The organism is Saccharothrix isguenensis (assembly GCF_052936305.1).
On sequence record NZ_CP193626.1, the window covers coordinates 3774202 to 4235574 of the forward strand.

420 protein-coding genes, 1 tRNA gene, 5 pseudogenes and 1 riboswitch (1 of these 427 only partly in view) are annotated in these 461373 nt (G+C 72.0%); of the genes and pseudogenes, 228 read left to right on the plus strand and 198 right to left on the minus strand.

Going from position 1 to position 461373, the window contains the following annotated elements; genetic code table 11:
- Positions 1–200: 200 nt before the first annotated feature.
- Genes ACRAKI_RS17175 through ACRAKI_RS17200 form a run of 6 tightly spaced genes read left to right on the plus strand, consistent with a single transcriptional unit; the run spans position 201 to position 11277 of the window.
- Positions 201–3113 carry a glycoside hydrolase family 3 C-terminal domain-containing protein gene (locus ACRAKI_RS17175; protein ID WP_447008103.1) on the plus strand — a complete coding sequence of 971 codons (2913 nt, stop codon included), beginning with the start codon at positions 201–203 and terminating at the stop codon, positions 3111–3113.
- The gene (locus ACRAKI_RS17180) at positions 3113–4393 is read left to right on the plus strand and encodes an ABC transporter substrate-binding protein (protein WP_447008104.1); all 1281 of its coding nucleotides are present in this window, start codon (positions 3113–3115) and stop codon (positions 4391–4393) included. Before ACRAKI_RS17175 ends, ACRAKI_RS17180 begins: the two co-directional genes overlap by 1 nt.
- Positions 4390–5295, plus strand: coding sequence for a carbohydrate ABC transporter permease (locus ACRAKI_RS17185; RefSeq protein ID WP_447008105.1), 906 nt, complete (start codon positions 4390–4392; stop codon positions 5293–5295). Before ACRAKI_RS17180 ends, ACRAKI_RS17185 begins: the two co-directional genes overlap by 4 nt.
- Positions 5292–6104 (plus strand): carbohydrate ABC transporter permease, encoded by an 813-nt coding sequence (locus ACRAKI_RS17190; RefSeq protein ID WP_447008106.1) that lies wholly within the window; start codon positions 5292–5294, stop codon positions 6102–6104. The genes ACRAKI_RS17185 and ACRAKI_RS17190 overlap by 4 nt, the downstream gene beginning before the upstream one ends.
- Positions 6101–8398, plus strand: coding sequence for an alpha-xylosidase (gene yicI, locus ACRAKI_RS17195; RefSeq protein ID WP_447008107.1), 2298 nt, complete (start codon positions 6101–6103; stop codon positions 8396–8398). The genes ACRAKI_RS17190 and yicI overlap by 4 nt, the downstream gene beginning before the upstream one ends.
- A complete protein-coding gene (locus ACRAKI_RS17200) occupies positions 8395–11277 on the plus strand; it encodes a beta-galactosidase (RefSeq protein WP_447008108.1) in 2883 nt (960 codons plus the stop codon). The genes yicI and ACRAKI_RS17200 overlap by 4 nt, the downstream gene beginning before the upstream one ends.
- On the opposite strand, the gene ACRAKI_RS17205 is transcribed toward ACRAKI_RS17200, so the two are convergent.
- Both ACRAKI_RS17205 and ACRAKI_RS17210 read right to left on the minus strand, forming a co-directional pair.
- The gene (locus tag ACRAKI_RS17205; RefSeq protein ID WP_447008109.1) at positions 11239–12246 is read right to left on the minus strand and encodes a LacI family DNA-binding transcriptional regulator; all 1008 of its coding nucleotides are present in this window, start codon (positions 12244–12246) and stop codon (positions 11239–11241) included. The two genes, ACRAKI_RS17200 and ACRAKI_RS17205, sit on opposite strands and share 39 nt — an antisense overlap.
- Before the next feature lie 196 nt (positions 12247–12442).
- The gene (locus ACRAKI_RS17210; protein WP_447008110.1) at positions 12443–12931 is read right to left on the minus strand and encodes a MarR family winged helix-turn-helix transcriptional regulator; all 489 of its coding nucleotides are present in this window, start codon (positions 12929–12931) and stop codon (positions 12443–12445) included.
- 142 nt (positions 12932–13073) lie between these two features.
- Here ACRAKI_RS17210 and ACRAKI_RS17215 point away from each other — a divergent pair, with 142 nt between their 5' ends.
- The 3 genes from ACRAKI_RS17215 (at position 13074) to ACRAKI_RS17225 (ending at position 15534) form a co-directional block, all read left to right on the plus strand.
- The gene (locus ACRAKI_RS17215) at positions 13074–13796 is read left to right on the plus strand and encodes an alpha/beta fold hydrolase (RefSeq protein WP_447008111.1); all 723 of its coding nucleotides are present in this window, start codon (positions 13074–13076) and stop codon (positions 13794–13796) included.
- Between the two features lie 46 nt (positions 13797–13842).
- The gene (locus ACRAKI_RS17220; RefSeq protein ID WP_447008112.1) at positions 13843–14592 is read left to right on the plus strand and encodes a hypothetical protein; all 750 of its coding nucleotides are present in this window, start codon (positions 13843–13845) and stop codon (positions 14590–14592) included.
- 84 nt (positions 14593–14676) lie between these two features.
- Positions 14677–15534, plus strand: a complete 858-nt coding sequence (locus tag ACRAKI_RS17225) for an alpha/beta fold hydrolase (protein ID WP_447008113.1) — start codon at positions 14677–14679, stop codon at positions 15532–15534.
- 128 nt (positions 15535–15662) lie between these two features.
- On the opposite strand, the gene ACRAKI_RS17230 is transcribed toward ACRAKI_RS17225, so the two are convergent.
- The 6 genes from ACRAKI_RS17230 to ACRAKI_RS17255 all read right to left on the minus strand — a co-directional run bounded on the left by ACRAKI_RS17230 (position 15663) and on the right by ACRAKI_RS17255 (position 21312).
- Entirely contained in the window at positions 15663–16106 is a 444-nt protein-coding gene (locus tag ACRAKI_RS17230) for a PRC-barrel domain containing protein (protein WP_447008114.1), read from the minus strand.
- Between the two features lie 51 nt (positions 16107–16157).
- Positions 16158–16793: an NUDIX domain-containing protein gene (locus ACRAKI_RS17235; RefSeq protein ID WP_447008115.1), complete on the minus strand. Its 636-nt coding sequence runs from the start codon at positions 16791–16793 to the stop codon at positions 16158–16160.
- Positions 16794–16812: 19 nt separating this feature from the next.
- The gene (locus ACRAKI_RS17240) at positions 16813–18048 is read right to left on the minus strand and encodes an adenylosuccinate synthetase (RefSeq protein ID WP_447008116.1); all 1236 of its coding nucleotides are present in this window, start codon (positions 18046–18048) and stop codon (positions 16813–16815) included.
- Entirely contained in the window at positions 18048–19028 is a 981-nt protein-coding gene (locus ACRAKI_RS17245; RefSeq protein ID WP_447008117.1) for a hypothetical protein, read from the minus strand. Before ACRAKI_RS17245 ends, ACRAKI_RS17240 begins: the two co-directional genes overlap by 1 nt.
- A gap of 1 nt (position 19029) precedes the next feature.
- Complete coding sequence (locus tag ACRAKI_RS17250; RefSeq protein WP_447008118.1) at positions 19030–20031, minus strand: adenylate cyclase; 1002 nt, start codon at positions 20029–20031, stop codon at positions 19030–19032.
- A 66-nt stretch (positions 20032–20097) separates the two neighbouring features.
- Positions 20098–21312: an MFS transporter gene (locus ACRAKI_RS17255; protein ID WP_447008119.1), complete on the minus strand. Its 1215-nt coding sequence runs from the start codon at positions 21310–21312 to the stop codon at positions 20098–20100.
- Between the two features lie 626 nt (positions 21313–21938).
- Between ACRAKI_RS17255 and ACRAKI_RS17260 the strand changes: the two genes are divergently transcribed.
- From ACRAKI_RS17260 to ACRAKI_RS17285, 6 genes are all read left to right on the plus strand, one after another.
- Complete coding sequence (locus tag ACRAKI_RS17260) at positions 21939–24722, plus strand: helix-turn-helix transcriptional regulator (RefSeq protein WP_447008120.1); 2784 nt, start codon at positions 21939–21941, stop codon at positions 24720–24722.
- 88 nt (positions 24723–24810) lie between these two features.
- A complete protein-coding gene (locus ACRAKI_RS17265) occupies positions 24811–26535 on the plus strand; it encodes a glycoside hydrolase family 13 protein (protein WP_447008121.1) in 1725 nt (574 codons plus the stop codon).
- A 109-nt stretch (positions 26536–26644) separates the two neighbouring features.
- Positions 26645–27298: a hypothetical protein gene (locus tag ACRAKI_RS17270; RefSeq protein WP_447008122.1), complete on the plus strand. Its 654-nt coding sequence runs from the start codon at positions 26645–26647 to the stop codon at positions 27296–27298.
- Between the two features lie 2 nt (positions 27299–27300).
- Positions 27301–28284: a hypothetical protein gene (locus tag ACRAKI_RS17275; protein ID WP_447008439.1), complete on the plus strand. Its 984-nt coding sequence runs from the start codon at positions 27301–27303 to the stop codon at positions 28282–28284.
- 88 nt (positions 28285–28372) lie between these two features.
- A complete protein-coding gene (locus ACRAKI_RS17280; protein WP_447008123.1) occupies positions 28373–29143 on the plus strand; it encodes a hypothetical protein in 771 nt (256 codons plus the stop codon).
- Positions 29144–29299: 156 nt separating this feature from the next.
- Positions 29300–30505: a cation:proton antiporter domain-containing protein gene (locus ACRAKI_RS17285; protein WP_447008124.1), complete on the plus strand. Its 1206-nt coding sequence runs from the start codon at positions 29300–29302 to the stop codon at positions 30503–30505.
- 28 nt (positions 30506–30533) lie between these two features.
- On the opposite strand, the gene ACRAKI_RS17290 is transcribed toward ACRAKI_RS17285, so the two are convergent.
- Positions 30534–31415, minus strand: coding sequence for a UbiA family prenyltransferase (locus ACRAKI_RS17290; protein ID WP_447008125.1), 882 nt, complete (start codon positions 31413–31415; stop codon positions 30534–30536).
- A gap of 37 nt (positions 31416–31452) precedes the next feature.
- Here ACRAKI_RS17290 and ACRAKI_RS17295 point away from each other — a divergent pair, with 37 nt between their 5' ends.
- The 7 genes from ACRAKI_RS17295 to ACRAKI_RS17325 all read left to right on the plus strand — a co-directional run bounded on the left by ACRAKI_RS17295 (position 31453) and on the right by ACRAKI_RS17325 (position 38084).
- Positions 31453–32511, plus strand: coding sequence for a type III polyketide synthase (locus tag ACRAKI_RS17295; protein ID WP_447008126.1), 1059 nt, complete (start codon positions 31453–31455; stop codon positions 32509–32511).
- The gene (locus ACRAKI_RS17300) at positions 32505–33026 is read left to right on the plus strand and encodes an isoprenylcysteine carboxyl methyltransferase family protein (protein WP_447008127.1); all 522 of its coding nucleotides are present in this window, start codon (positions 32505–32507) and stop codon (positions 33024–33026) included. The genes ACRAKI_RS17295 and ACRAKI_RS17300 overlap by 7 nt, the downstream gene beginning before the upstream one ends.
- Positions 33019–34062: an NAD(P)/FAD-dependent oxidoreductase gene (locus tag ACRAKI_RS17305; protein ID WP_447008128.1), complete on the plus strand. Its 1044-nt coding sequence runs from the start codon at positions 33019–33021 to the stop codon at positions 34060–34062. Before ACRAKI_RS17300 ends, ACRAKI_RS17305 begins: the two co-directional genes overlap by 8 nt.
- Positions 34062–35219: a geranylgeranyl reductase family protein gene (locus ACRAKI_RS17310; protein ID WP_447008129.1), complete on the plus strand. Its 1158-nt coding sequence runs from the start codon at positions 34062–34064 to the stop codon at positions 35217–35219. Before ACRAKI_RS17305 ends, ACRAKI_RS17310 begins: the two co-directional genes overlap by 1 nt.
- A gap of 82 nt (positions 35220–35301) precedes the next feature.
- Complete coding sequence (locus ACRAKI_RS17315) at positions 35302–36195, plus strand: hypothetical protein (RefSeq protein WP_447008130.1); 894 nt, start codon at positions 35302–35304, stop codon at positions 36193–36195.
- Between the two features lie 259 nt (positions 36196–36454).
- The gene (locus tag ACRAKI_RS17320; RefSeq protein ID WP_447008131.1) at positions 36455–37033 is read left to right on the plus strand and encodes a DUF2867 domain-containing protein; all 579 of its coding nucleotides are present in this window, start codon (positions 36455–36457) and stop codon (positions 37031–37033) included.
- A 70-nt stretch (positions 37034–37103) separates the two neighbouring features.
- A complete protein-coding gene (locus ACRAKI_RS17325) occupies positions 37104–38084 on the plus strand; it encodes an SDR family oxidoreductase (RefSeq protein ID WP_447008132.1) in 981 nt (326 codons plus the stop codon).
- Between the two features lie 178 nt (positions 38085–38262).
- Here the strand turns inward: ACRAKI_RS17325 and argS are convergent, their stop codons facing one another.
- From argS to ACRAKI_RS17355, 6 genes are all read right to left on the minus strand, one after another.
- Positions 38263–40029, minus strand: a complete 1767-nt coding sequence (gene argS / locus ACRAKI_RS17330) for an arginine--tRNA ligase (RefSeq protein ID WP_447008133.1) — start codon at positions 40027–40029, stop codon at positions 38263–38265.
- A gap of 85 nt (positions 40030–40114) precedes the next feature.
- Positions 40115–40588 carry a GNAT family N-acetyltransferase gene (locus tag ACRAKI_RS17335; RefSeq protein ID WP_447008134.1) on the minus strand — a complete coding sequence of 158 codons (474 nt, stop codon included), beginning with the start codon at positions 40586–40588 and terminating at the stop codon, positions 40115–40117.
- A 169-nt stretch (positions 40589–40757) separates the two neighbouring features.
- Positions 40758–41807, minus strand: coding sequence for an ABC transporter ATP-binding protein (locus tag ACRAKI_RS17340; protein ID WP_447008135.1), 1050 nt, complete (start codon positions 41805–41807; stop codon positions 40758–40760).
- Positions 41804–42610 (minus strand): molybdate ABC transporter permease subunit, encoded by an 807-nt coding sequence (gene modB, locus ACRAKI_RS17345; RefSeq protein ID WP_447008136.1) that lies wholly within the window; start codon positions 42608–42610, stop codon positions 41804–41806. Before modB ends, ACRAKI_RS17340 begins: the two co-directional genes overlap by 4 nt.
- Complete coding sequence (modA, locus tag ACRAKI_RS17350) at positions 42607–43371, minus strand: molybdate ABC transporter substrate-binding protein (protein WP_447008137.1); 765 nt, start codon at positions 43369–43371, stop codon at positions 42607–42609. The genes modB and modA overlap by 4 nt, the downstream gene beginning before the upstream one ends.
- Complete coding sequence (locus ACRAKI_RS17355) at positions 43371–43874, minus strand: TOBE domain-containing protein (RefSeq protein WP_447008138.1); 504 nt, start codon at positions 43872–43874, stop codon at positions 43371–43373. The genes modA and ACRAKI_RS17355 overlap by 1 nt, the downstream gene beginning before the upstream one ends.
- Between ACRAKI_RS17355 and ACRAKI_RS17360 the strand changes: the two genes are divergently transcribed.
- Positions 43873–44364 carry a DUF4383 domain-containing protein gene (locus ACRAKI_RS17360; RefSeq protein ID WP_447008139.1) on the plus strand — a complete coding sequence of 164 codons (492 nt, stop codon included), beginning with the start codon at positions 43873–43875 and terminating at the stop codon, positions 44362–44364. The genes ACRAKI_RS17355 and ACRAKI_RS17360 overlap by 2 nt on opposite strands.
- A gap of 129 nt (positions 44365–44493) precedes the next feature.
- Positions 44494–44691, plus strand: a complete 198-nt coding sequence (locus ACRAKI_RS17365) for a hypothetical protein (protein ID WP_447008140.1) — start codon at positions 44494–44496, stop codon at positions 44689–44691.
- Positions 44692–44699: 8 nt separating this feature from the next.
- Here the strand turns inward: ACRAKI_RS17365 and ACRAKI_RS17370 are convergent, their stop codons facing one another.
- Positions 44700–45905 carry a metallophosphoesterase gene (locus ACRAKI_RS17370; protein ID WP_447008141.1) on the minus strand — a complete coding sequence of 402 codons (1206 nt, stop codon included), beginning with the start codon at positions 45903–45905 and terminating at the stop codon, positions 44700–44702.
- A 103-nt stretch (positions 45906–46008) separates the two neighbouring features.
- Here ACRAKI_RS17370 and ACRAKI_RS17375 point away from each other — a divergent pair, with 103 nt between their 5' ends.
- From ACRAKI_RS17375 to ACRAKI_RS17390, 4 genes are all read left to right on the plus strand, one after another.
- Complete coding sequence (locus ACRAKI_RS17375) at positions 46009–46191, plus strand: hypothetical protein (protein WP_447008142.1); 183 nt, start codon at positions 46009–46011, stop codon at positions 46189–46191.
- Between the two features lie 188 nt (positions 46192–46379).
- Positions 46380–48494: a putative bifunctional diguanylate cyclase/phosphodiesterase gene (locus ACRAKI_RS17380; RefSeq protein WP_447008143.1), complete on the plus strand. Its 2115-nt coding sequence runs from the start codon at positions 46380–46382 to the stop codon at positions 48492–48494.
- Between the two features lie 18 nt (positions 48495–48512).
- Entirely contained in the window at positions 48513–48743 is a 231-nt protein-coding gene (locus tag ACRAKI_RS17385; RefSeq protein ID WP_447008144.1) for a DUF4241 domain-containing protein, read from the plus strand.
- 19 nt (positions 48744–48762) lie between these two features.
- Positions 48763–49002: a DUF4241 domain-containing protein gene (locus ACRAKI_RS17390; RefSeq protein WP_447008145.1), complete on the plus strand. Its 240-nt coding sequence runs from the start codon at positions 48763–48765 to the stop codon at positions 49000–49002.
- Between the two features lie 3 nt (positions 49003–49005).
- On the opposite strand, the gene ACRAKI_RS17395 is transcribed toward ACRAKI_RS17390, so the two are convergent.
- Entirely contained in the window at positions 49006–49662 is a 657-nt protein-coding gene (locus tag ACRAKI_RS17395) for a thiaminase II/PqqC family protein (RefSeq protein WP_447008146.1), read from the minus strand.
- Between the two features lie 208 nt (positions 49663–49870).
- Between ACRAKI_RS17395 and ACRAKI_RS17400 the strand changes: the two genes are divergently transcribed.
- Together ACRAKI_RS17400 and ACRAKI_RS17405 are read left to right on the plus strand one after the other, a co-directional pair.
- On the plus strand, positions 49871–52006 hold the full coding sequence (locus ACRAKI_RS17400; protein ID WP_447008147.1) for a diguanylate cyclase: 2136 nt from the start codon (positions 49871–49873) through the stop codon (positions 52004–52006).
- Between the two features lie 4 nt (positions 52007–52010).
- Positions 52011–52469 carry a pyridoxamine 5'-phosphate oxidase family protein gene (locus ACRAKI_RS17405; RefSeq protein ID WP_447008148.1) on the plus strand — a complete coding sequence of 153 codons (459 nt, stop codon included), beginning with the start codon at positions 52011–52013 and terminating at the stop codon, positions 52467–52469.
- Here the strand turns inward: ACRAKI_RS17405 and ACRAKI_RS17410 are convergent.
- Positions 52463–52633 (minus strand): hypothetical protein, encoded by a 171-nt coding sequence (locus tag ACRAKI_RS17410; protein ID WP_447008631.1) that lies wholly within the window; start codon positions 52631–52633, stop codon positions 52463–52465. The genes ACRAKI_RS17405 and ACRAKI_RS17410 overlap by 7 nt on opposite strands.
- 212 nt (positions 52634–52845) lie before the next feature.
- Between ACRAKI_RS17410 and ACRAKI_RS17415 the strand changes: the two genes are divergently transcribed.
- Positions 52846–53253, plus strand: coding sequence for a discoidin domain-containing protein (locus tag ACRAKI_RS17415; RefSeq protein ID WP_447008440.1), 408 nt, complete (start codon positions 52846–52848; stop codon positions 53251–53253).
- Positions 53254–53256: 3 nt separating this feature from the next.
- Here the strand turns inward: ACRAKI_RS17415 and ACRAKI_RS17420 are convergent, their stop codons facing one another.
- Positions 53257–53727 carry a MarR family winged helix-turn-helix transcriptional regulator gene (locus tag ACRAKI_RS17420; RefSeq protein WP_447008149.1) on the minus strand — a complete coding sequence of 157 codons (471 nt, stop codon included), beginning with the start codon at positions 53725–53727 and terminating at the stop codon, positions 53257–53259.
- Positions 53728–53802: 75 nt separating this feature from the next.
- Between ACRAKI_RS17420 and wrbA the strand changes: the two genes are divergently transcribed.
- Complete coding sequence (gene wrbA, locus ACRAKI_RS17425; RefSeq protein ID WP_447008150.1) at positions 53803–54438, plus strand: NAD(P)H:quinone oxidoreductase; 636 nt, start codon at positions 53803–53805, stop codon at positions 54436–54438.
- Positions 54439–54508: 70 nt separating this feature from the next.
- On the opposite strand, the gene ACRAKI_RS17430 is transcribed toward wrbA, so the two are convergent.
- Entirely contained in the window at positions 54509–54964 is a 456-nt protein-coding gene (locus ACRAKI_RS17430) for a helix-turn-helix domain-containing protein (RefSeq protein ID WP_447008151.1), read from the minus strand.
- A 68-nt stretch (positions 54965–55032) separates the two neighbouring features.
- On the opposite strand from ACRAKI_RS17430, the gene ACRAKI_RS17435 reads away from it, so the two are divergent.
- From ACRAKI_RS17435 to ACRAKI_RS17455, 5 genes are all read left to right on the plus strand, one after another.
- Positions 55033–56226 (plus strand): MFS transporter, encoded by a 1194-nt coding sequence (locus tag ACRAKI_RS17435; RefSeq protein WP_447008152.1) that lies wholly within the window; start codon positions 55033–55035, stop codon positions 56224–56226.
- A 73-nt stretch (positions 56227–56299) separates the two neighbouring features.
- Positions 56300–57376, plus strand: coding sequence for a hypothetical protein (locus tag ACRAKI_RS17440; RefSeq protein ID WP_447008153.1), 1077 nt, complete (start codon positions 56300–56302; stop codon positions 57374–57376).
- Entirely contained in the window at positions 57376–58527 is a 1152-nt protein-coding gene (locus ACRAKI_RS17445) for a toxic anion resistance protein (protein ID WP_447008154.1), read from the plus strand. Before ACRAKI_RS17440 ends, ACRAKI_RS17445 begins: the two co-directional genes overlap by 1 nt.
- A complete protein-coding gene (locus ACRAKI_RS17450; RefSeq protein ID WP_447008155.1) occupies positions 58524–60146 on the plus strand; it encodes a substrate-binding domain-containing protein in 1623 nt (540 codons plus the stop codon). The genes ACRAKI_RS17445 and ACRAKI_RS17450 overlap by 4 nt, the downstream gene beginning before the upstream one ends.
- Complete coding sequence (locus ACRAKI_RS17455) at positions 60143–60745, plus strand: hypothetical protein (RefSeq protein WP_447008156.1); 603 nt, start codon at positions 60143–60145, stop codon at positions 60743–60745. The genes ACRAKI_RS17450 and ACRAKI_RS17455 overlap by 4 nt, the downstream gene beginning before the upstream one ends.
- Positions 60746–61192: 447 nt before the next feature.
- On the opposite strand, the gene ACRAKI_RS17460 is transcribed toward ACRAKI_RS17455, so the two are convergent.
- A complete protein-coding gene (locus ACRAKI_RS17460; protein WP_447008157.1) occupies positions 61193–62362 on the minus strand; it encodes an endo-1,4-beta-xylanase in 1170 nt (389 codons plus the stop codon).
- A gap of 798 nt (positions 62363–63160) precedes the next feature.
- Positions 63161–63919 (minus strand): phosphotransferase family protein, encoded by a 759-nt coding sequence (locus ACRAKI_RS17465; protein WP_447008158.1) that lies wholly within the window; start codon positions 63917–63919, stop codon positions 63161–63163.
- Between the two features lie 262 nt (positions 63920–64181).
- Here ACRAKI_RS17465 and ACRAKI_RS17470 point away from each other — a divergent pair, with 262 nt between their 5' ends.
- Positions 64182–64853 (plus strand): lytic polysaccharide monooxygenase auxiliary activity family 9 protein, encoded by a 672-nt coding sequence (locus ACRAKI_RS17470; RefSeq protein ID WP_447008159.1) that lies wholly within the window; start codon positions 64182–64184, stop codon positions 64851–64853.
- Between the two features lie 88 nt (positions 64854–64941).
- Here ACRAKI_RS17470 and ACRAKI_RS17475 read toward each other — a convergent pair whose 3' ends face one another.
- Together ACRAKI_RS17475 and ACRAKI_RS17480 are read right to left on the minus strand one after the other, a co-directional pair.
- Positions 64942–65412, minus strand: coding sequence for a pectate lyase family protein (locus ACRAKI_RS17475; RefSeq protein WP_447008160.1), 471 nt, complete (start codon positions 65410–65412; stop codon positions 64942–64944).
- Between the two features lie 157 nt (positions 65413–65569).
- Positions 65570–65643 (minus strand) — tRNA-Arg (locus ACRAKI_RS17480).
- 809 nt (positions 65644–66452) lie between these two features.
- Here ACRAKI_RS17480 and ACRAKI_RS17485 point away from each other — a divergent pair.
- The gene (locus ACRAKI_RS17485) at positions 66453–67073 is read left to right on the plus strand and encodes a cysteine hydrolase family protein (protein ID WP_447008161.1); all 621 of its coding nucleotides are present in this window, start codon (positions 66453–66455) and stop codon (positions 67071–67073) included.
- Here ACRAKI_RS17485 and ACRAKI_RS17490 read toward each other — a convergent pair whose 3' ends face one another.
- Complete coding sequence (locus ACRAKI_RS17490) at positions 67074–67310, minus strand: DUF6343 family protein (RefSeq protein ID WP_447008162.1); 237 nt, start codon at positions 67308–67310, stop codon at positions 67074–67076. It lies immediately after the preceding gene.
- Positions 67307–67648: a hypothetical protein gene (locus tag ACRAKI_RS17495; protein WP_447008163.1), complete on the minus strand. Its 342-nt coding sequence runs from the start codon at positions 67646–67648 to the stop codon at positions 67307–67309. The genes ACRAKI_RS17490 and ACRAKI_RS17495 overlap by 4 nt, the downstream gene beginning before the upstream one ends.
- 68 nt (positions 67649–67716) lie before the next feature.
- Between ACRAKI_RS17495 and ACRAKI_RS17500 the strand changes: the two genes are divergently transcribed.
- The 7 genes from ACRAKI_RS17500 (at position 67717) to ACRAKI_RS17530 (ending at position 74495) form a co-directional block, all read left to right on the plus strand.
- Entirely contained in the window at positions 67717–68826 is a 1110-nt protein-coding gene (locus ACRAKI_RS17500) for a M20 family metallopeptidase (protein ID WP_447008164.1), read from the plus strand.
- Positions 68827–68848: 22 nt separating this feature from the next.
- A complete protein-coding gene (locus ACRAKI_RS17505) occupies positions 68849–69244 on the plus strand; it encodes a metalloregulator ArsR/SmtB family transcription factor (RefSeq protein WP_447008165.1) in 396 nt (131 codons plus the stop codon).
- Positions 69241–69744 carry an SRPBCC family protein gene (locus ACRAKI_RS17510; protein WP_447008166.1) on the plus strand — a complete coding sequence of 168 codons (504 nt, stop codon included), beginning with the start codon at positions 69241–69243 and terminating at the stop codon, positions 69742–69744. The genes ACRAKI_RS17505 and ACRAKI_RS17510 overlap by 4 nt, the downstream gene beginning before the upstream one ends.
- 115 nt (positions 69745–69859) lie before the next feature.
- On the plus strand, positions 69860–70285 hold the full coding sequence (locus tag ACRAKI_RS17515) for an STAS domain-containing protein (RefSeq protein ID WP_447008167.1): 426 nt from the start codon (positions 69860–69862) through the stop codon (positions 70283–70285).
- Positions 70286–70896: 611 nt separating this feature from the next.
- Complete coding sequence (locus ACRAKI_RS17520) at positions 70897–71259, plus strand: hypothetical protein (protein ID WP_447008168.1); 363 nt, start codon at positions 70897–70899, stop codon at positions 71257–71259.
- A gap of 54 nt (positions 71260–71313) precedes the next feature.
- Positions 71314–71976 carry a hypothetical protein gene (locus ACRAKI_RS17525; RefSeq protein WP_447008169.1) on the plus strand — a complete coding sequence of 221 codons (663 nt, stop codon included), beginning with the start codon at positions 71314–71316 and terminating at the stop codon, positions 71974–71976.
- A gap of 248 nt (positions 71977–72224) precedes the next feature.
- Positions 72225–74495, plus strand: coding sequence for a catalase (locus ACRAKI_RS17530; RefSeq protein WP_447008170.1), 2271 nt, complete (start codon positions 72225–72227; stop codon positions 74493–74495).
- A gap of 855 nt (positions 74496–75350) precedes the next feature.
- Here the strand turns inward: ACRAKI_RS17530 and ACRAKI_RS17535 are convergent.
- The 5 genes from ACRAKI_RS17535 to ACRAKI_RS17555 all read right to left on the minus strand — a co-directional run bounded on the left by ACRAKI_RS17535 (position 75351) and on the right by ACRAKI_RS17555 (position 86324).
- Positions 75351–76229: a bile acid:sodium symporter family protein gene (locus ACRAKI_RS17535; RefSeq protein WP_447008171.1), complete on the minus strand. Its 879-nt coding sequence runs from the start codon at positions 76227–76229 to the stop codon at positions 75351–75353.
- A 123-nt stretch (positions 76230–76352) separates the two neighbouring features.
- Positions 76353–77351 (minus strand): methyltransferase, encoded by a 999-nt coding sequence (locus ACRAKI_RS17540; RefSeq protein ID WP_447008172.1) that lies wholly within the window; start codon positions 77349–77351, stop codon positions 76353–76355.
- A 2-nt stretch (positions 77352–77353) separates the two neighbouring features.
- A complete protein-coding gene (locus ACRAKI_RS17545) occupies positions 77354–81748 on the minus strand; it encodes a non-ribosomal peptide synthetase (protein ID WP_447008173.1) in 4395 nt (1464 codons plus the stop codon).
- The gene (locus ACRAKI_RS17550; RefSeq protein ID WP_447008174.1) at positions 81745–83067 is read right to left on the minus strand and encodes an MFS transporter; all 1323 of its coding nucleotides are present in this window, start codon (positions 83065–83067) and stop codon (positions 81745–81747) included. Before ACRAKI_RS17550 ends, ACRAKI_RS17545 begins: the two co-directional genes overlap by 4 nt.
- Positions 83064–86324: an amino acid adenylation domain-containing protein gene (locus ACRAKI_RS17555; protein ID WP_447008175.1), complete on the minus strand. Its 3261-nt coding sequence runs from the start codon at positions 86322–86324 to the stop codon at positions 83064–83066. The genes ACRAKI_RS17550 and ACRAKI_RS17555 overlap by 4 nt, the downstream gene beginning before the upstream one ends.
- A gap of 104 nt (positions 86325–86428) precedes the next feature.
- On the opposite strand from ACRAKI_RS17555, the gene ACRAKI_RS17560 reads away from it, so the two are divergent.
- Positions 86429–87577 carry an RNA-guided endonuclease InsQ/TnpB family protein gene (locus ACRAKI_RS17560; RefSeq protein WP_447008176.1) on the plus strand — a complete coding sequence of 383 codons (1149 nt, stop codon included), beginning with the start codon at positions 86429–86431 and terminating at the stop codon, positions 87575–87577.
- 103 nt (positions 87578–87680) lie between these two features.
- Here the strand turns inward: ACRAKI_RS17560 and ACRAKI_RS17565 are convergent, their stop codons facing one another.
- From ACRAKI_RS17565 to ACRAKI_RS17605, 9 genes are all read right to left on the minus strand, one after another.
- Positions 87681–88358: a DUF6875 domain-containing protein gene (locus ACRAKI_RS17565; RefSeq protein ID WP_447008177.1), complete on the minus strand. Its 678-nt coding sequence runs from the start codon at positions 88356–88358 to the stop codon at positions 87681–87683.
- Positions 88358–89695, minus strand: coding sequence for an FAD-dependent oxidoreductase (locus ACRAKI_RS17570; protein ID WP_447008178.1), 1338 nt, complete (start codon positions 89693–89695; stop codon positions 88358–88360). The genes ACRAKI_RS17565 and ACRAKI_RS17570 overlap by 1 nt, the downstream gene beginning before the upstream one ends.
- Positions 89692–92850: an amino acid adenylation domain-containing protein gene (locus tag ACRAKI_RS17575; RefSeq protein ID WP_447008179.1), complete on the minus strand. Its 3159-nt coding sequence runs from the start codon at positions 92848–92850 to the stop codon at positions 89692–89694. The genes ACRAKI_RS17570 and ACRAKI_RS17575 overlap by 4 nt, the downstream gene beginning before the upstream one ends.
- A complete protein-coding gene (locus ACRAKI_RS17580) occupies positions 92847–98594 on the minus strand; it encodes an amino acid adenylation domain-containing protein (RefSeq protein WP_447008180.1) in 5748 nt (1915 codons plus the stop codon). Before ACRAKI_RS17580 ends, ACRAKI_RS17575 begins: the two co-directional genes overlap by 4 nt.
- A gap of 137 nt (positions 98595–98731) precedes the next feature.
- Positions 98732–98947, minus strand: coding sequence for an MbtH family protein (locus ACRAKI_RS17585; RefSeq protein WP_447008181.1), 216 nt, complete (start codon positions 98945–98947; stop codon positions 98732–98734).
- 403 nt (positions 98948–99350) lie between these two features.
- Complete coding sequence (locus tag ACRAKI_RS17590; protein WP_447008182.1) at positions 99351–99872, minus strand: hypothetical protein; 522 nt, start codon at positions 99870–99872, stop codon at positions 99351–99353.
- Positions 99873–99971: 99 nt separating this feature from the next.
- Positions 99972–100766, minus strand: a complete 795-nt coding sequence (locus tag ACRAKI_RS17595) for an SDR family NAD(P)-dependent oxidoreductase (protein WP_447008183.1) — start codon at positions 100764–100766, stop codon at positions 99972–99974.
- Positions 100767–100803: 37 nt separating this feature from the next.
- Positions 100804–102210: a pyridoxal phosphate-dependent decarboxylase family protein gene (locus ACRAKI_RS17600; RefSeq protein ID WP_447008441.1), complete on the minus strand. Its 1407-nt coding sequence runs from the start codon at positions 102208–102210 to the stop codon at positions 100804–100806.
- A 5-nt stretch (positions 102211–102215) separates the two neighbouring features.
- On the minus strand, positions 102216–103478 hold the full coding sequence (locus ACRAKI_RS17605; protein WP_447008184.1) for an MFS transporter: 1263 nt from the start codon (positions 103476–103478) through the stop codon (positions 102216–102218).
- A gap of 92 nt (positions 103479–103570) precedes the next feature.
- Between ACRAKI_RS17605 and ACRAKI_RS17610 the strand changes: the two genes are divergently transcribed.
- Positions 103571–103825, plus strand: coding sequence for a hypothetical protein (locus tag ACRAKI_RS17610; protein ID WP_447008185.1), 255 nt, complete (start codon positions 103571–103573; stop codon positions 103823–103825).
- Between the two features lie 56 nt (positions 103826–103881).
- Here ACRAKI_RS17610 and ACRAKI_RS17615 read toward each other — a convergent pair whose 3' ends face one another.
- The 5 genes from ACRAKI_RS17615 to ACRAKI_RS17635 are packed head-to-tail and all read right to left on the minus strand — an operon-like array spanning position 103882 to position 109797.
- Positions 103882–105264, minus strand: a complete 1383-nt coding sequence (locus ACRAKI_RS17615) for a cellulose binding domain-containing protein (RefSeq protein WP_447008186.1) — start codon at positions 105262–105264, stop codon at positions 103882–103884.
- A 16-nt stretch (positions 105265–105280) separates the two neighbouring features.
- Complete coding sequence (locus ACRAKI_RS17620) at positions 105281–106765, minus strand: beta-N-acetylhexosaminidase (protein WP_447008187.1); 1485 nt, start codon at positions 106763–106765, stop codon at positions 105281–105283.
- A 16-nt stretch (positions 106766–106781) separates the two neighbouring features.
- A complete protein-coding gene (locus tag ACRAKI_RS17625; protein ID WP_447008188.1) occupies positions 106782–107603 on the minus strand; it encodes a carbohydrate ABC transporter permease in 822 nt (273 codons plus the stop codon).
- Positions 107600–108550 (minus strand): carbohydrate ABC transporter permease, encoded by a 951-nt coding sequence (locus tag ACRAKI_RS17630; RefSeq protein ID WP_447008189.1) that lies wholly within the window; start codon positions 108548–108550, stop codon positions 107600–107602. Before ACRAKI_RS17630 ends, ACRAKI_RS17625 begins: the two co-directional genes overlap by 4 nt.
- A 2-nt stretch (positions 108551–108552) precedes the next feature.
- Positions 108553–109797: an extracellular solute-binding protein gene (locus tag ACRAKI_RS17635; protein ID WP_447008190.1), complete on the minus strand. Its 1245-nt coding sequence runs from the start codon at positions 109795–109797 to the stop codon at positions 108553–108555.
- A gap of 94 nt (positions 109798–109891) precedes the next feature.
- Here ACRAKI_RS17635 and ACRAKI_RS17640 point away from each other — a divergent pair, with 94 nt between their 5' ends.
- The 6 genes from ACRAKI_RS17640 (at position 109892) to ccsB (ending at position 113915) form a co-directional block, all read left to right on the plus strand.
- On the plus strand, positions 109892–110791 hold the full coding sequence (locus ACRAKI_RS17640) for a GntR family transcriptional regulator (protein ID WP_447008191.1): 900 nt from the start codon (positions 109892–109894) through the stop codon (positions 110789–110791).
- Between the two features lie 114 nt (positions 110792–110905).
- A complete protein-coding gene (locus tag ACRAKI_RS17645; protein ID WP_447008192.1) occupies positions 110906–111313 on the plus strand; it encodes a VOC family protein in 408 nt (135 codons plus the stop codon).
- A 48-nt stretch (positions 111314–111361) separates the two neighbouring features.
- The gene (locus ACRAKI_RS17650) at positions 111362–111718 is read left to right on the plus strand and encodes a BlaI/MecI/CopY family transcriptional regulator (protein WP_447008193.1); all 357 of its coding nucleotides are present in this window, start codon (positions 111362–111364) and stop codon (positions 111716–111718) included.
- On the plus strand, positions 111715–112596 hold the full coding sequence (locus ACRAKI_RS17655; RefSeq protein WP_447008194.1) for a M56 family metallopeptidase: 882 nt from the start codon (positions 111715–111717) through the stop codon (positions 112594–112596). The genes ACRAKI_RS17650 and ACRAKI_RS17655 overlap by 4 nt, the downstream gene beginning before the upstream one ends.
- 67 nt (positions 112597–112663) lie before the next feature.
- On the plus strand, positions 112664–113044 hold the full coding sequence (locus ACRAKI_RS17660) for a hypothetical protein (protein WP_447008195.1): 381 nt from the start codon (positions 112664–112666) through the stop codon (positions 113042–113044).
- Positions 113037–113915: a c-type cytochrome biogenesis protein CcsB gene (ccsB, locus tag ACRAKI_RS17665; RefSeq protein ID WP_447008196.1), complete on the plus strand. Its 879-nt coding sequence runs from the start codon at positions 113037–113039 to the stop codon at positions 113913–113915. The genes ACRAKI_RS17660 and ccsB overlap by 8 nt, the downstream gene beginning before the upstream one ends.
- A 4-nt stretch (positions 113916–113919) precedes the next feature.
- On the opposite strand, the gene ACRAKI_RS17670 is transcribed toward ccsB, so the two are convergent.
- The gene (locus tag ACRAKI_RS17670) at positions 113920–114357 is read right to left on the minus strand and encodes a DUF6098 family protein (RefSeq protein ID WP_447008197.1); all 438 of its coding nucleotides are present in this window, start codon (positions 114355–114357) and stop codon (positions 113920–113922) included.
- Between the two features lie 62 nt (positions 114358–114419).
- On the opposite strand from ACRAKI_RS17670, the gene ACRAKI_RS17675 reads away from it, so the two are divergent.
- Genes ACRAKI_RS17675 through ACRAKI_RS17685 form a run of 3 tightly spaced genes read left to right on the plus strand, consistent with a single transcriptional unit; the run spans position 114420 to position 117993 of the window.
- Positions 114420–115928 (plus strand): FAD-dependent oxidoreductase, encoded by a 1509-nt coding sequence (locus ACRAKI_RS17675; RefSeq protein WP_447008198.1) that lies wholly within the window; start codon positions 114420–114422, stop codon positions 115926–115928.
- Complete coding sequence (locus ACRAKI_RS17680) at positions 115928–117001, plus strand: carboxylate-amine ligase (RefSeq protein WP_447008199.1); 1074 nt, start codon at positions 115928–115930, stop codon at positions 116999–117001. The genes ACRAKI_RS17675 and ACRAKI_RS17680 overlap by 1 nt, the downstream gene beginning before the upstream one ends.
- Positions 116998–117993 (plus strand): iron-containing redox enzyme family protein, encoded by a 996-nt coding sequence (locus ACRAKI_RS17685; protein WP_447008200.1) that lies wholly within the window; start codon positions 116998–117000, stop codon positions 117991–117993. The genes ACRAKI_RS17680 and ACRAKI_RS17685 overlap by 4 nt, the downstream gene beginning before the upstream one ends.
- A 72-nt stretch (positions 117994–118065) precedes the next feature.
- On the opposite strand, the gene ACRAKI_RS17690 is transcribed toward ACRAKI_RS17685, so the two are convergent.
- Entirely contained in the window at positions 118066–118257 is a 192-nt protein-coding gene (locus ACRAKI_RS17690; protein ID WP_447008201.1) for a CDGSH iron-sulfur domain-containing protein, read from the minus strand.
- Positions 118241–118888 (minus strand): HemK2/MTQ2 family protein methyltransferase, encoded by a 648-nt coding sequence (locus ACRAKI_RS17695; protein WP_447008202.1) that lies wholly within the window; start codon positions 118886–118888, stop codon positions 118241–118243. The genes ACRAKI_RS17690 and ACRAKI_RS17695 overlap by 17 nt, the downstream gene beginning before the upstream one ends.
- 113 nt (positions 118889–119001) lie before the next feature.
- On the opposite strand from ACRAKI_RS17695, the gene ACRAKI_RS17700 reads away from it, so the two are divergent.
- The 4 genes and pseudogenes from ACRAKI_RS17700 (at position 119002) to ACRAKI_RS17715 (ending at position 122134) form a co-directional block, all read left to right on the plus strand.
- Complete coding sequence (locus ACRAKI_RS17700) at positions 119002–119766, plus strand: esterase/lipase family protein (protein WP_447008203.1); 765 nt, start codon at positions 119002–119004, stop codon at positions 119764–119766.
- Between the two features lie 183 nt (positions 119767–119949).
- Positions 119950–120339, plus strand: a pseudogene (locus ACRAKI_RS17705) (DUF6359 domain-containing protein); the annotation flags it as partial.
- Positions 120331–121113 carry an endonuclease I family protein gene (locus ACRAKI_RS17710; RefSeq protein ID WP_447008442.1) on the plus strand — a complete coding sequence of 261 codons (783 nt, stop codon included), beginning with the start codon at positions 120331–120333 and terminating at the stop codon, positions 121111–121113. The pseudogene ACRAKI_RS17705 and the gene ACRAKI_RS17710, both read left to right, overlap by 9 nt.
- 145 nt (positions 121114–121258) lie before the next feature.
- Positions 121259–122134 carry an LLM class flavin-dependent oxidoreductase gene (locus ACRAKI_RS17715; protein WP_447008204.1) on the plus strand — a complete coding sequence of 292 codons (876 nt, stop codon included), beginning with the start codon at positions 121259–121261 and terminating at the stop codon, positions 122132–122134.
- Between the two features lie 3 nt (positions 122135–122137).
- On the opposite strand, the gene ACRAKI_RS17720 is transcribed toward ACRAKI_RS17715, so the two are convergent.
- The 3 genes from ACRAKI_RS17720 to ACRAKI_RS17730 all read right to left on the minus strand — a co-directional run bounded on the left by ACRAKI_RS17720 (position 122138) and on the right by ACRAKI_RS17730 (position 125183).
- Positions 122138–123415 (minus strand): YcaO-like family protein, encoded by a 1278-nt coding sequence (locus tag ACRAKI_RS17720; RefSeq protein WP_447008205.1) that lies wholly within the window; start codon positions 123413–123415, stop codon positions 122138–122140.
- An 87-nt stretch (positions 123416–123502) separates the two neighbouring features.
- Positions 123503–123625 carry a hypothetical protein gene (locus ACRAKI_RS17725; RefSeq protein WP_447008206.1) on the minus strand — a complete coding sequence of 41 codons (123 nt, stop codon included), beginning with the start codon at positions 123623–123625 and terminating at the stop codon, positions 123503–123505.
- 154 nt (positions 123626–123779) lie between these two features.
- A complete protein-coding gene (locus ACRAKI_RS17730) occupies positions 123780–125183 on the minus strand; it encodes a pyridoxal phosphate-dependent decarboxylase family protein (protein ID WP_447008207.1) in 1404 nt (467 codons plus the stop codon).
- 429 nt (positions 125184–125612) lie between these two features.
- Here ACRAKI_RS17730 and ACRAKI_RS17735 point away from each other — a divergent pair, with 429 nt between their 5' ends.
- The 3 genes from ACRAKI_RS17735 to ACRAKI_RS17745 all read left to right on the plus strand — a co-directional run bounded on the left by ACRAKI_RS17735 (position 125613) and on the right by ACRAKI_RS17745 (position 127898).
- Positions 125613–125849 carry a hypothetical protein gene (locus tag ACRAKI_RS17735; RefSeq protein WP_447008208.1) on the plus strand — a complete coding sequence of 79 codons (237 nt, stop codon included), beginning with the start codon at positions 125613–125615 and terminating at the stop codon, positions 125847–125849.
- 136 nt (positions 125850–125985) lie between these two features.
- Complete coding sequence (locus tag ACRAKI_RS17740) at positions 125986–127233, plus strand: nucleotide sugar dehydrogenase (protein ID WP_447008209.1); 1248 nt, start codon at positions 125986–125988, stop codon at positions 127231–127233.
- A 128-nt stretch (positions 127234–127361) separates the two neighbouring features.
- Entirely contained in the window at positions 127362–127898 is a 537-nt protein-coding gene (locus ACRAKI_RS17745; RefSeq protein ID WP_447008210.1) for an EF-hand domain-containing protein, read from the plus strand.
- A gap of 64 nt (positions 127899–127962) precedes the next feature.
- Here ACRAKI_RS17745 and ACRAKI_RS17750 read toward each other — a convergent pair whose 3' ends face one another.
- Genes ACRAKI_RS17750 through ACRAKI_RS17775 form a run of 6 tightly spaced genes read right to left on the minus strand, consistent with a single transcriptional unit; the run spans position 127963 to position 133415 of the window.
- Complete coding sequence (locus ACRAKI_RS17750) at positions 127963–128376, minus strand: DUF6917 domain-containing protein (protein WP_447008443.1); 414 nt, start codon at positions 128374–128376, stop codon at positions 127963–127965.
- On the minus strand, positions 128376–129275 hold the full coding sequence (locus ACRAKI_RS17755) for a Gfo/Idh/MocA family protein (RefSeq protein ID WP_447008211.1): 900 nt from the start codon (positions 129273–129275) through the stop codon (positions 128376–128378). Before ACRAKI_RS17755 ends, ACRAKI_RS17750 begins: the two co-directional genes overlap by 1 nt.
- A complete protein-coding gene (locus ACRAKI_RS17760; RefSeq protein ID WP_447008212.1) occupies positions 129272–130324 on the minus strand; it encodes an Ldh family oxidoreductase in 1053 nt (350 codons plus the stop codon). Before ACRAKI_RS17760 ends, ACRAKI_RS17755 begins: the two co-directional genes overlap by 4 nt.
- A complete protein-coding gene (locus ACRAKI_RS17765) occupies positions 130321–131556 on the minus strand; it encodes a M20/M25/M40 family metallo-hydrolase (RefSeq protein ID WP_447008213.1) in 1236 nt (411 codons plus the stop codon). Before ACRAKI_RS17765 ends, ACRAKI_RS17760 begins: the two co-directional genes overlap by 4 nt.
- 13 nt (positions 131557–131569) lie before the next feature.
- Positions 131570–132388, minus strand: coding sequence for a sugar phosphate isomerase/epimerase family protein (locus tag ACRAKI_RS17770; protein WP_447008214.1), 819 nt, complete (start codon positions 132386–132388; stop codon positions 131570–131572).
- Positions 132378–133415: a Gfo/Idh/MocA family protein gene (locus ACRAKI_RS17775; protein ID WP_447008215.1), complete on the minus strand. Its 1038-nt coding sequence runs from the start codon at positions 133413–133415 to the stop codon at positions 132378–132380. The genes ACRAKI_RS17770 and ACRAKI_RS17775 overlap by 11 nt, the downstream gene beginning before the upstream one ends.
- A 283-nt stretch (positions 133416–133698) precedes the next feature.
- On the opposite strand from ACRAKI_RS17775, the gene ACRAKI_RS17780 reads away from it, so the two are divergent.
- Genes ACRAKI_RS17780 through ACRAKI_RS17805 form a run of 6 tightly spaced genes read left to right on the plus strand, consistent with a single transcriptional unit; the run spans position 133699 to position 140477 of the window.
- Positions 133699–134799 carry a DegT/DnrJ/EryC1/StrS family aminotransferase gene (locus ACRAKI_RS17780; protein ID WP_447008216.1) on the plus strand — a complete coding sequence of 367 codons (1101 nt, stop codon included), beginning with the start codon at positions 133699–133701 and terminating at the stop codon, positions 134797–134799.
- Positions 134796–135902 carry a DegT/DnrJ/EryC1/StrS family aminotransferase gene (locus tag ACRAKI_RS17785; RefSeq protein WP_447008217.1) on the plus strand — a complete coding sequence of 369 codons (1107 nt, stop codon included), beginning with the start codon at positions 134796–134798 and terminating at the stop codon, positions 135900–135902. Before ACRAKI_RS17780 ends, ACRAKI_RS17785 begins: the two co-directional genes overlap by 4 nt.
- Positions 135903–135911: 9 nt before the next feature.
- Positions 135912–136835, plus strand: a complete 924-nt coding sequence (locus ACRAKI_RS17790) for a UbiA family prenyltransferase (RefSeq protein WP_447008218.1) — start codon at positions 135912–135914, stop codon at positions 136833–136835.
- Positions 136832–138148: an NAD(P)/FAD-dependent oxidoreductase gene (locus tag ACRAKI_RS17795; RefSeq protein ID WP_447008219.1), complete on the plus strand. Its 1317-nt coding sequence runs from the start codon at positions 136832–136834 to the stop codon at positions 138146–138148. The genes ACRAKI_RS17790 and ACRAKI_RS17795 overlap by 4 nt, the downstream gene beginning before the upstream one ends.
- Complete coding sequence (locus ACRAKI_RS17800; protein WP_447008220.1) at positions 138145–139713, plus strand: class I adenylate-forming enzyme family protein; 1569 nt, start codon at positions 138145–138147, stop codon at positions 139711–139713. The genes ACRAKI_RS17795 and ACRAKI_RS17800 overlap by 4 nt, the downstream gene beginning before the upstream one ends.
- Complete coding sequence (locus tag ACRAKI_RS17805) at positions 139710–140477, plus strand: class I SAM-dependent methyltransferase (protein ID WP_447008221.1); 768 nt, start codon at positions 139710–139712, stop codon at positions 140475–140477. The genes ACRAKI_RS17800 and ACRAKI_RS17805 overlap by 4 nt, the downstream gene beginning before the upstream one ends.
- A 136-nt stretch (positions 140478–140613) precedes the next feature.
- Here ACRAKI_RS17805 and ACRAKI_RS17810 read toward each other — a convergent pair whose 3' ends face one another.
- On the minus strand, positions 140614–140988 hold the full coding sequence (locus ACRAKI_RS17810) for a hypothetical protein (protein ID WP_447008222.1): 375 nt from the start codon (positions 140986–140988) through the stop codon (positions 140614–140616).
- Between the two features lie 138 nt (positions 140989–141126).
- On the opposite strand from ACRAKI_RS17810, the gene ACRAKI_RS17815 reads away from it, so the two are divergent.
- From ACRAKI_RS17815 to ACRAKI_RS17825, 3 genes are read left to right on the plus strand one after another with little or no spacing between them, the layout of a single operon-like run.
- Complete coding sequence (locus ACRAKI_RS17815) at positions 141127–141882, plus strand: CoA transferase (RefSeq protein ID WP_447008223.1); 756 nt, start codon at positions 141127–141129, stop codon at positions 141880–141882.
- Complete coding sequence (locus tag ACRAKI_RS17820) at positions 141879–143345, plus strand: class I adenylate-forming enzyme family protein (RefSeq protein ID WP_447008224.1); 1467 nt, start codon at positions 141879–141881, stop codon at positions 143343–143345. Before ACRAKI_RS17815 ends, ACRAKI_RS17820 begins: the two co-directional genes overlap by 4 nt.
- The gene (locus tag ACRAKI_RS17825; protein ID WP_447008225.1) at positions 143335–143742 is read left to right on the plus strand and encodes a carboxymuconolactone decarboxylase family protein; all 408 of its coding nucleotides are present in this window, start codon (positions 143335–143337) and stop codon (positions 143740–143742) included. The genes ACRAKI_RS17820 and ACRAKI_RS17825 overlap by 11 nt, the downstream gene beginning before the upstream one ends.
- 17 nt (positions 143743–143759) lie before the next feature.
- On the opposite strand, the gene ACRAKI_RS17830 is transcribed toward ACRAKI_RS17825, so the two are convergent.
- A complete protein-coding gene (locus ACRAKI_RS17830) occupies positions 143760–145373 on the minus strand; it encodes an outer membrane protein assembly factor BamB family protein (RefSeq protein ID WP_447008226.1) in 1614 nt (537 codons plus the stop codon).
- A gap of 96 nt (positions 145374–145469) precedes the next feature.
- Between ACRAKI_RS17830 and ACRAKI_RS17835 the strand changes: the two genes are divergently transcribed.
- Positions 145470–146693, plus strand: a complete 1224-nt coding sequence (locus ACRAKI_RS17835) for an FAD-binding protein (RefSeq protein WP_447008227.1) — start codon at positions 145470–145472, stop codon at positions 146691–146693.
- Between the two features lie 16 nt (positions 146694–146709).
- Here ACRAKI_RS17835 and ACRAKI_RS17840 read toward each other — a convergent pair whose 3' ends face one another.
- Positions 146710–148506 carry a helix-turn-helix domain-containing protein gene (locus tag ACRAKI_RS17840; protein WP_447008228.1) on the minus strand — a complete coding sequence of 599 codons (1797 nt, stop codon included), beginning with the start codon at positions 148504–148506 and terminating at the stop codon, positions 146710–146712.
- 566 nt (positions 148507–149072) lie between these two features.
- Here ACRAKI_RS17840 and ACRAKI_RS17845 point away from each other — a divergent pair.
- The 5 genes from ACRAKI_RS17845 to ACRAKI_RS17865 all read left to right on the plus strand — a co-directional run bounded on the left by ACRAKI_RS17845 (position 149073) and on the right by ACRAKI_RS17865 (position 155408).
- On the plus strand, positions 149073–150143 hold the full coding sequence (locus tag ACRAKI_RS17845) for an acyl-CoA reductase (protein WP_447008229.1): 1071 nt from the start codon (positions 149073–149075) through the stop codon (positions 150141–150143).
- Positions 150140–151519: an acyl-CoA reductase gene (locus ACRAKI_RS17850; RefSeq protein WP_447008230.1), complete on the plus strand. Its 1380-nt coding sequence runs from the start codon at positions 150140–150142 to the stop codon at positions 151517–151519. The genes ACRAKI_RS17845 and ACRAKI_RS17850 overlap by 4 nt, the downstream gene beginning before the upstream one ends.
- An 81-nt stretch (positions 151520–151600) precedes the next feature.
- Complete coding sequence (locus ACRAKI_RS17855; RefSeq protein ID WP_447008231.1) at positions 151601–153232, plus strand: methyltransferase; 1632 nt, start codon at positions 151601–151603, stop codon at positions 153230–153232.
- A gap of 133 nt (positions 153233–153365) precedes the next feature.
- Positions 153366–154478, plus strand: a complete 1113-nt coding sequence (locus ACRAKI_RS17860) for a sugar efflux transporter (protein ID WP_447008232.1) — start codon at positions 153366–153368, stop codon at positions 154476–154478.
- A gap of 126 nt (positions 154479–154604) precedes the next feature.
- Positions 154605–155408 (plus strand): metalloregulator ArsR/SmtB family transcription factor, encoded by an 804-nt coding sequence (locus ACRAKI_RS17865; protein WP_447008233.1) that lies wholly within the window; start codon positions 154605–154607, stop codon positions 155406–155408.
- Between the two features lie 91 nt (positions 155409–155499).
- On the opposite strand, the gene ACRAKI_RS17870 is transcribed toward ACRAKI_RS17865, so the two are convergent.
- The 5 genes from ACRAKI_RS17870 to ACRAKI_RS17890 all read right to left on the minus strand — a co-directional run bounded on the left by ACRAKI_RS17870 (position 155500) and on the right by ACRAKI_RS17890 (position 161329).
- Positions 155500–156357 (minus strand): ECF transporter S component, encoded by an 858-nt coding sequence (locus tag ACRAKI_RS17870; RefSeq protein ID WP_447008234.1) that lies wholly within the window; start codon positions 156355–156357, stop codon positions 155500–155502.
- On the minus strand, positions 156354–157955 hold the full coding sequence (locus tag ACRAKI_RS17875; protein ID WP_447008235.1) for an ABC transporter ATP-binding protein: 1602 nt from the start codon (positions 157953–157955) through the stop codon (positions 156354–156356). Before ACRAKI_RS17875 ends, ACRAKI_RS17870 begins: the two co-directional genes overlap by 4 nt.
- The gene (locus ACRAKI_RS17880) at positions 157952–159016 is read right to left on the minus strand and encodes a CbiQ family ECF transporter T component (protein ID WP_447008236.1); all 1065 of its coding nucleotides are present in this window, start codon (positions 159014–159016) and stop codon (positions 157952–157954) included. The genes ACRAKI_RS17875 and ACRAKI_RS17880 overlap by 4 nt, the downstream gene beginning before the upstream one ends.
- Positions 159013–159915, minus strand: a complete 903-nt coding sequence (locus ACRAKI_RS17885) for a hypothetical protein (protein ID WP_447008237.1) — start codon at positions 159913–159915, stop codon at positions 159013–159015. The genes ACRAKI_RS17880 and ACRAKI_RS17885 overlap by 4 nt, the downstream gene beginning before the upstream one ends.
- An 85-nt stretch (positions 159916–160000) precedes the next feature.
- Positions 160001–161329: a prenyltransferase/squalene oxidase repeat-containing protein gene (locus ACRAKI_RS17890; protein ID WP_447008238.1), complete on the minus strand. Its 1329-nt coding sequence runs from the start codon at positions 161327–161329 to the stop codon at positions 160001–160003.
- A 90-nt stretch (positions 161330–161419) separates the two neighbouring features.
- Positions 161420–161544, minus strand: a riboswitch (cobalamin riboswitch).
- A 90-nt stretch (positions 161545–161634) separates the two neighbouring features.
- Between ACRAKI_RS17890 and ACRAKI_RS17895 the strand changes: the two genes are divergently transcribed.
- Together ACRAKI_RS17895 and ACRAKI_RS17900 are read left to right on the plus strand one after the other, a co-directional pair.
- Positions 161635–162891: a cytochrome P450 gene (locus ACRAKI_RS17895; protein ID WP_447008239.1), complete on the plus strand. Its 1257-nt coding sequence runs from the start codon at positions 161635–161637 to the stop codon at positions 162889–162891.
- A gap of 227 nt (positions 162892–163118) precedes the next feature.
- A complete protein-coding gene (locus ACRAKI_RS17900) occupies positions 163119–164042 on the plus strand; it encodes a DMT family transporter (protein ID WP_447008444.1) in 924 nt (307 codons plus the stop codon).
- A gap of 194 nt (positions 164043–164236) precedes the next feature.
- Here ACRAKI_RS17900 and ACRAKI_RS17905 read toward each other — a convergent pair whose 3' ends face one another.
- The 6 genes from ACRAKI_RS17905 to ACRAKI_RS17930 all read right to left on the minus strand — a co-directional run bounded on the left by ACRAKI_RS17905 (position 164237) and on the right by ACRAKI_RS17930 (position 169734).
- A complete protein-coding gene (locus ACRAKI_RS17905) occupies positions 164237–164656 on the minus strand; it encodes a hypothetical protein (RefSeq protein WP_447008240.1) in 420 nt (139 codons plus the stop codon).
- Positions 164653–165177: a PadR family transcriptional regulator gene (locus ACRAKI_RS17910; protein ID WP_447008241.1), complete on the minus strand. Its 525-nt coding sequence runs from the start codon at positions 165175–165177 to the stop codon at positions 164653–164655. The genes ACRAKI_RS17905 and ACRAKI_RS17910 overlap by 4 nt, the downstream gene beginning before the upstream one ends.
- Before the next feature lie 444 nt (positions 165178–165621).
- Positions 165622–166515 carry an EamA family transporter gene (locus ACRAKI_RS17915; protein WP_447008242.1) on the minus strand — a complete coding sequence of 298 codons (894 nt, stop codon included), beginning with the start codon at positions 166513–166515 and terminating at the stop codon, positions 165622–165624.
- Positions 166512–167702 (minus strand): ATP-grasp domain-containing protein, encoded by a 1191-nt coding sequence (locus ACRAKI_RS17920; protein ID WP_447008243.1) that lies wholly within the window; start codon positions 167700–167702, stop codon positions 166512–166514. Before ACRAKI_RS17920 ends, ACRAKI_RS17915 begins: the two co-directional genes overlap by 4 nt.
- A 31-nt stretch (positions 167703–167733) precedes the next feature.
- Positions 167734–168996, minus strand: a complete 1263-nt coding sequence (locus tag ACRAKI_RS17925) for an ATP-grasp domain-containing protein (protein ID WP_447008244.1) — start codon at positions 168994–168996, stop codon at positions 167734–167736.
- Between the two features lie 63 nt (positions 168997–169059).
- Positions 169060–169734, minus strand: a complete 675-nt coding sequence (locus tag ACRAKI_RS17930; protein ID WP_447008245.1) for a hypothetical protein — start codon at positions 169732–169734, stop codon at positions 169060–169062.
- A gap of 907 nt (positions 169735–170641) precedes the next feature.
- On the opposite strand from ACRAKI_RS17930, the gene ACRAKI_RS17935 reads away from it, so the two are divergent.
- Entirely contained in the window at positions 170642–171145 is a 504-nt protein-coding gene (locus ACRAKI_RS17935) for a S1 family peptidase (protein ID WP_447008246.1), read from the plus strand.
- A 193-nt stretch (positions 171146–171338) separates the two neighbouring features.
- Here ACRAKI_RS17935 and ACRAKI_RS17940 read toward each other — a convergent pair whose 3' ends face one another.
- A complete protein-coding gene (locus ACRAKI_RS17940; protein WP_447008247.1) occupies positions 171339–172196 on the minus strand; it encodes a formate/nitrite transporter family protein in 858 nt (285 codons plus the stop codon).
- A 191-nt stretch (positions 172197–172387) separates the two neighbouring features.
- On the opposite strand from ACRAKI_RS17940, the gene cynS reads away from it, so the two are divergent.
- On the plus strand, positions 172388–172837 hold the full coding sequence (cynS, locus tag ACRAKI_RS17945) for a cyanase (RefSeq protein ID WP_447008248.1): 450 nt from the start codon (positions 172388–172390) through the stop codon (positions 172835–172837).
- A gap of 432 nt (positions 172838–173269) precedes the next feature.
- Here cynS and ACRAKI_RS17950 read toward each other — a convergent pair whose 3' ends face one another.
- Positions 173270–173641, minus strand: coding sequence for a hypothetical protein (locus ACRAKI_RS17950; RefSeq protein WP_447008249.1), 372 nt, complete (start codon positions 173639–173641; stop codon positions 173270–173272).
- An 87-nt stretch (positions 173642–173728) separates the two neighbouring features.
- On the minus strand, positions 173729–174352 hold the full coding sequence (locus tag ACRAKI_RS17955; RefSeq protein ID WP_447008250.1) for a hypothetical protein: 624 nt from the start codon (positions 174350–174352) through the stop codon (positions 173729–173731).
- Between the two features lie 380 nt (positions 174353–174732).
- Between ACRAKI_RS17955 and ACRAKI_RS17960 the strand changes: the two genes are divergently transcribed.
- The gene (locus ACRAKI_RS17960) at positions 174733–175812 is read left to right on the plus strand and encodes a cellulose-binding domain-containing protein (RefSeq protein WP_447008251.1); all 1080 of its coding nucleotides are present in this window, start codon (positions 174733–174735) and stop codon (positions 175810–175812) included.
- A gap of 66 nt (positions 175813–175878) precedes the next feature.
- Here ACRAKI_RS17960 and ACRAKI_RS17965 read toward each other — a convergent pair whose 3' ends face one another.
- Together ACRAKI_RS17965 and ACRAKI_RS17970 are read right to left on the minus strand one after the other, a co-directional pair.
- Complete coding sequence (locus tag ACRAKI_RS17965) at positions 175879–177750, minus strand: S8 family peptidase (protein ID WP_447008252.1); 1872 nt, start codon at positions 177748–177750, stop codon at positions 175879–175881.
- A 340-nt stretch (positions 177751–178090) separates the two neighbouring features.
- Positions 178091–180352, minus strand: a complete 2262-nt coding sequence (locus ACRAKI_RS17970; protein ID WP_447008253.1) for an ATP-binding cassette domain-containing protein — start codon at positions 180350–180352, stop codon at positions 178091–178093.
- Positions 180353–180429: 77 nt separating this feature from the next.
- Between ACRAKI_RS17970 and ACRAKI_RS17975 the strand changes: the two genes are divergently transcribed.
- From ACRAKI_RS17975 to ACRAKI_RS17985, 3 genes are all read left to right on the plus strand, one after another.
- Complete coding sequence (locus ACRAKI_RS17975) at positions 180430–181218, plus strand: TetR/AcrR family transcriptional regulator (protein ID WP_447008254.1); 789 nt, start codon at positions 180430–180432, stop codon at positions 181216–181218.
- A gap of 150 nt (positions 181219–181368) precedes the next feature.
- Positions 181369–182190, plus strand: coding sequence for a putative protein N(5)-glutamine methyltransferase (locus tag ACRAKI_RS17980; protein ID WP_447008255.1), 822 nt, complete (start codon positions 181369–181371; stop codon positions 182188–182190).
- Positions 182177–182620 carry a GNAT family N-acetyltransferase gene (locus ACRAKI_RS17985; protein ID WP_447008256.1) on the plus strand — a complete coding sequence of 148 codons (444 nt, stop codon included), beginning with the start codon at positions 182177–182179 and terminating at the stop codon, positions 182618–182620. Before ACRAKI_RS17980 ends, ACRAKI_RS17985 begins: the two co-directional genes overlap by 14 nt.
- 7 nt (positions 182621–182627) lie before the next feature.
- On the opposite strand, the gene ACRAKI_RS17990 is transcribed toward ACRAKI_RS17985, so the two are convergent.
- Positions 182628–183551, minus strand: coding sequence for a GNAT family N-acetyltransferase (locus ACRAKI_RS17990; protein ID WP_447008257.1), 924 nt, complete (start codon positions 183549–183551; stop codon positions 182628–182630).
- A complete protein-coding gene (locus ACRAKI_RS17995; protein WP_447008258.1) occupies positions 183548–184705 on the minus strand; it encodes a winged helix DNA-binding domain-containing protein in 1158 nt (385 codons plus the stop codon). The genes ACRAKI_RS17990 and ACRAKI_RS17995 overlap by 4 nt, the downstream gene beginning before the upstream one ends.
- A 76-nt stretch (positions 184706–184781) precedes the next feature.
- On the opposite strand from ACRAKI_RS17995, the gene ACRAKI_RS18000 reads away from it, so the two are divergent.
- The 4 genes from ACRAKI_RS18000 (at position 184782) to ACRAKI_RS18015 (ending at position 190092) form a co-directional block, all read left to right on the plus strand.
- Entirely contained in the window at positions 184782–185363 is a 582-nt protein-coding gene (locus tag ACRAKI_RS18000; protein WP_447008259.1) for a PadR family transcriptional regulator, read from the plus strand.
- Between the two features lie 24 nt (positions 185364–185387).
- Positions 185388–188087, plus strand: coding sequence for a DEAD/DEAH box helicase (locus tag ACRAKI_RS18005; protein WP_447008260.1), 2700 nt, complete (start codon positions 185388–185390; stop codon positions 188085–188087).
- Positions 188084–189199: an SWIM zinc finger family protein gene (locus tag ACRAKI_RS18010; RefSeq protein WP_447008261.1), complete on the plus strand. Its 1116-nt coding sequence runs from the start codon at positions 188084–188086 to the stop codon at positions 189197–189199. The genes ACRAKI_RS18005 and ACRAKI_RS18010 overlap by 4 nt, the downstream gene beginning before the upstream one ends.
- 539 nt (positions 189200–189738) lie before the next feature.
- Complete coding sequence (locus ACRAKI_RS18015) at positions 189739–190092, plus strand: peptidase inhibitor family I36 protein (protein WP_447008262.1); 354 nt, start codon at positions 189739–189741, stop codon at positions 190090–190092.
- 136 nt (positions 190093–190228) lie between these two features.
- Here the strand turns inward: ACRAKI_RS18015 and ACRAKI_RS18020 are convergent, their stop codons facing one another.
- Entirely contained in the window at positions 190229–190441 is a 213-nt protein-coding gene (locus ACRAKI_RS18020) for a DUF5703 family protein (RefSeq protein ID WP_447008263.1), read from the minus strand.
- A complete protein-coding gene (locus ACRAKI_RS18025; protein WP_447008264.1) occupies positions 190441–191403 on the minus strand; it encodes a YncE family protein in 963 nt (320 codons plus the stop codon). The genes ACRAKI_RS18020 and ACRAKI_RS18025 overlap by 1 nt, the downstream gene beginning before the upstream one ends.
- A gap of 174 nt (positions 191404–191577) precedes the next feature.
- On the opposite strand from ACRAKI_RS18025, the gene ACRAKI_RS18030 reads away from it, so the two are divergent.
- Positions 191578–192645 carry a hypothetical protein gene (locus ACRAKI_RS18030; protein WP_447008265.1) on the plus strand — a complete coding sequence of 356 codons (1068 nt, stop codon included), beginning with the start codon at positions 191578–191580 and terminating at the stop codon, positions 192643–192645.
- Between the two features lie 7 nt (positions 192646–192652).
- On the opposite strand, the gene ACRAKI_RS18035 is transcribed toward ACRAKI_RS18030, so the two are convergent.
- Complete coding sequence (locus ACRAKI_RS18035; protein WP_447008266.1) at positions 192653–193456, minus strand: carbonic anhydrase; 804 nt, start codon at positions 193454–193456, stop codon at positions 192653–192655.
- Between the two features lie 118 nt (positions 193457–193574).
- Entirely contained in the window at positions 193575–194540 is a 966-nt protein-coding gene (locus ACRAKI_RS18040) for an aldo/keto reductase (protein ID WP_447008267.1), read from the minus strand.
- 138 nt (positions 194541–194678) lie between these two features.
- Here ACRAKI_RS18040 and ACRAKI_RS18045 point away from each other — a divergent pair, with 138 nt between their 5' ends.
- From ACRAKI_RS18045 to ACRAKI_RS18055, 3 genes are read left to right on the plus strand one after another with little or no spacing between them, the layout of a single operon-like run.
- Positions 194679–195728 (plus strand): LLM class F420-dependent oxidoreductase, encoded by a 1050-nt coding sequence (locus ACRAKI_RS18045; protein ID WP_447008268.1) that lies wholly within the window; start codon positions 194679–194681, stop codon positions 195726–195728.
- Positions 195725–196549, plus strand: coding sequence for an undecaprenyl-diphosphate phosphatase (locus tag ACRAKI_RS18050; protein WP_447008269.1), 825 nt, complete (start codon positions 195725–195727; stop codon positions 196547–196549). The genes ACRAKI_RS18045 and ACRAKI_RS18050 overlap by 4 nt, the downstream gene beginning before the upstream one ends.
- A 10-nt stretch (positions 196550–196559) precedes the next feature.
- Complete coding sequence (locus ACRAKI_RS18055; protein WP_447008270.1) at positions 196560–197261, plus strand: histidine phosphatase family protein; 702 nt, start codon at positions 196560–196562, stop codon at positions 197259–197261.
- A gap of 347 nt (positions 197262–197608) precedes the next feature.
- On the opposite strand, the gene ACRAKI_RS18060 is transcribed toward ACRAKI_RS18055, so the two are convergent.
- Positions 197609–198763 carry a site-specific integrase gene (locus ACRAKI_RS18060; RefSeq protein WP_447008271.1) on the minus strand — a complete coding sequence of 385 codons (1155 nt, stop codon included), beginning with the start codon at positions 198761–198763 and terminating at the stop codon, positions 197609–197611.
- A 109-nt stretch (positions 198764–198872) separates the two neighbouring features.
- Here ACRAKI_RS18060 and ACRAKI_RS18065 point away from each other — a divergent pair, with 109 nt between their 5' ends.
- Complete coding sequence (locus tag ACRAKI_RS18065) at positions 198873–199034, plus strand: hypothetical protein (protein ID WP_447008272.1); 162 nt, start codon at positions 198873–198875, stop codon at positions 199032–199034.
- Between the two features lie 55 nt (positions 199035–199089).
- Here the strand turns inward: ACRAKI_RS18065 and ACRAKI_RS18070 are convergent, their stop codons facing one another.
- From ACRAKI_RS18070 to ACRAKI_RS18090, 5 genes are all read right to left on the minus strand, one after another.
- Positions 199090–200832, minus strand: a complete 1743-nt coding sequence (locus tag ACRAKI_RS18070) for a hypothetical protein (protein WP_447008273.1) — start codon at positions 200830–200832, stop codon at positions 199090–199092.
- Between the two features lie 262 nt (positions 200833–201094).
- Positions 201095–201457 (minus strand): VOC family protein, encoded by a 363-nt coding sequence (locus tag ACRAKI_RS18075; protein ID WP_447008445.1) that lies wholly within the window; start codon positions 201455–201457, stop codon positions 201095–201097.
- Between the two features lie 56 nt (positions 201458–201513).
- Positions 201514–203184 (minus strand): hypothetical protein, encoded by a 1671-nt coding sequence (locus ACRAKI_RS18080; RefSeq protein WP_447008274.1) that lies wholly within the window; start codon positions 203182–203184, stop codon positions 201514–201516.
- A 149-nt stretch (positions 203185–203333) separates the two neighbouring features.
- Positions 203334–204050, minus strand: coding sequence for an MBL fold metallo-hydrolase (locus tag ACRAKI_RS18085; protein ID WP_447008275.1), 717 nt, complete (start codon positions 204048–204050; stop codon positions 203334–203336).
- Positions 204047–205021 (minus strand): hypothetical protein, encoded by a 975-nt coding sequence (locus ACRAKI_RS18090; RefSeq protein ID WP_447008276.1) that lies wholly within the window; start codon positions 205019–205021, stop codon positions 204047–204049. Before ACRAKI_RS18090 ends, ACRAKI_RS18085 begins: the two co-directional genes overlap by 4 nt.
- Positions 205022–205599: 578 nt before the next feature.
- Between ACRAKI_RS18090 and ACRAKI_RS18095 the strand changes: the two genes are divergently transcribed.
- The 5 genes from ACRAKI_RS18095 (at position 205600) to ACRAKI_RS18115 (ending at position 212702) form a co-directional block, all read left to right on the plus strand.
- Entirely contained in the window at positions 205600–206037 is a 438-nt protein-coding gene (locus tag ACRAKI_RS18095) for a YybH family protein (RefSeq protein WP_447008277.1), read from the plus strand.
- Positions 206038–206074: 37 nt separating this feature from the next.
- Complete coding sequence (locus ACRAKI_RS18100) at positions 206075–206803, plus strand: isocitrate lyase/PEP mutase family protein (protein WP_447008278.1); 729 nt, start codon at positions 206075–206077, stop codon at positions 206801–206803.
- 35 nt (positions 206804–206838) lie between these two features.
- On the plus strand, positions 206839–207657 hold the full coding sequence (locus tag ACRAKI_RS18105) for a thioesterase family protein (protein WP_447008279.1): 819 nt from the start codon (positions 206839–206841) through the stop codon (positions 207655–207657).
- A 42-nt stretch (positions 207658–207699) separates the two neighbouring features.
- The gene (hrpA, locus tag ACRAKI_RS18110; protein ID WP_447008280.1) at positions 207700–211602 is read left to right on the plus strand and encodes an ATP-dependent RNA helicase HrpA; all 3903 of its coding nucleotides are present in this window, start codon (positions 207700–207702) and stop codon (positions 211600–211602) included.
- A 557-nt stretch (positions 211603–212159) separates the two neighbouring features.
- Positions 212160–212702 carry a hypothetical protein gene (locus ACRAKI_RS18115; protein ID WP_447008281.1) on the plus strand — a complete coding sequence of 181 codons (543 nt, stop codon included), beginning with the start codon at positions 212160–212162 and terminating at the stop codon, positions 212700–212702.
- A 745-nt stretch (positions 212703–213447) separates the two neighbouring features.
- On the opposite strand, the gene ACRAKI_RS18120 is transcribed toward ACRAKI_RS18115, so the two are convergent.
- The 12 genes from ACRAKI_RS18120 to ACRAKI_RS18175 all read right to left on the minus strand — a co-directional run bounded on the left by ACRAKI_RS18120 (position 213448) and on the right by ACRAKI_RS18175 (position 225788).
- Positions 213448–214416, minus strand: coding sequence for a protein phosphatase 2C domain-containing protein (locus ACRAKI_RS18120; protein WP_447008282.1), 969 nt, complete (start codon positions 214414–214416; stop codon positions 213448–213450).
- 2 nt (positions 214417–214418) lie between these two features.
- On the minus strand, positions 214419–216389 hold the full coding sequence (locus ACRAKI_RS18125; RefSeq protein WP_447008283.1) for a tetratricopeptide repeat protein: 1971 nt from the start codon (positions 216387–216389) through the stop codon (positions 214419–214421).
- 799 nt (positions 216390–217188) lie between these two features.
- Complete coding sequence (locus ACRAKI_RS18130) at positions 217189–218151, minus strand: glutamate ABC transporter substrate-binding protein (RefSeq protein ID WP_447008284.1); 963 nt, start codon at positions 218149–218151, stop codon at positions 217189–217191.
- On the minus strand, positions 218148–219431 hold the full coding sequence (locus ACRAKI_RS18135; protein ID WP_447008285.1) for a hypothetical protein: 1284 nt from the start codon (positions 219429–219431) through the stop codon (positions 218148–218150). The genes ACRAKI_RS18130 and ACRAKI_RS18135 overlap by 4 nt, the downstream gene beginning before the upstream one ends.
- A 141-nt stretch (positions 219432–219572) precedes the next feature.
- Positions 219573–220076, minus strand: a complete 504-nt coding sequence (locus tag ACRAKI_RS18140) for an NADAR family protein (protein WP_447008286.1) — start codon at positions 220074–220076, stop codon at positions 219573–219575.
- 146 nt (positions 220077–220222) lie between these two features.
- Positions 220223–220798, minus strand: a complete 576-nt coding sequence (locus ACRAKI_RS18145) for a pyridoxamine 5'-phosphate oxidase family protein (RefSeq protein ID WP_447008287.1) — start codon at positions 220796–220798, stop codon at positions 220223–220225.
- 21 nt (positions 220799–220819) lie between these two features.
- On the minus strand, positions 220820–221350 hold the full coding sequence (locus ACRAKI_RS18150; protein ID WP_447008288.1) for a hypothetical protein: 531 nt from the start codon (positions 221348–221350) through the stop codon (positions 220820–220822).
- Between the two features lie 367 nt (positions 221351–221717).
- A complete protein-coding gene (locus tag ACRAKI_RS18155) occupies positions 221718–222968 on the minus strand; it encodes an RNA polymerase sigma factor (protein WP_447008289.1) in 1251 nt (416 codons plus the stop codon).
- 1 nt (position 222969) lies between these two features.
- Positions 222970–223326, minus strand: a complete 357-nt coding sequence (locus tag ACRAKI_RS18160) for a YciI family protein (RefSeq protein WP_447008290.1) — start codon at positions 223324–223326, stop codon at positions 222970–222972.
- Between the two features lie 294 nt (positions 223327–223620).
- Positions 223621–224061: a MarR family winged helix-turn-helix transcriptional regulator gene (locus ACRAKI_RS18165; RefSeq protein ID WP_447008291.1), complete on the minus strand. Its 441-nt coding sequence runs from the start codon at positions 224059–224061 to the stop codon at positions 223621–223623.
- Between the two features lie 58 nt (positions 224062–224119).
- Positions 224120–225268, minus strand: coding sequence for a winged helix DNA-binding domain-containing protein (locus tag ACRAKI_RS18170; RefSeq protein WP_447008292.1), 1149 nt, complete (start codon positions 225266–225268; stop codon positions 224120–224122).
- 70 nt (positions 225269–225338) lie between these two features.
- The gene (locus ACRAKI_RS18175; RefSeq protein WP_447008293.1) at positions 225339–225788 is read right to left on the minus strand and encodes a GNAT family N-acetyltransferase; all 450 of its coding nucleotides are present in this window, start codon (positions 225786–225788) and stop codon (positions 225339–225341) included.
- A gap of 153 nt (positions 225789–225941) precedes the next feature.
- Here ACRAKI_RS18175 and ACRAKI_RS18180 point away from each other — a divergent pair, with 153 nt between their 5' ends.
- From ACRAKI_RS18180 to ACRAKI_RS18220, 9 genes are all read left to right on the plus strand, one after another.
- Complete coding sequence (locus ACRAKI_RS18180) at positions 225942–226277, plus strand: ArsR/SmtB family transcription factor (protein ID WP_447008294.1); 336 nt, start codon at positions 225942–225944, stop codon at positions 226275–226277.
- A gap of 157 nt (positions 226278–226434) precedes the next feature.
- Positions 226435–227910: a rifampin monooxygenase gene (gene rox, locus ACRAKI_RS18185; RefSeq protein WP_447008295.1), complete on the plus strand. Its 1476-nt coding sequence runs from the start codon at positions 226435–226437 to the stop codon at positions 227908–227910.
- A 168-nt stretch (positions 227911–228078) separates the two neighbouring features.
- A complete protein-coding gene (locus tag ACRAKI_RS18190) occupies positions 228079–228960 on the plus strand; it encodes a TIGR03620 family F420-dependent LLM class oxidoreductase (protein WP_447008446.1) in 882 nt (293 codons plus the stop codon).
- A gap of 86 nt (positions 228961–229046) precedes the next feature.
- Positions 229047–232214, plus strand: coding sequence for an AfsR/SARP family transcriptional regulator (locus ACRAKI_RS18195; RefSeq protein ID WP_447008296.1), 3168 nt, complete (start codon positions 229047–229049; stop codon positions 232212–232214).
- A gap of 118 nt (positions 232215–232332) precedes the next feature.
- Entirely contained in the window at positions 232333–232779 is a 447-nt protein-coding gene (locus ACRAKI_RS18200) for a hypothetical protein (RefSeq protein WP_447001696.1), read from the plus strand.
- 18 nt (positions 232780–232797) lie between these two features.
- Complete coding sequence (locus ACRAKI_RS18205) at positions 232798–234288, plus strand: hypothetical protein (protein WP_447001697.1); 1491 nt, start codon at positions 232798–232800, stop codon at positions 234286–234288.
- Between the two features lie 65 nt (positions 234289–234353).
- Complete coding sequence (locus ACRAKI_RS18210; protein ID WP_447001698.1) at positions 234354–235916, plus strand: glucosaminidase domain-containing protein; 1563 nt, start codon at positions 234354–234356, stop codon at positions 235914–235916.
- 242 nt (positions 235917–236158) lie between these two features.
- Positions 236159–236554, plus strand: a complete 396-nt coding sequence (locus ACRAKI_RS18215; RefSeq protein WP_447001699.1) for an ArsR/SmtB family transcription factor — start codon at positions 236159–236161, stop codon at positions 236552–236554.
- Complete coding sequence (locus ACRAKI_RS18220; protein ID WP_447001700.1) at positions 236551–237156, plus strand: SRPBCC domain-containing protein; 606 nt, start codon at positions 236551–236553, stop codon at positions 237154–237156. The genes ACRAKI_RS18215 and ACRAKI_RS18220 overlap by 4 nt, the downstream gene beginning before the upstream one ends.
- Before the next feature lie 247 nt (positions 237157–237403).
- Here ACRAKI_RS18220 and ACRAKI_RS18225 read toward each other — a convergent pair whose 3' ends face one another.
- From ACRAKI_RS18225 to ACRAKI_RS18240, 4 genes are all read right to left on the minus strand, one after another.
- The gene (locus ACRAKI_RS18225; protein WP_447001701.1) at positions 237404–237574 is read right to left on the minus strand and encodes a hypothetical protein; all 171 of its coding nucleotides are present in this window, start codon (positions 237572–237574) and stop codon (positions 237404–237406) included.
- Positions 237561–239219 carry an ABC transporter substrate-binding protein gene (locus tag ACRAKI_RS18230; protein ID WP_447001702.1) on the minus strand — a complete coding sequence of 553 codons (1659 nt, stop codon included), beginning with the start codon at positions 239217–239219 and terminating at the stop codon, positions 237561–237563. The genes ACRAKI_RS18225 and ACRAKI_RS18230 overlap by 14 nt, the downstream gene beginning before the upstream one ends.
- Positions 239216–240517, minus strand: coding sequence for an aminotransferase class V-fold PLP-dependent enzyme (locus ACRAKI_RS18235; protein ID WP_447001703.1), 1302 nt, complete (start codon positions 240515–240517; stop codon positions 239216–239218). Before ACRAKI_RS18235 ends, ACRAKI_RS18230 begins: the two co-directional genes overlap by 4 nt.
- 92 nt (positions 240518–240609) lie before the next feature.
- The gene (locus ACRAKI_RS18240; protein WP_447001704.1) at positions 240610–241143 is read right to left on the minus strand and encodes an NDP-hexose 2,3-dehydratase family protein; all 534 of its coding nucleotides are present in this window, start codon (positions 241141–241143) and stop codon (positions 240610–240612) included.
- Between the two features lie 169 nt (positions 241144–241312).
- Here ACRAKI_RS18240 and ACRAKI_RS18245 point away from each other — a divergent pair, with 169 nt between their 5' ends.
- Complete coding sequence (locus tag ACRAKI_RS18245; protein WP_447001705.1) at positions 241313–241696, plus strand: hypothetical protein; 384 nt, start codon at positions 241313–241315, stop codon at positions 241694–241696.
- A gap of 384 nt (positions 241697–242080) precedes the next feature.
- Here ACRAKI_RS18245 and ACRAKI_RS18250 read toward each other — a convergent pair whose 3' ends face one another.
- Positions 242081–244030: a hypothetical protein gene (locus ACRAKI_RS18250; protein ID WP_447001706.1), complete on the minus strand. Its 1950-nt coding sequence runs from the start codon at positions 244028–244030 to the stop codon at positions 242081–242083.
- A 459-nt stretch (positions 244031–244489) separates the two neighbouring features.
- Here ACRAKI_RS18250 and ACRAKI_RS18255 point away from each other — a divergent pair, with 459 nt between their 5' ends.
- A complete protein-coding gene (locus tag ACRAKI_RS18255) occupies positions 244490–245677 on the plus strand; it encodes a hypothetical protein (RefSeq protein ID WP_447001707.1) in 1188 nt (395 codons plus the stop codon).
- Positions 245678–245921: 244 nt separating this feature from the next.
- Here ACRAKI_RS18255 and ACRAKI_RS18260 read toward each other — a convergent pair whose 3' ends face one another.
- From ACRAKI_RS18260 to ACRAKI_RS18275, 4 genes are all read right to left on the minus strand, one after another.
- On the minus strand, positions 245922–247049 hold the full coding sequence (locus ACRAKI_RS18260) for an FAD-dependent oxidoreductase (RefSeq protein WP_447001708.1): 1128 nt from the start codon (positions 247047–247049) through the stop codon (positions 245922–245924).
- Positions 247046–247567: a TetR/AcrR family transcriptional regulator gene (locus ACRAKI_RS18265; protein WP_447001709.1), complete on the minus strand. Its 522-nt coding sequence runs from the start codon at positions 247565–247567 to the stop codon at positions 247046–247048. The genes ACRAKI_RS18260 and ACRAKI_RS18265 overlap by 4 nt, the downstream gene beginning before the upstream one ends.
- 43 nt (positions 247568–247610) lie before the next feature.
- Positions 247611–248669, minus strand: coding sequence for a winged helix DNA-binding domain-containing protein (locus ACRAKI_RS18270; RefSeq protein WP_447001710.1), 1059 nt, complete (start codon positions 248667–248669; stop codon positions 247611–247613).
- Between the two features lie 102 nt (positions 248670–248771).
- Complete coding sequence (locus ACRAKI_RS18275; protein ID WP_447001711.1) at positions 248772–250100, minus strand: DegT/DnrJ/EryC1/StrS family aminotransferase; 1329 nt, start codon at positions 250098–250100, stop codon at positions 248772–248774.
- Between the two features lie 75 nt (positions 250101–250175).
- Here ACRAKI_RS18275 and ACRAKI_RS18280 point away from each other — a divergent pair, with 75 nt between their 5' ends.
- Both ACRAKI_RS18280 and ACRAKI_RS18285 read left to right on the plus strand, forming a co-directional pair.
- Positions 250176–251024, plus strand: a complete 849-nt coding sequence (locus ACRAKI_RS18280) for a PucR family transcriptional regulator (RefSeq protein WP_447001712.1) — start codon at positions 250176–250178, stop codon at positions 251022–251024.
- A gap of 124 nt (positions 251025–251148) precedes the next feature.
- Complete coding sequence (locus ACRAKI_RS18285; RefSeq protein ID WP_447001713.1) at positions 251149–251577, plus strand: MarR family winged helix-turn-helix transcriptional regulator; 429 nt, start codon at positions 251149–251151, stop codon at positions 251575–251577.
- Here the strand turns inward: ACRAKI_RS18285 and ACRAKI_RS18290 are convergent.
- The 3 genes from ACRAKI_RS18290 to ACRAKI_RS18300 all read right to left on the minus strand — a co-directional run bounded on the left by ACRAKI_RS18290 (position 251558) and on the right by ACRAKI_RS18300 (position 254414).
- Positions 251558–252157 (minus strand): dihydrofolate reductase family protein, encoded by a 600-nt coding sequence (locus ACRAKI_RS18290; RefSeq protein ID WP_447001714.1) that lies wholly within the window; start codon positions 252155–252157, stop codon positions 251558–251560. The genes ACRAKI_RS18285 and ACRAKI_RS18290 overlap by 20 nt on opposite strands.
- Before the next feature lie 134 nt (positions 252158–252291).
- Positions 252292–253578, minus strand: a complete 1287-nt coding sequence (locus tag ACRAKI_RS18295) for a M20/M25/M40 family metallo-hydrolase (RefSeq protein ID WP_447001715.1) — start codon at positions 253576–253578, stop codon at positions 252292–252294.
- Between the two features lie 8 nt (positions 253579–253586).
- Complete coding sequence (locus ACRAKI_RS18300; RefSeq protein ID WP_447001716.1) at positions 253587–254414, minus strand: M55 family metallopeptidase; 828 nt, start codon at positions 254412–254414, stop codon at positions 253587–253589.
- A 130-nt stretch (positions 254415–254544) separates the two neighbouring features.
- Between ACRAKI_RS18300 and ACRAKI_RS18305 the strand changes: the two genes are divergently transcribed.
- The 5 genes from ACRAKI_RS18305 (at position 254545) to ACRAKI_RS18325 (ending at position 260419) form a co-directional block, all read left to right on the plus strand.
- The gene (locus ACRAKI_RS18305; protein WP_447008447.1) at positions 254545–256290 is read left to right on the plus strand and encodes an ABC transporter substrate-binding protein; all 1746 of its coding nucleotides are present in this window, start codon (positions 254545–254547) and stop codon (positions 256288–256290) included.
- Positions 256287–257243 carry an ABC transporter permease gene (locus ACRAKI_RS18310; RefSeq protein WP_447001717.1) on the plus strand — a complete coding sequence of 319 codons (957 nt, stop codon included), beginning with the start codon at positions 256287–256289 and terminating at the stop codon, positions 257241–257243. The genes ACRAKI_RS18305 and ACRAKI_RS18310 overlap by 4 nt, the downstream gene beginning before the upstream one ends.
- The gene (locus ACRAKI_RS18315) at positions 257240–258124 is read left to right on the plus strand and encodes an ABC transporter permease (RefSeq protein WP_447001718.1); all 885 of its coding nucleotides are present in this window, start codon (positions 257240–257242) and stop codon (positions 258122–258124) included. Before ACRAKI_RS18310 ends, ACRAKI_RS18315 begins: the two co-directional genes overlap by 4 nt.
- Complete coding sequence (nikE, locus tag ACRAKI_RS18320; protein ID WP_447001719.1) at positions 258121–259710, plus strand: nickel ABC transporter ATP-binding protein NikE; 1590 nt, start codon at positions 258121–258123, stop codon at positions 259708–259710. The genes ACRAKI_RS18315 and nikE overlap by 4 nt, the downstream gene beginning before the upstream one ends.
- A 175-nt stretch (positions 259711–259885) precedes the next feature.
- Complete coding sequence (locus ACRAKI_RS18325) at positions 259886–260419, plus strand: EF-hand domain-containing protein (protein WP_447001720.1); 534 nt, start codon at positions 259886–259888, stop codon at positions 260417–260419.
- Between the two features lie 66 nt (positions 260420–260485).
- On the opposite strand, the gene ACRAKI_RS18330 is transcribed toward ACRAKI_RS18325, so the two are convergent.
- From ACRAKI_RS18330 to ACRAKI_RS18355, 6 genes are all read right to left on the minus strand, one after another.
- Positions 260486–260887, minus strand: coding sequence for a winged helix-turn-helix transcriptional regulator (locus tag ACRAKI_RS18330; RefSeq protein WP_447001721.1), 402 nt, complete (start codon positions 260885–260887; stop codon positions 260486–260488).
- A 3-nt stretch (positions 260888–260890) separates the two neighbouring features.
- Complete coding sequence (locus ACRAKI_RS18335; RefSeq protein WP_447001722.1) at positions 260891–262102, minus strand: acyl-CoA dehydrogenase family protein; 1212 nt, start codon at positions 262100–262102, stop codon at positions 260891–260893.
- Positions 262102–263109: a phosphotransferase family protein gene (locus tag ACRAKI_RS18340; RefSeq protein ID WP_447001723.1), complete on the minus strand. Its 1008-nt coding sequence runs from the start codon at positions 263107–263109 to the stop codon at positions 262102–262104. Before ACRAKI_RS18340 ends, ACRAKI_RS18335 begins: the two co-directional genes overlap by 1 nt.
- Positions 263106–263747, minus strand: coding sequence for an HAD family hydrolase (locus ACRAKI_RS18345; RefSeq protein ID WP_447001724.1), 642 nt, complete (start codon positions 263745–263747; stop codon positions 263106–263108). Before ACRAKI_RS18345 ends, ACRAKI_RS18340 begins: the two co-directional genes overlap by 4 nt.
- 90 nt (positions 263748–263837) lie before the next feature.
- The gene (locus tag ACRAKI_RS18350; protein ID WP_447001725.1) at positions 263838–264371 is read right to left on the minus strand and encodes a DUF6886 family protein; all 534 of its coding nucleotides are present in this window, start codon (positions 264369–264371) and stop codon (positions 263838–263840) included.
- Between the two features lie 186 nt (positions 264372–264557).
- Positions 264558–264995, minus strand: coding sequence for an Hsp20/alpha crystallin family protein (locus ACRAKI_RS18355; protein ID WP_447001726.1), 438 nt, complete (start codon positions 264993–264995; stop codon positions 264558–264560).
- 99 nt (positions 264996–265094) lie between these two features.
- Here ACRAKI_RS18355 and ACRAKI_RS18360 point away from each other — a divergent pair, with 99 nt between their 5' ends.
- A complete protein-coding gene (locus ACRAKI_RS18360) occupies positions 265095–265664 on the plus strand; it encodes a hypothetical protein (RefSeq protein WP_447001727.1) in 570 nt (189 codons plus the stop codon).
- Between the two features lie 176 nt (positions 265665–265840).
- Here ACRAKI_RS18360 and ACRAKI_RS18365 read toward each other — a convergent pair whose 3' ends face one another.
- The 4 genes from ACRAKI_RS18365 to ACRAKI_RS18380 are packed head-to-tail and all read right to left on the minus strand — an operon-like array spanning position 265841 to position 270004.
- The gene (locus ACRAKI_RS18365) at positions 265841–266431 is read right to left on the minus strand and encodes a DinB family protein (protein ID WP_447001728.1); all 591 of its coding nucleotides are present in this window, start codon (positions 266429–266431) and stop codon (positions 265841–265843) included.
- Positions 266432–266442: 11 nt separating this feature from the next.
- Positions 266443–267129 (minus strand): dienelactone hydrolase family protein, encoded by a 687-nt coding sequence (locus ACRAKI_RS18370; RefSeq protein ID WP_447001729.1) that lies wholly within the window; start codon positions 267127–267129, stop codon positions 266443–266445.
- Positions 267126–268079: a S66 peptidase family protein gene (locus ACRAKI_RS18375; protein WP_447001730.1), complete on the minus strand. Its 954-nt coding sequence runs from the start codon at positions 268077–268079 to the stop codon at positions 267126–267128. Before ACRAKI_RS18375 ends, ACRAKI_RS18370 begins: the two co-directional genes overlap by 4 nt.
- Positions 268076–270004, minus strand: a complete 1929-nt coding sequence (locus ACRAKI_RS18380) for a prolyl oligopeptidase family serine peptidase (RefSeq protein WP_447001731.1) — start codon at positions 270002–270004, stop codon at positions 268076–268078. Before ACRAKI_RS18380 ends, ACRAKI_RS18375 begins: the two co-directional genes overlap by 4 nt.
- A gap of 125 nt (positions 270005–270129) precedes the next feature.
- Here ACRAKI_RS18380 and ACRAKI_RS18385 point away from each other — a divergent pair, with 125 nt between their 5' ends.
- From ACRAKI_RS18385 to ACRAKI_RS18420, 8 genes are all read left to right on the plus strand, one after another.
- The gene (locus ACRAKI_RS18385) at positions 270130–270696 is read left to right on the plus strand and encodes a DUF3090 domain-containing protein (protein ID WP_447001732.1); all 567 of its coding nucleotides are present in this window, start codon (positions 270130–270132) and stop codon (positions 270694–270696) included.
- Positions 270697–270703: 7 nt separating this feature from the next.
- Positions 270704–271510, plus strand: a complete 807-nt coding sequence (locus tag ACRAKI_RS18390) for an SCO1664 family protein (RefSeq protein ID WP_447001733.1) — start codon at positions 270704–270706, stop codon at positions 271508–271510.
- Between the two features lie 73 nt (positions 271511–271583).
- A complete protein-coding gene (locus ACRAKI_RS18395; protein WP_447001734.1) occupies positions 271584–272060 on the plus strand; it encodes a GNAT family N-acetyltransferase in 477 nt (158 codons plus the stop codon).
- The gene (locus tag ACRAKI_RS18400) at positions 272057–272833 is read left to right on the plus strand and encodes an aminoglycoside phosphotransferase family protein (protein WP_447001735.1); all 777 of its coding nucleotides are present in this window, start codon (positions 272057–272059) and stop codon (positions 272831–272833) included. The genes ACRAKI_RS18395 and ACRAKI_RS18400 overlap by 4 nt, the downstream gene beginning before the upstream one ends.
- A gap of 38 nt (positions 272834–272871) precedes the next feature.
- Positions 272872–273681, plus strand: a complete 810-nt coding sequence (locus ACRAKI_RS18405) for a DUF3097 domain-containing protein (protein ID WP_447001736.1) — start codon at positions 272872–272874, stop codon at positions 273679–273681.
- Positions 273682–273720: 39 nt separating this feature from the next.
- The gene (locus ACRAKI_RS18410; protein ID WP_447001737.1) at positions 273721–274146 is read left to right on the plus strand and encodes an NfeD family protein; all 426 of its coding nucleotides are present in this window, start codon (positions 273721–273723) and stop codon (positions 274144–274146) included.
- 69 nt (positions 274147–274215) lie between these two features.
- Positions 274216–275382, plus strand: coding sequence for an SPFH domain-containing protein (locus tag ACRAKI_RS18415; RefSeq protein WP_447008448.1), 1167 nt, complete (start codon positions 274216–274218; stop codon positions 275380–275382).
- A gap of 126 nt (positions 275383–275508) precedes the next feature.
- Positions 275509–276438: a hypothetical protein gene (locus ACRAKI_RS18420; RefSeq protein WP_447001738.1), complete on the plus strand. Its 930-nt coding sequence runs from the start codon at positions 275509–275511 to the stop codon at positions 276436–276438.
- 61 nt (positions 276439–276499) lie between these two features.
- Here the strand turns inward: ACRAKI_RS18420 and ACRAKI_RS18425 are convergent, their stop codons facing one another.
- The gene (locus ACRAKI_RS18425; RefSeq protein ID WP_447001739.1) at positions 276500–277876 is read right to left on the minus strand and encodes an amidase; all 1377 of its coding nucleotides are present in this window, start codon (positions 277874–277876) and stop codon (positions 276500–276502) included.
- 525 nt (positions 277877–278401) lie between these two features.
- Between ACRAKI_RS18425 and ACRAKI_RS18430 the strand changes: the two genes are divergently transcribed.
- Together ACRAKI_RS18430 and ACRAKI_RS18435 are read left to right on the plus strand one after the other, a co-directional pair.
- Positions 278402–279283, plus strand: coding sequence for a pentapeptide repeat-containing protein (locus ACRAKI_RS18430; RefSeq protein ID WP_447001740.1), 882 nt, complete (start codon positions 278402–278404; stop codon positions 279281–279283).
- 69 nt (positions 279284–279352) lie between these two features.
- Positions 279353–279949: a TetR/AcrR family transcriptional regulator gene (locus ACRAKI_RS18435; RefSeq protein ID WP_447001741.1), complete on the plus strand. Its 597-nt coding sequence runs from the start codon at positions 279353–279355 to the stop codon at positions 279947–279949.
- A 33-nt stretch (positions 279950–279982) separates the two neighbouring features.
- Here ACRAKI_RS18435 and ACRAKI_RS18440 read toward each other — a convergent pair whose 3' ends face one another.
- Positions 279983–280909: a sucrase ferredoxin gene (locus tag ACRAKI_RS18440; protein ID WP_447001742.1), complete on the minus strand. Its 927-nt coding sequence runs from the start codon at positions 280907–280909 to the stop codon at positions 279983–279985.
- Positions 280910–281271: 362 nt separating this feature from the next.
- Here ACRAKI_RS18440 and ACRAKI_RS18445 point away from each other — a divergent pair, with 362 nt between their 5' ends.
- Positions 281272–281985 (plus strand): SDR family oxidoreductase, encoded by a 714-nt coding sequence (locus ACRAKI_RS18445; RefSeq protein WP_447001743.1) that lies wholly within the window; start codon positions 281272–281274, stop codon positions 281983–281985.
- Here ACRAKI_RS18445 and map read toward each other — a convergent pair.
- On the minus strand, positions 281945–282739 hold the full coding sequence (map, locus tag ACRAKI_RS18450) for a type I methionyl aminopeptidase (protein WP_447001744.1): 795 nt from the start codon (positions 282737–282739) through the stop codon (positions 281945–281947). The two genes, ACRAKI_RS18445 and map, sit on opposite strands and share 41 nt — an antisense overlap.
- A gap of 46 nt (positions 282740–282785) precedes the next feature.
- Here map and ACRAKI_RS18455 point away from each other — a divergent pair, with 46 nt between their 5' ends.
- On the plus strand, positions 282786–283043 hold the full coding sequence (locus ACRAKI_RS18455; protein ID WP_447001745.1) for a helix-turn-helix domain-containing protein: 258 nt from the start codon (positions 282786–282788) through the stop codon (positions 283041–283043).
- A 4-nt stretch (positions 283044–283047) separates the two neighbouring features.
- Positions 283048–283467: pseudogene (locus tag ACRAKI_RS18460) on the plus strand (class I SAM-dependent methyltransferase); the annotation flags it as partial.
- A 208-nt stretch (positions 283468–283675) separates the two neighbouring features.
- On the opposite strand, the gene pip reads toward ACRAKI_RS18460, so the two are convergent.
- Positions 283676–284623 carry a prolyl aminopeptidase gene (gene pip / locus ACRAKI_RS18465; protein WP_447001746.1) on the minus strand — a complete coding sequence of 316 codons (948 nt, stop codon included), beginning with the start codon at positions 284621–284623 and terminating at the stop codon, positions 283676–283678.
- A gap of 42 nt (positions 284624–284665) precedes the next feature.
- Between pip and ACRAKI_RS18470 the strand changes: the two genes are divergently transcribed.
- The gene (locus tag ACRAKI_RS18470; RefSeq protein WP_447001747.1) at positions 284666–285238 is read left to right on the plus strand and encodes a MarR family winged helix-turn-helix transcriptional regulator; all 573 of its coding nucleotides are present in this window, start codon (positions 284666–284668) and stop codon (positions 285236–285238) included.
- A 96-nt stretch (positions 285239–285334) separates the two neighbouring features.
- On the opposite strand, the gene ACRAKI_RS18475 is transcribed toward ACRAKI_RS18470, so the two are convergent.
- Positions 285335–286273, minus strand: coding sequence for a helix-turn-helix transcriptional regulator (locus ACRAKI_RS18475; RefSeq protein WP_447001748.1), 939 nt, complete (start codon positions 286271–286273; stop codon positions 285335–285337).
- Positions 286274–286368: 95 nt separating this feature from the next.
- Between ACRAKI_RS18475 and ACRAKI_RS18480 the strand changes: the two genes are divergently transcribed.
- The 10 genes from ACRAKI_RS18480 (at position 286369) to ACRAKI_RS18525 (ending at position 299624) form a co-directional block, all read left to right on the plus strand.
- A complete protein-coding gene (locus tag ACRAKI_RS18480; RefSeq protein ID WP_447001749.1) occupies positions 286369–286767 on the plus strand; it encodes a VOC family protein in 399 nt (132 codons plus the stop codon).
- A gap of 885 nt (positions 286768–287652) precedes the next feature.
- Complete coding sequence (locus ACRAKI_RS18485) at positions 287653–288624, plus strand: tyrosine-type recombinase/integrase (protein ID WP_447001750.1); 972 nt, start codon at positions 287653–287655, stop codon at positions 288622–288624.
- A 99-nt stretch (positions 288625–288723) separates the two neighbouring features.
- On the plus strand, positions 288724–289605 hold the full coding sequence (ku, locus tag ACRAKI_RS18490) for a non-homologous end joining protein Ku (protein WP_447001751.1): 882 nt from the start codon (positions 288724–288726) through the stop codon (positions 289603–289605).
- 17 nt (positions 289606–289622) lie between these two features.
- The gene (locus ACRAKI_RS18495; protein WP_447001752.1) at positions 289623–291134 is read left to right on the plus strand and encodes a DNA polymerase ligase N-terminal domain-containing protein; all 1512 of its coding nucleotides are present in this window, start codon (positions 289623–289625) and stop codon (positions 291132–291134) included.
- On the plus strand, positions 291124–292029 hold the full coding sequence (gene ligD / locus ACRAKI_RS18500) for a non-homologous end-joining DNA ligase (RefSeq protein ID WP_447001753.1): 906 nt from the start codon (positions 291124–291126) through the stop codon (positions 292027–292029). Before ACRAKI_RS18495 ends, ligD (ACRAKI_RS18500) begins: the two co-directional genes overlap by 11 nt.
- Before the next feature lie 252 nt (positions 292030–292281).
- Positions 292282–295044 carry an ATP-binding protein gene (locus ACRAKI_RS18505; RefSeq protein WP_447001754.1) on the plus strand — a complete coding sequence of 921 codons (2763 nt, stop codon included), beginning with the start codon at positions 292282–292284 and terminating at the stop codon, positions 295042–295044.
- A 187-nt stretch (positions 295045–295231) separates the two neighbouring features.
- The gene (locus tag ACRAKI_RS18510) at positions 295232–296458 is read left to right on the plus strand and encodes a methyltransferase domain-containing protein (RefSeq protein ID WP_447001755.1); all 1227 of its coding nucleotides are present in this window, start codon (positions 295232–295234) and stop codon (positions 296456–296458) included.
- Positions 296451–297485, plus strand: coding sequence for an NAD-dependent epimerase/dehydratase family protein (locus tag ACRAKI_RS18515; RefSeq protein WP_447001756.1), 1035 nt, complete (start codon positions 296451–296453; stop codon positions 297483–297485). The genes ACRAKI_RS18510 and ACRAKI_RS18515 overlap by 8 nt, the downstream gene beginning before the upstream one ends.
- Before the next feature lie 93 nt (positions 297486–297578).
- Positions 297579–298184, plus strand: coding sequence for a dTDP-4-dehydrorhamnose 3,5-epimerase family protein (locus ACRAKI_RS18520; RefSeq protein ID WP_447001757.1), 606 nt, complete (start codon positions 297579–297581; stop codon positions 298182–298184).
- Between the two features lie 18 nt (positions 298185–298202).
- Positions 298203–299624, plus strand: a complete 1422-nt coding sequence (locus ACRAKI_RS18525) for an NDP-hexose 2,3-dehydratase family protein (protein WP_447001758.1) — start codon at positions 298203–298205, stop codon at positions 299622–299624.
- 103 nt (positions 299625–299727) lie between these two features.
- Here ACRAKI_RS18525 and ACRAKI_RS18530 read toward each other — a convergent pair whose 3' ends face one another.
- Positions 299728–300837: a DegT/DnrJ/EryC1/StrS family aminotransferase gene (locus tag ACRAKI_RS18530; RefSeq protein ID WP_447001759.1), complete on the minus strand. Its 1110-nt coding sequence runs from the start codon at positions 300835–300837 to the stop codon at positions 299728–299730.
- A gap of 294 nt (positions 300838–301131) precedes the next feature.
- Here ACRAKI_RS18530 and ACRAKI_RS18535 point away from each other — a divergent pair, with 294 nt between their 5' ends.
- Positions 301132–302379: a macrolide family glycosyltransferase gene (locus ACRAKI_RS18535; RefSeq protein ID WP_447001760.1), complete on the plus strand. Its 1248-nt coding sequence runs from the start codon at positions 301132–301134 to the stop codon at positions 302377–302379.
- Positions 302379–303881 (plus strand): BTAD domain-containing putative transcriptional regulator, encoded by a 1503-nt coding sequence (locus ACRAKI_RS18540; RefSeq protein WP_447001761.1) that lies wholly within the window; start codon positions 302379–302381, stop codon positions 303879–303881. Before ACRAKI_RS18535 ends, ACRAKI_RS18540 begins: the two co-directional genes overlap by 1 nt.
- Before the next feature lie 248 nt (positions 303882–304129).
- Here the strand turns inward: ACRAKI_RS18540 and ACRAKI_RS18545 are convergent, their stop codons facing one another.
- A complete protein-coding gene (locus ACRAKI_RS18545) occupies positions 304130–305740 on the minus strand; it encodes an FAD-dependent monooxygenase (RefSeq protein WP_447001762.1) in 1611 nt (536 codons plus the stop codon).
- Positions 305741–305898: 158 nt separating this feature from the next.
- Here ACRAKI_RS18545 and fabG point away from each other — a divergent pair, with 158 nt between their 5' ends.
- The 18 genes from fabG to ACRAKI_RS18635 all read left to right on the plus strand — a co-directional run bounded on the left by fabG (position 305899) and on the right by ACRAKI_RS18635 (position 322686).
- Entirely contained in the window at positions 305899–306645 is a 747-nt protein-coding gene (gene fabG / locus ACRAKI_RS18550; RefSeq protein ID WP_447001763.1) for a 3-oxoacyl-ACP reductase FabG, read from the plus strand.
- 17 nt (positions 306646–306662) lie between these two features.
- Entirely contained in the window at positions 306663–306974 is a 312-nt protein-coding gene (locus ACRAKI_RS18555) for an acyl carrier protein (protein WP_184919269.1), read from the plus strand.
- The gene (gene fabZ, locus ACRAKI_RS18560; protein WP_447001764.1) at positions 306971–307444 is read left to right on the plus strand and encodes a 3-hydroxyacyl-ACP dehydratase FabZ; all 474 of its coding nucleotides are present in this window, start codon (positions 306971–306973) and stop codon (positions 307442–307444) included. The genes ACRAKI_RS18555 and fabZ overlap by 4 nt, the downstream gene beginning before the upstream one ends.
- A 7-nt stretch (positions 307445–307451) precedes the next feature.
- Positions 307452–308525, plus strand: a complete 1074-nt coding sequence (locus tag ACRAKI_RS18565; protein WP_447001765.1) for an aminomethyltransferase family protein — start codon at positions 307452–307454, stop codon at positions 308523–308525.
- A gap of 26 nt (positions 308526–308551) precedes the next feature.
- A complete protein-coding gene (locus ACRAKI_RS18570; protein WP_447001766.1) occupies positions 308552–310828 on the plus strand; it encodes a beta-ketoacyl synthase N-terminal-like domain-containing protein in 2277 nt (758 codons plus the stop codon).
- Entirely contained in the window at positions 310825–311592 is a 768-nt protein-coding gene (locus ACRAKI_RS18575; RefSeq protein ID WP_447001767.1) for a nitroreductase family protein, read from the plus strand. The genes ACRAKI_RS18570 and ACRAKI_RS18575 overlap by 4 nt, the downstream gene beginning before the upstream one ends.
- Positions 311589–312869, plus strand: coding sequence for an NAD(P)/FAD-dependent oxidoreductase (locus ACRAKI_RS18580; protein ID WP_447001768.1), 1281 nt, complete (start codon positions 311589–311591; stop codon positions 312867–312869). The genes ACRAKI_RS18575 and ACRAKI_RS18580 overlap by 4 nt, the downstream gene beginning before the upstream one ends.
- Positions 312866–313750, plus strand: a complete 885-nt coding sequence (locus ACRAKI_RS18585) for an alpha/beta fold hydrolase (protein WP_447001769.1) — start codon at positions 312866–312868, stop codon at positions 313748–313750. Before ACRAKI_RS18580 ends, ACRAKI_RS18585 begins: the two co-directional genes overlap by 4 nt.
- A 31-nt stretch (positions 313751–313781) precedes the next feature.
- Positions 313782–314699, plus strand: a complete 918-nt coding sequence (locus ACRAKI_RS18590; RefSeq protein WP_447001770.1) for an ACP S-malonyltransferase — start codon at positions 313782–313784, stop codon at positions 314697–314699.
- Positions 314696–315145, plus strand: coding sequence for a phosphopantetheinyl transferase (locus ACRAKI_RS18595; RefSeq protein ID WP_447001771.1), 450 nt, complete (start codon positions 314696–314698; stop codon positions 315143–315145). The genes ACRAKI_RS18590 and ACRAKI_RS18595 overlap by 4 nt, the downstream gene beginning before the upstream one ends.
- A complete protein-coding gene (locus tag ACRAKI_RS18600; protein ID WP_447001772.1) occupies positions 315136–316164 on the plus strand; it encodes an ester cyclase in 1029 nt (342 codons plus the stop codon). Before ACRAKI_RS18595 ends, ACRAKI_RS18600 begins: the two co-directional genes overlap by 10 nt.
- A gap of 14 nt (positions 316165–316178) precedes the next feature.
- The gene (locus ACRAKI_RS18605; protein ID WP_447001773.1) at positions 316179–316961 is read left to right on the plus strand and encodes an alpha/beta fold hydrolase; all 783 of its coding nucleotides are present in this window, start codon (positions 316179–316181) and stop codon (positions 316959–316961) included.
- Between the two features lie 5 nt (positions 316962–316966).
- On the plus strand, positions 316967–317488 hold the full coding sequence (locus ACRAKI_RS18610) for a phosphopantetheinyl transferase (RefSeq protein ID WP_447008449.1): 522 nt from the start codon (positions 316967–316969) through the stop codon (positions 317486–317488).
- Positions 317479–318555: a right-handed parallel beta-helix repeat-containing protein gene (locus ACRAKI_RS18615; RefSeq protein WP_447001774.1), complete on the plus strand. Its 1077-nt coding sequence runs from the start codon at positions 317479–317481 to the stop codon at positions 318553–318555. Before ACRAKI_RS18610 ends, ACRAKI_RS18615 begins: the two co-directional genes overlap by 10 nt.
- An 11-nt stretch (positions 318556–318566) precedes the next feature.
- Positions 318567–319532 (plus strand): ABC transporter ATP-binding protein, encoded by a 966-nt coding sequence (locus ACRAKI_RS18620; RefSeq protein ID WP_447001775.1) that lies wholly within the window; start codon positions 318567–318569, stop codon positions 319530–319532.
- Positions 319533–319547: 15 nt separating this feature from the next.
- Positions 319548–320723 (plus strand): ABC transporter permease, encoded by a 1176-nt coding sequence (locus tag ACRAKI_RS18625; RefSeq protein ID WP_447001776.1) that lies wholly within the window; start codon positions 319548–319550, stop codon positions 320721–320723.
- Complete coding sequence (locus ACRAKI_RS18630) at positions 320720–321874, plus strand: ABC transporter permease (RefSeq protein WP_447001777.1); 1155 nt, start codon at positions 320720–320722, stop codon at positions 321872–321874. Before ACRAKI_RS18625 ends, ACRAKI_RS18630 begins: the two co-directional genes overlap by 4 nt.
- Before the next feature lie 422 nt (positions 321875–322296).
- Positions 322297–322686, plus strand: coding sequence for a hypothetical protein (locus tag ACRAKI_RS18635; protein WP_447001778.1), 390 nt, complete (start codon positions 322297–322299; stop codon positions 322684–322686).
- Between the two features lie 76 nt (positions 322687–322762).
- Here the strand turns inward: ACRAKI_RS18635 and ACRAKI_RS18640 are convergent, their stop codons facing one another.
- Complete coding sequence (locus ACRAKI_RS18640; protein ID WP_447001779.1) at positions 322763–323221, minus strand: hypothetical protein; 459 nt, start codon at positions 323219–323221, stop codon at positions 322763–322765.
- Positions 323222–323314: 93 nt separating this feature from the next.
- Here ACRAKI_RS18640 and ACRAKI_RS18645 point away from each other — a divergent pair, with 93 nt between their 5' ends.
- Both ACRAKI_RS18645 and ACRAKI_RS18650 read left to right on the plus strand, forming a co-directional pair.
- Entirely contained in the window at positions 323315–325462 is a 2148-nt protein-coding gene (locus ACRAKI_RS18645; protein ID WP_447001780.1) for a BTAD domain-containing putative transcriptional regulator, read from the plus strand.
- 10 nt (positions 325463–325472) lie between these two features.
- Positions 325473–325934 carry a PPOX class F420-dependent oxidoreductase gene (locus ACRAKI_RS18650; RefSeq protein WP_447001781.1) on the plus strand — a complete coding sequence of 154 codons (462 nt, stop codon included), beginning with the start codon at positions 325473–325475 and terminating at the stop codon, positions 325932–325934.
- Positions 325935–325982: 48 nt separating this feature from the next.
- Here the strand turns inward: ACRAKI_RS18650 and ACRAKI_RS18655 are convergent, their stop codons facing one another.
- Together ACRAKI_RS18655 and ACRAKI_RS18660 are read right to left on the minus strand one after the other, a co-directional pair.
- The gene (locus ACRAKI_RS18655) at positions 325983–327380 is read right to left on the minus strand and encodes an MFS transporter (protein ID WP_447001782.1); all 1398 of its coding nucleotides are present in this window, start codon (positions 327378–327380) and stop codon (positions 325983–325985) included.
- A 94-nt stretch (positions 327381–327474) separates the two neighbouring features.
- Positions 327475–328251, minus strand: a complete 777-nt coding sequence (locus tag ACRAKI_RS18660; protein ID WP_447001783.1) for a glycerophosphodiester phosphodiesterase — start codon at positions 328249–328251, stop codon at positions 327475–327477.
- A 67-nt stretch (positions 328252–328318) separates the two neighbouring features.
- Between ACRAKI_RS18660 and ACRAKI_RS18665 the strand changes: the two genes are divergently transcribed.
- The 3 genes from ACRAKI_RS18665 to ACRAKI_RS18675 all read left to right on the plus strand — a co-directional run bounded on the left by ACRAKI_RS18665 (position 328319) and on the right by ACRAKI_RS18675 (position 331556).
- Positions 328319–328675: a hypothetical protein gene (locus tag ACRAKI_RS18665; protein ID WP_447001784.1), complete on the plus strand. Its 357-nt coding sequence runs from the start codon at positions 328319–328321 to the stop codon at positions 328673–328675.
- A gap of 113 nt (positions 328676–328788) precedes the next feature.
- The gene (locus ACRAKI_RS18670; protein WP_447001785.1) at positions 328789–330849 is read left to right on the plus strand and encodes a putative bifunctional diguanylate cyclase/phosphodiesterase; all 2061 of its coding nucleotides are present in this window, start codon (positions 328789–328791) and stop codon (positions 330847–330849) included.
- A gap of 38 nt (positions 330850–330887) precedes the next feature.
- A complete protein-coding gene (locus tag ACRAKI_RS18675) occupies positions 330888–331556 on the plus strand; it encodes a VOC family protein (RefSeq protein WP_447001786.1) in 669 nt (222 codons plus the stop codon).
- 138 nt (positions 331557–331694) lie between these two features.
- Here ACRAKI_RS18675 and ACRAKI_RS18680 read toward each other — a convergent pair whose 3' ends face one another.
- Both ACRAKI_RS18680 and ACRAKI_RS18685 read right to left on the minus strand, forming a co-directional pair.
- The gene (locus tag ACRAKI_RS18680) at positions 331695–332423 is read right to left on the minus strand and encodes a hypothetical protein (RefSeq protein ID WP_447001787.1); all 729 of its coding nucleotides are present in this window, start codon (positions 332421–332423) and stop codon (positions 331695–331697) included.
- Complete coding sequence (locus tag ACRAKI_RS18685) at positions 332420–332734, minus strand: PadR family transcriptional regulator (protein ID WP_447001788.1); 315 nt, start codon at positions 332732–332734, stop codon at positions 332420–332422. Before ACRAKI_RS18685 ends, ACRAKI_RS18680 begins: the two co-directional genes overlap by 4 nt.
- Positions 332735–332848: 114 nt before the next feature.
- Between ACRAKI_RS18685 and ACRAKI_RS18690 the strand changes: the two genes are divergently transcribed.
- Positions 332849–333574 (plus strand): thymidine kinase, encoded by a 726-nt coding sequence (locus ACRAKI_RS18690; protein WP_447001789.1) that lies wholly within the window; start codon positions 332849–332851, stop codon positions 333572–333574.
- Positions 333575–333646: 72 nt separating this feature from the next.
- Here the strand turns inward: ACRAKI_RS18690 and ACRAKI_RS18695 are convergent, their stop codons facing one another.
- Positions 333647–334546 carry an NAD(P)/FAD-dependent oxidoreductase gene (locus ACRAKI_RS18695; protein WP_447001790.1) on the minus strand — a complete coding sequence of 300 codons (900 nt, stop codon included), beginning with the start codon at positions 334544–334546 and terminating at the stop codon, positions 333647–333649.
- A 110-nt stretch (positions 334547–334656) separates the two neighbouring features.
- On the opposite strand from ACRAKI_RS18695, the gene ACRAKI_RS18700 reads away from it, so the two are divergent.
- From ACRAKI_RS18700 to ACRAKI_RS18710, 3 genes are all read left to right on the plus strand, one after another.
- Positions 334657–335217 (plus strand): helix-turn-helix domain-containing protein, encoded by a 561-nt coding sequence (locus ACRAKI_RS18700; RefSeq protein WP_447008450.1) that lies wholly within the window; start codon positions 334657–334659, stop codon positions 335215–335217.
- A gap of 105 nt (positions 335218–335322) precedes the next feature.
- A complete protein-coding gene (locus tag ACRAKI_RS18705; RefSeq protein WP_447001791.1) occupies positions 335323–335799 on the plus strand; it encodes an NUDIX domain-containing protein in 477 nt (158 codons plus the stop codon).
- A gap of 463 nt (positions 335800–336262) precedes the next feature.
- Positions 336263–336607, plus strand: a complete 345-nt coding sequence (locus ACRAKI_RS18710; protein WP_077007752.1) for an RNA polymerase-binding protein RbpA — start codon at positions 336263–336265, stop codon at positions 336605–336607.
- Between the two features lie 71 nt (positions 336608–336678).
- Here the strand turns inward: ACRAKI_RS18710 and ACRAKI_RS18715 are convergent, their stop codons facing one another.
- Positions 336679–337470: a polyprenol monophosphomannose synthase gene (locus tag ACRAKI_RS18715; RefSeq protein WP_447001792.1), complete on the minus strand. Its 792-nt coding sequence runs from the start codon at positions 337468–337470 to the stop codon at positions 336679–336681.
- Positions 337445–339067, minus strand: a complete 1623-nt coding sequence (gene lnt, locus ACRAKI_RS18720; RefSeq protein WP_447001793.1) for an apolipoprotein N-acyltransferase — start codon at positions 339065–339067, stop codon at positions 337445–337447. The genes ACRAKI_RS18715 and lnt overlap by 26 nt, the downstream gene beginning before the upstream one ends.
- Positions 339068–339270: 203 nt before the next feature.
- Here lnt and ACRAKI_RS18725 point away from each other — a divergent pair, with 203 nt between their 5' ends.
- Positions 339271–339456 (plus strand): PspC domain-containing protein, encoded by a 186-nt coding sequence (locus ACRAKI_RS18725; protein WP_447001794.1) that lies wholly within the window; start codon positions 339271–339273, stop codon positions 339454–339456.
- Here ACRAKI_RS18725 and ACRAKI_RS18730 read toward each other — a convergent pair.
- The gene (locus ACRAKI_RS18730) at positions 339450–340196 is read right to left on the minus strand and encodes a TetR/AcrR family transcriptional regulator (RefSeq protein WP_447001795.1); all 747 of its coding nucleotides are present in this window, start codon (positions 340194–340196) and stop codon (positions 339450–339452) included. The two genes, ACRAKI_RS18725 and ACRAKI_RS18730, sit on opposite strands and share 7 nt — an antisense overlap.
- Positions 340197–340213: 17 nt before the next feature.
- Complete coding sequence (locus ACRAKI_RS18735; protein WP_033439947.1) at positions 340214–340567, minus strand: GntR family transcriptional regulator; 354 nt, start codon at positions 340565–340567, stop codon at positions 340214–340216.
- Between the two features lie 112 nt (positions 340568–340679).
- Between ACRAKI_RS18735 and ACRAKI_RS18740 the strand changes: the two genes are divergently transcribed.
- Positions 340680–341117 carry a hypothetical protein gene (locus ACRAKI_RS18740; RefSeq protein WP_447001796.1) on the plus strand — a complete coding sequence of 146 codons (438 nt, stop codon included), beginning with the start codon at positions 340680–340682 and terminating at the stop codon, positions 341115–341117.
- Position 341118: 1 nt separating this feature from the next.
- Here the strand turns inward: ACRAKI_RS18740 and kal are convergent, their stop codons facing one another.
- The 8 genes from kal to ACRAKI_RS18780 all read right to left on the minus strand — a co-directional run bounded on the left by kal (position 341119) and on the right by ACRAKI_RS18780 (position 350010).
- Positions 341119–341508: a 3-aminobutyryl-CoA ammonia lyase gene (gene kal, locus ACRAKI_RS18745; RefSeq protein ID WP_447001797.1), complete on the minus strand. Its 390-nt coding sequence runs from the start codon at positions 341506–341508 to the stop codon at positions 341119–341121.
- Positions 341505–342446 (minus strand): lysine 5,6-aminomutase subunit beta, encoded by a 942-nt coding sequence (gene kamE / locus ACRAKI_RS18750; protein WP_447001798.1) that lies wholly within the window; start codon positions 342444–342446, stop codon positions 341505–341507. Before kamE ends, kal begins: the two co-directional genes overlap by 4 nt.
- Positions 342443–344008 (minus strand): lysine 5,6-aminomutase subunit alpha, encoded by a 1566-nt coding sequence (gene kamD / locus ACRAKI_RS18755; RefSeq protein WP_447001799.1) that lies wholly within the window; start codon positions 344006–344008, stop codon positions 342443–342445. The genes kamE and kamD overlap by 4 nt, the downstream gene beginning before the upstream one ends.
- Positions 344009–344012: 4 nt before the next feature.
- Positions 344013–345620 carry an amidohydrolase gene (locus ACRAKI_RS18760; RefSeq protein ID WP_447001800.1) on the minus strand — a complete coding sequence of 536 codons (1608 nt, stop codon included), beginning with the start codon at positions 345618–345620 and terminating at the stop codon, positions 344013–344015.
- Positions 345617–346633 (minus strand): L-erythro-3,5-diaminohexanoate dehydrogenase, encoded by a 1017-nt coding sequence (gene kdd, locus ACRAKI_RS18765; protein WP_447001801.1) that lies wholly within the window; start codon positions 346631–346633, stop codon positions 345617–345619. Before kdd ends, ACRAKI_RS18760 begins: the two co-directional genes overlap by 4 nt.
- A gap of 108 nt (positions 346634–346741) precedes the next feature.
- Positions 346742–348289 carry an alpha-amylase family protein gene (locus tag ACRAKI_RS18770; RefSeq protein ID WP_447001802.1) on the minus strand — a complete coding sequence of 516 codons (1548 nt, stop codon included), beginning with the start codon at positions 348287–348289 and terminating at the stop codon, positions 346742–346744.
- On the minus strand, positions 348286–349245 hold the full coding sequence (locus tag ACRAKI_RS18775; RefSeq protein ID WP_447001803.1) for a TIGR03885 family FMN-dependent LLM class oxidoreductase: 960 nt from the start codon (positions 349243–349245) through the stop codon (positions 348286–348288). Before ACRAKI_RS18775 ends, ACRAKI_RS18770 begins: the two co-directional genes overlap by 4 nt.
- 144 nt (positions 349246–349389) lie before the next feature.
- Positions 349390–350010, minus strand: coding sequence for an FxsA family protein (locus tag ACRAKI_RS18780; RefSeq protein ID WP_447001804.1), 621 nt, complete (start codon positions 350008–350010; stop codon positions 349390–349392).
- A 108-nt stretch (positions 350011–350118) separates the two neighbouring features.
- Between ACRAKI_RS18780 and ACRAKI_RS18785 the strand changes: the two genes are divergently transcribed.
- The 6 genes from ACRAKI_RS18785 to ACRAKI_RS18810 all read left to right on the plus strand — a co-directional run bounded on the left by ACRAKI_RS18785 (position 350119) and on the right by ACRAKI_RS18810 (position 358686).
- Positions 350119–351507 (plus strand): KamA family radical SAM protein, encoded by a 1389-nt coding sequence (locus tag ACRAKI_RS18785; protein WP_447001805.1) that lies wholly within the window; start codon positions 350119–350121, stop codon positions 351505–351507.
- A gap of 289 nt (positions 351508–351796) precedes the next feature.
- Positions 351797–353014: a cytochrome P450 gene (locus tag ACRAKI_RS18790; RefSeq protein ID WP_447001806.1), complete on the plus strand. Its 1218-nt coding sequence runs from the start codon at positions 351797–351799 to the stop codon at positions 353012–353014.
- A gap of 95 nt (positions 353015–353109) precedes the next feature.
- Positions 353110–353970 carry a carbohydrate kinase family protein gene (locus tag ACRAKI_RS18795; RefSeq protein WP_447001807.1) on the plus strand — a complete coding sequence of 287 codons (861 nt, stop codon included), beginning with the start codon at positions 353110–353112 and terminating at the stop codon, positions 353968–353970.
- Between the two features lie 129 nt (positions 353971–354099).
- A complete protein-coding gene (locus ACRAKI_RS18800; RefSeq protein WP_447001808.1) occupies positions 354100–355125 on the plus strand; it encodes a LacI family DNA-binding transcriptional regulator in 1026 nt (341 codons plus the stop codon).
- Positions 355122–356111 (plus strand): winged helix DNA-binding domain-containing protein, encoded by a 990-nt coding sequence (locus ACRAKI_RS18805; protein WP_447001809.1) that lies wholly within the window; start codon positions 355122–355124, stop codon positions 356109–356111. Before ACRAKI_RS18800 ends, ACRAKI_RS18805 begins: the two co-directional genes overlap by 4 nt.
- A gap of 199 nt (positions 356112–356310) precedes the next feature.
- Positions 356311–358686: a helix-turn-helix transcriptional regulator gene (locus ACRAKI_RS18810; RefSeq protein WP_447001810.1), complete on the plus strand. Its 2376-nt coding sequence runs from the start codon at positions 356311–356313 to the stop codon at positions 358684–358686.
- An 18-nt stretch (positions 358687–358704) separates the two neighbouring features.
- On the opposite strand, the gene ACRAKI_RS18815 is transcribed toward ACRAKI_RS18810, so the two are convergent.
- The 4 genes from ACRAKI_RS18815 to ACRAKI_RS18830 form a co-directional block, all read right to left on the minus strand.
- Positions 358705–359946: a cytochrome P450 gene (locus ACRAKI_RS18815; protein ID WP_447001811.1), complete on the minus strand. Its 1242-nt coding sequence runs from the start codon at positions 359944–359946 to the stop codon at positions 358705–358707.
- 585 nt (positions 359947–360531) lie between these two features.
- Complete coding sequence (locus ACRAKI_RS18820) at positions 360532–361023, minus strand: SRPBCC family protein (RefSeq protein ID WP_447001812.1); 492 nt, start codon at positions 361021–361023, stop codon at positions 360532–360534.
- A 105-nt stretch (positions 361024–361128) separates the two neighbouring features.
- Complete coding sequence (locus ACRAKI_RS18825) at positions 361129–361773, minus strand: SRPBCC domain-containing protein (RefSeq protein WP_447001813.1); 645 nt, start codon at positions 361771–361773, stop codon at positions 361129–361131.
- Positions 361770–362159, minus strand: coding sequence for an ArsR/SmtB family transcription factor (locus ACRAKI_RS18830; RefSeq protein ID WP_447001814.1), 390 nt, complete (start codon positions 362157–362159; stop codon positions 361770–361772). Before ACRAKI_RS18830 ends, ACRAKI_RS18825 begins: the two co-directional genes overlap by 4 nt.
- Positions 362160–362250: 91 nt before the next feature.
- Here ACRAKI_RS18830 and ACRAKI_RS18835 point away from each other — a divergent pair.
- A pseudogene (locus ACRAKI_RS18835) lies at positions 362251–362682 on the plus strand (helix-turn-helix domain-containing protein); the annotation flags it as partial.
- Positions 362667–362960 (plus strand): hypothetical protein, encoded by a 294-nt coding sequence (locus tag ACRAKI_RS18840; RefSeq protein WP_447001815.1) that lies wholly within the window; start codon positions 362667–362669, stop codon positions 362958–362960. The pseudogene ACRAKI_RS18835 and the gene ACRAKI_RS18840, both read left to right, overlap by 16 nt.
- A gap of 162 nt (positions 362961–363122) precedes the next feature.
- Here ACRAKI_RS18840 and ACRAKI_RS18845 read toward each other — a convergent pair whose 3' ends face one another.
- Both ACRAKI_RS18845 and ACRAKI_RS18850 read right to left on the minus strand, forming a co-directional pair.
- Entirely contained in the window at positions 363123–363842 is a 720-nt protein-coding gene (locus ACRAKI_RS18845) for a hypothetical protein (protein ID WP_447001816.1), read from the minus strand.
- Positions 363843–364224: 382 nt separating this feature from the next.
- Entirely contained in the window at positions 364225–364890 is a 666-nt protein-coding gene (locus ACRAKI_RS18850) for a hypothetical protein (protein WP_447001817.1), read from the minus strand.
- 226 nt (positions 364891–365116) lie between these two features.
- Here ACRAKI_RS18850 and ACRAKI_RS18855 point away from each other — a divergent pair, with 226 nt between their 5' ends.
- The 8 genes from ACRAKI_RS18855 (at position 365117) to surE (ending at position 374684) form a co-directional block, all read left to right on the plus strand.
- Positions 365117–365458 (plus strand): hypothetical protein, encoded by a 342-nt coding sequence (locus ACRAKI_RS18855; protein ID WP_447001818.1) that lies wholly within the window; start codon positions 365117–365119, stop codon positions 365456–365458.
- Between the two features lie 26 nt (positions 365459–365484).
- Positions 365485–365694 (plus strand): hypothetical protein, encoded by a 210-nt coding sequence (locus tag ACRAKI_RS18860; RefSeq protein WP_447001819.1) that lies wholly within the window; start codon positions 365485–365487, stop codon positions 365692–365694.
- 180 nt (positions 365695–365874) lie between these two features.
- The gene (locus ACRAKI_RS18865; protein WP_447001820.1) at positions 365875–369711 is read left to right on the plus strand and encodes a Pls/PosA family non-ribosomal peptide synthetase; all 3837 of its coding nucleotides are present in this window, start codon (positions 365875–365877) and stop codon (positions 369709–369711) included.
- Positions 369708–370976: a M1 family metallopeptidase gene (locus tag ACRAKI_RS18870; RefSeq protein WP_447001821.1), complete on the plus strand. Its 1269-nt coding sequence runs from the start codon at positions 369708–369710 to the stop codon at positions 370974–370976. The genes ACRAKI_RS18865 and ACRAKI_RS18870 overlap by 4 nt, the downstream gene beginning before the upstream one ends.
- A 44-nt stretch (positions 370977–371020) precedes the next feature.
- Positions 371021–371704, plus strand: a complete 684-nt coding sequence (locus ACRAKI_RS18875) for an RNA polymerase sigma factor (protein WP_447001822.1) — start codon at positions 371021–371023, stop codon at positions 371702–371704.
- Positions 371697–372965 (plus strand): hypothetical protein, encoded by a 1269-nt coding sequence (locus tag ACRAKI_RS18880; protein WP_447001823.1) that lies wholly within the window; start codon positions 371697–371699, stop codon positions 372963–372965. Before ACRAKI_RS18875 ends, ACRAKI_RS18880 begins: the two co-directional genes overlap by 8 nt.
- Before the next feature lie 52 nt (positions 372966–373017).
- Positions 373018–373938, plus strand: a complete 921-nt coding sequence (locus ACRAKI_RS18885) for a PfkB family carbohydrate kinase (protein ID WP_447001824.1) — start codon at positions 373018–373020, stop codon at positions 373936–373938.
- Complete coding sequence (gene surE, locus ACRAKI_RS18890; RefSeq protein ID WP_447001825.1) at positions 373935–374684, plus strand: 5'/3'-nucleotidase SurE; 750 nt, start codon at positions 373935–373937, stop codon at positions 374682–374684. Before ACRAKI_RS18885 ends, surE begins: the two co-directional genes overlap by 4 nt.
- 19 nt (positions 374685–374703) lie before the next feature.
- On the opposite strand, the gene ACRAKI_RS18895 is transcribed toward surE, so the two are convergent.
- The 5 genes from ACRAKI_RS18895 to ACRAKI_RS18915 form a co-directional block, all read right to left on the minus strand.
- Positions 374704–374844 carry a hypothetical protein gene (locus ACRAKI_RS18895; protein ID WP_447001826.1) on the minus strand — a complete coding sequence of 47 codons (141 nt, stop codon included), beginning with the start codon at positions 374842–374844 and terminating at the stop codon, positions 374704–374706.
- 114 nt (positions 374845–374958) lie between these two features.
- Positions 374959–377178, minus strand: coding sequence for a rhamnogalacturonan lyase family protein (locus tag ACRAKI_RS18900; protein WP_447001827.1), 2220 nt, complete (start codon positions 377176–377178; stop codon positions 374959–374961).
- Positions 377179–377368: 190 nt separating this feature from the next.
- Entirely contained in the window at positions 377369–378412 is a 1044-nt protein-coding gene (locus tag ACRAKI_RS18905) for a LacI family DNA-binding transcriptional regulator (protein WP_447001828.1), read from the minus strand.
- Positions 378413–378491: 79 nt separating this feature from the next.
- A complete protein-coding gene (locus ACRAKI_RS18910; RefSeq protein ID WP_447001829.1) occupies positions 378492–378812 on the minus strand; it encodes an L-rhamnose mutarotase in 321 nt (106 codons plus the stop codon).
- A gap of 29 nt (positions 378813–378841) precedes the next feature.
- Complete coding sequence (locus ACRAKI_RS18915; protein ID WP_447001830.1) at positions 378842–380665, minus strand: DUF6807 family protein; 1824 nt, start codon at positions 380663–380665, stop codon at positions 378842–378844.
- A 251-nt stretch (positions 380666–380916) separates the two neighbouring features.
- Here ACRAKI_RS18915 and ACRAKI_RS18920 point away from each other — a divergent pair, with 251 nt between their 5' ends.
- The 6 genes from ACRAKI_RS18920 (at position 380917) to ligD (ACRAKI_RS18945) (ending at position 387454) form a co-directional block, all read left to right on the plus strand.
- A complete protein-coding gene (locus ACRAKI_RS18920) occupies positions 380917–383139 on the plus strand; it encodes a rhamnogalacturonan lyase family protein (protein WP_447001831.1) in 2223 nt (740 codons plus the stop codon).
- 193 nt (positions 383140–383332) lie between these two features.
- Positions 383333–384199, plus strand: a complete 867-nt coding sequence (locus tag ACRAKI_RS18925; protein WP_447001832.1) for a DUF4231 domain-containing protein — start codon at positions 383333–383335, stop codon at positions 384197–384199.
- A gap of 63 nt (positions 384200–384262) precedes the next feature.
- Positions 384263–384583, plus strand: a complete 321-nt coding sequence (locus ACRAKI_RS18930) for a hypothetical protein (RefSeq protein ID WP_447001833.1) — start codon at positions 384263–384265, stop codon at positions 384581–384583.
- A 156-nt stretch (positions 384584–384739) separates the two neighbouring features.
- Positions 384740–385354, plus strand: coding sequence for a hypothetical protein (locus tag ACRAKI_RS18935; RefSeq protein ID WP_447001834.1), 615 nt, complete (start codon positions 384740–384742; stop codon positions 385352–385354).
- The gene (locus ACRAKI_RS18940) at positions 385354–386481 is read left to right on the plus strand and encodes an MFS transporter (protein ID WP_447001835.1); all 1128 of its coding nucleotides are present in this window, start codon (positions 385354–385356) and stop codon (positions 386479–386481) included. Before ACRAKI_RS18935 ends, ACRAKI_RS18940 begins: the two co-directional genes overlap by 1 nt.
- Before the next feature lie 28 nt (positions 386482–386509).
- The gene (ligD, locus tag ACRAKI_RS18945; RefSeq protein ID WP_447001836.1) at positions 386510–387454 is read left to right on the plus strand and encodes a non-homologous end-joining DNA ligase; all 945 of its coding nucleotides are present in this window, start codon (positions 386510–386512) and stop codon (positions 387452–387454) included.
- A gap of 59 nt (positions 387455–387513) precedes the next feature.
- Here ligD (ACRAKI_RS18945) and ACRAKI_RS18950 read toward each other — a convergent pair whose 3' ends face one another.
- The 3 genes from ACRAKI_RS18950 to ACRAKI_RS18960 form a co-directional block, all read right to left on the minus strand.
- Positions 387514–388263, minus strand: coding sequence for a GH12 family glycosyl hydrolase domain-containing protein (locus ACRAKI_RS18950; RefSeq protein WP_447001837.1), 750 nt, complete (start codon positions 388261–388263; stop codon positions 387514–387516).
- A 342-nt stretch (positions 388264–388605) separates the two neighbouring features.
- Complete coding sequence (locus ACRAKI_RS18955; RefSeq protein WP_447001838.1) at positions 388606–389721, minus strand: putative glycoside hydrolase family 15 protein; 1116 nt, start codon at positions 389719–389721, stop codon at positions 388606–388608.
- A 691-nt stretch (positions 389722–390412) separates the two neighbouring features.
- Positions 390413–390892, minus strand: a complete 480-nt coding sequence (locus ACRAKI_RS18960) for a hypothetical protein (protein ID WP_447001839.1) — start codon at positions 390890–390892, stop codon at positions 390413–390415.
- A gap of 222 nt (positions 390893–391114) precedes the next feature.
- On the opposite strand from ACRAKI_RS18960, the gene ACRAKI_RS18965 reads away from it, so the two are divergent.
- Positions 391115–391312 (plus strand): TauD/TfdA dioxygenase family protein, encoded by a 198-nt coding sequence (locus ACRAKI_RS18965; RefSeq protein WP_447001840.1) that lies wholly within the window; start codon positions 391115–391117, stop codon positions 391310–391312.
- Between the two features lie 173 nt (positions 391313–391485).
- Positions 391486–391557, plus strand: a pseudogene (locus ACRAKI_RS18970) (hypothetical protein); the annotation flags it as partial.
- A gap of 104 nt (positions 391558–391661) precedes the next feature.
- Here ACRAKI_RS18970 and ACRAKI_RS18975 read toward each other — a convergent pair.
- On the minus strand, positions 391662–392483 hold the full coding sequence (locus ACRAKI_RS18975) for a bifunctional DNA primase/polymerase (protein ID WP_447001841.1): 822 nt from the start codon (positions 392481–392483) through the stop codon (positions 391662–391664).
- A gap of 239 nt (positions 392484–392722) precedes the next feature.
- On the opposite strand from ACRAKI_RS18975, the gene ACRAKI_RS18980 reads away from it, so the two are divergent.
- From ACRAKI_RS18980 to ACRAKI_RS18995, 4 genes are all read left to right on the plus strand, one after another.
- Entirely contained in the window at positions 392723–393124 is a 402-nt protein-coding gene (locus ACRAKI_RS18980) for a four-helix bundle copper-binding protein (protein WP_447001842.1), read from the plus strand.
- A 136-nt stretch (positions 393125–393260) separates the two neighbouring features.
- On the plus strand, positions 393261–393830 hold the full coding sequence (locus ACRAKI_RS18985; protein ID WP_447008451.1) for a YbhB/YbcL family Raf kinase inhibitor-like protein: 570 nt from the start codon (positions 393261–393263) through the stop codon (positions 393828–393830).
- A gap of 300 nt (positions 393831–394130) precedes the next feature.
- Entirely contained in the window at positions 394131–394862 is a 732-nt protein-coding gene (locus tag ACRAKI_RS18990) for a class I SAM-dependent methyltransferase (protein ID WP_447001843.1), read from the plus strand.
- A gap of 40 nt (positions 394863–394902) precedes the next feature.
- Positions 394903–397698: an AAA domain-containing protein gene (locus ACRAKI_RS18995; RefSeq protein ID WP_447001844.1), complete on the plus strand. Its 2796-nt coding sequence runs from the start codon at positions 394903–394905 to the stop codon at positions 397696–397698.
- A gap of 9 nt (positions 397699–397707) precedes the next feature.
- On the opposite strand, the gene ACRAKI_RS19000 is transcribed toward ACRAKI_RS18995, so the two are convergent.
- Positions 397708–398541 carry an alpha/beta fold hydrolase gene (locus tag ACRAKI_RS19000; protein WP_447001845.1) on the minus strand — a complete coding sequence of 278 codons (834 nt, stop codon included), beginning with the start codon at positions 398539–398541 and terminating at the stop codon, positions 397708–397710.
- Positions 398542–398760: 219 nt separating this feature from the next.
- Between ACRAKI_RS19000 and ACRAKI_RS19005 the strand changes: the two genes are divergently transcribed.
- Positions 398761–399153, plus strand: a complete 393-nt coding sequence (locus ACRAKI_RS19005; protein WP_447001846.1) for an ATP-binding protein — start codon at positions 398761–398763, stop codon at positions 399151–399153.
- A gap of 25 nt (positions 399154–399178) precedes the next feature.
- Here ACRAKI_RS19005 and ACRAKI_RS19010 read toward each other — a convergent pair whose 3' ends face one another.
- The 3 genes from ACRAKI_RS19010 to ACRAKI_RS19020 form a co-directional block, all read right to left on the minus strand.
- Complete coding sequence (locus tag ACRAKI_RS19010; protein ID WP_447001847.1) at positions 399179–401245, minus strand: acyltransferase family protein; 2067 nt, start codon at positions 401243–401245, stop codon at positions 399179–399181.
- 88 nt (positions 401246–401333) lie between these two features.
- Complete coding sequence (locus tag ACRAKI_RS19015) at positions 401334–401594, minus strand: hypothetical protein (RefSeq protein WP_447001848.1); 261 nt, start codon at positions 401592–401594, stop codon at positions 401334–401336.
- A 45-nt stretch (positions 401595–401639) separates the two neighbouring features.
- Positions 401640–401885: a hypothetical protein gene (locus tag ACRAKI_RS19020; RefSeq protein WP_447001849.1), complete on the minus strand. Its 246-nt coding sequence runs from the start codon at positions 401883–401885 to the stop codon at positions 401640–401642.
- Between the two features lie 353 nt (positions 401886–402238).
- Between ACRAKI_RS19020 and ACRAKI_RS19025 the strand changes: the two genes are divergently transcribed.
- Together ACRAKI_RS19025 and ACRAKI_RS19030 are read left to right on the plus strand one after the other, a co-directional pair.
- A complete protein-coding gene (locus ACRAKI_RS19025) occupies positions 402239–402937 on the plus strand; it encodes an SAM-dependent methyltransferase (RefSeq protein ID WP_447001850.1) in 699 nt (232 codons plus the stop codon).
- Between the two features lies 1 nt (position 402938).
- Entirely contained in the window at positions 402939–405038 is a 2100-nt protein-coding gene (locus ACRAKI_RS19030; protein ID WP_447001851.1) for a putative bifunctional diguanylate cyclase/phosphodiesterase, read from the plus strand.
- Here ACRAKI_RS19030 and ACRAKI_RS19035 read toward each other — a convergent pair.
- The 8 genes from ACRAKI_RS19035 to ACRAKI_RS19070 all read right to left on the minus strand — a co-directional run bounded on the left by ACRAKI_RS19035 (position 405028) and on the right by ACRAKI_RS19070 (position 416825).
- On the minus strand, positions 405028–407103 hold the full coding sequence (locus ACRAKI_RS19035; RefSeq protein ID WP_447001852.1) for a glycosyl hydrolase: 2076 nt from the start codon (positions 407101–407103) through the stop codon (positions 405028–405030). The genes ACRAKI_RS19030 and ACRAKI_RS19035 overlap by 11 nt on opposite strands.
- 169 nt (positions 407104–407272) lie before the next feature.
- On the minus strand, positions 407273–408808 hold the full coding sequence (locus ACRAKI_RS19040) for a thiopeptide-type bacteriocin biosynthesis protein (RefSeq protein ID WP_447001853.1): 1536 nt from the start codon (positions 408806–408808) through the stop codon (positions 407273–407275).
- The gene (locus tag ACRAKI_RS19045) at positions 408805–409911 is read right to left on the minus strand and encodes a hypothetical protein (RefSeq protein WP_447001854.1); all 1107 of its coding nucleotides are present in this window, start codon (positions 409909–409911) and stop codon (positions 408805–408807) included. Before ACRAKI_RS19045 ends, ACRAKI_RS19040 begins: the two co-directional genes overlap by 4 nt.
- Positions 409908–411578: a TOMM precursor leader peptide-binding protein gene (locus ACRAKI_RS19050; RefSeq protein WP_447001855.1), complete on the minus strand. Its 1671-nt coding sequence runs from the start codon at positions 411576–411578 to the stop codon at positions 409908–409910. Before ACRAKI_RS19050 ends, ACRAKI_RS19045 begins: the two co-directional genes overlap by 4 nt.
- On the minus strand, positions 411575–413116 hold the full coding sequence (locus ACRAKI_RS19055) for a hypothetical protein (protein ID WP_447001856.1): 1542 nt from the start codon (positions 413114–413116) through the stop codon (positions 411575–411577). The genes ACRAKI_RS19050 and ACRAKI_RS19055 overlap by 4 nt, the downstream gene beginning before the upstream one ends.
- Positions 413113–414189 (minus strand): lantibiotic dehydratase C-terminal domain-containing protein, encoded by a 1077-nt coding sequence (locus tag ACRAKI_RS19060; RefSeq protein ID WP_447001857.1) that lies wholly within the window; start codon positions 414187–414189, stop codon positions 413113–413115. The genes ACRAKI_RS19055 and ACRAKI_RS19060 overlap by 4 nt, the downstream gene beginning before the upstream one ends.
- Positions 414186–416600, minus strand: a complete 2415-nt coding sequence (locus ACRAKI_RS19065; RefSeq protein WP_447001858.1) for a lantibiotic dehydratase — start codon at positions 416598–416600, stop codon at positions 414186–414188. Before ACRAKI_RS19065 ends, ACRAKI_RS19060 begins: the two co-directional genes overlap by 4 nt.
- Before the next feature lie 63 nt (positions 416601–416663).
- Positions 416664–416825 (minus strand): thiazolylpeptide-type bacteriocin, encoded by a 162-nt coding sequence (locus tag ACRAKI_RS19070; protein ID WP_447001859.1) that lies wholly within the window; start codon positions 416823–416825, stop codon positions 416664–416666.
- Positions 416826–417156: 331 nt separating this feature from the next.
- Here ACRAKI_RS19070 and ACRAKI_RS19075 point away from each other — a divergent pair, with 331 nt between their 5' ends.
- Positions 417157–417942, plus strand: a complete 786-nt coding sequence (locus ACRAKI_RS19075; protein ID WP_447001860.1) for an AfsR/SARP family transcriptional regulator — start codon at positions 417157–417159, stop codon at positions 417940–417942.
- A 128-nt stretch (positions 417943–418070) separates the two neighbouring features.
- On the opposite strand, the gene ACRAKI_RS19080 is transcribed toward ACRAKI_RS19075, so the two are convergent.
- From ACRAKI_RS19080 to ACRAKI_RS19105, 6 genes are all read right to left on the minus strand, one after another.
- Positions 418071–418226: an acyl carrier protein gene (locus tag ACRAKI_RS19080; protein ID WP_447001861.1), complete on the minus strand. Its 156-nt coding sequence runs from the start codon at positions 418224–418226 to the stop codon at positions 418071–418073.
- A gap of 46 nt (positions 418227–418272) precedes the next feature.
- Complete coding sequence (locus ACRAKI_RS19085) at positions 418273–418926, minus strand: fasciclin domain-containing protein (RefSeq protein WP_447001862.1); 654 nt, start codon at positions 418924–418926, stop codon at positions 418273–418275.
- Positions 418927–419053: 127 nt separating this feature from the next.
- Complete coding sequence (locus tag ACRAKI_RS19090; protein ID WP_447001863.1) at positions 419054–420691, minus strand: molybdopterin-dependent oxidoreductase; 1638 nt, start codon at positions 420689–420691, stop codon at positions 419054–419056.
- 90 nt (positions 420692–420781) lie between these two features.
- Complete coding sequence (locus ACRAKI_RS19095; RefSeq protein WP_447001864.1) at positions 420782–421606, minus strand: anti-sigma factor; 825 nt, start codon at positions 421604–421606, stop codon at positions 420782–420784.
- Complete coding sequence (gene sigK / locus ACRAKI_RS19100) at positions 421603–422208, minus strand: ECF RNA polymerase sigma factor SigK (RefSeq protein ID WP_447001865.1); 606 nt, start codon at positions 422206–422208, stop codon at positions 421603–421605. The genes ACRAKI_RS19095 and sigK overlap by 4 nt, the downstream gene beginning before the upstream one ends.
- Before the next feature lie 88 nt (positions 422209–422296).
- Positions 422297–422710: a DUF4383 domain-containing protein gene (locus ACRAKI_RS19105; protein WP_447001866.1), complete on the minus strand. Its 414-nt coding sequence runs from the start codon at positions 422708–422710 to the stop codon at positions 422297–422299.
- A 298-nt stretch (positions 422711–423008) separates the two neighbouring features.
- On the opposite strand from ACRAKI_RS19105, the gene ACRAKI_RS19110 reads away from it, so the two are divergent.
- Positions 423009–424106, plus strand: coding sequence for a macrolide family glycosyltransferase (locus tag ACRAKI_RS19110; protein ID WP_447001867.1), 1098 nt, complete (start codon positions 423009–423011; stop codon positions 424104–424106).
- Positions 424107–424382: 276 nt separating this feature from the next.
- On the plus strand, positions 424383–425417 hold the full coding sequence (locus ACRAKI_RS19115) for a TerC/Alx family metal homeostasis membrane protein (protein WP_447008452.1): 1035 nt from the start codon (positions 424383–424385) through the stop codon (positions 425415–425417).
- A 230-nt stretch (positions 425418–425647) separates the two neighbouring features.
- On the opposite strand, the gene ACRAKI_RS19120 is transcribed toward ACRAKI_RS19115, so the two are convergent.
- From ACRAKI_RS19120 to ACRAKI_RS19130, 3 genes are all read right to left on the minus strand, one after another.
- Positions 425648–426556 carry a universal stress protein gene (locus tag ACRAKI_RS19120; protein ID WP_447001868.1) on the minus strand — a complete coding sequence of 303 codons (909 nt, stop codon included), beginning with the start codon at positions 426554–426556 and terminating at the stop codon, positions 425648–425650.
- Positions 426557–426645: 89 nt separating this feature from the next.
- A complete protein-coding gene (locus ACRAKI_RS19125; RefSeq protein WP_447001869.1) occupies positions 426646–426828 on the minus strand; it encodes a hypothetical protein in 183 nt (60 codons plus the stop codon).
- A 181-nt stretch (positions 426829–427009) separates the two neighbouring features.
- Positions 427010–427528: a copper chaperone PCu(A)C gene (locus tag ACRAKI_RS19130; protein WP_447001870.1), complete on the minus strand. Its 519-nt coding sequence runs from the start codon at positions 427526–427528 to the stop codon at positions 427010–427012.
- A 252-nt stretch (positions 427529–427780) separates the two neighbouring features.
- On the opposite strand from ACRAKI_RS19130, the gene ACRAKI_RS19135 reads away from it, so the two are divergent.
- Together ACRAKI_RS19135 and ACRAKI_RS19140 are read left to right on the plus strand one after the other, a co-directional pair.
- Positions 427781–428176: an ATP-binding protein gene (locus ACRAKI_RS19135; protein WP_447001871.1), complete on the plus strand. Its 396-nt coding sequence runs from the start codon at positions 427781–427783 to the stop codon at positions 428174–428176.
- Positions 428177–428848: 672 nt separating this feature from the next.
- Entirely contained in the window at positions 428849–430639 is a 1791-nt protein-coding gene (locus ACRAKI_RS19140; protein WP_447001872.1) for a thiamine pyrophosphate-requiring protein, read from the plus strand.
- A 219-nt stretch (positions 430640–430858) separates the two neighbouring features.
- On the opposite strand, the gene ACRAKI_RS19145 is transcribed toward ACRAKI_RS19140, so the two are convergent.
- From ACRAKI_RS19145 to ACRAKI_RS19155, 3 genes are all read right to left on the minus strand, one after another.
- A complete protein-coding gene (locus ACRAKI_RS19145; RefSeq protein WP_447001873.1) occupies positions 430859–431872 on the minus strand; it encodes a universal stress protein in 1014 nt (337 codons plus the stop codon).
- A gap of 282 nt (positions 431873–432154) precedes the next feature.
- Complete coding sequence (locus ACRAKI_RS19150) at positions 432155–432973, minus strand: CPBP family intramembrane glutamic endopeptidase (protein WP_447001874.1); 819 nt, start codon at positions 432971–432973, stop codon at positions 432155–432157.
- Positions 432974–433039: 66 nt separating this feature from the next.
- A complete protein-coding gene (locus ACRAKI_RS19155) occupies positions 433040–433360 on the minus strand; it encodes an STAS domain-containing protein (RefSeq protein WP_447001875.1) in 321 nt (106 codons plus the stop codon).
- 156 nt (positions 433361–433516) lie between these two features.
- On the opposite strand from ACRAKI_RS19155, the gene ACRAKI_RS19160 reads away from it, so the two are divergent.
- Complete coding sequence (locus tag ACRAKI_RS19160; RefSeq protein ID WP_447001876.1) at positions 433517–434035, plus strand: PPC domain-containing DNA-binding protein; 519 nt, start codon at positions 433517–433519, stop codon at positions 434033–434035.
- Between the two features lie 69 nt (positions 434036–434104).
- Here ACRAKI_RS19160 and ACRAKI_RS19165 read toward each other — a convergent pair whose 3' ends face one another.
- The 3 genes from ACRAKI_RS19165 to ACRAKI_RS19175 all read right to left on the minus strand — a co-directional run bounded on the left by ACRAKI_RS19165 (position 434105) and on the right by ACRAKI_RS19175 (position 436544).
- Positions 434105–434407, minus strand: coding sequence for an SPW repeat domain-containing protein (locus tag ACRAKI_RS19165; protein WP_447001877.1), 303 nt, complete (start codon positions 434405–434407; stop codon positions 434105–434107).
- Positions 434407–434949: an SPW repeat domain-containing protein gene (locus ACRAKI_RS19170; protein WP_447001878.1), complete on the minus strand. Its 543-nt coding sequence runs from the start codon at positions 434947–434949 to the stop codon at positions 434407–434409. The genes ACRAKI_RS19165 and ACRAKI_RS19170 overlap by 1 nt, the downstream gene beginning before the upstream one ends.
- Positions 434950–435098: 149 nt before the next feature.
- Entirely contained in the window at positions 435099–436544 is a 1446-nt protein-coding gene (locus tag ACRAKI_RS19175) for a phosphatase PAP2 family protein (RefSeq protein WP_447001879.1), read from the minus strand.
- A gap of 359 nt (positions 436545–436903) precedes the next feature.
- On the opposite strand from ACRAKI_RS19175, the gene ACRAKI_RS19180 reads away from it, so the two are divergent.
- Together ACRAKI_RS19180 and ACRAKI_RS19185 are read left to right on the plus strand one after the other, a co-directional pair.
- A complete protein-coding gene (locus tag ACRAKI_RS19180; RefSeq protein WP_447001880.1) occupies positions 436904–437272 on the plus strand; it encodes a hypothetical protein in 369 nt (122 codons plus the stop codon).
- Between the two features lie 101 nt (positions 437273–437373).
- Positions 437374–438831 (plus strand): peptide MFS transporter, encoded by a 1458-nt coding sequence (locus ACRAKI_RS19185; protein ID WP_447001881.1) that lies wholly within the window; start codon positions 437374–437376, stop codon positions 438829–438831.
- Positions 438832–438868: 37 nt separating this feature from the next.
- On the opposite strand, the gene ACRAKI_RS19190 is transcribed toward ACRAKI_RS19185, so the two are convergent.
- Both ACRAKI_RS19190 and ACRAKI_RS19195 read right to left on the minus strand, forming a co-directional pair.
- Positions 438869–439249 carry an ATP-binding protein gene (locus ACRAKI_RS19190; RefSeq protein WP_447001882.1) on the minus strand — a complete coding sequence of 127 codons (381 nt, stop codon included), beginning with the start codon at positions 439247–439249 and terminating at the stop codon, positions 438869–438871.
- 488 nt (positions 439250–439737) lie between these two features.
- Positions 439738–440100, minus strand: a complete 363-nt coding sequence (locus ACRAKI_RS19195; RefSeq protein WP_447001883.1) for a MerR family transcriptional regulator — start codon at positions 440098–440100, stop codon at positions 439738–439740.
- A gap of 69 nt (positions 440101–440169) precedes the next feature.
- On the opposite strand from ACRAKI_RS19195, the gene ACRAKI_RS19200 reads away from it, so the two are divergent.
- Entirely contained in the window at positions 440170–441036 is an 867-nt protein-coding gene (locus tag ACRAKI_RS19200; protein WP_447001884.1) for an NAD(P)-dependent oxidoreductase, read from the plus strand.
- 75 nt (positions 441037–441111) lie between these two features.
- Here the strand turns inward: ACRAKI_RS19200 and ACRAKI_RS19205 are convergent.
- Positions 441112–441651, minus strand: a pseudogene (locus ACRAKI_RS19205) (class I SAM-dependent methyltransferase); the annotation flags it as partial.
- On the opposite strand from ACRAKI_RS19205, the gene ACRAKI_RS19210 reads away from it, so the two are divergent.
- From ACRAKI_RS19210 to ACRAKI_RS19240, 7 genes are all read left to right on the plus strand, one after another.
- The gene (locus ACRAKI_RS19210) at positions 441552–441953 is read left to right on the plus strand and encodes a MerR family transcriptional regulator (protein WP_447001885.1); all 402 of its coding nucleotides are present in this window, start codon (positions 441552–441554) and stop codon (positions 441951–441953) included. The pseudogene ACRAKI_RS19205 and the gene ACRAKI_RS19210 sit on opposite strands and share 100 nt — an antisense overlap.
- Positions 441954–442153: 200 nt before the next feature.
- Positions 442154–443551 (plus strand): family 43 glycosylhydrolase, encoded by a 1398-nt coding sequence (locus tag ACRAKI_RS19215; protein ID WP_447001886.1) that lies wholly within the window; start codon positions 442154–442156, stop codon positions 443549–443551.
- 12 nt (positions 443552–443563) lie between these two features.
- On the plus strand, positions 443564–445015 hold the full coding sequence (locus tag ACRAKI_RS19220) for a glycoside hydrolase family 43 protein (RefSeq protein ID WP_447001887.1): 1452 nt from the start codon (positions 443564–443566) through the stop codon (positions 445013–445015).
- Between the two features lie 313 nt (positions 445016–445328).
- Positions 445329–445682, plus strand: coding sequence for a YidH family protein (locus tag ACRAKI_RS19225; protein WP_447001888.1), 354 nt, complete (start codon positions 445329–445331; stop codon positions 445680–445682).
- Complete coding sequence (locus ACRAKI_RS19230; protein WP_447001889.1) at positions 445679–445978, plus strand: DUF202 domain-containing protein; 300 nt, start codon at positions 445679–445681, stop codon at positions 445976–445978. Before ACRAKI_RS19225 ends, ACRAKI_RS19230 begins: the two co-directional genes overlap by 4 nt.
- A 231-nt stretch (positions 445979–446209) precedes the next feature.
- Positions 446210–447532, plus strand: a complete 1323-nt coding sequence (locus ACRAKI_RS19235) for a M20/M25/M40 family metallo-hydrolase (RefSeq protein ID WP_447001890.1) — start codon at positions 446210–446212, stop codon at positions 447530–447532.
- A 68-nt stretch (positions 447533–447600) separates the two neighbouring features.
- On the plus strand, positions 447601–448779 hold the full coding sequence (locus ACRAKI_RS19240; RefSeq protein WP_447001891.1) for a cytochrome P450: 1179 nt from the start codon (positions 447601–447603) through the stop codon (positions 448777–448779).
- On the opposite strand, the gene ACRAKI_RS19245 is transcribed toward ACRAKI_RS19240, so the two are convergent.
- From ACRAKI_RS19245 to ACRAKI_RS19260, 4 genes are all read right to left on the minus strand, one after another.
- Positions 448769–449701: an anti-sigma factor RsbA family regulatory protein gene (locus ACRAKI_RS19245; protein ID WP_447008453.1), complete on the minus strand. Its 933-nt coding sequence runs from the start codon at positions 449699–449701 to the stop codon at positions 448769–448771. The two genes, ACRAKI_RS19240 and ACRAKI_RS19245, sit on opposite strands and share 11 nt — an antisense overlap.
- Before the next feature lie 5 nt (positions 449702–449706).
- Positions 449707–450549, minus strand: coding sequence for an MEDS domain-containing protein (locus tag ACRAKI_RS19250; RefSeq protein ID WP_447001892.1), 843 nt, complete (start codon positions 450547–450549; stop codon positions 449707–449709).
- 130 nt (positions 450550–450679) lie between these two features.
- A complete protein-coding gene (locus tag ACRAKI_RS19255) occupies positions 450680–452443 on the minus strand; it encodes an ABC transporter ATP-binding protein (RefSeq protein WP_447001893.1) in 1764 nt (587 codons plus the stop codon).
- A 189-nt stretch (positions 452444–452632) separates the two neighbouring features.
- Complete coding sequence (locus ACRAKI_RS19260; RefSeq protein ID WP_447001894.1) at positions 452633–453766, minus strand: IS630 family transposase; 1134 nt, start codon at positions 453764–453766, stop codon at positions 452633–452635.
- A gap of 282 nt (positions 453767–454048) precedes the next feature.
- On the opposite strand from ACRAKI_RS19260, the gene ACRAKI_RS19265 reads away from it, so the two are divergent.
- Positions 454049–454327 (plus strand): nucleotidyltransferase domain-containing protein, encoded by a 279-nt coding sequence (locus ACRAKI_RS19265; protein WP_447001895.1) that lies wholly within the window; start codon positions 454049–454051, stop codon positions 454325–454327.
- Here ACRAKI_RS19265 and ACRAKI_RS19270 read toward each other — a convergent pair.
- A complete protein-coding gene (locus ACRAKI_RS19270) occupies positions 454324–454557 on the minus strand; it encodes a hypothetical protein (protein ID WP_447001896.1) in 234 nt (77 codons plus the stop codon). The two genes, ACRAKI_RS19265 and ACRAKI_RS19270, sit on opposite strands and share 4 nt — an antisense overlap.
- Before the next feature lie 259 nt (positions 454558–454816).
- On the opposite strand from ACRAKI_RS19270, the gene ACRAKI_RS19275 reads away from it, so the two are divergent.
- Positions 454817–455095 (plus strand): pentapeptide repeat-containing protein, encoded by a 279-nt coding sequence (locus tag ACRAKI_RS19275; RefSeq protein ID WP_447001897.1) that lies wholly within the window; start codon positions 454817–454819, stop codon positions 455093–455095.
- Positions 455096–455251: 156 nt separating this feature from the next.
- On the opposite strand, the gene ACRAKI_RS19280 is transcribed toward ACRAKI_RS19275, so the two are convergent.
- Positions 455252–456187 (minus strand): ArsO family NAD(P)H-dependent flavin-containing monooxygenase, encoded by a 936-nt coding sequence (locus ACRAKI_RS19280; RefSeq protein WP_447008454.1) that lies wholly within the window; start codon positions 456185–456187, stop codon positions 455252–455254.
- A gap of 389 nt (positions 456188–456576) precedes the next feature.
- Here ACRAKI_RS19280 and ACRAKI_RS19285 point away from each other — a divergent pair, with 389 nt between their 5' ends.
- The 4 genes from ACRAKI_RS19285 to ACRAKI_RS19300 all read left to right on the plus strand — a co-directional run.
- Positions 456577–457314, plus strand: coding sequence for an ABC transporter ATP-binding protein (locus ACRAKI_RS19285; protein WP_447001898.1), 738 nt, complete (start codon positions 456577–456579; stop codon positions 457312–457314).
- Entirely contained in the window at positions 457311–458585 is a 1275-nt protein-coding gene (locus ACRAKI_RS19290) for a DUF7224 domain-containing protein (protein WP_447001899.1), read from the plus strand. Before ACRAKI_RS19285 ends, ACRAKI_RS19290 begins: the two co-directional genes overlap by 4 nt.
- On the plus strand, positions 458582–459190 hold the full coding sequence (locus ACRAKI_RS19295; RefSeq protein WP_447001900.1) for a hypothetical protein: 609 nt from the start codon (positions 458582–458584) through the stop codon (positions 459188–459190). Before ACRAKI_RS19290 ends, ACRAKI_RS19295 begins: the two co-directional genes overlap by 4 nt.
- Before the next feature lie 302 nt (positions 459191–459492).
- Positions 459493–461373 carry the 5' portion of a glycosyl hydrolase family 95 catalytic domain-containing protein gene (locus tag ACRAKI_RS19300; RefSeq protein WP_447001901.1) on the plus strand. The gene runs 1467 nt beyond the window's last position, so the window shows 1881 of its 3348 coding nt (coding positions 1–1881); the start codon lies at positions 459493–459495; its stop codon lies off the right edge, out of view.

Sequence of the window (461373 nt, forward strand, 5' to 3'; positions counted from 1 at the left end):
ACAACCGCGGGCGGGTCTTCTCGCGTGCCCCGGATCCGCGCGTGGCGGCCGGTCGCGACGGTCCCGTCAAGTGAATTCTCGTCGACGTCCTCAGTCTCCCGAGACTGTTGCATCCGTCACGGTCGGGCTCTACGGTTGCCAGTCGAAGCGCTTCGATGATGTGGGGGCCCCGGCTCCCCCCGAAGACGAAGGGGACGACCGTGTCGAGAACCCGCCGCTCGGTGCTGATGTCGCTGGTCGCGTTGTTGGTGTTGCTACCGCTGCCCGCGCACGCCGAGGAGCTGCCGTTCCGCGACCCCGACCTGCCGCGCGCCGTCCGGATCGACGACCTGCTGGGCAGGTTGACGGCGGACGAGAAGGTGTCGCTGCTGCACCAGTACCAGCCGGCGATCCCACGCCTCGGCATCGGCGCGTTCAAGACCGGCACGGAGGCCCTGCACGGCGTCGCCTGGTTGGGCGAGTCGACGGTGTTCCCGCAGGCACTGGGCCTGGCGAACACCTGGAACCCCGACCTGGTGAAGCAGGTCGGTGCGGTGACCGGTCGGGAGGCGCGCGGTTTCAACGCGAAGGACCCCGCGTACAACGGCCTGAACCTGTGGGCGCCGGTGGTGAACCTGCTGCGCGACCCGAGGTGGGGCCGCAACGAGGAGGGGTACTCGGAGGACCCGCACCTCACCGGTGCGATCTCGACCGCCTACGGCCACGGCCTCCAGGGCGACCACCCGGACTACCTCCAGGCCGCGCCGACGCTGAAGCACTACATCGCCTACAACGTCGAGGACGAGCGCACCACGGTCGACTCGATCGTCCCGCCCCGGATCTTGAAGGACTACGACGAGGCAGCGTTCAAGCCGGCCATCTCGGCGAACGCCGCGACCGGTGTGATGGCCTCGTACAACCTGGTCAACGGCCGTCCCACGCACGTCATGCACGACCTGGACGACGTGGTCCGCTCGTGGACCGACGAAGACCTGATGATCGTCGGTGACGCGGCGGGCGCGTCGAACCTCACCGGCTCGCAGCAGTACTACGCCACCAAGGCGGAGGGCAACGCGGCGGGGATCCGGGCGGGCCTGGACAGCTTCACCGAGGACAACCAGAACTCGGAGCCCACCACGACGGCGATCAAGTCCGCGCTGAGCCAGGGCCTGATCACCATGGCCGACGTCGAGGACGCCGTGCGGAACGTGCTGTCGATCCGGTTCCGGCTCGGCGAGTTCGACCCGGCGGGCCGCAACCCGTACGCGGCCATCACGCCGGACGTGATCGACGCGCCTGAGCACCGCGAGCTGGCCCGCAAGGCCGCCGCCGAGCAGATGGTGTTGCTGCGCAACGACGACAAGACGCTGCCGCTGTCCGCCGAGGACACGAAGAAGGTCGCGGTCGTCGGCCAGCTGGCCGACACGTTGTACGAGGACTGGTACTCGGGCACGATGCCGTACCGGATCACTCCGGCGGAGGGGCTGGCCGAACGCGCCGCGGTCACGTCGAGCGAGGGCGTCGACCGGATCAGGCTGAAGGACCTCACCACCGGCAAGTACGTGACGGCGTCGGCTGCCGAGCAGGGCGCGGCGCTCGCCGCCACCGAGGTGACGCCGACCGACGCGAGCGGGCTCGACGTGTTCGACTGGGGCGAGGGCACCATCACGCTCCGCGCCGCCGCGAACGGCAGGACGGTGTCGTTGGGCGACGGGCGCAACCTGGTCAACAACGCGGTGCAGCCCAACGGCTGGTTCGTCCAGCAGCAGTTCAAGCTGGTGGCGCAGGCCGACGGCTCGTCCGTGCTGGAGTACGCCGGCAACGAGGTCACGCAGTCGTGGTTCGGCCGGAACAGGTACGTGGTGGTGGGCGCGGACGGCAGGCTCGCCCTCGGCGCCGAGACGCCGGAGGGCGCGGCGAAGTTCGGCCGCGAGGTCGTGCGCAGCGGTGTGGAGAGCGCGGTGGCCGCGGCCAAGGACGCCGACGCCGCCGTCGTGGTGGTCGGCAGCATGCCGTTCATCAACGGCCGTGAGGACGACGACCGCAAGACCACCGTGCTGCCCGCCGGCCAGCGGGCCGTGATCGACGCGGTGCGCGCGGCGAACCCGCGCACGATCGTCGTGCTGGAGAGCAGCTACCCGTACTCGGGCGACTGGGACACCGCCGACCTCCCCGCGATCCTGTGGACCACGCACGCGGGCCAGGAGACCGGGCGGGCGCTCGCCGATGTGGTGTTCGGCGACCACAACCCGAGCGGGAAGCTGACCCAGACGTGGTACCGGTCCGACGCGGACCTGCCGGACATGCTGCAGTACGACATCTCCAAGTCGGGGCACACGTACCAGTACTTCGAGGGCAAGCCGCTGTACCCGTTCGGCCACGGGCTGAGCTACACGTCGTTCGAGTACTCCCGGCTCAAGGTGGACCGGCCGGTGGTCCGGGCGTCCGATCAGGTGAAGGTCCGGGTCGACGTGAAGAACACGGGCGACCGGGCGGGCGCCGAGGTGGTGCAGCTGTTCTCGCACCAGAAGAAGTCGCGGGTGCAGCAGCCGCTCAAGCAGTTGCGCGCGTTCGAGCGGGTGGAGCTGCGGCCCGGCGAGACCAGGACGGTCGAGTTCACGGTCCCGGTGTCGGACCTGTCGTTCTGGGACGTGACCCGGGACAAGCGGGTGGTGGAGACGGCGCCGCACGACCTGATCGTCGGCTCGCTGACCCGCCCGATCACCGTGCGGGGCGAGAAGATCCCGCCGCGTGACCTGGGCAAGACCACGCAGGCGCAGAACTTCGACGACTACTCGGGCGTCACCCTGGTGGACACCACCAAGGAACTCGGCACCGCCGTGGCGTCGACGGCGCCGGGCCAGTGGATCGCGTTCAAGGACGCGGAACTCGGTCGCTCCGCCGGGTCGCTGTCGGTCCGCGTGGCGAACCCGGACGCGCCGACGACCGTCGAGGTCCGCCTGGGCGGCCCGACCGGCCGGCTCGTGGGAACGGTGGCCGTGCCGACCACGGCCGACAAGTACTCCTGGACCTCCGTCTCGGCGCCCTTGCGCGACGCGGCCGGTCGGCAGGACCTGTACCTGGTCTTCACGGGGAAGGCCCGGATCGACAACCTCACCGTGGAGGGATCCTGATGTCCAAGCGACTCCTGGTGGCCGCCGTCGCGGCCCTGATGGCCGTGGCCGGGTGCGGCGGCGGTTCGGACGACGCGTCCGACGGCAAGACGCTCAAGCTGTGGCACTACGAAGGTCCGGACAGCGCCATGGGCGTGGCGTGGGCGGAGGCGATCAAGCAGTTCGAAGCCACCCACCCCGGTGTGAAGGTGGAGTTCGAGGAGAAGGGCTTCGAACAGATCCAGAAGACCGCGCCGATGGTGCTCAACTCCAACGACGCGCCGGACATCCTGGAGTACAACAAGGGCAACGCGACCGCCGGTCTGCTGTCCAAGCAGGGCCTGCTGACGGACATCAGCGACGAGGTGGTGAAGCGGGGCTGGGACAAGAAGCTCGGTCCGGGCATCGACACCACGGCCAAGTACGACGAGCGCGGCGTGATGGGGTCCGGCAAGTGGTACGGCATCCCCAACTACGCCGAGTACGTGATGGTCTACTACAACAAGACCATGTTCGACCAGCAGGGCTTGGCCGAGCCCAAGACGCTGGACGAGCTGACGGCCGCGATGAAGAAGTTCGTCGCCGCCGGGGTCACCCCGTTGGCGTTGGGCGGCGCCGAGTACCCGGCGCAGCAGGTGCTGTACCAGCTGGCGCTCACCAAGGCCGACCGCGACTGGGTGGACCGGTACCAGCGGTACACGGGCGACGTGGACTTCCACGACAAGGCGTGGGTGTACGGCGCGGAGACGTTCGCCGAGTGGCTGCGCGAGGGCTACATCTCGAAGGACTCGGCCGGGGTGAAGGCCGAGGACATGGGCGTCGCCTTCATGCAGGGCAAGCACCCGATCATGATCAGCGGCAGCTGGTGGTACGGCCGGGTGCAGTCCCAGGTCAAGGACTTCGAGTGGGGTTCCGTGCCGTGGCCGGGCATGACGGCCGGGTCCAGCGGCAACCTGTGGGTGGTGCCGAAGGGGTCGAAGAACAAGCAGCTCGCCTACGACTTCATCGAGATCACCATGTCGCAGCCGATCCAGGACAAGCTGCGCGACGCCGGCGGCGTGGCCGTCGCATCGAGCGACGCACCGGCGACCGATCCGGCCACGCAGCGCCTGAACGAGGACTTCAAGGAGCTGAGCGACGACGACCGGTTGGCCTTCTACCCGGACTGGCCCGCGCCCGGCTTCTACGACGTGCAGGTGTCCGGCGTGCAGAAGCTGATCACCGGGCAGGCCGGGCCGCACGAGGTGCTGACCGAGCTGTCCGACTACTACAAGGAAAACCTGGCGAGCGTCGGCAAATGAGTCTGGTCCCGAGCGCGATCCGCGATCGCGGGTCGTACCTGTGGTTCCTGGTCCCCGGTGGACTGCTGCTGCTCGCGGTGATCCTGGTGCCGTTCGGGATGAACATCGGCATCAGCTTCACGGAGTGGTCCGGTGCGGGTGAGCCGGAGTGGATCGGGTTGGACAACTACACCCGGTTGATGTCGGACTCGACGTTCTGGGCGTCGTTCCGGCACAACATGGGTCTGGTGGTGGCGATGGCGATCCTGCCCACCCTGGCAGGGCTCGTCATCGCCGCGGCCCTGTTCGACTTCGTCGGCAAGCACTTCGGGGCCCGGCACGCCAGCATCCTGCGGGCCTGCATCTACCTGCCGCAGGTGCTGCCCATCGCGGTGGCCGGGATCGTGTGGAGCTGGATCCTGGCCCCGCAGGACGGCGCGCTCAACGAGGTGTTGCGCGCCGTCGGGCTGGACTCGCTGGCGCAGAACTGGCTGGGCGACCCGGACCTCGCGCTGTGGTCGGTGATGGGCGTGATGCTCTGGATCCAGGTCGGCTACCCGGTGGTCATCTTCATGGCCGGCATGGGCCGGGTGGACCCGTCGCTGCACGAGGCGGCGGAGCTGGACGGGGCGTCGTGGTGGGGCCGGTTCTTCCACGTCACCGTGCCCCAGATCCGGCCGGAGATCTTCGTGGTCCTGCTGACCTGCACGATCGCCGCGTTGAAGGTGTTCGCGCCGATCTACGTGCTGACCCGGGGCGGTCCGGGTGGTTCGACGAACGTGCCGTCGTACTACTCGTTCCAGAACTTCTTCGAGAAGACGCAGGTCGGTTACGGCGCGGCGATCGCCACCGTCCTCACGGTGCTGATCCTCGTCCTGACGACGGTGTTCCTCCGGGTGCAGAATCGGGGTGATCACCGGTGAAGCGGCACGCGGTGCTGTGGTCGCTGGTCGTGCTGGCCGTCATGATGCTGGTGCCGTTCTTCATCGTCGCGCTCAACGCGGTGAAGACCCCGGAGGAGTACTCCACCGGCGGCCCGCTGGACCTGCCGGGCGGGGTGTCGCTGGACGGGATCATCGCGTTCTGGGAACGCGTCGACTTCGGCGAGAAGCTCCTCAACAGCGTGGTGATCAGCGGCTCAGTGGCGGTCCTCGCCGTCGTGGTGTCGGTGTTCAACGCCTACGCGCTCGGAATCGGCCGGGTGAAGGGCCGGCTGTGGATCCTGGTGGTGTTCCTCATCGCGAACACCCTGCCACAGGAGGCGCTGGTCTACCCGCTGTACTTCCTGGCCAACCAGGTCGGCCTGTACGACACGAAACTGGCCGTGATCATCATCTTCACGGTGATCCAGGCCGCGTTCGGCACCTACCTGCTCACCTCGACGCTCGGTGGCTTCCCGCGCGAGTTGCTGGAGGCGGCGCGCATCGACGGCGCGAACAAGTGGCAGACGTTGGTGCGGGTCGTGGTGCCGATCAGCAGACCCACGTTGGGCGTGCTGTTCGTGTTCTTCTTCATCTGGACCTGGAACGAGTTCTTCCTGCCCCTGGTGCTGCTGATCTCCAACGAGAACCAGACCGTCCCGGTGGCGCTCGGTGTTCTGCAGGGCCAACGGATGATGGACGCCACCATGACCAGCGCCTCGGCGCTGCTGGGTGTCATCCCGGCCATCGTCTTCTTCCTCATCTTCCAGCGGGCGTTGACCCGAGGCATCACGGCAGGAGCGGTGAAGTGAAGTTCAGCGACGGGTACTGGCTCCTCCGACCCGGGGTAGAGGCCGCCCACCCGGTCCAGGTGCACGACGTCACCACGGGGAACGGGGAGGTCGTCGTGCACGCGTCGACCCGCCCGATCCGGCACCGGGGGGACACCCTCATGGGACCGGCGGTCGCCGTGGGACTGACCTCCCCGATGGCCGACGTGATCGGCGTGAAGATCACGCACTTCAGCGGTGGGACGGCCGGGGAGCCTGCGTTCGCCCTGACCACCGACAGCGCGCACGAGGCCAAGGTGGTGGAGGACGACGCCGGTGTGGTGATGACCTCGGGCGCGTTGTCGGTCCGCGTGCACCGGGGCGACGAGTGGAAGGTCGACTTCACCGCGGACGGTCGTGCGCTGACCAGCAGCGGCTTCAAGGGCATGGGCCTGATGACGGTCGACGGCGCGCACCACGTCCGCGAACAGCTCGTCCTGGGCGTCGGTGACACGGTCTACGGGCTGGGCGAGCGGTTCGGGCCGCTGGTCAAGAACGGCCAGACCGTGGACATCTGGAACGCCGACGGCGGCACGAGCAGCGAGCAGGCGTACAAGAACGTCCCGTTCTACCTGACCAACGCCGGGTACGGGATCTTCGTCAACCACCCCGGGCACGTCTCGTTCGAGGTGGGCTCCGAGGCGGTGTCGAAGGTCCAGTTCAGCGTCGAGGGCCAGTCGCTGGAGTACTTCCTCATCTACGGCCCGACGCCGAGGGAGATCCTGCGCAAGTACACGGCGCTCACCGGACGTCCCGCGCTGCCGCCCGCGTGGTCGTTCGGCCTGTGGCTGTCCACCTCGTTCACCACCTCCTACGACGAGGAAACGGTGTCGGGGTTCATCGACGGCATGCTGGAGCGCGACCTGCCGCTCAGCGTGTTCCACTTCGACTGCTTCTGGATGCGCGAGTTCCACTGGTGCGACTTCCAGTGGGACCCGCGCACCTTCCCGGACCCGGCCGGAATGCTCGAACGCCTCCGCGCCCGTGGCCTGCGCATCTCGTTGTGGATCAACCCGTACATCGCGCAGCGGTCGCCGCTGTTCGAGGAGGGCAAGGCGAACGGCTACCTGCTGCGCCGCCCGAACGGCGACGTGTGGCAGTGGGACCAGTGGCAGCCCGGCATGGCGCTGGTGGACTTCACCAACCCCGCCGCCCGCGCCTGGTACTCGGCCAAGCTGGACACCTTGCTGGCCCAGGGCGTGGACTGCTTCAAGACCGACTTCGGCGAGCGCGTGCCGACGGACGTGGTGTACCACGACGGCTCCGACCCGGAGCGGATGCACAACTACTACACGCACCTCTACAACCAGACGGTGTTCGACCTGCTGCGCAAGCGGCGCGGCGACGGTGACGCGGTGGTGTTCGCCCGCTCCGCCACCACCGGCTCGCAGCAGTTCCCGGTGCACTGGGGCGGCGACTGCGAGGCCAGCTACGAGTCGATGGCGGAGAGCCTGCGCGGCGGGCTGTCGCTCGGCGCGTCCGGCTTCGGGTACTGGAGCCACGACATCGGCGGCTTCGAGGGCACGCCGTCTGCCGCGTTGTTCAAGCGGTGGATCGCCTTCGGCCTCCTGTCCTCGCACAGCAGGCTCCACGGCAGCTCGTCGTACCGGGTGCCGTGGCTGTTCGACGAGGAGTCCGTGGACGTGCTGCGGCGGTTCGTCAAGCTGAAGCTCAGCCTGATGCCGTACCTGGACCGGGCGTCGCGGCAGGCCGCCGGCGAGGGCGTGCCGATGATGCGGGCGATGGTGCTGGAGTTCCCGGACGACCCGGGCTGCGCCCACCTCGAACGCCAGTACATGCTCGGCGACGACCTGCTGGTCGCACCGGTGTTCACGGACGACGGCGACGTCTCGTACTACGTCCCCGAGGGCACTTGGACGCACCTGCTCATCGGCGGGACCGTGCAAGGCCCGCGGTGGGTGAAGGAGCGTTGCGACTTCCTCACCGCCCCGGTCCTGGTGCGCCCGAACACGATCCTGCCCGTGGGCGCGGTGGACGACCGGCCCGACTACGACTACGCCGAGGGCGTCACGCTCCACGTGTACGAGCTGTCGGACGGCGACCACGTCACGGTGGTCGGCGGCACGACGTTCCGCACCCAGCGCGACGGTGACGTGATCCGGGTCGAGACCGAGGACGCGCCGTCGCGGTGGCGGCTGCTCCTGGTCGGCGCCCAGGCGGTGGACGCGGTGGACGGTGGTGCGGCGAGCCCGCACGACGACGGAGTGCTCATCAGCGCCGAGAGCGGCGCCCTGACCCTGCGAGGGATCCGATGAGGCTGTTAGCGGTTGTGCTCGTGTTGCTCGGCTCCCTGACCGCGACCACACCGGTGGTCGCGGCGCCGGTGGCCGCACCCGTCCAGGGAACCGGGTCGTCCGATTCCGGGTCGTCGGGTCCGGGGTTGTCCGATTCCGGTCGGCACGAGGTGTCCTACGACAAGTACTCGCTGATGGTGGACGGCGAGCGGGTCATGCTGTGGTCGGGGGAGTTCCACTACTTCCGGCTGCCCAGCCCCGAGCTGTGGCGCGACATCCTGGAGAAGATCCGGGCCGCCGGGTTCACCGGCGTGTCGCTGTACTTCCACTGGGGCTACCACTCGCCGTCGCCCGGCGTCTACGACTTCACCGGCGTGCGGGACGTCGACCGGCTGCTGCGGATGGCCGACGAACTCGGCCTGTACGTGGTCGCCAGGCCCGGCCCGTACATCAACGCCGAGACCAGCGGCGGCGGCTTCCCGGCGTGGCTCAAGACGGTGGACGGGCGGGCCAGGTCCAGCGACCCCGGCTACACGGCGGCGTACACGGACTGGCTCGCCCACATCAACCCGATCATCGCCCGGCACCAGGTCAGCCGCGGCGGTTCGGTGATCGCGTACAACGTGGAGAACGAGTACGCGGTCAACGTCGACCCCGCCTACATGGAGAACCTCCAGAAGCTGGCCCGCGGCGCGGGCATCGACGTGCCGATCGTGCACAACAACTGCTGTGGCGGGAACCTGGCCAACTGGTCGTCCGGCCAGGGCGCGGTGCAGATCCCCGGTGTCGACGACTACCCGCAGTCGTTCGACTGCCAGAACCCCGACACGTGGGGTCCGTGGGGCGACGGCGTGACGCGCAGGTTGCGCGACGACGCGCCCGTGTACGCCGCCGAGTACCAGGCCGGTGCGATCGACCTGAACGACGCCGGGTACGACAAGTGCCGCGAGCTGACCGGCCCGAGCTACATGAAGGTGTTCTACAAGAACAACGCCATCTCCAGCGGCGCGACGATGTACGGCTACTACATGACCTTCGGCGGCACGTCGTGGGGCTGGCTCCCGCAGCCGAACGACGTCTACACCTCCTACGACTACGGCTCGGCGATCACCGAGTCGCGGCAGCTCACCGCCAAGTACGACGAGTTCAAGCGGCAGGGCTACTTCATGACCGCGGTGGCGCCGCTGACCAAGACCGACGCGGTGACCGCGCCGGTGGCCGAGGACGCGGCGGTGCTGGCACTGGCGCGGGCGAACCCGGACAGCCGCACGCAGTTCGTGCTCGTGCGGCAGGCCGACCAAGCCGGTGCCGCGGACCTGTCCACGACGTTGGCGTGGTCCACCCCGGACGGCGACTACCAGGTGCCCGTGCGGGTGAACGGCCGGGACGCGAAGATCCTCGTGGCCGGCTACGACCTGGGCGGACAGCGGCTGGTGTGGTCGAACTCGGAGATCCTGACCCACGTCACCGTGTCCGGCCGCGACGTGGCCGTGCTCTACGGGCGTGACGGCGAACAGGGCTCGACCGTGCTGCGGTACGACTCGGCCCCGACCGTGAAGGTGCTCGACGGCGCGGTGCGCAGCTCCTACGCGGACGGCGACCTGCGGCTGGACTACGCGCACTCCGGCCTGGCGCGGGTAGCGGTCTCCGGCGGCGGACGACCGCCGATGCTCCTCGTGCTGGGCACGGACGAGACGGCCGCCCAGTTCTGGCGGCAGGACACGTCGGCCGGGCCCATCCTGGTCCGCGGCACGTCGCTGGTCCGGTCCGCCGAGGTCAGGGGCAACCGGGTGTCGCTGCGGGCCGACGCGGACCGGGCGACGGAGGTCGAGGTGTTCGCCCCGGCCCGCCACCTGACCGTGGGCGGACGTCCGGTGCCCGTGCGCCACACGTCCAGCGGTTCCCTGCTCGGCTCGCTGCCCGGCCCGGAGCAGGTGCGGCTGCCCGAGCTGACGAACTGGCAGTACCGCGCCGAGGCTCCCGGCGTCGGAGGGGCCGGGTGGACGACGGCGGACAAGACGACCACCGCCAGCCCGATCAAGCCGAAGTCGCTGCCGGTGCTCTACGCCGACGAGTACGGCCACCACAACGGCAACGTCTGGTACCGCGGCGAGTTCACCGCCACCGGCGCGGAGAAGGCGGTCTCGGTCAACGCCATCACCGGCCGGCGCGGCATCTACCTGGTGTGGCTCAACGGCCGGTACCTCGGTTCGGCCGCGGGCGGTGTCCAGGCCGACTCCGAGCCGGTGAACCCCGATCCCGGCCGCGGCGACTTCGCGGTGCCGGAAGGCCTGCTGGTGGACGGGCAGCAGGCGACGTTGACCGTGCTGGTCGAGAACATGGGCCACAACGACGACTGGACCGCCGACGACGTCCGGCACAAGCAGCCACGCGGCCTGTACGGGGTGGCGGTCGAGGGGTCGACCGCGCCGATCTCCTGGCGGATCAGGGGTTCGCTGCCGAACGACGGCGAACGCGGCCCGATGAACACCGGCGGCCTGTACGGCGAACGCGAGGGCTGGCACCTGCCCAGTTCGCACTCGCGGGGTTCCGACCGCTGGCAGCGCCCACCGGGCACGTTGTCACCGGGTGTGTCCTGGTACCGCACGAACTTCCGGCTGGACCTGCCGCGCGGGCACGACGTGTCGCTCGGCCTCCGGTTCGACGACACCACCGCCCGCGGCTACCGGGTGCTGATCTTCGTCAACGGCTGGAACATGGGCCAGTACCTCAACGGAGTCGGCCCGCAGCGGGAGTTCGTCCTCCCGGCCGGTGTGCTGCGCGACCACAACACGCTCACCTTCGCCGTGATCGCGACCGAGGCGGCGCAGGGTGATCCGGGACCGGTGCGCCTGGTGACCCTAGGCAACCACCGGACCGGTGCTGCTCCGAACCGTTAGCCGGGGCGGCAGCAACCGGACCTCGGGTTCGGCCAGGCCGTCGAGTTGGCGCATCGCCAGCTCGACGGCCAGCCCGCCGAGTTCGGTGGCCGGGATGTCCACCGAGGACAGCGGCACGGACTGCGCCTCGGCCAGGTCCGGCGGGCAGACCGCCAGCACGGAGATGTCGTCGGGCACCCGCCTGCCGCGCCGGGCCAGTTCGGACAGCAGCGGGCCGAGGATGGCCTCGTTGTGCACCACCAGGCCGGTGACCGGGCGAGGGCGGGCGAGCAGGTCGTCGAGTCCTGCGCGCAGGCCGTCGTAGCTGGGCACGCAGGCCAGCGTGACGGCGTCCACGCCGCGGTTCGCGGCGGACTGTTCGAACCCGCGCAGGAACCGGCCCGCGTAGCTCGTGCCGCGCTGGTAGACGGCGGGGGACGGGCCGATGAGGGCGATGTCCCGGTGGCCGAAATCGGCCAGGTGGGTGACGCACTCGACCCCGGCGACGGTGAAGTCCAGGTCGACGCAAGCCAGGCCCTGCGGGTCGTCCGGCACACCGATCAGCACGGCCGGCCGGGCCAGCGAGCGCAGCACGGGCACCCGCGGCTCGGCCGCTTCGACGTCCATCACGATGATCGCGTCGGCGAGGGAGGAGGCCGCCACCCGGTGCAGGCCCTCGGCGCCCTCGTCCGCGGTCAGGAGGAGCACGTCGTGGTCGTAGCGGCGGGCCTCGGTGACGGTGGCCGTGACGAACTGCATGACCACGGGGACGTTCAGGTCGGTGCGCAGAGGCACGACGAGGGCGAGCACGTTGGAGCGGTTGCTCGCCAGCGCCCGCGCGCCCGCGTTCGGGTGGTAGCCGAGCTTGCGGATGCTGAGGTGCACCTTGCGCCTGGTCGCCTCCGAGATGGAGCGCTTCCCGGACAGCACGTACGACACGGTGCTGGGTGATACCCCGGCCGCCCGTGCGACGTCGGCGATGGTGACCATCGGGCGATCATAATACGCGCGCAGCGGCATCCCGGACCTGAGGTCCACAGTGGACTGGCCCGCCGGCGGCAACCGGAATCCCGGTCCGACCGCCCTCCTGGCCGGTGCTGGTCCCGGGTCCACCCGGGACCTTGCTGTCGCCGACCTCCCGCACCCGCCCGCGGACCGTGTGACCGACCTGTTCCCCGGCTCGCCCTCACGCCTCCGGTGGTGGACCGGGGGTCGGCGTTCCAGCGCTGTGCGCCGCGACGTTAACCGTCAGCCGGCGCAGCGAGTCGCGCAGCTCGGACAGCTCCGCCTCCGGCATGCCCATGGCGTCGCCGATCGCGATCGGGATGTTCCGGGTCGACTCGCGCAGCGCCCGTCCCTCGTCGGTCAGGCCGACCTCGACGGACCGCTCGTCCTCCAGCCGGCGGCGACGCGTGACCAGGCCCGCCGACTCCAGTCGCTTGAGCAGCGGCGTCAGGGTGCCGTAGTCCAGTTGCAGGTGGTCGCCCAGCTCCTTCACCGAGATCGTCCCCCTCTGCCAGAGCACCAGCATCACCAGGTACTGGGGGTAGGTGAGGTTCAGCGCCTGCAGCAGGGGCCGGTAGGCGGAGGTGACCGCGCGGGACGCGGCGTAGAGGGCGAAGCACACCATGTCGTCGACGGTCGACACCGCCTTGTCCTGGTCCGTACCCACCATTACCACTCCCCACAGGTCGGCTGCTTCCGTTCGCCATGATGCCACGCGTGCCATTGGTCACGCTCAAAGTAACTTGTGCACGATGTAACCGCGCACTAGCTTTAGCGACATCGACCAGCGAGGCGAACCCGAGGAGAACACGATGAGCAGCAACAACAACCCCACCGTCGTCCTGGTGCACGGCGCGTTCGCCGACGGCTCCAGCTGGGCCGGGGTCGTCGACAGGCTGCGGGCGCGGGGCGTCGAGGCCGTCGCGGTGAGCAACCCGCTGCGCGGTCTGGCCCACGACGGCGACTACGTGGCGAGCGTCGCCGACCAGATCGACGGGCCGGTCGTCCTGGTCGGGCACTCGTACGGCGGCCCGGTCATCACGCACGCCGGCGCCAAGACGACGAACGCCAAGGCGCTCGTCTACGTGGCCGCGTTCGGCATCGACCAGGGCGAGAGCGCCCTCGGCTCGGTCGAGACCTTCCCGCCGGTCGAGTTGGGCACGTCGCTGGTGCAGCGGACGTTCCCCGACGGCGAGGGCACCGAGGTCGAGTTCACCATCCGGCGGGACGCGTTCGCGAGCGTGTTCGCCGCCGACCTGCCCGCCGACGTCACCGCCACCGCCGCCGCCGCCCAGCGCCCGATCGCGGCGCGCGCGCTCGGTGAGGCGCTGACCGTCGAGCCGGCCTGGAAGTCCCTGCCCTCGTGGTTCGTGGTCGCCACGGCCGACAACGCCATCCACCCCGACTCGCAGCGCGCCGCCGCCCAGCGGCTCGGCGCCACCACCGTCGAGGTCGACGCCTCGCACGCGGTCGCCGTGTCCCGGCCGGACGAGGTCGCCGACCTCATCCTCGCCGCCGTCGACGCCGTGGCCTGACGCACCCCGACGCCGCAGGCGGCGCGGCCCGATAGGGGGGAAGCTTGTGGCGGAGGTGGTGCGGGTGTTGCGGCTGCCGTTCGGCGTGCACGACGAAGTGCGCGTGGAGTTCGAACGCCGCTGGTCCCGCGCGCGGCCGTTGCTGCTGGGCTTCCTCGTGCCACCGGTGGTGAGCCTGGTCGTCGCCCTGGTGGCGCCGTGGTCGCGCGCGGTGCTGCTGGGCTGGGCGCTCCTGGTGATCGGCGTCGCGGTGCCGTTGTGGTTCCTGTTCCGGAAGGTCTACCTGCACCGGACCAGCTGGTGGGCCGCCGTCGTCCTGTACAGCGGGGTGGTGCAGGCGATCGGCGTCGGGTTCCTCACCGCGACGCCGCTGCTCGCCCTGCCCGCCGTGGTGGCGGCGGCGGGCGGTGTGCTGCTGGTGGTCAAGGCGAAGGCACTGCTGCTGGACGAGGTGGGCTGCGCGATCGCCGGGACGACGCTCGGTGTGCGGAGCGCGTCGCGGCAGGTCCGCAGCGCCACCGGCCACCTGGTGCCGGCCCACGCCGTGTTCGACGGTGAATGGCTCCGCTGGCACGTGTCCACCGGTCCGTCCCACCCGGACACGTTCGGCGGTGAGCTGCCGATGGCCGAGATCGTCGGCGTGTGGGTGGCCGAGGCGAGCGGCGAGCCGGGCGGGCCGGTGGTCGTGGTGCGCACGCACGAGCGGACCGTCGAGCTGGTCGTCGGCCACCCGCACCACTTCGCCACCGTCCTCGACCGCCGGTTGCGGCTGCTCGGGCAGCCGGGCTGGTCTTGAAGTCGAGTGCCCCTCGTCGCGTGACGTCCGCCGTTGCTACTCGTTGGTCAAGCAAGACGTCCGACGACGGAAGGGGCAGCGGCCATGGCGACCGAGCGGTTGCGGCTTGAGGACGGCACGGAGCTGAACGTGGCGCACAGCGGCCCGTCCGACGCCGGGTTGACCGTGGTGCTCGCCCACGGCTACGCGCTGGACCACCGCAGTTGGCACCGGGTGGTGGCGGCGTTGCCGGAGTCCGTGCGGGTGATCGCCTACGACCACCGGGGGCACGGCACGTCGTCGCCGGCGGACAAGGAGTCCGCGACGATCGAGCAGTTGGGCGACGACCTCGGTGAGCTCGTGGAACGGCTGGTGCCGGACGGGCAGGTGATCCTCGCCGGTCACGCGATGGGCGGGATGGCCGTGATGGCGATGGCCGAACGCCGTCCCCGGCTCTACCGGCAGCGCGTGGCGGGCGTGGTGTTCGTGTCGACCGCCGCGACCGGACTCGCGGAGACGTCGTTGGCCTGGCCCAAGGCGTTGGGGAAGCTCGTCCGCGAGCTGGAACGCGCGTTCGGGCCGCTGGTGCGGGCGGTGCGGGAGAAGATCGAACCCACGAAGACGGCCGGGTTGCGCTGGTGGCTGTTCGGCGACGAGCCGCACCGGGAGGACGTGGACCTGACCGCCGAGATGGTGTGGTCGCACTGGCCGGAGACGGTGGCTCTGTTCCGGCCGGCGGTGGACCGGTACGACCGCGAGGCCGCCCTCACCGTCGCCGGCGAACGGCCGGTGATCGCGGTGGTGGGCGACGAGGACCGCCTGGTGCCCGAGTCCAACGCCAAGGCCCTGGCGGCTGCGGTCGGCGGAGAGTCCGTGGTGGTCGAGAACGCCGGCCACATGCTGCCGCTCGAAGCCCCCACCGCAGTGGCCGCCCTCATCACCGACCTGATCCCCAACCCCTGACCGGACGACTCGCGCACTGCGAGTCCGCCGCTCGGGCACTGCGAACCCTCCACCCCGGCACTGCGAATCCGCCGCTCGCGCACTGCGAGCCCACGTCGGCGACGTGGGCTCGCAGTGCTGGGAGGGGCCTACGCGGGAGGCACGGTGCGGTAGCTCTCGGTGTAGTACGCACCCAGGCGTTCGCGGTAGTCGGTGGCGTCGAACGTGTCCGGGTCGTACTCCGGTGCCTGCTGCACCTGATCCTTCGTCCGGTCGACGTGGACCTTCTTCGCCTGGTGGTCGATCCGGGCCACGGCACCCACCGGCAGCACCACCTTGTGGTGGGACAGCATCGTGCCCGTGTCGACCATCAGGCAGTCCGCGGGCACCTCGGCGTTGGACTGGTCGACCTCGCCGATCGCCCCGTCGAGCGCCTCGACCTCGTACCCGATGAGACCGATGTCGGGACGTTCCCGCCGGTCGGGGGCGTCGGTCGCCTCGTCGGCCTCGGGGGAGTCGGTGTCATGCCGGTCGAACATGTCCGACACGTTGCGCCAGATCCATGGGACGAACGGGAAGGGGAGCGGGTGCATCTCGGCCTCCTTCTTCGCGGTGGACGACCGGGGGGTACCCGTTCGGGTGAGTTATGAGACCCAGCGCCACACAGACGGCGGTCGACCGCCCTTCGGCAGCGCGGCGGCGTGCTGCGCGGTGCGTTCCAAACCGGGCACCCGTTCCATGGTCCGGCCCAGGTTGGCCGGGTACGGGCGGTCGCCGGTGAGGGACTCGGTCACGTCCAACGCCTGGGCGGTGGTGAACTCGCGACCCAGCAGACCGGCGGTGAACTCGGTGTCCCGCCAGAGCCGGTCGGCCAGCATCGGACGGCAGTCGCGGACGATGCGGTCGTGGTCGAACGCCAGCGGCGGCACGTCGTCCAGCGGGGTCCACGTCGGGCCGCCGCCGGTCAGCCGGGTGGCGTCGATCGTGGACCAGAGCGCGATCGACAACGTCGGCCCGCGCGGGTCGCGGGACGGCTCGTCGAACGTCGCCAGCTGACCCGACGCGGTGATCGCCTCCTCCGGCACGCCGAGCTTGCCGGTCACCGCACGCCGGGCCGCGTCACGCAGCCGCTCGCCCCTGCCCAGCAGCACACCGGGCAGGGCGAGCGCGCCCGCGAACGGTTCCAGCGCGCGGGGGGCGACACCGAGCAGCACGACGCGCGCGTTCGGGTCGAAGCGCAGCGCCAGCACGTCCACCGACACGAGGGTCGACTCGATCATGCCCCCATCCTCCCGCACCTCACCGGTGGGCCGGTGTCCGCACCGCGTAGTCCGCCCGGTCGGGACCGGCGCCGGTCACGAGCACCGGCACCCCCAGGTCCTCCTCCAGCCACGCCACCGGATCCGGCATGTCGACCAACGTCGGCGTCCGGCCGAAGAGGAGGAATTCGGTGAGCCCGGACGACGGCAGCGGAGCGTCGTACGAGGTCGCCACCTTCAGCCCGCCGACGTCCAGGTGCGTCACCGCCAGCGCGTCGACCCCGCCGCACGCGGCCACCGCGTACCGCAGCAGCACGGCGTCGAGGTGTCCCGCCCGCCACGCGCCCTGGTACTCGCCGGTGCCGTTGTGCCGTTCCGGGAACCGCGCCAGCACGCCGTGGTCCTCGGTCGGGAGCGGTCCCGCGCCGTGGCGGGTCTGGTACGTCCGCGTCACGCCGACCACGGTGGCACGGCGGTGCCCCAGCAGGCTCCGGGCGTTGTCCGGGGTGACCGTCGACCACGTGGTGTGCGGGTGGAACCCGTGCCACTGGTCGAGCAGCACCCCCTGGGCGCCCTCGAACACCAGCCGTCCACGATCGGCGAGGCGGTCGACTTCACCGGTCGTGACGCGGACCGCTCCCGCGAAGTCCCGGTACAACGCCACCAGGTCGTCCACCGACGTGCCGGGGCCGATCAGCGGCTCGTAGAAGCGGGCCAGGGCGTCCAGCTTCCCCCGCAGCACCGAGGGCCGGGCGCAGTCGCCGACCACCGGAGCCGGCCCCGGGACACCGAGCACCCGCTGGTTCTCCACCGTCTCACCCGGGACCGCGCCCCGTGCCGCCAGCAACGCGTACCAGGCGGTCTCGCCGATGCCCTTGCCGCAGGACCCGTGCCGACCGTCACCCCGGGCGTCCTCCCGAGCCCGGTTCGCGGCCACGTGGATCGGCGTGGTGAGCAGGGCGTCGGCGTCGACCGACAGCATCCGCAGCGGGTCGGCGACACCGAGCGCCGCCAGCTCCTGGGACTCGCCGGCCAGGGCGATCGGCTCCACCAGCACGTGCCGGGAGAGGTGGGTCGGCACGCCCGCGAGCGTGCCGGACCCGAACTGGCTGAACGTGTGGTGCCGGTCGCCGACGACCACGTTGTGCGCGGCCTGCGCGCCGCCGTTGAACCGGACCACCGCCGTCACCGGGCCGTCCTGGCACAGCGCGTCGACCACCGCTCCCTTGCCCTCGTCGCCGAACCCGAGGCCGACGACGACGATGTGCTCCGCCATCAGTTCAGCGCCACGTCGTCGGGTCCGTCGAGCAGCGGGGGAGTGGCCGACTTGACGAGGGCCTTCCCACCCGCGTGGACGAGGGCCTTGCCGACCGCCGCGCTCTCCGCCACCGACCCGATCTCGGCCAGGTCCACCAGCGCCTGGTCCAGGTCGACCACCTGCTCCTCCACCCCGATGGTGGCGGCGATCAGCTCGCACACCGCGCCCGGGTCCTCCAGCTTGAGGAAGTTCTGGCCCAGCAGGTCGCGCCAGTGGTCCGCGATCTGCGGGTCGTCGTAGTACGACGACTGCTTGGGCAGCACGAAGTACACGTGCCACTTGCGGCTCAGCTCCCGGTACACCGACGCGGGGTCGATGTCCTCCCGCACGTCGTCGCCGATGAGCCGGCGGATGTGCTTGGCCTCCAGCTTCCGCTTGTTCAGCTCGTCGCCGATCAGGAACAGGTAGCCCTTGCGCCCGCGCTTCTGCCACGCGTCGGTGACGACGTGCCGGGCCACGAAGTAGGCCGCGAGCTCGTACGACTCGCTCTTCTGCCCGCCGCCGTTGCCCTCCAGGAAGATGGTGCGCAGCTGCTCGTCCATCCGGTTGTCCGACTCGAACTGCCCGACCTGGAGCGGCACGCGGTCGCTGTCCGCGTCACCGATGCCGCCGAACATCAGCTGCGGGTCGGTGAGGTAGCCCTTGCGCTGCAACAGGCCGTGCAGCTTGCCCAGCTTGCGCTGCATGATCTGCGGCACCCGGCCCATCGAGCCGGTGACGTCGAACAGCACCGCGATCGGGGTCGAGTCGGCGTGGTCGGGCGAGTCGCGGCACTCGCGCGCCACCACGCCCTTCGGGTCGAGCGACGGGTCGGCCTTCCAGTTGTCCCTCGGCTGCGACCGGAGCGCGGCGGTGTAGCCGAAGTCGTCGATGCCCTTGGCGGCGCGGAAGGTCCGGCCGGCCGCGTAGGCGTTGTCGTCCCACTTGCCGTGTCCCATGTCAAGCTCCTGTCGTGGGTAGCGCGAACGGCCGGAAGGTCCGTTCGCCGTAGAGTTCTTCGAGCAGTTCGTCGTACTCGGTGAGCAGGTCGGCGGCATCGGGCCGGCGGTCCGGCTCGTCCTGCGCGCACCACCGCGCGAACGTGCGCTGCCTGGTTTCGCCGCCCGCCAGGAGGTCCAGCATCAGCGTGTGTGCCATGTGGACGTCCGTGGCAGTGGTGACCGGTCGTCCGTCGTGGACTTCCGGCGGGTAGGGGATGGTCTTGTCGGTGGCCAGGAGCCGTTCGCCGGCCGTGACGCCGAACGTCCAGCCGGCCAGCACGATCCCGTGCTGCTCCGGGTGCACCAGCACGTTGTCCGCCGTGATCGCGCCGTGCACCAGGCCGATCCGGTGCGCGCCCGCGATCGCCCGCAGCAGCCTGCGGTGCATCCACGCGTAGTCGCGGCCGTCCAAGCCCGCGGGAAACGCCCGCCGCACGTCCGCCAGCGTCACGAACCCGTCGACCAGCGGTTCGAGCACGGTGAACGCGCGCTCGCCGCGACTCACGTCACCGGACTCGTCGACCAGTCGCGGGTAGTAGGGCCGGAGCCGGTGGTGCTCTTCGGTGAGCCGGTCGAGTCGGCGCAACGCGTCCCACTCGGCGTGCAGCAGCGGGTTGAGCGCCGGGTTCCGCACCACCTTGACCACGTGCGGGCCGTCGGTCCGGTAGACGTTGGCGACGCTGCCGACCGCGTGCCGGTCGGTGATCCGGTAGGTGGCGTGCGAGGTGCGCAGTTCGACCGGCGTCCCGTGCTGCCACTCGTGGTGCAGCCGGGTCAGCTCCGCCGACGCCGCGTGCGCCCTGGTGTCGCCCGCTCCGACCCGGTCGGGGTGCAGCACGGTGGCCAAGGCCCGGAACAGCCGCTGCGCCTCCTTCTTCCGGACCGCGTCGAACGGGCCGAACAGGTCGGCGGGTGAGCCCGCCCGCTCGACTCGTTCGAGTGCTTCGTCCCTGGTGAACATAGTTTGAGTCTATATGACTCAAACCGACGGCGGGGTGGAATAAGAGTGTGTCGCCGGTCACGTCGACTACTGGGTGACGGCTTGACGGGGCAGCCGGGTGACCGCTGCGAACGGCCGCCACGCGACCACGGCCACGCCCGTCACCACCACGAGCGCGAACCAGAACGGCGTGGTGATCTGGAACTGGCGGGCCAGCAGTCCGCCCACCAGGGCGCCCAGGGCCGACCCGCCGATGCTGAGCAGGAAGTAGGCGCTGCCGACCCGTCCGCGCAGCTCGTCGGGCACCTCGCGCTGCCGCACGGTGTGGGTGATCACGCTCCACACCACCGCGTGCAAGCCGAACACGGCAAGCGTGGTGCCCGCGACCCACGCGTTCCGGGCCAGCGCCAGCGCCAGGTGGGTGGCCGCCTCGACCACCAGTCCGATCCGCAGCAGGGTGGTCGGCCCGAACCGGTCGATCAGCCGGTTCGCGAGGACCGTGCCGACGATGCCCCCGATCGCGACGGTGCTCAGGAGCAGGCCGTACCACTGGCTGCCCAGGCCGAGTCGTTCACCGGCGTAGAGCACCAGGATGGACATCGCCCCGGTGAGCGTGAGGTTCATCAGGCACAGGCAGAGGGCGAGCGTCCGCAGCACCTCGTGCCGCCACAGCCACTTCAGCCCTTCACCGATCTCCACGCGCAGTGGACGCCGTTCGGCGGGCGTCTGCTTCGGCACGCCCCGCAGCGACGCGATCAGCAGTGCGGCGATCGCGAACGTGGCGGCGTCCAGGCCGAAGGGCAGCGCGGCGGCGACCACGAACAGCGCTGCGCCGACCGGTGGAGCGGCGAGCTGGTTCCCCACGATGTGCGTGCCCATCAGGCGCGAGTTGGCCCGTGGCAGGTGCTCCTGCGCCACCACCGCCGGCAGCAGCGCGGCCGAGGCGTTGTCGGCGACCGTCTCGCCGACGCCGAGCAGGAACAGGCACGCGTAGACCACCGGCACCGAGGCCTCGTCCGCCACGATGGCGACGGTGAGGGCCGCGACGACCCCGGCCCGGAACAGGTTCGCCGCGACGGCCAGTCTGCGGCGGTCAAGCCGGTCCACCATCGCGCCGCTGAGCAGCGAGAACAGCAACCACGGCACTTGCTGGGCGAACACCGCGCCCGCCACCAGGGCCGGGTCGTCGGTGAGCGAGGCCAGCAGCAGGGGGCCGGCGGCCAACGCCATGCCATCACCGACGTTCGACACCGCCGACGCGAGCCAGAGCTTGCCGAAATCGCGTCCCAGTTTCGGTGCCACGGTGGAGGAGGTTAGCGGGCGTGTCCGGGTGGGGCACGCGGATTAGCCCCCGGGTGGTGCGGCACCGCCGTGTGAAGTCGGCGTCGGGTGGACATTCGCGCAATTCTTCGGTTATCCGAACAGCGTTCATCGGATACCGGTCGGTAACTGCCGGCGGGCCGGTCGATCGTGACCGAAAGTGGCACGCCGGTCACCCTGCGCTCGAACACCATATCACGGTGATCTACTCCGCAATGGGTGTCCGATCGGAAGTGCCGATGGCCACTCCCGGTCCGGCGAATACCACCGGAGTCGCTCTTCTACGGCGCTGTGAACACTGGTTTACGGCCTCGTGCCGCCGCTGTGGCACCGGTGCCGGGCGGTCACCCCTACCGACACCCCTAAGTGCGGAGTTACCTGTGGATACGTCCGCCGGCACCCGGCGGACGGTCCGTCGAGCGCGAGGGCCGTTGCTTCGAGCAGCCGAACGGGACTGGGCCGGATACCGCAAATCGTGCAGGGCCCACTGCGGTCACCCCGAATCAGTGCTTAGGTACCCTCTTGTAGCGGCCGGCTCATTCCACGGAAGCGGTCGAGCCAGTGACGTGTCGCCGACAACGGCGGGCCAGCCTGGGGGATGGCAGCAAATGGATCTGGTCGAAAGAGAAAGTCACGCGGAATTACTCGTCAGTATGCTGGCGGACGGCCTGGCCGGGCGTGGCCGGGTGGCGCTGGTCTCCGGCGGTATCGCCACCGGCAAGACGGAGCTGATCTACACCTTCACCGAGTCCGTCCGCGACGCGCTGGTGCTCAGGGCCACCGGGTCGCGCGGTGAGCAGCAGTTCGAGCTGGGCGTGGTGGAGCAGTTGTTCTACGCCGCCGCCATGCCCGCCGAAGTGGCGACCCGAGCGCGTGCCCTGCTGGCGTCGGCGATGGCCGACGGCTCACCGGGCGAGGGGGACGCCCGATCGGTCCACGACATCTGCGCCCTGCTGCTGGACCTGTCCCGCGACCGGCCGCTGGTGATCGCGGTGGACGACGTGCAGTTCGCCGACCAGGCGTCCCTGCGCGTCCTGCTCCACCTGCAACGGCGGATCCGGTCCGCCGCCGTGATGCTGGTGCTCGGTGAAGCCGCCGGCACGAGCGCCCGGCCCGCCCACACCGCGTTGCGCGACGAGGTCGTGCGGCAGCCGCAGGCGCGCCACCTGCGGCTCAGGCCGCTGTCACCGGCGGGCGTGCGGGACCTGCTGGCGCTCCACCTCGGCCCGCAGGCCGCCGCCGACCTGGAGGAGCCGTGCCACGTGCTCAGCGGCGGCAACCCGCTGCTGGTGCACGCGCTGATCGAGGACTTCGTCGCGGCCGGACGTCCGGCCACCGAGCTGGGCGTGTCCGAACCGGTCCCCGGTGACGCGTTCGCGCAGGCCGTGCACACGTGCCTGCGCCGGGGCGAGGAGCTGCTGCTCCGGGTCGCGGAAGGCGTCGCGGTGCTCGGCGAGCTCTGCAAGACGGAACTGCTCGCCCGCCTGCTGGAGCTGGACTCCCGCACCGTGCGGGACCTGTTCAAGACCATGAACGAAGCCGGGCTGATGGACGCCGACCGCTTCCGGCACCCCGTGGCGCGGACCGCCGTGCTGCGCGAACTCGACCCGGACGAGCTGTCGGCGTTGCGGCTCAAGGCCGCGCGGCTGCTCCACGACGACGGCGTGCCCGCCGTGACCGTGGCGGAGTACATCACCGCCGCCGAGTGCGAGCCGGGGGAGTGGGCGGTGGCCGTGCTGCGGGACGCGGCGGCCGAAGCGTTGGCGCGCAACGACGTCCACCGCGCGGTGGACTGCCTGGAGCTGGCCCGGACGGCGTGCCGGGACGAGCGCGAGACCATCGCCGTCACGGCGACGCTCACCGCCGCGCAGTGGCTGGTCGACCCGGCCGCCGCCGCCCAGCACCTGACCCGGCTCGCCGCCGCCTTCCACCGCGGACTGCTCGCCGAACGCGAGGCGTGGGGCCTGGTGCGGGCGCTGGTGTGGTTCGGCCGGTCGACCGAGGCGGCGGCGGTGCTCGCCGAACTGGACGAAGCCGACCACCGCACCGCCGAACGGCACAGCACCGAACGGCACAGCACCGAACGGCACGTCACCCGGCACTGGCTGGTCGACGTCCAGCCGCAACTGCTGGGCGACATCGCCGCAGGCCTCGAAGACCGGCAGCTCGGCACCCTGGCGTCAGTGGCCGCGTTCGGCGTGACGGACGCCGCCGTGGCGAGCGCGGAACGCGTGTTGCGGACCGCCCGCATCGGCGAGACGCCGCTGGAAGAGCTGATCTGCGCGGTGCAGACGCTCAACCACGGCGACCGCGGCGACCGAGCCGGCTACTGGTGCGACGAGTTCCTCGAAGAGGCGCGCACCCACCGCGCGATCACCTGGCGGGCCGCCCTCTCGGACGTCGCCGCCGACGTCGCGCTGCGCCGGGGCGACCTGGTGTCCGCCGAACGCCTGGCGCGTGCCGCGTTGGGCGCGCTGCCCGCACCGAGTTGGGGCGTCGGCATCGGCTCGCCGCTGGCCACGCTGGTGCGGGCGTCGACCCGGCTGGGCAAGCACCAGGAGGCCGACCTCCAGCTGCGCCAAGGCGTGCCGCAGGCCGTGCAGCAGACCAGGCACTGGCCCCGGTACCTGCTCGCCCGTGGACAGCACTACCTGGCGACCGACCGGCTCCGCGCGGCGCTGGCCGACTTCCTCGCCGTGGGCGAACTGGCCGCCGAGTGGCGACTGGACCTGCCGGTGCTGCTGCCGTGGCGGCACGAGGCCGCCCAGGTCCACGTGCGGATGGGCGAGCAGGACCGGGCCCGTGAGCTGGTCGAAGAGCAGCTGGCCCTGCCGGGAGCGGACGGCGCCCGCGTGCGCGGTGTGTCGCTGCGCGTCCTGGCCTCGGCCAGCGCACCGGGACGGCGACTGCCGCTGCTGCGGGAATCGGTCGACCTGCTCGGCGGCCTCGGCGACTGGTACGAGCTGGCGCTGGCGTTCGCCGACCTCAGCGCCGCGCACGAGACGTCGGCGGAGTTCGACCAGGCCCGGATCGCCGCCCGCCGCGCGCTGCGGTTGGCCAAGACCTGCAAGGCGAAGCTCCTGCACGAGCACCTGCAACACCACCGCACCGCCACCGGGGGCCTCGACTTCGGCGACAGCACGGAGAACGGCGTGTCGCTGACACCGCTGAGCGCCGCGGAACGCCGGGTCGCGGGTCTGGCCGCGCTCGGCCACACCAACCGCGAGATCAGCCGCCGGCTCTACATCACCGTGAGCACCGTGGAACAGCACCTGACCCGGACGTACCGGAAGCTCAAGATCAACCGGCGGTCCGACCTGCCGATCCTGGCCAACCCCCTGCCGGCCGAGGCGGGTCCGGGCGCGGCGCTGCCCGGCGACCGGCTGCGCTGACCTCCGCCGACAGTCGACTTCCGTGCACGCCCGTGCGTGGAATGGTGGACTGGGGGTGACTTGTGACCCGACCCCGGAGAGGACGCCGATGACACTCGACCAGACCGGCACGACCGAAACCACCCCCGCGTGGTGGACCTCGGCCGTGGTGTACCAGGTGTACCCGCGCAGCTTCGCCGACTCGAACGGTGACGGCGTGGGCGACCTGGCCGGGCTGACGTCACGGCTGGACCACCTGGAACGGCTCGGTGTGGACGTGGTGTGGCTGTCGCCGGTGTACGCCTCGCCGCACGCCGACAACGGGTACGACATCTCGGACTACCAGGCGATCGACCCGGTGTTCGGCACGCTGGAGGACTTCGACCGGCTGCTGGCCGAGGTGCACGCACGGGGCATGAAGCTGGTGATGGACCTGGTGGTCAACCACACCTCCGACGAGCACCCGTGGTTCGTCGAGTCGCGGTCGTCGAAGGACAACCCGAAGCGGGACTGGTACTGGTGGCGTCCGGCCCGGGAGGGCTTCGAGGCCGGGCAGCCCGGTGCGGAGCCGACGAACTGGGCGTCGTTCTTCCTCGGCCCGTCGTGGACGTTGGACGAGACGACGGGGGAGTACTACCTGCACCTGTTCGACCGCAAGCAGCCGGACCTGAACTGGGAGAACCCGGAGGTCCGGCAGGCGGTCTACGCGATGATGCGGTGGTGGCTGGACCGGGGCGTGAACGGGTTCAGGATGGACGTCATCAACCTGATCTCGAAGGACCCGGCGCTGCCGGACGGCGCGACGACGGGCGCCGGCGGCCTCGGTGACGGCTTCCCGCACTACGGCAACGGTCCTCGCATCCACGAGTTCATCCAGGAGATGCACCGCGAGGTGTTCGAGGGTCGGTCGGGTGACCTGCTGACGGTGGGCGAGATGCCCGGCGTCACGCTGGAGCAGGCGAAGCTGTTCACCGATCCGGCGCGGCGCGAGCTGGACATGGTGTTCCAGTTCGAGCACGTGTCGCTCGACCACGGCCCCGGCGGCAAGTTCGACCCGAAGCCGCTGGACCTGCGCGACCTGAAGGCGTCGCTGGGCCGGTGGCAGACGGCGCTGGGCGACACGGGCTGGAACAGCCTGTACTGGAACAACCACGACCAGCCCCGGGTGGTGTCGCGGTTCGGCGACGACGGCGAGTTCCGGCGCGAGTCGGCGACCGCGTTGGCCACCGTGCTGCACCTGCACCGCGGCACGCCGTACGTCTACCAGGGTGAAGAGCTGGGGATGACCAACGCGCCGTTCGGCGGCGTGGGCGAGCTGCGCGACGTCGAGTCGCTCAACCACTACCGGCACTCGCTGGCGGCTGGCGGCGACCCGGAGTCGGTGTTGCGGGGCCTGCGCGCGATGGGCCGCGACAACGCCCGCACACCCGTGCAGTGGGACTCGACGCCCCACGCAGGGTTCACCACCGGTGAGCCGTGGCTCGCGGTCAACCCCAACCACACGTGGCTCAACGCCGAGGCCCAGTACGACGACCCGGAGTCGGTCTTCAACCACTACCGGCGGCTGATCGAGCTGCGGCACGAGCTGCCCGTCGTGGCCCTGGGCGACTTTCGCATGCTCCTGCCCGACCACCCGCACGTCTACGCCTACGAACGCACGCTGAACGACACCCGGCTGCTCGTGGTGGCCAACCTCAGCGGCACCACCCAGGCTGCCGAGCTGGAGCCCGGGTGGTCCGCATCCGACGTGGTCCTGGCGAACACGGACGACCTCCGAATCTCGACCGGCCGGGTGGAACTCGGACCTTGGCAGGCGCTGGTGCTCCAGCGGTGATTGTGACCGTCGTGTATCCCGCTTGGGTGCCGGTGTCTCTTTCCTCCCGTAGGGGTTGTTGTTCCCCTCGGAGGTGAGAACGATGCGGTGGCACGGGGTAATCGGTTCGTTGGTCATTCTCGCGGTCGTCACGGCCGGGTGCGGGAGCCGTCCGGCACCCGGCGACGAGATCGCCCAGGACAATTCGCAGTCCTCGGCGGAGAACGGGACGGACCAGCCGGGCGCCGAGCCCACTGGTGGTGACGGCACCGACGGTGACGGCACCGATGATGAAGGCACCGATGATGAAGGCACCGATGATGAAGGCACCGATGATGAAGGCACGGCCACGGGCGATCCCACGAGAGGCGGGACGACCGGAACGGCCACCAAGGGCAAGAAACCGGGGGCGCTGGGCAGTCCGATCAAGTTCAACCCGACCCAGCGGAACGCGACGCTCGCCGAACGGCGCGAGCATTTCCGCGACGTGCTCCGAGCCGAATGCGGAGCGGACCTCTGCGACGTCACGTTCTCCGTGATCTACCTCGACGAACCCGACTTCGTCGGCGAGGACTGCTCGGTCGGGGAGACGGACTGGCCCGAGCCGCCCTATCGCGGCATGGTGATCACCATCGAGGTGAAGAACCAGTGCTCGGAGAACGAGGCCGGGTCCAAGGTCACGACGACGACCACCACCACCGAGCGGACGACCACGACGACGCAGGACACCGCGCAGGCCCCTGAGCGGACCACCGTGCCCGCGACGAGCCCCGATGGCGGTTGACCGTGGCCGGCCTGCTCGACCGCCGCGGCCGTCCGCCGGTACCCGTGCCGGGCGTGAAGGTGCGGCGGATCGCGCAGCGGGTGCAGCACGCCAACGGCGAGGGGCCGCCGGACGACGCCGGGGAGTCGGGACCGGCACGCGCGCTGAAAGTCGTCGGCTCGGTGCTCGCCAACGCGACCCTGCTGACCGCCCTGGTGTTCCACTTCGGGTTCCTCTACACCCAGGTGTTCTTCGCGCATTTCGGCGTGCACTACACGCTGCTCGGTGAGAGCACCGACATCATCCTGGTCCGCGGTGCCGACGGGATCTACATCCCGCTCGCGGTGATATCGGCGTCGGCGCTCATCGTGATGTGCGTGATCGCCTACCTGCGCGCCCGGCTGGCCGAGAGCACGTGGCTCGCGATCCTGCGGGTGTGCACGCCCATCGCCGCCGTGACCGGAATCGTCCTGGTCGGCATCGCCGTGGTGATCGCACTCGACCCGCGGCCGTTCCAGGATTACGCCGGTCTGCCGGGAATGAGCTTCTCCGCCGGAATCCTCCTGCTGATCTTCTCCTGGCGCCGGGTGATGGAGGGTGCGCCGGATCGGGCGACCGGCACCACCGTCGCGGAGTGGGTGATCACGTTCGTCCTGGTGAGCATCGGCCTGTTCTGGGCGGTCAGCGACTACTCCAGCTCGGTCGGCGTCCGGCGGGCGGCCGAAACGGAGGCCGCCATTCCCTCGATGCCGCACGTGCTGCTGTTCAGCGCGAAAAGCCTCAACTTCGCCGCGAACGGCGTCGCGGAGGTCGAGTGCCGACGCCCCGAGTCCGCCTACCGGTACCGGTACGACGGCCTCAAGCTCCTGCTCCAGTCCGGGGACCAGTACGTCCTGGTGCCGGGGGCGTGGACGCAGTCGGACGGCACGGCGATCGTGCTGCCCCGCTCCGACCAGGTCCGGCTGGAGTTCACCCCGGCGGCGATCCCGCCCGCCGACACCTGTTAGCACCGTGCCGTTCGCGCTGCGTGACGCGGCCTGACAGCCGCTCGTCGGGCGGTTACCCTTCCGCCCGACTTGCGGAACAGGAGCGGCCGTGCGGATCGTGGTGTGGGTGCTGGAGCGGCCCGAAGTGGTGCGGGACCTGCTGCTGGACCGGGCGGCGCGCCCGCGTCGGCTGGTGCCCACGACGTCCGGCACGTTCCTGCTCGGACCGGCGCCGGAGCACCTGCGCGGCCTGCGCGACGGGATGAAGGTGGCCACCACCGGCGACCGTCCCGCGATCGGTTTCGCCTGGCACGACGGCGCGGCGTGGCTGCTCGTGCGCGTCGGCGGCCGGGTGCTGGAGACCGCGGTCGGCGCGACCGTGCCGGACGACGTGGCCCGCGCGCTGGCCTCCGTGCTGGGCGTCGACGCGGTCGGGGACGCGTTCGCCCGCGCGCAGGGCCGCGGCCTCGACCGGGTGCGGCACGTCCTCGAACTGCTCGGGTACGGCGCCGAGGCCCGGTTGCTCGACTGGGTCGACCGCGCCGGCGCGGAGATCGTGCCCGTGCACCGCGACCGCTGGTGGGAACGGCTGGTGGGTGAGCACAGCCAGCCCCGCAAGGTCGGCCTCCAGCCCTTCCGGCGCGGCGTCGGCGCGGTTACGCAGGTCGTGGGGATGCTGCTCGGCGCGGTCACCGCGTTCCTGCTCGTCCCGGTCGCGAGCGAGGTGTTCCCCGGGTGGCTGGTCGTGGCCGGCGTGGCGGCTGTGGTGGGGGTCGCGATCGCGGGCGTGGCGACCGGGGCGGTGATGGTCGTGAGGTGGCGACGGCCGGAGCCGTTCCCGTTCAGCGATCCGCTGGGCATCTTCGCGCCGGCCGACTGAGGCCGACCCGCCACGTGTGGCGGCGCGACGTGTCCCGCCGGACGACGGGCGGTCGCGTGCGCTGCGTCGGCACGCCGATCGTGATCTCATCAGGTCCGGGAACACGGGGCCGGTGGTCCGGCTTCGTCCGAACTCCGGGAGGGCGGTGCGGCCGACGTGGACCGTTTGTACCTGGTCGGCGCCGCGACTGGTTTCGCCGGCGTCTTGCTCGCGCTGATCAGCCGCTCCATCCGCCGGATGCCGCTGAGCGAGCCGCTGGTCGCCCTGCTGCTGGGAGTCGTCCTGGGGCCGCAGCTGCTGGGTCTGCTGGAGATCGGGCCGGAGCTGCGCGACCCGCTGCTGCTGGAGGGCGCCCGCCTGTTGCTGGCGGGCTCGGTGATGGCGGCGGCGCTGCGGTTCCCGGTGACCGAGCTGACCTCCCTGATCCGTCCCGTGGTGCTGCTCCTCCTCGTGATCATGCCGTTGGCGGCAGCCGCTGCCGGTGCCGCCGCGCTACTGCTGGGACTGCCGCTCGCGCTCGCCCTGCTCCTCGGGACCTGCTTGTCGCCGACGGACCCCGTCCTGGCCGCGTCGGTCGTCACCGGTGAGCCGGCCGAACGGGACCTGCCGGCCCGCGTCCGCCGACTGCTGACCACCGAGAGCGGCGCGAACGACGGTCTGGCGCTGCCCCTGGTCGGACTGGCGCTGGTGTCCGTGCTGCCCGCCACCGGGTTCGCCGACGCGGCGGCACGACTGGGCTGGGAGGTGGTCGGAGGCGTGCTCATCGGGCTGCTGCTCGGCCTGTCGGCCGGTTGGGCGATGCGGGCCTCCACCCGGCAGCGCAGCCTGGAGCGAGGCCCGGAGCTGGTGTACACGTTGCTGCTGGCGGTCGGGGTCCTCGGCGTCGCGCGGTTGGCCCACACCGACGGCGTGCTCGCGGTGTTCGTCGCCGGGCTCGCCTACAACCGCCTGGTGGACCAGCACGAACGCGGCCCGCAGGACGCCATCGACGAAGCGGTGAACCGCTACGCGGTGATCCCGCTGTTCCTCGTGCTGGGCGCGGTGCTGCCCTGGCGGGACTGGGTCGACTTCGGTCCTGCCGCCATCCTCTTCGTCGTCGCGCTCCTGCTGGTCCGCCGACTGCCGTTCATCCTCGCGCTGGCCCGGCCACTGGGGCTGGGGTGGCGCGAAGCGGTGTTCACGGGCTGGTTCGGTCCGGTCGGCGTCAGCGCCCTGTTCTACCTGGCGCACAGCCTCCACGAAGGAGTGGACGACCCGCGCCTGTTCGCGGCGGGCACGCTGGCCGTCGCGGTCAACATCGTCGCCTTCGGCTTGAGCGCGGCCCCCGGCCGCGAGTTCTACGCGAAGTCGCGAGCGGAGTGAGGCCTCGGAACCGGGAGGGAACCACGGCTCACATGGCGTTCGTGATCAGCAGCACGACGTCCAGGACCGCGATCACGATCGTCAGCCGGAACGCGACGGGACTCCGCGGCGCACGGACCGCGGCCACGGCGGTCGCGGCGGCCAGCGAGATCCCGGCCACCGACGCGGTCAGCGCGAACGCCGTCGACGTGGCCGAGGGGGCGACGCCGAGCACGACCGACGCGGCGGCCAGCGCCAGGGCCATGACGATGACACCGGTCCGGGGACCGAGCCGGTGGGGGAGCCCGCGCACACCGGTCTCCGCGTCCGCCCGCAGGTCGGGCAGCACGTTCGCGAAGTGGGCGCCGAACCCGAGCAGCGCGCCGACGACCGGTACCCACCACGGCGGCCACGGCTGTCCGGGCAGCGCGACGTACGGTGCGACGGGCAGAGCGCCGAAGGCGACCAGGTACGTCGCGCCGGACCAGATCGTGGACTTCAGCGCGAGGTTGTACGCCCACCCCGCCGCGACGCCGATCAGCAGAGCCGCCGCCGGGGCCGACCCGAGCAGCGCCGACAGCACGATCGTCGTCACCAGCGCGGTCGACGCGGCGACGGCGATCACCGCTTGCGGGACGGCACCGGCCGCGACGGGCTTGTCCGTTCGCCCGACGGCACGGTCGCGCGCGGCGTCGATCCAGTCGTTGGACCAGCCGATCGAGAGCTGGCCGGTGAACACCGCCGCGCCGAGCAGCACCACCCGCCCCGCACCGAGGCCGACGCCGGCGGCCAGCACCACGGCCACGGCGGTCACCACCAGCCCCGGAAGGGGGTGGCACGCCCCGGCGAGACCCCGGAGCAGCCCGAGCCACCGCCGCGCGGTCCACCCCCGCGGCGGCGCACCGTCCGGTGCGGCTGGCAAGCCGGTCACCTGCACGAGTGTAGGCACAAGCCGTACCGTGGATCCGATGACGACGATTCGGGCGGTCCGCGGTGTGCTTCCACCGCACAGGTATCCGCAGGCGGAGCTGACCGAGATGTTCGGTCGGCTGTGCCTGCCGGACCAGGCGGCGCGCGCTGTGGCGAAGAGGTTCCACACCAGTTCGCGGGTCGCCACCCGGCACCTGGCGTTGCCCATCGAGCGCTACGAGGGCCTCGACGGTTTCACGGCGGCGAACGACGCGTTCCTGTCCGTGGCGGTGGACCTCGGTTGCGAGGCCGTCCTCGCCGCCCTCGGGGACGCGGGCCTCGCGCCCTCCGACGTCGATCTCGTGGTGTCCACGACGGTGACCGGCATCGCCGTGCCGTCCCTGGACGCACGCATCGCGTCGCGGATCGGGATGCGCCCGGACGTCAAACGGCTGCCGGTGGTCGGACTGGGCTGCGTGGCCGGGGCGGCGGGCATCGCGCGGCTGCACGACTTCTTACTCGGCCGGCCGAGGTCGGTGGCGGTGCTGGTGTCGGTCGAGCTGTGCTCGCTCACCCTCCAGCGCGCGGATCCCAGCGCCGCCAACATGATCGCGTCCGGGCTGTTCGGCGACGGGGCCGCCGCGGTGGTCGCGGTGGGCGACCGGCACCCCGCGGCGGCGAAGGGGCCGCGGGTCGTGGACTCGGTCAGCCACCTGTACGAGAACTCCGAACGCGCGATGGGCTGGGACATCGGCAGCACGGGCCTGAAAGTGGTGCTGGGCGCGGAAGTCCCGGAACTGGTGCGCACGCACCTCGCGGGGGACGTCGAGCTGCTGCTGTCCCGGCACGGGCTGGAGATCGGCGACGTCGCGCGCTGGATCTGCCACCCCGGTGGACCGAGGGTGATCGAGACGATCCAGTCGGTGCTGGGTCTGGACGAGGACGACCTGGCGATGACATGGCGTTCCCTGCACCGGATCGGCAACTTGTCGTCGTCTTCGGTGCTGCACGTGTTCGCCGACACGCTCGCCGAACGGCCCGCGTCCCCCGGCGACTGGGGTGTGGTGATGGCCATGGGGCCGGGTTTCTGCGCCGAGTTGGTGCTGCTGCGATGGTGAGCCAGGTGTGGTACGCGGTCCTGGTGGGACTTGTCGCGGCGGAGCGGCTGGCCGAGCTGGTCGTCGCGAAGCGCAACCTGGCGTGGAGCCTGGCCAGGGGAGGGCGTGAGACCGGGTTCGGGCACTACCCCTTCATGGTGGTGCTGCACACCGGGCTCCTGGTCGGCTGCCTGCTGGAGGTGTGGGGCGCGGACAGACCGTTCACGGCTGCCCTGGGCTGGCCGATGCTCGCGCTGGTGGTCGCGTCGCAGGCGTTGCGGTGGTGGTGCATCCGCGTTCTGGGCCGTCAGTGGAACACCCGCATCGTGGTCGTTCCGGGGCTTCCCCGCGTCACCAACGGTCCCTACCGCCTGTTCTCGCACCCCAACTACGTGGCTGTCGTCATCGAGGGCTTCGCCCTGCCGCTGGTGCACGGCGCATGGTTGACGGCTGTCGTGTTCACCGTGCTGAACGCCGGGCTCCTGACGGTGCGGATCCGGGCGGAGAACGAGGCGCTGAGGTCGGCGCATGCCTGAACACCTGCACGACGTGGTCGTCGTCGGCGGCGGTCCGGCAGGGCTCGCCGTCGCGCTGGGATGCGCGCGAGCGGGCATGGACGTGGTGGTGTGCGAGAAGCGGACCGGGTTGATCGACAAGGCGTGCGGGGAAGGGCTGATGCCGGGCGCCGTGCGTGCCCTGGCCGCGCTCGGGATCGACCCGCCGGGGCACCCGATCGCCGGCATCACCTACCGCCAGGGCTCGATGGCCGCGCACGCCGCGTTCCGCGCCGGCATCGGCAGGGGAGTGCGGCGAACGGTGCTCCACGACGCCTTGCGCACCGAGGTGGACCGGCACGGCGTGCCCGTCCTGCCGATCGCGGTCACGGACCTCACGCAGCACGACGACCACGTGCGGGCCGGCGGCCTGAGGGCGCGCTACCTGGTCGCGGCGGACGGGCTGCACTCGGCGGTCCGCGGCCTGGCCGGCCTCACCGAGGACGACGCCACGAGGTCCACGGGCACTCCCCGCTGGGGACAACGCCGCCACTACGCCCTCGCCCCGTCCACCAACGCGGTCGAGGTGACGTGGGCGCCGTGGTCCGAGGCTTACGTGACACCGGTCGGGCCCGACACGGTCGGCGTCGCGATCCTGTCGTCGGTCCGCGGCGGGTTCGGCGAACAACTGGCCGCCTTCCCCGACCTCGCGGCACGGCTCTCCGGGGCGGAGCCGGTCTCGTCGGTCCGGGGTGCCGGCCCGCTGCGGCAGCGGACGTCGAGCCGAGTCGCGGGACGCGTCCTGCTCGTCGGGGACGCGGCCGGCTACGTGGACGCCCTCACCGGAGAAGGACTCGCGTTGTCCCTGACCACCGCGGCGGAACTCGTCCGCTGCCTGCGTGCGGACCGGCCCTCCGACTACGACCGCGCCTGGAAGCGGACGTCACGACGATCTCGCTGGTTGACCGAGACCCTGCTGTGGGCGCGCGGACACCCCGCACTCGCGCGGCGGATCGTGCCGGCCACCGTCCGGGCGCCGCGGTTGTTCGCCGCCGTCGTCGACCAGCTCGCGCGCTGATGGGCGGAGTGATCCCCGGTGGGGCCGACTGGGACCTCGTGGTCGTCGGCGCCGGACCGGCGGGGTCGGCGGCGGCGATCGCCGCACTGCGCGCCGACCCGTCCGCACGCGTGCTCGTGCTGGACGCCGCCGACTTCCCCCGGGACAAGGTCTGCGGTGACGGTGTCGCGCCGCACGCCATGGACGTGCTCGCCGGCCTCGGTGTGGGGGTCGCCGAACTCTCGGCGGGCACCCAGCCGGTCACCGCGCTGCGCCTCGTGTCACCGAACGGCACGCAGGCCAGGCGCGGCTTCGTGCGGCCGGCCTCCGTGATCCCCCGGGAGTTCCTCGACGCGCGACTCGTGCGCGCCGCGCAGGACGCGGGCGCGGTCCTCCGGCGACATCGCGTCCGCACGCTCGTCCAGCAGGGCGGGACGGTGCTCGTCGACGGCGCCGTCCGGGCCCGGACCGTCATCGGCGCGGACGGCGCGGAGTCGGTCGTGCGGCGGCAGTGCGGCGCGAGGAGCGCGCGAGCGGGCACCACCGCGATCGCGCTGCGCGGCTACACCAGCGCCGATCCGTGGCCGGCCGCCGAGCAGCGACTCGTCATGACCGCCGCGCACTGGCCCGCCTACGCGTGGGTGTTCCCCGTCGGTGACGGCACCGCGAACGTCGGCTACGGCGAACTCGTCCGCACGCCTCCACCGACCCGCGCGGAGCTGACCGCACGGCTGCACGACCTGCTTCCCGACCTCCCACCCGTGTCACTGCGCGGGCACCGCCTGCCGTTGTCCCCCGGTCGGCCCGGCGTCGCGCACGGCCGGGTGCTCCTGGCGGGCGACGCCGCATCGCTCATCAACCCGCTGACCGGTGAAGGCATCTACTACGCGGTTCTTTCCGGCGCCCTGGCCGGCGCCGCCGCCGTGACACCTGACCCCGCCCGCTCCTACCGCCGGTCCCTGCGACAACGGCTCGGCCGGCACTTGCGGCACACCGACGTGCTCGCCGGGTTCGCCCGGTGGCCGTGGCTGGTCGACATCGCCACCGCCGCCGCCCACGACGACCGGCGCGCCTTCGACCGCCTGGTCGAGATCGGCCTCGGAGCGGGCACGCTCGACGTCCCGCTGACCAGAGCGATGATCACAGCCATGTCACGTCGCGCGAAGAACGGGCCCTGACCCGGCACGGCGGCAGTCCGGTCTGCGGGCTGATCGGCGCGGCGCGAAGTTTCACCTGGAGCGTGCGGGGTAGCGACCGGACATGAGCCTGCGGGATGACCGGCAGCACGTGCCGCGCGACGACCACGTACCGCGCGACGACACCGCGTTCGACGAACTGGCGCAGCGCTTCGCCGAACGGGTGGCCGCGGTCCGGCCCCGGGTGGACGCCCGGTACGTGCGTCCGGACTGGGCGCAACGCAACACCGAGCTGGAACGCGACTTGCTGCCCGTGCCGCCGCGGGACTTCCTGTGCCACCCGTCGATCGCGTTCCAGATGTTCGTCAACGATCGGGTGCTGCCGCACGAACTGCCATACGTGAGGTCGCGGATCGCCGACGAGCGACTGCTCGCCGAACCGCCGGTCGGCGGCCCCCGGACGGTGCCTGTGCCCGGCAGCGGCATCCGGACGTCGGCGAACAGCGTGCACCAGCTGTTCCACCTGCTGCGCTACCAGGAAGCGACCGGACGGAAGATCGACGACGCCGACACGATCGTGGAGTGGGGCGGCGGGTTCGGCGCGCTGATGCGCCTGATCGTGGCCCTGCACGGCGGCGAGCCGACCTGCGTCATCTTCGACACCCCGATCTTCAGCGCGGTGCAGTGGCTCTACTTGTCGGCGGTGCTCGGGGAGGAGCGGGTCGTGCTGCACGACGACGCGCCCGTTCGACCGACCCCCGGACGCGTCAACCTCGTGCCGATCGGTTTGGTCGGCACGACGGAGGTGGACGCGGACCTGTTCATCTCGAACTGGGCGCTCAACGAGAGCATGCCCGCCGCCAGACAGGACGTGGTGGACCGACGCTGGTTCGGCGCCGACTCGCTGCTGCTCGCCATGCACGCCGGAGACCCGTTCACCGAAGTGGCGCTGGCGTCGGGGGCCGAGGCGCTTCCGCTCGGCGACTTCATGCCCGGACAGCAGTACCTGGTCGTCTAGCGCGCTGCGAAGTCGCGTGGTTGCATCCGTCGCGGCGCGTGTTCCCCAGCAGTTCGAGTCCGTGGCCGAGAGGCCGCGCGGCCGGCCGGCACAAAGCCGGTCGGTTGCCGCGCACGGGATCGTCGAAGTAGCCGCAGAACCTGCCAACTCCGCGCGGGCCCCGGCCGTTGGGCAATCTGTGAGCAGCCGAACACGGACTGTCCAATGCCGTCCCGTATTGTTGCCGTGGAGAATCACCACGCGGCAAGGGGAGAACCTGATGAGAATACCCAACTCCGAGTTCACCGAGCGACCGTGGCGCATCCACGACATCGCGAGTGATTTCAAGGTGGAGGACGTCTGGGCGCTGCCGACGCCGGGCGGTGCCGACGACCTGGGCCGCTTCGCGCGGGGGTTCACCGCCCCCGACACCGATGAGATCTCGGGCAAGGCCACGAACTTCCTGTTCGAGGTCCGGTGGCGGCTCGGCAAGGTCTTCGGCTGGGACAGCGAGGAGAACGGGGTCAAGAACCGCGTCGTGAGCCTGCGCGAACGGCTGCCCGAGGACCTGAAGAACGGGGACAGGGGCCCCGACTTCTCCGGTGTGCCGTTCCGGTCCGTCTACCTGACGGACACGGAATGGGTGTCGGAGATCGCCAACCGGACCGTGCACTCGCTGATGCACGTCGGGTGGGTCGAGGACGGCAAGGGCGGCTACCACGGCCAGATGACCGCGCTCGTGAAGCCGAACGGAACGTTCGGGAAGCTTTACATGGCCGGTATCAAGCCGCTGCGGTACGGCATCGTGTACCCGACGCTGATTCGGTCGATCGGCAAGAACTGGCCGCAGTACACCTGACCGCGGGTGTGCTTCCCACTGGTGGGCAACGAGTCCTTCGCAAAGGAATGAGCCGCGCACGATGACAGAGATGTCCGGTCGGAACTCTGACGAGCCCGTCGAAGGCGCCCGGGTGGCGGGAGCCGGCGAGGCGCCGGTGTCCGAGGTCGTCACGGGACCGCAGGCGGAGCGGAACCGATCGCGACGCCGGGCGGGCGGTCTCGGCCCCGGCACCCATGCGATCATCACCGGCGGCTCCAGCGGTATCGGTCTTGCGATCGCCCGGCTGCTGGCGAGCCGGGGTGCGAGCGTGTCGCTGGTGGCACGGGACGTGGAGCGGCTGGACCGGGCCGCACGCGAGCTGGAAGCGTTCGGCGGCGGTGTCGCGACGGCGTCGGTCGACGTCACGGACGAAGAGGGCGTGAACCGCGTGTTCGCGGACCTGGTCGAGCGGCAGGGGCCGTGCGACGTCCTCGTCACCTCGGCGGGGATCACCCATCCCGGCTATTTCGGTGAGCTGTCCCCGGAGGTGTTCCGCCGGGTCATGGACACCAACTACTTCGGCACGCTGTGGCCGATCCGGGCCGTCGTCCCGCAGATGGTCGAACGAGGACGCGGTTCGATCGTGGGCATCTCGTCGCTCGTCGGGATGTACGGGACGTTCGGCTACACGGCGTTCAGCCCGGCGAAGTTCGCGGTCCGCGGGCTGCTCGAGTCGCTGCGGGACGAGCTGACCACGCACGGCGTGCATGTGGGGTACGTCTGCCCGCCGGACGTGGACACGCCGCACTACGCGTACGAGCAACCACGCCTGCCCGCCGAGTACAAGGAGTTCGCCAACGCCATGGCGGTGCTCCCACCCGATCAGGTGGCGGTCGAGATCGTGCGGGGCATCGAGCGCCGCAAGTCCAGGACGGTCATCGGCGCTGCGAACCGGCTGGCGGTGACGACGTTCGGCCTGTTCCCCGGCGTACTGCACTGGTACGTGGACCGCGTGGTGCGGAAGGTGCGCCGCAGGCGTGGCGTCGCCGCCGGTGAGCCGAGTCGGGTCGACCAGGGCTCCCAGGGGTAGGGACGTCCACGGCCCGTGGGGTGCCGGGCGATGGCCGCGCTTGAGCGGCTCGCCCTGAACCGGCGGCAGCCCTCGCCAGGGACACGGCCCCGGGGCCGATGTCCCTGGCCGACCGTCGACTGGCTCGCCGCGGCCCGGGACTCGCGGCAGCGATCAGGGTGCGGGAAGCAGGGACGGACTACATCCGTTCCGGCGCGGCGATCCCCAGCAGTCCGAGTCCGTGGCCGAGGGTCCGGGCGGTCAGCCGGCACAAGGCCAGTCGGTTGCCGCGCACCGGCTCGTCGGCCTTGAGGACGGGGCAGGCTTCGTAGAAGGTGGTGAAGACGCGGGCCAGGTCGTAGAGGTAGCCGCAGAGCCGGTGCGGTTCGAGGGTGGTGCCGACCTCGGTGACGACCGCGCCGTAGCCGTCGAGCGCCAAGCCGAGCGCTCGTTCGGCGGGCTGCAGCGGGACCGTGCTGTCGACCGTCGTGTCCGGCTCGCCGGCGTGGCGCAGGATCGAACTGATCCGGGCGTGGGCGTACTGGAGGTAGACCCCGGTGTTGCCCATGAGGGACACCATGCGGTCGACGTCGAAGGAGTAGTCCTTCACCCGAGAGGTCGACAGGTCGGCGTACTTCACCGCGGCGATCCCCGCCGACTCGGCGATCCGATCGAGCTCGGCCGGGTCGAGGCCGGGGTTCTTCTCCGCGACGACCGCCCGCGCCCGCGACACCGCGTCGTCGAGCAGGTCCATCAGGCGGACCGTGCCACCCGCCCGGGTCTTGAACGGTGTCCCGTCCGGACCGAGGATCGTGCCGTAGGCGGCGTGCTCGGCGGTGACGCTGTCGGTGAGCCAGCCGGCACGGCGGGCCGCCTCGAAGACCAGCCGGAAGTGCAGCGCCTGCCGCGAGTCGGTGACGTAGATCAGCCGGTTGGCCTTGAGGTCGCGCAGGCGGTAGCGGATGGTGGCCAGGTCGGTGGTGTCGTAGCCGTACCCGCCGTCGCGCTTGCGGACCATCAGCGTGACCGGCTTGCCGTCGGGCCCGGACACCTCGTCCGAGTAGAAGACGAGCGCCCCGTCGCTCTCCACCGCCAGGCCGGCGTCGACCAACTCCGCGACCGTGTCGCCCAACATCGGGTTGTAGAACGATTCCCCGACCGAGTCCTCGGCTGTGAGCAGCACGTTCAACCGGTCGTAGATCGCGCGGAACGACCGCTCGGACTCGGCGACGATGTCCTGCCAGACCGCGACCGTGCCCGGGTCGCCGGCCTGGAGGGCGACGACCCGTGACCGGGACCGGTCGGCGAAGTCCGGGTCCGCGTCGAACCTGGCGCGCGCCGACCGGTACAAACCGTCCAGCGCCGACACCGCCGAGGTGCCGTCGGCCAGCTCGTCCTGGTGCCACGCCGCGTCCGGGTGCTCGTCGAGGTACTGGATCAGCATCCCGAACTGGGTTCCGAAGTCGCCCAGGTGGTTCTGCCGCAGCACGTCGGCGCCGAGGAATCCCACCACGCGCGCCAGGCTGTCGCCGATGATCGTCGTGCGCAGGTGGCCGACGTGCATCTCCTTGGCGATGTTGGGCGCGGAGTAGTCGACCACCACCCGGCGACCCACCTCCGGCGCACCCACGCCCAGGCGTGCGTCCGCCAAACGGGCGGCGACCTGCTCCCAGACCGCGTCACCCAGCAGGGTGACGTTGAGGAAGCCCGGCCCGGACGGCTCCACCGAGGTGATCACCGCGTCCCGGTCGAGCGCGGTCACGATCTCCGCGGCCAGGTCGAGCGGCTTGACACCGATGCGCTTGGCCAACGCCAGCGGCGCGTTGCACTGGAAATCGGCGCGATCGGATCGTCGCACCACCGGGTCCGCGCCCGCCAGGTCCTCACGGACCCGGCCGATCGCCTCCGACATCGTCGTGGCGATCCGTTCCAGCAGCGACGGCACCTCCTGGTGGTGGGCACTCACCTGACACAGCCTCCTTCGTCGAGAAACAATTGTTCCAGACCCCGGCGGGTCTTATTCCGGGGCCTCCCGACTCGGCGACCCGCGACTAATCGAGACGCAGGACGGTTTCCTCGATCTCGGCGTCCCGGGCGGGCGCGTAGGAGATCTCGGTGCCGACGATCGTGAAACCCGCTTTGTGCAAGACCCTGAGCGATCCGATGTTGTCGCTGGCGGCGCGCGCGTACAAAGGCCGCACGTCAACCGTGTCGAGGAACAGGGCCAGCGCTTGACCGGCGACTCCCTGACCCCACGCCGAGCGGTCGATCCAGTAGGTGATCTCGGTGTCACCGTCCATGATGAAGCTGCCGATGCTGCCGACGAGGCGTCCATCGCGGATCACCCCGCGCAGCGTGTTGTCGCAAGAGGCTCTCACCTTCGACATGTGGCTGTCGAACGCTTTGCGATCGTCGGGATCCTCGGCGGTGAAGGCAGCCATCCGAACCGACTCGGGGTCGCGCATCTGGTCGAACAGCGCGTCGAGGTCCGAATCCTCGATCGGCCGCAATGCCACCTCTGCCACTGGTGTTCTCCTCAATTCGGACCCGTTCCGGCTCCCGGGGGGAACGTATCAACCGCATCCGACAATTCCGGCGCGCGAGGCCGCCGACGTGGTCGAACACCGCGTCCTCGCCGTCCGGCGCCGGCTTGCGCACCCTGCCGGGCAGATCGGCTCGGCGAAGGAGAAACAGTCAGGACGGGTACGCGTGCGCCTCGGTGGCCTTGACCGCCGCCCACAGCGCGTCACCGGGCTGGAGTCGGAGGTCCGCGACGGTGGCGGTGGTGATGTCGGCCAGCACGGGCGGCACGCCGTCCAGCCGCACGCGGGTGGTGTGGGCGTGCTGCTCGATCCCCGCCACGGTGACCCGCCACGCGTTGCGCGGGCTGCCGGTCGGGTGGTCGGGGTGGAGGCTGACCGCCGTGGGCGGGAACACGACGTGCACCGGTCCGGTCGCCGGCACCGCCACGGTGAGCGTGCCGCCGGCGTCCAGCGAGACGGTCGTGCCCTGCGCCGTGCCGCGGTAGAGGTTGAGGCCGACGAGATCGGCGACGTAGTCGGTGCGCGGCCGGCGGGCGACCTCGGTCGGCGTGCCCTGCTGCACGATCCGGCCGTGCTCCAACACCACCAGCCGGTCGGCCAGCACCATCGCGTCCAACGGGTCGTGCGTGACGAGGAGCGTGTGGCCCGGGTAGTCGCGCAGGTGGCGGCCGAGTTCGGCGCGCACGTGCAGCCGGGTGGCGGCGTCGAGCGCGGCCAGGGGCTCGTCCAGCAGCAGGAGTTCCGGGCCGGTGGCCAAGGCGCGGGCCAGGGCGACGCGCTGGGCCTGCCCACCGGACAACGTGCGCGGCCTGGCCCCGGCGTGCGCCGACAACCCGACCCGGTCGAGCCGGCGGGTCGCCTCCTCCCGTGCCGCCGCACGCCCGACACCTCGCGCGCGCAGGCCGAAAGCGACGTTCTCCAACGCGGACATGTGCGCGAACAGCAGGTAGTCCTGGAACACCACGCCGATCGGACGGCGTTCGGGGGGCCGGAACGCGTCCGGCGGCGCGTCCCAGGTCTCCGCGCCCAGCCGGATGTGCCCGCCGGTCAGCGGAAGCAGCCCGGCGAGCGCGCGCAGCGCGGTGGTCTTGCCCGCGCCGTTCGGGCCGAGCAGCGCGACGACCTCGCCCGGTTCGACGGCCAGCTCCGCGTCGAGCCGGAACCCGCCCCGCGTGACCTCCAAGTGGGCGTGCAACGTCATGACGGCCCACTGATCCACCGGTCGCGCAGGGCGGCCAGCACACCGACGGACACCAGCAGCAGCACGACGCTGAGCACGATCGCCGACTCCGGATCGGTTTCCAGGGCCAGGTACACGGCCAGCGGCATGGTGGTCGTCTCACCGGGGAAGTTGCCCGCGAACGTGATGGTGGCGCCGAACTCGCCCAACGCGCGCGCCCAGCACAGCACCGTCCCCGCCACGACGCCCGGCATGATCGACGGCAGGGTCACCCGCCGGAACACCAGCCAGCGCGACGCGCCCAGGGTCGCCGCGGCCTCCTCGTACCGGGGATCGGCCGCCCGCATCGCGCCCTCCACCGAGATGACCAGGAACGGCATGGCCACGAACGCCTCCGCCAGCACCACCCCGGCCGTGGTGAACGGCAGCGAGATGCCGAACCACGCGTCGAGGTGCTGCCCGACCAGCCCGCGCCGGCCCAGCACGAACAGCAGCGCCACGCCGCCGACCACCGGTGGCAGCACGAGCGGCACCGTCACCAAGGCCCGCAGCACACCGCGCCCCGGCACGTCACCACGCGCGAGCAGCCACGCCAGCGGCACGCCGAGCACCAGGCACACCACCGTGGCCAGGCTCGCGCACACCAGCGACAGCCGCAGCGCCGCACCGACCGACTCGCTGAACAGCTGCTCCGGCAGCGTGCCCCACGGCGCGCGCACCAGCAGCCCGACCAGCGGGACGAGCAGGAACGCGAGCCCGACCACGGCCGGCAGCACCAGGACCACCGGCAGTCGGCCCCGGGCGCGGCGGCGGGTCGACGTCACGGCGCGTCGAACCCGGCCTCGGTGAGCACCGCCCGGCCCCGCTCGGACAGCACGTGCCCGATGAACGCCCGCGCGCCGCCGGACGCCTCGGCCAGCGGCGCGATCAGGTAGTCGTTGACCGTCCGGTCGGCTTCGGGGAACGCGATGCCCTCGACCTCGTCGGCCGCCGACCGCACGTCGGTCCGGTACACGAGCGCGGCGTCCACCTCGCCGAGCCGCACCTTGGTCAGCACGGCCCGCACGTCCTGCTCCAGCGTGTCCGGCCGGGCGGTGACCCCGGCGGCCTCGAACGCCCGCATCGCCGCCGCCCCGCACGGCACCTGCTCGGCGCACAACGCGATCTTGGCGTCGGCGTCGCCGAAGTCGGCCAGCCCGGAGACGCCCGCAGGGTTGCCCCGGGGCACCGCGATCTCCAGCCGGTTGCGGGCGAACGTGGCGGGTTCGGCGGCCGTCCCGCCCGCGTCGACGACCTGCGCCATGTTCGCGGGCGCGGCGGAGGCGAACACGTCCGCCGGCGCGCCCTGGCCGATCTGCTGCGCCAACCCGGAGCTGCCGCCGAAGTTGAGCACGACGTCCACGCCGGGGTGCGCGGCCTCGAAGTCCTCGGCGAGCCGGGTGAACGTCCCGGTCAACGACGACGCCGCGAACACGGTGACCCGCCCGGTCACCGCGCCACCGGCCTCGTCGGGTCCCGTCGCGCCACACCCGGTCAAGGCCGCGGCCACCACGGCCGGCGCCGCCACCAGTGCGAGCGCACGCATCAGGCCTCCGGGATCTCGACCACGACGTGGGTCGACTTGATCGAGGCGACCGCCACGCTGCCGACCTCCAGGCCCAGCTCGTCGGCCGACTCACGGCTCATCAGCGACACCACCCGGAACGGCCCGGCCTGCAGCTCGACCTGCGCCATCACCCCGTCCTTGAGGACCCGGGTGACGATCCCGCGCATCCGGTTGCGCGCCGACGCGGCCACCGTCACCCCCGGCTCGGGCGCCTCGGCCAGGCGTTGGGCGAACTCGGCCAGCTCCCGGCCGTCCACGCCCTTGCGCCCGCTGTCGAGCTGCACCTCGGTCAAGCGGCCCTGCTCGATCCACCGGCGCACGGTGTCGTCGCTGACCCCGAGCAGGGCAGCGGCCTCGCTGATCCGCAGATTCGGCACAGCGAGAAGTATAACTCCGCGCGTGCGGCAGTACGCGATCCCAGTTTCACCGCGACGGCTCCGGGTACGCCAAGCACAGCCGGTCCGATCGGAGGTGGCAGCCATGACGACCTCGAAGGAACGCGTCGGCCCCCGCCGTCGTCCCGTCCAGTCCCTCGCCCTGGTCGTCGGGGTGGTGTTCCTGGTGCTCGGCGTCCTGGGCTTCGTGCCGGGGGTGACCCACGACCTCTACCGGCTCTACTTCGCCGGCCCGGACTCCGGCGCGATGCTGTTCGGCATCTTCCAGGTGTCCGTGCTGCACAACGCGCTGCACGTGCTGTTCGGCGTGGCCGGGGTCCTGGCGGCCTGGACGTGGGGCGCGTCCCGCCTGTTCCTGGCCGCCGGCGGGTTCCTCTACCTGCTGCTCTGGGTCTACGGGTCGGTGGTGCACTCGCTGGACCACGACGGCGGCGCGGCGAACTTCGCCCCGTTCAACCCGGCCGACAACCTCCTGCACCTCGGCCTGGGCGCGGGCATGATCCTGCTGGCGGTGCTCGGCACCGTCTACGACCGCACCCACGGGCAGTACCCCGGCCGCGAGCAGCGCGGTCGGTGACGCCCGGTTGATCGGTCGACGGAGCCCGTCGCGTAAGTTCACCCAGGGAGGCGCTTGACTGGGAGGGCGTAGATGGCGAGTTCCGGAGGACGAAGGCAATTCGGGCGAGTTGACCCGTTTTGCCTGTTCATGGTCCTGCCGCTGGTGCTGATCGCGGGCATCATGGTCTGGGGTGGCCTGGGCTGGGTCGGCCTCGTCGTCATCGTCTGCGCGGCCGTCGTGATCTTGATCGACTCCTGGACGAACCGGCCGCTGCCGTTCGAGGTGCCCGACGAGGACTACGACTACGACCCGCCGCCGGCCGCCCGGGACCGCCGCTCGTACTGACGGCCCTACTAGGCCTCGGCCCTCGGGTCGTCGGCGCGCGGGGTTTCGGCGCGCAGGGTGAGGTACGAGATCTCGCTGGGCGCGAAGACCCGCAGCGGCGGCCCCCAGAACCCCGCGCCCCGACTCGTGTACAGCCTGGTGCGCTCGCCGTGCCGGCTCAGCCCCGCCACCACCGGCTGCTGGAGTCGCACCAGCAGGTGGAACGGCCAGATCTGGCCGCCGTGCGTGTGGCCGGACAGCTGGAGGTCGACACCGGCGGCCACCGCCTTCGGGACCTCGCTCGGCTGGTGCGCCAGCAGCACCACGGGATCGTCGTCACGGGTGCCGGCCAGCGCGGCGTCGAGGTCCGCGCCGTGGCCGGCTTCGCCGGAATGCGCGGCGGTGATGTCGTCCACGCCCGCGATCACCAGCCGCGCATCACCGCGTTCCAGCACCCGGTGCTGGTTGTGCAGGCTCGTCCAGCCCAGGTCGGCCATGTGGTCGAGCCAGTCCTGGGCGTTGCTGCCGTACTCGTGGTTGCCGGAGACGTAGAACCGGTGCCGCGCCCGCACGTCGCCCAGCGCGGCGGCCTGACCCCGGCGTTGCGCCACCGTGCCGTCCGCGATGTCGCCGACGTGGACGACGACGTCCGCGTCGAGTTCGTTGACCGCCGCGACCGTGCCCTCGGACCACTTGGTCCGGTCGATCGCGCCGTAGTGCGTGTCGGCCAGGACGGCGACGGTGAGGCCGTCGAACGCCTTGTCGAGGCGGGGGAGCACCACGTCGGCCCGCTTGATCCGGGGCACCCGGCGTGCCTCGTAGCTGCCGTGAGCGACCAGGGCCAGGCCGACGACGAGCAGCGACACGGCGACGAGCCGGGACCGGAACGGGTCCGCCACGTCCACGGCCGCCAGCACGAGGCGCAGCACGTGGGCGATCAGCGACCAGGCGAAGAACACCCAGGCCACGCCCAGCATCAGGTGCGCGGTGCGGGCGGCCCGGTCGGAGTGCTCGCGGCCGTGCGCGCGGACCAGGAGGAGCGGGAACGCCACCGACGTCACCACGAAGAACGCCGTGCCGACCGCCTGCACCGGCCACGGCCACTGCGCGCCCGGCGCGAGCAGCACCGTCCACGGCACCCAGAACAGCAGCGCGGTCACGGTCAACAGCACCGCCGTGAAGACGACCCGCCGCCGCGTGGGCGGGCGGGGTGGCGCGGTCGTCGTGCTCGACATCGGTTCTCCTCGACTTTACGGACCGGCGGGCTCTTATCGACGGTAACCCGCCGCCGGGCCGGTGTCCAAGTTTGCCGCTGAGGTGCGCGGAAACCCTCATCGCATGGCCGACGACGAACGCTTGACCCGTGTGCCCGAGGTGGACGTCTCCGAGCAGGAGGAGCGGCTGGCCGACTCGCAGCGGAAGATCGACGAGGCCAAGGTCGCCGCGGCCGACCTGGCCAAGACCGCCCCGGACCCGTCGCCCGACACCGACCCGCCGGAAGGCGCCTCGCCGGCGTCCTAGTCCGCGGCTCGTCCTGCCCCTGACCGACTCCCTGACCTCGCCCGGGCGGGTCCACAGTGGACTCACCCGAATGGCGGTTGCCGACCGTGAACACCGGTATGGATAGTTCGATCTTCCGTGTGGGATGTTCAGTCGATCGCCGCTTGACTTGGGGGTAACAGGGCGTGGCTCGTCCAACCCTCAGCGTGGTGGACGAGCCACTGCCGTCGACCGGGCAAGTCGGCCTGCGGCGGATCGGGTGGTTGACGCAGGCGTACGCCTGGCTCGCCGGCGTCGCGTTCACCCTGCAGCTGTTCTTCGTGGGCGATGGGCACGCCCGCCTGGTGCTGGTCCTGCTGGTGCTCGCCGTGCTGGCGTCGTGGTGGCTGCGCCCGGACCGGGACGGCTGGGTGGTGGCGTTGGTGGAAGGCCTGGTCGCCCACGGCGCGGTGTTCGTGCTGCCCAACCCCCAGCCGGTCATCGGCTTCCTGTTCGCCGTGACCATGCGGCGCGCGCTGCGCGGCCACACCGAGCGCTTCCTGCTCAAGGCGGTGCCCGCGCTGCTCGGGTACCTGTCCGGGTTCGCGGTGTGGGTCGTGGTCACGCCCGCCGCGGTGACCGGGCCGCTCGTCGTGTCCGTCGTGATGCCGCTGCTGGGTCTGGCGGTCGGGACCATGGCGCTGCACGAGACGGTGCGCTCGGCGCGGCTCCTGGAGGACGCGCACCGCACAGTCGAGGCGGTGGTGCTGGCCAGCCCGGTCGGGCTCGTGCTGCTCGACGCGTCGGGAGCGCCGCAGCTCCACAACGAGCGGGCGCGTCAGCTGCTGGAGTGGGACGCGGCCACGCCGGGGCGGGTGCCGTGCCCGCACGGCCCGGACATCTCGTGCTGCGGCGACGGCTGCCGTGCCGCCGAGGACCCGGTGGAGGTCGGCGTCACCCGTGCCGACGGCTCGACCGGTGTGCTGGCGGTGCACGCGGTGCCGGTCGAGCACGTCTCCGAACAGCACACCGTGGTCACCGCGCTGGACGTGAGCAAGCGCCGGGAGTGGGAGGACGCGCTGCGGCTGCGCGCGGAGCGGGACGAGTTGACCGGGCTCGCCGGTCGCACGCACTTCCTGCACCTGGTGGACGAGGCGCTGCGCGATGGTGAGGCGGTCGGGCTGCTGGTGCTGGACCTGGACGGGTTCAAGGAGGTCAACGACGCCGAGGGCCACGAGGCCGGGGACTGGTACCTGGTGTCGGCGGCCGAGCGGATCAGCCGGGCCATCGGCCGCGTCGCCACCGCCGCCCGGCTGGGTGGTGACGAGTTCGCGGTGCTCGCCCCCGGGCACGACGTGCGCGACTCGGCACGGCTGGCCACCCGCATCCTGTCCGAGCTGGCGCGGCCGTTGACGGGGCTGGGGCACGAGACGGTGATGCGGGCCAGCGTCGGTATCGCGGTGTCGTCAGCGGGGGCCGGCACGACGGAGCTGCTGCGTGACGCGGACACCGCGATGTACGTGGCGAAGCGGGAGGGCGGCGGGCGGATCAGGCTGTTCCGGCCGGAGATGGGGGAGCGGGTGCTGGCCCGGCAGCGGGACAAGGCCGACCTGCGCACCGCCGTGTCCGAGGGGCAGCTGGTGTTGCACTACCAGCCGATCGTGGACCTGGCGACGTCGTCCGTGGCCGGCGCGGAGACGCTGGTGCGGTGGCAGCGGCCGGGGCACGGGCTGCTCGGTCCCGGTGAGTTCATCGGGTTGGCCGAGGAGACCGGGCTCATCGTGCCGCTGGGGAACAAGGTGATGGCAGGCGCGTGCGAGCAGGCGATGCGGTGGCGCGAGCAGGGGCGGACGTTGGGGGTGACGGTGAACGTGTCCACCCGGCAGCTGTCCGCGCCCCCGTTCCTGCCGTCGCTGGACCGGGTGCTGAAGACCACCGGCCTGCCGCCGGAGCGGTTGACCATCGAGGTGACCGAGTCGGTGTGGGCCGACGGGGCGGCGATGCGCGGGCTGATGGAGGTGCGCGAGACGGGGGTGCGGGTCGCGTTGGACGACTTCGGCACCGGCTACTCGTCGCTGAGCTACCTCCAGCGGTACCCGTTCGACGTGGTGAAGATCGACAAGTCGTTCACCGGCGCCCTGTCCGACACCGGCCGCACCGCGGGCGTCGTCCGTTGCATCATCGACCTGGCCGAGGTCCTGGGCGCCGACACCGTCGCCGAGGGCATCGAGACCCGCGCCCAGGCCGACTGGCTGCGCAACGCAGGCTGCGCCTACGCCCAGGGCTACCTCTTCGGCCGCCCCGACCTCCCCGAGAACTGGGAACCGCGCGCCACCACCGCATGACTCCTACGTTCGCAACACGTGAGTCCGAGGTTCGCGTACCCCGGGTTGAACCCTCAGGATCCCTGCGCGGGGTGGCTGAGCTCCGAGCACGAGCCCTCCACCGCCACCGTCCCGCCCGGTGACTACCGCGTCGAGCCGGCGGTGATCCGGTTCCTGGACGACCCCACCCACCTCCCGGTGGCGGCGGCCAAGCTCGTCGTCTCCGCCAAGCCGGTGGCGTCCTGGGAGTTGGCGCTGACGGCAGGGTAGAACCCGGGTGCTCGGCGCGATGGCGAGGACCGTCGAGCAGCTGTACGAGACTCAGGTGACCGGGATACCGGCCGGCGGGTCGGTCGAGGTCCGCGAACCGGAGTCCGGCGCCACGCTCGTCGCGTTCGGCAGCGGGTGGGGCGACGGGATGTACCCGAGGTGGGTCGGCCGCACGGCGGACGGCGGGATCGCCTGCTTCGTCGCCGCCGTGCTCGTCCCGCACGGCGCGACGGAGGCGCGGGACGAGCACGGCGGCTGAAGATCACCCCAGGTCGGCGAGCGTGTTCCAGAACATCAACTCGTACGAGTGCAGGAGGCGGGCGGCGGGCATGGCGCCCTCCGGCTTCCACCCGGTCGCCAGGACCTGGTCCAGCGCGCGCAGGCCCAGGGCGTCCAACTCGGGCGCGGGCACGGCGAAGAAGTCGAAGAACGCGCAGCCCGCGTCGTCGAAACCATAGTGCTCGCGCAGTGCCGCCGCGATCGTCGCACAATAGCCGCCCCATTCCGCGAAGTTCGCCAGAATCGCGAGCAGGGCGTCGTGCGGATTGCCGTCCAACGTCAGCCTGGCCACGTACGACGGGTACGCCTGGCATCCCGGCAACGGCCGGTAGGCGGCCACGTCATCCGGGCTCAGACCGCACGCGGCGGCGAAATCGGCCAGCTTCGCCAACGCCAGACCTTCACCTCCCGCGACCGCTGCGAAGAACTCGCGTTGCGCGGGTTCGGTGGACTGCGCGGCCAAAGTGAGGAAGGCTCGCCAATCGCTCTGGACGATGCGGTGCTCCTCGGCCGCCAACGCCTTCAACGTCGCCAGTGGCGCCTCACCACTGGCGATCAACGGTACCAGCCGGTTCGTCCCTCCCTCGCCCCTCAGCTCCTCGCGCACCCGTTCCAGCAGCGCTTTCGCGTCCTTCGTCATCGCTCTCCCTCGTCCCCGCGTCGCACATCGCCGTCGCCTGCGGCATGATCAATGGCACTCTATCGACGTCCCTACCCATGCATATGCACGCACACGAACTTCTCGCTGGTGAAGACTCGGCAACAGGGATTGACGGAGACCCCCCTTTCCGGTCTCATGACTCCCGCCTTGTCGAACGCCAGCGTTGTCGCAGTAGAAGGAGCCGGGATTGCGCGTCGCCGGAGTCACCTCGGTCGAAAGCCGCGGAATCCCGATCGAAAAGTCGCACCGGGTGTGGATCGGTTACCTGGTATTCGGCCTGTTGGCGATCGGCGTCTACTATGCTCTACCGATCTTCGTGGGCACGGTCCCGCTGCGGGTCATCGTCTACTGCGCGGTGAGCCTGTCGGCGGTCATCGCCGTGTGGTGGGGCGTGCGGCGGAACCGACCCGAATCGCGCTCGCCGTGGATCGTGCTGGGGCTGAGCCAGGTCGTCTACGTCCTGGCCGACACCACGTTCTACGTCTCGCACTACGTGCTGAACGAGACGAGCTACCCGTCCATCGCGGACGCGTTCTACATCGGCCACTACCCGCTCGTCGTGGTCGGCCTGGTCATGCTGATCCGGCAGCGCCGCTCGAACCGCGACCTGCCCGGCCTGCTCGACGCCGTCTCGCTGACCGTGGTCGCGGGCCTGCTGTCGTGGGTGTTCGTGATCGGCCCGCAGACCCGCCTGGGCACGCCGCTGCTGGTCGAGATGGCCTCGCTGGCCTACCCGCTGATGGACCTGGTGCTGCTGCTGGTGTCGCTGCGGCTGCTGTTCGACGGCGGTCGGCGTGACGGGTCGTTCGTCCTGCTGGCCCTGTGGCTCACGGCGATCCTCACCGCCGACACCGTGTACGTGCTGCAACGCCTCTCCCACACCTACGGGGCGGGCAACTTCCTGGACGCGATCTGGTTGGCCGGGAACCTGGCGCTCGGCGCGTGCGCGCTGCACCCGTCGATGGGGCGGATGTCCCAGGCCGTCGACGTGCCCGCGCTGCGGCTGAGCTGGCCACGCCTGGCGATCCTGTCCGCCGGCGCGCTGATCGGACCGGTGGTGCTGCTGGTGCAGCACTCCCAGGGCGTGCGGCGGGACGTGCCGGTGATCGCGGCGGGCTGCGCGGTGCTGTTCGCGTTGACCGCGACCCGGCTCGCGGGCCTGGCGGTGGACCAGCGCAGCCTCGCCATCACCGACAGCCTCACCCGGCTGCGCAGCCGCCGCTACTTCGAGGCGCAACTGGCGGACGAGGTGGCACGGGCCAGGCGCACCGGCTGCCCGCTGGGCGTGGTGATCCTGGACGTCGACCGGTTCAAGTCGATCAACGACCGGTTCGGTCACCCGGCGGGGGACCGGGTGCTGATCGAGGTGGCCACGAGGCTGCGTGCGGTCGCCGGCGCCGATCGCGTGCTGGCCCGGTACGGCGGGGAGGAGTTCGCGCTGATCGCGACCGGTGTGGACGCGGAGAACCTGCACCGGTTGGCGGAACGGCTGCGGCACGGCGTTTCGCACCACCCGATCGCCGTGAGCGGTCGGCGTTCGGTGACGGTTACGCTCTCGGCCGGCACCGCCGCGTTCGCGCCGGACCACGGCACGGCGTCCGCGTTGGTGTCGGCGGCGGACCGCGCGCTGTACCTGGCCAAGGACCTCGGGCGGGATCGCGCGGTCGCCGGTGGCACAGCGCTCACCGAACACCGGGAGGACGTCGCGGTGGACTACCTGAACCAGGTCGCGGACCTGGTCGACCTGCGCGTCGCGAGCCCCGGGCGCAGCCTGGCCATCGCGGAGTGGGCGCGGACCATCGCCGAGCACCTGAAGCGCGACCCGGGCGAGATCCGCACCGCGCACCGCGCGGGACGGCTGCTGGACGTCGGCATGATCGTGCTGCCGGACGACCTGCTCACCGAGTCCGGCCCGCTGACCGACCAGCAGTGGCACCTCTTGTACGAGCACCCGGACAGCGGCGCGCGCATGGTGGGCGTGCTGCCCGACCACGGCGACGTGGCCGAGGTGATCCGCCAGCACCACGAGCGGTGGGACGGAGCAGGCTACCCGGCGGGCCTGGCCAGGGACTCCATCCGGGTCGAGGCGCGGATCCTGTCGGTGTGCGACTCGTGGGCGGCGATGCGCGCCGACCGGCCGCACCGGCGTGCGTTGACGCACGAACAGGCGGTGCGCGAGCTGCGGTCCGGGCGTGGCGCCCGGTTCGACCCGGAGTTGGTGGACGTGTTCCTGGAGTTGCTGGAGAAGCAGGTCCTCGGCGACATGGCCGCCGGTCCCGGTGCCGGCTCGGCGGCGTCGCGGGAGGACAGCCGCCTATCCTGACGCCATGTCGCGCCGGGACCTGATCACCATGACGACGGACGAGGTGCGCGCGTTCCTGGAGGCGCAGCGCGTGGTCACGGTGGCCACGATCGGCCCGAACGGCAGGCCGCACCTCGTGCCGCTGTGGTTCGTCGTGGAGGACGGCGAGCTGGTCGGCTGGACGTACCGGGCGTCGCAGAAGGTGGCGAACCTGCGGCGCAAGCCGGAGGCCACGGTGCAGATCGAGGCGGGGGAGACCTACGACGAGCTGCGCGGCGTGACCATGGAGTGCGACGTGCGGCTGGTGGAGGAGCAGTCGGAGGTGACTCGGATCGGCGCGGCGGTGGCGGCGCGGTACTCCGGGCACAGCGGGCCGGAGCTCGACGCACTGGTCGCGGCGCAAGCGGTGAAACGGGTCGGGCTGCGGTTCGCGCCCACCTCGGTCGTGTCGTGGGACCACCGCAAGCTGAGCGGTGCTTATTGAGGCTCGGCCCAGCTCGGAGGCTCGGTCCCGGTTGAGGCCGGCGCGATCCAGTTCATCAGCGGCACGATCACGAACGTGCACTGCAACGGCGTGCGGATCAACGGCGCGGGCACGTTCGGCATCCAGCTCCAGTCGCCGGGCGCGGCGTCGTTCACCAACGTCACGGCCACCGGCCTCGGTCGCGCCGGGATCTACAGCTGCCTGGGGGAACGGCTTCCAGATCACCAAGGGCGCCCGGAGCTCCGGCTGGAACGGTCCGCCGTACTGCGGCCCGTGGCCGGACCCGGTCTACGGCGACCCGACCAACCCGCCGACCAGCACCACCACCACCACCACGACTACAACGACCACGACCACGGTTCCGCCCGGCGGCAACCTGGCCCGGGGCAAGGCGGTCACGGCCACGAGCGCGAACGGCGGCTTCCCGGCGTCCGGCGCGGTCGACGGTGACGCGAACACGTACTGGGAGAGCGCGAACAACCAGTTCCCGCAGTCCCTGACCGTCGACTTGGGACGCTCCGAGAGCATCGGTCGGCTGGTGCTGAAGCTCCCGCCGCCCGCCGCGTGGGAGGCGCGCACGCAGACGTTGAGCGTGTCCGGCAGCACGGACGGCACCTCGTACGGCCAGGTCGTGGCGTCGGCCGGGTACCGGTTCGACCCGGCGTCGGACAGCCAGGTGACCCTCCCGGTGTCGGGCAGCCACCGCTACCTGCGCTTGACGGTCACCGGCAACTCGGGGTGGCCGGCCGCGCAGCTCGCCGAGTGGCAGGTGTACGCGGGCTGACGCTCACGCCGGCGGCAGTCCACCCCGCCAGGTCCGCTGGTCCTCGGTGATCCGCCCGAACAGCCGCTTGAACGCGCCGAACGCGTCGCAGCCGACGCGTTCGGCGTGGCGCTGTTCGATGGCGGCGATGATCGCGTCTGCGTGGTTCATCTGGTCGAGCCCGCGTTCGGTGGGCACGATGAGCTTCGCGCGCCGGTCGCACGGGTCGGGGCGCCGGGTGACGTAGCCGAGCGCCTCCAGCTCGTCGAGCACCTTGCCGACGACTTGTTTGTGCTGGCCGGAGCGGCGGGCCAGGTCCGTGGCGCGGGTGCCTTCGAGGTCCAGGTAGGCGAGCACCGCGCCGTGCTGCGGGCGCAGGTCCGGGAACCCCTGGCGGGCGAGGGTGTCGAACAGCTCCTCCTGCACGGCGAACAGCAGCCGGCTGGTGAGGACGCCCAGGTCGGGGTCGATCTGCTTGCGCTCGCCTCGACGCATCGCCGCTCCTTCGGTCACCCGAGGTGATAGTCACCTCATTTGACTATCACAGGGGATGACTATAACGTGTGGATCGTGATCAAGCAGCAGGAGGAGTCCACCGTGGACAGTCCCGTCAAAGTCGCGATCGTCTACTACTCGTCCACCGGCAACATCGCCGCCATCGCCCAGGAGATCGCCGACACGGCGGAGAAGGCGGGCGCCGAGGTCCGGTTGCGCAAGGTCGCCGAACTCGCGCCGCAGTCCGCGATCGACGCCAACCCCGGCTGGGCCGCGCACGCCGCTTCGACCGCCGACGTGCCGGTGGCCGTCGCCGACGACCTGGTCTGGGCCGACGCCGTGATCATGGGCACGCCGACCCGGTTCGGCAACGTGTCGTCGCAGCTGAAGCAGTTCCTCGACACGCTCGGCGGCGCGTGGCAGCAGGGCCTGCTGGCGGACAAGGTCTACAGCGGGTTCACCTCGACCGCCACGCTGCACGGCGGCCACGAGTCGACGCTGCTGGCGCTGGCCAACACGTTCCACCACTTCGGCGGCATCGTGGTGGCGCCCGGCTACACGCACCCGGACAAGTTCGCCGACGGCAACCCGTACGGCACCTCGCACCACGACGGCGGTGGCACCGTGGCGGTGGACGACACCGTGCGTGCCGCGGCCCGCGTGCAGGCCGAGCGCGTGGTCCGCTTCGCCCGCGCGATCGCTTCGGCCTGACGTTCACGCCAGGGCCGGTGCGCGACGAGTTCGCGCACCGGCCCTTTTCGCGTTGTGGCGGAAGGGGTTGCTACTTGCCCGGGTTCGGGTGCAGGCCGACCAGCAGCAGTGCGTCGAGCAGCCGGAACCAGTCGGGCTCGGTGAGGTCGCGGCCGGTGAGGTCGGCCAGGCGGGCCAGCGCGTCCAGCAGTCGGCCGGTCAGGTCGGTGGAGTCCTGGCCCGTCGCCTCGGCCAGCACCCGGACGTCGCGGCGGAAGCGGGTGCTGCGGCCCAGGCGGACCAGCGCGGCGGGCAGTTCGGCGGGCCGGTCGGAGGGCTCCTGACCGGTGTCGGCGAAACCGATGGTCAGGCGGGCGCCCAGTGCCTCCGCCAGCCGGGTCAGCGCGTCGGTCGTCGGGTTGCCCCGGCCGTTCTCCAGGTTCGCCACGTACGGCACCGAGAGGCCCGCGTCAGCCGCGACGGCGGCGACCGTGCGTCCGCTCGCGGCGCGCAGGGCTCGTAGCCGCAGGCCCAGTTCGTGTCCCACGGCTTCTATCTTGCCAGAACACCTCTCCCCATGGCTATTCTCTGAGAATAGCCATGGGGGTGGGTCGGGTGTTGCCGGCGTTGCGGATCGCGGACTTCAGGCTGCTGTGGGCGGCGCGGACGATCAGCGTGTTCGGCACCTGGCTGCTCGTCGTGGCCGTGCCCGCGCACGTCTTCCACCTCACCGGCTCCTACCTGGCGGCCGGGTTGGCGTTGGCGGCGGAGTTCCTGCCGCCGGTGCTGCTCGGGCCGGTCGCCGGGGTGGTGGTCGACCGGTGGGACCGGCGGCGGGTGATGATGGCGGCCGACGTGCTGCGCGCCGCCGCCATAGGCCTGCTCCTCCTCGCCCGCGACCCCGGCGACCTCTGGTTGGTCTACGTCGCGCTGGTGGTCGAGAGCACCGGAACGGTGGTGTTCCGGCCCGCCGTCCAGGCGCACACCCCGGTCGTCGTCGGCACCGGCACGGCGTTGAGCGGCGCCAACGCGCTGAACTCCGTCACGGACGGCGTGGCACGGCTCGTGGGCGCGCCTCTGGGCGTCGCGTTGATGAGCGTGGTCGGGTTCCGCGGGTTGGTGCTGATCGACATCACCAGCTACCTGGTCTCGGTCGGCCTGATCGCCTTGACGTCCCACCGCGCCGCCACGACCACAGCGCGCGGGGTGGGCGCGGAGTTGGCGGAAGGGCTGGCGTTCCTGAAACGGGAACGGACGGTCTCGTCGCTCCTGGTCGTCAGCAGCGTGTTCCTGGCGGCGAACGCCTCGCTCAGCGCGTTGCTGGTCCCGTTCGGGATGACCACCTTCGGCGGCATGGGGCCGGTCGGTTTCGTGATGTCCGGGCTCGGTGTCGGCTTCCTGCTCGGAGCGCCCCTGACCCGGCTGTTGGTGGACAGGCTGCGCACCGGCCCCCTGCTGACCGCCGCGCTCGTCGCGACTTCCGCGGGTTTCGTGCTGCTGTTCAGCTCGCGGTCGACCACGTCGGCGCTGCCGGCCGCAGTGCTCATCGGGTTGGCCGGGTCCGCGGTCCTGGTCGTGACGCAGACCGCCGTGCAGCGGGTGACGCCCACCGACGTGCTGGGGCGGGTCGGCGCGGTGATGTTCACGGGGGAGGCGGTGGCGACGTTCGTCGGCGCGCTGGCCGGCCCGGCGCTCGCCGAGACGACCTCACCGCGCACCGCCGCCTACGCCGCGTGCGCGATCACGTTGCTCAGCGCGGCTTACGCGGCCAGATCGACGCCTTCCGTTCACCAATCGTTCGTCCGCTGATTCGCCGCTTCCCGCGTCGAACGAGGGAAGCGGAAGAGATGATCAGTGGGGAACACGGGGGTGAGCGAGTCCAGTGAAACGCGGGTTGTCCATCGGCTTGGCCGTGGTGTTGTTGGCCGCCGTCGTCGCGGTCGTGGTGTGGGGCCGTTCGGACGACGCCGAGGGCGGTGCGGCAGGGGACCTGACCGTCGTGCGCGGCGTGATCGGGTCGGAGAAGCTGGCCTTCTTCAGCGATCAACGCGTGGTCGACGCGTTCGCCGCGCACGGCTTGAAGGTCGAGGTGGACACGGCCGGCTCCCGGCAGCTGGCCACCTCCGTCGACCTCGGCAAGTACGAGTTCGCGTTCCCGTCGTCGTCGCCCGCCGCGCAGAAGATCCAGCGCGACCGCCGGACGACGGCCGCGCACACGCCGTTCCAGTCGCCGATGGCCGTGGCCACGTTCGAGCCGATCGTCCAGCTGCTCGAAGCGGCCGGTGTGGTGGCGAAGGGCCCGGGCGACTACCAGGTGCTCGACGTGGCCGGCTACCTGGAGCTGGCCAAGGCCGGCACGCGCTGGGACCAGCTGCCCGGCAACACCGCCTACCCGGCCCGGAAGAACGTCCTGATCACCACGACGAACCCGGCCGAGTCCAACTCCGCCGCGATGTACCTGGCGATCGTGTCGTTCGTGGCCAACGGCAACGCGGTGGTCGGCACGCCGGAGCAGGAGGCGGCCGTGCTGCCCGACGTCGCCCGCCTCTTCCGCGACCAGGGGTACACGCAGAACAGCACCGAGGGCCCGTTCGAGGACTACCTCGCGGCCGGCATGGGCAAGACCCCGCTGGCGTTGATCTACGAGTCCCAGTACCTCGACCGCGTGCTGCGCGCCGACGGCTCGATCCGCCCGGACATGCGCCTGCTCTACCTGGCGCCGACGGTCTACTCGAAGCACACGCTGGTCCCGCTGTCCGACAAGGGCGACCAGGTGGGCAAGCTGCTGGGCACCGACCCCGAACTGGGCAAGCTCGCCGCCACGTTCGGCTTCCGCACGAGCGACCCGCGGCTGTTCGCCGAAGTGGTGGGGGACAAGGCGCCCGCCGACCTGGTGGACGCGGTCGAGCCGCCGTCGTTCGAGACCCTGGAACGCCTGCTCGACGCGGTCGGGAAGTGATGGACGACTTCACCCTCACCCCGCCGGAGCCGGTGACGCCGATCCCGGTGGAACGCGCGGCCGGGCTGATCGCGCTGGGCGACGACGTGCGAGTGGACGTCGACCGCCGGGCGGGGCAGTTCGCCGAACGCCTGCAGGCGCTGGACGTCCGGTCTCCGGAGTTCACCGCCGTGCTGGACGACGTGCTCGCGGTCGGCGAGGCGGACATGCGTGCCGCGGCGGGCGTGGCCGGTGCGATGCTGGACCGCTCCGCCCGCGCGATGCGGGACAGCTCGCCGCAGGTGAGGGTCACCACGTCGCTGTCCGACCTGCGCCGGACGGTCGCCGAACTGGACCCGGCCAAGCTGCCGATCACCGGCCGCAAGCTGCTGAGGGTCTTCCCCGTCACGAACACCGCGAAGAAGGCCCTCGACCGCTACCGCGCGGCCGGTGAGCCGGTGAACGCGCTGGTGGTCGACCTGCGCGACCGGCAGGACCTGCTGCGCCGGGACAACGCCGCCATCAAGGGCGAGCGGGAGCGGTTGTGGCGGGCCATGGGCAAGCTGTCCGAGGCCGCCGCGTTCGCGGAGGCGGTGGACGCGGCGATCGACCGGCAGGCCGACGTGTTCGACCTGACCGATCCGGCGAAGGCACGCGCGTTGCGCGCGGACGTGCAGCACCCGATCCGGCAACGCCACCAAGACCTGCTGACCCAGCTCGCGGTGAGCGCGCAGGGCTACCTGGCGCTGGACCTGGTGCGCCGCAACAACGACGAGCTGATCCGGGGCGTCGAACGCGCGGTGACGACCACCGTGGCCGCGTTGCGGATCGCGCTGCTGGTGAGCGGCGCCCTGGCGAGCCAGCGGGACGTGCTGGACGAGGTCGACGCGTTGCAGGCCACCACGGACGGCCTGATCCGCGCCAACAGCGACCTGCTGGACCTGCAGAGCGCGGAGATCCGCCGTGCGACCAGCGACCCGGCGGTCGCGGTGGAGACGATCCGCGCGTCGTTCGACCGGATCTACGCGGCGATCGACGCGGTCGACGGCTACCGGGCGGACGCGGTGCGCACGATGGCGGTGACCGTCGAGTCGCTGTCGGGGGAGATCCGCCGCGCCGAAGAGCACCTGCGCCGTTCGCACGACGCGACGGCCGTCGAGGGGGACCGATGAGGACTGCGCTCGTGGTGACCGGGCTCGTGCTCGCCACGCTGCTGACCGGCTGCACCGACGAACCGGATCCGGCCCAGCCCGCCGGACCGCCGGAGCCGGGAGTGCTGCGGGTGCTCGCGGGCAGCGAGCTGACCGACATGCAACCGGTGCTGGACGAGGCCGCGAAGGCCACCGGCATCGAGGTGAAGTTCACCTTCACCGGCACGCTGGAAGGCGCCGAGGCGCTGGCGAAGGGCGAGGTCGACGGGAAGTACGACGCCGTCTGGTTCTCCTCCAACCGCTACCCGGCGGGCATCCCGGAAGCCGCGAAACGCCTCGGCAACCAGGTCAAGGTCATGAGTTCGCCGGTGGTGCTCGGCCTGTCGACGTCGGCGGCGAAGAGGTTGGGCTGGGCGGACGAGCGGGTCGGCTGGGACGAGATCGCCGACCAGGCCGGGCGCAAGGCGTTCAGCTACGGCATGACCGACCCGTCCGCGTCGAACTCCGGCTTCTCCGCGCTGGTGGGCGTTGCCTCCGCGTTGGCCGGCGCGGGCAATGCCGTGGACGCGGGGCAGATCGCGGCGGTGACGCCGCAGCTCAAGAGCTTCTTCGGTGCGCAGGCGCTGTCCGCCGGATCGTCGGGCTGGCTGTCCGAGGCCTACCAGCGCAGGGCCACCGGGCAGGACCCCGGCGCGCAGGTGGACGGTTTGATCAACTACGAGTCGGTGCTGCTGTCCATGAACGCGGCCGGGAACCTGCCCGAACCGCTCGCCGTGGTCTACCCGAGCGACGGCGTGGTCACCGCGGACTACCCGTTGACCCTGCTCACGGACGCCAACGACGACGCGCGTGACGCCCACCAGCGGCTGACCGAGCACCTCCGCACGCCGGACGTGCAGCGCCGGATCATGGAGACCACGCACCGGCGGCCGGCCGTGCCGGGTGTCGAGCCGGCCGCCGCGTTCGCCGTGCGCGATCTGGTCGAGCTGCCGTTCCCGGCCGCGCGGGGCTCGGTCGACGCGCTGCTCTCGGCGTACTTCAACGAGATCCGGCGGCCGTCGCGCACGCTGTACGTGCTGGACACGTCGGGGTCGATGGCGGGGGACCGGATCGCGGACCTGCGCTCCGCGCTGGTCGGCCTGACCGGTGCGGACGACTCGCTCACCGGCCGGTTCCGCCGGTTCCGCAGCCGGGAGGAGGTGACCATGCTGCCGTTCGACACGGTTCCCGGCGCGCCACGCACGTTCACCCTGCCCGAGGGGGACCCGCAGGCCGGGCTGGCGGAGATCAAGGCGTTCGCAGAAGGGCTGGGGGAAGGCGGCGGCACGGCCATCTACGCCAGCCTGTCCCGCGCGTACGAGGTGATGGAACCGCTGGTCGCGGCCGACCCGGACCGGTTCACGTCGATCGTGCTGATGACCGACGGCGAGAACTCGAACGGATCGGGCCTGGCCGAGTTCCAGGCGTCGTTCCGCTCGCTTCCCGACTCGGTGCGGCAGGTGCCCGTGTTCACCGTGTTGTTCGGCGAGGGCAGCAGCGCGGAGCTGGGCATCGTGGCCGCCATGACCGGTGGCAAGGTGTTCGACGCGCGCAACGGCGCGCTCGGCGGGGTGTTCCAGGAGATCCGCGGCTACCAATGATCCGCTACCTGGGCTCGACCAAGAACCTCGTCGGCTGCGTCGGCGGCCTCGTCGGCGTGCTGCTGCACCTGACCGGTGTGGTCGACGGGCTGTGGCCGTTGGTGGTTGCCGGGCTGTACGGGGTGGGGGCGTTGCTGGCGCCGTCGGAGAAGGTCCGGCTGGTGCCGGTGGACGCGGTCACCGAGGCCGGGCAGCTGCGCCTGGAACTCGACGAACTGGTGCGTGGGGTGGGCACGCAGGCGTCCCGGGTGCCGTCGCCCGCGGTGGCGGCGGTGGACCGGATCGCGGCGGTGCTCGGCGACCTGGTGGCCAGACCCGACGCGTTGGCCGCCAACCCGGACCTGCGGCACGCCGTGGTCCGGTTGGCGCGCACCGACCTGCCGTTGTCCGTGCAGACGTACTTGAACCTGCCGTGGTGGTTCGCGGTGAAGCAACGGGCGGGCGGCGAGCCCAGTCCGGGTGACGAGCTGGTGACCCAGCTGGGCTTGCTGGAGGCCGAGGCGCACCGGCTGGCCGAACGCGTGTACGCGGCGGACGTGAACCAGCAGGCCGACCAGACCCGTTACCTGCGAGAGCGGGACGCCGGCGAGTCGTCCTGAACCGGCGACGACCCGGCCCGCAGTGGACCGGGCGGCGGCTCGGAGGGGGACGGATGGAGGTCGGCGCGGCGGTCGCCTCTCGGCGAGTGGCTCGGAGCGGCTCCAGCCTGACGGTATTCCGCGACGGCGCTAGGTGAGGCCCGGGGACACGGACCGCACCGACCGAACCTTCAAACGGCTCGGGCGCGTCCGGTGTTCCCGGCAGGGCGTGTCATGCGTCATCGGATCTTCACGCGTGGCTGTGGCGGTGCTGCTCGGGGTGGCCGCCTACCCGTCGTGGGACGTGCGGGTCGGGATCGCGCGGACCAGTGGGGCGATGAGCACTATTACTTCAGTGTGGACTAAATCTAACGATTGTCGAGTAGTCACCCGGCATGGAATCGGCCCCCGCCCAAGCACAAGCGCTCGGACGGGGGCCGACGATCGGGCCGTGGTCGATCGGATCGACTACGCGCAGTTCGGCAGGTGCGGGTGCTTCTCGCCGCGCTCGATCGATTCCTTGGCCAGCGTGCACTGGAGTGCGCGGTACGCGGGCTTGCGGGAGAAGTCGTCCCACATCACGGTCGCCGCGCCCTGGCCGGTGAAGAACACCGGCACCCAGGAGTACTTGTCGGTGAAGCCCCAGATCGTGAAGGAGTTGCAGCCCTCCACGTTGAGGCACGCCGACAGCGTCCGCTGGTAGTAGTCGGCCTGCTTGGCCAGCATCTCGGCGGTGGGCACGCCGTCGGCCGGCAGGTCCATCCGGACGTCCAGCTCGGTGATGGCGGTCTCCAGGCCCAGGGCCGCGAACCGGTTCAGGTTCGTCTCCAGGTCACCGGGGAAGCCGTACCGGGTGCTGAGGTGCGACTGGGCGGAGAACCCGTGCACCGGCACGCCCTGCGCGAGCAGGTCCTGGACCAGCACGTAGTAGGCGTTGCTCTTGGCGTTGACGCTCTCCACGTTGTAGTCGTTGAAGAACAGCTTCGCCTTGGGGTCGGCCTCGTGCGCCCAGCGGAACGCGTCCGCGATGATGCCGGGGCCCAGCTCGCGGATCCAGATGTTGTCGGTGGTCCGCAGGTTGCCCGAGTCGTCGAAGATCTCGTTGGCCACGTCCCACTGCTGGATGTCGCCCTTGTAGCGGCCCACGACCGTGGTGATGTGGTCGCGCAGGATCGTGCGGAGCTGGTCGGGCGTGAAGTCGCCCTGCTCAACCCACTGCGGGTTCTGGCTGTGCCACAACAGGGTGTGCCCGCGGACCGCCTGGCGGTTCTTCCGGGCGAAGTCGACGATGGCGTCGGCCATGCCGAAGTTGTAGCGGTCCTGCTCCGGGTGGATGTACTCCCACTTCATCTGGTTCTCGGCGGCCACCGAGCTGAACTCGGCCGCGAGCACCTTGCGGTACTCGCGGTCCTTGGTGAAGGGGTCGGGGTAGGGCTGCGACTCGTGGTGCCCGCCGCCGGCTGCGGCGGAGCCGATGTAGAACCCCTTGGGCGCGACCCAGCGGAGGGTGTCTTTCTTGGCGTGCCCTGCCGACAGGCCTGCGCTGGTGGGTGCGTCGGCGGCGGCTGCCACCAGTGCCAGCGGCGATGTCAACGCGATCGCGGCGAGCGCGGCGGTGGCGAAGCGGATCGACTTCATGGGGACTTCGCTTTCTCGGACGACTGCGACGGCGACTTTCGAAAGTTTCGACAGTGACCCGGTAATTTTCGAGATGCCGGACCCTAAGTCGGCTGCCGCGCGGTCGTCAAGACCTGTCAACAGCGTGTCGGCGAACCGTTGGCGGTGTGCCTGGGCTGGTCGTGCGTCTCGATTCGACGATCGGAGGTCCGGTCGGCGGTGATCTGCGGTCCGGTGGTGATCACGGTCGGCGTGCGCCCGAAAGTGTCGCCCGTCCACCCGCGTGGGGGGTCGACGACCACACCGTCCGCCAGGTCGTCCGGATCAGCGAGGGCGGGGCGGCGGTGCGCAGGGCGGGGCGGCCGTGCGGCCGAACGCGGTGCGGCACGTGACGTTCGGTGGTCAGCGGTCAGCGGTCAGCGGTCGGTGGCGGTGCCGGTCGGTGGCGAGGTGGTCGGTGATCCGGCGCCGTTGCCGGTGCTGCCGTTGAGCCGGGTGACGGTGACGCTGTACCTGGCCGGGGCGACCGGTCCGGCGACGGTCCACTGGCTCGCCGACGCGACGAGTCGGCGGGCGTCCGGCGATCACCGGGCGGACGTGGCGGCGGACGCGTTCACGGAGACGTCGTCGTCGTGGTTGTACCTGAGCGGGGTGGACGTGGTCGACTTCGCGCCCCGGCGCGAGGTCGTGGTGGCGTTCGGGGGATTGCATCACCGATGGGGCGGCGTCCACGGTGGATGCCGACAACCGCTACCCGGACGAGTTGGCCGAACGGCTCGGCGGGCGGCTGGGCGTGGTGAACGGGGGGATCGCTACAGGTCAAGACTCGAACCAGGGTTCCCGCATCCGGGATCTGAGCACGTCGAACTCGCACCCCGGCGCGTCCGGATCGAAGCCGTGCTCGATCAGCCAGCGAGACGCCACCAGGCTGCGCAGTGACCACCAGGCGCGGATCACGTCCCGGTCCGCGCCGGCGCCGTAGCCGGCAAGCAGGTCGTCCAGGCGTTCCTCGTGCCCGAGGGTCAAGGTGGCGAGGTCGAACATGGCGTCGCCGGGGGCGGCCTCGGACCAGTCGATGACGCCGGTGACCTCGTCGCCGTTCACGAACACGTGGGTGATCTGCAGGTCACCGTGGATGAACACCGGCTTCCACGGCCGAAGCGCGGCCTCGGCGATCTCGCGGTTGCGCCGGACCACCTCGGCGGGCAGAACGGCGTTGGCGAGCAGCCACGCGCACTCGCTGTCGAGCTCCGCCGCCACGTTGTCGAGCCCCGGCCCCGGCCACGGCGGCAACGGCGCATCGTGCAGCCTCCGTATGGCGGCACCCGCCGCAGCCCACGCCGCCGGCGGCGCGGCCGACGGTTCGCCGAGGACTCCGAGCGCCTTGCCGGGCACGGCGGCGATCGCGAGCACGGGCGGCTCTCGCCAGAGGACTTCCGGGGTCGGCACCGGGGCCATGGCCATCGCCCGCACCTCGACGTCGGCGTGCGCCGGGTCGCCGTCGACCTTCAGGAACACGTCACCGACGCGCAGCGTCGCGCGCCGGCTGTGGGCGACGACGACTTCAACCTCTTCCACGCCGGCAATCCTGGCGAGGATGGCCGCCGATGTCGCCCGATTTCGAGTGTGGCGGGACGCCGCTCAGTCAGGTTCCCGTACTGAACCAATGTGGGTGCCCGGAAGGTCTTCGTCGAACTGCGGTCGAACGCGCGTCGAATGGGAAGTCGTTGTCGCCCAACACTTCCCAATTGCGTGCACGTCTGGTTACAGTGCGATTTGGGAGCGCTCCCAGCCCATCCGTGGTCGTCTTCACCATGGACATCCTCAACGAGGAGGAAGCGTGGCGCTGATATCCGTCCCTGCGAACAAGAGCCTGCTCGCCAGGACCATCGCGACCGTCGTGGTCGTCGCCGGGCTCATGGCGAGTGTGCTGACCGGTGTCGCCGATGCGCACGGGTCGACCACCGACCCGCCGTCGCGCAACTACGGTTGCTGGCAGCGGTGGGGCAGTGATTTCCAGAACCCGACGATGGCCCAGCAGGACCCCATGTGCTGGCAGGCCTGGCAGGCCGACACCAACGCGATGTGGAACTGGAACGGCCTGTACCGCGAAGGCGTGGCGGGCAACCACCAGGGTGCGATCCCCAACGGTCAGCTGTGCAGCGGTGGCCGTACCGGCGGCATGCGGTACGCGGCGCTGGACAACCCTGGTCAGTGGAAGGCCGTGACCAAGCCGCGGCAGTTCACCCTGACCGTCACCGATCAGGCCCGGCACGGAGCGGACTACCTGCGGGTGTACGTGACGAACCAGGGCTTCAACTCGACGACGCAGTCGTTGGGCTGGAACAACCTGCAGCTGGTCGCGTCCACCGGCCGTTACGCGCCGGCGGGCCAGTACCAGGTCGCAGTGAACGCGGGCAGCCGCACCGGCCGCCACATCGTGTACGTGATCTGGCAGGCCAGCCACTCGGACCAGTCCTACTACTTCTGTAGCGACGTGGTCTTCCAGTAGATCGGCGGTGCGGATCCCGGCTCCCGGAGATCGGGAGCCGGGATCCCGCTGTGCCCGACCTGCCGTGTCTGATCCCCGTTGGACCCGGTCAGATCCGGCCGACGCCCGCGCCTTGCGTGACCAGAGCCTTCACATCGACGGGGGAGTCGAGCGTGTAGGCGTAGTAGGTGCGTGGTTCGACGACGGTCCCGAGGGTCTGCGGGACACCCGAGTTGACGTAGATGTTGTTTCGCTCCACCACCCGGCCCGGCCCGCTCTTGTCGTAGCCGGACAGGATCGGGTGCGCGACGTTGTCGAAGTAGTTGCCCTCGACCACGACACCGGCATCCATCGTGGACACCACGCCGTAGAGCGAGGTGCCGCTGTAGTAGTTGTTGTAGACGTGCACCGGCTCGGCGAACCGGATGCGCGGGTGGCGCTGGGCCGTGCCGTCGAAGAAGTTGTGGTGGTAGGTGACCCGCAGCTTGCCCCGGTCCAGCGTGTACGTGTCGGAGTGACCGAGCAGCGCGGTCTTGCTGGGAATCCGTCGGGCGGCATTTTCAGCGGCGTGGAGACCCACTCGGGAGTCGACTCCGGGATCGACGGCTTTGCAGGCCGCCTCACGACCGTCGTGACGTGGGCCGTGCACCGTCTCGGGGGTGCTGACTGGTCCGGAACCGCCGCCCGCCGCCTGCCGGAGTTCTCCGACGAGCTGCGGTGGTACTGGTTCCAGCGGCGCCCCCCACCAGGACTCGAACCTGGGGCCTCGCCGTTCGTAGCGGCGCGCTCTGTCCTGCTGAGCTATGGGGGGCATGGTCGTGCGGACGATAATTCCGGCGGTCGCCCTGAAGCGGTGTCGATGGCTTCCGGTTCGATTTTCGCCCGTGCATGAAAAGGGAAAGCAGCCTCGGTCGGTTTCCCGACGGGCGGCTCCCTTGGTCGAACCTTTCAACAGGTCCCGGTGGGCCCGGACTGCTCGGACGGCGTCGACGCGCGTTCGTCATGTTCCCTCCCAGGCCGGTGTGCTTCCATGATGCACACCGGCCCGCGGCACCGTCGAACCGGTTAGGAAACACCCTCGAATCCGTGCGGGTGCTCTGTCGGTCGGACGGAATCCGGGTGACCGCCGCACGTCGTCTGGTGAAGGCCATCGACCCGACCCCGGACCTCGTGGCGGCGGGTACCGGTCGTGGGCGGTGGAGCTCGCGGTGGTCACCATTGCGGGGGGGAGGAAGGCGCGGATCTCGACGGGCCGCGTGAGGCGGCCCGCCGGCGGTGCGGCCGACGTCGGCGAAGCAGGCCGCCGAAGAGCGGCGACCGCACTGCCGAGTGTCTTGCGGTGGTCGCCCGTGGCGGCTGTTTGACGTGGCCAACGCGCTGCTCGTTCGGGGTGCGGAACACCGGCGCTGGAATAGTGAACCCGGCCGGTCGTGCCGCGGGGTGGTGCCCCGAGGGTGGCGCGAGCCGCTACGCGGGCCTCGTCGGCACGGCCTCGACGTGCGCGAGATGGCGCTGGGCGTGTTCATCAGAGCGGAGTGAACCCGTACGCCGCATTGCCGGCGCGGTCGCGGGGCCGTTGAATCGGTCCCGCGACCGCCGCCGAACCGTGGGAGTCACGCGATGACCGAGCTCGTGCTGGATCCGGAGACGACCGCAGTGGTGCTCATCGAGTACCAGAACGACTTCACCACCGAAGGCGGCGTGCTGCACGGCGCGGTCAGCGGGGTGATGGACAGCACCGGCATGCTGCCCAAGACAGTGGCCCTGGTGGAGGCGGCGCGCGCGGCCGGCGTGACGGTCATGCACGCGCCCATTTCGTTCGCGGAGGGCTACAACGAGATCTCCGCCCACCCGTACGGCATCCTCAAGGGCGTGGTGGACGGCAAGGCGTTCGTCAAGGGCAGCTGGGGCGCGGCGATCGTGGAAGACCTCGCGCCGCGCGACGGCGACATCGTCATCGAGGGCAAGCGCGGGCTGGACACGTTCGCCAGCACGAACCTCGACTTCATCCTGCGCAGCAAGAGCATCACCACGCTCGTGCTCGGCGGGTTCCTGACGAACTGCTGCGTCGAGTCGACCATGCGCACCGGCTACGAGAACGGATACAAGGTCGTCACCCTGACCGACTGCGTCGCGGCCACCTCGCAGGAGGAGCACGACAACGCGCTGCGCTTCGACTACCCGATGTTCTCCGTGCCGGTGACGGCGGACGACGTGATCGCCGCCCTGCCGCCACGCTGATCAGCCGGGGTCGCCGCGGCGTTTGCGGTGCACCACCCAGCCGAAGTCGATGATCAGCACGACCGCGAGCACGCCGAGCAGCACGGCGAGCCAGGGCAGGTCCGCCCGCGCGCACAGCACGGCCGCCACGCCGTTGAAGATGATGCCGAACCCGGCCAGCCACAACCGCAGGGTCAGCGCGCTGCGCGGTGGTGCGGGTGGTGGCAGGTCGTCGTCCGGTCGGTGGGGCGGGGTCACGTCCGCCACTCCTCCTGCCAGCCGTGGTGCGTGTCGTAGGCGGCGGCGATCATCTCCAGGACCGAACGGTCCTCCGTGCGTTCGACCTCGTCGCGCAGCCACCGCGCCTTCTCCTCGAACGGCACGGCCACCTGTTCGTCCTGCGCGTGCGCCGAGCCGGGCACGAGCAGCAGCTCCCGGCCGTCGTCGGACCGCAGTATCCGCAGCCTCCCGCGGCGTTCCGCCTCGTCCAGGAGCGGTGATTGCTCCTGTTCCAGCAGCTCCTCGTCCTCGGTCAGCCGGTCCAGCACAAAACGGCGCAGGTCGTCATCCGACAGTCGGTTCGGCTCCACGTCCATGGTCAAGGGGTATCCCGTTCCCGGCCGGCCACACGTGCGACCCCCCACCGGCCGGGCACGATGGCTGAATGGACCTGGTGCTCCTGGCCGAGCGGCTGCTCGGTATCCGCTCCACCGCCGACCGGCCCGACGAGCTGCGCCGGGCGTTGGACTTCGTGCTGGACGTCGTCGGGCCGGGCTTCACCGTGGAGCGGTTCGAAGCGGGTGGCAAGCCGAGCGCCCTCGTCTACGCGGGTGGGCGCCGGCCGCACTTCCGGGTGATTCTCAACGCCCACTTGGACGTGGTGCCCGGCACGGACGGCCAATTCGGGCCGCGTCGTGACGGTGACCGGTTGATCGGCCGCGGCGCGCAGGACATGAAGCTGTCCGCGCTGGTGCTGGCCTCGGTGTTCCGCGACACGGCCGCCCGGCTGCCTTACCCGATCGGGCTCCAACTCGTCACCGACGAGGAAGTCGGCGGGCGCCACGGCACGTTGCACCAACTGGAGCAGGGTGTGACCGGGTCGTTCGTGGTGATCGGGGAGCACAGTGCGCTGCGCGTCGTGACCGAGTCCAAAGGTCTGCTCACCGCGCGGCTGGACGCGGTCGGACGTGCCGCGCACGGCGCCTACCCGTGGCTGGGGGACAACGCGCTGCTCAAGCTGATGCGGGCGGTGGACGGGTTGCTCACCGCGTATCCGGTCGCGGTGAAGGAGGCGTGGCGGACCACGGTCAACGTCGCGCGCGTCTCGTCGGGCAACCAGGCGCTCAACCAGGTGCCCGCGGACGCGACCGCGTGGCTGGACATCCGGTTCCCGCCGGAGGACGCCGACTTCACCGGCCGCACGTGCGACGAGATCGCCGCCCACCTCACCGCCCTGTGCCCGCCCGGCGTCACCGCTTCGGTCGACCACGCCGAACCGCCGCACCGGGCTGATCCGGGCGGTAGCGACGTGGTGGCTTTGCAGCGTGCCGCCCGTGCGGAGGGCTATTCGGGCGAGTTGTTGCGCAAGCACGGGGCGGCCGACTCGCGGTTCTTCTTCCAGCGGGGGATCGACGCGGTGATCTTCGGTGTCGGCGGGGACGGGCAGCACGGGGCGGACGAGTACGCCGACCTGACCACGGTCGAGCCGTACCGGCGCGCGCTGACCGCGTTCCTGGAGGGCATCGCGGAGCGCGAGGGCATTGCCGACGCGTAACGCACCGGTTACGCTTCCCGGTGTGGACGAGGTGACGGCTGCGATCGCCGACCCCGTACGGCGGGAGATCCTGGAGATGCTGCGTGACGAAGCGCGGCTGTCGGCCGGGAGCATCGCCGAGCGGTTCGCGATCAGCCGACCCGCGGTGAGCAGGCACCTGCGAGTGCTGCGGGAGAGCGGGCTGGTGCGGGACGAGACGGTGGGCCGGCAGCGGTTCTACGTGCTCGACGCCTCCCACCTGGCGCCGCTGGCAAGGTGGCTCGCCGACTTCGACCGGCCCGACCGCACCGCTGACCGGCCCTCGGGCTGGGAGCACCACCTCGACGCCCTCGAAACCGAGGTCTACCGCACCCGGCGGGAAAGCCGCCGGGACGTATCGCACGACCCATCGCACGTATCGAAGGAGAACACGGCATGACCCCCATCCCCACCGGTCGGCTGTTCCGCACCGACTCCGGTAGCGACCTGGTGCTCACCAGGAAGTTCTTAGCGCTCGCCGACGATGTGTGGGCGAGCCTGACGGAGCCGGAGCGCACCGCCCGGTGGTTCGGCCCCTGGGAGGGCGACGGTCGGCCGGGGCGGACGGTGAAGGTGCAGATGGTGTTCGAGGAGCAGGAACCGTGGGTCGAAGTGCGCATCGAGGCGTGCGACCCGCCTCACCGGCTGACGCTGTCCATGGTCGACGAGGCCGGTTCGTGGCGGATGGAGCTGCTGCTGTCCGAAGTAGACGGAGTCACCGAGCTGCGCCTGGTGCACCACTTGGACACCGAGGAAGGCATCGGCGAGGTCGGCCCCGGCTGGGAGTACTACCTGGACATGTTGCTCGCGTCCCGCGCCGGCACACCCCTGCCCTCGTTCGACGACTACTACCCGTCGCAAAAAGCGCACTTCGAGTCCCTGGCTGCCGCTGACGCCTGAGGCCGTCGACGGCAGGGCTGTAGACTGCGGATTCGGCGGAGGGCGCGTACGGTCTCAGACGCAGCGGGTTGGCAGCCACTGCCCTTCTTCGACCTTCCCGAGGAGGCTGCGGGCCGTGAGAGCAGACCGATTCGAACCCACCTTCCGGGTGGAGCGGCAAGTGCACGGCTACGCCGTCGTCGTGAGCGTGGCCGGCGAGGTGGACGCGTTGACCGTCCGCGAGCTGAAACGGGAGATCGCGGTCGGACTGGCGCTGGCCACCCCGCCCGCCCCGGTCGTGGTGGACCTGACCGAGGTCGATTTCTTCGCCGCCGCCGGCCTGAACGAACTGCACCGCGGCCACTTGGCGGCCAAGGCGGCGGGCGTGCAGTTGCGCGTGGTCGCCTGCCACCGCCACGTCCTGCGACCGTTCGAGATCAGCGGACTGGACCACGAACTGAAACCGTGCCGGACGCTGTCGGAAGCACTGGTCGTGCGCCCTCCCAAGGGCGTCCGCCGATTCACCGCGCCTGACGTGACCTACGCCGGCGGAGCCCGCTAACCGCGGGGTCTGCCGCCGAGTGGGCTGGTGGGCCGGGCAAGGCAGTGCACCCCGTCGAGTCGGCCGGCAGGGCGCGCCAACGCTGTCCACCCAGCGGACCAGTTGGGGGCAGACCGGTGCGAGCGCCCGAACTCAGCATGGTGACCCTGCTGGCCAACGAGTGTCCCGCCTCCGAGTTGGTCCGCTCGCCATGATCCTGCTGGGCGCCTGCATCGGCGCGGTCAGGCAGACGCCTTGGTTCCTGTGCTGCGCCGCCGTGCTGACGGCGGTGATCGTCGACGTGGTCCGGCGCCTGCTGTCCGAGCACGGCCGGCGCGGCGAGGACGCGGTCGCGGGTCCGGTGCTCGCCGTCGTCCTGGCGACGTCTGCGCTGGTGCTGGTCGGCGCCATCATGACCGTGCGCCTGGTCGTCGCGCCGGACCCTGATGAGGGCTTCAAGCCGGCCTTCACCGTGACGTCGGTGCTGGAGGCCGGATTCTCGATCGTGATCCCGCTGGTGGCGTTCGCGCTGCTCGTCGTCCTGCTGTCGTGGAAGGGGCAGCAGTGGGGGGCGGTGGGCCGAGCGCCGCAGGATCAGCCCGACGAAGCTCTACCTGGGCGGCGCGGCCGGGGTGTTCGTGCTGGCGGCGCTGCCGATCGTCGACCCGCTCTCCACCGACGCGTTGACCTTCGTCCGCGTCGCCACCCCCGAGTACGCCAAGGTCCTCTACGCGTGGGTCCTCGCGGTTGTCCTCTCCCGCTACGCCATCGGGTTCGAGGTTCGTCCGCCGAAGCGGACCACGGAACCGGGCGGCGGACCGTGGATCATGCGGGTGCCGGTCGGAGTGCTGCGCCGGCTGGTCGGGATGGCGCGGTGGTTGGTGGAAACAAGCACGTCGGCTATACGTTCCTGCTGTTCGCCGTCATCGCCGGGCTCGGTGTGGCCCGGAGCGACAACGGGCCGACGATCCCGGTCCTGGTGGCGACGGTGGTAGTGGTGGTGTTCCTGCTCCGCGCGCAGGTCCGGGGACCGGTTGTGGGACACCCTGATGGCGAGCCGCTCGCTCTCGCTCGCACCGGTAGCGGTCGGAGCGCTCGCCTACCTGGTCCTCCAGCTGGACTACGTCAGGGAGCGGCTTGCCAAGGCGCTGATCGAGCACGGCCTTCCGGCGCACGCCATCGACCCGTTCGAACTCGACGCGGGCGCCGACGTCGTCGTGGTGCTCCTCCCCCTGCGCGCGAGGACCCTTTCCCCTGTCGGGATCACGGCGTTGTCCGTGCTGGGACGTATCCGCGCCGATCCGCTCGCCGCCGCCGACTTCCGCAGCCGTCTCGTCGTGGCCTGGTACCTGCGGCACGCCGACCGGCTGAGCTCGTCGGCGCCGAAAATCCCTGGTCAGGTTCGCTGGAACGCCAGTGAGCTGCTGCTGGGATCCTCGTGGCGGCGCGAACTGGCCCACCACGGCGGTGACGAGCGCGCCGCCGTGAACTGCCGTAGCACGCGCGTCGAGCGCTTGGTGCACGCTGCGCCCCACGTCCGGCTGGGAGCGAACCGCGTCGCCGACGTCGTGGAGGAGCTGCGAACCCTCGACCCGACTCTGCGGCACTGCGTGTGCGTCGAGGTGGTGGACCACGACGAGGTGGTGACCCGGCGTTGGACGGGAGCGGCGTCCGTCGCCGCCGCAGCGAGAGCTGCGCGCGAGGCTGGGTGACGTCCGGTCGTAGGAGCCCGACCTCGCTCGACCTTCCCAGGCTGCCGTGCGTGATCAACCGCGAGTGGCGTGGCACGGTGGAGAACGGCGAGGTTCGCACACCGCACGCGGAGGACTTCGACCACCCGCCGTTGGACGACGAGTGGTGGGCGGGCCTCCGACACTGTGAGATGCGGCCGGGCGTCACCACGTGTAGTCCTCCCCGTCCTGGGTAGTCGGCGTGAGACTGGTGACTAGGAGGAGCACACGTGGACCCGATCAAGCCCGCGAAGGTAGTCAAAGAAGCCCTGGAGACAGCGGTGGAGAAGGTCGCGGACCTGGTCACGCCGCCGACCCCGGGCACTCCGGGCAGCGCGCCACCGCCGCTGGACCCACCGAACGAGCCGCAGCCACCACTGCCTCGCAAGCCTGATCAAGCGTCACCCCAGACGCGGACCGCGACCGGCGCGGAAACCGGCGCCGCGGCAGACGTGAGGGAACAGCAGGGCGAATACCTGACCACCTCGACGGGCACGCGCCTGTACGACACCGACCACTCGCTCAAGGCCGGTGCGCGCGGTCCGACACTGCTCCAGGACCACCATCTGCGCGAGAAGATCACCCACTTCGACCACGAGCGCATCCCCGAACGGGTGGTGCACGCACGAGGTGCCGCTGTGCACGGCGTCTTCGTCGGCTACGGCAACGCCGAGCAGGTCTGCAAGGCCGGCTTCCTCAAGGAAGGCGTGACCACGCCGGTGTTCACCCGGTTCTCCACGGTGGTCGGCTCCCGCGGCTCGGCCGACACGGTGCGTGACACCCGGGGCTTCGCCACCAAGTTCTACACCGACGAGGGCACCTTCGACCTGGTGGCCAACAACATCCCGGTGTTCTTCATCCAGGACGGCATCAAGTTCCCGGACATCATCCACGCCGCCAAGCCACACCCGGACCGGGAGATCCCCCAGGCGCAGAGCGCGCACGACACGTTCTGGGACTTCGTCTCCACGCACACCGAGGCCACCCACCACGTGATGTGGCAGATGTCCGACCGCGCCGTGCCGCGCTCCTACCGGATGATGGAGGGCTTCGGCGTCCATACGTTCCGGCTGGTCAACGCCGAAGGCCGGACATCACTGGTCAAGTTCCACTGGAAGCCGAAGCTCGGCGTGCACTCCCTGCTGTGGGAAGAGGCCCAGCTGATCGCGGGCGTCGACCCCGACTTCCACCGGCGCGACCTGTTCGACGCGATCGAGTCCGGCGCGTTCCCGCAGTGGGAGCTCGGCATCCAGGTCTTCCCGGACACCCCCGAGCAGACCTTCGAGGGGATCGACCTGCTCGACTCGACCAAGGTCGTCCCCGAGGAACTGGCGCCGGTCCAGCCGATCGGCATGCTCACGCTCAACCGCAACACCACCAACTACTTCGCCGAGACCGAGCAGGTGGCGTTCCACGTCGGCCACCTGCCGCCGGGCATCGACGTGACCGACGACCCGCTGCTGCACGCGCGGTTGTTCTCCTACATCGACACGCAGCTCAGCCGGCTCGGCGGCCCCAACTTCAACCAGATCCCGATCAACCGGCCGCACGCCCCGGTGAACGACATGCTGCGCGACGGCTTCCACCAGCACGCCGTGCACAGCGGCGTGGCACCCTACAAGCCGAACACCCTGGACGGCGGGTGCCCGTTCATGGCCGGCGTGGAGACCGGGGCGTTCGTCGAGTTCCCGCAGGCGATCCCCGAGTCTGTCAAGGAGCGGCGCGCGCCCGCGTCGTTCGCCGACCACTACACCCAGCCCCGGATGTTCTACCGGAGCTTGAGCCCGGTGGAGAAAGAGCACCTGGTGCGGGCCTTCACCTTCGAGCTCGGCAAGTGCTACGAGCAGGCCGTCAAGGAACGCGAGCTGCGGGTGCTGGCCAACGTGGACGCCGAGCTGTGCGCCCTGGTGGCCGCCGGTCTCGGCCTTCCCGCCCCGGAGGCGACCGAGGCCGTGACCGAGATGGCGCCCAGCCCGGCGCTCTCGCAGATCGGGCAGGTGTGGCCGCCGGACGGTCGGATGATCGGCATCGTCGTGGACGCCGACGACCCGGACGGACTGGACGGCCTGCACACCCTGCGCCAGACGATCACCGCGAGCGGGATGGTGCCGCTGATCATCGCGGCCCGCGGCGGGGTGTTGGAGGACGGCCTGGTGGCGCAGCGCACGTTCCTCACCGCCCGCTCGGTCGAGTTCGACGCGCTGCTGCTGGCTGCCGCGCCACCGCCCGGCCCCGACGCGCTGCCCGTCCGTGACGCCAAGGCCGCAGCCCCGGCCGCGGCCGTCGACCCGCGCGTGGTGCTGATGGTCCAGGAGTGCTACCGGCACGCCAAGGTGATCGGTGTGTGGGGGAACGCCGAGGCGGCGCTGCTGGAGGCGGGGTGCGCGGCGACCGACCCCGGGGTCGTCGTCGGCGAGACCCCGGCGGACGTGTTCGCGGAGGTCCAGGCCCTCCTCGGCACCCACCGCGTGTGGGACAGGTTCCCGGCCACCATCGCCTGACGATCGCAAGCTGATCGCAAGGTCCCGGCACGTCGAAACGGATCTCGGCGGTCACGGGACGGGCCAGAATGCAGCGGGTGAAAGACAAGGCGCCGGCCGGCGGAGACGCGGCCGGCGCCACCGTCCCGTACCGCCTGCCGAAAGCCGATAGTGACCGCGATACCCGGTGACCGCGACGCCTCTACCCTCGTGCTGATCTGCGACCACTGCGGCCGCACCTACCCGGAAGCGAACCTCGAGTGGCACGGTCTGTGGCAGGCCGCCACCGCCGCCGGGTGGGGCGGCCGTGGCAGACCGGTCGGACCCCACCGGTGCCAAGTGTGCGCCGCCTGATCGCACACGTCAGCAAGCCGGGCACAGCCGACGATCGGCCGGTGCGCTTCCGGGCCGCCGGGGCGACGACGTGGTGCGTCTGCGTGCTGGGCGCGCGCTGACCGGGTTGGTCGACCCGACGATCACGGTGCGCGGGTCGAGCCGCAGCTCGGTGCTCGCCGCGCGGTCGGAGGCGTTTCGTGGCGGTCAGCGTCATTCTTGACCACGGGTACCCGTGGTCGGGCGCCACGGAAGAAGCCGACGGCACTTCCGGGTAGTCCCGCACCGCGTGTTCGTGTCCCACGCGTAGGACAACGCGTCAGCGACGTCGGGGGTCGGTCGAACCCGTGCCGCTGAACCGGACGGTGAGCGGCGCGGTGCCGGACTGCGGGGCCGTGCCGCGGGCGAGCTGCGCCCGAGTGAGTCAGCCGGACGACGCCGTCGGGGCCGGTGGTCACCTCTGCTCTCTTCGTGCCACTTTCGTGTTGGCACGAGGGACTACGCAGGGGTGCATCCCGGGCACGGTCCGCACCCGACGGCGAATCAGCCGGTCACCGTGTCGTGTTCGGCCTTGGTCCGCGTCAGCAGGTACCCGGCCACCGCGGCGAGCGGGAACATCACCACTCCGTACACGGCGGCCGGCACCGCGAGTTGCTCGCTGCCCAGCACGGTCACCGCGACGGTGATCGCCAACGTGCTGTTGTGGATGCCGACCTCGAACGCCGACGAGATCGCCTGCCGCTTGCCGACCTTCGCCAGCCGGGGGATCAGGTAGCCGGCGGTCAGGCTGCACACGCAGAACAACACGGTGACCAGCCCGATGTCGGCCAGGTAGCCGCCGATGTTGTCCCGCTCGGCGACGATCGTGCCCGCGATCACGGCCACCAGCACCACCGCCGAGAAGATCCGCACCGGCTTGTCCGCCCGGTCGGCGAACGCGGCCGACCAGCGGCGCACCAGCATGCCCAGCACCACCGGCACCAGCACGATCGCGAACACCTGGGCGACCTTGCCGAACTCCAGCCCCACCGCGCCCTCGGACGCCGGTCCGAAGTAGTCCAAGGCGAAGTTGACCACGATCGGCAGGGTCGCCACGGCGAGCACCGAGTTCACCGCGGTCAGCGTGATGTTCAGCGCGACGTCACCGCGGAACAGGTGGCTGAAGAGGTTCGCCGTGGTCCCGCCGGGTGAGGCGGCCAGCAGCATCATGCCGACCGCCAGCACCGGGTTCAGCCCCAGCACCACGACCAGCCCGAAGCACACCACCGGCAACAGGACCAGTTGCGTGGCCAGCGCGACCGCCACGGCACGCGGCTCCCGCGCGATCCGGGCGAAGTCGCCGACCGTCAGCGACAGCCCCAGTCCGAACATGACCACGGCCAGCGCGACCGGCAGGCCGACGCTCGTCAGGGCGGAGTCCACGTCGACCACCTGCGTTTCTGCGTCGAGCCCGGCATCGGGAGGAGCCGCATCTTCTCCCAGAACGGGGCGGAATGGGGAGGCCTGACACCGGTTCGATGGCATTCGGTGATCAAGGCCGGAGGCTCACCGCCGGCGCGCCACCACCAGCGACTGGCCCGGCGACGTGGTCAACGGGTGCGTGACCGGGTCGCCGAAGCCCGCCGACGCCAGCCACCCGCCGATCTCGGCGGCCCCGTAGACCTGCCCGCCCTGGCCGTGGAACAGGTTGAGGCTGAAGACCCGGGCGAAGGCGTCGGACGCGCGGTCGGGGGAGTGCTCGTCGTGTTCGAGGAGCACCACCGCCCCGCCTGGTCGCAGGGCCGACGCCACTCGCCTCAACAGGGCCTCGTTGGCGGCGGCGGGGCGGCCGTGGACGACGTTGAACAGCAGGACGGTGTCGTAGTCCTCGCCCAGGTCGAGCGCGTCGTAGTCGCCGGGGCGCAGCGCGACGCGGTCGGACAGGCCCGCGTCCGCCACGGCCGTCGCGCCGACCGCCAGCGCGTCGGGCAGGTCGATGACGGTGGCCAGGAGGTCGGGGTGGGTCGTGCACAGGCGGATCGCGTGCTTGGCGTGGCCGCCGCCGACGTCGAGGAGCCGGGCGCCGACGGGCACCACCGAGGCGACCTCGGGCGCGATCGCGTCGGCGTGCCGGGAGAGCATGCCCTGGAACCGGCGCAGCACGTCCGGCCGTTCGGCCAGCCACGCGTAGAAGTCGATCGCGGGCTTGCCGGTGCGCACCGACTCCTCCAGACCCTCCCACGACTCGAACAGCACCACCGACCAGAAGCCCGCCACCTCGGCGTACCCGCCACCGGTCAGCCACTTCGCGGTGTCCGGGGTGTTGGCGTAGCCCTCAGGGCCACCGGTCAGGTACCCGAACGAGACCAGCGCGTCGGCCAGCAGGCCGGTGCCGCGCGGGTCGGCGCCGATGGCGGTGGCCAGCGCGGCGACCGGGCGGGGACCGTCGGCCAGCGCGTCGAACACGCCCAGCCGCAGGCCCGCCGCGACGGCCCGGTAGGCGGCGGTGGCGAGCAGGTCGTGGAACGACGGCGGCCCGTCGTCCGGCGGGAGGTGCAGTGGCATGGTCAGGCCCTTTCCGGCAGCACGCCCGCGGCGGCGAGGAAGTCCACGTGGCGGGCGATCATCTCCGCGTCGGCGGGCGGGAACTCCACCCCGCACGCCGCCGCCGCGTCCCACGTGGCCGAGCAGTCGAACACCGGGTGCGCCCGGTGCGTGGTGGTCAGGCCGAACGCCAGCGGGCCGAACGCGCTGTCCGGGCTCTCCAGCATCAGCGAGCGCCAGTCCGGGTACTCCAGCAGCCGGGTCGGGTAGCCCTTCGCGGTGAGCACTCCGCCCAGGTCGGCGTAGCTGAACCCGTCCGCCCGGTAGTAGTGGAAATCGCGCGCCCGCATCGACGGCCGGGTCGAGATACCCGCGATCGCGCCCGCCAGCCGGTCCACCGGCAGCATGTCGATCACGTCGGACGTGCGCGGCACGGCGCCCGCGTGGGCGCAGGTGGCGATCTGCCTGCTCAGGTACGACTCGGTCTTCGCGGTGCCGGTGCGCACGTCGCCCACGATCGCGGCGATCCGGTGGATCGACACCGGCACGCCCCGGTCCCGCGCGAGCACGCCCATCATGTCGGCCACCCACTTGGTGGTGTGGTAGCCGGTGTCCAGGCCGGTCGGGTCCTCGGGCCGGTCGCCCTCGGTGATCCGCTGCCGGTCGTAGCTCGCGCCGAGGAACACGCCGAGCGTCGACATCAGGTGCAGCGGCTTCGTCGCGTAGCGGGTCGCCAGCCGCAGCACGTCCACCGTGCTGCCGACGTGCGGCGGCATCATCCACTGGTAGGTGAGCACGAAGTTCATCACCGCGCCGTTGTGGTAGATCGCGTCCATGCTCTCGGCGAGCCCGTCGAACGCGGCCTCGGTCAGCCCCAGCCTGGGCTGGGACATGTCGCCGATCACCGGCACCACCCGCGCCAGCTGCTCCTCCGGCACGTCGAGGTGCGCGCGGCGCAGGTTGGCGCGGATGCGTGCGGCGGCCACCGCCGGCGTCTCCGCCCGCACCAGGCAGTGCACTTCGGCGTCCGTGCGGGTCAGGAGTTCGCCGAGCAGGTGCGCGCCGAGGAACCCGGTGGCTCCGGTGAGCAGCACGCGTTCGGCCGGGCCGGTCCGCACGGGGTGGTTCGGGGCGATGTCGTCCGGCGGGATCGCGTCCAGCTCCATCTCCGGCACGGTCGGCAGGCCGGACTTGTAGCGCTTGGCGAACGTGTGGTCCGACGCGGCGGCCTGCTCCACCACCTCGGCCAGCTCGGCGAGGTCGGCGGTGGCGAACAGGGCGCGCAGCGGGACCGTCACGCCGAGCAGGGCACGCACCTTGGCCAGCACGGCGGCGGCGATCAGCGAGTGCCCGCCCAACGCGAAGAAGCTGTCCCGGCGGCCGACCAGCGGCACGTTCAGCACCTCCGACCAGACCTCCGCCAGCGTCCGCTCCACCGGTGTGCGCGGCGGCTCGTACGGCGTGGACCGGGCGGTCGGGTCCGGGTCCGGCAACGCCGCCACGTCGACCTTGCCGTGCCGGGTGAGCGGCAGCTCCTCCAGCACCAGGACCGCGCCGGGCAGCATCGCGTCCGGCAGCCGTCCCGCGCAGAACGCCCGGAGCTCGTCCAGCTCCGGCCCGGCCGCCCCGGCACGCGGCACGAGGTAGGCGACGAGGGTGTCGCCGCGCACCGCCACCGCCGCGTCGGAGATCGCCGGGTGCGCCAGCAGCGCCGCCCGCACCTCGCCCGGCTCGATCCGGTGACCGCGCAGCTTGACCTGGTCGTCCACCCGACCCAGGAACTCCAGCGTGCCGTCCGGCAGCAGCCGCACCAGGTCGCCGGTGGCGTACATCCGGCCGCCCGGGACGGTCGGGTCGGGCAGGTAGGCCGTCGCCGTCCGCGCCGGGTCGCCCCGGTAGCCGCGGGCGGGGGCGACGCCGCCGATGTGCAGCTGACCGGGCACCCCCACCGGCGCCGACCGGAGTTCCGGGTCCAGTACGTGCGCCAGGACGCCGGGCAGCGGACGGCCGATCGGCACCGTGGTGGCGCGGGGGTCGACCTCGGCGGCGTCGACCGTGGGGTAGGCGGTGGCGCAGACCGTGGTCTCGGTGGGGCCGTAGTGGTTCACCAGCGCGACCTTCCCGCCGGTCAGCCTGGCCCACTCGGCCGCGGTCGGGATCGGCACGGACTCGCCACCGATCATCATCACCGACAGCGGGCCTGGGTCGACATCGAGGCCGTCCAGGTCGGCCACCCAGCGCTTGAACAGCGCCGCGGCCGTGTCGACGGCGGTGATGTGGTGGTCGGCGCACAGCCCGAGCAGGTCCGGACCGCTGATCGCCGCCGGTTCCGGGTGCACGACCACCGCCGCGCCCGCGCACCACGCCGGGAACACGTCACCCACCGACGCGTCGAAGCTCAGCGGCGGGATCATCAGGATCCGCTGCCCCGGGCCGAACCCGTGCAGGTCGATGAACCCGCCGGTCAGGTTGGCGAGCGTGTCGTGCTGCACCTGCACGCCCTTGGGGACACCGGTCGAACCCGACGTGTAGACGATGTACGCCAACCCGCCGGGCGGCACGACAACGGCCGGCGGCTCGTCGGCCTCCCCGGTGAACGCGTCGTCGGTGGTGTCCAGCAGCGCGCCGTGGAACCCGCCGAACCGCTCCCGGTGGCCCGGGGCGGTGATCACGACGGGCGCGCCGCAGTCGGCCAGCAGCCCGGCCAGCCGGGCGGGCGGATGCGCCGGGTCGAGCGGCACGTACGCACCGCCCGCCTTGAGCACGGCCAGCAGCGCCACCAGCGCGTCCGGCCCGGCCGTCAACGCCAGCCCCACCGGCGTCTCCGGCCCGACACCCCAGCCGGCCAGCACGTGCGCCACCCGGTTCGCCCGCCGGTCCAGCTGCGCGAACGTCAGCTCGGCGCCGTCCGCCAGGTCCAGCACGGCGGTCGTGCCGGGGCGCGCGGCGACCTGCTCGGCGATCCGCGCGAGCACACCGGGACGCACCTGCTCGACGCGCTCTCCGTTCAACCGCGCCGCCGCCTCGCGGTCGGACGCCGTCGTCGTGTCCACTTGGGACAACCGAGCGGCCGGGTCGGCCACCAGCGCGGCGAGCACGGCCAGCAGGTGGTCGGCCAGCCGCGCCACCGTGTCCGGGTCGAACAGGTCCGTGCTGTAGTCGAGGTTCGCGGGCCAGTCGCCGGCCGTCTCCCGCACGTGCAGGGTCAGGTCGAAGCGGCTCGTCGCGCGGTCCACCGGCAGGCCCCGGGCGTCCATCCCGGCCCACCCGCCGGACCCGCCGCCCCGGTTGAGCACCAGCATCACCTGGAACAACGGGTGGTGCGCCAGATCCCGGCGCGGCGCCACCCGTGCGGCGACCTCGTCGAAGCTCACGTCGGCGTGGTCCAGCGCGTCGATCGCGGTCGAGCGGGCCCGGCCGAGCAGGTCGGCCACGGTCGGGTCGCCGGACAGGTCCAGCCGCAGTGCGGTCGTGGTGACGAACATGCCGACCGAGCGCTCCAGCTCGGGGAAGGGCCGGTGCGTGGTCGGCGAGCCGATCACCAGGTCGTCCACCCCCGACCGGCGCGACAGCACCACGCCGAAGACGGCCAGCAGACCCGCGAACGTCGTGCAGCCGTGCGCGCGGCACACCTCGGCCAGCTTCCCGGCCAGCGCGGCGGGCACGGTGAACCCGTGGCTGCCGCCCGCCGTGGTGCGGTTCGGCGTGCGGGGCCGGTCCAGTGCGAGGTCGAGCACGTCCGGCGCACCGGACAGCCGGTCGTACCAGTGGTCCAGCTGCCGCCGGCGCTCACCGTCGGCGAGCCGGTCCGCCTGCCAGCGCACGTAGTCGGGGAACTGGACGCCGACCGGGTCGAGCGCCACGCCCGCGTAGACGTCACCGACCTCGCGCGCGACCATGATCAGCGACAGGTCGTCGCACACGATGTGGTGCGCGCTGAACACGACCGCCGTGTCACCCGGCCCGACCCGCACCGCCCGCACCCGCAGCAACGGCGCGACACCCAGGTCGAACGGCGTGTCCACTTCGGACACGATGAACGCGTTCAGCTCGTCCTCGCCATCGCGCGACGTGAAGGCCACGTCGGCGGGAACGTCGTCCAGCACCTGTTGTTCGGGCACCCCGTCCGTGTCCACGACCCTGGTGCGCAGCGCCTCGTGCCGCCCCATCACGGTCCGCACCGCCGCGCGCAACCGGTCCTCGTCGACCTCGCCGGCGACGCGCAGCGCGGCGAACATGACGTACGCGCCCGCGTCCAAGCCGAGCCGCCCGGTCAACCACAGACCGCGCTGGTTGCCCGACAGCGGCACGACCGCGCCTTCGGGTCGACGGGGCACGGACTGCGCGGAAGCGGCCAGTCCGCGTTCGGCGAGCAGCTTCGCCAGCAGTCGTTCGCGGTGGTCGGAGAGTCCGGTCATCGGGGTGTCCTTTCAGGCGACGGCGTCTCGTCGGCCACCGCGTCGGGCAGGTCGTCCACGGTGCGCAGCCGGGTCAGCGACCAGGCGCAGGCCGTCAACACGAGCATCAGCGCACCGACGACCAGGAAGATCAGGGCGATGCCACGTCCCTCGCCGGTGCCGATCAGCGCGCCGACGCTGCCGGCCAGCGCGCCGTCGGCGGCCATCAACGGCTCGGCCACCCCGTCGGTGAGCGGACCGATCAGGAGGTAGGCGACCGGCATCGCGGCGGTGCTGAGCATCCGCACCACCGCCAGCACCCGGCCGAGCACCGCCGGGTCGACCTTGGTCTGCAACAACGTCACGCAACACGTGTTGATCAACGGCAGGGTGAACAGGAACAGGGGCGCGGCGACACCGATCAGCCACGGCGACGGCGCGAGCGAGTGCAGCACCAGGAACACCCCGCCCAGCGCCAACCCCAGGTAGATGCCGTGCACCCGGCGCCGGGGCCCGCCCCACACGCCCATCACCAGCCCGCCGACGAACAGCCCGCTGCCGCCCACTGCCATCAGCACGCCGAGCACCGCCGGACCGGAGAACGACAGGATCAACGGCTGCACCAGCCCGCCCGCGATGGCGAACAGGAAGTTCCACACGCCGAACACCACGCACAACGCGAACAACCCCGACGCGCCGCGCAGCCACACCAATCCCGCGCCGATGCCCTCGCGCTTCCCGGCCGACGCACCCGCCGGCCGCACGGCGTCCGCCGGCAGCCGTGCCACGACCAGCGCCCCGACCGCGAACACCATCGACACGAAGTCGATCAGCAGCACGCCCCGCAGCCCCACCAGGCCCAGCAACGCGCCCGCCACCAGCGGCGCGGCGATCTGCACGCCCTGCGTGATCTGCATCAGCCCGTTGATCCGGCCCAGGTGCTCCTTCGGCACCAACGCCGGCACCAGCGCCGTGTAGGCGATGATGTGGAACGAGTTCAGCGTCGCGGTCAACGCGGTCGCCACGTAGACCTGCCAGAGCGCCAACGCGTCCGCGGTCACGGCGACCAGCAGCAACGCCGTCACCACACCCGCGCCGGAGTCCGCCAGCAGCATGATCCGCTTGCGGTCGTACCGGTCCGCCACCACGCCCGCGTACGGCGCGACCAGGATGCCCGGCACCACCGCGCAGAACTGGATCAGCACGAACGTCGTCACCGACCCCGTGCCGAGGTACACCCACACCCCGAGCACGAACGCGGTCAGCGCGGAGCCGATCACCGACACGAGCTGGCCGGCCCACACCACGGCGAACCGGCGCAGGCCGTTCCCGCCGCTCACGGGGTCTCCCCGAGCATCGCCTCGACCTCTTCCGCCGACATCCCGGCCAGCTGGACGCGCAGTTCGGCGATCGCGGCGATCCGTCCCGGGTCGTCCAACGAGGCCAGCGAGGCGGCGATCCCGGCGATGGTCGGCGCGGCGAACATCCGGCCGATCGGCACCGCCACCGCGAACGCCCCCTGCACCCGGGCCAGCACCTTCGCCGCGAGCAGGGAATGACCGCCCAGGGCGAAGAAGTCGTCGTGCAGGCCCACCTCGGGCACGCCCAACACCTCGACCCAGATGCCCGCCAGCACCTCCTCCACCGCGTCACGCGGCGGCACCCGCTCGCCCTCCGCGGCCCACACCGGCGCGGGCAGCGCCTTGCGGTCGGTCTTGCCGTTCGGCGTCAACGGGAACGCGTCCAGCACCACGGCCGTGGCGGGCAGCATGTAGTCGGGCAGCCGTTCGGCCAACCCGGCCCGCAGCCGCGCCCACAACCCCTCCCGCACCACGTCCGCGCCCGGCACCACGTACGCGACCAGGCGTTCGTCGATCGCCAGCACCACCGCTTCGCGCACCAGCCCGGAGGCCGGCAACGCGGCCTCCACCTCGCCGAGCTCGATCCGGAACCCGCGCACCTTCACCTGGTGGTCGGCCCGGCCCAGGAACTCCAGCGTGCCGTCCGACCGGTGCCGCACCAGGTCGCCGGTCGCGTACAGCCGCCGCCCCGGCTCCTTCGAGAACGGGTCGGGCACGAACCGGCTCGCGGTCAGCGCCGGCCGGTCGTGGTAGCCGCGCGCCACGCCCGCGCCGCCGACGTGCAGCTCGCCGACCACCCCCGGCGGCACCGGTTCCAGGCCCGGACCCAGCACGTACAGCCGGGTGTTGCCGGTCGGCGGCCCGAGCGCGACCGGCGCGGGGGAGGGCTCGACCAGCCCCGCCGACGACCACACCGTCGTCTCCGTCGGGCCGTACGCGTTCCACAGCAGCGCGTCGTCGCCCAACAGGTCGTCGGCCAGGTCCCGGGGCAGCGCCTCACCGCCGCAGACCCGCGTCACCACCGCGGCCGGCACCCCGCCCGCCGCGTGCAGCAACCGCCACGTCGCCGGGGTCGCCTGCATCGCCGTCACCTCGCGGTCGACCAGCAACGCGCGCAACGCCGTGCCGTCCGCCGCGATGTCCGAGGGCACGACCAGCACCTCGGCGCCCGCCGTCAACGGCAGCAGCAGTTCCAGCACGGAGATGTCGAACGACAGCGTCGTCACCGCGGCCAGCCGGTCCGCGGCGGTGAGCTCGAACAGCCGCTGGAACGACACCAGCAGGTTCACCACGGCCCGGTGCGGCACCTCCACGCCCTTCGGCGCGCCCGTCGACCCCGACGTGTAGATCACGTACGCCAGGTCCGCACCGGACGCGGGGCACGGCACGGGCTCGGGCGCGAATTCGTCCGCGTCGGCAAGACCCAGCACCGTCCCGTCGAACCGCGGCCCGTCCCGGTCGGTGACCAGCACGGCCGCGCCCGAATCTGCCAGCACCGACGCCAGCCGGTCACCCGGCCACGCCGGGTCGAGCGGCACGTACGCCGCGCCCGCCTTCCACACGCCCAGCACCGCCGCGACCAGGTCCGGGGTGCGCGGCAGGCACAACGCCACCGCCGAACCCAGCCCCACGCCGTGCGCCCGCAGCAGCGCGGCCACCTGCTCGGCCCGCGCGTCCAACTCCGCGTAGTCCAGCCGGGAGGCCGCACCGGACACCGCGGTGCCCCGTCCGGTGATCAGGTCCAACGCGGTGCGCGCGGGCGGCAGCGGCAGGTCGGTGGCGTTGTAGCCCTCCAACACCTCCCACCGCCGCACGCCGGTCAACCCGTCCAGCTCGCCGAGCCGCCGCTCCGGGTGCTCGGCGGCGGCGGTGAGCAGCGCGATCAGCCGGTCGAGGAACTCGGCGACGGTCGACTCGTCGAACAGGTCGGTGTTGTACTCCACGCCCAGAGCCAGCGCGTCGCCCTGCTGATCGGCCGCCAGCGTCAGGTCGAACTTCGCCACCTTCGGGTCGGGCACCAGCGGCTCGACCCCCAGCCCGGCCATGCGGATCTGGATCGGAGGGGTGTTGGTGAGGATGAGCTGGGTCTGGAAGATCGGCGCGTGCCCGGTGCTGCGCTGCGGGCTCAGGTGCTCCACCAGCTGTTCGAACGGCAGGTCGGCGTGCGCGAGCCCGGCCGCGGTGACCTCGCGGACGCGGCCCAGCAACTCGGTGAACGTCGGGTCGCCGCCCACGTGGGTCCGCAACGCCAGCGTGTTGACGAAGAACCCGATCAACCCTTCCAGGTCGGTGTGCGAACGCCCGGCGACCGGCGCGCCGACCACCACGTCCTCCTGCCCGGCCAACCGGCCCAGCCTCGCCGCGAACCCCGCCAGCAGCACCATGAACAGGGTGACGCCGTGCGCCCGCGCCAACTCCTCCAACGGGCCGATCGGCACGTGGCCGTACCGCAGCGCGCCCCGGTGGGTGACGACGGGCGGCCGCGGCCGGTCGGTCGGCAGGGTCAGCAGCTCCGGTGCGCCCGCGAGGTGTCGTGACCAGTAGTCCAGGTGCCCGGCGGACACGTCGGCCATGCGGTCGCGTTGCCACACCGCGAAGTCCGGGTACTGCAACCGCAGCGCGGGCAGGTCCGGCTCCCCGTCCCGCGACGCCGCGTCGTACGCCTGGCCCAGCTCGCCCAGCAGCACGGACAGCGACCAGGCGTCCGCGGTGATGTGGTGCATGCTGAGCACCAGCACGTGGTCGTCGTCGGCGAACCGGCCCAGGCTAGCCGTGAACAGAGGCCCTCGGTGCAGGTCGAACCCGATGCCGCCGCGCTCGTCGGCGAACCGCTGCGCCTCCGCGTCGCGGTCCCCGTCGGGCAGCTCGTGCGTGGTGAGGGCGGCCGTGCCGGTGGACGCGACGAGCTGCACCGGTTCGCCGCCCGAGTCCGGGAACGTGGTGCGCAGCGACGCGTGCCGGTTCACCAGCACGTCCAGCGCGCGCTGCAACGCGGCCGGGTTGAGCGGGCCGCGCAGCCGGAGCGCGATGGGGACGTTGTAGACGGCGCTGCCGGGGGAGAACTTGTCCAGGAACCACAGCCGTTGCTGGCCGAACGACAGCGGGTACGCGGTGGGCGCCGACGCACGGGCGCGCAGCCGTCGCGCCAGCAGTTCCCGCTTCCGGGCCGAGGCCGAGGCCGAGGTGGGGTCGGGATCGGGCGCGGAGGTGCGGCCGGACGCCGGGACGTCGGTCATCTGGGCTCCTGTCGGTGGATACCCCGGCGTTCACGCCGGGGAGGAAACCGGTGCTTTCGACCGCGTCGGCAAGGCTCACTTGCTGGGGTGTCGATGTGTGAGAAATGTCGTCGGGGTCGGTGGTGAAGCGGGCGTTCCGGTACCGCTTCTACCCGTCTGCGGCGCAGGAAGTGGAGTTGTTGCGCACGTTCGGGTGTGTGCGGGTGGTGTACAACCGGGCGTTGGAGGCCCGCACGCAGGCGTGGTACGGCGAGCACCGTCGGGTGAATTACATGCAGACGTCGGCCCTGCTCACCGAGTGGAAGAAGTCCGACGGGCTGGGGTTTCTCAACGAGGTGTCGTCGGTGCCGTTGCAGCAGTCGTTGCGGCACTTGCAGTCGGCGTTCACCGCGTTCTGGGAGAAGCGGTCCCGCTACCCGCGGTTCAAGTCCCGCAAGCGGGGCAAGGCTTCCGCGGAGTACACCCGGTCGGCGTTCCGCTGGCGTGACGGCCGGTTGACGTTGGCGAAGATGGCCGAGCCGCTGGACGTCGTGTGGTCCCGGCCGCTGCCCGAGGGTGCCGAGCCGTCCACGGTGACCGTGTCGCGTGACGCGGCAGGCCGGTGGCACGTGTCGATCCTGGTCGAGACCACCGTCGCCCACGCCCCGCCCACCGGCTGCGTGGTGGGTGTCGACGTTGGGATCACGTCCCTGGTCACGCTCTCGACCGGGGAGAAGATCACCAATCCGGGGCACGAGCGGCGGGATCGAAAACGGCTGGCCCGCGCGCAGCGGGCGCTGGCCCGCAAGGAGAAGGGTTTCGCGAACCGGGCGAAGGCGCGGCTGCGGGTGGCGCGTGTCCATGCCCGTATCGCCGATCGCCGCCGGGATCTGTTGCACAAGCTGACCACTCGACTCGTCCGGGAGAACCAACTGGTCGTGATCGAGGATCTGGCGGTCCGCAACATGGTCGGGAACCGGTCGTTGGCCCGCGCGATCTCCGACGCGTCGTGGTCGGATCTGCGGTCGATGCTGGAGTACAAGTGCGACTGGTACGGCCGCGACCTGGTCGTGGTCGACCGCTGGTTTCCCTCCAGCAAGACCTGCTCGCACTGCGGGCACCTGCTGGACACGCTGCCGCTGCGCGTGCGCGAGTGGACCTGCCCCGGCTGCGGGGCTTCGCACGACCGCGACGTCAACGCCGCGCGCAACACCCTGGCCGCCGGGCAGGCGGTCACAGCCTGTGGAGCCGGAGTGGGACCGACCCGGCGCTAGTCGGCGAGGCATCCGACGAAACCTCCCTTCCAGGGGAGAAGAAACAGGAACTGCCGGGCGCGAGCCCGACGGGAAATCCCCACCATTCAGGGAGGGGAGGTTGTCAAGGGGTGCTCCCGGAGCTGGTGAGTCGGTCGGCGGCGGCACGCACGTGGTCACGCAGGTGCGTGGGCACGCGGTCGCCGAATCGTTCGAGGTACGCGGCCACGGTGTCGTCGTCGTCCCGCAGGAACGGGAAGTCCGTCGGCACCATGTGCCGGATCGCGAGCAGCGGCACCGGGCTGTGCAGCGGCCGGAAACCGGGATTCCACAGGCCCGCCTTCTGCGGTGGGCCGGGGTGGAACTCGCCCAGCATCAACCCGTCCCGGGCGTACCGCGGCTTCAGCAGCTCCTGTGCCCGGTCGACCACGCCGTACTCGGTCAGGTCCGGGAACAGGATCAGCACCGTCTTGAACTGCGCGCCCGGCCCGTCGGTCGGCTCCAGCCCGGTGAACCAGTCGCGGTAGTGCAGCAGCAGCGCCGCCAGCTCGTCGGGGTGCTCCGGCCGGCCGGGGTGCACGGCCATGTAGAACAGGCCGCGCTGGAGGGACGTGTCGGTGAACGGGCACACCGGCCCTCGCCGCCCCAGGTCCGGGTGCGAACCGCACAGGTACTCGTCCGCCCACCGGAACACGGTCCGCAGCGGCAGTTCGTGCGCCGCGACGGCGTCCGGCAGCCGGGGCGCGGCGAAGTCCGCGGGCTCGACCAGGGGGTGGGCCTGGTGGGTCGGATGGATCAGCATCACGTCACCCGCCTTCCGGCTCGGGAACGGTGGGTCAACCCCGCCAGGGCCACGCCGGTCAACGCGGCCGTGACACCACCGAGCAGCCGGTCCTGGCGACGCGCCCTGGTGAGCGCTTCGCCGTAGGGGACCGTGGTGTGCGAGATGAGGGTGTAGAGCGGTACCCACGCGGTCGGGAACAACCGGTTCAGCGCCAGGTCGAGATTCTTGCGGAGGGCGAACAGCGGGGAGCGCACCTTGTCGCGCAGCTCCACGAAATTGCGCTTGGACAGCTCCGCCAGCACGTCCGTGTGCGGGCGGCGGGAGTCCTCGAACTCGGCCAGCGCCCGCGGCAGGTCGTGCGGGTGCGCGGCCAGGCACCGGTCCAGCACCGAGCAGTCCTCGAACGCGGCGTTCATGCCCTGCCCGAAGAACGGGTACACGGCGTGCGCGGCGTCGCCGATCAGCACCACCCCTCGTCCGTCTTCCGTGGTCACGTGCCACGGCGCGGTGCGCACGGTGACGAGAGAGGACGGCGGGTGCGCGAGGAACTGCTCCACCACGTCCGGAACGAGGGTGAGCGTGTCGGGGAACCGGCGGGCGAAGAACTCCCGCACCCGCCCCGGCTCGGTCAGCCCGGCGAACCCGTGCTCGCCCTCGAACGGCAGGAACACCGTCGCGGTGAGCGAACCGTCCACGTTGGGGTGCGCCACGATCAGCCCGTCGTCGCCCGGCCACACGTGCAGCGCCCGCAGCTCGGTGCGCGGCTCGCCGTCGTCGCCGGCCGGGATCAGCAGCTCCTTGTAGCCCCACTCCAGGAACTCCTGGTGCAGGTCCACCCGCCGGCCTCGCCCCAGGTGCGTGCGCACGGCGGAGAACGCGCCGTCCGCGCCGACGACGAGGTCGGCCGTGTGCACGGTCCGGTCGTCCGTGGTGACGGCGGCCCCGGCGCGGTCGACGGCGGTCACCCGGTGGCCCCAGGAGAACCCGACGCCGAGCCGTTCGGCCTCGTCCACCAGCGCCACGTTCAGGTCGTGCCGCAGCACGGAGTGCAGGATCTGGTCCTCCGCCAGGCCGTACGGCTGGAACCTCAGCGTGCCGTCCGCGAGGTGCACGGCCCGCCCGCGCATCGGCACCGTCAGCGCCGCCAACCGCTCCATCAGCCCGACTTCGCGCAGCGCCACGATGCCGCGTTGCGAGAGCCCCAGGTTGATCGACCGGCCTTCTTCCTTGGCGCCGGGGGCACGCGGATCGCCCCGCCGCTCCAGCACCCGCACGCGGAACCCGCGTCGGGCCAGGTAGACCGAGGTCAACGACCCGGCGAGCCCCGCGCCGACGACCAGCGCCTCCCGGCTCACGACTCGTCCTCGTCGACGAGGGTGCCGAGCAGTCGGTCGATCTCCGCGTCCGACAGGTCGTCCAGCTGGTCCAGCAGCGGCAGGGGACCGCGGGCAGCCGTGCCGCCGCCGAGGTTCGCGCACAGCTCCGCGATGGTCGGCGAGGCGAACAGCGTCGACAGCGGCAGGTCCACGTCCAGCGCGACGCGGACGCGGGCCAGCATCTGGGTCGCGGTCAGCGAGTGGCCGCCCAGCGCGAAGAAGTTGTCGTGCACGCCCAGCGGCGCGTCCGCGGGCAGGCTCAACACCTCGCGCCAGATCCGCGCCACGCGGCGTTCGTCCTCGTCGCGCGGTTCGACCCGCTCGACGTCGTCCGTGGTCCACACCGGATCGGGAAGCGCGTCCCGGTCGATCTTGCCGGTGCCCGTGCGCGGCAGCTCGGGCAGCACGACGACCGCCGCCGGCAGCATGTAGTCGGGCAGGCTCGCGGCGAGGTGCGGGCGGACCCGTCGACGCAGGTCGTCCTCCCCGACGTCGTCGGCGGGCACCGCGTACGCGACCAGTCGCACGTCGGCGGCGTGCGCGGACCAGGCCACGACGACCGCGTGCGCCACGTCCGGGTGAGCGCGGAGCACGGCCTCGATCTCGCCGGGCTCGATCCGGTAGCCGCGCACCTTGAGCTGCCGGTCGGCCCGGCCCAGGAACTCCAGCTTCCCGTCCGCGTGCCGCCGGACCAGGTCACCGGACGCGTAGAGCCGTCCACCGGGCGGGCCGAACGGGTCGGGGCGGAACCGCTCGGCGGTCATGCCGGGCAGCCCGTGGTAGCCCCGGGCCACGCCCGCGCCGCCGATGTGCAGCTCGCCGATCACGCCCGGCGGCACGGGACGCATCAACGGGTCCAGCACGTGCAGCGAAGTGCCCGTGACGGCCGGACCGAGCCGCACCGGGTCCGGCGCGTGCGCCACGACACCGGCCGCCGAGTACACCGTGGTCTCGGTGGGGCCGTAGCCGTCGATCAGGGTCGCGCCGTCGGCCTGGAGGTCGTCGGCCAGGTCGCGGGTCATGGCTTCGCCGCCGCTGATCCGCAGCCGCACGCCCGCGGGCACACCGCCCGCCGCGACGACCATCCGCCAGCTCGCCGGACCGCCCTGGACGACCGTCGCGTTCGCGTCGGCGATCCGTGCGCGCAACCGCGCGCCGTCCGCCACGTCGTCCGCCGGGATCACCACGAGCGTCGCACCGCTGATCAACGGCGCGAGCATCTCCACCGTGGACACGTCGAACGCCGGCGTGGTGAGGGACGCGAGCCGGTCCTCGGGCGTCAGCCGCATCAGCCCGCCCATCGCGCGGAGCAACGCGGCCAGACCGCCCTGGGTGCACCGCACGCCCTTGGGCTCGCCGGTGGACCCGGAGGTGTGGATGACGTAGGCCAGCATCCCGGGGTGTCGCGGCACGGCCGGCGGTGGCGTGTCCGCTCGGGACGCCACATCCGCCGTGTCCAGGTCGACTTCCGCCCACGGGCCGGTCAACGGTCCGGTGAGCGCCCGCGCCGCACCGTCCGTGACGAGCACCGGCACGTCGGAGCCGGTGGCCATCGCGGTCAGCCGGGCGGCGGGCCACGACGGGTCCAGCGGCAGGTAGCCCGCGCCCACGCGCCACGCGGCGAGGATGCCGACGACCATCGCCGCGCCCCGGTCCAGGCACAACGCCACCGGCTCGTCCGGCCGCGCGCCCGCTTCGAGCAGCACGTGCGCCAGGCGGTTGGCCGCCCGGTCCAGCTCGCCGCACGTGACCGCGCCTTCGACCGCCACCGCGTCCGGGTGCTCGGCGAGTGCGGCGAACACCAGGTCCGCGGCCGTCTCCACGGGCACGTCGACCGCCGGTTCCTGCCGCGAGCCGTCACCGAGCGGCAGTTCGGCGACCCGGTCGGCGGGGGAGGCGTGCACGGCGGCGGCGAACACCGCGTGCAGCGCGGCGACCGCCTCCGGCGTGAACAGCTCGGAGTCGTACTGCCAGCGGGCGGACCACCGGCCGTCCGCCTGCTCGACGGTCAGCGACAGGTCGAACTTCGCCCCGCCGTTCGCGACCGCCTCGGGCCGCAACGTGACCGGTCCCGCCGCGCGCGGCGCGGGCAGCGGCTCCACCCCGAACATCACCTGTACGAGTGGTGCGTGCGCGAGCGTCCGTTGTGGCGCGACGATGTCCACCAACTGCTCGAACGGCAGTTCCTGGTGGGCGAGCGCGGCCACGGTCGACTCCTCGGCCGCCGCGACGACCTCGCCGAACGTGGTGTCCGGGGTGAACGTCGCCCGCAGCGGCAGGGTGTTGGCGACGAACCCCACCAGGCCCTCGGTCTCCGGCCGGGTCCGCGCCGCGACCGGTGTCGCCACCAGGAAGTCCGCCTGACCGGTCACCCGGTGCAGCACGCACTGGAACACCGCCAGCAGCCGGGCGAACGACCCGTCGTGGACTTCCAGCTCCGCCCGCAGCTCCGCGCCCCGCCCGGTGGGCGTCGCCGGTCGCGGCCCGTCCGCCGGCAACGGCAGCACGGTCGGCACACCGTCCAGCGCTGCACGCCAGAACTCCGCGTCGGCGGCGAACGCGCCACCGTCCGCCTGTTCCCGCTGCCACACCGCGTAGTCCGGGTACTGCACCGGCAGCTCCGGCAGGTCGCACGGCGTGCCGGCGACCGCGGCGGCGTACAGCAGGGCCAGTTCGTCGAACAGCACCGCGCACGACCAGCCGTCCGCGATCGTGTGGTGCAGCACGAAGACCAGCACGTGCTCGCGCGGCGTGATCCCGATGAGACCGGCGCGCAGCAGCGGACCGTCGTGCAGCGCGAACGGCCTGCCGACCTCCTCGCGCACCACCGCGTCCACGTCGCTCGACGGCAGCCGCACCAACGGCACGGTCAGCGTCGCCGACACCACCTGCACCGGCACGCCGTCCTCGGCGGCGAACCGCGTCCGCAACGCCTCGTGCCGCGCCACCAGCGCGTTCAACGCCAGCCGCAACGCCTCGACGTCCAACGGGCCGTCGATCCCGACCCGCCAGCCGATGTTGTAGACCGGGCTCGCCGGCAACAGCTGGTCGACCAGCCACAGCCTGCGCTGCCCGGACGACGCCGGGAACCGGAACACCTCGTCCGCCCGCCCCTCCGGTATGACCGCGCTCACCGCTGTCCCCCCTTCTCCGGTTTCTCGGGCTTCCCCGGCCACCCTCTCCGGTCCACCGCGACGACCCTGAACTCCGCCGTGTGCCGCGAGCCCGCCGCGTCCGTCAACCACAGCCGGTCCGGGCCGGGCAGCATCTCGCCCACGCCCATCGGCGCGTCCGGCTCCTCCCGGTCCAGCGCCCGCACCGCGTGCGCGAACAACTCGACCGACGGCTGGCTCTCCAGGTCCACGTAGAACGGCTTGTGCTCCACCGGGCTCTTCACGAACACGAACCTCGGCATCCCGTGCTCACGGCGCCACGCCTGCGCCCGCAGGAACCGCGTCTCCTCGTCCGCGCCGAACGCGAACGCCGCCCGCGCGCTCGGCAACCGCCATCCCTCCCGCGCGACCACCAGCCGGTCGAGGCTGACCCTGGGCGTGTGCTCGCCGGAGGGAATCAACTTGAAGTGCTGCACCAGCTGAGCCATGATCTGGTCGCTCAGCAGCTCGACCAGGTCGACGTCCACCCGGCCGTCCCGGCTGCGCGCCACCAGCCGCCCGCCGCTCTCGGTCACCTCGCACGCGCCGACCGGCACCGAACCGCGCAGACCCGGCCCGCAGGCGTCGTGGCCGAACACGATCCTCAGGTCGTCCGGTGACACGAGCGCGTCGGCGAGCCGTTGCGGCGTGCCGCCTTCCTCGCGCGTGGTGGCCAGCACGATCCGCGGGCCGGCCATGTCGTGGCCCATCGCCGCGCGCAGCTGTGCCGGGTCCGGATGCTGCGACACGAACAACGCCGCCCGCATGGTGTTCACACCGGGGTGCACCTCGCCCAGCACCCACTGGTAGTCGCCCGCCCGGATCGCGTGCTCGTCCCGCGCCGCGATCAGCACGTCCGGGCTGTGCTGCACCGCCGCGCGCCACCCGGGCCGGGGCGCGGCGAACGCCTCCAGCACCGCGTCCCGCACGTCCGCGACCCGGAAGTGGAGGTCCCGACCGCCCGGGTGCGGGCCGAGCGCCTTGGCCCAGCGGCCCTGCAACGCCTGGACGAGCCGGCGGACCAGCCGTTCGTCCAGCCGGAAGATGGTGTCGTTGGCCCACAGCCAGAAGTCCGCCAGCCGCACCCGGTCCGAACCGGTGGCCGCCACCCGTTCGCGGTACACCTCGCGCAACGCCCGCCCGTACAGCGCCGAGCCCGCCGACGTGAACCAGCGCGCGGCCTCCAGCACCAGCGACAACGGCGACCACAGCGTGTCCACCAACGCGGGGGAGAGGGTGACGTCGAGGTCTCGCCGGCACTCCTCGTGCACCACCGTGCGACCGGCGTAGAACAGACCGGGCCGCCGCACCGCCGCCGTGCCGGTGATCGCGGTGAACTGCTCGTGCAGGACGCCGATCGCGTGCGCCAACCGGTCCGGGTCGCCCACGGCGGCGGCGACGGCGTCCCGTCCCTGCTCCACCTCGCGCAGCGCCTTCTCGGCTTCCGTCCGGAGCACCTGGTCGCCGATGGCCGCGACCTGGTCGCGCAACGCCGTCTCCGGCACCAAGGCCTCCGGCGGCACCTCCAACGACCACGCGATCCGCTTGGCCTGCCGCAGCCGCTCCAAGGCGGCGAGCACGTCGTCCAGCGGCCGGTCGAGGTCGTGCGCGATCGCGTCCGGCCTGCGCAGGCCGTCGCACGCGGCGAGCACGGCGGCGTCCACCGGGGGCAGCCGCACCGGATCGGTCATCGGGACGTGCATCGTGTCGCCCACGACCTCCACGAACGGCATCCGCCTCGGGATCGCCCACGGCCGCACGGCGTCGGTCGTCAACGCCTCGGCCAGCTGCTGCACCGCCCAGTTCTCCAGGTAGACCGTGCGGGAGCCGACCAGCCCGGGTCCGGGTTCCGCGGTGAGCCCGGCGGGCGCGTCGTCCTCGATCCGGGCCCAGCCGACCGGCCCGAAGAAGCCGATGGTGTCGTTCTTGGCGCAGTAGCGCTGGAGGTAGGCGACGACCGTGTGCTCCCAGCGCCGGTAGTCGACGTTGCGGGTGGTCGGCCGGTCGCCTGACAAGGCCCGGTGCAGCGCGTCCACGGCCGTCCGGAGGGCTGGCGGGTTCTGCCACGCCACCGCTTCGCGGAACCGGGGATCACCGCTGACCTCGCGCAGCACGTCGGCGGCGGCCTTGCGACCGGCCGCGAACCGGGCCGTGTAGTCGGCGAGCAGCGATTCGTGCCGTGCGGCGGCGTCGGCGGCCAGCGCCAGCGCCGCGTCCACCTCGCCGGTCGTGGGGGTCGCGGCTGCCTCGGCGAACCGTCCTTTCCGGACCAGCCGCCCGATCCGCCGCAACGCGGACCGACCTTCACCCTCGCTCTGGTCCTCCAGGTCCCGCAGCACGCGGAACGCCGCCCGCCGTGCCTCGCCCACCGCGTCCTCGGCCGCCAACACCGCCTCGGCCGCCCGTGCCGCGTCGGGACTCGCCACCGCCAGCAGCGGCTCGATGCCGAACCCCGTGCCCCGCAAGGCGATCCACCGCCACGCCGCCCAGTCACCGGTGCCGCCCGGCAGCACCAGGTGGTCCGCCACCGGACGCGCGGACGTGCGCTGGGCGGGCACCACGTACGCGGACCGGTCCCGCCGCGTGATCCCGGCCGACACGCCACCCCGCACTGCCCCATCCACCGCAGACGCGTCCACCACTGCCGTGTCCACCACCGAGGCGTCCACCACGGCGGCGTCCACCACGGCGGCGCACGCCGAAAGCGTCCGCGCCCGGTGCAGGTCGGCGACCGGCACGTCGATCCCGAACTCCTCGCGCACCCGGAACGCCAACCGCACCGCGAGCAGCGAATTGCCGCCCACCGCGAAGAAGTCGTCCTCTGCGAACACCTCCGGCGCGCCGAGCAGGTTCTCCCACAACCTCGCCAACCGCCGTTGCGTGGCGGTCGAAGGTCCGGTCCGGTCCGTGCCCCGCGCGCCCGGGACACGGACCGAACTCAGCGCCGCCCGATCCACCTTGCCGCTGCGGTTCAGCGGCAGCTCCGGCACCGGCACGTACCGCGCCGGGCAGAGGAAGGCGGGCAGCCGTTCCGCGACGTGCGCACGCACGTCCTCGATCTCCGCCGCGCCGGCCGGCACGACGTACGCGACCAGGTGCCTGGCCTCGCCGTCACCGCACGGCAGCACGGCCACGGCCGCGACCGCCGGGTGCTCGCGCAGCACGGCTTCGACCTCGGCCGGCTCCACCAGGAATCCGCGCACCTTCACCTGCCGGTCCGCGCGCCCCAGGAACTCCAGCACCCCGTCCGGCCGCCACCGGGCCAGGTCACCCGTGCGGTACAGCCGTCCACCCGGCACCGTCCCGAACGGGTCCGGCACGAACTTCGACGCGGTCGACGCCGGCGCGCCCCAGTACCCGCGCGCCAGCCCGTCACCGCCGGTGTACAGCTCGCCGGGCACACCCACCGGCACCGGCCGCATCCGCTCGTCCAGCACGTACACCGTGGTCCGCTGGACCGGCGTGCCGATCGGCACCGTCACGCCCACGTCCGCCGACGTCACCACGTGGCAGGTGGTGAACGTGGTGTTCTCCGTGGGACCGTACCCGTTGACCACCGGTTTCCCGCCACGCGCCCGGAGCGCCGCACGCACGGCGTCCGGCGCGAGCACGTCACCGCCGGCCAGCAACTGCTCGACGTCGGCCAGCAGTGACGGGTCGAGCTGGTGGAACAGCCCGGCGGTCAGCCACAGCACGTCCACCCGGTGCGCGCGCAGCAGGTCGGCCAGCACCGCCGGGTCGGGCGGCCCGGACGGCGCGGGCACCACCCGGCCACCGGTCAGCAGCGCGCCCCACACCTCCAGCGTGGTCAGGTCGAACGCGGTCGCGGACAGGTGCAGGAACGTCCGCTCCGGCCCGAACCGCCCGAACGTCGGCCGCGTCACCAGCCGCACCACACCCCGGTGCGGCACGGCGACACCCTTGGGTGTGCCGGTCGACCCCGACGTGTAGTTCACGTACGCCACGCTCAGCGGATGCGCGGGCACCACCGGAAACACCGGCGACTCCGCCCCCAGGTCCACTTCGGACAGCACCACCGGGGTCACGCCGCCAGGCAGCGCGCGCGGCCGGTCCGAGACCACGAGCGGCGTGCCGGACTCCCGCAACGCCACCGCGTCCCGTGCCGGGGGGTTGTCCGGGTCCAGCGGCAGGTACGCGGCGCCGGTCTTCAGCACGGCCAGCATCGCGGTCACGAAGTCGACGCCGCGGGGCAGGGACAGCGCCACCGGCCGGTCCACCCGCGCGCCCCGGGCCGCGAGCACGTGCGCCAGCCGGTTCGACCGCGCGTCCAGCTCCGCGTAGTCGAGCCACCGCTCACCGTCGAACACCGCGTCCGCGTGCGGTCGCAGCCGGACCTGCTCGGCGAACAGGTCCGGCACCGTCGCGTCGGCCGGGTAGTCGGTCGCGGTGTCGTTCCAGCTGTTGAGGACCTGCTCGGGGTCACGCGGCTCGGTCAGCTCCCGCACCGGGCGACCCGGCGCTTCGGCCATCCCCGCCAGCAGGTCGCGCACGTGCGCCAGCAGTGCGTCCGGCGCCCAGTCCGGGAACCGGCCGGTGTCGTGGATGAGCTGGAAGCTCAGGTGGGGCTCGGCGAAGGCGTACAGGGTCATCGCGTAGCCGGGGGTGCGCAGGATGCGCACCTGTCTGTCCTCGGGCGCGGACGGCCGTGCGGCCAGCACCGTGCCCAGTTCGCGGTGCTCGAACAGGACCAGGCTGCGCATCGCGTCGCGGCCCGCCTGGATCACCGACAGCGGGCACAGCTGGTGGTCGCGGGCGCGCACCGACCGTTCCCGGACCGATCGCAGCCAGTCGGCCACCGACGCGTCCCGGTGCACGGGCAGCCGCAGCGGCACGGTCGCCAGCAGCAGGCCCAGCATGTCCTGCGCGCCGTCCACGGTGCCGTGGCGGGCCGCCCTGGTCACGCCGAACACCGCCTCGTCGGCGTGCGCGTGGGTGGCCAGCACCAGTCCCCAGGCGGCCAGCACCACCGTGTTCACCGTGACGCCCGTGTGCGCGGCCAGCGCCCGCACCACCTCCGTCTCGGTGCCGGACAGGTCGAGCGCCGCGGTGGCCATGACCGGGGTGTCAGGCCCGGGGTGCTCCAGCGGCAGCGGACCGGACTCGGGCAGGCCGGCCAGTTCGGCCGCCCAGAACCGCTCGTCGGCCAGCCGTTCCGGGTGGTCGGGTGCGGTTCGGGCGTCGTACCAGCGGGCGTAGTCGCCGAAGTCCGGGCGCGGTGCGAACTCCAGCGGGCGACCGGCGAGCCGGGCCGCGTAGTCGTCGTCGATCTCGGCCAGCAGCATCGCCAGCGACCGGCCGTCCAGGATCGCGTGGTGGAACGTCGCGACCACCACGTTCCCGGGCAGCGCCACCACCCGCAGCGGCGCCGCGGACACCGGGTCCACCCCGGACCGCCGGTCGGCCGTCAGGAACCGCGCCAGGTCCGTCACCGAGTCGTCCACCCGCACCGGGACGTCGGCCGCCGGGCCCGGCCACTGCTCCATGCCTCCGTCCGCGCGCCACGCGAACCGGGTGCGGAGCAACGGGTGGCGTTCGACGGCGGCCCGCCACGCCGCCAGGTAGGCGGTGGTGTCCAGGCCGCGCGGCCAGTGCTGCACGCACTGGATGACGTCCGTCCCGGCGGACGGGTCCCGCAACCCGGCCGCGATCATTCCGCTCTGCAAGGGCAGGGCGGGTGCGAGCCGCGGCACCGAATCCGTGTGCACCAATGCCTCCCGGCGAATGTGTTTCGGGCGCGCATGACCGAATCGGCCACCGGGAATTACCGGGGGCATTTGCGGATGGCGGTACCCGCCCTATTTGTGCGGGCGTCAGGTAATGCGAGGGCGGAGTTCGCGGCGGGTCAGCCGCCGTGCGCGGCGATGTGGTCGCGGACGCTGCGCGGGCGCATGTCCGTCCACACCCGGTCGATGTGGGCCAGGCAGTCATCCCTGGTCCCCTTGGTGCCCTCGGGTCGCCAGCCCGGCGGGAGGTCCCGGTCGGCGAACCAGACCGAGTACTGCTCCTCGTCGTTCAACACGACCAGGAATTCTTGACTAATCGCGTTCCTGTCACTCATGCAGTGATCTCCTGCCCTTGGCGGATGCGGCCGGGCTTGCCGTTCACGCAACGTTACGCTTCGCGTCTCAGAATGAGGAATCCACTGAACGGTCGAACTGCTCATTAGATATGCGTGGCACGAACTATTCAACCTTCCTATGGCGTCGCGGACGGTGTTCGAGCGGTTACGCGGACGTTTCGCCGGCGGGAGTCCAGTCGATTCCCGGTCGCACCGGAATAGAATGCGTGTTATCGCTAACAGGTGAACGTGATACGGCCGAACAGCTCAAGGCGCCGCCTCCTTCCACACCCGCGCGCGTCCGAAAGAGTGACGAGCGCGGGCTGTTGAATTGAGGTCACTGCGAGTGTTAACGTTAACAACGTGGGCGCGGTACGTCGGCGGTGTACCGCGCCCATGCCTACTACCGGCTCGGCAGCTGGGCCAACGCGCGGCCGATGTCGTGCTCGACGACCGCAGGCATCCCGGCTCGGTGGGGGAAGTCGTCGTCCAGCAGCCTGAGCGGTCCCGCCACCAGCGAGAGGTACGTGGCCAACCGGTACAGGCGCAAGCGGGCGCGGTCGAGGTCGGGGTTCGCGAAGTGGCGGTAGTGGGCGCCGAACCGCAACTCCGGGAAAGCGTGGTCGGGGCCCAGCCGGCCGTGCACCAGACCGAATCGCGATCGCCGCGCGACGGCGGCGTGCCTCGCCCGCACCAAGTCCGCCAGTCGGTCCCGCACGGCGGCGAGTCGGTCGACCCTGTCGGCGGCCTCGGCGAGGTGGGTGAGCCCTTGGCGCAGGACGACGTCCTCGAAGGGGTCACGCGGCGTCGGGTCGGCGGTGTGGGCGTGCATGTCCCGCACCGCCGACCCGAGCTTGGCCGGCACGTCTTCGGTCCGCCGCGGATCGCGGGCCGTCAGGTCGTGCGCGCGCTCGAACAGCGCCAACCCCGTGGCGCGCTGGAACGGGCTTCCGCACGGCAGGACAGTGTCCGCTCCCGTCCGACGGCATGCCCGCCATGATCGCGCACGGGCACGCCGGCCGGCTCAAGGCAGGATCGAGTCGACGTAGCCGCCGTCCACGCGCACCGCCGCCCCGGTCGTCGCCGACGCCTGCGGGGACGCCAGGTACACCACCAGGTTGCCGATCTCCTCCGGCTCGATCAGCCGCCCCAGCAGGGACTGCGGCCGGTGCAGGCGCATGAACTCGCGCTGCGCCTCGTCCCACGGCAGCGAGCGGTCCACCAACTGGTAGACGAAATCCTCGACCCCGCCCGTGTGCGTCGGCCCGGCGATCACGCAGTTCACCGTCACCCCGCTGCCCGCCGCCGCCTTGGCGAACCCCCGCGACACCCCCAGCAGCGCCGTCTTGGACACCCCGTAGTGGATCATCTCCGCCGGGATCACCACGGCCGAGTCGCTGGCGATGTACTGCACCCGCCCCCACCCGCGCTCCACCATCCCCGGCAGGTACGCGCGCGTCAGCCGAACGGCCGCCAGCACGTTCACCTCGAAGTACCGCCGCCACTCGTCGTCGCTGATCTCCAACGCCGGCCGCGCGCCGAAGACGCCGACGTTGTTCACCAGCACGTCCACCTGGGGCAGCTCCGACGCCAACTCCGCCGCCCCGGCCTCGGTCGACACGTCCGCCGGCACGCCGACCAGGTTCGCCCCCGGTACGTCCTCCCGCAGCCGCGCCATCGCCGCGTCCACCGCCTCGGCGCTGCGCCCGTTCACCGCCGTCCGCGCCCCCGCCCGCGCCAACGCCGCCGCGATCGCCTCACCGATGCCCTGCGTCGACCCGGTGACCAGCGCCGTCTTCCCACTCAGATCCAGGTGCATGCCGACGATGATCGCGCAGCGGGCCCGAGCCCGCCGGTCACGAGTACAGCGCGCCCAGGAACTCGACCAACAGCCGTTCCCGCAACGCCGGACGTGCCGCAGCCAGCAGCGTGTTCACCGTCGCCATCCGCGCGGGCAGCCCGGCGTCCCCGGCCATGCCCGCCGCCGCGAGCAACCCGCCGAACTCCTCCGGGGTGAGCGAGTCCGGCTCCAACCCGCCGATGAACTCCAGGACCTCCGGCGCCACCGCCACCGCCACCGGCCCGGCCTCCACCGCCGCCTCCACCGACGCCCGCAGGTCGGCCAGCAACTCCGACTCCTGCCCGGAGTTCGCCGCCGTCACGGTCAGGTGCAGGTTCGCGGGGGAGGAGCGGTGGGCGAACTGCGGTTGCACGTACCAGTTCCGCGCCTTCATCTCGTCGGCGACGGTGAACACGTCGAAGTCGTCCCGTGACGCCGCGACCGCCAGCAACGTCGCCGAGGGCGAACCCAGCACCCGCAACCCCTCGATCTCCGCGATGCCCTCGCACAGCACCCGCGTGCTCTCCAACGCCCGCAACGCCAACGACCGGTACCCGTCGTCACCGATGTGCCGCAGCACGGCCCACGCCGCCGCCAGCGGTCCACCTGATCGGGTGGACTGGGTGGTCGAGTTGAGCATCGTGTAACCGGGCCAGGCGGCCGACGCGAAGAACTGCGACCGACGCAGGTCGGCCGACGCGTGCAGCAGCACCGACGTCCCCTTCGGGCAGTACGCGTACTTGTGCAGGTCCACCGAGATGCTGGTGACGCCCGGCACCGAGAAGTCGAACGGCGGCACGTCGGCCGCGTGCGGCAACACCCACCCGCCGATGCACGCGTCCACGTGGAAGCGCACCCCGCGCGCCGACGCGGCAGCCGCGATGTCCGCGATCGGGTCGACCACCCCGTGCGCGTACGACGGCGCGCTCGCCACCACCAGCACGGTGGACGGGTCGATCGCCGCCGCCACCGCCGCCGCGTCCGCCCGGAACGTCAGCGGGTCCACGGGCACCGCCACCACCCGCACGCCGAAGTAGTGCGCAGCCTTGTGGAACGCGGCGTGCGCGGTCTCCGGCAGCACCATCGAAGGCCGCTCGACGTCCGGCCGCGCGTCCCGTGCCGCCACCACCGCGAGCAGGCACGACTCGGTGCCGCCGGACGTGACCGTGCCGACCGTGCCCGCACCGCCGCCCAGCAGCCGCGCGGCCGTGCGCACCACGTCGTTCTCCAGGCGCAGCAGGCTCGGGAACGCGGTCGGGTCGAGCCCGTTCACCGACGCCGCCACCGCGTGCGCGGACGCGGCCAGGTCGTCCAGCCCCGGCAGCGCGCTGTCGTACACGTAGGCCAGCGTCCGACCGCCGTGCGTGGGCAGGTCACCGGCCCGCAGAGCACGCAGCTCGGCCAGAACGCCATCGGCGGACACGTCGGTCACCGGGTCTCCTCACGCAGCAGGGGTAGGGCCGCCAACGCCAGCACGGCCGGGATGACGGTGAAACCGAGCAGCGCGGCTGTCACCGCGCCGGAGGACTGCACGGCCGAGCCGTCGGTGCTCGCGACGTACCCGCCCAACGCCAGGACCAGCCCGTACACGCCCGGTCCGAGCGCCAGCCCCAACGTCTCCCCGGCCGTCCACACGCCGGAGAACAGGCCCGCCCGGGTCGTGCCGGAACGCCGTTCCTCGGCGGTGATCACGTCCGGGAGCATGGCCAGCGGGAACACCTGCATCCCCGCGTAACCCACGCCGATCACCGCCATCAGCACCAGCACCGCCGCCACCGGCAGCACCCGTGACGCGGTCAGCCCGGCCACCGCGACCGCGAACAGCACCGACGCCGCCACCAGCCCGACCCGCTTGCCGTACCGGCGGCCGACCCGTTGCCACAGCGGCATGACCAGCAGCGCGGGACCGACGAACCCGGCGAACAAGGCCGTCTGCAAGCCCTGCCGGCCCAGAACCAGCCGGGCGAAGTAGTCGACCCCCGCCAACATCGTGCCCAGGCCCACGGCCTGCACGACGAACACGATCAGGAGCACCCGGAACGCCCGCGACCCGCGCACCACCGCGACCAGGTCGCGGAACCCCGCCGCCGACGACACCCGACGTGACGCCGGCACCCGGCGCGTGCCCGCGAAGGTCGCCAGCGTGCCCACGACCATCAGCGCCGCGACCGCCACGCCCATCCCCGGGTACCCGACGAGATCGCGCACCGCCGGCGCGCCCGCACCGCTGACCAGGATCGCCAACGCCAGGAACGCCATCCGCCAGGCCATCAGCCGGGTGCGCTCGTCGTAGTCCTCGGTGATCTCGGCGGCCATCGCCACGTACGGCACCTGGAAGAACGCGTAGGCGGTGGCGCACGCCAGGAACACCAGGGCCACGTACACCGCCGCGCCCGCGCCGGTGAACGGCCCGGCGAACAGCAGCGCGAACAGCACCGAGGTGGCGAGCCCACCGCGCAGCAGGAACGGCCGCCGCACACCCGCGCGGTCGCTGATCCGACCGGCCACCGGGTTGAACAGCACGTCCCAGGCCTTCGGCGCGAGGACCAGCAGTCCGGCGACGGCGGCGGGCACGGCCAGGTTGTCGGTCAGGTAGGGCAGCAGGAGCAGTCCCGGCACCGTGCCGAACGCACCCGTGACGAAGGACCCGGTCGCGTACCCGACCCGCACCCCGCCCGTGATCCGCCGCATAGGCGGAAGAGTTTCGCATTCCAGGCCCTACCTGCGCGAGTGTCACTTCGGACTCCCGGTCAGGGCGCCGTCCGGCGGGCACCGCCCACCGGGTGGCGGTGCGAGCCGGGGGACCGGAGGCGTACCTGGCGGCCGTGACGGCAGCGGGCGCGGACCCGGCCCACATGGACTGCGTGCGCAACGTCTTCGAGCGGACCGGCGAGGGTTCGCTGCCGGAGGCCGCGGCCACGTTCGACGCGGTCGAGCGGATCACCGGGCGGCCGGCCACGTCGCTGCGGGCGTTCCTCCGACGCCACCGCGAGCACTTCGCGGCCCGACCGCGGCCTGACCGCGGCCCGTTCGCCTGACGGGGGACGGCCGCTGCGGCGTCGAAGGGGTGCTCGACGCCGCAGCGACCAGGGGACTAGACGGCGGGCACCGTGTCGACGTGGTCCACGCCGGACGTGCGGTAGCCGTTCACGCGGGACTGCACCTGGGCCGGGCTGAGCACCTGGTCCTTGGCGAAGTACACGTAGTCCACGTGCTGCTGGTACGCGCGGTCACCGGGGGCGCCGACCAGGCCGCCCGAGATGAACCACAGGTTGAAGTTGAGCGACATGGGCGTCTCCGGGTAGTACTTGTCACCGTGGTCGGCCACCTGCGCGCCGTCGATGAAGTACTTCACCCGGCCACCGGACACCTGGATCACCAGGTCGTGCCACCCGGCGTAGCTCTGCCGCTGCTCGGTGTGGATGTTGTCGGCGATCCACGGCTCGTTCTGGTAGGTCTCCCAGGTCGTCTCGTACATGATGTTGGCGGGCTCGCCCCACCCGCCGTTGGGCAGGTACTCGAAGTCCAGCTCGCCGTAGTTCGGGTCCATGTTGCTGTCCAGCGGCGTGATGGTGAAGAACGTCTGCACCACGTGGTCGCCGTCGGGGCCGTAGATCGGCGCGTCGGAGAACTTCACCCGCGCCGCGTACGTGCCCTCGTAGAACTTCCGCTGGTGGTACAGCTCCGTCTGCCGCGCGGACGACCCGTTGTTGGACGACTCCAGCCGCATCGACTTCTGGCCGTCCACGGTCGGGAACGTCACCTTCGCCGGGTCCCACACCGCTCCCGGCACGCCCGGGCCACCGGCGCCGGAGCGGACGGTCCACCCGCGCTGCGAGATCCGCGAGTCACCGGAGCTCGTGTAGTTGAAGTCGTCGAACAACGCCGGACCGTTCGGGTTCTGCGGGTTCGTCGTGGTGGTGGTCGTGGTCGGGCCGGTGCCGCCGGGCGGCGTGCCCCACAGCAGGGCGCCCGACCGGTGCACGGTCACCCGTGACCACGCCGAGTAGGTGCTCGCCGCGCGGAACGAGTAGTCGTCGGACTGGGTGATCGGGCCCCAGTTCGACCGGTAGAAGCGGAGTTGCAGGTCGCCGGTGTCGGCTCCGGGTGCGAGCGAGCCCGCGCCCGAGGTGAACCCGACCTCCAGGTACCGGTCGGCCGGACCGCCGGTCAGCGTGCCGAACGTGCCGGTGACGTTGCCGCACCCGCGCACGGCCCACGAGCAGGCGAAGCGGTAACCGACGTCGGGCGTCTCGCTCTTGAAGTAGTAGCGGACCTTCAACTCGTTCAGCGGCACGGTCGTGCCGCCGGTGTTGACCAGCTTGAACCACGGTTCGACCTGGTCGGTCGTCGTACCGGACGCGCTGGTCCGGTACTGGGCGGTGACCACGTCGGCGGCGAACGCCACCGGAGCGACCACCAGTGCGGCCACGGACACCGCTGCGGCTCCGATCGCCGCGATCATGCGTGCGGACACTGTAGTTCTCCTCAAGTCAGCAGGGTGGGACAGGGGAGCGGGCGTCGTCCTCCTTTCTGGGCAAGGGCACGGACAGCGCGCTCAGGCGGCCCGTGTGCGCGCGCATCCGTCGGGTGTAGTCGGTCCAGGAGGGGTGCTCGGCCCACAGGCTGTCGGCCAACGCGGCCAGCCGCGGGTAGGCGAGCCGTTCCAGGTGCTGCGCGGTCGGCACGTACTCCGTCCACAACGCGCACTGCCCGCCGAGCACCCCGGACGGCAGCGGCAGGTGGTAGACGTCGTGCGCGGTCACCACCAGGCCGGGCTGCCCGGCGGGCTCGTCGGGGTCGTCGGACTGGGGGTAGTCCAGGTAGGTCGAGCGGTGCGGCGCCATCACCACGTCGTGCCCGGCGTCCAGCGCCGACTGCGCGTCCGCCGCGTCACGCCACGGCATCACCACCGCGCGCGGGTCGCCGATGGGCTCCCACGACACCGGCACCCGCCCGCGCGCGACGACGTGGTCGGCCATCGCGCGCAGGAACCAGCCGTGCAGGTCGTGCGGCCCGGTCAACCCCTCGCGGCGGACCCGCCGCAGCGCGCCGGGGCTGGACTCCCACTCCGTGGTGGGGCACTCGTCGCCGCCCAGGTGCACGTGCGGGCCGGGGAACACGTCCACCACCTCGTCCAGCACGTCACGGCAGAACTCCAGCACGGCGTCGTCCACGCCGAGCACGGCGTCGCTGACGCCCCACCGCGTCCACACCGGCAACCGGCGCCGGGGGAAGTTGCCCAGGTGCGGGTAGGCCGCCAGTGCGGCGCGGGCGTGGCCGGGCATCTCGATCTCCGGCACGATCCGGATGGCGCGTTCGTCGGCGTAGGACACCAGCCCGGCCAACTCCGCGCGGGTGTACGAGCCGCCGTGCGGCACGCCGTCGCCCATGGTCTCCGCGCGCCACGCGCCCACCGACTCCAGCAGGGGGTGGCGCGGCACCGGCATCCGCCAGCCCTGGTCGTCGGTCAGGTGCAGGTGCAGCACGTTCAGCTTGTGCACCGCCATCAGGTCGACGAACCGGCGCAGCACCGCGACCGGCTGGAAGTGCCGCGCCACGTCCAGCATCACCCCGCGCCACGGCAGCCGGGGTGCGTCGCGGACGTCCACGCCGGGCAGCTCCCAGTCCGCACCGGGTACCGGCCGCGACCCCAGCGCCATCGGCGACAGCAGCTGCCGGATCGTCTGCACGCCGTGCGCCAGCCCTTGGCGGGTCGCGGCGCGCAGCACGACGGCGTGCTCGTTCACGGTCAGCGCGTAGCCCTCGTCGCCGAGCCCGACCAGCCGGTCGTCCAGCGCGAACACCACGCGCCCGTCCTCGTGCAGCGGCAGCGGCAACCCGGTGGCCGGCCGCACGAGCGAGCGCAGCAGCCGCGCGGCATCCCGGGCGCCGGGCGTGGCCCGGATCGCCGTGTCGCGGTCGAGCGCGAACCGGCCGTGCCGGTGGACCAGTCGAGTCGGTCGTGGAACGATCACGAGCAAACCCCCAGCATCAGCCTTTGACCGCGCCGCCGACGATCCCGGTGGTGACCCGGCCCTGGAGCACGAGGAACACCACCAGCACGGGCAGCATGAACAGCGTCGAGGCGGCCATGGTGGCGCCCCAGTCGGTGCCGAACGTGTTGCTGAACGAGGACAGCCACACCGGCAGCGTGCGGTCGTCCTGGTTCTTGATGATCAGCACGTTGGCGAAGGCGAACTCGTTCCACGCGGTGATGAACCCGAACAGCGAGGTCGCCAGCAGCCCCGGCGCGAGCAGAGGGAACACCACCCGCCGGAACGCCTGCGCCCGGGAGCACCCGTCCACCAGCGCCGCCTCCTCGATGTCGATCGGGATGGCGGCGAGGAAACCGCGCAGCGTCACCACGGTGAACGGCAGCGTGATCATGAAGTAGACCAGCGTGAGGATCCAGAGCGTGTCGAGCATCCCGGTGTCCCGCGCGATCACGTAGATCGGGATGAGCAGCGCCTCCCACGGCGTCATCTGCGCCACGAACACCATCAGGATGAACCCGCGCCGCCCCTTCCACCGCAGCCGCGCCACCGCGAACGCCGCGAGCAAGGCGACCACCAGCGACAGCAGCACGGCGCCGCCCGCGACCACGATGCTGTTGCGCCAGAACGACCAGAAGCCCTGCGCCGACACCGCCGTGCCGAAGTGCTCGAACGTCAGCGACAGCGGCAGGAACGTGGGCGTCTGGGCCTGGATGTCCCGGGTGGGCTTGAACGCGGTCAGCACCATCCAGTACACCGGGAACACCGACACCACGAACACGACCAGCGCGGCCACCGCGCGCAGCACCCGGCCCGTCACGAGACCTCCTCCTGCCGGTACATCTGCCGGAAGTACGCCAGCAGCGCCAGCACGAGCAGCAGCACCATGAGCATCGACACCGCCGCCCCGAGGTCGTAGCGCTGCAGCGACTGCGCGACCTGGAACGCGTACACCGGCAACGTCGTGGTGGCCTGGCCCGGCCCGCCCTGGGAGACGACCCAGATCTGCACGAAGCACTTGGCCACCCAGATCACCTCGAGGCAGGTGATCAGCCCGAACATGGACCGCAGCACGGGGAACGTGATGGAGGCGAACACCCGCCACGCGCCGGCGCCGTCCATGCGCGCCGCCTCGTACAGCTCGGTCGGCACCGTCACCATGGCCGCGTACAGCGACAGCGCCGCGAAGGGCACCGACTGCCACACGATCAGCGTCACCAGGATCGCGAAGGTGGCCGGGCCGTCGGCGAACCACGTGTAGTCGCGGTAGCCCTCGAACCCGAGCGACACCAGCGCCCAGTTGACCACCCCGAGCCGGGACTGGAACAGCCACTGGAACACCGTGGTCGCCGCGATCACCGGCGTCGCCCACACCAGCACCAGCCCGGACATCACCAGCAGCCGGGTCCACTTCCCGAGCCGCACCAGCAGCAGCGCGACCAGCGTGGACAGCACCATGATCAGCACGACGTTGATCGCGGTGAACACCAGGGTCCGCCGCACCACCGCCCAGAACTCCGGGTCGCCGAGCACCCGCGCGTAGTTGGCCAGACCGACGAACCGCGCGTTGCCGCGCACCAGTTGCGGAAGGCCGAACTCCTGCACGGACATGACGACGTTGCGCACCAACGGGTACAGCAGGAGGAACCCCATCGCCAGCGCCGTCGGCGCGATCAGCAGGTAGGGCCACCACGGGGTGCGTCGGCGGCGCGGAGGGGGAGGGGGCGGCGGGCGGTGCTCCACCGCCCGCGTCAGCGTCGTCGCCATGGTTACGCGCCCGAGTTGAGCGCCTGGGTGATCACCTTGTCCGCCTCGGCCGCGGCCGTCGCCGGGTCGGCCCCGGTCAGCACCGCGGTCAGGAACTCCTTGATCGGGTTGCGCGCCTCGACCGCCGCCCAGTTCGGCGAGTTCGGCGTGGCGTGCCCGTTGACCGCGCCCGCCGCCATGGCCGCCGCGCCGGGATCGTCGCCGACCGCGCTCGCCAGGGAGATCCGGTTCGGCACGTAGTTCATCGCCGTGGCCAGCTCGACCTGCCACTTCTCCCCGGCCAACGCCTTGACCACGGCGTACGCGCCGTCCTGGCGGGGCGAGGCGAGCGGGATGATCAGGTCGGAGCCGCCGGTGAACACCGCGCCCGGCGTGGCCGCGGTCTTGCCGGGGATGGGGAAGAAGCCCAACTGGTCGGCCAGCTCCGGGTTGGCCTTGGCGACCAGCTTCGCCGCGCCGGGCACCGCGATGAACTGCGCGACCTTGCCGGCCGCGACCACGTCCGTCTGCTGCGGCTTGGCCTCGTCGGAGTCCTTCGGCCCGTCGCCCAACGCCTGGAGCTTCTGGTAGAAGTCCGCGCCCGCCAACGCCTCCGGCGTGTTCAACGCGCCGGACCACTTGTCGCCCTCGCGCTCGGCGAGGTCGCCGCCCTCGTCCCAGACGAACCCGGACAGCACGTACCAGTTCTGGCCGGGCAGGTAGATGCCCTGCGTGTCGCCCTGGTCCAGCTTCCCGGTGGCGGCCAGCCACTCGTCCCGCGTCTTCGGCGGTGTCACGCCGGCCGCCTCGAACAGGTCCTTGCGGTAGATGACGACCCGGTTGGCCGCGTAGAACGGGATGCCGAACTGCTTGCCGTCCACCGCTCCCGGCTCGGCCAGTCCGGGGATCCAGTCGTCACCGCCCAGCTCGCCGACCTTGGCGGACAGGTCGGTGACGCCGTCGCTGGCCGCGTACTGGGCGACCTGCGTGTTGCCGACCTCGATCACGTCCGGGGGGTCGGTGCTGGCCAGCGCGCTGGTGACCTTCTGCGTGATGCCGTTCCACTCCTGGACCTGGATCTTCAGGTCCAGCTCGGGGTGGTCGCGCTCGAACTCGGTCTCGAACCGGCTGACGAAGTCGTCGGTGGCCGAGTCCTTCATCAGCCAGACGGTGATGTCCTGCTTGCCACCGGACGCGCCCGGGTCGGCACCGCAGGCGGACAGGACGACCAACGACGCGAGGAGCAGGGCGACAGGGCGGTGCGACACGTCTCACCTCTCAGCTGACCAATTGGTAAACCTCGGCGGAACCTGTCCGAAGATGGCATAGACCAATCTGGCAGTCAACACCCAGTTCACAGGCATGAGAGCGCTCTCGATCTTCACCGAAGTCGACCTGACCACTGGTCTGACATACTGGTCGGCGACGGGCAAGACGAAGCGAGGCGGCATGGCCGAACCGATCCTCAAGCGCGAACGGGTGCGCGACTACCTGCTCGAACTCATCGAGACCCACCCGCCCGGCGCGCCCATCCCGGCCGAGCGGGCGCTGTGCCGGCAGCTCTCGGTCTCCCGGCCCACGTTGCGCTCGGCGGTCGCCGAACTGGTCAACACCGGCCTGCTGATCCGCCAGCACGGCCGCGGCACGTTCGTCGCGCCCGCCAAGATCACCCAGGAGCTGGTGTCCGCGGACCGCGCGATGACGGTGCCGCAGGCGGACGGCGCGTGGACCAGCCGGGTGCTGGAGCACGCCCGCATCCCGGCCGGCGCGCGGGTCGGCCGGAGGCTGCGCGTGTCACCGGCGGCGGAGATCACCTACATCGCCCGGTTGCGCCTGGTCGACGGCGTGCCGATGGCGATCGAGTACCTGCACGTGCCGGTCGCCGTGGCGCCCGGCCTCACGGTCGAGGACATGGAGTCGGGCAACTTCTACGACCGGCTCGCCGACCACGGCGTCCACGTCAGCGACGCGGTGCAGTCCATCGAGCCGACCGTCACCAACGAGGCGGAGTCCACGCTGCTCGGCGTGCCGGTGTTCGCGCCCGCGCTGCTCTTCGAGCGGTTGACCAACGACACCACCGGCCGCCCGGTCGAGTACGTGCACTCGTTGTACCGGGGCGACCGCTACCGGATCGTGTCCCGGCTGTCGCTCGCGCCGACCGCGCCCGCGCCCGGCGCGCGGGCGGGCCACCACCCCGGCATCCCGCCCGGCGACCTGTCCTCCGGCACGGTCCGGTCGGCCACCAGGGGCGACGTCCAATGACCGGCTGACGTCAGGGGCAGGCTGAGGCCGGTGCGGCACATGACGTGGTCGCCCTGCGGCATGGTGCGTCTGCTGCCACGATGGGCGCGCCCGACACGACCCGAGGAGGACCCGGTGGCCTCTCGACTCAACCCGTACATCAGCTTCGCGGGGAACGCCCGTGAGGCGATGGAGTTCTACGAATCCGTCTTCGGCGGGAACCTCGTGCTGAGCACGTTCGGCGAGTACGGCGCGAGTGACGCGCCCGAGTCCGGGAAGATCATGCACGGCATGCTCGAAACGCCGAGCGGCTACACGCTGATGGGCGCCGACACCCCGCCCGGCATGCCGCACAATCCCGGCGACAACATCACCATCAGCCTGAGCGGCGACGACGCGGACCAGCTGCGGGGCTACTGGGAGAGGCTGTGCGACGGCGGCACGGTCACCATGCCGCTGGAGAAGCAGGTCTGGGGCGACGAGTTCGGCGCCTGCCAGGACAAGTTCGGCATCTCCTGGATGGTCAACATCGCGGGCACCTGACCGGCCGCGCCCCGCGCACTCGTACGATCGGCACGTGACGGGCGGAACGTGGTGGTGAACCGGTTGGGCGAGTTGGAACGCGCCGCGATGGACGTCCTGTGGGACCGGGGCGAGCCGGTCGCGGTGCGGGAGGTCGTCCGCGCGCTGGCCGACCGCGACCTCGCCTACACGACCGTGATGACGGTGCTGAACCGGCTGGCGAAGAAGGGGTTCGTCAGGCGCGAGGCGGGGGAGGGTCGAGCCTGGTACTACTCGCCGGCGGCCAGTCGCGAGGAGTACGTCGCCCGGCTGATGCTGGACGCGCTGTCGTTGACCGGCGACCGGGAGACCGCCCTGGCGCACTTCGCGCAGTCGATGAGCGCGCCCGAGGCGGAGGCGTTGAGCCAGGCGCTGGACGACCGGTGAACGCCGCGCTGCACCTCGTGGCGACGCTGGTGCTGTGCACGGGGGTCGCGGGTCCGCTGGCTCGTGCGCGTTGGGTGTGGCGCGCCCCGCGCACCGGCATCCTGATCTGGCAGATGCTCGGCCTGACGTGGGCGATGTCCGTGGTCGGGCTCCTGCTCGCGCTCGGCCTCGCGCCTTACGGCGCCCCGATCCCGGTCGCCCTCGGGCGGTGGGTGGCCGATGCGGTGCGCGGGGACGTCACGCCGCTCGCCGTGCTGGTGGTGCTGGGCCTGCTGTCGGCGTTGGACCTGGTGATCGGTCTGGTGTGGACGTGGTGGTCGGTGCTGCGGGTGCGCCGGCGGCACCGTGACGTGCTGGCGCTCGTGGCGCGCCGGGACGACGCCGCACCCGGCGCGCTGGTGCTGGACCACCCGCACGTGGTCGCGTACTGCGTGCCCGGTGCGCGGTCGGCCGTGGTGCTGAGTTCGGGCGCGCTGACCGCGTTGACCAAGGACGAGTTGGACGCCGTGCTGGGGCACGAGCACGCGCACGGCCGGGAGCGGCACGACCTGGTGTTGCTGCCGTTCAGCGCGTTGTGCGCGCTGCTGCCGAAGGTCCGGCTGGTGCGGTCGGCCGCGCAGGCGGTGGCGTTGCTGGTGGAGATGCGGGCGGACGAGAGCGCGAGCCTGCGCCACGGCGCCCAGCCGCTGGCGACGGCTCTGCGCAGGTTCGGCGGCGTCCGGCCGCCCGAGGGCGCGCTGGGCGCGGCCGACATCGCGGTGGAGGCACGTCTGGACCGCCTGGCGGGCCTGCCGCCGCTGCCCGGGGTCCTGCGGTGGTCCGCGCTGCTCGCAGGCCTGGTGATGGTCTCCACGCCGTTGAGCTTCCTCGTGTACTGACCCCCTCCGGGTCTTCTACTACAGCGCGTAGTGCTACGTTCTGTAGTAGTCGTCCTGGAGGGGTTCGATGATCCAAGTCCTGGCAACCGCGTTGACGGTCGTCGCGCTCGCGGGGGCGGTGTGGGCGCTCGTGCAGGCCGCGCTCGACCGCCCGATCACGTTGCGCACCAAGCCGACGCTCGGGCTCGCCGCCGTCGTCGTGCTGCTGGAGGCGGGCCTGCTGGTGCAGGCGGTCGCCGGTGTGGTCGCGATGCTCGGCACGGACCGCGAACTGGACCGCGCCACGTTCGTCGGCTACCTGATCGGTGCGGCGGTCGTGCTGCCGTTGGGCGCGGTGTGGTCGCTGGCCGAACGGTCCCGGTGGGGCGCCGGCGTGCTGGCCGTCACCTGCCTCAGCGTGCCGGTCATGATCTTGCGGCTCAATCAGCTGTGGGCCGGCCATGGGTGACCGGCTCGGGGTGACCGCCCTGCTCAGCGACTGGCTGTTCACCAGCGCGTTCGGCGTCTACATGCTCGCCGCCCTGCTGTGCTCCGCCGAGTACGCGCTGACCCGCCACGCGGCGAACCCGCCGTCCTACGCGGTGCGGTTCGGGCGGTCCGGTGTCGCGCTGACCGTCCTCGGTGGACTGCTGCACCTGGGGTCGTTGGCTCTGCGCGGTATCGCGACCGGACGAGTGCCGTGGGGCAACATGTACGAGTACCTGTCCGCGGTCGGCCTGATCGCCGTGGGCGTGTGGCTCTACCTGGTGTTCCGGCACGACATGCGTCGGATGTCGGTGTTCGTGCTGCTGCCGGTCGCGTTGCTGCTGTTCCTGGCGGGCAACCGCCTCTACACCGAAGCCGCGCCGCTCGTGCCCCCGCTGCGGTCGTACTGGATCGTCATCCACGTCGCCGCGGCGATCATGGCCAGCGGTGTGTTCCTGCTGTCCGGCGTGGTCAGCGCACTGCACCTGGTCAGCACGGGGGAGTTCAGCCGGAAGGGCAGGCCGAGCCCTCGGCTGCCGCCCTCCGACGACCTGGACAAGATCGCCTACCGCACCGGCACGGTCGGTTTCCTGACCTTGACGTTCGCCATCGTCACCGGCGCCGTGTGGGCCGAACAGGCGTGGGGCCGGTTCTGGGGCTGGGACCCGAAGGAGACGGTCGCCTTCGCGTCGTGGGTCTGCTACGCCGCCTACCTGCACGCCCGCGCGACGGCGGGCTGGCGGGGACGGCGCTCGGCGTGGCTCAACGTGATCGGCCTGGTCGTCGTGCTGTTCAACCTGTTCTTCATCAACCTCGTCGCGGCGAGCCTGCACTCCTACGCCGGGGTCGAATGAACGGTCAGCCCTCGCGGTCGAGAGGACCCCAGGCGCTGTCGGCGTTGGCCTCGACCAGGTGTTCGCACTCGGCCATCACCTCGTCCGCGATCCACCCGACCGGCCGGTGGCAGTGGACCAGCGGCTCGTTGTCCGGGCCGCGCCCGACCTCCTCGCCCTCCAACACCCACGGCCGCACGCCGGGCCCTCGACGTTCCCGCAGGTGGCGGTAGTCGTGCAGGCGGCGTGCCACCCACAGTCGCAGCGACCGGTCGCCCCACCAGGGTTCGATCGCCAGCGGGTTCGCGGACAGCCCCGGCAGGCGCCCACCGGTCAGCCCGTCGCGGCTCCGCTGCTCACCGTCCGCGTCGGGGCCACGCGACCAGCGCACGAACAACTCCCGCGCGGGCGTCCGCTCGTCGATCATCGCCACAAGGTCGTCGAGGTCGGCGAAGGTGTGCATGAGCGGGGGATTGCCCGCGAAGCGGAGGTTCGAACGCGAACGGCTCGGGTATGAGCTAAGGCATGACGGAAACGACCACTACGGCCCGGCACTCGCTGTGGTCGGAGGCCATCCCGCACGGACGGTTCCCGGTGCTCACGGGCGAGACGGCCGTGGACGTCGCGGTCGTCGGCGGCGGGATCACCGGGATCACCACGGCGTTGCTGCTCAAACGGGCGGGGCTCCGGGTCGTGGTGGTGGAGGCGGACCGGATCGGCAGCGGGGTGAGCGGGAACAACACGGCCAAGGTCACGGCGCTCCAGTCCACTGTGTACTCGACCATCGAGCGCAAGCACAGCGCCGAGGTGGCGGCCGACTACGCCCACGGCAACATGGCCGCCGTCGATCGGGTGGCGGCGCTGGTGTCCGAGGAGAACCTGGACTGCGACCTGCACCGGATGCCCGCGTACACGTTCGCGTTCGACGAGAGCGAGCTCGCCGCCGTCGAGGAGGAGGGCACGGCCGCGATCAAGGCCGGTCTGCCGCTGTCACGGGACCGCGGTGAGCTGATGGGCGTGCCGTTCCCGGTGGCGGGCGCGGTGCGGTTGGACGACCAGTTGGTGATCCACCCGGTGAAGTACGTGCGCGGCCTGGCCGAGGCCGTCGACGGTGACGGGTCGCGGGTCTACGAGGGCAGCCGGGTCCAGCGCGTGGAGGACGGCACGCCGTGCCGCGTCCACACCGACCAGGGCACGGTCGTCGCCGAACGCGTGGTGGTCGCCACCCACTACCCGATCCTGGACCGCGGCCTGTACTTCGCCCGGCTGGAGCCCGTGCGGGCGTACTGCATCGCGGCGCGCCTGCGGTCCGGCACGCCGCCGACCGGTCTCGCGATCAGCGCGGGCAACCCGTCGTGGTCACTGGCCCGGCACGGCGACCTGCTGATCGTCGCCGGGCGCAGCCACCCGACCGGCTCCTCCGAAGGCGACCCGTACGGTGCGCTCACCGCGTTCGCCGAGAGGCACTGGGACGTCGCCGAGGTCACCCACCGCTGGTCTGCCCAGGACCCGACCTCCTACGACAATTTGCCGATGATCGGCTCGTACACCCCCGGCTCGACCACGTTGTACGGCGCGACCGGGTTCATGAAGTGGGGCCTGAGCAACGGCACCATGGCCGCCGAGCTGCTGGCCGACCTGGTGGTCGGCCGGGCGAACCGGCTGACCTCGACGTTCAGCCCGCACCGGCTCACGTTGGGCGCCACGCCGAAGCTCGCCAAGCTGAACGCGAAGGTCGGCGTGGACATCGTCGGTGACCGGCTCAAGCACGCCGAGGTCGACTCGGTCGCGGACGTGCCGGCCGGGCAGGCACGCGTGGTGCGGGACGGCAGGGGCAAGGCCGGGGTGTACCGCGACGAGGCGGGCGGCGTGCACGGCGTGTCGTTGCGCTGCACGCACTTGGGGTGCATGGTCCGGTTCAACGAGGCCGAGCGCAGCTGGGACTGCCCGTGCCACGGCTCGCGGTTCGACGTGGACGGTTCCGTGCTCGAAGGCCCGGCGACCAAGCCGCTGCCCCGGCGCGACCCGTCCTGATGACGGTGGGCGTCGAGGAGGAGTTCCTCCTCGTGGACCGATCGACACGTCGTCCGGTGGCACGCGCCTCGGACGTGCTCGGACGCGTGCGAGGGCTGCCGCCGGGCGCGGAGGTCCACCGCGAGCTGAGCCGCGCGCAGGTCGAGTTCGCCAGCGGCGTGTGCGCGGACCTGGACGAACTGCGCGACCAACTCGTGACGGGCCGACGCGTGTTGGCCGACGCCGCCCACGCCGAAGGGCTGTGGCTTATCCCGTCCGGGTCACCCGTGTTCGCCGACCCCGATCCGGAGTTGAGCGCGGGGGAGCGGTTCGAGCGGATCGACGCGATGTACCGCGGTCAGGTGGACGACTACCAGTGCTGCGGCTGTCACGTGCACGTCGGTGTCCCGGACCGGGAAACGGCCGTGCACGTGGTCAACCACCTGCGGCCGTGGCTGCCGACGCTGCTCGCGCTGGGCGCCAACTCGCCGTTCGACCGGGGTCGGGACACCGGGTACGCCAGTTGGCGGATGATCGACCAGGCCGGGTTCCCGGGCTCCGGCGTGCCGCCGTTCTTCCGCACGGCCGCCGACCACGACGCGGGCGTGGCCAGGCTGGTGGACTGCGGGGCGCTCGTGGACGGGGCCATGACGTTCTGGCTGGCCCGGCCGTCGTCCCGGTACCCGACCGTCGAGGTGCGGGCCGCCGACACCGCGGCGACCGTGGACGACGCCGTGCTGCAAGCCGGCCTCACGAGAGCGCTCGTGGACACCGCGCTGGCCGGGGGAACCGCTCCGGACCTGGACGACCAGGTGCTGGCGGCGGCGGTGTGGTCGGCCGCCCGGCACGGGCTGACCGGTCCGGGCGTCGACCCGTTCGCCGCACGTCAGGTGCCCGCGGTCGAGCTGGTGGAGGCGTTGCTGGAGCACGTGTCCGACGCGCTGGGCGACGACCGCGACCGGGTGGGGAAGCTCGTGCGGGGCGTGCTGGAGAACGGGACGGGCGCCGAACGGCAGCGCCGCGCCGGTTCACCGGAAGCTGCCGTCGACCTTCTCGCGTGCACCGGCGGTCGAGCGGGTAGTCCACCGTCATGACCACTGCGGATCCCGCCGTCCACCAAGCCGTCCTGCCCACGCCGCGCGGCCCTCTGTCCGCCGCCGTCATCGACACCCTGCGCGCCGGTCCGCCGGTCGAGCTGCCGTCGCACGTGACGGCCGACCCGTACGGTGAAGACCTGCAACTGGCCCTGCACCTGTGCTACGAGCTGCACTACCAGGGGTTCGACGGTGTGTCGGACGAGTGGGAGTGGAACCCGGAGCTGCTGCGGTTCCGCGCCACGCTGGAACGGGTGTTTCTCGACGCGCTTCGGCACGACGTGCCGGGCGGCGCGGACGTCGGCGGCGTGCTGGACGAACTCCTGGTCGAGCCGGTCGACGCCGCCGGCGTGAGCCACTACCTCAGGGACCAGGGGGAGTGGTGGCAGATGCGCGAGTACCTGGTGTTGCGCTCGGTCTACCACCTGAAGGAAGCCGATCCGCACGCGTGGGTGATCCCGCGCTTGCGCGGCGGGGCGAAGGCGGCGCTGGTGGCGGTGGAGTTCGACGAGTTCGGCGGCGGTCGCGGCGACCGGATGCACTCGCGGCTGTTCGGGAACCTGCTCGTCGGCGCCGGACTGGACGACGGCTACCTGCGCTACCTTGACCACGCGCCGGCCGTGATGGTGGCGACGGTGAACCTGATGTCGTTGTGCGGCCTGCACCGGTCGCTGCGCGGGGCCCTGGTGGGCCACTTCGCCGCCGCCGAGATCACCACCGCGCCCAGCGCCGCGCGGATGGCGAAGGCGTTGGAACGGTTGGACGCGCACCCCGACTGCGTCGAGTTCTTCACCGAGCACATCGAGGCGGACGCCGTGCACGAGCAGGTGATGCGGCGGGACGTGATCGGCGACCTGCTGGCCCACGAGCCGGCGCTGGCCGAATCCGTGGTGTTCGGGGTGCAGGCCACGGAGCTGCTGGAACAGCGGCTGGGAGACCACCTGCTGGGCGCGTGGGCGGAAGGGCGGTCCGCCTTGCGCCGCCCCCTCTGAGACCCGCCCCCTTCGAGATCCGGACGCTTCGGGAACCCGCCTCCCGAAGCCCCTTCGACGACAGGAGATCCGTCAACGGCGCTTGCGGTGGCTCGTGTCGCACAAGGGATAGCGCTTGCTGCGCCGGCACGCGCACACCGCGACGACGAACCGGTCCGAGCACACCACCGTGCCGTCGTCCGTCCGCAGTTCGACCGGCCCTTCCACCAGGACCGGTCCACCGGGCACGACGGTCACCACCCGGGCGTCACGAGGCGTCGGCACGGATCACCACCAGTTCCTCGTGCTCCTGGCCGTCCGCGATGAGGTCGCGCCGGGCCAGCCACCCGGCCCGCTGCCGCATCACCGGCCCGAACGGCACGGTGCGGCGGGCCACCACCGACGCCTTCAGCCCACCGCCGCGCAACTGCCGCAGGGTCACGTCCGAATCGCACAGCGTCGAGTGCACGATGAGCCCGATTCCCTTGGCGGCCAACAACAACGGCATGACGGCGCACAACCGGTCGAGCACCGAACGTCCCTGGGGCCCTGCGTCCCACGCCCGTGCACGCCCTCGTTCCGGCAGAGCCGGGCTCGGCACGTACGGCGGGTTGGCCGTGATGACGTCGAACTCGCAGGTGCCGACCAGGTCGCCGAAATCACCGCGCCGCACGCGCACCGGAAGACCGCGCAATCGGGCGTTCACCCAGGCGGCAGCCACCGCGCGACGGCACAGGTCGACCGCCGTGACCTCACCCGCGCCGGCGAGGCCCGCGGCGACCGCCAACGCCCCGGTGCCGGTGCAGACGTCCAACACACGCCCACCCCGCGGCATGCCCGCGCCCGCCAACGCCTCCGCGATCAGCCACGTGTCTTCTTGGGGCCGGTACACGCCCGGCGGCCTCCACAACCACATGGTCTCTGGTTCCCACCTTTCCTCGCGGCAAACGACCCGGCCGAAAGGGAATGGACCGCTCCCAACGGGGAATCCTGCTACCCCGAAACAGGCTCCGACGCCCGGGAGGTCGGATGGGAGTGTTGGCTGCGGCCCGTGAAGCGGTTCGCGAACAGGTCCTGGTGGCGATGGTGCTCAACATCCCCCGGCTGCTGGGCGATCCGGCGTGGCGCGCCGCACAACCGGACGAAGGTCACGGCCTCGGTGTCATGCTGGTGCCGGGGTTCGGTTTCGGGGACCGCAGCCTGCACCTGACCGCCACGTGGTTGCGCAAACGCGGCTACGTGCCCATCGGGGCGCGGATCGGCCTGAACGTGGGCTGCACGAGCGAGTTGGTCGACCGGCTGGAACGCAGGCTGGAGGCGCACGTCGAGGCGACCGGCGGCAAGGTGGTGCTGTTCGGGCAGAGCCGCGGTGGCGGGCTGTGCCGACTCCTCGCGGTGCGCCGGCCGGAGTTGGTGCGCGGACTGGTGATGCTCGCCAGCCCGGTGCTGGACCAGTTGGGGGCGCACCCCAGCGTGGTGCGGGTCGCGCGGAAGTTGGCCAGGCTGTCGGCGGCGGGCGTCCCCGGCCTGCTGAACGAGGACTGCTTCGCGGGCACGTGCTACGACACGAACTCCACGGCGATGGGCCGACCGCTGGAGGTGCCCGCGATCGCGGTGTTCTCCCGCAACGACGCCATCGCGCCGTGGGAGCTGTGCGCGGACCCGTGTGCGGAGTGCGTGGAGGTGGACAGCAGCCACACCGGCATGGGCCTCGACCCGGAGGTGTACCGGCTGCTCGCCCCCCGGCTGGCGGACTGGGCGCGGAGCGCGCAACCCGCCGGCCTCACCGGCTGAGGCACCACGACCCGGTGAACCGCACTGTTGTGTGACCAGCGGTCCCAATAGCTTCAGTGTGGACCAATTCCTGTCGCCATCCCGAACGTTCGTTGATCATTCACTCGAACGAGTGATCTTTCATGGGATCCTCCCTGGGTGCGGCCACCCTGCGCCGCCGCGCCCGGGAGGAGACACCCAATCGTGCGACCCCTGCTGAATCCGCTCGCTGTTGTCGTTTCCGTCGTCGCCATCGCGGCGGCCCTGCTGATCCCCACCGCCGCCGCGGCCACGCCGATCACCGTCGCCCAGGCCATCGGCCAGCAGACGGGCGCGTCCGCCACCGTCCGGGGTTACGTCGTGGGGCAGCCCACCGCCACCAACACCGTCGTGCGGTCGAACTTCCCGTCCGACTACGCGTTGGCGCTGGCCGACTCGCCCACGCAGACCAGCACGAGCCAGATGCTGTACGTGCAGATCACGTCGGCGTTCCGGGCCCAGTGGGGCCTGCGCACCAACCCCGGCCTGCTCGGCGCGCGGATCGACGTGACCGGCCCGCTGACGGCGTACTTCTCGCACCCCGGCCTGACGTCGCCGACCGCGTTCGCCCACGCCGGCACGTCGCCGACCACGACGACCACCGCCACCACGACCACGACCACGAGTTCCGGTGGCGGCTACGACACCACGTACTACCGCAACGCGATCGGCAAGTCCGGCGCGTCGCTGAAGACGGCGTTGAACGGGATCATCCGCACCAACACCAAGCTGTCGTACGACCAGGTGTGGAACGCGTTGAAGGTCACGGACGAGGACCCGAACAACAGTGCCAACGTGATCCTGCTGTACTCGGGGCGGTCACAGAGCAAGACCCTCAACGGCGGTGACCCGAACGACTGGAACCGCGAGCACGTCTGGGCCAAGTCGCACGGCGACTTCGGCACCGCGACCGGTCCGGGCACCGACATCCACCACCTGCGGCCGACGGACGTGTCGGTGAACTCCACGCGGGGCAACAAGGACTTCGACATGGGTGGCTCGCCGGTGAGCGAGGCGCCCGGCAACTACACCGACTCCGACTCGTGGGAGCCGCGCAACGCCGTGAAGGGCGACGTCGCCCGGATGCTGTTCTACATGGCGGTGCGGTACGAGGGTGGTGACGGCTACGTGGACCTGGAGATGAACAACAACGTCAACAACGGCACGGCGCCGTACCACGGCCGGCTGTCGGTGCTGCTCCAGTGGAACGCGCAGGACCCGCCGGACGCGTTCGAGAAGCGCCGCAACCAGGTCATCTACGACAGCTACCAGCGCAATCGGAACCCGTTCATCGACCACCCGGAGTGGGCGGCGTCGATCTGGGGCTAGACCCCGTCCGGTCCGGTGAGAACGCCCGCCCCGCCGTCTCGTTCACGGCCGGGGCGGGCGTTGTCGCGTCCGCCGGACCTTTGCCGTTGACTCTGAACGTCGATTCTGTTCGACTGAACACGGCACCTGTTCAGAGGGGGTAGTCGTGAAGGTCGGGATCACCATCCTGCCGGAGTACCGCTGGGCCGAGGCGAAGCCGAGGTGGCAGGCGGCGGAGGCGTACGGGTTCGCCCACGCGTGGACGTTCGACCACCTCGGTTGGGGGCCACTGGTGGACGGTCCGTGGTTCGGCTCGGTGCCGACGTTGAGCGCGGCGGCGCAGGTGACGTCGCGGATCGAGTTGGGCTTCATGGTGGCGTCGCCGAACTTCCGCCACCCGGTGCCGTTCGCGCGGGACGTGACGGCGCTGGACGACCTGTCGGACGGCCGGTTGACGGTGGGCGTCGGCGCGGGCGGGTTGGGCGGGTACGACGTGGAGGTGTTCGGCGGCACGACCGCGCCGGCCAGTCGATCGCGCCGCTTCGAGGAGTTCGTGGAGCTCCTGGACGCTTTGCTGACGCGGGAGAGGGTCGACTACTCCGGTGAGTACTACACGGCCGTCGGCGCCCGTAACGCGCCGGGTTGTGTGCAGCGCCCGCGAACGCCGTTCCTGGTGGCGGCGAACGGTCCGAAGGCGTTGGCCCTGGCCGCCAGGTTGGGTCAGGGCTGGGTGACCATCGGCTCCCGCTACGACACGCTCGACGGGTGGTGGAAGTCGGTGGCCGCGTTGCCGACCCGCTTCGACGACGCGTTGGCGGCCGAGTCCCGGCCCCCCGCCTCGGTCCGCCGCTTCCTCCAGACCGACGCCGCGCCGGTCTACGCCCTGTCGAGCGTCGAGTGCCTCCACGACTTCCTGGGTCGGGCGGACGAGCTGGGCTTCACCGACGTGCTGCTCCCGTGGCCGAGGGAGTCGGGTCCGTTCGCCGGTGACGAGGCGATCCTGGATACCGTCGCCACCGACGTCCTGCCGACCCTCTCCTGACCTTCACCCGCGCGTCGGTGCGGTGCGGTGGGCGAGTCCGCGCCGTCCGGGTAGGACGAGGGCGCCGTCGGTGACGAGCACGAACCGCTCCAGGCCGGGGACGCAGACGTTGAGGACGGCCAAATGGTCGGTGACGTGCTGCTGCCAGGTCCACGCGCGGTGTCCGGCGCGGTGGAGTCGGTGCAGCAGGGTGTCGAGGTGGTCCTGCGGTGTGCCGGGCGCGTCGGTGTCGGCGAAGGCGACGTCGCGCACCTCGCCCGGTCCGGTCAGGTCGGCCAGGTGGCAGCGGTGCAACGCCGGGTGGGCGGTGGTGTGCACGCGGCGTGCCTCTTCACGCTCGGGTTCGTGGGTGGTGACGCTGTGTGCCTGTATCAGTTCGGTGAGGGCGCGTTCGGCGGCGTAGCGGGCCGACAGCGAAGCCCCGCAGCCGCGGAGGCGGGCGGGTAGACCGGCGTCCGCGGGGACGTGCGCCCAGTACGCGGGCACGCCGAGGTCGGTGGTCATGTCGATCAGGTGCACCGGTCGCCGTACCAGGTCCTGTGCGCGTCGGTGCAGTTCGGCCACGTCCGCGGGGAGGGTGTCGGGGCGCACCGCGCGCAGCGGTGCGGGCGTCGGTGCGAGGAACCGTTCGATCAGCAGCAGCGACATCGCGTCGCGCTCGATGATCTCGTTGACGGCGTGCACGGTGGCCTCGACGGGGGTGGTGCCGGCGGCCCAGCCGTTGTTGAAGCAGTAGCGGCGGGCCGCCGAGTAGTCGTAGGAGTCGCCGAGCGCGGCGCGGGCGGCGGCCAGTCCCGGGTGCAGGTAGTCGGGACTGGACAGCACCACGGGCAGGAGGCGTTGCGAGCCGTCGAGCAGGTCGCGGTAGGGCAGGCACGCCAGTGGCCGGTCGGGTCCGGCGGCCAGCAGGGCGAGCGCGGCGTCGCCGGTGAGCCCGTCGGCGACCTCGTGCGCGCCGGCGACCCGCAACCGGTCCCAGGGGATCTCGCTGCTGACGTGGTGCTCCAGCGCTTCGAACAGCGCGCCGACCCGGGCGGCGGCGTCGGTGCCCTTGCCCGCGCCGTACCCCTGGGGCGTTGGACGGCCGTCGCGGTGCAGCGCGCACCACCACGCGCCGGGGTCGTCCGGTGGCACGGGCCTCGGGTGGGCGGTCAGGCCCAACTCCTCGACCGCGTTCCGCCCGTGCCACCAGGCTCGGTCGAGGTCGACGGCGCGCTCACCGGACTGCGCGCCGATGCCGGTCCCGGCAACGCGCGCCTCGGTGGTCGGGGGTGGGCTCATGGGGACTCCCTCGGAGTGTGGTGGAGGTGCCGTGGGGGTGGTCACGCGCGGGTGGAGGGCGGTGACCGGCCCTCCACCCGCGTCACGTCAACTCGCCGCCGGCGGCGCCTGCTCCTCCAACTCCGACAGCGCCTCCTGTTCCTCCATCGTCACCGTCACCGTGTCGTCCTCGAAGCCGGCACCCCAGACCTTCCAATCCCTCATACCCATGACGAACTCCTTCCACGATGTGATCACGGGCGCGGAACATCCGTCGCCCTGTCTCCGATGTACCCGTGACCGCGCCGTGTCCGCCCGGCGACAACCACATCGACGGACAGCCACCGCGCCGAAGCGGGACCTCCTGATCGGCGTTGACTCAACGTCACACCGCGGGCGGCGCCTGGAGGCCTTCGCACGCGGCGGCGATCGTGGTGTGGACGGCGGTCAGGTCGGCGGGTCCGGTGCGCCAGTTGCTGAAGGCCGCGCGCAGGGCCGGCTGTCCGTCGTAGACGGTCGGGGTGAGGAAGGTGGTGCCGGCGGCGGCGATGCGGCGGGCGGCTTCGGCGACGCGTTCCGGGGTGGGCGAGTCGGCGAGGGTGAAGCACACGACGTTCAGCCGGACCGGTGCCAGGAGGCGCACGGCCGCCGTGTCGGCCAGGAGGTCTCCGAGCCGGTGGGCCAGGTCGACGCACCGCTCCACGATCCGGCGGTGGCCGTCCTGCCCGTGGGCGGTCAGGGTGAACCAGGCGGCGAGGGCGCGGAGGCGGCGGGAGTTCTCCGGGGTGAGGTGGACGAAGTCCGGGTTGCCGGTGGGCAGGCCGAGGTAGGCGGCGGAGTTGCGGAAGACCTGGACCTGGAGGTCGCGGCGGCGGGTGAACTGGACGGCCGAGTCGTACGGCACGTTGAGCCACTTGTGCAGGTCCACGCACACCGAGTCGGCCTCGGCCAAGCCGTCGACCAGGTGGGCGTGGTCGGGGGAGAGGGCGGCGAACCCGCCGAACGCGGCGTCGACGTGCAGCCAGAACGGGTGCCGCGACCTGAGTTCGAGCAGGGCGCGCAGGTCGTCGAAGTCGGCGGTGTTCACGGTGCCGGCGTTGGCGACGACGATGGCGGGCGTTCCGTCGAGTTCGGCGGCCAACCTCGACACGTCGACCGCCTCCCGTCCGGGCAGGGTGGGCACCGGCCGCAGGCTGTCCCGGCCGAGGCCCAGCATCGACAAAGCCTTGTAGGTGCTGGAGTGCGGTGCGCCGGAGTACACCTTCACCGGTCCGAGCGCGGCGACGCCGGACTGCGCCACGGAGACCCCGACCTGTTCGCCCAGCCATTCGCGGGCCAGTGCCAGACCGACGAAGTTCGACATCGTCGCGCCGGTGACGAAAGCACCGGAGTGGTCGTCGCCGAGTCCGAACATCGACGCCAGCCACCGGACGGTCTCCCGTTCCAGGTCCGGGGCGCTGGATCCGTCGGACGCGGCCGGGTTCTGGTCGAAGGCCGTGGCCAGCCAGTCGCCGGCGACCGCCGCAGGGGTGCTGCCGCCGGTGACGAAACCGAGGTACCGGGGACCGGCCGAGCCGGAGAAGCCCGGTGCCCAGCGCCGGGTGAACAGGTCCAGCGCGCCGGCGAAACCCACCCCGGACGCGGGCAGCGGGAGTGGTTCGGGCCGTGGTGCCGTGTCGACTGCGGGCACGACCGCGCGGGTGGGCAGGTCGGCCAGGATCGAAGCCGCGTAACGGGTCGTCGCGTCGAGCACGTCGTCCAGCTCGTCGTCCAGCACGGTGTCCAGCACGGTGTCTCCAGTCGAAGAAGGTGATCTTCGGACCCTAGGCAGGACCGCCGCCGGTGTCCCGGTCCACTTCGGCGAAAGTGGACGTCCACCGGTGTCGGAGGTGATCCCGGGGTCGTCGTGACGTCCTGCATCTGATCTTCGTCTTGACCGGGGGAAAGTCGGCCCGGAGTACCCCGAACTCGTGAACACCACCGATTTCCGGGTCACCGACGACCACTGCGGTCACGTGTGGCGTGACCAACCGGATGAACTCTCGCCGCCGGTCGCAACCTGCCCGAGTGGTGTTCGGTTCGATCGACGCTTCTTGCTCTGGGTGACTGTTAGCTTGCGGACAGCAATGAAACGAGGTGTGGAGGCAACCGTGAAACGCGTGTTCGGTGTCGTGCTCGGTGGGTTGGCGTCCGTCGTCCTGCTGGCTCCGCCGCCCCGGTGGCGCAGGCGGCCACCGGTCAGGTGGTGGTGTTCTCGGTGGAGACCGTTCCACTTGAGACGTACAAGAACCCCCATGGCTGCAAGGCACTCCCGGACGGCGCGCACGTGCTCGCCAACCTGACCGACGACGACGTGACGATCTTCAGCGACCAGCGGTGCCTCATGCCCCTGCTGACGGTGGGGGAGGGGTACGGCACGCACGTGCTGCCCCTCGGAGCCGCATTCCGCGCGTGAAGCCCGGAGCTCGACCTACGTGGGCTCTTGACCCGCCCCGGGCTCGACCCATTCGAAATTCGACCCCCTGGGCTCGCCCTTCCTTGGCTTGACCTGTGTGTCTGAAACCACCAACCGATGAAATGGAAAGGCGCACGTGTCCTTCGATCTGGTCGTGGTCGGAGTCGGCTATGTCGGCCTGCCGCTCGCGGCGGCGGCCACTGCAGCGGGTATGGCGGTGGCCGGGTACGACACCAACCCGGACGTGGTCCGCACGCTCACCGAGGGCCGCTCGCACGTGCTGGACGTGTCGTCCACCGAGCTGCGTGCCATGCGCGCCAGGGGGTTCACCCCCACGGCCGACCCTTCGGTGATCGCCGAGGCCGACGTCGTGGTGATCTGCGTGCCGACCGGGCTGGGCGCCGACGGCCGACCGGACCTGGGTGCCGTCCGCGCCGCCGCCGAGACCGTGTCGGACCACCTGAGGCCCGGGACGCTGGTGGTCCTGGAGTCGACCAGCTTCCCCGGCACCACCGACGAGGTGCTGCGGCCCATCCTGGAGCGGCACGGCCTGGTGGCCGGCGAGGACTTCCCGCTCGGTTACTCGCCCGAGCGCGTCGACCCCGGCAACCGGCAGTACGGCATCCGCAACACGCCCAAGGTGGTGAGCGGGCACACGCCGTTGTGCGCCAAGCACTGCGCCACCTTCTACACCCGGTTCGTCGACACGGTCGTGGTGGCGCGGGGCACGCGTGAGGCCGAGATGGCCAAGCTGCTGGAGAACACCTACCGGTACGTGAACATCGCGCTGGTCAACGAGATCGCCGTGTTCTGCGACCGGCTCGGCGTGGACGTGTGGGACGTGCTGCACTGCGCGGCCACCAAGCCGTTCGGCTTCCAGTCGTTCACCCCCGGTCCGGGCGTCGGCGGCCACTGCATCCCGATCGACCCGCGCTACCTGCTGGACAAGGCCCGCCGCGAGGGCGCCCGGCTCGGTGTGGTGGAGGCCGCCCGGCGGGTGGACGCGGCGATGCCGTCCTACGTGGTCGGACGCGCGGTGCGGCTGCTGATCCGTGAGGGCTTGCCGGTGGCGGGGGCGCGCATCCTGCTGCTCGGCGTGTCGTACAAGGCCGATGTGCCGGACACGCGTGAGTCCGCCGCGTTCCGGATCGCCGACGAACTGCGCGCGCTCGGCGCGGTGGTGGGCTACCACGACCCGATGGCGGGTGACGTGCCCGCGCTGGGCCCGCCCGTCGCCGACCTCGACTCCGCGCTGCGCACGAGCGACGCCACCGTGCTGCTCGTCGCGCACAGCGGCTACGACCTCGGCCACCTGGCGAGGAAGGCACGGCTGCTGCTCGACGTCACGGGCAGCGTTCCGGGAGGGGAGGTCATGCGGTTGTGAGATGACCCCCGGCCGGGGTGCCGGTCCGGATACCGGATTCGCGCGCCAGTTCTGCCCGATCCACGTTCCGACACCTTTTCACCATTTTTTCACCACTGCTCCAACTCCGAGGAGAGTCCCGAATGGTCATGTCCACGACGGTCAAGAACGATCGGCTCAAGAAGCGCTTCGAGAAGTGGGACGTCAACGGCAACGGTCGGATCGAGAAGTCCGACTACGAGGCCGAGGCGATCCGCATCATCAAGGCTTTCGGCGAGGACGAGTCGTCGCCGCAGGCGCGTGCGCTGGTCGACGCCTACATCTCGATGTTCGAGTTCCTGGCGACCAAGGCCGGCGTCGGTGCGGATGGCGCGATGACCGAGGACCAGTTCCTGAGCGTCGTCGAGGCGCAGGTGTTCGCCGAGGGCGACGCCGGCTTCAACCGGGTGGTCCGGCCGACGGTCGCGGCCATGGTGGGCCTGTCCGACACCGACGGCGACGGCGAGGTGAGCCCGTCCGAGTTCCGCAAGTGGCTGGAGGCGATCGGCGTGGACGCCTCGTCCGCCGTCGAGGCGTTCCGCACCATCGACACCAACGGCAGCGGGACGCTGACCGTGGAAGAGCTGGTGAGCGCGGTGCGCGCCTACCACTTCGGCACCCTGGACGTGCCGCTGCTCGGCCACTGACCTGACACACGCGAACGGCGCCTCGGGGATGATCCCGGGGCGCCGTTCCGCTCAGTGGGGTGGGTCAGGAGGCGGGGACGACGGCCGGGCTGAACACCACGCCCATCTCGGGTCGGAGGCCGAGTTCCGGGCCGGTGCGCGGAGTGGGGGTGCTGATCAGGATGTTGTAGTGGTTCGGGTGGTGGCAGGCGTCGAAACCGAGCACGGTGCCGACCAGCCCGCCGTCGCACCACACCTCGTCGCCCCGGTCGATCACGCCCGCGTTGGCGATCTCCACGAAACCGACGAACGCGACCCGGTCGACGCGCGCGCCCGGTGCGGTGTCGTCGTGGTCCGTGGCCACCAGCTCGTGCACCTCGCCGCGGCGCACGCAGCGGCTCGCGAACGGCTCCAGGCTCATCCCGCGGTCGTCGCGGCGGTGCACCAGGACCTTCACCACCCGGCTGCCGACCGCCCGCTTGTCGCCGTCCTCCACCATCACGCGCCCTCTCGTCGGTATGCCTCGTCCACCAGGTCCAACGCGGCCAGGCCGCCGTCCCGCCACGCGGACCGCAGCGGCACGGCCCTCGCGAAGTCGTGCAGCACGCCGGTGTACTCGTGCCACAGCGAGCCCTTGAACTCGTCGAACCCGGCGAGCATGTCCGCGTGCAGCACCGTCCCGTCGGTCAGCCGGACCGTCACGTCCTTGGTCTCGCCGGGGTGGGACCAGTCCAGCTCCACCAGCGCCGGCGCGGTGCCGCGCACGTGCAGGACGGCGTGCCGGTCGACGCCCGCCGCGCGGGTGATCCGCGCCGACTCCAGGATCGGTTCACCGAGGAACAGCCGGACCAGGTCCAGCGCGTTCGGCCCGTTGTCCGCCACGCACCCGCCGCCGGACCGCGCCGGGTCGAGGTACCAGCGGTCGCGGCCGACGTGCTCCTCGATCCGCTCCAGGTAGCGCACGGTCAGCTCGGCGATCGGCGCGCCACCGGTCAGCTTGTCCCGCAACGCCAGCACGTTCGCGTTGTACCGGCGGTGGAACGCGGTGAACAGCGCCACGTCCCGCGCCCGCGCCGCCTCGGCCACCGCCAGACCGTCCCGCAGGGTGGTGGCCAGCGGCTTCTCGACGCACACCGGCAGGCCGCACGCGATGGCGTCCAGCGCGACACCGGCGTGGACGTCGTTCGGCGCCGTCACCACCACCGCGTCCACGCCGCCCGCGTCGAGCATCGCCCGGTGGGACCGGTACGCGGGCACGCGGTGCCCGGCGGTCGCCGCTTCGTCGGGATCGCACACGGCGGCCAGCTCGAAGCGCGGGGAGGAGGCGATCGCGGCCAGGTAGAACCGCGAGATCACCCCGAGCCCCACCACGCCCAACCGGATCACGTCGGGGGTCACCCGGCCTCCCGCAGCTCCGGCGCGACCGCGCGCAGCTCCTCGTACAGCTCCTCCGGCACGGGCACGCCGTGCGCCCGCCGCCACCGCGCCCGTTCACCCTCGTGCCAGCCGGGATACGTGACCGCCTCGCGCGGGTCCACGGGCAGCGCCCGCACGACCGCACCGAACAGCGCCGACGCGTCGTCGGCGAACCCGGACCGCAGCGCGGACGGCGCGAACGCCAACGCGGTCACCCCGATGTCGTCGTCCCGCGACGCGGACGACGTCGGTCCGGTCGCCGCGCCCGGCACCAGCGCGGCCAGCACCTCGACCAGCAGCCCCAGCCCGAAACCCTTGTAGGCGCCCGTCTCGGGCGCGCCGCCCAGCCACAGCAGGTGGCCGTCACCCCGGTCGAACGCGGCCGGATCGGTCACGGGCGTCCCGTCGTCCGCGGCCAGCCACCCGGGCGGGATCTCCTCACCCGCCCTGGCCGCCGCCCGCACCCGACCCGTCGGGACCACCGTCGTGCTCATGTCCAGCACGAACGGCGGCCGGTCGCCCGCCGGGCACGCCAACGCGAGCGGGTTCGTGCCCAGCATCGGCTCCCGGCCGCCCGGCGGCGGGGCGATGCGCTGCCCACCGCAGTTCGAGACGACCAACCCCACCATGCCGTGCGCCACCGCCCGCGCCGCGTGGTGCCCGGCGCACCCGATGTGCGTCGCGCCGCGCAACGTGACCATGCCGATCCCGTACCGCGCCGCCCGCGCAGCGGCCAGCTCCATCGCCTGGGACGCGGACCACAGCCCCAACGCCTTCCGCGCGTCGGCCAGCACGGACGCGCCCAGGTCGGCGATCACCGCCATGTCGGCGGCCGGGTCCGTGCGGCCCGAGTCGAACAGCGGCAGGTACAGCCTGGTCAGGTTCACCAGGCCGTGCGTGCTCATCCCGGTCAGGTCGCCGTGGCACAACGCCTCCGCGGCGACCGCGGCCCGGTCGGGCGGCATCCCGCGCTCGCGGAAAACACCGGTGACGGTGGCCAGCAGGGTCGGGTAGGGCACCAGGACGGTCATGTTCCTCCGTTCCGCGCGAACCGCACGACGACGTCCCGGACCACGTCGGTGAACCGGTCGAGGTCGGCGACGTCGGCGTGTTCGCCGCGCGCGTGGGCGTTGTTGGCGTCCAGCGATCCGGGGCCGAGGACGGCGGTCCGCGCGCCCGGCACGTCGGCCAGCCAGATCGCGTCGCAGGTGAACGCTGGTTCGTGCGCGGGCCAGCGCGGCACGACGCCGTCCAGCAGCGGGACGTCCTGCGGCGGCAGCGCGGGCAGGCCGCGCTTGCGCCACTCCAGCCGGGTGATGGCGGCGGCGTCGACGGCGGTGCGGTGGAACGGCGGCAGACCGCGGAACCGGGTGGTGAACGCGGCCAGCCCTTCGCGCAGCGCCGCGTCCAGCGCCACGGCCAGCACCCGGGCCGACGCGGTGCTGCCGTAGGACAGGTTCAGCAGCAGCTCGCCGGTGCCGTACACGCGGTTGTGCATGCGGCCGGTGTGCAGGCCCGCCACGCACACCTGCCCGTCGGCCACCCGCCCGGCCAGCGCGCCGGCGAGGTGCTGGCCGAGGAAACCGAGCAGCACCGACGCGTTGTGCCCGGCCTGCGGCCGGTCGTCGATCGCGTCCTCGCCGCACACCCGGACGCACGCCGTCATCGCGGCCGTGGACCGGGGCAGGTAACGCAGGTCGGTGGGCTCGCAGAACACGTTGAGGCTGCCGTGGAAACCGGCCTCGACCAGCGGACGGGTGCCGAACACGCCCATCGCGCCGCCCTCCTCGCCGGACACCGCCTGGATCAGCACGCTCACGTCCCGCCCCACCGCCGGGTCGGCCAGCGCGGCGCGAACGCCGGCCAGCAACGCCACGGCCGGGCCCTTCGCGTCGATCGCGCCGCAACCGTGGAACCGGACGCCGTCGAAGCCGACCGGCTCGAACGGCGCGACCGTGTCCAGGTGCACGTTGAACATCACGGTCGGCGCGGCCTCGCCGACGCGCAGCACCAGGCTCGGCTGCCGTTCCAGGAAGTCCGGGTCTTCGGCGATCGCCTCGCGGACCACGGCGGGCACGTCGTGCCGCAGCACGTCCGCCTCCCGCGCCGCACCGAGGTGGACGGTCCGCATCCCGAAGTCCTCGGCGGCTTCCGCGTACGCGTCCATCGCGTCCCACAGGCGGACCTCGGCGGTCGTCTCCAACGGGCCGGCGGTGGGAAGGGCGAGCAGGTGGAGCAGCAGCTCCCGATCCTGGTCGATCACCGCACGAACCCGATCACCGCACCAGCCCGGCCATGGCCCGACCGGCCGCGACGAACGCGGACGCCGCGTCCGGGGCGAGCGCGCCGGAGGCGTGCGGCAGCAGCGACACGTGCGGTTCCAGCGACCAGGCGCCCCGGTAACCGTTGGCGCGCAACAACGCCACGCAGTCCGCCACCCTCGCCTCACCGGACCCGGGCAGCACGAACCGGTCGTCGAAGGCGTCCTTGACGTGCACGTGCTCGACGTGCGCGACGACCTCCCGCAGCAACGCGTACCCGTCGTAGCCGTGCGCGAGGCCGTTGCCGGTGTCGAACAGCAGCTTCAACGCCGGGCTGCCCACCGCGGCGAGCAGACCGAGCGCGCGTTCGGCGCTCATCCCCGCCCAGCCGGAGCAGTTCTCGTGCAGCAGCACGACACCGGCCGCCTCGGCACGCTCGGCGAGGATCGCGACCCGCGTGATCGCCCTGTCGCGCCACCGCCGCTCGGACAGGCCCGCGTTCGGGTACGACATGATCCGCACGTACCGGGTGCCCAGCTCGGCGCACCGGCGCAGCAGCACGTCCAGCTCGGCCAGGTCGTCGTCGAACGGGGTGGTGATCGGGCGGGCCCAGCCGCCGATCCGCGACGCCAGGCACACCACCCTGACGTCGCACGCGGCCAGCGTCTTCGCCACCACCGAGAACTCCGCGTCGTCCAGGTCCGCGATCGCGCGGCCGTCCACCGTGCGCAGCTCGATGTGCGACCAGCCCAGCTCGGCGAGCACCGCCAGCTGACCGGCCAGGTCCGGCGCCGCCTCGTCGGTGATGCCGGCCAGCACGGGCTCAGCGGACATGCGCGGCCACCGGGCCGGGCGACGCCTCACCGCGCGCGGCCGGTATCACCGGCTCGGCGCAGATGTTCTTGGCCACCGACAGCAGCTGCACCACGTCCGTGGCGAACGCGAACCCGCGCGCGTGCTGGTCGCTGGCGGCCTGGAAGAGCCGGTACGCGCGGAGCATCCACTCGGTGAGGGAATCGTCGCGCAGCACCTCGTGCTCGCTGCGCCCGTTGACGGTGACGGTGAGCTGGGAGTGGTCGTCGTCGTCGCTCACCGCGTAGTGGCCGATCGCGCTGCCCCGCTCGAACTCCACCGTGATCCGGCGCTCACGCACCGGTGACGTGAGGTCCGAGCTGATCTCCGTGCGCACCCCGCTGTTGTGCCGCAGGCCGATCCGCGCGCCGCCCATCCGCGGCACCACCACGTCGCCCACGGCCAGGTCGTACCCGGCGGCGTGCGTGACGCGGGCGCTGCCCGCGAGCCGCAGGGCCAGGGCCACGCCGTGCGGCAGCTCCACGTCGAACGCGGTCAGGTGGCTGGGCCTGGTGAGCGAGCGGCGGAAGCGCGGCTTGTTCTGCACGATCGAGATCGACCGGGGTTCGCCGAGCGTGCCGCCGCGGACCAGCTCGATGAGCCGCACGGTGAGCGAGCTGGTCAGCCACGGCTCCACGACCGCGATCCGCAGGCCGTGCTTGCGGCGCAGCCTGGTCAGCCGGGCGAGGTCGTCGGTGTCGGAGGCGAGCGGCTTCTCCGAGATCACGTTGCGGAAGCCGCGCTCGGCCAGCTCGGCCATCACCTCGGCGCGCACGGTCGGCGGTGTGCAGACGTGCGCCACCGTGTCGGACGGGTCGAGCAGCGCGGCGGCCTCGGCGAGGCTGCCCACCATCGCCAGGCCCGGCCGCTCCGCCGGCAGCCGACGCGGGTCGCACGCCACGATCTGCCGGTCGTCGAACAGCTGTCGGACCGAGGTCCGCGCCCTGGTCAGTACCGGCAGGTGCAGATCCGCCCCGGCCCGGCCCAACCCCACGACGAGTGTCCGCACTATGTGAGCCCTGTCTTCTCTCGTCCGGCTTGTCTCGTCCGGTATCGAAGGCATCGGGAATGAGTGATCCCATTGATTGACGGTGCCGACGTTGTCCTAATGGGGGTGGAGCTGTCAACACGAGGGTGCTGAATTGACCAGGAAGAGTGAACTCGGCCGCGATCGGGGGTTCGTCCGTTCGCCTGCCATACGCTCGCCCCCGGAAGCGGTGACCGCGGAGGTGAGTGCGCTGACCGTGCCATTCTTCACGCAATCGGCGACGTTTTCAGGATTGTGGCCGATAATGCGGAGGCACATTGTTGAAGTGGTCGAGAACGGCAAGTACTCGCACGGGAGCAAAGTCCTCGAACTGGAAGGCGCGCTGGCCGCGTACACCGGAGCCGCCCACGTCATCGGCGTGAACAGCGGCACCGACGCGCTGGTGCTTCTGCTGCGCGCGTGCGGGCTGCGCCCCGGTGACGAGGTGGTGGTGCCGGCGTTCTCGTTCATCGCGTCGGCGTCCTCGGTGGTGCTCGCGGGCGGGCGGCCGGTCTTCGCGGACATCGAGCCGGACGGCTACGGCCTCGATCCCGGCTCGGTCGCCGCCGTCGCCGGGCCGCGCGCCCGGTTCGTGATGCCGGTGCACCTGTTCCACCACCTCGCGGACATGACGGGCCTGGGGGAGGTGGCGCGCGAACTGGGGCTGACCGTGGTCGAGGACAGCGCCGAAGCGATCGGCATGCGCTACGACGGCGTGCACGCGGGCCTGCTCGGCGCTGGGGGAGTGCTGTCCTTCTTCCCCACCAAGACCCTCGGCGCGCTCGGCGACGCCGGCGCGGTCGTCACGAACGACCCCGATATCGCCGAGGCGGTGGGCGCGCTGCGCCACCACGGGCGGTTCGGCCGCACGATCGACAACTTCCCCGGCATCGCCACCACCACCGGCCTGGTCGGGGTGAACAGCAAGATGGACGACGTCCAGGCCGCCGTGCTGCTGGTCAAGCTGGACCGGCTGGAAGAGGACGTCCACCGCCGGGCGGCGCTCGCCGAGCGGTACGCCGAGGCGCTGGCCGGTGTGCCCGGCGTGCGGAAGCTGCCGTCGGTCGTGACCCGCCGGCGGAGTGTGCGCGGCGTGTTCTACGTGTACGTGGTCGAAGTGGACCGGCGGGACGAGCTGGCGGCGCACCTGGCCGGGCTCGGTGTCGGCACGGAGACCTACTACCCCGTGCCGATGCACCTCCAGCCGTGCTTCGCCGACCTCGGCCACCGGCCCGGCGACTTCCCGAACGCGGAGGCGGCGTGCCGTCGCACGCTCGCGTTGCCGCTCTACGCGGACCTGCCGCTCGGCGACGTGGACCGGGTGTGCGACGCCATCCGCTCCTTCTACCTCGGACGGCCCGCGTGAGCATCCCGTTCTTCCCACCGGACCTGTTCGACGGCGACCTGCTGCTGGAGGTGGTCGAGGACGTCGGCCTCGCGCCGGACCAGCGGTTCATCCTCGGTGAGCGCACGGCCGGGTTCGAGGCGGTGCTGCGGGACTCGCTCGGCGTCGCCGACGCGGTGGCCTGCGGCAGCGGGACGTCCGCGTTGACGCTGGTGCTGCACGCGATGGACGTGGGGCCGGGCGACGAGGTGATCGTGCCCGCGTACGGGTGCGCGCCGCTGGCGTCCGCACCGTTGCTGCTGGGCGCGACGCCGGTGTTCGCCGACGTCGACCCGGCCGAGGTGGACAAGCTCGTCACCGAGCGCACCAAGGTCGTCATGCCCGCGCACGTGTTCTCGGTGATGGCGGACATGCCCGCGTTGCGGCGGATCGCGACCGAGGCGGGCGTGCGGCTGCTGGAGGACTCCGCGGTCGGCCAGGGCGGTGTGCTCGCCGGGCGGCCGGCCGGGACCTGGGGTGACGCGGGCGTGTTCTCGTTCGTCCAGGTCAAGACGTTCGGCATGCCCGGTGAGGGCGGCATGGTCGTCACCGGTGACGCCGCGCTCGGCCGGGTGGTGCGGATGCTGCGCAACCACGGCCAGGACGGCACGCAGCGGTTCGTGCACCACCGGATCGGCTACAACAGCCGGTTCGACGAGGTGATGGCCGCGTTCCAGCTGCGCCGGTTCGCCACCCTGCCCGCACGGCTCGAACGGCGGGCGCGGATCGGCGAGTACTACACCGACCGGTTCGCCGGGCTGGGAGGGCGGGGCGTGCTCGCGCCGCCACCGGGCCGGGACGGGCGCTGCTTCTACGTCTACTCGCTGCTCGCCGACCGGCGTGACGCGCTGCGCGACCACCTGACCGCCCACGGCATCGGCACGCACATCTACTACCAGGCGCCGCTGCCGCGCCAACCCGCGTTCGCCGAGCACGCGCAGCCGGGCCGGGACTGGCCCGCCGCCGCGTCGGCGGCGCGGCGCCAGCTGGCCATCCCGATCCACCCCCACCTGACGGACGCGCAGGTGGAGCACATCGCCGACGAAGTGTGCCGGTTCGCGGCCACATCCGGTCCCACGGCTTGAGGAGGCCCGATGACGACGACCGTCGCGCCCGGATCCACCGGTGCGTACGTGAAGCTCGCCAAGCTCGACATCGTCGACTACTACCTCGGCGTCCTGGTGGTGTGGGCGCTGCTCGTGCCCTCGCTGCGGCTGGACGGCGGCGTGCTCGCCACGATGGCGGTGTTCCTGGTCGGCGAGGTGTTCGTGATCGTCGCGATGGTCGCCCTGGACGACCTCACCGGGTACCGGGACGGCAGTGACATCGCGAACTACGCGCCGGACGCCCCGGCCCGCAAGCTCAACCGCAAACCGCTCGTCGCGGGCACCCTCACCGAGCCTCAGGTGCTCCGGTTCGGGCTGATCACGGCGGCGGTCGGCGCGGCGGTGTGGCTGGGCGCGCTGGCGATCGCGCCGCACCGTCCGATGTGGACGATCGTGCTGGTGGCGGTGACGTACTTCTTCGCGCTCCAGTACTCGTGGGGCGTGAAGCTGAGCTACCGCGGCTTCCAGGAGTTCTTCCTGGCCGCGCTGGGCTGGGCGCTGGTCATCGCGCCGTACGGCCTGGTCACGGGTGGAGTGGACGGCGTGGTCGTCGTGCAGGCGCTCATCTTCGGCCTGGGGCCGCTGCTGTTCGGCGTCTACTCCAACACCAACGACGTGGCGGGCGACCGGCGGGTCGGACGGCCCACCGTGGCCGCCCTGACGTCGCCGCGCGGCAACATGCTGTTCGTCGTGGGCGTCTCGGCGTGCGAGCTGCTGCTCATCCTGGCGCTGCCGCTGGTCGGCGGCCCGTGGTGGTTCCCGCTCGCGCTGCTGCCCACGATCCTGATGCGGGCCAGGCAGTTGCGCGTCGGGTTCGGCGAGGACGACATCCTGCGGGCCCGGCGGATCGGCATCGACGTGCACCGGCTGACCGTGGTGACGCTGGTCGTGGTGAACCTGGTGATCCGGTGACCGACCTCGACGTGGCCGTGATCGGCGGGGGGATCGCCGGGTTGGCCGCCGCGCACGAGCTGGCGCGGGCGGGCCGCGAGGTGCGGGTGTTCGAGGCGGCGGACCACGTCGGCGGGCGGATGGCGACGCGGCGCGTGGACGGGTTCGTGGTCGACACCGGGGCCGAGCAGATCTCCACCCACGGCTACCAGCACACGTGGGAACTGCTGCGGCGCCTGGGACTGGGCGCCGTGCCGAAGGTCGGCCGGCAGGTGGGCGTGTGGCGTGGCGGCCGGGTCCGGCGGGGTGTCGCGCACCCGCTGGGCCTGCTGACCGGCGCGGGCCTGTCCGTCCGGGCACGGGTGGACTTCCTGCGGGCGACCCGGGGCCTGGGAGCGGTGGACGCCGAACGGCCGGAGACGTCCCCGCTGGGCATGGCGACCATCGCCGAGTTCGCCGCGCCGTACCACCGCGACGTGCTGGAGTACCTGTGCCAGCCGGTGGTGTCCGGGTTCTTCGGGTGGCTGCCGGAACGGTCGGCCGCGGCGCCGTTCCTGGGGCTGCTCGGCGCGATCGGACCGTCCACGGCGTGGCGCACCTACGACGGCGGCATGGACGTGCCGGCGCGGGCGCTGGCCGCGCAACTGGACGTCACCACGTCGTTCCCGGTGCGGGAAGTGGTGGCCGGGCAGGGTTCCGCCCGGATCAGCGGTGACGGCACTGAGCTCCGCGCCCGGTCCGTGGTGCTCGCGGTGCCCGCGCCCGTCGCGCGGCAGGTCCACGTGAACGCCCCGGCGTACGAGCGGCCGTTCCTGGACGCGTGCACGTTCACCCCGATGGTGAAGGCGCACCTGATGCTGGACCACCGCCCCGAGTCGCGCGAGTACCTGATCGCCGTGCCGAGGTCGGAGAGCGGGTCGGTGTCGGTGGTGCTGCTGGACCACGTCAAGCACCCCGACCGGGCGCCTTCGGGATGCGGGCTGGTCACGGTGATCGCGAGCCCGGCGATGGCGCCCGCGCTGCTCGACCTGCCGGACGACGAGGTGGTGCGCGTGCTCGCCGACGAGGCCGGGCGGTTCGTGCCGGCGTTGCGCACGGGCGTCACGGGCTCGGTCGTGCACCGGTTCCGCCACGGCCTGCCCGAGGCCACACCGCGCGCCCTGGCGTTGCGCGGCGAGTTCGCGGCCCGCGTCGGCGGGGTCGTCGACTACGCGGGCGACTGGGTGGCCTTGGCCCCGTACAGCGAGGCCGCCGTGCGATCCGGTCGCCAGGCCGCCGCCCGGGTGCTCGCCCTGAACCCGTCGGACACCGGCACGAGGAGGCAGCTGGCATGAAGCCGCACGACATGGGCACGCTGTTCGACGAGGTGGCGGAGCGGCGCACGCACACCACCGTCCACCTGGACCGGCCGTTCGACATCGCGCCCACCGGCATCGTGACGTCCGACCGCGGACCGGTCGTGGACTACACCGTGCCGCAACTGGCCAGGCTGGTGCGCGAGGCGGCCGGCTGGCTGTACGCGGCGGGCGCGCGGCGGGGTGACCGGGTGGCGGTGGTGAAGCGCAACCACTACGACTACGACCTGCTCGCGTGCGCGGCCGTGCGGCTCGGCGCGGTGCCGGCGCTGCTGTCCGGGCACCTGCCGGACGACGTGCTGGAGATCCTGCTCAAGCGGCTGGACCCGGCCGTGCTGGTGACCGACCGGGTGCTGCCCGTCGACCTGGCGCGCCGGGTGCTGTCGCTCGGCCCGCCCATGCCCGGCGCGTTGACGCTGGACGACGTCCGCGGCTCGCGGGTGCCCGTGCCCCGGCACCGGCACGACGACGACCCGCTGATCGTCAACCACACGTCCGGCACCACCGGCGTGCCGAAGCTGGTCGTGCACACCACCCGCACGATCGTGCACCGGCTGGCCAGGTTCGAGGCGGTGCGCTGGCCGGTGATCGGCGTGCGCCGCGACGACGTGGTGGCCAACGCCGGCTCTTACGCGCACGGCCGCACGTTCTGCTGGACGGCCAGTGTGTTCTGCCTCGCGCCGCGCAAGATCGTCGTGCTCAGCGACCCGGCCGCGGCGCGCCCCGTGCTGGCGCGGCACCAGCCGACGACGGTGGAGGCGCTGCCCTCGGCGTACGTGCGGTGGCAGCCCTTGGCGGCACGGCCGGACAACCCGTTCCGCGACGTCCGGCTGTTCGTCAGCACCTACGACGCGATGCACCCGCCGGCCATGCGCGCGATGCTCGACGCGTCCCGCCGCAAGCGCCCGCTGTGGATGCAGGGCTGGGGGCAGACCGAGACCGGCCCGCTGACGTTCCGGTTCCTCACCCGGCGTGCGCTCGAACGGTCGCTCGACGCGCGTGACCTGGGGCGTCCCGTACCCGGTCGGACGAAGCTGCGCGTGGTCGACCCGGTGACGTTCGAACCCGTGCCGCGCGGGCAGAGCGGGCTGGTGCTGGCGCGGACGGCGGCGCGGTGCACCGGGTACCTCGGCGAGCAGGACCGGTGGCAGGCCAAGAGCGACGGGGCGTGGTGGAACACCGGCGACCTCGCCGTGCTGACCCGTGGGGGCGCGGTGCGGCTGCTGGACCGCGAGGTGGACGCGGTGCCGGGGCTGAGCTGCCTGGAGGTGGAGGACCTGGTCGAGGACCGGTTGCCGGAGGTGGTGGAGTGCGTCGTGCTCGGCACGCCGGGCCGGCCGCCGATCCCGGTGCTGGTGACGGAAGGGCCGGTGGACCCGGCGGTGTGGCGGCGGGCGGTGGCCGACCTGCCCGCGATGGCCGATCCGCACGTGCTGGCCTGGGACGACGTGCCGCGCACCGCCACCGGCAAGGTCCGCCGGCTGGACCTGCTCACCCGGCTGGTCGGCAGCGCGGAGACGTGCGGCACCGGGCGGTGGACGTGACCACGTACGTGTTCGACCGGGCGCACGTGACCGAGCAGCACCGCTGCCTGGCCGCCGCGTACGACCCGGTGACGTTCGCCCGGCTGGCGCGGATCGGCGTCAAGCCCGGCTGGCGGTGCCTGAACGTCGGCGCGGGCGGCGGCAGCGTGGCGCACTGGCTGGCCGCGCGCGGCGCGACGGTGGTGGCGACGGACGGTCAGCCGGACCACGTGTCGCCCAGGCCCCGGTTGACCGTGCTGCGGCACGACGTGGTGTGCGACCCGCTGCCCGAGGCCGAGTTCGACCTGGTCCACGTGAGGCTGGTGCTGCGGCACCTGCCGGAGCGCGACGCGGTGCTGCGCAAGCTCGTCGCCGCGCTCAAGCCCGGCGGGTGGCTCCAGGTGGACGAGTTCGACAACTCGTACAGCCCGGTGCTGCTCGCGCCGGACCGGCGGGCCGCCGAACTGTACGAGACGTTCCTGGCGATCAAGGAGAGCGTGTTCGACGCGTTCGGCGTGGACGGCGCGTGGGGGCGCAAGGCGGCCGGCGCGATGGTGCGGGCCGGGCTGGTCGACGTGGACCCGCGGGTGGTCGTGCACCCGTGGCGGGCCGGGTCGCCGGGCGTGCGGCTGCTCGCGCACAGCACGCACATGTTGCGGGACAACCTGCTCGCGGCGGGCATGACGGACGGGCAGTTGGCGGCCGTGCGCGAAGTGCTGGCCGACGCGAGGTTCATGGCCGCTTCGCCGGTCGTCTACTCCGTGCACGGACGGCGGCCCGCGTGACGTCGACGGTGACGGCGGTGCCGTGGTCGGGGCCGGTGCACCTGCCGCTGGCCGGCGAGCTGGACGTGCAGGCCGCGTGCGGGTTGATGCACGTGCACGGACGCCGGTTCGGCCGGCCCACCGCGCTCGGCTCGGACTACGCGTCGACCGTGGCCGCCGAGCTGGACTCGATCGGTGGGCTCGCGCTCGACGTGGCGCGGCTGCGCGGTGTTCCGGTGCGGTCGGTGTCGACGTCGGTCGCGCAGGCCGCGTTGCTCGCGGTGTCGCAGTACCTGGCGGCGGCCACGGCGGACGAGCCGGACCCGGTGGGCCGGGGCGTGGGCGGGCCGCCGTTCCGGTCGGTGGACGGGGTGGCGTTCGAGGTCGAGGCGTTGGACGCGGACGTGTGGCGGCGGTTCTGGGCCGGGGTGGACGCCGATCCGGCTGCGGTGGCGGCCGGGTGGCGGCCGTTCCAGCACCGGTTCGCCACCGCGACGTGCCCGTTGCCGCCGGAGTTGACGGGGTTGACCACGAGACTGCCGATCGCGCGGCTGGAGCACGTCGCCGCGGTGACCGGTATGACGCTGGTGCGGGTGGCGCGGCGAGCGGTGGACGACCTGCCGCCGTACCGGATCCGGGCGACCGGTGCGGTGTCGGTGGACAGCGGGGCGTGCCAGCCGGGGACCTGGCCGGTGCCGGGAGGCTGCCGCTGTCCGGGCTGGTGGTGGTGGAATCGTGCCGGCGGGTGCAAGGCCCGCTGGCCGGGCACCTGCTGTGGCAGCTCGGAGCGTCCGTGGTGCGGGTCGAGCCGCCGGGCGGCGATCCGCTGCGGGGCGTGCCGCCGATGTCCGGTGACGTGTCGGCCCGCTTCCACGCCCTCAACCGCGGCAAGCGGGTGGTCGAGGCGGATCTCGGCACCGTGGCCGGCCGGCGTCGGCTGCTGGAGCTGGCGTCGGGCGCGGACGTGTTCCTGCACAACTGGGCGCCGGGCAAGGCCACCGCGTGGGGGCTGACGGCACGGGAGGTCGCTCGGGCGCGCCCCGGGATCGTGTACGCGCACGCGTCCGGCTGGGGTGACGCGCTGGGCCCCCGCCCGCCGTTGGGCACGGACTTCGTGGTGCAGGCGCACGCCGGGGTGCCGCCGTCCCTGATGACGATCGTGGACGTGTTCGGCGGGGTGGTGTGCGCCCGAGGGGTCGTGGAGGCCGTCGGCCGGCGGATCAGGTCCGGCGTGGGGCAGTCGGTGGCGTCGTCGCTGCTGTCGGCGGCCTCGCGGTTGAACGCACGGGCGTCGCGGCGGTGCACCGCGTCGTTGAGCGTGCCGGTGTGCACCGACCTGGCGGAGTTGGGGCGGGATCCGCGGTTCTCCCGCGCACTGGTGCGGGACGGGTGCGTGGTGCCGGTGTCGGCGTGGGAGTTCGGATGAGGTGGACGTCGTCCACCGGCGTCACGGTGCGGGACCTGGTGCCCGCCGAGCTGCGCCGGTCGTGGGTCGCGGCGGGGCACTGCCCGGATCGGGACCTGTACTCGCTGTTCCGGGACCGGGTGGTGGAGCACCCCGGCCGGACCGCGGTGATCGACGACGCCGGGTCGGTGGACTACGCGTCGTTGGACCGCTCCGTGCGGAGGCTGGCCGCGTCACTCCGGGAGTACGGCCCGTCCGACATCATTGGTCTCGACCTGCCGAACGGGCGGGAGGCGGTGGTGGCCGAGCTGGCGGTGGCGGCGGTCGGCGGGGTGGCGGTGCACCTGCCCGACGGCGGTTCGCCGGTGGCGAGCACGGTGATCAACGACGTGTCGGCCGCGCTGGAATCGCGCCGGGACGCTCCGCTGTCGCCGGTCGAGGTCGACCCGGAGGCGCCGGCGCGCGTGCTCGTGTCGTCCGGCTCGGAGGCCGCGCCGAAGCTGGTCGCCTACTCGCACAACGCCTTCGCCGGTGGTCGCGGCAACTACGTGCGGGCCGTGCACGGTGCCACGGCGGTGCCGCGCGACCTGGTGCTGGTGCCGCTGGCCTCGGCGTTCGGCTCGTTCGGCGCGGCGATCACGCTGTGCCGGTTCGGCGGGACGTTGATGTTGATGCGGCGGTTCGACGCGGCGGCGGCGTGGCGGGTGGTGGCCGAGCACCGGCCAACGCACGTGTTCGGCGTGCCGACGATGCTGCGCCGGATGGCCGCCTTGAAGTCCACTGCGGACAGCGCGTCGGTGCGCGCCGCGGTGTCGAGCGGCGACGTGCTGACGCCGGAGACGCTGGCGGACGTGCGGGCGGCGTTCGACTGCCCGGTGATCAACATCTACGGGTCGTCGGACGGCGTCAACTGCCACACGTCCACGCCCGAGCACGGTGTGGGACGGCCCGACCCGGCGGTGACCGACATCCGGGTCGTGGACGGTGAGATCTGCGCGCTCGGCCCGATGACACCGCTGTGCTACGTCGACGCGCCGGAGCTGGACGAGCGCCACCGCCTGCCCGGCGGCTGGGTGCGGACCGGTGACGAGGGGTTCTTCGATCCCGGCGGCACCCTGCACGTGGTCCGCCGGCTCAAGCGCGTGGTGATCCGCGGCGGTTACACCATCAGCCCGGCCGAGGTGGAGTCGGCGCTCGGCGGGCACCCGGCCCTGGCGGAGGCGGTGTGCGTGCCGGTGCCGGACCGGGATCTGGGGGAGCGGCTGTGCGCGTGCGTGGCCGTGCGTCCCGGGGACATCCCGCCGTCGCTGGGGCAGCTGACGGCGTTCCTGAGCGGACGCGGTGTGAGCCGCCGCAAGCTGCCCGAACACCTGCTGGTCCTGCCGGAACTGCCGTTGGGGCGGACGGGGAAGGTCTGCCTGCCCACCGTCACCCGACTGGCCGCCGAACAACTGTCACGAGGAGGTGGTGGCGATGGGACTTGATCCGTTCGCCGGGCCGGGGTTCGCCGCGTTGGGAGCCTTGGCCAAGGCCGTTGACGACGTGAACCTGCCGGTCGGGCTGGTCGAACTGGTGCGGGTGCGGTGCTCGCAGATCAACGGGTGCACGTATTGCACCCGGCTGCACACCGACGCCGCCGCGCAGGCGGGGGAGGTGCGCGATGTCTCCTCGTGGCGCACCTCGCCGGCGTTCACGGAGGTGGAGCGCGCGGTCCTCGCGTTGGCCGAAGCGGTGACGCTGGTGCACGACGGCCACGTGCCGGACGCCGTCCTCGACACCGCGACAAGCGCGCTCGGCGAGGTGCGGGTCCAGCAGGTCGTGTGGGTGGCGACCGTGGTCAACGCCTACAACCGGTTGGCGATCAGCGCGCGGCTCACCTGAACCCCCCCGGCGGTCGGTCAGCCCGTCAGACCGACCACGGGGGACGGGGTGCCGCCGAACGCCGTGCGGGTGAGCACGACCGCTCCGGGCGCGGCGACGAGGTGGACGTCGGACCGCGAGCCCGAGCCGTCCAGGCGGACCGGTGTGGACGTGGGCGGTGAGCCGTCCAAGGACTGCGTCACCACGGTCATCTCACGGCCGGTGTCACCGCACGCGCGCAGGTAGGTGGTGCTCGTCGTGGTGTCCGCGGAGCGTGCCGGACAGGCCTCGACGGAGAGAGGCGTGACGGTGCCGGTGACCGGGTCGAGCGCGTGGACCTCGGTCACTCCGCCGTCCTGCCGGTGCTCCAGCAGTGGCTTGACGCCCACGTCGGTGCGCACGGTCCACGGCTGTTCCGGTCGGACCAGCACCCGGCCGGTCTCGGTGTCCAGCAGACCGTGGGGCACGGCGTCCGGCGCGGCGCGCACGCCGTACATCTGCACCGCCACCGCCGCACCGTCACGAGTAGCGCGCAGCAGGACGTCGTGCCGCTCGCCGTTCTCGGGACCGCGCGGCAGCACGTGGCGCCACCGTTCCAGGCCGGTCCCTTCGTCCAGGGCCAGGACGCCCAGCGAATCTGGGCACTCCACCGGCGCGAGCACCGTCGTGCGACCCCGCGCCACCTGGCCGAACCAGGACGTGCAGCCAGCCGGCGGCGCCCACTCCCACCGCCGCGCGCCCGTGACGAGGTCGTAACCGGTGATGGCCTGACCGTCGCGCACCGTCAACACCCGGCTGCCGGGCATGACCTGACCGGTCTCGACCAGCACGGACCGGACCACCAGCTCGAAGCGCGGTGATCCGGTGTCCGCGTCCAGCACGACGACCGCCTGGACCCTGGTGTCGCGCACCGACCGGAACGACACGAGCACCGTCCGCCGGTCCACCGACGCCACCAGCGTCCCCACCGCCGCGCCGGGCCGCGCGTACCGCCACTCCACCCGCCCGTCTGCGCCGTTCAAGGCGACCACCGACCCGTCCCGCGACGCCACGGCGACCCCGTGCCCGGCCGGCACGACGTCGACCACGTCGGCCGGCGGCTGCCACACCCACTGCCGCCCACCCGGCCGTTCCGCCACGGGCTCCGCCGGGAAGTCCCGGGCCTCGCGCGTCTCGGACCGGACGACCACCGCGTCGGCGGCCGAGGGCGCGACCAGAGCCGCAGCCGCGACGACAACCACCGTCACCACCCCGCCCGGCCGAACACCCCACCGGTCCGGTGGCTCCACCACCGCCTCAGGTGGCACGGCCTGCCGTTCCGCCGCCGATCCGCCCGGCGTTCGCACCGACGCGATCGCGCCCGCAGCCACGGCGAGCGAGCCCACGGCCAGCACCGGCAGGTCGTCGCCCGTCAAACCGGTCAGCAGGTCCGACAGCAGCAGCCACCACACCGCCGACGCCAGCCCGACACCCACGACCGCCGCCGTCGCCCGCGACCACCGACGGCCGCCCAGCGCCAACGCCGCTGCCGACACCACCCCGACCGCCAACCCGATCACCGTGACGTCCGCCCCGGGTCGGGGCACCCCACCGGACAGCAACGGCGCCAACCCGGCGCACAACGCACCCGCCACCGTCATGTACCGCAGCATCTCGGCACCTCCCCGCCTGGGACGGGAGGCGGCGGTGATCCGTTCCACCTGCTGCGACGCGCGTGCGGCCGGAGGCGATGAGGCAGAATCCGGCCGGTGAGCACCAACTGGGCAGGAAACTTCACCTTCTCCGCCGCGCGGACCGCGCACCCGACGTCGGTCGAGGAGGTCCGGGCCGCCGTCAAGGCCGCAGACTCGGCGCGGGTGGTCGGCGCGGGCCACTCGTTCAGCACGATCGCCGACACCGCGGGCACGCTGATCAGCCTGGACGGGATGCCCGAGGTGTTCGAGGCCGGGTCCGGGTCGGTGCGGGTGGGCGCCGGGATGCGGCTGGCCAGGCTCGCCGAGTTGCTGAACGCCGCCGGGCTGGCGCTGCCCGCCATGCCGTCGCTCCCGCACATCACGATCATCGGCGCGTGCGCGACCGCCACCCACGGCTCGGGGAACGACATCCCGTCGCTGGCGAGCCTGGTCCGCTCGCTCGACCTGGTCGCCGCCGACGGTGGCGTCATCACCTTGAGCAGGGGAGACGCCGGGTTCGACGGCGCGGTGGTGGCGTTGGGGTCGCTGGGCGTGGTGGTGGCGGTCGAGCTGGACGTGGTGCCGACGTTCGACGTCGAGCAGCGGGTCTACGAGGACATGCCGTTCGAGGCCCTGGTGGCGAACGTGGACGCCGTGTTCGCCAGTGCCTACAGCGTCAGCGCCTTCACCACCTGGCAGGGCGTCGCCCAGGTGTTCGTCAAGCAGCGCGCCGACGCACCCGCGCGCGACCTGACCTGGACGGGGGCGACACCCGCCACCCAGCCCCGGCACCCCGTGCCCGGCCAGCCCGCCCTGCACTGCACCGCCCAGCTCGGCGAGCCCGGCCCGTGGCACGAACGGCTGCCGCACTTCCGCGCCGACTTCACGCCGAGCGTCGGCCGGGAACTCCAGTCCGAGTACTTCGTCGCCAGGGAACACGCGGCCGACGCGCTGACCGCGCTGAACGAGCTGGGCGCGGACATCACGCCCTGGCTGCTGACCTCAGAGGTCCGCACCGTCGCCGCCGACACCCAGTGGCTCAGCCCGGTGCACGACCGGTCGAGCGTCGCGCTGCACTTCACCTGGATGCAGGACGACACGGCCGTGCGGGCCGCGCTCCGCAAGGTCGAGGCGGCGCTGGACCCGTGGCGTCCGCGTGCGCACTGGGGCAAGTTGTTCGAGATGGCCGACCCCGGCGCGCGGTACGAGAACTGGGCGCGGTTCGCCGAGCTGCGCGCCGGGCTCGACCCCACGGGCAAGTTCCGCAACACCCTGGTCGACGGCTGGTTCACGGGGTAGGCCCGAGCCCGTCGGACTACAACCGCGCGAACCTCCGCAGCCCGTCGAGGTCGGGCACGACCACGTCCCGCCGCAGGTGGCTCACGACCACGCCGGCCTTGCGCAGGTCGGCGAACGCCTTCTCGGCCGTGCGCGGCTTCATCCCGGCGATCGACGCCAGCTCCACCTTGGTCAGCGGGATGCCGAGCACCCAGCCGCCGACCTCCTGCCGGCCGTGCGCGCCGACCAGTTCGGCCAGCACCCGCGCGACCCGCTCGGCGGCGCTGTGGGACAGGAAGTCGCGCCGCCGCCGGTTGGCCCACCGCAGCTGGTCGTCGATCACCCCGATCAGCTCGACGAACCCGTCGTTGCGGCGGTGCAGGAACCCGTGCAGCTCGGCGCTGGTGATCAGCCTCGCGGAGACGTCACCGCAGGTCACCACCGTCGCCGACCGCGGCTTGTGGTCCAGTGACGCCAGTTCGCCGATCAGGTCGCCCGCGACCCGGACGGTGAGCACGGCGGTCTCCCCGCCGGTGTCGTTGACCAGGACCTTCACCACGCCTTCGAGCAGCAGCAGGACGTGCGTGTCGGTGGCGCCCTGGACGATGATCTCCCGGTCGGCGGAGTAGCGGACCGCGGTGCCCAGGTTCAGCAGCTCCTGCCTGCTGCTGTCCCGCAGCCGGGCCAGCAGCGTGCCCGGCGGCCACTCGGTCGGGACGTTCTGCCGCACGGCGGGCGCGCTCGGCTTCGTCGTGGCCAGCGACCGGCCGGCGTCGGCGAACGACGCGTACCCGCGCTCGAACGACGGATCAGGCCCGGCGCCGGACAGCAGCGCCTCGCACGCCCGCCGCTGCTCGTCCAGCGCGATCGCGGCCGGGTGGTCCGGCCCGAGCGCCGACATGGACCGCATCGACGCGTCGCGCACCAGGTCCAGCAGCCGCTGAGCCTGCGCGCGGGCGCCGTCGAAGTGGGCCAGCTCCAGCTCGGCCGAGGCCAGGTTCGACGCGGCCACCATCGCGTGCGGGTGGTCCAGGCCCAGCCTGGTGCCGGTGCGGTCGCAGGCCGACCGCAGGTTGGGCAGCACGTGCCTGGCACGTTCGACCGACCGGCGCATCCTGGCCAGCTCGAACTCCGCCGACGCCAGGTTCGCCTGGGCGACCAGCGCCCGCGGGTGGTACGCGCCCAGCGAGTTCAACGCCCGGTTCGTCGCGTCGCGCATGTCCGTGAGCGCCTCCGCGATCTCCTCCGCGTCGCCCTGGTCACGGGCTATCCGGAACCGCGCGCACATCAGGTTCAGCCGCAGCACGCAGGTCTGCGGGTGGTTCGCGCCGAGCACCGCCGAGTTGCGCTGTAACGCCAGCTCCAGCGGGCCCGTCTCGGTCGATCTCACCGGTTCGACGGCCACCGCGACCGCACCGACCGCCACCGGGTCGGGCACCGGCACCGGGTCCAGGAAGTCGCCGACCACCTGGCGCAGGGGAGCACCCCGGCCGAAGGTGGTTCCCGGCACCCTGCGCCGCGCCTGGCGCGACACCATCGCGCCCGGTTCCCGCCGACCGCGCGCCACGGATGTCAGCGCCTGCTGGTCGCGCACGCGGGACGCTTCCGGGCCCGGGTCCACCAGCGCCAGCATGGCGTTCAGCAGCGCGTCCGCGGCATCGGCGGAGCCGATCCGGGTCAGCGCGCCGGCGCAGCGCAGCAGGCGGTCCACGTCCCGGCGGGCGCTGAGCGCGTCCAGCGAGCGCGCCAAGTCCACGGCGAGGCGTCGTGCCGCCTGCCGGTCCGGCGCGGACCGGGACAGGACTGCTTCGAGTTCGACCATTCGGCTGTTCATCCGGCACCCCAGTGGTTGCTCGGTCTGCGACGGCGCGGTTCAGGCGTTCGGACGCCGTGCTCCGGCGTTCGGGCGCGAGGACTCCTGCCGTCGGAGTGGAATCCTCGTCCATAGCGGCGTTATCGGTTGCGCGGAGTATTTGTTAGCCCATACCCGACATTGTTACGGCACGAATGGTCGGATGTCCGAACGCTCTCCGCAATAATGCGGAAAACCGTGCAAGTTTTTGGTCACGAATCCGTCGCCTGTCATGTTGTCACGTGATCACGGTGCGTAGGATCGTGACGGAACGCAGTCATACCGTGACGCGGTCGTGCGTGGCGATCGGCGTTCCGGGGTCGTTCCGGGGTCGTTCCCGCCGTAGCGGACCGGGTGCCGACCTGGCCCTGGGGCGTTCCGCTTACCGAAGCGGAACGCCCGGCGGCATTCCTACCTGGGCGGTTCGTCGGTCATCCTGTGGCCTCGGCAGACCCCGGTCAGCGGTACGCCGTTCCGGGGACGGATCCCGCAGTCCGCGCCGGAGTGCGCCGACCGCCCGGGGCGACCTCGTCCGCAGGAGGAAATCGATGACCGTTGCCCACGACGATCCCCACGTCGCGCGGCTCTTCGATCGCATGGCCCAGCTGGTCTCCGAGGGTGTCGGCGATCAGCTGGACATCCAGGGGGAGCTGGTGGAGCTGGCCATGGCGAACTCGCCGGACGTCGCCCGGTACTGGAAGCAGGTCGGCGTGGGGGTCGGCGTGCCGGACACCGCGTACAAGGACGGTGGACCGCACCTGTTCCCGGACGCGCCGGCGGTCCGGGTGTTCCGCACCAGCGGCACGACCGGGAGCGTCCGCGGCACCGTCCGGTACTCCCCGCTCGGGTTGGAGCTGAAGCGGCTGGCGATCGAGGCGCAGGCCCGGCGGCACCTGCGGCCGGACGACGGCGTGCGGCCCGTGGTCCTCACGTTCGTGCCGTCCGAGGAGGCCGCGCCGGAGATGGCGATCGCGTTCGACATGGGGCGGGTCGCCCGGTCGTGCGGCGATCCCGAACTGAGCACGGCCGTCGTCGGCCCGAACGGGGTCGACTTCGACCTGCTCGCGCGGCGGCTGGACGCCGCGGTGGCGGAAGGCCTGCCGGTGGCGCTGGTCGGCGCGACGTTCGCCTTCGTCAACATCTGCGACGTGCTGGAGGCCCAGGGCAAGAGCTGGCGGCTGCCGCCCGGCTCGCGGCTGTACGACGGCGGCGGGTTCAAGGGCCGCTCGCGGGTCATGCGGGTGGACGAGCTGCGTGCCACCGTGCAGCGGGTCTTCGGCATCGAGCGGCACGCCAACATCTTCGGCATGACGGAGCTGGCCAACCAGCTGTTCGACTCCTCCGACACCCCGGTCGGTCCGCTCGGCGAACGGCCCAAGGGCAGTCACCCGGCGGGCGGTCCCAAGGTCCGCGACCCGCGCACCCGGGAGTACCTGGCCGAGGGCGCCGGCCTGCTGGAGGTCACCGACCTGTCCCTGCTCGACCGGCCGTACGTGCTGCTCACCGGCGACCTCGGCATCGCCGTGCCGGAGGGCGTCGCGATCGCGGGCCGCGTCGCGGGCGGCGCCGGCCGTGGCTGCTCGCTCACCCTTGACGACATGACCGGAGGAGCCGCATGAGCGTGTCGTGGATGCCGGAGTGGGCGGCGCCGGCGGACGGCGTGCCGTTCACCCTCAGCTCGGGTCCGCACGAGTGGCACGGCGTCAGGCCCGCCGACTGGACCGCGATCGGGGCAGGACTGGAGGCCGCGCACGGTGCACTGCGGCGACTGCCCGTGCGGCGGATCGTGGAGGCCGTCGACGCGGTCGTCGACCTCTGGGGCAAGCGGGACTTCGCCGCCCGCCGTGCCGCGGTCCGGGACGCGGCGCTGGTCACCGGCATGTCGGAGGAGACGATCGACCGCGCGTTGGACGCCGAGCTGGGCAACCTGCGGGCCGAGTCGCTGCTCGCCGCGCTGACCCGGGAGCTGAGCGACCCCGAGGTGCTGGACGGGTTCAAGGGCGGCACCACGGCGGTCGGGCCGCGGACCGTGCTGGCCGTGTTCTCCGGCAACGTGCCGGGCCTGCCCGCCCGGTCGTTGGTGCGGGCGCTGCTGGTCAAGGCGACGGTGATCGCGAAGATCCCGGCCAGGGAGCCGCACTTCACCGCCGCGTTCCTGCGCACCCTGCACGACGTGGATCCGGTGCTGGCCGACGCCGTCGTGGCCACCTACTGGGACCGCGAGGACGAGGAGACGCTGGAGGCCGCGCTGGGCCAGGCCGACGCGGTGATCGCCTACGGCGGCGACCAGGCGTGCGCGGCGATCCGCGCCAAGGTCCGGCCGCACCAGCTCTACGAGGAGCACTCGCACAAGCTGTCGTTCGGCATCGTCGACGCGGGGTACGTGGACCGGCTCGGCCCGGCGGAGGTGGCCCGGCAGATCGCCGCGGACTGCAGCGACTTCGACCAGCACGCCTGCCTGTCGCCGCAGGTGTACCTGGTGCACGAGCAGCACGCCCGCGCGGTCGCGCGGCACCTGGCCGAGGCGATGCGGCGCGAGGCCCAGGACAGTCCACCCGGCACCATCGACGAGCAGGACGCCGCCGTGCTCCAGCACCGCAGGCTCGTCGCCGAGTGGCGGGCCGCCGGCTCGGACCGCAGCGAGGTCTGGGCGCCGGACGGCCTGGAGTGGACGGTCGTGCTGGACGACGCGCTGATGCCCCTCAGCGGCGCGGGCAACCGGGTCGCGCGGATCGTCTCCGTGCCGGACGTCGACGCGGCGGTGGAGCTGATGCGCCCGTACGCCGAGCACCTCCAGAACGTCGGCCTCGGCGCGGTCGGCGAGGAGTTCCGGCGCACCGCCCACCGGCTCGCCACGCTCGGCGCGAGCAGGGTGTGCGCGCCCGGCTCGATGACCAAGGCGTCCATCGTCTGGCGGCACGACGGGCAGCCGCGCATCGCCGGACTCGTGCGCTGGTGCGACATCGAGCTTCACCCCGAACTCGAAACCTCCTAGCCTGTGCCCGGGGTCACACGCGTTCGCCGTGTCCCCGTCCGGACGGGCGGGGACGCGCCATCCTCAATGGGGAGACGAGCAATGTCCGTGACGGTCACCGGCGCGCCCGGCGCGTTGGAGGAAAGAGACCTCCGCCGAGTGGCGGAATCCGTGAGCTTCATCCGGGACACGAGCACCGCGGACGCGTTGGCGGCCGTACTGGGCTCCGACGCGCCTGACCCGGTCTTACCCCACCTGGAATTCCTGCACGCCGCGGTTCTCGTGGCGGTGGACGGCGGCCCGGACGTGATCGACGTGTCGGACCTGGTCGGCGCACTGGCCGATCTCGGTGTGGCCGCACGGGAACCGGGCCCGAGCGTCGTGGTGCGGGACCGGCTCCGGCGCAGGACCGGGCAGGACCTCGACGTGCGGATCGTGCGCGGCCAGGTCGCCGACGGCCCGGGTGAGCTGGAGTTGTTCGTCGTGGCCGGTGGATCCGCGTTGTCCGACGCGGACCGCGAGGCCGAGTCGCACCTGGCGTTCCGCGCCACGAGCGACGACGAGGTGCTGCTGCGCGGCCTGTGCGGGATGCTGCTCGACGCGGGCCTCACCGCGGACGGCGGCGGCTACAACGAGCACGAGGACACGACGGTGCTGTACTTCCGCGGCGCCGTCCGGATGGAACTGAGGTCACCCGGCCACCACCACGGCCTGCTGGCGCGCCACGTCGGGCCGCCGGACCGGGCGCGCCGCGCGATGCTCGACCTGATGACCGGCGCGTGGCGGACCAGCGCGGTGGCGGTGGCGGCCGAGTTGGGCGTGGCCGACCTGTTGGCCGACGGTCCGCGCGACACCGCCGACCTGGCCGAGCGCACCGGTGCCCGGGAGGACAACCTCCGCCGACTGCTGGCGTACCTGGCGGCGCTCGGGGTGTTCCACCGCGACGGCGACGAGTGGTCGTTGACCGACGCCGGCGTGATGTTGAAGAGCGACACGGTGGGGTCGCAGCGGGACCTGGCCCGCATCTACGGCGGCCTGTTCTACCGGTCGTTCGGCGCGCTGGGGCACACCGTCCGCACGGGCGCCAGCGCGTTCAGCCACGTGTACGGCGTGCAGCCGTTCGAGCACTTCGCCGGGCACCCGGCCGACGCGCGGCTGTTCGAGGGCGCGATGGCGGCGGGCACGGCGTTCCTGGAGCTGGTGCCCGGCCTGCTGGACCTGCCGGCCACCGGCACCGTGGTCGACGTCGCGGGCGGTGACGGTCGGCTGCTCGGCCTGGTGCTGGACGCGTCGCCCGGACTGCGCGGTGTCCTGTTCGACCGGCCGCACGTCGCCGATGCCGCCGCCGACGTGCTGGCCGGGCACGGGGAACGGGCGACGGTGGTCGCGGGCGACTTCTTCCACGACCCGGTGCCGTCGGGCGGTGACGTCTACCTGCTGTCGCGGATCCTGCACGACTGGGACGACGAGCGGTGCTCGGTGATCCTGCGCAACCTGCGTGCGGCGATGGCGGAGGGCGCGACGCTGGCGCTGGTCGAGCGGCCCATCCAGGACGGGCGGCCCGCGTTGCTGCCGCTGGCGTTCAGCGTCCACATGATGGCGAACACCGTGCAGGGTCGTGAGCGCACGACGGCGGAGTTCCGCGAGTTGTTGTCCGCCAACGGTTTCACTTTGGAGGACATCCGCGAGCTGCCGCTGGACATGGCGGTGCTCGTGGCGCGCGCGACCGTGTGATAGCGCTCTCACACGGTCCGGATACTGGAAATCGGCTTCCTCGCCGCCCGCCCGGGCGGCGAGGATCGTCGGTGTGCCACTGACCGGAACGCCTGCCCCCGCCCGCTCACGACCCTTCATCCCGTTGGTGTCGATGAGCCTGCTGACGGGCGTCGGGTACGCGTTGGCAGTCCCGTTCATGTCCCTGTTCCTGATCAAGGAAGTCGGCACCGGTCCGGTCGCCGTCGGGGCGTTCCTACTGGTCAGCGCCCTGATGTCGATGGTGGTCAGCACGCTGATCGGACGGCTGTCCGATTCCCGGGCCATCCGGCGCGCGCTGCTGGTGGTGGCGGGCGCGACGGGAGCGGCGGCGTGGGCGCTGTTCGCGGTCCTGCGTGACTACTGGCTGCTGCTCGCCGTGGCGGTCACGCTGAACGCGGTGGCGTCCTCCCAGATGCCGCAGATGTTCGCCTACGCGCGGCAGTTGCTGGAACGCAGCCGCTCGGCCAAGGCCCCGTTGGCGATGAGCGGCCTGCGGATGACGTTCTCGATGGCCTGGGTCGTCGGGCCGCCGTTGGGCGCGCTGCTCATCGTCGGAGGCGGGTTCACCGGCCTCTTCGCGGCCAGCGCCGCGGTGTACGTGCTGGCAGTGGTGGTGACCTTGGCCTGGCTGCCCGAGTTGGGACCGTCCCCCGCTCCGGCGCACGGCGTGGAACGGCAGTCCGGCCTGCGGCGGGAGGTCGTGCTCGCGGCGCTGGCGTTCGTGCTCCTCCAGTGCGCGACGTCGCTCGGCGTGGCCGCGATGCCGTTGTTCATCACCGAGAACCTGGGCGGCACGACCGGTGACGCGGGCCTGGTCCTCGGCCTGTGCGCGGCGCTGGAGATCCCGCTGATGCTCGGCTTCGGCGCGTTGGCGATCCGGTTCAACCACCGGGTGCTCGTGCTGGCGGGTGGCGCGGTCGCGCTCGCGTACTACGGGATCATGCTCGTCACCGACGCGACCTGGCAGGTGATGGCCGCGCAGGTGCTGCACGCCGTGGTGATCTCGGCGGTGATGGGCGTCGGCATCTCGTACTTCCAGGACCTCGCGCCGGACCGGCCGGGCTACGCCTCCACGCTGTACACCAACACGGCCAAGACCAGCGGGATGCTGGCCGGTCCGCTCCTGGGCCTGGCCCAGCACCTCGGCTTCCGCAGCGCGTACGGCATGGGCCTGATCATGTCGGTGCTCGGGTTGGCGCTGCTCCTGGCCGCCCGCCGCCGGTGATCCCAGGGGCGTGATCGGCGCGCTGCTCGCGCGCGATTCGGTGTCCGCAGGCTCATCGTCGGCCGCCTCGCGCTTGGCGTGCCCAGGGCTTGACACGCCATCTCGGTAAGTAGAAACTGACCGTTAGTGGAAACTTACGAATCGGACGGTTGGGCGGTCCTCGGTGATCGCACACGTCGCACGATCTTCGAGCGCCTCGCCGAGCGCCCGCAGTCGGTGGGTGAGCTCGCCGCCGGGTTCCCGGTCAGCCGCTCAGCGGTGTCACAGCACCTCAAGGTGCTCAAGGACGCCGGACTGGTCGTCGACCGGACGGACGGGAACCGGCGCATCTACCAGGTCCACCCGGCCGGTGTAGCCGCCCTGCGCGCACAACTGGACGGTTTCTGGACGACCACGCTGGCGGCCTTCCACCAGTCCGTCGAACTCGACAAGGCAGGAGATCCCGTGAGCACGACATCGGAACAAGCGAGGGTGTACAAGCAGATCGTCGTATCAGCGTCGATCGAACGGGCCTTCACCGTGTTCACCGAACGCTTCGGCGACTTCAAACCGGCCGAGCACAACATCCTCGCCGCCGAGATCGCCGAGACGGTGTTCGAACCACGCGTCGGCGGCCACATCATCGACCGGGCGGTCGACGGCACCGAATGCCGTTGGGCCCGCGTGCTGGCCTACGAACCCCCGCACCGGGTGATGTTCAGCTGGGACCTCGACACCCGGTGGCAGGTCGAAACCGACCACGACAAGACCAGCGTGGTCGACGTGCGGTTCATCGCCGAAGGCCCCGAACGCACCAGGGTCGAACTCGAACACCGCGACATCGAACGCCACGGCGACGGGTGGCAGGGCATCCACGCCGGCGTCGACAACGAGGGCGGGTGGCCGCTGTACCTGCAGCGCTACGCCGAACTCCTGAAGAGCGGAGCCTGACCGCGCGAATCCTCTCGTTCGGCGGATCACGGTGTCGTGGGTCGAGTCCTCCTCGGGGGCGACGCCGAGGCAGAGGCCGCCACCGGCTACTTCACGCCGGAGGTCTTGGACGGGTCGGCGGAGGTGGCGGCGCGGCTGCCGCGCTGAGGCCCTCGAACACCGGTTCGCCGAACGAGGCTTTGCGGGCGGCCCGGCGCAGCGTGCGCAACAGCACCGGGCCGGTCGCCAGCACCAGGATCGTGGTGGTGACGGCCCGGCCGATGTCCCAGCCCAGGGACGTGGCCAGGCTGAACGCCACCACCCGCGCCAGGTTGTCCAGGATCGGGCCGCCCGGCTCGTAGGACAGGGACGTGCTGCCCGCACCCAACGCGAACGGCCAGAACGACAGGTTCAGCAGCAGCCCGTAGACGAGTGACGCGGCGGCGGCGTACGCGGCGAGCATCGCCAGCTCCGCCTTGCCCCCCAACGACGACACGCGCGACGACGGCAGCAGCCCCGCGCCCAACGCGACCCACGCCGCGCCGAGCATCTGGTACGGCAGCCACGGCCCGACACCGCCGGTGAGCAGGGCCGACGTGAACAACATCGTGTTGCCGAGGACGAACCCGAAACCGGGTCCGAACACCCGTCCGCCCAGGACCAGCAGGAAGAACACCGTCTCGATGCCCGCCGTGCCCGCGCCGAGCGGCCGGATCGCCGCACCCAGCGCGGACAGGACGCCCAGCATCGCCACGGCTTTCGCGTCCAGGCCGCCCTCGCTGACCTCGGCCAGCACGACGGCCAGCACGAGCGGCAGGAGCAGCGCGAACGTCCACGGCGCCGTCGTGCCCCGGGCGATGTCCGCGTCGGCGGAGACCAGCAGCGGCCAGCCGAACGCCACCACCGTGATCGCCGCCGCCACGCCGAGGGCGAGCGTGGCACGGGGCCGGATGCGGATCGGGGCGTTCACGGCGCCGCCAGCGCCGCGCGCACGTCCGCCACGGTCAGCCACGGCTGTGGTGCGAGGACCTTGGCCACCTGCGGCGAGAACACCGGTGACGCGGTGACGACCTCGGCGGTCGGGCCGTCTGCCACCACCTCGCCGTCGGCCAGCACCACCACGCGGCTGGCGTACTCGGCGACGAACTCCACGTCGTGCGTGGCCAGCACGATCGCGTGCCCGTCGTCGGCGAGGTCGCGCAGCGCGCCGGCCAGCCGGGTCTTCGCCGGGTAGTCCAGCCCCCGGGTCGGCTCGTCCAGCAGCACGGCGCGCGGCGACGGCGTGAGGGCGACGGCCAGCACCAGCGCCAGCCGCTGCCCCTCGGACAGGTCGCGCGGGTGCCGGTCGTCCGGGACGCCCGGCGCGAACCGGTCCAGGAACTCGCGGCACGTGCCGGCGGGCTTGCCCGAGTCGCGGTCGGCCTGCGCGCACTCGCCGCCGACCGTGTGGAGGTACAGCAGGTCGGCGGGCTGCTGCGGCACCAGACCGACCGCCTCGCGCCGCGGACCCGGCTTCAACGACGCCGGGTCGACACCGTCCACCGCGACCTCGCCACCGGACCGCTTGCCGGTGCCCTGCACCGCCCACAGCAGGCTCGACTTGCCCGACCCGTTGCGGCCCATCACCGCCACCCGCTCACCCGCCCCGACGTTCAGCGACACACCGCGCAAAGCGTCCACGGCGGAGTAGCGGACCCGCACGTCCTTCGCCCGCACCAGGTTCCCGGTCCCGGGGGCGGAGACGGCGGGCGGTCCGGCGAGCCGGTCGCGCAACGGCCCGGCCAGCCGCCGCGCGTCCCGGATGGACACCGGCACCGGCTCCCACCCGGCCAGCTGGCCCAGCCGCACCACCGGCGGCGCGACCGGCGCGTCCGCCAACACCGGGCCGGGCTCGCCCGCGACCGGCGGCAGCCCGCCGCCGGGCAGCCACACCACGCGGTCCGCGTACTGCGCGACGCGTTCCAGCCGGTGCTCGGCGATCAGCACCGTCATGCCCAGGTCGTGCACCAGCCGGTGCAGCGCGGCCAGCACGTCCTCCGCCGCACCGGGGTCCAGCGCCGACGTCGGCTCGTCCAGCACCAACACCTTCGGGTGGGCGGTGAGCGCCGCGCCCACGGCCACGCGTTGCTGCTGCCCACCGGACAACGTCGCCAGCGGTCGGTGCCGCAACTCCGCCAGGCCGAGCAGGTCCAGCGTCTCCTCGACCCGCTTGCGCATCACCGGGTTCGGCAACGCCAGCGACTCCATCGAGTACGCCAGCTCCTCCTCGACCGAGTCCGTGACGAAGCCGGCCTGCGGGTCCTGCGCCACCATGCCGACCACGTCGGCCAGTTCACGCGGCGGGTGCGTGCGGGTGTCACGCCCGGCGACGAGCACCCTGCCCGTGAGGGTGCCGCCGGTGAAGTGGGGGACCAGCCCGTTGACCGCGCGCAGCAACGTCGACTTGCCCGAGCCGGTGCGCCCGACCAGCAGGCAGAACTCACCCTCCGGCACGTGCAGGTCCACCGCCGTCAACGTCGGCGCTGCGGCGTCGCGGTAGGCGACCGAGACGTTCTCGAACCGGATCACGTGGTCACCCTCTTCCTGCTCGCGATCATGACGGGGGCGAGCGCGCACAGCAGGCCGATCGCGGGCAGCAACGGCAGTGGGGGCACGGTGAACGGCACCGTGCCCGGCGTCAGCTCCGCGCCACCCAAGCCGGCCGGCGCCAGGTAGGTCGCCAATGCCGCCACCAGCCCGGACGCCATGATCGACAGCTCGCGCGGACCCCAGGTGTCCGGCCGGTACCGGCTGCGCCGCACCCGGCGTGACCCGGTCCACAGGCCCGCGATCGCGAGCACCGACCCCACCGCCAGCATCGGCGCGCCGACGAAGGCCGGTGTGCTGCCGCCGAGCAGCCCGTACGCGCCGACGCACAGGCCCATCAACCCACCCAGCACCAGCACGCCCGTCACCACCCGGGCCTTCCTCGGCAACCCCGCCGTGCGGCCGTACCCGCGCGAGTCCATCGCCGCGGCCAGCACCAGGGAACGCTCGAACGCGTCCTCCAACACCGGCACCATCAGCACCCGCACCGCCTTCACCCCGCGCACCGCGTCACCACGCAAGGCCCGCGCCCGCCGCACCGACCGCGCGCTCGCCACCAACTGCGGCGCGACCGTCAACGCCACCACCACCGCCACGCTCACCTCGTACAGCGCGGCCGGCAACGACCGCAGCAGCCGCTTGGCGTTGGCCAGCGCGTTCGCCGCGCCCACGCAGCACAGCAACGCCGCCAGCTGGAGTCCTTGGTACAGCGCGAAAGCCAGGCCCTCGGCGCTGACCGGGCCACCCAGCCTGATACCCCTGGCCCACTCCGGCAACGGGATCTCCGGCAACGTCACCAACACGGTCGGCCCGCCGACACCGCCGAGCAGCACGTGCAGCACCACCCGGATGGCGAGCACCACCAGGGCGAACTTGAGGAACACCCCGTACGCGCCGGCCCACGGGGTGTCCTCGCGGCAGGACACGGCCACGTACCCGGCGACCGCGATCACCAGCGCGAGGAGCACCGGGTTGGTCGTGCGGCTGGCCACGGCGGCGAGGCACAGCGCCCAGAACCACCACGCGCCCGGGTGCAGGCTCACTCGGCCGCCTTGGCCCGCCGCCGCGCCGTCCACACGCCCATCCCACCCAGTGCGGCGATGACCACGAGCCCGACGACCAGGCCGACCGTGCCACCGGACGACGTCCCCGCCGTCGGCTGCACCGCGACCGCCGTGTCACCGGCGGGCGTGGTCGAACCCGTCGCCGAACCGCTGCCGGCCGTCGTCCCCGAAGACGTCGTCGGCTGCGCCGTCGTGCTCGTCCCCGACTGCTGCGGCTCGGACTGGCCAGGCTGCCCGGACTGGCCAGGCTGCCCGGACTGGCCAGGCTGCCCGGACTGGCCAGGCTGCCCGGACTGCCCGGGTTGCGTCGGCTCGGCCGGCTGATCCGGTTGCGGTGCGGGCTGTCCGGGCTGTCCCGGCTGCGGGGGCTGGCCCGGCTGAGCGGGGGGAGGTTGCGGTGCGGGCTGGGGCGGCTTCGGCGCGGGTTTCGGCGCGGGTGCCGGGGGTGCGATGCCGGGCTGCTGGCCCGCACCGAACGACCAGCCCTCCACGCTCCCCGGCGCCGGGTCGTACGCGCTCGCGCTGGTGCTGCTGTAGACCCACGACCCGCCGGGCTGCCCGTGCCAGTACGACCAGTGCGCGTCCGGTGGTGACGTGTACATGCACGGGTCGCTGCCCGGCTGGTCGTTGATCCGGCACACGAACCCCGGATGCCGGGCCGCGAACGTGTAGCCGAAACCGGCGGCGGTGAGCGCGGCCGTCCCCGACGACGGATCGCCGGCGGCGCAGCCCGTCCGCACACCACCGCCCAGCGACCGGAAGTCCACGACCACCGTCACCCCCGCGCAGTCCGCCGCCTGAGCGGTGGGCGGCGCACCGGTGATGGTGAACCCGACGACGGCCGACGCCGCGAGGACGCGCCGCCACCAGCCCGTCACGGCGCGGTGGCGGGGGCCTGACCGGGACCGCACGCCCAGCCCTCGCCGTCGCGCGCCGTCACCGCGGTTCCTGCGGTCCTTGCCGTCACTGCCGTTCGCCCGCATACCGCTTGCGCGCCAGCACGACCGCCAGCACACCGCCGACCAGCATCAACACGCCGATCCACAGCATCGGCCCGACCACCGCGCCGGTCCGGGCCAGGTCGCCCGGGCGGTCCGCCACAGCCGCCACAGTCGTCGTACTGGTGGCCGTGACCTCCGTAGCGGTCGTCGTAGGCTCCACAGCGGTGGCGCTCGTCGTGGTCGTCGTCGTGTCCGTGGTGGACGACGTGGGCGTCGTAGTGGTGGCAGGGCAGTCGAGCACTGGCGCACCGGCCGTGCCGCCCTCCGCCGTCAGGTCCGCGAAGCTCACACCGACCAGCCCGAGGATGCCCTGGGCGCTCGCGCGCTGCGCCGTGTCCCGAGCGAAACCGGACTTGTCGAGCGCGATCGCGCCCCGTTCCGCGTCGGCGGCCGTGCAGCCCACCTGCAACGACGTCAGGAACGCCGTCGCCTTGTCCGCTTCGGCCGTCCGGCCCGCCGCGCGCAGGGCCTGCGCCGCCAGACCGGTGCTGTTCGCGTTCCCCTCGCCGGTCGCCTTGTCGTCGAGGAAACCGCCCCCGGGCTGCTGGTTGGCGGTGAGCCACTGGAGCGCCTCGGCGACCGAACCCGCCACGTCGACCCGGCCTTCCGCCACGTCGGTCCGGTCGAGCGCGAGCAACGCCTGCACGGCCATCGCGGTGGCGTCCGCGTGCGGCGCGCACCGCGCCTCCTCCAGGAGCAGCGGGAAGCCTCCTTCCTCGCACTGCTGGCCGACGAGGTAGCCGACCGCTGCCTCCGGCGCACCCTCCCACCGCTCCAGCGCCAGCACCGCGAACGCCTGGCTGAACCCGTTGGAGAAGTCCGGGTACTTCGACTTGTTGACGAACCGGCCGGACGGGGCCTGCAACGCGGTGAGGCCCGCGATCAGGTCGACGCCGGCGAACTTCGTCGGGTCTTCGCCGCGCACCTGGACGGCCAGCGCCAGCTTGGCGTGCGAGCCGGCGATCGACTCGGCGGGGTCGCCCAGGTGCAGGTAGTCCAGGACGACCTCGGGCTTGGCGAGCCACGCCATCGCCTTGTCCGCGCTGTCCGACGCCACACCGGCCGCCGCGAGCGCGAACACGCCGTCCAACGTCGCGCCCTGGTCGCCGATGGTGGTGCCGGGGAACGCGAAGTGGTCGCCGTCGATCAGCTGCCGGGCGAGCCACCCGGCGGCGGCCTCGCTCGCGTCCGTCGTCACCGGGGTGTCGGGCAGACCTTGGGCGGGTGGCACCAGGGCGAGAGCGGCGACAGCGGCGGTGGCGATGACGGCGGAGGTCCGTCTCAACGACATGTTCGGCCTTTCCGGGCGCAAGGCGTGAGCGGACCCCGGCCGGACGTGATCGACTTCCCCCGGGCTCCGACCCGTTGACCTCGACGGTGTCAGGAGCGTGCACGCGCGGCGGGTGTTCGGGCTCGTCCCGGTTGGGACCTACCGTTGCGGGTCAGCGCCGGATTTCGACCGGCTTCCCCCGTTCGCGCGCGATTGCCGATCGTCCGACACCTACAATCTCCTGTCAATCGGCCTGTGGCGCGATGCTGCTCACCCCTACGTACGGTTACCGTCGCTCAGGTCAACCTGGGGAAGAGGGGTGTGGGATGACGACTCTGGCGTCCGTGCGCGACGGATTGGTGGCGTGGGTCGCACGGCGTTCGGCGACGCGGTGGGTAGTGGGCAAGATCGGTTCGAGGGCGTTGTCGCTGCTCCCGGACCGTGCGCTCGTCCCGTTGAAGCGGGACGGCGTGGTTCCGGTCGCCGAGTTGGAGCGGATGCGGGAGGCCGGCGCGGTGCACCGGATCCCGGTGCCGTTCGGCTTGCGGGTGTGGTTGGTCACTGGTCAGGAAGAAGCCAAGAAGGTGCTTTCCGACACAGGGGCGTTCAGTAACGACTACGCCCGGCTGGGTGCGGCGGTCCGCATCGAGCAGTCGCCCGGAGGCCTCGGGTTCGCCGACCCACCCGACCACACCCGGCTGCGCAAGCTGCTCACGCCGGAGTTCACCATGCGTCGGCTGTCCCGGCTCGTGCCGCGGATCGACGCGATCGTCACCGAGCGGCTGGACGCGATGGAGGCCGCCGACGGGCCGGTGGACCTCGTGCAGGAGTTCGCGCTGCCGATCCCGTCGCTGACGATCTGCGAGCTGCTGGGTGTGCCCTACGAGGACCGTGACCGGTTCCAGGAGCTGGCGGCGGCCAGGTTCGACCTGTTCGGCGGCGCGGGGCAGGCGTTGGGCGCCATCTCGGAGTCGCTGTCGTACATGGAGGAGATCGTCCGCCGTGAGCGCCGGTCGCCGGGGGACGGCCTGATCGGGGCGATCATCCGGCAGCACGGTGACGACGTGAGCGACGTCGAGTTGGCCGGTCTGGCGGACGGCGTGCTGACGGGCGGCTTCGACACGACGGCGTCGATGCTCGCGTTGGGCGCCATCGTGCTGATGACCGACGACGACGCGCGGAAGGCGATGCGTGACGACGACGCGGCCACCGGGCCGCTGGTCGAGGAGCTGCTGCGGCACCTGAGCGTGGTGCAGGTGGCGTTCCCTCGGTTCGCCCGGCACACCCTGCGGGTCGGCGAGCAGCAGATCGAGGAAGGCGACGTGGTCGTGGTGTCGCTGACGGCGGCCAACCGCGAGGAGGCGTCCGACTTCGACGCCGGTCGACCGGCGTCCGCGCACCTGGCGTTCGGCCACGGCGCGCACCGGTGCGTCGGCGCGGAGCTGGCCCGGATGGAGCTGCGCGCCGCCTACCCGGCACTGCTCCGCCGCTTCCCGAACCTGCGGATGGCCACGGACAGCCCGGGGTTCCGCACCGCGTCGATCGTCCACGGCGTCGACACCCTGATGGTCCACACGCGCTGACCCGACCGGACAGCTCGCGGTGCCCGACCGCGCGACTCGCGGGGGTGAGGTGAGAGCGCTCCCACCTCGCGAGTCCTCCACTCCGGCACCGCGAGTCGCGCGGTCGGGCACCGGGAAGTACGCGGTGGACGTTTAAGCACGGCTTAACGCTAGGTGAGTAGGTTTCACTTTTATTGAAGCCGGTCGTGGGGGACGGTGGTCCCGTGACCGGACGAGGCATGTTGCGGATGGGAGTGCTGGCCCTGCTGTGGGGGTCGGGCTTCCTGTGGATCAAACTGGCCCTGACCGGGCTGTCGCCGGTGCAGATCACGGTGATCCGGTGTGCGCTCGGTGCGGGCGTGCTGCTGGTGCTGGCCCGTGCCGGCGGTCAGCGGCTGCCGCGCGAGCTGTGGGGGCACCTGGCGATCGCCGCGTTCTTCTGCAACGCCCTGCCGTTCCTCCTGTTCGGCATCGGCGAGCAGACCGTCGACTCCGGCGTCGCGGGCGTCCTCAACGCGACCACCCCGCTGTTCGCCGTGCTCATCGGGCTCATGATCGGCAGCGAACGCGGCCTGACGCCGGTCCGCGTGGCCGGGCTGGTCCTCGGCTTCGCCGGCGTCGTGCTGATCTTCGCCCCGTGGCAGCAGGAAGGGCCGGCCGGCGTCGGCGCGCTGGCGCTCCTAGGCGCGGCGGCGAGTTACGCGGTCGCGTTCGCCTACATGGGACGCAACCTCGCCGGCAAGGGCGGCCCGATCGCGGTGTCCGCCGCCCAGTTGACCGCCGCCACGGGCCTCAGCGCCGTCATGGTCCCGTTCGACGGTGCCCCGACCACCCCCAACGCCACCGCGATCGCCGCCGTGGTCGTGCTCGGCATCTTCGGCACCGGCGTCACCTTCTACCTCAACTACCGGATCATCGAGGACGAAGGCGCGACCAGCGCCGCCACCGTCGGCTTCCTGCTGCCCGTCGTCTCCGTCGCACTGGGCGCGATCGTGCTCGACGAGCCGCTGACCGTGCGGATCGTGGTGGGGATGGCCGTGGTGCTGGCAGGGGTGGCGCTGGCACGGTCGGTCCTGCCCAAGCGCCTGCCCGAGCCCACCGAGCGTTCCCGGCCGTCCGTTGTGCCCACCGAGCGTGACGCCGGTCGCGACCGTTCGACCGACCTCCGTTGACCTTGGCACAAAGCAACCACGAGAGCTGCGCGAGTGGATCCGGCTCGACGACGCGCGGCGCACCGGTTCGCAGGTCACCACCTCCGCGACCGTGTCGGCGTCGACAGTGGTCGATCGCATCGTCCGGAACCGGCTGGCGGACAGCGAGGCAGCCGTGTCCGATGCCCACTCGGTGCTGGAAAGCGCGCTGACCGTCAGTGGGCGGCTCGGCGTTGCCCACGTGCGACGGTCAGGCACAGTGCGCCCAGTACCGCGATGATCGGCGCCCAGCCGAAACGTTCCCACGGGCTCGACGAGGCCAGGTTCATCAGCATTCCCGCGGTGAGCAGCCCGACCAATGCCCACGTGCCCACCTTGGCGATTCGCTCCGGGATCCACCGCACGCGGTAGCCACCTCGACGCAGCACCACCGCTGCGGCCACCAGCCAGAACGCGGTGGCGACCCCGCTGGCGATCCGCAGGGTGTCGGGCAGTTCGGCCGACGCGCCACCGAACGCTGCCCGGCCCAACGGGACTCCGGCAGCCAACAGCGCCTGGAACGCCGACACCAGCACGAACCCTGTTCCGGCAACGGCGGCGGCATGTCTCAGCCGGTGAGTGGAAGTTGTCGTCATGAGGTTCTCCCTGGTCGTGTTCCGGCGGTGTCGTCGAGTTCGGCGAGGGTGGACAGTGCTTCGTCGGCCCATGCCTGCGCGGCACGGGCGGAGTGTTCTCCTGCGGAGACGGTGAGCAACCAGTAGTCGCGGTCCTCGCTGTCCTGGCCCTCGATCTCCGCGCGGATCCGCGCGTACCGCTCCAGCGCGTCCTGTGCTTCGGTCAACGTCGACTGGACCAGCGTTCGGCAAGCGGCAGGGCCGAGATGACGGCCGAAGTACAGTCGTAGCAACAGTCCGTTGCGTGGCGGTGTGGCCTGCACCGGCTGCGCCAGCAACTCCTCCAGGTGGCGGATTCCCGCCGGTGTGGTCGCGAACGTCGACGCACGGGCCCGGGCCGCGTCCTGTCGGCGCACGAACCCCTGTTGTTCGAGGTTGGCCAAGGTGGGATAGATCTGGCCGTAGCTCTCGCTCCAGAAATGTCCCAACACGTCCCGGATCGCTTCCCTCAGCGCGTATCCCGTCATCGGCTGGATGCTCAACCCGCCCAACACGGCGATCTCGGTCTGACTTGCTCTCGCCATCGCACTCCTCTCTGTCAGATATATCTATCAGATACATGACTTGATCGGCAAGATGCTCGCTTCGATGGGCAACCCACCGCTCCAGGTGATCGACGTGACGCCCAGCCCCGGCCGCGAGGTCTCCGAGAGCCGGAGGGTTCCACGTTCTCGCAGGCCAGGTCATGGTCCAAGCCGCCTTGGCCGTCTCTTCAGGCTGGGCTGAATGCGACTTGTGGTGTGCTGTTCGACGCTATCGCTGTGCTTGGTGCCGTTCGAGGCGCTTCTGAAGGTGGCTGAGGGGTCATAGGCCCCCAGGCGCTCACCCCGGGCGTCATCGCTGCCGGTATCACCATGACCCGCAGGCTCGCCGCTCCTCCTGCCCGGGACCGATCGTGCCCGGCCGGGATTCCGGCACCCCTCGGGTCAGGTCTTGGCGTTGGGTTCGAGCAGTTCGGACTCCGGGGCGAGGGCCTCGGAGCGGCTGCCGCGGCGGGTGGCGGCGATGCCCGCGGTGATCACCAGGGCGATGCCGAGCAGCTGGGTGAACTGCGGGGCCTGCGACAGCAGCACGAATCCGATGACCGTGGCGATGGCCGGTTCGATGCTCATCAGCGTGGCGAAAGAGGATGCGGTCAGCCGGCGCAGCGCCACCATCTCCAGGGCGTACGGTATGACCGGCAGCAGCAGGGCAACCAGCGCGGCACCCGCGATGACGCCGGGGGTGAGCGCGGGCAGCGCCTGAGGGGCGCCGGCGAATCCGGAGCACACCGCCGCCGCGGTCACCGCGAAGGCGAGGCCGTCCATGCCGCTGAACCGGTCGCCGACTTTCTGGATGAGCACCACGTAGAGGCCGAGGCAGGCGCCCGCGCCCAGACCGAACGCGATGCCGACGAGGTCGGCCGAGGCCGACCACGGGTTGGTCAGGACCAGCACCCCCGCGGCGGCGAGCACCGGCCACAGCACGTCGACCCACTTGCGCAGGCCGATGAAGGCCACCACCAACGGCCCCAGGTACTCCAAGGCGCTGGCGGTGCCCAGCGGGATCCGGTCGATGGCCTGGAAGTAGCAGATCGTCATACCCGCGCTGACGAGGCCGAGGCCCAGTGCGACGCCGTAGTCGCCCGCGGTGCGCCCCCGCAACCGCGGGCGGGCCCAGACGAGCAGGAACAGCGCGCCGAAGCACAGCCGCAGCCAGGCGGTCCCCATGGGACCGGCGGTGTCGAACAGCCAGGTGGACACCGCGGCGCCGGACTGCACGCAAACCATGGCCGCGACGGCGATGGCACCTGCCCCGTTGACGCCGAGTTTGGTGCTCATACCGGCCTTTCGAGCGTGTAGTGAAAACGCGCGAGGGTAGCAGTGATCGACTCGGTGACGGCCTGGGACGTGGGGCCGCGGAAGCGGAACCGGGCCAGGATGGTTTCGTAGCCGCCCTTCCCGTCGAACACGTGCCCCGGTTCGGGCAGGTCCTCGGCGTAGAGGCCGCGAACGCCGCCGACCATGGACTCGCGCGACACCAGCCTGCTGCCGACCGGCTCGGGCAACATGAGGAATCCGGCGATCTCGGTGGGTTCCGACGCGGGCAGGGTGCGCGGCGGTTCGCCCAACTCGACCCGGATCCAGTCGCCGATGAGGTCGACGCCGTAGACGTCGCGGGAGACGAACGGGATCTCGCCACCGCCGACGCGGGCGCCGACCTCGAGGAAGGCCGGCCCATCGGGCTGCTCGATGACCTCGAGGTGGAACGCGCCGTCGTCGAGGCCGAGCACCGACAAGCAGCCGAAGGCGAAGTCCGCGACCCGCGCCGCCTGCTCGCCGGTCTGCACGACGGAGCCGAGCGGACGGCCGAGGGAGAAGCCGTGGCAGGTGCCGATGTAGCGGGAAGTGGTGTGGAAGACGGGTTTCCCGCGCTGCACCAGGCCGTCGACGTGCCAGATCGGGCCTTCGAGGAACTCCTCGGCCTCGTAGTCGGTGAGGTCGACGCCGGCCAGCGCGGCGGCGTGGTCATCGCCGGTGTCGAACACGAACACGCCCTCGGAGGCGGCTGCGGCGCGGGGTTTGACCACGAGCTTCCCGGGGTGCTCGGCCCAGAACGCGTCGATCTCGGCGAGGGTGCGCACGGCGCGGTAGGCCGGGGCGCGAACGCCCGCCGCGTGCATCGCCTGCTTCATCCTGGTCTTGTCGCGGAACAGCAGGGTCGCGTCGAGGCCGCGGCCGGGGGCGCCCAGCGCCTCGCGGACCCGCGCCCCGGTGAGCAGGTCGAACTCCGAGAGGGCCATGACCACGTCGAACGGTCCGACCTCGGCGGCGCAGCGGCGGGCCGCGGCGATGATCGCCTCGACGTCGTCCGGGTCGTCGACGGTCTCGACGTGGGCGGTGCCCGGCGGGACCATCCGGGCGTGCACCGGGGTGGTCACGTAGGCGGTGGGAGCGCTGTGGTCGATGTAGGCGCCGTAGTCGGCGAAGTCGTCGTTCCACCGGTTGACGATCAGAATGCGGCGCATCGGTGTGCCTCCTCGCTGCGCTGGTGGTCCCTCACGGGGTGATGGCCGTGGCGACCAGCGCGTCGGCCTCGGCGATCGCGTCGGCCAGAGCGCCGCGGTCGGGGGCACCGACGACGAGGTGGCCGAATCGTTGCCGGAAATCGGTGGCCGGGGCCAGCGGCTCGTCGGGCAGCGCGCCGACGGTCAGCTCGACGCAGCCGGGAATGGTGGCCAGCTCCCGGCGAAGACTCGCCGGGTCGGCGATCCGACCGGAGCGGGAGGTGGTGAAGAACCGGACGGCGGCCACGGCGGCGGTGGGCGTCGACGGCGGGGGCAGCGTGAGGTCGGCCAGGCAGCACAGCACCACGGTGGGCAGCGCGCGCCCGGTGACGGCGGTGACGAGCCGGTGGATGCGGTCGCCGCCGAGCCTGGCGGCGATCTCGAGCACCACCGGGCCGCTGCGGGCGAACCGGACTTCGAGGTGGAACACGCCCCTGGTCAGCCGCAGCGCGCGCACCGCGTCGGCGGCGAGGCGTTCCACGGTGGCCTGGTCGCGGTCGGACAGGTCGGCCCGGACCACGTGTCCGACCTCGACGAAGTGCGGTTCGGTGCCCAGTTGCTTCTCGGTGACCGCGAGCACGACCGGGCCGGTCGCGTCGACGTAGCCCTCGACGCTGTACTCCGGACCGTCCACATAGGTCTCCACCAGCAGGCGACCGCCGATCGGCTGCCCCATGTCGTCGAACGGCCCGGTGCGCGCGGCGGCGACGTAGCCGCGCAGCGCCGCCGCGTCGTCCACCCGGCGCACCCACAGGCTGCCCGACCCGTCGACCGGTTTGACCACCGCCGGGAAGCCGACTTCGGCGGCGACCCGGTCGAGGTCGGTCTCGGTGGCGGTAGCCGGTGTCAGCGGGAGCCCGAAGGCGACCGGAATGCCGGCGTCGGACAGGATGGCCTTCATCTTCTCCTTGTCCCGCAACGCCTCCGCCGTGGCCGGGTCGAGCCCGGGCAAGCCGAGCTTGGCGGCGGTGACCGCTGCGGCGGGCACGGCGTACTCGAAACCGGGTACCACCGCGAGCAGTTCCCCGCTCACGGCCACGCGCAGCGCGGCGTCCACGACGGCCTCGACCGAGCGGGTCTCCAGCCGGGTGTGCGTCGCCTCGCCCGCGGTGATCGCGCCGCGGACCCGCGCCGACAGCTCGTGGGTGGGCCTGCGGTCGAACACGTGAGCGTGCAGCCCGAGCCCGGCCGCCGCGGTGACCACGTCCACCCCGGACGATTCAGGCTCGAGCACCAGCACCGACCGATCACTCACCTTGACCTCCTGGTCGACAGACGGCAGGCGGGTCGCCGAGGCGGCCCGCCTGCCGGGTGGACGTCAGGACTTCGCGCCGACGGTCTCGTTGTAGAGCTGGGTGAAGTAGAGGCCGATCAGGTCGACGTAGTTGGTCAGCAGCCGGGTGGCGGCGTCGAAGTCGCCCCAGCCCTTGACCGCGCGCTCGACGGTGGACCACATGAGGTCGTCGTGGTCGTGGGACTCGTCGTAGGCGATGTGCGCCGAGGAACCCTTGACCTTGTCCTCGCCGAAGGTCTCGGCGGCGAACTTGGTGATCACCGGGTTGTACTGGTCGGAGTACCACTCCACGAACCAGTTCCACACCGTTGTGGGCAGCGGACCCTCGTTGTTGATCGAGTGGTACATGTAGCCGATCAGGTACTCGGTCGAGGAGAACGGCCGGATCCCGTCGACGTCCTCCTTGTCCAGCCCGAACTTGGCGATGTCGCGCAGGAACATGCCCTCGTGGTTGTTCTCCTCGGCCAGGTACTGCGCCAGGGTCGAGGCGAGCCGGTGGTCCTGGTAACCCACCTTGTAGAGGCCGTACGCGTCCACCTCGTTGTTGAGCCGGATCCGCAGCACCGTCTCGATCAGGTGGCGCCGGTAGTAGTCCTCGTCGATCCAGGTCCCGGCATGGAATTCCCGTGCCTTGGGGACCTTCTCGAAGAGTTGCTCGAGTAACTTGCCCGCGAGTTCTTCCATGTCCGCACGCAACATTGCGTAAACCCCATCTCTGGCAAACGTGAATGGTGGAGCGGTACCCAAGCAATAGGCGTCGTCGACTCTGCGACACCTGATTAAATTCGCTGAACTATGACGTCTGCGCAGGTCAGCCGCCCATGCGTCTTCATGCGCGCCGCTGCGGAGCCCTCCCCAGGCGCAGCACGATGATCGGCTCTGCTTGCCCCACTTACCGGCCCGACGCTACTCCAGCGCCTCCGTCGGCCGCCACCGCCGGAGGTCCGGTATCACCGGATGGAGCAGCAATTCAGAACTTACTGATGCCGTTACCGTGAGGTTGGGGCGAGAATCGGCAGTGGAATGCGGCGAATGGCTGAGACCGCGCAGGAGACCGCGGTCGGCGAAGGACCGGCCGTGGACCAACTGCTGCTCCGACTGGTCGCGGGTGGCTCCTCGATGCGAGGGCGGTGGGTCGCCCGGTGCCGGCACGTACCCGTGATCCCGCAGCTTGTCGGACACCGTCCGCGGCCGGGTCCGTCGTCGGGCAGAGGGGAGGCGGTGCAGCCGGGTTCACCGTCAACCGGTGTCCCACCAACGGTCGATATCCAGGGGCTCGCCGGGACGCTTACGTTCGTGTCCCGGGGGAGGAGAAGGCCATGACCTTGCCTGCTGTCGTGCGTCGGGTGGGAACGGCCGTGCTGACGGCCGGCCTCGTGTTCGCCTCGGCTGGGCCGGTGTCCGGGGAGCCGGACGAGGTCGGGCCGGCTGTGGCCAAGGAACGGCTGGACCCGGGGGCGCGACGCGGCCTCAGGCGGTCACCGTCGAGCACGTCGACGAGGCGCCTCGTCCGGTGTGGGATCTCGTTGCCGCACAGTCGATCCACGAAGGCGGTGCGCGGTGCACGTTGGGGTTCAACGCCCGTTCGGGAGCCGCTCGCTCCATCGTGGCCGCTGGGCACTGCGCCAGAGCGGGCAGTAACTGGCACGGTGTCGGCGGCTACATCGGCACGGGCGTCGGCTCGTCGTTCCCGGCCAACGATCACGGGCTCATCCGGGTGGCGTCGGACGCCGCGGTGTCCACACCGCTGGTCGATCGTCACGGTAGTGGTGGTGACGTCACCATCACCGGTGCCACGAACCCGTTCGTCGGGATGTCCGTGTGCTACTCCAGCCCGGTCCCGGGGTGGCAGTGCGGCAGCATCACCGGGGTCGACCAGACGGTGTGCTACCCGCAAGGCTGCGTCAACCAGCTCGCCCGCGCGTCCATGTGCGCGGAGTCAGGCGCCTCCGGGCCGCCGGTGGTCACCAATCCCGGCGCGGGCAGCACGGTTCGGGCGGTGGGGCTGGTCTCGGGCGGGTCCGGGAACCGCGCTTCCGGCGGGACAGCCTGGATCCAGCCGGTTTCCGAGCCGCTTCCGGTGTACGGGCTCACTCTGCACACCGGTTGACCCGAGTCCCGAAGCGTGTGTCGTTCGAGAAGCCATCGCTGCGGGTTAAGCCACACTCCAGGCGGGTGTCGAGCCACACGGGCAGCGCGCCCCCGTCAGGCACCCGCTCGGTGAAGGGGTTCCACCCGGCATGCGCGATCGCCGCACTGAGTAAGAGCAGGATCGCTACCGGGTGCACCCCCTCATGACGTCATCACCCAAGCGTCGTCGTCTTGAGCGGCACCTCCACGTCCGGGGACACCCCGTTCCTGCGGGAGGGGCCGGTCCGCGCGTGGGTCGCGTACATCGTCAGCCCCACGAACGAGAGGCCGCCGACCAGGTTCCCGATCACGGTGGGGATCTCGTTCCAGATGAGGTAGTCGCCGAGCGAGAAGTCGCCGCCGAGCAGGAGACCGGACGGGAACAGGAACATGTTGACGATCGAGTGCTCGAAACCCATGTAGAAGAACACGAGGATCGGCATCCACATCGCGATCACCTTGCCGGACACGGAGGTGGAGATCATCGCGGCGACGACGCCGGTGGAGACCATCCAGTTGCACAGCACAGCGCGGATGAACAGGGTCAGCATCCCGGCCGCGCCGTGCTCCGCGTAGCCGAGGGTCCTGCTCTCCCCGATCTCACCGAGCCGCTGCCCGACCTCGTTCGGTTCCACCGAGAACCCGAAGGTGACGATCACCCCGATCATGAGCGCGACGACGAGCGCGCCCGCGAAGTTGCCGACGAACACCAGCGACCAGTTGCGCAGGACCGTGCGCATCCGGACACCTGGCCGCTTGTCGATCAACGCGAGCGGAACCAGTGTGAAGACGCCGGTGAGGAGGTCGAAGCCCAGCAGGTACAGGAGGCAGAACCCGACCGGGAAGAGCAGAGCCCCGACGAGCGCGTTGCCGGTCTGCACGGTGACCGTGACCGCGAACGCGGCGGCGAGCGCGAGGATCGCACCGGCCATGAACGCCCGGATGATGGTGTCACGCGTGGACATGAACGCCTTGGCCTCACCGGCGTCGATCATCTTTCGGACGAGGTCCGCCGGGTTGACGTAGGTCATGGAAACGCCGCTCCTTCGGTTGGGGTGGTGATGGAGTCTGAGCACGGGAGGTGTCCTCCCTGTGACCGCCGTGCGAGCACCAGATCACGTCAGCCTCACTCCTGAGGTCGGTGATTTTGGCGTGATCGTTTACATCACCGCAACGAACCTGCGGAAGTCTGGGGGCACGCCGCGACCGAGGAGCGATCGTCATGACCCCGATCATGAGCAAGTCCGACGCCGCCGACCTGGTGGTCGCAGCCCGGGTGCGCAAGGGCCTGACCTGGGCGCAGATCGCCGACGAGCTCGGCGCCCCGGTCGTGTGGGTCACCGCCGCCCTGCTCGGACAGCACCCGATGACACCGGAACAGACGAAGACGGTCTGCGGTCTCCTCGACCTGGACGACGCGGTAGCGGAGAGCCTACGGGGCCGGCCCACTCGCGGTACGGACCCGGCCATCATGAACGACCCGACGATCTACCGCTTCGTCGAGGCGCTGTCGGTCTACGGACCCGCGCTGAAGGAGCTGATCCACGAGGAGTTCGGCGACGGCATCATGAGCGCGATCAACTTCAAGGTCGACATCGCGCGCCGCCCGGACCCCGACGGCGACCGGGTGGTGGTCACCTTCGACGGCAAGTTCCTCGACTACCGGTGGTGACTGGGAACCACCGTCGGCAACAGGCTGATCAGTTGTAGAACGGTTCGTACTCGCGCAGGCGTGGAGCAGCGATCAAGAGCGCACCGCCGAGCGGCACTGGGTTTCGAGGACCGCATTCAAGGACGGCCGTGTCGACCGCGACGGCGCGTGCAACAACGGCTTCGCCGCCGCCCACTCCGCTTCGGCAGGCCGAATCGCCACGCCGCCGTCGATTCGGCCTGCCGAAGCGGACTTCGACATGAGCCGTAGAGCCGAGGCCGCGGTGCGACAGCGCGCCGTGGACCACCAGCGTCGCCGAGGGTCCGGATCCTCGTCCCAGTCCGGGTCGAAGTCGAACACCTGAGGTCCTCGTGAACCCGGTGGCGCGAAGGCGTTGCGGGCGGTCCTCCGCCCTGTGCTGGATCGCGGCGACGCGCTCGTGCCGGCGTTGCGTCAGCGTTGCGGTCTCCGCACCGGCCTTCCGCCGCATGCCACCGCTCGGCCCTGGCCGCGATCCGGTCCCGGTTTCCGGTCGGCGAATCGCGCGCGCATCCGCTCGATGCGCTCCTCCCGAACGATCTCCGTGATCATCGCGCACTGCCTCCCTCGACCCGGTGGACCGGAACCGACCTGTGACCACTGACCGGGCATCTCCCGCATCACGCCGAGGATTTCCTCGAACCCCTCGTCGGTGGCGTCGCAGACGTCCCAGAAGGCCTCGACCTTCGTTTCCACCACCGGCACCAGGTTGCTGTCGCACCAATCGGACGCCGAGTGCCGGACCTCGGCCTTGACGTCATCGCTGATGTTCAGGCACTCCTTCATCAGGGTCCGCCCGCCCGTCCTCCCACGCCCGGCGGGACGGCGAGTTGCTCGCGCGGGTGATCGTGATCCACGACGAGCCGCGCGCACCTACGGCGCACCCGAACCGCTCACCGGCCCCGGCGCAGAGTCCTGGCCACCCATACCCGTGCAGCCCTCCTCGGTTCGGACGAGGCCGTGCCGTGATGTGGTCCATGGGACGCGCGCAGCGGCGGCGGTATCGGTGAACACCAGAACCGACTCATCGAGCCGGTGGAACAAGAGCCCGCCCTCGGACGTCTCCTCCAACTCGCCTGCGACCAGCAGCAGCGGCCGGCCATCGATCCGCAGGCCGACCTCGGCCAGAACGCCCTTGTCGACGAAGGCAGCCACGTACTCGACGTGGCCGGTCGGCAGTTCGGTCAACGCCCTCCAGCGGTAGATCCCGTTCCACTGCCCTTCGTCCTGGAACCTGACCTCGGGGTGCGACCGGGGCCACAACCCGAACACGTCGTGATCTTGGTGGACGCTGACGGTCAGCACGCCGCAGTGGTCCAAGGACGCCTGCAAGCCGAGCAACTGCAGACAGGGGACCTCTGGGTCGTCGAACTGGGGCGCGCCCCCCGCGACGCTCTCCCGCAGCGCCATCTCCACACCAACCCACGACTCCACGCGCCTGCCACGCAGCGATGTGAAGTCACGCGACGTCTCGGCCACCCACGCATCCCTTGCCACACCGGCAGTATGTCCGCGACCGTCGAAGATCGTCGCCGGATGTCCGCGAGATCCACGCGGCCGGCCGGCTGCTGTTCACCAACGGTCTCTGACCGCAGGACAGGCGACCGAGTCGGGGTGGACGGCGGACGTGGCGCCGTGAACGTGCTGGGCCGCTGACCGGGGCGTACGCGCGTTCGTTCCAGCCGTCGTTGCGGCAGGCGGAGTATTCCATAAGGGTGACGGAATCGTTACAGTCAGTGTCTGGGAACGCTCCCAGAAACGACAACGAAGGGGTTGTTGTGCGAAATTTGTTGGCGGCGGTAGCCGCTGTGGTATCGGTAGCGGGGTTGGTGGTGATCGGCGGGACCAGCCCTGCGGGGGCGGCTCCTGTCTGCGCCGTGGACTACAAGCTCAACCAGTGGTCGACCGGCTTCACCGCCAACGTGACCGTGACCAACCAGTCCGCTCCGGTCACCTCGTGGACGCTCACCTGGACGTTCACCGGCGATCAGAAGGTGACCTCAGGCTGGAGCTCGACCGTCACCCAGGACGGCAACCGGGTGAAGGTCGCCAACGCGGCGTGGAACGGTTCGCTGGGCACGGGCGCGAGCGCCCAGTTCGGCTTCCAGGCCACGTACAGCGGCACGAACGCGGCGCCGACCGACTTCGCGTTCAACGGTGTCCCGTGCAGCGGTGACCCGACCACGACCACCACTCCCACCACCACGAGCACGTCGACGTCCACCTCCACCACGACGTCGACGACCACCACCACGACCACGACGACGACTAACCCACCCGGCTGCGGCACGGCGGCGTTGTGCGACGACTTCGAGCAGCAGACCGGGACCACCCCGGCCGGCCGCTGGACCGTCGGCGCGGCCAACTGCACGGGTCAGGGCACGGTGGCCATCGACGACTCGGTCGCGCGCAGCGGCTCGAAGTCGGTGCGGGTGAACGGCGCGGCCGGCTACTGCAACCACATCTTCTTCGGCACCCCGGTGTCCGGGTCCGGCCCGGTGCACGGCCGGTTCTACGTCCGCCACACGACGGCCCTGCCGATGGCGCACGTGACGTTCATGGCCATGAAGGACTCCGCGGACGGCGGCAAGGACCTCCGCATGGGCGGCCAGAACTCGGCGCTGCAGTGGAACCGCGAGTCCGACGACGCCACCCTGCCGGAGCAGAGCCCGGTGGGCGTGTCGAAGAGCAAGCCGCTGCCCACCGGGCAGTGGAACTGCGTGCAGTTCACCGTCGACCCGGCCGGGAAGATCGCGACCTCGCTGAACGGCGCGCCGGTCGAGGGCTTGCAGGCGGACGGCGTGGCTACGCCCGACGTCGACCGGCAGTGGATGGCCAAGACCGGCTGGCGGCCCGCCGTCACCGACCTGCGGCTGGGCTGGGAGAGCTACGGCGACGGCGCGAACACCCTCTGGTACGACGACGTGGCCGTCGGCTCGTCGCCGATCGGGTGCTGAGGCGGACCGCTCCGTGAAGGGGGGAGGGCCGGTCGAGACCGGCCCTCCCCGTTCAGCCCGAGTGGATCAGGACGCCGTCACGGAGACGTCGTCCAGCACGAACGAGGTCTGGTAGGACCAGTCCTCCGTGCCGGTGAAGCTGAGCGTGACGCTCTGGCCCGCGTACGCGCCCAGGTTGAAGGTGCGCACGGCGTAGCCGGACGGGTTGAGGTTGGTGTAGGTCGCCAGGGTGGTCGAGCCCGCCTTGACGGTGAAGGTGTCGAACACGGCCGGCTCGTACTCCGCCGTGCTGATCTTCAGCCACAGCGACAGGGTGGTGTTGGTGCAGCCGGCCGGGACGGTGACGGTCTGGGACAGCGTCTCGGTGTAGCTGTAGCCGTAGCCGCCGATCCAGGATGAGCGGGCGCCGGAGCGCGGCGCTCCGGTCCCGGTCCACGAGCTGATCGTCCAGGTCGCGTTCGACCAGCCGGTGGTGCCGCTCTCGAAGCCGCCGTTGACCAGCTTCTCACCGGGAGCGGAGCACGAGCCTCCCGGCGGGTTGACGGTCCAGGTGAACGCGGTGCTCGCGGACTTGCCCGCGGCGTCGGTCGCCGTGGCGGTCACGGTGTAGCTGCCGGCGGTGGTGGGCGTGCCCGAGATCAGGCCCGTGGACGCGGCGATCGCCAGGCCGGGCGGCAGCCCGGTGGCCGACCACGTGTACGGCGGGGTGCCGCCGGAGGCCTTCAGCTGGAGGCTCGTGGCCGTGCCGACGTTGCCGGTCTGGTTGCCCGGCGGGGTGACCGACGGGTTGCCCGGACCGGGGTTGTCACCGGTGTTGACGAACAGCAGCCGGTTCGGCGAACCGGTGCCCGGACTGGTGATCTTGTTCGGGGTGGAGTTGGCCACCATCGCGGTGGCGACCTGCGCGGGCGTCAACGAGGGGGTGGCGCCGAGCAGGACCGCCGCGCCGCCGGCGACGTGCGGAGCCGCCATGGACGTGCCGCTGATGGTGTTGGTGGAGGTGTCGTTGGTCATCCACGCCGAGGTGATGTTCTGACCCGGCGCGAAGATGTCCGTGCACGTGCCCCAGTTGGAGAACGAGGCCCGCGCGTCGGTGTTCGTCGACGCGTTCACGGTGATGGCCTCGGCGACCCGCGCCGGGGTGAAGTTGCAGGCGTTGGCGTTCGAGTTGCCGGACGCGATCGCGTAGGTCACGCCGTCGGCGATCGAGTTGCGGACCGCGGTCTCACCGGTGATGTCGCTGCCCTGGCCCCCGAGGCTCATGTTCGCCACGGCCGGGCCGGAGGTGTGGTGGCCGGTGACCCAGTCGACGCCCGCCGCGACGCCGGCGAACGAGCCGGAGCCCTGGCAGTTGAGCACCTTGACCGCGATCAGCCGGACGCCCTTGGCCACGCCGTGGGCGGTGCCGCCGACGGTGCCGGCGACGTGCGTGCCGTGGCCGTTGCAGTCGGTGTTGTTGGTGTCGACGGTGTTGGTGCCCCAGGTGGCACGGCCGCCGAAGTCGCTGTGCGTGGTCCGGATGCCCGTGTCGATGATGTAGGCGGTGACGCCGGTGCCGTCGTTCGGGTAGGTGTAGGACGAGTCCAGCGGCAGGTTGCGCTGGTCGATCCGGTCCAGCCCCCAGGACGGCGGGTTCGTCTGCGTCCCCGTCGCCTGGACCGTGCCGTTCTGCTGGACGTACGCCACGCCCGGCTCGGCGGCCAGGCGGCGCGCGGCCCGTTCGGACAGCGTGCCCGCGAAGCCCTTCAGCGCGTGGCGGTAGGTGAAGTCGACCTTGGCGTCGTACTTGGCGCTGAGGTCGGAGGTGAGCGCGTCGACGCTCTGGGTGGACACGTCGTTGTAGACGACGATGTAGCTGTCCTTGATGGCAGTCGGGTTGTTGGCGCCGAGGATGTCGCCCTCGGCTGCTGCCGGCGTTGCGCCGGTGGCCAGCGCCATGGCCGTCACCGCCGCGCCGGCTAATGCGATCAGTGCTCGTCTTGATCCGCGAACGTCTCCCATTGCAGGGTTCTCCCTCATGCAGGGTTGCCGGCGGACCCGAATGTGACTCGGTTCCGCCGGGGAGTGGAGGTTCTGCGATCACGTTCGCGCGGACGTGATCGGGAACGTTAGAGGACTGGGTGGGGCCGGACAATCGGCCGGGCGTGGGAACGATTCGCCATGTGGCCGATGGTCCAGTGAATCATCAACGTACTTGATAGCTTCAGTGTCAACTGAGATGAGCCTTCTCCAAGACTGGCGACACCGGAGAAGGCTCATCTCAGAACAGCCAGGACGGTCAGCCGCCGACGTAGGCCCGAAGGTGGTGGGCGGTGAGCGTGGAGGCGTTCTCGACCAGGTCGGCGGGCGTGCCGGTGAACACGACCTGGCCGCCGTCGTGCCCCGCACCGGGGCCGAGGTCGATGATCCAGTCGGCGTGGGCCATGACGGCCTGGTGGTGCTCGATCACGATGACCGTGTTGCCGTCGTCCACGAGTCGGTCGAGCAGCGCGAGCAGTTGGTCCACGTCAGCGAGGTGCAGGCCGGTGGTCGGCTCGTCCAGGACGTAGGTGGACGCCTTCTCCGCCATGTGGATGGCGAGCTTGAGCCGCTGCCGCTCGCCGCCGGACAGCGTGGTCAGCGGCTGGCCGAGGGAGAGGTAGCCGAGGCCCACGTCCACGAGCCGGTCGAGGATCGCCTTGGCCTGCTTCTCGGTGAAGAACTCGCGCGCGTCGGTGACCGACATCCCGAGCACTTCGCTGATGTTCTTGCCGCGGAGCCGGTGCGTGAGCACTTCCGGCGTGAACCGCTTGCCTTCGCACTCCTCGCACACGGAGGCGACGCCGGCCATCATCGCGAGGTCGGTGTACACGAGGCCGATGCCCTTGCACTTCGGGCACGCTCCTTCGGAGTTGGCGCTGAAGAGTGCGGCTTTCACGCCGTTGACCTTGGCGAAGGCGGTGCGGATCGGGTCGAGCAGTCCGGTGTAGGTGGCCGGGTTGGAGCGTCGTGAGCCGCGGATGGGCGCCTGGTCGACGGTGACGACGTCCGGGCGGCGGGCCAGCGACCCGTGGATGAGGGAGCTCTTGCCGGAGCCGGCGACGCCGGTGACGACGGTGAGCACGCCGAGCGGGATGTCGACGTCGATGTTCTTGAGGTTGTGCAGCGAGGCGCCGGTGATCGGGAGTCGGCCGGCGGGCTCGCGGACGTGGTCGCGGAGCCGGGCGCGGTGGTCGAGGTGGCGGCCGGTGAGGGTGTCGGAGGCGCGCAGTTCGGCGACGGTGCCGGTGAAGGTGATGTGGCCGCCGTTGGCGCCCGCGCCGGGGCCGAGGTCCACGACGTGGTCGGCGATGCGGATTGTCTCGGGCTTGTGCTCGACCACGAGGACGGTGTTGCCCTTGTCGCGCAGGCGCAGCAGGAGGTCGTTCATCCGCTGGATGTCGTGGGGGTGCAGGCCGATGGTGGGCTCGTCGAAGACGTAGGTGACGTCGGTGAGGGCGGAGCCGAGGTGGCGGACCATCTTGACGCGCTGCGCCTCGCCGCCGGAGAGGGTGGCGGCGGGTCGGTCGAGGCTGAGGTAGCCGAGGCCGATCTCGACCAGGGAGTCGAGGAGCTCCTTGAGGGTGGTGAGCATGGGGCCGACGGAGCGGTCGGTGATCTTGGCGACCCAGTCGGCGAGGTCGCTGATCTGCATGGTGGAGCAGTCGGCGATGTTCACGCCGTCGATCTTCGATCCGAGGGCGGCGGCGTTGAGACGGGAGCCGCGGCAGTCGGGGCATTCGGCGAAGGTGACCGCGCGGTCCACGAAGGCGCGGATGTGCGGCTGCATGTTCTCCCGGTTCTTGCCGAGGTAGAGGCGTTGGACCTTGACCAGGAGGCCTTCGTAGGTGACGTTGGTCTTGCCGACCTTGACCTTGGTGGATTCGAGGTTGAGGAAGGCGTTCCACTCCTCTTCGGTGAAGTCCTGGAGCTTCTTGTCCGGGTCGTGGAAGCCGGATTGCAGGTAGGTCTGGACGTACCAGTTGTCGATAGTGAAGCCCGGGACGGTGATGGCGCCCTCGGCGAGCGATCTGGTGCGGTCGACGAGCTGGTCGACGTCGATGGTGGAGACGCGGCCGAGGCCTTCGCAGTGCGGGCACATGCCCTCGGGGAGGTTGAAGCTGAAGGCGCCGGCGGTGCCGACGTGGGGTGTGCCGAGGCGGCTGAAGAGGATGCGGAGCATGGTGTGGGCGTCGGTGGCGGTGCCGACGGTGGAGCGCGAGTTGGCGCCCATGCGCTCCTGGTCGACGATGATCGCGGCGCTGAGGTTGCGCAGGGCGTCCACGTCGGGGCGGCCGAGGCTGGGCATGAAGGACTGGATGAACGCGGTGTAGGTCTCGTTGATGAGTCGTTGGGACTCGGCGGCGATGGTGCCGAAGACGAGTGAGGACTTGCCGGAGCCGGAGACGCCGGTGAAGACGGTGAGCCGTCGTTTGGGGATGTCGACGGAGATGTCGGCGAGGTTGTTCTCCCTGGCCCCGCGTACCTGGATGACGTCGTGGCTGTCGGCTGGTGCTGACATCGCCTGGCTTCCCCCTGCTTTGTTTATACCGTAAAGTAATCCTTGGCACGATACTTTAGGCTGTAAGGAGTGGGCAAGTGGCCGTCTTCGCCGGGCAGGGTGACGCGGGTCGGTCGATGCGGTTGCTGTGGCGGGAGCCCGACGGGGGAGCGGGGCCCGGGCTGAGCGTGGACGTGATCCTGGACGCGGCGATCGAGGTGGCGGACCGGGACGGCATGGCGTCGTTGTCGATGCGTGCGGTGGGGGAGCGGTTGGGGCGTTCGGCGATGGCGCTGTACACGTACGTGCCGAGCAAGGCCGAGTTGGTCGACCTGATGTACGACAAGGTGTTGGGCGAGTTGCCGGCGGAGTACCCGCTGGACGGCGGGTGGCGGGTGGCGCTGCGGGCGTGGGCGGAGGACGTGCGGGCGTTCTTCCTGGCGCACCCGTGGGTGTTGCAGGTGTCGCAGGCGCGGCCGGTGTTGGGGCCGCACGAGTTCGCGATGTTGGAGACGTTGTTGCGGATCCTGCGTGCGACGGGGTTGGACGCGTCGGTGTTGCGGGGTGTGGTGGGCGCGGTGATGCAGTTCGTGCGCGGCGCGGCGGGGGTGATCGCGGACGCGCGGCGGGCGGCGCGGGAAACGGGGATGACCGACGAGGAGTGGTGGTTCTCGCGGTCGTCGGTGTTCGAGGAGGTGGCGCCGGACTTCGCTTCGAGGTTCCCGCTGTCGGCGTGGATCGGGACGGAGGAGCCGCCGGCGGTGGAGGGTGACGAGTGCGTGCCGTACCTGGAGCGGGACGCGGTGCGGAACTTCGCGGTGGGGCTGGACGTGCTGTTGGACGGGGTCGAGGCTGCGGTGGCGCGGTCGCGCGCGGGTGACGGCTGAGGGCCGTTCCGGGTGGGATACGGTGTGGCGGTTCACGCGGACTGTGGAGGTGAGACCCATTCCTGCTGGTGCATGTCGGGTCGTCTCCGGCCGCGTCGTGGCGGTGTAGGGGCGCCCGCGGTTCTCCACGCGAGAGGCGTTGCGCTGTCCATGCTGGTTCCCGATGTCGATGTGGTCGCGCGATTGCGCGCGGCGGGTTGTGTGTTCGCCGAGGACGAGGCGCGGTTGTTGGCCGCTGCCGCTCGGACGCCCGACGAGTTCGAGGTGTTGACGGCTCGGCGGGTGGCCGGGTTGCCGTTGGAGCACGTGGTGGGGTGGGCGGAGTTCTGCGGCTTGCGGGTCGTGGTGGACCCGGGTGTGTTCGTGCCGCGTCGGCGTACGGAGTTGATGGTGCGGGTGGCGGTGGCCGGGGCGCGGCCGGGCGCGGTGGTGGTGGACCTGTGCTGCGGTTCGGGTGCGGTGGGCGCGGCGGTGGCCGATCGGGTGGCGGGGGTGGAGCTGCACGCCGTGGACATCGATCCGGCGGCCGTGCGCTGTGCCCGTCACAACGTGGGGGCGGGTTCGGTCTACGAGGGTGATCTGTACGCGCCGTTGCCGGGCACGTTGCCGGGCCGGGTGGACGTGGTGGTGGCGAACGCGCCTTACGTGCCGACCGGGGCGATCGGCCTGATGCCGCCGGAGGCGCGCGACCACGAGCCGTTGGTGGCGTTGGACGGTGGTGCGGACGGTCTGGACGTGCAGCGGCGGGTGATCGCGGACGCGGCCCGGTGGTTGGCGCCGGGTGGGCGGTTGCTGGTGGAGACGGGTGCGCGGCAGGCGGCGGGGACGGTGGCGGCGTTCACGCGGGGTGGGTTGCGCGCGGAGGTCGTGTCGGACGAGGACCTGTCGGCGACGGTCGTGGTCGGGTGGCTCGACCCGGTGACCGGCTACGACCGGCGTGGTGCGGGGAGGTCGGCTGGTGGACCGCGATGAGCCGCTGATCGAGCAGGCGGGGGAGATCGGGCTGGACGAGCTCCTCCCGCTGTACGAGGCCGTGGGCTGGTCGGCGTACACGGCGACCCCGGCGGTGCTGCACGCGGCGGTCGCGGGCTCGTCGTACGTGGTGACCGCGCGGCGTGACGGCCGGTTGATCGGTCTGGCTCGCGCGCTGTCCGACGACGCGACCGTCTGCTACCTGCAGGACGTGCTCGTGCACCCCGACGAGCAGGGGAAAGGCGTGGGACGGGCCTTGGTGCGGGCGGTGTCGGAGCGCTACCGCGCGGTGCGGCAGAAGGTCCTGCTGACCGACGACGACCCCGGGCAGCGGGCGTTCTACGAGAGCCTCGGCTACACGGAGATCCACGACTTCGGCCCGCCGGCGCTGCGCGGCTTCGTCCGGTTCGACCGGCCCGGACCCGGCTGACGCCCCGTCACGCGCCGACGACGCCGTCGCTGAGCTCCCGTGCGATGTCGAGGTGCCCGGCGTGCCGTGCGTACTCCTGGAGCAGGTGGAACAGGATCCAGGCGAGGGTGGGGCGCGGCACGTCGGGTTGGCCCCAGTGGGCGGCTCGGTCGGTGAGGGCGGACTCGGCGACGATGTCGCGGGACCGGGCGCACTGCTCGCGGTAGAAGGCGCGGACGTCGTCGGTGGTGTCGTCGCCTTCGACCACCCACTCGGCGTCTTCGACCTCCGGGTCGCCGTGGGGGAGGGCGATCTCCTCGCCGCGGAAGCACCAGCGCAGCCAGCGCAGTTCCACGTGGGCGAGGTGCTTGACCAGGCCGAGGGGTGTCCAGCCGGTGGGCAGGCGGCTGGTGCGCAGTTCCTCCTCGGTCATGCCGTCGATCTTGCGGAGGACGGCTTCGCGGTAGAAGTCGAGGTAGGCGAGGAGCAGTTCGCCGGTGTCGGCGATGTCGGGCGTGGGCTCGACGGGCACGGGCAGGTGGGCCAGGACGCGCGTGCCGTCGACCTCGAGGATGGCGCCGGCCTTCCGGAGGACGGTGATGGCGGCGGTGTTGTCGGTGGTGGTGTCCGCGACGATCGAGTGGACGCCGCGCCGGGGCGCTTCCTCCACGATGCGGCGCAGTGCGGCGAGTCCGACACCGGCTCCTCGTGCGCAGCGGGCGATCCACATGCCGGCCTCGCCCTTCGCGGTGAGGCGGGCCATGCCGACGGTGCGGTCGTCCTCCACGATCTCGAACGCGTCGTCCACCATGCCCCGGTAGAACTCGCGGAACTCGTCGGGGCGGTCCACGGTCCAGCCGGGTGGCATCACGTCGTCCGGGCCGGCGTCCGCGACCGCCAGGCCGAGCAGGCGCTCCACTCCCTCGTCGTCCAACGGCCGCAAGAGGATCATTTCGCCAACTCCTTCTCCAACGGGGTCCGGAAGCGGGGGATGACGCGCACCCCGTCCAGCAGGACCGCCATCCGGTCCGCCTCCCGGGCGATCGCGTCCGCCGCCTCCGTGCCGACGTCCTCCACGAGTTGCCAAACGAGTTCACCGTCCGGGCGTTGCGCCCAACCCCCGACCACCGCGCCGTTCCACCACACGGTCGGCCCGACGTTGCCCGAGTTGTCGAACAGCTGTGACCGGTGGCGGTCGGGGAGGTACCAGCCGCGAGCCTGCCACCCCATCGGTGTGGGATCCAGTCCCGGCAGCAGCGCGGCCCACGGCTCCGGCTCCTCGACGGGGTCCACGTCGTCGGGCAGCGCGTGACCGTCGCCGGTGGACAGTCGCACCCGGACCGCGCCCACGGCGGCGAGGGCCTTGCGGACCGCGCCGAGCGTCCAGCCGGTCCACCACTTGACGTCCGCCTCGGTGTCGGGCCCGTAGGTCGCGAGCCGGCGGCGGACCAGTTCGGCGCGGGCCTCGTCGGTGTCGATCTCGGGCCACGGTGTCGCGGGCGCCCAGCGGAACTGGCTGCTCAGCCACGTGCCGAGCGGTCGGCTGCGGCGCATCCGGCCCTCGGCGGCGAGGACCCGGATGATGCGGCTGGACACGTTCTGCCGGATCTCGCGGGGCGTGCCGGCTCCGACGACCACCTGTTCCAGCAGTGCGGGCACGTCCCGGGTCAGCTCGACGGCGGTCGCCTCGCCGCGCAGCCGCAGGGCCTCCAGCGTGGCCTTCTCGACCTCGGCCAGCCGGTCGGCGTCCCAGCCGACGCCGTCGGCGAGGTACTGGAGGAGCCTCTGCCGTTCCTTCTCGGCGATCGCGGCGCCGGCGGCGGCCTGCACGACCGGGGCCGTGGCGGCGGTGACGGCGAACATCGTGCGGCGCATGCAGAGCAGCCGCTCCAGCGTGTGCCGTTCGTAGAACGCGGCTTCCACCTCGGCCGCGGAAGGCCGGTCCAGGCGGGCGCACGCGGACAGGACCACGGTGGCCGGGTCGGTGGCGTGCAGGCCCACGAGCGCGTCGGCCACGGCTTCGACGGAGGTTCCCTTGGTGGTCAGCAGGTGCCGGACGCCGAGGCGGGCTCGTCGTTGGGCGTCGTCGATCTCGGCGAGCGTCACCGCTCCATACTCGGCGATCTACCCTGGTCCGGGAAACCGGGGATGCGAAACCGGAATACCGCCGGACGAGGACGAGATGTCTGCTACGCGGCTGTTGGTGCTCGGGGTGGTGCGCGGCTACGGGCGGGCCCACGGCTACCTGATCGGCAACGACCTGATGTCGTGGGGTGCGGGGGACTGGGCCAACGTCAAGTGGGGCTCGATCTACCACGCGCTGAAGCAGTTGACGAAGGACGGCTGCCTCGCGGACCACGCCGTGCCGCCCGCCCGGACGGATTACGACATCACCCCCAAGGGGGAGTCGGAGTACCGGCGGCTCCTCGGTGACGCGCTGCGCCGGCCCGAGACGCGGCCCGACATGCTCGCCGCCGGGCTGGCCCTGCTGCCGTCGTTGGCGCGGGTGGAGGCGGTGGGCCTGCTGACCGAACGGCTGGCGGAGCTGGAGAGCCGTCGTGACGCGGCGCGCGCGCAGGCGGGGGAGTGGCGGGAGCCGGCGCACGTGAAGGAGCTGTTCGGGTTGTGGGAGCACACGGCGTCGGGCGGGGCGGAGTGGACGCGGGGGCTGCTGGAACGGCTGGAAGCCGGTGCGTACCGGATGGCGGGGGAGCCTGGATCGCCCGGGGAGGCCGGCAGCTGGGCTATACTCAAACTTGAGTAGCGAGGGGGAGCGCTGAACACAGGGTTGGAGCGGTACGCGGCCGTCTTCGAGGCCGCCGACCCGCCACGCACGTCCACGATCGCCTTCTACACCGACCCGCACGCGTCCGGACCTGCCGGTGGACAGGACGCCCTGCCTGCTGACAACGGCTCGGACCGGCTCACCATCGCCGCCCCGGACGGCTCCCGCCGCGACGTCCCCGCCCTGCGCCTGCCCGTCGCCGACGCCATCCCGTTGCTCAGCCGCGCCCGCCGAGCCCCGCACGCCCACCCCGCCGCCGCGTTCTGGGGCGCCGCCGTGGTCGTCGCGCTGCACCTCGTCTCCCGCGGCCGCGTGCGGCCCGCGGTCACCGACGGGGACTTCGACGCCTGGCTGCTCGGCCCGCTCGACGCCGCCGACCACGCCCGCGTCCGCGACCTCGCCGAAGCCATGCCCCCGCACGCCCGCGCCGTCCCGCTGGCGGGTCGCGACCCGCTCGAACTGCCCGACGCCGAACCCCTGCTCCGCGCGTTCCTGGACGCCGTGGCCGACACCATGCCGCGTGGCGCGGCGGCGGTGCACGCGGCGGGCGCACCGGCGTTCGCCGCCACCGCACCTCAGAAGGTGCCACACCTGCGGGACTGGGCCGACCAGGGCGTCCGGATCTCGCTGCGGGTCGAGGGCTTCGGCCCGTTCCGCGCCGTCGTGCAGGTGCACAGCCTCGCCGACCCGGCCCGCGTGGTGGACGCCGCGGAACTGTGGGCCGCCGCCAACCAGCGGTCCCGCGCCGACGCCACCGTCGCCCTGCGCCGTGCCGCGCGCGCCTGGCCGCCGCTCGAACGGCTGCTCGACCAGCCGGTGCCCGACGAGGTCGCGCTGCTGGACTCCGACGTGGAGAACCTGCTCACCACCGGAGCCGTCCGCCTGGCCGGCGCGGGCGTGGAGGTGCACTGGCCGAAAGACCTCGTGCGGGACCTGTCGGCGAAGGTCGTCATGGGGGAGCGGCCGAGCGACCGGCCGGCGTTCTTCGGTCCCGACCAGGTCACCTCCGTGGACTGGCAGCTCGCCCTGGGCGACGACCCGCTGACCCCCGACGAGCTGAACGTGCTCGCCGAGGCCACCCGGCCCGTCGTCCGGCTGCGCGACCGCTGGACCCTGGTCGACCCCGAACTCGCCCGCCGCGCCCGTGAACGCGCCGTCAAGCCCGTCTCCGCGATCGACGCCCTCGGTGCGGCCCTCACCGGCACGACCGTGATCGACGGCGTCGAGGTGGAGGCCGCCGCCACCGGGTGGCTGGACGAGCTGAAGTCCCGCCTCGCCGACCTCGACGGCGCTCCCGTCGCCCAACCCGCCGCGCTGCGGGCGACCCTGCGGGACTACCAGCTGCACGGTTTGCGCTGGCTGGACCGGATGACGTCGCTCGGCCTGGGCGCGTGCCTGGCCGACGACATGGGCCTGGGCAAGACGATCACCCTCATCGCCCTGCACCTGCACCGCGACGACGGGCCGACGCTCGTCGTGTGCCCCGCGTCCCTGATGGGCAACTGGCAGCGCGAGATCGAACGCTTCGCGCCCGGCGTCCCGGTCCGCCGCTTCCACGGTCCGCGCCGCGACACCGCGCACGAGGGGTTCGTGCTCACCACCTACGGCACGATGCGACTGGACGCCGACCGGCTCGCCGACGTCGACTGGGGCATGGTGGTCGCCGACGAGGCGCAGCACGTGAAGAACCCCGCCTCCGACACGGCGAAGGCGTTGCGCCGCATCCCCGCCCGCGCCCGCGTCGCCCTCACCGGCACGCCGGTCGAGAACGCGCTGTCCGAGCTGTGGGCGATCCTCGACTGGACCACCCCCGGCCTGCTCGGCACGCAGGCGCGGTTCAAGGCCCGCTGGTCCGGCCCCATCGAGGCCGACCAGGACCGGGAGGCCGCGGCGCGGTTCGCCCGCCTGGTCCGGCCGTTCCTGCTGCGCCGCCGCAAGACCGACCCCGGCATCGCGCCGGAACTGCCGCCGAAGACGGAGACCGACCAGCCCGTCTCGCTCACCCGGGAACAGGCCGCCCTGTACGAGGCGGTCGTGCGGGAACTCATGGCGGAGGTCCGGGAAGCGGACGGCATCGCCCGCCGGGGCCGGATCGTCAAGCTCCTCACCGGCCTCAAGCAGGTGTGCAACCACCCCGCCCAGTACCTGAAGGAGCCGTCGCCGAAGCTCGCGGGCCGCTCCGGGAAGCTGGAACTGCTCGACGAGCTGCTCGACACGATCCTCGCCGAGGCCGGCGCGGTGCTCGTGTTCACCCAGTACGTCGCCATGGCCCGGCTCATCGAGGAGCACCTCGCCGGCCGCGGCATCCCCACCCAGCTCCTGCACGGCGGCACGCCCGTGGCCAAGCGGGAGGACATGGTGCGGCGGTTCCAGGACGGCGGGTGCCCGGTGTTCCTGCTGTCCCTCAAAGCCGCCGGCACCGGGCTCAACCTCACCCGCGCCGACCACGTCGTGCACTACGACCGGTGGTGGAACCCGGCCGTGGAGGACCAGGCCACCGACCGCGCCTACCGCATCGGCCAGACCCGGCCCGTGCAGGTGCACCGGCTCATCGCCGAGGGCACCATCGAGGACCGCATCGCCGCGATGCTGCGCGCCAAGCGCGACCTCGCCGACGCCGTGCTGGCCCGCGGCGACGCCGCGTTCACCGAACTCGCCGACGACGAACTGGCCAACCTGGTCGAACTCAGGAGCGGCACGTGAGCGACCGCGTCAAGGGCTTCCCCGCGTTCGGCAAGGGCGTCCGCCGCGCGCGGTCGTGGTGGGGCAAGGCGTGGCTCCAGGCGTTGGAGGACACGTCGCTCGACCAGGCGCCGCTGCGGCAGGGCCGCAAGTACGCGCACGCCGGGCTCGTCGGCACCATCACCGTCAGCCCCGGCCGCATCGCCGCCACCGTGTACGACGTCGAGGACACCTACCGGACGTCCGTGCACCTGGCCCCGCTCAGCGACGGCGAGTGGAAACGGTTCCTGGCCCAGATCGCCGCCAAGGCCGGTCACCTCGCCGCGCTGCTCGACCGGGAGATGCCCCGCGAACTCGCCGACGCCGCGGCCGACGCGGACGTGCCGCTGCTGCCCGGTATCGGCGACCTCGACCCGGAGTGCACGTGCCCCGGCTGGGAACTGCCGTGCAAGCACGCCGCCGCGCTGTGCCACCAGGCGTCGTGGCTGCTCGACGCCGACCCGTGGGTGCTGCTGCTCCTGCGGGGGCGCGACCAGGACGAGGTCGTCGCCGGGGCCCGTCCCGCCACGGGCGTCCTCGCCACCGCCGCCTACGCGCAGCCGGTCCGGGAACTGCCCGACGACCCGCCGCCCGGCGACCTCGGCCCGCTGCCCGAGTTCGAACCCGCACCGGGCCTGGACGTGCAGGTGCTGCGGCTGCTCGTCGCCGACGCCGCCGCCAAAGCCCGCGACGTGCTCGCCACCGGCCGGTGGCCCGCCACCGACGACCGCCGCGACCACATCCGGATGGCCGCCACCCACCCCGCGCTGCGCGACCGCCTCGACGCCGACCCCCGCGCCGTCCGCGCCTGGCAGCAGGGCGGCTCGACCGCCCTGGACGTCCTCGAACAGCCCTGGACACCGTCCACCGCGGACACCGCGCGCGCCCGTGCCGCCTGGGACAGCGGCGAACTCCCCGAACCCGCCGTCCGGCGCAACCGCTGGACCGTCCACGACCGACAGCTGCGCTACGGCCCGGACGGCCGCTGGTACCCGTACCGCGCCACCGGCGGCGCCTGGTGGCCCACCGGCACTCCGCACCGCGACCCGACCGCCGCCTTCACCGACGCGGACGACCACTCGGTCAGCCGATGACGCCGGGTCGGCCTGGTCGGTCCCGGCCGCCGTGTTGGCGTAGCCGTCCTGGTCGGAAGCACACGCGGTTCCGGCTGGTGGTCGACGCCGGCAACTCCAGCGGGTGACCGTTCCCGCGATCCGCGGAGGTCACGGACTCCGCGGATCGCGGTAGCGGTGCGTAGCCGGATGTGCTCCTCCTTCCGTCAAACCTCGCCTCCGGGGGACGCCGCGCTACGTTCGGAAGTCTCCGACCGCTGGTCTCCCGGGATTCGTCTCGGTGAAATCGGTCGTCGTCGGTGAAGGTTCAAGCCACGTCCGGGAACCCAGAACTATTCATCGTCGACCTGCTCTTCACCGTTCGAAAGAGTGACCTCCGATCCGGTACTACGGGCGAGTTGAGAATGCTTTCATTCCGATGGGTGATCGAGGTCGCTCGTAGGTATTCACTCGCTGGTAGTGCCTGGTCTGAAGTCCGTCGCCGCCCTAACATCGTAATCGGGTCGGGGTATGACCCCTACGCTCACAATGACTTTCGGCAAACTCGTGGAGTGATACAGATGAAGGTTTCGAAATGGGCGGCGAGCGCATTCATGATCGCCATGCTGGGGGCTTCGCCCGGCGTCGCCGGGGCGTCCGACACGCCTGACGAACGGGTGCTGTGCCCGGATAACAAGGTGTGTTTCTACGTCCACCCGGACTTCATGCCGCCTTCTACCGCCGAAGACCTGTCCGACGACTGCGAAGCCGTCGATCTCGGTGGCGACACAGCCAGGTCGGTCCGTAACAGGACCGACAACTGGGTGCACCTGTTCGAGGATTTCAACTGCCAGAACTATGTCCGCACCGTGCACCCGAACCAGGCGGCCCGGGACACGGGTGACGTGCGCTCCTGGGTGGCGACGGGCGACTGACGCCGTTCCTGCGATGCCCGGGCCCTTGATCCAGGGCGCCGGCGGCCAGGCGCAGGCGGATACGGTCCGGTGAACCACCACGGCTGTGGTACCACAGCCGTGGTGGTTCACGTCCGGGAAGGGCCTCGGGCTGTGCCTAGGTGATTACACCCGGCATCACGGCGGCCGTCCGCTTGCGGCGCAGCCACACCTTGCGCGAACCGTCCCCGAACAACAACGTCCGCGACAGCTCCCACCCGGCGAACTCCGCGTGGATCGTCAGCTGCGTCGTCGCCGTGCGACGGGAGACACCGGCCGGCAGCCGCAGCGGCCGGTACTCCCAGTCCCCGTCGACCACCTCATCGCCCATCACCCGATCACCTGCATCCCTCGGCCGTCCCCGGACGCGACGAACACGCGCCCGCTGCCTGGATCAACCGCCACCGAGTCCGGCTGGCGGACCGTGGCGTACCGGTGCTTCTCCACCGGCTCGTCACCGGTGACGTCGAACCCCACGACCTCGTTGCGCCCGGTGAGGGTGATCCACACCAGGTCCCGCGCCTCGTCGTAGGCCATCCCGTACGGCGCTCCCGGCAACGGGTAGCGCAACCGCATGATCAGCGGAGCGGTGGAGAACGCCATCAGCTCGCCGCCGCGCGTGTCCACCACGAACACCCGGCCGAACTTGTCGGCCACCGCGTTCGTCGCGCCCTCGCCCGCGCGCAGCCCCGCACCGGGGCTGTCCGCCGCCGGGTCCAGGTCGAACACCGCGCTGCGCGGCCGGTCCAGCACCACCGCCGCACCGCCCACCGCGACCAGCCGGTCGGGGCTGGAGATGCCGCGCACCACGTGCCCGTCGACCGACACCTGCTTCAAGTCCCGCTGAGCCACCAACGTCGTGCCGTCGACCCGGGCCACGTCCACCGGCCCGCCCTCCACCGCGCGCTCGGACGTCGACCCGTCGGGCCGCACCGTCACCACGACACCGGCGGGCACCACGGCCTCCACCGCGTCACCGACGGCCACCAGCCGCTCCGCCGGACCGGGCAGCGGCACCACCACCGGCTCACCCGGGGTGTCGAGCGGGTACAGGGCCACCGAGGGCGGATCGGCCAGCGCCACGGCGACGTGCCCGCCGGCCACCGCGACCGACGTCGCCCGCCCCAGCGGCAGCACCCGGCCCTCCGGCGTCGCGGGCTGCTCCGGCGCCACCGCCGGTCGGGCCGGCTCCAACGTCGCCGCGAGCTGCAACGGGTCGGCCGGGTTGTCCTCGGCCGCACAACCGGAGACCAGCACGGCCCCGGTGAGCACTACCGCCGCGAGTCGGCGCAACGTCGGACCTCCCCGTTAACCCGTTCGCTCACTGCCCTCCCAGCATCCATCACCGAACCACCATCGTCACGCAGGGGGCGGGTGTTGTCGTTGGTCTGGGAGGGTGGTAGTCGCGCTCCGCCCACCCGCGCCGTCCCGTTGCGGCCACCATCCCCGGTGAGGGAAGGCGGCGCGATGACGATCGAGGAGCTGCGGAGCACCCACGTCCGACTGCTGCGGGACCGGCGGGTCGTCGACCACCTGGACCCCCGGGCGCACCCCGCCGACACGGCCCCGCGCTACCACACGTGGACCAGCGTGGCCGCCGAACCGCTGCCCGCCAGGCTCGCCCGCCTGGCCGAGGTCCGCGTCCGCCCCGCCGCCTACCGGCCCGCGCACCTGCACGACCGGCAACGCACCCTGGACGCCCTGCAACCCGAGGTGCTGCACCTGGCGCGCGCCGCCGGGCTGCCCGTCGACACACCGGTCCTCGCGGGCGTGTTCCCCACCGGCACCCTCGACGGGATCACCGTCCCGCTGCCCGGCCGCGGCGTCCTCGTCCTGGTCGACACGTCCCTGCTGGACCTGCTCGACGCCGTGCTGAAGATCATGACCGGGACGTCGCCGACCTACGGCACACCGTCCCTGCTGACCACCGAACAGGCGTCCTACGCGCTCGCGGAGGCCCTCAACGCCCACCTCTACGGCAACGGCGCGGTCCAGGCCCAACGGCTGCCCGAGCTGTCCGGGCAACGCCTCGCCCTGGCCGGCCTGATGGCCCGCCGCGCCACCCAGTTCGTGCTCGCGCACGAGGTGGCGCACCTGCTGGCCGGGCACCTCGTCCACGCCAGTCGCCGCACCGACCCCGACACGCCCGTCGGCGCGCTCGACGCGCGGTCCGTCGGCTGGCCCCGCGAGCACGAGGCCGACCGCATCGCCGCCGTGATCATGCTGCACGCGCTGGACGACCTCGGCCCCCGTGAGCTCGACGCGCACGAGCCGTGCCTGGTCGGCGCGGTGCTGCTGGTGCTGTTCCTGCACGAGGTCACCGACCGGCTCGCCGACGAGCTGGGCCTCACCGTCCCGTTCGCGGGCAACCACCCGCCCCCGGTGCGGCGCATCCACGACCTGGCCGACCACCTCGCCGGTCGCGTCCGAACACCTCGCGCGCTGGACCTCGCCGCCGACATCGCCGACTGGCTGGAGGGCGGGCTCGGCGGGGTCCGCGAGTGGTTCCGGATGGTGGGCGAGACGACCGCCTGACCCGGCGTCAGGTCAGCCGGGTCACCGCGCCGGTGTCGAGCCGGTAGCTGGCCGCGACGACCTGCAGCCCGTGGTGCGCCACCGCCGTCCGCAGCGTCACCGACCGCTCCAGCGCCAGCGACGCCACCCGCCGGGCCTGGTTGTCCACCGCCGCCGCGAGGAACCGCGCCTCGTCCGCGTCCGGCGGCGTGGACAGCACGGCCGGCTCGATCGCCCGCACCAGCACGCTCACGTCACCCGACACCTCGGCCCGGCCGCGCACCACGTCGACCGCCGCCGACACCGCGCCGCACTTCGCGTGCCCCAGCACCACCACCAGCGGCACACCCAGGTGCTCCACCGCGTACTCGACGCTGCCCAGCACGCTGTTGTCGAGCACCTCGCCCGCCGCGCGGATGGTGAACAGGTCGCCCAGCCCGTGGTCGAACACCAGCTCCGGCGGCACCCGCGAGTCCGCGCACCCCAGCACCACCGCGAACGGGTGCTGCCCCTCCACCAGCGACTCCCGCCACCGCAGCGACTCGTGCGGGTGGGTCTGGCGCCCGGTGACGAAACGGTGGTTGCCGTCCGCGAGCTTGCGCCACGCGGCGTCCGCGTCGAGGGACGTGGCCTCACCGGACCTGGACCGACCCCACCGGGGCGGACTCTGCTGGGGCGGACCCTGCTGGGGCGGACTCTGCTGGGACGGAGCCGCCGACGCGGGCACGGCGGCCGACGCGGCGGCCACGAAGGTCCCGGCCGCCGTGCCCGCCGTGATGCCGAACAACCGACGCCGCGTCACCGCGGTCGGCTCACCGCTCAATTCACGCACCGGCTGAAAGTAGACCCGGTTCGGCCTTGAAGGTGACGCAGGGTCACGCAACTCACAGGATCAATCACGGAAAGCAACATTCCGCCCAGCCTTGGTCCATTCGGACAAACGGCGCGGATCAGCCGAGCCGCCGTTCCGGGTAGCCGAACTCCACCGCGCTCACGTCGTCCAGCGCCGCCCGGATCGCCGGCGGCAACGTCAACTCCTCCGCCGCGAGCGACCCCAGCAGCTGCGCGGTGTCCCGCGCGCCCACCACAGGGGCCACCACGCCCGGCCGGTCCCGCACCCACGCCAGCGCCACGCACAGCGCGTTCGTGCCCAACCCGTCCGCCGCCGTCGCCACCGCCTGCACGATCCGCGCCGCCCGCTCCGTGCGGTGCAGCTCCACGTACCCGGCGAAGTGCGGCGACGCGCCCCGCGAGTCGGCCGGCGTGCCGTTGCGGTACTTGCCGGTCAGCACGCCCCGCCCCAACGGCGCCCACGGCAGCAGCCCTACCCGGTGGTACTCGGCCGCGGGCACCACCTCGCGCTCCACGCCGCGCTCCAGCAGCGAGTACTCCACCTGCGCCGACACCAGCGGCGTGTGCCCCGGCAGCGCCGCCGCCGTGCCCAGCTGCCAGCCCGAGTAGTTCGACACCCCCGCGTACCGGACCTTGCCCGACGCGACGGCCGTGTCCAGCGCCGACAGCGTCTCCTCCAGCGGCACGTTCGGGTCCCACGCGTGCAGCTGCCACAGGTCCACGTGCTCCACGCCCAGCCGGCGCAGCGACCCGTCCAGCGCGTGCAGCAGGGCGCCCCGTGACGCACCGCCGCCGAACGGGCCGTCGTTGCGCCGCGCCACCGCCTTCGTCGCGATCACCACGTCCTCGCGCGGCACCACCTCGCCCAGGAGCCCGCCGAGGATCCGCTCGCTCTCGCCCTCGACGTACACGTCGGCGGTGTCCACCAGCGTGCCGCCCGCTTCGGTGAACGCCAGCAGCTGCGTGGCCGCCTCGTCCGCGTCGGTGTCCCGTCCCCAGGTCATCGTGCCCAGGGCCATCCGGGAGACCCGCAGTCCGCTGCGGCCGAGGTATCGCTGTTCCACGCGGGGGAGCCTAAGGGGTGATCGAAAATCCGGCGGGTCGTGGCGCGCGCCTGTCAAGGGCGAATCTCGCCCGATCGGGGAACCGGTCCCGCGGACCGCCCTGGCCAACCAGGTTACCGAACGGTAGGGTCCCGGTCCGTGCGACTGGGACTGAACCTCGGGTACTGGGGCGCGGGCAACGATGCCGCGAACCTCGAACTGGCCAGGGAAGCGGACCGACTGGGGTACTCGGTGGTGTGGGCCGCCGAGGCCTACGGCTCCGACGCGCCCACGGTGTTGGCGTGGATCGCCGCGCAGACCGAACGCGTCGATGTCGGCAGCGCGATCCTCCAGATCCCCGCGCGGACACCGGCGATGACCGCGATGACCGCCGCCACCCTCGACTCGCTGTCCGGCGGCCGGTTCCGGCTCGGCCTCGGCGTGTCCGGGCCGCAGGTGTCGGAGGGCTGGCACGGCGTGCGGTTCGACAAGCCGCTGGGCCGCACCCGCGAGTACGTCGACATCGTGCGCGCCGCCCTGCGCCGCGACCGGCTGCGCTACGAGGGCGAGCACTACACGCTGCCGCTGCCCGACGGCCCCGGCAAGGCCCTCACCCTCACCGTGCACCCGGTGCGCGAGCACATCCCGGTCTACCTCGCCGCCGTCGGCCCGAAGAACGTCGAGCTCGCGGGCGAGATCGGCGACGGCTGGCTCGCGCTGTTCCTGTCGGCCGAGCACTCCGGTGACGCCCTCGCGTCCCTCAAGGCGGGCCGGGAGAAGGCGGGCAAGACCCTCGACGGGTTCGACATCGCCGCCACCGTGCCGATGTTCGTCGGCGAGGACTGGCGTGAGTGCGCCGACCACGCCCGCCCGTACGCGGCGCTGTACATCGGCGGGATGGGCAGCCGGCAGAAGAACTTCTACAACGACAACGCCGTCCGCATGGGCTTCGCCGCCGAAGCCGCCGAGGTTCAGGACAAGTACCTCGCCAAGGACTACGAGGGCGCCATGGCCGCCGTGCCGGTCGAGTTCCTCGACGCCACCTCGCTGCTCGGCCCCAGGGAGCGCATCGCCGACGGCATGCGCGCCTACGCCGAAGCAGGGGTCACCACACTGACGATTTCGCCCATGCTGCAAGATCTTCAGCAGGGGATCGCCGCGCTCCGCACGGCGACCGAAGCTCTGGATTTGGCAGGAGTGGGTAGTTGAGCTGGTTGCAGGCCCTAGTCCTAGGACTGGTCCAAGGACTGACGGAATTCCTGCCCATTTCCTCGTCGGCGCACGTGAGGATCGTCTCCACACTGTTCTTCGGCAACGATGCGGGCGCGTCGTTCACCGCGGTCATCCAGTTGGGCACCGAGGTAGCGGTGTTGATCTACTTCGCCAAGGACATCGGCAACTTCATCGCGGCGTGGTTCCGCGGCCTGTACAGCAAGGCCGCGCGCAAGACCGAGGACTACCGGATGGCCTGGTACGTCATCATCGGGTCGATCCCGATCAGCGTGCTGGGCTACCTGTTCAAGGACGAGATCCGGTCCTCGTTCCGGAACCTGTGGATCACCGCCACGGTGCTGGTGGTGTTCGGCATCCTGCTCGGCGTGGCCGACCACTTCGCCCAGCACCTGCGGTCGAAGCTGAAGCTCAGCGACGCCGTCGGCATGGGCCTCGCCCAGGCCCTCGCGCTGATCCCCGGTGTGTCCCGCTCCGGCGGCACCCTCACCGCGGGCCTGTTCCTCGGTCTGGACCGCGCCGCCGCCGCGCGCTACTCGTTCCTGCTGGCGCTGCCCGCCGTGTTCGGCGCCGGGATCTTCAGCATCCCCGACGTGCTCGACAGGTCCGGGTCCAACGCCGCGTCGGTGCCGCAGATGATCGTCGCCACGATCGTCGCGTTCGGCGTCGGCTACGCCACGATCGCCTGGCTGCTGCGGTACGTCTCGAAGCACAGCTACTCCGCGTTCGTGTGGTACCGGCTGCTGCTGGGCATCACGCTGATGGGGCTGCTGTCGATGGGTCTGCTCAACCCGACATAGGGTTGCCCCCGTGGCTACCGTGATCCTGCTGCGACACGCCCGGTCCACCGCCAACGGATCGGGCGTCCTCGCGGGCCGCCGGCCCGGCGTGCGGCTGTCCGACCGGGGCGAGGACCAGGCCGCGGCCCTGGTCGACCGGCTCGCCGGCGTCCCGCTCAGCGCGGTGGTGACGTCACCGCTGGAACGCTGCCGGCAGACCTTGGCGCCCCTGCTCGCCGAACGCGGCCTCGACGCGACCGTCGAACCGGACATCGTCGAGGTCGACTACGGCCAGTGGACCGGGCGGGCGATCAAGGACCTCGTCGGCGAGCCGCTGTGGACGGTCGTGCAGCAGCACCCGTCCGCGGCGGTGTTCCCCGATGGGGAAGGCCTCGCCGGCCTCCAGGCGCGCGCTGTGGCCGCCATCAGGGCCCACGACGCCCGCGTCACCGCCGAACACGGGCCACGTGCGGTGTGGCTGGCGTGCAGCCACGGTGACGTGATCAAGGCGCTGCTGGCCGACGCGCTCGGCGTCCACCTCGACGGGTTCCAGCGCATCGTGGTCGACCCGGCGTCCGTGTCCGTCGTCCAGTACACGGAGACGCGGCCGTTCGTGCTGCGCGTCAACGACAACGGCGGCGACCTGTCCGCACTCGCGCCCGCGCCCGCGGAGGCCAAGGCGGCCGAGCCGCTGTCCTCCGACGCCGTCGTGGGCGGTACCACCGGCGCCTGACGGCACCCGTTCCCGAAGCATCGCGTGGCCCCCGGACAGTGCAGGGTAGTCCGGGGGCCACGGTGCGTCCGGCCGGGGCGGGCGGCCACGTGGGACTGATCGTATTGGCGTTAACGCCCGGGTAAATGCCCTCCCGAGGGGTGGGCGGCCGGCCGCGTCGCGCCGCCGTGTGCAGGTCATTCGCCGCGCCGGCACCGAGCAGCGCTAAAACCCCAGCTCACAGCCTGTGGAAACACCGCGGAAACAAACCCTGGCAAGCGCTCGGGTGCCCTAACCGGCTAGACCGTTCGGTTCCGCCCGGAAGGACTGCGGGTGTGAGAAGTTAACGACCGCGCGTGCGCTCTTGATCACAGTCCGAGGCGGGTGACGGCGTTGTCCTCCAACGGGTTCGCCGTCCGGATGTAGCGGTGCACGGTCCGGGGGTTCGTCCAGCGGCCCTGCCGCATGATCTCCCGGTCGCTCGCCCCGCCCAGCGCGGCCTGCGTGGCGAACCCCGCCCGCAGCGAGTGCCCGCCGAACATCGCCGGGTCCAGGCCGGCCCGCAGCGCGTACCGCTTCACCACGTCCGACACCGCCCGGTCCGACATCGACCGCGTGCCGACGCCGCCGTGCCGGGTCACCGACGGGAACAACGGCCCGCGCAGCGGACCCGGCCGGTAGCCGTGGCAGCGGTGCGTCGGCGGCGGGTCGCCCTCGTTCTCCAGCAGGGCCCGCCGGTCCGGCGCGGTCAGCACGTCCACCCAGTCGGCGAACGAGCACACCGGGCACGTCGGGCGGCGGGCGCCGCGGGGGAGCACCACCCGCTGCCGGTGCGCGCCGGTCTGGTCGGTCTTCGTGACGCCCAACTCGACCAGGAGCAGCGGCTCGTGCGTGCGGGGGTCCACGTCCACCGTGACGTCCTCCAGCGCCACCGCGGCCAGCTCGCTGCGCCGCAACGCGCCCGCGAACCCCACCAGCAGCAGCAGCGCGTCACGGCGGCGCGCCACGCCCGTCGGCCACCCCGGCGGCGGCCGTTCGGCCAGCAACGCCTCCAACGTCCCCAGCAACACCGGGCGCTTGCGCCTGGGCTGGGTCTGCCGGGTGCGGCGGATACCGCGCAACGTCAGCCGCACGACGTCCGAGCGGGTGGGGGAGGGTAGCCCGCCGGCGGCGTGCACGGCGGCGATCGCGGCGGCCTTGCGCTCCAACGTGGACGGACCGAACGCGGGGGAGCCGTCGGCTTTCGTCGTGTCCGCCGCCACCGCCAGGTACACCGCGACGTCCACCGGGTCGGCGGGCAGCGCCACCCGGCCCTCGGCCTCGCACCACGCCGCCCAGCCCACCCAGTCCGAGCGGTAGGCGCGCAGGGTGTTCGGGGACTGGGCCGCCCGCAAGTAGCCGGAGAGCGAGGCCGCCTGCTCGTCGTCGAACCGGCGGCGCACCTGCTCCAGCGCCGCGTGGTCGACCAGGACGGCGTGCGTGACGCGGTCCAGCTCCGCACGCACCGGTTCGGGCAGGGTCACCTGATCACCCTAACAGTTTTAACAACTCTATAGCTTCAGTGTAGACTAAAAGATATCTTCCCCGCAGCGACTGCTATGCGAAACCGTGCGCGGTCTACAACACGCCGCCATGGCCAACATCGCTCTTCCCACGGTGGTGAACGCGTTCGCCGACCCCGTCCGACTGCGGATCGTCGCCGAGCCGGCGCGGTCCGGCGGGATCGCCTGCGGGCAGTTCGACGTGCCGGTCGGCATGTCGAACTGCCTCGCACCACCTGAAAGTCCTCCGTGAGGCCGGGGTGCTGCGCGGGCGATCGGATCGGACTGACCGCCCGCGTGGCGATACGTCACTCGCGGTGCAGCTCGCCGACCTTGGGCCCGGCTGCCTGGAGCTCCCGCAGCAGGTGGAAGTACGCCTGGTCGCCCTCGACGTAGCAGCCGTGGCCGAACTCGATCGCGTACCGGGAGCACGTGCCGTCGAGCAGCTGCGTCATCTGCGCGTTCATCGCCAGCAGACCCGGCGAGTTGTCGGTGCGCGGCATGTACTTGTCGCCGATGGCCGATCCGGCGGACGCCAGCACCACGAACAGCGCGGTGAACGCGCCGATGGCCGCCGACCGCGAGCCGGTGAGCCGCGCCCCGGTGGTCCTCGGGGCGCCGATCGCCGTGCGCCTGCGGACTTCGTAGTAGACGGCGAACCCGGTGAGCAGCAGCAGGCAGTACAGCAGTTCGGCGGTGCTGCGCGGGTAGAGCTGGACGGCCTGCTCGGCGTACATCTTGGAGCCGAAGTGGAACCGCAGCACCCACGCGCCGACGAACACCGACGCGAGCATGATCACAGCGGTCCGCTGCCGGGCCACCGTGATCGCCAGGCCGAGGCCGAGGGCGGCGAGCAGCGTGAACAGGCCGACGCCGCCGAGTTCGCCGGGCGGCGGCCAGGGGCCGGGGTCCATGCCGGGCAGGTCGCCGCGCCACATGGAGATGTAGGCGGGTTCGACCCAGGTGTCCCAGTAGAAGTAGGTGTCCTTGATGGAGCCGGACGCCAGCAGGAGGCCGTAGAGGTGTCGTGCGGAGACGACGACGAACACGACGGAGGTGACGGCGACGAGGATCAGCGCCTTGCGCAGGCCGGTGCGCCAGGGGCAGAGCACCAGGGCGGCGACGATGAAGCCGGGTGCGGACCAGACGAACCAGCCGGAGTAGATCAGGAACACGACGCCGAGCGTGGCGCCGAACGCGATGCCGGCGAGGACGACCTGGCGGGTGGTGCGGGTGGTGATCCCGCGCAGTCGGCGCAGGAAGAGCAGCAGCACCGGGATCAGCACGACCAGCATGAGGTTGGTGTAGGGCTTGTAGGGGTCGATCAGCGGCAGGGCGGGGACGATGCCGAGGCCCAGGGCCCACAGCGGGGGGAGCAGGCGTCGCCAGGTGAGGTAGGCGATGGGCCCGAACAGGGCGGTGATGCCGATGTGGAGGGCCTTGAGCGCGTACTCGGGCGGTTGGCCGGTGAGCTGGGAGTACCAGGCGAGGATGTGGGGGAAGCCGGGCGGGTAGTTGGCTTCCATGGTGCCGTGCTGCTCGATGTAGTGCGCGATGGCGACGAGTGCGCCGGAGTCGCCGTAGGTGGCGTGCAGGCCGTAGGGGGTGCCGTCCAGGGCGACGACGACGGCGCCGGCGACGAGTCCGCTGAAGAGTCCTGCGGCGGTGGCGGCGGCGATGCGTTCCACGGCGGGTGCGTAGGCGCGCCAGCGGACGCGGGCGGTGATGATGACGAGGACCGTCGCGATCACTGCGATGAGGGCGAAGCGGGACTGGAGGGCGGCGAGGCCGCTGATCTGGCCGATGCGGTCGAGCGGGTCGACGTCGACGCCGGTGGCGTGCAGCACCATGAGGGCGGCGGCGGCGAGGGAGGCGATGATCTCGGCGGTGATGAGCAGGCTGCGGCGTCGTGGGCCGCTGCGCACGGGGGTGGCGTCGGGGACGGTGGCCTGGTCGGCGCTCGACGTCGCCGGGCGGGTCTGGTCCGCTCCGGTTCGGTCCGCTCCGGGGTGGGTCGGGGTGGTGCGCTGGTCGGCGGGGGTCAGCTGCACGGCGACCACTCCGCCCCGGTGTTCACCGGTCTGGCCGGTGGCGCGTTGTCGTGTTCGGTTCGGTTTTCAGTGCACACGTTCGTCGACACACCTTCGCCCGGCGATGGACTGCTGGCCCCTGGATCCGGCCACCCGCGGCGGTGCGGAGACTGCGTCGGGGGTGGCGGCGCCGAAGCCTATCGGGGCGCGGTGTGGTGGTCGGTGCGGGCCTGGTGAGGACGACTTGTGGCCGGGTGCGGTCCGTGGTGCGGGTGGGGCGTTCTCAGGTGCGGATCCAGAGGCAGAACGGGTGTCCGGCGGGGTCGAGGTAGACGCGGACGTCGTCCTGGGGTTGGTGTTCGGCGAGGGTGGCTCCGGTGGCGACGGCGTGCGCGCCGGCGGTGTCGAGGTCGTCGACCTCGATGTCGAGGTGGGTCATCATCTGCTGGTCGCCGTCGCCTGCGGGCCAGGTGGGGCGTCGGTAGCGGGTTTCGGTCTGGAAGGACAGCCCGGCGCCGCCTTGGGGTGGGCGGACGGTGGCCCAGCCGGGTTCGTCGTCGCCGAGCGGCCAGCCGAGGAGGTCGCGGTAGAAGCGGGCGAGGGCTTGGGCGTCGGGTGCGTCGAGGACGGTGGCGCTGAGTTTCATCACGCCCTCGATTTTCACTCGCTCGTGTGATGTTCGCATTCGTGCGGGTGGGGTGGTCAGCGTTCGCCGGGGATGTGCGGCAGTTCGCCGGGCTTGGGGCCTCGGTCGCGCAGTTCGGTCATGAGTTCGCGCAGGCGTGGGTCGTCCGGTGCGAAGCAGCCCTGGTTGAGGGTGGCGGCGTAGGCGGGGCAGTTGCCGTCGAGCAGTCGGATCAGGTGGGAGTTGAAGGCGAGGCTGCCGAGGGAGTTGTCGGTGCGGGGCATGTAGCGGTCGCCGGTGGAGGAGCCGGCGGAGGCGATGAGCAGGAGTAGGGCGGTGAGTACGCCGAGGCCGAGCGAGGGTGCGGCGAGCGCGGTGCGGACGCGGGTGATGCCGTGGAGGTGGCGCAGTCCGTAGTAGCCGGCGAACCCGGTGAGCAGCAGGAGGCAGTAGAGGAGTTCGGCGGTGCTGCGGGGGTAGAGCTGGACGGCGTCGGCGGCGTACATCTGGGAGCCGAAGTGGAAGCGCAGGAGCCAGGCGCCGCCGAAGATCGCGGTGAGGGTGATGACGACGGTGCGGGTGCGGGCGAGGGCGATGGCGGTGGCGAGGCCGGTGAGGGCGAGGATGGTGAAGAGGCCGACGCCGCCGAGTTCGCCGGGTGGGGGCCAGGGGCCGGTGTTGCCGGGGAGGTCGCCGCGCCACATGGCGATGTAGGTGGGTTCGACCCAGGTGTCCCAGTAGAAGAAGCGGTCTTTGACGGAGCCGCCGGCGCGGAGCATGCCGACGAGGTGGGTTGCGGAGACGGCGACGAACACGGCGGCGGTGATCGCGACGAGGGCGAGGCCCTTGCGCCACCCGGTGCGCCAGGGGAACAGCAGGAGGGTGGCGAGGAGGACGCCGGGTGCGGACCAGACGAACCAGCCGGAGTAGATGAGGAACACCGCGCCGATGAGGGCGCCGTAGCCGGTGCCTTTGAGGACGATGTCGCGCCACGGGGTGTCGCCGGCGCGGCGCAGCCTGCGGAGCAGGGCGAGCAGGACGGGGACGAGCACCACGAGCATGAGGTTGGTGTAGGGCTTGTAGGGGTCGATGAGGACGATGGCGGGGATGACGCCGAGGGCGAGTGCCCACAGGGGTGACAGCAGGAGTCGCCAGCTGAGGTAGGCGATGGGCCCGAAGAGGGCGGTGCCGACGATCTGGAGGATCCGGAGGCTGTACTCGGGTGGGGTGTCGGTGAGTTGGGAGTACCAGGCGAGGGCGTGGGGGAAGCCGGGCGGGTAGTCGCCGACGAAGGCGCCGGTGGTGATCACTTCGTGGGCCCAGCGGGTGAGGGTGCCGGCGTCGCCGTAGGTGGCGTTGAGTCCCCAGGAGGTGCCGCGCAGGGCGATCACGAGGGCGCCGGCGACGAGTCCGCTGAACAGTCCGGCGGCGGCTGCGGCGGTGATCCTGCGGGCCAGGGGTGCGTGTGCGGCCCAGCGGACTCGGGTGGTGAGCACGACGAGGGCGAGCAGGACCACGGCGATGAGGGCGTGCCGGAGTTGGAGGGCGGCGAGGCCGCTGATCTGGCCGATGCGGTCGAGCGGGTTGACGTCGACGCTGCGGGCGAGGAGCACCATCAGTCCGGCGGCGGCGAGGGACACGGTGGCTTCGGCGGTGAGGAGCAGGCCTGCCCGGCGTGGTGTGGCGGGTGGCGGGGACGGGTGCTCGGGGCTGGTCCGCGGCGGTTGTCCTGGCGCGGTCGACAGCACCGTCGATCACTTCCTCACGGGTGTGGTGGGTCCGAATGCGGGCCGGGGGAGGGCTGGGCCGGGGCCTTCGGGAAGTGGCGACGCGGGAGCCTACTGCGTCGGTTGATCGTGGTGTGTCCACGGGGTTGGGGGGAGTGGGCGCGTCGGTGTTACTTGATCACCACGGTTTCACCCGGTCGTGCGACGGGGGCGTGGGCTCGTTCGGTGGCTTCGGCGGTGGTGAGGGTGTGGCCGATGTGGGTGAGCAGGAGTCGTTCGGCGCGGCGGCCCGCGGCGGCGGCGTCTTCGGGGGTGCAGTGGTGCGGTCCGGTGCCGTCGGCTTCGCAGAGCAGGAGGTCGGCGTCGTCGGCGAGGGTGTCGAGGGCGGGGCAGGGGCCGGTGTCGCCGGAGTAGGCGATGACGCGGTCGGCGTGGGTGGCGCGCAGGCCGAAGGCGGGCAGGCCGTGGTGGACGGCGTGGCTGGTGAGGGTGATGTCGCCGATGTCGGTGTGGTGGCCGTCGTGGAGTTCGTGGACGTCGAAGGCGGCGGCGGCCGGGTTGTGGTCGGCTCCGGCGAGGAAGGTTTCGAGTCGTTCGGCGAGTCCGGGTGGGCCGTAGAGGGGGATGGGTCTGTGCGGTTGTTCTCCGGCGAAGAGCAGTGCGTAGTAGTAGGGCAGGAGGTCGGCCGCGTGGTCGGCGTGGGTGTGGGAGATCCAGACGGCGTCGAGGAGGTCGGGCCGGTGGTGGCGTTGCAGTTCGGCGAGGGTGCCGGGGCCTGCGTCGACCCACACGGCGGTGTGTTCGGTGCGCAGGAGGTACCCGGAGCAGGGGTTGCCGGGGCGCGGGTAGGGCGTGGCGGTGCCCAGGACGGTGAGGCGGAAGGTCACGAGTCAGTGTGGCGCAGGACGTGCACGCCGGCGGCGGTTTTCAGGTAGGCCCAGGTGGTGGCGCCGGTGGTGGCGAGGCCGACGTGGGAGGCGGAGGTGCGGGCGAGGTCGTCGGGCAGGGCCACGGCGGTCCAGGTGTCGTCTTTCCAGCGGTGGAAGGCCGGTCTGGTCTCGAAGGAGTGGCGGGTGGCGCGCACGCCCCAGGTCCAGCCGGTGGCGACGCCGTGGACGCTGAGGCGGCCGGTGTCGGTGGGTGGGGGGACGGCGGTCCAGGTGTCGCCGTTCCAGCGGTGCACGCGCAAGCCTTCGGTGTCGCGCACGTGGCCGAGCCAGAGGTCGTCGGGTGCGGCGGCGGCGAGCCGGGCGATGTGGCCGCGTTCGAGTCTGGGGCCGGTGACGTCGGTCCAGGTGTGGCCGTCCCAGTGGGTGAGGACGGGGTAGCCGTAGGTGGCGACTCCGGCTCCGGCGAGGCCGCCGCCGCCGGCCCAGACGTCGTGCGGTCCGGTGGCGGTGATGGTGTGGAGCGCTTCGCGGGCGGAGGACAGGGCGGTGCGCAGGTGCCAGGTGGCGCCGTCGTAGTGCAGGGTGTCGCGGCCGGTGCCGACGACGTGCACTTGGCCGTCGGTGACGGCGGTGACGGCTTTGGCCCAGGTGATGGGTGGGGTGTCGACGGTGTGCCAGGTGGTGCCGTCGAAGTGCAGCACGAGGGGGCGGCCGGCGCTGTTGCCGACGGCCCACACGTCGTCGGGTGCGGTGGCGGCCACGCCGGACAGGCTCGCGGCGGCGGGGGTGGCGGGTAGCGTTTCCTCTCGCCAGGTCTCGCCGGTCCAGCTCAGCACCAGGGGTGCGGAGGGGCGGCTGGTGAACACGCCGGTGGTGCCCGCGAGCCACGCGTGGTGGTCGCCCGCGGTCGCCAGGTCGGCCAGTGCGGTGCTGGGTGGCAGCACGGGCACCGGCACGGGTCGGAACAAGCCAACTCCCCCTCGATGGGTCCCCCGACGCATCGCGTGGTCAAGCTCATCGGGCTCGGTGCCAATTCGCCATCCGCCGAACGGCGGCTTGTGGGGCGCAACCGCACGACCCCTGTGCGGGTCGAGCGCCGTCTGCTGCCGGCGGGGTGCCGTGTGGGCCCGCCACATCTCGGTGCGCCACATCGGTGCGCCGGCGCGCCGCGTCACGAGCCACCCTTTCGGGTTGTCCGGGGGGCCGGCGACGGGGCACTGGCCGGCCGCAGCGAGCAGGGGCTTCCTGCACGGCGTCGTCGCACGCGTCGACCCGCCGTGGTGGCGCACCAGCGCGCTGCTGAGGAGCTGCGGCGGAAGCTCCCGCGACAGGGGGCCGGTCCCGTGGTCGGCCACGCGGTCGACCTCCGGGTCGGTCGCGCGGTTCCGGGCTGCGCGGGGCTCGGGGTTGCTGTAGATCAGGACGAGGTACTTCGCCAGAACCTCCGAAAAACTCCGGCCCGGGGATGTCGAGAATGCCCAGCCAGCTTCTACGTCACCAGTGGAAGGCACCCGACGGGGGTGTCCCACCGGGGAGGAACACCCTCATGAGCCAGCACGTCCGGGTCCGTGACCTGATCGAGGAGCGGGCCGCCGCGATGCGCACGGGTGACGCCGACCGCCTCGTCGCCGACTACCTGCCCGACGCGGTCGCGTTCACCATGGTTCCTCCGCTCAAGCACACCGCGCCCGAGGTGACCGATCCGGAGGCGATGCGGGCCTGGTTCGCGACGTTCGCCACGGCCCTGGACTACGAGATGCGCGAGCTGGAGGTCGCCGTCGACGGCGGGGTCGCGTTCTGCCACAGCCTCAACCGCATGTCCGCCGTCCCGCAGGGCGGCACGGAGGCGTTCGACCTGTGGTTCCGGTCCACGGTGTGCCTGCGGCTGGTCGACGGCGCGTGGCGGATCGCCCACGAGCACACGTCCACGCCGTCCTCCGTGGTGGACGGGGAGTTCGGGGTGGCGGTGGATTCCACGCCGTAGGGTCGTGGCGTTGATCAACGCCACGACGGGAGTCGATGTGAGCAGAGTCGAGGCGACCGCGGCGCGCACGCTGCGGGCGCTGCACGTGCCGGGTGACCCGCTGGTGCTGCCGAACGTGTGGGACGCCGCGTCGGCGCGGGTCGTCGCCGACGCGGGCCACCCGGCGGTGGCGACGGCCAGCGCCGCGGTGTCCGCCGCGCTGGGCTACCCCGACGGGCACGGGATGCCCGCCGACGAGGCGTTCGCGGCGGTCCGCCGGGTGGTCTCCGCCGTGGACGTGCCGGTGACGGCGGATGTCGAACGCGGCTACGGCCTGCCGCCCGCGCGGATCGCGGAGCGGCTGGCGGAGGCGGGTGCGGTCGGCTGCAACCTGGAGGACTCGGATCCGGCCACGACGGCGATGGTCGGGGTCTCCGAGCAGGTCGATTTCCTGGCCGCCGTGCGCGCCGCGGACCCGGATCTGGTGATCAACGCGCGGGTCGACGTGCACATCCACGGCGACATGTCGTTCGACGAGTGCGTGCGGCGCGCGCTGGCCTACTTCGAGGCGGGCGTGGACTGCGTGTTCCCCATCGGCCTGCCCGCCGTCGACGTCGCGCGTTTCGTGCGTGCGGTCGGTGGCCGGCCGGTGAACGTCGGGCACGACGCGGGTCCGCCGACCGCGGCGGAGCTGGGTGCGGCGCGGGTCAGCTTCGGTCCGCGGCTGCACCGGCAGCTCATGGCGCAGTTGGCGACCGTGGTGGCGGATCTCCGCACGACCACGTGAGCTACTGACGGGTAGCGCCCATTAGGGTGATCCCCATGCATGAGTGGGACATCGACACGCGGGTCGAGGCGGCGGGGGACGGGCGGTTCACCGCCCACCTCACCGACCGGTGGAGCGGCCCGGGCGGGCGTCCCAACGGCGGCTACCTCGTCGCGTTCTGCCTGCGGGCGCTCGGCGAGGTGCTGCCGCACCCCGACCCGCTCGTGGTGAGCGCGCACTACCTGCGGCCCGGTGTCGTCGGCCCCGTCCGCGTCGACACCGAGGTGGTGCGCACAGGCCGCAGGCTGTCCACCGGCGAGGCGCGCCTGAGCTGCGGGGACCGTGAAGTTCTCCGCGTCGTCGCGTCCTACGCCGACCTGGGCGCCGCCACGGGCCGCACCCTGGTGCTCGGGGAGGCCCCCGACCTGCCGCCGCCCGACGAGTGCGTCGACGTCCACGGCGACGCGTTCCGGTCCGACATCACCGTCGCCGACCGCGTCGACCTGCGCGCGCCCAAACCGCACGGCTGGGCGCAGGGCCGCCCGACCGGCACCCCGCACACCGAGTTCTGGATCCGGTTCGCCGACGGCCGCCCCGCCGACACGGCGAGCCTCGCGTCGCTGGTGGACTCCGCCGCGCCCGCCGTCCTCGAACTCGGCGAGACCGACTCCACCACCGTCGAGCTCACCGTGCACGTGCGCGCCCGGCCCGCAGCGGCCGGTCCCGCTTCCGGTCCCGCTTCCGGGTGGCTCGCCGCCCGCGTCACCACCCGCTACCTCGTCGGCGGCCACCACGAGGAGGACGTCGAACTGTGGGACGCCACCGGGCAGCTCGTCGCCCAGTCCCGTCAACTCGCGCTCCTGCCCGCCGGATAATCGGCGGCCCCACCCGTCCCGCCCGGATATCCTCTACCCCAAATGAACCCGATGTCTCACGCTGACCTGCGCGAACGCCTGTCCGGACTGATGCCGCGGGACCAGCGCAGGCTCAGTCGCCGGCTCGACGGCGCGCGCAAGGTCCGCGACGGCGAGGCCCGCGCGGCCGTCCTCGCCGAGATCGAGGCCGACGTGGAGGCCGCCGGCCTGCGGGTCGCGCTGCGCCGCGAGGGCGTGCCGAAGATCACCTATCCGGCCGAGCTGCCCGTCAGCGCCCGCAAGGACGACATCGCCGCGCTCATCCGCGACCACCAGGTCGTGATCGTGGCCGGCGAGACCGGCTCCGGCAAGACCACCCAGCTGCCCAAGATCTGCCTCGAACTCGGCCGCGGCGTGCTCGGGCAGATCGGCCACACCCAGCCCCGCCGCCTCGCCGCCCGCACCGTCGCCGAACGCGTCGCGCACGAACTGGGCACCGAACTGGGCAGCGCCATCGGCTACAAGGTCCGGTTCTCCGACCAGTCCGGCGACGACACGCTGGTCAAGCTGATGACCGACGGCATCCTGCTGGCCGAGCTGCAGACCGACCGGCTGCTGTCCCGCTACGACACGATCATCATCGACGAGGCCCACGAGCGCAGCCTCAACGTCGACTTCCTGCTCGGCTACCTCAAGCAGCTCCTGCCGAAGCGGCCCGACCTGAAGGTCGTCATCACCTCGGCGACCATCGACCCGCAGCGGTTCTCCCGGCACTTCGGCGACGCCCCGATCATCGAGGTCTCCGGCCGCACCTACCCCGTCGAGGTCCGCTACCGGCCCATCGTGGACCCCGACGACCCGGACGCCGACCCGGACCGCGACCAGACCCAGGCCGTCTGCGACGCCGTGCGTGAACTGCAGGCCGAAGGACCCGGCGACGTGCTGGTGTTCCTGTCGGGCGAACGCGAGATCCGCGACACCGCCGACGCCCTGGCCGCGCTGGAGCTGCGCAACACCGAGATCCTGCCGCTGTACGCGCGGTTGTCGTTCGGCGAGCAGCACCGCGTGTTCCAGCCGCACACCGCCCGCCGCGTCGTGCTCGCCACCAACGTCGCCGAGACGTCGCTGACCGTGCCGGGCATCAAGTACGTGGTCGACCCGGGCACCGCCCGCATCTCCCGCTACAGCCACCGCCTCAAGGTGCAGCGGCTGCCCATCGAACCCGTCTCCCAGGCGTCGGCCAACCAGCGCAAGGGCCGTTGCGGCCGGGTGTCGGAGGGCATCTGCGTCCGCCTGTACAGCGAGGACGACTTCGACGCGCGGCCCGAGTTCACCGACCCGGAGATCCTGCGCACCAACCTCGCCTCGGTCATCCTGCAGATGACGTCGATCGGGCTCGGCGACATCGCCGCGTTCCCGTTCATCGACCCGCCCGAGGCCCGCAACATCAACGACGGCGTGCAGCTGCTCCAGGAGCTGGGCGCGCTGCTGCCCGCCGAGAAGCAGCTGACCCCGCTGGGCCGCAAGCTCGCCCAGCTGCCCGTCGACCCGCGCCTGGCGCGCATGGTCATCGAGGCCGACCGCAACGGCTGCGTCCGCGAGGTCATGGTCATCGCCGCCGCGCTGTCCATCCAGGACCCGCGCGAACGGCCGTCGGACAAGCAGCAGGCCGCCGACGAGTTCCACGGCCGGTTCAAGGACCCCGACTCGGACTTCACCGCGTTCCTCAACCTGTGGCAGTACGTGCGGGAGCAGCAGAAGGCCCTGTCGTCCAACCAGTTCCGCCGGCTGTGCCGCAACGAGTTCCTGAACTACCTGCGCGTGCGCGAGTGGCAGGACATCTACCAGCAGCTGCGACAGGTCGCGAAGACCCTCGGGGTGCACGTCAACGAGGAGCCCGCCGACCCGCGCAACGTGCACGTCTCGCTGCTGTCCGGGCTGCTGTCCCACATCGGTGTGAAGGACGTGCCGAAGCGGGATCCGGGCAAGCGCGCCTCGGCCGAGTACCTGGGCGCCCGCAACGCGAAGTTCGCGATCTTCCCCGGCTCCGCGCTGTTCCGCAAACCACCGCAGTGGGTGATGGCCGCCGAACTCGTGGAGACCTCGCGGCTGTGGGGCCGCACCGTCGCCAGGATCGAACCCGAGTGGGCGGAGAAGCTCGCCGGGCACCTCGTCAAGCGCACCTACAGCGAACCCCACTGGGAAGCCAAGCGCGGCTCCGTGGTCGCCATGGAGAAGGTCACCCTGTACGGGGTGCCGATCGTGGCCGCCCGCAAGGTGAACTACGGGAGCATCGACCCCGAGCTGTCCCGCGAGCTGTTCATCCGGCACGCCCTGGTGCAGGGGGAGTGGACCACCCACCACAAGTTCTTCCACCGCAACCGGGAACTGCTCGCCGAGGTCGAGGAGCTGGAGAACCGGGCCCGCCGCCGCGACATCGTGGTGGACGAGGAGACCGTCTACGAGTTCTACGACCAGCGCGTGCCCGCCGACGTCGTGTCCGTCCGGCACTTCGACACGTGGTGGAAGAAGACCCGCCACACCCAGCCCGACCTGCTGACGTTCGACAAGGCGATGCTGGTCAACGACCGTGCCGCCGTCACCCCCGACGCCTACCCCGACGAACTGCGCCGCGGCGACCTGACCCTGCCGCTGACCTACCGGTTCGAACCCGGCACGGCCGTCGACGGCGTCACCGTCGACCTGCCGCTGCCGGCGCTCACCGCCCTGCCCGACGACTCGCTGTCCTGGCAGGTCCCCGGACTGCGCACGGAACTCGTCGTCGCCCTCATCCGGTCGCTGCCCAAACCGGTCCGCCGCAACTTCGTGCCCGTGCCCGACGTCGCCGCCGCCGCCCTCACCGGCATCGACCCCGACGAACCCCTGCTGCCCGCCCTGGAACGCGAGCTGCGCCGGCTGACCGGCGTCGTCGTGCCCCGCGACGAGTGGCAGCTCGACCAGGTCCCCGAACACCTCAAGCTCACGTTCCGGGTCCTCGGCGAGGACGACCGTGAACTCGCCCGCGGCAAGGACCTCGCCGCGTTGAAGGCGAAGCTCCAGGGGCGGCTGCGGGAATCCCTGGCCGCCGCCGCGAGCGACCTCGCCCGCACCGGCCTCACCACGTGGACCATCGGCGACCTGCCGCGCACCGTGCAGCAACGCCAGTCCGGCATCGTCGTCACCGCCTACCCGGCCCTCGTCGACAAGGGCAACACGGTCGCGGTGGACATCCTCGACACGCCCGGACGCCAACGGCAGGCCATGTGGCGCGGCACCCGCCGACTGCTGCTGCTCAACGTGCCGTCACCGGTCAAGACCCTGCAACGCGGCCTGAACAACGCCGAGAAGCTCGCCCTGACCCGCAACCCGCACGGCGGCGTCGCGCCGCTGCTCGCCGACTGCATCGCCGCCGCCGTCGACAAGCTCCTGCGCGACGCCGGCGGACCGGTGTGGGACGAGTCGGCGTTCGCGAAGCTCACCGACACCGTGCGGAGGGGCCTGGGCGAGACCACGTTCGACGTGGTGCACAAGGTCCGCAAGGTGCTGGAGGCCGCGCAGGACGTCGAACTGCGCCTCAACGGGGTCCGCGGCCCGGTGTTCGAGGAATCGCTCGCCGACGTCCGGGCCCAGCTCGCCGGGCTGGTGCACAAGGGTTTCGTCACGGAGGCGGGCGCCGAGCGGCTCACCGACGTGCACCGCTACCTGCAGGGCATCTCTCGCAGGCTGGAGAAGCTGCCCGAGAACGTGCGGCGCGACCAGGAGTGGATGGACCGCGTCCACGCCGTGCACGGCGAGTACCGGGAGCTGCGCGCCGCCCTGCCCGCCGACGAACCGCACGAGGAGCTGGACGAGGTGCGGTGGATGATCGAGGAACTGCGGCTGAGCTACTTCGCCCAGACCATCGGCACCCGCTACAGCGTCTCCGACAAGCGGATCTTCAAGGCCCTCGACGCCGTGCCCCGCTGACGTCCCCGAATCCGGTGGAGCGGGCCGGGTGGGGGCGTAGCGGTCGGCCGGATGACCGAGTTCGCGATCCGCGGCCGCGCCGCCGAGGCGACGTACGCGGGGATCAACCCGGAGCGGGGCTACTCGCACTTCTCCAGCAGCTCCACGTGCTCGGCCGGCATCCCGTCCACGAGCCGCCGGCCCCGGTCGGTGAGCCTGATTCACACCACCCGCCGGTCGTCCGCGTCCGCGACCCCCTCCACCAGGTCCTTGGCCACCATCCGGTCGATCCGGTCGGTGATCGCCGACCCTGCACAGCCACCGCTTCCATGGTCACGGCCACCGGACGAGTCGGCAACCCTTGGAATCAAAGGCCGTTAGCCAATTCGGGTATACCTGCGCGCCCGAATCTCGCCTCAGGACTAACTAACCGGCCGTCTCGCGCCCTCTTGATGCGCAAGATTGCGGACAGGGACACAGGGGCTTCCCCCACTTTTGGACGCATACATTTCCGAACAGCCATGTGCTTCAATTGCGGCGGATCCGCACCCGGATTCCATTCGAGGGAGGAAAGCGCCGTGATTGTTTCCTGGAAACGCGGCGCGGTCGGCCTGGTCGCTGCGGCGGCCAGCGTGGCGGCACTGGTGGTCACGGCCAGTCCGGTGGGGGCTGCGGTACCTACCGCCGGGACAACGGGAATCCAGATCGAGGCAGTAAGTAGCGCCACGCCGGTCCTGGTGTCGGATGTGGCCGCCGAGCCGGGCGTCAACGCGATCTTGTACTGCGCGGTCCGGGACAATACCTTCGGATGTCAGTCGGGCTCACCGGGCGATGGCCTGGTTGTCGCCCGGCTCTATTTCGAACCGAATTTCGGCGGCTCGCAGGTGGTGGTCTTCAACCCGGCCTACCAGGTCGGTTGCAGTACGTCGACGACCGACAACGAGGGTGGGGCGAACCTCGGCACCTCGGCCAACCAGGTCAGCTCGGTGCGGACCTACAACTCCTGCGACGTCAGGCTGTACGACGGGAACAACCTGTCCGGCACGGCCAGCGCATGGCTGGACTCGGCCGGCGGCCTGGGGGCGATGGACAACCGCGCCAACTCCTTCAAGATCTCCTGATCGGCCTACCCGAACCGAAGACGTGACCGCTGTGGGACGGCGGCCTTCGGGCGCCGTCCCACAGTGGTCTTCGGGTGCCGGGCCAACCGCACACCGGGCCTACCGCTCGGCGCGCCGAGCGACGTGCTGAAACCCTGCTTTGCCGCCGACCGGCACGGCGGACACCGATGAGGGCCTGCCCGACCGTGCGCACGGTCGCGGTTCGAGCTGGGCGCCCATTCGGGTGCGCTCGCCGCGCGTCAACCGCACGAGCTCGTGCCCCTCGCGAGGAACGCGGCGCAGTTCCGGACGGATTCGACGCCGGGGCCGGATGCTCCTCGACCGTCTCGGTGTAGTCGACCGCGCTTCGTCGCACGCAGTAGCCGAAACGGTTGCCCGCGTTCCAGCAGCCGCGCCGGCCTCGTCACCCGGGCCGGCACCGCCATCGGCGAGGTGTCGACGTCGGGGCGTTGCGCGGACCACTGCGCCAACACGAGGTCGACCGCGTCGGCCATCACGCCTCCAGAGATTTCCAGCGCCGGGAACCGGACGTCACGCGCCCCACCCACAACCAGGTTCCACGATGAAATCAGCAGTCTTCCCGGCTTCCGGTCACCCCGCCGTGGTCGCCCGCCCGCGCGCGGGGAAGCCGGTCCCGAGAGGTGGCCACGGCGGGGTGCCCGGTCCAGCCGGCGTCGGGCACCGGTAGCCGCACGCGACCGCGGCCCACCGGCGGGCACTCGTCCCGACCACCCCGACCACGCACTCAGGCGCCGTGCCCACCCCGCAGCTGGACGACGACCACCGTGATGTTGTCGTGCCCGCCCGCCTTCAACGCCACGTCCACCAGCTCCCGCGCGACCTCCACCGGCGGCAGCCCGCGCGGCAGCACCGCCAGCAGGTCCTCCGGCTCCGGCACGTAGTTCCACAGCCCGTCGCTGCACAGCACCAGCAGGCCCGGCGTCTCCACCCGGAACGTCACCGTCTGCGGCGCCTCGACCCCCGAGTCCGCGCCCAACCACCGCGACAGCACGTGCGCCCGCCGGTCGGTCAGCGCCTCCTCCTCGGTCAGCACACCCTCCGCGACCAGCTGCGCCGCCCACGTGTCGTCCGTGGTCAACCGCGCCGCACCCGCACCGGCCACCAGGTAGGCGCGGCTGTCGCCGACCCAGCCCACCGTCGCCACCTCGTCCGTCACCACCGCCGACACGAACGTGCACGACGGCGCCACCTCGGCCGCCTCCGGCCGCGCCAACCGGCTCACCGCGTCGTTCGCCGCCACCACCGCGTCCCCGGTGGTCTTCTCGGCGTCCGCGCCGGACTGCAACCCCGTCAGCAGCACGTCCACCGCCGTGTCCACCGCCGTCTGCGACGCCCGCTCGGCCCGCTCCGACGACGCCACCCCGTCGCACACCACCACCGCCACACCACGCCCGCGGACCCGCCCGAACGACATCGAGTCCTCGTTGCGCCGACGCCGCCTGCCCCGGTCGCTCACCCCCGCCACACCCGGCAGCACGAACTCCACCCGGTCCCGCGCCGAGGGCCGAGCCCGCCCGCACGCCTCGCAGAACCCGTCCGCGTCGAACTCCTCGCCACCGCACGCGCACATCGGCGGCCACTGCGCGCCCGGACCGCCCACCGGCGTCCGCTGCACCCGCAGGTTGCGCCCGCACGCCTCGCAGAAGCGGTCCTTCGACGTCACCGGCGACGCGCACTCGGGACAAGACTCCATCACTACACCAACGTCCTGGGCCGGACCGCGTTCGCGCGGTCGACGAGCGCGATGCGCTCCTCCGGTGTGTCCGCCAACCGTGCCAACTGCCGGTAGCAGCGTTCCAGACCCGCCCTCAGACCCGGCTCGCTCCACTCGCAGCCCATCACCTTCCCCGCCGGCGGCGCACCGTCGCCCGGCAACGACTCCAACGCCACGCGGAGCAACTCCGCCGTCAACCCGGCCCGCCTCGCCACGTCCAACTCCAACCCCGACAGCCGCGCACCGGCCGCCATCACATCCGACAACGTCCCACCGGCCAACTGCGTCCGCACCGCGGCGACCTGCGCCGCCACGTGGTGGATCGACGTGTCCGGCACCGAGTGCAGCACCTCCACCGCCGCCGCCCGGTCGCCCTGCGCCGACAACGCCCTGGCCAGGCCGAACGCCGCCGACACGTACGCGTGGTCGGTCCGCCACACCACCTCGTAGTAGCCGGCCGCCGCGTCCCGGTCGCCCTGCGCCTCCGCGCACACCGCCGCCGCCAGCTTCGGCGCCGCCTCACCGGGCAGCACGTCGCACACCTGCTCGAACGCGGCCCGCGCGTCGTCCGCGCGGCCGTCCACCAGTGCCGCCACACCCCGGTACCAGCCGGGCCGCCAGTCGTCCGGCGCGGGCGTGCGCGGGTCGCCGTGGTGCGGCGCGGACGACAGCTCGGCGACCGCCTCGTCCTGCCGGCCGGCCTCGATCAACGCCCGCACCACCTGCAACCGCACCTCGGCCGTCTGCACCGGCGCCGCCCGCAACGCCGCCACCACCTGGTCCGGGTCACCCGTGGTCGCCGCCGTCGCCAGGAACCCGGCCGCCGCGTCGGAGGTGTCCACCTGCGGCACCGGCAGGCCCGTCGCCGCCGCCCGCAGGTCCGGCCCGCCCTCCGTGCCGAACGCCCGGCGCTCCGGCGTGAACTGCCGCGACACCCCCGGCCTGGGCACGTCGTCCTGCTGCGCCAACACCTCCCGCAGCACACCCGTGAGCTGCTCGGCCATCTCGTCGGCCGTGGCGAACCGCCGCTCCGGATCGGGGTTCGTCGCCCGCCGCAGGAACCGGTGGAACGAGTCGTGCCGGCGCAGCAGCGGCTGCTCGTCCGGACCGGGCAGCGACTCCCTGTGCCGGCCGCGGAAGTCGAACCCGAAGCTCATCACCGCCAACGCCCGACCCACCGTGTACAGGTCGGACGCCACCGACGGCCCGAGCCGGCCGATCTCGGGCGCCTGGTAGCCGATGGTGCCGTAGATGGGGGAGTGCCGGTCGTCGATGCGCCGCACCGCCCCGAGGTCGATCAGCTTCAACTGCTCCTCGGTCTGGATCACGTTGTCGGGCTTGAAGTCGCAGTACAGCAGGCCCACGCCGTGCAGGTAGCCCAGCGCGGGCAGCACCTCCAGCGCGTAGGCGATGGCCTGCGCCAGCGGCAGCGACCCGGTGTCCGTGCCGTCCGCCCGCGCCTGCTCGATCATGTCCTTGACCGACGTGCCGCCGACGTACTCCATCACGATGTAGTCGACGAGCTCGCCACTGGCCCGGTCCTCGTGCCGCACGAAGTTGTGGATCTTGACGATAGTAGGGTGCTCCACCTCGGCCAGGAACCGCCGCTCCGCCATCGCCGCGGCCATCGCGTCCGCGTCACCGGAGTCCAGCAGGCCCTTCAACACCACCCACCGGTCGCTGACGGCGTGGTCGAGGGCCAGGTAGATCCAGCCCAGCCCGCCGTGCGCGAGGCAGCCGAGCACCTCGTACTGGTCGTGCAGCACCTCGCCGGGCGCGAGCTTCGGCGTGAACGAGTAGTGGTGCCCGCAGTGCCCGCAGAACCCCTCCACCTGACCGGGCCTGCCGTCCCTGCCCCGACCGACCGCCTTGCCGCAGCTGGAGCAGAACCGCTTCGCCTCCGGGACCTCCGGGTTGGCCAGGACGGCCGTAGCCGGGTCCCGGTACGGCACCGGAGGAACCTCCACCAGCCCCGCGCCCAGCCGACCGCGGGCCGAGGAAGGTGTCGCCCCCGACGCCCGTCGAGTCCGCGCCCCCGACCCGCCGGAGCCGGCCGACCCCCTGGCGCCTCCGGAACCACCGACACCCCCCACGCCCGCGCCACCTGCCCACGGCGCCGTGCCCGGACCGCTCGCGGGACCGGTCGCGGGACCGGTCGCGGGACCGGTCGCGGGACCGCTGTCCCGTCCGGTCGCAAGGTCGCTGTGCGCGCCGGTAACGGGGCCGCTGTCCCGCATGGTGGCGCGGCCGCTGTCGGTCCCGCCGTCCCGACCGGCCTGCGGTCCGCCGTAGACACTGGTCGCCGGCCCGCTGTCGGAGCCGCTGTCGGGGCCGCTGTCGGGGCCGCTGTCGGGGCAGGCGCTGGGAGCGGAGCCGGGGGCGGACGTGGGACCGGTGTCGCGCGGGAGTGCGGCGTCGGGTGCCGGAGTCGGAGTGGTGGGGGCGAGCACCGGCGCCTCCCGACGGCAGACGTCGCAGAACCCGTCGGCGTCGACCGCGCCGCCGCACCCGGCTCGTGGACACGTCCTCATCGGGCTCATCCGGGGGCCTCCGTCCTCGCCGGCACCGCGATCTTGCCCCCGTTCAGGTCGCACGGCGCGCCGAACATCGCGTTCCACGCGTGCGGGTGCAGCGCTGGCGTCTCCGATTCCGCGACGTCCGATCCGGGGATGTCCGATTCCGCCACATCCCGAGAACGTCGTCGCAGCCCGTCGAGTGCCCCGCTGTCGCGTCCGTCCATGTCGGCCCCGGTCAGTCCCGGTACACCGGGGCCGGAGGAGGCGGGGGAGGGCCGAGCCACCGCTGGTGGATCCGCGCCCACGTGCCGTCCGCCCGCATCCGCTCCAGCAGCGCGTTGACGAAGCGCACGAAGCCCTCGTCCGCCTTCGGGACAGCCATCCCGTACGGCTCGTCGGTGAACTTCGGCCCCACGACCTTCGTGTACGGGTCCTGCGCGGCGAACCCGGCCAGGATCGTGTCGTCGGTGGAGATCGCGTCGACCTGCCCCTGCTGGAGCAGCACCAGGCAGTCCGTCCAGTTCGGCACCGACACCGCTATGGGCCCGGACGGCGCGGCGGCCACGTTGACCAGCGAACTGGACCCCTTCGTCGCGCACACCCGCTTCCCGCCCAGCGACTCGATGCCCGTCACGTCCGAGTTCGACGGCACCAGCACCCGCTGCCCGGCGTGGTAGTAGACGGTGGAGAAGTTCACCCGCTGCCACCGTTCGCAGGTCACCGTCATGGTCCGCACCACGATGTCGACCTCCCGGTCCTCCAGCGCCGGGATGCGCTGCTCGGAGTTCAGCACCCTGTACTGGATCGCGTCCGGGTCGCCGAACACCGCCCGCGCGACCTCACGCGCCATGTCGACGTCGAAGCCCTCCAACCTGCCGGAGAACGGGTTGCGGAACCCCATCTGATAGGTGTTCTGGTCCACGCCCGCGATCAGCCGCCCCCGCTGCTGGATCCGCGCCATGGTCGACCCGGCCGGCATCCGCCCCGGCTCGGGCAGCGGACCCGTCGGACGCAGGCTCGCCGTCGGGTCGCACGACGCGGGCGGCACCGCCGGCGAGCTGGGCGGCGCGGTCAGCTCCACCACGTCCGCCGGCCGCGGCAGCACCGCCGAACCGCCACCGATCGGCGGCGCGTTGCTGGGCACCGGCGCGCACGCCGCGAGCACCACGGCGAGCAACGCCGTCACCGCGGCCTTCACCAGTACTCCTTGAGCCGCTGCCACAACCCGAACGACGAGGCCGCCGCCGTCAGCAACGCCAGCACCACCACCAGCGGCACGGTGCCGCCCAACGCCGCCCGCGCCCGCCCGATGGCCTCCGTCAGCTCCGCCCGCGCCGCGCCGATGGCCTCCACCAGATCCGCGTCCAACTCGTCGAACGACGTGCCCGCTCCCGCACCTCGCGGCCCCAGCGCCAAGGCCACCGCCTCGGTGAAGTCGCCCGCGTCGTCGGCCGCCCGGATCCGGCGGTGCGCCTCCTGCCACTGCGCGTGGTGGGCGGCGGCCTCCGACAGGGTCGGCGTCCCCTCCAACGCCCGAGCCCGCGCCAGCAGGTCGGCCAGGTTCCGGTCGGAGTCCAGGTAGTCGTTCTCGTACTCGTCGCCGCTGCCGCGCGCGACCAGCGTCAACGTCTCGTCGCCCCGCGCGGTGAGCGTCGCGATCCGCGCCCGCGCCAGCAGGTCCACCAGCGTGGCCTCGTTCTTGCTCTCCGACGCTTCGTGGACCACCAGCAGGCTCGCCGTCAGCGCCCACAGCAGCGAGATCGCGGTCAACGCCGTCGCCACCACCAGACCGGGGTTGAGCACCCGGTTCGTCCGGCGCGTCAGGTACCGCTGGACCACCACCAGCACCACCAGCACCAGCGCGCCGAGCAGGAACTCCAGCCACGGCAGCGACCCGGCGTCCTCCAGGTCGCGCACCACGTTGCGCGTCTCCACCTCGTACAGCTCGCGCGCGGCGGGCAGCATCTGCGTCCGCATCACCGTGGACGCCTCACGCAGGTAGGCCGCGCCCACGGGGTTGCCCTGCCGGTTGTGGGCGCGGGCCGTCTCGACCAGGCCCGTGTACACCGGCAGCCGGTCGGACAGCGTGGACAGCGCCTCGGTCAGCTCGGGGGAGCGGGTGATCGCGCCGGTCGCGGCGGACAACGCGGCGGCGGCCTTCGCCACGTCGGCCTCGTACCGCCGTCGCAGCGCCGTCGACTCCACCCCACCGGACAGGAACGCGCTCGCCGCCGTGGCGTCGGCGTCCGCCATCGCCCGGTAGACCTCCTGGGCGGCGAACGCCAGCGGCTCGCTGCGGTCGGCCAACGCCTCCAACGCGGCCGACCGGTGCCGCACCGACAGCGCGGTCAACGCCCCGACCAGCAGGCTCACCACGATCAGCAGCAGGGCGAGCAGGCTCAGCCGACCCGGCGTGCTGCGGGCCAGGCCGGTCACCCGCCGCAGGGGACCGCGGTTCCGCTGAGCCTCGACCAGCACGACCGCCCCCTTCCCGAGGTGATCGGCGCCACTCGCCGCTCCGATAGCGTAGATCGAAATACGCCGAACGGTCCGCGATTGGCCCCAACCGGCGCGGCACGCCCGGTGCCACCCCGGGCGGCACGCACGGCCGGGTGACGCTCACCTCTCGCGGAGCCGGTCGCGCACCTCCATCAGAGCCTCGCCCAGCAGGTTCAGACCGCGCCACGTGGCCGGATCGGCCGCGCGCACGTCGTCCTCGGTCAAGCCGATGCCCCAGATCCGGTCCATCGGGCTCGCCTCGACCAGCACCCGGTCCCCGGTGCCCAGCAGGTACTCGCGCAGGTCGTCGTGCGCGCCGAACTTCGCCAGGTTGCCGCGCACGACGACGTCCACGCGCCCGGCCACCCAGGTGTCGTCGTCGAACCCGCGGACCTGGCGGCCCAGGGACTTCGCCTCACGTGGCGTGCGCGCCGCGAGGACCCGGGCGGCGGTGTGCTCGTCGCCGAACATCAGCGCCTTGCCGCACATCATGTAGTGCTCGGCCGTCCGGTAGGTGCGCCCGTCCTCCGTGAACGGCGACTCCCACCACTGGCTCAGGCACTGCTTGCCGACCGGCGCGCCGGTCCGCGCCTCGGCACCCCAGAAGAACAGATGGTCCGTCACGGCGCAGACCATGTCACACGGCACCGCTCCGCCGACGGCTTTTCCCGCACGTCCCAGCCCGGCCCGGGCGCCGGCGCGGCTCGACAGCGCGGGTCAACCGGGCGGGTCAACCGGGCGGGTCAACCGGGCGGGTGCGGGGAGCGGGTTCAGCGGGGCGGCAGGGGCAGCGGGAGGGCCGGCAGACCGTCCAGGCTCACCGCGACGTGGTCCTTGCTGTCGCAGTACGCCGAGAACTGCTCGTCGGAGCGGCGCGCGAAGTAGTCCTCGTGCAGTGTCCGCTCCTCCCGGTAGTCCATGAACGGCACGGCGAACCCGCAGGTGTCGCTGATCAGCTTCGCGGTGACCACCACGATCGCCCGCAACGCCGGCCCGTCCGCGTCACCGAACCCGGCCGCCAGCTCGGCGAACCTCGGGTCGTCCCGGAACACCGCCTCACCCGTCCCGTGCACCCGGACGATGTTCGGCGGACCGTCGAACGCGCACCACATGAGCGTGATCCGGCCGTTCTCCCGCAGGTGGGCGATGGTTTCCGCGTGGCTGCCGCCGAAGTCCAGGTATGCCACCCGCCGCTCGTCCAGCACCCGCCAGGTGCCTTTGCGGCCCTTCGGCGACAGGTTCACGTGCCCGTCCGCCGCCAGCGGCGCGGTGGCCGTGAAGAACACCGGCTGCGCCTCGATGAACTCGCGCAGACGCCCGTCGATCCGTTCGTAGGTCTTACCCATGCGGCCAGTATCGACGGCCGGTCACCCCGCGACGACCCCGTAACGCCGAACGTCGCTCACCTTGAGACCGGTGAACGACCGCACACGTCGCCACAGGTCCGACACCCCGACCGCGCCGTCGCCGCGCGACAACGCGTCCCGGTGCGCCTGCGCCGACGTCCACTCCGCGTAGTTCAGCACCCGCGTCCCGTCCGCGCTCACGTGGAAGTGCCCGGAGATCCCGCCCCGGTCGGGCTCCTCCTCGGCCGCCAACGCCGAGAGCACCAGGTCGACCCACTCCTCGGCGAGACCGGGCCGGTCGAACTCCACCGACACCAGCACCACGCACCCCACCGGCCGGTCCGGTGAGGCCAGGCCGACGGACCGGTAACGGCGGTAGACCACGCCGCCACCCACCTCGGGAGGGCAGGACCACTGGGAGTACGTGACCGCGCCACCTCCCTCCAGCGGCTCCAGCCACCGCACGTCCAGCAGACCGCCGGGGCGGGGTTCGAACGGCACGCGGCCGTCGCTGACGAGCACGAGTCCGGCATCGGCACGGGTCAGATCCATACCGCGACGCTAAGCGCGGCGGCCACGCCGTGAATCCGTCACATGACTGGTGGAACCCGTTGCACACCGTTCGGCGACGACACCCGACTCCGGCCACGGTCTCCGAAACCCGCCGTTCCCTGGTCCAGCACTACCGGCTCCGCCGCGACCCGCACGCGGTGCTGCGCCGCATGCCCGACCGGGGTCCGGCCGGGCACCCTCCTGGACGGCCCGACCACGGAGCTCGAACAGCGGATCGCCGACGCGTTCGACACCGTCTCCGTGTCCCTCTGCGAAGGCCTCGAAGGCGTGCGCGGGGCCGTCCTCGCGGGCGACCGGGGAACCATCGACGCCGCGTCGGTGTGGCGGCAGAGGCCGACTGCTCCGGCTAGCTCGACTGGCCGGTGACGGCGTCGAGCCCACGTCGCAGCAGGTCGCGTTCGGCGTCGTTCCCGGCCAGGTCCAGCGCCCGCCGGTAGGCGTCCGCCGCCTCCTCCGTCCGCCCCGCGCGGCGCAGCAGGTCGGCGCGGACGGCGTGGAACAGGTGGTAGCGGTCCAACGGGGCCAACTCGTCCACCAGCGCCAACGCCGCCTCCGGCCCGTCCACCTCGGCCACCGCGACAGCCCGGTTCAACGCCACCACCGGGGTCGGCGTCAACGCCGCCAGGTGGTCGTACAGCTCCACGACCTGCGCCCAGTCCGTGGGCGGCGGGTCGCTGTGCACGGCGTTGATCGCCGCCTGCACTTGGTACGGGCCCGGCCGGTCGCGGCGCAGGCACCGCCGCACCAACGTCCGTCCTTCCGCGACCATCCCCCGGTCCCACACCGAGCGGTCCTGGTCGGCCAACCGCACCAGGCCGCCGTCCGGACCGGTGCGCGCCGGGCCGCGGGCGTGCAGCAGCAACATCAACGCCAGCAGCCCCAGGACCTCCGGCTCGTCCGGCATCAGCTCCGCCAGCACCCGCCCGAGCCGCACCGCCTCCGCGCACAGGTCCTCGCGCACCAACCGGTCACCCGAACTCGCCGAATAGCCCTCGTTGAACACCAGGTACACCACCGCGAGCACACCGCGCAGCCGGTCGGGCAGCTCCGCGTCGCCCGGCACCCGGTAGGGGATGCGCGCGTCCCGGATCTTCGCCTTCGCCCGCACCAGCCGCTGCGCCATCGTCGCCTCCGGCACCAGGAACGCCCGCGCGATCTCCGCCGTGGACAGCCCGCCGAGCAGCCGCAACGTCAACGCCACCCGGGCCGCCTGGTTCAACGCGGGGTGGCAGCACGTGAAGATCAGCCGCAGCCGCTCGTCACCCACCGCGTCCGCCTCTGCGGGGTCCACCCCGCCGACGTGCTCGTCACGCCCGTGCAGCAACGCCGCGCGGGCGTGCTTGTCGTCGCGCGCCGACTCCCGGCGCAGGCGGTCGATCGCCCGGTTGCGGGCCGTGGTGATGATCCAACCCGCCGGGCTCGGCGGCACACCGGTCTCCGGCCAGCGCCGCACGGCCTCGGCGAACGCGTCCTGGACCGCTTCCTCGGCGATGTCGATGTCGCCGAAGACGCGGACCAGGACGGCCACCGACCGGCCGTACTCGGCCCGGAAGACCCCCTCGACCGACGTCACGCCGGCCGCCACGTCACCCGTCACGTCACTCGGGGAAGTCCTGGAGCGGACGCACCTCGACCGGCAGCGTGCACGCCACGCCCATCCGGCGGCCCCACTCCAGCGCCGCGTCCAGATCCGGCACGTCGATGATGGCGAAACCGCCGATGTGCTCCTTGCTCTCGGTGAACGGCCCGTCGATGGCGATCAACTCGCCGTTCTCGCCAGGACGCAGCGTCGTCGCGGTCTCCGGGGCGTGCAGGCCGCCCGAGAACACCCACACGCCGGCCTTGCGCATGTCCGCGTCGACGACCTCGACGTCGGCCATGATCCGCTGCATCTCCTCCGGCTCGGGGATGTCGAAGCCGGTCGGCTCGATCACGCTGATCAGGTACTGGGACATCTCGTCCTCCTCAGGTCGGGTTTCCTGCCCCCTACACGAACGGCACCCGACCGGATCGACACGTCACCGGAAAAATCGGGACGACAATTCCCAGACGACCACGACGAGTGTGCCCACCGAGTGGCAGCGTCCTCGCCCTCGCCGCCGCACGCGCGAGCCGCACGCCCTCGGGCAGGTGGCCGATGGGTAGAAGTCCCGCCCGACCCACCAGCCTCGGCGGCGGCTCGGGCGCCGGCCGTTCCGCCACGTCCAGGTTCTCCACCGGACCGGGCCCGCTCAGCACGACCGCGCGCATCATCCGTGGTGCTCCAACACCAGGTTGAGCATCCGCACCAACTCCTCCCGCTCGGCCGGCGACAGCGGCGCCAGCAGCGAGTCCTGGGCCTGCCCCAACAGCCGGTCCAGGTCGCGCAGGTGCGCCAGCCCCGACGGGGTGATCGTCACGATGTTGCGCCGCTTGTCCACCGGATCCGGCCGCCGCTCGACGAACCCGCCGTCCGCCAGTTCGTTCACCGTGGCCACCACGTCGCTGCGGTCCAGCCCGCACCGCCGGCCGAGGTCCGCCTGGCTGGCCTGCCCGAACTCGTCCAGGGCCGCCATCAGCGAGTAGTGGTAGCGCCGCGCCCCGACCGCGCCCAGGGCGTGCGACACGAGCCGGTGCGCGTGGGTCGTTGCCTGGCCCAGCAGCCAACTCGACGCGCCGCGCAGCCGCTGGGGCGCACCCGTGGTCTCCATGCGGCCGAAGTCTACCCACTTGTTGGCTATGCCAACGATCGTGTGGCCGTGCGGCAGCTCACGCGTGCCCGCCGACCGTCACCGTGCCGATGGTCAGCTCCGGCCGCCCCTCCAGGAACTCCCCGATCCGCTCCACCTGCCGGTCCAGCTCGGCCAGCCGCGCCCGGGACAGCGTCCCGAACGGCTCCACCGTGACCACGATCCGCCGGCCCGACCGCTCCTGGTGCCACACGCCCGCGACCACGCCGTCCACCAGCAGCACCGGGAAGTTGCCCGCCTGCCCGGCCGACAGCGCCCGCTCGAACGCCCGACCGGGGAACAGCACCTCACGCGGGTGGCTGCCCACCACGTACGCGTCGAAGTAGGGCAGCAGCCGCACCCCGCCCGGCGGCTGGTCGGGGAACGACACGTCGCCGCGCACCACCCACCCGCCGTCGACCTGCTCCAGGTCCGCCCGCTCGAACAGCTCGTTCACCCACCGCTTCGGCGCGGCGAGCCACTTCGCGACGTGCGTCCGCGTCGCCGGCCCGTACGAGCGCAGGTAGGAGCGCACCAGCTGCACCGCGCCGTCCTCGGCCGGCGTGAAACCGGGCAGCCACCGCTGCGGACTGGTGTAGGCGGCCTTGCGGCCCTTGTTCGGCGCGAAGCACATCGCGCCCAGGTTCGACGCCGCGCCCATCGCCTCCACCCACCGCGGCCACGGCGTGCCGCCGAACGCCTCCATCACCCGCTCGCCCGCCCACGGCCCGGTGCGCTCGACCACCGCCTCGGTCAACTCGTCACCGGTCAGCTCGGCATCCCGCAACGCGTCCGCGACCGCCGCCACCACCTCGGCGGTCTGCTCCCGGGTGAGCAGCACCGACCGCTGCGGCAACCCCGCCAACGCTCCCGTCCACATCGGCAGGTCCGCCGTCGGCAGCACGTGCACCGTGCCGCGTGGCCCCCGCGTCTTCACCAACGTCCGGTCCACCCACACCGCGTCCCGGACCTGCTGCCGGGTCAGGTTGGTGCGCAACCCGATCGACCACTCCGCCGCCGACATCACCTGGGCGTGCGCGCCGCACATCGCCCGCACCACCGCCACGGGGTCGTCCAACGGCTCCAGCAGCGAATGCCGGCGCAACCGCCGGCCGATCACCCGCTCCACCGGGACCGGACGGTCGACGTGGTCACCGCGGCTGCCGCGGGGAATCCGGATCTCGGTCACCGGACCCACGCTAGAAGCGATCCCGGACAGGACGCGTCCTGAATGGGGGCACGCCTCGATCGAGGTGCGCCTAGATCGAACCCGGATGCCCGAACTGGGCGATCCGCAGCCCGCCGCCGACCACCACCGTGTCGACCAACCGGAACCCCAGGCTCTCGTACAACGCGATGGCGGGCGCGTTCGCCGCACCCGTCGACACGATCGCCGGACCGCCCTCGGCCAGCACCTGCTCCACCAACCGCCGCGCGAACCCCAACCGGAAGTGGCTGGGCGCCACGCACAACCGGTCGATGTCCAGCACGCCGTCGACCTTCGCGTAACCGACGAACGCCACCAGCTCGCCGTCCACGTACCCGCCCAGCCACCGCAACGGCAACCGTCTGATGTCGTCCAGGGACTCGTGCAGCCCCGGGATGGCCGTGCTGCCGATGAGGTCGGCCTCCACCGCGTAGGACTGCAACGCGATCCGGTGCACGGCCTCCGCCGTCGCGTCGTCGGTCAGATCCAGGGGAACGATCATGCGGCCACCGCCTGCTCGTGGGTCGGGACGTGGGACGTAGGGCGAAGATTGCCATTCGGTGATCGCTTTAACCACGATGTCCCGCACCCCACCACGCCCGGATCGAAGTACCTCGATACGTCGTCACGGGCTCGTATACTCGGCGGGATCGCCATGACGACACCCGCGGACCTCCCACCGGACGCCTCCGAGCAGCTGCTGGAGGCGTTCAAGGCGTTGGCCAACCCGGTCCGGCTCCAGGTGCTCCACTGGCTGCGCGACCCCGAGCGCCACTTCCCGGTCGACCCGGACACCGCGGAGCAGGTCGGCGTGTGCGTGAGCCACATCCAGGCGAAGACCGGCCTCGCGCAGTCGACCGTGTCCGCCTACATGGCGTCGCTGCACCGTGCCGGGCTGGTGCGCGCGACGCGCGTGGGCAAGTGGACCCACTACCGGCGCGACGAGCAGCACATCGCCCGACTCGTCGACGTTCTCGGACGCACGCTGTAGCGCGAACGGGCCGGAAGAGCACAAAAGGCAAGGAGTCACGCACTCCTTGCCACTCCTAACTTATAGCGCACCGGGGGTCTTGCCGCAAGACCCGGGTTGTGCTGCACAGTCTCCGCTCGGAGTCGAGATACGACTTCGTTCCGAACGGGGGATCGTCGTGATCGACGTGATCGTGGCCGGCGCCGGGCCGACCGGTGTGATGCTGGCCGCCGAGTTGCGTCTGCGGGGCGTGCACGTGGTCGTGCTGGAGAAGGAGACGGAGCCGACCCAGGTCGTCCGCTCGCTCGGCCTGCACGTGCGTAGCATCGAGGTGATGGACCAGCGCGGGCTGTTGGACCGGTTCCTCGCGCACGGCACGCAGTACCCGGTCGGCGGTTTCTTCGCCGGCATCGCCAAGCCGTCACCGGACCGGCTGGACACCGCGCACCCGTACGTCCTCGGCATCCCGCAGACCATCACCGACCGCCTGCTGACCGAGCACGCCCTCGAACGCGGCGTCGAGATCCGGCGCGGCTGCGAGCTGGTCGGGCTGAGCCAGGACGACGACGGGGTGACCACCGAACTCGCCGACGGCACGCGGCTGCGCGCCCGCTACCTCGTCGGGTGCGACGGCGGACGCAGCACGGTGCGCAAGCTGCTCGGCGTCGGCTTCCCCGGTGAACCCAGCCGGGTCGAGACGCTGCTGGGCGAGATGGAGGTGGACGTGCCGCCGGAGACGCTGACCGCCGTGATGACCGAGGTCCGCAAGACCCAGCTCCGGTTCGGCGCCACGCCCCTCGGGGACGGGGTGTACCGGATCGTCGTGCCCGCCGACGGGGTCGCCGAGGACCGCACCGTCCCGCCGACCCTGGAAGAGGTGAAGCGGCAGCTGCGCGCGACCGCCGGCACCGACTTCGGCGTGCACTCGCCGCGCTGGCTGTCCCGCTTCGGCGACGCCACCCGGCTCGCCGAGCGCTACCGGACCGGCCGGGTGCTGCTGGCCGGCGACGCGGCGCACATCCACCCGCCGACCGGCGGGCAGGGGCTCAACCTCGGCGTCCAGGACGCGTTCAACCTGGGCTGGAAACTGGCCGCCGAGGTCAACGGCTGGGCGCCGGAGGGACTGCTGGACAGCTACCACGCCGAACGGCACCCGGTGGCCGCCGACGTGCTGGACAACACCCGTGCCCAGATGCAGCTGATGTCCCCGGACGCGGGTTCCCGGGCGGTGCGCCGGCTGCTGACGGAGCTGATGGACTTCGACGAGGTGAACCGCCACCTGGTCGAGAAGATCATCGCGACCGGGATCCGCTACGACGTCGGTGCAGGTGCAGGTGCAGGTGCAGGTTCGGGTGAGGGGCACGAACTGCTCGGCCGGCGACTGCGGGACGTGGGGCTGAAGCGGGGCCGGCTCTACGGGCTGATGCACGACGGCCGGGGGCTGCTGCTCGACCAGACCGGGCGGCTCTCGGTGGAGGGTTGGGCGGACCGGGTGGACCACGTCGTCGATGTCAGCGAGGAGTTGGACGTGCCGGCGGTGCTGGTGCGGCCGGACGGCCACGTGGTGTGGGTCGGTGAGGACCAGCAGGGCCTGGTCGCCCGCCTGTCGCAGTGGTTCGGGGCGGCCACCGGCGTGGCCTTCTCGCCGTCCTGACAGGACGCCGGCACGCGGCCCGGTCCCACCGCTCACGCCACGGGACCGGGCCGCGTGCCGGCGTCGTTGCCGGAGGGCCCACGCCGCTCGTATCGATAATCTGCGATACTTCGATCTGTATGAGGGTCCGGGCGGTGCGAGGGGGGAGACATGGGTTCGATCGACGGGATGGACCCGGGGCGCTTCGGGGTCTGGACGTTCGACTTCGAGGACCAGCCGGCGGGTGTGGTGCGGGAGTCCGTCCAGGAACTGGAAGAGCTGGGCTGGCGGGCGATCTGGGTCCCGGAACTCCTCGGACGCGAGGCGATGACCCACGCCGGGTTCCTGCTGTCCTGCACCCGGCGCCTCATCGTCGTCAACGGCATCGCCAAGATCTGGTTCCGCGAGCCGCAGTGGGCCCGGGGAGCGGCGTTGCTCCTGGCCGACGCGTACCCGGATCGCCACCTGCTCGGTCTCGGTTTCGGGGACGTCCGCCCGGGGGTGAAGCCACTGCGGGCGATGAGCGACTACCTCGACGCCATGGACGCGACGACCAGCCCCAACCCGCTGCCGCGGTCACCGATGCGTCGGCTGCTGGCGGCGTACGGGCCGAAGATGCTGGAACTGGCCCGTGACCGCTCCCTGGGCGCCCACACCTACCACGTGTCGGTGCGGCACACGGCGCAGGCGCGGGAGGTGCTGGGCGACGGCCCGTTCCTCGGCGTGGAACACGCGGTGCTGTTCGAAACCGACCCGGACAAGGCACGCGAGACCGCTCGCGAGCACCTGCGCCCCTACCTCACCTCGAAGTACAACGTCGCCAAGTTCCTCCGCCTCGGCTACACCGGAGCCGACATCGCCGGCGGGCGCGGCAGCGACCGGCTCGTCGACGACCTGGTGTTCTGGGGCGATGTCGACACGATCGTCGCCAAGCTGCACGGCCACCTCGACGCCGGCGCCGACCACGTCGGCATCCAGGTCATCGGCACCCGACCCGGGCAGACCGCCATGCCCCACTGGCGACACCTCGCCGACGCCCTCCTGCCGGACGCCCTGCCCAACCCGAGCTGACCGATCCTCGGTTGTGCCCCACCACTTCCTCGCAACTGCCGGCAGAACCCCCGATAATCCGACACGAGGATCTTGGGGGAGGACTCGTGCGAATCCGTGTGCTGGGACCGGTCACCGTGGGCGCCGTGGACGGGGGCCTCGGCGGCCCGAAACCCAAGGCGCTGCTGGTGGCCCTCCTGAGGCAGACGCGGCACGTGGTCGCCACCGAACGGCTCGTGGACCTGCTGTGGGACGACTCGCCGCCCTCCTCCGCCACCGCGCTCGTGCACACCTACGTGTCACTGCTGCGGCGCGGGCTCTCGGCGGCGGGACTGGCCGACGCGGTGCGCACCCGCGCACCCGGCTACCAGCTCGACGTCGAACCGGGGGAGTGCGACGTCCACGTCTTCGAGCGGGAGCACGAACGGGCGCGGCAGGCCGAACGCGCGGGCGCGTTCCAGGAGGCCCACGAGGGCTACCGGCAGGCGTTGTCGCTGTGGCGCGGCCAGGCGCTCGGCGGTGTGGACACCCGGTTCGCCATCGCCTGGGCGGACGACCTGCACGAACGCCGACTCGCCGCGCGCGACGGGTTGGCCCGGTCGAGCCTGGCGCTCGGCCGGGTCGAGGACGCCGCCGACGAACTGCGCGGACTGGTCGGCGAACACCCGTTGCGCGAGGAGAGCCGCGCCCTGCTCATGCGCGCCCTGGCCGAATCCGGGCGGCAGGCCGACGCCCTGGAGGTCTACCGCGACGGACGCCGCCGCCTGCTCGACGAGCTGGGCATCGAACCCGGCAGACACCTGCGTGACCTGCACACCGCCATCCTCGACGGCTCCCTCACCGCAGCCACCCCGACCGCCGCCGACCCGGCCGCCACCACTCCGGCCACGGCGGCGCACGCCGTGCGGACCCCGGCCAGTCCGGCCCATCCCACTCCGGCCCATCCCACGCAGACCCGCCCGGCCGTGCAGGCCCCCGAACGGCCCGTGGCCCGCACACTCCCGCCCGACATCGGCGACTTCACCGGACGCGGCGAGGAGCTGGCCGCCGTCCTGGCACTGGGCAACACCCCGCCCGACGAACGCGCCACCGCGCCGGTCGTCGTGGTGTCCGGTGCGGGCGGCACCGGCAAGTCGGCGCTGGCCGTGCACGCCGCGCACCGCCTGGCCCAGCGCTACCCCGACGGTCAGCTCTTCGCCGACCTGCGCGGTTTCGGCGCTGAGCTGAGCCCGCTCACCGCCCTGGCACGGTTCCTCACCGCGCTCGGCGTGCCCGCCGCCGAACTGCCCGCCACCCTCGACGAGCGCATCGCCCTCTACCGGCAACGCCTGGCCGGCCGGCGGCTGATCGTCGTGCTGGACAACGCCCGCAGCGAGCAGCAGGTGCGCCCACTGCTGCCCGGCGACCCCGGCTGCCTCGTCCTGCTGACCAGCCGGTCCCGGCTCGCGGGCCTCGGCGGCGCCTCCGCCGTCGAGCTTGAGGTCTTCGACAGCACCTCCGCGGTCGAGATGCTCGGCAAGATCATCGGCCGGGACCGGGTCGCCGCCGCCCCGGACGCCGCCGAACGCATCGCCGTCCTCTGCGCCGGCGTCCCGCTCGCCCTCCGCGCCGCCGGGGCGAAACTGCTGGCCCGACCGCACTGGCCGCTGAAGTCCCTGGCCGCCCGGCTCGCCGACGAACGGCGCAGGCTCGACGAGCTCACCGTCGGCGACCTGGCCATCCGGTCCTGCCTGTCGCTCAACTACGCCGAACTCGACGAGCTGCGACGCCGCGCGTTCCACCTGCTGTGCCTGCTCGACCTGCCCGACTTCGGCTGGTGGATCGCCGCGCCGCTGCTGGAGGTCGACCTCGCCGAGGCCGAGGACATCGTCGAACACCTCGTGGACCTGAGGCTCCTCGACGTCGCCGGCGTCGACGCGATCGGCCGCGTCCGCTACCGCTTCCACGACCTCGTCCAGCTCTACGGCGCCGAACAGGCCGCCGAGCACGAGACACCCGACACCGTGGCCGCCGCCGTCGCCCGTTCCCTGACCGCGTGGGTCGCCCTCGTGGAGGCCGGAGCGCGCCGCCTGCCACGGGTGGCCCTGGGCCTGCGCATCGTCCCGACCGACCGCGCCGAGACCCACCCCGACCTGATCGCCGAGGTCGAGGAGGAACCCCTCGGCTGGCTCCGGGCCGAGACCAGCGCCGTGGTCCGCGCCGTCGAACGCGCCCACGAACTCGGCGTCGACCGCGCGGCCACCCTCCTGGTGTCCTCCCTGCTGTCCTCCGCCTTCGCCATCCGCAACGAGTTCGACGGCTGGCAGCGCACCCACGAGGTCGCCCTCACCCTGGCCCGCCAGGGCGACGACCGGCGCGCGGAGACCGTCGTGCTCGCCGGCCTCGGCCAACTGCACTACGAGAAGGACGACTTCACGGCCGCGCTGACCCACTTCGAGCAAGCCCTCGATCACGCCGACGCCCTCGAAGACGACACCGCCCGCGCCGTGTGCCTGGTCGGCATCGGCACCGTGCACCGGGAACTCGGCCGCGTCACCCTCGCCCGCGACACCCTCACCACCGCCGCCGGACTCGGCGCGCGCCTCGGTGACGACAGCGTCGTGGCCGCCGCCGACTACGGCCTGGGCTCCCTGCACCGCGACCACGGCGACCTCAACGACGCCGCCGACCGGTTCCGCGACGCCGCGCAGCGGTACGCCGCGGCGAACGACCCACGCGGCGAAGCCCTCGCCGTGCGCGGACTGAGCCTGTGCCACCGCGCCCTCGGCGAGTACCGGCAGGCCGCCGAGCTGAGCGCCCGCGCCACCACCGCCCTCCGGTCCATCGGCGACGAACTGGGCGCCACCTACGCCCGACAGGCGTGGGCGAAGGCGAGCCTGCGCCTGCCCGAGCCGACCGGTCCCGCCGAGAGGACCGACCTCGCCGCCACCCTGACCGACTGCCTCGCGGTGTGCGAACGCAGCCGCGACCGGTTCGGCGTCGCCCTGGTCACCCGCACCCTCGGCGAACTGCACCTCGCCCGGGGTGACCTCGACACCGCCCGCGACCACCTGACCGCCGCACTGGACCTGTGGACCGAACTGGACCTGCGCGTCTGGCGCGCCCGCACCCTGCGCGACCTGGCCGCCGCCGACCCCGCCCGGCAGGACGCGCACTGGGCCGCCGCCCTGGACCTCCTGCGCGGCACCGGCGCACGGGAGGAACGCGAACTCGCCGCCACCACACCGCAGCAGTGGCGTGACACCGTCCGGGGCCAGGCAGAACAGCGCGGCTGAAGGAAACCTGTAGGTCCGTGAGGCGCACCTGCGCACGGCCTGGAGCCGATCTGCAGGCGTGATCACCAAGCTTCCTCTTGTCAGCGAGAACGACGACAGGAAGCGAGGTGAGACCACGATGGCCACCGCACGGACACCGAACCCGGACGCGGCCCCCGAGATCACCCGGGGCGAGATCGTCCACCGTGCGGAGAGCTGGCTGCGGGAGCCCGTGCCGTTCAGCGGCACCCGGTTCCACCAGAACGAGCACGGCATCTACCGGGCCGACGACGCCGGCTACGTGTCCATGGCCTGGGGACTGCCCGGCATCCCGCCCGACCGGCACGGCGGGCTCGACCTCGCCGGCCTCACCGCGATCAGCCTGCGGGTCCCCGGCGCCGACCTGCTGGCAGGCGATCTCCTCGTCGACGCCGGCACGCGCGTCGCGCTGTTCCACGAGTGGGCCGACGCCACCCGCACCGCCTGCTGGGTCTTCGAGCAGGCGCCGGGCACCGGCACCGCCCACCGGCTCGTCCCGCACCACACCCGTCTCGACGCCAGGCGCCACCCGCGCCTGGCCCGATGATCCCCGAAAGGACCCACCGTGTCCCACACCATCGGCTCGACCCTGCGCGGAATCCTCCTGGCCACCGCCGTCGCGGGCGGCACCCTGCTCGCACCCGGCGCACCCGCCATCGCCCAGGGCGACTTCAACGCCATGCTGATGTGCGAGACCAAGCAGAACCACCTCAAGACGACCCGCGCCGAGATCCTGGCCCGGTCGCAGAGCTGGCTCACCGAGCGCGTCCCCTACAGCCAGGCCACCTGCTACCGCAACGCCCACGGCCAGTACCGCGCCGACTGCTCCGGCTACGTCTCCATGGCGTGGGGCGCCCGCTTCAGCTACACGACCTTCGACATCCACTACATCTCCCACGAGATCCCCCGCTCCCAGCTGCAGCCGGGCGACGCCCTCAACGACTCCGACTCGCACATCGCGCTGTTCCTGCGCTGGGCCGACGCGGCGAAGACCATGCCCGTGGTGCGTGAACAGGCCGGCCCCAACGGCTCACCCACGATCGAACGCACCTGGACGGCCGCGTACGCCGGCCAGTACACGCCGATCCGCTACGACCACCTGGTCGAGGCCGCCCCACCCACCGACGCGGCGGACCCGATGTACCACCAGATCCGCAACGCCGACACCAACTGGACCGGCTTCGCGCCCCTGTCCGGGTACGAGACCGACATGCCGGGCGACGCCAAGGACGTGGCCATCGCCACCGGCCCGAACGGCACCGCGCACGCCGTGATCGTCGGCGCGGACGACCTCGTCTACCACCAGGTCCGCAACGCCGACAGCACCTGGAGCGGCTTCCAGCCGCTGTCGGGGAACGGCACCACCACGCCCGCCAAGGGCAAGAGAGTCGCCGTCACCGCCGCACCCGACGGCACCGCCCAGGTCGTCATCGTCGGGTGGGACGACCGGATCTACCACCAGACCCGGGGCGCCACCGGCAACTGGACGGGCTTCCAGCCGGTCAACGGCATGGACACCACCGCGCCGGCGGCCGGCAAGGACGTGGCCATCGACGCCCTGCCCGACGGCAGCGCGCACCTCGTGATCGTCGGCGCGGACGACGTGGTCTACCACCGCGTGCGCACGGGCGTCGACTGGACCCCGTTCCGGCCGCTCGCCGGCTACCAGACCACCGCCCCGGCCAAGGCCAAGCGGGTCGCGGTCACCGGCATGGCCGACGGCCGGGTCCAGGTCCTCATCGTGGGCTGGGACGGAAAGGTCTACCACCAGACCCGCAACGTCGACACCGCCTGGACCGGGTTCCAGCCGGTGGCCGGGATGGGCACCACCACCCCGGCGGCGGGCAAGGACGTCGCCATCGACGCCCACCCGGACGGCAGCGCCCAGATCCTCGTCGTCGGCGGTGACGACGGCATCTACCACCAGGTGCGCACGGGCTCCGACTGGAGCGGGTTCCGCGCCGTGGCCGGCATGGGCTCCGACGCCAAGGGCAGCCAGGTCTCCCTCTCCGCGGACGACAAGGGCCGCGCCCAGATCCTGATCGTCGGCCACTGACCCCGTCCCGGCGGTCCGCCGCGCCCACCCGCGCGGCGGACCGCCCCTCTTCCCGGAGAGCTGCCATGAAACTGCTCGGCACAGCCAGGCTCGTAGTGGTCGCCGCCGCCCTGGCGTTGAGCACCGCGGGCTCGTTCGCCCACGCCGCCCCCACCACCGACCCGACCGGCGACGCACCGCTCGCCACCGCGGTCACCACGCAGACGGTCACCACGCAGTCCGACTACTGGGCCGCCGCCGAACCGCGCGCCCGCGCCGTGAAGGCCGAGTACGGCATCCCCGCCTCCGTCGCCGCCGCCCAGGCCGCGCACGAGTCCGCGTACGGCGCCAGCCGCCTGTCGGCCGCGTACAACAACCACTTCGGGATGAAGTGCGTGACGGCCACCGACCCCGGCCCGATCGCCACCGGCTGCCGCAGCCTCGCCACCGAGGAGTGCCAGCCGACCTGCGGCCCGACCACCGCCTACTTCCGCGTCTACGCCTCGATGACCGACTCGTTCCGCGACTACGGCCGGGTCCTCACCACCAGCTCGTACTACGCCCACGCCCTGCCCTACCGGGACAACCCGCGCGAGTTCATCCACCGCGTCGCCGAGCGCTACGCGACCGACCCGAACTACGCCACGAAGATCATCGCGATGATGGACGCCAACAACCTCTACCGCTTCGACGTCGGCGGCGACCCGGTGCGGCAGGCGTACCCGATGTACCACCAGGTCCGCCACGCCGACAGCACCTGGACCGGCTTCCGCTCGCTGCCCGGGTTCCAGACCACCCTGCCCGGTGACGCCAAGGACGTGGCGGTGGCCGCGATGGCGGACGGCACGGCGCAGGTCGTGGTCGTCGGCGCGGACGACGTCGTCTACCACCAGGTCCGCCACGCCGACACCGACTGGAGCGGCTTCCGGCCGCTGTCCGGGATGGGCACCACCACGCCCGCCAAGGGGAAGGCGGTGTCGATCGCAGGCCTCGCCGACGGCACCGTCCAGGTCGTCATCGTCGGCTGGGACGACCGGATCTACCACCAGACCCGCGACGCGGCGGGCGCCTGGGCCGGGTTCCAGCCGGTGGTCGGGATGGGCACCACCACCCCGGCGGCGGGCAAGGACGTCACCATCGCGGCCCTGCCCGACGGCAGCACGCAGCTGGTCGTCGTCGGAGCCGACGACGGGCTCTACCACCAGATCCGCCGCGACGGCGGCTGGTCCGGCTTCCAACCCCTGGCCGGCAACGGCACGCCCACCGCGGCCAAGGCCAAGCGCGCGTCCATCGCCGGCACGGCCGACGGCGCGGCCCAGGTCGTCATCGTCGGGTGGGACGATCGGATCTACCACCAGGTCCGCAACGCGAACGGCACGTGGACCGGCTTCGAGCCGCTCAACGGCCTGGACACCACCACCCCGGCCGCGGGCAAGGACGTCGCCATCGGCACCCACCCGGACGGCACCGCGCAGGTGCTGATCATCGGCAAGGACGACGGCATGTACCACCGCGTCCGCTCGGGCACGTCGTGGTCGCCGTTCCGGGCGGTGGCCGGCACGGACGGCACCACCACCGCCAAGGGCTCGCGGGTCTCCATCGCAGGGCACCCCGACAACAGCGCCCAGGTCGTCGTCACCGGGCGGTGACCCGGGCGAGGCCTCAGGTGTGAGGGGGACGGGAGACACCCGCCCCCCTCACACCTGCGCGGAACAACCCGGCCGCGTGTTCCCTCCGGCAGGACGACGACATCCGCAGCAGTGCCGCTGTCACCGGACCTGGCAGTGTCCCTGTCCCGCCGCGGCGGGACAGGGACACTGCCAGGTCCGCCGGGACGTGCGCGACCGGTCTAAGAGTTGACTTATATAAGCCGTGCCTTCACAATTGGCCCGTGCACGCGTTCGACGTACTGGGCGACCCGGTTCGCCGGCGGATCCTGGAGTTGCTCGCCGACGGCGAGCGGGCTGCCGGCGAGATCAGCGCGGTCGTCCAGGCGGAGTTCGGCATCTCCCAGCCGGGGGTGTCGCAGCACCTGAAGGTGTTGCGAGAGAACGGATTCACCAACGTCCGCCCGGAAGGCACCCGCCGGCTGTACTCCGTCGACCCCGCGCCGCTGCGCGACGTCGACCGCTGGCTGGACCGCTACCGCCGGTTCTGGACCCAGCGGCTGGACTCGCTCGACACGGAACTGGCGCGCGGCAGACGCGCACGAGGGCCATCCGGCAGATCGTCCACCACCCCACCGGACGAACCGACTTCGGACGCGGAAGGCGCCAAGGGACGATGACCGACATCACCGACGTGCTCGACGACACCCGCCGGGAGATCGTCACCAGGCGGATCGCGGCCGGCGAGGTACGGGCCATCCGGATCCGCAGGCACTTCGACGCCCGCCCCGAGGAGGTCTGGCACGCCTGCACCGACCCGGCCCGCATCGGCCGGTGGTTCAACGGCGTGTCCGGCGACCTGCGCCAGGGCGGCAGTTACCAGATGGAACTCGGCGTGTCCGGGGACATCCTCCACTGCGAGCCCTCGACCCGGCTCGTGGTGACCTGGGCCTACGGCGACCGCGGCGCCGACGAGGTCGAGCTGCGGCTCGCGCCGGACGGCGACGGCACCGAGCTGGTGCTGGAGCACGCCGCGGTGAACGAGACCGCGGAGATGGACGGCCGGCTGGTCGACGTCATCCTCAACGACGCGGACAGCGGCGCGAACGGCCAGGGTGCGGGCTGGGAACTCGGACTGGTGCTGCTCGACAAGCACCTGCACGACGAGCAGCCCGAGGACCCCGGCGCGTGGGAGGAGTCCCCCGAGGCGCTGGAACTGGCCGACCGGTCCGGCGCGGCGTGGGCGGCAACGCTGGGCGAGTACCGGAACGCGCGCGCCTGACGGTCGCCGGCAGGCAGCGCGCTCGTTCTTCGGGCAGCGCTGCGCGTGCAGCGGGCTCCGACTCGCAGGTCCACACCACCCGGCTGCGCACCGCGGTCCGGTGGGACACCACCCGCCGCGCGAGTACGACGCCTTCCTCCCGGACAGCCCGCGTCGTCCGCGTCGTGCGCTCCAACGGGCGCAGGCGGGGCGCACGAACGCTCCGCCTGCCACGCCCAGTTCGACAAACCCGGCGAGCCCAACCCGGTCAGCCAGCCGACTGCCGCGCCAGGTCGGCCGGATCGGGCGCCGGCTCGGCGTCCACCTGCTCCTTCAGCTCCGCGTCGCCGAACCAGCAGTCCACGAACCCGTCCCCCACCCGGCCCATCCGCAGGCCCAGCGGCGGTAGTCCCGCGCGAGGTCGCTCACCGGTCCGCACCCGGCTCGACGCGGACCGTGGCCAGGTCGATGGAGTGGCCCAGCGACGGCAGGACCCGCGCGTCGCGCACCCGCGGACCGCGCAGCGGCGGCCGGGACGGTCGGCGGAACAGCAGCGGCACCACGGTGGCGTCCGCCAGCACCGCGCGCTGTGCCGCACGCCAGTGCTCGGCCTCCTGATCGGGGTGCGCCACGGCCGCCAACGCCCGGTCGACCAGCCGGCCCACCTCCGGATCGCCGTCGCGGCCCAACGCCTGCACGAACACCCGGCCGTTGCGGTGGAACCACGGCGCGGACCAGCACGCCAGCGCGGCGTCCCACTCGGCGTCCGGGTCGTCGAGCACCGCGCGGTGGCGGACGTCGTCCACCACGACGGTCCGCACGGTGACACCGGCCTTCTCCAGGTCCGCGGAGACCGCCGACGCCACCGCCGCGTCGCGCTCCACGCACACCAGCGTGAGTGCCAGATCGGCGTGGCCCGCTTCGGCCAGCCGGGTGCGGCAGCGTTCCGGCGCGCCGGTCAGCGGGACGACGGGCGTCTCCTCGTGCCCGTCGCTGCCCGGCGGGATGAGCGAACCGGCTGGCAGCACGTCGAACCCGGGCTCCGCCACCAGCTCCGCCGTGGACAGCCGGTCGAACGCCTGGGCCAGCGCCCGCCGCACCGCCGCGTCACGCGCCCGGCCGCGTCCGTTGAAGACCAGGTACGGGTCGAGTGCGAACCCGCGGGCGTCGAGCCTCCCGTCCGGCTGGAGCAGCCGTGTCGCCCACGGCAGGTCGGCCTGGTCGGCCGCGATCCGCGCGGCGAGGCCGTCCGCGTCGTCGACCGTGAACTCGATGCGGTCGACGTGCTGTTCGCGCACCGGATCGGTGTCCTTGCGCCACGAGGGGTTGCGCTCCAGCGCCATCGGGTCCCCGGGCACCGGTCGGTACGGGCCGGTGCAGCGCACGTGGTGGACGAACGCCGGGTCACCCGGCACCAGCAAGTCGTACTCCGCCGGCGCGGGGGAGAAGCACGGCAGGGTCAGCACGTCCACGAAGTCGAGCGCCGGCCGGGTCAGCTCCACCATGACGGTGGCGTCGTCCAGCGCGAACACCCCGCTGATGTCGTGCGTCGCCTGGTAGCCGGACATCTCCGCAGCGGTCGGGCCGACCCTCGCGTAGCCGGCGTGGAACTCCGCGAGGCCGCGGACCGTGCCGAGGAGGTAGGGCAGGGCGGCGTTGCGGGCCGCCGGGTGGGCCAACCGCTTGAACGCACGCACCACGTCGTGCGCGGTGACCGGCCTGGGCGGCGTGGTGTCCCACACGACGTCGGGCCGCAGGTGCACCACGTAGCCGAGGTGGCTCGCGCCCAGACCCGCGTTGTAGGTCGACGGCACGACGGTCGCGAGGTCGCCGACCGGTTCGTAGGCCTGCCAGTCCCGCAGGTCGTCCCGCGGCGGGTAGGCGAACAGCGTGCGGGCGAACAGCCGGGTCACCCTGTCCTCGATCCCGTTGCGCCAGCACACCGGGTCGACCACCAGCGGCGTCGCCGGTCCGCGCAGTCGCAGGGTGATCGGCCCCGGTCGGCCGGGAACCTCGTCGTGCCGGATCGCGGTCTCCGACCGAGTCACGGCCTCCGGCTGGTCCGCTGCCTCCGGCGGGTTCACGACATCCGCTCCGCGAGCCGGGCCATCACCGCGACCGCGCGGTCGATCTCGGCGCGGTCGTTGAACAGGTGGGTGGTCAGCCGGGCGGCGTAGTGCTGGTGCGGCGAGCCGGGCACGTCGAACTCCGTCCACCTGGTCCAGATCCGGTGCTCCTCTTCGAGAGCGCGCACGAAGGCGTTGAACTTCTTGACGTTCCAGGCGTCCTCGGGCGCGCGGAACGGGTTGAACGCGATCAGCGGCGACCGCAGCGCCGGGTCGACACCGGGCGAGTACAGCGACTCCGCGCCGAACGCCTCGATCAGCCGGCCGCGCGCGTGCTCGGCGAGGTCCATGATCCGCCGCTCGATGCGTGTCCGGCCGATCCGGTCCCACAGCTCGCACGCCTTCGCCAGCGCAGCGCCCCGCGCGATGCTGGCGCTGCCCGCGCTCTGGAGGTAGTCGCCCATGTTGCAGCTCTCCACCTTCGTGGTGGTGCGCGGCGGCGGGCTGCCGAGCATCGGGTACCAGGTCGAGATCACCGGCCAGAACGTCGGCAGCGGCAACGGGTTGTGCTCGGGGTAGACCTTGTTGCGCACGTACAGCAGGCCGGTGCCGAGCGGACCGCACTGGAACTTCGAGCCCGAGCACGCCATGAAGTCGACGCCGAGCGCGCGCAGGTCGGCGTCGAGCATGCCGGGCAGCAGCGCGCCGTCGACCACCGTGGTCAGGCCGTGCCGCTGGGCCAGGTCGCACAGCCGCCGGATCGGCATCATGGTGCCGGTGAACAGGGTGACGGCGGCGAACGCGAGCACCTTGGTGCGCGGCGTGATCGCCTCCTCGAACAGGGCGACGATCTCGTCCGCGGTGACCTCGTGCCCGGACGGCGGCGTGATCACCTTCAGCGTGATGCCGTGCCGGTTGCGGACCAGGTTGAAGTTCGACAGCACCGAGTAGCACTCGTGCGAGGTGGTGACGACCTCGTCGCCGGCGTGCAGGTCGAGCCCGTTGATCACCCGGGCGACGCCCTCGGTCGCGTTGTGGCAGATGACCATCTCGTCCACGTCGACGCCGTAGGACCGGCCGATCGCGGTGCGGTACTCGGTGAACATCGCGGGCAGGTAGACGTCCATCAGCCCGCCGGTCCACTCGCGGGTCACCCGGTCGACGGTGTCGAGCACCTCGTACGGCATCGCGCCCACGGTGCCGGTGTTGAGGTGGATGGTGGTCGGGTCGAGTGCGAACAGCTCGCGCAACCGGTCCCACGACGCGGTGCGCAGCGGATCGGCGGTCGGGTGTTCGAGGTTCGCCGTGTGGCTCACGCGGTGGCCCCCTCTGCGTGGAAGGACTCCGGAACCACACCGACGATACAGTTAATTTTAGCATAGTAAACAGCGTCCGGACGGTCGTCGCATCAGCGGGCGGGGCAGTGCCGGACAGGCACAGGAGCAGGCTCCGCGCCCCGATGTCGACCTGGTGGCTGGACCGCGCGAGCGCGGCCACCGCGGCCACGCCCAGCCGGCGGAACCCCGGCGCGTCCGGTGCCTCCACCGGCACGTGCCTGGTCACCGCGTGCCGGAACCGGCCGCTCCTCCTCGGACTGCACCACGTCGTAGTGCACGTCGGCGCCGGGCACGAGCACGTCGTCCAGGAACCATGTGCGGGCGCCGTCCGCCACGGCGGCTGGCGCGCACTGCACCGTCGGGCCGAGCTCCACCACGTCCCGGTAGCCCGGCCACAGGTCCGCAGGCGCCAGCACCTGCGGCACGCCCTCGCGGCAGCGCACCCGGAACGAGGCCAGGCCGGACGAAACGCGCTCCAGCAGCCGACCTCGCGGTCGGTGGCCTCCACCCGGACGCCGATGATGCCGAAGACCCGCACGTCCGGCCGGGAGATCCGCTCGCCGTCGCGCCGACTCCGTCCTTCGGTGAGCCACCCCAGCACCCACTCCGCGTCCGGGGCACGTGGTCGGCGGAGTCGGTGAGTCGTCGGGAGAGATGCTCTTGCGGTCGCCCTGGCCATGGATCCCGGTACAGATGGCCCGGTGAGGACCATGGCCGGCAGCGCCGACTCGTCAGCTTCCATGGACACCTCTGATGGTGCCCGACCTGCTATAGGTGTATGAAGTCAAGCGCGGACGGATTGCGGCGGACGAGGCCTTGACAGGCTGGCCGCCGGGTGGCGACGACGACGACCTGGCCCGTGCTGATCCGCGCGTCAGTACGTCGCGCAGGAGGGCCGCTTGGGCGGTCGCGCAGGACCTCGCCACCAGCCGCGACCGCACCAGCGCGGCGGCGGGTCGCGCGGTCCTGGACACCTACCTGGCACGCGGTTCCTCGCTCCGCCACCTCCGCCCGGCCCCGCACCACGTGACCGGCACCCTTCCGAGCCAGGCGTTCACCCTCATTACCGAGATCTGGCAGCAGGGCTCCGCCGCTGATCCCGGTCGACTGGAACGCCTTCCGGGATTGGGCGAATGGCCCGGCACGGCAATCCGTTGAGGTCAGGGGCAGATCACGCGGTGCGTCGAGTCGCCGAACGGCCTCACCGTGCGGGTCGACGGGGAGTCGGTGCAGCAGTGCCGCGACGAATGCTCGGTCGCCGAGGGAAAACCCGGACGGGCATTGCCCGGTTGCCGTTCAAGGACAGTGATCTGATGTCATAGCGACGGAATCTCCACATCCTCGTCCGGTCGCTCATGGGGAGCAGGCGCGGCATCGCGAACGCGTTGGTCAGACCCAGGTAGGCCGATCGAAGCAGCACAGCCGGTCATGATGCCGCGTCAGTCGACATCGCTGCGGACTTGCGGCGGCCCTGCAAGCACTGCGATCCCTCGCGCTGCGCGCGGCTCACCTGCACGGACGGAGTTGTCGGCAGAGACAGCGTCACGCCTCCAGGAGGAAGCCCGCCGAGTGCCGCAGGACGCGTAGGCGGTCTACGTCAACGGCCTGCGCCACAACGGGCCGGGCGTTCGTCGGGTGGTCGAGAACAGTCGACGTATCAGCGACGGCCAGGATCGTCCGGCGGGCATCCCGGGGGAGTTGCTCCTGGTTCGCCAGGCGGAGCGCCGCGTCCAGGGCGCGTACGGAGTTGCGACGGAAGTGGTGCGACCACAGTCCTGTCCCGCCTTCGGCCGCCGAGATGGCGGCGGAGGCGAAGCCGCGGCGGACGTAGAGCGGGTTCGCGGGGGCCTCGATGATCGACTCGCAGGCGGCGGTCACGGGCGGAACCTGCCGCAACCGTGCGCGCACGAGGCACAGGGCGTGCGCGGCATCGTGCTCGCCGCTGTGCGCGAAGGGGACGAGCTCCGCTTCGGCGGCGAGGTCGTCGGCCCGATCACGGACCAGCGCTCCGCAAAGCAGCCGGCGCGCGGGTAGCGACCACGGGCGGGTGTCCCGTGCTACGGCGTCGGCGACCTCCCAACCGGTATCGTCGCCCGCCGCGACGAGGGCAGCCGCGTACGTCACGACCGCAGGTGCGGCGCTCGTGTACGGGTCCGGTTCGACGAACAGGCGTGTGCGCCAGTCGCGGGCCAGGTGAGCGAGGTCCTGCGCCCGCAGCGCCCCGGCACCGTGAAGCAGTTCGAGCAACACGGCGACCGCGGGCTCGCCGAGGTCCTCCCTGACCAGGGCTGCCCTCAGCCCGTCCAGGTGCCTGTCGACCAGTGCTTCCCGTTGCTCGACCGCCGCGTCCCGCCCGAGCTTGTCGGCGGGGTCGAATCCGGGGCTCGGTGGGAGGCCGAGGGCGGCGCGGACTTCGTCGACCGCCGCGAGCCAGGCGTCCACCAGGGCGACGGCGTCGTGAGACGCCGCGGGATCCGGTGGGCGGGTGAGCGCTGTGGCAGGTGTTCTGGTCCAGCGGTCGGCGACGACGATCCGCAGCCACAGCGGCACCCGCTCGTCGCGCAGTGCGGCGAGGGCATGCTCTCGCCGCACACCGCCGTGCCGCGCGACCAAGCCGACCGCGACCGCCGTCACGCGGGAGTCCCCGTCACCGCTGCCACCGGCCCTGATCTCGGTGGCGAGATCGACGGCGGCGGACACGGGGTCCGCACCACCGTGTTCGACGAGATCGAGGTAGACACCCACGTCCCGTCCGGCGAGAGCCGAGGCGTGCGCGGTCCGCAGCGCTTCGGGGTCATCCCACGCGCGCAGCAGTGCGGCGTCGGCCCGTCCCCGGGCGGCCAGCGTCGAAGCCGCGTCCCGGGACCTCGGGTGGCCCACCCCGAGCGCGTGCGTGACCACGGCCGCCGCCTCGGTCCCCAGCGCCTCAAGACCTTCCGGCGAGCACGCGACGTCGAGGTCCTCGGCGGTCAGGGCCTGCCGTAGGCGCAGGGCACGCACCGCGGGCGCCAAGAGGTCCCGCATCCCGGGGTGGGCAACCACCTCGTGGACACGTGCCGCCTCGCCGTGACGCAGCGGCGCGAGCATCTCGTCGCCCAGCAGGGCCAGCCGCGTCCGCCACTCCTCCGCCAAGGCGGGATCGACCCTGGAGGGGGCGGCGTCGCGGCGCAGCACGAACACCTCGGCGTCGCTGCGTCCGCCCAGGACCGCGAATCCGTGCGGCTCCAGTCCCGCCAGTGCCCGCGCCACGACGATCCGGTCCCCGCCGAAGAAGACGCGCTGTGGCCGTACGAGGGCGCCCGTGCGGTCGAACCCGTCGGCCTGGCTGTGCCACCCGACGTACGGGTACGACCCGGGCAGTCCACGTCGCGCGAGTTCGGCCCGTGCCGCGTCGTGCACCTCATCGCGCATGACCAGGTGCGGCCCCGGCTCGACGAACACCACTCCCGGCGCTGAGCGGAGGAAACCGAGAATTCGGACGCGGTCGGACACACGAGGGAGCGTAACGACCTCGCGCATAGTCGTGCTCGCAGTACCGCAGGGTTCACCAGTGGTGACCACGCGCCGGTCAGCCCACCGTCGGCTGCGTGCTGGCCTCAGCTCCGAGGACCGGAGTTGGGGTTTCGTCACCCGCACCGGCACACCTCTCGTGACGAGGCAGCGGAGGAGCAGCGCGCTGGGTCGTACCACGCTCACATCGGCTGGATCGGTCACTGACATCCGGCGTGCGCTTCCACTGACACCTCACGTGGGCACGCGCTGACACGTTGCTGCATATGCCCAGCTCAAGCGCTGACAGTTCCGCTGCGCGCCACAAGAGCCACGGCCGTTTCCAGTCGCATACCTGGCTTCCGATAAGGTTCACTTATCGGAAGCCAGGTTTCGCCCACTCATGAGGGTAACGTTATGCGTATTAACGTTAGTACAACGCAACTCTGCTACGATATCGCCGTGACGACGACGGAGACCCCCGCGACGACCTGCAACTACCCCGGCTGCACGCGCCCGGTGTTCCGGGGAAGCGGGCCGGGGCGGCCTGCCGAGTACTGCGACCTGCCGGAACACACCCGCTGGCGTGCTTGGCGCGAGAGGCAGCGGTTGGCGCAGGGGGCGGAGGTCGAACAGGAGATCGTCACCGTGACGAAAGGCCCCCATGGGATCACCGCGGGCAAGATCAGGGCTGAGGAACTGTTGGAGCGGTTCCGGGTGCTCGCCGAGCAGATGTCGACCACGCTCACCGGGGCCGTCACGGAGCTGTCCGCGATCGCCGACCCGAGCGTGGCCGAGAGTCAGGTCCAAGCCGTCGAGGCCGAGGCCGCACGGCGGGTCGCCGAAGCGGAAGCCGCGGTCGCCAAGGAGGAACGGCGGCGGCGGGACGCCGAGCAGGCCCGCAAGGCCGCCGAGGACACCACCGAGGACGCGGTGCGTGCCGCCGAGCAGGCCGAGCGTGACGCTGAAGCCGCCTACGAACAGCGCGACGCCGCCCGCGCCGAAGCCGACGCCGCCGTCGAACGGGCCGAGCAGGAGATCGCCGCCATCCGCGTCGAGGCCGCCACCGTCGTGGACGAGATCCGGCGCGACGCGGAAGCCCGGGTGGAGCAGGCCAAGGCCGACGCGGTCGCGCACGCCGAGCAGGCCCGTCGACTCGCGGTGCGGGAAGTCGAGCAGGTCCGGGCGGACACCCAAGCCCTGATCGACCAGGCCAGGCAGGATGCCCAGGCACTCGTCGAACGCGGTCGGACCGAAGCCCAGATCCAGGTCGACCGCGCACAGGCCGACGCCCGGATCCTCGTCGAACAAGCCCGCACCGAGGCGCAGGCGAGCGTCGAACAGGCCCGAGCCGCCGCCCGCGCCGAAGCGGACGCCGCGAACGAAGCACGGGTCAAGGCCGAACGCGCCGAGCAGTCCGCCCAGGACGCCCGCACCGAACTCGACCGGGCCCGAGCCGAGCTGACCGAACAACGCGAGACCCACCGCGCCGAACTCGACCGGGTCGAGCGCGCCGCCCGCGAACGCCTCGACGCCCTCGAAGAAGCCCGCACCCAGACACTGGTCCGCGCCGAACGGGCGGAAAACCGACTCGACCGGCTGCAAGCGGAACTCGACGCCCTCCGCGCGGAGCGAAGCACCCGACCCTGACCGCACGACGTGCCGGCCGGGTCAACCCCGCCGGGCCCACGAACAACCGCACCGGAAAAGAGCAGGCTGTCGGCGGCGGGGATCTACCCACAGCCGCTCCGGACCACACCGGCTGGCGACGTCGCGCGTCATCCCCCGCGTGTCACCCCGCGCGCCGACACCCCGGAACGCAGCGGACGACGCCCCCGGACACGGCCGGGGAACGGCGTCGCTGCGCCATCCGGGGCGCCCGTGCCACCGCCGTTCAGCCGAGGGGTGCCGGTTTGCCGACCAGGCTCGTGGCCACCACCCGGTTGACGCCGGGCAGGTCCGACAGCCTCATCGCCACCCGCCGCGCCCACAGCCGCAGCGGCGACGAGGGCAGGAACCACCGCGCGCCCGACCGTGCGACCTGCTGCTTGTCCAGCACCACCGGCCGCCACGCCCGTTCGTACGCCGGCAGGTCGTCCAGGTTCTCGGCCAGCACGTACGCGCCGCCGATGCCGAGCGACGCGCCCTGTCCGGCCAGCAACGACACCGCGCCGCACGCGTCCCCCACGAGCACGACCCGCCCGGCCACCCAGCGTGGCAACTCCAGCTGCGCGACCTGGTCGTAGTAGATCTCCGCCGGACACCGCGCCAACGCACGCGGCACGACCCAGCCCAGCGACCCGTACGCCTCCAGCACCGCCGCCCGCGGATCGGAGGGCAGGTCGGGTGACGCCGTCCGGTGCACGGTGAACGCCGCCACCCGCCCGTCGCGCAGCCCGTAGAACCCGACCTGCCGGCCGATGGTGTCGGTGACGCAGAACCGGTCGGCGACGAGCGCGTGGATCTCCGGGTCGTCGAACGTGAACGCCGCCGTGTGGAACCCCAGGTAGCGAAGGTGCCCGTCGCCGAACACGAGTCGCCGCACGGTCGAGTGCACGCCGTCCGCGCCGACCAGCAGGTCACCGGTCACCGTCGACCCATCGGACAACCGGGCGGTCACGCCGGACGGCGAGTCCTCGACGCCCACCACGCCGACGCCGAACCGCAGCGTCACGCCGGCGGGCAGGTCCTCGCGGAGCGCACGCTCCAGGTCCGGCCGCATGATGCTCAGCAGCCGCCCGTCCACCGCGCTCGCGAGCCGGTCGAACCGCAGGCCGGCCACCCGGCGTCCCCGGGAGTCGACGTACGCGGCCTCCTCCACCCGGTAGCCCAGCTCCGCCAGGCGCGGCAGGACGCCCATCCGCTCGGCGGCGTCGTACCCCGGCCCGAAGAAGTCGATCATGTAGCCGGTGGTGCGCGGCCCGGCGGCGCGTTCCACCACGACGACCTCGTGGCCGAGCGTCCCGAGCCGGTGCGCCGCCGCCAACCCGGCGATCCCCGCCCCGCTGATCACGACCTTCACCGCACCACCCTCCCCAGCACCGGCACGACGACGTCCGAGGTGAGGTCGGGGGAGATCGCGCGGTGCAGCAGCACGCCGTCGACGGCCGCGGCGAGCACGGCGGCGGTCTCGACCGGTGTGGGCACGTCGCGCGATGCCAGCCACTCGGCGAGCGTGCGGCGGAACTCGACCAGCACCTCGCCGACCGCCTGGCGCAGTTCGTCGTTGCGGGTGGCGGCGAGCAGCGTCTCGGTGAACAGCTCCTGCCCGCCGTGCCCGTCCAACGCCTCCAGCAGCCGGGTCAGCGCGTCGGCCGGGGTGGACGACGTGTCCAGCAGCGGTCCGAGGTGGTTCACCGCGGATCGCAGCGCGCCGACGGAGGCCTGCACGAGCACTGCCTGCACCGAGTCGAAGTGGTAGTGCACGACCCCCGAGCCGACGCCGGCGCGGTCGGCCAGCATCCGGGTGCTGACCGCGCCCCAGCCCTTCTCGGCGATGAGTTCCGTGGCCGCGTGCAGCAGCCGTTCTCGAACCGTCATCGGGCGATCGTACTGGACGACCGCCCAAGGCGTTCGTCCAAGTCTAGATCCGGACCTCCCCGGACACGCCCGCGAACGTCAGCAGCCGTGCTCCTTCGGCCTCCACGTCGGCCTTCTGCGCGCTGCTCACCGGCCGGAACAGCTCGACGTCCAGCCCGTCGCGGGTGATCTTCCACGTGCCGTGCACGAAGCCGTCCACCAGCAGCGTCGGCTTGCCGCCGACCACGATCCCGCGCCGGTAGTCCTCGTCGGAGATGACGCGGGTGCGGTCGTCGTGGCCGAGCAGGAGGTTGTCGAACTCGGGCAGGAACCGGGCCGGCGCCGGCGTGTCGGTGTCGGGCAGCGGTCCGTCCGGCACGTCGTACAGGGTGCGTCCGCGTTCGTCGGTGAAGACCCGCAGGTCCATCGCCTCGACCACGGGCTTGAGCCGGGTGATGCCCGCCCAGGTCTGCACGTCCCGCACTGAGGCCGGTCCGAACGCGGCCAGGTAGCGCCGCACGAACTCCTCGGGTGACGTCGCCGGTTCGACGGCGCCGAGCCAGGCCGCGGGGCTCGCCCACGCCGCCGGTCCGGACTTCCCCCACACCGCGCGTGGCGGCACCTGCACGACGGGCACCAGGAAGCTGGCCGCGTAGCCGAGGGCCGTGGCGTCGTGGTCGGGCCATCGCGCGGCGAGCAGGTCGCCCAGTTCACGGCGGGTGCGGGGCTTCTCGGTGACCAGTGCGGCGGCGGCTTCGGTGAACGCGTCGATGTCGAGCCCGTCGAGCACGAACGCGAACGGCGAGGACGCGAACCGGCGGTGCAGGAACGGCCGCAGCAGCGGTTCGATCCGGCCGTGGTCGGCGGCGCTGACGAGGTGGATCGTGGCGCGGTGCAGTGATGCCCGGACGACTTTCCGGTCGAGCAGCAGGGATGCCAGTTCCTCGGGCCGGAAGTCGCGGATCCGGGACCACAGGCCGTAGTAGGGCGAGAACGGTTCCTGCGCCTGCATCCCGACGAGGTGCTCGACCACGTCGCGGGCGGGCGCGGCCACCCGCTCCAGCAGGTACTGCCGGTGCAGGGTGGCCCGGTTCAACGCCCGTGTCGTCAGCTTCTCGGTCACGACGTCACGCTATCGACGATTGCGGACAGCTCCCGTCCTTGATCGGGAGTCGGAGCGGGACGCCCGCGCGGGCGTGCGTCCCGCTCAAGCCGGTGCTGAGACCTACCCCGTGACCCGCACCGCGTCGTTGACCGACCGGCGCAGCGCGATGGCGTCCGTCCGCACGCGTTCGGGTGGTTCGTGGTCGATCAGGGTGCGGCGAATGAGGTCGGCGACGGCGGGCTGGTGCTCGGGGGTGAAGCCGCGGCGGGTGATCTCCTGGGTGCCGATGCGCAGGCCGCGGAGTCCTTCGTCGATGCGCTGCCACGGCAGGCTGATGCCGCTGAGGTAGACGCCGGCGTCACCGAGTCGCGCGGCCGCCGCGTCGCCGCCGCCGAGGGTGAGGGCGTCGACGGCGAGGTGGTGGGACCGGGTGAACTCGCCGTCGTGGCGGGCGACGTCGAAACCGTTGTCGGACAGCGCCTGGCCGAGCGCCTGGGCGTTGGCGATGCACGCCCGCGCGTAGTCGGGGCCGTGTTCGGCCAGTTCGGCGGCGGTGACGGCGAGCGCGCCGAGGCGTCCGGCGTCGTAGTTGGCGAGCATCCCGGGGTAGGCGACGTTCGAGACGCGTTCGGCCAGGTCGGGGTCGCGGGTCACGACGCAGCCGCCGGACGGGCCGCCGAACGACTTGTAGGTGGAGAACGTCATGAGGTGGGCGCCCTCGTGCAGGGGCCGTTGGAACTCCTTGCCGGCGACGAGCCCGGCCATGTGGGAGGCGTCGTAGACGAGGACCGCGCCGACCTCGTCGGCCGCCGCGCGCACCGCGGCGACGTCGTGCGGGAACAGCATCAGGCTGGCGCCGATGACCACGATCCGGGGGCGGTGCACGCGCAGGAACCCCGGCAGCTTCCCGTAGTCGATGTCCAGTTCGTCGGGCAGGTAGGGCAGGTCGACCACGGTCAGGCCGCGGATCGCGGGCACGCCCTGGGCGTGGTGGCTGGCGTGGCCGCCGGCGAACTCGGGCAGCACCGCGATCTTGTCGCCGGCGCGGGCGAACGCGGTGTAGACGGCGAGGTTGGCCAGGGTGGCGCTCTGGAGCCGGACTTCGGCGAACCGGCCTTCCATGAGGGTGGCGACGAGCATGGGCGCGAGGACTTCGAGGGTGTCCAGGTGGTCGAGGCCGACCTGGTACTTCTCGCCGGGCCAGCCCATGCTCGGCCGGCTGGACAGGCTGTGGGAGACGGCCCCCGCGGCGGTGGGGCTGAGCACGTTGGTGCCCGCGTAGAGCACGATCCCGTCGTCGTCGACCTGCGCGCAGTGCGCTTCGAGGGCTTTGCGGACGGTGCTCGCGACACCGGCGGCGGTCAGGTCGGCGGAGACGGCGGCTTCGACCTCGGCGAGTCTGCGTTGTGCCTGCGGGGAGGCCCAGGGGGCGATCCGGCTGTTCGTCACGAGTGTGCACGCTAGGGCGTGGGCGGCGGGTGGGGCGACCGTCCGGGGATTGGAGTTGTTCCTACAGTTGTCGGAATGCAGGAGTTGCTGGACGAGCTGTCCCGGGTGTTGGGACGCGGTGTGTCGGTGGACGACGTGGCGGGCCGGGTGGTCGCGCACAGCGCCCAGGCCGACGACGTGGACCCGGCGCGGGTGCGGGCGATCCTGACCCGGAGGGTGCCGGCGGACGTCGCGGCGTGGCAGGAGCAGCACGGCATCGGGACCGCGACGGGGCCGGTGCGGGTGCCGGAGAACGAAGCGCTGGGGTTCCGGCAGCGGGTGGGGTTCCCGTTGCGGCACAACGGGACGCTGGTCGGCTACCTGTGGGTGCTGGGCGAGCCGCCGGAGCCGGCGCTGGACCTGGGCGGTCGGCTGGCGGCGTTGGCGGCGCAGGTTCCGGTCGGGGAGCGGACGCCGGTGCGGGTGGTCGTCGGGTTGGAGCCGAGGGTGGTGCGCACGGTGCCGGCGGGCGACCCGGTGCCGGAGTTGCCGGGGCACGTCGGGGTGAGCGATCCGCATCCGCCCGAGCGGGCGGGGTCGGCGTACCAGCAGGCGTTGGCGGCGGCGGAGCTGGCGCGGCTGGACCCGGCGTTGCCGGACCGGGTGCGGTGGTCCGAACTGGGCGCGTACCGGCTCCTGCTGGGCGCGTCGCCGGACGAGGTGCTGGCGGGGCTGTCGGACGTGCTGTTGCGGACGTTGGAGGTGTACCTGGACTCGGGGTGCGACGTGCGGACCGCGTCGGAACACCTGCACCTGCACCGCACGAGCCTGTACTACCGGTTGGGCCGGATCGCCGAGCTGACCGGCCGCGACCTGGCCGACGGCGGGGTGCGGCTGGAGCTGCACCTGGCGTTGAAGCTGGCCCGCCTGGCGCGACGTCCGTAGCGGCCCTTGCCGGGGAGGCACATCGGCGTCGACAAGTCCACGAAGCGCTTATCCCAAGGTCCGGCGGTCGTGGTGCCGGTCACGATAAGGTGATCGACTTCGCTGGCCGACGTCAAGGAGTGACGTGCCCGACGACCTCAGCCTGCTGCTGTACCTGCCGCACCGCGAGATGGAGGACCGGATGTTCGCCGCCTTGGCGGTGGCGGGTTTCGACGACGTGACGCCCGCGCAGGCGCGGCTGTTCCGGCGGATCAGCCGCAACGGGTCGCGGTTGGCCGAGTTGGCGGAGGCCGCGCAGGTCACCAAGCAGACCGCCGGTTTCCTGGTCGACCAGCTCGAACGCGGCGGGTACGTGGAGCGCACGCCCGATCCGACCGACGCGCGGGCCCGGCTGATCCGGGTGGCCGAGCGCGGGCAGAAGGCGATCCCGGTGGGTCTGGCCGCGATCGCCGAGGTGGAGCAGGAGTGGACGGCGCACCTGGGTCAGCGGCGAATGGCGGCGCTGCGCGACGCGCTGGCCAGGCTGCGGGAGATCACCGACCCTTCGCTGTAGGGCGCACGACGTACTTCAGGTGGGTGGCGCGCGTGCCCTGGACGACGACGGGGTCGTCGAACCGGTGGGGTGCACGGGTCAGGTTCGCGAAGTAGGGGATGCCCTCGCCGAGCAGCACGGGCACGAGGCTGACGTGGACCTCGTCCACGAGTCCCAGGTCCAGCGCCTGCGCGGCGATGTCCGCGCTGGCGATCGTCACGTCCTCGTCGCCGGCGATGCGCTTGGCCTCGGCGATCCCCGCCTCCACGCTGTCGGTGAACGTGGTCGTCGTCCACTTGTCGGCGTCCTCGGGCCGGTGGTGGGTCACGACGACCACGTGGTCGCCTGCCGGGTGCCGGCCGCCCCACCCGCCGGTGTGGTCGAACAGGCGCCGGCCGCACACGATGACGGCGGTGTCCGCCAGGATCCCGCGCAACATCCCGGCGCTGTTCGCGTCGACCTGGAACGTGTACTGCTCGGCGTGGCTGGGCACGCTCACGTCACCCGCCTGGTACCAGTCGAACAGCTCGTCAACGCCGTCCTGCGGGTCCGCGATGAACCCGTCGAGCGACATCGTCATGTGGGTGAAGACCTTGCCCATCGTGGACCTCCCGCGGTTTGCGTCGGCTACGGGGTTGGAACGTCCGCGGGCGGCGGAACTCATCGGCGGTGCGATCACCTTCCTCGAGGACGGGTCCACGAGGAAGGTCCACGAGGAGGGGCTACGAGGAGGGGCTACGAGGACAGGAACCGGTCGAGCACGCGCGCGCCGAAACGGAGGCCTTCGACGGGCACGCGTTCGTCCACGCCGTGAGGCATGGCCCGGTAGTCGTACCCGGCGGGCAGGGTGAGCGGCGAGAAGCCGTAGCAGTCGATGCCCAGCCGGCTGAACGCCTTGGCGTCGGTGCCGCCGCCCATGCAGTAGGGCACGACCACGGCGTCGGGGTCCTCGGCGCGCAGGGCGTCGGCCATCGCGTCGAACCAGGGCGAGTCGATCGGCGCCTGCACGGGCGGCTCGCTCGCGATGAACTCGCGTCGCACCTCGGCGCCCAGCGCGACGTCGATCGACGCCAGGAGTTCGTCCACGGTGCCGGGCAGGGTGCGCACGTCGATCTCGGCGGTGGCGCTGCCGGGGATGACGTTGACCTTGTACCCGGCGCGCAGCACGGTGGGCGTGGTGCTGTTGCGGACGGTGTTCTCGACCAGCCGGGCGGCGGAGCCGAACCGGGCGATGGTGCCGTCGACGTCGGCGAGGTCGACGGGGACGTCCAGTGCCGCGCCGACCTGTTCGATGAACGCCTTCACGGTGGGGGTGAGCCGCACGGGGTGGTCGATGGCGGCGATGCGGGCGAGCGCGCCGAGCAGCTTGACCACGGCGTTGTCGTCGTTGCGGCGTGATCCGTGGCCGGCGCGCCCGGTGGCGGTGAGCCGCAGGTGGGACGTGCCGCGTTCGGCGGTGCCGATGGGGTAGATGCGGTGGTCGCCGACGGGGTAGGAGTAGCCGCCGGACTCGCTGATCGCGGTGGTGCAGCCGGCGAAGAAGTCGGCGTGGTGCTCGACGAGCCACTGCGCGCCGAACTCGCCGCGGTCCTCCTCGTCGGCGACGAACGCGAGCACGATGTCGCGGCGCGGACGGCGGCCGGTGCGGGACCAATCGCCCAGCACGGCGAGCACCATGGCGATCATGTCCTTCATGTCGACCGCGCCGCGCCCCCACAGGAAGCCGTCGCGTTCGACGCCGGCGAACGGCGGCACGCTCCACTCGGCGGCGTCGGCGGGCACCACGTCCAGGTGCGCCTGCACGAGCAGCGCGGGCAGGTCGGGTTCGGTGCCGGGCACGCGGGCCAGCACGTTGCCGCGGCGGGGCGCGGACTCCAGCACGGTGGGTTGCACGCCGATGGCGTCCAGGTGCGCGGCGACGAACTCGGCTGCCTCGCGTTCACCGGCGGACTCGCCGCCGCCGTGGTTGGTGGTGTCGAAGCGCAGCAGCGCGGCGCACAGGTCGACAACGTCCTCAGCCATGCGTTCCCTCAGCCATAGATACCCTCCACTGCCCCTGCGGCGATCGCGGTGACGACCTTGAACGCCTGCATCGCCAGGGTCATGGATGCTGCGTCGAACCCGACCCGGCGTGCTCCGACCTGCTGAACAGTAGGGACAACGGCCGCGGCGGCGGCGAGGTGGGTGGCGTCGAACTCGACTTCGACCCGGTGCTCGGCGACCGTGCCAGGCACGCGCCCGGCGCGGGTCACGGCGGTCCGGGCGGCGGCGGTGATCAGTTCGGAGGTCACCTTCGGCGGGGCGCAGACGGCGGCGTAGCGGCTGACGCAGTCCTTGACGGCGACGAGTTCCGCGTCGGGCGCGTAGTCGCGGGCGTCGTCGCACGCCTTGTCGTCGCCGGTCACGAGCAGCACGGGGACGCCGTGCTCCGCCGCCAGCGCCGCGTTGAGCCTGCCTTCGCTGGCAGGGACCCCGTCGAGCCACACGCCGGTGACGGAGTTCTCCAGGTAGGTGTGGGCGAGGACGCCTTCCTGGCCGGCGCCCGCGTGGTAGCCGAGGAACACCACGCCGTCCACGCCGGAGTCGATGCCCTGCATCATCGACAGCGGCTTGTGCCGTCCGGTGAGGAGCCGGGCACGGGGGTCCAGGTCCTCCAGCAGGAGGTTGCGCTGGGACGAGTGGGCCTCGTTGACGAGCAGGTCGGTGGCGCCGCCCGCGTGGGCCCCGGCGACGCAGGCGTTGACGTCGCCGGTGAACAGCCGTCGGAACCGCTGCCACTGCTCGGTCTGCGGGACGACGTCGGCGGTCCACGTGACGCCGGTCGCCCCTTCCATGTCCGCCGAGATCAAGATCCGCATGGGTTCACCGTACCGAGCTGTCGTCGCTTCTTGACGGGCACCTCACAGTAGTGGTTACTTCTTGACCTCGACTCACGGGCAGGAGGCGGTCACTGTGGGTATCCGGCGGTTCGGCGCGGTCACGGCGGCGATGGCGATGGTGGTGTTGCTCGCGCCCACACCGGCGCCGGCGCAGCAGACGGTCACGTTGAGGGTGGCGATCACCCAGCAGGTCGACTCGCTCAACCCGTTCCTGTCGATCTTCCAGGCGGGCACCGAGGTCGGCAGGCTGATGTACGACTACCTCACCGCCTACGACGTCGAGGACCAGCGCCCCGTGGAGGGCCTGGCCGACCGCTGGGAGTCGTCCGAGGACCGGCTCACCTGGACGTTCCACGTGCCCGAGGGCAAGAAGTGGTCCGACGGGCAGCCGATCACGGCCAAGGACCCCGCGTTCACCTACAACCTGATGATGCGCGACGAGGTCGCGGCCACCGCCAACGGCAGCTTCACCGCCGCCTTCGAGTCCGTCACCGCGACCGACGACCGCACCCTGGTGATCAAGACCAAGCAGCCGCAGGCCACCATGCTCGCGCTGGACGTGCCGATCGTCCCCGAGCACGTGTGGTCGAAGGTCACCGACATCGCCGAGTACCGCAACGACCGGACGCCCCTCGTGGGCAGCGGGCCGTTCGTCCTGGCCGAGTACCGGGCCAACGAGTTCATCCGGTTCAAGGCGAACAAGGACTACTGGCGCGGCGCCCCTAAGTACGACGAGCTCACGTTCACCTACTACAAGACCTCCGACGCGGCCGTGCAGGCGCTGGGCAAGGGCGAGGTGGACCTGGTCAACCGGATGGGTCCGGCGCAGTTCGACTCGCTCAAGGACAAGTCCGGCATCACCCGCAACCAGGCCCACGGCCGCCGCTTCAACGAACTGGTGATCAACTCCGGGGCGGCGACCCGCACCGGCGAGCCGATCGGCGACGGGCACCCGGCGTTGAAGGACGTGGTGGTGCGGCGCGCGATCGCCAAGTCGCTCGACCTCGACGCCATCATCAAGCGGGTCAACGGCGGCTACGCCCAGCGCGGCACCGGCCCCATCCCGCCGGTGTTCGCCGACTACCACCTCAAGCCCGAACCGGCGCACCCGTACGACCCGGCCGCCGCGAACGCCGACCTGGACGGAGCCGGCTACGCGCGCGGCGAGGACGGCATCCGCGTCTCGCCCGAGGGCCGGCGGATGGAACTGCGGCTGCTCGGGCACGCCAGTCGCGCCTACGACGAGCAGGCCGGCGAGTTCGTCAAGCGGTCCCTGGCCGACCTCGGCATCGTGGTCGACGTGCAGATCGTGTCCGACAACCAGCTCAACGAGTCCAGCACCGCCGGGGCGTTCGACCTGGTGTTCTCCGGCTGGGGCACCAACCCCGACCCGGACTTCATCCTGTCCCTGCACACCTGCGACCAGCGGCCCAACGCCGACGGCAAGGGCGGCACCACCGACACGTTCTTCTGCGACGCCGAGTACGACGCGCTCTACGCGCAGCAGCGCGCCGAGTTCGACCCGGCCAAGCGGCGCGAGCTGGTGCAGCGGATGCAGCAGCGGTTCTACGACCAGGTCCCCGCCGTGATCCTCGGCTACGACAACGCGCTGGAGGCCTACCGCAGCGACAAGTTCGCCTCGTTCCCGGTCCAGCCCGACCCCGGTGGCGTGATCATGGCGCAGAACGGCATGTGGGGTTACTACGGCGCGGTGCCGGCCGCGTCGGCCGGGCAGCCGGCCGGGTCGAACACCGGCCTGATCGCGGGTGTCGTCGGCGGCACGCTGGTCGTCCTGCTGGGCGGCGCGTGGCTGGTGAACCGCCGGCGCGGTGCGCGCGCGGAGGACCGCGAGTGATCCGCCACCTGGCGGGCAAGGTCGGCGGCGCGCTGGTCAGCCTGCTGTTCGTGGTGGCGCTGGGCTTCCTGCTGTTCCGGGTGATCCCCGGCGACCCGGTGGTCGCGATGACGCGCGGCCGTCCGGTCACCGGGGACCAGCTCGCCGAGCTGCGCGCGCGGCTGGGCGTGGACAAGCCGCTGGGCGAGCAGTTCGTGGACTACCTGGGCGCGGCCCTGCGGGGCGACTTCGGCACTTCCTACGTCTACAGCCGGCCGGTGATGGAGCTGATCGGCGAACGGATGTGGCCGACGATCCTGCTGACCGGCACGGCGACCGTGCTGGCGGTGGTGCTCGGGCTGTGGCTGGGCATCCGCGGCGCGTGGCGGCGCGGGTCGTGGTCGGACCGGATCTCCACCGGTGCGGCGCTGGCGCAGTGGGCGATGCCGACGTTCTGGCTGGGGATGCTGCTGTCGCTGGCGACCGGCGACCTGTTCCCCAGCGGCGGCATGCGCTACCCGGACACACCGCCGGACTTCCTGTCGCAGGCCCTGGACGTGGCGCACCACATGGTGCTGCCGTGCGTGACCATGATCGCGGTGGTCTACGCGCAGTACCTGCTGGTGATGCGGTCCTCGCTGCTGGAGGAGATGCACGCCGACTACCTGACCACGGCCCGCGCGAAGGGGTTGCGGGACGACCTGGTGCGGCGGCGGCACGCGGTGCCCAACGCGTTGCTGCCGACCGTGACGCTGGTGTTCCTGCACCTGGGGCTGGTGGTGTCGGGGGCGATCACGGTGGAGACGGTGTTCTCCTGGCCGGGGTTGGGGCTGTTGACCTACGAGGCGCTGACCGGGCCGGACCTGCCGCTGTTGCAGGGCACGTTCGTCGTGCTGGCGGGAGCGGTGATCACCATGAACGTGTTCGCGGACCTGCTGTACCGGGTGCTCGACCCGAGGGTGCGTGCGTCGTGACGGCGATCGTGTGGCAGCGCCGTCGGGCCGCGGCACGGGCGACGTGGCGGGAGTTCGCGTCGCAGCGGGCCGGGCTGGTCGGGTTGATCGGACTGGTCGTGATCGCGGTGCTGGCGGTGCTGGCGCCGTTCGTGACCGACCAGTCCGGGTTGGACGTGACGCGGCTGACCGCGTCGCCGTGGGAGCCGCCGTCGTCCTCGAACTGGCTGGGCACCGACCACAACGGGCGCTCGGTGCTGCTGCTGACGTGGTGGGGGACGCGGATCTCGCTGGTCGTGGGGCTCGCGGCCACGGTGTTGTCGGTGCTGATCGGCACGGTCGTCGGGATCACGGCCGCGCACTTCGGCGGCTGGGTGTCGGCGGCGCTGATGAGGTTCACCGACTTCTTCCTGGTGCTGCCGTCGCTGGTGCTGGCGATCGCGCTGTCGACCGTGCTGCCCCGCGGTCTGGGCACGATCGTGCTGGCGATCGGCGTGACGTCGTGGCCCGCGACGGCGCGCCTGGTGCGGGCGCAGACCCTGGCGGTGGAGGCGCGCCCGTTCATCGAGCGCGCCCGCGCGCTGGGCGGCGGCCACGGGCACGTCATCGGCCGGCACGTGCTGCCCGCGGTGCTGCCGCTGGTGTTCGTGAACACGACGTTGACGGTGGCGTCCGCGATCGTGGCGGAGTCGACCCTGTCGTTCCTGGGGCTGGGCGATCCGACGCGGGTGTCGTGGGGGTCGTTGCTGCACGCGGCGAACATGCACGGCGCGGTGTCGCAGCGGGCGTGGTGGGTCCTGATCCCGCCCGGGTTGGGCGTGGTGTGCGTGGTGCTGGCGTTCACGCTGTGCGGGCGGGCCCTGGAGACGGTGCTCAACCCGCGGCTGAAGGGGGAGCGGTGAGCCTGCTGGAGCTGCGGGAGCTGAGCGTGCACTACCGGGGCGCGCGGGGTGAGGTGACGGCCGTCCGGTCGGTGTCTCTCGCGTTGGAGGCGGGGCGGACGCTGGGGTTGGCGGGGGAGTCGGGGTGCGGCAAGTCGACCGTCGCCATGTCGGTGCTGCGGTTGCTGCCGCGCACCGCGCGGGTCGAGGGTCAGGTGCTGCTCGACGGCGAGGACGTGCGAGGCATGTCGTGGGGCCGGCTGCGGGCGGTGCGGTGGGCGGCGGCGTCGGTGGTGTTCCAGGGTGCGATGCACGCGTTGAACCCGGTGCACCGGGTGGGCGAGCAGATCGCCGAGCCGATGCGGCTGCACGGCGTCACCGGGTCGGTGTCGGCCCTGCTGGACCAGGTGGAGCTGCCGGCGCGGGCGGCGCGGGCGTACCCGCACGAGTTGTCCGGTGGGCAGAAGCAGCGGGTGATGATCGCGATGGCGCTGGCGTGCTCGCCGCGGCTGGTCATCGCCGACGAGCCGACCACGGCGCTGGACGTGGTGGTGCAGGCGCAGGTGCTGGACGTGCTGAAGCGGCTGGTGTCCGAGCGCGGGATCGGGTTGGTGATGATCAGCCACGACCTGTCGGTGCTGGCGTCGACGTGCGATCGGCTGGCCGTGATGCGGTACGGCGAGATCGTGGAGGAGGGTCCGGCGCGGGAGGTGATCGCGTCCCCGACCCATCCGCACACGCAGGCGTTGGCGGCGGCGTTCCCGACCGTGGGCGACCCGGCGTCGCGGCACGCCGGTCCGGGCTCCTCGCCTTCCGCCGCTTCTTCGGCTTCCTCGCCCTCCGCGGCTGCCGGCAGGCCGGTGCTGCTGCGGGCGGAGGGCGTGCGCGTGGACTACGGCACGACCAAGGCCGTGGCGGGCGTGGACCTGGAGGTGCGGGCGGGGGAGATCGTCGCGCTGGTCGGCCAGTCCGGCTCCGGCAAGACCACCCTGGCCCGCACCCTGCTGGGTCTGCAGCGGCCGTCCGCCGGCAGGGTCCTGTTCGAGGGCGTGGAGCTCCCCCGCTCGGCGTCGGGCCTGCGTGCGTACCGGCGGCAGGTGCAGCTGGTGTTGCAGGACCCGACGAGCGCGCTGAACCCGCGGCACTCGGTGTACGAGGCGGTGGCGGAGGGCCTGCGCATCCACAAGGTCGAGGGCGACGAGGCCGCGCGGGTCGCCCAGGCGTTGTCCCAGGCGGAGTTGCGCCCGCCGGAGCTGTTCTTCACCTCGCTGCCGCACGAGTTGTCGGGTGGGCAGCGGCAGCGGGTGGTGATCGCCGGGGCGTTGGCGCTGGGGCCGCGGTTGCTGGTCGCGGACGAGCCGGTGGCGTCGCTGGACGCCTCGGTGCGGGGGGAGATCCTGGCGTTGCTGCTGCGGTTGCGGCGTGAGCTGGGCCTGGCGGCGCTGGTGATCACGCACGACCTGGGGTTGGCGTGGACCATTGCCGACCGGGTCGCGGTGATGTACCGGGGCGAGCTGGTCGAGCAGGGCACCGTGGAACAGGTGCTGTTGTCACCGCAGCACGACTACACGCGCACACTGCTCGCAGCCGTTCCCCAACACCATTAAATCGGGTCAACATTTATCTCTTTCGTGGAGCCGAAAACTACCCAGGGTCGATTACGCGGAGGACCGTTTCACCTGATCAGGTCGATGAGTTGCCGACTACGTGTCGAAAAGCCGTCGATCAGCCATAGTCAGGCCGCGGGGGCGGACCGGCCGTCCAGATCCGAGGGAGTCAGTCATGACCACGGAACTCCAGCAGCAGAAGTTCGAGAAGCACTTCGACAGATACGACGCCAACGGTGACGGCGTCATCGACCAGTCGGACATCGACGGTCTGATCCAGAGCTGGTGCGTCAGCTTCGGCGTGAACCCCGGCTCGGACCAGTGGCGGGAGGTCACCCGCCGTGCCAACAGGCTCTGGCAGATGCTCGACGGGCACATCGGCTCCGACGGCGACAAGGTCATCAGCAAGAGCGAGTGGGTGGCCGCGCACGAGAACCCCGACTTCATCGAGAAGGTCGCCATCCCACTGGCCCAGGCCACCTTCGAGCTCGGTGACACCGACGACGACGGCCGGGTGTCGCTCAACGAGTGGATGACCCTCCAGGCCGCCACCGGGGTCGGTCAGCTGGAAGCGCTCGAGACGTTCCAGTCGCTCGACTCGGACGGGGACGGGTTCGTCACCACGGACGAGGCCGCCGCGGCGATCCGCGAGTTCTACCTCAGCACCGACCCGGCCGCAGTCGGAGGCCAGCTGGCGGGCCGCTTCTAGCCGCCACGCGGTGGGCCCGCCGCGTCCGGGCAGCCCGGTGGCGGCCCACACCTCTTCCAGCGCGGGTCAGCGTGGGCCTGTCGGGTGGTCGACTGGGGACGCGCCTCCGGACGTCGACACCGGGGTCCGCGACGACCCCACCGAGCGAGGCACACCGGCGTCGAGCAGGTCGCCGGTGTGCTCCTCCGCCCAAGCCGCCAGCGCCCGCACCGGCGTGAGCAGCGACCGCCCGAGCCCGGTCAGCTCGTACCGGCCGCCGACCCCGACCACCAGACCGTTCCCGCGCAGCCGCGCCAACGTCTGCGTGAGCATCTTGTTGCTGATGCCGCCGATCCGGTCCAGCAGCTCGCCGTAGCGCAGCGACTTCTCCCCGAGCGCGACCACCACCACGACCGACCAGGTGTGCCCGATGACCTCCAGGGTCGTGCGGGCGGGACAGTCGGCCAGGAACACGTCGTAGTCGCTCACCCGTCACAGGTACCGCTTCAGCTCCCGCTTCGCCAGCGACATCCGGTGCACCTCGTCCGGCCCGTCGGCCAGCCGCAGAGTCCGCGCCGCAGCCCACAGCTCCGCCAGCGGGAAGTCCTGACTCACGCCGCCGGCTCCGTGCGCCTGGATCGCCTTGTCCAGCACCCACTCCGCCATGAGCGGCGTGCCGATCTTGATGGCCTGGATCTCGGTGTGCGCGCCCTTGTTCCCGACGGTGTCCATCAGCCACGCCGTCTTGAGCACCAGCAGCCGGGCCTGCTCGATGCGGACCCGCGACTCGGCGATCCACTCCTGCACCACGCCCTGGCGGGCGATCGGCTGACCGAACGCGACGCGGGAGATGGCGCGGCGGCACATCAGTTCCAGCGCGCGCTCGGCGATGCCGATCAGCCTCATGCAGTGGTGGATGCGGCCGGGGCCGAGGCGGGCCTGGGCGATCGCGAAGCCCTCGCCCTCGCCGGCGATGAGGTTGTCGGCGGGCACGCGGACGTTGTCGAACACGATCTCGGCGTGGCCGCCGTGCGAGGCGTCGGTGTAGCCGAACACGTGCATACCGCGCTTGACCTGCACACCGGGCGTGTCGCGCGGCACGAGGATCATGGCCTGCTGGCGGTGCCGTTCGGCGTCGGGGTCGGTCTTGCCCATCACGATGAAGATCGCGCAGTTCGGGTTCATCGCGCCCGACGACCACCACTTGGTGCCGTTGACGACGTACTCGTCGCCGTCGCGCACGATGCTGGTGGCGATGTTGGTGGCGTCGGAGGAGGCGACGTCGGGTTCGGTCATGCAGAACGCGGAGCGGATCTCGCCGTCCAGCAGGGGCCGCAGCCACTGCTTCTTCTGCTGCTCGGTGCCGAACATCGTCAGCACCTCCATGTTCCCGGTGTCCGGCGCGGCGCAGTTGAGCGCTTCGGGCGCCAGGTGCGGGCTGCGCCCGGTGATCTCGGCCAGCGGCGCGTACTGGAGGTTCGTCAGGCCGCCGCCGAGCTCGGAGTCGGGCAGGAACAGGTTCCACAGGCCCTGCCTGCGCGCCTCGGCCTTGAGCTCGTCGAGGACGGCCGGGCGGACCCACGGGTCCTCGGCGTCGTGGAGCTGCTGCTCGGCGACCGGTTCGGCGGGGTAGACGAACTCGTCCATGAACCGCAGCAGCCTGCCGCGCAGTTCCTCGGTCTTGGCGTCGTAGGCGAAGTCCATCAGTGCTCCCCTGAGGTCGCGGCGAGTCCCTGCCGGACCAGCGGCAGGGTGAGTTGGCCGATCTGGTCGAACCCCGCTCCCACGGTCTGGCCGTGGGTGAAGCGGAAGTGGATGCCTTCGAGGATCACGGCGAGCTTGAAGTAGGCGAACGCCGTGTACCAGGCGAGGCCGCTGGTGTCGGCGCCGCTGCGCTCGGCGTAGCGGCGCACCATCTCGTCGGTGCCGGCGAACCCGGGCAGGGTGGGCACGGTGCCGGTGATCGGGTCGTCGTCGCGTGCGCCGATGCCGTTCCAGTACACGCACAGCAGGCCGAGGTCGGCGAGCGGGTCGCCCAGCGTGGCCATCTCCCAGTCCAGGACCGCGCTGATGTCCACCGGGTCCTCGGTGACCAGGACGTTGTCCAGCCGGTAGTCGCCGTGCACGATCGTGGCGCGGGAGGAGGCGGGGACGGTGTCGGCGAGGTGGTCGCGCAGGTCGTCGATGCCGGGCAGGTCGCGGCTGCGGGAGGCGTCCAGCTGCTTGCCCCAGCGGGAGACCTGGCGCTTGAGGAAGCCGTCCGGGCGGCCGAAGTCGCCCAGGCCGACCGCTTCCGGGTCGACGGCGTGGAGGTCGGCGAGCACGTCGACCAGCCGTTCGGACAGCGCCTTCGCCTTGTCCGGGGTCATCCACGGGCACTGGTCGCGGTGCCGCAGTGCCGCGCCGGGGACCTCCTCCATCAGGTAGAACGGCGCGCCGATGACGTCGGTGTCCTCGCACAGCAGCTCGACCCGCGGCACCGGCACGGCGGTGTCGGCGAGGGCTTTGATCACCCGGTGTTCGCGGGCCATGTCGTGGGCGGTGGCCAGGACGTGGCCCAGCGGCGGGCGGCGCAGGACCCAGCGGCGGGTGCCGTCGGTGACGCGGTAGGTGAGGTTGGAACGGCCGCCGGGGATCAGTTCGGCGGTCAGGGGTGCGGTGTCGAGGTGGGCGGCGAGCCGGTCGAGGTCCAGGCCCGGTAGTCCGGTCATGCGGCGGCTCCCCTGAGCTGGGCGATCACGGCGCGCGTGGTGTCGGCGTCGGTGTGGAGGTGGGCGTGCATGCCGACCGCCTGCGCCCCTTCGACGTTGACCGGCGCGTCGTCGAAGAACACGCACCGGTGGGCGGGCAGGTCGATCTGGTCGAGGGTGTGGCGAAAGATGCGCGGGTCCGGTTTGCGCATGCCGATCCGGCCGCTGATCACGATGGTGTCGAACAGCTCCAGCAGGAGGTCTTCGGGGTAGCCCTCGCCCCAGCTGTTGGACAGCAGGACGGTCCGGAGGCCGTCGGCGCGCAGTTCGCGGACCAGTTCGACCATCTTCGGATCGGGCTGGGCGCTGCCGAACATGCGGCGGAGCAGGCCTTTCGACGCCACCTCGCGGCCGTCGAGGGTGACGAGCTCGGCGGCCAGGAGCGCTTCGAACTCCGCGGGCGTCAGCTCGCCGGTCTCCAACCGGAACACCGGGTTGTCCGGCGCCGCCCGCCGTCCCATCCAGTTCCGCATGGTCTCGCCGTAGCGGGCCCGGTCGATGTTGTCCGAAGTCAGCCAGTCCTCGATGAAGGCGGGCACGGAGACCGTGAGCACGCCACCCCAGTCCAGCACCACCGCGTCGATGCGCCGTTCTTCCACTCCGCGAGGGTACCGACCGGTCGGTATGTAGGCAACCCACCGCGCCGCACGCGGTGGTGCCCTGTTCGCCCCCCGCCGCCCGCTGTCGCCTTACCGGGGTGCTTCTGATTGGGGCAGGGCGTTGCGCAGCCGGATGCCGCTGAACCCGAGCGTGCCGGCCACCACCCTCCGCCAGAACGGCCACAGGTTCGGCATCAGCCGCACCTCGATGCCGGCGGCCTCGTGCAACGCCAGCAGGTCGCCGACCTGCACGGGTGCGCCGAGCGGTTCGACCGGTCGGGTCGCCACGTGGGCGTTGGGCGGCTCGCCGAACTGCCGGAACGCCCGCGCGTCGAACCTGTACGCGTACAGGCGCGCCGTCTGCATCCGGCTCAGCCAGCCGAACTCGATCGCGTGCACCCGTTCGGCGCCCAGCCATGCCCGGTCGTCGGGGCTGGTGGTCGGCTCCACCCATGCCATCGCGCGCGGACACTGGCGCGGGAACCAGTAGTCGGGCGCCCGGTCGTGGTCGACGGCCCACACATAGGCCTCGGGCTGCCGTGCCGTCGCCGCGACGTGCGGCTCGAACCGGGTGATCGTCGGGTCTTCCGAGAAGTGCAGCACTTCTCCCGGCTCCGGTCGCATGGCCGGGGATCCTGCCGGAAGTCCGCCGCCGCGAGCGACCGGTTTCCGCCGGGGTCCCTCTGCCGGCCACCGCCGCGCGCGGTGGCCGGCAGAGGTTGTGGGTGTGCGTTGTGGTGGACGTGCGCCGTGCACCGGGCCTACCCGCCGTAGACCCGGTGCACGTCCTGGGATCCGACGGCGGTCGGCTCAGGCGTTGATCTCCTTCGGTGCGCCGTCGGTGTGGCCGATGGTGATCTTGCGGGGCTTCGCCTTCTCGGCGACGGGGATACGCAGCGTCAGCACGCCGGAGTCGTAGTCGGCCTTGATGTGGTCGAGGTCGAGCGAGTCGCCGAGGAACAGCTGCCGGGAGAACACACCGAGGGGCCGCTCGGACAGCTGCATCTCGACCTCGTTGTCCGTCCGGCTCGGGCGCCGCTCCGCCTTGACGGTGAGCACGTTGCGTTCCACGTCGAGGTCGATCGCGTCCGGGCTGACACCGGGCAGGTCGAACTCCACCACGAACTCGTCACCGGCGCGGTAGGCGTCCATCGGCATGGACGTGGGCCGCGACCAGGTGCCCGGTCCGGTGAAGAACTGCTGCGCCAGTCGGTCCAGCTCGCGGAACGGGTCCGTGCGCATCAACATCGGGAACACCTCCTGTTTGGTCGGTCAATGCGCTGCCACTCAGTTCTACCACGTCGTCACCTCGTTGACAACCCCACTTGTCATCTGTAGGTTGACGTCATGGCGATCGGAGATTACGAGACCGTCCGGGCGGCGGCCACCGGAGAAGACCTCAGTGCGGGGCAGGTGTTGTCCGCGCTGGTCCTGCTGCGGCGGTTGCGCGACGAGTTGGCCGGATGGGAGCCGCAGTTGATCGCCGCGGCGCGTGAGCTGGGCACGAGTTGGGCCGAGCTCGCGCCGGCGCTCGGGGTGGCCAGTCGGCAGGCCGCCGAGCGCCGCTACCTGAGGCTGCGCCCGTCGGAGCTGGGCGCGACGGCCGAGGGTCGGGTGCGGGCCGAGCGGGACCGGCGGGCGGCCGACCGCGCGGTGTCGCAGTGGGCCCGGGACAACGCCGCGTCCTTGCGCAGCCTGGCCGGTCAGGTGGGCCGGGTGGACGTGGTGGTCCGCGAGGCGCTGGCGGAGGACGACGCCGTCGCGCTGCTCGGTCCCTTGACGGCGGCCTTGGCGAAGGTCCGGGCGACCGACCCCGGCTTGGCCGCCGAGATCCAGTCGGTCAACCAACAGGCGGAGGAGGTTCGACGCGACACCCAGACGCTGCGGGACAGTCAGACACTGCGCGACAACCAGTGACGGCACGACGGGCCCGGCGACCGTGCGGCGTCATGACTCCGCGGCCCGGTCGTGACCGCCGAACCGCCGCGCCCGACTCGATCAGCGCGCCCGGCGGCGGGGCAGGCACCGGGGCTGGTTTCGGTAGTCCGGCGGGGTGATCGGCGGGTGGTCGGCCGGCGCGGTGGTGTGCCGCCTCAGGTGGTCTTGCCGTTCGACGCCGCTGTGGCGGCCCTCTCGATCTCGGCTCGGCGGGCCGCCCAGAAGGCCGCGTCGCGTGGCGGCTTGGCAGGTCCGGCCGCCGTTCCGGTCGTGCCGTCGAGCTGTTCTCGCAGGATGTCGGCGTGCCCGGCGTGCCGGCTGGTCTCGGTGAGCACGTGGACCAGGGCCGTGAACAGCATCACGTCGGGGCGTGGCCACCAGGGCACATGGCCCGGTGCGTCGATGGGAAGCGCGGCGATCGTCGCGTCGGAGTGCGCCCACACACGTCGGTAACGGGCGGTGATCTCCTCACGCGTCTCGTGCTCGGTCGCCCACATGTCGGCTCCGCGCGCGTCGAGGTCGTCCCATCGGGGCAGCGGTTCGGGGAACGGTCGGTCGAAGACCTCGCCGAAGTACCGGGACTCCGACAGCGTCAGGTGTTTGACCAGTCCGAGGAGGTTGGTTCCCGTCGTCGTCAGGGGACGGCGGATCCCGTACTCGCCCAGCCCGTCGAGCTTCGAGAGCACCGCCTGGCGGACCTCTCGGAGATCGCTGTGCAGGTACGCCTTCGCGAAGTCGTCGATCATGGGAACAAGGGTCAGGCCGGATCGGGTGGGAAGGTCCGGGCCAGGAACCCGGTGGTGAGCGTCCACGCGGTGGCGGCGGCGGCCGGGTGGTGGAACATCGGGGCTACGCGGTTGTGGAAGGCGTGGCCCGCTTCCTCCTGGACGTGGATCTCCGCGTCGGGCCGGTCGGCGAGCGCGTCGACCACGCGTTGCACGGCCGGGCGCGGGATGTAGGGGTCCCGGCCGCCGAAGTGGAACTGGATGGGGCAGGTGACCGCGTCGATGCCGGTGATCCGGTCCGGCACCGTGGAGCCGTAGAAGGAGACGGTGACGTCGGGGTCGGCGGTCATCGCCGCCTCGTAGGCCAGGGATCCGCCCAGGCAGAACCCGAAGAGGCCCGCACGTCCGGTGCGGGCACGCAGTTGATCGAGGGTGGCGACGACGTCGGACACGCCGAGGGCCGGGTCGAAGCGGGAGGCGACGTCCATGGACGCGGCGAGTCCGGCGTCGTCGTGGCCCGAGGACCAGCCCGGCGCGACGCGCCAGAACAGTTCGGGCACGGCGACGACGTAGCCGAGCGCGGCGAGGTCGGCGGCGACGGACTCCAGGTAGTCGTCCAGACCGAAGATCTCCTGGATCAGCACCAGCCCGGGCCCGTGTCCGGAAGCCGGTTCCCAGACGGGTGCGTCGAACGCGCCGTCGGCGACGTGGATCTTCACCCGAGTACGGTTACCACACCGGCGGCGCCGTCGATCTCGACCGACACGCCGAAGGGCACGGTGACTTGCGCCTCGCAGTGCCCGAAGCCGGCGTCGGCGACGATCGGCACGCCGAGATCGCCCAACCGGTCGACCAGGACCGGGGACGCGTCGCCGCAGCCCACCCACGAGCCCAGGACCAGCCCCGCGACCGGGTCGAACCAGCCTGATCGCAGCAGGCGGGTGAGGATGTGGTCGAGTCGGTAGGGCTCTTCGTTGACGTCCTCCAGCAGGAGGATCGCACCGTCGGGCGGCGGCGCGCCGAGGAGGCTCAGGTTGCCGCCGACCGCGACGCCCCGCGCCGTTCCGGGCACCATGCCGACGCCGGTGTAGGACCGCACGCCGGTGAACAGGGCGCGGTGGAGCCGGTCGCGGGCGGCGGTGTCCTCGACGAACGCCCTGGTGCCGATCATCGGGCCGAACCAGGTGGGTGTGCCGTGGTGCCAGAACCGCTCGTGCAGGGCGGTGGTGTCGCTGGAGCCGACGAACACCTTGCGGTGTGCGGCGACGGCGGTCCAGTCGACGAGGTCGACCATGCGCATGCTGCCGTAGCCGCCGCGTGCGCAGAGGACGCCGGCGACGGACGGGTCGAGCCAGGCCTGTTCGAAGTCGTGGGCGCGGTCGGCGTCGGGGCCGGCGAGGTAGGGCAGGGTCGGGTGGGTGGCGAGGACGTTCGGGGCCAGTCGGACGTCCAGGCCCCAGGTCCGCAGCCACGTCGTGCCCGCTTCGAGGAGCTCGGCGGAGCAGGGGCCGGCGGGGCTGACGACGGTGACGCGGTCGCCCGGCCGCAGCAGCGGCGTTCGGGGTGGGGCGGCGGGACCGGCGGTTGCCTCCGGCCGGGTGACCGCCGTGGGACCGGCTGCGGGACGGGCCGCGTCCGCACCGGCTGCCCGGGCTGGGTCCGGTGTCATCGGCGCAGCTCCAGGACCGGGATCCCCTCCGGCGTGAAGCCGAAGACCTGGCCGTAGAACGACAGCTCCGCCTCCAACGCCGCCACGATCGTCTCCGCCTTGCGGAACCCGTGCTGCTCGCCCTCGAACGTCAGGTACGCGTGCGGGATGCCCGTACGGGCCATCGCGGCAGCGAAGCGGTTCGCCTGCTCCGGCGGGCAGATCTCGTCCTCCAGCCCCTGCAGCAGCAGCACCGGCCCGGCGAGCCTGTCCACCCGGTGGGACGGCGACCGCTCGGCGTACAGCGCGGCTGACTCCGGCCACGGCCCTACCAGGCCGTCCACGTACCGGGACTCGAAGTCGTGCGTCTCGCCGCCCTCACCGGTCCACCCGGCCAGGTCGAGGATGGGGAACGCGACCATCCCGCACCGGTAGGTCTTCACCGACGTCAGCGACGCGGCCGACGTCCACCCGCCCGCACTGCCGCCGCGGATGCCGAGCCGGTCCCCGTCGGCGGTGCCCTCGTCGGCCAGCGCCTGCGCCACGGCGGCGCAGTCCTCGACGTCGACCACGCCCCACTGCCCGCGCAGCCGCTCGCGGAACGCCCGCCCGTACCCGGTGGAGCCGCCGTAGTTCACCGCGACCACCCCGATGCCCCGGCTGGTCAGGTAGGCCAGTTCCAGGTCCAGCACGGGCAGCGACCGCCCGGTCGGCCCGCCGTGGACGTGCACGACGTACGGCGGCTTCTCGCCCTCGGGCGCGGCGAACCCGGGGTTGCGCGGCGGGTACACGTAGGCCGGGACGTCGCCGTCCGGACCGCTGAACACGCGCTCCTCGGGCACCGGCAGGTAGGCCACCGGCAGGGTCGACTCGCCGGAGGTGTGCTCGGTGAGCGTCCCGGTGGACAGGTCCAGCGACACCACCACGGACTCGGCGGCCGGTCCGGCGGCGCCGCTGACCACGACACCGTCGTGCACGGCGAGGTGCGACTGCCACTCCGGCAGGTCCACGTCGACATCGGTGACGGTGCCGCTGCGCTCGTCGAGGACGGCCAGCTTCCCCGAGCGCAGCACGGCGTACCGGCCCGCGCCGATCGGGGCGAACCAGCGGCTGCCCAGCCGCCACAGCGGGCCGCCCAGCTCCTCGGCGCACGGGGCGAGGTTCTTCGACGTGCCGTCCAGGCCGATGCGGAACAGGTTCCACCAGCCCTCGGGGTCGGTGACCGCGAGCAGCGGCGGCGCGCCGCCGTCCGCGGGCGTCTCCCAGTCGACCTGGCAGACGGCCTCCGCGGGCCCGCCGGCGAGCACGCGGTACTCGGAGGAGCCGACCTCGGCGACGCACAGCTCGGTCCCGTCCCACGGCATGCGCGGGTGGTCCCAGCCGATCCAGGCGTAGTGGCGGCCGTCGGGCGAGAGCCGCGGTCCGCTCATGAAGTGGTGGCTCGCGCCCAGCACCCGCACCGGGGAGCCGTCCAGCGGCAGCGCGACCAGTTCGCGGCGCACGTCGGTGCGCGCGTCACCGGTCACGGTCTCGCGCACGCACCACACCTCGCCGGCGGGCCCGGCGGTGAGGTCGGCGTACCGGTATCCGTGGTGCCGCGACGGGGCGGGGGTCAGCGGCACGGGCGAGGGGTCGTCGGGGTCGACCACGTAGATCCGCTGGTCGTCCCAGTTCGTGAACGCCACGCGCGTCCCCGACGGGGTGTCCAGCACGACCCACGGCCGGCCGCCGTACTCGTGGACGCGGTTGCGCACGTTCCACGGGGGCGGCAGCACGTCCTGCCCGTCGCGCACCAGGGCGACCCTGCCGCCCTCGCCCGGTCGTCCCTCGGCCCACCAGGGTCGACCGTCGTGCAGGTCGACCCAGTAGAGGCCCCCACCGGCCGCGGCGGCGTCGGCCGCGCCGATGGGCGATGTCCACGTTCCGTACGGTGCGATCTTCACCACGCGGCCGACCCTATCCGGGTGTCCGCCCCCCGGCCGGCGCCTTTGTGCGGGAACGGTCGGGGACGACTCGAATCGCGGGGGCAGGGCTGCCGATCTTGCTCGCGTGGCCTAGGGTCGTCGTTGTCATGGCACGCGTCATCCACGTATTCCGCCAGCCCGACCGGTTCGTCGCCGGCACAGTCGGGCAGCCTGGCGAGCGCACGTTCTACCTGCAGGCCTCCGAGGAGGCCCGGATGGTGAGCGTGGCGCTGGAGAAGCAACAGGTCGCCGTACTCGCCGAGCGCATCGGCTCGCTGCTGGAGGAGGTGCACCGGCGGTTCGGCGCGGAGGTCCCCGACGTGGTCCCCGACGACCTCCGGGACACCGAACCGCTGTCGGTGCCGGTCGAGGAGGAGTTCAAGGTCGGCACGATGGGGCTGGGGTGGGACGCCGAGTCCCGCGCGGTGGTCGTCGAACTGCTCGCGATCACCGAGGAGGAGGTCGACGAGGCGGTGGTGCTCGACGACACCGAGGAGGGTCCGGACGCGGTGCGGGTGTTCCTCAGCCCGGTGGAGGCGCGGGCGTTCGCCGAACGCGCGGACCGGGTGGTGCGGGCGGGTCGCAAGCCGTGTCCGCTGTGCGCGGAGCCGCTGGACCCGGAGGGGCACGTCTGCCCGCGGCAGAACGGCTACCGGCGTTCGGACGAGGGCTGAGCCGGACGTGGGGTCGGACGTGGGTCCGGGCGACGACGGTGTGCTGGACCTGCTGGAACGGGGCCGCATCGACGTCGAGGGGCGGTTGGTGGACGCGTCGAACGCGACGCTGTTCTGCCGGATCGAGCTCGACGGCGTGACCGGGCAGTGCGTGTACAAGCCGGTGCGCGGCGAGCGGCCGTTGTGGGACTTCCCGGACGGCACGCTGGCGGGCCGCGAGGTGGCGACGTACCTGGTGTCGGAGGCGGCGGGCTGGGGCCTGGTGCCGCCCACGGTGCTGCGGGCGGGTCCGTTCGGGCCGGGCATGGTGCAGCTGTGGGTGGAGACCCGCGAGGACGACGACCTGGTGGACATCGTGCCGGCGGACCAGGTGCGGCCGGGGTGGCGTTCGGTGCTGCGGGCGCACGACCGGTACGGGGAGCCGGCGGTGCTGGTCCACGCCGACCACCCGCGGGTGCGGGAGATGGCGGCGTTCGACGTGGTGGTGAACAACGCCGACCGCAAGGGCGGGCACGTGCTGCACTCGGTGGACGGCGGCGTGTACGGGGTGGACCACGGGATCTGCCTGCACGCGGACCCCAAGCTGCGCACGGTGTTGTGGGGCTGGCTGGGCGAGGGGCTGCCGGCGGGCGCGGTGGAGGCGCTGGGGCGGCTGCGGTCGTGCCTGGACGGCGACCTGGGCGACCGGCTGCACGGGCACCTGACGCGCGCGGAGGTGCGGGCGTTGACCGAGCGGGTGGAGAAGCTGCTGGCGGCCGGGGTGTTCCCGGAGCCCTCGGACGACTGGCCGGCGATCCCCTGGCCGGCGTTCTGACCGGCGGCTCCGCCGGGTGGATCCGGCGCCGGGGACCTTCTGGCGGCAGGGGTTCCTGAGGTCTACTTGCCGGGTGGACGTCGAACTGCGCGAGGTGACCGCGGCCGACGTGCTGGTGTTCTTCGAGCACCAGCGCGACCCCGAGGCCGTGTGGATGGCCGCGTTCACGCCGGCCGACCCGTCCGACCGGGCGGCGTTCCTGGTGCGGTGGGCACGGATCCTGGCGGACGACTCGGCGGTGGCGCGGACGGTGGTGTTCGACGGCCGGGTGGTGGGGCACGTGGGGCGGTTCGCGGAGTTCGGCGCGCCCGAGGTCACGTACTGGATCGATTCGGAGCACTGGGGTCTGGGGCTGGCCACGGCGGCGTTGCAGCTGTTCCTGGAGGAGGACCCGGTGCGTCCGCTGTACGCGCGGGCGGCGGTGGACAACGTGGGGTCGCTGCGGGTGCTGGAGAAGTGCGGGTTCGTCGCGGTCGGCGAGGACGTCGGGTACGCGGAGGGGCGGGGCGAGGACGTGGAGGAGTTCATCCTGAGGCTGGACCACCGGTGACGTCGCTGGAGACGCGCATGGTGCGGCGGTTCGGCCCGGGGGTGCGGTCCTGGCTGGACGGGGTGCCGGCGCTGGTGGCGGGGTTGTGCCGGGACTGGGGCCTGGACGTGGTGCGGCCGTTGACGGGCGGCACGTCGCACGCGCTGCTGTGCGACCGCGCGGGTGAGCCGGTGGTGCTGAAGGTGACGCCGGAGCCGCTGCTCGCGGTCCAGGAGCACGCGGCGCTGCGGGCGTGGGAGCCGTCGCCGCGGCTGGTGCGGGCGCTGCGGGTGGACCCGGCGCGGGGCGCGTTGCTGCTGGAAGGGCTGGTCCCCGGCACGCCCGCGCGGGACGGACCGGGCTCGGACGCATCGGCGCTGGCGGACGTGCTGCGGGCCCTGCACGTCCCACCCCGGGAGGGGTTCCCGCCGTTGGCCGAGCGGGTGGACTTCATCTTCGGTGTCCTGCGCGAACGGTATCCGGGCGACCACGACGCGGCGCACGCGAAGGCGGCGGCGTTGGCGCGGGACCGGGTGGCGGCGACGTTGCTGCACGGCGACCTGCACTTCGGGAACGTGCTGGACGCGGGTGAGCGGGGCCTGGTGGCGATCGACCCGCGGCCGTGCGTGGGCGACCCGGCGGTCGACGCGGTCGACCTCGCCTACGCGTCCCCGGACCTGCGCGACGGCGTCGAACGCTGGTCGGCGGTGGTGGACGGGGACCGGTTGGCGGCGTGGTGCGAGGTGTTCGCCGGATTCTTCCCCGACCACCCGTCGGTCGCCCGCACGGCGTAGCGGGGTTCTGCCGCGGGGGCCGGGTAACGTCGCCGGCCGTGCGATCACACGACTACGGCCGCGACGTGCTGTCGGGCCGCAAGCGCAAGACGGTGCCCGAGGTGGTGGCCGAGGTCGGGCTGGTGGCGGAGGACCCGGCGTCGGGGTTCTGCGGCGCGGTGGTGCGCTTCGAGCACGGGCAGGTGGTGCTGGAGGACCGGCACGGCCGCCACCGGCTGTTCCCGCTGCTCCCGGCCGGTTTCCTGGTGGACGGACGGCCGGTGACGCTGGTCCGGCCCGCGCCGGCCGCCGCGACACCGGCGCGCACGGCGTCCGGCTCGGTGAAGGTCGACGGCCTGCGGGCCCGCACGGCGCGCGACAGCCGCATCTGGGTGGAGGGCCTGCACGACGCGGAGCTGGTGGAACGCGTGTGGGGGCACGACCTGCGGGTGGAGGGCGTGGTGGTCGAGCCGCTGGACGGGATCGACGTGCTGGCCGACCGGATCGCGGACTTCGGCACCGGCCCGGGGCGTCGGCTCGGCGTGCTGGTGGACCACCTGGTCGCGGGCAGCAAGGAGTCCCGGCTGGTGTCCGCGATCCACGACGACCACGTCCTCGTCACCGGCCACCCGTTCGTGGATGTGTGGCAGGCGGTGAAGCCCGCGTCGGTGGGGATCGCGGCGTGGCCGGTGGTGCCGCGCGGCGTGGAGTGGAAGGAAGGGGTGTGCGAGGCGCTGGGCTGGGGGGAACCCCGGGAGGGGTGGCGTCGGGTGTTGGCCGGGGTGTCGGGGTTCCGGGACCTGGAGACGCCGTTGATCGGCGCGGTGGAGCGGCTGATCGACTTCGTGACCGACCCCGGACTCGGGTGAAACGCCCCCTCGGGGCCTCGGGAGTGGGAGGATGGACGGGTGGCCGCGCTGATCTGGTTGATCCTCGGTGTCGTCCTGGTGGCGGCCGAGGTGCTCTCGGGCGACTTCGTGCTGGTCATGCTGGGTCTGGCCGCGCTGGGCGCGGCGGGCGCGTCGGCGATGGGCGCGGACGTGCTGATCAGCGCGGTCGTGTTCGGCGTGGTGTCGTTGGGGCTGGTGGCGGGCGCGCGTCCCGCGATCAAGCGCCGGATGGCGCTGGGCACGGGCCACAGGTCGGGCGTCGAGGCGCTGGTGGGCAGCACCGCGATCGTGGTGTCCACTGTGGACGGCCACGACGGTAGGGTGCGGATCGGCGGCGAGGTGTGGTCGGCGCGGTCGTTGGACCGCGAGGTCATCGAGCCCGGCGCCGAAGTCACTGTTGTCGAGATCTCGGGCGCGACCGCAGTGGTGCTGTCCGGGGCCTGAGTGGAGGCTGGAGAGTTGACCACCACGCTGATCGTCATCGCGGTCCTGGTGTTGTTCGTGTTGATAGTCATGGTGAAGTCGGTGCTGGTGATCCCGCAGGCCACGGCCGCGGTGATCGAGCGGCTGGGCCGCTACCGCACCACCGCCGCGCCGGGGTTGAACATCCTGGTGCCGTTCTTCGACCGGGTGCGGGCGAAGATCGACCTGCGCGAGCAGGTGGTGTCGTTCCCGCCGCAGCCGGTGATCACCAAGGACAACCTGACCGTGTCGATCGACACGGTCGTGTACTTCCAGGTGACCGATCCGCGGGCGGCGGTGTACGAGATCTCCAACTACATCGTCGGTGTCGAGCAGTTGGCGACCACGACGCTGCGCAACGTGGTCGGCGGGATGAGCCTGGAGGAGACGCTGACGTCCCGCGACCAGATCAACAACCAGCTGCGCGGCGTGCTGGACGAGGCGACCGGCCGCTGGGGCATCCGGGTGGCGCGGGTCGAGCTCAAGGCGATCGACCCGCCGCCCTCCATCCAGGACTCGATGGAGAAGCAGATGCGCGCGGACCGGGAGAAGCGCGCGATGATCCTCACCGCCGAGGGCCAGCGGGAATCGGCGATCAAGACCGCGGAAGGCCAGAAGCAGGGGCAGATCCTGTCGGCGGAGGGCGCGAAGCAGGCCGCGATCCTGACCGCCGAGGCGGAGCGGCAGTCGGCGATCCTGCGGGCGCAGGGCGAGCGGGCGGCCCGGTACCTGCAGGCGCAGGGCCAGGCAAAGGCGATCGAGAAGGTGTTCGCGGCGATCAAGGCGGGCAAGCCGACGCCGGAGGTGCTGGCCTACCAGTACCTGCAGACGTTGCCGCAGATGGCGCAGGGCGACGCGAACAAGGTGTGGCTGGTGCCTTCGGACTACGGCAAGGCGCTGGAGGGGTTCGCGAAGATGCTGGGCGCGCCGGGCGAGGACGGCGTGTTCCGCTACGAGCCGCCGGCCTACGAGAAGCCGGTGACGTCGGCGCCGGAGGAGGACGACCCGTCGGTGGCGGACTGGTTCGACACGGCGCCGGACCCGGCGGTCGCCGAGGCGGTGCGCGCGGCGGAGGCCGTCGCGCGCAAGGAGGTGCCCGGTCCGCTGGACAGCCCGTCGCTGGGCTCGGCTTCGTCGGCGCCGCTGGGCCAGGGTGCGACGCCGGCTCGTGAGGTGGGCACCGGCGGGACGGAGTCGCCGCGTTCGCTGCACGAGTGATCTTGGACATGGTGGTGGAGGGCGTCGGCGTGATCGCCGGCGCCCTTCGCCGTGGTCGGGGGCCGTGGTAGGGCGTCGTCGACGGGGTGGCGGGTGCCCGAATGGGCATCGCCCGGGAGGGCCGGCGTGCGGTTGGATGTCGCCGTGGATCCATTACCCGGTCGTGCGGCGGCAGCGCTGTCCCGTGTCGACGTCCCGTGGCCCGCCCGGTGGGACGAGCTGGCGTCGGTGGTGGCGGACCTGTCCGCCCTGGTGCGGGGTGGTCCCGGGGCGCGGGTGGTGGCGCAGGAGCTGGCCGGGGTGCTGGTGGCGGCGGCGCAGGACCGTGAGCACCGGGCGGCGTTGACCGGGCTGGTGGACCGGGTGCTGGACCTGCACGTGGTGGCGTGCCTGGCGGAGCCGCCGGACCGGCGTGAGCTGGCGTCGTGGCTGCTGTGGCTGCAGACCGGGTTCGACGAGCCGCCGGAGGTGCGGTTGGCGCCGTACGCGTCGTCGTTGGGCGAGGACGGGCTGGCGTGCTACCGGGCGGAGGCCGAGGCGCGGTTCGAGCGGCTGCCGGTGATCGGGTTCGGCGAGACCGGGCGCTACCACCGGGAGCGGTGGGCGTTGCTGCGGCTGATGGAGGAGCTGGCCGAGCACGTGGGTGACGTGGACCTGCAGGTGTCGGTGCTGGCGAAGGACCTGTCGTCGGGGTGGCACTACCTGCAGGTGGCGACGGTGCTGCGGGACGCGGGCCGGTCCGAGGAGGCGCTGGAGTGGGTGGAGCGCGGCCTGGTGGCGACGGGCGGGCGCGGCGCGGCGCTCCGGTTGGTGGACCTGGGGGTGGACGAGTGCCTGCGCGCGGGGTGGGCGGAGCGGGCGGTGGACCTGCGGAAGCGTGCGTTCCTGGTGCGTCCGGCGGTGGAGACCTACAACCGGTTGCGCGGGGCGGCGTCGGCGTGGGGTGACTGGCCGGCGGTGCGTGGGGACGTGCTGGCGCGGGTGGGTGACGGCGTGGACGACGCGTTGCGGCACGTGGTCGAGGCGGAGTCCGGCGCGCGCGACTTCGGTGCCTGAGTGCGCGGTTCGGGATGCCGTACCGCGCGACTCGCGGTGTCCGAGTGGAGGACTCGCGGGGTCAGGGATAGGTGGGTGGGCGGCGGTCGGTCCAGGGGCGGGCGCGTTCCAGTTGGCCGGCGGCGGTGAGGACGGTGCTGTTGTCGTCGGTGGCGGCGACCAGCTGCACCGCCAGCGGCAGGCCGGTGCGGGTGTGGCCGGCGGGGACCGCGGCGGCCGGGTTGCCGGTGACGTTCCACAGCGGCAGGAACGTGGTCATCCGGGCGGCGGCGAGCAGCGCGGCGATCGTGGGACGGCGGTTCAGCTCGCCGACGCGCAGCGGTGGCCGGGTCAGCGCCGGGGTGAGCAGCAGGTCGTGGTCGGCGAAGATCCGGTTGGCGTGCGCGGTGAGCTTCGCGGTCCGGGCCAGGGCGGCGCGGACGACCGGCGCGGGCAGTGACCGGCCGAGGGCGGCGACGGCGCGGGTGCGGGCGTCGAGCCGGTCGGGTCGGTCGAGCTGGTCCTCGGTGGTGACCGCGCAGTGCAGGTACCGCACGGCGAACCACGCGGGTCCGGTGAGGTCGTGCTGGTCCGAGTCGATCCGGGTGACGTCGTGACCGAGGTCGGCGAGCAGCCCGGCGGTGTCGAGGACGGCGTCGCGCACCTCGGGGTCGACGGGGATGCCGCGGCCCCACGTGCGCAGGGACACGGCGATGCGCAGCGTCCGCGGTGCGGTGACGGCGGCGGTGTGGTCGGTGCCGGGCGCGAGGACGTCGAGGAGCAGGGCGGCGTCCGCGACGTGGCGGGTGATCGGCCCGGCGGCGACGAGGCCGTCCCAGACGTCGCGCTCCGGGGCGAGCGGGACGTGGTCGCGCTGGGGCTTGATCCCGAACAGGCCCGTGCACGCGGACGGGATGCGGATCGACCCGGCGCCGTCGGTCCCGATGGCCGCTCCGACGAAACCCGCGGCCACCGCGGCGGCGGACCCGCCGCTGGACCCGCCCGGCGAGTGGTCGGGTGACCACGGGTTGCGGGTGACGCCGGCCCAGGTGGACTCGGTGTAGGGCCAGAGACCGAGTTCGGGCATCCGGGTGCGGCCGACGATGACGGCTCCGGCGGCGCGCAGGCGGCGGACGATCTCGGCGTCGGCGGGCGCGGTGGTGTCCATCGCGGCGGTGCCCTTGGTGGTGGGCAGGCCCGCGATGGCGATGTCCTCCTTGACCGCGACGGGCACGCCGAGCAGGGGCGCGTCCTCGCCACGGGCGCGGCGGGCGTCGGCGTGCTCGGCGTCGGCGAGGGCGCGGTCGGTGAAGACGACCCGGAACGCGTTGAGGCTGCGGTCGTGCCGGTCGATGCGGCGCAGGCATTCGGCGACGAGGTCGCGTGCGGTGATCGCGCCGGATCGCAGCAGCTCGGCCTGTCGGGCGGCGCCCGCGAAGCACGCGTCGGTCAGGTCCATGTGCGGACTCTAAGGCAGGAGCGGGGTGCGCGTGATCCGCTGACCCGGCAGGGGGATCGGGGTCCCGAGGGGATCAAGATCACAGGCGGATCGGCGGGGAGGACCGGGATCGGGGTCGGACGGCGGCGGAACAGGATTGCGGGAGGTGGAGAGGTCGGAGAAGAGGTGGCTGGGTCGCTGAAGAGGCGGCGGGTGGGCCGAGCGCGGAGGTGGGTCCTCAGGGCTGGGTGATCGGGAAGTGTGGTCGCGGCGGCGTCGGACGCCTCGGTGGACCAGGAAGGCCATCAGCAGGGCCGGCCAGGGGAACGGGTGGGTGAGGCGTTCCTCCCCGACTGCGACGCGGAGTCGGGTCGCGGTGTGCTCGCGGTCGGCGTCGGAGGCGCGCTGCGGGCCTGGCGGCCGGGTGCCGGGGTGTGGGGTGGTCAGGGTGTCGATGCTCCGCGCGGGCGGACGTCCCGGCGTCGGGCGGGAAGCGGTGACGGGGGATACGTCCGTCGACCTACGGGTGGGGGCATGATCGGGGGTATGTCCTCGTGGCTGGTGCCGTTGGCGGTGGCGTTGGTCGTCGTCTGGGTGGTCGTGCGCCACGTGCGCGCGTCCCGCTCGGACACGTTGCTGGACGAGCACGCGCGGCGGCGGGTGGGACCGGAGGCGGTGGCCCCGGCCGCGGTGTCGGTGTGGCGGGAGGCCAACCGGAGGTTCCGGTCGGGCGAGACCGAGGGCTTGCTGCTGCTGGCCGAGATCGGCCGGCAGGTGCCGCGACGGCGGCAGGCGGTGGTGGACACGTGGCTGGCGGCGCTGCGCGGCGGGGTGAGCCGGGGGCTGGACGCGCCGTGGCGCACGGCGGTGCAGCGGGAGCTGGTGGCGCACCTGCGGCCGGGCGACGACTTCTGGCCGGGGATGGACCTGGTGGCACCGGGCTCGATCATGGTCGACCTGGACCTGTCCGGGTGCCGGGTGCGTCGGGTGGACCTGGTGGGCGCGGTGTTCCTGGGCGACGCGCGGTTCGAGGCGACGACGGTGACGGGCGACGCCGACTTCGGGGGCGCCCGGTTCCTGCGGCACGCGCTGTTCACCGAGGTGCTGTTCGCGCGGTCGGCGTCGTTCGCGTCGGTGGTGTTCGCGGGGAACGTGTCGCTGCGGTCGGCCCAGGTGGCGGACCAGCTGGTGTTCGCGCGGGCGAAGGTGTCGGGCCGGGCGGACCTGCGGCGGGCCGAGGTGTCGGGGCTGGCGGACTTCCGGCACGTCCGGTTCGGCGGGCGGGCGTTGTTCGGCGAGGTGGTGTTCCACCAGGACGCCTGGTTCCGGCACGCGTGGTTCCGGGGGCGCACGGACGTGGGGTCGGCGTTGATCGGCGAGGCCGCCGAGTTCGGCAACGCCCGCTTCGGCCGACGCGTCATGCAGTAGGCGCCGGGGTCCGGCGCGGCGGGGGACTGGTCAGGCGCGCCGGTCGGCATCGGCTAGGGTCCCGTCCCCGTGACGAGCCGTCGGGACCTGCTGTGCGACTGTGCGATCTCGGTGTTGGCGGCGGAAGGCGGCCGCGGGTTGACGCACCGGGCGGTGGACCGGGCCGCCGGGGTGCCGGAGGGCACGACGAAGAACTACTTCCCGTCCCGCGACGCGTTGCTGGAGGCGGCGGCGGGTCGGATGACGGCGTTGCACGCGGCGGCGGTGCGGCAGCTGCGGGAGACGACACCGGCGGGCATCTCGCCGGAGCAGGTGGCGCAGCTGTACCCGGCGCTGCTGCGGCGCGCGGTGGCCGACGACCCCACGCAGCTGTTGGCGATGGTGGAGCTGTACCTGGAGGCGGTGCGCCGGCCGGGGGTGCGGGCCGCGCTGGGGCGGATGGCGGTGTCCAACGCGGAGGCCGGTGCGGGTCTGCACGCTGCGGCGGGGTTGCCGAGCACGGCACGCGACGCCGGCCTGTTGGACGCCTACTTCCTGGGGGTGGCGGTGTCGTTGCTGGCGTTGCCGGCCGAGGCGCTGCGGACGGTCGGGTTGGACGACCCGCACGCGCTCGGGCTGGGGCTGTTCCACGCCGCCGTGCCGGGCTCGACGGCCCCGACCGAGTGAACCTCGGGCGACGGGACCCGAGGCGGCCGTGCCTCAGGCGACGGGGACGAGGTCCTCGACGGCGGTGACGACGAGTTGGGTGTCCAGGGTGGGCGTCGCGCCGCAGCTCGCGGGCCGGGCGGCCGGGAGGTCGCGGGTGTCGACGGTGACGCGCCAGGACCGGCCGTCGCCGTGGCGGACGGTCGTGCTGCGGTCGCCGTCGGGACGGTCGCCGTGGGGGTGGTCGCCGTGGTGGACGGTGAGGACGTCGCGGTGTTCGCCGATCCGGTCGCGCACGGCGAGTTCGGCGGCCTGGCCGTGCGGGGTGTGGGTGGACCGGCCGCGGCAGCGTTCGGTGACGACGTGCCCGGCGGCGGCCTGGTCGAGCAGCCGGGCGGCGAACGCGGTGTCGAGCCGGCCGTACAGGTAGCCGGTGGGCAGCAGCACGCCGGTCGGGGCGAACCGGTGACCGCCGGTGTGCGTGCACTCCCACACCGAGCCGGGGCGCGCCGCCGCGAGGTCCTCGACGAGCGGACGGCCGCGCAGCGCGCAGCACGCGTCCCGACGACTGTTGGTGCACACGAGCAGCAACGGCCCGGTCACGGGGACGCCGAAGCCGGTGGAGCGACCTGCGCCGAGCGCCGCGAAGTCGAGGTCGAGCAGGGCTTCCGGAGCGATGTCGGCCCGTTCGAGCCACGACCGGCCCGGCGTGGTGGCGGCGAGGAACACGCGGCGCGGCGTGTCGTGGTGGGTGTCGGCGTGCCGGCCGGGGCGGCGGATCAGCAGCACCCGCACACCGGTGGCCGCGGCACGACGGCCGAGCTCTGCGCCGAGCACCGGGTCGAGGTGGCTCTGGGTGAGGGCGTCGCGTCCCCACGGCCCCGGTTGCTCCAGGCAGACCCAGGCGGCGGCAGTGGTGGCGGTGCCCGCTTCGGGCTCCCCGATGTCGGCGGAGATCGCGGCGCAACGCGGGTCGGTCACGGTCCCAGGGTGCCCTGGGCACGCCATTCGCGTGACACCGGGGTTCGGGTTCACGCATCCGAGCGACGAGGCGGTGGTTGTCCGTGCGTCCCGACGTGCGCGGATGGTCGCGAAGGGTGGACGCCGCGACGGCCGGGGCGGCACGTAGGTTCGACGTCGTGGTGATCACTGGGTCGACCGGCCGCGCGCGGCCGGCGGTGGTGCCGGCGGGCGGCGGTGGTGAACCCGGCCGTGACCGCACGGTCGGTGGCCGACGCCCCATCCCGGGCACACGCCGCGGCCGAACCGGTGGTGTCGGGAGTGACGGGGCCGGCGAACACGCCGGCCACCGGACGGCAACGGGTGAAAGCGGAGGTGGCGGCATGGCCGGCCTGATCGTGGTGACCGGCGGCAGCCGGGGAATCGGCGCGGCAGTGGTGCGGCGGGTCGCGGCGGACGGGCACCGGGTGGTGCTCGGCTACCGCGCCGCGACCGCCGAGGCGGAGGCCTTGGCCCGCGAGGTCGGCGGGGTCGCGGTGCGTGCGGAGGTGTCCGACGAGAACGACGTGGACACCCTGTTCGACACCGCCGCCGAACTCGGCCAGGTCACCGGCGTGGTGATCAACGCCGGCATCACCAGCCAGGTGGGCACGCTCGCCGACCTGCGGACCGAGGACCTGCGCCGCGTCGTGGACGTGAACGTCGTCGGCGCCTTGCTGTGCGCCCGACGCGCGGCCCGCGACCTGGTCGAAGGCGGGTCGATCGTGTCGCTGTCGTCCGTGGCCGCCACCCTCGGAGCACCGGGGGAGTACGTGCACTACGCGGCGAGCAAGGCCGCGGTCGACGCGATGACCGTCGGCCTGGCCAAGGAACTCGGACCACGCGGCATCCGCGTGAACGCCGTCGCCGCCGGCACCGTCCGCACCTCCATCCACGAACTGTCCGGCGTGCCGGACCGGCCCGACCGGGTCGCGTCACGCATCCCGCTGGGCCGGCCCGGCGAACCGGAGGAGATCGCCGAGGCCGTGGCCTGGCTCCTGGGCGACGGCGCCTCCTTCACGAGCGGAGCGGTGCTGCGGGTTGCCGGGGGGCTGTGAGCACCCGCGGGCCGTCCTCCGTGATCGCCACCGAGTGCTCCACGTGCGCGGCACGGCTGCCGTCGACGGTGTGCAGCCCCCACCCGTCCTCACCGGCGTAGTACCCGTCCCGACCACCGGCGTGGAACATCGGCTCGATCGCGATCGCCATCCCCGGACGCAGGGTCAGGCCACGCCCCGGCCTGCCCTCGTTCGGCACACCGGGCGCCTCGTGCATCGCCCGCCCGATGCCGTGACCACCGAAGTCCGAGGGCATCCCGTAGCCCGCGGCACGGCAGATCACGCCGATCGCGTGCGACACGTCCCCGATCCTCCCGCCCGGCACCGCGGCGGCGATCCCCGCCTCCAACGCGCGCCGGGCCGTGTCGATGAGCAGCACGTCGGCCGGGTCCGCCTCCCCGACGACGAAGCTGACCGCCGAGTCGCCGTGCCAGCCGTCCAGGTGCGCGCCGCAGTCGATGCTCACCAGGTCGCCCTCGCGCAGCCGGTAGCCGTCCGGGATGCCGTGCACGATGAGGTCGTTCACCGAAGCGCAGATCACGCCGGGGAACGGGGTTGGCGCGAACGACGGCCGGTAGTGCAGGAACGACGACCCCGCGCCCGCGTCCCGGATGACCTGGTGCGCCACCTCGTCCAGCTCCAGCAGCGAAACCCCGACCCGGGCGTGGTCTCGGACCGCCGCCAGCGCGTCGGCCACCACGAGCCCGGCGGCGCGCATCGCGTCCAGCTCGCCGGGGCTCTTCAACTCGATCACCACATGCTCCCAACCGTGATAGTAATACCGGTATTACTATCACAGCATGGTGCGACAGCCACTCACCCAGTCCGACCGCGAACGAGGCGAACGACTCGGCGAACTCCTCCGCCGCGCACGAGGCCAACGCAGCATGGTCGACGTCGCCGCCGCAGCCGGGATCTCCGTCGAAACCCTCCGCAAGATCGAACGCGGACGGGTCCCCACCCCCGCCTTCTTCACCGTCACGGCCCTCTGCGAAGCCGTCGGACTCTCACTCGACGCACTGTCCCGCGCACTCGAACCCCAACGGCTCTCCGCCTGACCCGATGGAAGACTTCGTCCGCTCGGTGACGACCCCACGCCCCGTGCCGCTCACCCCGGACATCGTCCTGCACACCGCCGACGACCTGATCGCCCTCTGGGAACGCACCGGCACCCCCGAACCACCGTTCTGGGCGTTCCCCTGGGCCGGCGGCCAGGCACTCGCCCGCCACCTCCTCGACCACCCCGAACTCGTCACCGGCCGCCGCGTCCTCGACCTCGCCTCCGGCTCAGGCCTCGTCGCCGTCGCCGCCGCCCGCGCCGGCGGACACGTCACCGCCAACGACATCGACCCGCTCGCCGCCACCGCCATCACCCTCAACGCCCGCGCCAACGACGTCACGGTCACCATCACCACCGGCGACCTCCTCGACACCACCCCCGACGTCGACGTCCTCCTCGCCGGCGACGTCTTCTACGACCGCGACATGGCCGCCCGCGTCCGACCGTTCCTCCTCGCCGCCCACCAGCGAGGCACCCTCGTCCTCGTCGGCGACCCCCATCGCACCTTCATGCCACGCGGCTGGACCCGCGTCGACACCTTCGCCGTCCCGGTCCTCCACGACCTCGAAGGCGTCGACCTCAAGACCACCACCGTCTGGAGACCCGCCACACCCACGGCGACACCCCGACCTACCGGCGATACGCGAACCCGTCCGTCGCCGCCAACACCGCTCGACCCATCCCCGGATCAGTCGCCGCGTGCGACGCACCCCGCACCACCACCAACTCGGCATCCGGCCACGCCTGCGCCAACTCCCACGCCGTCCCCAACGGCCCCTGCAGGTCCAACCGGCCGTGCACCAACACCGCCGGAATCCCGTGCAGCCGCTCCACGTCCCGCAGCACCTGACCGTCCTCCAGCCACACCTTGTGCCGGAAGTAGTGCGCGGTCAGCCGAGCGAACGCCATCTGCCACGCCGGATCCGACATCCGAGGCCCAGGCTTGTGATCCGGGTGCACCGACAGGATCGCGCCCTCCCACGCCGTCCAGTCCGTCGCCGCCTTCACCCGCACCGCCGGATCAGGCGAGTTCAGCAGCTCGTCGTACGCCGCCACCAGATCCGTCGCACCCTCGCCCGCGCCACGCCTGAACTCCGCCCACTGCTCCGGGAACAACATGCCCAGGCCGTTGTACAGCCAGTGCAACTCGGCATGCCGGCTCGTCGTCACCGCCACCAGCACGATCTCCGTCACCCGGTGCGGGAACAGCTCCGCGTAGTGCAGACCCAGCGTCGACCCCCACGACCCGCCGAACACCATCCACCGGTCGATGCCCAAGTGCTCCCGCAGCCGCTCGACGTCCGCCACCAGGTGCGCGGTCGTGTTCACCGACAGATCCGTCGAGTACTCGCTCGCGTGCGGCCGACTCCGACCACTGCCGCGCTGGTCGAACAGCACGATCCGGTACGCCCGAGGGTCGAACTGGCGCGGCATGGTGGGGGAGCAGCCCGTGCCCGGCCCGCCGTGCAGGCACACCACCGGCTTCCCGTCCGGATTCCCGCACGCCTCCCAGTAGACGAGGTTGCCGTCCCCGACGTCCAGCATCCCGTGCTCGTACGGCTCGATCTCCGGGTACATCAACACTCCTCAGATATACAACAGTGCTGTTACATTAGGGGAGTGGACCACCGACCCGCACCCGAATTCCTCGGCACCCGCCTGCGCCACCTGCTCGACCTCGTCGACAGCGGCGTCGCCCGCGTCTACACCGACCTCGGACTACCGGGCTTCCGCCCCCGCTACACCCCGGTCATCCGACTCGTCCACGCCGGGGGACCGCAGTCCATCCGCGACCTCGCCGACACCATCGGCGTCACCCACTCCGCCGTCAGCCAGACCGTCAACCAGATGCGCCGCGACGGACTGGTCGACCTCAAACCCGGCGACGACGCACGCCGGCGCATCGTCCACCTCACCGACCACGCCCGCGCCATCCTGCCGACCCTCGACGCCGAATGGCAGGCCACCACCGCAGCCGGCCGCGACCTCGACGCCGAACTGCCCCACCCCCTGGCCGACCTCGTCGCCGCAGCGCTCGACGCACTGGGGGAGCGCCCCATGCACGACCGCATCCGCGACCACCTGCACACCGACCGCACCCAACCGGCACCAACCCAACTTGCACCAACCCGACTTGCACCAGCACAGCCGGAGCCCACCCAGGTCGAGCACACGCAGCCGGACCAGCGGTAGCCAGGCCAGTGCCGGCGGGCCGGCCCTAGCCGGTTCGATGCCGGTTCGATGTAGCCGAGTCAGAGGTAGCCGAGTCAGGGGCAGCCGGTCAGCCGGTCAGCCGTAGCGCGACACCAGCTCCGCACCCAACCGCGCCAACTCCGCGCGCACCCCGTCCGACTCCACCACCTCCACCAACGCACCCCACCCCGCCAACACCTGGGCGATCATCAGGGGAGTGGGAGCCGACAACCGCAACCGCGCCCGCCCCTCCACCTCGTCCAGCACCTCACAGTGCAGCCCGAACTGATCCCGCAACACCGACACGTACCGCGCCTCGACCGACACCACCGCCGACACCGCCGACCGCCGCCGCTCCACCTCGGACACCACCCGGTCCCACGCCGACGACAAGTCGAAATCCGCCGGCCGCACGAACACCTCGTCCGTCACCCGCGCCGACACGACCCGATCCACCCGGAACGTCCGCTCACCCGCCTCCGTGCCCGCCACCAGGTACCAGACCTCGTCCTTGTCCACCAACCCCCACGGCTCCACCACCCGCTCCGACCGCGACCGCCCACGCCCCTCGTACACCAACTCCACCCGCAGGCGCCGCACCACGGCCTCCTGCAACACCTCCACCAACCCCGGCCGGTCCCGACCCACCTCGCCCCACCCGGCCATGTCCACCACCACCGCGTCCGCCGCCGCCTGGGCACCTTCCCGGAACGTCTCCGGCAACGCCCGCACCAGCTTCCGCAACGCCGCCCGCACCTCCGGCGACCCCGCCGCCGCCGGCCCCACCAGCAGGAACAACGCCTGCGCCTCCGACGACGTCAACCCGCTCAGATCCGTCCGCGCACGACCCACCAGCCGCCAGCCACCACCACGCCCCGGCTGCGGGTACACCGGCACACCAGCCGCCGACAACGCCTCCAGATCCCGACGCGCCGTCGCCAACGACACCTCCAGCTCACCGGCCACCTCGGCCGCCGTCACCTGCCCCCGCGCCTGCATCAGCAGGACAGTGGCCACCAACCGGTCCGCGCGCATGGCCCCAGTTTCCTCGGAAAAGTGCTCACTCGGTGAGCACTTTGACCGCCAGGGTGGGGAACGACAGCGAACGAACGACCGGGAAGAGGAACACCATGTTCCGCGGACTCACCACCACCAGCTTCTTCGCCGACGACCTGGACGCCGCAGCCGCCTGGTACGCGGAGTTCTTCGGCATCGAGCCGTACTTCAAGGTCCCCGGCGGCTACATCGAGTTCCGGATCGGGGACTACGAGCACGAGTTCGGCATCGTCCAGAGCGACTACGCGCCGCACGACGTGCACAGCGGCCCGGCCGGGGCGATCACGTACTGGGCCGTGGACGACCTGCGGGCCACGCTGGACCGGCTCGCCGAGCTGGGCGCCAAGCCGCACGACCAGCCGAAGGTGCGGGGAGAGGGTTACGAGACCGCCAGCGTGGTCGACCCGTTCGGCAACGTCCTGGGCGTCATGACCAACGCGCACTACTTCGACGTGCTGGGGAAGCGGCCCTGAACTCGCTAATTAACATAATGTAGATTATCGGCGTTACGGACGGCCTGGTCGACAGGGGTCAGGGCGCGTCGACTCGGACCGTCCACACAGGCCCTACACACGTCGTTCCGCGCGCCGCCGACAGCCTTCGCCCCCGCCGCCCGCGTGCACGCCCAGGTGTCGCGTCCGCACCGACGACGCGGCGGGGGCAGGCCGACGAAGGCGTGCCGGACCGGAGGGGCCGAAACCCGGCGCGCGAGCCGGCATCCCGACACACCACCGTAGAAACGTCACAGTGACGGATCATCGGTGGTGTGAGCGGCCCTGTGGGGCCGAGGCGCACGCCGGTTCCTCGCCCGAGTTGATCATCGCGGGCACCCGGACGTGCTGGGGACGCTCGGCAGGTCCACACCGGCTCGACCGGTCTGCCGCACACGACCTGCGGTGGCGACGAAGCACGCACATGCGCATTTCCGAGGCCGGATCGGTCGGCGGCAGGACGTTCGAGAGGGGCGATCCCCCGGTTGTGGCCCGAGCCCCTTCCGGATCCCTCTCTGATGGATAATGGCGATTATCCATCAATGATCTTGATTTGCGCGGGACAGACCGGGCGGGCAGGTACCCCGCACGTTGGTCATCGCGGGCGAGCTGAAGGTCGACCCCGACCGGCGCGGCGCGCCTACGCCTACGTCGCCGCCGACCGGACCTCGTCCGTCGGGCTTGCCGGTCCCCTGGGGTGCCTCGACCTCGCCATCTCCTCCTGCCCGGTCGCTCCCCTGCCAGGCGGACGCCTCCGAGCCCTGGGCCTCCTGGCCGGGCCCGGAGGCGGTGTGGATGAGGTTCGGCTGGTGTTCGACCGAGTCCCGTGTGGCGTTTTTGTCGGTGGGGTGCGGTAGGAAGATCGACATGCGCGTGCTTGCCGCTCAGGAGTCTTTCTTCCTCGCCCGTCGTCCGCGGAAGGATTCGCCGCACACGACGGCGGCGTACCGGCGTGACCTGGCAGGTGTCACGGCGCTGCTGGCGGAGGTGACGGGCACTCCCCCGGATCGGCTGGAGATCTCGGACCTGACGGGGCGGAACCTGCGTGAGGCGTTCGGGGTGTTCGCGGACTCGCACGCGAAGTCGTCGGTGTTGCGGGCGTGGTCGACGTGGAACCAGTTCCTGACGTTCTGCGTGGCGGAGGACCTGGTGCCGGGGAATCCGATGGGTGCGGTGGCACGGCCGAAGACGCCTCCGTTGACGCCGAAGCCGCTGCGGGGCGAGGACACGCCGGAGCGGTTGTTGGCGGCGGCGGCGGAGGGCGCGCGGAAGGGGCGTGACCCGTGGCCGGAGCGCGATGTGCTGGTGTTGGCGTTGGGCCTGGTGGCGGGGCTGCGGTCGGCGGAGATGCGGACGTTGACGCTGGCGTCGGTGGTGGGCCGGCCGGGTGAGCGTCGGCTGCACGTGGTGGGCAAGGGGAACCGGGACCGGTCGGTGCCGATCGAGCCGGCGATGGACCGGATCATCGAGCAGTACCTGGCGTCGTGTCGGCGGCGTTTCCCGCAGGCGCGGTTCGACCGGGGGTCGGCGTTGGTGCGTGACCGGCATGGTGAGCCGATCGGTCGGGGTGGGTTGGAGTACCTGGTGCGGTCGTGCTTCCGGTGGGCGGGGTTGCACGATCGGGTGCCGTCGGGGGCGAACCTGCACGCGTTGCGGCACACGTTCGCGACGCGGTTGGCGGAGGACGGCGCGTCGGCGTCGGAGATCATGGCGTTGTTGGGTCATGCGTCCTTGGCGACGTCGCAGAACTACATCGAGGCGACGGCGCGGGAGCGGCGGGCGGCGGTGGCGGGTAGTCGGACGAATCTGTCGTTGGCGCGGTTGCCGGACCGGGAGTGATGGGGCTCCTCTGTCGTGGTGGTGCCCCTCCCCTGGTTTGTTAGCCCGTTCAGGTGACGTACTGGTGCGGACCGTGCAGTTCGCGGGTAGTCACGTGGCATGAGGTCCGTGTGGCGTGGGGCGATTTCCTTCGGGTTGGTGACGATCGGTGTCCGGTTGTACACCGCCACCGAGGAGCACGACTTCCGGTTCCACCAGGTGCACCGGGAGGACGGTGGGCGCGTCCGGTACAAGCGGGTGTGCCAGGTGTGCGGCGAGGAGGTCGCTTACGCCGACATCGCGAAGGGCTACGAGCTGGACGACGGTCGTGTGGTGGTGATGGACAGCGAGGATTTCGACAAGCTGCCGGTCAACACGGATCACGCGATCGACGTGTTGGAGTTCGTGCCGGTCGACGAGGTGGATCCGATTTATTTCCAGAAGTCTTATTACCTGGAGCCGGACAAGGCGGCGACGCGTCCTTATGTGTTGTTGCGGACGGCTTTGGAGCGGAGCGGTCAGCTCGCGGTGGTGAAGATCACGATTCGTCAGCGGGAGACGTTGGCGATGTTGCGGGCGCGTGAGGATTTGCTGGTGATGCACACGATGTTGTGGCCGGATGAGGTGCGGAAGCCTGATTTCGAGTTCTTGGGTTCCGATGTGGAGGTTCGGCCGCAGGAGTTGAAGATGGCGTCGTCGTTGGTGGAGAGCATGGCGGGGTCTTTCGACGCGGGTGAGTTCACCGACGACTACACGGTGGCGATGCAGAAGTTGATCGAGGCGAAGGCCGAGGGTGCGGAGCTGCCGGAGCGGCCGGAGGCGGAGGAGGCCGGCGAGGTGATCGACTTGATGACGGCGTTGGAGCGGAGTGTGGAGCAGGCGAAGTCGTCGCGTGGTGGGAAGTCGGCGGCGCGGAAGCCTGCGGCGAAGAAGGCTGCTTCGGGGTCGTCTGAGGGGTCGTCGCGGAAGGCTCCGGCGAAGAAGAAGGCGAAGCCCGCCTGAGGGCGTGGCGGCGTGGGATGGGCGGGGATCTTTCGGAGTACCGGCGGAAGCGGGATCCGGGGCGGACGCCGGAGCCGGTGCCGGGTGAGGACTCGGTGTTGCCCCGGGGTGATGACGACACTTTTGTGATCCAGGAGCACCACGCGTCGCGGCTGCATTGGGATGTGCGGTTGGAGCGGGGTGGGGTGTTGGTGTCGTGGGCGGTGCCGAAGGGTTTGCCGGCGGAGCCGGGGACGATTCGGTTGGCGGTGCGCACGGAGGATCACCCGTTGGAGTACGCGTCGTTTTCGGGTGTTATTCCGAAGGGTGAGTACGGCGCGGGTGAGATGTTCATCTGGGATCGCGGTCGTTATGAAGTGGTGAAGTGGTCGGACCGCGAGGTGGATGTGGTGTTGCGCGGTTCGCGGGTGGAGGGTGAGTTCGTCTTCTTCCGTCGCGAGGGCGGTGGGGGTTCGGGCGGTAAGGATTGGATGGTGCGGCGGCGGCACGAGGCGGTGCGGGCGGATTGGGTGCCGTTGCCGGAGTTCGTGGCGCCGATGTTGGCGACGGCGGCGGCGGTGTTGCCCGGGCCTGAGTCGCGGTTCGCGTTCGAGTTCAAGTGGGACGGGGTGCGGGCGGTCGCGCGGGTGGAGGGCGGCCGGGTGCAGTTGACGAGTCGTGCGGGCAACGACGTGACGGGGACTTACCCGGAGTTGCAGGGCCTGGGTGCGCAGTTGGGTGCGACGCAGGTGTTGTTGGACGGGGAGATCGTGGCGTTGTCGGGTGGGCGGCCGAGTTTCGGTGCGTTGCAGGAGCGGATGCACGCGTCGGCGGCGCAGGCGCGGCGGTTGGTGGGGCGGGTTCCGGTGACGTTCCTGGTGTTCGACGTGTTGCACCTGGATGGTTCACCGACGGTGGAGTTGCCGTACTCGCGGCGGCGGGAGCTGCTGGAGGGCTTGGGGTTGAGCGGTGCGCACTGGTTGACGCCGAAGGCCTTCCCCGGTCAGGGGGCGGCGGTGTTGGCGGCGAGTCGTGAGCAGGGGTTGGAGGGGGTGGTGGCGAAGCGGCTGGATTCGCGTTATGCGCCGGGTCGGCGGTCGCCGCATTGGGTGAAGGTGACGGCGGTGTTGACGCAGGAGGTGGTGGTCGGGGGGTGGCGGCCTGGTGAGGGGAAGCGGAAGGGCTTGGTGGGGGCTTTGCTGCTGGGCTTGCCGGAGGGTTCGGGGTCGGAGGGTTCCGGGTCTGGGCGTGCCGTTGCGGGTGGGTCCGGTGGTGGTGGGTTGGTGTTCGTGGGGTCGGTGGGCACGGGGTTCGACCAGGCTGAGTTGGAGCGGTTGACGGCGCGGTTGTCGGAGTTGGAGGTGGAGGGGTCGCCGTTCGTGTCGGAGGTGCCGCGTGATCGGGCGCGGGGTGCGCGGTGGGTGCGTCCGGTGTTGGTGGGTGAGGTGGCGCACCGGCAGTGGACGGCGGACGGGCGGATGCGGTTTCCGACGTGGCGGGGGTTGCGGCCGGACAAGGCGCCCGGGGAGGTGCGTCGGGTTGACGGGTGACGCGGTGGTGCGGGTGGAGGGTCGTCTGGTGAAGCTGACGAACCTGGACAAGGTGCTGTATCCGGAGGTGGGGTTCACCAAGGCGGAGGTGATCGACTACTACACGCGGATCGCGCCGGTGTTGCTGCCGCACGTGAGGGATCGTCCGGTGACGTTGCGGCGGTATCCGAACGGGGTGGACGGGAAGTCGTTCTTCGAGAAGAACGTGCCGTCGCACGCGCCGGAGTGGGTGCGGACGGTGCGGGTGGAGACGCCGGGGTCGTCGCGGGGTGCGGAGTACGCGGACTTCGTGGTGGTGGACGATTTGGCGACGGTGGTGTGGTTGGCGAACCTGGCGGCGTTGGAGTTGCACGTGCCGCAGTGGACGGTGGGGCCGCGTGGTGGTCGCCGCTTCCCCGACCTGGTGGTGTTCGACCTGGATCCGGGTGAGCCGGCGACGGTGGTGGAGTGCTGCCGGGTGGCGTGCCGGGTGCGTGAGGTGTTGGTGGCGGACGGGTTGGCGCCGGTGGTGAAGACGAGCGGGTCGAAGGGCTTGCAGGTGTACGCGGCGGTGTCGGTGTCGTCGGCGGAGCGGACGTCGGAGTACGCGAAGGGGGTGGCGCAGCGGCTGGCGGGTGAGTTCCCGGGTGAGGTGGTGTGGCGGATGGCGAAGGCGCAGCGGACGGGGAAGGTGTTGATCGACTGGTCGCAGAACAATCCGGCGAAGACGACGGTGGCGCCGTATTCGTTGCGGGCGCGGGCGCGGCCTTCGGTGTCGACGCCGGTGCGGTGGGTTGAGGTGGAGCGGTGTCGGGCGGTGGAGGATCTGGTGTTCCTGGCGGACGAGGTGCGGGACCGGGTGGCCGCCGAGGGTGACTTGTTCGCGGCGGGGGAAGGGGTCGGGTTGCCGCGTTGAGTGGTGGGCGCGTGTTGAGACGGAGGCTGCGAGGTTACGAAGCGGGATGTGTTGGGTGACGTCCTTCTTGCGGGCGTGTTGAATCGTTCCTACCGGGGTCGTGTCGGTTTGACGTTCACAGCCAGATGCGGATTTCGTTCGGGTTTGCGGGCGAGTTTGCGATGGTTCGGACAAGTCGTGCTATAAAGCCATAACTCTCCCACCAGATCAGATGAAGGTCTATCGAGAATAGACTGTACGGAGGTACGGTGGATGGCACTTCTGGGCTACCGAGACGCCTTCGAGGAGCTGGCGCGGTCGTTCGACCGGAGCAGCGGGGGCCGTGGTGAGCTGGTCCTCGTGAGCGGTGGTCCGGCAAGCGGTAAAACGGAACTGTTACACGACTTTTATGCTGCGGCGGAGGCTTCGGGCGCGTTGTTGTTGAGCGCGATGGGGTCCCGCGCGGAACAGACGTTGCAGGCCGGCGTGGTCGACCAGCTTTTCCGTGGGGCCGGTTTGCCGCCCGAAGTGGGCGACCGTGTGTCTCGTTTGGTGGTTCCGCAGACGGCGCTGGCGGACGAGGGGCAATCGGATGTCCGAAGTATCCGGTCGGCTACCGCTCGCGTGGTGCATGAAATCTGCGGCATATTACTGGGTTTGTCCCGTGAACAACCGGTGGTCGTGGGAATAGACGACGTTCAGTTCGCGGACAGCTCGTCTTTGGAATTCGTGCTGTACCTGCGGCGGCGTTTGGGGTCGGCCCGGGTGCTGCTGGTGCTGAGCGAGTGGGAGCAGCCGCAGCCGACGTTGCCGCTGTTCACGGCCGAGGTGACGCGTCGGCCGCACCGTCGGATCCGGTTGGCGCCGTTGTCGTCGGCGGACATCGTGGAGGTGCTCCCCCGGTCGGTGGAGTCGGGTGTGGCGTCGCGGTTGGCGGAGGCGTGCCACCGGCTCAGCGGGGGCAACCCGATGTTGGTGCGGGCGTTGGTGGAGGACTTGGAGCACGACCTGTCGGTGGTGGGCGACGGGTTCGACGGTGGTGTGTGGCCGGCGGTGGGGACGGCGTTCCGGCACGCGGTGCTGGCGTGTCTGCACCGTTGGGAGTCCGCGTTGCTGGATGTGGCGCGGGGGTTGGCGGTGCTGGGCGACGGTGCCGATCCGGTGTTGCTGGGCAGGTTGGTGGGTGTCGCTCCGGAGGACGCGCGGCGGGTGGTGGTGATCCTGTCGTCGGCGGGGTTGCTGCGTGACGGGTGGTTCCCGCACGGGGCGGCGGCGGAGGCGGTGCTGGACGGCATGGCGGGGCCTCAGCGGGAGGCGTTGCACGCGCGGGCGGCGGATCTGCTGCACCAGCGGGGTGCGGAGCCGGCGGTGATCGCGCGGCACCTGGTGTCGGCGCATCGCGGGGTGGGCGGCTGGTCGGTGCGGGTGCTGCGGGACGCGGCGGAGCAGGCGTTGATGCGGGACGAGGTGCACGAGGCGGTGCGGTTCCTGGAGTCGGCGTTGGAGGCGACCGACGACGAGGAGCAGCGGCTGGCGATCACGAAGGTGCTGGTGCGGGCGTTGTGGCGGGTGAATCCGTTGGCGGCGGCGGTGCACATGGGTCCGTTGCGGAAGGCGATGGCGGCGGGCCGGTTGGGTGAGCGGGACGCGGTGACGTTGGTGCGGCACGCGCTGTGGCACGGCGACGAGGAGACCGCGGTGATGGCGCTGGACGTGCTGAACAGCACGCCGGGGTTGTTGGACGCGCAGACGGCGGCGGAGTTGCGGATCGCGCACCAGTGGTTCCGGGGTATGGACCGGTGTGCGGTGCCGGAGGTGCCGGCGAAGGCGGAGGACGATCCGTGGGTGGAGGCGGCGCGGGCGTTGACGTCGTTCTGGCGCGGTGGGGGTGATCCGGCGACGGCGGTGGCGAGTGCGGAGCACGTGCTGTGGAGTTGCCGGTTGTCGGACATGACGTTGGAGGTCGTGGCGACGGCGTTGCTGGTGTTGGTGCACAGCGACGACAACGACCGGGCGGCGTGGTGGTGTGGCGAGTTGACCGCGCAGGCGGTGCGGGTGGGTGCGGTGACGTGGCAGGCGGTGTTGGGCGCGATCAGCGCGGACATCGCGTTGCGGTGCGGTGAGCTGGAGGAGGCGGCGGATCGCGCTCGTCGGGCGTTGGATCTGTTGCCGCCGCAGAGCTGGGGTGTGTCGATCGGGTATCCGTTGGCGACGTTGATGCTGGCGAGCACGGCGTTGGGGCGGGATGCGGAGATCGAGGAGTTGTTGCGGCTGCGGGTGCCGGACACGATGTTCCGCACGGCGTACGGGGTGCGGTACCTGCATGCCCGTGGTCAGTGCCACTTGGGGGCGCAGCGGGTGTTGGCGGCGGTGACGGATTTCCAGACGTGCGGGCGGCTGGTGTTGGAGTGGCAGGTGGACGTTCCGGTGCTGGTGCCGTGGCGCAGTGACCTGGCGGAGGCGAACCTGCGCTTGGGGCGTGCCGACGTGGCGCGGGAGCTGGTGGTGGAGCAGTTGCGGATGCCGGGGTTGGATTCGCGGACGCGTGGGGTGTCGTTGCGGGTGTTGGCCGCGGGGAGTTCGCCCGAGGACCGGCCTCGGTTGTTGCGTGCGGCGGTGGCGAGTCTGCACACGGCGGGTGACCGGGTGCAGTTGGCGTTGGCGATGCGTGATCTGAGTGAGGCTTACGAGCGCGCGGGTGACGGTGTGGCGCGGGTTCCGGACCAGGTGGAGTCGCGTCGGCACTCGGGTGTGCTGGTGGGGCGTGGTGCGGCGAAGGCGGCGGTGGAGTCCGGTGAGGGGTCGGCGGACGACGTGTTGCGGGATGGTGCGGCGTCGGTGTTGAGCGAGTCGGAGCACCGGGTGGCGGATCTGGCGGTGCTGGGCTACACGAACCGTGAGATCAGTGCCCGGTTGTTCATCACGGTGAGCACCGTGGAGCAGCACCTGACGCGGATCTACCGGAAGCTGGGTGTGCGGAGCCGGGCGGAGCTGCCGCGGCGGTTGTGCCTGGACGACCTGAGCCCCTGCTCCTGACGGCGGTGCCCCCTGTTCCGACCCGTTGGCGCGTTTCAGTGGGTTGCGACCGGCGGCGCGCGTGCGACTGTGGCGGCGCGTCCCGACTTGTACTGCGTTCTTGTCTTGCGTGCCGGGTTTCCGGTGCGTGTCCACGACCTCTTCAACGGACCGATCAGCGGTTCACCACACCTCCAGGGAGAGACCCATGTCCGACTCGACCGCGTGCCGGATCTGCGGCGGCGAGGTCCGCGAGTTCCTCGACTTCGGCCGTCAGCCGCTGTCCGACGCCTTCCGGACTCCGGACGACTCGTCGGAGGAGTTCTTCTACCGGTTGGCGATGGGCGCCTGCGGCGGCTGCACGATGGTGCAGCTGATGGAGGAGGTGCCGCGCGACCGCATGTTCCACGAGGACTACCCGTACATCTCGCGTGGTTCGTCGGTGATGCGGGCGCACTTCGCGGCGTTGGCGGAGCGGTTCCTGGGCGGTGAGCTGTCGGGGGCGGATTCGTTCATCGTGGAGTTGGGCTGCAACGACGGGACGATGCTGCGCGCGATCGCGGCGGCGGGGCGGCGTCACCTGGGGGTGGAGCCGTCGGGCGGGGTGGCGGACCTGGCGGCGGCCGACGGGGTGCGGGTGCGCAAGGACTTCTTCGAGGCGTCGACGGCGGCGTCGATCCTGGCGGAGGACGGGCCGGCGGACGTGATCTACGCGGCCAACACGTTGTGCCACATCCCGTACATGGATTCGATCCTGGAGGGTGTGCGGACGCTGCTGGCGCCGGGCGGGGTGTTCGTGTTCGAGGACCCGTACTTCGGCGACATCGTGACGCGGACGTCGTTCGACCAGGTGTACGACGAGCACTTCTTCTTCTTCACGGCCCGGTCGGTGCGGGAGATGGCGGCGCGCAGCGGGCTGGAGCTGGTGGACGTGGAGCGGCTGCCGGTGCACGGCGGGGAGGTCCGGTACACGTTGGCGAAGGCCGGCGCGCGGCCGGTGGCGCCCGCGGTGGAGGCGTTGTTGGCGGAGGAGGCGGAGCGGGGGTTGAGTTCGGCGGCGACGTTGGAGGGGTTCGCGAAGGCCGTCGACCGGGTCCGCACGGATCTGCCCGCGTTGTTGGAGGAGCTGCGTGAGCAGGGTGCGCGGGTCGTCGGGTACGGGGCGACGGCGAAGAGCGCCACGGTGACGAACCTGTGCGGTATCGGGCCGCAGCACGTGGAGTTCATCAGCGACACGACGCCGGCGAAGCAGGGCCGGTTGGCGCCGGGTTCGCACATCCCGGTGCGCGCGCCGGAGGCGTTCGCGGCGGACTACCCGCCTTACGCGTTGTTGTTCGCGTGGAACCACGCCGAGGAGATCATGGCGAAGGAGCAGGCGTTCCGGGACGCGGGCGGCAAGTGGATCCTGTACGTGCCCGAGGTCCGTGTTGTCTGAGTGGCTTCCCGGTGGGGACGGGGGGCGGGTCGCCGGTTCCGGGCGGTCCGCCCCGCCGCTGGTGGCGGTGTTGGGCGCGTCGGGGTTCGTGGGGTCGGCGGTGGTGCGCCGGCTGGTGGACGAGGACGTGCGGCTGCGGTTGGTGTCCCGTGGTGGCCTGGAGGGTGGCCTGGAGGCGCCGTCGGGGGTGGAGGTCCGGGCGTTGGACCTGACCGGTCCCGGTGCGGTGGCGTCGGCGGTCGCGGGTGCGGACGTGGTGCTGCCGTTGGTGTTGTTCAACGGTGCGGAGGGCTGGCGGGTCGCGGAGGGGGACGGCGAGTCGGCGGCCGAGCGGGTGAACGTCGGGATCGTCCGGGCCGTGGTCGAGGCGTGTCGTGACGGGCAGGTCGTGGTGTTCCCCGGTTCGACGTCGCAGGTCGGTCCGCGGGCCGGTGAGCGGGTCGACGGTTCGGAGGAGGACTTCCCGGACACCCCTTACGACCGGCAGAAGCACGCGGCGGAGCGGGTCGTGCTGGGCACGGCGGGGGTGCGTGGGATCAGCCTGCGGCTGCCGACGGTGTTCGGGCCGGGTCCGAAGGACCGCGGTGTGGTGAGCGCGATGGCGCGGCGGGCGTTGTCGGGGCAGCCGTTGACCGTGTGGGGCGACGGGTCGGCGTTGCGGGACCTGGTGTTCGTCGACGACGTGGCGGACGCGTTCGCCGCCGCGATCGCGCACGCCGACCGGCTCGCGGGGCGGCACTGGCTGCTGGGCAGCGGGAAGGGTGTCGCGGTCGCGGAGTTGTTCGCCGGGGTGGCGGACGCGGTGGCCCGCGAGTCGGGCGGCCCGGCGGCGCCGGTGGTGTCGGTGCCGGCGCCGGCGCACGCGACCGCGATGGACCTGCGGGGCCTGGTGGCCGATCCGGGCGCGTTCCACGCCGTCACGGGCTGGCGCGCGCGGGTGGGGTGGGTCGAGGGACTCGCCCGAACGGTCGAGGCGATGACCGCCCGGCCCCCCTATGTTCCGTCGGAGGCACCCCTGTCGTATTGACGACGTTTGACCCGGTGCCCGCTCGCCGACATGCTGGTTCGGCAGTCCCGCTGCGGCAGCGTCATCCGCCGCGGAATTCTCCGAGGAGTGGGCGTGAAAGCACGGGAACTCGCCGTCGAAGGCGCTTTTGAATTTGTGCCCGAGGTTTTCCCGGACCACCGTGGTCTGTTCGTCTCGCCGTTCCAGCGGGATGCGTTCGAGGCTGCGGTGGGCCGACCTTTGTTCCCCGTCGCGCAGCTGAGCACGAGTACGTCGCGGCGGGGTGTGCTGCGCGGTGTGCATTACACCCGCACTCCCCCGGGATGTGCCAAGTACGTGCACTGCTCGCGCGGTCGGGTGTTGGACGTGGTGGTCGACCTGCGCGTCGGTTCGCCGACTTTCGGCAGGTGGGACGCGATGGAGCTGTCCGGTGAGGACTTCCGGGGCGTGTACCTGCCGACGGGGGTGGGGCATGCTTTCACCGCCCTGGAGGACGACTCGGCGGTCTGCTACCTGCTTTCCCGCGGTTACGACCCGGTGAACGAACTGGCGCTGTCACCCCTGGATCCGGAATTGGGGTTGCCGTGGTCGGATTCGTCTGCTCCGGTGTTGTCCGAACGTGATCGTGACGCGGTGTCGCTGGCCGCGGCGCGGGCGGCGGGGTTGTTGCCCGAATATCAGGAGTGCCTGCAGTCGGACCTGGCGCCGGACCGGGGCTGAACGGACGAGGAGTATTCCATGGTCGCCCCTTCGCGGCGTGCGGTGAACCTGCGCCTCTCCGAATCTTTGAACGCGCCGGGCGCGCAATTCGGGGACGTCGCGCAATTCCACGAGTGGCTGGCCGGGATGGGCCGGCACGCGTGGATGGAGGTGCGGCGCGCGCCGCTGGAGGGACTGCCGAACTGGGACCGCGACCCGGCCACCGGGAACCTGCGGCACTCCACCGGGAAGTTCTTCAGCGTCGAGCGCCTGGACGTGGACCTGCCGGGTACGGCGGTGCCCGGCTGGTCGCAGCCGATCATCAACCAGCCCGAGATCGGCATCCTGGGCATCCTGGTGAAGGAGATCGACGGGGTGCCGCACCTGCTGATGCAGGCCAAGCAGGAACCGGGCAACCCGAACGGGTTCCAGCTGTCCCCCACGGTGCAGGCCACGCGCAGCAACTACACGCGGGTGCACCAGGGGCGGCCGGTGCCGTACCTGGAGCACTTCCGGGACGTGACGGGGTCCGGCACGGTGGTCGACATCCGCCAGTCGGAGCAGGGCGCCTGGTTCTACCGCAAGCGCAACCGGAACATGGTCGTCGAGGTCGACGGCGACGTGGAGGCCGCGGAGGGGTTCTGCTGGTTGACGCTGGGCCAGATCGGCGAGCTTCTGTCGGTTCCGGACCTGGTCAACATGGATGCCCGGACGGTCCTGTCGTGCGTGCCGATCGTCGGCGCGGCGCTGCGGGACACGCTGCGGGCGCGGGACGCGTTCACCGCGGCGCTGTTGCGTTCGTTCGACCAGGAGGCGCCGACCGCGCACACCACCGGTGACGTGCTGAGCTGGATCACCGAGGTCCGCACCCGGACCGACCTGCGGGTGGACCGCGGTCCGCTGGCCGAGGTGCCGGGCTGGTCGCACGCGGACGGGCGGATCGCGCACGAGTCGGGCCGGTTCTTCCGGGTCATCGGGGTGGACGTCGAGGCGGGTGGCCGTGAGGTGGGCCGCTGGTCGCAGCCGATGATCGAGCCGGTGGGGACCGGGGTGATCGCGTTCCTGGTCAAGCCGATCGACGGGGTGCTGCACGTGCTCACCCACGCCCGCACCGAACCGGGCTACGCCGACACCACCGAGTTGGGCCCGACCGTGCAGTGCGACCCGGACAACTACGCGCACCTGCCCGAGGGGGCGCGTCCGCGTCACCTGTCGGAGGTGCTGGGCGCGGATCCGGAGCGGGTGCGGTTCGACGTGGTGCTGTCCGAGGAGGGCGGCCGGTTCTTCCACGCCCGCAACCGGTACATGGTGGTGGAGACGGAGCTGGAGACAGACCCGGCGGACCCGGACTACCGGTGGCTGGCGCTGCACCAGTACGTGGAGCTGCTGCGGCACAGCTTCTACGTCAACATCCAGGCCCGCAGCCTGCTGCTGTGCCTGACGAGCCTCCTGCCGCGCTGAACGGCCGGCGCTGAACGTACCGGCGGTCAACCCGGCCGGTGCCGGACGCCGTCGGGGGTCCTGGTTGGTCCAGGACCCCCGACGGCGCGTCACAGCCGGCTCGTCACAGCGCGGCCAGCACCGACTTCAGGGCCTCGATCACCCGGTCCTGGACGCCCGTCGGCAACGACGGGTACATCGGCAGCGAGAAGATCTCCCCCGCCAGCTTCTCCGTCACCGGCAGGCTGCCCGCCTCGTAGCCGAGGTGGGCGAACCCGGACATCGTGTGCACCGGCCACGGGTAGCTGATGTTCAACGCGATGTCGTGGGCCTTGAGCGCCTCGATGATCTCGTCACGGCGCGGGTGGCGCACCACGTACACGTAGTACACGTGGTCGTTGCCCTCGGCGATGGCCGGCAGCACCAGGTCGGTGTCGGCCAGGCCCTCGGCGTAGCGGGCCGCCACCGCGCGGCGTCCGGCGATGTACTGGTCCAGCCGCACCAGCTTGCGGCGCAGGATCTCGGCCTGCACCTCGTCGAGCCGCGAGTTGTGGCCCGGGGTGTCGACCACGTAGTAGGTCTTCTCCATGCCGTAGTAGCGGGCCCGCCGCAGGTTGGCCGCGGTGGTGTCGTCGCCGGTGATCACCGCGCCGCCGTCGCCGTACGCGCCCAGCACCTTGGTGGGGTAGAAGGAGAACGCCGCGGCCTCCCCCATCGACCCTGCGATGCGGCCGTGGTGGCGTGCGCCGTGGGACTGGGCGCAGTCCTCCATCACCACCAGGCCGTGCTCCCGCGCCAGGGCGAGCAGCGGCTCCATCTCCACGCACTGCCCGTACAGGTGCACCGGCAGCAGCGCCTTGGTGCGCGGGGTGATCGCCGCGGCCACCGCGGTGGTGTCCATCAGGTAGTCCTCGGCGCGGATGTCGACGAACACCGGGGTGGCGCCGACCGCGTCGATCGCCACGACCGTCGGCGCGGCGGTGTTGGACACCGTGATCACCTCGTCGCCCGGTCCCACGCCCAACGCCTGCAACGCCAGCTTGATGGCGTTGGTGCCGTTGTCGACGCCCACGCCGTGCGCGACGCCGTGGTAGGCGGCGAACTCCGCCTCGAACGCCGACACGCTCGGGCCGAGCACCAGCTTGCCCGAGGAGAAGACCGTCTCCACCGCGTCGAGGATGTCCTTGCGCTCGGCCTCGTATTCGTGCAGGTAGTTCCAGACGAGAACGGTCATTGCGGTCCTTCCCGTGCGCGCGCACTGGGGGTCGTCGGTGGCTTGGGGGGATCGTCGTGCCCGCCTCGCGCAAGGGGTAACCCCTAAGGTTCCTGCCTGCGCCGGGAACCGCCGACCTGCGCCGGACGGACCCCGGCTAAGGGGTGCGCCGTTAGGGGTGTCCGGGCCCGATCAGGCGCGCCTACGGTGACCACCGATCCGGCCCGTCGCGGCGAATCCCCAGGTGGGGCCGCCGCTGGGGCCGGATACCGCCGAAGGACGATCCCTCCGCCGCCGAAGAACGCAGGGACCCGCATGTCACACCAGCACTTCCTCTTCCTGTGCCACCCCGATCACGGGCACGTCATCCCGAACCTCGCCGTGGTCGCCGAGCTCGTCGACCGCGGACACCGGGTGACCTACCTGACCGCGGAGAGCATGCGCGGCGCCGTCGCCGACACCGGCGCGACCGTGCTGACCTACGACTCCCGCTACCGCGACGCCGACTTCAGCCAGGTCGCCGAGAACCCGCTGTACCTGCTGACGCTGCTGCTCGACGAGAGCGCGCGGATGCTGCGGGCGGCCGACGAGCTGCTGTCGGGCGACGTGCCCGACCACGTCGTCTACGACACGTCGATCCTCTACGCGGGCCGCATCCTGTCCCGCAAGTGGGGCCGGCCCGCGACGCAGCTGATCCCGGTGTTCGCGTCGAACCCGCACTTCTCCTACCTGAAGTCGATGTACGCGTCCGAGTCGCCCGCATCCGATTCCGCCGCGTCCGGCTCCCCTGTCCCGGCCGCGCCGCCGGTGTCGGACGGGCCGCCGCCGTGGGTGGTGGAGATGCTGGGACGCATCGGCGCGCTGACCGCCGAGCACGGCCTGGACGTCGCGCCGCAGGAGCTGTGGTGGGAGGTCCCGGACTCCAACGTGGTGACCATCCCCCGGTCGTTCCAGTACGCGGGCGACACGTTCGACGAGCGGTTCGCGTTCGTCGGGCCGTGCGTGGGCGACCGGTCGTTCCTGGGTGACTGGGCGCCGCCGGCCAGTGGCCTGCCGGTGGTGCTGGTGTCGCTGGGCGCGGTGTTCAACCAGCACGAGGGGTTCTTCCGGGCGTCCCTGGAGGCGTTCGCGGGGCAGCCGTGGCACGTGGTGATGACCGTGGCCGACGGCATGGACCCGGCGTCGCTGGGCGGGGTGCCCGACAACGTCGAGGTGCACCGCTGGGTGCCGCACGCGACCGTGCTGGAGCACGCGGTGCTGGCCGTCACCCACGGCGGCATGGGCACCGTGATGGAGGCGCTGCGCTCCGGCGTGCCGATGGTGGTCGTGCCGACCTCCGCGCTGGACCGGCCCACCGCCGACCGGATCGTGGAGCTGGGCCTGGGCGCGAGCGTTCCGCCGGAGGAGATGACCGCGCCGAAGCTGCTGGAGCTGGTGCGCTCGGTCATCGGGGACGCCGGCATCACCGCGTCCGCCGCGCGCATGCGTGACGACGTGCGCGACGCGGGCGGCGCCGGTCGTGCGGCGGACGAGATCGAGAAGTTCCTCGCCAGGAGTCGTTGATGGACGACGCGGTCGAGTTCGGTGTGCTCGGGCCGATCCGGGCCGTCGCCGACGGCGCGTCCGTGGCGGTGGGCAGCCCCCGGGAGAAGGCCGTGCTGGCCCGGTTGGTCGTGGACGCCAACCGGGTGGTCAGCGTGGACCGACTCATCGACGCGGTGTGGCAGGACGAGCCGCCCAGCAGCGCGCGCAGCCAGATCGCGATCGTGGTGCACCGGTTGCGCCGCGGCCTGGGCGGACGCGGGGTGATCACCACCGCCAGCCCCGGCTACGTGATGCGGCTGGCGTCGCACCAGTCGGACCTGCTGCGGTTCGACCACCTCGTGGCCAGGGGCCGGTCCGCCGCGGCGGACGGTGACCTGTGCGGCGCGGCGGGTCTGCTGCGGGAGGCGCTGTCGCTGTGGCGTGGCGCGCCGCTGGAGGACTTGCCGGGGCTGCGCGGCGACTCCACCCGGCTCGAACAGGGCCGGCTGGACGTGGTGGAGACGTGGGCCGAGGTGGAGCTGGAGCTGGGTCACCACGTGCGCGTCGGCGAGGAGCTGGCGGTCGTGGTCGCGGAGCACCCGTTGCGGGAACGCGTCCGCGCCCAGCTGATGCTGGCCCAGTACCGGGCCGGGCGGCGTGCGGACGCGCTGCGCACCTACCAGGAGGCGCGGCGCACGTTGATCGAGCAGATCGGGTTGGAGCCGGGCCCGGAGCTGCGCCGGCTGCACGAGCAGATCCTGCGGGACTCGCCGGCGTTGACGGGCCGCCGTCCCGCTGCGGCTCCTGCGGTGCCTGTGGCGCCGCAGGAGCCGGTGGTGGTCATGCCGCCGCCGTCGCAACTGCCGCACCCGCCCCGGCCGTTCGCGGGCCGTGACCAGGAGCTGGAGCTCGTCGACGACGCGTTGCGCGCCGGTCCGGACGCGGCGGGCACCGTGGTGCTGGTCGGCGAGGGCGAGGTCGGCAAGACGGCGCTCGGGCTGCGCTGGGCGCACCGGTACGTCGACCGGTTCCCCGACGGGCAGTTGCACGCCGATCTGCACGACCGGACCGGGGCGCCGGTGGACCCGAGCGCGGTGCTGGACCGGTTCCTGCGGGCGTTGGGGGTGCGGACCATCCCGGTGGACTTCGCCGAGAAGGTCGCTTTGTACCGCAGCAGCGTCGCCCACCGGCGGGTGCTGGTGTTCCTGGACAACGCCGCGGACAGCGCGCAGGTGTTGCCGCTGCTGCCCGGCGGTGCGCACAGCCGCGTGATCGTCACCGGTCGTGGGCCGCTGGACGACCTGGTCGTGCGGCACGGCGCGCACCGGCTGTACGTGGAACCGCTGTGCTCGGCCGAGTCGTGGGACCTGCTGGTGATGCTGCTCGGCCAGGAGTGGGTGGCGCAGCAGCCGCACGAGGCGCGTCGGCTCGTGTCGGCGGCGGACGGCAACCCGCTGTCGTTGCGGACGGCCGCGGCGCGGGTGTGGCCGCCACCGGGTCGGGGCAGATCGGGGCGAGGCAGACTCGTGGCCGCCGTCTAGCGGCCTGCCGTCCGACTCTCTGCCGTCCGACTCTCTGCCGTCCGACTCTCTGCCGTCCGACTCTCTGCCGTCCGACTCTCTGCCGTCCAACGGCCTGCGGCTTGCCCGGACCGCGCGACTCGCGGTGCCCGAGTGGACAACGCGCGCGTTCTGAGCTTGGAGTGCGGTGGCGGGCCGGTGCCCCTCCCCCCTGTGTTGTGCGGGGTGAGGGGCACCGGTGTGTCCGTGTTCGTGTCCGGTCGGCCGGGTCAGCGGGCCAGGACGGTGTTCAGCGTCGCGGTGAGGGTGGCGGTTGCGTCGGCGGTGGCCGGCGAGGTGGTGCGCCAGGCGACGTGGCCGTCCGGGCGGACGAGCACCGCGCCGGCGGGACCCACCCCGTAGACATCGGCCCAGTCCGGGGAGTCGATCGCGGCGGAACCGTCGGCGGAGATCTCCACCGCGTCCACCGTCACCCCCGTGTCGGTCTCCTTCGCCGCCTGCGCCCAGCCGCTCCCGGCGGGGGTCAGCACGGTGAACCCGACACCCAGCACGTCGAGGGTGGACACGCGGCTGCCCGCGCGGTCCAGCCACACGTGCGGCGCGCGGTGGCCGGGACGGGCGGTCGGCACGTAGGTGCGGTAGGGGTTCTCCGGCGCCGGGGCAGGGGTGCCGTCGGGGACGACCGCGGTGGAGTCGTAGTGGAAGCCCAGCACCAGTCCCTCGACGCTGCGCCGCCCGGCCTGCAGGCTCAGCGACTCGGCCATGCTGAGCTTGCCCTCCATCATGTCGAACGTGATCAGGGCGTTGCGCAGGCTCTCCTCGACGGTCCGCTCGCCGATGGGGTGCCGTTCGGCGGTGTAGCTGTCCAGCAACGCCTCCCCCGCGCCCCACCGCTGCCGCGCCGCCAGCTTCCACACCAGGTTGTGCGCGTCCTGGATGCCGCAGTTCATGCCGAACCCGCCCTGCGGGGTGGACACGTGCGCGGCGTCGCCGGCGAGGAACACGCGGTCGGCGCGGAACCGTTCGGCGACGATCGCCTGCTGCAGCCACGGCGACACCCCGATGAGGCTGACGTCGAGGTCGGGCAGCCCCACCGCAGAGCGGACGACCTCCACGCAGAACTCGTCGGTGAAGTCGTCGATGCTGCCACCGTCGGCGGGGTCGTAGCCGGTCTGCACGATCCACCGGCGGTCGTTGTCGACCGCTTCCACCGCGCACGGGATGGCGCTGCGCAGGAAGTACAGCGCGCACATCCGGTCGCGCAGCAGGTGCGCGATGTCGGCCTCGAACATGATGCTCACCATGTGGCCCAGCGGCGGCGGGCCCTGCACGCCGATGCCCAGGGCCTTGCGCACGCCGCTGCGGCCACCGTCCGCGGCCACCGCGTGACGTGCCCGCACGACCGTCGACCGGCCGCCGGACTCCACGACGGCCCGCACCCCCGACGCGTCCTGCGTCAGCTCGGTCATGGTGGTGGAGAACCGGACGTCCGCGCCGGACTGCGACTCGGCGAGGGCGCGCAGCACGACCTCGAACTTGTCCTGCGCGCAGATGTAGGAGTACGTGGGGCTCTGCGGCGCGTCGTTGGCGATCTCCGCGACCTGGTGGTGGAAGTCGTCGGCCAGCAGCGACGAACCCACCCCCACCGCGAGGCTCTCCTCGCGCGGCAACCCGACCCGTTCCACGTCGTCCTGGATGCCCCACGCGCGCACCAGCTCCATCGTGCGGGTCGACATCAGCCGCGCCTTGGGGAAGATCGACGTGCCGGCGTGCCGCTCGACCAAGACCGAGGACAGCCCGTGACGGGACGCCTCTACCGACGCGGACAGGCCGACCGGCCCGCCGCCAACCACGAGCACATCGACCTCGACCTCGTTCATGGCCGCAGCGTCGCGCACGTCCCGTGACCGGGTCAACACGATGGATAACGATGTGAAAGAGCTCCGATATGGCGCTTCGTTAGCGTCCTGCGCTACCTGAGGCGGACCGGCCGCCGCAGCGCGCAGACGCTCCCGAACGAAGATGCTGGAGTCGCCGAATGTTCACCGAAGGCTCGGTAGCACTGGTCACCGGCGGGTCGCGCGGCATCGGCCGGGCGGTCGCCCTCGACCTCGCCTCCCACGGCGTGCACGTGGTGGTCAACTACTCGAGGTCCGAGCAGCCCGCCAAGGAACTGGTCGCGCAGATCGAGGCGGACGGCGGCAGCGCGAGCACCGCCGGCGCCGACGTCACCGACGAGGCCGCGGTGCGCGCCATGTTCCAGGCGGTGCGCTCCGAGCACGGGCGGCTCGACGTCCTGGTCACCAGCGCCGGCGTGACCCGTGACCGGTTCATGGTCGTCATGGGCAGCAAGGACTTCCGCGAGACCATGGACGTCAACATGACGGGCACGTTCCTCGCCTGCCGCGAGGCGCTGCGCATCATGCAGCACCAGCGGCGTGGGGCGATCGTGACGCTGTCGTCGTCCAGCGGCCTGGACGGCGGTTTCCCCGGCCAGACGAACTACGTCGCGTCCAAGGGCGCGATCATCGCCTTCACCAAGGCGCTGTCCAACGAGGCCGCCCCGCACGGGGTGCGCGCCAACTGCGTCGCGCCGGGGTTCATCGCCACCGACATGACCAAGTCGATCCCCGCCAAGATCCGCGCGGAGTACGAGTCGCGCATCCGGCTGGGCCGGATGGGCACGCCCGAGGAGGTCGCGCAACTCGTGACGTTCCTCGCCTCGGACCGCGCCTCCTACATCACCAGCGAGACCTTCGTCGCCAACGGCGGCGGGCTGGCCTGACACCCATCCACCGGGAGATGAAGTTGAGCATCGACGAACTGCGCGCCACGGCGGCCGCGCGCCTGCAGACCTGCGCCCAGATCAAGAAGATGATCGTGTCCCGCCTCGACCTGCCGATCGAGCCGGACTGGATCACCGACGACCAGCCGCTGTTCGGCCGCGGCCTGGAGCTGGACAGCCTCGACGTGCTGGAGCTGTACGTGGCGATCGAGGCCGAGTTCGGCGTGGCGCTCTACGACAGCGACATGTCGGTGTTCGGGTCCGTGTCGCGGCTCGCCGACCACGTCAACCCGAAGCTGGCCGAGGCGAACTCGCTGACCGGGGCATGATGCGCAACGGCACCCGCCCCCGCGAGACCTCGGCGCTGACCAACGACCAGGTCCGCGAACTGCTCCCGCACCGGTGGCCGATGCTGCTGCTGGACCGGGTCGAGAAGATCGACGCGGGCGTGAGCGGTGTGGCGATCAAGAACGTCACCGGCACCGAACTGTGGTTCCAGGGCCACTTCCCCGAAGAGGCCGTGCTGCCCGGCGTCGTGGTGATCGAGGCCATGGCGCAGCTGTCCGGTGTCATCTTCTCCCTGGCCGGCTCCAGCCGGATCAGCTATCTCGCCGGGGTGCGGTCGATGCGGTTCCGCCGGCCGATCGTGCCCGGCGACCAGATCGTGCTGTCCGCACGACGCACCGCCGGCGGTGCGGGGTTCTGCGAGTTCAAGGTCGAGGCCAAGGTCGACGGCCAGGTCGCCGCCGAAGGCTCGCTCACCATCGCCGATCCCAGCAGCTCACTCGGAAGGGCCTGACAACACCATGGATTCGCTGACCTCGCCGCTGGCCGCCGTCCACCCGGAGGGCACCGAGTACGGCGCCGCGCAGGAAGCCCACGTGGCACTGCGCTACACCACGCTCGATGAGGAGTACACCGCGATCCGGGAACGCGCCGCGGTGCTGGACCTGTCCGGTTCGCGCGTGCTGGAGGTCTCCGGCTCCGACGCGACCGACTTCATGCAGCGGGTCCTGGCCCGCGACGTGGAGTACCTGACCTCGGAACGCTGCATGACGAGCCTCGTACTGGACGAGCAGGGCCTGGTCGTGGACCAGGTCGTCGTGTGGGGCCGTGAGGACGGGATGCTCGTGGAGAGCTCCGTGGGCGGCGGCGCCCGCCTGCTGGAGCACCTGCGGTCCGTCGCGGGCGACGACCGGGTCGAGATCAAGGACCTGGCAGGCGAGCGGGTCCTGCTGGGCCTGGAAGGCCCCTACGCGTGGGGTGTCGTCGGCCGCCTGGTCGACGGCGAGCTGGCCGCGCTGCCGTTCGAGTCCGTCGTGGACACCACCTGGGACGGCGTGGACGTGCTGTTCGCCCGCACCGGTGTCACCGGCGAGTACGGCTACAAGGTGCTCGTGCCGCGCGACCAGGCCGCCACGCTGTGGGCCAAGGCCGTCGAGCAGGCCACCCCGGCGGGCCACGAGGCGCTGGAGCTGGCGATGCTGGAGGTCCGCCAGCCCACCCACCACGAGCACGCCGACGGCGCCGACGTCCTCACCATGGGCGCGAACTGGCTGGTCGACATCACCAAGGAGTCGTTCATCGGCCGGGACGCGGTGCTGGCCGCGTTCTCCGGCGGCGCGACCCGCCGCACCGTCGGGTTCTCCGGCGGCGACACCGTCCCCGCGGCCGGCACCCCGGTCACCGTGGACGGCGAGCAGGTCGGCGTCGTGGTCCACGCCGTGCACAGCATCGGTCTCGGCGCGCCCCTGGGGTTGGCGCGCATGGACGCCGACCTGGCCGCCGCGGGTCTGCGGCTGACCGTCGGCGACGCCGACGTCACCACCCTCACGAGCCCTTACGTCACGCCCAAGAGCTGGAGCACCCCGATCATCTGATCGGGCAAGGGAAGAAGGAGCACGCCATGGCGCTGCGACCGGTCGTCATCACCGGGGTCGGCGTGATCTGCGCGATCGGCCGTGACCCGCAGGAGTTCTGGCAGCGGCTGGCCGCCGGTCGCAGCGGGATCACCGAGATCGCCGACGACGCGTTCCACGCGTTCGACGCCCGTTATGCCGGGCAGGTGCCCGACGAGTGGATCGACGGGCAGTCCGGTCCCTCCGACGCGCACCTGGACCGCACGTCCCGGTTGGCGCTGGTCGCGGCCCGCCAGGCGATCGCCCAGGCGGGCCTGTCCGATCAGGACCACGACCCCGACCGGTACGGGTTGGTGCTGGGCAAGTGCCAGGCCACCCCGGCCGCGGACGGCGGCTACCAGCCGATGCACGCGACCGGTGACATCGTCGCCGGTGCGCTGGGCATGCGGGGTCCGCGGATCCTCGTGTCCACCGCGTGCGCGGCCGGCGGCAACGCGGTCGGGCTCGCCAAGGACAAGATCCTCACCGGCGAGGCCGACGTGGTCCTCGCCGGTGGGGTGGACCCGCTGCTGTTCGGCACCTACGCCGGGTTCGCCGGGCTGCACGCGCTGAGCAACGAGCCCTGCGGCCCCTACAGCCGCTCCGACGGCCTGAACCTCGGCGAGGGCGCGGCGTTCGTCGTGGTCGAGCCGCTGGACCGGGTCCTGGCGCGGGGCGGGACGCCGCTGGCGGAGGTCGCCGGCTACGGCCTGTCCGCGGACGCCCACCACGCCACCGCTCCGGACCCCACCGGTCGCGGCGGTGTCAGCGCGATGCGCCGTGCCCTGGCCGACGCCGGCCTGACCCCGGAGGACGTGCACTACGTCAACGGGCACGGCACGGGCACCCCGGCGAACGACGCCATGGAGATCAAGGTGATGCGCACCGTGTTCGGTGACCGCGCGCCCCAGGTCCCCACCAGCAGCATCAAGTCGTTCCTGGGCCACACCCTCGGCGCCGCCGGTGCGGTGGAGGCGGTGGCGAGCGTGCTGGCGCTCAAGCACCAGACCGCGCCGCCGACCATCGGCTTCGAGGGCCGCGAGGCGCCGTCCGGGCTGGACTTCGTGCCCGACACGGCGCGGCCGATGCCGATGACGGTGGTGGCGTCGAACAACTACGCCTTCGGCGGCAACAACGTGTCGCTGCTGCTCACCTCCCCCCGCACCGACACGGCCGGCGCGGAGGCGGACGGCGGGTTGCCCGAGATGGACGTGGTCATCTCCGGTCTCGGCCCGGTCGGGCCGCTGGGCGTCGGCATCGCGGAGGTCGGCGAGGCCCTCGCCACCGGACGCCGCCAGGTCGGCGGGCAGCCGTCGCTGACCGGCCGCACGTTCGCGCCCCGGTCGCTGTGGCGGCACATGAACAACCTGTCCCGCATGGCGATCGCCGCGTCGCGGCTGTCGTTGGAGGACGCGGGCCTGCAGCTGTCCCGCGCGGAGGCGGAGAACGTGGGCGTCATGTTCGCCACCGCCGCCGGGTCGCTGGAGAGCACCGACGGGTTCGACGAGAGCGTCCTGGCCAACCCGAACAAGCCCGCCGTGCTGAGCTTCTCCAACGTGGTGCTCAACGCCACCGGCGGCGCGGTGTGCCAGACGCTGGGTCTGCGCGGGCCGACGACGACGATCTGCAACGGCGGCGCGTCGGCGTCCATCGCGCTGGACTGCGCGGTGGAGACCATCCGCGCGGGCAAGGCCGACGTGGTGCTCGTGGTCGCCGCCGACGAGGCGGTGCTCGCCGCCGAAGGGCTCGACGTCACCCCGTACGACCGGGTCAACAACGGTTCGGTCCCGGCCTCGGGCGCGGTGGCGCTGGTGGTGGAGTCGGCGCGGCACTGCGCCGAGCGCGGCGGCACGCCCTACGCGAAGGTCGTGGGCGGCAGCCACGTCGGCGGCGCCGGCGAGGACGAGCGGTCGTTGGTGGCGCGCAGCCTGGCGAAGGTCGACACCGGCGGCGCGCGCCTGGTGTTCGGTGCGGCGGTCGGCGACGAGCACGACGCCGACGAGGCCGCGGCGGTGTTCGACGCGGTGCCCGACGCGCTGCTGACCGCCACCACCGGCTACACCGGCGACTGCCGGGCCGCGACCGGCGGGTTGAACCTGGCGCTGGCCGCGCTCGCGGTCCGCGACGGCGTCGCACCCGCCGTGGCCGGTCTGACCACCCCGCAGGTGGGCGGACTGTCCGGGTACGTCACCAAGTCGGAGCTCGACGCACCGGTGGACCGGGCGCTGGTCCTCAGCGCCGCCGCCGGGTCGGTGCGGGGCGTGACCGTCCTGGGCGCCCCGTGACCACCGCGGCGGAGGCGGCGGCCCCGCAGGCCGCCGCCGGGACGCCGTTCGACGTGGCGGAGACCGACCGGTTGCTGACCACCACCCGGTCGGTGCGCCGCCGGCTGGACCTGGACCGGCCGGTGCCGCGCGAGGTCGTCGAGCAGGCCCTGGAAGTGGCGGTGCAGGCGCCGACGGCCAACGACCAGCAGAACTGGCGGTGGCTGGTCGTCACCGAGCCGGCGGTGAAGGAGGAGCTGGCCACCGTCGTGCGGCACGCGTGGAACTTCCACCAGCGCGAGGTGCTGACCCGGTCGGGGCGGCGGCGCAACAACGCGCAGAACCAGCGCAACAACGCCTCCGCCGCGACCCTGGTCGACATCCTGGCCCGGGTGCCGGTGCTGGTGATCCCGTGCGTGCTGGGGCGCCCGCCGGACATCGGCGCGATCGACGAGGAGTACGTGCGCACCGCCGCGGGCCGCCGCAACGTCGGCACGTGGCAGGAGGACGTGCGGCTGGGCGCCATGCGGGCCAGCAACTTCTACGGCTCGATCTTCCCCGCCGTGTGGTCGTTCCAGCTGGCGCTGCGCAGCCGGGGCCTGGGCTCCACGATCACCGGCCTGCACCTGCCGTTCGAGAAGCACGTCGGCGCCCTGCTGGGCATCCCCTCGGGGGTCACCCAGGTGTGCATGGTGCCGGTGGCCTACACCGTCGGCACCGACTTCCGCCCCGCGCGTCGGCACCCGGCCGCGGAGCGCACGCACTGGGAGAGGTGGCAGGGATGACCTCCACGGGAACCAACGGGACCGGTCCCGGCACGGGTATGGCGCACGTCGACGTGGTCGTCGTCGGCGGCGGGATCGCGGGCGCCTCGGCGGCGGCGAACCTCACCGCGAACGGCCTGTCGGTGCTGCTGCTGGAGAAGCAGGACACCTACCAGGACATCGTGCGCGGCGAGTGGATCGCCCCGTGGGGCATGCGCGAGGCGCAGCTGCTGGGCGTGGAGGACGCGTTCGGCGTGGGCGGCGCGTGGGAGATCCGCGAGTGGGTCCAGTGGGACGAGACCGTCGCGCCCGACGACGCCGAGGTCGTGGACATGACCCGGTTCGTCCCCGGCGTCGGCGGGCCGATGTCGTTCCCGCACCACACGGTGTGCGAGCTGATGGTCGAGCAGGCCCACGGCAACGGCGGCCAGGTCGTGATGGGGGTCCGGAAGGTCCGCGTCACGCAGGGCACGGACCCGGTCGTGACATACCACACCGACGCGGGCGAGCACCAGGTGCGGGCGCGGATCGTGCTGGGCGCGACCGGCCGCGGCTGCACGGTGGGCCGCCAGGTCGGCGTCACCATGGAGACCTCGGTGCACCACTGGGGCGGCGGGGTGCGCGTGTCGGGCCTGGACGACTGGCCGATGGACGTGCAGGCCATGGGCACCGAGGCCGACAAGATGTTCATGGTGTTCCCGCAGGGCGAGGGCGTCGCCCGGCTCTACATCAACTTCCCCACCACCAACCGCGACCGCTACCGCGGGCCCAACGGCATGGAGCGGTTCATCGGCGACTTCGAGCTGGAGTGCCTGCCCGACCGCGGCAAGTCCGTCTACGCCGCGGCGGTGCCCCTGGGGCCGTTGAAGCTGTGGCCGTCGGTCAAGGCCGTGCCGGAGCGTCCGCCGGTGGTGGACGGCGTGGTGCTCATCGGTGACGAGGCCGGCGCCGCGGACACCGTGCTGGGCACGGGGTTGTCCTCGGCGCTGCGGGATTCCCGCGCGGTGTGCGGCATCCTGCTCGGCGGCGACGACTGGTCGCCCGCCGCGTTCGCCCCCTACCTGGCCGAACGGGACTTCCGGATGGGCAGGCTGCACTTCGGCGCGGAGATCGTCGCCAAGCTGCACTGCGAGTTCGGCCCGGAAGCCGCCGAGCGGCGTCGCCGCGTCCGCGACCTCATGAACGACAACTTCGCCGCGCAGGTCACCGGCCTGCTCAACATGGTCAGCCCCGAGGACGTGCCCGACTTCGGGTTCAGCGAGTTCTTCGCCGAACGGCTTTTCAGGGAGACGGTGTGACCGCCAACAACAGTCTGATCAACGCCCGCGCGCAGGTCAACGGGGTCGAGATCGCCTACGTCGACCAGGGCGAGGGCGACCCGGTGCTGCTGCTGCACGGCTTCCCCGACTCGCACTACCTGTGGCGCCACCAGATCCCGATGCTGGTCGACGCCGGGTTCCGGGTCATCGCCCCGGACCTGCGCGGGTTCGGCGAGTCGTCCAAGCCGCAGGAGATCGACGCCTACTCGATGCGCAACATCGTCAACGACGTCGTGGCGCTGACCATGCACCTGGGCATCCAGAAGACGCACGTGGTGGGCCACGACTGGGGCGCCGCGGTGGCGTGGATGTACGCGTTCCTCATGCCCCGGCGGGTGGACCACCTCGCGGTGCTGTCGGTCGGCCACCCCGGCGTGTTCGCCACGCAGACGGTGCAGCAGCGCGCCGCCAGCTGGTACATGCTGCTCTACCAGTTCCCCGGCGTCAGCGAGCAGCTGTTGCGCCGCAACGGGTGGCGGCTGTTCAAGGAGATCATCGGCGGCGAGGGCGACCACCAGCGCTACCTGCGCGAGCTGGCCAAGCCGGGCGCGTTGACCGCGGGCCTCAACTGGTACCGCGCCAACCGCTCCCCCGAGGCCGAGCTGCGGGTGGAGGGCAACTTCCCGCCGGTGTTCGCGCCGACGCTGGGCATCTGGTCCAGCGGCGACAAGGCCCTGCTGGAGGACGGCATGGTCGGGTCGGCGAAGTTCGTCAAGGGCCCGTGGCGCTACGAGCGCGTCGACGACGCCAGCCACTGGATCCCGCTGGACCAGCCCGAGCTGGTCGGCAAGCTGCTGCTGGGCTTCCTCGGCACCGAGCAGCCCGCGGCGGCGGCGGTCAGCCGTCGTCGGCGGATGTAGACGTCCGCCCATCCGGACCAACGGAGGACTCATGATCGGGTATCTGTTCCCGGGCCAGGGCACGGTCCGCGTCGGCATGGGTGGTTGGCTGCGCCGCGACCCGGCGGGAGCGCGGGTGTTCGCCGTCGCCGACGACGTGCACGCCGGCCTCGACGGCGGGGGGTTGGCGGAGCTGTGCGCGCGCGGCCCGCTGGAGAGGCTGATCGCCACCGACGTGGCCCAGCCGGTGGTGACCGCGTGCAACCTGGCCGCGTTGGAGGTGCTGCGGTCGCGGGGACACGTCCCGGACATCGTCGCCGGGCACAGCGTCGGCGAGCTCAGCGCCCTGTGCGCGGCGGGCGTGCTCGACGTGGAGGCCACGCTGCGGCTGGTCGCGACCCGGTCCCGGTTGATGGCGGCACTGCCGGACGTGGGCGGCATGACCGCGGTGCTGGGTCTCACCGAGCAGCGGGTGGCGGAGTTGGCGGCGGAGGCGTCGGCCCCCGGCGAACCCGCCGTGGTCGGCCTGGTCAACGGGCCCGACAACATCGTCGTCTCCGGTGCGCTGCCCGCGTTGCGGCGGGTGGCGGAGCTGGCGGTCGACGCGCGCAAGGTGGTGTCGTTGAAGGTCGGCGGCGCGTTCCACTCGCCGTTGATGGCCGACGCCGTGGACCACTGGGCGGACGCGGTGCGGGCGACACCGATGCGGCCACCGGCCGTGCCGGTCGTCCCGAACGTCACCGCCGAACCGACCACGGACCTGGCGACGATCACCGACGCGCTGATCGCCCAGCTCACCGGGCGGGTGCGGTGGGCGGAGACGGTGCGGCGCCTGGCCGACGTGGACACGTGCGTGGAGGTCGGCGACAGCAAGGTCCTCGCCGGGCTGCACCGCGGTGTCGGCGGCCGGTGCCTGACCATGGCCGACCCCACCGCGGTGCGCAGGCTGCGGGCGGAGTCGGTGGCATGAGGCGTTGGGGCAGCGCGGCGGTCGTGCTCGACGGGCTGACCGCGCCCCGGCAGCTGGTGTGGCCGATGAGGCTGGAGGAGGTCTACTCCCGCGAGGAGCGGCTGCGCTCCGCCGCGGGCCGGACCCTCCAGCACTGGGCGGGCCGGCTGGCGGCGAAGTACGCCGTGCTGTCGCTGCTGGGCCTGCCCGCGACGGCACAGCACCTGGGCCGGGTCGAAGTCCTGCCGCAGCCGTCGGCGATGTGCGCCCGCACCACCGCGTGCATGCACGGCCACCCGCCGGGCGTGCGGCTGCTGGACGGGCTGTCCGAGGACGCCGACACGGTCGCCGGCGGGCGGATCGGCGTGTCCATCAGCCACACCGCCGACCTGGCGTTCGCGGTGGCCCTGGTGTCGGCGCGGCTGCCCGAGGACGACGTGGTGGAGGCGGTGGGCGGATGGAACTGACCGACGCGGAACTGACCGACGCGGACCTGGACTGCACGGACCTGACCGACACCGACGTGACCGGCCCGGACCCGGGCGAGAGGGACGTGACCGGCATGAACACGACCGGCGCGGACCCGGCCGGCACCAACACGACCGACGGCACGACCGGTGTGGACCTGGCGGGGGCCGCCCGGCGGCACAGCGCGGCGTGGATCGCCGCCGACCCGGCGGCGATCGCCGCGGCCGTCGCCTCGTTCGACGACCCCGACACCGCCGGCCCTCTCACCGGTGACGACCTCGCCGGCCACGTCGCCGCGGTCCTGACCAGGTTCGCCGAGCTGGAGCTGGAGACCGGCGACCCGGTCGTCACCGGCACCACGGCCGTGGTGACGTGGACGCTGCGCGCGGTCCAGCGCGACGCCTACCTGGGGATGCCCGGCACCGGCGGCGAGGTCGAGGTGTCCGGGGTGGACGTGCTGACCGCCCGGGACGGCGCGGTGCACGTGCGCCGGGTGTTCGACCGGCTCGCGGTGGCCGAGGTCCTGGGCTACACCGCGCGGTTCGTGCCCGCCGCCGACGGCGAGCGCGAGTTCGGCGTCAGCTCCCGCACCCCGGCCCGCGCGTCGGCGGCCGGCACCCCGGCGGGCGCGTTGGTGCTGACCTGGCTCGACGTGCGCGACGACGCCGAGGCCGCCGACGTGGACCTGCTCAGCGTGGAGATCGTCAAGAGCCTGCGCGCCTCCAAGGGTTTCCTCGGCGCGACCAGCTTGGACGTGGGGCTGCGCAAGTACACCCTGACGGCGTTCGAGTCGGTCGACGCGGTGCGCGCCGTGCACGCCCGCCCCCACCAGCGCGCGATGCGGCGGTTCTTCCGCAGCGGCCTGTGCACGGGGGCGGCGACCGGGGTGTGGGTGCCGCTGCGGGACAGCCTCTACGCCCGCTGCCCCGACTGCGGGTCGGTGGTGACGCTGGACCGCGAACACCCCGACAAGTCCTGCGACTGCGGGTGGATCCCCATCCCCGGCGCCCTCTTCTGATCTGGAGTGTCCCCATGACTGCCTTCACCTTCGAGCACATCCCGGGCGAGGAGTCGCGGCCCGCGGTCGTGTTCATGTCCGCGCTGTTCGCCGGCGGCTGGATCTGGGACGACCCGGTGCGGCGGCTCACCGCCGCCGGGTGGCCGGTGCTGCGCACGGTGGAGCCGATCTGCGCGGTGGACAGCCGCATCGCCGGGTCCATCGAGCGGCTGGGCGACGAGCTGCTGGCCGCGTGCGACGAAGCCGGTGTCGACGAGGTCGTGGTGTGCGCGAACTCGCTGGGCGGGCTCGTCGCGATCGACCTGGCGGGCCGGTTCCCGCAGCGCGTCAAGGGCATCGGCGTGTCCGGCGCGCCGGGCCTGACCCCGGACCCGAACGTGGGCCTCAACGTCGACAGCCGCGCCAGCGTGCAGCCCTCGGGCCCGGAGTTCGAGGACATCATGATGAAGGCCCTGTTCCACGGGCCGGCGCTGTTCACCCGCGAGCAGCTCACCGAGACCGCGGGCCTGCTGCGGCAGGGCCCGGCGATGCTGTCGATGGCCCGCAGCATCCGCGCCACCCGCACCTACCAGGTCGAGCCCGCGCTGGACCGGATCTCCTGCCCGTCGCTGTACGTGTGGGGCCGCCACGACCGGATGACGCCGATCGACCCGTGGGAGAAGGTGATCCCCGACCGTCCGGACACCGAGTTCGTCGCGGTCGAGGACTGCGGCCACATCCCGATGATCGAAGCGCCCGAGGAGTACTCCGACCGGTTGCTGGGATTCCTCGACCGGGTGGTCGGAGCGCCGGTGTGATCGACATGCTCTTCGGCGGTGTCGCGGGTGGGCGGCCGGTGCTGTTCGGCGTGGACATCGTCGACATCGGCCGCGTCACCCGCGCCATCGCCTACAGCGGCCCGGCCTACCTGCGGCACGTCACCACGCCGCAGGAGCACGGGCTGCACCCCGACGCGGAGCTGGCCGCCGCGGCGAGCGTCGCGGTGAAGGAGTGCTTCATCAAGGCGGTCGGCGGCCGGCCGCCGGGGTTCAGCTGGCACGACTTCCGGGCCCGCGGCGACGTGGACCACGCCGCCCGGGAGTGGGCCGGGCCGCTGCTGGCGGGCGCGGCCCCCGAGGTGGAGAAGACCACCGGCATCCCGTTGAGCAACACCATCGCCTACAGCGTGCACGGCGCCAGCCACGCCGCCGCGCTGACCCGGTTGGCGCCGGGGCGGCCCGCGGCGGCCGTGGTCGGCGAGGCCCGCTGGGGCTGGGCCGGCGACCGGGTCGTCGCGCTCGCGATCCTGACCGCTACCACCGAGGAGGAGCAACGATGGCCGTGAACCAGACCCTGGACCAGACCCCCCAACCCACCGCGGACACCGGAATCCGGGTCGAGCCGGGTCAGTCGATCCAGGAGGCGCTGGACCGCGGCGGCCCCGGCGCGACCGTGCTCCTGGCCGAGGGCACGCACAGCGGCAACGTCGTCATCACCCACCCCGGTGTGACGCTGAAGGGCGCGGGCTCCGGGCGCACGGTCCTGGTGCCGGGCCCCGTCGCGCCGTCCACCGTGCCGGCGCTGCACGACGCCCCGCCGGAGGTCGTCAGCGGCATCGTCGTGCACAGCGACACCGGGATCGGCGAGGTGGCCGTGGAAGGCCTCACCGTGCGCGGGTTCTCCGGCGCCGGCGTCTACGCCCACACCGTCGCCGGCCTGCGGCTGCACGACGTGGAGGCGGTCGACAACGTCGTGTGGGGCCTGTACGTGCGGGAGTCCACCGGCATCGACGTGTCGCGCTGCCGCGGCGAGAACAGCCGCTACGGCGGGATCGCGCTGGCGTTCTGCTCGCGCGCGGACGCCGTGGTCGCCGACAACGAGTGCGTCGGCAACGCCTTCGGCGTGTTCGTCGACAACTCCAGCCGCGCCCGCGTGCTGCGCAACCGCTGCCACGGCAACGCCGCCGGGATGCTGCTGCTGCACCAGGTGTACCCGGGCGAGCCCGAGGGCGGCGTGCGCGACTGCCTGGTGTCCGACAACGACGTCTACGACAACACGCTCGCCGCGGGCGGCGACGACCCGGAGGCGCTGGGCGCGGCCGGCCCGCCGATCTCCGGGGTCGGCATCGCGCTGATCGGCACCGAGAGGGTGTCGGTGGTGGGCAACCGGCTGCACGGCAACCAGCCCGGCGGTTTCTCCGTGATGCCCGCCGCGCTGGTCGTCGATTCCTCCGCGGAATGGGGTGGATCGGACGCCGTGGACAATTCCCTGGAGTGGAATACGATCACCGGGAACAGCCCGCTCGACGTGCGCATCAGCGTCGACGTGACACGCCAGCGGCTGGCCAACAACGTCGTGGGCGCGTCCGATCCGGAATCCCTGTCGGGGCGCGCCGCGGAAGGGACCCAGTGACCTCGACGCCGATGGCTTCCTTGCCCCGCACCTCCACCGCGCCGCCCGCGCTGCAGTGCACCGGGCTGACCAAGCGCTACGGAGACAAGACCGTGGTCGACGACGTGGGTTTCCACATCGACAGCGGCGAGGCCTACGGGCTGCTGGGGCCGAACGGTGCGGGCAAGACCACCACCATCTCCATGCTGGTCGGGCTGCTGCGCCCGGACGAGGGTTCGGTGCGGGTGGGTGACGCGGTCGTGGCCGACGACCCGGCCCTCGCCAAGTCCCGCATCGGCTACGTGCCGCAGGAGATCGCCCTCTACCCGGAGCTGACGGCGTTGGAGAACCTGCGGTTCTTCGGCCGGCTGCACGGCATCCCCCGGCGCGCCCTGGCCGGGCGCATCGACGAGGTGCTGGGGATGGTGGGGCTGCGCGACCGCGCGAAGGACCGGGTGGAGACCTACTCCGGTGGCATGAAGCGCCGCTGCAACATCGCCGTGGCGCTGCTGCACGAACCGTCGCTGCTGATCCTGGACGAGCCGACGGTGGGCGTGGACCCGCAGAGCCGCGTCGCGATCCTCGACGGGGTGGAGGCGCTGGTCGCCGACGGGATGAGCCTGCTCTACACCTCCCACTACATGGAGGAGGTCGAGCGGGTCTGCACCCGGGTCGGGATCATCGACCACGGCAAGCTCGTCGCGGAGGGCACCAAGGAGGAGCTCGTCGCCGGGCTGGGCAGCGCCGACCGGATCGAACTGGTCCTCGACGGCGACGTCACCCGTGCCGCGGACAAGCTGCGCGGCATCGACGGGGTGAGCGAGGCCATCGTCACGGGCTCGCACTCGGTGCGGCTGCTCGCCACCGGCGGACGGCACCTGCTGCCGGCGCTGATCGGCGCGCTGCCCGGCATCGCCGCCGTCACGGGCGTGGAGGTGGTGGAACCCGACCTCGAGGCCGCGTTCCTGCACCTGACCGGCAAGTCGCTGAGGGACTAGAGGGCGGACGCGGACGTGAGAGCCCTTTTCGTGGTGAGCCTGCACGAACTGCGCAGCCGGCTGCGCGACGGCACCGCGGTGCTGATCACCCTCGTGGCGCCGATCGCCCTGGCCACCCTGTTCGGGGTGGCGCTGGGCGGCGACGACCCGCCGCTGCGCACGACCATCGCCATCGTCGACCACGACGGCGGCGAGTTCCCCGCCAGCGTGCGCCGCGAGGCGCTGGCCGTGCCGGAGCTCAAGGACATCCTGACCTTCCGCGACTACACCGACGAGAACGCCGCCCGTGCCGCGATCGACACCGGCGAGGCCGGTGCGGCGCTGGTGTTCCCCGCCGGGTTCACCGAGAGCGTCGGCGCGGGCCGCGGCGGCGAGATGCAGGTCCTGGAGTCCCCCGACACGCCGCTGGCGGGCACCATCGCCCGCAGCATGGTCGACCGGATCTCCGCGCTCGTCGACGCCCGCACCCTGGCGGCGAAGGCCGTCCTGGCGGCCGGGATGCCGTCCGAGCAGGTCAAGGCGTACGTGGAGGAGAACGGGGCCCGCGGCCCGACCCTGGAGTTGGCGGGCGACCCGATGAGCGGCGGCGCCGTGGACATGGCCGTCTACTACGGCTCGGGCATGGCGGTGCTGTTCGCGTTCTTCGTGGCCGGCTCCTCCGCCCGCAGCCTGCTGACCGAACGCCAGCTGGGCACGCTGGGCCGCATCCGCGCCGCGCCGGTGCCCGTGTGGACCGCCCCGGCCGGGAAGGCGCTGGTCGGGTTCGGGTTGGCGCTGCTGAGCATGTGCGCGACCTGGGGGTCGTCGGTGCTGATATTCGGCGAGTCCTGGGGCGATCCGGCGGGGGTGTTCGCGCTGTGCCTGGCGCACACGTTCGCCGCGACGTCCCTGGTGATGCTCGTGGCCAGCGGCGCGAAGACCGACGCGCAGGCCGACGGCTACACGCTGGGCATCGGGTTCGTGTTCGCGTTCCTGGGCGGCAGCCTGGTGCCGCTGTACAACCTGCCGGAGTTCCTGCAGCACGCCGCCCTGCTCACCCCCAACGGGTGGGTGGCCTCGGGGCTGACCCACCTGGCGAGCACCGGTGAGGGCGTGACGGCCGTCGCCGGCCCCATCGCGGTCGTCGCGGGCATCGGCGTGGTCGCCGGGACCCTCGCGGTGTACCGCATCCGGAAGGGACTGCTCGCATGAGCGGCATGAGGCCGCGGCCGATCACGGCACTGGTGGCGGCGAACCTGCGCCGCCAGTCCAAGGACCGCGTCGGGTTGTTCTTCATCGTGGTCATGCCGATCCTGACGATCCTGTTCGTCGGCATGGCGCTGGGCGGCACGTCGGGCACGGGCGCGATGCCGGTGGGCGTGGTCGCCCAGGACTCCGACCCCGTCGCGGCGGCGCTGCTGCGGGAGTTGACGGCCAACCCGAAGCTGGAGGTCCAGCGGCACGACACCGAGGACGAGATGCGCGACGGTGTCCGCCGGGGCGCGCTGGCCGCCGGCCTGGTGGTGCGCCCGGACGACCCGTCGCTGGACCTGGTGACACCGCAGGGCAGCGGCAGCGCCCTGGCCGCGCGCAGCGAGATCGACGTCGCGGTCGGCAAGGTGTCGGCGGTGCGGGAGGCGACGCGGGCCGCGCTGGGCGCGGGAGCCACCCCCGAGTTGGCGGAGAAGTACGTGTCGGCCGCGCAGGCGGATTCCGGTGACGTCGCGATCCGCCGTTCCGGGCAGGGTTCCGACACGCCGACCGGGTTCGCCTACACGGCGCCGGCGAACCTGCTGCTGTTCACGTTCATCAACTCGCTGGCGGTGGCGGCGGCGCTGGTGGAGAGCCGCCGGATCGGCATGGTGCGCCGGGCGCTGGCCACCCCGGTCGGTCCGGGCCGGGTGCTGGCCGGCGAGGCGCTGAGCCGGTTCCTGGTGGCGTTGTCGCAGTCGCTGCTGATCATCGTGGCGAGCCGGTTGCTGTTCGACGTCCGCTGGGGTGATCCGGTGGCGGTGGCGGCGGTGGTGACGGTGTTCTGCCTGGTCGCCACCGGGGCGGCGATGCTGGTGGGCGCGTTGGTGCGATCGCCGTCGCAGGCGCCCGCGATCGGCCCGCCGATCGGGATCGTGCTGGGCATGCTCGGCGGCTGCCTGTGGCCGCGCGAGGTCGCCGGGGAGACCCTGACCACGATCGGTTACCTGTTCCCGCACTCGTGGGCGATGGACGCGCTGCTGGCGCTGTCCACCCCGGGCACGGGCGTGGGTGCGGTGCTGCCGGAGATCGGCGTGCTGGCCGGGATGGCGGCGGTCGTGCTCGCGGTGGCGCTGGTGGTCTTCCGCCGCCGCGCCCTCGCACTGCGGTAGGTCCTCTTCGTGGTTCTCGGTGGTCCCGGGTGGGGCCACCGAGAACCACGCTTCACCCGCCGTTCGGCACAGCGGTTCACCGTCCGCCCCCGGTGCCGGCAGGGACTGCTGCCGCCGTGCCCCGCGGAGGCGATGGCGGCGCGCGGGGACGACCCCGACGTGATCTCGCGGCTGTACCGGCGGGCGCCGACCGGAGTCGGTCACCTCACCCTGAAGAACCATTGCCCGCGTCGGACGTGTCGCCATAACCTGTCCTGGTCGTCCGGAAATCCGGCGGCCGACCGGGTGGTCGAATCGGGGGGTCGAATCGGGGGGTCGGCGCGAAGTCGCTGCCGAACAGGAAGATCATGGCATGTGCCGCTTCCGCGCTGTGGAAACAAATGACCCCCGGTCGCGAATTCGTGCGAACGAGGGGGAGATCCATGCGCAGGATCAGCGTTCTCACCGCTGCCGCGGCCGCGGCAGCGCTCGTGGTGGCGGCGCCGTTGACGGCGTCCGCCGCGCCGGAGTTCGCCGTACCGGCCGCCGCTGCACCGTCCGTTGCCGCTCAGGCGGTTGCGCCGGCCGCCTTGGCGCACTGCCCCAACGGTTACATGGTCGCGACCTACGACGCGAACGTCTACAGCGGCTGGAACAGCTTCCGGGTCATCGGCTCCGTCCGGGCGGGCGACGTGGTCCGCTGCAACCCGGGGTACGACCTCGGTCGCCGGTACACCGCGTGCGGCGTGACCAACGGCAACGGCTGGGTCCGGTTGATCGCCAACGACGGCACCCGCGGTTGGTCGCCGCAGGCGTGCTTCGCCGACCTGTGACCTGCTGATACGACCGTGCGCCCGGACACGTGTCCGGGCGCACCGCCATGTCACCGAGTCCGGTGGCGTGACCGGATCACGTGCACATCGGCCGACTCTGCGACCACGTGCCCGTGAACCAGCCCTGGACGCCGACGGTCGCCCACGCTTGCACCGTCGTGCCGCACGGACGCGTCTGGGTCGGACCGAAGCAGGCCCTCGTGTAGCCGCCGCTGAGGGTGCTCGGGAGGCAACTCCGGTCGTAGCTGAGAGAGCCGTTCACGTGCAGCTCGACGTGCGGCGCCTCCACGGGAACCGCCGATGTGCCGTGGTCGGAGATGATCGCCACGGCCTGGGTCGCGGTGGAGTTGACGACCACGCACGATTCGAACGTGACGTTGAAGAACGGGTGCGGAACCGGCAGCGAGCACTTGAACGCGCTGGTTCTCGTGACCGGCGCCCAGTACGGATCGGCATTCGCGGCGCCGCCGCCGAGCAGCATGAACGGCCCGATGAGCGCCGATAATGCCAGGAGCGTTTTCAAGGTGCGGATCATCTACATCCCCCTGGTCGTTTCTTGCGTCGCGGGCCCAGCCAACAGCGCGTCGCTGTCTGCACTCTGTCTGCACGCACATCGCACCATTGGTCCATGGACCTGGAACTGAGCGTGTTGGGGCCGGTCGAGGCCCGCGTCGCAGGACGCGTGGTGTCGCTGGGCGGCGGCACACCCCTGATCGTGCTCGCCGGGTTGCTGCTGCGTGCGGGCGAGGTCGTGACGGTCGACCGGTTGGCCCGGTGGTTGTGGGACGACAGGGACCCCGACAGCGTCAAGGGTCCGCTCCACAACTACGTGTCCAGGCTGCGCGGGGCGATCGGCGACCGGCACATCCACACCGAGCGCAACGGCTACCGGGCCGTCGTCGGGGCCGCCCTGGACCTCACCCGGTTCGTCGAGCTGACCGCTTCCGGCGAGGAACTGCTGGCGGCGGGCGAAGCACGCCAGGCCGCGACCCGGTTCGAGCAGGCACTGGCGCTGTGGCGCGGTCCGGCACTGGCCAACGTCGACTCGGACGTGCTCCGGCGCGACGAGCTGCCCGCGCTGGAGGAGCGGCGGTTCCGGGCCCGGGAGAACTGGACGAGCGCGATGCTCGCCCTGGGCGACCACGCGGCGGTCATCACGCCGCTGCGCCGGTGGGTCGCCGAGCAGCCGCTGCGGGAGCACCCGCACGCGCAGCTGATGCTCGCGCTGCACCGGTCCGGGCGCACCGCCGACGCCCTGGAGGTCTACCGCGCGGCCGCCACGGCGCTGTCGGACGAACTGGGGCTGGATCCGGGTCCGGCGCTGCGGCGCGCACACCACGCGATCCTCGTCGGCGACCCCGACGCGCACGCAGCCGGACCCGCGCCCGGACCCGCGGCCGTGTCGACGCCGCTGGTGCCGCGCCAGCTCCCCGCTCCCACCGGCCGGTTCGTCGGCAGGCACGAGCAGCTCGCCGTCCTGCGCTCCCTCGTGCCGACCGGCGGGCTGGCCACGATCGAGGGCATGGGCGGGGCGGGCAAGACCGCGCTGGCGGCGCTGTTGGAGGCGGTGGGCGTGCCGGAGTCGCGATTGCCGCGGGACCTGGCCGGCCGGTCGGCGCTGTGGCGCTCGGTCACCGCCGATCGGAAGCTGTTCGTGCTCCTGGACGACGCGCCGGGCAGCGAGTACGTGCGGCCCCTGCTGCCGGCCCGGGGAAACCTCGTGGTCGTGACCGGTCGCGCCGGCATGGCGGGCCTCGCGGCCCGCGACGGCGCGGTGCGGCTGCCGCTGCCCCGGTTGGCGACGCCGGACGCGCTCGACCTGCTGGGGGCGGTCATCGGCGCGGGTCGGGTGGAGTCGGAGCCCGACGCGGCCGGACGACTGGTGCGGTGCTGCGACCGGCTGCCTCTCGCGATCCGCATCCTCGGCGAGCAGGTCAACCGCTACCCGGACCTGCCGTTGGCCGAGGTGGTGTCCGACCTGGTCGCCGAGGACCGGTTCGCCCTGCTCGACACGTTCGACCTGCGCGACGGGGACGCGACGGACCTCAGCGCCGTCTTCTCGTACTCCTACCGCGCGCTGGACCCTCCCGTGGCCAGGCTGTTCCGGCTGACCGGGTTCTTCGTGGGCCCGGACGACTTCGCTCCCGAACCGATCGCGGCGGGACTGGCCGAGTGCCGCGCGGACCAGGTCCGCGCCGCCCTGGACAGCCTGGTCGCGGCGAACCTGCTCGCCCGGCCGGGACGTGGCCGGTACCGCTTCCACGACCTCGTCCGCACGTACGCGGCCACGTTGTCCGCCAGGTACGACAGCGAGGAGGAACGCGCCGCGGTCGGGGACCGGGTGCTCGGCTGGTACCTGGCCACCACGATGCACGTCTGCCGGCTGCTGTGGCCGAACCGCCGGTACGACCTGGTGGAGCCGTTCGCCGCAGGACCGGGCAGGACGTTCGCGGACCGCGAGTCGGCGGCGGCCTGGTGCGACGCGGAGGCCGCCAACCTGGTCCCGCTCGTCCACAGCGCGTACTGCTGGGCGAGGTACGCGGCGGCCTGGCAGTTGGCGTGGCTGTTGCAGCCGTACCTGATCGACCGCGAGCGGATCGCCGACTGGGAAGAGGTCACGGACCTCGGACTCGCCGCCGCCGGGGAACTGGGCGACCACCGGGCCGAGAAGGCCCTCCTCCGCGATCCCGCGGCGGCCGACCGGGTGGCCGGGGTGACTGCGGTGGCCGGGGTCGTCGACGAGTCGGCGGGTTGCCGGTCGTGCGGGTTCTCCTAGGCTGGTGGACATGCCGAAATTCGCCACCGCCGACGCCGTGTCCCGCGACGAGCTGCTCGCGTTCCTCCGGCCGCGTCACCGCGCGCTGCTGGTCACCACGCGCTCGGACGGGCGGCCCCAGGTGTCGCCGGTGTCGTGCGGGGTGGACTCCGAGGGGCGGATCGTGGTGTCGACGTACCCGGGGCGGGCGAAGTCGCGCAACGCCCGCCGGGACGAGCGGGTGACGGTGTGCGTGCTGTCGGACGAGTGGGACGGCCCGTACGTGCAGGTGGACGGGCGGGCCGAGGTGCTGGACCTGCCGGAGGCGCTGGAGCCGCTGGTGGAGTACTACCGGTCGATCTCCGGTGAGCACCCGGACTGGGACGAGTACCGGGAGGCGATGCGCCGCCAGGGGAAGGTCCTGATCCGGGTGACGATCGACCGGTGGGGTCCGGTCGCCACGGGCGGTTTCCCACCCGAGCCGACCGACTGACCCGGCGACCGACTCCCGAGACTCGTCCCCCGGTTCCCGCCCACGGGGTCACACCTTGGCGGGCACCGGGTTGCCGGAGGCGACGATGGCCCGCCGCACCGGCACGAAGATCATCAGCACGAAGCCGACGACGAAGAACACGACCAGCGAGATGATCGCCAGCCGGAACGACCCGGTGGCCTGCCCCACGCCCGCGAACACCATGGGGCCCAGCCACGACGTGGAGCGTTCGCCGACCTCGTAGAGCGAGAAGTACTGGGCCTCGCGGCCGGGCGGGATCATCTGGCTGAACAGGGACCGCGACAGGGCGTTGGTGCCGCCCAGGACGAGGCCGATGCCGGCGGCGAGCGCGTAGAACTGGGTCTGCTGCCCGGCCTGCACGAAGAACGCCGCGCCGATGACCACGATCCACACGCACAGGCTGACCATGATGGTGCGTTTCGCGCCCCACGACTTGGCGAGCCGCCCGTGGAGCATGCCGCCGAAGAACGCCACGAACTGGACGATGAGGATCGTCGTGATCAGGACCGTCTCGTCGAGCTTCAGCTCGTCGCGGCCGTACTGGGCGGAGACGTTGGCGACGGTCGCGATGCCGTCGGTGTAGATGAGGTAGGTGCCCAGGAACGCGAGGGTGAGCGGGAACATGCGCGCCTGCTTGACGGTCTGGCGCAGTTCGGCGAACCCGGCGGTGACGACCGACGCCCCCGACTCGCTGCCGTGCGGCGCCTGGTGCCGCTTGAGGCGGGCCAGCGGGATGAGCGTGAACCCGGCCCACCACAGGCCGGACAGGATGAACCCGACGCGGACGGCGCCGCCTTCGCTGAGGCCGATGGCGTCGTGGCCGATGAACAACGCCAACTGCATGCCGAGCGCGACGCCGCCGCCGAGGTAGCCGAACGCCCAGCCGCGGGCGGACACGGCGTCGCGCTCGTCGGGCCCGGCGATCTCGGGCAGGAACGCGTAGTAGACGACCACGGACGCGCCGTAGCAGATGTTGCCGAGGATGAACAGGACGACGCCGAGGTGCCAGTTGTCGCCGGAGACGGTGGCCAGGGCGATGGTGGCGACGGAGCCGGTGAACGCGAGGGCGCCGAGCATGCGCCGCTTGTTCTGGGTGCGGTCGGCGATGGCGCCCATGATGGGCAGCACGAGGACCTGGACGACCGTGGCGATGGACAGCAGGTAGCCCCACAGCGACCCGGCCGGGAAGTACGCGCCGAACAGCGAGATGTCGCACTGCCGCAGCGATCCGTCGACGCAGGCGTCGGCGCCGTTGCGGGCGGTGTCGGCGATGGCCGCTTCCTTCGCCACGGCGGTGAGGTAGCCGGAGAGGAACACGGTGACCACCGAGGTCGGGAACACCGAGTTCGCCCAGTCGTACCAGGTCCACCCGCGCTGTTCCCGCTTGCGGTCCACGGCGGGTGCGGTGCTGTCGGCCACGCTCATGGGCGGGGACTGTATATCGCCCGCCACCGGTTGGTGGTGATCACCACCAACCTGTTGCCAACCGGCCGCCCGCGCGCCATCCGGGACCGGTCCGTCAGCTTCCGGCCCACGCCCCGCGGTCGATCAGCACGTCGCGCAACCGGTCGGGGCGGTCGGTGACGAGGCCGTCGACACCGAGGTCGAGCAGCCGGCGCATGACGGGCTCGTCGTCGATGGTCCACACGTGCACTTCGAGGCCCCGGCGGTGGGCGGCCCGCACGAACCGGTCGTCCACCACGAGCAGCCGGCCCTGGTTGACCGGCACCTGAGCCACCATGCCCCGCACCGGCAGCCCGACCAGCGGCACCCGGCCCCCGGCCCACAGCGCGCCGACCGACCGCGGCCCCATCGAGGTGAGCAGGTCGGGGCCGGCGAGGCGGCGAAGCCGGGCCAGGCGCTTCTCGGAGAACGACGCGAGGCACACCCGGTGCAGGGAGTTCGTGCGGCGCAGCACTTCCAGCACGGGCACCACCGCGGAGTCGGCCTTGACGTCGATGTTGACCAGCGCGTCGGGCAGGTCCTCCAGGAGCTGGTCGAGCCGGGCGATGGGTTCCCGCCCGCCGACGTTGGCGCGCCGCACCGCCGACCACGGCTGCGCGGCGACGGGACCCGTGGCGTCGGTCGTGCGGTCGAGCACGTCGTCGTGGTGGACGACGACGACACCGTCGGAGGTGGCGTGGACGTCGGTCTCCAGGTACCGGAAGCCCTCCTGGGCGGCGCGGCGGAACGCGGCCAGCGAGTTCTCCATCCCCGCCAGTTCGGCGAGGTGCCAGCCCCGGTGGGCGAACGCCCTGGGGTGCGGTCCGGACAGGTACGGGTGCTTCACGGTCACACCGGGAGTCTGCCCTGGCGGCGTGGCGCGGCGGTGACCGGCGGGTAGCCGGATACCGTCGCCCGCCATGGAGTCGGTGACCGAGGCCGTGGCGGCGCGCCGTGAGGAAGCCAGGCACTGCGCGTGGTGCGGGCGTCGGCTGCCCGACAGCGGCCGGATCGGGCGGCCCCGCCGGTACTGCGCGCAACCGTGCCGGCAGCGCGCCTACGAGCGCCGCGCCGCGGTGCAGCGGGGCGGGTTGCCGGAGGACGCGGTGGTGCTGTCCGCCGGCGAGCTGGCGGACCTCCAGGACCGGCTGTTCCAGCTGCGGTGCGCCGCGGAGGACGTGGCGACGGCCGCGGAGGACGGCGCGGAGCGGACCGAGCTGCGGCGCCTGGCGGAGGAACTGGTCGACACCGCGCGTGGCCTGGAGCGGCTGCGCTGACCTCCGCCGCCCGGCCCTCCGGGTCGGGTGCGGGTTGTGCGGGCCGGACCGCGTCGGCTTGCCCGTTCCGCGTGGTCTCGACCATCATGGCGCGCGGGTGGCGAGGAGGGCGCGTGGACGGCAACGGCGCGTTGCACCGTGAGGTGCTCGACCGGGCCGACGTCGGTTTCGGTGTGACGGACGCGGACGGGGTGCTGGCGTGGGTGAACCCCGCGCTGGCGGAGATCCTGGGCGTCCCGGCGGGCCACGTGGTGGGCCGCTCGCTGCCCGCGCTGCTGCCCGGCGCCCCCGACCGGCCGCGGTCGGGCCTGGCGCTGCTCGCGCCCAGCGGCTACCGCGAGGGCCACCGCTGGCTCGACGTCGCCTGCCAGCAGTTGGAGGCCGACGGCCGGCTGCTGTACCGGGTCGCGGACGTCACCGCGTGGCGCGACCGCGAGCTGGAGGCGACGCACGAGGCGGACGCGTTGCGCCGCGCGCAGGTCCTGGGCCGCATGGGCACCTGGGAGTGGCACGTCACCGAGGACCGGGTCGTGTGGTCGGACACCCTGCTGGAGATGTTCGGGTTCCCGCCCGGCACGAACCTCGACTTCGACGGCTACGCCGAGCTGGTGCACGCCGACGACCTGCCGATGATCCAGGCGACGCTGGAGGAGGCGATGCGGTCGGGCGCGGGGTTCACCTACACCCACCGCATGATGCTGGCCGACCGGTGCACGGAGCGGTGGTTCGAGTGCTTCGGCGAGATCGTCGCCGACCAGGACGGCACGCCGCTGCGGGTGCTGGGCACCGCGCACGACATCACCCGGGCCCGCCGCGTGCACGACGAGCTGCTGGCCCTCGCGGAGCAGGACCCGCTGACGGGCCTGGCGAACCGGCGCGCGGTGACCCGCGAGCTGGAGCGGCAGCTCGCGGGCGGCGGGCCGGGCGCGTTGCTGCTGCTGGACCTGGACAACTTCAAGGACGTCAACGACCTGCGCGGCCACGCCGTCGGCGACCGCCTGATGAAGGCCCTCGCGACGGCGCTGCGGTCCCGGCTCGCGTCGACGCAGCTGATCGGCCGGCTCGGCGGCGACGAGTTCGCGGTCGTGCTCCCCGGCACCGCCCCCGCCGACGCCGCCCACATCGCCGAAGGCCTTCGGGACGCCGTAGCGTCGTTGCCGCTCGTCGGCCCCGCCCGCGGCATCACCGTGTCGACGGGTGTCGCCGAGTACGGGCCGGGCGACACGTGGGAACTCGTGCTCGCCAACGCCGACCTCGCCCTCTACGCGTCGAAGGCCGCGGGCCGCAACCGGGTCACCGTGTACGAGCCGGGCCACTACGCCGACACCGCCAAACGGGTCTCCGTCCTGGACCGGCTCCGCGCCGCCCTGGACGGCGGCGGCCTTGCGCTGCACGCGATGCCGATGCTGCACCTGGCCACCGGACGGACCCTGGGCCACGAGCTGCTGCTGCGGCTGGAGGACGGCCAGGACCCGTACCTCGGCCCCGCGGAGTTCCTGCCCGAGGCGGAACGCTCCGACCTGGTCCTCGACATCGACCGCTGGGTGCTGTCCACCGCGATCGACGCCCTGGTGCGCCACCCGGACCCGGGCCTGCGGTTCAACGTCAACATCTCCGGCCGCACCCTGGAGGACGAGGACTTCGGCGGTTTCGTCCTCGACCGGCTCGCCACCGCCGGGGTCGCGCCGGGCAGGCTGGGCCTGGAGATCACCGAGACGGCGGCGGTGACGAACCTCGACGCGGCCCGCGCCCTGGCGCTGCAGCTGCGCGCGTTCGGCTGCCGCATCATCCTGGACGACTTCGGCTCCGGGTTCGGGTCGTTCGTCCACCTCAAGCACCTGCCCATCACCGGCATCAAGATCGACGGCGAGTTCGTCCGCGGCATCGACGAGCGGTCCACCGACGCGGTCCTCGTCGCGGGCATCGTGGAGATCGCCCGCGGGCTGGGCCTGGACGCGGTCGCCGAGTGGGTCGAACGCCCCGCCCAGGTCGACGCGCTGCTGCGGCTGGGCGTCCGGGTCGGCCAGGGCTTCCACCTGGGCAAGCCGATCCCCCTCACGCAGGTCCTGTCGGCGCAGGCCCGCACCGAACAGGGTCATTCGGAGCAGTCACAGCGTCCGGACGGAGCATTGTCGTCCCGCATGGCGGGTGCGGAGGATGGGGCGCGTTCCTGATCTCCGCCGCCCCGCCCCCCGATGGGAAACCCTCCGCCGTGCCCGGTACCCCCGACAGCCCCGCGCGCGGTGTCCGCCGCGTCGAGCTGAGCACCACCGCTCCCGAACCGATCGCCCAGTTCTACGCCCACCTCCTCGGCTGGGTCCTGATCGCCGAGCCGGACGGCTCGTTCACCGGCTGGGTGGGCGACCGCCTCGCGCTGCGCGTCCGCGCCGGCGACCCCGCCTGGCTCGTCGTCTTCGCCGGCGCCGACCCGCGTGACCTCGCACCCGACGCCGCCGTCGACCAGGGGCGGGTGCTGCACGGCCCGTGGGCGCCCGAACCCCGCCCCGGCGAGCCGTGCTGGGTCGAGCTGATGGGCGACCCCGGTGCCGACGACTACTGGGCCGGGGAGCTCGGCTGGCAGGTCCGCGACCCCGGCGCCGAGTTCACCCTCTACGACGCACCGGTCGGCGACGACCGCCGGCCCGTCGCGGGGCGCCTCACCGCGCCGGGCGGCTGGACGTGCTACTTCTCCGTGCCCGACGCGGCCAAGGCCGCGGCCGACGCGACGGAGTTCGGCGGCAGGGTCCTGATCGGCCCGAAGGAGGTCCCCACCGGTGTGGTGGCGGCCGTCGCCGATCCGGCCGGGAGCGTGTTCGCGGTCCTGGAGAACCCGGCCGGCTGGGGCGGCACCTGGTGCGCGCCCCGCCGCACACCCGACTAGCCCCGTCCCCCGGTGTCCGCCGGTGTCCGTCGTCTTCGGCGGACACCGGCAGTCGCATTCCCGGCAGTCGCATGCCCGACGGCAGAATCCTGCAGCGGGCCGCGTTCCCAACGGCCGGACGTCCGGCCGCCGGACTGCTCAGCCGGCGGGCGTCGCCGGGGCCGCGACGCGGGCCGTCCACGGGCGGAACGCCGCCACCACGGCCACGGCGACCAGCCACGCCAGCAGCATCGTCATCGTCGACAGGCCTGGCGTGAACACCACCGACACCACGCCGACGGCGACCGCGACCGGCGCCATCGCCCACCACACCCGCGGCACCGGCGGCGCCTCCCGGTGGAACCCGAGCAGCACGGCCACCGCGGTCACCCACACCGGCAGCTGCCACAGCAGGTGCGGCCACGACACGGACCCGACCTCCGCCAGCATCCACACGACCGGCCAGAGACCCGCCACGCCCAGCAGGCCGCCGGCGACCCGTCCGGCCGCGCGCTGCCCCGCCACGAGCGCCGCGAACGCCGCCACGGCGAGCACGTCGTACCACCACACCGGCCGGTCCAGGTCCCCGTCGAACCTGGCCGCCACCGTCCACGACTGCGCCGAGACCACCAGCAGGCCCAGCAGTCCGGTCAACGCCAGCAGCCGCACCACCGCGCCCGCCGGACGCCGCACCCCGAACCGCACCCGCACGGCCAGGCCGAGCGTCGCCGCCGTCTCGCCCCACCCCGGCCACCCGTACTCCAGCTCCAGGTCGTCACCGCGGTCGGCGAAGAAGATCCCGACCATCTCCTCCTCGCGCTCCGCCCGGTACCAGGCGGGCAGGACCCGCAGCAGCGTCCGGTAGCGGCGTTCCAGTCTCGAACTCACAGCGCACCCCTCGCCCTCAGCACCGACGACGCGGCGCGCACGTTCGCCGACAGCCGTGCCACCTCCGCGGACAACACCCGCACACCGGAATCGGTCAGCCGGTAGTAGCGGCGCAACCTGCCCTGGTGCACCTCCTCGCGGTCCCGTTCGGCGAGGCCTTCCGCGACGAGCCGGTCCAGCACCCCGTAGAGCGTGCCCACCCGCAGCCGCATCCGCCCTTCCGACAGCCCGTCGACCGCGCGCACGATCGCGTACCCGTGCAACGGCTCCTCCGCCAACGCGGTGAGCACCAGGAACACCTGCTCCGACATACCTCTCACATCGCACGTTATATCGCGAAGCGGTATATCTCGTCCAGTGTGAACGGCCGGTCGCGGCAGAGGCAGCGGCACCCCCGCCCGTACCGCCCATTAGGGTGGCGCGCCGTGGAACCGATCAACACCGCACCGGACCCGACCGACGCGCTGTCCTCCGTGCCCGCCGGCGACGGCCGCGGCGCCGCGCCCACGGGCCGGCTGCGGTTCTTCTTCGGCCCCATGGACTGCGGCAAGTCGACCCTCGCGCTGCAGATCGACCACAACCAGGCCCGCCAGGGCCGCCGCGGCCTGCTCCTCGTGCGCCACGACCGCTCCGGCACGCCCACCATCTCCAGCCGCATGGGCCTGGCCCGCAACGCGCTGGAGGTGCACGAGGCCATGGACCTGCGCACCCTGGTCCGGGACCACTGGTCGCGCGGCGCCCGGGTCGACTACCTGATCGTCGACGAGGCCCAGTTCCTGTCGCCCGAGCAGGTCGACCAGCTCGCCGAGCTCGCCGACGACACCCACCTGGAGGTGTACTGCTTCGGCCTGGCCACCGACTTCCGCAGCACCCTGTTCCCGGGGTCGCAGCGCCTGTTCGAACTGGCCGACGAGCTCGACGCCATCCAGGTCGAGGTGCTGTGCTGGTGCGGCCGGCCGGGCCGGTTCAACGCCCGCGTCCACGACGGCGACGTGGTCCGCGCCGGAGACACCGTCCTGGTGGCCGACACCGCGCCGGTCGCCGCCCCGGACGGCGTGGAGATCCGCTACCAGGTCCTGTGCCGCAACCACTACCGCACCGGCGACCTCGGCCCGCACGCCGTCAAGGGCAACCAGCTCAGCCTCACCTGACCTCGCTCCCCCCGCGGCGCAGCGGTCCAGGCGGCACAGGTCGGGGTGGCGCCGGTTCGGGTGGGTGTCGGTTCAGGTGGTGGCGAACACCAGGTCCGCGTTGACGGCCACCCCGACCTTCGCGCCCGCCGCCGCGGCGGACACCACCTGCGCCATCGGGTCCACGACGTTCCCGGCCGCGTAGACACCGGGCACGCTCGTCGCGCCCCACCCGTCGATTCTCACCCAGCCCGCGTCGTCCCGCTCGCACCCCAACCCGGCCAGGACCTCGTCGCGCGGCAGGAAATCCGGCGCCACGAACACCGCCCGGCGCGGCACCAGTCCCCCGGCGGCCGTCTCGACCCCGTCGGGCTTCACCGCGTGCACCGGGCCGTCGACGATCCGGATGCCCCGCGCGGTCAACGCGGCCCGGTCGGCGTCGGCCAACGGCCGCACGGCGAAGAACACCAGGTCCGCCGACCACTGCCGGACCAGCAACGCCTGGTGCGCCGACCGCTCGTGCGTGCCCAGCACCCCCAGCGGCTCGTCGGCCACCTCGTACCCGTGGCAGTAGGGGCAGTGCAGCACGGACGTGCCCCACCCCTCCCGCAGTCCGGGCACGTCCGGCAGCTCGTCCCGCAGCCCGGTCGCCACGACGAGCCGTGCGGCGGTCAGCACCGTCCCGTCCTCCAGCACCACCCGGAACCCCTGGTCCCGCTCCACCCGGGCGACCCGTCCGGTGACGAACCGACCCCCGTACCGGGCCACCTCGTCCCGCCCGACGGCCAGCAGCTCACCCGGCGGCATCCCCTCCCGCGACAGGAACCCGTGCACGCCCTCCGCCGGGGCGTTGCGCGGCTCCCCCGAGTCGACCACCGCGACCCGGCGCCGCGCCCTGCCCAGCATCAGCGCGGCGTTCAACCCCGCCGCGCCGCCGCCGATCACCACGACCTCGTACCCGTCCGGCCTGTCGTCGTCCTCACGTCGCTCCATGTGGACGAGCATCACCCCGCTGTCCCACAATGGACAAACATTGTTGCCGAAACCGGGACACGATCATGGACAGCGCGACCGACCCGCCCGAGCTCCCGACCGACGACCCGATGGACGACGTGCTGGGCAAGGTGGGGGAACGGCTCCGCCACGTCCGCACCAGCCGCGGCGCCACGCTGGCCGACCTCGCCGAGGCCACCGGCATCTCCAAGAGCACCCTCTCGCGCCTGGAGTCGGGCCGGCGGCGGCCCAGCCTGGAACTGCTGCTGCCCATCGCCCGCGCGCACCGCGTCCCGCTGGACGAGCTCGTGGGCGCGCCACCGGTCGGCGACCCGCGCATCCGCCCGGTGCCGGTGCGCCGCGACGGCATGACGATCCTGCCGCTCACCCAGCAGCCCGGCGGCCTCCAGGCCTACAAGATGATCATCCCGCCGCGCGGCGAGCCCGATCCGCGCACGCACACCGGCTACGAGTGGCTGTACGTGCTGTCGGGGCGGTTGCGGCTGATCCTGGCCGACCACGACGTGGTGCTGGTGACCGGCGAGGCCGCCGAGTTCGACACCCGCCTGCCGCACTGGTTCGGCCCGGCGGACGACGAGCCGGTCGAGTTGCTGAGCCTGTTCGGCAAGCAGGGCGAGCAGATCCACATGCGCACCCGCCGCAAGACCTGATCCGCGAGACCCGACCCGCGTGATCGGGTGGTGCGGCACCCGCCACACTGTGCACATGACAGGCAGGGGGCACATGACAGGCAGGGGCATGACGGGCAGGCCGGCATGACGGGCAGGCGCAGCGCCGGGATCCTGCTCCACCGCGTGGTCGACGGCGAGGTGCAGGTCCTCCTGGGCCACATGGGCGGCCCGTTCTGGGCGCGCAGGGACGACGGGGCGTGGTCGATCCCGAAGGGCGAGCCGGACGGCGACGAGGACCCGGAGGTCACGGCGCGCCGCGAGTTCACCGAGGAGCTGGGGCTGCCGGTGCCCGACGGTGAGCTGGTGCCGCTCGGCGAGGTACGCCAGTCGGGAGGGAAAGTCGTCCGAGCGTGGGCGCTGGCCGCCGATCTCGATCCCGATCGGGTGATTCCGGGCACGTTCACGGTGGAGTGGCCGCGAGGTTCGGGCCAGTTCCGGGAGTACCCCGAGGTCGACCGGGTGGCGTGGTTTTCCCTGGTCGAGGCGCGTGTGAAGGTGGTCGCGGGTCAGCGTGCCCTGCTCGACCGGTTGGCGGAAAGCGTTGTTTTCAAGCAACACTGAAGTCATCGAGAGCACAAAGCGCCGAAGCGGACGTTTGGGTGTGGTGCGGATGGGTGATTCATCCTCATGTCCGCCACTGTCCACACCCGCGCCGCCACCCAGCGTGGTGACGTGGTCGAATCTTCTCGGAATGACTTTGCGTGACCGCAACCAGGACGGGCGTCGCTACTGTCGAGTTAAACCCGCCGTAACGTCGCCCTACGTGGTCGGTCTAAGCTGTCGCAGCCGCACGACATCTCCCGGGACTGCTCCATCAGTGTGATGAAGTACCCGGCAGCTTGATAACGCGTCACGAACCGGTCGCGATTGCCTCCCTTAGGAGGAAGCCTTCGTTGACGGGTGAAGGACGTCACTGTGGGCGACGATGACCGTGAAGCCGGGAACGAACGGAGCAGTCCGATCGTTGCACTCGGTGAGCAACAAGCCTGGGCCCCGGCCCTGAGCCGAGCGAAAGGACACCGCCATGGCCGACCGCGTTCTACGGGGTAGCCGGCTCGGAGCAGTCAGCTACGAGACCGACCGCAATCACGACCTCGCCCCGCGCCGGTCGGTGCGGTACGCCTGCCCCAAGGGCCACGACTTCGAGGTGCCGTTCTCCGACGACGCGGAGATCCCGCACACCTGGGAGTGCCGTCTCCACGGCCAGGTGTCGAAGATCATCGACGGTGCCGTGCCGGAGGAGAAGAAGGTCAAGCCGCCGCGCACGCACTGGGACATGCTCCTGGAGCGGCGCACGATCCCGGAGCTCGAAGAGCTGCTGGACGAGCGGCTGGAAGAGCTGAAGGGTCGGCGCACCCGCACCGCCTGAGCCGCGTGACGTGGAGGGGCCCGCCGGATTCGTCCGGCGGGCCCCTCCACGTTCGTGCGTCCCGGGACCGCTCAGCGGTTGCTGGGGGTCTTGGGCTTCGGCGCGAACAGGTCGCGCAGCTGGGTCGCGCGCCGCCGCACACCCCACTTCGTGACCCGCCACAGCGCCTCGCGGACGATGTTGCCGCTCATCTTCGACTCGCCGACCTCACGCTCGGTGAACGTGATCGGCACCTCCACGACGCGGTGGCCCAGTTCGATGGTGCGCCAGGCGAGGTCGATCTGGAAGCAGTAGCCCTGCGAGGCCACGGTGTCGAGCTTGAGGCGTTCGAGGACCTCGGCGCGGAACGCGCGGAACCCGCCGGTGATGTCCTTGACCTTCGCGCCCAGCGCGATCTGGGAGTACACGTTGCCGCCGCGGGAGATCAGCTCCCGGTACTTGGGCCAGTTGACCGTGCTGCCGCCGGGCACGTAGCGGGAGCCGAGGACGAGGTCCGCGTCGCGCAGCGCGTCGAGCAGCCGCGGCAGGTCCTCGGGGGCGTGGGAGCCGTCCGCGTCCATCTCGACGACCACGGCGTAGCCGCGGTCCAGTGCCCACCGGAAGCCCGCGACGTAAGCGGCGCCGAGGCCCGCCTTCTGCGTGCGGTGCATCACGTGCACGCGGTCGTCGGCGGCGGCCATCTCGTCGGCGAGGTCTCCCGTGCCGTCGGGGCTGCCGTCGTCGACCACGAGCGCGTGCACGTCCGGCAGTGCCGTGTGCAGTCGCCGCACGATCTTCCCGATGTTGTCCCGCTCGTTGTAGGTCGGGATCACCACCAGCACCGGCCCGAGCTCGCGGTCAGGCTGCGCCTGCTGGTCCGCCATCCGTTTCCTCCTCGCCGACGCCCTCAGCGGGGGTCGGACGCGATCGTCGTTTCATCGTCACGCTGAACGCCACGGCCAGAAGGCCCAGGGCGGTCATCACCCACTCGGGCCATGCGCCGAGCCGGGTGGCCAGCGTAGCCTCCCCGCGCAGCGGCACGGTCGCCACCAGCGCGTCGGGGGTGAACATGCCGGTACGCGCGGTGACGGACCCGTCGGGTTGGACGATGGCGCTCACCCCGCTGGTGGCGGCGACGACCACCGTCTTGCCGTACTCGACGGCACGCACGCGGGACATCGCGAGCTGCTGGTAGGTCATCTCGGTGTAGCCGAACGTGGCGTTGTTGGTCGGGATGGCGATCATGTTCGCGCCGGCGGCGACCGAGTCTCGGACCACACCGTCGAACGCGACCTCGTAGCAGGTGTCGATGGCCACTTTCGCCGGGCCCATGGTGAAGCCCTCCGGGTCGGTGCCCGGCTGGAACGTGCCGGCGCGGTCGACGGTCTCGCTGAAGATCCGGAAGAACGACCGGTAGGGCATGGTCTCGCCGAACGGCTGGAGCTGCCGCTTGGTGTAGGTGTCGGTGGCGCCGCGGCCGGGTTCGTACAGGACGACGGTGTTGCGGGGCAGCCGGTCGTCTGGGTCGATGACGACGGCCCCGACGGCGATGGGCGCCCCGATGGTCTCGGTGGCCAGTCGGATGCGGGCGGCGGCGTCGCCGTTGCGGAACGGGTCGATGTCGGAGGAGTTCTCCGGCCAGATCACCAGGTCGGGCTGCCGGGCGCGGCCGGCGCGGACGTCGTCGGCCAGCTGCAGGGTGCGCTTGACGTGGTTGTCGAGCACGGCGCGGCGCTGGGCGTTGAAGTCCAGGCCGGCGCGGGGCACGTTGCCCTGGACGGCGGCGACGGTCGCGGTGCCCTGGTCGGGGTCGGTGTGCACGAGCGCGGACCCGCCGACCCCGGCCGCCAGGGGCAGCACCGCGGCGGCCACCGCGATCCCCCGGCCCGTCCAGGTGGGCGGCCGGCGGAGCAGGTGGGCCGCGCCGAGGCCGGTCAGCGCGACGGCGAACCCGACCAGCGGGGCGCCGCCGACCGAGGCGAGCGGCAGGTACCAGCCCTCGGGCTGCCCGAACGCGATCTTCCCCCACGGGAACCCGCCGAACGGGACGACCGCGCGCAGCGCCTCGTCGGCTACCCACACCAGGGCCATCCACAGCGGCGCGCCGGGCAGGCGCGACACGACCGCCATGGCGGCGGTCCCCACGGCGATCAGCAGCGCGCACAGCAGGGCCAGGGGCAGCCAGGCGACCAGGCCGACGAACTCGCCGGTCCACCGCAGCAGCGGCGCCATGAACCCCAGCCCCCACACCAGCCCGAGCCCGAACCCGGCCCGCGCGCGCCGCCCGTGCAGCAGGACGCCCAGGACCGCGAACCCGACCGGCGCCAACCACCACGTGGTGCGGGGCGGGAAGCTGAGGAACACCATCCCGCCGCCCGCGGCGGCCACCGCGACCCGCATCAGCGTGCCGCGCAGGTCCCGGCGGCGGGCGGGGGGCGTGTCGGCGACGGACTGACCCGGCGTCACGGGGGTTGCGACCACCAGATCAGCCTACGAGCCCCCGGTCACGAACCCGCAGCCCGTCCCACACCGCTCCCCCACCCGACGGGGGTTCCTGGTCGGCGCGACGAGGGTGGACGTGCGAGTCGGGTCGAGGTTGCCCTGAGGTTGAGGTGGGGCGGACGGGGGTATCAATCAGGGTTCCCACGGATGTGGGGCGCGTCTACTGCGGGAATGGTGGAGTCATGACCACGTTGACCAGGCCTCAGGACCACAAGGTGATCGCGGGCGTGTGCGCGGGGCTGGCCGCGCGGTACGGGTGGAAGCCCAACACCGTGCGGTTGGTGTTCCTGTTGTCGTGCCTGCTGCCCGGACCGCAGTTCCTGCTCTACCTGGTGTTGTGGGTGATGATGCCCAAGCGCCCCTACTGACGGGACCGGACCAGCGCCTCGATGCCGTCGAGCACGCGTTCCAGACCGAACGCGAACGTGTGCTCGCCGTCGTAGGCCGCGCCGCGCGCCTCACCGGCCGCCGCTCCGACACGGGCGGCGGTGGGGAACCGGTCGGGGTCGAGGACCGTCGCCAGCAACGGCGCGGCGGCCTGCCACCACTGCTCGTCGCTCAGCCCGGTGCGCTGTTCGACGCGGGCGGCGTCGACGGCGATGCGGGCGGCGGCACGCACGTGCGCCAGGACGAGCGTGAGCACCGAGTCCATCTCCACGTCCGTCAGGCCGATGCCGTCCACCGCGCCGAGCTCGTAGTCGTACTTCGCGACCACGTTGGGGCCCAGGACCGCGCGGTGCCCGGCCACGTCGAGCAGCCATGGGTGCCGCAGGTGCAGCGCCCAGTTCTCCCGCGCCACCTGCGTCAACCGGCCGCGCCAGCCGCCGGGGACGTCGACGGGCCGCGCGGTCTCCCCCTGCACCGCGTCGACCATCACGTCCACCAGCTCGGCCTTGCCCGGCACGTGCGTGTAGAGCGACATGGTGCCGACGCCGAGCCGCTCGGCGACGCGCCGCATGGACAGCGCCCCGAGACCTTCCTCGTCGGCCAGCGAGACCGCGGCGGCGACGATGCGGTCCACGCCGAGGTCCTTGCGGGCGCCCCGTTCGGCGGTCCGCCACAGCACGGCCAAGGTCCGGGCGGGGTCGCCGCCGTGTTCGGTCGCCACCCGGGCAACCCTACGGGTCAGCCGGCCAGCGCCGCGCGCACGATCTCCAGCGCCTCGTCCGCGGTGAGCCCCTGCTCGCGCGCGGTGGCGGCGTAGGAGCGGGCGGCGCGCAGGACCCGTTCGCGGCTGCGTTCACCGGCGGCGCTGACGACCGTCCCGGCCCGGCCCCGGGTCTCGATGAGACCCGCTTCCTCCAGTTCCCGGTAGGCGCGGGCGACGGTGTTCACCGCGAGCCCCAGTTCCGCGGCCAACGCCCGCACGGTGGGCAGGCGGGTGCCCACGGCCAGTTCCCGCTCGGTGATCCGGCGGGCGAACTGGGACCGCACCTGCTCGTAAGGTGGCACGGCCGAAGCCGGATCGAGGCTGATCACGTGCCGATACTGGCAGAACCGCGACCGGACGCGATCCGCGGCACCCGGGCCGGCACCGCCCGGGGTGACGCTGGGTCGCGGCCCTACGACGGTACGTGGCAGGGTGGTGCCCGTGTTCCGCAGACCGCTGCTGCTCACCGTGGCCCTCGCGCTCCTCACCGGCGTGACCGCGCTCGTGGTGGTCTTCCCGCAGGCAAGGCACGTCACCGGGGTCGCGTCCCCGTACTGCACCGCCCTGCGGGTGCTGTTCGACGCCGACGAGCAGATGCGGCGCGTCGCCGAGGAGCTGCGCGACGACCCGCGGGTGCGGGAGGTCCGCGACGAGCGCACCAAGGCCGACAACCACCGGCGGCTCACCGCGGAGCTGCGCGAGGCCGGGCGCGACGACCTCGCCGACGACGCCTCGGTGGACCACATCCCGGCGTCCCTGCGGGTCGTCGAGGCGTTCGGGGTCGACGCCTCGGCGCTGGCCGACGAACTGAGGCTCCGCCACCGGGTCAACCACGTCGACGTCTGCGAGAACCCCGAGGTCCTCCAGGAGGGCGACTAGACTAGCCGGCCTTGGGCGCGACGACGGTGCCGCGGGCGCGGGTGACGACGAGCGGCGGGTCGAGGACGTCGGCGGCGGACGGGCCGCGGTCGGGGGCGGAGCGGCACACGACGCGGGCCTCGAAGTCGATCTCGCGGGACCGGGTGCCGACGCGGACGAGGGTGGCGGTGGCCTCCACGACGTCCCCGGCGAGGACGGGGGCGAGGAACTCGACGGAGGAGTAGGCGGCGAACAGGCCTTCGTCGCCGTCGGTGCGGATGAGCAGTTCGGTGGCCACGTCCCCGAACAGACCCAGCCCGTACGCGCCGTCGACCAGGGCGCCGCCGTAGTGGGCGTGCGAGTGCGGCACGTACCGGCGGTGGGTGACGGCGAATCCCTCGGTCGGGCTCACGTGTTCTCCTTCGGCTGCGCGCTCTTCTTCGGCGCGGTCTTCTTCGGCGCGCTCGTCGGCTGCGCGGTCTTGGCCGGCGCGGTCTTGGCCGGCGCGGTCTTCACGCGCGCGGCTCTCGGCTGCGCGGTCTTCGGCGGCGTGGCTTTCACCGGCGGCGTGGCCCTGGCCGGTGCGGCCTTGGCGCGCGTGGTCGTCGCGTGCGGCGGGGTCTTGCGGGACTGGATGGCGTGCACGAGGTACCCGGCCACCTCGCCGGGAGTGGTGCCGCGGCCGAACACGCGGTCCACCCCCAGCTCCCCCGCCATCAGCGGGTCGAACCGGGGCCCGCCGGCGATGAGCAGCGGACGCCGCTCCCCCATCGCCTCGTTGAACGCGGCGGCCATCTCCCGGATGTTGAGGATGTGCGCGTCCCGCTGGGTCACCACCTGCGACACGAGCACCGCGTCGGCCTTCTCCGCCCGCGCCCGCCGCACCAGTTCGGGCACCGACACCTGCGCGCCGAGGTTCACCACCTTCAGCTCCCGGTAGTACTCCAGGCCCTTCTCCCCCGCGAACCCCTTGATGTTGAGGATCGCGTCGATGCCCACGGTGTGGGCGTCACTGCCGATGCACGCCCCGACCACGACCAGCTTGCGGCGCAACAGCTTCTTCACCGTGGTGTTCACCTCGGCAGGCGACAGCAGCGGGTACTCGCGCTCCACCACCCGCACCTCGTCCAGGTCCACGACGTGCTGCACCGAGCCGTAGACGACGAAGAACGTGAAGTCGTCGCCGATGGGGTTGGAGTGCACGACCATCGCGGGGTCGACGCCCATCCGGTTCGCGAGCTGCCGCGCCGCCCCGTCGGCCTTCGGGCCGGCCGGCACGGGCAGGGTGAACGACATCTGCACCATGCCGTCGCCGGTGGTGTCGCCGTAGGGTCGGACGTGCCGCTTCACCGGGCCTCCAGCAGCTCGGACGCCGGGTTGAGGTAGTCGTCGGCCTTCTCCACGACGCCATCGGCGCCGCGTCCCCCGTCTGCGGGGCGTTTCATCAGGCCGAACGTGCCGTCGCCGATCGCGTCGAGCAACCCGTCGTCCACGATCCGGGCCAACAGGTCCACCGCCTCCCCCAGCACCTGGTGGGCGCGTTTCACGATCAGCCCGTCCGGCGCGGGACGGAAGTCCTCGGCGAGACCACCCGCCGCGTCCAGGACGTACCGGACGTTGGCCAGCGCGAGGTCCCGGTCGGACAGGAACGGGGTGACCACCGCCTCGGTCATCATCCCCACCAGCAGGATGCTCTGCCCGGTCAGCACACCCGCGAGGTTGAAGAACCCGTCCAGCAGGTAGCCCTTGAACACGTCGCCGGTCATGTGCTTGGTCGGCGGCATCCACTTCAGCGGCGCGTCCGGGAACAGCTCCCGGGCCAGCAGCGCGTGGGCCAGTTCCAGGCGGAACGACTCCGGTACCTTCGGATCGATCTCGAACGCGTGACCGAGGCCCAACAGGTGGTCGGGCAGGCCGGCTTCATGCGCGAAGCGCTCGTTGAGCAGCTGCGACACGGTGACGGTGTGCGCGGCGTCGACCGCGTCGGCCGTGGTGAGGTAGTTGTCCTCGCCGGTGTTGATGACGATCCCGGCGCGGGCGTGGACCTGCCGCGAGAACCGCTGGTCCACGAACGTGCGGATCGGGTTGATGTCGCGGAACAGGATCCCGTACATCGAGTCGTTGAGCATCATGTCCAGGCGCTGCAACCCCGCCAGCACCGCGATCTCCGGCATGCACAGCCCCGACGCGTAGTTCGTGAGCCGCACGTACCGGCCCACCTCCGCGGACACGTCGTCCAGCGCGGCCCGCATGATCCTGAAGTTCTCCTGCGTGGCGTACGTGCCCGCGAACCCGTGGTGGGTCGCGCCCTCCGGCACGTAGTCCAGCAGCGACTGCCCGGTGGACCGGATCACGGCGATCACGTCGGCGCCCGCGCGCGCCGCGTTCTTCGCCTGCACCACGTCCTCGTCGATGTCACCCGTGGCCACGATCAGGTAGATCCAGGGCCGCCGGGGCGGATCGCCCAGGCGGGCGACGAGCCGGTCCCGCTGGACGCGGTTGCGGTCCACGATCCGCAGCCCCTTGGTCACCGCCGTCGCCGCCGCCTTCGCGGCACGCTCCCGGTCACGCCCCGTGGGCAGCCGGTACCGGACCTGGCCGGCGGCGGTCGCCTCGGCCAGATCGGTCAGACCAGCCAGGCCGTGCTCCCGCAACGCGTGGAACACCGGCAGCACCACGCCGTGCTCCAGGCCGCAGTGCTCCCGCACCGTGTCGACCACCCGGTTCACCCACGGCACGTCACCCGCCCGGTGGGTCGAGTCGGCGCCGGTGATCCCGGCGAGGCGGAGCGTGGCGCGCTCGACCGCCACCGTGGTGTGGGCCTTCGCCAGGGCCACCACCGGTTCGGCGGCCCGCGCGGCGAGTTCCCGCGCCGTGGCGACCACCTTCGGGTCGAGGTCGAGCAACGCCATCAGCTCACTCCGATTTCTGCAGGGCTCGGCCCGCGTCGTAGATCGTGCGGCCACGCAGCACGGTGCGCAGGCATGTCGGCGCCGGACCGTCCAGCGCGGGCAGGGCCGGCACCCGGGAACGGGGATCGGTGGACCAGCGCTGCACCCGGCTGTCCGACGCCGCGACCTCCAACTCCCCCGCGTCCCACACCGCGTAGGTCGCGGGCGCGCCGGGCTGGAGGGTGCCGGTGACACCGTCGTCCACCCCCGCCGCACGCCACCCGCCACGCGTGTGGGCGGTGAACGCGGCCCGCGCCGACAACCCGGACCCGTCCGTCCGGTGCCGCACCGCCGCCTTGACCGCCGCCCACGGGTCCACCGCCGTCACCGGCGCGTCCGACCCCAGCGCGAGGACCACACCGGCCGCGGCCAGCCGCGAGAACGGGTTCAACGCCGTCCCCCGCTCCACCCCCAACCGCTGCGCGTACATGCCGTCCGGACCACCCCACTCGCGGTCGAACAACGGCTGAACCGACGCCACCACACCCCACGAACCGAGCTTCGCCGCCTGCTCCGCGGTGACCATCTCCAAGTGCTCCAGACGGTGCCGGCGCGCGGCGAGGGCGGGCACGCCGACCACCGCCGCGGCCTTCTCGAACCCCTCCACCACGGCCTCGACGGCAGCGTCGCCGATCACGTGGAACCCGCCCTGCAACCCCGCCTCCGTGCACGCCACCAGGTGCCGGGCGATCGCGTCGGCGTCCAGGTACAAGGCGCCCGACGTGTCGGCGTCCGCGTACGGGGAGCACAACGCCGCCGTGCGCGAGCCCAGGGCCCCGTCCACGAACAGGTCACCCGCCAAACCCCGCACAGGCAGGTCGACCGGTTCCAGACCACCCCAGTAGCCGACGACGTCAAGCAGGTCGGTGGCCAGCAGATCGGCCAAGTCCTCCACACCGGAGACATCAGGCCCCGCGCACTCGTGCACCGACGCGACACCGCGCGACGCGGCGTGCGCCAGGAACGCCTGCTGCGCCGCCCGCCGCCGCTCCGCCGGGATCGCGTCCTTCGCCGCCCCCCGCACGTGGTGGTGCGCCGCCCGGGACAGCGGACCGTCCGGCGACCAGCCGTCAGCGCCACGCGCCGCCGGAGCCAACTCCACCAACGCCGACGACACCAACGCCGAGTGCACGTCGATCCGCGACAAGTACACCCGAGCACCACCAGCCGCGACGTCCAGCTCCGCACGGGTCGGCGGACGGTTCTCCGGCCACCGCGTCTCGTCCCAGCCGTGACCCCACACCAACGGCCCCTCCGCCGCGCGCACCGCGTCCAGCAGGTCGGCCAGGGAACCACAACCGGTCAAGTCCAGCCCGGTCAACAGCAGACCGGCGGACGTGGCGTGCACGTGCGCGTCCACGAACGCGGGCGCGACGAAAGCACCCTCCAGGTCCACCACCTCGGCACCCGGGTGCAGCGCCCGACCCACCGAATCCCGACCCAGCCACACCACGGTGCCGTCGGTGATCGCCATCGCCGTCGCGTCCGGCGCCGTCGGGGAGTGGATGCGTCCCCCCACGAGCAGACGCGTCGAAGGGCCGGTCGACGCCGGGACGCCGTTCACAGTAGTCACGCCTGCTGAGTCTGCCGGTGCTCGAACAACGCCCGCACGGCAGGCTCCGCCCGCAGCAGGTCCAACGCGAACGCCGCGTGACCGGGCACGTAACCGTTCCCGACCAGCATCTCCACGTCCGCCGCCAAACCCTCCGCACCCAACGCGGCGGCCGAGAACGACGTCGCCATCGAGAAGAACACCACCGTGCCGCCATCGGCCGTGGCGAGGATCGCACCGTGCTCACAACCCGGCACGTCCACGCACACCACCGTCACGTCCACCTGCCCGCCGACCGCATCCGCCACCGCGACCGGATCACGCGCATCGGCCACCACCACCACATCGGCCAGACCGGCCCCGCGCACCGCCGCCGCCTCACGCTCCGTCGGCACCAGCGCCACCAACCGCGACGCCCCCGCCCGGCGCGCCGCGGCCAACGACAACGACCCCGACTTGCCCCCACCGCCCAGCACCAGCACCGACGGCGCCCCGTGCCGCCGCACCACCCGATCGGTCAACGCCGGCGCACCGCACACGTCCAACACCGACAACGCCAACCCCGCCGGCACGTCGTCCGGCAACACCGCCGCGATCGACCGGCCGAACAACACCGCCGTACCCGAACACGGGACCTGCTCGTCGCCACCGTCCCACCGGGCCAGACCATCGGTGATCCGCAACGGCGTCAACGTCAACGACACCAGGGTCGCGACCCGGTCACCCACCCGCAGCCCCAACGGCGACGACGGGCCCACCGCGCGCACCGCGCCCAACAACATCCCGCCCGACCCGGTGACCGGGTTCTGCATCTTCCCGCGCGACGCCACGATGTCCAGCACCGCCCGCCGCACCCCCGCGACCCCGTGCTCCTCACGCAACTGCCGGTACGACGCGGCGTCCAGGTTCAACCGCTCCACGTCCACCACGACCTCGTCCGCACCGCACTCCGGCGACGCGTCCAACCGCCACGCCTGCTGCGGCAACACCCCGGCGGGCTCGACGACGCGATGCAGACCGTACGGCGAAGTCATGGAAATCCTTCGGTCGACAAGGTCAGGACGCGGATATCTTCACGTGAACGACCGCGATTTCGCAAGTATCTGGCCGCGACCCGCTCCGTGACTACCGCCTGCGACCGCCTACGACGGCCGCACCTGACGGAACCACCGACAGTCGAACGGACCCAACTCCACCCGAGCCCGACCGCCCTTCACCTCCACCGTCCCGTCCACCAACAGGTCCACCAACTCACCCTCCAACTCCGACAACTCCACCGACACCTCCCGCTCGGCGAAGTTGTGCACCGCCACCACCGTGCCCCCGTCGATGTCCGACCGGTGCGCGAACACCCCCGGATCCGCCGTCTCCATCACCTTGAACGTCCCCCACGCCAACTCCGGGCACTCCCGGTACCGCTCGACCAACAACCGCGTCCACGCCAACAACGACTCCCCGTCCCGCCGCTGCTCCGCCACCGCGTCCCACCACATCGGCGTCCGCACCGCATCGCGACCCTCCACCTCCAAGTCCTCCGTCATCCCCACCTCCTCCCCGTAGAACAGGACCGGAGTACCGGGCAACGAGAACAACAGGCTGTACACCATCCGGATCCGCCGCGGGTCGTGCCCCAACATCCCCGGCAACCGCCGCCGCAGACCCCGCCCGTACAACTGCATGTCCTCGTCCGGGCCGAACGCGTCGAACACCTCCTGCCGCTCCGGCACCGTCAACTTGTCCAACGTCAACTCGTCGTGATTGCGCACGAACGTCGCCCACTGACAATCACGCGGCGGCACCGGACGCTCGCTCAACGCATGCGTCAACGGCCCCGCATCCTGCCGCGCCAACGACAAGTACATCTGCTGCATCCCGATGAAATCGAAACACAGGTGCAACTCGTCACCCACACCATCGCCGTCCCCGAAGAACTTCATCGTCTCCGCGTACGGCAGGTTCACCTCACCCAACAACACGCCCTCGCCATTGCGCCGCGACAAGAACGCCCGCAGATCACCCAGGTAGTCGTGCGGATCCGGCAACGCCTCGACCGGCGCCTCCAACAAGAACGGCACCGCGTCCACCCGGAACCCCGACAACCCGAGCTCCATCCAGAACCCCATCACCCGCGCGATCTCGTCCCGCACCGCCGGGTTCGCCACGTTCAGATCAGGTTGGTGCTTGTAGAACCGGTGCAGGTAGTACTGCTTCGCCTTCCGGTCGTAGGTCCACAGCGACGTCTCCTTGTCCGGGAACACCACGCCCTTGTCCGCGTCCGGCGGCGGCTTGTCCTGCCACACGTACCAGTCGTGGAACGGGCTCTTCGGATCCCGCGCGCTCTGGAACCACGGGTGCTGATCCGACGTGTGGTTCACCACCAGGTCCGAGATCACCCGGATACCCCGATCCCGGGCCGTGCGCATGAACTCCGCGAAATCACCGAGCGTCCCCAACCGGGGATCCACGCTGTAGAAATCCGTGATGTCATAGCCGTCATCCCGCTCCGGCGTCGGGAAGAACGGCATCAACCACACACACGTCACACCCAACCGCTGCAGGTGGTCGATCCGCTGCGTCAAACCCCGGAAATCACCACAGCCGTCACCGTCCGAATCGTGGAACGTCTCCACGTCCAGGCAGTACACCACCGCGTTCTTCCACCACAGGTCCGCCGTCCTGGTCAGCTTCACGCCCTCACCCCCGGCAGCACCCGGTCACCGAACACGTCCAGGAAACGCCCCTGCTCCCGACCCACGTGATGCAGGAACAACCCGTCGAACCCCAACTCCACGTAATCGCGCAACACCGCGACGTGCCGATCGAGATCCGACGACACGTTCACCACCGCCGCCACCTGCTCCGGCGTCACCCGCTCCGACACCACGTCGAAGTGCTCCGCCGTCTCCAAATCCCAGCACACCGGCGGACCGAACACGTTGCTCCGCCACTGGTCGTGCGCGACAGCCGACGCCTCCTCCTCCGACTCCGCCCAGCTCAAGTGCACCTGCAGGTACAGCGGACCACCACCACCCGCATCCCGGTACGCGCCCACCATCCGCTTCAGGTGCTCCAACGGCGCGTTCACCGTGATCAACCCGTCAGCCCACTCCGCGCACCACCGCGCGGTCTGCTCGCTCACCGCCGCACCCACCAGCGGTGGCGCCTCATCCGGCCTCGTCCACAACCGCGCCCGGTCCACCTTCACCAGACCGTCGTGCGAGACCTCCTCCCCCGCCAACAGGGCCCTGATCACGTCCACGCACTCGCGCAACCGCGCCGCCCGCACGTCCTTCCGCGGCCACGCCTCGCCCGTGATGTGCTCGTTGCTCGCCTCACCGGTCCCCAACGCCGCCCAGAACCGACCCGGGAACATCGCCCCCAACGTCCCGATCGCCTGCGCGATCACCGCCGGGTGGTACCGCTGCCCCGGCGCGTTCACCACCCCGAACGGCAACGACGTCGCCTGGAGCGCGGCACCCAGCCACGACCACGCGAACGCGCTCTGCCCCTGCCTGCTGCTCCACGGCGAGAAGTGGTCCGAGCACATCGCCGCGTCGAAGCCCACCTCCTCCGCCCGGCGGACCGCGTCCAGCAGTGCCGTCGGGTGTACCTGCTCGTGCGAGGCGTGCACACCTATGACCGTCATGCCGTGTCACGTACCCAACGCCCGTCTCCGCGACACCCGAACCGATCAACAGTCCTCCCCCACCGGACCGCCCCGCCCGCCGCACAGCCGCCCGCCGAGGGACCTCACCCGGCCCCCGCCGCACAGCCGGCCCCGCTGCGGACCTCAGCTCACCTCGGGCCGGTTCACCGGCCCCGAACCCGGACGCAGGTCCACCACACGCCCCTCGACCACCACGCCGTCCACCACCGGACCGTCAGCGACCACACCGCCCACCGCGCCGTCGACCACCGCGCCGTCCACCACCGGACCGTCAGCGACCACACCGCCCACCGCGCCGTCGACCACCGCGCCGTCCACCACCGCGCCGTCCACCACGGTCCCGCCCGCCATCGGCGACCGCCCATAACGCAGGTTGAGCACCATCTCCCGCTCCCGCGCCTCCGCACGACGCGCCATCCGCCGGCTGATCAACCGCCGCGTCGGCGGGAACAGCAGGAACAACCCCACCACGTCACTGACGAACCCCGGCACGAAGATCAAGAACCCCGCAGCCGCGATCAACACGCCGTCCGCGATCTCCTGGTGCGGCGCACGACGCGTCCGCAACGCCTCCGAGAACGCCCCGATCGTGCGAGCGCCCTCACGGCGCAACAACACCATCCCCACCACCCCACCCAGGACCAACAGGCCCAGGGTCGGCAGGGCGCCCCAGGTGTCGAAGGCCGCCACCACGGCCGTGACCTCGACCGCCAGGCCGATCAGCAGTACCGCCAACACGCGCATACCCACCCCAACGCACGAACCGCCCAAAACGCTCCCTGCCGTAATATTTACGTCGAACGGGCCATCTGGCAGCATATCTTCACGCAACTCGACGGCTAGGGAGCACGGATGACAGCGCTGCATGAGGTCACGCCCACGTCACACCGGGCCGACCTACAGCCCTACACCTACGTGCGCCAAGAGCTGGTCGAACCCGACTGGCGACGCTTCCCCGGCTGGCGCGACGTCACCGACGCCCAGTGGCGCGACGCCCAGTGGCAGCGCGCCAACTGCGTCAAGAACCTCAAGCAGCTCCGCGCCCTCATGGGCAACCTGCTCACCGACCGCTTCTACGAGGACCTGGTCGCCGACCAGGAACACGCGGCCACCATGTCGATGCTCACGCCGCCCCAGATGCTCAACACCATGGCGGCCCACGCCCCGCTGGACCCCGAGTCGTTCACCACGGCGTTCCTCGCCGACCCCATCCGCCGCTACATGATCCCCGTCCGCTCCGACCGCGACCCGGACTGGCCCAGCCACCCCCACTCCACCCGCGACTCGCTGCACGAAGCCGAGATGTGGGTCGTCGAAGGCCTCACCCACCGCTACCCCACCAAGGTCCTCGCCGAACTCGTCTCCACCTGCCCCCAGTACTGCGGCCACTGCACCCGCATGGACCTCGTCGGCAACTCCACCCCCCAGGTCCAGAAGCACAAGCTCGCCCTCAAACCGGTCGACCGCCAGGAGCAGATGATCGACTACCTCAAGCGCACGCCCGGCGTGCGCGACGTGGTCGTCTCCGGCGGCGACGTCGCCAACGTCCCCTGGCCACAGCTCGAGTCGTTCCTCATGCGGGTCCTCGACATCGAGTCCGTCCGCGACGTCCGACTCGCCACCAAGGCCCTCGCCGGACTCCCCCAGCACTGGCTCCAGCCCAAGGTCGTGGAAGGCCTCGAACGCGTCGCCCGCACCGCCTCCCGGCGCGGCGTCAACCTGGCCATCCACACCCACGTCAACCACGTGCAGTCCGTGACGCCACTCGTCGCCGAAGCCGCCCGCACCGCCCTCGAAGTCGGCGTCCGCGACGTCCGCAACCAGGGCGTGCTGATGAAGGGCGTCAACGCCACCCCAGGCGACCTGCTCGACCTGTGCTTCGCCCTCCAAGGCGAGGCGAACATCCTGCCGTACTACTTCTACATGTGCGACATGATCCCCAACGCCGAGCACTGGCGCGTCGCCGTCTGGGAAGCCCAGGAACTCCAGCACGCCATCATGGGCTACCTCCCCGGCTACGCCACGCCCCGCATCGTCTGCGACGTCCCGTACGTCGGCAAGCGCTGGGTGCACCAGCTCCACGAGTACGACCGCGAACTCGGCATCTCGTACTGGACCAAGAACTACCGCACCGGCATCGAGCTGGACGACCCCGACGCGCTCGACCGCCGGTACCCGTACTACGACCCGATCTCCACGCTCGGCGAGACCGGCCGCCAGTGGTGGGCATCGCAACCCTGACCGCGACCGCCGCCGGAAGCCCCGGGCTCAGAGCCCGGGGCTTCCTTGCTGTTGTGGGTTGTTCGCGGGTTTGCCGGACCACCGGGGTGGAATAACTTCAGTCAACACTGAAGTTATTAAGGCGGTCATGCTGTGATGATCGCTCGATTACGCCATTCCGCTGGAGCTCGTGGTGCCGGCTCGGCGCATTACGCCATTCCGCTGGAGCTCGTGGTGCCGGCTCGGCGCATTACGCCATTCCGCTGGAGCTCGTGGTGCCGGCTCGGCGCGCCGGGACAGACTGGCGGTCATGAGCGATTCAGCCGTTGTCGTCCAGTCCTACGACCTGTTCACCCCCGAGGCCATGGCCGACCCGATGGGGCTGCTGCACCGCATCCGCGCCGAGAGCCCGGTCAGCCTGGTCCCCCGGCTCGACGCGTACCTGCTCACCCGGCACGCCGACATCGTCGCCGCGCTCAAGGACCGCCGCCTCTCCCCCGCCAACATGACGCAGACCCTGTCCACGTTCAGCCAGGCCGAGCAGGACGAGCTGCTCCCCCTGCGCCAGTCGATGGAGCTGTGGATGGGCCACACCGTCGAGGCCGACCACGTGCGGTTCCAGCAGCTGCTCAAGCGCTACTTCACCCCCGCCACCGTCAACGGCTTACGCCCGCGGGTGCGTGAGCTGACCCGCGAACTGCTCGACGCGGTGGCCGATCAAGGGCGGATGGACGTCGTCGCCGACCTGGCGTACCCCTTGCCCGCCAACGTGATCGCCGAGATGCTGGGCATGCCCACCGACGAACGCGAGCAGCTCCAGGCGTGGTCGCGGGACATCCTGGCGATCTTCCAGCTCTCCGACGTCGACCAGCTGCGCCGGTCGCAGCGCAGCGTGCTGGAGATGCAGGAGCACGTGCGCGGCCTGGTCCGGCAACGCCGGGCCGAGGCGCGGGACGACCTCATCAGCATGTTCGTCGCCGCCGAGCGGGAAGGCCAGGTCACCGAGGACGAGATCGTGGCCAACTGCGTGCTGCTGCTGTTCGCGGGCCACGAGACGACCGCCGGGCTCATCGCCAACGGGCTCGCGCTGCTGTTCCAGAACCCCGACCAGCTGGCGCGCCTGAAGGCCGACCCGGAGCTCACGCCCGGCGCGGTGGAGGAGATGCTGCGCTGCGACGGACCGGCGGGAGTGATCGTCCGGGAGAGCACCGAGCCGGTCGAGGTCGGCGGCCTGGGACTGCCCGCGGGCAAGCGGCTCTACCTGGCGATGGCCGCCGGCAACCGGGACCCCGAGGTGTTCACCGACCCCGACCGCTTCGACATCACGCGCAAGCCCAACCGGCACACCGCCTTCGGCCTCGGCGCGTTCTACTGCCTGGGCGCCGCCCTGGCCCGCACCGAAGCCGACGAGTGCTTCCGCATCCTGCTCGACCGCTTCCCCGACATCCGTCCGGTCTCCGACGTCCTGGACCGCACGCCCGTGCCGCCGCTCGGGCACCGGCTCCACTCGCTCCACGTCGAGTTTTAGTCAACACTGAAGCTATAGGGACAAGCATGACATGAGTTGCGGCGCGGCCCGCCCGCCGCTCGCCCGTTCGTTGATCACGCCGCACAATGGCGGGCATGCGGAAGCCGAGGGTGTTCGTCGCGGGGCCGGTGTCGTGGAACCGACTGGTCTTCGTGGACCGGTTGCCCGAGGCACGGCCGCACACCGCGTTCGCCTCGGGTCACCGGATGGCGGTCGGTGGCACGTCGGCCGGCAAGGCGTTGAACCTCGCCTCGCTCGGCGCGGACGTCACGCTGCGGACCGTCGTGGGTGACGACGACGCCGGCCGCGCGGTGCTCGACGTGCTGGAGCGGGCCGGGGTGCACGTGATCGTCGAGGTCGCGGACGGCGCCACCGAGCAGCACCTCAACCTGATGGACCCGCACGGCGGACGGGTGTCGATCTACCTGGAACTGCCGGAACTGCGCGCCGCCCGGCACGACGAGCGGACTGCGGCGGCGCTGGCGCGGGCCGACGCGGCGGTGGTCGACCTCGCCGACCACGCCCGTCCCCTGCTCGCCGCCGCCCGCACGGCCGGGGTGCCGGTGTGGTGCGACCTGCACGACTACGACGGCGTCGCCGACTTCCACCGCGACTTCCTGGACGCCGCCGACCACGTGTTCCTCAACGACGACGCCTTCCGGAACGGGCACGGTGTGGGCGAGGACGCGTTGCCGGTGTTCCTGAAGTCGCTCGACAAGCCGGCCGTGGCCACGCTGGGAGCCGACGGAGCGCTGGGCGTGGCCGACGGCGTCGTCCACCGCGTCCCGGCCGTGCCGGTCGGGGAGATCGTGGACACCAACGGCGCCGGTGACGCGTTCTTCTCGGGTTTCCTGGTCGCCCACCTCGCGGGCGCCGACATGCCGGCTGCGATGGCCGCCGGGGCGCACCAGGCCGCCCGCTGCCTGGCCTCGCCGGGCCTGGCGCCCGTAGTCTGACGGGGTTCCAGTCGGACGACGCCGTGATCGGTGATCACAGGCTCCGGCCGGCGTCAAGGGCTTGCAGAAACCGCTTGCAAGGACTTTCCTGTCGGGGTGCGTGCGTGACCGCGACGGAGAGGACCCGACATGGACGGCGTGACCGCCAGGTTGAGCGACATCGCCGCCCAGGCCGGTGTCAGCGAGGCGACCGTCAGCCGGGTGTTCAACGGCAAGGCGGGCGTCTCGGCGGCCACCCGGCAGGCGGTGGTCGCCGCGATGGACCTGCTCGGCTACGAACGCCCGCCCCGGCTGCGGCAGCGCAGTGCCGGGCTCATCGGGCTGATCACGCCCGAGCTGAGCAACCCGATCTTCCCCGCCTTGGCCCAGGTCGTGGAGCAGGTGCTGACCAGCGCGGGCTACACGCCACTGCTGTGCACGCAGACGCCGGGCGGCTCGACCGAGGACCAGCTGACCGAGATGCTGGTGGACCGGGGCGTGGCCGGGATCGTGTTCGTCTCCGGCCTGCACGCCGACTCCACCGCCGACACGGACCGCTACACCAAGCTCGCCGGTCGCGGCATCCCGTTCGTCATGATCAACGGGTACACGGAGAAGATCTCGGCGCCGTTCATGTCCACCGACGACCGGGCTGCCATGCGGCTCGCGGTGTCCCACCTGGTCGAACTGGGCCACGAACGCATCGGCCTGGCGGTCGGGCCGCGCCGGTTCGTGCCCGTGCTGCGCAAGATCGAGGGGTTCGTGCAGCACATGCGCACGGCCCTGCCGTACACCGCCGAACAGGCCGAAGGGCTCGTGCAGCACTCCCTGTTCACGGTCGAGGGCGGGCAGTCCGCGGCGACGGCGCTGCTGGACAAGGGCTGCACGGCGATCGTCTGCGGCAGTGACCTGATGGCGTTCGGCGCGATCCGGGCGGCACGGCACCGCGGGCTGAACGTGCCGCAGGACGTGTCGGTGGTCGGGTTCGACGACTCGCCGCTGATCGTGTTCGCCGACCCGCCGCTGACCACGCTGCGCCAGCCCGTGGAGGCGATGGGCCAGGCCGCCGTGAACGCGCTGCTGGAGGAGATCGGCGGCACACCGGCGCCGCACGCGGAGTTCGTCTTCATGCCCGAGCTCGTGGTCCGCGGCTCGACGGGCGCGGGGCCGAGGTGACCGCCGGTCGGGCGAGGGCGCTGCGCATGCGGGCGCAACGCCTGACGACACCGGCCCGCTCACTGCCGGAACTGCTGCGCGACGTGCTCGCCGTGCAGGCGCAGGACATCACGGCCGCGGGTCTCGCCGTGCGGGCCCGGACCACCGGCGTCACGCCCGCCGACCTCGGCGCCGCGCTGGACTCCGGTGACGTCGTGCGGACCTGCGCCATGCGCGGCGCGGTGCACCTGCTGCGCCGCGCGGACGTCGGCTGGCTGGTGGCGCTGCTCGGCCCGGTGAACGTCGCCCGCTCGCGTCGGCAGCGCCTGGGACTCGGGCTCACCGACGAGCTGTGCGCGCGGGCGTTGGCCGGCCTGCGGGAAGTGCTGACCGAACCGCTGACCAGGCCGCAGGTCGTCGCCCGGCTCGCCGAGGTCGGCGTGGTGCTCGACCCGACCACTACCGCCGCGGCCTACCTGCTCGCCTACGCCGCGAACAAGGGCGTGGTCTGCGCGGGCCGGTCGACCTACCGGCTGCTCCCCCACTCCGACGACACCGAGAAGGGCGCCGAACCGCACGGCATCCCGGAGTTGGCGCGCCGCTACCTGCGTGCCCACGGTCCCGCCACGGTCGAGGACTTCACCGCTTGGAGCGGGTTGCCCGCCGCCGACGTGCACGCCGCGTTCCCGTTCGACGAGCTGGTGGAGGGCAAGCACGGCTGGCAGCTGCCGACCACCGACGCCGCCGACCTCGACGGCACGGTCCGCCTGCTCGGCCCGTTCGACACGTTCCTGCTCGGCTACCAGGACCGCGACCTGCTGCTGGACCCCGCGCACGCGCCGCTGGTGCAGGGTGTCGGCGGCGCTCCGATCCCGCACGTCGTGGTGGACGGTCAGGTGCGCGGCACGTGGCGGCGGCGGGACGGGCGGATCGTGGTGGAGCAGTTCGGCCACATCCCGGTGTCCGAACTCGACGCCGAGGTGGAGTCGGTGCTGGCCTGGGCGTGACCCGGCCTCCACGGATCGGCCGCGCCGGCGGTGACCCCGCCGTCCTCCACGATCACGAGCAGGGCGGTCGGTCGTCGCGATCCCGCTCGCGTCCCGCGACTTTTGCGCAAAGTCGTGCAACCCCTTGCAAGCCGGTCACCGTTGCGCCGCTTCGGTGATCTCACGCCGCGTCGACGTGACGTGTCGGTACGGTGTCCGGATGACCGACCGGGCATCGGGAAGCGGTGTCGTGCCGCGTGCACTGAGTTCATTCGTCGGACGGAAGGAACTGCTCGCCGACCTGCGTCGGCGGATCGGCGTCGCACCGCTCATAACGCTCACCGGGGTGGGAGGTGCGGGCAAGACCCGGTTGGCGCTGGAACTGGCCGCGCAGGTGCACCGCCACCACGACGACGGCGTGCGCCTGGTCGAGCTCGCGTCCGCGCGCGGCGGCGACCCGGAGTTGCTGGCACAGGTCGTGGCGAGTGCGGTGGGCGTGCCGGACCAGGCCACCACGACGCCGTTGGAGACCCTGGTCGACTACCTCGAGTCGCGGCGGCTGCTGCTGGTGCTGGACAACTGCGAGCACCTGGTCGAACCGGTGGCGCACCTCGTGCGCGCGGTGCTCGGCGCGGCGCCCGGCGTGCGGATCCTCGCCACCAGCCGGGCCCGGCTCCGGGTGCCCGGCGAGGTGCTGGTCATGGTGCCGCCGCTGGACGTGCCCGCAGAGGGCTCGCCGCTCGACCTGAGCCACGAGTCGGTGGCGCTGCTGGTGGACCGGGCCGAGGCGAGCGTGCCGGGGTGGGGCGGCGTCACGCCGGAGAACTGGCCGGACGTGGTGCGCGTGCTGCGCAGGGTCGCGGGCATCCCGCTGGCCATCGAGCAGGCCGTGGTGCGGATGCGGTCGATGCCGGTGGCGCTGCTGGCCGACCGGCTGGACGACGTGATGCGCGTGCTCACCGCGAACGACACCACCGCGGTCGAGCACCACCAGACCATGGCCGCCCTGATCGGCTGGAGCCACGCCCACTGCACACCCGCCGAACGCCTGCTGTGGGCACGGCTGTCGGTGTTCGAGGGCGGGTGCACGCTGCCCGCGGCCGAGGCGGTGTGCGCGGGCGACGGGCTGGAAGCGGACGACGTGGCCGACACGCTGGCCGGGCTGGTGGACAAGTCGATCGCGCTGCCGTCCGCCGACCGCAGCCGCTACCACCTGCTGGAACCGCTGCGCCAGCACGGCGCGGCCCGGCTGCGGGACGCGGGAGAGGTGGAGGAGGTCCGGCTCCGCCACCAGGACTACTTCCGGCGTGACGCGGCACGGCTGGCCGAGTCGTTCGTCGGGCACAACGAGGCCGCGCTGCTGGCGGCGGTGGACGCCGACATGGCCAACCACCGGGTGGTGCTGGCCGACCTGATCGGCAACCCCGCCACCGCGTACGCCGGGCTCCAGATGAGCGTCGACCTGGCTCGCACCCGCTGGTACACCTACGCGGGCCGATTACCGGAAGAGCGGCTCTGGCTGGGGCGGGCGCTGGCCGCCGCGCCGGTCGCCGCCGACCCGTTGCGGGCCAGCGCCATCGCGCTCGACGCGTGGATCGCGCTGTGCCTGGGGGTCCAGCGGGACCTGGTCGCCCGGCGGGTGGAGGAAGCCGCCGAACTGGCCCGCCAGGTGGACGTGCCGTTGGCGGCGGTGACGTTCGTGCACGGGGCGTACACCGTGATGGCGAACGGCGACCTCGACGGCGTGGAGCGGTTGCGGCAGGCGCACCGGGAGTTCGGGGACCTGGGGCCGCCGTTCGCGGTGGACCACCACCTCGCGCACATCCTGCTCACCGTGTCGCTCGTGCTGCTCGGCACCCGGGAACAGGCCGAGCCGGCCGCGGCGGACTTCCTGGCCACGTGCGAACGCCTGGAGGCGGCGTGGGGGCTGAGCTGGGCGCACTGGTGCAACGGCGTGGTCGAGACCCGGTGGGGCGATCCGGAGCGCGCGCTCGACGTGCTGCGCGAAGGCTTGCGGATCCAGCGGGCGATCCGCGACAAGTGGGGGCCGCTGTGGACGATCGAGGCGTTGGGCTGGGCGTACGCGCGGGCCGGTGACGCCCGTGCCGCCGCCCGGATGCTGGGGCTGGCGCACCGGCTGCACCGCGTCACCGGCGTCCGGGTCGGCGGACTCGTGCCGTTCTCCCGGCTCGCCGAGCACACCGTGGCGCAGGCCAGGGCGGCGCTCGGCGACGACGAGTACGAACGGGCCTACGCGAGCCGGGCCGAGTCGGTGGACGAGGCGCTGGCGATCGTGCTCGACGAGGATGACGACGTCGTCGTCGAGCACGGCACGCCGGCGCCGGACCGCCGCCCGGCCGGGCTCACCCCGGCCGAGTGGAACGTGGCCCGGCTGGTGGGTGACGGCCTGTCCAACCCCGAGGTCGCCACCCGGCTGGTGATCTCGCCCGCGACCGTGCACACCCACCTGACCCGGATCTACCGCAAGCTCGACATCGCGAACCGCCACCAGCTCATCACCCTGCTGGCGAGCATGATCGAACGGCCACCGCCAGGGGCCGTCCGCCGCAGCTCGCCCAGTCGTGCCGACATGTGAGTTCCCGTCCTGTTCGCTCTACGCGTCCAGCGCCACGTGCACGGCGGCGAAGGTGTTGGGCACGACCTTGTCGCCGCGCTCCAACTCGGCCGGATCCACCGAAAGCCGGGCTCGCGGCGCGCGTTCGCGCAACGCCAGGAGCGCGGCACGCGTCTCGATCCGGGCCAGGTGGTGGCCGAGGCAGAAGTGCACGCCGTGCCCGAACGTCGCGTGGCCCAAGGCCGCGTTGCCGGTCGCGGACACCCGCGTCGGGTCGAAGCGGTTCGCGGTCGGCCCGTGCACCAGCGGGTCGCGGCCCGCCGTGCCCAGGCCGATCATCACCACCGTGCCCGCCGGGATGACGCCGCCGGGCACGTCGACGTCGGTGGTGGCGAGGTAGTGCGGGGTGACGCGGACGGGCGAGTCCCAGCGGGCCGCTTCCTCGACCGCGGCGGACACGGTGTCCTCGTTCAACGCCTCCCACGCGCCGGGCGTGGCGAGCAGGGCGGTGGCGGCGTTGCCGATCAGGCCGGTCGTCGTCTCGTGCCCCGCCACGACGAGCAGGATCGCGGTGGTCAGCAGTTCCTCGGCGGTCATCCGCTCGCCGTCGACCTGCGCCAGCGCCATCGCGCTGAGCAGCGCGTCGTCCGGCTGCGCGCGCTTGTGCTCGATCAGGCCGGCGAGGTAGCCGAACATGGCGTCGGAGGCGGGCACGACGAGCTCGGGCCGTTCGGTCATCATCGCCGTGGTCCACTCGTGCAACTGCTCGCGGTCCTCGACCGGCACGCCGAGCAGGTCGCAGATCACCGCCAGTGGCAGCGGGAACGCCAGGCCGCCGATCAGGTCGGCGTCCTGGGGCAGGGCGGCCACCAGTTCCCGGGCCGTCTGCTCCACCGCCGGGCGCAGCTGTTCGACGCGGCGCGACGTGAACGCCTGCGACACGAGCGCGCGCAGCTTGCGGTGGTGCGGCGGGTCGGTGTTGAGCATCGACGGGCCGATGATCCGGGACAGGTCGGTGGGCCTGCCCTTGCGCGCCAACTGGTCCTGCATCGCGGCGCGCAGCGACGCGGCGTCCTTGGCCATCCGGTCGTCGTTGAGCAGGGCCTTGGTCGCCTCCAGGCCCATCGTGGTGACCAGGACTTCCAGGCCGTTGGGCAGCTCGGCCGGGTGCGCGGGGGCGAGGCGGGCCAGCGCGTCCTCGTGCGCGTGGTGCTGCCATCCGCGCAGCGGACCGCCGACAAGGGCCTGTCGGTCCGGGGCGAACTCCGCGGTCAGCTGCACATCGTCTCCTCGAATGGTGCCTTTGCGGTGCCTACTTTCCTGTGCTCGACCCGCGTCGCGCATCAACCGGGATCCGTATTGGTGCTGAGGGCGTACGGAGACCGGTGTACGTCCGCGTATACGGATGCGCATACGGAGGTTTGGTGATGCGGACCGCAGGCACGTCCGGAACGCTCGAAGGAGTTCGGTCACCCGACCACCGAACACGCCGGACGAGTCAGGCGGGTTGCCCGCCGTCCGGCAGCCCGGGGGGCGGGAGGGGCCGCGCGCACGCGGCCCCTTTCCCCGTCCTGCCCCGGTCCTGGCGCGTGGCTATGTTGTCGGGATCTACAGCTTCCGCAGGGCTTGGCGGTGATGCGATGTGCGCGAGGCGTGCGTGCATCGCTAGCCATGACGTCAGGACCGCCTCGGCGGCTGGACAGTCAGGCGTTCCAGAGGCGTCCCGGTCCGGAGAGGGTCGTTCGCCAGGAAACCGAACGTGGGAACGCAAGTGCCCGATGATGATCACGGCCCGAGATCCCGTGATCGGGCGCGCCGAGCAGCGGCCGACCGCTGTCGGGGATCCTCGGTGCTGATCGCGATCGATCAGTTCTCCCCTTCGCGGACATCCCTCCCCTGTTCGGCGAACGCCTTGAAATCCTGCATGTGCTGCTGCGACTGCTTCCGGAAGGCACTGGGCATGAGCAGCCCCACCAGCCGCATCAACAGGCCGCTGAACCGGTACTCGCTCTCACTCTCCCAGAGCGTCGTCTCCGGAGTGGACTCGGTCAGCCGATCGCGCACGACGCTCCACATCCCCGCGCCGACGACCTCGCGGTCGAAGTGGACGACGACCCCCTCGGGGATCGCGTGCAGGTCTGCCGGATCCCGGCGCGTGATCGTCTCGGTGCACTCGATCTTCCGCTGCCCCGACTGCATCACGACCCGCGACTTGGTACCGAGCTGCCCGTGCATCCCACTGATCGGCTCGTGCAGCGCCAAGCCCCTCAGCCACTTCGGCAGGTGTGCCGGGTCGGCGAGCAGCTGGGCCACCCGCTCCCGCGGCAGGGCGATCTCGATCGAGTTGGTGTGCTTCATCGCGCGCATTCCTTCCAGGTGTGGAACGACATGCTGTCGTGCTGCTCGGCCTGCTCCTCGACGGAGAGGTCCGACATTGCCGGCCGGTCCACCGCAGTGGGGATGTCAGGTCGGGTCGGGTGCGTAGAACCTGGTGGTGGCCTCGACTGCGGCCGCGACGTGCTCCGGTTCGCCACCGGCGGCCAGGTGGGCCTTGCCCCATGCCGCGGCGCTGCGCCGGATGAACTCGCGTCCTTCGGGCGACTTCGCGACCCCCTCGTGGTCGGCGGCCCCGGCACCGGCCAACAGCCGGGCCAGGGCGAGGAGAGCCAGGTCCCAGCCAACGCCGCCGGCACCGGGGCCGTAGGTCGGGAAGAGGGGCTCCTCGACGACCGCTGCGTGGACCAGTTCGAACTCGGTGTCGCCGGTCGGGCCCGGCGCCAGGCGCACTTCCACCTCGCTCGTGCCGGGCCAGGCGTCGGCGTCCGGCCCGTAGAGCCAGGACACCTTGAGCAGACGCGGCGGCTCGCACCGGAGGATCTCGCCGTGCTCACCGCCGTCCAACTCGAACTTCCCGCCAGGGCGCAGGTCCCCGGTGACCGGTTTCAACCAGCGACGCAGCCGCTCGGGGCTGGTGACGGCGTCCCAGACGTCCTCGATGTGCGCTTCGTAGCGACGCCGCACCTCGACGGTGTACGCGTCACCGGCGGGCACGCTGCCCTTGCCCATCGCCCGGTGCGCGGCGGCCAGTTCGTCCAATACGTCTTTCATGTCATGTCCCCTTCGCCGACGGATCGCTCTTTGTCCGCATCGATGCCGGACTCGTTCGGTGTCCGAGCTGCACGCCTGCCCCGGGCCAGCTCGGTCTCCAGGGCGTCGAGGCGTTGTTCCCAGAACCGGCGAAACCGGTCCAACCACGCGTCGACCTCGCTCAGCGGCGCGGGCTCGATGGCGTAGAACCGGCGAGCGCCCTCAGCCCGCACGGACGCGAACCCGCTGTCACGCAGCACGCGCAGATGCTGTGAGACAGCCGGCTGCGAGAGCCCGAACTCGGACCGGATCACGTCCGTGATCGCGCCAGAGGTCTGCTCACCGTCGGCGAGCAGCTCCAGGATGCGCCGGCGCACCGGGTCGCCAAGGATGTCGAACGCGTGCACGAACGAGGATCATACCAGCCCCCACTTATATAAGTCAGCTCTGGCATCCTGACGCCGCGATCGGCTTGAGGTTCGTCGTGGTCACAGGCTCGGAGCCGCGCGACTGAGCCAGGGTTGGACCCAGGCAGCGGCCGGCGACAAGGCCGGGTTCTCCGCCTCCGCCATCTCCCGCATCGAGCGCGGCCAGGCCGCCGACGTCGACGGCCTGGCCGGCGCCCACCGACTCGGCGACACCGGCCGCGCCGAGCACTACGCGACGATCGCGTCCTGCATGAACTGGCCACCCCGCACTGGCCAAGATCGACAACCATCCGTCCAGCCGCCTCACCGCACACCGTGCGATGACTACGCCCGGCTGACCGGCTCCCCCGAGGCGGTGGCGCTGGCGTCACGGGCGTTGAGCATCGTGCTGCGCCACGATGGCCGCCCGCACCTCGCGCAACGGATCAACATGGCCGCGATCACCGACCTGGAGGCCACCGGCCTGAGCAGCCGACGCAGCGCACGGTGTACGTGCAGATGATGTGCAGCACCGCCTACGCCGCCACGCAGGCCGGAAACAGGGCGGCGGCGTTGCAGTGGGCCGGCGAGGCCGACCGCGCACTGCGCGGCCTTCCGGAGACCCGAGGCCGGGCGGCCAACCCCGTCAACGCCACCGTGCTCACCCCGACGCAGGTCCAGCTCTACAAGGTGGACATGTTGTGGGCACTCGGGGACTCGGCGGCAGCCCTGCACGCCGCACGCGGAGTGACACCAGCCCAGTTCGCCACGGCCGTCCGGACCAGGCCGGTCAGGCCCTGATCGCCGCCCACCGGCAAGCCCCGCCGAAGTCACCGACCGACCCGCCATCCGCCGCATCGCCACCACCCTGGTCGACCGCCATGCCCGGACCGCCCAGGCGCACGGACTCCACACGATCCTGCGCGCCCACGAACTGGCCTGACCCGGCAGAGCACAAGGGCGTCAGGGAGCCACGAGCACGTCGACCAGGTCCTGCCCGACCGTGTACACGGTCGGGAAGTCCAGCGGGCTGCCCTTCCGGTGGTGTTCGACGCTGCTCAACCGCACCAGCTTCTGCCCCTGGGCCATGAACGCGGCGCAGTCCCAGACGACCTCGACGTCGGGGGCCAGGTGCTCGTCGACCGTCTCGGTGTAGTCGATCGCGCCCCGGCGCACGCAGTAGGCGAAACGGTCGTCGACGAAGGGCTTGGTCGAGGGGAAGCCGTCGGTGCGGTAGACCTGCCGATTCAGCCACGGAATCGGGTCCTGCTGATTCGGGTAGCACTTGCTGACCGCTCGGGCCTGTTTGACCGCCTCCCGGGCGGTGATCCCCTCGTAGACCGCGCTGTAGAGGCTGTAGGGCATCGTCGTGCCGTCCGGGGCTGTCCACTGCCACCGCTGGGTCCGCCCCGCGATCGCGGGCGTCGCCGCCGCCAGCTCCGGCACCGCCGCCGGATCCGGGCACGACACCAGCGGCTGCACCCCGAGCTCGGGCGCACCGACCGGCGTCAGTCCCGCCGCGGTCGTCACCGCTTCCGGCAACGCCAGCTTCCCCACCGCGGCCATCGCGACCGCCACCCGGTCCTCCGTCGGCGCCGGCGGAGAATCCGCCTGCGCCGAACACCCCGCCACCAGCACGACGGCACACGCCACCGTCACCACACCACGCACGACAACCCCCACCGTCACCACAGATTCGGCCCCGGACTGTACGCAACCGCACTCCCCCACCGCACCGGAACCAGAGATCCCTCAGGACCACCACGACGTCGACAACGATGGGATGGCCGACGCACACGACCTGTGCCGACCATTTCGCCTGCACGGTGTTCACGGCCTGGCTGCTCATGGCGACACCGACGCCCAGGTGCCTGTCGTCCACGTTCCTGCGCACGGAACCCGCGCCGTCGCCCTTCCTCGACACCGCCGTCGAAACCCTTCCCTGGCCCTCAACGTGATGGACCACGGTCAGCCCCAGGAGCACGTCCGACACCGCCCACGAGCAACCGAACCGACGCCGGCCGGAGTTCCTACCCGAGCAACCGGCCTGGGCGGTCAGTCCTTATCAGACGGGCAGGACTTCCAGCGCGCCAGGACCGGCGACGCGTCGAACCCCCTCGGTCAGGCACTGGAGCGGGTTGATGGTCAGACGGGCGCTGATGAGCACCAACGTGCGACCGGCGAAGTCACCCGAGTTGATGGTGGCCACCACGATCCCGACGTTCTCGCCGAGAGGTCGCTGGCTCAGCGTGATACCCCCGGTGAAGTGCGACGTGCCCGTGTGGTGGCCGTCCTCGTCCTCCCACTTCACGGTGCCCGTCGCGTTTGTGATCGGGGCGTTGACGGTGCAACTGACCAAGCCGGACGCGCTCGCGGTGTAGTCGCCGAAGGCGTGGTCGGGGTCGATGACCTGGTTCACACAGGGACCGAACCTCCCGTGCACGCTGACCGTGTTGAGGCGCGGCAGCACCGTCAGCCCGGGGTCGATGGTCTGCTCGACCTGGCCAGGGCAGACGACCAGGGGCGTGTCGTCCTGGGCGTGGGCGGCCTGCGCGGTGCCCGTGACCGTTGCGCACACCAGCGCGCAACCCGTCAGGAACGCCGCCAGTCGGCGGCCGGGGACGAGGGCTGAAGATTTGGCCGCGGCGAGCGCGGCCGGACGCGTGCGATCCATGAGCAGCGTTTCCGTTCCGCCGCCGAACGCCGCAGTGGTGCTGCCGGGAATCCCCACCGCGACATCCTCGGCTTCCTCGTGGGTGAGCGTTCGTCGTAGCGGCCCGATCGAGCTGCGGTTCCGTGATCGGCCGTCCGATGAGCGCTCGGGGTGGTCACGGTACCCAGATCAGGCCCTGGCCCTGAAAGGACTTCATACGATCAGCCCACCCCACCTCCCTCCATCGGACCAGTTCGGCGTGGTCGAAACCCGCCATGTGCGGAGTGCAGTTTGGTCGGAGATCATGAAGTACGGGGCGAGGGCACGTGGCTGGCCGGTGCCGTCACGCGCCGAGTACGACGAGTGGACGCGGGGCGCGCGGTCCATCTTCGCCGGCAATCCCGAGGAGGTCGCCGAACGGCTCACCTCGGTGGGCGGGATGGTGGACGTGGACCGGTACGCGATGCAGATGGACTGGTCCGGTGTGCCGCACCGGCTCGTGATGGAGGCGACGGACTGGAGTTCGCCCGGCAGGGCGCCATCACCCTGGTCGGAGCCCTGTCCAACTACGCGTCCATCGCCGCCCGAGCGGGCATCTCGCGTCTGTACGGACGCCTTGGCGCGGAACGGGCGCAGTGGGCCGTGAGGTGCCTGGACGCGCACCAGGAACTGATGACCGAAACCGACGTGGACGAGCACGACGAGGTGCGCGAAGAACTCGCCGCGGACTGGTGGACCAGCCTGGCCGGCCTGATCGAGGACCACCCGGACGCCGAGCACGACCTCCGTCGGCTGCTGGACGAGATCCGGGCGTCCCTGCCCGAAGCGCAACGGGTCTGGGTCCGGCACACCATCGTCGGGAACGGCCATGACGCTGTGTGACACCACACACTTGCCGTCGCGTCAACACGAGAATCCCGTGAACACCGGGTAAAGTCGCACGTCGGCGGTTTCGTGGCTGCGACCGCCGAGGCTGCTTGGCCGGTTCCCACCGGGTGCGGAGCAGCGATCCGACCCCTCGGAGGACTACACAGTGCGTTCGCGTCCCACCGGTGTCCGCCGGTGACCATCGCCCCCGACACCACCTTCCCCACGCTGATCGACGCGCCGGCGCTGTTCCGCGCCGGCGCCGCCGCGCCCGAGCGCACGCTGATCGACGTCCTGGCCGACACGGCGCGCCGGCACCCTCACGCCCCCGCGCTGGACGACGGCGCCACTTCCCTGACCTACCGCGAACTCCTGGACGAGGTCGCCGCGCGGAGCCGGGTGCTGGCGGCGTCCGGCGTGGGCGTCGGCGACCGGGTCGGCATCCGCGTCCCCTCCGGCACGGTCGACCTGTACCTGGCGGTGCTGTCGGTCCTCGCGGCCGGCGCGGCGTACGTGCCGGTGGACGCCGACGATCCCGACGAGCGCGCCGAACTCGTGTTCGCCGAAGCCGGCGTGTGCGCCGTGGTCGGCGAGACGCTGGACATGCGCGGCACGCCGATGGGGCTGCCGGGCGAGCCCGGTCCGGACAACGACGCGTGGATCATCTTCACGTCCGGCTCGACCGGCAAGCCCAAGGGTGTCGCCGTCTCGCACCGGTCCGCCGCCGCGTTCGTGGACGCCGAGGCCCGGCTGTTCCTGCCGGACGACCCGATCGGCCCGGACGACCGCGTGCTCGCCGGCCTGTCGGTGGCGTTCGACGCCTCGTGCGAGGAGATGTGGCTCGCCTGGCGCAACGGCGCCTGCCTGGTGCCCGCGCCGCGCGCGTTGGTGCGCACCGGTTTCGACCTCGGCCCGTGGCTGGTCGAGCGCGAGGTGACGGTGGTGTCCACCGTGCCGACGCTGGCCGCGCTGTGGCCGGTGGACGCGCTGGACGACGTCCGGCTGCTGATCTTCGGCGGTGAGGCGTGCCCGCCCGAGCTGGCCGAGCGGCTGGCCGTGGACGGCCGCGAGGTGTGGAACACGTACGGCCCGACCGAGGCCACCGTGGTGGCGTGCGCGGCCCGGTTGACCGGTGACGGTCCCGTGCGCATCGGCCTGCCGCTGGACGGTTGGGAGCTGGCCGTGGTCGACGCCACGGGCACTCCGGTGCCGATGGGCGGTTCCGGTGAGCTGGTGATCGGCGGCGTCGGCCTGGCCCGCTACCTCGACCCGGCCAAGGACGCGGAGAAGTTCGGGCCGCTGCCCGGCTTGGCCTCGTACGGGCCGGGCTGGGACCGCGCCTACCGCAGTGGCGACCTGGTCCGCGCCGAACCCGAGGGCCTGCTGTTCCTCGGCCGCGCGGACGAACAGGTCAAGCTCGGTGGACGGCGGATCGAGCTGGGCGAGGTGGACGCGGCGTTGCAGGCGCTGCCGACCGTCGCGGGCGCCGCCGCAGCGGTGCGCACCACCAAGGGCGGCAACCAGGTCCTGGTCGGGTACGTCGTCGCGGCCCGGGATTCCGATGAGGCGGAGGACTTCGACCACGCCGACGCGTTGGCCCGGCTGCGGACCGCCCTGCCCGCCGCCCTCGTGCCGCTGCTCGCCGTGGTGGACACGCTGCCCACCCGCACGTCCGGCAAGGTGGACCGGGCCGCGCTGCCGTGGCCGCTGCCGTCGTTGGACGTCGGCCTGCCCGAGGCCGCCCTCACCGGCACCGAGGCGTGGCTGGCCGAGCAGTGGACCGAGCTGCTGGGCGCCCGGATCACGAGTCCCGACGCGGACTTCTTCGCCCACGGCGGCGGCAGCCTCGCCGCGGCGCAGCTGGTCTCCACGATCCGGACCCGCCACTCCGGCGGTTCGGTCAACGACATCTACCAGCACCCGACGCTGCGGGACCTGGCCGCGCGGTTGGACGAGCTGAGCGGCCACCGCGCCGCCACCCGCGAGGTCGTGCCGACGCCGCGGCGAACCGGCGTGATCCAATCGTTGCTGCTGGTCCCCCTCATGAGCCTGGTCGGCCTGCGCTGGTCGGTGGCGCTGGCGGCGATCGGGAACCTCGTCGGCTTCACCACGCCGGTCTCGTGGTGGTGGATCGCCGCCGGGTGGCTGCTGTTCGTCAGCCCGCCCGGCAAGGTGGCCATCGCGGCGGGTGGTGCGCGGCTGCTGCTGCGCGGCCTGCGTCCCGGCACGTACCCGCGCGGCGGGGGTGTGCACCTGCGGCTGTGGACGGCCGAACGGCTGGCCGAGTTCAGCGGCGCGACGAGCCTCGCCGGGTCGTGGCTCACGCACTACGCCCGCGCGTTGGGCGCGAAGATCGGCCCGGACGTCGACCTGCACTCGACGCCGCCGGTGACCGGGATGCTCAAGCTCGGCAAGGGCAGCGCGATCGAGCCCGAGGTGGACCTGACCGGGCACTGGGTGGACGGCGACCGGCTGCACGTCGGCCGCATCCGGGTCGGCGCGGGCGCGGTGGTCGGCGCGCGCAGCACCCTGTTCCCCGGCGCGCGGGTCGCCAAGCGGGCCGAGGTCGCGCCCGGTTCCGGGGTGACCGGTTCGGTGCCGACCGGGCAGCGGTGGGCCGGTGTGCCCGCGGCGCGTGCCGGCAAGGCCGGTCGTCCCGGTCCGCGCCCGCCGCGGTCGCAGTGGTGGAAGCTGGTCTACGCGCTGACGACGTCCGCGCTGGGGCTGCTGCCGGTGGTCGCGGCCGTGCCCGCGGTGCTGCTCGTGGTGCGCGAGCCGTTGACGCTCGGGTCGGCGCTGCTCTCGGTGCCGTTGGCGACGGTGGCGTGGCTGGGTTCGTACGCGCTGCTGGTCCTGGTGTCCGTGCGGCTGCTCGGCGTCGGACTGCGGGCCGGGACGTACCCGGTGCACAGCCGGATCGCCTGGCAGGCGTGGACCACGGAACGGCTGATGAACATGGCGCGGGTCGCGCTCTTCCCGCTGTACGCGAGCCTGTTCACGCCGGTGTGGCTGCGTGCGCTGGGGATGAAGGTCGGCCGTCGGGTCGAGGCGTCGACCGTGCTCGCGCTGCCGAAGATGACCACGATCGGCGACGGCGCCTTCCTCGCCGACGACACCATGGTCGCCTCCTACGAGCTGGGCGGTGGCTGGCTGCGCATCGCCGCCGCGCGGGTCGGCAAGCGCGCGTTCCTGGGCAACTCGGGGATGACCGCGCCGGGCCGCTCGGTGCCCAACCGCGGTCTGGTGGGCGTGCTGTCGGCGACGCCGAAGCGGGCCAAGGCGGGCAGCTCGTACCTGGGCATGCCGCCGATGAAGCTGCCGCGCGCGGCCGAGCAGGGTGACCAGAGCCGCACGTTCGACCCGCCGCGGCGGCTGGTCGTCGCGCGGGCGCTGGTCGAGCTGTGCCGGGTCGTGCCGGTGATGTGCCACGTCGCGCTGGTCGTGGGTGTGGTGTTCGCGCTGCGTGCCGTGATGTCCCTGTGGGCGTGGCCGTTGTTGGCCGGGCTGGTGCTGCTCGCGGCCGGTGTGGCGGCGTGCGCGGTGGCGGCGGTGGCGAAGTGGCTGCTGGTCGGCCGGTTCCGGGCCCGCGAGCACCCGCTGTGGAGCGGTTTCGTCTGGCGCAACGAGCTGGCGGACACGTTCGTCGAGGTGCTGGCGGTGCCGTGGCTGGTCGGGTCGGCGGGCGGGTCGCCGGTGATGGCGCTGTGGCTGCGGTCGCTCGGCGCGCGGATCGGGCGCGGCACGTGGATCGAGTCGCACTGGTTCCCCGAGTCGGACCTGGTGCGGCTGGGCGACGGCGCGACCGTGAACCGGGGGTGCGTTGTGCAGACCCACCTGTTCCATGATCGGATCCTGCGCATGGACCAGGTGGAGTTGGCGGACGGCGCCACGCTCGGCCCGCACGGGATCGTGCTGCCGGGTGCGACGGTCGGCGCGCACGCGACGGTGGGACCGGCGTCGTTGGTGATGCGCGGCGAGCACGTGCCGGCGGGCACGCGCTGGCTGGGCAACCCGATCTCCGCCTGGCGATGACCGGGTACCTCCCCGATCACGGCGACGGCGGCTACCGGGTCACGCATTACGACCTCGACTTGGACTACAAGCCGCACACGGGGCGGCTGGGCGGGCGGGTGACGCTGTCCGCCGTCGCGCCGTCGCCGTTGACGCGGGTCGTGCTGGATTTCGGCCCGCTGCCGGTGAGCCGCGTGCTGGTGGACGGCAAACCGGCCAGGCACGTGCACGGCGGCGGCAAGCTGCGGATCCGCCCGGCGGGTCCGGTGAACGGGCCGTTCACCGTGGAGGTCCGGTACTCGGGTGTCGCGCGGCCGATCCGCACCCGGCACTGGGGCGAGTTGGGGTGGGACCAGCTCGCGGACGGCGCGCTGGTGGCGAGCCAGCCGGTCGGCGCGTCGTCCTGGTTCCCGTGCAACGACCTCGTGCGGGACAAGGCGACGTACCGGATCTCGGTCACCGCGCCGTCGCCGTACACGGTGCTGGCGAACGGGGTGCAGGTCGAGCGGCGCACCGGGGGCAGCAGCACGACGTGGGTCTACGAGCAGGCCGAGCCGATGGCGGCGTACCTGGCGTCCGTGCAGATCGGTCTGTACGGGCGGCTGCCGTTGGGTGGCGGTCAGGACGTGGCCGCGCCCGCCCGGCTGCTGCGGGCCGTCCGGTACGACTTCGCCCGCCAGCCGCGGATGATGGCCGTGTTCGAGGAGCTGTTCGGGCCCTACCCGTTCCAGGCCTACCAGGTCGTGGTGACCGACGACGAGCTGGAGGTGCCGGTCGAGGCGCAGGGCATGTCGGTGTTCGGCGCCAACCACGTGGACGGGCGGCGCGGGCACGAACGGCTGATCGCGCACGAGCTGGCGCACCAGTGGTTCGGCAACAGCGTCGGCCTGGCCGACTGGCGGGACATCTGGCTCAACGAGGGTTTCGCCTGCTACGCGGAGTGGCTGTGGTCGGAACGCTCCGGCGGCCCCACGGCCGCCGTCCTCGCCGAACGGGCCCGCGCCCGGCTGATCCGAGCACCGCAGGACCTCAGGATCGGCGACCCCGGCGTGGCGAACCTGTTCGACGACCGGGTCTACAAGCGGGGCGCGCTCACGCTGCACGGCCTGCGGACCCGCCAGGGCGACGTCGACTTCTTCGCCACGCTCCGCGAGTGGACCGACAGGCACCGGCACGGCACCGCGACGACCGGCGACTTCATGGCGCTGGCCCAGCGCCACACCGCCTACCCGCTGAGCCTGTTCTTCCGGTCCTGGCTGGAGGAGGCCCGTCTCCCGGCGCTGTGACCCACGGCACGCAGCACTCCAGGGCCGGTGTCCTCATACAGGGCATGACGGAAGCTCCAACGGACGCGATCGGGGTGGTGGCGTCGGCCGCCGCGCCCGGTGTCGGTCCACCCCCAGGACCAGACCCGGCGACGTCGGGCCCGGCGGAATCCGACCCGCCGGAATCGGAGTCGGACGCCGAGCTCTGGCGCACCATCGCGAGTGACGGGCCGGAGGCGCACGCCGCCTTCACCGAGCTGTTCCAGCGGCACGCCGAGGCGGTGTGGAACTACGCCTACCGGCTCACGGCGTCGTGGGCGCAGGCCGACGACCTGCTGTCGACCGCGTTCCTCAACGCCTGGCGCAGCCGGGGAAGGGGTCTGCTGACGCGGGACTCCGCGCGACCGTGGCTGTTCACCGTCACGTCCCGGCTGGCCCGTGACGAGCGCCGCGCCGGCGCCCGGCTGGCCGCGTTGCTGCAGCGGTTGTCCCGCACGACCGCCGTGCGCGACCACGCCAACGCGGTCGTCGAGGGGGACTTCGCGGAACGCCGCCTGCGCCGCGTGGTGAAGGCCGTCGACCGCCTGCCGCGCTCCGAGCGCGAGGTCGTCCGGCTGTGTCTGCTCGGTGAAATGTCCACGGCCGACGCGGCCCGGCTGCTCGGCATCGCCGAGGCCAGCGTCCGCTCCCGCACGTCCCGTGCCCGTGCCCGACTCCGCGAGCTGCTCAAGGAGGACTCCGATGACTGACCTGGACCTGCCGCCGGACAGCCCGCTGCCCGACGGCGTGCGCGCCGCCGCGCTCACCCGCTTGCGGGCCGGGTTGGACGCGCCTCCCCCGCGCCGGCTGCCCCTCAAGATCGCCGCCATCGCGGTGGCCGTGGTGACCGCGGCGACCCTGGCCGTGCAGCTCGCCGACCGCGGGGACTCGACCGGGACGACCGCTTCGACGGCGGCGGAGATCCCCGAACTGCGCCACTTCGACGCCGGCCTCTTCTACGACCTGCGCACGGGTTCCGCTCCGGACGGCGCGGCGCGGCGCTGCCACGCCAGGTCGACCGGCCTGCCTCCCGCCGACCAGTGGGCCCCGATCGCCACGGCGTCCCTGCACCGGGTGGAGTTGATGGCGTTCGAGACCGCCGCGGGGATCGTGTTCTGCGAGAACACCCCCATGTCGGTCACCGTGTCGTCGCCACAAACCGACCCCGGCGCGCTCACCGTCGCGTTTACCACGGCGACCGGCTCGATGGCGGGGTTCAACGGATCCGACCATCGGTCGTTCACGCTTGCCGCCCGCACGGAGGAGGAGCGCAAACGCGCCATCGTCGCCCGATCCGGCCGGCTGTTCCTGATGCCCGACGGCTTCGTCGCCGACGGCGTCGTCGCACAGCCGGAAGTGGTGACCTCGGCCGAACTCGTCCAGAGCTTCGAACTGGCCACGCCACCGCCTTCCCCCACCGTGGTCGACCGGCCGGTGACACCCGAGAATCGCGACAACGTCGAAGGACGCCGACTCGGCGAGTGCCTGGTCGACCAGCCGCAGCCGGTCGCGGATCCCTCCGCGTGGCGGGCCGGGCAGGCGGTCCCCCTGACCGCGACCGAGTCCGTGCAGTTGGGCCACTACCGGGACTTGCTGCTGCTGTGCCGTGAGAACCGGACCGTCGTGGTGCACGACCTCCGACGGCGCGACGCCCCGGAGTGGAGCAGGACGGTCATCGCCGGCATGACGGTGCGTGGGGTGCTGATGTACTACGACTTCTTCCAGGACGTCCAGGACGGCACCGCTTTCGCCATCTCCGACACGCGGGCCATGATCGCCGAGGTCACCGACGCGCGGGTCTCGACCGTAACCCTGGTCGTCCCCGGCGGTCCCGACGTCACGGCCGAACCCGTGGCGGGCTCCGTGGTCCTGCGGGGCCTGAAGTCGAACGACGTGGGCTCGACGGAGGCGCGGATCGTCGTCCGCGACGCCGCCGGAACCGTCCTGGAGGAAGTCACGCACGAGTTCTGAGTTCACCGGGCCCGGGTGCTTCGATCACGGTCAAACCGGGTAGCTCTCGGTCATGACCGGTCGAGTAGCGGTGTTCGCGCCGTCGCCTGAGCTGACGGTGACAGTGGAAGAGCTGGACGGCACTCCCGACATCCACATCCACGCCGGAGGGCAAGGGGTGTGGATGTCGCGCATGATCGAATCCCTGGGCGCCGAGGTGGTGCTGTGCTCGGCGTTGGGCGGGGAGACCGGGCAGGTGCTGCGGAACCTCATCGGGGTCGAGCTGAAGGCGCGTGACGTGGCCGCCCGCAACGGCGGGTACGTGCACGACAGGCGTGAAGGCGGACGTGACGAGGTGGTGCGGATGCCCGCCGACCCGCTGTCCCGCCACGAGCTGGACGACCTGTACGAGATGACCCTGATGGAGGCGCTGAAGGCGGGTGTCGCGGTGCTCAGCGGTCCCGCCGCGGACGACACCCCGGTGCCCGACTCGGTGTACGAACGCCTCGCCAAGGACCTCGGCGGCAATGGCTGCCGCGTGGTCGTGGACCTGTCCGGCGAGCGGCTCACCGCCGCGCTCGCGGGCGGCCCGACGGTGGTGAAGGTCAGCCACGAGGAGTTGGTGTCGGACGGGCTCGCCGACTCCGACTCCCTGCCGGACCTGGTCAAGGGTGCCTTGAAGGTCGCCGACTGCGGCGCGAGCGCGGTCGTCGTGTCCCGGGCCGCGGAGGAGACGCTGGCCTGGATCGACGGCGCCCTGTACCTGGTGGAGGTGCCCGATCTGAGCCCGGTCGACACGCGCGGCGGCGGTGACTCGATGACCGCCGGACTGGCCGCCGGGCTCGCCCTCGGCAACTCGATCGAGGAGTCGCTGAAGCTCGGCGCGGCGGCGGGCACGGTCAACGTGACCAGGCACGGGCTGGGCACCGGCAGCGGTGACGTGGTGCGAGAACTGGTCGACCGGGTGCGGCTGAAGCCGTGGGAGGACGCATGAGGGTGCTCATCACCAACGACGACGGCATCGACTCGCCGGGGCTGGCCGCCCTGGCGCGCGGCGCGGTGGCGCACGGGTGGACGACCGTGGTCGCCGCACCCGCCGCCGAGGCCAGCGGCACCAGCGCGGGGCTGACCGCCGCCGAGGACCACCGACGGGTCGGGGTGGAACGCCGTGACCTGCCCGGACTGGACGGCGTGCCCATCCACGCCGTCTCCGCGCACCCCGCGCTCATCGCCATGGTGGCCGCGCAGGGCGCGTTCGGCGACCCGCCCGACATCGTGCTGTCCGGCGTGAACCGGGGCGCGAACGTCGGCCGCGCGGTGCTGCACTCCGGCACCGTCGGCGCCGCCCTGACCGCCGCCATCAACGGCGCTCGCGCCATGGCGGTGTCCCTCGACGTGGGGCTGGACCTCGACGACCACCACCACTGGGACACCGCCGTCGCGGTCGCCTCAGGGCTGTTCGACCGGCTCGCGTCGCTGCCGGCCGGCACGGTGCTCAACCTCAACGTGCCCAACTGCGCCGACACGCGCGAGCCGCGCCGGGCGAGCCTCGCCGAGTTCGGTTCGGTGCGGAGCCGGGTGAAGCACACGGACGACGGCACGATCGGCATCGCCACCGTCCTGGTGGAAGGCGAACTGCCACCGGGCAGCGACGCCGCGCTGCTGGCGAGCGGCCACCCGACCCTCACTCCCCTGCGGTCGGTGGCCGAGGACCTCGACCTCGTGTTCGAACCGTCCTGATCGTCTGGTTCGCACCGGCCTAATCGTCGTCGGTGCGCTCCCCCGTCACGGGTTCGCCCTGGTCCGCGTCGGGCCTGACCAGCGCGTCCTCTGCCCCGTTCACCAAATCGGGGCCGCCCCACTGCCCGCCGTCGCTCTGACCCAACCGGTGTTTCGCCATGCTGTGCTCCCATCGATCGCCGGACTGGTACCCACTTCCGGGCGACCTCACACGCTTGACGCGGTGGCCCACGCCTAGGCTGTGGCGCGGGCCACCGACGTTCACGGTCGTGGATCAGCGGGCGTAGTAGACGTCCGGCCAGGGCGCGGACGCGGTGCCGTTCCCGATGTGGAAGCTCGGGTGCGGCGGCTGGTTGTACGCGGTGTTCTGCCACGCGATGGCGACGCGGTACATGGTGTCGTGCATCAACGTGGGGATGCGCCGGTCCGTCTGGTGCGGGGTGGAGTAGATCCGCAGCGCGGAGTTGTCCGAGGTCCGCCAGACGACCTCCTCCCGCCAGTCGCCCAGGATGTCGCCGGACAGCGCGGGGGTGGCCTTGGTGCCGTTGTTGGACGCCACGCCGCTGCCGGTGAGCAGGCGGGTGTCGCCGGAGGTGCCGTACTTGTCGATCCTGGTCTGGTCGAGCAGCTCGCGGGACGAGTCGCCGTCCCACCAGATCAGGAAGTTCGCCGACGACGGCTTGCGGCCGATGGCGGTGCCGCTGGTGTTGCGCATCTGCGTGTCCGCGCTCGACCACGACTCCGCGCCGGGACTGCCCGCGTAGATGTCCGCCGAGATGCCGCGGCCGTTGTCACCGGCAGGGGCGGTGGTCCACAGCCGCTGGCCGGTGCGGGCATCGGCGAACCAGGATCCGGGCTTGGACGAGTCCTCGGACACCTTGTAGTACTCCAGGCCCGGACGGGACGGGTCCAGGTCGCCCAGGTGCGCGGCGTCGCCGTGGCCGAGGCCCGTGGTCCAGAGGCCGCGGCCGTTGTCGTCGATGGTGGCCGCGCCGTAGACGATCTCGTCCCGACCGTCCTGGTCGACGTCGCCGATGGTCAGCGAGTGGTTGCCCTGACCCGCGTACCCGGAGTTGCCCGAGGCGTTGGAGTCGAACGTCCACCGCTTGACCAGCTGGCCGTTGCGGAAGTCCCAGGCCGCGACCACCGCACGCGTGTAGTAGCCGCGCGCCATGATCAGGCTGGGCCGCGCGCCGTCCAGGTACGCGGTGCCCGCCAGGAAGCGGTCCACCCGGTTGCCGTAGTTGTCACCCCACGACGACACGTTCCCGCGCGGCGGGTCGTAGTCCACCGTCGACCTCGCCGCACCGGTCTGGCCGTCGAACACGGTCAGGAACTCCGGGCCGGTCAGGACGTAGCCGCCGGAGTTGCGGTGGTCGGCGCTCGCGCTGCCGATCACCGTGCCGCGACCGTCACGGGTGCCGTCCGCGGTCTTCATCGCGACCTCGGCGCGACCGTCACCGTCGTAGTCGTACACCTGGAACTGGGTGTAGTGCGCGCCCGCGCGGATGTTCCGGCCCAGGTCGATGCGCCACATCCGGGTGCCGTCGAGCCGGTACGCGTCGATGAAGACGTTGCCGGTCACGCCGGACTGGGAGTTGTCCTTGGCGTTGTCCGGGTCCCACTTCAGCACGAACTCGTAGTCGCCGTCGCCGTCCAGGTCGCCGACGCTCGCGTCGTTCGCGCTGTACCCGACGCCCGGCGACTGGATCGGCACGTCCCGGTAGCCCGCGCCGAACGAGAGCGAGGGCGGGGACGCCGGCTGCTCGGACCCGTTCACGATGGCGCTGACGGTGTAGGTGGCGTCCGCGGGCGCGCCGCTGTCCAGGTAGTTGGTGGAGGCCGTGATCGGCGTGCTCGTGATCCTGGTGCTGCCCCGGTACACGAGGAAGGAAACGGTGGACGGGTCGCCGGCCAGCAGCCGCCAACTGACCAGGTTGCCGGTGCCGGAGCGGACGCTCACCACGCCCCTGTCCAGCCGCTCGGCCTGCTTGCGGCCGGTCGGGTCGGACGGGCCGGGCTGCTGGGTCGTGGAGGACGTCGTCGTGGTCGTGGTCGTCGTCGGGGTCGGGTCCACGGCACCGGTGCACGTGACGCCGTTGAGCTTGAACGTCGAGGGCACGCCGACCTGGTCGCCGGTCATCGTGCCGTTGAAGCCGAACGACGCCGTACCGCCGGTCGGGATGACCCGGTTCCAGTCCACGTTCGACGCCGTCACGCTCGCACCGTCGGAGTCGAACGTCGCGTTCCACCCCTGGCCCATGCGCTCGGAGCCGGGGAACGCCCAGGCGAGGGTCCACCCGTCGACCAGGTCGCCGACGTTCCTGATCGTCACGTTGGCGGAGAACCCGCCCTGCCACTTGTTCTGCACCACGTAGTCGACCCCGCAGCCGGGCGCCGCCGAGGCCACGCCGACGACCACCGTGCCTCCGGTCAGTGCGATGATCGCCGTGGCGGCGGCGATCGAACGCACTCTGAACGAGTTGGTGAGCACCGTTGCTCCTTCGTCGTTGTCCTGGGAGCGCTCCCAGAAGCACCTGGGGTCATGCCCCGGTCGCGACCATGACAGCACCGCGATCGAGCGGTCGTCAAGCCTGAAACGGTCAATATCCCGTCCGGTGGAACGGCCTGGAGGTGCGATCCGACCACGTCAAGCCTGTGTTGAAGCGTTCAAACGCCGACGGTCATCGGTAACGCCGGCGCGCCCTGGGCACCCGGCGACTCGACTCGCGGACGACCAACTCCGGCGCGAAGAGCACGTGCCGGTGCGCGTGCTCGGCCGGTCTCAACGTCTCCTCGATCACCAGCTCCGCGGCCGTCCGGCCGATCAGCTGGCGCGGCTGGCGCACCGACGTGAGCGGCACGGCCGCGGCGGCGGCGAAGTCGATGTCGTCGTAGCCGACGATCGCGATCTCCTGCGGCACCCGGACACCGGCCCGCACCAGCACCTGGAGCACGCCGAGCGCGAGCAGGTCGTTGGCGCAGAACACCGCGTCCGGCCGGGTGCGGGTGGAGCGGGCCAGCAACTGCTCGCCGGCGCGCTGCCCGGACACCACGTTGAGCGCCGCGACCTTCAGCTCCTCCAGCACCGCCGCGTCACGGCCGGCCTTGCGCACCGCGTCCACCGCACCCTCGTGCCGCTGCCGGGCCTGGTGGATGCGCGACGGCCCGTTGACCATCACGATCCGCCCGTAGCCCTCGGCGAGCAGGTGGGTGACCGCCGATTCGCCGCCCAAGCGGTCGTCCACCGCCACCGCGCACAGGTCGGGATCGGTGGTCGGGTGGTCGAGCAGCACCACGGAGATGCCCCGCTCGCGCAGCCTCCGCACGGGCGCCAGGTCGGTGTCCACCGGCGTGATCAGCACGCCGTGCACCCGCTGCTCGGCCAGCAGCTCCAGGTGCCGCGACTCGCGGTGCCCCGACTCGTCGCTGTTGCACAGGACCACCACGTGCCCGGCGTCGCTGGCGGTGTCCTCGACGCCGCGCGCGACGTCGGTGAAGAACGGGTTGCCCACGTCGAGGACCACGAGCCCGATGGCGCGCGGCGTGCCCGAGCGCAGCTGCCGGGCGGCGTCGTTGCGGACGAACCCCAGCTCCACGATCGCGCCCATGACGCGGTCCCTGGTGGCCGGCGCGACGACCTCGGGCCGGTTCAGGACGTTGGAGACGGTGCCGACGGACACCTTCGCGCGCGCGGCGACGTCGCGGATGCTCACCGATGACGCCACCGTGCCTCCTCGGCGGACCACAGGGTCGGGACGAACCGCTGGATCGGACCGTTTCACGGTCCAGTGGTCCAGTCCAGCGTCAGTCCAGGTGGAAGACCTCCACCAGCGGCTTCATCGCCTCGTCGGGATGTCTGCCGTCGAGCGCGACGAAGAACTCCGCCATCTCGGCCTGCCAGCGGTCGTTCACCTCGCGGTCCCGCATGCCGCGCTGGGCGGCGTCCCAGTCCGGGGTTTCCAGGTAGCCGACCAGGAGCCCGTCGTCGGCCAGGAAGAGGCTGTAGTTGCCCCAACCGGTCTCGCGCAGCGCCTCCCGCATCTCCGGCCACACCTCGCGGTGCCGTTCCCGGTACTCCTCCAGCCGCTCCGGGCGGACCCGGAGCAGGAAGCACACACGTCGCACGCCAACCTCCGCTGTAGAACGTCCACAAGCTACGGGCAGCGCACGCCGTCGTAGAACGCCACCCGCACGGTGATCTCCCGCTCCTGGCCTGGCGCCAGCACCACGGGCTCGTCCCACGCGAGAGCGGAGCCGATGCCCTGGTACTGCCCGACCCGCACGAACCACGGGTCGGTCGGACCCGACACCACTGCCGTCCACGGGCGGGCGGGGTCGCCGACGACCACCGCGAGCCACGGCGCGGTCCGGCCGTTGACCTCCTCCTCCCCCACGCCGTTCGGGCTGTGCACCCGCACGTACATCGGGTCGAGGTCGGGCAGCCGCCAGAACCAGCCGCCGTAGCCCGCGCCCGCCCGACCCTTGCTCCCGGGGCTGTGCAGCACCACGTCGCGCTCGGCGGTCAGCACGCTGGTCCACTCCAGCTCCCAGCCGCCGGTCACGACCCGGCGGCGGACGCGCCGACGTTCGCGCAGCAGGACCTCGCCCGCCGAGTCGCACCAGGCCAGCCCACCGGGACCGGTCTCCTCGACCTGGCCCAGCTCCCCCGGCACGTACCCCTGGCCGGGCACGTAGTTCCGCCCGCCCCACAGGTTGACCCCGTTCACGTCGGGCAACGCGAGGCCGATGCCCCGGTGCCACGGGTGGTCGTCCGGGTGCTCGCCGGTGACCACGACCCCGCCGAGCGTGCGCACGGGGTGCAGGGCGGGCCTCGGCACCACCAGCGGGAGGCGCACGCCGTCCCAGCCGTGCCGCGCCACGCCGGCCAGCGGCGACCACGGCACGTCCAGTTCGGCGAACGTCCGCAGGTGCTCGGCCGCCTTCGCCACCACGTGGTCGACGCCGTCGACGTCCACGCGCTTGCCGTTGCGCCGCAGCCACACCGGGTCGATCGGCGCCGGATCGGGCGCGGTGCGCACCGCCTCCAGCACCCGCATGAACCCGCCGGTCGCGGCCAGCGGCGCGTGCAGCGGCACGTCCGGGTCCCCGAGGTGGTCCACCAGGTTCCGCAGCGGGCTGTCGTGCCGGTACCGCTCCTCGATGCCGTCGACCACCAGCCGGTGCCGGGTGTAGTGCAGCTCGGCGCGCTTGCGGCTGCCGTGGACGACGAGCACCGGTTCCCGCTCGACCTCCGCGCACAGCGTCACCGCGACCACCACGACCGTGCCGTTGCGGGTGCGCAGCCGCAGGCAGGAGGTGTCGTCGGCCTCGATGTCGCGGGCGCGCAACAACTCCAGCTCGATGTCGCCCACGTCGCCCACGCCCGTGCTGCCGTCGAGCGCCAGCGCGGTCGCGATGCCGTGCGCGAACGGGTTGGTCAACGCGCCGTCCACCACCGGCACGCCGTCGAGCGTTCGACGGCCGGCCCACGGCGCGCGGGTGTAGTAGGCGTCGTCGCGGGACCACGTGCCGCGCACGCCGATGCCCTTGATCTCGCCCAGCGTGCCGGAGCGCATCAGCTCGGCCAGCCGGTGCACGGCGTGCGAGCCCAGGCTCTGGAAGCCGACCTGCACCACCCCGCCCTCGGACCGCTCGACCAGCTCGCGCCAGTCGGTGAGCGTCGGCGTGGGCGGTTTCTCCAGCAGGAGGTGCGCGCCGGCGTCGAGCACCTGGTGCGCCAGCGGCACGTGCGTGTGCAGGGGCGTGGACACGATGCCGATGTCCGCGCCGCGCATCAACGTCGACAGGTCGGCGTCCACCGGCCGGTCGCCGATGAGCCGCCTGGCCTCGTCGTCCAGCGGGTGGACCTCGCACACGCCCGCGAGCCGCACCACCCCCTCGGCTTCCAGGGCGGCGATCTCCCGCAGGTACAGCCGCCCGTAGCCGGAAGCACCGGCGAGCACCACGCGGGGCGTCACCGGACGAGACACTCGGCCCATCACCCCGCCTCCGCCTTTGAATCGGTTCAACCAACCTAGGTGAGCCGGGTCACCGACGTCAAGACACCGGATTTGCCGTCGACAGCGGAAGGCGATCCGCTCTTGCCAATTGCGTTGAAACGGTTCATCGTGTGGCGTCGTCAGGCACCTCGCGCAAAGTCGCGCTCCCTGGAGGCCTCAACATGACCCGCGTCAGACCCCTGTCCGCCGTCCTGACGGCACTCGCGATAGTGCTTTCCACAGCCCCGGCCTCGGCCGGCTCCCCCACTGAGGCCACACCCGGCGGACCGCGGCTGGAACGCCTCGACCGCGGACTGGTCGCCGCCCGCACCGCCGCCGGCGTGCACCTGAGCTGGCGGCTGCTGCGCCACGAGGCGACCGGCCACACCGACACCGGCCTCGACGGTCCGGCGTTCGCCGTCTACCGCGACGGCAAGAAGATCGCCACGGTGACCGACAGCACCAACTACCTCGACCCGGAAGGCGGCTCGCAGTACCGGGTCGCCCCGCTGGTCCGCGGCCGGCAGGGCGATCTGAGCAAGCCCGTGTCGCCGTGGGCCGGCGAGCACTACGACCTGCCGCTGAGCAAGCCCGCCGACGGCGTGACGCCGACCGGCGAGGCGTACACGTACTCCGCCAACGACGTGAGCGTCGGCGACGTGGACGGCGACGGCAGCTACGAGTACGTCGTGAAGTGGGACCCGTCCAACTCGAAGGACGTGTCCCAGATCGGGTACACCGGCCCGACCTACGTCGACACGTACCGGATCGACGGCACCCTGCTGCACCGCGTCGACCTGGGCGTGAACATCCGCTCCGGCGCGCACTACACGCAGTTCCTGGTCTACGACTTCGACGGCGACGGCCGCTCGGAGATGATGATGAAGACCGCGCCCGGCTCCAAGGTGACGTCCTACGACCGGCGCGGGAACGTGGTGTCGGAGCGGCACGTGACCATGCCGCGCGAGGACGTCCGGGCGGGCTACTCGCACAGCGACGACTACCGGCTCAGCGCCGAGGGCTACTACGAGCACGTCGTGGAGATGTTCCGCGGCTGGCACCGGCACCCCGAGGTGCTGGCGGGGAACTGGCCCGCGACGCTGGAGCAGGCGTTCGGCATCGACCCGGTGTACAGCTACCCGCTCTCCGACGTGGACGCCCGCGCGCTGGCGGACCACTTCGTCGACGTGTACGCGCCGAGTCGCAGCGCCCGCAACAACCTCCGGGCGTTCGCCGGGTTCATCGTCGACGGCCCCGAGTACCTGACCGTGTTCGACGGCAAGTCCGGCCGTGAGCTGGAGACCGTGCGGTACGAGCCCGGCCGGCACGACGACGGGCTCATGTGGGGCGACTACGCGCTGGGTCGGATCGAGCCGGGCAACCGGGTGGACCGGTTCCTGGCCGGTGTCGCGTACCTGGACGGCAAGCGGCCGTCGGCGGTGTTCGCCCGCGGCTACTACACCCGGACGACGCTGGTGGCGTACCGGTGGAACGGCCACAAGCTGACCAAGAACTGGTTCGTGGACAGCGGGTGGGTGCCGATGAGCAACCCGTTCAACTTCCCGGTTCACGGCCGGGACGGCACGTCGCCGGAGTACGGCTCGCTGGCCACGCAGGGCGCGCACTCGTTGAGCGCGGCGGACGTGGACGGCGACGGCAGGCACGAGATCGTGTACGGCGCATCGACCATCGACCACGACGGCAAGCTCCTGTACAGCTCGTCGGCCGTGCTGCCGACGGGCAGCGCGGACCCCGGCGTGGTGGCACGACTCGGGCACGGCGACGCGTTGCACGTGACGGACATCGATCCCGCGCGGCCCGGCCTGGAGATCCACATGGTGCACGAGGGCGGGACCTACGCGCCCTACGGCTACACGCTGCGGGACGCGGCCACGGGCGAGGTGATCTACGGCGGGTACACCGGCCGGGACACCGGGCGCGGCATGGTCGGCGACGTGCTGCCGGAGGAACCGGGCCTGGAGACGTGGGCGTCGGTGCCCGGCGGTTCGGGCGCGGTCGGGCTGTGGTCGGCGGACGGGCGTCCGCTGTCGGCCGCCATCCCCGGCACGAACGCGAGCATCCGCTGGGCGGCGGACCTGACCACGCAGATCGTGGACGGCGCGGGCGAGGCGACGCCGACGATCAAGGACTGGCGGCGCGGGACCGTGCTCACCGCGACGGGCACGCGGACCAACAACGGCACCAAGGGCAACCCGTCGCTCGTGGCCGACGTGTTCGGTGACTGGCGCGAGGAGATGGTGGTGCGCACGGCGGACAGCTCGGCGTTGCGGATCTTCCTCAGCACCGAGGTCACCGGGCACAAGCTGTACACCCTGATGCACGACCCGCAGTACCGGGTCGACGTCGCGCGGCAGCAGACCTCGTACAACCAGCCCGCGTACACCGGCTTCTACCTGGCCTCGGACACGGACTGGTCGAAGGTGCCGCGCTAAACGGCCCCAGTCGGCACAACACGGCCGCGCCGCACCCCCCTTCGACGTGGACCCGGTGGTTCACTCGGAGGGGGTGCGGCGCGGCCGGACACATTGGCGGGCAATGCTTCCGCGTCGACGGCGGGTCACTCGGCGGTCGGTGGCGCACCCGGTGGAATGATCGAGTCCGCTGGTGCGCCAGAGACGGAGGGACATGACCGACGCCGATTTGCCCGGGTTCTTCCACGACGCCGACCACGCCTCGCAGCGCGGTCAGCGGTTGACGCTGCTGTGGAGCAGGATCCGGCTGTTCTGCGCCATCGCGGCCGGGCTCGGCGGGGCCCTGGAGTGGAAGCTCGCCGACAACTTCCACCCGTGGGCGGCGTTGGCGCTGGTGGCGTTCTCGGTGGCGCTGGTGGTGGAGATCCTGCTGTGGACGCAGCAGCCCGAGCGCGAGTGGTACTCCGGGCGCGCGGTCGCCGAGTCGATCAAGACGCTGGCCTGGCGGTACGCGGTGGCCGGGGCGCCGTTCTCGGCCGACGTGGCGAAGCCGAGAACGTTGTTGCAGGAACGCGTGAACGAGGTGATCGCGCAGGGCGGGCAGCGGCTGCCGCTGGAGAGCGACGACCCGTTCGCCACGGCCTCGATGACGACGCTGCGGGCAGCACCGTTCGAGGAGCGCCGGAAGGCGTACCTGGAGAACCGGCTCCAGGTGCAGAAGAACTGGTACGCGGAGCGGGCGAGGGTCAACCGGCTGCGCGCGACGCAGTGGCGCACCGCGCTGATCGTCGGCGAGGTGCTGGCCGTGGTGCTCGCGGGCGGGCGGGCGTTCGGCCTGTGGGAGGTCGACCTGTCCGGCATGCTCGCGGCGGCCCTGGCCAGCGGCGCGGCGTGGCTCGGGACGCGGCGGCACTCGACCCTGGCGACCAGCTACTCGTTGGCCGCGCGGGAGCTGGTGCTGGTGCGGACCAAGCTGCTCGACTCGGACGAGGAGTCGTGGGACGCGGCGGTGGCGGAAGCCGAGGAGGCGATCAGCCGGGAGCACCAGTTGTGGCTGGCGTCCCGTCCGGTGGAGGGCTGAGCGCTTGAACGCCGCGTAGTCGTACTCATGCGGCACCGCCGGATGGACGTGGAGACTGGGCGAATGGACGAACTCGACCAGCGGAAGCGCAAACGCCCGGGTGTGGCGTTCGCGGGTTCCCTCGTGCCGATCGCGCTGCTGCTGGCGGTGATGGCGACCCACCGCGCCCAGGCCTTCGACGTCCTGGGCTGGCACGGCGGCGAGTACGCGTACCTGTTCATCGGTATCGCGTTCGGGGCCATCGTGGTGGGAGCGCTGCTCAAGACCGCCCGGCCGCCGTGGGGCTCGGTGGGCACCGGCATGATCCTCGGTGGCGTCCTCGGCGTCCTGATCGCCATCGCGGTCGTCGCGCTGTTCCTGATCGCCTTCTCCCGGATGTCCTGAGCCGTCCCGGGGTCCGCGGCCCGGTCCACAGTGGACCGGATTCGTGATCTTCTCCGTCACTCGACCGATGTCTCCGCACGACTGCGGCCTCATCGTGGGTGCATCGCACCGATGCCCGCACAACGACGTGCGGCCTCACCGGGAGGTGCACCCAGCATGATCCACTCTGTTCCCGCCGCTCGCCAGGACGACGCGAGCGCCCGTGCCGAGACGATGGCCCGGTTCCTCCGGGACGTACCCGTCCCCTTCACCCGTGTGCTGTCCCTGTGGGTGGGCTACCGCCTGCGCCGCGACCCGCGGCAGCCCGACACCGCCCACTCCCTCACCCCGCGCCAGGCCCACCTGCTCGGCTTACCACCGCACACCACCGTCACCCGGCGGGAGGGCTACCTCGTCCCGTACCTGGGCGATCAGGGCCCGCGCCTCGCCGCGATCACCGCCCTGGTGCACCGGCGGGCGCTGGAGCTCGACGAACCCGGACGCGAAGACCTCGCCAAGGGCTACGTCCCGCTCGGGATGCTGGTCGCCGACGCCCGCCGGGCCACCCACTACGCCGCCACCACGCCGACACCCGACGATCCCGACTTCGCCGACCCGCTGCCCGACGAGCCCGGCGACGTCCCCGCGCTGTGGTGCCAGGCCACCCTGCTCAGCGCCGGCCGGCCCGTGGCGCTGGTCCGGGAGACCGTCTACCGGGTGGCGTTCACCGGCCGCAGGCCACCCGACCTGTCGCTCCACCTGCCCCCGGCGCCGCCACGCCTGGTGTCGTGATGCGCGCCCGGACCTCCGCGCTGGCCGCGACGACGGTGGCGGCGGGGTCCAGCGGGTACGTGGTCGCGGCGGTGCTGACCGAGGTCGCCGCCGACCACGGGGTCACCACGGCCGCGGCGGGCCAAACGATCACCGCGTTCGCCCTGGCGTACGCGATCGGCTCGCCGCTGCTGGCGATGCTCACGGCGCGCGTCGAACGGCGTGCCCTGTTGGTGGCCGCACTGCTGGTCGCCGCGCTGGGCAACGTCGGCGCCGCGCTGGCCCCGACGTTCGACCTGCTGCTGGTGGCCCGCGTGCTGACGGCGTGCGGCGCGGCCCTGGCCACTCCGGCGGCCACCGCGGTCGCCGCCGGACTCGACCCGGACCACAAGGCGCGGGCGATGGCCGTGGTGACCGGCGGTCTGACGGCGGCCACCCTGCTCGGTGTGCCGGCCGGGCGGTTCGTCGCCGACCAGTCCGGCTACCGGGCGTCGTTCGTGCTGGTGGCGGTGTTGTGCGTGGTTGCCGCGTCGGTGGTGCGGGTCGCGGTGCCGCGGGTCCGCCCCGGTCCGGTATCGGGGTTCCGACAACGGCTGGCGCCGCTCGCCGACCCACCGGTGCAGCGACTGCTGGCCGTGTCGCTGCTGGCGTGCCTGGCCACGTTCAGCGTGTACGGCTACCTCGGCCCGATCACGGGCCGACCGGTGGACGGCGGTCACCTGCTCGCCTACGGCGTCGGCGGGGTGCTGGGCAACGTGATCGGCGGTCTGGCCGCGGACCGCCACGGGCCGCGCACGCCGTTGCTGGTGGCGCTGGGCGGCTGCGCGGCGGTGCTCGTGCTGCTGCCGGCCGCGCTGACCGGGACGGCCGCCTTCTTCGTGATGGCCGCGTGGGGCGCGTTGTTCTGGGCGTTCAACCCGCCCTTGTTCGCGGCGCTGGTGGCGGTGGACCCGGACCGGGCGAACCTCCTGCTCGCCCTGAACGCGTCCGCCATCTACGCGGGCATCGCGGGGGCCGGTGTGCTCGGCGGCGCGGTCGACGCCCCGGCCGTCCCCCTCGTGGCCGCCGTCGTCGCGGTGGCGGCCACCGCCATCGCCGCCACCGCGATCGCCACTCCGGCCCGGGAGAGGAGGCTGGTGACGCGCTGATCGGCGCGATCCGGGTTAGGTTGCCCGCATGGCCGGAAAGGTGCCTTCGGTGGAGTTGGAGGTCGGGGACCGCGTCGTGCGGATCTCGAACCCGGATCGCGTCTACTTCCCCGCCCGCGGGGAGACCAAGCTCGACCTCGCCCGGTACTACCTGGCGGTCGGCGACGGCATCGTGCGCGCGCTGCGGGACCGGCCGTGCATGATGCACCGCTTCCCGTCCGGGGTGACCGGCGAGAAGGTGCACCAGAAGCGGCTGCCGCAGGGCGCGCCGCCGTGGGTGCCGACCGTGCGGGTGCACTTTCCCCGGTACGACCGGCATGCCGACGAGCTGTGCGTGGCCGACGTGGCGGACGTGGTGTGGGCGGTGCAGATGTCGACCGTGGAGTTCCACCCGTGGAACTCGCGGCGGTCCGACACCGAGAAGCCGGACGAGTGGCGGATCGACCTCGACCCGATGCCGGACTGCCCGTTCGACCGGGTGCGGCGGGTCGCGCACGTGGCGCGCGAGGTGCTGGACGAGTTGGGCGCGGTGGGTTGGCCGAAGACGTCCGGCGGGGCCGGGATGCACATCTACGTGCGGATCAAGCCGGAGTGGGGGTTCGCGGAGGTGCGGCGGGCGGCGTTGGCGTTCGCTCGGGAGGTGGAGCGGCGCGCGCCGGACGACGTGACCACGGCGTGGTGGCGGCGGGACCGTGATCCGCGCAGCCTGTTCGTGGACTACAACCAGAACGCCCGTGACCACACGATCGCCGCCGCCTACTCGGTGCGGGGCGTGCCGGAGGCGACCGTGTCGACGCCGGTGCGGTGGGACGAGGTCGACTCGCTCGACCCGCGTGACTTCACCATCGCCACGGTGCCCGCCCGGTTCGCCGAGCTGGGCGACCTGCACGCCGGGATCGACGACGCGGTGTTCGGGCTGGAGCCGTTGTTGGACTGGGCGGACCGGGATGGCGAGGAAGTCCACGAGGAGTGAGGTTTCAGCGTTCGGCGCTGTCGGGCGCGCCTGGTCGGCGGGCGCGCCCGACATGCCCGTTACCCGCTGACCGAGGCGGAGAAGTTGTCGACAGCCAGGCCGACGCCACCGTTCCAGGGTTCGAAGCCCGCCTGGATGCTGGTCAGGTACCAGGAGCTGGTGATCGCGCCACGGTTGCGCACGTCGTTGACGAAGTCCAACACGTTGAACGACCAGGAGTTGATCGGCGAGGGCGCCACGTAGGAGATGACGTTGTTCGCGCCGTTGCTGCCCCGCCACACCTGCCAACTGCGGCCACCGACGGTGGCGTTGCCGACGGCGCTGCCGATGGGCTGGATGGAGCCCTGGCGGTTGAACCAGATCATGATCTCCATCTGGTTGACCCCGTTGGTCTTCGGCGTGGGGTCGAGCCAGATGTCGTAGGAGGCGTTGTAGGTGCCGCCGGCGTAGCGGTAGTTGATCGACGATGTGGCACTGCGGATGCGACTGACCTGCATCGGCAGGTTCGAGCCGGGGGAACAGTTGGTGTAGTGGCAGCCCAGGAACGCCGAGGGGTAGGACAGGGGCGCGCCGTTGGTCGGGGCGGAGCCCTGCTGCTGGGTGATCTGGAACCCGGTGGAGGTGACGTTGATGCACTGGGTGGCCGAAGTGCCCCACCGGTTGTTCTGGACCACGTAGCGGCCCTGGATGGTGGTCGATCCGTATTGCTGGCAGATCGTCGTGTCGGCTTGGGCCGGTCCTGCGCCGGCGAGGACCGTGCCCGCGGCCAACAGGCCGATGGCGACGAGTGCGCGGACGGTGCTTCGCATGGGAACTCCTTCCGACGGACTCGCAGCGGCGGGTGCGACATCCGAGAGACCGTTGACGGAATGAACGCCTCGGGTACGTCGCCCGACAGGGCGATATCACCTTTCCGGTGACCTACGGGGAGCGGATCGCTGGAGAACCGAGTGGCCGCGGGTGTGACAGCACCACTCCGCCCTCCTCGTCGAGGTTCTCCGCAAGTGTTCTGGGAGCGCTCCCAGAACACTTGACTGTAGCAAGCCACGCCCGTTGTGAACAGAGATCGCGCCTGCCTCCCCGGCGCACCGACCCGATGGCCGAACTCCCGCGCCGTGCGTGACCGGAGGGGTGGGCGAGCGGGGTTCAGGTCAGCAGGGCTTGCGGAGAATGGCCCCGGAAGTGCCCGCCAGCGACACCGATGTGACCTCCGCGCCGCGCTCGTCGGCGTGCGCGCTGCCGAGCCGGACCGTGACGGACCCGCTCTCGGTCCGGTTCGCGTTGACCACGACCGTGCCGCACGAGAAGTCTCGCTGGAACACGTTCCCGGCCACCGACCGGTACAGCCCCGCAGGCGTGCCGAGGTCCCAGTCGTACTCCGCGTGCCACGGTGACGGGTCGTCGTAGCCGTCGGTCTGGTCGACGTCCGCGATGGCCGCCCACTCGCCCGCCGCCATCAGGTAGCTGGCCAGCGCGTACCGGTACGGCCGGTCCTGGCCGGCGGTGAAGTGCGGCTGTACCCACGTGATCTTGCCGCGGGCCTCGTTCGAGGCGATCTCGGCGACCTGCCTGCTCCACCCCTCGGGGTACTCGGACAACAGGTTCCGGTCGTCGAACGTGAGCCACCACTCGTCGAATCCGCCGTCCAGGTGCTCGGTGTAGGCGTCCCAGGCACCGGCGTGCAGGCGGGCGTTGGACAGGTTCGCGACCGTCTTCAACCCCGCCGCCACGAATTCGCCCCGCGTATTCGCGAACATCGATTTGTACGCGTCCTGCAATGCAGCGTCGGTCGGGTACTTCGCCGGACACACGCCTTCATGATATGCGTCGCACGGGAAAAGGGCGTTGTCCATGAACACGCCGTCGAATCCGGCGGCGGTGCTGCTCTCGATCACGTTCGCCGCCCAGGTGTCCTGGTAGGCGGTGTTGCCGACGTCCATCTGCCAATGCCCGGAATAGCCGCCGTACTCGAACCGGCGTCCGTTCGGATCGAGCAAGAACCACTCCGGGTGGTCCCGTTCCGCCTGGCAGTACCCGACACCGGTCGGCAACTGCGCGTCGTCCGCACCGTTGCGGCACGCGTACGAGCGGGTGGACGACAGGTCCTTGTAGACGAACACCTGGACCGCCGGGTTCGCCGCCTTGAGCTTGGGGACCATCGCGCCTTCCCAGGCGTTGAGCACGATGTAACTGCGTCGTTTCGCCTCGGTGACCAGCGTGGCATCGGACACCGGCGTCCCGTTCCAGTGCAGCCAGAAGGACTGCACCCGCCCTCCTCCCGCAACCGCGTCGCCGCCTGTGGCACTGGAGGGTGTCACCAACGCGGATGCAGCCGCGATGCCGGCCACGACGGACAGCAGTGCGCGGCCCCTGCCGCGGCGCGCCGACCGGCGTCGGACACGGTCGTTCCGATTGCTCAAAGACATGCCGGTGCTCCCGTACGGCAGGCGGCACCCATTGTCGATCAACACGACAATGCCGATCCCACAACAGGGGACAATGGGCGCGCCCACCCTCGTGTCGGTGGCGCGAAGGTCTCCTACCGGCCAGTAGAAGAATGCGCGACCGCAGTAGAACCGTTCACCGGCCGACAGGTCAAGTAACGCACGCCACACTACGCACAAATTCGCCGTCTCTATTGGCCGAGCCTTTCGGTCAACTGGTAAAAGATCATGACATCGGTAGTCGACCGTTCACAGCGCGCACAACTTTGCGGGGATGATCCGGCTGCAGCGGCTTCCGAGTCGCACCTGACCGGTCCACCGGTCCGCCCGTCACGGCACGGCGAGCAGGGAAATCCGGGAGGGCAGGGCGGCGGAGAAGCCGTCCGCCACCGCGAGCGCCGCCACGACCTCTGCGACGGCCGGGTCGGTGGAGTCGGCAGCTCGTCCAGCGGGTGGTCGGTGAGGTCGACGCCGATCAGCTCGGTCGGCTGCCGGACCGCGCGGACCGGGATGATCAGGTCGTCCAACTCGCCGGCCAGCCGCTCGGCCTCCACCGCCTCGTCGATGGCGTGGGTGATGAACACGACCGTCTCAGCCAGTCGATCCACAGGGTCAGCTCGTCGTCCACGATCGTGCCTCCCCTCTTGGCGACGCCGGTGGACCGCCAGTACCTCAGCGCGGCGGGATCTTCGTTGCGCCCGCGCTTGGTGAGGATCTCGACCTCGCGCTCCGCCACCTGCTCGCGCGGCGTGGTCCGGCTCCACTCGATCGCCTGCACCACGCCGGTGACGAAGGTCCGCACGGTGCCCGGGTTGTCCTTGAGGAACTGCTCGGTGACGACGTACGTGCCCGCGGTGGACGAGCCGAGCACGTCGACCTCGATCTGCCGCTGCCGCACGGACTGCTCGATGCTCACCGGCGGCACCGCGATCGGCTCCACCTTCTTGATCCCGTCCGGCGACAGGCCGTTGCGCTTGAGGTAGATGCCCGGCATCGCCTCGTGGTGCGCGCCGAGGGCATCTCCGAGACAGCACCACTGGTGAAATTAGGAGCACCTCGACGACCCCGGTCAGCTCGCCTTCGCCCGGCTCCTCGCCGAACCGGCTGTTGGCCCACCCCACGGTCAAGGGTCGAGAGCACGCCAACGTGCTGCCGATCGACTCCGACCACGGCAAGGCCAACAGCCGGCACATCGACGTCACGTCCGCGGACCGGGGTGCCGGCGATCAGCATCCTGCGCGCCGTCCAGCTCCCGCCCTACGGCGGCAGCACGGTGTGGGCGAACACGGCCCGCGCGCAAGACAACCTGTCGCCGGCACTCAAGGCGCTTGTCGATCGGCTGTGGGCGGTGCACACCAACGTCTACGACTACGCGGGCCACGTCGACTCGGCCCGAATGGGGGCGTGGACGTGAAGGAGGAGGTTGACCGCGACGGGTCAGGCACAACGGTACGAGACCGAGCACCCGGCGGTGCGGGTGCACCCGGAGACCGGCGAACGGGCCTTGCTGCTCGGCCACTTCGTCAAGCGGATCGTCGGCTTGACGAGTGGGAGTCGCACGCAGTCTTCCCACTGCTCCAGGAGCGGGTGACCCGGCTGGAGAACACGGTGCGCCGGCAGTGGACGGACGGTGACGTCGCGACCTGGGACAACCGGGCCACTCAGCTCTACGGCGTCGCGGACTACGACGACGCGCGCCGCCGCCTGCACCGGGTCACGATCGCCGGTGACGTGCCGATCGGTGTCGACGGCGTCGCCAGGTTTCAGCGCAGCACGCGTGGTCGACGGCGGCCCAGCGCGATGCCGTTCTCGATGTGGTGCAGCGACTCCCGCTCGGTCCAGCCCTCGACGCCGTTGTGCGCGGACGCGGCGGCCAGCAGGAGCGACGTCGCGGTGGCCTCGTCCAGCCAGCCCGCGCCGACCAGTTCGCCGAGCCGGCACGCGGCGGTGAACACGATGTGGGCGCGCCCGCCCGGTCTCGCCTGGCGGACGCGCTCCACCTCGCCCTCCACGGCGGCGGCGCGGTAGGCGTCGATCCGGCGTGGCGAGGGCCGTTGGGCTGGGATCGGCAGGTCCTCGGGCGGCGGTGGGGTCAGCACGGCGACCAGCCACTCGGGCGCGGGCGCCACGGCGGTGTCCCGCAGCACGCGGTAGCGGTGGGGGCCGAGCAGCGAACCGGCGGCCACCACGTACCCGCCGACGCCCCTGGTGTCGACGTGCGGCGCGATCCGGCCGACGGTGTTGCCCAGCGGCACGTCCGGCGCCCGGAAGTAGCGGTGCTCTCCCCCGCTGGGCGTGGCGACCGTGTACGTGTCGCGCGGGTCCTCCGCGCCGTGCTGCCAGGCGCGGCGGGCGAACGCCTCGCGGCCGTGCGGGACGTCGAGGTCCACCACCAGCAACCCGGCGGGGCCGCACGCGATGCCGACGTTGTACGCCCGGCGTGACCACCAGCGCCTGATCCGGTCGCGGTCCAGCGTCGCCTCGTCGTCCCAGCCGCGCAGGACGGGCACCTTCCCGTGCGGGCGCAACGGCACCACGGGCCAGCCTCGTGCGGCGGCGGCCAGCGCCGCCCGGTACCTGCTCATGCTCGTTCCCCCTGGTGTCCGGGCAACGGGGGAAGCGCCACCGGTGTCCAGTCTGCCGGGGTCGGGACTGCCCGTACAGGGCCACCAGGACGCCGTGCGCCGAGCGAGCCGGAGTCCCGCCCGACCCCTTCTCGGGTGCCCACCGGGCCGCCGGACAACCCCCGTGGCCGTCCACGGATACGCGGCACGTCGAGTGGGTAGCCGACTGCAGACCCGATCGAACGGAGGCGTCAACGGCCATGACCGCGATGACGATGATGAACACCTACCCCGCCGAGATCAACCTCGACCGCCGCAAGCTGGCGGACACCATCGATGCGCTGATCGCGTGCGCGGAGGCGTGCACGGCCTGCGCGGACTCCTGCCTCAGCGAGAGCTCGGTGGCCGAGTTGACCAAGTGCGTGCGGACCAACATGGACTGCGCGGACGTCTGCGGCGCGACCGCACGGGTGCTGTCCCGCCACACCGGCTACGACGCGAACATCAGCCGCACGCTGCTGGAGGCGTGCGCGATGGTCTGCAAGTCGTGCGGCGACGAGTGCGCCTCGCACGCGTCCATGCACGAGCACTGCCGGGTGTGCGCGGAAGCGTGCCGGGCCTGCGAGCGGGCGTGCCTGGAGCTGCTGGCCTCCATGAGCTGACGGAGGTGTACCCGCTGCCGACGCGGGTAGGCCCCTAGCGGACGCGAGTGGAAGGGAGCCCACCATGCCCGATCCAGGGAGCCATGCCTACGACGTCCGCCGCACGAGGCTGCGCGCCGAGTACGACGACCGCGGCGTGCCCGACCAGAACGCCGACCGGGCCGCGAACGCGGAACTCCAGCGCGACCACCCGCCCCGTGCCGTCGGTGACCGGGCAGCCGGCCCACCCGGCGGTGGCGGCGGGGTCGAGGAGGACGGCGGCCTCCAGGCGCGCAGCGCCGCGTTCAGCGGCCACACGATGATCCCCGACCGGTACTCGTACGACGGCGGCAACACCTCGCCGCCGCTGGAGTGGTCGAACGTGCCGTCGGGCACGGCGGAGCTGGCGTTGGTGTGCGAGGACCCCGACGCGCCGAGCGGCACGTTCGCGCACTGGGTGGTCACCGGCATCCCCGCGGACGTGACCTCGATCGAGGAGGGCTCCGTGCCGCCGGGCGCGGTCGTCGGCCGCAACGGCTTCGGCGAACAGGGCTGGGGCGGACCCAAGCCACCGGTCGGCGACGAGCCGCACCGCTACATCTTCCGGGTGTACGCGGTGGACCGGCCGCTCGGTCTCGGCGAGGGCGTGACCGCGGACGACGTGCGCAGCGCGGTCGAGGGACGCGTGCTCGCCCACGGCACCCTCGTAGGCCTGTTCGGCCGCTGATCCCGAAGAACGCGGGTGGCGGACCTCGACGGTCCGCCACCCGCGCGTGCGTCAGCCCTGATCACTCCGCTGACCACCGGACCGTGCTCGTCCTTTCGTGAAGTGGCGCGCCTGTCGGTTGCCGCCGATGTCGGGGGACCGGGGCCGCCCGGATCACCGGTGCCGACGCGGTGGGCGTGCGCGAATGCCTCGCCCCGATCGGCGCCCCGCTCCTGCGCGCCGCCGTGATCCGCCCCTTCACGGCGTACTTCGCCGGTTTCGGCTACCCCGCCCTCTACGGCCGGCCCTAGGGTCGGTCCCATGGCGGAATCGGACGATCAGTACGACGAACTCGGCGAGCTCTACGAGCGCACCAAGCACATCCCGACGGGTCTGGCCGAACGCGCCACCTTCCTGTCCGCGCTGCCCGACCTGCGCGGCAGGTCCGTGCTGGACGTCGCCTGCGGCACCGGGTTCTACCCGCGCGAGTTCCGCCGCCGGGGCGCGGCCCGGGTGGTCGGCGTCGACTCGGCGGCCGAGATGATCGGCTACGCCCGCGAGGTGGAGAGCCGCACGCCGCAGGGCATCGAGTACCACCGGCACGACGCGACCACGTTGCCGGTGCTGGGCGTCTTCGACGTGGTGACCGCCGTGTGGCTGCTCGGGTACGCCGAGGACGAGGCCGCGCTCGACCTGATGATCGGCAACCTGCGCGCCAACCTCGCCCCCGGCGGCACGCTCGCCGTGCTGGTGCCCAACCCCGACGCGGACTGGGACCTGCTCGCCGACTACGGCCGCTACGGCTATGAGATCACCCGCACCGGACCGCCCGGCGTGCGGCAGCCCGTGGCGGTGCACGTGCTGGGCGAACCGCCGTTCGACTTCGACTCGTTCTTCTGGCCCGGCGACTCCTTCGAGGCGGCTCTCGCCCGCGGCGGCCTGGCCGACGTCACCCGGCACGTCACGGTGGTGCCCGAGGACGGGCGCGGCGAGGAGTTCTGGGGTCCGCTGCGCCGCAGCCCGAGCTTCGCCGTCTTCACCGGCCGCGGCTGATCCGGGGCCCGGTGTCGGACCGGGATGGCAGGATTTCCCCGTGACCGTTCCCGCTGTGCTGCGCACGCTGGCCCGTCTCAGCGCGTCCGAGCAGCCGCAGCGGGTGCAGCTGGACCTGACCAAGACCGCCGGGCTGGTGTGGCTCGGCACGGACGAGACCGCGTGGCGCGCTCTCAGCCAGCCCTCGGTGCAGCCGAGCTGGACGCCGATGCCGTGGACCGCGCGGGCGGACCAGCAGGCCACCGTCGAGCGGCTGGCGTCGTTCGACGCGTTGCACCAGGAGGACCGGCTGCTGAGACTGGGCTGGGCGTTCCTGTGCGGGCCGGCGACGGTGGGCGGCCAGCGCCGGCGGGTGTGCCTGCCGCTGGTCTCGCGGCCGGTGCGGCTGCACCACTCGGGCGGTCGGCGCTACCTGTTCCACGTCGCCGGTGACGTGGCGATGTTCCCGCTGGTCACCGACTGGTCGAAGGCGGCCGAGCTGGAGACGCGGCTGGCCAGGGGCGAGGAGTGGATCAGGGCGACGCTGGCGGCCGGCGGGTTCGGCGACGTGCCTGTGCTCGGGCCGGGGCACGACCCGGGCGGGCTGATCAGCGGGAACGACCTCGTCGTGGTGGCCGGGGCCGGGCTGCACGCGGGCGAGCCGGTGGTCAGCACCGAGCGCGGCGCGGCGCTGTACTCGTGGGCGCGCACGCGAGGGGTCGAGCAGACCGCCCTGGCCGGGCTGTACTCGTCATCGGAGGAGGACGTCGACACCGCGACGGGCGAGGTCGCCGGGGCGCTGCCGTTGAGCCCGAGCCAGCGGACCGCCGTGCTGGCCGCCCGCGACGCGCCGGTGACCGTGATCGGCGGCCCGCCGGGCAGCGGCAAGACCCACACCCTGGCCGCGATCGCGCTGGACACGGTGGCCTCGGGCCGTTCGGTGCTGTTGGCCAGCCGCACGCGCAACGCCGCCGACGTCCTCGGGGACGCGTTGCGGCGGGCCGGCGGGCCGGTGCCGGTGCTGTTCGGCGACTCCGAGCTGCGGCAGGAGATGGCCCGCGAGCTGAGCACCGGGCTGGCCGCCACCTCGGCCAAGGGCGAGCTCTCCCCCCTGGACCAGACCAGGAAGGCCGCCATCGCGGCGGTCGCGAGGATCGAACGCGCGGTCGGCGAGGCGTTGCGGGACGAGGAGCTGGTCGAGGCGGCGGTGAGGTTCCAGGCGCTGATGCCGGCCCACCGTTCGGTCGCGCCGCGCGCGTTCGACGACGGCGTGGACTTCGAGCGCCTGCACGGGCTCCTGCACGCGCGTCACGGGCTGTTCGGGCGGTGGCGGACGCGGTGGGCGGTCCGGACGGCACGGCGGCTGACCGGTGCGGCGGACGACGTGGACGCGGTGGACCTGGAGGCGGCGGTGCGGGCCGCCGAGCAGTCCGCCGCGCAGGTCAGGGTCGCCGCGAACGGCGGCACGTCGCTGGCCGCGCTGCGCGGGCTGCTCGCCCAAGAGGACGCGCGCGGCCACACCGCGATCGCCGCCTGGCTCGCCGCGCTCGCGGTGAGCAGACGTGGCGCCGGTCCACGTCGTGCGGTGGCGGCGTTGGCCACGTCGTTGCGCTCGGGACGGGCGGCGCGCCGGCGCGCGTTGGCCGAGATCTCGACCGAGCACCTGGTCCAGGCGCTGCCGCTGTGGGTGGGGACGCTGGCCGACGTGGAGGACATCCTGCCCGCCGTGCCGGGGATGTTCGACCTGGTGGTGATCGACGAGTCGAGCCACGTGGACCAGCCGCTCGCCGCGCCCGCGTTGCTGCGCGGCAGGCGCGTGGTGATCGGCGGGGACCCGCGCCAGCTGCGGCACGTGTCGTTCGTCGGCGACCACGCCGTGCGCGAGGCGTTGACGGCGGAGGGCACGGAGGCGTTGGCGGACCGGCTGGACGTGCCGAAGGTGAGCCTGTTCGACGCGGGCGCGGCGGCGGCCGGGGTGCACTGGCTGACCGAGCACCACCGCTGCGCGCCCCACCTGATCGGGTTCGCCGCGACCCGGTTCTACGAGGGCCGGATCGCGCTGCTCACGACGCACCCGTCGATCGCGGACGTGGACTGCATCGACGTCGAGCACGTGGCGGGGGTCCGCGACGCCAAGGGCGTCAACGAGGTCGAGGTGGACGCCGTGCTGGCGCACCTGCGCCGCCGGATCGCCGCCGGCGTCCGCTCGATCGGCGTGGTCACGCCGTTCCGGGCGCAGGCCGACGCGCTCGAACAGGCCCTGCTCGACCGGCTGAGCCTGGACGAGATCACCACGGGTGGGGTGCGCGTCGGCACCGTGCACGGCGTGCAGGGCTCGGAGTTCGACGAGGTGGTGGTCAGCCTCGCGCTCAGCGACGAGGACCGGCCCGCCGCCTGGCGGTTCGCCAACGACCGGAACCTGCTGGCCGTGCTGACCACGCGGGCCAGGCGGCTGGTGCACGTGATCACGTCGGCGGACGAGCCGGTCGGACTCCTCGGGGAGTACCTGCGGCACGCGGAGGTCCCGCCCGACGAGACCGAGGGCGTCCCGCCGTCCGACGACTGGACGACCCGGCTGGCGGACGAGCTGGCCCGGCTGGGCCTCACCGTCCGCGCCGGGTACCCGGTGGGTCAGTGGCGGGTGGACCTGGTCGTCGGCGAACGGGACTCGGCCGTCGCGCTGGACACCCGGCCGCACCCGGACGGCACGGCGGCGCACCTGGCCCGGTGGCGTGCCCTGCGCGGCGCGGGCTGGCGGATGCACGACGCGTTCCCCACGCGGTTCGCCCACGACCCGGCGCGGGCCGCCGTCGAGCTGGCCCAGGAACTGACCCGCCAACCCGCCCACCACTCGTGAGGCCCACGCTCACCTGGCGGATCGTGCGCGCAGCCAGTCCAAGGCGGACTCGGCGAAGGTGAGGACCGAGATGTGGCCTTCCTCGGCGAACACGCGCAGCTCGGCCGTGGGGCACCGGCGGGCCAGCCACTCGGAGTGCGAGCTGGGCACCACCCGGTCCCGGCCGCCGTGCAGGAGCAGCACCGGCGCGGACACATCGGCGGGATCGCAGCCCCACGGGTTCACGTAGGCCAGGTCGTCGTCGATCGACGCGGCCGGCCCCGCCGCCAAGGCCGGGCCGACGACGTCGTCGAACCACGACCAGTCGCCGGCGAGCGCGGCGAAGTCCGCCGGGGTGAACCCGTCGAACTCGACGCCCGACGCCTCGAACCGCTCCTTCGCCGCACGTCCCGCAGCCGCCGCGCGCAACGACGCCACCCCGGAGGGCGCCATCCCCGCGAACCAGTCGAGCCCGTCCGCGCCGTACGGGGCGACACCGGCCACGCTCACCACGCCCAGCACGCGCTCCGGCAGCAACGCGCCGCAGGCCAACGCGTGCGGCCCGCCACCGGAGTGCCCGAACACGGCGAACCGGTCGAGGCCCAGCGCGTCGGCGACGGCGGACGCGCAGGTGGCGGCGGACGCGACGTCCCGCCCCGGATCCGGCGTTGATCCCCCGTAGCCGGGGCGGTCGTAGGACACCCACCGGATGCCCAGCCGCTCGGCGGCGGGGAGCAGCGGCGCGGGCGGAGCCCCGACGTTCGGCGTGCCGTGGTGCCAGATGACGGCGAGGTCCCCGATGCCGGAGTCGTACGCGTGCAGCGTGCGGCCGTCGTGCAGCTCGACGTCGATCTCCGAGACCATCGGTGGAGGCTAACAGCGCCGATGCCGCACGACGTCCTGCCGTGTCTTCGGCCCGCGCGGACGTCCGAGCGGAGGCGCGCGACGGTGCTGTGGACCTTCAGCTGTTCGTCGCATCGCACGGCCTGTCCGGAATGTGACGCACCACCTGGTTTGGCGCGCCGGCGGAACGGCTACCTCCTGCGTGCGCCTTGAGTCGACAGGGTGCTGGAGGAGCGTGCCATGAACATGGTGGAGCTGCCGGACGACGGCCTCGACCTGGAGTTGGACGGCATGCCTTCGGTGGACGGCATCGGCGGTTGGGTGCGGCAGGTCGCCTACGGGGTGGACGAGCGGCGTGTCGCCGAGCTGGTGCTGATCACTGCGGAGCTGGTGGGGAACGCGCGTCGGCACGCCGAAGGGCCGTGGCGGGTGCGGCTGTGGCGGGTGGACGACCGCCGGGTCGTCCGGGTCGAGGTGGAGGACCGCAGCCCGAGTCTGCTTCCCGTGCTCGGCCGGGCCGACGACCCGTCGCTGGGCAACGGCCTGGTGCTGGTCAACCGGCTGTCGGTGCACTGGGGGTTCGAGCGCCACGGCGACCGCAAGGTGGTCTGGGCCGAAGTGCCGATGGGCTGAGGCGGGCGGAACCCCCGCGGCGCGCTCAGCGCAGGCCGTCCGGCGGGTTGCCGAACAGCTCGTCCACGGCCCGCTCGACGATGGTCTCCATCGTCGACATGAAGGTGGCGGAGACGTGGTTGTCGTCCAGGTACACGTAGACGTTGCCGATCACGGGCGGGCAGAGGTCCTCGGTGCAGAAGTAGTCGCTGAAGTCGAGGAAGCCGAGGTTGGGCGGCAGGTCCGGGATGCCCGCGTACGGGGGTTCCGGTGCGAGCAGGTCGGCCCTGGGCGTGCTGCACTGCGGCGCCTCGGGGCCGTGCGCGTCGGCGCACACGGACGGCCAGTAGTCGAAGCGCGGGTTGTCCCGGACGGCCGCGACCGCGATACCGGCCTCCGTGAGCCGGCGCCACCGGTCGACGAAACCCGGCGGGGTCGCCTCGGTGAGTCCGACCCGGACGTCACGGGTGCCGTTGGTCAGGACGAGATCCGGTCTCAGGTCGGCGAGTTCCTGTTCGACGTCGGCGTTCCACTTGAGGCACGAGGGGTCGCCGGGCACGACCTCGGAGTCGGTCGAGTAGGGGCACGCGCCCTTGAGCATGGCGACGACCTGCCAGTTGCGGCGTTGCGCCAGCGGGCCGAGCGCGGCCAGGTACTGCTGCATGTGGGAGTCGCCGACCACCGCGATGCGCATCTCCGGTTCACCGTCCACCGGGCTGTAGCACAGCGACAGCTCCTTGTTCCGCCGCGTGGGCACGCAGGTGCTGTCGGGGATCGCGGCGAAGTTGTCCGGCAGGGCCACCAGCGGCGGCACGATGGAGGCGTCCTCCGAGCCCCAGTACTCGAACCCCGGTTCGCGGGCCAGCGCGCCGGGGTGGTCCAGGTCGTCGACGCTCGCCGCGTACGAGGCGGCCTTGCGCTCGCTGACCGCCTGCCAACCCCCGGCCGCCACGAGCACGGGAACCATCAGGAGCACGCCGAAGCCGTACGCGCCCCAGCGCGTGGTCTCGCCGATCCGCGACCGCCGGACCGGTTCCTCCACGAAGTGGAGGGTCAGCACGGACAGCACGACCGACAGGCCGATGACGACCAGTCCGCCGTTCAAGCCGACCTCGACCCGGTCGCGGACGACCAGGTACAGCACCAGGACCGGCCAGTGCCACAGGTAGAGGGAGTAACTGAGGTCGCCCAGGTAGCGCAGGGGGCGCGACCCGAGCACCCGATCGGCTCCGAACGCGCTGCCCGTCGCGCCGGCGGCGATCACGGCCGCGGCGCACAGCGTCGGCCACAGCGCGAGGTAGCCGGGGAACACGGAGCCGACCCGCAGCACGAGCCCGCACGCGACCAGTCCCACCAGACCGGTCCACCCCAGGAGCACCCGCACACCCTTGGACGCGGTGAACCGGGTGATCACGAGGGCCAGCAGGCCCCCGAGCGCGAACTCCCACGCCCTGGTCAGCGAGTGGAAGTACGCCAGTGGCTGGTTCGCCGCGGTCAGGTACACCGAGTAGGCCAGTGACGCCGCGAACACGGCCAGCAGGCAGGCCACGAGCGCGCGGCGCGGATCGCGTCCGTCCCGGTGCGCCACGAACAGCACCAGCGCGACCAGCACCGGCCAGACCAGGTAGAACTGCCCCTGGATGGACAGCGACCAGAAGTGCTGGACGACGCTGGCCTCGTTGTGCTGGTTGAAGTAGTCGGCCGAGTCGGCGGCGAGCCGCCAGTTCTCCAGGTAGAGGACCGAGGCGACGATCTCGCGGATGGTCTGGAACCAGCGGGCTTCCGGCAGCAGCACGACACCGACGGCGATCACCGCGGCCAGCACCGTGAGGGCCGCCGGGAACAGCCGCTTGATCATCCGGCCCCACAGCGGCCCGAACGCGATCCCGTCGCCCGCCGCCGCGCGCACCAGCTGACCGGTCACCAGGAACCCGGAGATCAGGAAGAAGACGTCGACGCCGCCGGACACCCGTCCCAGCCACACGTGGTAGACGACGACCAGCGCCGCCGCGACCCCGCGCAGTCCTTGCAGCTCGGGTCGGTACCGCCGGTCCACGGCCGGCGCGTCGGGTGTGATCCGGTCCGGTGGCGCGGCGAAGCCGGTCGTGGTCAAGATCAACTCCGGGGGTCGACGGGTCGGGGACGCCGACCAGTCTTCCCGGCACACCACGCGACCGGACGACATCACCGACCGCAGGCCCTCACGCTACAGCCCGCCGGCACCGCGCCGTCAACCGGTGCCCGGGCCTGGCCACGTGGTGCGCGACGGCCCGGTCGAACCGCCGCTTCGCCGGGATCGGCAGCTTCTCGAGTCCCGCCGGGGACAGCGCGCGCACGACCCCCAGCCTGATCGACGTCGGGGTGTGCGTCCGGATCTCCGCGCCGGCCACCGGTCCGAAATCGGCGGAGAACAGCGTGCGGCCGACCACCGAGATCGACAGGTCCTGCATCACCCGGTCCACCGGCACGACCTGTGCATCCGACCGGCAATTCGCCGGCTCGGTGGCCTATGCGGTCATCGTCCTCGAATACCGGGTCAGCGGCCGGCGGTGGAACGCGGCCTGGACAATCCGGCGTTGCCGCCGGGAGAAATCACCTTTGGTGCTGACCAGCCCGTTCCTCAACGCGCGTCGCAGTTCGTCGCCGAAGACGCCCTTGTCGAACTTGTCCGTTTCACCGGTCAGCACTTGGTGCGCCAATTCCGCCGTGGTGACGACGTGCAGCGGCAGCCCGCCGCGGACGATCCGCACCACCGGGCCGCGCGACCGCAGTTCCGCTGCAACGCGAGGCGTCGTCGCAGCAAGGAGGGGGTGTGCCCGAGCAGCGGCCATCGCCACGGAGCCGTGGGGACCCCTTGTCCTCCGGAATCGGTGTCGTCGCTGGTATTCGGGCCGGACGTCATCGGGCGCCACTCCCGGGTTCCGGCGATGTTCCGGCAAGTCCACCGGCAAGGCATTGACGGCGTGCACTCTATGCACCGTTCGCACCGCGACGGGATCACGCATTAGGGTTACATCGCCGAATCCACTGGTGTCCACCCCACTCAAGAGGTTGGATGTCCTGGTGCACCTCGCCCCCGAAGCTGGAAAGGCCCGCGGAGCACGCCATGAGCGACCTCGACTGGGTGCCGGCAGGCATCGACGTCACGGTGCCCAGCGTGGCCATGACCTACGACTACCTGCTGGGCGACGCGCACAACCGCGCCGTCGACCGCCCCATGGGCGGCCGGATGCTGGTGCACGAGATCGTGCGCGAGGTGGCCCGGGGGTGCCGGGTGGTCCACGTGGACAAGGACCCGGTGGCCGTCGCGCACGGCCGGCTGCTGCCCGCCGATGACGGGAACACCACCGCCGTGCAGGCCGACCTGGGTGAAGCGGAGGACGTGCTGAGCCGACCGGAGATGGCCGGCCCGCTGGACTTCGACGAGCCGGTCGTGTTGCTCCTGCTGCTGGTCGTGCACTTCGTCCGACCGGAGGAGGAGCCCGGCGACCTGCTCGCCCGGTACCGGGACCGGTTGGCGCCGGGCAGCTTCATGGCCATCTCGCACGCCACCGCGGACGACCGGTCGGAGACCATGGCGCGGGCCGCGGACACCGTGCGGGAGAGCAGGTCGGAGGACAACCTGGTCTCCCGCACGCACGCCGAGGTGACGTCGCTGTTCGACGGCTACGAGCTGGTCGAGCCGGGTGTGGTCGGCCACGCGCTGTGGCGGCCGGGCGGCGTCGGCGACAGCGCGGACCGGGCCGAGGACAACACCCGGGTCTGGGCCGGCGTGGGGCGCGAGCCGGTCGCCGGTGGCCGCTGAGATGACCGCGCCGCTCCCCCACGACCCGGACGCGCTGCGCGCCCGCACCAAGCTGGCGAAGAAGTGGGCCTACCTGCTCAGCTCCAGGACGTTCATCCCGATGTCCACCACCGAGCTGGAGCGCAAGCTGCTCGGCCTGGTGGAACGGCTGTGCGCCGGTGTCGCCGCGGACGCGGTGGCGCAGCGCGCGGGCCGGGAGGTCGGCGAAGCGCTGGTCGACTTCAACTGCACCACCGCCGAAGGTCTCCAGGCGTCGGTGGAGGTCGTGGGCAAGGGCCTGCTCGGCATGTCCGCGCTCGCGCCGCCGGACGAGCTGCGCGACCGCGTGGTGGACGTGATCGCCTCGCTGGCCGCCGCGTTCGTCGACCGGATCAGGGCCACCACGATGGCGCAGCAGGAGCAGCTCGGCCGCTCGCTGTACCGGGCGATGCGCGAGGCCCAGGTCGAGCTGGAGCTCAGCGAGGCCCGGTTCGAGCTGCTGGAGCAGCACCTGTCCGCCGGTATCGCGATCGCCGACCTGGACGGCGGGCTGGTCCGGTCGAACGCCGCGCTGGCCCGGATCGTGGACCGGGCGCCCGCCGAGCTGACCGCGTGGTCGATGGTCGAGCTGGTGCACGAGGACGACCGCACCGGGTTGCGGGCCGATCTCGCCGAGCTGGCCGAAGGCGGCACGGTGTCGATCACCCAGCCGCGCCGGCTGCTGCGCGCGGACGGTGAGCCGGCGTGGGTGACGCTCACCCTGTCGCCGCTGCGCCGGGTCGGGGGTCCGGCGCAGGTGATGGTGCTCGCGGAGGACGCGACGGACGTCAACCTGCTCCAAGGCCAGCTCAACCACCAGGCGCTGCACGACGTGCTGACCAGGCTGCCGAACCGGCAGTTCTTCACCAGCAGGCTGGAGAAGTCGCTGCGGAAGGCTGATCCGGGCACCGGTGTCAGCGTGTTCCACCTGGACCTGGACGGTTTCTCGCGGATCACCGGCGGGCTGGGCCGGGAGGTCGGCGACCACGTGCTCAAGATCGTGGCCGGTCGGCTGCGGGCGCTGGTCGTGGAGGAGAACGCGATGGTGGCCCGGTTCGGCCACGACGAGTTCGCGATCCTGGTGGAGAACACGCCCTCCACGCCGGACGTGGTGACGATGATCCGGCGGATCAACGACCTGCTGTCCGCGCCGTTCCACTCGGACGGCCACCGGGTGGCGGTGTCCGCGACGATCGGCGTGGTGCACCGGCCGCCGCGCGACTCGTCGCCGGCGGACTTGCTCGACTCGGCCGACCTGACGCTGCGGCGGGCGAGGGGTGTCGGGCGCAGGCAGTGGGAGTTGGCCGACCGGGCGCAGGACGGCCGCGACCGGCGCACGTTCAGCCTGGCCGCGACGATGCCGGGCGCGTGGGAGAATGGCGGGATCCAGGTGCTGTACCGGCCGGTGGTGCGGCTGGCGGACGGGCGGGTGGAGTACGCGGACGTGGTGCTGCGGTGGGACCACCCCGCGCTGGGGGCGCTGCCGCACGAGCAGTGCCTGGCGTTGGCCGAGGACACCGGGCTGATCGTGCCGCTGGGCGCGTGGGCGCTGCGCACGGCGTGCGAGCAGGCGCGGGCGTGGCAGCAGGAAGAAGGGCTCGACCTGCCGGTGCGGTGGGCCTTGACGCCGAGCCAGGCGGCCGACCCCGACCTGCTGGGCGTGGTGCGGGACGTGCTGTCGGAGACCGGGCTGCCCGCGTCGTCGCTGCGGGTGGGCGCGCCGGCTCAGGCGCTGTTCGGCGACCTCGGCGAGGCGGCCGACAACCTGCGGTACCTCGCGGAGCACGAGGTGGGCGTCGAGCTGGAGGGGTTCACCGGTGCGCCCGCCGACCTGGTCCGGCTCCTGGAGGGCGGGTCGGTGCGGGCGGTGCGGATGGCGCAGTCGTCCGCCACGGAGCCGGAGTCGGTGGTGGCGCAGGCGTTGGCCGGTGTGCTGGAGGTGGTGCGCGACGCCGGCATCGGCCTGACCGCGGCCGGCGTCACGACCCCCGAGCAAGCCCGGTGGTGGCGGGAGGTGGGTGCGGACACCGCGTCCGGTCCCCTGTTCTCCCCCGCCGGTCCACCGGACGTGATCACCCGATAGCGCAAGTCGGAGCAGGCGCTGTCGGGGAGCCGCTGGCGAGGTAGCCGAACGTGATGGTCTCCCCCGGCTTGACGGCGGCGTTCCACGACAGGTTCTTCGCCGTCGCGGTCGTGCCGTCGGTGGTGATGGTCGCGCCCCAGGTGTGCCGGACCTGCCCGTCCGCGAACGGCCAGGTCACCCGCCAGCCCGCGGACGGCGAGTTCTCGTCGTGCCGCAAGGTGATCTCGACGTGGTGCCCGGTGCCCCACTGCGCGACCACGCGCATGGCCGCCGTGCAGTGGCCTTGGGTCGTCTTGAAGTCCGGCAGCTCGTCCAGCGTGATGACGTTCGCGTGGTCGTAGACGCGTTGCACGAAGTCGCGCGGGTTGGTCACGCCGTCCTGGATGAACGAGCCCGACCAGGTGACGAACCAGCTCCACCGGGCCTCGTACGCGCGGACCAGGTCGGGGTCCGGGATGGAGCCGACCTCGCCCAGCGCGACCAGCTTCCGGTCGCCACCCAGCTCGACCAGCCGCTCGTACGGGCCGATGACCGGGCCGTGGTCGCCCTGCGGCGGGTAGGAGTCCATGCTCACGACGTCCACCACGTCGTCACCGGGGTACCACTCCGGGGCGATGGAGTTCCACACCCAGATCAGGTTGTGCAGGTTGTGGTGCTTCACCAGCCGGTCGTGCAGGATCCGGTACAGCTCCTTCGCCGGTCCGGGACCCTTGGCGCCCCACCAGAACCAGCCGCCCTCGGCCTCGTGCAGCGGGCGCCACAGCACCGGCACCTTCGCGTCCGCCAGCCGCTTGAGCTGCACGGCGATCGCGTCCATGTCCCGGATCAGCAGTTTGTAGTCCGCCGACGTCGGGTCAGCGAGCGCGGCGGCCACGTCGAACGTCGTCGCTTCGGTGTAGAAACCGCGCCACCACTCCTTGCCCGGCTCGTCGATCAGGCCGGACGGCGCGTTCCAGTGCCACGCCAGCGTCACCACGCCGCCACGCCGGTCGTAGGCCAGGGCGTGGTCCACGTCCGTGCCGACGGTGCCGCGCTCGACCCGGCTCGGCGAGTAGTCCATCAGGTCCAGCCCCGCGATGGCGGGCGCCTTGCCGGTGTTCTGCTCGACCCAGTCGATGCTCGCCTGGTCCTGCTGGCCGGACAGGGTGTTCTTGCCGTAGTTGTCGGCCAGGTACCGCATGAGGCCCTTGGCCTCGGGGGTGGCGGCCGGGTCGGTCAGCGCGCCGGTGACCTGGTGCGGACCACGGGGCGCGCTGGGCGTCACCTTGATCGCGTCGATCAGGTACCAGCCCCAGTTGTTGGTGATGGTGACCGTGTTGTCGCCCGGACGCAGCAGCACCTTGCCGGCGGCGATCGAGGTGAACGTCGGGTGCTCGGGGAAGGAGACGTCGCCGAGTCCGCTGCCGTTGAGCGACAGCGACGCCGTCTTCGCGCCGTACGGCGTGGCGTAGAGGATGGTCAGGTCGTGCAGGCCACCGGGGCTGTCCGGGATCGTGATCGCGACGTTGTCCGTGCCGGTGTCGAAGCCCGCCACGTAGCCGCGGCCGGAGAAGCCCGCGACGCTGGACTCGACCACGACGCCGTTCAGCTCGCCGTCCTCGGCCTCGTGCACGCCGGGTGCGGACGGCGCGCTCGGGGCGACGCTGATCGCGTCGATCAGGTACCAGCCCCAGCCGGTGGCGAAGGTGACCGTGTTGTCGCCCTCGGCCAGCAGCAGCTTCGCGCCCGTGGCCTCGGTGAACCCGGCGCTCTCGGCGAGCGCGACCTCGCCGACCGCGCTGCCGTTGAGCGTCACCGCGGTCTTCTTGTCCCCGTTGGGCGAGGCGTAGCGAACCGTGAGGTCGTGCAGGCCGCCCGGGCTGTCGGGGATGGTGATGCTCACGTGGTCCGCGGCCTCGTCGAAACCGCCGACGTACCCGGTGCCGGAGAAGCCCTCGACGGTCGTCTCCACCACGACGCCGGACAGCACGCCGTCCTCGGCCTCGATCCACCCGCCCGGTGCGGCGGCGGTCGCCGGTGGGGCGAGCGCGAGGACTAACAGGGAGACGAGCAGCAACAACCTCACGTCGTTCTGTCCCTTCACCGTCGTTGGCAGGGGCGCGCCCCCCGTGTTTCTGGGAGCGCTCCCAGAAGTGTAGGCCGCAAAGCACGCACATCAAAGGAGTTGTTCGGCGCCGCACCCACGACGTCCCCGACCGGCCGCCTTGGCGGTGGCCGTCACCGGGAAGCGCGACTCACCCGACCGAGGCCAGCGGCAGCAGGTAGACCAGGGTGTCGTCCACCCCGTCCAGGCACAGCACGTCGTGCGCCATGTCGTCGTAGAAGCCGCCGACCAGGCCCAACGCCAATCCCGACGACGCGGCGACCAACGCGAGGTTCTGCGCCAAGTGCCCCGCCTCCGTGAACGCCAACCGCAGCGCCCGCAGGCCGTACGCCGCGCGCAGCGCACCGACCCGCGTGTACAGCCCCAGCACCGCGGGCGTCGTGGTCGGGTCCGCCCGCCCCTCACCCTCGCCGAACCACATCGACGACGCCAGCACGTCCTCCACCGGCGGCGCGGGCGCGACGCGGACCAGTGTCCGCCGCACCTCGTCCACCTCGTACACACCCGGCTCCAGGCCGGTCACCCGCAACGCCACCACCCGCAGCCGCGCGCTGTGCCGCGCCCCCGCGCTCGGGTAGGGCCGCCGACCGTCCGGGAGCGCGCCCTGCGCCGTCCACAGCAGGGTCGCCAACTGCCCGGCGTCGAGCGAACCGGACAGCGCCGCGCCACGTGCGGTGTGCCTGGTCAGCAACGCGTCGGCCAGCGCACCGGGCACGGGCGCGGCCTCGGGCAGCGGCACGTCCTGCCACCACGGCGACGCCACCGGCGGCGCGTACCCCACCTCCAGCGGACCCTGGTCCGGCACGCCCGAGTGGAACCTGCTCGCCGCCAGGTAGCGCCGGTCGGGCGCCGTCGCGCCGTCCGAGTGGAACGGGGTGGGCCCGTCCGGCGCTTCGGCCGTCATCGCCACCAACCGGCAGGCGGTTCGTTCCTCCTCCGGACCGAGCCCCAGGCGGTTGAACAGCATGTGCAGCTGCGAGGCCCAGGCGTAGCGCGGCAGGTCCGCCGCCCGCACCCGGTCCGCCCAGTACGCCACCGCACCCGTCGCATGCGATTCGAGGCGGTTCCACCGGGCGGCGAGGTGGGTCGCACGCGCCTCGTGCAGGGTCCGCGCGGCGACGTGGGACGTCACCCCCGGCGGTGCGACGGGCTCGCGCACCTGCCGCCACCCCGTCGCCAGGGACCGCAGCCACGACGCGGCCTCCACCCGGTCCAGCTCCAGCGCGATCGTCGTGGCCATCACCAGCTCCACGGCGGCGGTGAACTTCGACCCCGCCGACCGCAGGACGGCGACCGCCACCTCCGTGCTGCGGCAGAACACCCCTTCCGCGACGGGCAGCGACTCCGGGCCGCCGTACCGCTCCACCTCCGGCACGTACGGCGCCTCCCGGACGTCACCGTGCGGCGGCCAGTCGGGCGACGAGACCCGCACCGGGTGATCGGCCTCCGCTACCAGCGAGCGCACCCGACTGGCGACGTCCACGGTCGCGTCACGGACCCGGACGCGCAGGTGCGGACCGTCCTCCCAGTACCGCACGTAGAACCAGTCGGCCACACGTCCCGCCGCGCGGTGCCCGTCCAGCTCCGGCGCGAGCACGTCGGCGAGGAACGCGTCGACGTCCTCGACCGCCCACGACAGCCGCACGTGCAGGCTGGTCCACGTCATGACGTCTCCAGTGGGGTGAGGTCGTAGGCGAAGCCCGTGCCACGCGGGCGGCCGACGAGCAGCAGGTAGAGCAGCGAGTGCGACGCGGGCGCGCCGACCAGTGCCTCCAGCGGTCCGTCGTCGGTGCTGCGCGCCGGCCGGCAGAACGCGCCGGCGCCCGCTGCGGCGGTGCACACGTGCTGCGCGGTCGCACCGGCCGCGCGCAGCAGCGCCAGGTAGCCGTCCGGACCGCCGGAAGCCACGGCGGCGGCCGGGTCACCGGTCGTCACCAGCGCGAGGTTCATCGAGGCGACGTGGATCGTCCCGGGCGGATGTCCGAACACCGGCCGCAACGACGGCACCGCCGGTCCCGGTGACACCAGCCGCAGCCCACCGTCCACGGCGTACCAGCCATCGGCGACGCCCTCGACGTTCCGCACGGCCATCCGGTGCCGGAGGCCGTCACGCACGGGCGACCCGGCGGGCGGGTGGTCGACGGCCGCGACCACCGCGTGCAGCACGCTCGAAGGCAGTGGCCGGGGATCGGCCGCGACGCCACGCGGACCCACGCCCGAACTGCGAGGCCGAGCGGGAGGCGAGGGCGGAACCGGATCGGCGGCACCACCGAACGTCACGGTGACGGTCAGCCCGGACACCCGCGCGTCCAGACCGAGCCGTGCCGCGTGCTCGACCAACGCCGCCGCGACGTGCCCCACCTCCAGCTCCGCGAGCACGTCGCCGAACTCGTGGTAGCCGGGCGAGAGCCGGTCGCGGCGGCGGACCAGCTCGATCCGCGCCGGCCCGCCGACCACCGGCGTCCCCTCGCCGACCAACTCCCGCCGCACCGGGTCGAGCAGCCACCGCCCCTCCAGCACGAGGTCGACGGTGGACGCGGCCCGTGCCGAGGGGTACGCACGGTGGTCGTTGTACTGGTTCCACGGCTCCCACCGCAGCGGTGTCGCCACGTCGGTCAGCAGACGGGTCAACGCCACGCCGAAGCGTCCCCGCAACGCCGTCAGCGGCACGCGCGGCCCCGGCGGAGCCGTCGTGCGCGGCGACGTGCCGGGTTCGACCACCCGCCCCGGCCCGTGGGTGTAGGCGGCGCGCAGAGCCTCGGCGTTCACGGGAACGGGTGGGGCAGCGGAGGACCGGCGAGGCGCAGCCGGGGTATGCCGCGCGTGCGCCGGTTCAGCTCGCCGAACGTCATCGGCACCGTGCCGGGCACGATCACCTTCGCCGAGTGCAGGCCGAGCCGGTCGCGCACCACCGGGTCGCTCTGGTCGACCGCGATCACCTCCAGCCCCGACGCCGCCCACTTGCCCACGTAGTGCTCCAGCAACGCGTCCAGGTCGTCCCGTGGCACGTCCGGCACCGACAAGTCGACCGTTGGCCCGGGTACCAGGAAGTCGTACCGCTCGACGGCCTCCGTCAGGCCGTTGACGTTCACGTGGTCGTCCATGCCCCGGATCAGCCGCGGGTCGCGCAGCAGCAGCCGCAGCCGTTCCGCGTCGTAGTCGCCGGGCTCGACGCGGTAGCGCTTGGCGCCCGCCTCCACGTCCATCACCACCTCGGCCGCCGCCGACCGCATCGCCGCGTCCGGGTCCAGCCCGGCCCCGGCGGCGAAGAACGCGCGAGGCCGCCGGGACGACCGCGCGAGCGACAGCACCGAGGGCACACCCAGGTCGTTGGTGGCGTCGTAGAGCTCCAGCCGGTACCCGAGCTGCTCCAACCGGTCCGCGACGTGGGCGGTGACGCCGTCGCGCACGCGCAGGCTCCGCAACGGCGTCCGCTCGTACCAGGCCGTCAGGAACGCGTCCCGCTCGGCGACCTCGAAGAGCCCGTACAGCACGGCTTCCGTGAGGCTGTTGCCGGTGCCGCAGCCGTTGGACGTCTCGTCCACGAACCGCGCCCCTTCGCCGCGACCCCAGTACGCCACGTGCTCGGGCACCAGGACCGGCCGCCCGTGGGTGTACGACCAGCCGTGCACCCACCGGGTCCGCACGTCCGGGTGGTACGGCACGACGTGCGGCGACTCGTGGTCGGGCAGGCCGAGCCGCGTCGGGTCGAGCGCGCGGTCGCCCAGCTCGGCGTACGACGCCTCCACCACCGTGGTGACGCGCCGGGGCCGCATGCCCGCGTGCCGTTCCACCGCTTCGTACAGCGCGACCCGCTCGGCCTCGGCGTAGTCGGCGGTGCGGCCGAACCCGGCGTGCCCGCCGCCCAGCTCGGCGGTCACCGCCGCCACGGTCAGGTCACCGATGCGGTGCATCCCGGCGACCGGGCCGTGCCTGAGGTCGAACAGCTCGCGGTGCAGCGCGTCCCCCTCGGTGAGCGGGTTCGGCCCGCGCACCGTGCCGGGCACCACCGGGACGGACTCGCGGACCACCGCCTCCGGCGAATCCGCCGGCAACGGGCCGCACGTCGGGCAGCCACCGGACCGGGGCCGCACCCGGTGCTCCCCCACCGTCGCCAGGTCCGTCCGCAACGCCACCACCTTGTCGCGGTAGGCGTCCGGGTCAGCCGACACCCGCTCGACCAGCACCGCGATCAATGGCCGCAGTGACGGGGACGCCAAGCCGCCCAACCGCATCCGCCGATCCCCGCGCGGCACGGACGAGCCGAGCGTGGCCAGCCGCGCGTCCTCGGCGCAGCTCACGCACACCCCGTCCGACACCGGCCCGATCAGCACCAGCGCACCGTCGAACCGCACCGGCAGCACCGGGCCGCCCGCGCCGATCCCGTGCAGGTCACCGATCGTGTAGTCGGCCAGCTCCACCACCCGCACGGTCACCGGTCGTCCCCCGAGACCGCGAACGCCACCAGCCCGGCCGCCTCCAACACCGGACCGAGGTGCACCGGCTTGACCTCCGCCGCGAGCGCCCGCAGGTCGTCCTGGAACGCCTCCTCGCCGTCACGCAACCCGTACGGCCAGTGCCAGTCCCGGTTCGTCCACGGTGCGGCGGCGCCGTCGGGTTCGGCGAAGGGCGCGGCACCGCAGAGCACGACGGGTTCGGTGACACCGGCCTGTGCCTGCCCGGCCGCGGCCATCGCGGCGAACGCGACGGCGTCCGCCGGTCCGGCCTCGACCGCCCAGGACAGCTCCCCGCCGTCCGCCCCGACCACCGCGCGCACCACGCGCGGACCGAGCCTGGTCACCTCGACCACGGCGGGCAGGGCGAACCTGAGCGTCACGGCCTTCCACCACCGCCGGGCGGTCGGGTCGGCGGCCCACTCGTCTTCGTGCACCGGTGTGCCGCGGAGGTGCCGCACGGCCGTGCGCAAGGCCAAGCCGAACGCGTGCACCCGATCCGCGCCGAGCACCACGCCGTCCGGTGCGAGGGCACGCGCGGCGCGGAGCAGGGCGTCGAGCCGGGCGGCGTGTTCCGTGGTGCCGAAGCCGATCGCACCACCGGACGCGGCCAGCTTGACCGGCAGCTGCGGCAGGTCACCGGGCACCGGGGTGGGCACCGGCCCCAACTCCCGATCACCCAGGACCTCCACCACCGCGCCGTTCGGCTCCTGCGGCCGGACCGCCGACAGCCACGGGTGGTACTCGGCGTGCAGCGGGTCGACGCGGGCCACGAGGACGGCCTGGTGCGGCGGCCCGGTCGGCGGCACGTCGCTCCACATGTCCACCACCTCGGTGGACGGGTCGGGCAACCCGCCGACCGCGCACACGAGCCGGTGCGCCGCAGCCGATCCGACGAGCGCGGCCAACACCTCCGGCGGGGTCCCCGGCGCGCCCGCCAACCGTGCCGCCACCGCCGCCGCGTCGGCCTCCACGTCCGCGACCGCACCCGGCGCGACCACGAAACCGACGTCGGCGGCGCACCCGGCGGCAACGGCGTGCGCGGCGGCGACCAGGAGCAGACCGCTCCCGGGCCGGAGCGCGACGTCCAGGCCGGCGGCGACGAGGGCGCGGCGCGCGTGACCGGCCAAGGCGCCCTCGCCGGTCACCTCGACCGTCACGGAACGGAGCCGCCGCCATGCCTCGACCGGTGAGGGCGCAACGGATTCCAGCCAACTCGCGATGTCCGCCGGCACGTCGTCAGCCCACGACGCCGGCGCCTCCACCAGCATGTCGTGCTCGTGGAGCTGGCCGATGAGCAGTTCCAGCGCCCGTGCCACGGCCGGCGGCGCGTTCCCCGGCACGGCCAGCTGCTCCGGCGGCACGCCGTCAGCCAGCGGACCGGCCAACCGCTCCCAGATCGTCCACAGCCCCGTGCCGCCGTCGAGCGTGAAGCTGGAGCGCCACCCCCGCACGTGCAGACCGGTCGCCGTGGGCGTCGCGTGCACGATCGGCCGCAGCCGCAACACCACCGCGCTCACCGCGTCACCTTCGCCATCTGCGCGACGTGCTCGGACCACTCGACGCCGGTGACCCGCTGCACCGCCCGCACGACCAGGCTCGCGGCGAGGTAGCGCTCGACGGGCGTCACGTCGCACACCGCCAGCAGTTGGTAGAGCATGTTCGTCCCGAAGCGGTAGACGGTGACGGGCCGCTGGTAATCCGGGTGGTCGAAGTCGACCTCCCGGAGCTTGACGTGGTAGTCACTGATCCGACCGGTGTCGTCGCGGTGCCAACGCCGGATGGCCTCTTCCTCGCCCATCTCCACCGCGCGCTCGCCGAGGTGCGTCGAGTACGCGGTGGGCAGTCCGCCGCGGTCGAACACCTCCTCGATCGCCGCACGGGTGCCGTCCGTCCACAGCGCCCACGGTGTGTCGACCGTGCCGTCAGCGACACCGCGGACGGTCTGGACCACCTGATCGGCGTTGCGCTCCCACACACCGCCGAACCGTGCGCGCAGCACGCCTTCCGGGTCGCTGTGCAGCAGGAAGCCTTCCAGGTGCGACAGGAACGAGTGGTACCCGTTGACCAGGCCCGCCGGGAACCGGCTCGCGTGGGCCGTCATCGCGACCACGGCAAGCAGCACGCGCGACTGGCTGGTGCCGGCCACGGCCACGGCGTCGGTGATCGCGGGCAGGCCGAGCCGCAGACACCGGGTCCGCAGGGCGACCAGCGCGTCGGAGACCAACAGCTGCCGGAGAACCGTGAGGTCGGTCGGCTCGACCACCACCGTGTTGTCCGGGTGGATCGGCTCGTACGGCGGCGGCACCAGCTCGGCGATCCCGTTCTGCCTGGCCTGGGCGAGCATGACCGAGCGATCCAGGTCCACTGTTGACGGACGGTTGGCGAGGTGTCCGCGCAGCCGTGACGCGACGAGTTCCGCGGCCTCCTCGGTCCCCTCCAGGCGAACCCGCACGTGCGGCCCGTGCAACCAGTGCCGCTCCAGGTGCCCGGTCGCACCGGCACGTTCCGCCTCCGCGAGCGCGGGCAGCACGGCATCGCGGAGCAACGGCGCCTTCACCGGGTCGTGGTAGTAGCAGACGACGTCGGTCACGAGGCCCTCCAGTACGTTTCCGCGATCAGTTCGACCACCCGGCCGCCCCCGGCGCCGGGCACGGGCAGCGCCTCGGACAGCCGCACGCCGTCGGGGAACCGCGCCAGCAGACGCGGCAGGCAGCGCAGGTGCAGCGGGTCGCCCAGGTCGGCGTACTGCGGTTTGCCCGCCGTGAGCGCGCGTCGGTAGGCGTCGGCCGACACCGGCCCCCGGTCCGGCCCGACGAACACGTGTTCCGGCAGTCCGTGCCTGGCGCGCAACCGGGCCACGTCGAGCGCCGCCCGTTCCTCCGCGCCGACCGGCGGCGGCACGGCGAAGTCCCACGAACGGCGTGCCAGCACGACGTCCCCGTACGTCAAGCGGCCACGGGCGGTCACGTCGCCGTCCACCGTGGCGGCGCGCAGCCGGTCGAGGTCCACCCAGCCGCAGGCGAGGTCGGAGTACAGCGGCACCTGCCGGTCCGGCAGCGCCAGCGGGATCAGGAAGCCCAGGTACAGCACGTCGAGCGGGACGCCGCCGTGCGTCACCCTGACCTCGTCGGTCACCGGGTCGTGCCGCACGTCCAGCTCGTCGGCCGCCAGGTCGGCCCACCGGGCGTCCTCGCCGACCTCGCGTGCGCCGAGCAACGGGTGCAGGTTGGCGTTGAAGCCCTGCACCGGCCGGAACTGCACCGGGTTGGTGGTGTGGCGGCGCACCTGGTGCGCCACCGCGTCGCGCGCGCCGGGCAGCGAGTCGAGGAAGCGGCTGGTGAACTTGCCGAACCCGGCGTACACGCGGTTGACCACGAGCCGCCCGTCGTGGGTCGGCTGGGCGAAGAAGCCGTACGAGCCGGTGCGCCGGGTCGCCCACGCGGGCAGCAGGTCCGCGGCGGACGCCAGCACGTCGTCGGTGACCACGCCGTCGTGGACCTGCCCGGCCAGCTTGTCGCGCGCCTCCACGACGGCACGGACGTCGGGGTCGTCCAGGCCGTCGACGTTCATCGACTCCTGCCACGCCCGTGACAGCGACGCCGAGCAGTCGGCCAACGTCGCGACACCGCCCGCGCCGAACTGCTCCACGAACCTGGTCCGGATCAGCCGACGCAGCAGCACGTGCTGGTCGAACGCCACCAGCAGCGGGGTGAGCCGGGTCAGCGCGGGCGCGGCTCCCGGCGGCACGGGCACCGGCTCGGGCAGCAGCACGTCCTCGACCACCGGGGTCACGCCGGTCAGGTCCGCGCCGACCCGCTCGCCGAGTTCCCGCCAGCCGTCGGAGAGCTGCGCCAGCACGGCCGCGCGGGTCGGCGGATCGGCGGTGGCGAACGCGGCGGTGGTCGTGGCGAGCGCGGCCAGCCCGCGGGCGGTGTCGTCGTCGGTCGGCGCCAGCCAGGAGGCCAGCGAGCCCACCGCGTCCGGGTCCTGGGGGTGGATCGGGGACACCGGCACCAGCAGCCCCAGGTCGAGGGTCTTCGCCACGAACGCGCGGGCAGCGCGGCCGGCGTCCGGCGTGGTCAGCTTCAGCGCCAGCGCGGCGGCGATCCGGTCCGGTGCCAGCCCGTCCGGCCCCGCGTCCCGCAGCACCTCGACCAGGAACAGCAAGGGGCGTGACGCGGCCACGTCCACCTCTTCCTCCCGGACCACCGCCGCCCGGCCGACGCCCTCGACCGGGACGTCCCGGCGGAACAGCAGGCGGCCGTCGCGTTCCCGCAGGGCCGGTGCCAGCCGGTGCGGCATCCGCCGGCCCAGGGCGTCGACCAGCCTCGTCACGAGCAGGCGGTGCACGGCCGGATGCGACACCGGTTCCGCCGCGGGCCACGGTCCGTCGCCCCACACCCCCCAGCCGACGTGCGTGTACCAGGACAGGGGGCTCGTCTTCGAAGTCGCACGCAGGGCGTACCGCAGCACGGTCGGCTCCGCCTTGCGCGCCTTGCGGTCCGGCTCACCCAGGCCTCGCGCGGTGCGGTCCAAGCCGTGCAGCAGGTCGGGGCCGGTCAGCACGCTCGCGCGGCGCAGAGCATCGCTCGCGCACACCTCCGCGAGCCACGTGCGGGACGCGGCCAGGTCGTGCGGCCACTCCGCCAGCACGACGTCCACCGCCCGTGCCAGCTCCTCGTGCGCTGCCAACCACTCCGCCAGCAGCGGCACCCGTTCCGCCAGAGCGCCCGACACCGGGGAACGCGGGGCGCGGCCGTTGTGCACGTCGCGGCGCAGCGGCAGGACGACCTCGCGGTGGAACGCGGTCGAGTGGCCGGCGGCGCTGTCGTGCAGGGAGTCGGCGAGGTCCGGCGCCAGCTCGGCGATCCGGGTCTCGGCCACCACCACCGCGTCCAGGCCCGCCCGGAAGTCCGAGGGCGCCGGTCGGGGGTGTGGCAGCGCGGCCACCCGGACCAGCGCGTACGGCGCGAGTTCGGTGGTGGTGCGATCACTCGCCATCCGGTGCTCCCCCTGGTGTGGGCCGGGAGCGCCCGCACGGACGCTCCCGGCTCCGGCTCGGAACTACGACGGCAGCTGCGGCTGCTGGCAGCAGCAGCACGAGGTGCTGCTGCACGAGCAGGCCGCCGCCGAGGCGCCGGTCTCCGGCAGCGCGACGGCGTCACGCATCGCGGTGACGGCCAGGTCGCCGAGGTCGAGCTCCGAGTCGTCGAAGGTCAGGTCCATCGGTCACGTCCCTTCTGGAGAGGTGCGGCGGGACCGGTCGGCGCGCCGCGTCGGGTGGTGCTGATCAACCCGCCCGCGATCGTCCCCGGTCCCGTCGCGGCGACCGGACCGCACCGCGCGAGGCGTTGCGGTTCTCCGAATCGGGATGCTGCGGGATCGTCCGGTGCCTCCCCGCGGTGCGGGCGTCGAGCCGCACGCTCCCACCTGCCGGTATACGTCCGGTATGCGTTGCGCCGTACGGTGGTTCGCGGCATTCGGCCCCCCGCCGCCCGCCTCCGGCCGGACCTACCGTGTGAGGTGGCTGATCGGGTTCGACGTGGGGAGATCCGGGGTGTCGGTCCGTTCGACGTCGCACGTGCGGCGGGAAGTCGACATCCGGCTGTTGGGCGGGACCTCGGTGGGCGGGCCGAAGGCGGTCGCCGTGGTGCCGGGCGGGGTGAAGTCGCGGACGTTGTTGGTCGCGCTGGCGCTGGACGCCGGTGCCGCCGTGTCCACCGAGCGCCTGGTGGACTACCTGTGGGAGCGGGAACCTCCGCGCAGCGCGCTCAAGAACCTCCAGCTGTACGCGTCACGGCTGCGGCGCTGCCTGGACACGGCGAACGCCGGCTTGTCGCGCCTGCTGGCGCACGTCGGCCACGGCTACCGGCTGGACGTGCCCACCGAGGCCGTGGACGTGCTGTGCGCGGGCGCGTTGCTCCGCCGTGGCATGGACTCCCTGCGCCAAGGCGATCCGCGCAGTGCCGTCACGTCGTTGACCACCGCGCTGTCGGGGTGGCCGGTCGACGGACTGGTCGGGCTGGTGCCGTCCGCTCCGGCCACGGCGGTGGCCGCGTTGTGGCGGGATCGCCGAATCGCCGCCGTGGAACACCTGGCGACCGCGAAGGTCGCGCTCGGCGCGTGGGAGGAGGCAGCCGACCTCCTCGCAGCGCACGCGTCCGCCCACCCCACCCGCGAGTCGTTGCAGGTACTGCTGATGCGCGCGTTGGTCCACCTGGGCGACCGCGTGGGCGCGATCGACGTCTACCGCCGTCTGTGGCGGGTGCTGGACGCCGACCTGGGCATCAGGCCCGGCGGAGAGGCGCGTGCGGTGTTCGAAGGGTTGTTCAGCAACGCGTAGTCCCTGCCCTCGGAGGAACACCTGGGTCCTGCCCACCAGAGAACGCACAGGTCCTGCCCCTCAGAGCATGGAGTCGACGTGGGTGGCCAGCTCGGCCGGTGAGGGGTGCGCCCACACCTCGGCCGGTGTCACCGCGATGTCGAGGTCGACCCGAGCCTGCGGGTCAGTGCCACCGCGAGCAGCGAGTCCAGACCGACGTCGGTGAACTCGCCGTGCGACGCGATCGCCGGTGGCTCGGTTCCGAGGTCCCCGCAGCGCTGATCAACCGAAGGGATCGCCGCCACGGGGAGGTGGCGGCGATCCCTTCGGTTGATCAGCGGGTCGAGCGGATCAGGATGCGGGGATCATGACCTTGTCGATGACGAACACGGTGGCGTTGGCGGTGGGGATGTTGCCGCACAGCACCTTCGCGCCGTTCACGGTCACGTTGTCGCCGGAGCCTTCGACCTTGAGGGTGCCGCCCTGGACGGTGGGCAGGTTGGCGGAGGAGAGGATGCCTTCCTTGTCCATGCGCTGCGGCACGACGTGGTAGGTCAGGATGCCGGTGAGCTTGGCCTTGTCGGCCAGCACGGTGTTGAGGGTTTCCTGGCCGAGGGCTTCGAAGGCCGGGTCGTACGGCGCGAAGACGGTGTACTTCGCGTCGGCCTTGTTCAGCGTGTCGACGAGGCCGGCTTCCTTGACGGCGGCGACGAGGGTGGTAAGCAGCGGGTTGTTGCTCGCGGCGGTGGCCACCGGGTCGTCGACCATGCCGTCGAGGGAGCCCTCGGTGTCCGCGGGCAGGCTGGCGCAGCCGGCGCCGAACACGTCCCCGGTGGTGGTGACGCCGTCGCCCATCGCCGCACTGGTGGTCGTGGTGGTCGTGGTGGTGGCGGCCGGGGTTGTGGTGTCGGGAGCCGCTTCGCCGCCGCCGCTGCTGCAGGCGGTGACGGAGATGAGGGCCGCGGTGAGGACGCCGATCGCGGAGGCGAGCCGGGTGCTGCGCATGGTGTTCACTCCTTTGAGGACGATTACCGGAACTGTGTTTCCCGGCCTGTCACTGGTGTTTCGACGCCGCCGGCCCACCGGATTGGTCGATCCGCGGGATTTTCCGGGCCGGTTGCCTTCGTGCTGGTCAGGGTTGTGCGGTGAACACGATCGTGTGCCAGCCGGCGGCGCCGTCCGGGATCGGCTCGGCCCGGTCGGCGGTCTGGGTGTAGCCGGTCCGGTCGGTGGCCCGCGCTTCCAGGGTGTGCGAGCCGGCGGGGAGTTCCAGCTCCGCCCGCCACATCCGCCAGGTGTCGATGTTGACTTCCCGGCTCAGGGTCGCGGGCTGCCAGGGGCCGCCGTCGACGCGGACCTCGACCTTGTCGATGCCCCTGCGCTGGGCCCAGGCCACCCCGGCGGCGACGAACGTCCCGGCGGGCACGCGTTCGAAGGCCTTGGGCCGGTCGACGCGGGACATGGTCTTGATCGGCGCGCGGCGCGCCCAGTCCCGCTTGACCCAGTACGCGTCGAAGTCGGCGAAGGTGGTCAGCTCGGCGTCGACCAGCCACTTCGTCGCCGAGACGAACCCGTACAGGCCCGGCACGACCATGCGCACGGGGAAACCGTGTTCGACCGGGAGCGGTTCGCCGTTCATGCCGATGGCCAGCAGTGCGTCGCTGCCGGGTCTCATGATGTCCTCGACAGGGGTGCCGCAGGTCCAGCCGTCCACGCTCCGAGTCGCGAGCTGGTCCGAGCCCGGGCGGACGCCCGCCTCATCGAGGATGTCGCGCAGGGACACGCCGATGAAGTTCGTGGTGGAGATGTAAGGACCTCCGACCTCATTGGACACGCAGCACAGGCTGATGGTCTTCTCCACCAACGGCCGGTCCAGCAGGTCGTCGTAGGTGAGCACGAGTTCGCGGTCGACCATGCCGTGCACGCGCAACCGCCAGTCCTGCGCCCGCAACTTCGGCACCGACAACGCGGTGTCCACCCGGTAGAAATCCGCGTTCGGCGTGATGAAGGGAGGGGTTCCCTGACCGGCGAAGTCCGCGCCCGCCGGGATCGGCGGCGCGGTCACGCCGGGGGTGAGCCGGATCGACCGGCGGGAGGCCTCCACGTCGACCCGGCCACCGAGGAACTGCCCCGCCGCCGCGGTCGCTCCGGCCGCGGCGGCCACGGCCGTGGAGGTGATCAGGAAGCGGCGGCGCCCCAGGCCGGGAACCGACCAGTCCACCGTCCGCGTCGCGCCGGCTCCGTCCACAGTGTCCTCGACGGCCCCCGGGCCGGCCGCCGGCGGGCGGGGCGCTCGCGACCGGGGTGCGAGCCGGTGCAGCCACCTGAAGACCAGGACACCGACGACCAGGCTGGCCAACGGCGCGAGGGCGGCGGTCGTGCCGAGGGTGGGCCGCGCGAGCACCGCCGCGACACCGACCACGCCCAGCGCGAGGGCCAGGAGCGTGCCCGGCAGCGGGCTGCGGCGGGACAGCAGTCCCGCCACGACCGCGCCGGCGGCGATGACGAAGGCCATGCCGGCCAGCAGGACGATCTTGTCGTCCTCGCCGAACGTGCGGATCGCGAAATCCTTGACCGGGTGCGGTGTCAGGTCGATGGCGGTGTTGCCCACCGCCAGGAACGGCGAGGCGAACGGGTCGATGAGCGCGGCGACGAGGTGCCCGGCGGCCAACGCCGCCCCTACCGCGATCAGGCCCGCCGCGGCTGCCGCCCACAGCGGCAGCCGCGGCACCCCGGGATCGGTCTTCTGCCTGCGTGTGGTTGCGTTCACACCAGGAGTTCGTGGCCGACGACCCCGCGGATTGCCCGTGGCGATCAGGTGTTCTCGGACGATCAGGTGTTCCCGGAGGAGCGGGTGTTCTCAGACGAGCGGGAGGACCACCACGGTCGGCGTCGTGGGCTCGGCGGACCCGCCCTGCGGTTCCACGGTCAGGCCCACGGCTTCCCTGCCGGTGAAACCACTCGCCAGCAACGGATCGGGCTGCCCGTCGGCGGAGGGCTTGAGCAGCCCGGCCGAGCGCGGTCCGTCAGGCCCGATCAACCACATCTGGTAGGTCCGGTCCTCGGGCAGTGGCGCGAGGCCCTGCGCCAGGAACAGCACCTCCCCCTCGGCCGACGACGCCACGACGGTGCCCGTGCCACCGCCCGCCACCTCACCGCGGACGAGCTTGGCGTCCGGTGCGGCCAGCAGCTCGGCGACCTGGGTGTTGTAGGCGTTGACCTGTTCCAGGGCCTGCAGGTCCCGTTCCAGTCGACGGTTGACCTCCAGGCTCTGCACGCCCAGCATCACGGCGACCGCGATGCCCGCCGCGACGGCGAGCGCTGCCGTCCGGCGCACCCACCGACTCCGGGCCGTGGACCCGCCGGAGTAGCCGGGCTGCCCGTTCGGGTGGGTTCTTCCCGTTCCGGTGTGGACTGTCTTCGGGTGGTCGTCGGTCTCCGGCGGCAGCTGCCGCGTGTCGGCGACGGCGGCCAGCACCCGGTCGCGGAGGTGGGCGGGAGGCTCGACGGCGGTGGCGCCGGCCAGGAGCGCGGTGGTCTCGCGGAGTTCGGCGAGTTCCTGCGCGCAGCCCGAGCAGCCCTCGACGTGCTCCTCGAAGAGGCGGCGTTCGCCCTCGGAGACGGCGTCGAGCGCATACGCTCCGATCAGCGTGTGCGCTTCGGCTCGCGCGGTGTCGTCGGTCATCGGGTCACCCCCAGGCAGTCTCGGAGTCTGATCAGTCCGTCGCGCATCCTGGTCTTCACCGTGCCCAGCGGGATGCCCAGCACGGAGGCCGTCTCCGGGTAGGTGTAACCCTGGAAGTAGCCCAGCAGGATGGACTCCCGCTGCAACTCGGTCAGCGCCGACAGGCACCGCTGCACCTGCCGGCGCTCGATCCGCGCGGCGACCTGCTCGCTGACCGCGTCGAAGGGCGTCTCGACGTCGCGGCGGGCCGCCAGGTCCTCGCGCCGGGTCGCGGCCTGCGCCGAGCGCACCCGGTCCACGGCACGGCGGTGCGCCATCGTCATCACCCAGGCCAGGGCGCTGCCGCGTTGCGGGTCGTAGCGGGCTGCGGTGCGCCACACCTCGACCAGCACCTCCTGCGCGACCTCCTCGGACTGCGCGTGGTCCCGCAGGATCCGCACGACCAGGCTCAGCACCCTGCCCGCCACCACGTCGTACAACCGCTCGAACGCCTTGTCGTCACCGCGCGCCACCAGGCACAGCAACTCCTCGGCGGAGGCGTCGCCCGTGTCACCGGAGCCGCCGGCCGATACGGCTTGGAGCTTGCGCTCACGCCCTGCCATCGTGTCCCTTCCGATCGACCCCGCTGCCCAGTCCACGACGTCGCCCTCGCGCGGACGGGCTCCTGGCCGGCCACGCGCGGCGTTGCCGTCACCTGGTGGTGTAGGCCTTGCCCCAGGTGCGGTCCGCCGCCACGCCCACGCCCATCAGCAGCAGGGCGCTGGCGAAGTGCAGGCCGTGGTCGGCGGCGTTGAGCGCCAGGACGTTCAGCGACGTGCCCCCGATGACCAGGCCGAGGACGCCGACCAGCAGGTACACCGCCCCGACCGCGGTGTTGACCTTCTTCGACACCTCGTGGCCGACGAGGGCACCACCGATCAGTGCACCGCCGACGAGCAGGTGGACGACGTTGTGCAGGCCGTTGACGGCGAAGACCCCGAGCAGGTGGCCACCGTGGGAGCCGGCGAACGCGTGATCACCGGACACGGCGAACCCCAGCAGCCCGACCAGGACGTACACCGCACCGAACCCGAGACCGACCAGCTGGTTGACCGAGCGAGACATGGTTCCTCCCGGAGTGATTGTGCTGTCCTCCCTGCTTCGGCGCCGGTCGAGCGGCGGATTGGTCGATCGCGGAAGTCGGTCGACCGGAGCCCGGCTCGGCGGCGACCATCGCGGTCCGGGAGGCACCAGGCGCAGGGCCGCACCGCGCCTACCGATCGCCCAAGCCCTCCCCCGTCGATCCGCGACAGCGGATTCGCACGCGCACACGCGCCACAGTCGTGGCCATCCGCCCCGGTTGCGCGCTCCGTCCCCCGTTCGACAGGCTCACCGCACGACGTCGACATCTTGGGGGGAGCCGGTGGGCGTTCTCTTCGTCACCTTGATCGGGCACGGCCACATCACGCCGACGCTGGCGCTGGTCGAAGAGCTGGTCGGGCGGGGTCGACAGGTCGACTACGCGACCGGGGCGGAGAGCGCCGGAGCGGTCGTGGCAGCCGGGGCGAACTGGGTGCGGCTGCCTGAGCCCCTGCCTTTCCAGCCCGTGGAAGGTGACGTCATGGCGGCCTGGTTCCGGCACTACTTCGCGGCCATGCGCGCGACCTACCCGGTGCTGCTCGACCGCTGCCGGACCCATCGGCCCGACGTGATCTGCTACGACGCCACCAATTGGCCGGCCCGGGTCGTGGCCGAGGAGCTGGACATCCCGGCGGTGCGCTGCGTGCCGCACCTCGCCTCCAACGAGTCCTTCGCGCTGATCGCGCCGGACTCGGCCTCCGTGATCGAGGACGACTGCGCGCGGTTCGCGGCCGAGCACGGCGTCAGGCTCGACGTGGCGGGCACGCTCGACGCGCCCGAGGAGCTGAACCTGGTGTTCGTGCCGAGGGAGTTCCAGCCCGCCGGGGACACCTTCGACGAGACGTTCCAGTTCATCGGCCCGCTGCTCGGCAGCCGGGGCGCCGAACCGTGGGCGCCGAGGCATCCCGACCTGCCGTTGCTCTACGTCTCGCTCGGCTCGGTCATGACCGACGCGGCGTTCCACCGGTCCTGCGTCGAGGCGTTCGGCGACGGGGCGTGGCAGGTGGCGATGAAGGCCGCCGACGTGGGGCCGGTGCCCGCGACCGTGGACGTGCGGAACTGGTTCCCGCAGCCCGCCGTCCTGCGACGGGCACAGGCGTTCGTGACGCACGCCGGGATGAACTCGACGATGGAGGCGCTGCACCACGGCGTGCCGCTCGTCGCGTTCCCGCAGACGCCGGAACAGGCGGCCAACGCCGACCGCATCCGGGAACTGGGGCTGGGTGAACGCTTGGAGCACGTCGAAGACCTGCGGGAGGTGGTCGAGCGGGTCACGGCGAGCAGCGCCGTCCGGCAGAACGTCGACCGGATGCGGGCCGCGATCCACGCCAGTGGCGGCGCCGGGCGCGGTGCGGATCTTGTGTGCGGATTGCTGCGGTAGCGGGCGGAAAGGACAGCCGGAGCAGCCACGGAGGACGATTCGCCACCTGGTGCGGCCACGACCCCGCGTTCGCCATGGAAGCACCCAATCGAGCTACAGCCCATTTGCCGGGCCTTTACTCGGCAGCGGTGCTGCCCGATATACTGGGCGCGAGGGGAGTACTTCCCAAGCGTCTACCCGGTCAATACGGACATCCCGATCGGTGTCCCCGGGAGGCCACCCGCAAGCGGGTGAAGGAGACCTCGAACAGCGACTGTTCGAGGAGGTTCCGTGCCCCTGTCAGCGGCGGTCCCCGCGGGCCAGGTGGAATCGGTCGGGTCGACGGGCTTGTGGTTGGTCAGCATCACCGTCCTGGTGGCTCTGCTGATCGCCGATTTCGCCGTCACCCACCGCCCGCACGAGGTGTCGCTGCGGGAAGCCGCCGGGTGGTCGGTGTTCTACCTCGCCCTGCCGGTGGTGTTCGGGGTCTGGCTGTGGAACGCCTTCGGCAGCGACCGGGCACTGGAGTTCATGACCGGGTTCGTGGTCGAGAAGTCGCTGTCAGTGGACAACCTGTTCGTGTTCATGCTCCTGCTCGCCGCCTTCGCCGTCCCGTCCGACGTGCAGCAACGCGTCCTGCTCTACGGCATCGTCGGTGCCCTCGTGCTGCGCGGCGTGTTCATCGCGGCCGGCGCGGCGATGCTGGCGGCCGGGACGTGGGCGTTCCTCGTGTTCGGGCTGGTGCTGTTCGCCTCGGCGATGAAAATCCTCCACGCGGCGGTGACCGGCCTCGTCGTCGACCCCGACGTCTCCCGGATGCGGTCGGTCCGGCTGTTGCGCCGGCTGATGCCGGTCACCGACTCCTACCACGGCGCGCACATCACCGTCCGCGAACACGGGCGACGTGCGCTCACGCCGTTGGCGGTCGTGGTGGTGGCGGTCTTCGCGACCGACGTGGTGTTCGCCGTCGACTCGGTGCCGGCGGTCTTCGGCATCACCGAGGACCCGTACCTGGTCTTCGCCACGAACGCCTTCGCCCTGCTCGGCCTGCGCGCCCTGTACTTCGTGCTGCACAACGCCCTCGCCAAGCTCATCCACCTCAACCACGGGCTGGCGATCATCCTCGCGTTCATCGGGCTGAAGCTGGTGCTGCACTGGGCGCACGGGATCTGGCCGGCCGTGCCGGAGATCCCCACGCCGGTCTCCCTGGCAGTGATCATCGGCGTGCTCACCGTCGTCACGCTGACCAGCCTGACCACCCTGCGCAACCGGCAACGTGCCGAGGCCCGGACCCACCCGCCGGGCGACAAGGCCACCACACCCCGGGACTGACCATGCTCTTCGAGTGGCTCGTCGACGTGCTGATCACCACGGTCCTGACCGTGCTCGTCCTCGCCTCCCTGGTGATCACCTGCGCCGCCATGCAACCACCGCGCGGACCACACGCCTGACGACGCCGTGCCTGCCCGGACGGTCGCGCCCACGTCGCGGCGCCCGTCCGGGCATCCCGGAGGCACAGGTCCGGGCGTCTCGGTGCCTGCGGGCCGTGAGCATTCGGACCGTCACCGGTCCTCCTCCCGGGTGGTCTCCGGGGGCAGCACCGCCACCGGGCACCGCGCGCTGTTGACCGCCGCGTGGCTGACCGAGCCCAGGAACGCCCGGCGCACCGCGCCCTTGCCGTGGCTGCCGACGACCAGCAGACCGGCATCGGCCGACGCGGCTCGCAGCGCGTCGGCCGGCGGACCGGCGACGGCCGTCAGGCGATGCCGCACCCCGGGGTTCCGCCGCACGCACTCGGCCAGTTCGGCGCCCACCGGGCCCCAGCCCTCACGCAGTGCCGCCTCTTCGCGGCTCTCCACCGGCTCGACCGCCGTGGCGGCACCGCTGGAGGCGTGCACGACGGTCACCTCGGCACCGTGCCGGGCGGCGAACCCGAACGCGAACCGGACGGCCCGCCCGCTCACCGCCGACCCGTCCACGCCCACCACGACCGACCCGCGGTCACGCTGCTCGTCGACGGCGGCCTCGTCACGGACGACGACCACCGGCCACGGGCACGACCGCGTGAGCCGCTCCGCGGTGGACCCGAACAGGAATCGGGCCACACCACCGTGGTCGGAGTGGCCGACCACCACGAACGCGACGTCCTCCTCGGCCAGGACCACCGCGTCGACCGGATCGCCCGAGACGGCCTCCGTGCGCACCTCCACACCCGTCGCCGCACGACAGCGCTCGGCGAGCCCGTCGAGCATGTCCGCGGCCCACCGCCGCGTCGGCTCCTCGACGGCGCCCGGTTGCATGGCGCCCACCGGCATGTGCGCGTGCCCCTGGGCGTACACGGGCCAGCGCATCCCGTACACCAGCAGCAGCTGCTTGCCGAAGACCGCCGCCTGCCGAGCCGCCCACCGGGCGGCCCGCTCCGACGTCTCCGTCCCGTCCACGCCGACCACGATCACGTCATCGATCGCCACGTCCACGAACTTCCCTTCACCAAGCCGGTCGAGTTCTGCCCGGTCACCGATCGGGCTTGGTCACCTCACGACATCAGTGCCGAGCGGCGTCAACTCGCCGGCGTGGAGGCCTCCGGCGACGTGGTCGCCCCGGCGGAGTACTGGTTCTCGGCAGCCGTGGTCGTCGTTTCCGCGACGGTGGTCGTGGTCGTCGCGCCGTTGTCGGCGATCGGGTTGTCGTCGTCGGCACCGCACCCGGTCGAGCCCACGGCCAGCGCGACCGCTCCACCCACCGCCGGCGCCCCGTCGAGAGATGCTTCTCCGCTCCTGCCCCTGTCGTCGCTCCCCTCTCATCGGCCGGGTTCCCGTGGACCGATCCGTGAACCTTGCGGCCACCTTGCGGACCCTCTTGTTCGAAATCGACTCCTGTGCCGGTCCCTGTCAATGCGGTGTCCCTGATCAATGCCGTCTCCGTCAGCCGGGACAGCTCGTGGGCGGCACGGCGCCGTCCTCGGCGACCAGCGCCTCGACCGTGGCCTCCCCGGCGTTCTCGAAGATGAACGTCAGCGGGACGGTCGCGCCCGCCACCACCTCGTCGGAGAAGTCCACGACACGCAGGTGGTAGGCCGGCTCCACGCCGTTCGACTCGTCGACGACCTCCCCGGTCGGCACGGGAATGCGCGGCACGGTCTTGCTCGTGCCGTCGCAGTCCTCGCCCGTGCGCAGTTCCACCTGGTCCGCGCTCTGCGTCCGCACGCCCAGCAACGCGTCGGGCCGTTCGGAATCGCCCACCATCGCCAAGCGCACCACCGCGTCGTCACCGCGCTGGTAGGAGCCGTCGCCAGGCGCCTCCACGACCACGTCGCGCAGCACGACGCCGCCGACCCGTGCGTCCGTGCCGGACTGGTCGTCCTCCGGCCGCGGCTCACCGCACGATGCCAGCACCGCCGCCACCACCGCGCCGGCGACTCCCAGGGTGCCAATCCTGTTCACCCCGTCCGGCTACCCGGACCATCGGGCGCGGACCCGACCGGATGCCGTCGTCAGGTAATCGCAAGGTTCCCAGGTGGTGCCGCGAGCGGAATGGCTGTCCATTCTTCCTGCGTTGTGCCGCAAAGGACCTGACGACTTCCTGACGATTATTCGACGGACAAAACGGCCGCGTTATGCGTTTGACCAGCCGGCACATCGGGTATGAATGCGCTGTTGTCGTGTGCCTCGAACCCAGTAGCGAAGGGCGGGCCGATGAGCACTGTCGATTTTCCGCGGAACAGCGTCGATCTCGTCCTTCCCCACAACCGACTTCCCGCGGCGCACCTGCTCGAACTGGTGGCCGACGCGGTGGCGGGCGTCGACGGCGACCCACTGGTCAACCTCCAGGTGGTGGTCGCGCAACTGGTGGCCAACTCCTACCGGCACGCCGCCGCGCCCAGGCGGTTGCGGCTGTGCCGACTGCCCGACCGCGACCTGGTGCGGGTCGAGGTCGACGACGGCAGCCCGAGCCGACTACCGGTCCTGGGCAGGTTCGACACCCTCGCGAACGGCCGCGGCCTGCTGATGGTCAACCGGCTCTCCGTCAACTGGGGACACCGGTCCGGCGCTGACGGTAAGACGGTCTGGGCCGAGGTGCCGCTCGTCTGAACCGCCCGACCGGCATCCAAGGCCGGCGTGATGCGGCACAAGCTGACCGGTGAGGCCGGCTCCGAACCGGGTGCCGGCTCCACCGTCGAGCCGAACGAGTCGATGATCGCCGGCTCCATGGCACACCAGGCGGTGCAGAAGGCAAGGACCTCACCGGCCGCGACGGACCGACGTCCCCGTGACACCGGGTGTCGCGCGCCGGAGGTCACGAGGAGACCCCCGGTGCGCCCTGCAGCGTGCCGGGTTGTGACGCGGTGTTCGTGAACCGAAGGGCGACACGTGACCTCCGGCGGCTTGTGCGCTGCTCTCGACGGTGACCTGCACAGGCGGGGAAGCCGGTGGCGTGGTCGTGTCCGTGGTCCGGCGGGCGCGGTCGGCGTCGTGGGAACAGCGCCGCTGATCGCTCGCAGGGCACGGCGGAGGCGGCGTTCATGACGGTGCGCACGGCCGGTGCGGACGGATGACGTCCGCATCACCGTGCGGCTGGACCGGAGGGGCAGTGGACCCCTTTCCACAGGTCGGCCCGCACAGGAGACGACGCCCGGTGACCTCGGACGGCCCGGCGCGCCCGCCGCCTTCCGATCGGCTTCCGATCGGCTGGAGGCGTGTACCGCGACCCGGCCCGGGTAGTCGCCGGGTGGCCAAGGACGACGGTGTTGAGGAGGAACGGCAATGTCCGAGACGGTCGGCGACTACGTGCTCGCGAGACTGCGCGACTGGCGGGTCGACCACGTGTTCGCCTATCCCGGCGACGGGATCAACGGCTTGGTCGCCGCTTTCGGCAAGGCGGACAACGTCCCGAGGTTCGTCCAATCCCGGCATGAGGAGATGTCGGCCCTCCAGGCGGTCGGCTACGCCAAGTTCAGCGGCAAGGTCGGGGTCTGCATGGCGACGTCGGGCCCCGGCGCCATCCACCTGCTCAACGGGCTCTACGACGCCAAGCTCGACCACGTCCCGGTCGTGGCGATCGTGGGCCAAACCGCGCGCAGCGCCATGGGCGGCAGCTACCAGCAGGAGGTGGACCTCCAGTCGCTGTTCAAGGACGTGGCGAGCGCGTACCTGGTCGAGGTCAACGTCGCCGAGCAGCTGCCCAACGCGCTGGACCGGGCGATCCGCATCGCCGAGACCGAACGCGCCCCCACCGCGATCATCATCCCCAGCGACCTCCAGGAGGAGGAGTACACGCCGCCGCAGCACGAGTTCAAGCACGTGCCGTCCAGCCCGCCCAGCCACGCGCACTCCGTGATGACGCCGGCCCAGGACGACATCGTCCGCGCCGCCGACGTCCTCAACTCGGGCGAAAAGGTGGCGATCCTCATCGGGCAGGGCGCACGGTCGGCGGCCGAGGAAGTGGTCCAGGTGGCGGACCTGACCGGCGCCGGGGTGGCCAAGGCGCTGCTCGGCAAGGACGTGCTGTCCGACGAGCTGCCGTTCGTCACCGGCGCGATCGGGTTGCTGGGCACCCGTCCGAGCTACGAGCTGATGCGCGACTGCGACACGCTGCTGATCGTCGGGTCGAACTTCCCCTACACGCAGTTCATGCCGCCGTTCGGGCAGGCGCGCGCGGTGCAGATCGACATCGACGGCAAGTTCATCGGGATGCGCTACCCGACCGAGGTGAACCTCGTCGGTGACGCCAAGTCGACCTTGCGCGCGCTGCTCCCGCTGCTGGAGCGCAAGGCCGACCGGTCGTGGCGCGACACGATCGAGGAGAACGTCGGCAGCTGGTGGAGCACCATGGACCAGCAGGCCGCGCTGGACGCCACACCGGTGAACCCGATGCGGATCGTGTCCGAGCTGTCCAGCAGGGCGCCGGACGACACCATCTTCACCGCCGACTCCGGGTCGGCCGCCAACTGGTACGCCCGGCACCTGCGGATGCGCGGGACCATGCGCGGGTCGCTGTCGGGCACGTTGGCCACGATGGGGCCGGGCGTGCCGTACGCGATCGGGGCCAAGTTCGCCCACCCGGACCGGCCGGTGGTCGCGCTGGTCGGCGACGGCGCCATGCAGATGAACGGCTTGGCCGAGCTGATCACCATCGCCCGCTACCGGGGCCTGTGGTCCGATCAGCGCCTGGTGGTGTGCGTGCGGCACAACAACGACCTCAACCAGGTCACGTGGGAGCTGCGGGCGATGGGTGGCGCGCCGAAGTTCGAGGAGTCGCAGAGCCTGCCCGACGTGGACTACGCAACCTTCGCCCGGTCGCTGGGGCTGGACGCCGTCTCGGTGGACTCCCCCGACCAGCTCGGGGCGGCGTGGGACCACGCCTTGGGCACGAACGCGCCGACCGTGCTGGACGTCCGGTGCGATCCCGAGGTGCCGCCGATCCCGCCGCACGCGACGTTCGACCAGATCAAGTCGGTCACGGAGGCGGTGCTCAAGGGTGACCCGGAGGCCTGGCACCTGATGGCGCAGGGCATCAAGACGAAGGCGCAGGAGCTGGTGCCCGGCAAGCGATGAGGCCGCGGTGCCGGCCGGCCTGCGGGGTCCGGGGCCTGTTCACCCAAGCGGGCCCCGGACGCACGTCAGGGCCGCCGTGCTCCTCACCCCACCCCGCGTGGTCGCGGACCACGTGAGCGTGCCGTCGCCTTCCAGGTCGGGCGCAGGGAGGCGGTGGGCCGACACGTCCACCCGGTCGCGACCAGCGGATCCGGCACCACGGGCACCTCCCGCACGTCGTCATCGTCGGGAGTTCGCGGTCTCCGGGGGCAACACCGCGACGGGGCACGGCGCGTGGTGGACGACCTCCCGGCTGACCGAGCCGAGCAGGGCGCTGCTCGGGGCTCCCCTGCCGTGACTGCCGACCACCAGCAGCCCGGCGGTGTCCCCGGCGGCGAGCAGGACTTCGGCGGGCGCGCCGCTGCTGGTGTGCACCGTGGTGCGGACGCCGGGGTAGCGCCGCGCGCAGTCCGCGAGTTCCGCGTCCACCACAGCTCCGAGTCCGGCGTCGGTGGCCGTCTCGACGACCTCCGCACCGGCGTCCACCCGGTCGTCCGCCCGCACGACCAGGACCTCGGCGCCGTGCCGCGACGCGAAGTCGACCGCGAACCGGACCGCGGCACCGCTGACCGGCGAACCGTCCACACCGACCACCACCGGGCCCGCCACCCCGTGCTCCGGGACGACCGCCTCGTCCCGCACGACCACGACCGGACACGGGCACGGGCGGGTCAGCCGGATCGCGGTCGAGCCCAGCAGCAGCCGTGCCACCCCACCTCGATCGGAGTGGCCCACGACGACGAAGGCCGCCTCGTCGGCGCCGAGGACCACGGCGTCCGCGGGCTCGCCCGCGGTGATCTCCGTCCGCACGTCCGCACCGGCCGCGCGACACCGCTCGGCCACCGCGTGGAGCATGTCCTGGGCCCAGCGCCGCACGGACTCCTCACCGGCGACGTCCACCTGGAGGTTCAGGTACGCGTGCCCGTACACCGGCCGGCCCATGCCGTACACCAGCACCAGTGACCGGCCGAACACCACTGCCCGCCGCCCGGCCCAGAGGGCGGCCCGCCCGGACGCCTCCGTGCCGTCGACACCCACGACCAATGGCCCGCCGGCCATCACCACCGACTCCTCCCGCGCAGACGTCGACCCGGATCCGGAGCGCTTCACCATGGCCACGCCCACGAGCGAGGAGCCTGCGGCCAGCAACACCACGGCCGAGCTACCCGCCAACCACCCGAGCGGCAGCAGCACCAGCCGGAGGACGGCCAGAGCCTCCCACGACCGGGCCGGGCGTCATCGCGGTGTGGACATCGTGCTCAGCGCCTCGGCCAGTCCGGGATCGGCCGCGGTGAGTTCCCGTTCGACGTCCGCCAGGCGTTGTTCGTCGCCGTGGTCTGCTGTGGCGCCCACTGTCCGATCACCTCCCGTCCCAGAGCCCCGGCATTCCCGCGAGGACGAGCGGAAAACCCGGGCGGGCGCGCTATCGCGGTTCCGTGGGCGAACCGTCAGGCGCGGGCCGCCGCGAAGCTCGGGTCACAGCACCCCGGTGGTCGCCAACAGGAGGGCGACCGCAGGCAGGAAGTTGTTCACCTGGTGGGCCACCACGCACGTGAGCAGGTTGCCGGTGAACACCCTGGCGAGGCCGATCGGAATCGACAGCACCAGCAACAGCGGCATGCGCAGCAGCTCCAGGTGGGCCACCGAGAACACCACGGTGGTCACCGCGAGGATGACCCAGCGGTTCCACCGCCAGTGCTCCAGCGCGCGCCACAGCACACCCCGGAAGATCAGTTCCTCGCCCAAGGGCGCGACCAGCCACACGATGAGGAAGGCCGCCACCGCCGGGACCAGGCCCAGCTGCCGCCCGGCGAACGCGTCGCCCACCGCCGACGTGGCGTCGTCACCGCCCACCCAGCCCGCCCACAGCGCCGCTGCCGGAATCGTGAGGAACAGGCCGCCGAACCCGTACGCCAGACCCAGCCCGATCACACGGCGGTTCCAGCGGAACGCCAGCTCGCGCCGCACGCGCCCGGCTTTGGGCCCGCCGCCCAGCAACGCCGTGCCGCCCACCGCGGCGAGCGCCGCCAACGACGTCGGCACCACCAGCAGCGTCAGCAGCGGCCACGGTGGCAGCCGGTCGCCCTCCAGCAACGCCGGATCGGCGATGGCGAACGGCACCAGCACCAACGCCGCCGCCAGCACGAGGACCAGTTCCGCGACGACGAACAGGGCCATCATCGCCAGCCCCGCGCGCAGACCGCGGCCCGGTGGCGCGCCACCGGGTGAGGGCTCGTCCGGCGGCAGCCCCGCGCTCTCGTCCGAGGACCGGGTGGACCACCACGACGACTTCATCCGTCCTCCTCGACGCACTGGCCGCGGCGGCCGCGCGACGCCGAACGCGAGCCCGGCCCGGTGGCCCTAGGCCACCTTCAGCAGTTGCAGCGATCGGCGCACAGCTCCGTCGCGTGAGATCACCCTGAAGTCACGGCGGGTCCGTCCGGCGCGGGCGATGCCCCGCCCCAGCACGGCCAGTCCGGACGCGCCGAGGTACGACACACCGGACAGGTCCACGAGCAACGACCTCGCCGCGTTCTGCTCGTCGATCGCCTGCTGGAGCACCGGCGCCGTCAGCATGTCGATCTCCCCGCTGACCTCGATCACGGTGGGATCGCCGACTTCGGCCGACTGGACCGTGACGGTGAGGTAGTCGAGCGTCCGCACCTGCGCTTCTTGTTCCACCACGGGCCTCCCTCACACGTCGGTTGATCTGCGTGCCGCAACTGTTGCATGGGGCAACAACACCCACAACCGGCCGTGAGCCAAGCGATCAACGCCCGCCAGGTGGAGGATGACGCCGACACACCCGTGCGCGTCCGAAAGGGACCGGTGGCCGACATGGCTCGATTCAGGATGTTGAACACGAACGCGAGCCGCAACTACGCCGTCGTGCTGGACTCCGGCGACTCCGCGATGGAGGAGTTGCTGGCCTTCGCCCGGGAGAGTCGCCTCCAGGCCGCGTCGTTCACCGCGATCGGGGGGTTCAGCGAGTGCACCCTGGCGTTCTTCGACGTGGAGTCGCGGCAGTACCTCGACATCCCGGTCGAGGAGCAGGCGGAAGTGCTCTCACTGATCGGAGACATCGTGCGCACCGAAGACGACGACTGGCAGGTGCACGCCCACGCCGTGCTCGGCCTGCGTGACGGCAGCACGCGCGGTGGCCACCTCAAGCGGGCACTCGTGCGGCCCAAGCTGGAGGTCGTGCTGACGGAATTGCCGAGCGGTCTCAGCCGCCGGTACGACACGGGGACCGGGCTGGCGTTGATCGACCTCGACGAGGAGTCGCTCGGCGAGGAGTCCCCGGCGCGGGACCGCGACCCGCTCCGCCACGGCCTCGCACCGCCGACCGACCGCTGACCTCCCGGCGCATCGCTCGGCCACGCCGCTCGGCGCGCCTCGACGGTTCACCGGCCTCCGCTCCGGGACCTACCGGTGCGCGCGTCGCTGGGCGTGCAGGATGGTGACGATGCTCAGCCACGGGACGTCGCGCGGCGCCACGATCCGCACCACCGCGAGCACCGCGACGGCGGCGCCGATCACGATGTCGTGGCCGCGCGCGGCACTCCCGTCGGGGTAGTCCAGCACCGACGGCGCGAGCAGCAGCCAGACGCCGGCGAGGAGCGTCGCCGCGCTCGCCGCGCTCGCGCCCAGTGGCGTGTGGTCGGCCCGCGTCCGTTCCGCCGACCGGCGCCCGCGCGTGGCGCGGTCATCGGATCGTCGGCCCACCATCAGACCTCCCCTTCGCCGGATCCGGTCCTGCCGCGGCTGCGGTAGGTCGCGAAGGCGCTGAGCAGTGCCATGGCGATCACCACGCCGCCGACGACGATGGCGTTCACCGCCGCCGTCGTGGAACCCGGCCACGGCTCGTAGCCCAGCACGACCGGCGCGAAGATCAGCCACACACCGAGCACCACGTTGACCAGGCTCAGCCACGGCAGGTGGCGCGGCGCCAACGACCGCACCAACGCCAGCAGCGCGATCGTGCCGCCCACGACGATGTCGTGCCAGTAGCCCTCGAACCCCTCGCTCGCGGGCGCGTAGCCCAAGGCGAACGGCGCCAGGGCCAACCACACCCCCGCCACGAACGCCACGCCGCTCGCCATCCCGGCCGAGGCGGGTTCGCGGGCGCCGTCGACCGGCGCCAACCCGGCGATCGGCGCCGAACCGTAAGGGGGCATCACGGGCTGGTTCCCCTGCGCGGCGATCGGCATGGGGTCGAGTTCCTCGCGCCGCCGGGAAGGCGGTGGTTGATCGGGCATCCGAGAGGTCATCCGTCCTCCTTCGTCGTCCGCTGGTGTGCGCTCGCGGAACGCGTGTTCGCAGCCGATCCGCACCCAGCGGCTACCCACCGGCCACCCGGCCGAACACCGACACCGGGTCGTCAGGCAATCGCAAGCCGCGCCGGTGCCGGTGCCGGTGATCACGGTGGAGGTTCCTCCTGCGCCCGTCGCGGCACCGCTCGCATGGCGTGGTCAGGGCGGACGACCCACCACACCAGCGCCGTCCACATCACGGCCAGGAGCACTCCACCCAGCACGTCTGTCGGGTACTGCGCGCCGGTGTAGAGCCGCTGGACCGCCACCAGGCCGGACACGACGACCGCCACGGCCACGAAGAACCACCGCCACCACCGGGACGTCGCGGAGAAGACGAGCAGCGCCGTGGCGCCGTAGAGCGCCACGGCCGCCGCGACGTGGCCGGACGGGAAGCCGGAGCCCGGGGACCGGTCCGAGGCCACCAGCGGCACGTCGGGCCCCGGCCGCGCAACCGACACCGTGGTCAGCAGGACCAGGCTGATCCCGCCCACCAGGGTCGACGCCAGGAAGAGGACCGGCGACCAACTGCGGCTGAGCGCCAGCGCCAGCGGGCCGACCACGAAGGCGGCACCGACGACCCAAGCGGTGCCACCCAGTTGGCCCAGCGGCACCAGGACCACGTCGAGCCCCGGCGAACGCCGTTCGGTGAACCACTGGACGACCGCCGCGTCCCACGCCGCCGCGGACCAATCGCCCACCACGAGCCGTCCTGCGCCGTAGAGCACACCCGCCAGCACTCCCCAGCCGACGACCAGTTCCGCGACGCCGCGACGCGGGAGCACGGTCCCCGAGCGCGGTGCGGGCCGGATGTCCGGAGCCGCCTCCGGAGCCACTCCCTCGGACAGGGGCACCTCCGGCACGCCGACCTCGGCCCGCCAGCGCCGGAACACCGCGGCGGTCAGCACCAGCCACACGGCGCCGAGCAGCCAGCCGCCCAGCACGTCGGTCGGGAGGTGCACGCCCAGCACGATCCTCGTCACGCCGATCACCACCACGACGAGCGCGGCGGCCCCGGCCGGCGCCCAGCGCGCCGAACGGCGGACCACCGGCAGGAACACCAGGACCAGCACGCCGTAGGTGACGATCGAGCCGAGCGCGTGACCACTGGGGAAGCTCGGACCGGGTGCGAGCGACACCGGCAGCTCGACGATCGGCCGCAGCCGGACGACGAGCTGCTCGACCACCACGCCGAGCACCGCCGCACCGAACGCGGTGACGGCCACGTAGATGGCCACCCAGAGCTGGCGCCGCACGAGCAGCCACCCGACACCGACACAGGTCAGCCACAGCAACGTGGCCATGCCGCCCAGCGTGGTGACGCCGTGCAGCACCTCGGTCAGCACCTCGTCGCCCGCCACGAGCCCGGTCAGCGCGTCGGCGACGGCGCGGTCCAGGTCCCGCAGCGGCGCCCAGCGGAGCCGGACGGACACCACGAGCAGGGCGAAGCCCACACCGGCCGCGGCCATGAGGACCAGCAGCGCCACCGCGCGCAGGGCGAACCGCTCGACCGGGACGGTCAGCGGCGCGACGCGCTTCGTCCCCTTGGTCACCGGGCCGTGTGCTTCCGGCGCCCGCGGTCCTCGTGACCGCGTCGGGCGGACGACCCGCACGCCGTCGCACCTCCGCTCGGACCTCGCCACCGGACGGGGCGGGTCTGCCGACCCGGCCGGTGGGGATCGCCGTGCTCGTTCGCCGCAGGTGACATCGGGCCTCCCGGAAGGTGCTGGTCTCCCCGAGCGGGTTCCCGCTGACCTGGTCCGAAACCTTGCGTTCACCTTGCGGAACGGCCCGCCGGCCCGATCACCGACGACGACCCGGCCCACGGCGCGCGGTCGGGTCGTTTGCCCAGCCGATCACCGGGTACGGCTGCACGGGCACCGAGTCGACGACGATGGAAGGTTGGCGACGCATGACGACGCACATCCTGGACCCCGGCCCGCTCACCGACGTCCAGGTCGGCATGGCGGTGCTCGACAGCGGCGGCGAGCAGGTCGGCACGGTCGCAGCGGTCAAGTTCGGCGATCCCGAGGCGGTCACCACCGAGGGCCGACGAGGTCCGCGAGGGGTCGGTGAGATGGTCAGGGACACGTTCGTCGGATCGGAACCCGACGTGCCCGCCCAGCTCGCCGAACGGCTCCTGCGCACGGGCTACGTCAAGATCGACGCCAAGGGCTTCTTCGCCACCGACCTGTACGCGGACGCCGATCAGGTGGACCGGGTCGAGGCGGACACCGTTCGGCTGGGCGTGCCGCGCGACGGGCTGATCCCCAAGGCTTGAGCGGCCCCAAGGGTTGAGCGGCTCCAGGGATTGAGTGGCACGGTGGCCGTGCGGGTACCCACGGCCCCAGGACGCCGACCGTGGCGAAGGAGGCTCCATCGATGAGCGCGGTCCCACCGCAGACCGAGGACAAGCGGTTCTTCGGACACCCTCGAAGTCTCGCCCACCTGTTCGGCGTGGAGATGTGGGAGCGGTTCTCGTTCTACGGGATGCAGGGCATCCTGACCATCTACCTGTACTACTCCGCGGTCGAGGGCGGGCTCGGGCTGTCGGAGGCCACGGCGACGAGCATCGTCGGCGCGTACGGCGGGGTGGTGTACCTGTCGACGATCGTCGGCGCCTGGGTGGCGGACCGCCTCGTCGGTTCCGAGCGGGTGCTGTTCGGCAGCGCGGTCCTGATCATGTTCGGCCACCTCGCCCTGGCCCTGCTGCCGGGGTTCGCCGGGGTCGGGGTCGGGTTGGGCGCGGTCGCGTTGGGCAGCGGCGGGCTCAAGGCCAACGCCACCGCCATCGTCGGTTCCCTGTACGCGCAGGGCGACGAGCGGCGCGACGCCGGGTTCTCCCTGTTCTACCTCGGCGTGAACCTCGGCGCGTTCACCGGGCCGCTGCTCACCGGCCTCGCCCAGCAAGAGCTGGGCTTCCACTACGGCTTCGGGCTGGCCGCCGTCGGCATGGCCGCCGGTCTCGTCCAGTACTCGCTCGGCCGGCGGAAGCTCCCCGACGCGGTGAACGTCGTGCCGAACCCGCTGCCCGCCGGCCGCAGGGTGCTGGTCGGCGCGGTTGCCGTCGCGGTGGTCGCCGCCGTGATCGGGCTGGTCGCGACGGGGGTGATCACGCCCGCCAACCTCGCCAACGTGACGGTCGTGGTCATCCTGGGGGCCGCGGTCGCCTACTTCGCGGTCATCCTGTCCAGCGGGAGGATCACCCGGGTGGAGCGCAGGCGGGTGTTCAGCTTCATCCCGATGTTCCTCGCCAGCTTCGTGTTCTTCGCGTTGTTCCAGCAGCAGTTCACCGTCGTGGCGATCTACGCGGACCAGCGGCTGGACCGCACGTTCTTCGGCTGGGAGATGCCGGTGTCGTGGGTGATGTCGATCAACCCGGTCTTCATCATCCTGCTCGCCGGGGTGTTCGCGGCGCTGTGGACCAGGCTCGGGCCGCGGCAGCCGTCCTCACCGGCCAAGTTCGCGCTCGGCACGGTGCTGATGGGCTTGGCGTTCCTGCTGTTCCTGCCGATGGCCGGCGGTACCGGCAACACGACACCGCTGGCGATGCTCATCGTCATCCTGCTGGTGTTCAGCGTCGCGGAGCTGCTGCTGTCACCGGTCGGGCTGTCGCTGTCCACCAAGCTCGCGCCCGCGGCGTTCCGCACGCAGATGGTGGCGTTGAACTTCCTGTCCATCGCCCTCGGCACCGCCACCGCCGGGTCGCTGGCCAAGTACTACAGCGTGGACGACGAGGGCACGTACTTCACCTTCGTGGGCGGTGCGGCGGTGGCGTTCGGCGTGCTGCTCGCCATCTCCGTTCCGCACATCCGCAAACTCATGGGCGGCGTCCACTGACCGCCCCGCCGCGCCCCACTCCCGCCACGACGCGCGGTCAGTCTTCGAACCACACCTTGGCCCAAACGGTCGTGTGCTCGGCCAGCGACACGACGCCCCACTGCTCGGTCAGGGCTTCGACCACCAGCAGCCCGGCGCCGAGGGGCCATCCCGCGCTCTGGTTCTGTGCGGGCGCGCGGTTGCGGACCCGGATGGTGAGCGTTTCGATCCACCGGTCCAGCACGAGTTCCAGGACGTACGGCGGCTCGCCGTAGCGCCAGGCGTTGTCCAGCAGCTCGCCGACGACCACCCCGACCAGCAGGGCCTCGTGGCCGCGCCAGTCGTCCATGCGGTCGCGCAGCCACAGCTCGACCTCACCGCGTGGCGGCGAGCCGCGGTCGTCCATCACCAGGACGACGGTGTCGTTGCCCGTGCTCACCGCCGACCCCCACGCTCATCAGGCCGGCCAGGCGCCGGCACACGGGATGGGTGCTCGAAGTACACGTCCCAGCATCGCACCGGGCGGGCGACATGAACCTGGCGATTGTCTTGCAGTTGTCCGCCCCGGGTTCACCCGAACGCCGTGCCGGTCACCTGGAGGGAACCGACCGCCCCGCGCCGAGCGGGGAGAGCACGAGACCCGCGCACCGAAGCCGACCGCTGCGCCGACGCCTTGGACCCGGGGCCGCGTGGTGCGTTCGATGCGTGCCATGAGGTGCTCGCGAGCGCACGGCGTCCACAGTGGAGCAAGTCCACAGTGGAGGGCGACGATGCGCTGACCCGGTTACGCGCCTTGAGGTCCTGGACGCAGCCAGTCGACGATCCGGACGAACGTGTCGTCGTGGGTGGGCCGATGGCAGGACAGGAACGGGACGTGCGCGGGAGGTCGACCGCGTCCTCAGGGAACCCCTCGCGCTTCGGGCGTGGTCAGCCGGCCAGCCGCCGTTCCGTGGCCGCCAGGTACTCCCGCAGTGTCCGGCGGGACCGGATGAGCGTGTCGATCTGCTCGTCCAGCCCGGTGATGCGGGCCCGCAGCAGGTCCAGGGTCTCCGGGCAGGGCTTGAGGTCGGGGGCCTCGCCGGTGACGCACGGTCGGAGGTACCCGATCTCCTGGGTCGACAGCCCGGCGTCGAGCAGTTTCCTGATCTGGGTCACCACCAGCACGGCGTCGTCACCGTACTCGCGGTAGCCGTTGCCGCGACGGTCGGACACCAGCAGGCCCTGCGCCTCGTAGTACCGCAGTTGGTGCGCGTTCACGCCGGCCCGTCGACTGAGCTCCCCGATCAGCACGCGAATTCCCCTTGACCTTCATACCGGTGTGAACGTTGACGATTGTGCCACCGATCAGAGGAGGAGCACATGGTGCACACCGGCACACCCGTCACGGTTCTGGGTCTCGGGCTGATGGGCGGCGCCCTCGCCGGCGCGTTCCTGCGCGCGGGACACCCGACGACCGTGTGGAACCGCACGGCGGCCAAGGCCGACGACCTCGTGGCCCGGGGCGCGACGCTCGCCGGGTCTCCGGCGGCGGCGATCGCGGCCGCCCCGCTCGTGGTGGTCTGCGTGTCGGACTACGACGCCGTGGCGGACGTCCTCGACGGACCGCTCGACGGCCGGGTCGTGGTGAACCTGACCTCGGGCACGCCCACTCGTGCCCGGAGGCTCGCCGAGGAGGTGGCACGTCGCGGCGGCGGCTACCTCGACGGCGGGATCATGGCCGTCCCCGAGGCCGTCGGCACGGCCGAGGCCGTGCTCGCCTACAGCGGGCCACGACCGCTGTACGACGCCCACGAGTCGACGCTGGGCAAGCTCGGCACGGGCCTCCACCTCGGTGACGACCCCGGGCTGTCGGCCACGCACGAGATGGCCACGCTCATCCTCATGTGGGGCATGCTGAACGGTTTCCTCAACGGCGCCGCGATCCTCGGCACGGCCGGCGTGTCCGCCACGGCGTACCTCCCCATCGCCCGGACTGCGATCGACACGGTGGCCGGCTGGCTGCCCGGCTACGCGCAGCAGGCCGACAGCGGCGGCACCTACCCGGCCGACGACGGCACCATCGACACCCACCTGGCGGCGATGGCGCACGTGGTCGAGGAGAGCGAGTCGCTCGGGATCAACGCCGAACTGCCGAAGCTCGTCAAGGCACTGGCCGAGCGAGCCGCGACCGCAGGCCACGGCGCCGGCGGTTACGTGGCGCTGGTGGAGCAGTTCCGCAAGCCGTGAGCCGCGCGGTGAGACCCTCCGCAGCACCCGCCCCAGCTCGGCGACCGCCCGCCGCCGGTCCGGCCACTCGTGCATGCTCAACGTCGAGACGACCAGGTCGACGCTGTCGTCGAGGTGGGGCAGGGCGGCCACGTCCGCGACCTGGAACGTGATCCGTGACGACACGTCCCCGGCGGCGGCCTCGGCGATGTCGACCATGTCGGCGGACAGGTCGACACCGCCGAGCACCACGTCCGTGCGACGGGCCGCGATCTCGCGCAGCAGTTGCCCCGGCCCTGTGCCGATGTCGAGCACCACGGCGTCCGGTGGCGCGAGCGCGGCGACGTCGGCGGCGACGTGCCGGTACAGGCCGCCGAGCGCGCGACGGGCCCGCCGGTCGTAGGACGTGCTGCGCCTCCGGTCGAAGTAGCCGGTTCGGGAGCGGTCGGGCACTTGGTCCTCCTCGCGTGGTCGACGGCAGTTGCCGGTGGTCGACGTGGTCGACAACACCGCCGACTGTGCAAGTTCATGTCGACATGAAGTCAAGCGAGGAGTCGTCGATCGGCGAGCCGGCCGACCGGTTCGGTCTGGCCACGCACGTGCTGCGGCACCGGGAGGACGTGGGGCTGCTCGCACCGCGACGCCACGCGAACGGCCGGCGGCGCTACGGACCGGCGGACGAGGCGCGGATCGCGATGATCCTGCTCGCCAAGGACGCCGGGCTGGGCCTCGACCAGGTCCGGCTGCTGTTCGCCGCCACCGCCGACCGTCCGACCCGACGCGCCCTCTTCCGCGAGCACCACGACCGGCTGGCCGAGCGGATCGCCGCGCTCCAGGCCTCCCTGTCGGTGCTGGGGCACGCGATGGGCTGCGAGGCCGAGGACATCACCGCGTGCGCGGACTTCCAGGCGAGGATCGCCGCCCGCATCCCCGGCTAGATCCGGCCGTGTGAGCGATAACAGCACCCACAGCCGGAGCACTGATCGGCGCAACCGCTATCGCAGGACCATGGCGCCAGCGCATCTTGAACATGAACGATCTGGCCTGTTAGCGTTCACATGACGTGGCGGCGGTCACACCGACCTGCCCACCGCCTCGGCGCGACCGCACCCGCTCCCGAACACGATCGGAGTGATCCATGCGTCGACGAACGACCACCTCCGCGGTGTTGTGCCTCGTCACCTCCTCCACGCTCCTGCTGTCCGCCACGCCCGCGAACGCGGCCGAACTGCCCACCGGTGCGCGGTCGCTGGAGTCGGTGAACTTCCCCGGCCGCTACCTCCGGCACAGGGACTACCTGGGCCTGTTGGACCCCGTGACGTCCGCCAGTTCGGCGCAGGTCAAGCTGGACGCCACCGTCACCGTCACCTCAGGTTTGGCCTCGCCGTCGTGCTACTCCTTCCAGGCGGCCAACGGGCAGTTCCTGCGGCACTCGGACTGGCGCGTGCGCCTGGAAGCCAACACCGGCACGGCGCAGTTCCGCGAGGACGCCACCTTCTGCGCCACCACCGGATCGGTCACCGGCTCGGTGTCGCTCGCCCCGGTCAACCGCCCCGGCCACCGACTGCGGCACCGCAACTTCGAGCTGTGGGTGGACCCCTACCAGGACACCGCCCAGTTCCGCGCCGACAGCTCGTTCCGGCTCACCGCGCCGTGGACCCCGAAGACCACCAAGGGCCCGGTCATCCCAGGCCTGTACGCCGACCCGCACATCACGAACTTCAACGGCCGCTACTACCTCTACCCGACCACGGACGGGTACGCGGGCTGGTCTTCGCCGTACTACAAGGCGTTCTCCTCCACCGACCTGGTGAACTGGACGGACCACGGCGTCATCCTGGACCACGGCCCCGACGTCTCCTGGGCCGACAACTCGGCCTGGGCGCCCGCCGTGGTGGCCAAGAACGGCCGCTACTACCTGTACTTCAGCGGCGGCGCGGCATCCGGCGACACGGGCAAGCACCTCGGCGTCGCGGTGTCGGACTCCCCCACCGGTCCGTTCCGCGACGCGCTGGGCAGGCCGCTGATCCGCTCGGGCGCGTACTCGGGGCAGACCATCGACCCGATGGTGTTCACCGACGACACCGGTCAGTCCTACCTGTACTGGGGCAACGGGGCCGCGCACGTCGTCCCGCTCAACGCCGACATGACCTCCTTCGACCCGGCCAAGGTCCGCACCATCACCCCGAGCGGCTACCGCGAGGCGGCGTTCGTGTTCAAGCGCAACGGCACCTACTACTTCATGTGGTCGGAGAACGACACCCGCGACGAGGACTACCGCGTCGCCTACGCCACCGGAACGTCCCCGCTCGGCCCGTGGACCAAGCGCGGCATCGTGCTCCAGAAGCGCCTGGAGCTCGGCATCAAGGGCCCCGGCCACCACTCCGTGGTCAAGGCGCCCGACAGCGACACCTGGCACATCGCCTACCACCGCTTCGCGGTGCCCGCCGGCAACGGCACCAACCGCGAGGTGACCGTCGACCGCATGACGTTCAACGCCGACGGCACCATCAGTCCGATCGTCCCGACGCTGTGACACGAGGAACCCATGCCACGAACACCGACAAGACTCGCCGCGCTGCTCGCCGCCGTGACCATGCTCTTCACCACCTGGTCGGTGACGACCGACAAGCGGGCCGAGGCGCTGGAACCGTTCACCGGCTACCTGATGGCGCACTTCACCGGCGAGCACGCCAACGGTGAGCAGATCTACCTCGCGCACAGCCGCGACGGCCTGAACTGGACCGACCTGAACAACGGCGCACCCGTGCTCCTGTCCACCGTGGGCACCCGTGGCGTGCGCGACCCCGCGCTGCTCCGCTCCCCCGCGGGCGACCGGTACTGGATCATCGCCACCGACCTGCGCATCGGCAGCGGCACGTCGTGGTCCGACGCGGCCAACCGCGGCAGCACGTCGCTGGTCGTGTGGGAGTCCACCGACCTGGTCAACTGGTCCGCGCCACGCCTCCTCAACGTGGCGGCCGGGATCTCCGGCGCGGGCAACGCCTGGGCGCCGGAGGCGATCTACGACCCCGCGTCGGGCGACTACGTCGTCTACTGGGCCACGAACGCGACCCTCAACGGCGTCAAGAAGCACCGGATCTACTACGTGCGCACCCGTGACTTCCGCTCGTTCACCTCGCCGGTGCTCTACATCGACCGGGGCACGGGCCAGGGCATCATCGACACCCAGATCATCGAGTCACCCGCGAGCGTGGGCGGCTACCGCTTCTACCGCGCCTCCGCCGACGGTCACATCACCGTCGAGGGCAGCAACTCGATCCTCGGCTCGTGGACCACCATCGGCAACCTGTCGCACATGGGCATCTCCAACGGCACGGGCGGCGGCAACGTGGTCGAAGGCCCGATGTGGATGCAGTTCAACGGCCGCAACCAGTGGGCGCTGTGGCTCGACCAGTACGCCACCGGGCGGGGGTACATGCCGATCACCTCGACCAACCTCGGCAGCACCCGCAACTTCCAGAACGTCACCGGGTACAGCCTCGGCGCCACGCGCAAGCGCCACGGCTCGATCCTCAACCTGACCGGGGCCGAGGAGAGCCGCGTGCTGGCCAGGTGGGGCACCAGCGCCCAGGTCAACCGCATCCAGTCGTACAACTTCCAGGACCGGTACGTCCGCCACGCCGACTTCGACGTGCGCATCGACCCGAACGTGAGCCCGGCCCAGGACGCCCAGTTCCGCGTGGTGCCAGGTCTGGCGGGGTCGGGGACCGTGTCGTTCCAGTCGGTCAACTTCCCCGGCTACTACCTGCGGCACAGCGACTACGACTTCGCGCTCGCCACCGACGACGGCTCCGCGACGTTCAAGGCCGACGCCACGTTCCGCCAAGTCGCCGGGCTCGCTTCGTCGTCCTGGTCGTCGTTCCAGTCCTACAACCACCCCGACCGGTACATCCGGCACTACGCCTACCAGTTGAGGCTCGACCCGATCACCGACGCCACCGGACGCTCCGACGCCACCTTCCGACTGACCAGCTGACACGACCGACTACCTGACACACCCGGAGGGGTGGGCGCGCACCGCGCCCACCCCTCTCGTGTCGCCCACGTCCGGGGACAGGTCCGCGTCGGTCGTGGAACGGATCTCCCTCGCTGCGGCTGCCTTCCCGGGATACCGGCACCACGGCTCGTGGTGTGCTGCGGCAGTCCAGCGTCGCCCGGTGTCCAGGTCGAGCCGATTCGGCCGGTTGCGGCGCTCGTGCGGTGCAGTGACCCGCGTGCGGCTAGCCTGCCGGCGTGGGCCGCCACGAGGCGGTCGGCGGGTGTGCGACGGAGGACGACGCGGAGGGTCGATGCACGGCGAGCCGGAGCGGTCGCCGGACCGTGAGCCGGATTACCGGTTCACGCTGGCCAACGAGCGGACTTTCCTGGCGTGGATCCGGACGGCGCTGGGGCTGCTCGCGGGCGGTGTGGCGGTCGGGCAGTTGTTGCCGCCGTTCGCGTTCCCCGGTGCGACGCTGCTGCTCGGCCTGATGTGCATCGCGCTGGCGGCGGTGTTGGCGGCGACCAGCTACCCACGGTGGCGGGCGGTCCAGCGGGCGATGCGTGCCGGGCAGCCGTTGCCGGGCAGCCGGGTCATGCTGGTGCTGGCCATCGGCGTGCTGGTCGTGACGGTGACCGCGGGGATCCTGGTGGTCGTCGGATGAGCGATGCGCGTGATCCCGGTCTGCAACCCGAGCGCACCGACCTGGCTTGGCGGCGCACGGCGTTCAGCGCGGCGGCGTGCTCGGCGTTCCTGCTCCAGTCGGCGGCCCGCGCCGGATGGGGCGTCCGCGTGGTGCCCGGCGTGCTCATCGCGGTGGTCGCGGTCGTGGCGATGTGGCGGGGCGCCGGCACCGGTCGACAGGAGTCGCGGGCGGAACCCGGTTCCGGCCGCCTGTCCCGAGTGGTCGGTCTCCTCACCACGCTCGCCTGCCTGTCCGCCACCGCCCTGGTGCTGTGATTCCCCGGGCAAGACCATTACCCCCGACCCGGAATCAATTCCCCACAATGAGGAATTTCCATCCGGTTGCGCTCTCCCTATTGGCGCAGTAGCCTCCGGAAGAGATGACGACGAAATGCCACACAGGTATTAGGGGTCATTTCCGGGGGACTCATGCGCACCATTGTGCTCATCGTTCTGCTCACCTTGACCGTTCCCGTACCGGCTGCCGCGGAACCGGGAACGAGCTGGTTGGCGCGATCACTGGCCGGTTCCGTCAGCACCCGTGACGCGATGTCGTCGGTGCGCGCTTTCGACCTCGCGGCCCGCACCAGCGGCGGCAACCGGGAGGCCGGGACGCCGGGGTTCGAGAAATCACGCGCGCACGTGAAACAGCTGCTGGAGCGCGCCGGGTACCGGATCACCGAGCAATCGGTGCCATTCCGCTCCTTCACCGCCGACACCGAATCACTGACCACCGACCAGGGGGCGGCCCGGGTGCTCATGGCCCAGTACGGGCTGTCCGCCGACGTCGACGGCACGATCGCCCGCGCGGCGGACGCGGGGTGCGCCCCGGCCGACTACCCGGCCGGCACCGCCATCGCCGTCGCGCCCTCGGGCGCCTGCACCACCGCGGCCAAGACCGTCGCGGCACAGACCGCCGGGGTGCGGGCACTGGTCGTCTACGACGTCACGCCGGCCGTCGACGCCATCATCCGGCGGCAGGCCTCGGGCGCGGTCCTGCCTGTCGCGTTCACCAGCGTGCGCGTGGCGGAGTCCCTGTCCGGCCACGGCGTGCTGCGCCTGAGCGGCCACGCCGTCGACAGCACCACGGTGAACGTGTTCGCCGAGACCTCCGGCGGACGCGCCGACCACGTGGTGATGGCGGGAGCCCACCTCGACAGCGGCGCGGACGGCCCGGGGATCAACGACAACGCCACCAGCGTCTCGGCGCTCCTGGAGACCGCCGCGCGCCTCGCGCCGCACCAGCACCGCGTGCCGAACAAGGTGCGGTTCGCCTTCTGGGGCGCCGAAGAGCTGATCAACATCGGCTCCACGCACTACGTCGCCACCCGCACGCCGCGGGAGTTGGCCGCGATCCGGCTCTACCTCAACTGGGAGCTGATCGCGTCGCCGAACTTCGTCCGGTTCGTGGTCGACGGCGACGACAGCGACCACCCCGACACCGGCGCACCGGCCGGGCCGCCCGGGTCGGGCACCGTGGAAGCCGTGCTGTCACAGGGCTACCGACTGCAACGGCTGCCCTTCCGCACCGCGGACCTCGGTGACATCCGCTCCGACCAGGAGCCGTTCGCCCGCGCGGGGATCCCCGTCGGCGGCGCGTTCGGCGGGGTGCGGGGCATTAAGACGCCCGAGGAGGCCGCCGTGTTCGGCGGCACCGCGGGACAGCCCTACGACCCGTGCTACCACCAGCCCTGCGACGACCTGTCGAACGTGCACGTCGGTGCGCTGGGCGAGGCGATGCGGGCGATGGCCTGGGCCGTGGGCTGGTTCGCCGTAGACGACACCCTGTCGAACCGGGAGGAGGTGGCCACCGTGGACTACCCCCACTAGCAGCCGCTGAGTCGTGATCGTGGTGGGGCGCGCCCGCCGCGTCCCACCACCACCACGAGGAGGACCAGGTGACCGGCGTGTTCGCGCCCCTGTCGGAAACCATGCTCGCCGATCCGCACGCCGTCTACGCCAGACTGCGCGCGGAAGACCCCGTGCACCGGCACGACCAGCTCGGCGCCTGGGTGCTCACCCGCCACGACGACTGCACGCGGGTGCTCAAGGACACCGCCGTCTTCGGCTCGGACCCGCGCGCCCTGGGCAAGCCGATACCCGACACCGTGCTGAGCGTGCAGACCCTGGACCCGCCCGAGCACACCGCCATCCGCCACCTGTTCCTCGACGCCGTGCGCCGCCGCGAGATCACCGGCTGGGCCGAGGGCGTGCGCCACGCCGCGAGCGAGCTGCTGGCCGGGCTGGACGGTCCGGTCGACTTCGTCACCGACATCGCCGAACCCCTCGCGCTGCGAGCCGTCTGCGACCTCTACGGCGTCCCCGTGCCCGCAGACCACGACCGGCTGCGGACCGCGTCGCGCACGTTGGTGCTGGGCATGGACTCCGGTCTGGACCCCGCCCGGCGCGCCCCGTCACTGGCCGCGCGCGAAACGCTCAACACCATGATCGACGCGTGGCGTGCCGACGCTCGGCCTGACGGCGTGCTCGCGCAGGTCCCGGCGCGCGACCACGTCCTGCGCAACTCGCTGCGCGCGGTGTTCGACGCCGGCTACTCGACCACGGCCAACCTGCTGGGCAACGCGGTGGAGTGGTTGCTGGCGCACGGCGCCCGCACCGGCGCGGAGCTGTCCGCGCTGGACGGCCGGGCGGTGGAGGAGCTGGTGCGGCTGGTCGGTCCCGTGCAGGTGGTCAGCAGGCACTGCAAGGCCGACGTGGAGCTGCGTGGCAACCGCCTGCGGCGGGGCGACGTCGTGATCACCGTGCTCGCCGCCGCCAACCGCGACCCGGAGGTGTTCCCCGATCCGGACGAGGCGCGCTTCACCCGGTCCCCCAACCCCCACCTGGGTCTGGGGCGCGGCACGCACTCGTGCTTCGGCGGCCACCTGGGCAAGCACGTGCTGCTGGCCTTGCTGGGTGCGTTCGCCGACGTGCGGGAGATCGCCTCGGCGGGCGCACCGGTCCGACGGCCCACGGGCACCCAGCGCGGCCTCGACCGCCTACCGGTCCACGTCGAACCCCGGGTCACCGCTGGTGGGAGCGGAGTTCCACCTCACCGGCACCGCGTCAGCGGGTGATGCGCAGGAAGGCGTGGATCGTCGTGCCGTGCGGAGTGGCGTGGGTCCGGACGAGATCGGCCAGCTGGTTGATCATCAGCAGGCCGCGCCCGCCTTCCTGGTCCGGGGGCGCCGGTCGGCGGCCGGCCAGGGGGTCGGCCAGGTGGCCGCCGTCCTGGACCGTGCAGACCAGGTGGAGCCCGTCCCGCCAGATGCTCAGCCGGCAGTCGCCGCCGGTGTGCCGGAGGCTGTTGCCCACCAGTTCGGTGGTGATCAGCGCCAGGTCGGCCGCCCGCCCGGCGGGGAGGCCGAGGTGTTGTGCCTGTTCGACGGCGAAACGGCGGGCTTCGCGGAGGCCGGTCGTGGCGATCTGGAGGACCACGGCGTCCGGAGCGGTGTCCAGGGACTCGTTGTAGCGGCTCACGACGGCGTCCGGGGCGTAGTGGTCGCTGTCGTAGCGGCGGGTGGTCTCCCACACCAACGGGTGGGTGGCGAGCGCGTCGGTCAGCACGTGGTCGTCGAGCGAGGCGGTGTCGTACGGGCAGGCGATCGTGACGTCGCGCCCGGCGAAGGCGAGGTTGATCAGGGCTTCGTGCTGCGCGCAGGCGGGGTACTCGACGTCGCTGCGACCGGCCCAGATCGGCTCGCCGATGATGCGGGCGTGCTCCGCGGGGTGTCTGTCGGCGAACCGGCGCAGCACGGCGGGGATGATCCGGCCCGGGTTGCGGCCCTCGACCTCCATGTCGAGCAGCAGCACGTCGTCGGACGCTCCACCGAGGGCGTCGCGCAGCAGCTCCAGCCGGCGACCGGGCACGGCCGCGGCGACCGGGTGACCCTGTTCCAGGCCGTCGGTGACGAAGGGCACGAGCAGTTCCAGGTACTCCTCGTCGGAGGCGTAGAACACCGCGGGGTGCACGAAAGCACCCAGGGGCGGCACGTTCATGATCGTCACGCGGCACGCTCCACCAGGACGTTGTCCAGGTCGAGCAGGTCCACCAGCGTGGCCACGCCGGGCCAGGCCGCGCGCAGCACCACGGACGCACCGCGGTCGGCGGCGTGCCGTGCCAGGCGCAGCAAGCTGCGGTGGTCGACGAAGGTCAGGTCGGTGGCGTCGAACACCAGCCGTCCGCGGCGGGGACGGAGGTCGGCCCGTTCCAGGGCCAGGGCGAACAGCTCGCCGTCGGTCGGGTCCACCTCGCCCCGCAGGACGGTCACCCGGTCATCGGCGGCGTGCAGCCTGAAGCCGGGAAGCGGGCTGTTGGTGTTCGGGTGCATGCAGGCGACCTGCGCGAACGCCTGGTCGTCCACCTCCGCGACGGAGTAGGCGCACATCGCCGAGAGGGGTCGTTCGGTCATGCAGTGGTCGATCTCGTGTTCGTAGCGGGCGAAGGCCGCCAACTGGTCGGGCGTGCGCACCAACGCGCTGCAGTCGGCGACGACGCGGAGACCGGCGAACCCCGCGGCCAAGGCCGCCTCGGTGGCCTCGGTGTAGGTCCGGACCTGCGCGGCGGCCCCGATCACCGTGCCGACCGGGTAGGCGGCGTCCAGTGACATGACCTGCGCGGCACCGGTCCGCCGCGCCTCTTCGATGCCCTCGATCCCGTCCAGGTCCGCGTCCAGGGCGTCGACGTCGCCGGTGCCGATGTACCGGACGCAGTACCCCATGGCGAGTCCTTCGGAGAGGAATGCGCGGGCTTGGTCGCGGAAGTCCCCCGCGTCGTCGTACCGCCAGCACACGTGGTCGTGAGGACCGAATCCGCGCCCGTCGTCCACCAGCCCGGATCTCCGCACGCCCACCAGCTTAACGGCACCCCCGGCCATTCACCCATCGGTGGGTAGTGGCCGGGACGTCGCCGATCAGAACGTCCGCGGTGACGATCCGCGGCGCGTCCGGGTGGTCGCCCGGTGCCCGGACGAGCGTTCAGGCCGGGCGGCCGGCGTGCAGCCGGGAGTACGGCCCGTCGCCGCGCAGCAGCTCGTCGTGGGAGCCGATCTCCTGGATCGAGCCGTCCTGCATGACGACGATGCGGTCGGCGTCCTGGATGGTGGACAGCCGGTGCGCGACCACGAAAGTTGTCCGGCCGCGGACCAGCCTGGCCAACGCCTGCTGGACCTGGGCCTCGGAGTGGGTGTCCAGGGCGGAGGTGGCCTCGTCCAGGATCAGCAGGCGGGGGTTGCGGAGCAGGGCGCGGGCGATGACCAGGCGTTGTCGTTGGCCGCCGGACAGGTGGGTGCCGCGGTCGGCGACCGACGTCTCCAGCCCGTCCGGCAGGTGGTCCACGAAGTCGAGGGCGTTGGCGTCGCGCAGGGCCGCCCTGATCGCGGCGTCGTCGGCGTCGGGCATGCCGAAGGCGACGTTCTCGCGGACGGTGCCGTCGAACAGGATCGGCTCCTGCGGCACGACCGAGATGAAGCGCCGGTAGGTGCGCAGGTCCAGCCCCGCCATGTCGACGCCGTCCAGCAGGATCCGGCCGGACGTGGGGCGGATGAAGCCGATGAGCAGGTTGAGGACCGTGGACTTGCCCGCCCCGGACGGGCCGACCAGCGCGATCGTCTCTCCCGGCGCGACGGAGAGGGTGAAATCCCGCACCGCCGCCCGGCCGCTCCGGTCGTAGGCGTGACCCACGGCCTCGAACTCCACGGCCCCGCCGACCCCGGTGACCTCGGCCTTGCCCTCGTTGTCCTCCAGAGCGGGGACGCGCAGCACCTCGCTCGTGGAGCGGACCGACTCCAGCCCCTTGGAGATCACCGGCGCCAGGGCCATCAGGGTGGCCAACGACGTGGTGGACGTGGTCAGGAAGGCGCTGAGCATGACGACGTCGCCCGCCGTGATGCCCCAGACGCCGTAGTAGGCGATCAGGGCCGAGCCGGTCAGGAAGAGCACGCCCAGGATGTTGAGGAAGACCCACGACAGCGAGGCCACCCGGCCGTTGAGCAGGTCCAGCCGCAAACCCGACGCCAGGACCCTCCGCAGCGTGTCGTCCATCCGGCCCAGGGCGTGGCCCTCCAGACCGTGCGCGCGGGTGACCGGGATCAGCCGGGTCATCTCGTTCACCCGGGCCGCCAGGTGCTCGACGTCCTGGCGGAACACCTCGTTGCGGTCGCGCAGGGACGATCGCACGCGCAGCACCACCAAGGACGCCAGCGGCACGATCACCAGCAGCAGCGGCAGGAACTCCGGCGCGCGGACGCCGACGACCGCCAAGCCGCCGATCAGGACCGTGGCCGCGCCCATCCCGGTGTCGGTCGTCTGCTGCACCATCTGCTCGACCGTCTCGACGTCACGGACGACCTTCGCCTGGAGCACGCCCGCGCTGGTCCGGTTGTGGTAGCCGATCGACAGCTCCTGCAGCCGGGTGCACAACGCGGACCGCAGCTCCGTCCCCGCCCGCCGCACGCTCCCGTGCAGCAGACGGACGTAGAACAGGTGCAACGGGTAGTTGACCACCAGGATCAGCATGATCACACCGGTCGCCACCCACATCCCGGCCAACGGCAGGCGCTGCACCACCGTGTCGACGATGGTGGCCGTCACCAGCGGGAGCAGCCAGACCGGGCTGTGCTTGACGACGAAGACGGCCAGCGCGCCGCTCAGCCGCCACCGATGGGGGCGGAACAGGTGACCCAGGGCACGAAAGGGTCCTTCGCCCAGGTCGTGTCCTCGCGGAGTGTCGGACGAGGTCACTGAGCGGTGGTCCCTTCATCGCCGGCCGGGTCGACCGCCCCGGCCCTTGTGGCTGGAAAGCGCTTTCCTGATTGTCCGGAGGCGTGCCGGCAGTGTCAAGCCGCCTGCCCACCTACCCGCCCCGCTGCGCCGTCATCGAGGTGGGCGGCGACCCTGCGGACACCAGCGCCCGCACCCGCTAGTGCCGCATCAGGCAACGTTCGCCCTGTTGACGACTGCGCGTAGGTGTTCGTCCTGGGCGTGTTTGTTTCGCCAGATGATGTAGCGGCGGATCATGCTGCCCTGCTCTTTGTGGCTGGGGTGGTCGGTGCCGTCGAGGGTGAAGTAGCGCAGGGCCGTGAACTGGGCCTCGATGCGGTTGAGCCACGACGAGTTGGTCGGGGTGTAGGCGATCTCGACGTTGTTGGCCTCGGCCCACTCGCCCACGCGCCGGTCGACCCTGGTGGTCAGGTGCGGGGCGTAGTTGTCGCACACGATCGCCAGGCGGACCGTCGGCGGGTGCAGCGTGCGCAGGTAGCGGCAGAACTCCAGGAACTTCGTCCGGTTCTTGGTTTTCTTGATGTGGCCGTAGAGCTTGTCCGCGGCCAGGTCGTAGGCGGCGAACAGGTGCCGGACCCCGTGCGGGCGGGTGTAGGTCGCCCGCCGCCGTGGTCTGGGCCCGCGGTCGGGGTCCTTGTGCCTGCCGCCGCGTTCGGTCCACTGCCGGCCGGGATGGGGCTGGAGGTTGAGCGGCCCGAACTCGTCCAGGCAGAACACCACCTCCGGTTCGCCCGCCTCGGGGACGACCTCGCCGTCGGCGATCGCATACAGGTGTTCCACCCGTGCCTTCTTCGCCTCGTAGTCCGGGTCGCGGGAGGTCTTCCAGGTCTTCACGCGTTGAAAGGTGACGCCTTCCTCGCGGAGCAGGATGCGCAGGCCCTCGTGGCTGATGTCGTCGACCACCCCCTCGGCGACCAGGAAGTCGGCCAGTTTGGCCAGGCTCCAGGTCGAGAACGGCAGGCCGTGCTCGACCGGCCCGGACTTGGCGATCTTCTTGATCTCGCGGCGCTCGGGCAGCGTGAACGTCTTCGGCCGGCCGCCCTTGTACTTCGGATACAGCGAGTCGAAACCGTCGGTGTTGAAGTTGTGGATCACGTCCCGGACCCGGTCCGCGCTGGTGAACGTCACATCGGCGATCCTCGCCACCGGCATGCCCTGCGCGGACAACAGCACCATCTGCGCCCGCCGCCAGGTCACCACCGACCCGGTACCCCGGCGGACGATCCGTAGCAGGCGCCTGCCCTCGCCGTCATCGATCTCGCGGACACGTACCCGATCTGCCACTCACCCAGCCTGACGGACACGCACCGCCCGGAACAGGACCCGAGCGGCGTGTCAGGTCAGGGCGAACGTTGCCTGATGCGGCACTAGTCGGTCTCCGCCGCGCTGCCGCCGGTGCGCGGCCGTGAGATCCCCACCGAGGCCGGCGTTCATCCCGGAGAGCAGGAAAGGCCGTGCGCGGAACGGAGACCGGCTCGTAGGCCCCCGTTCCGGGACAGCGAGAGGACTGACCGCCGCGACCGGCGACGACGTGCCGGAGATCCCAGGCCTGCTCCGGAAGGCCGGGTGCGACGTCCGGTCGGTGGCGGCTGGGGCATCGACGCCCTGCTGGGGAGGCAGACCCGACCGCACCGGGACCTGGACGTCATGCACCGCCACGAGCAGGAGCCGACCGTCGTCGCGACTCTCGCCGAAGCCGGCTCCGGCGAATCGCTCGGCTGGTGCCCCGCGCGTTTCGTCGTCACGGACGCGAAGGGACGCGAGACCGACCTGCACCCCTTGGCCTTCGCGTCCGGTGGAAGTGCCACCCAGTCCTCGCTGGACCTGGAGCGCCCGTTCGCCTAACCGGCAACGTGCTTCGTCACCGGCTCGATCGAGCACCACACCGTTTCGTGCCTGTCCGCCGCCGACCACACCCCCGTGTGGATCAGCAGCCGCCCGGTCGGCTGGGCGGCGAGCAGCACGACGTCGAGGGCCATCCCGCCCAGCAGCGGGCCGTACCGCCTGCGGCGCGGGACGCTCCACAGCTGGGTCGGGCCGGTCTCGAAGGCCGGCAGCACCAGCCGCCGGTCCACGCCGAACCGGGCGCGCTACCGGCGAACGGCGGGCGGTGGAGGCGGCCACCCGGGCGGCGCCGAGGCGCGTTCGCGGTCCCGGTCTCGACGCCCTCCGTGCCGATCTGGTGCGGTGAGCCGCTATCCCACACCCCGCCCGCGAGGTCCGGTGGCACCGAGGAGGTCCGCCGCTCGGGTCGCCCGTCCGCACCGCACGACCGGTCGCCGGAGACGGCGATCACCCAGGGACCGGTCGTGAAGATGGACGGCAGTCGCGTCGGTGTTGGCGGCGGTGGCCGGCGTGATGTTCACCGGGTTGTCGTTGGAGGCCACCCGTGCGCAGATCGCGGTGACCGAACAGGGGCAGCTCACCGACCGGTTCACCAAGGACCTGACGGGCATCTGCCTGGCACGCGCGAACCTGGCCCACGCGAACCTGCGCGGCGCCGACCTCGACAGCTCGGACCATCACCACGCGATCCCCAGCGGGGTGACGTTCCGCGACGCCGACCTCACCGGCGCGAACCTAAACCCGCGACCGTCTGGGGCATGGACGTGAAGGCGCGAACCCCTCCGGCGCGGCCGTGTGCGGCGTCGACCTCTGCGGCGTGCGGCGGAACCACCGAACGGTCGTGGACGGCGTGCTCGTCGACGAGCGGACGTTCAACGCGTGGTGCCGCTGACCGTCAGCGGTCAGCGGCACGCGGACGCCCGGTCACGTCCGGACCAGGTCCGCGACTGCCGCCTTGGCGGTGGGGCCGACGCCGATCAGGGTGGCCGAGGCGGGGCCGGTCCAGTCGCCGTAGCCGAGCAGGCGGAGGCGGGGTTCGGCGCGGACGTGGCCGTCGCGGTCGCGGAGGTGCAGGGGTGTGAGGTGGTCGAGGGCGGGGCGGAAGCCGGTGCACCAGATGACGACGTCGGCGTCGGCCACCAGCCGGCGGTCCAGCGGTCGGGCGACGAGCAGCCCCCGGTCCCGGGCGTCGCGCACGGGTGGGACGGCGACGATGTCGCCCAGCGCGCCGACAACGCCCGGCCGGTGGGTGGCGATGTCGAACAGGGCCTTGCCGTCGATCTCGTCGGGCAGGTAGCGGGGCGGACGGCGGGTGATCCAGGTCAGGTCGACGTGGTCGGCCAGATCGGCGGCGATCTGCGCGCCGGAGTTGCCACCGCCGACCACGACCACGCGTTGCCCGGCGAACTCGCGTGGGTCGCGGTAGTGGACGGTGTGCAGTTGGCGGCCGTGCAGACCACTGGCGGCGGCGGGGATGAACGGGCGCCACCACGTGCCGGTGGCGCTGATCACGGCGTCGGCGAACCGTCCGTCCACGTCGTAGCCGCCGTCGACGCGCCGCACCGAACGAACCCGGACCGAACGCTCGACCGGCAGTTCGTACCGCTTCTCGTAGGCGGCCAGGTAGTCCACTACATGGTCGGCGGTCGGGTAGCCCTCGTGCGGGAAGCGCGGCATCGGCCGCCCCGGCAGCGAGCTGTGCCGGGCCGGGGAGAACAGGCGCAGCGAGTCCCAACCGCGCAGCCACGCGCCGCCCGGTTCGGGTTGGGCGTCGAGGATGGTGAAGTCGAGCCCGGCGCGACGCAGGTAGTAGCCGGCGGCGAGCCCCGCTTGGCCGCCGCCGATGACGATGACGTTCAGCGCCGTTCCACCTTCGCGTCGCCCAGCGGGCCAGTCCGAGCACCTGACCCGGTACGCGACCGTACCGGCGCTGCGGTCGAACGCTCAGCCGGCCCCCCGGGCTGACGACGTGCCACGGTGTCGAAAGTGGTGCGTCGGCGGTCAAAGCATGGGCGACCCGTCCGTCGCGCGGGCTGGAGGACGAACTGGAACGGCACCGGCGCCATCGGGATCGACGTCACGGTCCGGCCGGTGCGCGAACAACTCGTAGAGCTGCACCGGGCCGACCCGGAAATGTGCGGATAACGCCCGGCCTCTTCCCGGTCCAGGTCGAACGGAAGACCGTGCCCGCACCGGCTGTTCCGCTAGGGTTGGCCGCCACCGCACGTCGTCGGGTGAAGGACAGAACTGTGGTCGACGCTGTTCAGGTCAGGGGAGTATCGCACCGCTACGGTGGATTGACCGCGTTGCACGAGGTCGACCTGGATTTCCCACCCGGTGTGACAGCGGTGCTCGGACCCAATGGCGCGGGGAAAAGCACACTCCTGGGGTTGCTGTCGACCGCTTTACGGATCCGACACGGCTCCGTCTGCGTCGACGGGATCGACAGCGCCCGTGACCGGAAACGTTATCGGACCCTGGTGGGTTTCCTCCCGCAGACTTTCACCCTCCCGGCCAACCTGACGGTCGGGGAATTCCTGGCCCTCACCGCTTGGCAACGGCTGGTCCCCCGGCGGGACAGGGCCGAGGCGGTGGACTCCGCCCTGGAGGCGGTCGACCTGCGCCGCCGGCGGGACAGCAGGATCTCGCAGCTGTCCGGTGGGATGCACCGCCGGGTCGGCATCGCCCAGGCCGTCGTCAACCGGCCCGAGGTGCTCCTGCTCGACGAGCCGACCGTGGGGCTCGACCCGCGCCAACGCCGTGGCCTGCACGACCTCGTCCCCGCGCTCGGCCGGGAACGCGCCGTCGTGCTCAGCACGCACCTCACCGAAGACGTGGCCGCGATGGCGGAGCACGTCGTGGTGCTCGACGCGGGCACCGTGCGCTTCGACGGCACGGTGGAGGAGTTCACGGGTGGACGCGGCCACACGGCCGCCCACATCGACACCGCCTACGACGCCCTGGTCGAGGCAGGAGACGATCGATGAGCCCGCTGCTGATCGCGCTGCGCCGCGGCACCGCGCCCGTGGCCGTGCCCGTCATGGTGCTGCTGGGCGTCTACGCCGGCAGTCGCGGCGGTTCCTGGTACGTGGACTGGGGGTGGACGTCGGGACAACTCCAGCAGCACGGCGTTCTCCTGGTCCCGCTGACGGCGGCGCTCGCGGCCTGGGACGCCTCGCGTGATCGCCGGACCACGTCGCCGTCGCTGACGCGCACCTACCCGCGCTCGCCGATGTCCTGGTCGTTGCTCAACTGCGCCGGTGCGCTGCTGGCCGGCCTCGCCGGGTGGACCGCCACGTTCGTGACGATGGCGGTGAACGTCCGGGGCAGCGGTGGACCGTACTGGTCGGTGGTGCTGCTGGGCCCGTTCTGCGTCGTGGCGGCCGTGCTGATCGGCGCCGCCGCCGGACGCCACCTGCCCCGCTACCTGGCCGCACCGGTCATCGCGGTCACCGTCTGGCTGGGTCTGGCATTCGGTTCCACCAGCACCGATCCCCTGATCTCCCGGCTGAGCACGGTCAACCGGGAGTGCTGCGACGTCGCCTCCCAGCCCATACCGGCCACCGTGACCGGACAGTGGTTGTGGGTCACCGCGTTGGCCGTGGCCGCTGTCGCCGTGCTGACTTCGCCGCGGCTGCTCGGCCGCCTGTCGCTCGCCGCCGCGGCGACGGTGACCGCCGTCGCCGCGGTGACCCTGATCCACAGCACCGGAGGGCAGTTGACGGAAGCGCGGGCGGCGACGGCGGAGGCATGTGGAACCCGTGACGGGATAACGGTGTGCATGTGGCCGGAACACGCCGCCGACGTGGACGTCTGGATCGACGCGGTGATCCGGTACCGGGAGCTCTTCGCCGATCTCCGTCAGCCGGCACAGCTCTACTTGGAGAACGGCCTGCGTCCGGGGACCGACGTCCGGGCGATCGGCGCACGGAGGATCGGCGCCGTCCGTCCCGGCATGACCGGGCCCGCGATGGTGCGCACGATCGCCCAGGACCTGTTGTTCCCCGTGCCGCCCCCTTGTGCGGCCACGGGGAACGGCTCGCGCCCCTATCCCGCCGCGACAGCGGACGCGTTGCTGAGAGGTTGGCTGGCGCAACGGGTGACGCCGGACGCGTCCGCCGCCCAACTCGTCCCGCCCGACCAGGCCCCCCGACTCGACCGGTTGACCAGCAGTCCCGTCGAGCGGCAACGGCAGTGGTACCGGGAACTGGTGGCAGCGCACGGCGACTGCGACACGCCCGCTCCGACATTGCCGTGACCATCGCGTGGTTGTGGCTGCGCGCCCATCGCTGGCCCGCACTGGCGGCGACGTGCGGCGCGACGGCCTTGGTGGGCTTGCTGTTCGGCGGCGACCACGTCCCGCTCCCCTCGTTGGCCGACACCCGCCGGCTCAGCGTGCCGTTGGGGCAGTTGCTGCCCTTGGTGCTCGCCTCCGCCATCGGACTGCACAGTCGCACACCGACCACGCTGTTCCACGTCGCACCGCGCGCGCCCATCGCACAACGGGCGGCCCTGGCCGGCACGCTCCTGGCCACGGCGATCATCGCCTGCGCCTCGGTGCCCGACGGCCTGGCCGCACTGCGCAACACCCTGGGCCTGGGGGGCATGGCGCTGGTCGCGGCGACAGTGGCCGGAGCAACGCGCAGCTGGACACTGCCCCTCTGCTACCTCATGGCCTGCCTGCTGTTCGGCTCACGCGTCCGATCAGGTGCGGGTGACGGCAGTCGGACGCAGTGGTGGGCGTTCGCCCTCGCAGAGGCGAGGGACCGCAACGCCATGGTGTCGGCGATCGCCTGCTGCGCGGTCGGCCTGGTGCTGTTCGTGCTGCGCGGTCCCCGTGATGAGGTGACCTCCCACGAGTAGCGCCACCCGCCGCCGTGACCCCGGTCGTGGCGGTCGGTCGGCTCGCCGGCGCATACCTCGCGAACCGACCGGAAACCGGCAGTGGTCGGCGGTCACGGCAGCGGCGACACCCTCCAGACCGCCTGAACACCTCCGACGACTAACGCGAAACTGATCGACTGGTTGACGACAAGCGCAAGGTCACCGAGATCCTTGACGCACGATACATCCGATCTCTAACCTTCGACGCGTCCTGTCGTACGGCGAAACATGGGTGTACGAACATGCGCGTTCAACGAAGAGCGTCACGGCGATCGACCGCCGTGACGGGTGTGGCGACGGCGCTGGCAGTGCTCGCGTCCGGCACCGCCACCTCGTCCCCGGACCGCGGCGCGGACGAAGATGGTGATCGACCAGGATCGGCGGCGGGGCTCACGCTCTGGTACGACGAGCCGGCGACCCACTGGGAGTCCCAGTCGCTGCCCATCGGCAGCGGCGCGCTGGGTGCGACGGTGTTCGGCGGCGTGCAGGACGAACAGCTGCAGTTCAACGAGAAGACCCTGTGGACCGGTGGTCCCGGCTCGCCCGGCTACGACTTCGGCAACTGGCGCACGCCGCGGCCGGACGCGATCAAGCAGGTGCAGGAGCGGATCGCCGCCGAAGGCCAGGCGGACCCGAACTGGGTCGCGTCGGTGCTGGGCCAGGGCAAGACCGGTTTCGGCGCCTACCAGACCTTCGGCGACCTGCGGATCTCGCAACCGGATGCGCCGCAGGACGTGACGGACTACCGGCGCGGCCTGGACATCGCCAACGCGACCGCGGGCGTCACCTACACCTCGGGTGGCACGACGTTCACCCGCGAGTACTTCGCCTCGGCGGCCGACGACGTGATCGTCGGCCGGTTCACCGCGGACAAGTCGGGGCAGATCGGCTTCACGGTGTCCATCACCGCGCCGGACAACAGGTCGGGCGTGCGCACCGCGAGCAACGGCCGCATCACCTTCGCGGGCAACCTCGACGACAACAACCTGCGGTTCGAGTCGCAGGTGCAGGTGCGCAACGAAGGCGGCACCCGCACCGACAACCCGGACGGCTCGGTCACCGTGTCGGGCGCCGACGAGGTCGTGCTGGTCCTCGCCGCGGGGACCGACTACTCCGACCAGTACCCGACGTACCGCACGGAGGACCCGCACCGAGCGGTCACCAAGCGGACCGACTCGGCCGCCCGGAAGAGCTACCGGTCGCTGCGGGACGCGCACGTGTCCGACCACCGGGACCTGTTCGACCGCGTGTCGCTGGACATCGGGCAGGAGATGCCCGACATCCCCACCGACGAACTCCTGCGCGCCTACCGCTCCGGGACGCTGTCCCCGGCGAACAGCAAGGCGCTGGAGGCGCTGTTCTTCCAGTACGGCCGGTACCTGCTGATCGGCTCGTCCCGGACAGGCGCGCTGCCGGCGAACCTGCAGGGCGTGTGGAACAACTCCACGTCACCGCCGTGGAGCTCCGACTACCACACCAACATCAACCTGCAGATGAACTACTGGCCCGCCGAGACCACCAACCTCTCGGAGACCACAGCGCCGCTGTTCGACTTCGTGGAGGCCCTGGTCGAGCCGGGCACGAGGACGGCCGAGGAGATGTACGGCAACGACGGCTGGGTCGTGAACAACGAGACCAACCCGTTCGGCTTCACCGGCGTGCACGACTGGGCCACCGCGTTCTGGTTCCCCGAGGCGGGCGCCTGGCTGGCCCAGCACCACTACGAGCACTACCTGTTCACCAAGGACGAGAAGTTCCTGCGTGAGCGCGCGTACCCGGTCATGAAGTCGCTGACCGACTTCTGGCTCGACGAACTGGTCGTCGACCCGCGCGACGGCAAGCTGGTGGTGAGCCCCAGCTTCTCGCCCGAGCAGGGCCCTTTCTCCGCGGGCACGTCGATGTCCCAGCAGATCGTGTGGAACCTGTTCACCAACACCCGCGAGGCCGCGCAGGCGCTGCGGGACGAGGCGACCGTGAAATCCACCGGCGACGTCCTCGCCAAGCTCGACCCCGGCCTGCGGGTCGGCAGCTGGGGTCAGCTCCAGGAGTGGAAGAGCGACTGGGACGACCCGGACAACGACCACCGGCACGTGTCCCACCTGTTCGCCCTGCACCCCGGCCGCCAGATCACGCCGAAGGACGACCCCGAGCTGGTCGAGGCG

Bases quoted from the DNA above. Each gene is read 5' to 3' on its own strand.
- ACRAKI_RS18925 (WP_447001832.1), top strand. From the start codon at position 383,333: ATGACCGACGCCGATTTGCCCGGGTTCTTCCACGACGCCGACCACGCC.
- ACRAKI_RS17375 (WP_447008142.1), top strand. From the start codon at position 46,009: ATGGCCGACGACGAACGCTTGACCCGTGTGCCCGAGGTGGACGTCTCC.
- ACRAKI_RS19085 (WP_447001862.1), bottom strand. From the start codon at position 418,926: ATGCGCAGCACCCGGCTCGCCTCCGCGATCGGCGTCCTCACCGCGGCC.
- ACRAKI_RS17970 (WP_447008253.1), bottom strand. From the start codon at position 180,352: ATGTCAGCACCAGCCGACAGCCACGACGTCATCCAGGTACGCGGGGCC.
- ACRAKI_RS17830 (WP_447008226.1), bottom strand. From the start codon at position 145,373: ATGCTGCGGTACATGACGGTGGCGGGTGCGTTGTGCGCCGGGTTGGCG.
- ACRAKI_RS17595 (WP_447008183.1), bottom strand. From the start codon at position 100,766: ATGCACCTGGATCTGAGTGGGAAGACGGCGCTGGTCACCGGGTCGACG.
- ACRAKI_RS18860 (WP_447001819.1), top strand. From the start codon at position 365,485: ATGACCGAAACCGACGTGGACGAGCACGACGAGGTGCGCGAAGAACTC.
- ACRAKI_RS18885 (WP_447001824.1), top strand. From the start codon at position 373,018: ATGACCGGTCGAGTAGCGGTGTTCGCGCCGTCGCCTGAGCTGACGGTG.
- ACRAKI_RS17585 (WP_447008181.1), bottom strand. From the start codon at position 98,947: ATGAGTGACAGGAACGCGATTAGTCAAGAATTCCTGGTCGTGTTGAAC.
- ACRAKI_RS19135 (WP_447001871.1), top strand. From the start codon at position 427,781: ATGAGCACTGTCGATTTTCCGCGGAACAGCGTCGATCTCGTCCTTCCC.
- ACRAKI_RS18525 (WP_447001758.1), top strand. From the start codon at position 298,203: ATGGTCGCCCCTTCGCGGCGTGCGGTGAACCTGCGCCTCTCCGAATCT.
- ACRAKI_RS18990 (WP_447001843.1), top strand. From the start codon at position 394,131: ATGGCGGAATCGGACGATCAGTACGACGAACTCGGCGAGCTCTACGAG.
- ku (WP_447001751.1), top strand. From the start codon at position 288,724: ATGAGGTCCGTGTGGCGTGGGGCGATTTCCTTCGGGTTGGTGACGATC.
- ACRAKI_RS17720 (WP_447008205.1), bottom strand. From the start codon at position 123,415: ATGAGCCCACCCCCGACCACCGAGGCGCGCGTTGCCGGGACCGGCATC.
- ACRAKI_RS18565 (WP_447001765.1), top strand. From the start codon at position 307,452: ATGGATTCGCTGACCTCGCCGCTGGCCGCCGTCCACCCGGAGGGCACC.
- ACRAKI_RS19150 (WP_447001874.1), bottom strand. From the start codon at position 432,973: ATGAAGTCGTCGTGGTGGTCCACCCGGTCCTCGGACGAGAGCGCGGGG.
- ACRAKI_RS18790 (WP_447001806.1), top strand. From the start codon at position 351,797: ATGAGCGATTCAGCCGTTGTCGTCCAGTCCTACGACCTGTTCACCCCC.
- ACRAKI_RS18295 (WP_447001715.1), bottom strand. From the start codon at position 253,578: ATGGCTGAGGACGTTGTCGACCTGTGCGCCGCGCTGCTGCGCTTCGAC.
- ACRAKI_RS18605 (WP_447001773.1), top strand. From the start codon at position 316,179: ATGACTGCCTTCACCTTCGAGCACATCCCGGGCGAGGAGTCGCGGCCC.
- ACRAKI_RS18280 (WP_447001712.1), top strand. From the start codon at position 250,176: ATGCAGGAGTTGCTGGACGAGCTGTCCCGGGTGTTGGGACGCGGTGTG.
- ACRAKI_RS18610 (WP_447008449.1), top strand. From the start codon at position 316,967: ATGCTCTTCGGCGGTGTCGCGGGTGGGCGGCCGGTGCTGTTCGGCGTG.
- ACRAKI_RS18620 (WP_447001775.1), top strand. From the start codon at position 318,567: ATGGCTTCCTTGCCCCGCACCTCCACCGCGCCGCCCGCGCTGCAGTGC.
- ACRAKI_RS17205 (WP_447008109.1), bottom strand. From the start codon at position 12,246: ATGGTCACCATCGCCGACGTCGCACGGGCGGCCGGGGTATCACCCAGC.
- ACRAKI_RS17540 (WP_447008172.1), bottom strand. From the start codon at position 77,351: ATGCCACTGCACCTCCCGCCGGACGACGGGCCGCCGTCGTTCCACGAC.
- ACRAKI_RS17260 (WP_447008120.1), top strand. From the start codon at position 21,939: ATGGATCTGGTCGAAAGAGAAAGTCACGCGGAATTACTCGTCAGTATG.
- ACRAKI_RS18695 (WP_447001790.1), bottom strand. From the start codon at position 334,546: ATGGAGCGACGTGAGGACGACGACAGGCCGGACGGGTACGAGGTCGTG.
- ACRAKI_RS18590 (WP_447001770.1), top strand. From the start codon at position 313,782: ATGATCGGGTATCTGTTCCCGGGCCAGGGCACGGTCCGCGTCGGCATG.
- ACRAKI_RS17745 (WP_447008210.1), top strand. From the start codon at position 127,362: ATGTCCACGACGGTCAAGAACGATCGGCTCAAGAAGCGCTTCGAGAAG.
- ACRAKI_RS17200 (WP_447008108.1), top strand. From the start codon at position 8,395: ATGAGGCTGTTAGCGGTTGTGCTCGTGTTGCTCGGCTCCCTGACCGCG.
- ACRAKI_RS17445 (WP_447008154.1), top strand. From the start codon at position 57,376: ATGGACGACTTCACCCTCACCCCGCCGGAGCCGGTGACGCCGATCCCG.
- ACRAKI_RS18335 (WP_447001722.1), bottom strand. From the start codon at position 262,102: ATGGACTTCGCCTACGACGCCAAGACCGAGGAACTGCGCGGCAGGCTG.
- ACRAKI_RS17990 (WP_447008257.1), bottom strand. From the start codon at position 183,551: ATGATCCTCTTGCGGCCGTTGGACGACGAGGGAGTGGAGCGCCTGCTC.
- ACRAKI_RS18935 (WP_447001834.1), top strand. From the start codon at position 384,740: ATGATCCACTCTGTTCCCGCCGCTCGCCAGGACGACGCGAGCGCCCGT.
- ACRAKI_RS18705 (WP_447001791.1), top strand. From the start codon at position 335,323: ATGACGGGCAGGCGCAGCGCCGGGATCCTGCTCCACCGCGTGGTCGAC.
- ACRAKI_RS18220 (WP_447001700.1), top strand. From the start codon at position 236,551: ATGACCGACATCACCGACGTGCTCGACGACACCCGCCGGGAGATCGTC.
- ACRAKI_RS18930 (WP_447001833.1), top strand. From the start codon at position 384,263: ATGGACGAACTCGACCAGCGGAAGCGCAAACGCCCGGGTGTGGCGTTC.
- ACRAKI_RS17695 (WP_447008202.1), bottom strand. From the start codon at position 118,888: ATGTGGTTGTGGAGGCCGCCGGGCGTGTACCGGCCCCAAGAAGACACG.
- ACRAKI_RS18685 (WP_447001788.1), bottom strand. From the start codon at position 332,734: ATGTCGGAGCAGGTGTTCCTGGTGCTCACCGCGTTGGCGGAGGAGCCG.
- ACRAKI_RS17800 (WP_447008220.1), top strand. From the start codon at position 138,145: ATGAAGCCGCACGACATGGGCACGCTGTTCGACGAGGTGGCGGAGCGG.
- ACRAKI_RS17230 (WP_447008114.1), bottom strand. From the start codon at position 16,106: ATGCACCCGCTCCCCTTCCCGTTCGTCCCATGGATCTGGCGCAACGTG.
- ACRAKI_RS18065 (WP_447008272.1), top strand. From the start codon at position 198,873: ATGGCCAACATCGCTCTTCCCACGGTGGTGAACGCGTTCGCCGACCCC.
- ACRAKI_RS18485 (WP_447001750.1), top strand. From the start codon at position 287,653: ATGCGCGTGCTTGCCGCTCAGGAGTCTTTCTTCCTCGCCCGTCGTCCG.
- ACRAKI_RS18545 (WP_447001762.1), bottom strand. From the start codon at position 305,740: ATGAACGAGGTCGAGGTCGATGTGCTCGTGGTTGGCGGCGGGCCGGTC.
- ACRAKI_RS18875 (WP_447001822.1), top strand. From the start codon at position 371,021: ATGACGGAAGCTCCAACGGACGCGATCGGGGTGGTGGCGTCGGCCGCC.
- ACRAKI_RS17725 (WP_447008206.1), bottom strand. From the start codon at position 123,625: ATGGGTATGAGGGATTGGAAGGTCTGGGGTGCCGGCTTCGAGGACGAC.
- ACRAKI_RS18700 (WP_447008450.1), top strand. From the start codon at position 334,657: ATGGACGACGTGCTGGGCAAGGTGGGGGAACGGCTCCGCCACGTCCGC.
- ACRAKI_RS17405 (WP_447008148.1), top strand. From the start codon at position 52,011: ATGTCGCGCCGGGACCTGATCACCATGACGACGGACGAGGTGCGCGCG.
- ACRAKI_RS18095 (WP_447008277.1), top strand. From the start codon at position 205,600: ATGAGCCAGCACGTCCGGGTCCGTGACCTGATCGAGGAGCGGGCCGCC.
- ACRAKI_RS19095 (WP_447001864.1), bottom strand. From the start codon at position 421,606: ATGACCGACGACACCGCGCGAGCCGAAGCGCACACGCTGATCGGAGCG.
- ACRAKI_RS19200 (WP_447001884.1), top strand. From the start codon at position 440,170: ATGGTGCACACCGGCACACCCGTCACGGTTCTGGGTCTCGGGCTGATG.
- ACRAKI_RS18360 (WP_447001727.1), top strand. From the start codon at position 265,095: ATGGCGATCGGAGATTACGAGACCGTCCGGGCGGCGGCCACCGGAGAA.
- ACRAKI_RS17450 (WP_447008155.1), top strand. From the start codon at position 58,524: ATGAGGACTGCGCTCGTGGTGACCGGGCTCGTGCTCGCCACGCTGCTG.
- ACRAKI_RS18775 (WP_447001803.1), bottom strand. From the start codon at position 349,245: ATGACGGTCATAGGTGTGCACGCCTCGCACGAGCAGGTACACCCGACG.
- ACRAKI_RS18160 (WP_447008290.1), bottom strand. From the start codon at position 223,326: ATGTCCCAGTACCTGATCAGCGTGATCGAGCCGACCGGCTTCGACATC.
- ACRAKI_RS18425 (WP_447001739.1), bottom strand. From the start codon at position 277,876: ATGGACCTGACCGACGCGTGCTTCGCGGGCGCCGCCCGACAGGCCGAG.
- ACRAKI_RS18375 (WP_447001730.1), bottom strand. From the start codon at position 268,079: ATGACACCGGACCCAGCCCGGGCAGCCGGTGCGGACGCGGCCCGTCCC.
- ACRAKI_RS18290 (WP_447001714.1), bottom strand. From the start codon at position 252,157: ATGGGCAAGGTCTTCACCCACATGACGATGTCGCTCGACGGGTTCATC.
- ACRAKI_RS17365 (WP_447008140.1), top strand. From the start codon at position 44,494: ATGGTCCTGCCGCTGGTGCTGATCGCGGGCATCATGGTCTGGGGTGGC.
- ACRAKI_RS17680 (WP_447008199.1), top strand. From the start codon at position 115,928: ATGACGGTGGGCGTCGAGGAGGAGTTCCTCCTCGTGGACCGATCGACA.
- ACRAKI_RS18810 (WP_447001810.1), top strand. From the start codon at position 356,311: ATGACCGACCGGGCATCGGGAAGCGGTGTCGTGCCGCGTGCACTGAGT.
- ACRAKI_RS18795 (WP_447001807.1), top strand. From the start codon at position 353,110: ATGCGGAAGCCGAGGGTGTTCGTCGCGGGGCCGGTGTCGTGGAACCGA.
- sigK (WP_447001865.1), bottom strand. From the start codon at position 422,208: ATGGCAGGGCGTGAGCGCAAGCTCCAAGCCGTATCGGCCGGCGGCTCC.
- ACRAKI_RS18950 (WP_447001837.1), bottom strand. From the start codon at position 388,263: ATGCGAAGCACCGTCCGCGCACTCGTCGCCATCGGCCTGTTGGCCGCG.
- ACRAKI_RS18800 (WP_447001808.1), top strand. From the start codon at position 354,100: ATGGACGGCGTGACCGCCAGGTTGAGCGACATCGCCGCCCAGGCCGGT.
- ACRAKI_RS17340 (WP_447008135.1), bottom strand. From the start codon at position 41,807: ATGACGTTGCACGCCCACTTGGAGGTCACGCGGGGCGGGTTCCGGCTC.
- ACRAKI_RS19210 (WP_447001885.1), top strand. From the start codon at position 441,552: ATGAAGTCAAGCGAGGAGTCGTCGATCGGCGAGCCGGCCGACCGGTTC.
- ACRAKI_RS18150 (WP_447008288.1), bottom strand. From the start codon at position 221,350: ATGGATCTGACCCGTGCCGATGCCGGACTCGTGCTCGTCAGCGACGGC.
- ACRAKI_RS17510 (WP_447008166.1), top strand. From the start codon at position 69,241: ATGACCCCCATCCCCACCGGTCGGCTGTTCCGCACCGACTCCGGTAGC.
- ACRAKI_RS18000 (WP_447008259.1), top strand. From the start codon at position 184,782: ATGTCTGCTACGCGGCTGTTGGTGCTCGGGGTGGTGCGCGGCTACGGG.
- ACRAKI_RS19170 (WP_447001878.1), bottom strand. From the start codon at position 434,949: ATGACCTCTCGGATGCCCGATCAACCACCGCCTTCCCGGCGGCGCGAG.
- ACRAKI_RS19165 (WP_447001877.1), bottom strand. From the start codon at position 434,407: ATGGTGGGCCGACGATCCGATGACCGCGCCACGCGCGGGCGCCGGTCG.
- ACRAKI_RS17500 (WP_447008164.1), top strand. From the start codon at position 67,717: ATGGACCTGGTGCTCCTGGCCGAGCGGCTGCTCGGTATCCGCTCCACC.
- ACRAKI_RS18530 (WP_447001759.1), bottom strand. From the start codon at position 300,837: ATGACCGTTCTCGTCTGGAACTACCTGCACGAATACGAGGCCGAGCGC.
- ACRAKI_RS17310 (WP_447008129.1), top strand. From the start codon at position 34,062: ATGGGCGGAGTGATCCCCGGTGGGGCCGACTGGGACCTCGTGGTCGTC.
- ACRAKI_RS17555 (WP_447008175.1), bottom strand. From the start codon at position 86,324: ATGACCGACGTCCCGGCGTCCGGCCGCACCTCCGCGCCCGATCCCGAC.
- ACRAKI_RS17895 (WP_447008239.1), top strand. From the start codon at position 161,635: ATGACGACTCTGGCGTCCGTGCGCGACGGATTGGTGGCGTGGGTCGCA.
- ACRAKI_RS17760 (WP_447008212.1), bottom strand. From the start codon at position 130,324: ATGACCGTCCTGGTGCCCTACCCGACCCTGCTGGCCACCGTCACCGGT.
- ACRAKI_RS18505 (WP_447001754.1), top strand. From the start codon at position 292,282: ATGGCACTTCTGGGCTACCGAGACGCCTTCGAGGAGCTGGCGCGGTCG.
- ACRAKI_RS17825 (WP_447008225.1), top strand. From the start codon at position 143,335: ATGGGACTTGATCCGTTCGCCGGGCCGGGGTTCGCCGCGTTGGGAGCC.
- ACRAKI_RS19040 (WP_447001853.1), bottom strand. From the start codon at position 408,808: ATGACGTGGACCAGCCTGCACGTGCGGCTGTCGTGGGCGGTCGAGGAC.
- surE (WP_447001825.1), top strand. From the start codon at position 373,935: ATGAGGGTGCTCATCACCAACGACGACGGCATCGACTCGCCGGGGCTG.
- ACRAKI_RS18880 (WP_447001823.1), top strand. From the start codon at position 371,697: ATGACTGACCTGGACCTGCCGCCGGACAGCCCGCTGCCCGACGGCGTG.
- ACRAKI_RS18855 (WP_447001818.1), top strand. From the start codon at position 365,117: ATGAAGTACGGGGCGAGGGCACGTGGCTGGCCGGTGCCGTCACGCGCC.
- ACRAKI_RS18570 (WP_447001766.1), top strand. From the start codon at position 308,552: ATGGCGCTGCGACCGGTCGTCATCACCGGGGTCGGCGTGATCTGCGCG.
- ACRAKI_RS17210 (WP_447008110.1), bottom strand. From the start codon at position 12,931: ATGGTGGGTACGGACCAGGACAAGGCGGTGTCGACCGTCGACGACATG.
- ACRAKI_RS17360 (WP_447008139.1), top strand. From the start codon at position 43,873: ATGACGACCTCGAAGGAACGCGTCGGCCCCCGCCGTCGTCCCGTCCAG.
- fabG (WP_447001763.1), top strand. From the start codon at position 305,899: ATGTTCACCGAAGGCTCGGTAGCACTGGTCACCGGCGGGTCGCGCGGC.
- ACRAKI_RS18165 (WP_447008291.1), bottom strand. From the start codon at position 224,061: ATGGAGACCACGGGTGCGCCCCAGCGGCTGCGCGGCGCGTCGAGTTGG.
- kdd (WP_447001801.1), bottom strand. From the start codon at position 346,633: ATGACTTCGCCGTACGGTCTGCATCGCGTCGTCGAGCCCGCCGGGGTG.
- ACRAKI_RS18480 (WP_447001749.1), top strand. From the start codon at position 286,369: ATGTTCCGCGGACTCACCACCACCAGCTTCTTCGCCGACGACCTGGAC.
- ACRAKI_RS17780 (WP_447008216.1), top strand. From the start codon at position 133,699: ATGCGGAGGCACATTGTTGAAGTGGTCGAGAACGGCAAGTACTCGCAC.
- ACRAKI_RS19030 (WP_447001851.1), top strand. From the start codon at position 402,939: ATGACCGCGCCGCTCCCCCACGACCCGGACGCGCTGCGCGCCCGCACC.
- ACRAKI_RS17355 (WP_447008138.1), bottom strand. From the start codon at position 43,874: ATGGCTGCCACCTCCGATCGGACCGGCTGTGCTTGGCGTACCCGGAGC.
- ACRAKI_RS17640 (WP_447008191.1), top strand. From the start codon at position 109,892: ATGAGAGCGCTCTCGATCTTCACCGAAGTCGACCTGACCACTGGTCTG.
- ACRAKI_RS18580 (WP_447001768.1), top strand. From the start codon at position 311,589: ATGACCTCCACGGGAACCAACGGGACCGGTCCCGGCACGGGTATGGCG.
- ACRAKI_RS18715 (WP_447001792.1), bottom strand. From the start codon at position 337,470: ATGGCGGACCAGCAGGCGCAGCCTGACCGCGAGCTCGGGCCGGTGCTG.
- ACRAKI_RS18030 (WP_447008265.1), top strand. From the start codon at position 191,578: ATGACGATCGAGGAGCTGCGGAGCACCCACGTCCGACTGCTGCGGGAC.
- ACRAKI_RS17180 (WP_447008104.1), top strand. From the start codon at position 3,113: ATGTCCAAGCGACTCCTGGTGGCCGCCGTCGCGGCCCTGATGGCCGTG.
- ACRAKI_RS17265 (WP_447008121.1), top strand. From the start codon at position 24,811: ATGACACTCGACCAGACCGGCACGACCGAAACCACCCCCGCGTGGTGG.
- ACRAKI_RS17820 (WP_447008224.1), top strand. From the start codon at position 141,879: ATGAGGTGGACGTCGTCCACCGGCGTCACGGTGCGGGACCTGGTGCCC.
- ACRAKI_RS18495 (WP_447001752.1), top strand. From the start codon at position 289,623: ATGGGCGGGGATCTTTCGGAGTACCGGCGGAAGCGGGATCCGGGGCGG.
- ACRAKI_RS18475 (WP_447001748.1), bottom strand. From the start codon at position 286,273: ATGCGCGCGGACCGGTTGGTGGCCACTGTCCTGCTGATGCAGGCGCGG.
- ACRAKI_RS17215 (WP_447008111.1), top strand. From the start codon at position 13,074: ATGAGCAGCAACAACAACCCCACCGTCGTCCTGGTGCACGGCGCGTTC.
- ACRAKI_RS18825 (WP_447001813.1), bottom strand. From the start codon at position 361,773: ATGAAAGACGTATTGGACGAACTGGCCGCCGCGCACCGGGCGATGGGC.
- kamD (WP_447001799.1), bottom strand. From the start codon at position 344,008: ATGGCGTTGCTCGACCTCGACCCGAAGGTGGTCGCCACGGCGCGGGAA.
- ACRAKI_RS17605 (WP_447008184.1), bottom strand. From the start codon at position 103,478: ATGCGGCGGATCACGGGCGGGGTGCGGGTCGGGTACGCGACCGGGTCC.
- ACRAKI_RS17930 (WP_447008245.1), bottom strand. From the start codon at position 169,734: ATGTTGCGTGCGGACATGGAAGAACTCGCGGGCAAGTTACTCGAGCAA.
- ACRAKI_RS18210 (WP_447001698.1), top strand. From the start codon at position 234,354: ATGAAACTGCTCGGCACAGCCAGGCTCGTAGTGGTCGCCGCCGCCCTG.
- ACRAKI_RS18655 (WP_447001782.1), bottom strand. From the start codon at position 327,380: ATGAGCGTGGCCGACAGCACCGCACCCGCCGTGGACCGCAAGCGGGAA.
- ACRAKI_RS17860 (WP_447008232.1), top strand. From the start codon at position 153,366: ATGAGCCTGCTGACGGGCGTCGGGTACGCGTTGGCAGTCCCGTTCATG.
- ACRAKI_RS17395 (WP_447008146.1), bottom strand. From the start codon at position 49,662: ATGACGAAGGACGCGAAAGCGCTGCTGGAACGGGTGCGCGAGGAGCTG.
- ACRAKI_RS18665 (WP_447001784.1), top strand. From the start codon at position 328,319: ATGGAGTCGGTGACCGAGGCCGTGGCGGCGCGCCGTGAGGAAGCCAGG.
- ACRAKI_RS18960 (WP_447001839.1), bottom strand. From the start codon at position 390,892: ATGCCGGGCATCTACCTCAAGCGCAACGGCCTGTCGCCGGACGGGATC.
- ACRAKI_RS18145 (WP_447008287.1), bottom strand. From the start codon at position 220,798: ATGGGTAAGACCTACGAACGGATCGACGGGCGTCTGCGCGAGTTCATC.
- ACRAKI_RS17560 (WP_447008176.1), top strand. From the start codon at position 86,429: ATGTCGTCGGGGTCGGTGGTGAAGCGGGCGTTCCGGTACCGCTTCTAC.
- ACRAKI_RS17915 (WP_447008242.1), bottom strand. From the start codon at position 166,515: ATGAGCACCAAACTCGGCGTCAACGGGGCAGGTGCCATCGCCGTCGCG.
- ACRAKI_RS19220 (WP_447001887.1), top strand. From the start codon at position 443,564: ATGCCACGAACACCGACAAGACTCGCCGCGCTGCTCGCCGCCGTGACC.
- ACRAKI_RS18975 (WP_447001841.1), bottom strand. From the start codon at position 392,483: ATGAGCAGGTACCGGGCGGCGCTGGCCGCCGCCGCACGAGGCTGGCCC.
- ACRAKI_RS18430 (WP_447001740.1), top strand. From the start codon at position 278,402: ATGTCCTCGTGGCTGGTGCCGTTGGCGGTGGCGTTGGTCGTCGTCTGG.
- ACRAKI_RS19245 (WP_447008453.1), bottom strand. From the start codon at position 449,701: ATGAACGTGCCGCCCCTGGGTGCTTTCGTGCACCCCGCGGTGTTCTAC.
- ACRAKI_RS18385 (WP_447001732.1), top strand. From the start codon at position 270,130: ATGGCACGCGTCATCCACGTATTCCGCCAGCCCGACCGGTTCGTCGCC.
- ACRAKI_RS18190 (WP_447008446.1), top strand. From the start codon at position 228,079: ATGGACCCGGGGCGCTTCGGGGTCTGGACGTTCGACTTCGAGGACCAG.
- ACRAKI_RS18535 (WP_447001760.1), top strand. From the start codon at position 301,132: ATGTCACACCAGCACTTCCTCTTCCTGTGCCACCCCGATCACGGGCAC.
- ACRAKI_RS18365 (WP_447001728.1), bottom strand. From the start codon at position 266,431: ATGATCGACGACTTCGCGAAGGCGTACCTGCACAGCGATCTCCGAGAG.
- ACRAKI_RS18595 (WP_447001771.1), top strand. From the start codon at position 314,696: ATGAGGCGTTGGGGCAGCGCGGCGGTCGTGCTCGACGGGCTGACCGCG.
- modA (WP_447008137.1), bottom strand. From the start codon at position 43,371: ATGCGTGCGCTCGCACTGGTGGCGGCGCCGGCCGTGGTGGCCGCGGCC.
- ACRAKI_RS18325 (WP_447001720.1), top strand. From the start codon at position 259,886: ATGACCACGGAACTCCAGCAGCAGAAGTTCGAGAAGCACTTCGACAGA.
- ACRAKI_RS18415 (WP_447008448.1), top strand. From the start codon at position 274,216: ATGGTGAAGTCGGTGCTGGTGATCCCGCAGGCCACGGCCGCGGTGATC.
- ACRAKI_RS18445 (WP_447001743.1), top strand. From the start codon at position 281,272: ATGGCCGGCCTGATCGTGGTGACCGGCGGCAGCCGGGGAATCGGCGCG.
- hrpA (WP_447008280.1), top strand. From the start codon at position 207,700: ATGAACCCGATGTCTCACGCTGACCTGCGCGAACGCCTGTCCGGACTG.
- ACRAKI_RS17225 (WP_447008113.1), top strand. From the start codon at position 14,677: ATGGCGACCGAGCGGTTGCGGCTTGAGGACGGCACGGAGCTGAACGTG.
- ACRAKI_RS17940 (WP_447008247.1), bottom strand. From the start codon at position 172,196: ATGACCTACGTCAACCCGGCGGACCTCGTCCGAAAGATGATCGACGCC.
- ACRAKI_RS19180 (WP_447001880.1), top strand. From the start codon at position 436,904: ATGACGACGCACATCCTGGACCCCGGCCCGCTCACCGACGTCCAGGTC.
- ACRAKI_RS17185 (WP_447008105.1), top strand. From the start codon at position 4,390: ATGAGTCTGGTCCCGAGCGCGATCCGCGATCGCGGGTCGTACCTGTGG.
- ACRAKI_RS19185 (WP_447001881.1), top strand. From the start codon at position 437,374: ATGAGCGCGGTCCCACCGCAGACCGAGGACAAGCGGTTCTTCGGACAC.
- ACRAKI_RS18075 (WP_447008445.1), bottom strand. From the start codon at position 201,457: ATGAAACTCAGCGCCACCGTCCTCGACGCACCCGACGCCCAAGCCCTC.
- ACRAKI_RS17485 (WP_447008161.1), top strand. From the start codon at position 66,453: ATGACCGAGCTCGTGCTGGATCCGGAGACGACCGCAGTGGTGCTCATC.
- ACRAKI_RS17900 (WP_447008444.1), top strand. From the start codon at position 163,119: ATGGGAGTGCTGGCCCTGCTGTGGGGGTCGGGCTTCCTGTGGATCAAA.
- ACRAKI_RS17565 (WP_447008177.1), bottom strand. From the start codon at position 88,358: ATGCTGATCCATCCGACCCACCAGGCCCACCCCCTGGTCGAGCCCGCG.
- ACRAKI_RS18200 (WP_447001696.1), top strand. From the start codon at position 232,333: ATGGCCACCGCACGGACACCGAACCCGGACGCGGCCCCCGAGATCACC.
- ACRAKI_RS19290 (WP_447001899.1), top strand. From the start codon at position 457,311: ATGAGCCCGCTGCTGATCGCGCTGCGCCGCGGCACCGCGCCCGTGGCC.
- ACRAKI_RS17325 (WP_447008132.1), top strand. From the start codon at position 37,104: ATGTCCGGTCGGAACTCTGACGAGCCCGTCGAAGGCGCCCGGGTGGCG.
- ACRAKI_RS17455 (WP_447008156.1), top strand. From the start codon at position 60,143: ATGATCCGCTACCTGGGCTCGACCAAGAACCTCGTCGGCTGCGTCGGC.
- ACRAKI_RS17545 (WP_447008173.1), bottom strand. From the start codon at position 81,748: ATGACCGGACTCTCCGACCACCGCGAACGACTGCTGGCGAAGCTGCTC.
- ACRAKI_RS17670 (WP_447008197.1), bottom strand. From the start codon at position 114,357: ATGCACACCTTCGCCGACCTCGACGACCTTGTGGCGATGATCGACGAG.
- ACRAKI_RS17245 (WP_447008117.1), bottom strand. From the start codon at position 19,028: ATGGGACACGGCAAGTGGGACGACAACGCCTACGCGGCCGGCCGGACC.
- ACRAKI_RS19140 (WP_447001872.1), top strand. From the start codon at position 428,849: ATGTCCGAGACGGTCGGCGACTACGTGCTCGCGAGACTGCGCGACTGG.
- ACRAKI_RS18940 (WP_447001835.1), top strand. From the start codon at position 385,354: ATGCGCGCCCGGACCTCCGCGCTGGCCGCGACGACGGTGGCGGCGGGG.
- ACRAKI_RS17770 (WP_447008214.1), bottom strand. From the start codon at position 132,388: ATGTCCGCTGAGCCCGTGCTGGCCGGCATCACCGACGAGGCGGCGCCG.
- ACRAKI_RS19000 (WP_447001845.1), bottom strand. From the start codon at position 398,541: ATGGTCTCGGAGATCGACGTCGAGCTGCACGACGGCCGCACGCTGCAC.
- ACRAKI_RS18640 (WP_447001779.1), bottom strand. From the start codon at position 323,221: ATGATCCGCACCTTGAAAACGCTCCTGGCATTATCGGCGCTCATCGGG.
- ACRAKI_RS18555 (WP_184919269.1), top strand. From the start codon at position 306,663: ATGAAGTTGAGCATCGACGAACTGCGCGCCACGGCGGCCGCGCGCCTG.
- ACRAKI_RS18300 (WP_447001716.1), bottom strand. From the start codon at position 254,414: ATGCGGATCTTGATCTCGGCGGACATGGAAGGGGCGACCGGCGTCACG.
- ACRAKI_RS19025 (WP_447001850.1), top strand. From the start codon at position 402,239: ATGAGCGACCTCGACTGGGTGCCGGCAGGCATCGACGTCACGGTGCCC.
- ACRAKI_RS18630 (WP_447001777.1), top strand. From the start codon at position 320,720: ATGAGCGGCATGAGGCCGCGGCCGATCACGGCACTGGTGGCGGCGAAC.
- ACRAKI_RS18725 (WP_447001794.1), top strand. From the start codon at position 339,271: ATGACCACGTTGACCAGGCCTCAGGACCACAAGGTGATCGCGGGCGTG.
- ACRAKI_RS17660 (WP_447008195.1), top strand. From the start codon at position 112,664: ATGATCCAAGTCCTGGCAACCGCGTTGACGGTCGTCGCGCTCGCGGGG.
- ACRAKI_RS17320 (WP_447008131.1), top strand. From the start codon at position 36,455: ATGAGAATACCCAACTCCGAGTTCACCGAGCGACCGTGGCGCATCCAC.
- ACRAKI_RS17295 (WP_447008126.1), top strand. From the start codon at position 31,453: ATGACGACGATTCGGGCGGTCCGCGGTGTGCTTCCACCGCACAGGTAT.
- ACRAKI_RS18540 (WP_447001761.1), top strand. From the start codon at position 302,379: ATGGACGACGCGGTCGAGTTCGGTGTGCTCGGGCCGATCCGGGCCGTC.
- ACRAKI_RS17750 (WP_447008443.1), bottom strand. From the start codon at position 128,376: ATGGTGGAGGACGGCGACAAGCGGGCGGTCGGCAGCCGGGTGGTGAAG.
- ACRAKI_RS18020 (WP_447008263.1), bottom strand. From the start codon at position 190,441: ATGGGCGATGAGGTGGTCGACGGGGACTGGGAGTACCGGCCGCTGCGG.
- ACRAKI_RS17700 (WP_447008203.1), top strand. From the start codon at position 119,002: ATGGGAGTGTTGGCTGCGGCCCGTGAAGCGGTTCGCGAACAGGTCCTG.
- ACRAKI_RS17305 (WP_447008128.1), top strand. From the start codon at position 33,019: ATGCCTGAACACCTGCACGACGTGGTCGTCGTCGGCGGCGGTCCGGCA.
- ACRAKI_RS17980 (WP_447008255.1), top strand. From the start codon at position 181,369: ATGCTGGTTCCCGATGTCGATGTGGTCGCGCGATTGCGCGCGGCGGGT.
- ACRAKI_RS18785 (WP_447001805.1), top strand. From the start codon at position 350,119: ATGACAGCGCTGCATGAGGTCACGCCCACGTCACACCGGGCCGACCTA.
- ACRAKI_RS19065 (WP_447001858.1), bottom strand. From the start codon at position 416,600: ATGGCGAGTGATCGCACCACCACCGAACTCGCGCCGTACGCGCTGGTC.
- ACRAKI_RS17675 (WP_447008198.1), top strand. From the start codon at position 114,420: ATGACGGAAACGACCACTACGGCCCGGCACTCGCTGTGGTCGGAGGCC.
- ACRAKI_RS17950 (WP_447008249.1), bottom strand. From the start codon at position 173,641: ATGAAGGAGTGCCTGAACATCAGCGATGACGTCAAGGCCGAGGTCCGG.
- ACRAKI_RS18350 (WP_447001725.1), bottom strand. From the start codon at position 264,371: ATGCGACCGGAGCCGGGAGAAGTGCTGCACTTCTCGGAAGACCCGACG.
- ACRAKI_RS17370 (WP_447008141.1), bottom strand. From the start codon at position 45,905: ATGTCGAGCACGACGACCGCGCCACCCCGCCCGCCCACGCGGCGGCGG.
- ACRAKI_RS17630 (WP_447008189.1), bottom strand. From the start codon at position 108,550: ATGGCGACGACGCTGACGCGGGCGGTGGAGCACCGCCCGCCGCCCCCT.
- ACRAKI_RS17890 (WP_447008238.1), bottom strand. From the start codon at position 161,329: ATGTCGTTGAGACGGACCTCCGCCGTCATCGCCACCGCCGCTGTCGCC.
- ACRAKI_RS18980 (WP_447001842.1), top strand. From the start codon at position 392,723: ATGACCGCGATGACGATGATGAACACCTACCCCGCCGAGATCAACCTC.
- ACRAKI_RS17420 (WP_447008149.1), bottom strand. From the start codon at position 53,727: ATGCGTCGAGGCGAGCGCAAGCAGATCGACCCCGACCTGGGCGTCCTC.
- cynS (WP_447008248.1), top strand. From the start codon at position 172,388: ATGACCCCGATCATGAGCAAGTCCGACGCCGCCGACCTGGTGGTCGCA.
- ACRAKI_RS19005 (WP_447001846.1), top strand. From the start codon at position 398,761: ATGAACATGGTGGAGCTGCCGGACGACGGCCTCGACCTGGAGTTGGAC.
- ACRAKI_RS18120 (WP_447008282.1), bottom strand. From the start codon at position 214,416: ATGGAGTCTTGTCCCGAGTGCGCGTCGCCGGTGACGTCGAAGGACCGC.
- ACRAKI_RS19225 (WP_447001888.1), top strand. From the start codon at position 445,329: ATGCACGGCGAGCCGGAGCGGTCGCCGGACCGTGAGCCGGATTACCGG.
- ACRAKI_RS17905 (WP_447008240.1), bottom strand. From the start codon at position 164,656: ATGACGACAACTTCCACTCACCGGCTGAGACATGCCGCCGCCGTTGCC.
- ACRAKI_RS18615 (WP_447001774.1), top strand. From the start codon at position 317,479: ATGGCCGTGAACCAGACCCTGGACCAGACCCCCCAACCCACCGCGGAC.
- ACRAKI_RS18600 (WP_447001772.1), top strand. From the start codon at position 315,136: ATGGAACTGACCGACGCGGAACTGACCGACGCGGACCTGGACTGCACG.
- ACRAKI_RS18015 (WP_447008262.1), top strand. From the start codon at position 189,739: ATGAAGGTTTCGAAATGGGCGGCGAGCGCATTCATGATCGCCATGCTG.
- ACRAKI_RS17460 (WP_447008157.1), bottom strand. From the start codon at position 62,362: ATGAAGTCGATCCGCTTCGCCACCGCCGCGCTCGCCGCGATCGCGTTG.
- ccsB (WP_447008196.1), top strand. From the start codon at position 113,037: ATGGGTGACCGGCTCGGGGTGACCGCCCTGCTCAGCGACTGGCTGTTC.
- ACRAKI_RS17315 (WP_447008130.1), top strand. From the start codon at position 35,302: ATGAGCCTGCGGGATGACCGGCAGCACGTGCCGCGCGACGACCACGTA.
- ACRAKI_RS18105 (WP_447008279.1), top strand. From the start codon at position 206,839: ATGCATGAGTGGGACATCGACACGCGGGTCGAGGCGGCGGGGGACGGG.
- ACRAKI_RS19070 (WP_447001859.1), bottom strand. From the start codon at position 416,825: ATGGACCTGACCTTCGACGACTCGGAGCTCGACCTCGGCGACCTGGCC.
- ACRAKI_RS18355 (WP_447001726.1), bottom strand. From the start codon at position 264,995: ATGTTGATGCGCACGGACCCGTTCCGCGAGCTGGACCGACTGGCGCAG.
- ACRAKI_RS17240 (WP_447008116.1), bottom strand. From the start codon at position 18,048: ATGGCGGAGCACATCGTCGTCGTCGGCCTCGGGTTCGGCGACGAGGGC.
- ACRAKI_RS17790 (WP_447008218.1), top strand. From the start codon at position 135,912: ATGACGACGACCGTCGCGCCCGGATCCACCGGTGCGTACGTGAAGCTC.
- ACRAKI_RS18650 (WP_447001781.1), top strand. From the start codon at position 325,473: ATGCCGAAATTCGCCACCGCCGACGCCGTGTCCCGCGACGAGCTGCTC.
- ACRAKI_RS19230 (WP_447001889.1), top strand. From the start codon at position 445,679: ATGAGCGATGCGCGTGATCCCGGTCTGCAACCCGAGCGCACCGACCTG.
- ACRAKI_RS18710 (WP_077007752.1), top strand. From the start codon at position 336,263: ATGGCCGACCGCGTTCTACGGGGTAGCCGGCTCGGAGCAGTCAGCTAC.
- ACRAKI_RS18305 (WP_447008447.1), top strand. From the start codon at position 254,545: ATGGCGATGGTGGTGTTGCTCGCGCCCACACCGGCGCCGGCGCAGCAG.
- ACRAKI_RS17495 (WP_447008163.1), bottom strand. From the start codon at position 67,648: ATGGACGTGGAGCCGAACCGACTGTCGGATGACGACCTGCGCCGTTTT.
- ACRAKI_RS17855 (WP_447008231.1), top strand. From the start codon at position 151,601: ATGTCCGTGACGGTCACCGGCGCGCCCGGCGCGTTGGAGGAAAGAGAC.
- ACRAKI_RS18455 (WP_447001745.1), top strand. From the start codon at position 282,786: ATGGTGCGACAGCCACTCACCCAGTCCGACCGCGAACGAGGCGAACGA.
- ACRAKI_RS19160 (WP_447001876.1), top strand. From the start codon at position 433,517: ATGGCTCGATTCAGGATGTTGAACACGAACGCGAGCCGCAACTACGCC.
- ACRAKI_RS18780 (WP_447001804.1), bottom strand. From the start codon at position 350,010: ATGCGCGTGTTGGCGGTACTGCTGATCGGCCTGGCGGTCGAGGTCACG.
- ACRAKI_RS18820 (WP_447001812.1), bottom strand. From the start codon at position 361,023: ATGAAGCACACCAACTCGATCGAGATCGCCCTGCCGCGGGAGCGGGTG.
- ACRAKI_RS18175 (WP_447008293.1), bottom strand. From the start codon at position 225,788: ATGATCGTTCCCCTGGATCTGACCGACGACGCGACGGCGGAGGCCGTG.
- ACRAKI_RS17685 (WP_447008200.1), top strand. From the start codon at position 116,998: ATGACCACTGCGGATCCCGCCGTCCACCAAGCCGTCCTGCCCACGCCG.
- ACRAKI_RS19215 (WP_447001886.1), top strand. From the start codon at position 442,154: ATGCGTCGACGAACGACCACCTCCGCGGTGTTGTGCCTCGTCACCTCC.
- ACRAKI_RS18870 (WP_447001821.1), top strand. From the start codon at position 369,708: ATGACCGGGTACCTCCCCGATCACGGCGACGGCGGCTACCGGGTCACG.
- ACRAKI_RS17920 (WP_447008243.1), bottom strand. From the start codon at position 167,702: ATGCGCCGCATTCTGATCGTCAACCGGTGGAACGACGACTTCGCCGAC.
- ACRAKI_RS17235 (WP_447008115.1), bottom strand. From the start codon at position 16,793: ATGATCGAGTCGACCCTCGTGTCGGTGGACGTGCTGGCGCTGCGCTTC.
- ACRAKI_RS18895 (WP_447001826.1), bottom strand. From the start codon at position 374,844: ATGGCGAAACACCGGTTGGGTCAGAGCGACGGCGGGCAGTGGGGCGGC.
- ACRAKI_RS18180 (WP_447008294.1), top strand. From the start codon at position 225,942: ATGACGACACCCGCGGACCTCCCACCGGACGCCTCCGAGCAGCTGCTG.
- ACRAKI_RS17250 (WP_447008118.1), bottom strand. From the start codon at position 20,031: ATGTTCACCAGGGACGAAGCACTCGAACGAGTCGAGCGGGCGGGCTCA.
- ACRAKI_RS17965 (WP_447008252.1), bottom strand. From the start codon at position 177,750: ATGGCGCTGGCCACCGGCGCAACGCCGGCAGCAGCCGAGGGCGACATC.
- fabZ (WP_447001764.1), top strand. From the start codon at position 306,971: ATGATGCGCAACGGCACCCGCCCCCGCGAGACCTCGGCGCTGACCAAC.
- ACRAKI_RS18635 (WP_447001778.1), top strand. From the start codon at position 322,297: ATGCGCAGGATCAGCGTTCTCACCGCTGCCGCGGCCGCGGCAGCGCTC.
- ACRAKI_RS17850 (WP_447008230.1), top strand. From the start codon at position 150,140: ATGAGCGTGTCGTGGATGCCGGAGTGGGCGGCGCCGGCGGACGGCGTG.
- ACRAKI_RS18340 (WP_447001723.1), bottom strand. From the start codon at position 263,109: ATGACCGGACTACCGGGCCTGGACCTCGACCGGCTCGCCGCCCACCTC.
- ACRAKI_RS17300 (WP_447008127.1), top strand. From the start codon at position 32,505: ATGGTGAGCCAGGTGTGGTACGCGGTCCTGGTGGGACTTGTCGCGGCG.
- ACRAKI_RS17525 (WP_447008169.1), top strand. From the start codon at position 71,314: ATGGCGAGCCGCTCGCTCTCGCTCGCACCGGTAGCGGTCGGAGCGCTC.
- pip (WP_447001746.1), bottom strand. From the start codon at position 284,623: ATGTACCCGGAGATCGAGCCGTACGAGCACGGGATGCTGGACGTCGGG.
- ACRAKI_RS18510 (WP_447001755.1), top strand. From the start codon at position 295,232: ATGTCCGACTCGACCGCGTGCCGGATCTGCGGCGGCGAGGTCCGCGAG.
- ACRAKI_RS17840 (WP_447008228.1), bottom strand. From the start codon at position 148,506: ATGAACAGCCGAATGGTCGAACTCGAAGCAGTCCTGTCCCGGTCCGCG.
- ACRAKI_RS18265 (WP_447001709.1), bottom strand. From the start codon at position 247,567: ATGACGGTTCGAGAACGGCTGCTGCACGCGGCCACGGAACTCATCGCC.
- ACRAKI_RS18645 (WP_447001780.1), top strand. From the start codon at position 323,315: ATGGACCTGGAACTGAGCGTGTTGGGGCCGGTCGAGGCCCGCGTCGCA.
- ACRAKI_RS17390 (WP_447008145.1), top strand. From the start codon at position 48,763: ATGGCGAGGACCGTCGAGCAGCTGTACGAGACTCAGGTGACCGGGATA.
- ACRAKI_RS19105 (WP_447001866.1), bottom strand. From the start codon at position 422,710: ATGTCTCGCTCGGTCAACCAGCTGGTCGGTCTCGGGTTCGGTGCGGTG.
- ligD (WP_447001836.1), top strand. From the start codon at position 386,510: ATGGCCGGAAAGGTGCCTTCGGTGGAGTTGGAGGTCGGGGACCGCGTC.
- ACRAKI_RS17845 (WP_447008229.1), top strand. From the start codon at position 149,073: ATGACCGTTGCCCACGACGATCCCCACGTCGCGCGGCTCTTCGATCGC.